Source organism: Halomonas halodenitrificans DSM 735 (genome assembly GCF_000620045.1).
GTDB lineage: Bacteria > Pseudomonadota > Gammaproteobacteria > Pseudomonadales > Halomonadaceae > Halomonas > Halomonas halodenitrificans.
In genome coordinates this window covers 55631-385716 of sequence record NZ_JHVH01000001.1, presented here as the reverse complement: position 1 = coordinate 385716, position 330086 = coordinate 55631, and the positions used below count along the sequence as shown (strand labels likewise).

At 64.9% G+C, this 330086-nt stretch carries 303 protein-coding genes, 6 tRNA genes, 5 pseudogenes and 1 riboswitch (1 of these 315 cut by a window edge); of the genes and pseudogenes, 193 read left to right on the top strand and 121 right to left on the bottom strand.

The window, feature by feature from the left end; all coding sequences use genetic code 11:
• Nucleotides 1-275, top strand: a pseudogene (locus tag Q358_RS18775) (IS1380 family transposase); the annotation flags it as partial.
• 168 nt (nt 276-443) lie between these two features.
• On the opposite strand, the gene Q358_RS18500 reads toward Q358_RS18775, so the two are convergent.
• The gene (locus Q358_RS18500; protein WP_156940843.1) at nt 444-848 is read right to left on the bottom strand and encodes a hypothetical protein; all 405 of its coding nucleotides are present in this window, start codon (nt 846-848) and stop codon (nt 444-446) included.
• Between the two features lie 322 nt (nt 849-1170).
• Here Q358_RS18500 and Q358_RS0101860 point away from each other — a divergent pair, with 322 nt between their 5' ends.
• From Q358_RS0101860 to Q358_RS19100, 23 genes are all read left to right on the top strand, one after another.
• Complete coding sequence (locus tag Q358_RS0101860; RefSeq protein ID WP_211248297.1) at nt 1171-1389, top strand: hypothetical protein; 219 nt, start codon at nt 1171-1173, stop codon at nt 1387-1389.
• 549 nt (nt 1390-1938) lie between these two features.
• Nucleotides 1939-3429 (top strand): SulP family inorganic anion transporter, encoded by a 1491-nt coding sequence (locus tag Q358_RS0101855; RefSeq protein ID WP_027960482.1) that lies wholly within the window; start codon nt 1939-1941, stop codon nt 3427-3429.
• Nucleotides 3430-3443: 14 nt separating this feature from the next.
• Nucleotides 3444-4298, top strand: a complete 855-nt coding sequence (locus Q358_RS0101850; RefSeq protein ID WP_027960481.1) for a universal stress protein — start codon at nt 3444-3446, stop codon at nt 4296-4298.
• Between the two features lie 195 nt (nt 4299-4493).
• A complete protein-coding gene (cfa, locus tag Q358_RS0101845) occupies nt 4494-5651 on the top strand; it encodes a cyclopropane fatty acyl phospholipid synthase (protein WP_027960480.1) in 1158 nt (385 codons plus the stop codon).
• Nucleotides 5652-5685: 34 nt separating this feature from the next.
• Nucleotides 5686-6906 carry a methionine adenosyltransferase gene (gene metK, locus Q358_RS0101840; RefSeq protein WP_027960479.1) on the top strand — a complete coding sequence of 407 codons (1221 nt, stop codon included), beginning with the start codon at nt 5686-5688 and terminating at the stop codon, nt 6904-6906.
• A 24-nt stretch (nt 6907-6930) separates the two neighbouring features.
• Nucleotides 6931-7278 carry a putative quinol monooxygenase gene (locus Q358_RS0101835; RefSeq protein ID WP_027960478.1) on the top strand — a complete coding sequence of 116 codons (348 nt, stop codon included), beginning with the start codon at nt 6931-6933 and terminating at the stop codon, nt 7276-7278.
• A gap of 60 nt (nt 7279-7338) precedes the next feature.
• Entirely contained in the window at nt 7339-7806 is a 468-nt protein-coding gene (locus Q358_RS0101830) for an S-ribosylhomocysteine lyase (protein WP_027960477.1), read from the top strand.
• Nucleotides 7807-7929: 123 nt separating this feature from the next.
• Nucleotides 7930-8271, top strand: a complete 342-nt coding sequence (locus tag Q358_RS0101825; protein ID WP_027960476.1) for a TraR/DksA family transcriptional regulator — start codon at nt 7930-7932, stop codon at nt 8269-8271.
• Between the two features lie 6 nt (nt 8272-8277).
• Nucleotides 8278-8793 (top strand): hypothetical protein, encoded by a 516-nt coding sequence (locus Q358_RS0101820; protein ID WP_027960475.1) that lies wholly within the window; start codon nt 8278-8280, stop codon nt 8791-8793.
• 194 nt (nt 8794-8987) lie between these two features.
• Entirely contained in the window at nt 8988-9221 is a 234-nt protein-coding gene (locus tag Q358_RS0101815) for a hypothetical protein (protein ID WP_027960474.1), read from the top strand.
• Between the two features lie 3 nt (nt 9222-9224).
• Nucleotides 9225-9536: a hypothetical protein gene (locus tag Q358_RS0101810; RefSeq protein ID WP_027960473.1), complete on the top strand. Its 312-nt coding sequence runs from the start codon at nt 9225-9227 to the stop codon at nt 9534-9536.
• A 58-nt stretch (nt 9537-9594) separates the two neighbouring features.
• The gene (locus Q358_RS0101805; RefSeq protein WP_043487460.1) at nt 9595-11211 is read left to right on the top strand and encodes a peptide chain release factor 3; all 1617 of its coding nucleotides are present in this window, start codon (nt 9595-9597) and stop codon (nt 11209-11211) included.
• A gap of 36 nt (nt 11212-11247) precedes the next feature.
• Nucleotides 11248-13329, top strand: a complete 2082-nt coding sequence (locus Q358_RS0101800) for a HelD family protein (RefSeq protein ID WP_027960471.1) — start codon at nt 11248-11250, stop codon at nt 13327-13329.
• Between the two features lie 50 nt (nt 13330-13379).
• Nucleotides 13380-14393, top strand: a complete 1014-nt coding sequence (locus Q358_RS0101795) for an isocitrate dehydrogenase (RefSeq protein ID WP_027960470.1) — start codon at nt 13380-13382, stop codon at nt 14391-14393.
• A 465-nt stretch (nt 14394-14858) separates the two neighbouring features.
• Entirely contained in the window at nt 14859-15224 is a 366-nt protein-coding gene (locus tag Q358_RS0101790) for a hypothetical protein (protein WP_027960469.1), read from the top strand.
• A 77-nt stretch (nt 15225-15301) separates the two neighbouring features.
• On the top strand, nt 15302-15841 hold the full coding sequence (gene radC / locus Q358_RS0101785; RefSeq protein WP_051530124.1) for a RadC family protein: 540 nt from the start codon (nt 15302-15304) through the stop codon (nt 15839-15841).
• A gap of 93 nt (nt 15842-15934) precedes the next feature.
• On the top strand, nt 15935-16558 hold the full coding sequence (locus tag Q358_RS0101780; RefSeq protein WP_027960467.1) for a DUF3275 family protein: 624 nt from the start codon (nt 15935-15937) through the stop codon (nt 16556-16558).
• Between the two features lie 82 nt (nt 16559-16640).
• Nucleotides 16641-17234 (top strand): hypothetical protein, encoded by a 594-nt coding sequence (locus tag Q358_RS0101775; RefSeq protein WP_027960466.1) that lies wholly within the window; start codon nt 16641-16643, stop codon nt 17232-17234.
• A gap of 17 nt (nt 17235-17251) precedes the next feature.
• Complete coding sequence (locus Q358_RS0101770; protein WP_425402530.1) at nt 17252-18805, top strand: DUF6094 domain-containing protein; 1554 nt, start codon at nt 17252-17254, stop codon at nt 18803-18805.
• A 93-nt stretch (nt 18806-18898) separates the two neighbouring features.
• On the top strand, nt 18899-21163 hold the full coding sequence (locus tag Q358_RS0101765) for an SNF2-related protein (protein ID WP_027960464.1): 2265 nt from the start codon (nt 18899-18901) through the stop codon (nt 21161-21163).
• Nucleotides 21164-21480: 317 nt separating this feature from the next.
• Nucleotides 21481-23247, top strand: coding sequence for a MobH family relaxase (gene mobH, locus Q358_RS0101760; RefSeq protein ID WP_027960463.1), 1767 nt, complete (start codon nt 21481-21483; stop codon nt 23245-23247).
• A gap of 2 nt (nt 23248-23249) precedes the next feature.
• On the top strand, nt 23250-24191 hold the full coding sequence (locus Q358_RS16330; protein WP_084286401.1) for a tyrosine-type recombinase/integrase: 942 nt from the start codon (nt 23250-23252) through the stop codon (nt 24189-24191).
• Between the two features lie 326 nt (nt 24192-24517).
• On the top strand, nt 24518-24712 hold the full coding sequence (locus tag Q358_RS19100; RefSeq protein WP_425402529.1) for a transposase domain-containing protein: 195 nt from the start codon (nt 24518-24520) through the stop codon (nt 24710-24712).
• 115 nt (nt 24713-24827) lie between these two features.
• Here Q358_RS19100 and Q358_RS0101750 read toward each other — a convergent pair whose 3' ends face one another.
• The 7 genes from Q358_RS0101750 to tmpA all read right to left on the bottom strand — a co-directional run bounded on the left by Q358_RS0101750 (nt 24828) and on the right by tmpA (nt 31864).
• On the bottom strand, nt 24828-25043 hold the full coding sequence (locus tag Q358_RS0101750; protein ID WP_027960462.1) for a hypothetical protein: 216 nt from the start codon (nt 25041-25043) through the stop codon (nt 24828-24830).
• Between the two features lie 173 nt (nt 25044-25216).
• Nucleotides 25217-25297: riboswitch (SAM riboswitch) on the bottom strand.
• A gap of 61 nt (nt 25298-25358) precedes the next feature.
• The gene (locus Q358_RS0101745; protein ID WP_027960461.1) at nt 25359-26804 is read right to left on the bottom strand and encodes an aldehyde dehydrogenase family protein; all 1446 of its coding nucleotides are present in this window, start codon (nt 26802-26804) and stop codon (nt 25359-25361) included.
• 50 nt (nt 26805-26854) lie between these two features.
• Nucleotides 26855-27589 (bottom strand): class II aldolase/adducin family protein, encoded by a 735-nt coding sequence (locus Q358_RS0101740; RefSeq protein WP_027960460.1) that lies wholly within the window; start codon nt 27587-27589, stop codon nt 26855-26857.
• On the bottom strand, nt 27586-28524 hold the full coding sequence (locus Q358_RS0101735) for a glycine betaine ABC transporter substrate-binding protein (RefSeq protein WP_027960459.1): 939 nt from the start codon (nt 28522-28524) through the stop codon (nt 27586-27588). Before Q358_RS0101735 ends, Q358_RS0101740 begins: the two co-directional genes overlap by 4 nt.
• 39 nt (nt 28525-28563) lie before the next feature.
• Nucleotides 28564-30165 (bottom strand): 5-guanidino-2-oxopentanoate decarboxylase, encoded by a 1602-nt coding sequence (locus Q358_RS0101730; RefSeq protein ID WP_027960458.1) that lies wholly within the window; start codon nt 30163-30165, stop codon nt 28564-28566.
• Nucleotides 30162-30749 carry an HD domain-containing protein gene (locus Q358_RS0101725; RefSeq protein ID WP_027960457.1) on the bottom strand — a complete coding sequence of 196 codons (588 nt, stop codon included), beginning with the start codon at nt 30747-30749 and terminating at the stop codon, nt 30162-30164. Before Q358_RS0101725 ends, Q358_RS0101730 begins: the two co-directional genes overlap by 4 nt.
• A complete protein-coding gene (gene tmpA / locus Q358_RS0101720; RefSeq protein ID WP_027960456.1) occupies nt 30746-31864 on the bottom strand; it encodes a 2-trimethylaminoethylphosphonate dioxygenase in 1119 nt (372 codons plus the stop codon). The genes Q358_RS0101725 and tmpA overlap by 4 nt, the downstream gene beginning before the upstream one ends.
• Nucleotides 31865-31963: 99 nt before the next feature.
• Here tmpA and Q358_RS0101715 point away from each other — a divergent pair, with 99 nt between their 5' ends.
• Entirely contained in the window at nt 31964-32965 is a 1002-nt protein-coding gene (locus tag Q358_RS0101715; RefSeq protein WP_027960455.1) for a GlxA family transcriptional regulator, read from the top strand.
• A gap of 91 nt (nt 32966-33056) precedes the next feature.
• On the top strand, nt 33057-34562 hold the full coding sequence (locus Q358_RS0101710; RefSeq protein ID WP_051530122.1) for an MFS transporter: 1506 nt from the start codon (nt 33057-33059) through the stop codon (nt 34560-34562).
• Here Q358_RS0101710 and Q358_RS0101705 read toward each other — a convergent pair.
• The 3 genes from Q358_RS0101705 to Q358_RS17890 all read right to left on the bottom strand — a co-directional run bounded on the left by Q358_RS0101705 (nt 34559) and on the right by Q358_RS17890 (nt 37468).
• Complete coding sequence (locus tag Q358_RS0101705; RefSeq protein ID WP_027960453.1) at nt 34559-35785, bottom strand: TauD/TfdA family dioxygenase; 1227 nt, start codon at nt 35783-35785, stop codon at nt 34559-34561. The two genes, Q358_RS0101710 and Q358_RS0101705, sit on opposite strands and share 4 nt — an antisense overlap.
• A 92-nt stretch (nt 35786-35877) precedes the next feature.
• Nucleotides 35878-36843 (bottom strand): GlxA family transcriptional regulator, encoded by a 966-nt coding sequence (locus Q358_RS0101700; protein WP_043487458.1) that lies wholly within the window; start codon nt 36841-36843, stop codon nt 35878-35880.
• Nucleotides 36844-36916: 73 nt separating this feature from the next.
• Complete coding sequence (locus Q358_RS17890; protein WP_051530121.1) at nt 36917-37468, bottom strand: DUF2799 domain-containing protein; 552 nt, start codon at nt 37466-37468, stop codon at nt 36917-36919.
• A 239-nt stretch (nt 37469-37707) separates the two neighbouring features.
• Between Q358_RS17890 and Q358_RS0101690 the strand changes: the two genes are divergently transcribed.
• Entirely contained in the window at nt 37708-38373 is a 666-nt protein-coding gene (locus tag Q358_RS0101690) for a fumarylacetoacetate hydrolase family protein (RefSeq protein WP_027960451.1), read from the top strand.
• Nucleotides 38374-38403: 30 nt separating this feature from the next.
• Here Q358_RS0101690 and speA read toward each other — a convergent pair whose 3' ends face one another.
• The 3 genes from speA to Q358_RS0101675 form a co-directional block, all read right to left on the bottom strand.
• Entirely contained in the window at nt 38404-40320 is a 1917-nt protein-coding gene (gene speA / locus Q358_RS0101685) for a biosynthetic arginine decarboxylase (protein ID WP_027960450.1), read from the bottom strand.
• A complete protein-coding gene (locus Q358_RS0101680; RefSeq protein ID WP_027960449.1) occupies nt 40317-41276 on the bottom strand; it encodes a homoserine kinase in 960 nt (319 codons plus the stop codon). Before Q358_RS0101680 ends, speA begins: the two co-directional genes overlap by 4 nt.
• Nucleotides 41277-41351: 75 nt before the next feature.
• Nucleotides 41352-41645, bottom strand: a complete 294-nt coding sequence (locus Q358_RS0101675) for a DUF2782 domain-containing protein (RefSeq protein WP_051530120.1) — start codon at nt 41643-41645, stop codon at nt 41352-41354.
• Nucleotides 41646-41798: 153 nt separating this feature from the next.
• On the opposite strand from Q358_RS0101675, the gene polA reads away from it, so the two are divergent.
• A complete protein-coding gene (gene polA / locus Q358_RS0101670) occupies nt 41799-44573 on the top strand; it encodes a DNA polymerase I (RefSeq protein ID WP_027960447.1) in 2775 nt (924 codons plus the stop codon).
• 111 nt (nt 44574-44684) lie between these two features.
• On the opposite strand, the gene Q358_RS0101665 is transcribed toward polA, so the two are convergent.
• Nucleotides 44685-45719 carry a Fe(3+) ABC transporter substrate-binding protein gene (locus Q358_RS0101665; protein WP_043487457.1) on the bottom strand — a complete coding sequence of 345 codons (1035 nt, stop codon included), beginning with the start codon at nt 45717-45719 and terminating at the stop codon, nt 44685-44687.
• 274 nt (nt 45720-45993) lie between these two features.
• Between Q358_RS0101665 and Q358_RS16320 the strand changes: the two genes are divergently transcribed.
• Nucleotides 45994-47112 (top strand): ABC transporter ATP-binding protein, encoded by a 1119-nt coding sequence (locus Q358_RS16320; RefSeq protein WP_084286398.1) that lies wholly within the window; start codon nt 45994-45996, stop codon nt 47110-47112.
• On the opposite strand, the gene Q358_RS0101655 is transcribed toward Q358_RS16320, so the two are convergent.
• The 4 genes from Q358_RS0101655 to dctP all read right to left on the bottom strand — a co-directional run bounded on the left by Q358_RS0101655 (nt 47032) and on the right by dctP (nt 51919).
• A complete protein-coding gene (locus tag Q358_RS0101655; protein ID WP_051530132.1) occupies nt 47032-48669 on the bottom strand; it encodes an ABC transporter permease in 1638 nt (545 codons plus the stop codon). The two genes, Q358_RS16320 and Q358_RS0101655, sit on opposite strands and share 81 nt — an antisense overlap.
• A gap of 213 nt (nt 48670-48882) precedes the next feature.
• Nucleotides 48883-50211 (bottom strand): TRAP transporter large permease, encoded by a 1329-nt coding sequence (locus Q358_RS0101650; protein ID WP_027960444.1) that lies wholly within the window; start codon nt 50209-50211, stop codon nt 48883-48885.
• A complete protein-coding gene (locus Q358_RS0101645) occupies nt 50208-50711 on the bottom strand; it encodes a TRAP transporter small permease subunit (protein WP_027960443.1) in 504 nt (167 codons plus the stop codon). Before Q358_RS0101645 ends, Q358_RS0101650 begins: the two co-directional genes overlap by 4 nt.
• A gap of 98 nt (nt 50712-50809) precedes the next feature.
• Nucleotides 50810-51919, bottom strand: coding sequence for a TRAP transporter substrate-binding protein DctP (gene dctP, locus Q358_RS0101640; RefSeq protein ID WP_027960442.1), 1110 nt, complete (start codon nt 51917-51919; stop codon nt 50810-50812).
• Between the two features lie 363 nt (nt 51920-52282).
• On the opposite strand from dctP, the gene Q358_RS0101635 reads away from it, so the two are divergent.
• Nucleotides 52283-54487, top strand: coding sequence for a tRNA(Met) cytidine acetyltransferase TmcA (locus tag Q358_RS0101635; protein ID WP_051530118.1), 2205 nt, complete (start codon nt 52283-52285; stop codon nt 54485-54487).
• A 34-nt stretch (nt 54488-54521) separates the two neighbouring features.
• Nucleotides 54522-55982, top strand: coding sequence for a beta-Ala-His dipeptidase (gene pepD, locus Q358_RS0101630; protein WP_027960440.1), 1461 nt, complete (start codon nt 54522-54524; stop codon nt 55980-55982).
• A gap of 213 nt (nt 55983-56195) precedes the next feature.
• On the opposite strand, the gene Q358_RS0101625 is transcribed toward pepD, so the two are convergent.
• Nucleotides 56196-56669, bottom strand: a complete 474-nt coding sequence (locus tag Q358_RS0101625) for a Dps family protein (protein WP_027960439.1) — start codon at nt 56667-56669, stop codon at nt 56196-56198.
• 241 nt (nt 56670-56910) lie between these two features.
• Between Q358_RS0101625 and Q358_RS16315 the strand changes: the two genes are divergently transcribed.
• Nucleotides 56911-57453, top strand: coding sequence for a hypothetical protein (locus tag Q358_RS16315; RefSeq protein ID WP_043487453.1), 543 nt, complete (start codon nt 56911-56913; stop codon nt 57451-57453).
• Nucleotides 57454-57820: 367 nt separating this feature from the next.
• Here Q358_RS16315 and Q358_RS0101615 read toward each other — a convergent pair whose 3' ends face one another.
• The gene (locus Q358_RS0101615) at nt 57821-58264 is read right to left on the bottom strand and encodes an HIT family protein (protein ID WP_027960438.1); all 444 of its coding nucleotides are present in this window, start codon (nt 58262-58264) and stop codon (nt 57821-57823) included.
• A gap of 126 nt (nt 58265-58390) precedes the next feature.
• On the opposite strand from Q358_RS0101615, the gene Q358_RS0101610 reads away from it, so the two are divergent.
• From Q358_RS0101610 to Q358_RS0101600, 3 genes are all read left to right on the top strand, one after another.
• The gene (locus Q358_RS0101610; RefSeq protein ID WP_027960437.1) at nt 58391-59137 is read left to right on the top strand and encodes a sulfite exporter TauE/SafE family protein; all 747 of its coding nucleotides are present in this window, start codon (nt 58391-58393) and stop codon (nt 59135-59137) included.
• Nucleotides 59138-59202: 65 nt separating this feature from the next.
• Complete coding sequence (locus tag Q358_RS0101605; RefSeq protein ID WP_027960436.1) at nt 59203-59334, top strand: entericidin A/B family lipoprotein; 132 nt, start codon at nt 59203-59205, stop codon at nt 59332-59334.
• A gap of 75 nt (nt 59335-59409) precedes the next feature.
• On the top strand, nt 59410-59730 hold the full coding sequence (locus Q358_RS0101600; protein ID WP_027960435.1) for an I78 family peptidase inhibitor: 321 nt from the start codon (nt 59410-59412) through the stop codon (nt 59728-59730).
• Here the strand turns inward: Q358_RS0101600 and Q358_RS0101595 are convergent, their stop codons facing one another.
• The 6 genes from Q358_RS0101595 to Q358_RS0101570 all read right to left on the bottom strand — a co-directional run bounded on the left by Q358_RS0101595 (nt 59731) and on the right by Q358_RS0101570 (nt 65904).
• Nucleotides 59731-60255, bottom strand: coding sequence for an acyl-CoA thioesterase (locus Q358_RS0101595; RefSeq protein ID WP_027960434.1), 525 nt, complete (start codon nt 60253-60255; stop codon nt 59731-59733).
• 66 nt (nt 60256-60321) lie between these two features.
• A complete protein-coding gene (locus Q358_RS0101590; RefSeq protein ID WP_027960433.1) occupies nt 60322-61632 on the bottom strand; it encodes a short-chain fatty acid transporter in 1311 nt (436 codons plus the stop codon).
• 99 nt (nt 61633-61731) lie between these two features.
• The gene (locus Q358_RS16310) at nt 61732-63105 is read right to left on the bottom strand and encodes an MATE family efflux transporter (RefSeq protein WP_051530117.1); all 1374 of its coding nucleotides are present in this window, start codon (nt 63103-63105) and stop codon (nt 61732-61734) included.
• Between the two features lie 116 nt (nt 63106-63221).
• The gene (locus tag Q358_RS0101580; protein WP_027960432.1) at nt 63222-63470 is read right to left on the bottom strand and encodes a YfhL family 4Fe-4S dicluster ferredoxin; all 249 of its coding nucleotides are present in this window, start codon (nt 63468-63470) and stop codon (nt 63222-63224) included.
• A 68-nt stretch (nt 63471-63538) separates the two neighbouring features.
• Entirely contained in the window at nt 63539-64018 is a 480-nt protein-coding gene (gene coaD, locus Q358_RS0101575) for a pantetheine-phosphate adenylyltransferase (RefSeq protein ID WP_027960431.1), read from the bottom strand.
• Between the two features lie 5 nt (nt 64019-64023).
• On the bottom strand, nt 64024-65904 hold the full coding sequence (locus tag Q358_RS0101570) for a beta-ketoacyl synthase (protein WP_043487485.1): 1881 nt from the start codon (nt 65902-65904) through the stop codon (nt 64024-64026).
• A 409-nt stretch (nt 65905-66313) separates the two neighbouring features.
• Between Q358_RS0101570 and Q358_RS0101565 the strand changes: the two genes are divergently transcribed.
• A complete protein-coding gene (locus Q358_RS0101565; protein WP_027960429.1) occupies nt 66314-66508 on the top strand; it encodes a hypothetical protein in 195 nt (64 codons plus the stop codon).
• Between the two features lie 81 nt (nt 66509-66589).
• Here Q358_RS0101565 and Q358_RS19070 read toward each other — a convergent pair whose 3' ends face one another.
• On the bottom strand, nt 66590-66751 hold the full coding sequence (locus tag Q358_RS19070) for a hypothetical protein (RefSeq protein ID WP_342665537.1): 162 nt from the start codon (nt 66749-66751) through the stop codon (nt 66590-66592).
• A 51-nt stretch (nt 66752-66802) separates the two neighbouring features.
• On the bottom strand, nt 66803-67432 hold the full coding sequence (locus Q358_RS16305; RefSeq protein ID WP_342665536.1) for a TIM44-like domain-containing protein: 630 nt from the start codon (nt 67430-67432) through the stop codon (nt 66803-66805).
• Nucleotides 67433-67577: 145 nt separating this feature from the next.
• On the opposite strand from Q358_RS16305, the gene Q358_RS0101555 reads away from it, so the two are divergent.
• Nucleotides 67578-68153, top strand: a complete 576-nt coding sequence (locus tag Q358_RS0101555; protein ID WP_027960428.1) for an isochorismatase family protein — start codon at nt 67578-67580, stop codon at nt 68151-68153.
• 69 nt (nt 68154-68222) lie between these two features.
• Here Q358_RS0101555 and yaaA read toward each other — a convergent pair whose 3' ends face one another.
• Both yaaA and Q358_RS0101545 read right to left on the bottom strand, forming a co-directional pair.
• Nucleotides 68223-69002, bottom strand: a complete 780-nt coding sequence (gene yaaA, locus Q358_RS0101550; protein WP_027960427.1) for a peroxide stress protein YaaA — start codon at nt 69000-69002, stop codon at nt 68223-68225.
• 96 nt (nt 69003-69098) lie between these two features.
• Nucleotides 69099-70130, bottom strand: coding sequence for an NADP(H)-dependent aldo-keto reductase (locus tag Q358_RS0101545; RefSeq protein ID WP_027960426.1), 1032 nt, complete (start codon nt 70128-70130; stop codon nt 69099-69101).
• Between the two features lie 208 nt (nt 70131-70338).
• Here Q358_RS0101545 and Q358_RS0101540 point away from each other — a divergent pair, with 208 nt between their 5' ends.
• Nucleotides 70339-70854, top strand: coding sequence for a tetratricopeptide repeat protein (locus tag Q358_RS0101540; RefSeq protein ID WP_027960425.1), 516 nt, complete (start codon nt 70339-70341; stop codon nt 70852-70854).
• Between the two features lie 65 nt (nt 70855-70919).
• The gene (locus Q358_RS0101535; protein WP_027960424.1) at nt 70920-71420 is read left to right on the top strand and encodes a 3'-5' exonuclease; all 501 of its coding nucleotides are present in this window, start codon (nt 70920-70922) and stop codon (nt 71418-71420) included.
• Between the two features lie 27 nt (nt 71421-71447).
• Here the strand turns inward: Q358_RS0101535 and Q358_RS0101530 are convergent, their stop codons facing one another.
• From Q358_RS0101530 to Q358_RS0101500, 7 genes are all read right to left on the bottom strand, one after another.
• Nucleotides 71448-72002: an LOG family protein gene (locus Q358_RS0101530; protein ID WP_027960423.1), complete on the bottom strand. Its 555-nt coding sequence runs from the start codon at nt 72000-72002 to the stop codon at nt 71448-71450.
• Between the two features lie 116 nt (nt 72003-72118).
• On the bottom strand, nt 72119-72241 hold the full coding sequence (locus Q358_RS19020; protein WP_281172951.1) for a hypothetical protein: 123 nt from the start codon (nt 72239-72241) through the stop codon (nt 72119-72121).
• Nucleotides 72242-72296: 55 nt separating this feature from the next.
• Nucleotides 72297-72818: a DUF501 domain-containing protein gene (locus Q358_RS0101520; protein ID WP_027960422.1), complete on the bottom strand. Its 522-nt coding sequence runs from the start codon at nt 72816-72818 to the stop codon at nt 72297-72299.
• Nucleotides 72799-73116, bottom strand: a complete 318-nt coding sequence (locus tag Q358_RS0101515; RefSeq protein ID WP_027960484.1) for a hypothetical protein — start codon at nt 73114-73116, stop codon at nt 72799-72801. The genes Q358_RS0101520 and Q358_RS0101515 overlap by 20 nt, the downstream gene beginning before the upstream one ends.
• Before the next feature lie 69 nt (nt 73117-73185).
• Nucleotides 73186-73656 carry a Cys-tRNA(Pro) deacylase gene (ybaK, locus tag Q358_RS0101510; RefSeq protein ID WP_027960421.1) on the bottom strand — a complete coding sequence of 157 codons (471 nt, stop codon included), beginning with the start codon at nt 73654-73656 and terminating at the stop codon, nt 73186-73188.
• Entirely contained in the window at nt 73653-74060 is a 408-nt protein-coding gene (locus Q358_RS0101505) for an acyl-CoA thioesterase (RefSeq protein WP_027960420.1), read from the bottom strand. Before Q358_RS0101505 ends, ybaK begins: the two co-directional genes overlap by 4 nt.
• Before the next feature lie 68 nt (nt 74061-74128).
• Nucleotides 74129-74941, bottom strand: a complete 813-nt coding sequence (locus Q358_RS0101500; RefSeq protein ID WP_027960419.1) for a hypothetical protein — start codon at nt 74939-74941, stop codon at nt 74129-74131.
• Nucleotides 74942-75187: 246 nt separating this feature from the next.
• Between Q358_RS0101500 and Q358_RS0101495 the strand changes: the two genes are divergently transcribed.
• Nucleotides 75188-76351 (top strand): MalY/PatB family protein, encoded by a 1164-nt coding sequence (locus Q358_RS0101495; RefSeq protein WP_027960418.1) that lies wholly within the window; start codon nt 75188-75190, stop codon nt 76349-76351.
• 155 nt (nt 76352-76506) lie between these two features.
• On the opposite strand, the gene Q358_RS0101490 is transcribed toward Q358_RS0101495, so the two are convergent.
• The 9 genes and pseudogenes from Q358_RS0101490 to Q358_RS16295 form a co-directional block, all read right to left on the bottom strand.
• A complete protein-coding gene (locus tag Q358_RS0101490; RefSeq protein ID WP_027960417.1) occupies nt 76507-77454 on the bottom strand; it encodes a tetratricopeptide repeat protein in 948 nt (315 codons plus the stop codon).
• A 156-nt stretch (nt 77455-77610) separates the two neighbouring features.
• A complete protein-coding gene (locus Q358_RS0101485) occupies nt 77611-78525 on the bottom strand; it encodes an SMP-30/gluconolactonase/LRE family protein (protein ID WP_027960416.1) in 915 nt (304 codons plus the stop codon).
• Between the two features lie 31 nt (nt 78526-78556).
• Entirely contained in the window at nt 78557-79174 is a 618-nt protein-coding gene (locus Q358_RS0101480; protein ID WP_027960415.1) for a 2-dehydro-3-deoxy-6-phosphogalactonate aldolase, read from the bottom strand.
• A gap of 54 nt (nt 79175-79228) precedes the next feature.
• A complete protein-coding gene (locus Q358_RS0101475) occupies nt 79229-80209 on the bottom strand; it encodes a 2-dehydro-3-deoxygalactonokinase (RefSeq protein WP_027960414.1) in 981 nt (326 codons plus the stop codon).
• Nucleotides 80206-80976: an SDR family NAD(P)-dependent oxidoreductase gene (locus Q358_RS0101470; protein WP_027960413.1), complete on the bottom strand. Its 771-nt coding sequence runs from the start codon at nt 80974-80976 to the stop codon at nt 80206-80208. The genes Q358_RS0101475 and Q358_RS0101470 overlap by 4 nt, the downstream gene beginning before the upstream one ends.
• Before the next feature lie 39 nt (nt 80977-81015).
• A complete protein-coding gene (gene dgoD / locus Q358_RS0101465) occupies nt 81016-82164 on the bottom strand; it encodes a galactonate dehydratase (RefSeq protein WP_027960412.1) in 1149 nt (382 codons plus the stop codon).
• A gap of 91 nt (nt 82165-82255) precedes the next feature.
• The gene (locus tag Q358_RS16300) at nt 82256-83035 is read right to left on the bottom strand and encodes a FadR/GntR family transcriptional regulator (RefSeq protein ID WP_043487451.1); all 780 of its coding nucleotides are present in this window, start codon (nt 83033-83035) and stop codon (nt 82256-82258) included.
• A gap of 59 nt (nt 83036-83094) precedes the next feature.
• On the bottom strand, nt 83095-83268 hold the full coding sequence (locus Q358_RS18905; RefSeq protein WP_245598252.1) for a hypothetical protein: 174 nt from the start codon (nt 83266-83268) through the stop codon (nt 83095-83097).
• A 7-nt stretch (nt 83269-83275) separates the two neighbouring features.
• Nucleotides 83276-83942, bottom strand: a pseudogene (locus tag Q358_RS16295) (sodium:solute symporter family transporter); the annotation flags it as partial.
• Between the two features lie 292 nt (nt 83943-84234).
• Here Q358_RS16295 and Q358_RS0101450 point away from each other — a divergent pair.
• Nucleotides 84235-84837 carry a TetR/AcrR family transcriptional regulator gene (locus Q358_RS0101450; RefSeq protein ID WP_027960411.1) on the top strand — a complete coding sequence of 201 codons (603 nt, stop codon included), beginning with the start codon at nt 84235-84237 and terminating at the stop codon, nt 84835-84837.
• Between the two features lie 82 nt (nt 84838-84919).
• Here the strand turns inward: Q358_RS0101450 and trxA are convergent, their stop codons facing one another.
• The 3 genes from trxA to Q358_RS0101435 all read right to left on the bottom strand — a co-directional run bounded on the left by trxA (nt 84920) and on the right by Q358_RS0101435 (nt 86388).
• Nucleotides 84920-85243, bottom strand: a complete 324-nt coding sequence (gene trxA / locus Q358_RS0101445; protein ID WP_027960410.1) for a thioredoxin — start codon at nt 85241-85243, stop codon at nt 84920-84922.
• Between the two features lie 13 nt (nt 85244-85256).
• The gene (locus Q358_RS0101440; RefSeq protein WP_027960409.1) at nt 85257-85811 is read right to left on the bottom strand and encodes a carboxymuconolactone decarboxylase family protein; all 555 of its coding nucleotides are present in this window, start codon (nt 85809-85811) and stop codon (nt 85257-85259) included.
• A 500-nt stretch (nt 85812-86311) separates the two neighbouring features.
• Nucleotides 86312-86388, bottom strand: a tRNA-Met gene (locus tag Q358_RS0101435).
• Nucleotides 86389-86578: 190 nt separating this feature from the next.
• Between Q358_RS0101435 and phbB the strand changes: the two genes are divergently transcribed.
• A complete protein-coding gene (gene phbB / locus Q358_RS0101430; RefSeq protein ID WP_027960408.1) occupies nt 86579-87325 on the top strand; it encodes an acetoacetyl-CoA reductase in 747 nt (248 codons plus the stop codon).
• Nucleotides 87326-87418: 93 nt separating this feature from the next.
• Here the strand turns inward: phbB and Q358_RS0101425 are convergent, their stop codons facing one another.
• Nucleotides 87419-90190, bottom strand: coding sequence for a DUF349 domain-containing protein (locus Q358_RS0101425; protein WP_027960407.1), 2772 nt, complete (start codon nt 90188-90190; stop codon nt 87419-87421).
• Between the two features lie 241 nt (nt 90191-90431).
• Here Q358_RS0101425 and minC point away from each other — a divergent pair, with 241 nt between their 5' ends.
• From minC to sbcB, 4 genes are all read left to right on the top strand, one after another.
• Nucleotides 90432-91181: a septum site-determining protein MinC gene (gene minC, locus Q358_RS0101420; protein WP_027960406.1), complete on the top strand. Its 750-nt coding sequence runs from the start codon at nt 90432-90434 to the stop codon at nt 91179-91181.
• A 55-nt stretch (nt 91182-91236) separates the two neighbouring features.
• Nucleotides 91237-92055, top strand: a complete 819-nt coding sequence (gene minD / locus Q358_RS0101415; RefSeq protein ID WP_027960405.1) for a septum site-determining protein MinD — start codon at nt 91237-91239, stop codon at nt 92053-92055.
• Nucleotides 92052-92312, top strand: coding sequence for a cell division topological specificity factor MinE (gene minE / locus Q358_RS0101410; RefSeq protein ID WP_027960404.1), 261 nt, complete (start codon nt 92052-92054; stop codon nt 92310-92312). The genes minD and minE overlap by 4 nt, the downstream gene beginning before the upstream one ends.
• Nucleotides 92313-92385: 73 nt before the next feature.
• On the top strand, nt 92386-93879 hold the full coding sequence (gene sbcB, locus Q358_RS0101405; RefSeq protein ID WP_027960403.1) for an exodeoxyribonuclease I: 1494 nt from the start codon (nt 92386-92388) through the stop codon (nt 93877-93879).
• A 126-nt stretch (nt 93880-94005) separates the two neighbouring features.
• Here sbcB and Q358_RS0101400 read toward each other — a convergent pair whose 3' ends face one another.
• Both Q358_RS0101400 and Q358_RS0101395 read right to left on the bottom strand, forming a co-directional pair.
• Complete coding sequence (locus tag Q358_RS0101400; RefSeq protein WP_084286406.1) at nt 94006-96762, bottom strand: insulinase family protein; 2757 nt, start codon at nt 96760-96762, stop codon at nt 94006-94008.
• 137 nt (nt 96763-96899) lie between these two features.
• Complete coding sequence (locus Q358_RS0101395; RefSeq protein ID WP_027960401.1) at nt 96900-97574, bottom strand: SOS response-associated peptidase; 675 nt, start codon at nt 97572-97574, stop codon at nt 96900-96902.
• Nucleotides 97575-97688: 114 nt separating this feature from the next.
• Here Q358_RS0101395 and Q358_RS0101390 point away from each other — a divergent pair, with 114 nt between their 5' ends.
• A complete protein-coding gene (locus tag Q358_RS0101390; RefSeq protein ID WP_027960400.1) occupies nt 97689-98294 on the top strand; it encodes a TetR/AcrR family transcriptional regulator in 606 nt (201 codons plus the stop codon).
• 68 nt (nt 98295-98362) lie between these two features.
• Entirely contained in the window at nt 98363-99025 is a 663-nt protein-coding gene (locus Q358_RS16290) for a 1-acyl-sn-glycerol-3-phosphate acyltransferase (protein WP_051530116.1), read from the top strand.
• An 8-nt stretch (nt 99026-99033) separates the two neighbouring features.
• Here the strand turns inward: Q358_RS16290 and Q358_RS0101380 are convergent, their stop codons facing one another.
• Complete coding sequence (locus Q358_RS0101380) at nt 99034-100305, bottom strand: HlyC/CorC family transporter (RefSeq protein WP_027960399.1); 1272 nt, start codon at nt 100303-100305, stop codon at nt 99034-99036.
• A gap of 80 nt (nt 100306-100385) precedes the next feature.
• On the bottom strand, nt 100386-101186 hold the full coding sequence (locus Q358_RS0101375; RefSeq protein ID WP_027960398.1) for a cytochrome C assembly family protein: 801 nt from the start codon (nt 101184-101186) through the stop codon (nt 100386-100388).
• A gap of 214 nt (nt 101187-101400) precedes the next feature.
• Between Q358_RS0101375 and ffh the strand changes: the two genes are divergently transcribed.
• From ffh to Q358_RS0101320, 11 genes are all read left to right on the top strand, one after another.
• On the top strand, nt 101401-102810 hold the full coding sequence (gene ffh, locus Q358_RS0101370) for a signal recognition particle protein (protein WP_027960397.1): 1410 nt from the start codon (nt 101401-101403) through the stop codon (nt 102808-102810).
• Nucleotides 102811-103180: 370 nt separating this feature from the next.
• Nucleotides 103181-103429 carry a 30S ribosomal protein S16 gene (rpsP, locus tag Q358_RS0101365; protein ID WP_027960396.1) on the top strand — a complete coding sequence of 83 codons (249 nt, stop codon included), beginning with the start codon at nt 103181-103183 and terminating at the stop codon, nt 103427-103429.
• A gap of 37 nt (nt 103430-103466) precedes the next feature.
• Nucleotides 103467-104018, top strand: a complete 552-nt coding sequence (gene rimM / locus Q358_RS0101360) for a ribosome maturation factor RimM (RefSeq protein WP_027960395.1) — start codon at nt 103467-103469, stop codon at nt 104016-104018.
• 53 nt (nt 104019-104071) lie between these two features.
• Entirely contained in the window at nt 104072-104833 is a 762-nt protein-coding gene (gene trmD, locus Q358_RS0101355; RefSeq protein WP_027960394.1) for a tRNA (guanosine(37)-N1)-methyltransferase TrmD, read from the top strand.
• Nucleotides 104834-104987: 154 nt separating this feature from the next.
• Nucleotides 104988-105344 carry a 50S ribosomal protein L19 gene (gene rplS / locus Q358_RS0101350; protein WP_027960393.1) on the top strand — a complete coding sequence of 119 codons (357 nt, stop codon included), beginning with the start codon at nt 104988-104990 and terminating at the stop codon, nt 105342-105344.
• A 116-nt stretch (nt 105345-105460) separates the two neighbouring features.
• Nucleotides 105461-106357: a site-specific tyrosine recombinase XerD gene (gene xerD, locus Q358_RS0101345; RefSeq protein WP_027960392.1), complete on the top strand. Its 897-nt coding sequence runs from the start codon at nt 105461-105463 to the stop codon at nt 106355-106357.
• A gap of 3 nt (nt 106358-106360) precedes the next feature.
• Nucleotides 106361-107110 (top strand): DsbC family protein, encoded by a 750-nt coding sequence (locus Q358_RS0101340; RefSeq protein ID WP_027960391.1) that lies wholly within the window; start codon nt 106361-106363, stop codon nt 107108-107110.
• Nucleotides 107111-107188: 78 nt separating this feature from the next.
• Nucleotides 107189-108505, top strand: coding sequence for a homoserine dehydrogenase (locus Q358_RS0101335; protein WP_027960390.1), 1317 nt, complete (start codon nt 107189-107191; stop codon nt 108503-108505).
• Nucleotides 108506-108536: 31 nt separating this feature from the next.
• Nucleotides 108537-109925: a threonine synthase gene (thrC, locus tag Q358_RS0101330; RefSeq protein ID WP_027960389.1), complete on the top strand. Its 1389-nt coding sequence runs from the start codon at nt 108537-108539 to the stop codon at nt 109923-109925.
• Nucleotides 109926-110204: 279 nt separating this feature from the next.
• Nucleotides 110205-112010: a single-stranded-DNA-specific exonuclease RecJ gene (locus Q358_RS0101325; protein ID WP_043487449.1), complete on the top strand. Its 1806-nt coding sequence runs from the start codon at nt 110205-110207 to the stop codon at nt 112008-112010.
• Between the two features lie 83 nt (nt 112011-112093).
• On the top strand, nt 112094-112711 hold the full coding sequence (locus tag Q358_RS0101320; protein WP_027960387.1) for a YitT family protein: 618 nt from the start codon (nt 112094-112096) through the stop codon (nt 112709-112711).
• An 83-nt stretch (nt 112712-112794) separates the two neighbouring features.
• On the opposite strand, the gene Q358_RS0101315 is transcribed toward Q358_RS0101320, so the two are convergent.
• Both Q358_RS0101315 and Q358_RS16285 read right to left on the bottom strand, forming a co-directional pair.
• Nucleotides 112795-115428: a heavy metal translocating P-type ATPase gene (locus Q358_RS0101315; protein WP_027960386.1), complete on the bottom strand. Its 2634-nt coding sequence runs from the start codon at nt 115426-115428 to the stop codon at nt 112795-112797.
• Nucleotides 115425-115886: a MerR family transcriptional regulator gene (locus Q358_RS16285; protein WP_043487447.1), complete on the bottom strand. Its 462-nt coding sequence runs from the start codon at nt 115884-115886 to the stop codon at nt 115425-115427. Before Q358_RS16285 ends, Q358_RS0101315 begins: the two co-directional genes overlap by 4 nt.
• A gap of 302 nt (nt 115887-116188) precedes the next feature.
• Between Q358_RS16285 and Q358_RS0101305 the strand changes: the two genes are divergently transcribed.
• From Q358_RS0101305 to Q358_RS0101285, 4 genes are all read left to right on the top strand, one after another.
• Nucleotides 116189-117529, top strand: a complete 1341-nt coding sequence (locus Q358_RS0101305; RefSeq protein WP_027960385.1) for an OmpP1/FadL family transporter — start codon at nt 116189-116191, stop codon at nt 117527-117529.
• Nucleotides 117530-117724: 195 nt separating this feature from the next.
• Nucleotides 117725-118823, top strand: a protein-coding gene (prfB, locus tag Q358_RS0101295; protein WP_156940842.1) for a peptide chain release factor 2 whose coding sequence is annotated in 2 segments (ribosomal slippage) — nt 117725-117799 and nt 117801-118823 — 1098 coding nt in all. Because the reading frame shifts where the segments join, the coding sequence is not laid out codon by codon here.
• Between the two features lie 4 nt (nt 118824-118827).
• Nucleotides 118828-120378 carry a lysine--tRNA ligase gene (gene lysS, locus Q358_RS0101290; RefSeq protein WP_027960382.1) on the top strand — a complete coding sequence of 517 codons (1551 nt, stop codon included), beginning with the start codon at nt 118828-118830 and terminating at the stop codon, nt 120376-120378.
• A gap of 189 nt (nt 120379-120567) precedes the next feature.
• Complete coding sequence (locus tag Q358_RS0101285; RefSeq protein ID WP_027960381.1) at nt 120568-120951, top strand: hypothetical protein; 384 nt, start codon at nt 120568-120570, stop codon at nt 120949-120951.
• 17 nt (nt 120952-120968) lie between these two features.
• On the opposite strand, the gene Q358_RS0101280 is transcribed toward Q358_RS0101285, so the two are convergent.
• The 5 genes from Q358_RS0101280 to modA form a co-directional block, all read right to left on the bottom strand.
• Nucleotides 120969-121781 (bottom strand): TOBE domain-containing protein, encoded by an 813-nt coding sequence (locus Q358_RS0101280; RefSeq protein ID WP_027960380.1) that lies wholly within the window; start codon nt 121779-121781, stop codon nt 120969-120971.
• A 314-nt stretch (nt 121782-122095) separates the two neighbouring features.
• A complete protein-coding gene (locus Q358_RS0101270; RefSeq protein WP_027960379.1) occupies nt 122096-122896 on the bottom strand; it encodes a methyltransferase domain-containing protein in 801 nt (266 codons plus the stop codon).
• A 76-nt stretch (nt 122897-122972) separates the two neighbouring features.
• Nucleotides 122973-124067 carry a molybdenum ABC transporter ATP-binding protein gene (gene modC / locus Q358_RS0101265; RefSeq protein WP_084286396.1) on the bottom strand — a complete coding sequence of 365 codons (1095 nt, stop codon included), beginning with the start codon at nt 124065-124067 and terminating at the stop codon, nt 122973-122975.
• A gap of 70 nt (nt 124068-124137) precedes the next feature.
• Nucleotides 124138-124848: a molybdate ABC transporter permease subunit gene (gene modB, locus Q358_RS0101260; protein ID WP_043487446.1), complete on the bottom strand. Its 711-nt coding sequence runs from the start codon at nt 124846-124848 to the stop codon at nt 124138-124140.
• Between the two features lie 8 nt (nt 124849-124856).
• The gene (modA, locus tag Q358_RS0101255) at nt 124857-125681 is read right to left on the bottom strand and encodes a molybdate ABC transporter substrate-binding protein (RefSeq protein ID WP_051530114.1); all 825 of its coding nucleotides are present in this window, start codon (nt 125679-125681) and stop codon (nt 124857-124859) included.
• A 176-nt stretch (nt 125682-125857) separates the two neighbouring features.
• Here modA and Q358_RS0101250 point away from each other — a divergent pair, with 176 nt between their 5' ends.
• From Q358_RS0101250 to Q358_RS0101235, 4 genes are all read left to right on the top strand, one after another.
• The gene (locus tag Q358_RS0101250; protein ID WP_043487445.1) at nt 125858-127243 is read left to right on the top strand and encodes an MFS transporter; all 1386 of its coding nucleotides are present in this window, start codon (nt 125858-125860) and stop codon (nt 127241-127243) included.
• A gap of 87 nt (nt 127244-127330) precedes the next feature.
• Nucleotides 127331-127639: a BolA family protein gene (locus Q358_RS0101245; protein WP_027960374.1), complete on the top strand. Its 309-nt coding sequence runs from the start codon at nt 127331-127333 to the stop codon at nt 127637-127639.
• Entirely contained in the window at nt 127636-128457 is an 822-nt protein-coding gene (locus tag Q358_RS0101240; RefSeq protein WP_027960373.1) for a hypothetical protein, read from the top strand. The genes Q358_RS0101245 and Q358_RS0101240 overlap by 4 nt, the downstream gene beginning before the upstream one ends.
• A complete protein-coding gene (locus tag Q358_RS0101235) occupies nt 128447-128929 on the top strand; it encodes a GNAT family N-acetyltransferase (RefSeq protein ID WP_245598247.1) in 483 nt (160 codons plus the stop codon). Before Q358_RS0101240 ends, Q358_RS0101235 begins: the two co-directional genes overlap by 11 nt.
• An 18-nt stretch (nt 128930-128947) precedes the next feature.
• On the opposite strand, the gene Q358_RS0101230 is transcribed toward Q358_RS0101235, so the two are convergent.
• Together Q358_RS0101230 and rsmD are read right to left on the bottom strand one after the other, a co-directional pair.
• Nucleotides 128948-129142: a cell division protein ZapB gene (locus tag Q358_RS0101230; RefSeq protein WP_027960371.1), complete on the bottom strand. Its 195-nt coding sequence runs from the start codon at nt 129140-129142 to the stop codon at nt 128948-128950.
• Nucleotides 129143-129238: 96 nt separating this feature from the next.
• Entirely contained in the window at nt 129239-129919 is a 681-nt protein-coding gene (gene rsmD / locus Q358_RS16280; RefSeq protein WP_043487444.1) for a 16S rRNA (guanine(966)-N(2))-methyltransferase RsmD, read from the bottom strand.
• Nucleotides 129920-130009: 90 nt separating this feature from the next.
• On the opposite strand from rsmD, the gene ftsY reads away from it, so the two are divergent.
• From ftsY to rpoH, 4 genes are all read left to right on the top strand, one after another.
• Nucleotides 130010-131296, top strand: a complete 1287-nt coding sequence (gene ftsY, locus Q358_RS0101220) for a signal recognition particle-docking protein FtsY (RefSeq protein WP_027960370.1) — start codon at nt 130010-130012, stop codon at nt 131294-131296.
• A complete protein-coding gene (ftsE, locus tag Q358_RS0101215) occupies nt 131293-131961 on the top strand; it encodes a cell division ATP-binding protein FtsE (protein ID WP_027960369.1) in 669 nt (222 codons plus the stop codon). Before ftsY ends, ftsE begins: the two co-directional genes overlap by 4 nt.
• Nucleotides 131958-132932 (top strand): permease-like cell division protein FtsX, encoded by a 975-nt coding sequence (gene ftsX, locus Q358_RS0101210; RefSeq protein WP_027960368.1) that lies wholly within the window; start codon nt 131958-131960, stop codon nt 132930-132932. The genes ftsE and ftsX overlap by 4 nt, the downstream gene beginning before the upstream one ends.
• A gap of 132 nt (nt 132933-133064) precedes the next feature.
• Nucleotides 133065-133931: an RNA polymerase sigma factor RpoH gene (gene rpoH / locus Q358_RS0101205; RefSeq protein WP_027960367.1), complete on the top strand. Its 867-nt coding sequence runs from the start codon at nt 133065-133067 to the stop codon at nt 133929-133931.
• 157 nt (nt 133932-134088) lie between these two features.
• On the opposite strand, the gene slmA is transcribed toward rpoH, so the two are convergent.
• From slmA to coaBC, 5 genes are read right to left on the bottom strand one after another with little or no spacing between them, the layout of a single operon-like run.
• Nucleotides 134089-134700, bottom strand: a complete 612-nt coding sequence (gene slmA, locus Q358_RS0101200) for a nucleoid occlusion factor SlmA (protein ID WP_027960366.1) — start codon at nt 134698-134700, stop codon at nt 134089-134091.
• A 7-nt stretch (nt 134701-134707) separates the two neighbouring features.
• A complete protein-coding gene (argB, locus tag Q358_RS0101195; protein ID WP_027960365.1) occupies nt 134708-135607 on the bottom strand; it encodes an acetylglutamate kinase in 900 nt (299 codons plus the stop codon).
• A gap of 14 nt (nt 135608-135621) precedes the next feature.
• On the bottom strand, nt 135622-137022 hold the full coding sequence (locus tag Q358_RS0101190) for a phosphomannomutase/phosphoglucomutase (RefSeq protein ID WP_027960364.1): 1401 nt from the start codon (nt 137020-137022) through the stop codon (nt 135622-135624).
• A gap of 36 nt (nt 137023-137058) precedes the next feature.
• Entirely contained in the window at nt 137059-137526 is a 468-nt protein-coding gene (gene dut, locus Q358_RS0101185) for a dUTP diphosphatase (RefSeq protein ID WP_027960363.1), read from the bottom strand.
• A 40-nt stretch (nt 137527-137566) separates the two neighbouring features.
• Nucleotides 137567-138841, bottom strand: coding sequence for a bifunctional phosphopantothenoylcysteine decarboxylase/phosphopantothenate--cysteine ligase CoaBC (gene coaBC / locus Q358_RS0101180; RefSeq protein WP_027960362.1), 1275 nt, complete (start codon nt 138839-138841; stop codon nt 137567-137569).
• Between the two features lie 186 nt (nt 138842-139027).
• Here coaBC and radC (Q358_RS0101175) point away from each other — a divergent pair, with 186 nt between their 5' ends.
• From radC (Q358_RS0101175) to trpS, 7 genes are all read left to right on the top strand, one after another.
• Nucleotides 139028-139702: a RadC family protein gene (radC, locus tag Q358_RS0101175; RefSeq protein ID WP_027960361.1), complete on the top strand. Its 675-nt coding sequence runs from the start codon at nt 139028-139030 to the stop codon at nt 139700-139702.
• A gap of 292 nt (nt 139703-139994) precedes the next feature.
• On the top strand, nt 139995-140231 hold the full coding sequence (rpmB, locus tag Q358_RS0101170; protein WP_027960360.1) for a 50S ribosomal protein L28: 237 nt from the start codon (nt 139995-139997) through the stop codon (nt 140229-140231).
• A gap of 43 nt (nt 140232-140274) precedes the next feature.
• Nucleotides 140275-140430: a 50S ribosomal protein L33 gene (rpmG, locus tag Q358_RS0101165; protein WP_021819788.1), complete on the top strand. Its 156-nt coding sequence runs from the start codon at nt 140275-140277 to the stop codon at nt 140428-140430.
• 103 nt (nt 140431-140533) lie between these two features.
• Nucleotides 140534-141364 (top strand): bifunctional DNA-formamidopyrimidine glycosylase/DNA-(apurinic or apyrimidinic site) lyase, encoded by an 831-nt coding sequence (mutM, locus tag Q358_RS0101160; protein WP_027960359.1) that lies wholly within the window; start codon nt 140534-140536, stop codon nt 141362-141364.
• Nucleotides 141365-141379: 15 nt separating this feature from the next.
• Nucleotides 141380-142573: a class I SAM-dependent rRNA methyltransferase gene (locus tag Q358_RS0101155; protein WP_027960358.1), complete on the top strand. Its 1194-nt coding sequence runs from the start codon at nt 141380-141382 to the stop codon at nt 142571-142573.
• Nucleotides 142574-142590: 17 nt separating this feature from the next.
• Nucleotides 142591-142893 (top strand): putative signal transducing protein, encoded by a 303-nt coding sequence (locus Q358_RS0101150; protein WP_342665534.1) that lies wholly within the window; start codon nt 142591-142593, stop codon nt 142891-142893.
• Between the two features lie 153 nt (nt 142894-143046).
• Nucleotides 143047-144072 (top strand): tryptophan--tRNA ligase, encoded by a 1026-nt coding sequence (gene trpS / locus Q358_RS0101145; RefSeq protein WP_027960356.1) that lies wholly within the window; start codon nt 143047-143049, stop codon nt 144070-144072.
• A gap of 53 nt (nt 144073-144125) precedes the next feature.
• Here the strand turns inward: trpS and Q358_RS0101140 are convergent, their stop codons facing one another.
• The gene (locus Q358_RS0101140; protein ID WP_027960355.1) at nt 144126-145115 is read right to left on the bottom strand and encodes an IS481 family transposase; all 990 of its coding nucleotides are present in this window, start codon (nt 145113-145115) and stop codon (nt 144126-144128) included.
• A gap of 234 nt (nt 145116-145349) precedes the next feature.
• Here Q358_RS0101140 and Q358_RS0101135 point away from each other — a divergent pair, with 234 nt between their 5' ends.
• Nucleotides 145350-146558, top strand: a complete 1209-nt coding sequence (locus Q358_RS0101135; protein ID WP_051530112.1) for a YeeE/YedE family protein — start codon at nt 145350-145352, stop codon at nt 146556-146558.
• 140 nt (nt 146559-146698) lie between these two features.
• Nucleotides 146699-148378 (top strand): NAD-dependent malic enzyme, encoded by a 1680-nt coding sequence (locus tag Q358_RS0101130; RefSeq protein WP_027960353.1) that lies wholly within the window; start codon nt 146699-146701, stop codon nt 148376-148378.
• Between the two features lie 165 nt (nt 148379-148543).
• On the opposite strand, the gene acnA is transcribed toward Q358_RS0101130, so the two are convergent.
• Complete coding sequence (gene acnA / locus Q358_RS0101125) at nt 148544-151285, bottom strand: aconitate hydratase AcnA (RefSeq protein ID WP_027960352.1); 2742 nt, start codon at nt 151283-151285, stop codon at nt 148544-148546.
• A gap of 196 nt (nt 151286-151481) precedes the next feature.
• Between acnA and Q358_RS0101120 the strand changes: the two genes are divergently transcribed.
• Both Q358_RS0101120 and trxB read left to right on the top strand, forming a co-directional pair.
• The gene (locus tag Q358_RS0101120; RefSeq protein WP_027960351.1) at nt 151482-151691 is read left to right on the top strand and encodes a zinc ribbon domain-containing protein; all 210 of its coding nucleotides are present in this window, start codon (nt 151482-151484) and stop codon (nt 151689-151691) included.
• 81 nt (nt 151692-151772) lie between these two features.
• Nucleotides 151773-152726: a thioredoxin-disulfide reductase gene (gene trxB / locus Q358_RS0101115; RefSeq protein ID WP_027960350.1), complete on the top strand. Its 954-nt coding sequence runs from the start codon at nt 151773-151775 to the stop codon at nt 152724-152726.
• Between the two features lie 79 nt (nt 152727-152805).
• Here trxB and Q358_RS18900 read toward each other — a convergent pair whose 3' ends face one another.
• Both Q358_RS18900 and Q358_RS19015 read right to left on the bottom strand, forming a co-directional pair.
• Entirely contained in the window at nt 152806-153012 is a 207-nt protein-coding gene (locus Q358_RS18900) for a SlyX family protein (RefSeq protein ID WP_027960349.1), read from the bottom strand.
• A gap of 96 nt (nt 153013-153108) precedes the next feature.
• Nucleotides 153109-153177 (bottom strand): annotated as a pseudogene (locus tag Q358_RS19015) (hypothetical protein); the annotation flags it as partial.
• 706 nt (nt 153178-153883) lie between these two features.
• Here Q358_RS19015 and Q358_RS0101105 point away from each other — a divergent pair.
• Nucleotides 153884-155152 (top strand): ferredoxin reductase family protein, encoded by a 1269-nt coding sequence (locus tag Q358_RS0101105; protein ID WP_027960348.1) that lies wholly within the window; start codon nt 153884-153886, stop codon nt 155150-155152.
• A 587-nt stretch (nt 155153-155739) separates the two neighbouring features.
• Here the strand turns inward: Q358_RS0101105 and Q358_RS0101100 are convergent.
• A complete protein-coding gene (locus Q358_RS0101100; protein WP_027960347.1) occupies nt 155740-155985 on the bottom strand; it encodes a SlyX family protein in 246 nt (81 codons plus the stop codon).
• Between the two features lie 96 nt (nt 155986-156081).
• Between Q358_RS0101100 and Q358_RS19010 the strand changes: the two genes are divergently transcribed.
• Nucleotides 156082-156546, top strand: coding sequence for a cold-shock protein (locus Q358_RS19010; RefSeq protein WP_027960346.1), 465 nt, complete (start codon nt 156082-156084; stop codon nt 156544-156546).
• A 101-nt stretch (nt 156547-156647) separates the two neighbouring features.
• Here Q358_RS19010 and Q358_RS0101090 read toward each other — a convergent pair whose 3' ends face one another.
• The 7 genes from Q358_RS0101090 to map form a co-directional block, all read right to left on the bottom strand.
• Complete coding sequence (locus tag Q358_RS0101090; protein ID WP_027960345.1) at nt 156648-157049, bottom strand: hypothetical protein; 402 nt, start codon at nt 157047-157049, stop codon at nt 156648-156650.
• A 7-nt stretch (nt 157050-157056) separates the two neighbouring features.
• Entirely contained in the window at nt 157057-158229 is a 1173-nt protein-coding gene (gene dapE, locus Q358_RS0101085; protein WP_027960344.1) for a succinyl-diaminopimelate desuccinylase, read from the bottom strand.
• Complete coding sequence (gene dapD / locus Q358_RS0101080) at nt 158216-159241, bottom strand: 2,3,4,5-tetrahydropyridine-2,6-dicarboxylate N-succinyltransferase (protein WP_027960343.1); 1026 nt, start codon at nt 159239-159241, stop codon at nt 158216-158218. Before dapD ends, dapE begins: the two co-directional genes overlap by 14 nt.
• Before the next feature lie 48 nt (nt 159242-159289).
• Nucleotides 159290-159634 (bottom strand): arsenate reductase, encoded by a 345-nt coding sequence (locus tag Q358_RS0101075; protein WP_027960342.1) that lies wholly within the window; start codon nt 159632-159634, stop codon nt 159290-159292.
• Complete coding sequence (dapC, locus tag Q358_RS0101070) at nt 159634-160860, bottom strand: succinyldiaminopimelate transaminase (protein ID WP_027960341.1); 1227 nt, start codon at nt 160858-160860, stop codon at nt 159634-159636. The genes Q358_RS0101075 and dapC overlap by 1 nt, the downstream gene beginning before the upstream one ends.
• 176 nt (nt 160861-161036) lie before the next feature.
• Entirely contained in the window at nt 161037-163718 is a 2682-nt protein-coding gene (locus tag Q358_RS0101065; RefSeq protein WP_027960340.1) for a [protein-PII] uridylyltransferase, read from the bottom strand.
• A gap of 4 nt (nt 163719-163722) precedes the next feature.
• Nucleotides 163723-164514, bottom strand: a complete 792-nt coding sequence (map, locus tag Q358_RS0101060; RefSeq protein ID WP_027960339.1) for a type I methionyl aminopeptidase — start codon at nt 164512-164514, stop codon at nt 163723-163725.
• A 319-nt stretch (nt 164515-164833) separates the two neighbouring features.
• Here map and rpsB point away from each other — a divergent pair, with 319 nt between their 5' ends.
• The 18 genes from rpsB to tilS all read left to right on the top strand — a co-directional run bounded on the left by rpsB (nt 164834) and on the right by tilS (nt 185552).
• Nucleotides 164834-165583: a 30S ribosomal protein S2 gene (gene rpsB, locus Q358_RS0101055; RefSeq protein ID WP_027960338.1), complete on the top strand. Its 750-nt coding sequence runs from the start codon at nt 164834-164836 to the stop codon at nt 165581-165583.
• Nucleotides 165584-165746: 163 nt separating this feature from the next.
• Complete coding sequence (tsf, locus tag Q358_RS0101050) at nt 165747-166616, top strand: translation elongation factor Ts (RefSeq protein ID WP_027960337.1); 870 nt, start codon at nt 165747-165749, stop codon at nt 166614-166616.
• A gap of 113 nt (nt 166617-166729) precedes the next feature.
• Nucleotides 166730-167491 carry a UMP kinase gene (gene pyrH / locus Q358_RS0101045; RefSeq protein WP_027960336.1) on the top strand — a complete coding sequence of 254 codons (762 nt, stop codon included), beginning with the start codon at nt 166730-166732 and terminating at the stop codon, nt 167489-167491.
• A gap of 4 nt (nt 167492-167495) precedes the next feature.
• Complete coding sequence (gene frr / locus Q358_RS0101040) at nt 167496-168053, top strand: ribosome recycling factor (protein WP_027960335.1); 558 nt, start codon at nt 167496-167498, stop codon at nt 168051-168053.
• A 58-nt stretch (nt 168054-168111) separates the two neighbouring features.
• Complete coding sequence (gene uppS, locus Q358_RS0101035; protein WP_027960334.1) at nt 168112-168900, top strand: polyprenyl diphosphate synthase; 789 nt, start codon at nt 168112-168114, stop codon at nt 168898-168900.
• The gene (locus Q358_RS0101030) at nt 168893-169693 is read left to right on the top strand and encodes a phosphatidate cytidylyltransferase (protein ID WP_027960333.1); all 801 of its coding nucleotides are present in this window, start codon (nt 168893-168895) and stop codon (nt 169691-169693) included. The genes uppS and Q358_RS0101030 overlap by 8 nt, the downstream gene beginning before the upstream one ends.
• The gene (gene ispC, locus Q358_RS0101025) at nt 169694-170896 is read left to right on the top strand and encodes a 1-deoxy-D-xylulose-5-phosphate reductoisomerase (RefSeq protein WP_027960332.1); all 1203 of its coding nucleotides are present in this window, start codon (nt 169694-169696) and stop codon (nt 170894-170896) included.
• A gap of 48 nt (nt 170897-170944) precedes the next feature.
• Entirely contained in the window at nt 170945-172303 is a 1359-nt protein-coding gene (gene rseP, locus Q358_RS0101020; protein WP_027960331.1) for an RIP metalloprotease RseP, read from the top strand.
• 89 nt (nt 172304-172392) lie between these two features.
• Nucleotides 172393-174738 (top strand): outer membrane protein assembly factor BamA, encoded by a 2346-nt coding sequence (gene bamA / locus Q358_RS0101015; RefSeq protein ID WP_245598246.1) that lies wholly within the window; start codon nt 172393-172395, stop codon nt 174736-174738.
• A 60-nt stretch (nt 174739-174798) separates the two neighbouring features.
• On the top strand, nt 174799-175281 hold the full coding sequence (locus Q358_RS0101010; RefSeq protein ID WP_027960329.1) for an OmpH/Skp family outer membrane protein: 483 nt from the start codon (nt 174799-174801) through the stop codon (nt 175279-175281).
• An 18-nt stretch (nt 175282-175299) separates the two neighbouring features.
• Nucleotides 175300-176337, top strand: a complete 1038-nt coding sequence (gene lpxD / locus Q358_RS0101005) for a UDP-3-O-(3-hydroxymyristoyl)glucosamine N-acyltransferase (RefSeq protein ID WP_027960328.1) — start codon at nt 175300-175302, stop codon at nt 176335-176337.
• Nucleotides 176338-176437: 100 nt separating this feature from the next.
• Nucleotides 176438-176881: a 3-hydroxyacyl-ACP dehydratase FabZ gene (gene fabZ, locus Q358_RS0101000; protein ID WP_027960327.1), complete on the top strand. Its 444-nt coding sequence runs from the start codon at nt 176438-176440 to the stop codon at nt 176879-176881.
• Complete coding sequence (gene lpxA, locus Q358_RS0100995; RefSeq protein WP_027960326.1) at nt 176878-177645, top strand: acyl-ACP--UDP-N-acetylglucosamine O-acyltransferase; 768 nt, start codon at nt 176878-176880, stop codon at nt 177643-177645. Before fabZ ends, lpxA begins: the two co-directional genes overlap by 4 nt.
• A gap of 2 nt (nt 177646-177647) precedes the next feature.
• Entirely contained in the window at nt 177648-178859 is a 1212-nt protein-coding gene (lpxB, locus tag Q358_RS0100990; protein ID WP_043487442.1) for a lipid-A-disaccharide synthase, read from the top strand.
• Nucleotides 178856-179494, top strand: a complete 639-nt coding sequence (gene rnhB, locus Q358_RS0100985; protein ID WP_043487440.1) for a ribonuclease HII — start codon at nt 178856-178858, stop codon at nt 179492-179494. The genes lpxB and rnhB overlap by 4 nt, the downstream gene beginning before the upstream one ends.
• 175 nt (nt 179495-179669) lie before the next feature.
• The gene (gene dnaE / locus Q358_RS0100980; protein ID WP_027960323.1) at nt 179670-183173 is read left to right on the top strand and encodes a DNA polymerase III subunit alpha; all 3504 of its coding nucleotides are present in this window, start codon (nt 179670-179672) and stop codon (nt 183171-183173) included.
• A 131-nt stretch (nt 183174-183304) separates the two neighbouring features.
• Nucleotides 183305-184258 (top strand): acetyl-CoA carboxylase carboxyl transferase subunit alpha, encoded by a 954-nt coding sequence (accA, locus tag Q358_RS0100975; RefSeq protein ID WP_027960322.1) that lies wholly within the window; start codon nt 183305-183307, stop codon nt 184256-184258.
• A gap of 4 nt (nt 184259-184262) precedes the next feature.
• Nucleotides 184263-185552 carry a tRNA lysidine(34) synthetase TilS gene (gene tilS, locus Q358_RS0100970; RefSeq protein WP_245598245.1) on the top strand — a complete coding sequence of 430 codons (1290 nt, stop codon included), beginning with the start codon at nt 184263-184265 and terminating at the stop codon, nt 185550-185552.
• Here the strand turns inward: tilS and Q358_RS16275 are convergent.
• Nucleotides 185549-186541: a Ppx/GppA phosphatase family protein gene (locus Q358_RS16275; protein WP_043487439.1), complete on the bottom strand. Its 993-nt coding sequence runs from the start codon at nt 186539-186541 to the stop codon at nt 185549-185551. The two genes, tilS and Q358_RS16275, sit on opposite strands and share 4 nt — an antisense overlap.
• 445 nt (nt 186542-186986) lie before the next feature.
• On the opposite strand from Q358_RS16275, the gene rho reads away from it, so the two are divergent.
• From rho to Q358_RS0100925, 9 genes are all read left to right on the top strand, one after another.
• A complete protein-coding gene (gene rho / locus Q358_RS0100960; RefSeq protein ID WP_027960320.1) occupies nt 186987-188246 on the top strand; it encodes a transcription termination factor Rho in 1260 nt (419 codons plus the stop codon).
• Between the two features lie 114 nt (nt 188247-188360).
• On the top strand, nt 188361-189851 hold the full coding sequence (gene ubiD, locus Q358_RS0100955) for a 4-hydroxy-3-polyprenylbenzoate decarboxylase (RefSeq protein WP_027960319.1): 1491 nt from the start codon (nt 188361-188363) through the stop codon (nt 189849-189851).
• A 16-nt stretch (nt 189852-189867) separates the two neighbouring features.
• Entirely contained in the window at nt 189868-190647 is a 780-nt protein-coding gene (locus Q358_RS0100950; RefSeq protein WP_027960318.1) for an NAD(P)H-flavin reductase, read from the top strand.
• Complete coding sequence (folM, locus tag Q358_RS0100945; RefSeq protein WP_027960317.1) at nt 190644-191357, top strand: dihydromonapterin reductase; 714 nt, start codon at nt 190644-190646, stop codon at nt 191355-191357. The genes Q358_RS0100950 and folM overlap by 4 nt, the downstream gene beginning before the upstream one ends.
• A gap of 115 nt (nt 191358-191472) precedes the next feature.
• Nucleotides 191473-191601, top strand: coding sequence for a hypothetical protein (locus tag Q358_RS19005; RefSeq protein ID WP_281172949.1), 129 nt, complete (start codon nt 191473-191475; stop codon nt 191599-191601).
• An 80-nt stretch (nt 191602-191681) separates the two neighbouring features.
• Nucleotides 191682-191810, top strand: coding sequence for a hypothetical protein (locus Q358_RS19000; RefSeq protein ID WP_281172948.1), 129 nt, complete (start codon nt 191682-191684; stop codon nt 191808-191810).
• Nucleotides 191811-191966: 156 nt separating this feature from the next.
• Entirely contained in the window at nt 191967-192125 is a 159-nt protein-coding gene (locus Q358_RS18490) for a hypothetical protein (protein ID WP_156940841.1), read from the top strand.
• A 7-nt stretch (nt 192126-192132) separates the two neighbouring features.
• Nucleotides 192133-193197: a 3-deoxy-7-phosphoheptulonate synthase gene (locus Q358_RS0100930; protein ID WP_027960316.1), complete on the top strand. Its 1065-nt coding sequence runs from the start codon at nt 192133-192135 to the stop codon at nt 193195-193197.
• Nucleotides 193198-193336: 139 nt separating this feature from the next.
• On the top strand, nt 193337-193849 hold the full coding sequence (locus Q358_RS0100925; protein ID WP_027960315.1) for a DUF3087 family protein: 513 nt from the start codon (nt 193337-193339) through the stop codon (nt 193847-193849).
• A 60-nt stretch (nt 193850-193909) separates the two neighbouring features.
• Here Q358_RS0100925 and hemB read toward each other — a convergent pair whose 3' ends face one another.
• Complete coding sequence (hemB, locus tag Q358_RS0100920; protein WP_027960314.1) at nt 193910-194923, bottom strand: porphobilinogen synthase; 1014 nt, start codon at nt 194921-194923, stop codon at nt 193910-193912.
• Between the two features lie 217 nt (nt 194924-195140).
• Here hemB and elbB point away from each other — a divergent pair, with 217 nt between their 5' ends.
• Complete coding sequence (elbB, locus tag Q358_RS0100915; protein ID WP_027960313.1) at nt 195141-195803, top strand: isoprenoid biosynthesis glyoxalase ElbB; 663 nt, start codon at nt 195141-195143, stop codon at nt 195801-195803.
• Nucleotides 195804-195909: 106 nt separating this feature from the next.
• On the opposite strand, the gene tatC is transcribed toward elbB, so the two are convergent.
• The 13 genes from tatC to Q358_RS0100850 all read right to left on the bottom strand — a co-directional run bounded on the left by tatC (nt 195910) and on the right by Q358_RS0100850 (nt 208317).
• Nucleotides 195910-196677 carry a twin-arginine translocase subunit TatC gene (gene tatC / locus Q358_RS0100910; RefSeq protein ID WP_027960312.1) on the bottom strand — a complete coding sequence of 256 codons (768 nt, stop codon included), beginning with the start codon at nt 196675-196677 and terminating at the stop codon, nt 195910-195912.
• Nucleotides 196674-197087, bottom strand: coding sequence for a Sec-independent protein translocase protein TatB (tatB, locus tag Q358_RS16270; protein WP_043487437.1), 414 nt, complete (start codon nt 197085-197087; stop codon nt 196674-196676). Before tatB ends, tatC begins: the two co-directional genes overlap by 4 nt.
• Before the next feature lie 6 nt (nt 197088-197093).
• Nucleotides 197094-197366, bottom strand: a complete 273-nt coding sequence (tatA, locus tag Q358_RS0100900) for a Sec-independent protein translocase subunit TatA (protein WP_027960311.1) — start codon at nt 197364-197366, stop codon at nt 197094-197096.
• A gap of 64 nt (nt 197367-197430) precedes the next feature.
• Nucleotides 197431-197766 carry a phosphoribosyl-ATP diphosphatase gene (locus Q358_RS0100895; protein WP_027960310.1) on the bottom strand — a complete coding sequence of 112 codons (336 nt, stop codon included), beginning with the start codon at nt 197764-197766 and terminating at the stop codon, nt 197431-197433.
• 40 nt (nt 197767-197806) lie between these two features.
• On the bottom strand, nt 197807-199429 hold the full coding sequence (gene ubiB, locus Q358_RS0100890) for a ubiquinone biosynthesis regulatory protein kinase UbiB (protein WP_027960309.1): 1623 nt from the start codon (nt 199427-199429) through the stop codon (nt 197807-197809).
• Nucleotides 199429-200052, bottom strand: a complete 624-nt coding sequence (locus Q358_RS0100885) for a ubiquinone biosynthesis accessory factor UbiJ (protein WP_043487436.1) — start codon at nt 200050-200052, stop codon at nt 199429-199431. The genes ubiB and Q358_RS0100885 overlap by 1 nt, the downstream gene beginning before the upstream one ends.
• The gene (ubiE, locus tag Q358_RS0100880) at nt 200052-200819 is read right to left on the bottom strand and encodes a bifunctional demethylmenaquinone methyltransferase/2-methoxy-6-polyprenyl-1,4-benzoquinol methylase UbiE (protein WP_027960307.1); all 768 of its coding nucleotides are present in this window, start codon (nt 200817-200819) and stop codon (nt 200052-200054) included. Before ubiE ends, Q358_RS0100885 begins: the two co-directional genes overlap by 1 nt.
• Before the next feature lie 95 nt (nt 200820-200914).
• Nucleotides 200915-201298 (bottom strand): gamma-butyrobetaine hydroxylase family protein, encoded by a 384-nt coding sequence (locus tag Q358_RS0100875; RefSeq protein ID WP_027960306.1) that lies wholly within the window; start codon nt 201296-201298, stop codon nt 200915-200917.
• 179 nt (nt 201299-201477) lie between these two features.
• Nucleotides 201478-202800 (bottom strand): ATP-dependent protease ATPase subunit HslU, encoded by a 1323-nt coding sequence (gene hslU, locus Q358_RS0100870; RefSeq protein ID WP_027960305.1) that lies wholly within the window; start codon nt 202798-202800, stop codon nt 201478-201480.
• Nucleotides 202801-202810: 10 nt separating this feature from the next.
• Nucleotides 202811-203344: an ATP-dependent protease subunit HslV gene (gene hslV, locus Q358_RS0100865; RefSeq protein ID WP_027960304.1), complete on the bottom strand. Its 534-nt coding sequence runs from the start codon at nt 203342-203344 to the stop codon at nt 202811-202813.
• 145 nt (nt 203345-203489) lie between these two features.
• A complete protein-coding gene (locus Q358_RS0100860) occupies nt 203490-204242 on the bottom strand; it encodes an SPOR domain-containing protein (protein ID WP_027960303.1) in 753 nt (250 codons plus the stop codon).
• Between the two features lie 3 nt (nt 204243-204245).
• Nucleotides 204246-205931 carry an arginine--tRNA ligase gene (gene argS, locus Q358_RS0100855; protein WP_027960302.1) on the bottom strand — a complete coding sequence of 562 codons (1686 nt, stop codon included), beginning with the start codon at nt 205929-205931 and terminating at the stop codon, nt 204246-204248.
• Nucleotides 205932-206082: 151 nt separating this feature from the next.
• Nucleotides 206083-208317, bottom strand: coding sequence for a primosomal protein N' (locus Q358_RS0100850; protein WP_027960301.1), 2235 nt, complete (start codon nt 208315-208317; stop codon nt 206083-206085).
• Nucleotides 208318-208503: 186 nt separating this feature from the next.
• Between Q358_RS0100850 and rpmE the strand changes: the two genes are divergently transcribed.
• Together rpmE and Q358_RS0100840 are read left to right on the top strand one after the other, a co-directional pair.
• Nucleotides 208504-208716 carry a 50S ribosomal protein L31 gene (gene rpmE, locus Q358_RS0100845; RefSeq protein WP_027960300.1) on the top strand — a complete coding sequence of 71 codons (213 nt, stop codon included), beginning with the start codon at nt 208504-208506 and terminating at the stop codon, nt 208714-208716.
• Nucleotides 208717-208899: 183 nt separating this feature from the next.
• On the top strand, nt 208900-210168 hold the full coding sequence (locus tag Q358_RS0100840) for a malic enzyme-like NAD(P)-binding protein (RefSeq protein WP_027960299.1): 1269 nt from the start codon (nt 208900-208902) through the stop codon (nt 210166-210168).
• A gap of 73 nt (nt 210169-210241) precedes the next feature.
• Here the strand turns inward: Q358_RS0100840 and Q358_RS16265 are convergent.
• A pseudogene (locus tag Q358_RS16265) lies at nt 210242-210934 on the bottom strand (DUF481 domain-containing protein).
• Nucleotides 210935-211076: 142 nt separating this feature from the next.
• Nucleotides 211077-213593, bottom strand: coding sequence for a penicillin-binding protein 1A (locus Q358_RS0100830; protein ID WP_027960298.1), 2517 nt, complete (start codon nt 213591-213593; stop codon nt 211077-211079).
• Nucleotides 213594-213848: 255 nt separating this feature from the next.
• On the opposite strand from Q358_RS0100830, the gene pilM reads away from it, so the two are divergent.
• From pilM to eno, 12 genes and pseudogenes are all read left to right on the top strand, one after another.
• Nucleotides 213849-214910, top strand: a complete 1062-nt coding sequence (gene pilM / locus Q358_RS0100825; RefSeq protein ID WP_027960297.1) for a type IV pilus assembly protein PilM — start codon at nt 213849-213851, stop codon at nt 214908-214910.
• A complete protein-coding gene (locus Q358_RS0100820) occupies nt 214907-215494 on the top strand; it encodes a PilN domain-containing protein (RefSeq protein ID WP_027960296.1) in 588 nt (195 codons plus the stop codon). Before pilM ends, Q358_RS0100820 begins: the two co-directional genes overlap by 4 nt.
• Before the next feature lie 10 nt (nt 215495-215504).
• Complete coding sequence (locus tag Q358_RS0100815; RefSeq protein ID WP_027960295.1) at nt 215505-216125, top strand: type IV pilus inner membrane component PilO; 621 nt, start codon at nt 215505-215507, stop codon at nt 216123-216125.
• Complete coding sequence (locus Q358_RS0100810; RefSeq protein WP_084286394.1) at nt 216122-216646, top strand: pilus assembly protein PilP; 525 nt, start codon at nt 216122-216124, stop codon at nt 216644-216646. The genes Q358_RS0100815 and Q358_RS0100810 overlap by 4 nt, the downstream gene beginning before the upstream one ends.
• Nucleotides 216647-216847: 201 nt before the next feature.
• A pseudogene (locus tag Q358_RS16260) lies at nt 216848-218161 on the top strand (type IV pilus secretin PilQ); the annotation flags it as partial.
• Nucleotides 218161-218703, top strand: a complete 543-nt coding sequence (gene aroK, locus Q358_RS18890; protein ID WP_027960293.1) for a shikimate kinase AroK — start codon at nt 218161-218163, stop codon at nt 218701-218703. The pseudogene Q358_RS16260 and the gene aroK, both read left to right, overlap by 1 nt.
• Before the next feature lie 3 nt (nt 218704-218706).
• The gene (aroB, locus tag Q358_RS0100795) at nt 218707-219813 is read left to right on the top strand and encodes a 3-dehydroquinate synthase (protein WP_027960292.1); all 1107 of its coding nucleotides are present in this window, start codon (nt 218707-218709) and stop codon (nt 219811-219813) included.
• 452 nt (nt 219814-220265) lie between these two features.
• On the top strand, nt 220266-224717 hold the full coding sequence (gene gltB / locus Q358_RS0100790; protein WP_027960291.1) for a glutamate synthase large subunit: 4452 nt from the start codon (nt 220266-220268) through the stop codon (nt 224715-224717).
• A 181-nt stretch (nt 224718-224898) separates the two neighbouring features.
• On the top strand, nt 224899-226317 hold the full coding sequence (locus tag Q358_RS0100785) for an FAD-dependent oxidoreductase (RefSeq protein WP_027960290.1): 1419 nt from the start codon (nt 224899-224901) through the stop codon (nt 226315-226317).
• Between the two features lie 190 nt (nt 226318-226507).
• The gene (locus Q358_RS0100780; RefSeq protein ID WP_027960289.1) at nt 226508-228163 is read left to right on the top strand and encodes a CTP synthase; all 1656 of its coding nucleotides are present in this window, start codon (nt 226508-226510) and stop codon (nt 228161-228163) included.
• A 5-nt stretch (nt 228164-228168) separates the two neighbouring features.
• Nucleotides 228169-229020, top strand: a complete 852-nt coding sequence (gene kdsA / locus Q358_RS0100775; RefSeq protein ID WP_027960288.1) for a 3-deoxy-8-phosphooctulonate synthase — start codon at nt 228169-228171, stop codon at nt 229018-229020.
• 34 nt (nt 229021-229054) lie between these two features.
• The gene (eno, locus tag Q358_RS0100770; RefSeq protein ID WP_027960287.1) at nt 229055-230347 is read left to right on the top strand and encodes a phosphopyruvate hydratase; all 1293 of its coding nucleotides are present in this window, start codon (nt 229055-229057) and stop codon (nt 230345-230347) included.
• A gap of 448 nt (nt 230348-230795) precedes the next feature.
• On the opposite strand, the gene fdxA is transcribed toward eno, so the two are convergent.
• A complete protein-coding gene (gene fdxA / locus Q358_RS0100765) occupies nt 230796-231119 on the bottom strand; it encodes a ferredoxin FdxA (RefSeq protein WP_027960286.1) in 324 nt (107 codons plus the stop codon).
• A gap of 286 nt (nt 231120-231405) precedes the next feature.
• Complete coding sequence (mutS, locus tag Q358_RS0100760) at nt 231406-233985, bottom strand: DNA mismatch repair protein MutS (protein WP_027960285.1); 2580 nt, start codon at nt 233983-233985, stop codon at nt 231406-231408.
• Nucleotides 233986-234134: 149 nt separating this feature from the next.
• Between mutS and Q358_RS0100755 the strand changes: the two genes are divergently transcribed.
• The 9 genes from Q358_RS0100755 to Q358_RS0100715 all read left to right on the top strand — a co-directional run bounded on the left by Q358_RS0100755 (nt 234135) and on the right by Q358_RS0100715 (nt 241282).
• A complete protein-coding gene (locus Q358_RS0100755) occupies nt 234135-234647 on the top strand; it encodes a CinA family protein (RefSeq protein WP_027960284.1) in 513 nt (170 codons plus the stop codon).
• 106 nt (nt 234648-234753) lie between these two features.
• Entirely contained in the window at nt 234754-235821 is a 1068-nt protein-coding gene (gene recA, locus Q358_RS0100750) for a recombinase RecA (protein ID WP_027960283.1), read from the top strand.
• 3 nt (nt 235822-235824) lie between these two features.
• Nucleotides 235825-236301 carry a regulatory protein RecX gene (locus Q358_RS0100745; protein WP_027960282.1) on the top strand — a complete coding sequence of 159 codons (477 nt, stop codon included), beginning with the start codon at nt 235825-235827 and terminating at the stop codon, nt 236299-236301.
• 204 nt (nt 236302-236505) lie between these two features.
• Nucleotides 236506-239118 (top strand): alanine--tRNA ligase, encoded by a 2613-nt coding sequence (alaS, locus tag Q358_RS0100740; RefSeq protein ID WP_027960281.1) that lies wholly within the window; start codon nt 236506-236508, stop codon nt 239116-239118.
• A 103-nt stretch (nt 239119-239221) separates the two neighbouring features.
• Nucleotides 239222-240475, top strand: coding sequence for an aspartate kinase (locus Q358_RS0100735; protein ID WP_027960280.1), 1254 nt, complete (start codon nt 239222-239224; stop codon nt 240473-240475).
• A gap of 206 nt (nt 240476-240681) precedes the next feature.
• Entirely contained in the window at nt 240682-240879 is a 198-nt protein-coding gene (gene csrA, locus Q358_RS0100730; RefSeq protein ID WP_027960279.1) for a carbon storage regulator CsrA, read from the top strand.
• A gap of 85 nt (nt 240880-240964) precedes the next feature.
• Nucleotides 240965-241057 (top strand) — tRNA-Ser (locus Q358_RS0100725).
• A 21-nt stretch (nt 241058-241078) separates the two neighbouring features.
• Nucleotides 241079-241155: transfer RNA gene (locus tag Q358_RS0100720), tRNA-Arg, on the top strand.
• Between the two features lie 50 nt (nt 241156-241205).
• A tRNA-Arg gene (locus tag Q358_RS0100715) sits at nt 241206-241282 on the top strand.
• Nucleotides 241283-241437: 155 nt separating this feature from the next.
• Here the strand turns inward: Q358_RS0100715 and Q358_RS16255 are convergent.
• The gene (locus tag Q358_RS16255; protein WP_043487434.1) at nt 241438-242415 is read right to left on the bottom strand and encodes a tRNA dihydrouridine synthase; all 978 of its coding nucleotides are present in this window, start codon (nt 242413-242415) and stop codon (nt 241438-241440) included.
• 181 nt (nt 242416-242596) lie between these two features.
• Here Q358_RS16255 and Q358_RS0100705 point away from each other — a divergent pair, with 181 nt between their 5' ends.
• The 3 genes from Q358_RS0100705 to Q358_RS0100695 are packed head-to-tail and all read left to right on the top strand — an operon-like array spanning nt 242597 to nt 246031.
• Nucleotides 242597-242845, top strand: coding sequence for an OadG family protein (locus Q358_RS0100705; protein ID WP_027960278.1), 249 nt, complete (start codon nt 242597-242599; stop codon nt 242843-242845).
• Between the two features lie 47 nt (nt 242846-242892).
• Nucleotides 242893-244698 carry a sodium-extruding oxaloacetate decarboxylase subunit alpha gene (oadA, locus tag Q358_RS0100700; protein WP_027960277.1) on the top strand — a complete coding sequence of 602 codons (1806 nt, stop codon included), beginning with the start codon at nt 242893-242895 and terminating at the stop codon, nt 244696-244698.
• 10 nt (nt 244699-244708) lie between these two features.
• Nucleotides 244709-246031, top strand: a complete 1323-nt coding sequence (locus Q358_RS0100695; protein WP_027960276.1) for a sodium ion-translocating decarboxylase subunit beta — start codon at nt 244709-244711, stop codon at nt 246029-246031.
• A 55-nt stretch (nt 246032-246086) separates the two neighbouring features.
• Here the strand turns inward: Q358_RS0100695 and Q358_RS0100690 are convergent, their stop codons facing one another.
• A complete protein-coding gene (locus tag Q358_RS0100690; RefSeq protein WP_027960275.1) occupies nt 246087-246707 on the bottom strand; it encodes an IMPACT family protein in 621 nt (206 codons plus the stop codon).
• Entirely contained in the window at nt 246707-247201 is a 495-nt protein-coding gene (gene lexA, locus Q358_RS0100685) for a transcriptional repressor LexA (RefSeq protein ID WP_027960274.1), read from the bottom strand. Before lexA ends, Q358_RS0100690 begins: the two co-directional genes overlap by 1 nt.
• 189 nt (nt 247202-247390) lie before the next feature.
• On the opposite strand from lexA, the gene ccmA reads away from it, so the two are divergent.
• The 13 genes from ccmA to Q358_RS0100620 all read left to right on the top strand — a co-directional run bounded on the left by ccmA (nt 247391) and on the right by Q358_RS0100620 (nt 262471).
• The gene (gene ccmA / locus Q358_RS0100680; protein ID WP_027960273.1) at nt 247391-248035 is read left to right on the top strand and encodes a cytochrome c biogenesis heme-transporting ATPase CcmA; all 645 of its coding nucleotides are present in this window, start codon (nt 247391-247393) and stop codon (nt 248033-248035) included.
• The gene (gene ccmB, locus Q358_RS0100675) at nt 248022-248765 is read left to right on the top strand and encodes a heme exporter protein CcmB (RefSeq protein ID WP_051530130.1); all 744 of its coding nucleotides are present in this window, start codon (nt 248022-248024) and stop codon (nt 248763-248765) included. The genes ccmA and ccmB overlap by 14 nt, the downstream gene beginning before the upstream one ends.
• A 29-nt stretch (nt 248766-248794) precedes the next feature.
• The gene (locus tag Q358_RS0100670; RefSeq protein ID WP_027960271.1) at nt 248795-249535 is read left to right on the top strand and encodes a heme ABC transporter permease; all 741 of its coding nucleotides are present in this window, start codon (nt 248795-248797) and stop codon (nt 249533-249535) included.
• On the top strand, nt 249535-249753 hold the full coding sequence (gene ccmD / locus Q358_RS0100665) for a heme exporter protein CcmD (RefSeq protein ID WP_027960270.1): 219 nt from the start codon (nt 249535-249537) through the stop codon (nt 249751-249753). Before Q358_RS0100670 ends, ccmD begins: the two co-directional genes overlap by 1 nt.
• Nucleotides 249743-250243 (top strand): cytochrome c maturation protein CcmE, encoded by a 501-nt coding sequence (gene ccmE, locus Q358_RS0100660; RefSeq protein ID WP_027960269.1) that lies wholly within the window; start codon nt 249743-249745, stop codon nt 250241-250243. Before ccmD ends, ccmE begins: the two co-directional genes overlap by 11 nt.
• Before the next feature lie 26 nt (nt 250244-250269).
• The gene (locus Q358_RS0100655) at nt 250270-252264 is read left to right on the top strand and encodes a heme lyase CcmF/NrfE family subunit (protein WP_169735497.1); all 1995 of its coding nucleotides are present in this window, start codon (nt 250270-250272) and stop codon (nt 252262-252264) included.
• Entirely contained in the window at nt 252261-252797 is a 537-nt protein-coding gene (locus Q358_RS0100650; protein WP_027960267.1) for a DsbE family thiol:disulfide interchange protein, read from the top strand. Before Q358_RS0100655 ends, Q358_RS0100650 begins: the two co-directional genes overlap by 4 nt.
• Nucleotides 252788-253270, top strand: coding sequence for a cytochrome c-type biogenesis protein (locus tag Q358_RS0100645; RefSeq protein WP_027960266.1), 483 nt, complete (start codon nt 252788-252790; stop codon nt 253268-253270). The genes Q358_RS0100650 and Q358_RS0100645 overlap by 10 nt, the downstream gene beginning before the upstream one ends.
• Entirely contained in the window at nt 253267-254517 is a 1251-nt protein-coding gene (ccmI, locus tag Q358_RS0100640; protein WP_027960265.1) for a c-type cytochrome biogenesis protein CcmI, read from the top strand. The genes Q358_RS0100645 and ccmI overlap by 4 nt, the downstream gene beginning before the upstream one ends.
• 19 nt (nt 254518-254536) lie before the next feature.
• Nucleotides 254537-258028 (top strand): chromosome segregation protein SMC, encoded by a 3492-nt coding sequence (gene smc / locus Q358_RS0100635; RefSeq protein ID WP_027960264.1) that lies wholly within the window; start codon nt 254537-254539, stop codon nt 258026-258028.
• 225 nt (nt 258029-258253) lie between these two features.
• The gene (zipA, locus tag Q358_RS0100630) at nt 258254-259999 is read left to right on the top strand and encodes a cell division protein ZipA (RefSeq protein WP_027960263.1); all 1746 of its coding nucleotides are present in this window, start codon (nt 258254-258256) and stop codon (nt 259997-259999) included.
• 136 nt (nt 260000-260135) lie between these two features.
• Entirely contained in the window at nt 260136-262205 is a 2070-nt protein-coding gene (gene ligA / locus Q358_RS0100625; protein ID WP_027960262.1) for an NAD-dependent DNA ligase LigA, read from the top strand.
• Nucleotides 262202-262471, top strand: coding sequence for a YheU family protein (locus tag Q358_RS0100620; RefSeq protein WP_027960261.1), 270 nt, complete (start codon nt 262202-262204; stop codon nt 262469-262471). Before ligA ends, Q358_RS0100620 begins: the two co-directional genes overlap by 4 nt.
• 48 nt (nt 262472-262519) lie before the next feature.
• On the opposite strand, the gene mnmC is transcribed toward Q358_RS0100620, so the two are convergent.
• A complete protein-coding gene (gene mnmC / locus Q358_RS16250; protein ID WP_051530109.1) occupies nt 262520-264586 on the bottom strand; it encodes a bifunctional tRNA (5-methylaminomethyl-2-thiouridine)(34)-methyltransferase MnmC2/FAD-dependent 5-carboxymethylaminomethyl-2-thiouridine(34) oxidoreductase MnmC1 in 2067 nt (688 codons plus the stop codon).
• 138 nt (nt 264587-264724) lie between these two features.
• A complete protein-coding gene (locus Q358_RS0100610; protein ID WP_027960260.1) occupies nt 264725-265024 on the bottom strand; it encodes a YciI family protein in 300 nt (99 codons plus the stop codon).
• Between the two features lie 110 nt (nt 265025-265134).
• Between Q358_RS0100610 and Q358_RS0100605 the strand changes: the two genes are divergently transcribed.
• Nucleotides 265135-266040, top strand: a complete 906-nt coding sequence (locus Q358_RS0100605; protein WP_043487432.1) for a PHP domain-containing protein — start codon at nt 265135-265137, stop codon at nt 266038-266040.
• A gap of 2 nt (nt 266041-266042) precedes the next feature.
• Entirely contained in the window at nt 266043-266666 is a 624-nt protein-coding gene (locus Q358_RS0100600) for an L-threonylcarbamoyladenylate synthase (RefSeq protein WP_027960258.1), read from the top strand.
• A gap of 26 nt (nt 266667-266692) precedes the next feature.
• Here Q358_RS0100600 and Q358_RS16245 read toward each other — a convergent pair whose 3' ends face one another.
• Nucleotides 266693-267622, bottom strand: a complete 930-nt coding sequence (locus tag Q358_RS16245; RefSeq protein ID WP_051530108.1) for an ion transporter — start codon at nt 267620-267622, stop codon at nt 266693-266695.
• Between the two features lie 22 nt (nt 267623-267644).
• A complete protein-coding gene (locus Q358_RS0100590; protein WP_027960257.1) occupies nt 267645-268511 on the bottom strand; it encodes a CYTH domain-containing protein in 867 nt (288 codons plus the stop codon).
• 102 nt (nt 268512-268613) lie between these two features.
• On the opposite strand from Q358_RS0100590, the gene Q358_RS0100585 reads away from it, so the two are divergent.
• The 6 genes from Q358_RS0100585 to glrR all read left to right on the top strand — a co-directional run bounded on the left by Q358_RS0100585 (nt 268614) and on the right by glrR (nt 276537).
• Entirely contained in the window at nt 268614-269294 is a 681-nt protein-coding gene (locus tag Q358_RS0100585; RefSeq protein ID WP_027960256.1) for a TIGR00153 family protein, read from the top strand.
• A 74-nt stretch (nt 269295-269368) separates the two neighbouring features.
• Nucleotides 269369-270634 (top strand): inorganic phosphate transporter, encoded by a 1266-nt coding sequence (locus tag Q358_RS0100580; RefSeq protein ID WP_027960255.1) that lies wholly within the window; start codon nt 269369-269371, stop codon nt 270632-270634.
• A gap of 173 nt (nt 270635-270807) precedes the next feature.
• A complete protein-coding gene (gene argA / locus Q358_RS0100575) occupies nt 270808-272121 on the top strand; it encodes an amino-acid N-acetyltransferase (protein WP_027960254.1) in 1314 nt (437 codons plus the stop codon).
• A gap of 925 nt (nt 272122-273046) precedes the next feature.
• Nucleotides 273047-274534 (top strand): sensor histidine kinase, encoded by a 1488-nt coding sequence (locus Q358_RS16240; RefSeq protein ID WP_051530107.1) that lies wholly within the window; start codon nt 273047-273049, stop codon nt 274532-274534.
• 4 nt (nt 274535-274538) lie between these two features.
• The gene (locus tag Q358_RS0100565) at nt 274539-275108 is read left to right on the top strand and encodes a hypothetical protein (protein ID WP_027960253.1); all 570 of its coding nucleotides are present in this window, start codon (nt 274539-274541) and stop codon (nt 275106-275108) included.
• A 109-nt stretch (nt 275109-275217) separates the two neighbouring features.
• On the top strand, nt 275218-276537 hold the full coding sequence (gene glrR / locus Q358_RS0100560; RefSeq protein ID WP_425402531.1) for a two-component system response regulator GlrR: 1320 nt from the start codon (nt 275218-275220) through the stop codon (nt 276535-276537).
• A gap of 64 nt (nt 276538-276601) precedes the next feature.
• Here glrR and Q358_RS0100555 read toward each other — a convergent pair whose 3' ends face one another.
• Together Q358_RS0100555 and xseA are read right to left on the bottom strand one after the other, a co-directional pair.
• Nucleotides 276602-277258, bottom strand: coding sequence for a peroxiredoxin (locus Q358_RS0100555; RefSeq protein ID WP_027960251.1), 657 nt, complete (start codon nt 277256-277258; stop codon nt 276602-276604).
• Nucleotides 277259-277402: 144 nt separating this feature from the next.
• Entirely contained in the window at nt 277403-278767 is a 1365-nt protein-coding gene (gene xseA, locus Q358_RS0100550; RefSeq protein ID WP_027960250.1) for an exodeoxyribonuclease VII large subunit, read from the bottom strand.
• Nucleotides 278768-278899: 132 nt separating this feature from the next.
• On the opposite strand from xseA, the gene guaB reads away from it, so the two are divergent.
• Nucleotides 278900-280369: an IMP dehydrogenase gene (guaB, locus tag Q358_RS0100545; RefSeq protein WP_027960249.1), complete on the top strand. Its 1470-nt coding sequence runs from the start codon at nt 278900-278902 to the stop codon at nt 280367-280369.
• 82 nt (nt 280370-280451) lie between these two features.
• The gene (guaA, locus tag Q358_RS0100540; protein WP_027960248.1) at nt 280452-282029 is read left to right on the top strand and encodes a glutamine-hydrolyzing GMP synthase; all 1578 of its coding nucleotides are present in this window, start codon (nt 280452-280454) and stop codon (nt 282027-282029) included.
• A gap of 131 nt (nt 282030-282160) precedes the next feature.
• Here the strand turns inward: guaA and ada are convergent, their stop codons facing one another.
• The gene (gene ada / locus Q358_RS0100535) at nt 282161-283225 is read right to left on the bottom strand and encodes a bifunctional DNA-binding transcriptional regulator/O6-methylguanine-DNA methyltransferase Ada (RefSeq protein WP_027960247.1); all 1065 of its coding nucleotides are present in this window, start codon (nt 283223-283225) and stop codon (nt 282161-282163) included.
• Between the two features lie 282 nt (nt 283226-283507).
• Between ada and Q358_RS18885 the strand changes: the two genes are divergently transcribed.
• From Q358_RS18885 to Q358_RS0100510, 6 genes are all read left to right on the top strand, one after another.
• Nucleotides 283508-283897, top strand: coding sequence for a DMT family transporter (locus Q358_RS18885; RefSeq protein WP_245598243.1), 390 nt, complete (start codon nt 283508-283510; stop codon nt 283895-283897).
• Nucleotides 283870-284457, top strand: coding sequence for a DMT family transporter (locus Q358_RS18880; RefSeq protein WP_245598242.1), 588 nt, complete (start codon nt 283870-283872; stop codon nt 284455-284457). The genes Q358_RS18885 and Q358_RS18880 overlap by 28 nt, the downstream gene beginning before the upstream one ends.
• 152 nt (nt 284458-284609) lie before the next feature.
• Nucleotides 284610-285485, top strand: coding sequence for a putative RNA methyltransferase (locus Q358_RS0100525; protein ID WP_027960246.1), 876 nt, complete (start codon nt 284610-284612; stop codon nt 285483-285485).
• A gap of 80 nt (nt 285486-285565) precedes the next feature.
• Nucleotides 285566-286012, top strand: coding sequence for a DUF6789 family protein (locus Q358_RS0100520; protein WP_027960245.1), 447 nt, complete (start codon nt 285566-285568; stop codon nt 286010-286012).
• Between the two features lie 123 nt (nt 286013-286135).
• A complete protein-coding gene (locus Q358_RS16230) occupies nt 286136-287410 on the top strand; it encodes a dicarboxylate/amino acid:cation symporter (RefSeq protein ID WP_043487430.1) in 1275 nt (424 codons plus the stop codon).
• Nucleotides 287411-287720: 310 nt separating this feature from the next.
• Entirely contained in the window at nt 287721-289184 is a 1464-nt protein-coding gene (locus tag Q358_RS0100510; protein ID WP_027960244.1) for a catalase, read from the top strand.
• Between the two features lie 86 nt (nt 289185-289270).
• Here the strand turns inward: Q358_RS0100510 and Q358_RS0100505 are convergent, their stop codons facing one another.
• On the bottom strand, nt 289271-289474 hold the full coding sequence (locus Q358_RS0100505) for a cold-shock protein (protein ID WP_027960243.1): 204 nt from the start codon (nt 289472-289474) through the stop codon (nt 289271-289273).
• A gap of 303 nt (nt 289475-289777) precedes the next feature.
• On the opposite strand from Q358_RS0100505, the gene Q358_RS16225 reads away from it, so the two are divergent.
• The 6 genes from Q358_RS16225 (at nt 289778) to nadA (ending at nt 293928) form a co-directional block, all read left to right on the top strand.
• Complete coding sequence (locus Q358_RS16225) at nt 289778-290683, top strand: segregation and condensation protein A (RefSeq protein WP_043487428.1); 906 nt, start codon at nt 289778-289780, stop codon at nt 290681-290683.
• Between the two features lie 5 nt (nt 290684-290688).
• Nucleotides 290689-291543 carry an SMC-Scp complex subunit ScpB gene (scpB, locus tag Q358_RS0100495; RefSeq protein WP_043487470.1) on the top strand — a complete coding sequence of 285 codons (855 nt, stop codon included), beginning with the start codon at nt 290689-290691 and terminating at the stop codon, nt 291541-291543.
• Nucleotides 291540-292391 (top strand): 23S rRNA pseudouridine(2605) synthase RluB, encoded by an 852-nt coding sequence (gene rluB, locus Q358_RS0100490; protein WP_027960241.1) that lies wholly within the window; start codon nt 291540-291542, stop codon nt 292389-292391. The genes scpB and rluB overlap by 4 nt, the downstream gene beginning before the upstream one ends.
• 76 nt (nt 292392-292467) lie before the next feature.
• Nucleotides 292468-292543: transfer RNA gene (locus Q358_RS0100485), tRNA-Lys, on the top strand.
• A gap of 28 nt (nt 292544-292571) precedes the next feature.
• A tRNA-Lys gene (locus Q358_RS0100480) sits at nt 292572-292647 on the top strand.
• Between the two features lie 252 nt (nt 292648-292899).
• Nucleotides 292900-293928, top strand: a complete 1029-nt coding sequence (gene nadA / locus Q358_RS0100475) for a quinolinate synthase NadA (RefSeq protein WP_027960240.1) — start codon at nt 292900-292902, stop codon at nt 293926-293928.
• Between the two features lies 1 nt (nt 293929).
• On the opposite strand, the gene Q358_RS0100470 is transcribed toward nadA, so the two are convergent.
• Complete coding sequence (locus Q358_RS0100470) at nt 293930-295396, bottom strand: M48 family metalloprotease (RefSeq protein ID WP_027960239.1); 1467 nt, start codon at nt 295394-295396, stop codon at nt 293930-293932.
• 131 nt (nt 295397-295527) lie between these two features.
• Between Q358_RS0100470 and Q358_RS0100465 the strand changes: the two genes are divergently transcribed.
• Both Q358_RS0100465 and Q358_RS0100460 read left to right on the top strand, forming a co-directional pair.
• Nucleotides 295528-295776, top strand: coding sequence for a sulfurtransferase TusA family protein (locus tag Q358_RS0100465; RefSeq protein ID WP_027960238.1), 249 nt, complete (start codon nt 295528-295530; stop codon nt 295774-295776).
• Nucleotides 295773-296873, top strand: coding sequence for an AI-2E family transporter (locus tag Q358_RS0100460; RefSeq protein ID WP_027960237.1), 1101 nt, complete (start codon nt 295773-295775; stop codon nt 296871-296873). The genes Q358_RS0100465 and Q358_RS0100460 overlap by 4 nt, the downstream gene beginning before the upstream one ends.
• A 27-nt stretch (nt 296874-296900) precedes the next feature.
• Here the strand turns inward: Q358_RS0100460 and Q358_RS0100455 are convergent, their stop codons facing one another.
• Nucleotides 296901-297389 carry a peroxiredoxin gene (locus Q358_RS0100455; RefSeq protein WP_027960236.1) on the bottom strand — a complete coding sequence of 163 codons (489 nt, stop codon included), beginning with the start codon at nt 297387-297389 and terminating at the stop codon, nt 296901-296903.
• Nucleotides 297390-297609: 220 nt separating this feature from the next.
• On the opposite strand from Q358_RS0100455, the gene dapA reads away from it, so the two are divergent.
• From dapA to purC, 4 genes are read left to right on the top strand one after another with little or no spacing between them, the layout of a single operon-like run.
• Nucleotides 297610-298494: a 4-hydroxy-tetrahydrodipicolinate synthase gene (gene dapA, locus Q358_RS0100450; protein ID WP_027960235.1), complete on the top strand. Its 885-nt coding sequence runs from the start codon at nt 297610-297612 to the stop codon at nt 298492-298494.
• Nucleotides 298495-298539: 45 nt separating this feature from the next.
• Nucleotides 298540-299496, top strand: a complete 957-nt coding sequence (locus Q358_RS0100445; protein ID WP_027960234.1) for a hypothetical protein — start codon at nt 298540-298542, stop codon at nt 299494-299496.
• Complete coding sequence (locus tag Q358_RS0100440) at nt 299496-300299, top strand: MBL fold metallo-hydrolase (RefSeq protein WP_027960233.1); 804 nt, start codon at nt 299496-299498, stop codon at nt 300297-300299. The genes Q358_RS0100445 and Q358_RS0100440 overlap by 1 nt, the downstream gene beginning before the upstream one ends.
• A gap of 41 nt (nt 300300-300340) precedes the next feature.
• On the top strand, nt 300341-301054 hold the full coding sequence (gene purC, locus Q358_RS0100435; RefSeq protein ID WP_027960232.1) for a phosphoribosylaminoimidazolesuccinocarboxamide synthase: 714 nt from the start codon (nt 300341-300343) through the stop codon (nt 301052-301054).
• Between the two features lie 52 nt (nt 301055-301106).
• Here purC and tsaA read toward each other — a convergent pair whose 3' ends face one another.
• Nucleotides 301107-301841, bottom strand: a complete 735-nt coding sequence (tsaA, locus tag Q358_RS0100430) for a tRNA (N6-threonylcarbamoyladenosine(37)-N6)-methyltransferase TrmO (RefSeq protein WP_027960231.1) — start codon at nt 301839-301841, stop codon at nt 301107-301109.
• 92 nt (nt 301842-301933) lie between these two features.
• Between tsaA and Q358_RS0100425 the strand changes: the two genes are divergently transcribed.
• The gene (locus Q358_RS0100425) at nt 301934-302473 is read left to right on the top strand and encodes a GNAT family N-acetyltransferase (protein WP_027960230.1); all 540 of its coding nucleotides are present in this window, start codon (nt 301934-301936) and stop codon (nt 302471-302473) included.
• Here Q358_RS0100425 and nadC read toward each other — a convergent pair.
• A complete protein-coding gene (gene nadC / locus Q358_RS0100420; RefSeq protein WP_027960229.1) occupies nt 302470-303330 on the bottom strand; it encodes a carboxylating nicotinate-nucleotide diphosphorylase in 861 nt (286 codons plus the stop codon). The genes Q358_RS0100425 and nadC overlap by 4 nt on opposite strands.
• Nucleotides 303331-303426: 96 nt before the next feature.
• Between nadC and ampD the strand changes: the two genes are divergently transcribed.
• The 6 genes from ampD to Q358_RS0100390 all read left to right on the top strand — a co-directional run bounded on the left by ampD (nt 303427) and on the right by Q358_RS0100390 (nt 311534).
• The gene (gene ampD, locus Q358_RS0100415; RefSeq protein ID WP_027960228.1) at nt 303427-303993 is read left to right on the top strand and encodes a 1,6-anhydro-N-acetylmuramyl-L-alanine amidase AmpD; all 567 of its coding nucleotides are present in this window, start codon (nt 303427-303429) and stop codon (nt 303991-303993) included.
• Nucleotides 303994-304306: 313 nt separating this feature from the next.
• Entirely contained in the window at nt 304307-306985 is a 2679-nt protein-coding gene (gene aceE / locus Q358_RS0100410; RefSeq protein ID WP_027960227.1) for a pyruvate dehydrogenase (acetyl-transferring), homodimeric type, read from the top strand.
• Nucleotides 306986-307043: 58 nt separating this feature from the next.
• On the top strand, nt 307044-309026 hold the full coding sequence (aceF, locus tag Q358_RS0100405; RefSeq protein WP_027960226.1) for a dihydrolipoyllysine-residue acetyltransferase: 1983 nt from the start codon (nt 307044-307046) through the stop codon (nt 309024-309026).
• 238 nt (nt 309027-309264) lie between these two features.
• Nucleotides 309265-309921 carry an adenylate kinase gene (gene adk, locus Q358_RS0100400; RefSeq protein ID WP_027960225.1) on the top strand — a complete coding sequence of 219 codons (657 nt, stop codon included), beginning with the start codon at nt 309265-309267 and terminating at the stop codon, nt 309919-309921.
• Nucleotides 309922-310062: 141 nt separating this feature from the next.
• On the top strand, nt 310063-310782 hold the full coding sequence (gene tsaB, locus Q358_RS0100395) for a tRNA (adenosine(37)-N6)-threonylcarbamoyltransferase complex dimerization subunit type 1 TsaB (protein ID WP_027960224.1): 720 nt from the start codon (nt 310063-310065) through the stop codon (nt 310780-310782).
• Complete coding sequence (locus tag Q358_RS0100390; RefSeq protein ID WP_051530105.1) at nt 310779-311534, top strand: class I SAM-dependent methyltransferase; 756 nt, start codon at nt 310779-310781, stop codon at nt 311532-311534. The genes tsaB and Q358_RS0100390 overlap by 4 nt, the downstream gene beginning before the upstream one ends.
• Here Q358_RS0100390 and plsB read toward each other — a convergent pair whose 3' ends face one another.
• Nucleotides 311535-313991: a glycerol-3-phosphate 1-O-acyltransferase PlsB gene (plsB, locus tag Q358_RS0100385; RefSeq protein WP_043487425.1), complete on the bottom strand. Its 2457-nt coding sequence runs from the start codon at nt 313989-313991 to the stop codon at nt 311535-311537.
• 124 nt (nt 313992-314115) lie between these two features.
• Here plsB and Q358_RS0100380 point away from each other — a divergent pair, with 124 nt between their 5' ends.
• Nucleotides 314116-315237 (top strand): phospholipase D-like domain-containing protein, encoded by a 1122-nt coding sequence (locus Q358_RS0100380; RefSeq protein WP_027960221.1) that lies wholly within the window; start codon nt 314116-314118, stop codon nt 315235-315237.
• Between the two features lie 185 nt (nt 315238-315422).
• Here Q358_RS0100380 and Q358_RS0100375 read toward each other — a convergent pair whose 3' ends face one another.
• The gene (locus Q358_RS0100375) at nt 315423-316070 is read right to left on the bottom strand and encodes a YecA/YgfB family protein (RefSeq protein WP_027960220.1); all 648 of its coding nucleotides are present in this window, start codon (nt 316068-316070) and stop codon (nt 315423-315425) included.
• Between the two features lie 84 nt (nt 316071-316154).
• On the opposite strand from Q358_RS0100375, the gene Q358_RS18085 reads away from it, so the two are divergent.
• The 3 genes from Q358_RS18085 (at nt 316155) to Q358_RS0100360 (ending at nt 319694) form a co-directional block, all read left to right on the top strand.
• Complete coding sequence (locus tag Q358_RS18085) at nt 316155-316715, top strand: SprT family zinc-dependent metalloprotease (RefSeq protein WP_084286392.1); 561 nt, start codon at nt 316155-316157, stop codon at nt 316713-316715.
• A 162-nt stretch (nt 316716-316877) separates the two neighbouring features.
• Entirely contained in the window at nt 316878-318830 is a 1953-nt protein-coding gene (acs, locus tag Q358_RS0100365) for an acetate--CoA ligase (protein WP_027960218.1), read from the top strand.
• Nucleotides 318831-319031: 201 nt separating this feature from the next.
• Nucleotides 319032-319694, top strand: coding sequence for a LuxR C-terminal-related transcriptional regulator (locus tag Q358_RS0100360; RefSeq protein WP_027960217.1), 663 nt, complete (start codon nt 319032-319034; stop codon nt 319692-319694).
• Between the two features lie 207 nt (nt 319695-319901).
• Here the strand turns inward: Q358_RS0100360 and Q358_RS0100355 are convergent, their stop codons facing one another.
• The 4 genes from Q358_RS0100355 to Q358_RS0100340 form a co-directional block, all read right to left on the bottom strand.
• Nucleotides 319902-323843, bottom strand: coding sequence for a hybrid sensor histidine kinase/response regulator (locus tag Q358_RS0100355; RefSeq protein ID WP_027960216.1), 3942 nt, complete (start codon nt 323841-323843; stop codon nt 319902-319904).
• 69 nt (nt 323844-323912) lie between these two features.
• On the bottom strand, nt 323913-324428 hold the full coding sequence (locus Q358_RS0100350; RefSeq protein WP_027960215.1) for a hypothetical protein: 516 nt from the start codon (nt 324426-324428) through the stop codon (nt 323913-323915).
• Nucleotides 324429-324553: 125 nt separating this feature from the next.
• Nucleotides 324554-326350 carry a sodium:solute symporter family protein gene (locus tag Q358_RS0100345; RefSeq protein WP_027960214.1) on the bottom strand — a complete coding sequence of 599 codons (1797 nt, stop codon included), beginning with the start codon at nt 326348-326350 and terminating at the stop codon, nt 324554-324556.
• 6 nt (nt 326351-326356) lie between these two features.
• Nucleotides 326357-326617: a DUF4212 domain-containing protein gene (locus tag Q358_RS0100340; protein ID WP_027960213.1), complete on the bottom strand. Its 261-nt coding sequence runs from the start codon at nt 326615-326617 to the stop codon at nt 326357-326359.
• Between the two features lie 564 nt (nt 326618-327181).
• Here Q358_RS0100340 and Q358_RS0100335 point away from each other — a divergent pair.
• The 3 genes from Q358_RS0100335 to ttcA form a co-directional block, all read left to right on the top strand.
• Nucleotides 327182-329002: a putative nucleotidyltransferase substrate binding domain-containing protein gene (locus Q358_RS0100335; RefSeq protein ID WP_027960212.1), complete on the top strand. Its 1821-nt coding sequence runs from the start codon at nt 327182-327184 to the stop codon at nt 329000-329002.
• A gap of 34 nt (nt 329003-329036) precedes the next feature.
• On the top strand, nt 329037-329657 hold the full coding sequence (locus tag Q358_RS0100330) for a 3'-5' exonuclease (protein WP_027960211.1): 621 nt from the start codon (nt 329037-329039) through the stop codon (nt 329655-329657).
• Between the two features lie 83 nt (nt 329658-329740).
• Nucleotides 329741-330086, top strand: partial view of a tRNA 2-thiocytidine(32) synthetase TtcA gene (ttcA, locus tag Q358_RS0100325; RefSeq protein WP_027960210.1) — the beginning only. The gene runs 566 nt beyond the window's last position; only the first 346 of its 912 coding nucleotides appear in the window; the start codon lies at nt 329741-329743; its stop codon lies beyond the right edge, outside the window.

Below are 330086 nucleotides of genomic sequence, written 5' to 3'. Positions count from 1 at the left end.
CCACCAACGATCTGATCCTGCACCTCGCCCAGCTGGCCTACAACATCCTGCGGCTGATGGGGCAGCTGGGCATGACCGGCGAGCTGAGCCCGGTGCGCCATCCCGCCAAGCGGCGCCGGATCCGCACCGTGCTACAAGAGCTGGTGCATCGTGCGGCGCTCGTGGTTCAAAAGGCGCGGCAGATCATCCTCGACTTCGGGCAGGACATCGGACGCATGACGGTGTTGAACACCCTGCGAGGCCGCCTGCGCTATCCGCGAGGCACGCCATGCTGATCGTCTGTCGGACAAAGGCACCACGCAGAGGGCTGACGGTCACCGGCAGCCAGCATCACCGTACCCGGCGGGTAGCAATGCATGAGCAAACGGGTCATCGTCGCCGGCCGATGCCGCTATGGTTGGCCATGGCAGAGATGCATTCGGCGGTTGAGACGGAATCGGAGGTCAAAAAATGCTCGCTGACGGCGATAGGGAAAGTGTCGACGCCGGCATCACGGATTCAGGCAATACTGCCTCTTTAAGTTTTTCTAGGTCTGAAACGGTATCCTCAGTAAGTGTGCTCAAGTCTATTTCAAAGAGGTTGTCGAGTTTTTCCGGCTTGTCTCCATCAACCGCATGGCTCACATAGATCTCGATAAAAATAGTGGCTCGGGTTTTTAGTCTAGCTGTGATGTCAGGTACCCAGCGCTCTATTCGACTTTCCTGCCGTACATCATGGATAGCAGTGTAGTGTGGCTGGAAATAGGCAGACCCTGCCAAGGTGATTCCTTCGGGAGAGGTGACCTGAACGCGTACACTGTACTCAGGTAGGCTAACGGCTTTGGCGTCATCGATGATCTGCTTGGCCATCCTGTGCAGTGCGGTTTCATATCCCCCAATGCACTCGGTCCTGTCGTGGTGGGCGAAGAATGCAAGGCCCCTCGAGGATCGCTTGGCAACCAGATCAGCACCGCATTCTGGACAGGTACAGCGGCAGCCGAGACCTCTTTCGACATGACCAGGAGGATATAGCCTGCCGTCGCGCTCCCCGAAAGGAACCTTTATCTCCTGGGAACGACTCGGGGAAGAGAGCATCGACTTCGGTGCTGCGTGAGGCAGGTTTTCCATGGTCCCTGCTGCTGATAAAACTTTGGTAATTGCTAATAATGTAGCATTGCTGCTGAAGGCCTGCTTGCAGACTTGTGCAGGACCCTACAGCTACGACGAGCTGATCCAGCGCGACAAGCTCAACTTGGATATCTTCTGGCTCAAGGACGACAGCCTGGAGGACATGGAAAGCCTGCCGGAGCCGGACGTGCTGGCCACCGAGATCGTCGAGAACCTGGAAGCCGCCCTGGAGCAGTTCCGCAGCGTAAGTGCGGAGCTGGCCGGGGAGGACGAGCGCACATAAGTGTCCTGTCGCTTCATGCTCTCGATGCGCAGGTGATCAAGAACTCCGTCGGCGTTCTCAGGACCCTGCTATGCCCTCGCTGTAAGCTTGGGGTCGCCGACACCGCTCATCCGCATCGGAGCCTGGAGTCTGGCCAGGCTGAGAGATGTCCTATCCTGCGCATACCTCCCTCAAGTGTGCAATGCAGCGTGAATTTTGGTAGAGTACCTAGCTTTCCACGGGATGACATGCAATTTCACCGGGCAAGCTCTGGTGCTATGAACGATGTCGATCATCGCGATAGAAGGCTAAAGCACCCCATGACAACCTCTTTCTCAGGGCTGATGACTCCGCCCTAGCGCTCCCCCCCCTTCTGGGCTCGCCCGCCGTCAACGAGGCGACACGCCCGATCCTCACGCTACGTCAAAGGCGTTACCTCTGACCCGATACGTGCGTGACTCCCACATTTCATTGCTTTGCTCTGCACCTATCTGGGTGTCGGGTGGCTGTGTGCGTCATCGCTATCGTGTCACGAGGCTGAACTGATTCATCCCCTGACTGGACCGCAGCATGTACGAAAAAATGAAATTGAGTTGGTTCTCCAATCTCAAGGGCGACACCCTGGCGGGCATCGTCGTCGCCCTGGCGCTGATCCCCGAGGCCATTGCCTTCTCCATCATCGCCGGGGTCGACCCCAAGGTCGGCCTCTACGCCTCCTTCGCGATCTGCGTGATCATCGCCTTTACCGGCGGGCGTTCGGGGATGGTCTCGGCGGCCACCGGCGCCATGGCGCTGCTGATGATCACCCTGGTCAAGGAGCACGGCCTGGAGTACCTGCTGGCTGCTACCCTGCTGACCGGGGTGCTGCAGATCATCGCCGGCTATCTCAGGCTCGCCGAGCTGATGCGCTTCGTGTCGCGCTCGGTGGTCACCGGCTTCGTCAATGCCCTGGCGATCCTGATCTTCATGGCCCAGCTGCCTGAGCTGACCGGGGTGACCTGGCACGTCTACGCCATGACGCTGGCCGGTCTGGCGATCATCTACGGCTTCCCCCTGGTACCGGTGATCGGCAAGACCATCCCCTCGCCGCTGGTCTGTATCGTGGTGCTGACCGCCGTCTACATGATGACCGGCATGGAAATCCGCAGCGTCGGTGACATGGGCGAGCTGCCCGACAGCCTGCCGGTCTTCCTGTGGCCCGAGGTGCCGCTCAACCTCGAGACGCTGATGATCATCTTCCCCACCGCACTGATGCTGACCGTGGTGGGCCTGCTGGAGTCGATGATGACCGCCACCATCATCGACGACCTGACCGACACCCGCAGTGACAAGAACCGCGAGTGCAAGGGACAGGGCATCGCCAACATCGGTGCCGGCCTGCTCGGCGGCATGGCGGGCTGCGCGATGATTGGCCAGTCGGTGATCAACATCAAGTCCGGCGGTCGCCGTCGCATGTCGACCCTGATCGCCGGCGTGTCGCTGCTGCTGATGGTGGTGTTCCTGGCCGACTGGGTCTCCCAGATTCCAATGGCCGCACTCGTCGCGGTGATGATCATGGTCGCCATCGGGACGTTCAGCTGGAGTTCCATCAAGGACCTCAAGAAGCACCCGATGAGCACCAACTTCGTCATGGTGGCCACCGTGGTGGTGACCGTGGGCACTCACAACCTGGCCATCGGCGTCTTCGTTGGCGTGCTGCTCGCCGCCATGTTCTTCGCCAACAAGGTGGGCAATATCCTCTATATCGGTAGCGAGGAGGTCGACGACGGCAATGCTCGCATCTACAAGGTGGTAGGCCAGGTGTTCTTCGCCTCCTCCGAGCGCTTCGGCAACGCCTTCGACTTCAAGGAGACGGTGGAGAAGGTCACCATCGATCTCTCCCGCGCCCATTTCTGGGACATCACCGCCGTCCAGACCCTCGACAGGGTGGTGATCAAGTTCCGCCGCGAGGGCACCGAGGTGGAGATGATCGGCCTCAACGAGGCCAGCGCCACCATCGTCGACCGCTATGCGGTGCATGATGATCCCGAAGCCGTCGAGAAACTGATGGGCGGTCACTAAGGAGCAGATACGCAATGACAGAACAGGTAATGGCCGCCATCGACGGCTCACAGTTTTCCGAAGGGGTGTGCGACTATGCCGCCTGGGCCAGCCTGGCCTTGGGCGCTCCGCTGACCTTCCTGCACGTCAACGACAACCACCTGCCGCCGGAGGAGCGCAATCTCTCCGGCAACCTCAGGGCGGGCGCCCGAGAGCGTCTGCTCCAGGAGCTCTCCCAGCTCGATGAGCAGCGCGCCAAGGTGGCCCAAGAACAGGGCCGACTGATGATCAAGGCGGCTATCGAGCGGGCCGTCGAGGATGGCGTGAGCGAGCCCGCCGGTCGCCAGCGCAACGGCACCCTGGTGGAGACCCTCGAGGAACTTCAGGAGGAGATCCGCCTGCTGGTGGTGGGCAAGCGTGGCGAGACCGCCCACCAGGACAGCGGCCACCTGGGTTCCAACCTGGAGCGGGTGGTGCGCACCCTGCATCGGCCGATCCTGATGGTGCCCCACATCTTCAAGCAGCCGGAGAAGGTGATGCTGGCCTTCGATGGCAGCAAAACCACCCGCAAGGGGGTGGAGATGCTGGCGAAGAGTCCGCTGTTCGAGGGCGTGCCGGTGCATGTGGTGATCGTCGGTGCCGAGACCGGTGACAACCGCTCCCAGCTCGACTGGGCGCTCAAGACCCTGCGCGATGCGGGTCATGTGGCCGAGGGTGCCATCCGCGCCGGTGAGGTAGAGGCGACACTCCACACCTACCAGAAGGAGCATGCCATCGACCTGCTGGTGATGGGCGCCTACGGTCATTCTCGTATCCGCCACCTGCTGGTGGGCAGTACCACCAGCGAGATGCTGCGCAAGTCGCGCATACCGGTGCTGTTGCTGCGCTGATTTTCCCGAAACCGGCCCATCGTTCCATTGGTGTGTGCCGGTTTTTTCCTTCCAGGCACGCGAGTGCCCTGTACAGGAGCCGATAGATTGACGATCACCCCGCCCTGATTCGCGCTTCCCTTATGCCCCACTCACAACGAGGACCCCTGATGACATCACCTCTCCTGGCGAGAGGGCAGAACAAGGAAGCGACCCTTGAACAGCAAGACCTTTGCTCATTCGGCTTTTTTCGATGAAACCTCTTCCTCGCAGCGCTTCGTCGCCGAGCTGCTGGAGAGAGCGGATATCCATATCAACGGTGACCGCCCCTGGGATATCAAGTTCAACGCCCACGGCGTTATCGACGAGGCACTAGCCCGCGGCAATCTGGGCCTTGGCGAAAGCTACATGAACGGTGACTGGGATGCCGAGTGCCTAGACGAGTTCTTCTTCCGCCTGCTGCGTGCCCGTCTTCCCGAACAGGTCAACCCACGCAAGCTGGTCTTTCACCATCTGCGCACCCGCCTGATCAACCTGCAGACCGCCAGCCGCGCCTTCGAGGTCGGCGAAACCCACTATGACCTCGGCAACGACTTCTACGCCGCCATGCTCGACCCACGCATGACCTATACCTGCGGCTACTGGAAGGATGCGAACACCCTGGACGAGGCCCAGGAGGCCAAGCTCGATCTGATCTGCCGCAAGCTCGAGCTCGAGCCCGGCATGCGCGTGCTCGACATCGGCTGCGGCTGGGGCAGCTTCATGGCCTATGCCACCGAGCACTATGGTGTGGAGTGCGTGGGCCTGACCATCTCCCGCGAACAGGCCGACTATGGCAAGAGCCTGATGCAGCAGGGCCTACCGGTGGAGTTTCGCCTCAAGGACTATCGTGACGAGACCGAGCAGTTCGACCGCATCGTCAGCATCGGCATGTTCGAGCATGTCGGCCGCAAGAACTATCGCACCTACATGGACGTTGCGAATCGTTGCCTCAAGGACGATGGCCTCTTCCTGCTGCACACCATCGGCAAGAACGTGCGCGATACCACGCCGGATCCCTGGATCGACAAGTACATCTTCCCCAATGGCGAGCTGCCGGCCCTGGGGCATGTCACCGATGCTGCCGAGGAGCTGTTCGTGGTCGAGGATCTGCACAATTTCGGGGCCGACTACGACAGGACCCTGATGGCCTGGCACGAGAACTTTGAGGCCGCCTGGCCGCAGTTTGCCGAGGCCTACGGCGAGCGCTTCTACCGCATGTGGCGCTACTACCTGCTGAGCTGTGCCGGGGCCTTCCGAGCCCGCGACATCCAGCTCTGGCAGTTCGTGCTCAGCAAGAAGGGCAAGCTTGGCGGCTATCGCCGCGTCAACTGATAGCGCGTTACCACTCACTCACCTGGGATTCCCGATGAGCGAATACTCCCTGTTTACCTCCGAATCCGTCTCCGAGGGGCACCCGGACAAGATCGCCGACCAGATCTCCGATGCCGTGCTCGACGCCATCATCGCCCGCGACAAGCAGGCCCGGGTGGCCTGCGAGACCCTGGTCAAGACCGGCGTGGCGATCGTTGCCGGCGAGATCACCACCTCCGCCTGGGTCGATCTCGAGGCCATCGTGCGCGAGGTGATCACCGGCATCGGCTACACCTCCTCGGACGTGGGCTTCGACGGCCAGACCTGTGGCGTGCTCAACCTGATCGGCAAGCAGAGCGTGGATATCGCCCAGGGCGTCGACCGCAGCAAGCCCGAGGATCAGGGCGCCGGCGACCAGGGGCTGATGTTCGGCTACGCCACCAACGAGACCGACAGCTACATGCCGGCGCCGATCCACTACGCCCACCGCCTGGTGGAGCGCCAGGCGGAGCTGCGCAAGCACGGCCTGCTGCCCTGGCTGCGTCCGGATGCCAAGAGCCAGCTCACCTTCCGCTACGACGCCGCGGGCAGGCCCTGCGCGGTGGATGCCATCGTGCTCTCCACCCAGCATGACCCGGGCATCGACCAGCAGGAGCTGCGCAAGATCGTCAAGCGCGAGATCATCGAGCAGGTGATTCCGGCCGAGTGGCTCTCCGCCGAGACCAAGTACCATATCAACCCGACCGGCAAGTTCGTGATCGGTGGCCCGGTGGGCGACTGTGGCCTGACCGGTCGCAAGATCATCGTCGATACCTACGGCGGCACGGCCCGCCACGGTGGCGGCGCCTTCTCCGGCAAGGACCCCTCCAAGGTCGACCGCAGCGCCGCCTACGCCGGCCGTTATGTGGCCAAGAACATCGTCGCCGCGGGGCTCGCCGACAAGTGCGAGATTCAGGTCTCCTACGCCATCGGCGTGGCCGAGCCGACCTCCGTCTCGGTCAACACCTTCGGCACCGGCAAGGTGGATGATGCGCGGATCATCGAGCTGGTGCGCGAGCACTTCGACCTGCGGCCCAATGCCATCACTCGCATGCTCGACCTGCTGCACCCCATGTACCGGCTGACCGCGGCCTACGGCCACTTCGGTCGCGAGCCCTTCGAGACCTCCTACACCTGGACCGACACCCAGGGCCAGGAGCATACCGAGACCTTCACCGCCTTCCCCTGGGAGGCCACCGACAAGGCCGCTGGCCTGCGCAACGCCGCCAGGCTCTGACCCCCGACGACACGGAGAAACAAGATGTCCCAGAAGCTCTACTGTATCGCCAACTTCAAACCCAAGCCCGGCCGCGAACAGGCCGTGTTCAAGGCCCTGCAGGCGCTCGAGCCCAATGCGCACCGCGAGGACGGCTGCCTCCAGTACACGGTGACCCGGCATATCGATCACCCCAATGCCCAGGGTGCCAGCTACCCCATCGTCTTCCACGAGATCTGGGCCAGCCGCGAGGCCTTCGAGGCGCACTGCAACCGTCGCGAGATCAAGGCGTTCTTTGCCAGCCAGGTCGAGGCTGATGACGGCGACGTGGATCATGCCAATGTCTGCGTCTACACCGACGAGCCCCACGACTACGACGCCCCGGAACTCTGAATCCGACATAAATAGCACGGGCATGACCGCCCGTGCCCATGCATACCACAGGAGAACCTCATGACCGAGCAGAAGATGAACGTCGAGAGCTTCAATCTGGATCACACCAAGGTGAAGGCCCCCTATGTGCGCTTGGCTGACGTCAAGACCGGCGAGCACGGCGATACCATCCACAAGTACGACCTGCGTATCTGCCAGCCCAACCAGGCGCACATGGAGATGCCCGGCCTGCACTCCCTGGAGCACCTGATGGCGGAGCTGTCGCGCAACCACTCCGATAAGGTGGTCGACATTAGCCCCATGGGTTGCCAGACCGGCTTCTACGTGGCGCTGCTGAATCACGACGACTACGACGGCGTGCTCGAGCTGCTGGAAGGCACCCTCAAGGACGTGCTCGAGGCCACCGAGGTCCCGGCCTGCAACGAGATGCAGTGCGGCTGGGCGGCCAGCCACAGCCTGGAAGGCGCCCAGGAGATCGCTCGTGGTCTCCTGGCCAAGCGCGATGAGTGGACCCAGGTGTTTGCTTAATTCATCTGCTGCGCTTGCGCTACAAAATCATGGGCAAAGCGGCTACGTTGAGTCTTTCGGTCGGTGGAATCTAGTAGCGGGCCAATCCGCCGGCCCCTTTGGCTCGATCAACGAGGGGTAGAGATGAATCATCCGGAACTCGATATCGAGAAGATCACCCATCAACTCGAGGATACCAAGGCGGCGCTGATCGATCAGAGCTTCGAGAGCAAGGAGAGCCGCGCCACGGTGGTGCTGGACCAGCAGTCCGTGGGGCGCCTGTCGCGCATGGATGCCTTGCAGGGGCAGGCCATGGCCAAGGCCGAGGAGGATCGTCGGCAGCTGGCAATCCGACGTATCGATGCCGCCCTGTCACGCATCGCCCGGAACGAGTATGGGGAGTGCATCGAATGCGGTGAATGGATCGGCCCCAAGCGACTCGAGTGGGACCCTACCGTGCTGAAATGTATCGACTGTGCCGAGTGAGGAGTGATGCTGAAACTAACGCAGGACAACGTGACCATCGAGATCAGAAACCGCCAGGATCTCGATGAGGAAACACTGGATGCCGAGGTGGTGCCGGCCACCGATGCGCAGCGGCGAGACCTGGGCACTGCGGCCGTGGGGCACGCCTGGATGGCCTGGTCACCGATGGATACGACCCCTCAGCTGATCAAGTTCATGCCGCCCGAGACGGTGAACCAGGACGAGAGGCGAAAGTTGCTGCTTAGCTACCGGAATGCGTTGCGCGTGGCCGATCGTCACGAGGTGACCTCGCTGGCTTTGCCATTGCCGCAGCAGGCTGGCCTGCCCCTGCTGCAGGAGCGCCTGGTGGCAGAGCTCGCGTTGGTGCTGCTGGACACGTGCCGAAGACGCCGCCACCTGCGTCGCCTCCAGCTGATCGCCAGTGGAAATCAGGAAGCAGTGCTATATGCCAACTGGCTCGTTGAGGTACAGAACGACCGCCCCCCTTCCCTTGAACGGTCATTCAAGAGTTTGTTATCGTAAACGTCTTCTAATCCCATCTTCCAGATACCTTTCCCTGAGGTCGCTGGTAACTGCAAGGAGCAATCCGTTGGCTCAGTTACTTACCGACACCCTCATCAGTCCGCCCTAGCGCTCCCGTATCCTGCGTCTTCGACGTTTCTTCGGCACGCCACTACCGTGGCTGCCTGTCTGCCAGACAAGTAAAGGATACGTGTATGAGCGACCAAGGGGCCTTCCTCCCCGATGCCGAACGGCTATCCGCAAAGGATGGCTGGGTAAGTGTTCATGACCACCTACCCATCAACCCCCGTTCCACCCTGCTGGTGGTGTATCAGGACATGCATGGCGCCGGCGTCACCTCGGCAATCATGGAGCGTGGACGCTTCCTGAGCATCGCCAATCGTGCGCTTCTGCGCGGTGTGCGCTCCTGGCGCTACCAGGGGGAGTAACCGATGAGCTTCGAGACACTTCCATCCTCTCCGCGCATCCAGCAACTTCTGGAACTAGGCTATCTCAGCCTCGAACAGCAACGACCGAAGTCACACGACTGCGTCGATTACGACCTGCTGTTCATGGGACAACGGATATCGGGCCATCGCACCCTGTCAGGAGTGGAGCTCGAGGCAGATCAGGCGCTCAATCCCATCGATGCTGCGCTGCTACTCGGGGCGGGGCCGGGTATCCGCTCGGTATTCTGGCGCACCCATGACCCGGTGCTCTTCGCGCAGGAGGCGAGCATGGCCAGGGAGCCTTCCTGGGATTGACCGCAGATCTCTCCCGTTGCTGCGACAATTTCCGGTTCGTTTTCCCAGCAGGCCAATCATGTCAACCAACACAGCCCCCAGATCCGCCACCTCGCTGCATGGCGAGGTGGCCAGACGGCGTACCTTTGCGATCATCTCGCACCCGGATGCCGGCAAGACCACCTTGACCGAGAAGCTGCTGATGTACGGCGGCGCGATCCGTTCCGCAGGAACCGTCAAGGGCAAGAAGAGCAACCAGTTCGCGACTTCGGACTGGATGGAGGTCGAGAAGCAGCGTGGCATCTCGGTGGCCAGCTCCGTCATGCAGTTCGAGCATGATGGCTGCGTGATCAACCTGCTCGACACGCCCGGTCACCAGGACTTCTCGGAGGATACCTACCGCGTGCTCACCGCGGTGGACGCGGCGCTGATGGTGATCGATGCCGCCAAGGGCGTCGAGGCGCAGACCATCAAGCTGCTAGAGGTGTGCCGGATGCGCCGAACGCCGGTGATCACCTTCATCAACAAGATGGATCGCGAGGTTCGTGAGCCCCTGGAGCTTATCGACGAGATCGAGGAGATCCTGGGCATGCCCTGTGCACCGATCACCTGGCCCATCGGCATGGGCAAAGACTTTGCCGGCGTCTTCGATCTGGCCAGTGAGCGAATGCTCAAGTTCACCCCGGGAGAGAGCCGACCCGAGACCGATCTCGAGGTGCTGGAAGGGGAGGACCATCCCTATCTGGTGGAGCACTTCCCCATCGCCCATGCCACCTTCAAGGAGGAGGTTGAAATCGTGCGCGAGGCGGCGGAGCCCTTCGATCAAGACGCTTTCCTCAGCGGTGATCTGTCGCCGGTGTTCTTCGGTTCCGCGATCAACAACTTCGGCGTGCGCGACATCCTCAAGGCACTTGTGGCCTGGGCGCCACCGCCACGCCGGCGCGAGGCCCGCCAGCGCACGGTAAGGCCGGACGAGGAGACCTTCACCGGCATCGTGTTCAAGATCCAGGCCAACATGAACCCCCAGCACCGGGACCGCATCGCCTTCGTGAGGGTCTGCTCCGGGGCCTATCGCCAGGGGCTCAAAGCTCGACATATCCGCAGCGGCAAGCCCATCCGGCTCGATCACGCCATCACCTTCATGGCCCAGGAGCGGGCCCATCTCGCTTCCGCCTATGCCGGGGACATCATCGGCATCCCCAACCATGGTCGCCTGCGCATCGGGGACGTTATCACCGAGGGCGAGGTGTTGGAGCTGGAGGGCATTCCGCACTTCTCCCCGGAGATCTTCCGCGCCGCGCGGCTGAACGATCCCTTGCGGGCCAAGCAGCTCAACAAGGCGCTGCTGGAGCTGGGCGAGGAGGGCACCATCCAGGTGTTCGAGCCACTGGAGAAGACGGGAATGATCCTGGGTGCCGTGGGACAATTGCAGTTCGAGACCGTGGCCCACCGGCTGCAAGCTGAATACGGGGTCGATGCCGCCTTCGAGAGCGTGCCGGTGCATAAGGCGCTGTGGGTGAGCAGCGAGGATGCCGCCGCGATGAAGCGCTTCAGCCAGGCTAATGCCAACCGCCTGGCGCGGGATGCCGCCGGGGCGCTGGCCTTCATGGCGCCCAACCGCTCGATCCTCGATCTGACCCTCGAAAAGTGGCCGGAGATCGACTTCCACAGCACCCGTGAAGTTGGCGCGACCTGATCCCTTTACCCCGAATATCGACCCGAACGGACCACGATGAACCAGAAAGCCGATACCCCCGAACGGGCCGCCGAGCGGCGCCAACTCGAGCACACCCTGACACGCATCGACGCCAATCTGGCGGAGCTGGAGGCGCGCCTTGCCGACTACGCCGAGGATATCCAGGCACAGAAGGAGTATCTCTGGTCGAGCCGTGACGAGATGGACCATATCGAGAAGATCTCGGCCCGGGAGTCCATCGAGCAGTCCGTCATGTCCGGCGACAACGCCCTGGCCCGACGCCGCAAGCTCGAGAAGCTCCGGCATTCCCCCTACTTCGGTCGATTCGACTTCGCCCGTGGCGACAGGGCCGAGCCGGTCTACATCGGCATCCACCACTTCCACGATGACCTCGCTGGGGTGAGCCGCGTCCACGACTGGCGGGCGCCCATCGCCTCGCTGTTCTACGACTACGAGACCGGTCCCGCCACCTACGAGAGCCCCGAGGGGCCGGTGGCCGGCGAGATCTCCCTGAAGCGGCAGTTCCGCATCAAGGGCGGCGAGATCGAGCTGATGATCGACAGCGCGGTGCACGTGGTCGACGAGGTGCTCCAGGAGGAGCTGAGCCGCGCCTCCGATGAGGGCATGAAGAACATCGTTGCCACCATCCAGCGCGACCAGAACGCCATCATCCGCAATGACGAGGCCCAGGCGTTGGTCATCCAGGGAGTGGCCGGCTCCGGCAAGACCTCCATCGCCCTGCACCGCATCGCCTTCCTGCTCTACCGCTTCAAGGACAGCCTGAGCTCCGAGGACATCCTGATCATCTCGCCCAACCAGGTGTTCTCCGACTACATTGCCAACGTGCTGCCGGAACTCGGTGAGGAGACGGTCAATCAGGTCGGCATGGAGGAACTGGCCGATGAGCTGCTCGACGGCCAGTACCGCTTCGAGAGCTTCTTCGAGCAGACCACGGCGCTGCTGGAGAAGGACGACGAGGCCATGAAGGCGCGTCTGCGCTACAAGGCCTCGCCGGACTTCCTGACCGAGCTCGACCGCTATGCAGGTCACGTGGAGGCCAACCGCTTCGCCGCCGAAGACCTGTGGATCGCCCGGCGGCTGGTGCCCGCCTGGCTGCTCGAGGAGGTCTTCCGCAAGCACCGCCACCTGCCCACCAATGAACGCCTGAAACAGGTGAGCTGGGAGATCGAGCGCAAGATCGGCAACCAATACAACTACGACCTGGAACCCGAGGAGCGCAAGCAGCTCAAGGCGGCCGTGAAGACGATGCTCCGGCAGGCGACTCTGCGCGAGACCTACAAGGGCTTCTACGACTGGCTGGGCCGGCCGGAGCTGTTCAGGACCGCCTCGCGGGGCAGGCTCGAGTACGCCGATGTCTTTCCGCTGATCTACCTGAAGATGCGCCTGGAGGGCGTGCGCTCGCGCTGGCGCGAGGTCAAGCACCTGCTGATCGACGAGATGCAGGACTACACCCCGGTGCAGTATGCGGTGATCGGCCGACTCTTCTCGTGCAAGAAGACCATCCTCGGCGATGCCTTCCAGTCGGTGAATCCCTACAGCGCCTCGAAGGCCGAGGAGATACGCCGGGTACTGCGCCAGTCCTCCTGCGTGACCCTCAACAAGAGCTATCGCTCGAGCCTTCAGATCACTCGCTTTGCCCAACGTATCTCGCCCAATCCCGAGCTGGAGGCGATCGAACGCCATGGCGAAGAGCCGGCGGTGATCAAGGCCCGCACCCGCAAGGCAGAGCTCGCCACCATCGGCGGGCTGGCACGCGACTTCGCCGCCTCCGAGCACAACACCCTCGGCATCGTCTGCAAGACACAGAAGCAGGCAACGAAGGTCTTCGAGGCGCTGGAGAGCGGCGAGCACGGCAACTTCGAGCGGCTGCAGCTGCTCGGCGAGACGAGCAGCGCCTTTGGCCAGGGCATCGTCGTCTGCACCGCGCACATGGCCAAGGGCCTGGAGTTCGACCGGGTCATCGTGCCCGAGGTCACGGCGAAGAACTATGCCACCGACATGGAGCGCAACCTGCTCTACGTGGCCTGCACCCGGGCCATGCACCGCCTGGCGCTGACCCATGCCGGCCCCCTGACACCCTTCCTGGAGCCCGCCTGAGGGGTGGTCTCCATTTCATGCAACACACCATCTACCACGAGGATCCCCAGGTGAGTCAAACGATTGCGGTATTGAAAGGTGACGGCATCGGCCCCGAGATCATGGAGGCCACCCTGCGCGTGCTGGATGCGCTGGACTGCGACCTGACCTACGAGTTTCATGATGCCGGCCTTGCCGCCCTGGACAAGCATGACACCCTGGTACCTCCCGAGACGCTGGCGGCGATAGCGACACACTGCGTGGCCCTCAAGGGGCCGCTGACCACCCCGATCGGCAAGGGGTTCTCCTCCATCAATGTGCAGCTGCGCCGCCACTTCGACCTCTATGCCAATGTGCGTCCGGCGATCAGTTTTCCCGGTACCCGCTCGCGCTATGACAACATCGACCTAATCACGGTGCGCGAGAACACCGAAGGCGCCTATCTCGCCGAAGGCCAGAGCCTCTCCGAGGATGGCGAGACCGCCCTGTCGAGCATTCGAGTGACCCGCAGCGGCTCCGAGCGTATCGTGCGCTACGCCTTCGAGCTGGCTCGCCAGAAAGGTCGCCAGAAGGTCACCGCGGTGCACAAGGCCAATATCATCAAGACCAGCTCTGGCCTGTTCCTGGAGGTTGCCCGCGAGGTGGCCAGGGACTATCCCGAGATCGAGCTCGAGGAGATGATCGTCGACAACGCCTGCATGCAGCTGGTGATGAATCCCAACCAGTTCGATGTCATCGTCACCACCAATCTGTTCGGTGATATCCTCTCCGATCTGTGTGCCGGCCTGGTCGGTGGTCTGGGCCTGGCCCCGGGGTCCAACATCGGCAGTGAGGTGGCCATCTTCGAGGCGGTGCACGGCTCGGCGCCGGACATCGCCGGCAAGAAGATTGCCAACCCCTGTGCCCTGCTGCTGGCGGCGGCCGATATGCTCGACCATCTGGGAATGGTGGAAAAGGGCGCGAAGATCCGGGGTGGCATCCGCGAGGTACTGGAAAATGACCGCGAGCAAGTCACGCCGGACATGGGCGGCAACGGCACGACCGATACCTTCGCCGATGCCCTGGTGGCGAATCTGCGCAACTGAGGCCAGGTCGGCGCTTCGTTGATCCACGTCTAAGGCCAGCTGCCTTCCACTGGGTAGATACGAGGGACGAAAACGGCCCACGTCAGCCAGGAACCGACACGATGACTGACCAGGTGATGGCCGCATCGATGGCTTCAGGTTCTGGCCCGTTAAAGAATGTTCTGGCATTCCTGTGCTTGACGGTGGGGATCGGTGATGTAGCCTTAATCAGGCAAGCACCGCCTATGGCGGCCCGGTGGTCTCGACCGGCTCCAACCGAGGCACCCTGGCACCCAGGCGTTTCAAGGGTGCGCCGCTTGGCGGTACGCCATCTCCCAAGGCCTCGCGCATCCCGAGACGAGGCCGCCCATCCGGGCTGGATGCTTAATCTCTTCCTCGGCACTCGTGTGCCATCACCCACCAGGGGATTCACATTCCCTGGTGGGGAGGTGTGTCCCCTTTGTGCATCATCACAGGAGACTCACCATGAAATCCTACGATATGTCGTCGCTGGCTTGTGAGCATGGCTTTGTGGGCAAGGTCCGCATCAGCCAGCGGGTCATGGACGACTGCATGTATGTCGCAGAGCACGTGGTCTCGGAGCATGGGGTCACTCCCATCGAACGATTCCAGCTGCTGCTGCAGAACGTGGCAAGCCAGCTTTCCGGGTACCCGGCAGGGACCCAGGCGGTGCGGCTGACTCACCATCGCATCCCGCCAAGCGGGAACCCCCACCAGCCTCTGGCTCTCGAGCTCGAGGCGTTGGTCGTGCAAGGCGACCGCCAGCACGGTGACTACCTGCTGGTGGCACGCCACGACGAGCTGAACCACGCGCAGCTTTTCGCCGCGTAACCCTTCCTCTCTACCCACCCCGACCGGGACATCGCTCCCGGAGGGGGCGGTCTCGGTCATGTCCGGAGGTCCTGGTCATGACACACACTTCAGCAGCTGCCCTCCCGGCAGAGTCTCGCTACTCCCCATCCAACGCGCCTCAGCTGTTCGTGCGCGACAGCAACGGCAACTACCTGGCGGCCCCCGATGACCGCGTCATCGATGCGGCGCGACAGGTGGTGGAGCGCTCCGTTTCCAAGGGCATGAAGCTCAACACACCCAATCGGGTACGTGAGTTTCTGTGGCTCAAACTGGCCGGCTACGACCACGAGGTGTTCGGTGCCATCTTCCTGGACACCCAGCACCGGGTGATCGAGTTCAGCGAGCTGTTCCACGGCACTCTCGACTCCGCCTCGGTCTATCCGCGAGAGGTGGTGAAGGCGGCGCTGCACCACAATGCCGGTGCGGTGATCTTCACCCACAACCACCCGAGCGGGGAGCCCGATCCGAGCGATGCGGACCGACGCATCACCCAGCGCCTCCAGGAGGCGCTGGGTCTGATCGAAGTGCGCGTGCTCGACCACATCGTGGTGGGCGGTTCGGACTCGGTCTCCTTCGCGGAGCGGGGCTATCTCTGACACCTCGGGCGCTTGCCCGTGACTTCTTGGACGGGTGCCGGCGCTGCCGGCCCCGTCCGCTCTTTTTGCATCCTGTCGAACAGGAGTCTGGTGATGATCAAGATCCCCGGACGGCTTACCGTCCGCACCATTCATGGGCGCAACGGCCCCTTCAACGTCGGCCGGCTGGCGGCCTCGATCGGCGAGTTCGTCATCAAGGACCCCCAGCTGGACCAGTTCAGCGAAGGGGTGTTCGAGGGCGAGTTTCTGCTGCTCGAGATCCGCCCGGCGAGCTACTTCGCCAGTGGCCGGTTGGTCGTGGAGGTCCGCGCCAAGGTCGGCGAGATGCTGCTGACCGAGGACGGCATGCTGGTAACCCAGCATGGCCCGCGCTTCGACTCCGCGGAGATGGATCCGCTGGAGGAGGAGGCTGCTCCTGCGCCTTCCGAGCCAGCCCCCCCATCCACGCCTGGGCCGGGCGAGCCGGCGGCTCCGCCTGTGCCATCGTCTCAGGGTGAAGCCGGCGAGGCGTCAGGGCCCCAAGCCCCGGATGCCTACGCCTCTGGCCAGGACGCCAATCCCGATGCCGAGCTCTTCGGCCTGCTCTGGCCCCTGGGGCAGAGCGTCAAGCTCGATCCCACCGTGGACCGAGCGCTGTTCCGCCGTCAGGTGAGTCGACTGAAGGAACTGGGCTACCGATTCCAGGCGCCGACTCAGACCTGGCAAGCCGCTGCCTGAGGCAGCCACTCCCCACCGGGGCATCTCGATGCCCTGGGCTCGGGATGTCCCCATCGCTCTTCGCTAACCGATGGAGGCCATCATGCCCGAGCTCTACACCCTCGATGAGTGCCTGGACCTATACGCCGATGCGTTCTGCATTGGCCGGCAGCGTGAGTGCCTGTTTCTCTCCCTGTGGGGGCGGGACACGGCGCTGCAGGAGCTGCTGGCCAGGCTGACGCTGCCAACGGCAGACAATGGCCTGGATGCCTTGCATCTCTGCCAGGGCGACACTCGCCACCCCATGGTCTTTGGCGACATGGACCGCTACTCCCGGCGCTCCGCCCGGCTGCGCCAGACGCGTTTCGGCACCCTGGTGCACGTATGGCTCTTCGATCAGCGCTGCATCACGCCGGATCGCGCCAACCTGCACAGCATCGTCCTGCTCGACGACGAGGAGGGCGCCTGCACGGTGGATGACCAGCTGTGGCCTTGCGTGCGGGAGCTCTGCCCGCTGCCCCTGCTGGATCACTGGCAGATGCCGGTGATGACGCTGCTGCATGCCCAGCAGGCGGTACTGCCGGCCTCGTTCTCACAGGGGCCGATTCAGGCCTGGGAGATCTCACTCGATGAGAACGACCTGGCCCCGCGCCTCAGCGGCATGATTCGCGCCGGCGTGCTTACCCCCGAGCCCTGAGCTCTCGCTCCACCACGGTGCGGCCGTTCTGGCCGCGCCTACCATACCCAACCGACAGGAGGTGTCGCATGGCACTGATGTTTCAGCGCATCGCGCGCAACTTCGCCAGGAATGGCTACTTCCCCACGGATGAGGCGTCGCTCGAGCGGGTGCTTCAGGCGCTGAGCCCGGCGAGCGCCGGCCGGATGCGGGTGCTCGACCCCTGTGCGGGGGAGGGCGCTGCCATCGCCGAGCTTGCGCACCACCTGGGGCGCGAACGCGTTCAGGCCTGCGGCGTGGAGTATCACGCCGAGCGAGCCGCCTCGATGCATGGCCTGGTGGATAGAGGCCTGCAGGGCGACCTGATGGACACGGTGATCTCACCGCGCAGCATGGGCTGCCTGTGGCTCAACCCGCCCTATGGCGACCTGCTGGCCGACCACGCCGGCTACGAAAGCTATCAGGGCAAGGGGCGCAGGCGCCTGGAGAAGCTGTTCTACCAGCGCACCGTTGGCACCCTGCAGGTCGGGGGCGTGCTGGTGTTGATCGTTCCCGACTACGCCCTGGACAAGGAGCTGACCGGCTGGCTGGTCAACCACTTCACAGAGCTGCGGGTCTTCCGCGCCGCCGTGGATGACTTTCAGCAGGTGATGATCCTGGGCCGCCGGGTGCGACGCCGTGAGGCGCAGCGCAGTCAGGAGGCCAAGGCGATGCGCGCCCAGCTGCTGCGCGTGGGAAGCAAGGAGGTCATACCCGAGGTGATCCCGGAGGTGTGGCCCTTTGAACCCTACGTGGTACCGGCGGCTCAGGGCGAGCTGCGCCACTTCTACCGCGTGTCGCTCGATGCCGAGCAGCTGGCCGATGAGGTCGGGAAGCTGCAGGGGCTCTGGCCCGAGGCGGGCAGCGTGTTCGGGAAGACCGGCCTTTCGCCGCGTCCCCCGGTGCGCCGACTCTCCTCCTGGCATCTGGCCTTGTCGCTGGCGGCCGGGGCGATCTCCGGCGTGGTGACCGCGCCCAACGGCCGCTGCCTGGTGGTCAAGGGCAACACCCACAAGGATAAGGTCGCCAAGACCGAGTTCACCGAGCGGGAGGATGGTTCCATCACCGAGACCCGCGTGCTCACCGACCGCTTCGTGCCGGTGATCCGCGCCTGGGAGATGACGCCAGACTCGCCGCACTGTGGGCAGTTGCTGACCATTACCTCGACGCAGGCGGCCAATGATGGCGAGCCGGAAGAGGGTGATCAGACGGCCGATGCTGAGGCAGGCGATGCGCCTGCACCGCTCAACCGGGTCGCCGAACGTGCCGCGAGGCCGGATCTACGCCGCTTCGACGTAGGACGTGTGGTGATGACTCGGGCCGTGAACGAGCTGGTGGAGCGAGGCGAGGTCTCGCCCATGCCGCTGCTCCGACGACACGTCACCGGCGACTGGGGTGACGTGCCCGAGGAGGACCGCCAGAGCAACGAGCAGGCCCTGATTCACGGTGACAGGCTGCTCTCTTCCTACCGGATTGGTGAGTCGCTCACGGTCTGGATCATCACCGAGGCGGATCGCAGCGCCACCACGCTGCTGCTGCCAGACGACTACTGACCGGCGCCCCGGGCGCCATTCCCCACGGCGGGCCTTTCCAACCCGCCAGGGGAGGGGAGTGTCCGCCGTTTTCTTGTGCACAAGGAGACGGACATGAACGACATCACTCAACTGCCGGCGCCGGCCGGCATGGCGCAGTCTGGCGAGGTCTTCGGGCCTCAGGTGGACCTCAACGCCTTCGTGGAGGAGTTTGGTGATGGCCTGCTGGCCTCGCTTAACCGCTCCCATCCCCCGGTCTATGACGGCGAGGCCAACCCTCGTCGCCAGGCCGTCATGGCGGCCCTCAAGCGGGCGCCTTTCCCTGAGCAGGCCGAGGTGGTCCAGACCATCTCGGCGCTGCTGCTCGACCGGAACGAGCCGGCGGGCATCATCAACGCCGAGATGGGCACCGGCAAGACCATGATGGCCATCGCCACCGCGGCGGTCTGTCACGACGAGGGCTATCGGCGCTTCCTGGTGATCGCGCCGCCCCACCTGGTTTACAAGTGGCGGCGGGAGATCCTGGAGACCGTCGATCAGGCCAGGGTCTGGGTGCTGAACGGCCCGGAAACCCTGGTCAAACTGCTCAAGCTCCGTGAGGCCCTGGGCCAGCCGTCCGATGGGCGGCCGGAGTTCTTCATCCTGGGGCGTGTGCGGATGCGCATGGGCTTCCACTGGCGACCCGCAGCGGTGCGCAAGCGCGTGCCGGGCGGCGAGCTGGCGGCCTGTCCCCAGTGCGGTGGCACGGTGATCGACAGCGACAACGAAGCGGTATCGCTGTCGCAGTTTCTCCGTGAGGAGCGGCGCCACAAGTGCCGGCACTGTTACAGCCCTCTCTGGACGCTGATGCGACCCCAGCGGGCGACGGGCACCCTGCAGCGCGACCTGGTACTCAAGGCGCTGCGCAAGCTGCCCACCATCGGCAAGGTCTCCTCGGAGCGCCTGGTGCAGCAGTTCGGCGAGGAGTTCCTGGCCACGCTGCTGGGTGACAACATCCACGAGTTCATCAACCTCATGGATGAGAATGGGGAGCTGGTGTTCTCCGACCGGCAGGCGGCCCGCATGGAGCGCGCCATGGCCACGATGGAGTTCGGCTTTGGCGAAGGCGGCTATCAGCCGACCGAGTTCATCAAACGGCAGCTGCCGGATCATACCTTCGATCTGCTGATCGTGGACGAGGGGCATGAGTACAAGAACGCCGGGTCGGCCCAAGGCCAGGCCATGGGCGTGCTGGCGGCCAAGGCGCGCAAGTCGCTGCTGCTGACCGGCACCCTGATGGGCGGCTATGCCGACGACCTGTTCCACCTGCTGTTCCGCATCCTCACGCCGAAGATGCTCGAGGACGGGTATCGCCCCAACGGGCGCGGATCGATGGGCCCTGCGGCCATGTCGTTCCTGCGTGATCATGGGGTGCTGAAGGACATCTACACCGAGCGCGATGGCGAGTCGCACAAGACAGCGCGAGGCAAGAAGCTGTCGGTGCGCACCGTCAAGGCCCCGGGCTTCGGCCCCAAGGGGATCATGCACTACGTGCTGCCCTTCACCGTCTTCCTCAAGCTCAAGGACATCGGTGGCAATGTACTGCCGACCTACGATGAAGACTTCATCGAGGTGCCGATGGACGATGAGCAGGCCTTTGCCTATCGGCGGCTCGAGGGTCAACTGACCGCCGAGCTTAGACAAGCCCTGGCACGCAAGGACACCACCCTGCTGGGTGTGGTGCTCAATGCGCTGCTGGCCTGGCCGGACTGCTGCTTCCGACCGGAGACGGTCAAGCATCCGCGTTCGGGCAGCCTGCTGGCGTTCGTGAAGAGCCTATACGGCGAGCAGCAGCCGATGCCCAAGGAGCGGGAACTGGTGGAGATCTGCCGGCGAGAGAAGGCGGAGGGTCGCAAGGTGCTGGTCTACACGACCTACACCGGCAAGCGTGATACCAGCAGTCGACTCAAGGCGGTGCTCTCTCAGGCCGGCTTCAAGGTTGCGGTGCTACGCTCCAGCGTGGAGACCCAGCGGCGCGAGGACTGGATTGCCGATCAGGTCGACCGCGGTGTCGACGTACTGATCACCAATCCGGACCTGGTGAAGACCGGGCTCGACCTGCTGGACTTCCCCACAATCGTCTTCATGCAGACGGGCTGGAACGTCTACACCCTGCAGCAGGCCGCCCGCCGCTCCTGGCGGATCGGCCAGCGGCAGCCGGTGAAGGTGCTCTACCTCGGCTATGCCGGATCGTCTCAGATCGCCTGCCTATCGCTGATGGCCAAGAAGATCGCTGTGGCCCAGAGCACGTCGGGAGACGTGCCCGAGTCGGGTCTGGATGCCCTTAATACGGATGGAGACTCCGTGGAGATGGCACTGGCCAGGCAGCTGGTGACCTGAGTTAACCCAACCCATACCCCCTCTTCGGAGGGGGTAGTTCTATCAGATTGGCAAGGTGCTGCCTGTAGATGCGGCTTTAGTTGTAAGCATTATTGACATAATAATCAGATTTTTCTTAGTTAATATATGTGCATATTCCTATCGTAATAATTTCTCTGCTAAATAAAATTATGCTTTCTCTGGGTCGCATCCCACAGAAATCACGCTAGGGCAAGGAGTGCGCTGGCGTAACCCCGCCTCATCGCAATTAACGTTTCTTCTGGTGCTCCTCAGGGAGCATTGCTGTGATGCATGGACTGCATCCACAGGAGCGAAAATTGCAGATTCTCAAATTTCTACGTGGCCGCTGTAATGTGACCGTCAGTGACAGCGTCCAGGATGATGTCCACTGGGAAACTCCGCGCACCGGTGCGCAGCTGCTGGCAACGCCCTATCGGCAGCAGCTGCTCAAGGCGGTCCAGGAAAGCACCTCGCTGACAGCGCCGGTCTTCGAAGCTTACGTAAAAGAGCCTCTGCAACGCTACGCTGAGCGGGTTCAGTTGCTGCCTGCCTCGGAGTCTCACCACCATAGCTACCCTGGTGGGATGCTGGACCATGGCCTTGAGACCTGTGTGTTTGGCCTCAGGCTACGGCGGCAGCACCTGCTCCCACCAAATGAGTCGCCTGAAAGACAGTCCTCTACCGGAGAGCTGTGGAGCGTGGCGGTGATCTATGCCTGCCTGCTGCATGATATTGCCAAGGTTATCGTCGACGTCGATATCCACCTGAAGTCCGGGCGTAGATGGTGCCTTTGGGAAGGCACTATTCCCGATCAGTATCGCGTTAGATATATCAAGGGTCGCGACTACTTTCTTCACGCTGCGGCTAATCCACTCCTGTGCAAGGAAGTGGTGGGTAATGCCGGGCTCGAGTGGCTGAAGAGCCAGCCGGATCTTTTTGGTCTGCTGGTGTACGCCATCAGTGGTCACTCAGAACGTTCCGGAGTTATTGGTGAAATTGTCAGTCAGGCTGATAGGGCCAGCGTCGCCAAATCTCTGGGTGGCAAAGTCTCCAGTATTGAGAAAGCACCCAGGGAGTCTCTGCAGAGCAAGCTGAAAGTTGCTATTCGCCATATCGTTACGGAAAAGATCCGGCTTAATGAAAAAGGGGCTCAGGGTTTTGTCACCCATGAAGCACTTTGGCTGGTAACGCCGCTGGTACCTAGAGAAATAAAGAGCTATCTGCTTACCCATGGAGTTGAGAATGTTCCAACCAATGAGTCTCGTCTATACGATGAGATGCAGTCGCATGGGCTGATTATTGAGAACGCAGAGGGGCGGTCGGTCTGGAAGTGTACGATCGAAATGGGAGAGTGGAAAACTGAACTGTCTATGCTCAAGGTTCACAAGTCTCTTGTTTGGTCCGGTGATGAGCAGCCAGATGTTTTTTCAGGAAATGTCGAACCTGTTGAAGCTGCTGAAGGGAGTCAGGCGGATAGTGAAAATCACCCAGCTCCAAAAAAGTGTGAGGTGTCTTCGTCTGCGGAGAAGTCAGATGAACTAGAGGATGAAAATAGCGAGGAGACTACGCGGGGTAATCTTGAGGACTCGATCCTTGATATCGCGACAGGCGACGCTGAGAAAGAAGTGCCAAATTTGGAGAGGAAATTGGCGCCTAGTCCTGCTGATGGTGACGATAGCTCTTTGCTTGATGCATCGTCCGAAGAGGCATCACACGGAGAAGCTTTTCTCTCCTGGCTGCGAGATGGTTTGAGAACCCACAAAATATTGATGAACGACTCAAAGGCCCTGGTGCATGCCGTAAATGGCATGCTGTTTGTGGTCAGTCCCAAGGTATTCAAGCGCTATTGCCAGGAGGTGAACGGAGAAGAGAAAGGGTGGAAAGAGGCTCAGGATTCATTCCAGAAGCTGAAGCGGCACAAGAAGAACAAGGATGGTGGAAGTTTTCACAAGGTAAAAGTGGTTGGACCAAACAAGAAGTCGAGCACCCTGTCTGGGTATCTTGTGAGTAAGGATGACCTGATGGATGAGGGGAAAGAGGTTCTTGATAACCCTTTTATTGACCTGATTGATGGGAAGAATTAAGAATGAAAACATTTACCTTTGATGACTTGTTGCAATCCTATTTTTCTGAACGCTGGCTGACAGAAAGAAGCCGGGTCTCATATTGTGTTCCTGTAAAGCTATTTCGCCGTTTTTTGGGTCAGGAGAAGCTTCCTGAGGAGGTGGGTCGTGAAGATGTCAGAAAGTGGCGAAACTTCTGCTTCTCTGAATCGGGTAGAAATCTTTCACACTCAAGTTGGAACAACTACTGTCGACACAACAGGATTCTTTTCAAGCATGCTATAGACCATGCCTTGATACCTGTTTCCTCGAATCCATTTTTGAAGATGGAGGTGAGTTCTCCTAAGAAGAGGAAAAAGACTCTGAATAAGCGCCAAGTCGAGATGGCCAGGGAAGCAATCGATTTGCATAAGAAGATTGAGCGTTACCGAAAGAAGCCATCGGTGCTACATCCTGCATGGTTCTGGGAGGTGGTGTTTGAAACGTTCTATCATACGGGAATCCGTCTGACTCAGTTGTTGCTGATGAAGCCCGAAGATATTGACTTGAAGGGTCGCGTCCTTACAGCTACCTGGCAGGGTGCCAAGAATAATCGAGAGCATTTTGTTCCAATATCTAATGCCCTTTATCCGCACCTAGAAAACCTGATGAACTCGGCAAGGATGGTGGGGGTCAAGCGTGGTGAACAGATTTTCAATGTGAACCGATTCAGTGTTCGGCACCGAATGGAGACGATGGACTCCTGGCAGGTGGAGAGTTTCTACCAGAAGCTGTCCCAGATTTGTGGCTATCAGATGAGTCCACACCGATTCCGGCATACGTTGGGTACCGAGCTGATGAAGGAGCCAGACCGCAATCTGCATATCGTCAAGGCGTTGCTTGGCCACAGCAATATCAGCACGACACTCGAGTATGTCGAGGTCGACATCGGTAGCCTGCGTAGTGTCATCGAGGGACGCGTCTAAACCCCTCTCTCAGAGGAGAGTCTTAAGTTGACCGGTGCGGTGCCGGGGCTGAAAGCCTGGCACCGCCTTTGCATTTCTTGGTGACCCTTTTGCGGTGCTCACTAGACGATAGTATGAATTAGCCTGTCTGAATGCAGGTTGACAGTTTAGCCTCCGTCCTCTTCAATAGCTACCTGATGATGCCGTGTGATGCTGGTGATAAACCCTGTTTCTCAGGTTGTCCCTGTAAGCATTTCACGAAGCCTTTTGTGCTACGTAGCACCTTGTTTTTTCAGGTTTTTTAAGTGGTGTGACTTGTAATCAGTAGGTCCCGGGTTCGACTCCTGGTGTCGGCACCATTTGAAAGCGTTAAATTTCAATCGCCCAGTGCGATTGACCGACCGCCCAAGAGGCGGTTTTTTTGTGCGTGCGTGAAACGTACCAGTCCCTTCTTTATCTGCCTCCCCTACGCCTACCTTAAGGGCGTGCTGGAACGGCTGCCCGCTCAGAAGCAGAACCGGCTCCATGAACTCCTACCGTAGAGCCGGCAAAACCTGCTTGATCATGCACCGGCAGCAATGCTCGAATGCTGATCGCCATACGGCACCGACTAGTCGTTATCCTTTACAAGCATGTCGGGGAGGTTCTCGTGGCTGCCTACCAGTCCGCAGGTGGCGTGTGGTGATTCCGGTTATCGCGGCGCGCGAGCCGTGGGGTCGCTTGCGCTCCGAGGATGGAGGCGTTGCGAAGCTCCGGGCGAACGATGTCGCTCTGGGCGAGCAGGGCGGCCAGTCCACTGCGTATTGATGCGGGGGAGGTGTCGGCAATGGCCGGCGTGGCCTGGTCGTGAGATCCGCTGGTGCGATGGGTCATGATCGTCTCCTTGTTCCCCTGTGGTGCTCTGTAGAGCGTGAGTTCGGCAAGCGCCGACTCAGGGGAGTGGAGTCGTACGCCGCTTTAGCTGCACTTGTATCCCGCCCGCAAGTTGGTGCTTAAATCGGCGGCAGCCCGTTGATCAGGCAACAAAAAACCCGCTTAGCGTGTGCTAAAGCGGGCCTCTGGCGTCGCTTTAGCTGCATTTTTAAAGCGCCCGCAAGCTGATGGTTCAAATCGGCGCTGAATCAAGAGTACTTATGGATGCCGGGTGCCGTCAACGCCTTTCGGCCGGGCCACTCTATCTCCAAGGGATCAAGCCGATACCGGGCGGGTGATACGCTTGACCTCGAGGTACGCCTCCAGGCCTTCCAGGCCCAGTTCCCGGCCGATGCCGCTTCGTTTCATGCCTCCCCAGCTGCCCTGGGGCGGCGCCAGCTGGTCGCTGTTGCACCAGACGTTGCCCGCCTCCAGTCCCCGGGCGATGGCCTCGGCGCGGTCAGGGTCTCCCGCCACCACGGTAGCCGCCAGGCCGTAATCACTGTCGTTGGCCAGCGCAATCGCCTCCTCGTCGCTGGTCACCCGGCGAGCACAGAGCACGGGGCCGAAGATCTCCTCCCGCCACAGGCGGCTGGTGGTGGGGACATCGCGATACAGTCGCGGAGAGACGAAGAGTCCACTCTCGGGCAGAGCCGGTGAGGGGGTCTCGCTATACAGGCCTTCCGTACCGGCCTGTGCCAGATAGTCGCTGACTCGTTCATGCTGAGCGGCGTTGACGAGGGGCCCCAGGGTGACTCCCTCCGCGAGAGGATCACCCGGCCGCAGCGCTGCCATGGCGGCATCGACGGCGGCATAGAGCTGGTCCGCCAGGCGCTCGTGGACGATCAGGCGGCTGGTGGCCGAGCACATCTGGCCGGCGTTGTAACAGATGCCGGCCATGACCAGGTCCCGGGCGAGCTCGAGGTCGGCATCTTCGGTGACCAGGATCGGCGACTTGCCGCCGAGTTCCAGCGAGACCGGCCGCACGCCGCGGGCGGCAGCCCGCATCACGGTCTCGCCCACCGGGTTGCTGCCGGTAAAGGAGAGCTTGTCGATGCCGGGATGCTGGCTTATTGGCGCACCGATCCCCTTGCCGTCACCATTCAGCAGGTTGAAGACCCCGGGCGGCAGGCCGGCCTCCAGCACGATCTCGCACAGTGCCTGCTCCGGCAGCGGCACCACCTCGGTGGGCTTGAACACCACCGTGCAGCCGGCAGCCAGGGCGGGGGCGATCTTCCAGGCGCTGCTGACCAGGGGAAAGTTCCAGGGCGTGACAAGGCCGGCGACGCCGACCGGTTCCCAGTAACGGTAGGCCGCCAGCCCGGGCTGACCGACTTCTTCGCGCCTGCCCTGTCGATCGTCGAGGGCTACCGCTGCCTCGGCGTAGTAGCGATAGCAGTCGATGGCGTCATCGAGGTCCTGGAGTGCCTCGTTCAACGGCTTGCCGTTGTTGCGGCTCGATAGCGTGGCCAGCGTTTCGCGACGTCGCTCGAGTCCCGTGGCGATGACCGAGAGCCGCTCGCCGCGCCAGGCCGCCGGTGTGGCACGCCAGCCGGGAAGGGCGCGCCGAGCGGCAGTAACTGCTACGTCCACGTCGGCGGGGTTGCCGCGGGTAGTCTCGCCGAGCGGTGTCTTATGATAAGGGTCGATGATCGCCAGCCGGGTATTACTGCGGCTGGGTACCCAATGGTTGTCGATAAATTGCTTGGTCAGGGAGTGCATAGCGTGATTACTCGATCTGCGGATGGTCAGCCGTTCTATAGAGGGTGGTGTTACCTCTGCGGTGGCGAGTCGACCAGGCGTCGACGCTCGGCCTGCCAGGCGCGATCGATGCCTGCCGGGCTATCGGCCCAGGCCTCGTACTGGCGTGCGACATGCTCGGCCATCTCCGGAGAGGCCAGGCGCAGCGGGCGGCCGGTCGCCTGTGCTGCCAGCTGCGCCTGGCAGCTGCGCTCGAGATCGCGCATCACGAGGAATGCCTCGCCGACGCTGCGCCCGCAGGTCAACAGGCCGTGCTGGCGCAGGATCATCGCCTGGTGGGGGCCGAGGTCGACGGCCAGGCGCTCGCGCTCGTCGAGGTCCAGGGCGATGCCCTCGTAGTCGTGGTAGGCGAGCCGGTCGTGAAACTGCAGGGCCCACTGGTTGAGCGGTAGCAGGCCCTCCTCCAGACACGACAGGGCGACGCCGGCGACGGTATGTGTATGCAGTACACACTCGACCTCTGGACGGGCGGCGTGGAGCGCGCTATGGATGGTGAAGCCGGCCGGGTTGATACCCAGCCCGGTAGGGTCATCGAGCACCTCGCCGGCGGCGTTCACCGTCACCAGGTTGTCTTCCCGCACCTCGTCAAAGCGCAGTCCCAGAGCGTTGAGCAGGAAGCGGCCGTCGTTCAGGCGTGCCGAGATGTGCGTGGAGATGCCATCGTCCATGCCGTCCAGTGCGACCAGCCGGTAGGCGGCAGCCAGGTCGCGACGGACGGCGCGTTCGTCGGGCCGGTAATCGCTCACAGGCTCTCCTCCACGGCATCCAGAGCGTTGTCACCGTCGCGGGTAGTGACGCCCTCCAGGAAGCTGGCGACGCGCTCGGGGTGGCTGGCCAGCCAGTCATGGGCCACTTCTTCGAGGTCGCCGTTTTTCAGGCTGTAGGCGCGGATGAACTCGCTCTGTTCGTCGGCCGAGAGCACGAACTGGTCGAGTAGCTTGAGCATGTTGGGGTTGGCTTGCGCGTAGGCCTCGGAAACGATGGTCTTGACATCGCTGCTGCCGTTGTCGTCACCGTAGACCCCCTCTGGATCGTCGAGAATCACGGTATTGTATTCCGGTACCATCCAGTGAGGCGTCCAGCCATAGAAGATGATCCAGCGCTCCTCCTGGACGGCCCCCTTGACCTCGCTGAGCATGCCGGGCGTCGAGGAGGGCCTGCCCTCCCAGTCACCCAGCCCGTAGACGTCGGCGTCGATGGCGGCATTGAGCATGTCGGTGACCGTGGAGCCGTTCTCGATGCTGTAGACGCTGCGGTTGAAGCGCTTGGCGATCTCCGGGTCGGCTAGCTGCTCGGCGCTGGTGAGGCCGGTCTCGGCGACATAGTCCGGCACCGTGAAGCCCATGCGCGCCCCGTTGACATTGTTGCCCAGGTCGACGATGGCACCGTTCTCCATGGCAGCGTCGTAGCTTTCCTGCTGGGCGGGCACCCAGCCGGCGAGGAAGGCGTCGGCTTCACCGCTCTGCAGGACCTGATACCCCACCGTGGAACTCACCCCCATGGCCTCGACCCGGTAGCCCAGAGGCTCGGCGAGCTGCGCGAAGATCTCCGACTTGACCGTGACACCGGGCCAGGGAGGCACCACCAGGCGTAGCTCGTCGCTGGCGTCCTGAGCAGCCTGGGCGGAGAGGGGCAGCAGGCCGGCGAAGGTCAGGGTAGTGGCTAGGGTCGTTACACGCATGTCAGGTCTCCTGAAGAATTGTGGGTAATCGGGCTCGAGCTAGAGAGCGGTGAGCCAGGCCGCGGCATCCACCTCGATCAGCAGGGGGGAGTCATCGGCACCGAGCTCGGCCAGGGCCTGCCCCAGGGAGGCGGGGCTACCCACGCACCGGTAGCGGCACGAGTAGCTGGCAGCCTGTGCCTTGAAGTCCGGTGCCGCCAGGTCGACGCCGAGATGAGGCACCTCGCTCATCGACATGTAGCGACGGATCTCGTCATAGCCGTCGTTGTTCCAGGTCACCACGGCCACGGCGCGTCCCAGGTCGCGGGCGGTGCCGAGCTCGCCGAGAACGAACTGGAGTCCGCCGTCGCCGACCAGCGCCACCACCGGGTGCTGCGGCTGAGCCAGGGCGGCTCCCAGGGCGGCGGGCAGGCCGTAGCCGAGCGTGCCGAAGCCGGTTGCGGCGTTGAACCAGCGCTGCGGGGCCGGAAACGAGGCCAGGAAGTTGCCGGCATAGACCGGGCCGGTGGAGTCGCCCACCACGATGGCGTCGGGCAGTATGTCGCGCAGGACGGCGTAGAGCGGCACATAGGGCGCGAGCTCCGGGTCGTCGCACAGGGCCAGCTCGCTGCGTGCGGTGGCGGCCCGGATTGCGCCATCGCGCTCGGCCGCCGCCGGCAGGTGCTCGAGCAGCCCGTTCATGGCCTGGCCAGCCTCGGCGAGGATGGCCAGGTCGGCGGCCTGGTTGCGGCCCAGCTGCTGGGGGTCGATATCGACGCGCACCAGGCGGCCATCGAGGTGAAAGCCATCGTCGGTGAACATGTCGTAGTCGGTTTCACCCAGCTCGGTGCCTAGCGCCAGCACCACGTCGGCCTGGGCCGCCAGCCGGCGCGCGGCTGGCAGGCTGGGAGTGGCGCCCAGGTCGAGGGGATGGTCCAGGCCGAGCACCCCCTTGGCGTTGATGGTGGTGAAGGTCGGGGCGTCGAGGCGCTCGACCAGTCGGCGGGCGGCCTGAGGCGAGGCGGCAGTGCCGCCGCCGAGCAGGACCAGCGGGCGCTGCGCGGCAGCCAGCCAGTCGGCGGCCAGTGCCAGGGCCTCGGGCGCGGGTGCCGGTGGAAAGGTGCGGGCCGGGGCTGCCGGTGCCGGAGGTGCCGGGGCGGCCATCACGTCGAGGGGAATCTCGATATGCACCGGACCCGGCCGGGCGGAGGCAAAGATCGCGAAGGCGCGACTCAGCGCCTCGGGCAACGCTGCCGGGTCGAGGAGAGTGTGGCTGAAGAGGCTGACGCCGGCCAGGGTCTGACTCTGGTGCGGCATCTCGTGCAGCCGTCCCTGGCCACGCCCCAGGGTGTGGCGCTGGTTGACGCTGGAGATCACCAGCATCGGCACCGAATCGGCCAGTGCCTGGCCCATGGCGGTGGCGATATTGGTCATGCCCGGGCCGGTGATGATGAAGCAGGCCGCCGGCTTGCCGCTGGCCCGGGCATAGCCGTCGGCCATGAAGCCGGCCCCCTGTTCATGGCGCGGGGTCACATGCTGGATTCGGCTCTGCCCCAGCGCTCGGTAGAACTCGACCGTGTGTACCCCGGGGATGCCGAAGGCGGTGTCGACGCCATATGCTTCCAGTAGGCTCAAGAGCTGCTGCGCGCAGGTCTGGCTCATGACACGGACTCCTCGGACAGCGGCTCGGGAAGGCCGCCGCGCGGGGTGCGGCCAAGCACTCTCTCCACCATCGGAACGAAGTGCTCAAGCGGGAGGGTGTCGTAGTCGGGGTCGAAGCTGGCCTGATCCCACTCGTCGCAGAAGCGCACGGTGCGCGCATAGGCGGGATGGTCGCGATACTGCTCGCGTGCAAGCGGGTCCTGCCCGAAGAAGTGCCGGTAGTGATACCCCTGAAAGAGCTCGTGGTGGCGAATCATCCAGGCATTGAGCGGGTCGATGAAGGGCTCGAGGATGGCCGCCGCGATATCGGCGTGGTTGGCCGGCGCCAGGTCGTCGCCGATGTCGTGAAGCAGGGCACAGACCACCATCTCCTCGTCGGCGCCGTCGCGCAGCGCGCGTGTCGCGGTCTGCAGGCTGTGCTCGTAGCGATCCACCGGGTAGCCGTGATGGTCGCCGGCCAGATTGTGCAGATGGGCCAGTACCCGGCGGGGGGCGTCGTCGACGTAGTCGCGGAAGCGGGCGTCGATCAGGGCCCATTCGGCATGTTGGGCCTCACCGAAGTGACGAAAGCGTGCTTGTTTCATGCGGTCTCTCCCGAGATCTGTGAGGTGGCGAGACGCTGGCGCAGCGTACGGCGTCGGCTGGCGGTGCTGTCCCGGTCCACGTACCCCTGGCGCATATGGCGTACGCCCCCGGCAAGCTGAAAGGCGCTGCGCCCATGGAGCAGGCGATAGTTGTCCATGATCAGCATCTGGCCGGGGTCGAGCTTGAGGTGCAGCGTCAGCTCCTCGCCGGTGATCAGCCGATAGAAGGCCTGGCGTGCGGCGTAATAGGCTTCGAGCTCCTCGGGAGGCAATGCCGGAACCTGCTCGGTGCGGTTGGAGTAACGTACTCGTACCGGATGGCCGTGGCTGTTCAGCTCGATCAGCGGCCCCTCGCTCTCCAGGTGGGTGTCGGCATCGTGATAGCGGAAGCCGGGAGTGACTCGGGTCAGTGTGGCGTAGGCTTCGGGGTCGCGTTCACGCAGCAGGCGAGCCGCCATGAAGCCGTCTGCCAGGGTGCTGTCCCCGCCATCGGCGGCATTGGTCAGGCAGTGCAGCCAGATGTAGCCGGGGATGGGGTCGCGGTAGGGATTGTCCGTGTGGGGCTCCAGGCCTCGCTGGGTCATGGTCAGATCATAGGCGTTGGCCACGGACTTGACGTCGGCAATGCCGCCCCAGTTGGTGCGGCGCAGCGGACCGATACGGTCGATCAGGGACTGCATCCCATCGGTCTGCGCCGGCACACCGGAGACGACCGCGAACCCATCGCGATGCAGCGCTTCCAGCATGTCCAGCAGGGCCGAGTCGTCCTCGCGCGCCGCCTCAAAGTCGGTCTGTGGAAGGGGAGCGCCGGCGGCATCCCACAGCCTCCTGGGAGGATCGCTGGGCATCTCCTCGAACAGCGCGTCGAGATCGAAGGCAGTACGATGGTCATCGCTGAAGCACAGATGAAGCTGGTCGCCCTTGACCTCGCTCGACTCGATTGTCAGTGATAGCGGCAGCTCCGCCGCCTCGATCAGGCGCTGGCCGGTACGCGGATCCAGGGTATCGGCATCGGGGCTGTGCTCGCGCAGCCAGAGGGCGGCAAACTGGCGCTGGCGGCCGACGTGCTCGATCGCCAGGTGGCGGCGATTGGCAAGGGGCATGATGTGGGTCATGGCGGTATCTCCACTGGCTGTGCTAGGTCGCTCCCTACCCTAAGGCCCCCTGCGCCGTATTACTTGATTAAGTTGGCCATAAAGTTGACTATTTTAGTCATGACTGACGTTATCGAAGGGCTTTGGCCCTACCCTCGACCCGACTCACCTCCTCTTCTGACCCCGGAGCAGGCCGAGCACACGCTCAATGTGTGGCTGGTGTCGCGTTTTTCCATGCTGACCCTGTTCTGCCTGCTGGAGCCGTTGCGAGTGGCCAATCGCTTCGGTCGTGATCTTTTCGCCTGGCGGCTGCTCTCGGCAGACGGCGAGGCGGTCGTGGCGAGCAACGGCGTGCGCATCGACGTGGATGGAGCCATCGACTCTCTGGGAGATACGGCGAGGCTGATGGTGGTGTCGTCATACGATGCAGAAGCAACCGTCCGCTTTCAGGATCGTGCCGTATTGCGGCGTATCGCCGCCCATGGCGGTTGGCTGGGCGGACTGGATACGGCCCCCTTCATTCTGGCGCGGGCGGGCGTGCTGTCGGGATACCGGGTGGCGCTGCACTGGGAAAGCGTCGCGGCCTTTCGCCGCGAGTTTCCCGATCTCGAGGTCAGTCCCGCTCACTACGAACTGGATGACACACGGCTGACGGGGTCGGGCGGTGCGGCCGGCATCGACATGATGCTGACCTGGATCGAACAGCTGTACGGGCCGGCACTGGTGGATGCCATCGGACTGCAGCTGGTCCACCAGAGGCCTCGCGGTGGAGAGGAGCTGCCGCTACGCCACGGGGAGCTGCCACGTAGCGTGATGCGGGCCCTGGCCATCATGGAGGCCAATCTCGGCAAGGCGTTATCGGTTCCCGAACTCTGTCGGTTGGTGGGACAGTCTCAGCGGCAGCTGGCGCGGCTCTTCCAGCGCCACTTCGGGGAAACGCCACAGCAATGTTATCTGGGCATGCGCCTCGATCGTGCTCGTCAGCTGCTCGCCGATAGCCAGAGCCTGGTGACAGAGGCGGCGCTGGCGACCGGCTTCACCCAGCCGGCCCACTTTACGCGAGCCTACCGTCGCCGCTTCGGCGAGGCGCCCAGCGTGACGGCAGAGCGCGGGCAAGGCTGAGGGGTCTTCATCGCTGGTGCGTACCCTGTGACAGGGTGTCACCATGGCTGGCGCGCTATAACGGAGGATACATGGACGGAGGCATTGACCAGTGCAGAGTCAGCGGGATTCAGAGCAGACAAGCGACGAGGTCATTCCCGAATCGGTGCGCTGGCGCGTTCTAGCGGTGCTGTTGGCTGCTATCGTCATGTCACTGATCGGTGTCAGCATCGTCAACGTCGCCTTGCCCTCCATCCAGCAGGGGCTGGAAGCCAGCCAGTCCGACCTGCAGTGGGTGCTCTCCGGCTATGCCCTGACCTTCGGCGTGGTGCTGGTGGCGGCCGGCCGTGCCGGCGACATCATGGGCCGTGGCGGCATCTTCATTATCGGCGTCACGCTATTCACGGCGGCGTCCATTGCCGCGGGCCTGGCCTCGGATGCCACCTGGCTCAACGTCGCCCGCTTTGTTCAGGGTGTCGGCTCGGGGCTGCTGAACCCCCAGGGGGTCGGCATGATCCAGCAGTATTTCCGCGGCGCCGAGCGCGCCAAGGCGTTCGGCTATTTCGGCAGCGCGGTGGGGGTGTCGGTAGGTATCGGCCCCGTACTGGGGGGCTTGCTGATCGAGCTTGGCGGGGTTGACCTGGGCTGGCGGCTGACGTTTCTGCTCAACGTACCCATCGGCATTGCCACCCTCATCATGGCCTTTGCCTGGTTCCCGAAACCGCTGTTCAGCCGTGCCCCGGGAGCGACGACAGGCACCTCGCAGCGTGCCCTGCGCACCGCCCTGTATATGTTCCGCAAGCTGGATCCAGTCGGCTCCCTGTTGCTGGGGCTCGCCGTATTCGCCGTGCTGTTTCCGTTCATGGAGGCGCGCTCTTCGGCGCTTACCTGGCTGCTGCTGCCGCTGGGGCTCGCGCTTGTCGCGGTCTGGGTGCGCTGGGAGCGCTACTATGCCCGCCTGGGGCGCAGCCCCATGGTGGACTTGAGTATCTTCTCCACCCACAGCTTCACCAACGGCGCGCTTATCATGACGCTCTACTTTACCGGCATGACCAGCATCTGGGTGCTGGTGGCGCTGTATCTCCAGCAGGGCCTCGGCAAGTCAGCGCTTCAGGCCGGCCTGGTAGGCATCCCGGCGGCCTTCATTTCCGCCTATGCGGCCAACTGGGCCGGCAGGCGAGTCATGGTTTACGGCCGCAAGGTGGTCATTGGCGGCCTGTTTTTCGCCATCGTCGGCCTCGCAGCGAGTGTTGCTGTCATCCTGCTGAATCAAGGGGGCCATCTCAGCGTATGGTGGCTGCTGCTGTCGCTATCGCTGATCGGCGTGGCCCAGGGCTCCGTGATCAGCCCCAACCAGACGCTGACGCTGGCAGGAGTCCCCCTGCAGTATGCGGGAAGCTCCGGCGCCATCATGCAGACCGGCCAGCGTATCGGCACCTCGATCGGCATCGCCGTGATCACGGCGGCGGTTTTCGCGGCGCTCAGCGTGGCCTCCTGGCCGGTCGCCGTGACGCTCGGGTTTGGCTTGATCGGGCTGGTCATGCTCGGTGCCCTCGGGGTCGCGTTCAAGGACCAGCGCGATCGAGTGAAGGACAGCGGGGCCGCGGCTCGGCGCTAGGGGGCCTCGGCGGTCAGCCGGCGACGGCGGCGGGCGCGCTGGACCATGCGATAGCGCGAACGCACCTCGTCACGTTCCATGTAACAGCCCTGCAGCCAGCGGTGGCCGGTGCTGCCTTCGAAGGCGTCCCGGGCGTGCAGCAGGCGGCGGTTGTCGAAGATGACGACGTCGCCGGGGTGATAGGTGAAGCGGATGGCGAACGCCGGGTCGCGCAGCAGCCGCTGCAGGGTCATCAGTGCTTCATAGGCCGGCTCGACGTCTTCGAAGGCGGTCTGCAGCGGGCCGCGGAGAAAATCGGCGATACGCACCTCGAGCAGCTCGCCGCGGGCATCGAGGCGAATCATCGGCTCGAACCAGACGTAGTCGGTGGTGCGCGCGGTGTTGGCATAACACCAGCGTACCCGAGTCAGCGTTTCCCAGGCTTCCGGGTGGCGATCGCGCAGGGCCTCGGCGATGGCGAAGCCGTCCATCATTACCGCTTCGCCGCCTTCCACGCTGTTTTCCAGGCAATAGAGCATCTGCAGGCCCGGATGATACTCCCGGGTGGGCAGGTCGACGTGGGGCGGCAGGGCAATGGACGTATAGGCGTTGGAGTCCGGGTCGGGCTTGGCCTTGACGTCGAACAGCTGACCGAAGTTGGTCGGCCGCACCGGGCCTATACGCCGGGCCAGCGACGCGATGGAGTCGGGCTCGGTGGGCAGGTTGCGCAGCCGCACCAGGCCCTTGCCGAGCACGCTTTCCAGCGCCGGGGCGAGAACGGCCTCTTCGGCTTCGCTTGCCGGCTGGGTATCCAGCAGGCCGCCGGCGTCCAGGGTGTCGGGGCCGGCATCGCTGCCGCCGAGCCAGGTGGTGACCGGCACCAGCGGCGCTTCGGGATCGTTGGCGTTGTCATAGTCGTGGGCGCGCAGCCAGCCCGGGTGAAAGCGCAGATGGCGATCTTCGGGGCTAAAGGTGATGCACAGCGCGCCGGCCTCGTCGATCTCGGCGGCGGAGACTTCCGGCCAGGCCGACAGGACGGAGAGGTCGAGAATGCGCTCCCGGGTGGCCGGGTTGACGGTGGAGTCGTCGGCGGCGTTTTCGCGCAGCCAGACGCTGTGGTAGCGGCTCTCGCGGCCGTCGCTCCAGCGTACCGTCACCAGGCGCGGCGAAAAGGAGACCGCCTCCAGGTGAGCCTCGATGGGCCAGGCATCATAGTCGGGGGTAATGGGAAGTGCTGTCGACATCTCGTGCTCCTTGATCGCTGTTCGACCATGGTGGCAGCCGAGGCCTGGCATGACGCGGCATGCTTCGACGCTTACTGTGCACGATTCGACACTCAGGAGGGGTGTCCACGGTGTCTGCGCAACGCACTCGGGGTCAGGCCATGGCGTCGACGAAAGGCCCGCGTGAAGCTGGAAGGAGAGGCAAACCCGCAGGCCAGGGCAATCCGGGTAATGTCGTAAGGCGTCTCGCTCAGCAGTCGCAGAGCATGGTCGAGCCGTATGGCCAGATAAGTGCGTTGAGGGGTGTCGCCGAGATAACGGAGGAAACGGCGTTCCAGACGGCGCCAGCTGGTCTCGAGCTCGTTCGCCAGATCCCCGATGGGCAATGGCGTTTCCAGATTGGCTTCCATCAGGGCAATGGCGCGACGGACCAGAGGGTCGAGGGTGAGTGCCGGGTCCCGCTGCCGACTGGCGGGGCGTCGACCCTGGTCGTGGAGCAGCTGATCCCGTACCCGCTCGGCCAGCCGTGCGCCGTGACGACGGTTGATCAGGTCGAGGCTCATGTCGATGGCCGAGCTGCCTCCCGCACAGGAAAAGCTGCCGGGAGTCACCTCGTAGAGCGACTCGACCGCATCGACCCGGGGGAAGTGAGCCCGGAACTCCGGCAGGCTCTCCCAGTGCAGCGTTACCGTCTGGTCGTCCAGCAGCCCCGCCGCAGCGAGCATGAAGCAGCCGGTATCCATGCCGCCGAGGATGCAGCCGGTGGCGGCGCGCTGCCGCAGCCAGTCGGTCAGCTCGGCGTCGATGCAGGCAGTCGGGTCGAAGCTGGCGCAGATGGCAAGGCTAGGCGAGAACGGTGCCGCCTGCATCGCATGGTCCACGCCCAGGGGCATGCCGTTGGATGCCGCTACCGGACCGCCATCGCGGCTGATCAGATGCCATTCGAACAGCCTTTGGCCGCCGATGCGATTGGCGATGCGCAGGGGCTCGATGGCCGAGAAGAGGGCCACCATGGCGAATCGCGGCAGCAGCAAGAAGCCGATGCGCTCTGGGGTGGGGCCGGCGTATTGGAGTCTCAACGGGATTCCCGGGATAACGGATGTTGTCGGGTGCCCTGGATCACGGCATCAGCGGCACTGCCCGTGACGCATTCTACTCATATGCCGTCCTCCGGTATAACCGAACCCGCTCCCGGTCGCGATAGCGCAGCTCCCGGTGGAGGTCGCGCAGACTCCGGCGCAGGGCGCGGCGCTGGTCGCGCTCGAGGTCATCCTGGTCCAGGCGGTGCCGATGACGGTCGATATCATGCTCGATGTCGTCGATGTCAGACTCGACGTCATGGATCGCCTCGCCCTGGCGATACGCCGCCAGGAAGGCCGGCTCCAGCTTCAGCGGGCAGACACCGCGATAGGAGCGGCCCTCGCGTCCCTCCTCGAAGCCCCGTCGTGGCGTGCAGTAGCGCTGGAGTCCCGCTTCACGCCCCGCGTAATAGCGTTCCGGCAGGGGACGGATGCCGTATTCGGCGCAGGCCTCCTGATGCTTGTAAAGCCGGGCGCGGTCCAGGCCGTTGCTGCCGTCCTGGCGGCCGATCTGATGCCAGTCGGCGGTACGACACTGGCCTTCCGACAGCGTGGCGCAGCCGCCGAGGACGACTGCCGCGATCAGCGAGAGGGCCAGCAGGCCGCTGTGAAGTTGGGGTCGCATACCGGCGCCGGGCCTCCGTGTCGTACAGGAATATGGTGAAGCATCAGGGTGAAGCATGGGGGTGAAGCATGAGTACGGCTATCCGACTTATATCGAACCCTTCGCCCGTCGGCCCCCTTTAAACGCAGGGGGCTAGGGTAGGCCGCGGAAGGCCGGCGGTGTGGTGTGTGTCGTCGACTGCGCTAGACTGGGCGTCTGCCGTGATTCGCGGCACACCCCCAAGAAGGAGATGATGCGCCATGCGCTTTGTGCCCCGCTTTACCGACGGTCAGGCCTATTCCGAGCGGCTCGGCAAGATCGTCTGTGTCGGTCGCAACTACGCCGATCACGCCCGGGAGCTCGACAACCCGGTGCCCAGCGAGCCGCTGCTGTTCATCAAGCCGGCGACGAGCGCCGTGCCCCTGGAATCGCCCATCGAGACACCCGCCTGGCGGGGGGAAGCCCACTATGAGACGGAGCTGGCGTTGCTGATCGGCGAGGAGCTGACTCACGCGACCGCCGATGAGGCGGAACGCGCCGTGGTGGGGATCGGGCTGGCGCTCGACCTGACCCTGCGCGATGTCCAGTCGCGGCTCAAGGAGAAGGGACATCCCTGGGAGATGGCCAAGGCCTTCGATGGTGCCTGTCCGTTATCGCCCTTCCTGCGCCTCTCCCAGGTGCCCAACTGGTGTGCGCTCTCCTTTACCCTGGAGGTGGACGGTGAGCTGCGCCAGCGCGGGGAGGGCGCCGACATGCTCTTTCCGGTGCCGACCCTGCTGGCCGAGATGAGCCGTCACTTTACCCTGGAGCCCGGGGACGTGGTGCTGACCGGTACCCCGGCGGGGGTAGGCCCGCTGACCCGGGATACCGAGCTGCGCCTCACCCTCACCGGGGGCCTCGCGCTGACGACCCGCGTGGCGGAATAACGGCCCGCTTCTGCTGTTCCGACGGACGGGCTACTCCAGGTAGGTATAGCCGGCCAGGCCCTCGGAGAGGTCATCGAGGAAGCGCTGCTGCTCGGCCTCTTCCAGGCCGCTGGCGGCCAGCTGTTCGGCCAGGTGGCGACGCAGCAGCTCGGCGTCGAAGTTGACGTAGCTCAGCACATCGGCGACGCGATCGCCCTGCTGGATATGACTCAGGCTCCAGCTGCCGTCCTCGTTGAGGAGGGCGTCCACCGAATCGGTATCGCCGAACAGGTTGTGCAGGTCGCCGAGGATCTCCTGGTAGGCCCCCACCATGAAGAAGCCCAGCAGCCGCTCGTCGCCCTCCTGCCATTCCGGCAGCGGCAGGGTGGTCTCCACGCCCTGGCCATCCACATAGCCGTCGATGCGGCCATCGCTGTCGCAGGTGATGTCCTGGATGACGCCGCGGCGCACCGGTTCCTGGTCGAGGCCGGTAAGCGGCACCACCGGGAAGATCTGCTGGATGCCCCAGACATCGGGTACCGACTGGAACAGCGAGAAGTTGACGAAAAGCTTGTCGGCGAGCTTCTCCGCCAGCTCATCGCCGATCTCGCGGTGCACGCGATTGCGGGTGTCGAGGCGGGCGCGCAGGCGGGCGCAGGCGGCGAAGTAGACCGCCTCGCCTTCGGCCCGGGCGGTGATGTGGGTCAGCCCCATGACGAAGCGTTCATGCAGGTCGCCCATGGCCTGGGCGAGGTCGTGCCAGGCCTCGACCAGGCCACGCTGATCGGGGGAAGCGCCGAGCAGGTCGTGGACCCGCCACAGCTCGTCGACCTGGGAATCGCCCTCGACCCGGCGTTCCGGGGAGGCGTCGCTGACCCGCTCCTCGCCGATCACGTTGGTGATCAGCACCGCGTGATGGGCGGTCAGTGCCCGGCCCGATTCGCTGATCAGGTGGGGTTGGGGGAGGTCGTTCTCCTGACAGGCCAGGCGGAAGGCGTAGACCACATTGCGGGCATACTCGAGCATCGAGTAGTTGGCCGAGCAGAAGCTGCGCGAGCGGGTGCCCTCATAGTCGACGCCCAGGCCGCCACCCACATCCACGGTGTCCACCGGGGCGCCAAGCTCCACCAGGCTCTGGTAGAAGCGGGCACACTCGCGCAGGGCGCGTTGGATGTCGCGGATATTGGCGATCTGGGAGCCCAGGTGAAAGTGCACCAACTGCAGGCTGGCCAGGGCATCGGCCGCGCGTAGCTGCTCGACCACCTTGAGGATCTGGCTGGCGGTGAGACCGAACTTGGATTTCTCGCCGCCGGTGTTCTGCCAGCGTCCTCGGCCCACGGTGGCCAGCCGGGCGCGCAGGCCGATGCGCGGCGTGACGCCCAGTTCGGCCGCCTCCTCGAGGATCAGCGGCAGCTCCGAGAGCTTCTCGACCACCAGGTAGACGCGGTGGCCGAGCTTCTCGCCCATCAGCGCCAGGCGCACGTACTCGCGGTCCTTGTAGCCGTTGCAGACGATCAGCGAGGGGCCATCGCCAGACAGCGCCAGTACGGCGAGCAGCTCCGGCTTGCTGCCGGCCTCCAGCCCCACGCGGTCGCGGCCACGCTCGGGGGTGGCCAGTATTTCTTCCACCACCCGGCGCTGCTGGTTGACCTTGATGGGATAGACCGCCGTATAACCGCCGTCGAAGGCCTCCTCCTGCATGGCGGTATCGAAGGCGTGGCAGAGCTGTTCGACCCGGTCGTGAAGGATATCGATAAAGCGTACCAGTACCGGCAGGCGCAGGCCGGCGGCTTTTAGTTCGCTCACCAGGTCGTTCAGCGGCAGGGCCGGGCCCTCGGCCTCGCTCCCCAGGGGGCGCACCAGGGCATGGCCGGCGTCGTCCACATCGAAGTAGCCGCTGCCCCACTGATCGATATTCCAGACGCGGCGCGCACGCCGGGCGGGGCCGCTGGTCGTGGTGAGGCTCATGAGCCCGCCTCGGGCACGGACAGGGCGGGCTGTTCGATGCGCGCCTTGAGGATGGTGCGGAAGCTGTCGGGGTCGTGGGGGGTCAGGTCGTGGGCCGGCGGGTCCACGTAGACCACCAGCAGGCGCGACAGCCAGTAGCGCAGCGCGGTCATGCGCAGCATCATCGGCCAGGCCTCACGCTCGGCATCGACCAGCGGGCGGTGTGCCTGGTAGGCGGCGAGGATGGCGGCGTGGCGTTCGGCATCGAGGGAGCCGTCCGCCTTGCTGGCCCAGTCGTTGATGACGATGGCCAGATCGAACAGCAGGTCGCCGGTGCAGCCGTTGTAGAAATCGATGATGCCGGTCAGGCGGTCGCCGTCGAACAGGGTGTTGTCGCGGAACAGGTCGCCGTGCAGCGCCCCCTGGGGCAGCTCGAGGCCGCCGCCGAAGACCTCCTCGTAGAGCTCCACCTCGTCCTTCATCAGCGTCTGGTCTTCCGCCGAGAGGTAGCCATGCACCTTGGGGTGCAGGGCCAGCAGCCAGTGCAGGTCACGCGGATTGGGGCGATGGCCGGTGAAGCGTTGCGCGATGGCATGCAGGCGCCCCAGCGTGCTGCCAAGCTCGCGGCACTGGGCCAGGCTGGGCGCGTGTGGGTGCTTGCCGGGAAGTCTCGGGAACAGCAGGGCCGGCTTGCCGGCCAGGCTGTGAAGTGCCACGCCTTCGCGGTCGTGCAACGGCCCGGGCACCGGCAGGCGGTGCTCGTCGAGGTAGTCGAGCAGGTCGACGAAGAACGGCAGCTCCTCGTGCTCACCCTGCTCGAAGAGGGTCAGCACCAGCTCTCGCCGGTCGGTGGTGACGAAGAAGGTGCTGTTCTCGGTACCGGCGGGAACGCCCACCAGGGAGACCAGGGAGCCCGCGTCGAAGCGGCTCAGAAACGCCTCGACCTGGGACTCGGTCAGCGGTGTGAATACGGCCATGTGTCTCTCACCCGGATATGCCAAGCCGTCTATTGTAGCGACTTGCGACAGTGATGCACGCTTCGTCTAGCGGCATTAGCGAGTCTTCAGGACCCATTCGGGTACGGCGATGCGCTCCCCCTGCTGGCGCTCGAAGTTGCCGTTGCCGTCATGATCGACCAGATAGTAGGACGAACCGTTCGAGGGGCGGATCTCGATGGCGTAGAGCTCGCCGTCGATCCGATATTCGCGCAGGGTGCGGTCCGCCTCCTGACGCGTGGTGATATCCGGTGTCGGTTCCGAGTCGGACTGGGCCAGGGCCGGCAGGGCGACGGCCAGCGACAGGCCCGCGGCCAGCAGCAGGGGGGTAATCAGGCGAATGGCGTGCATGGTGATCTCCAGACCGCCGGGGCGGTGAGATGGTATGTGCACCTAGTGTAAAGCGTCGCCGCCGCCGGGCCCAACGACCGCGGCAAAATGGCGGCGCTATGCGTATCATGGTCGCCCGGACTCACTCTTCGCTCAGCTTCAATGGATGCCTCCATGGCCGACACTCCCATCGTTCTCGTCGACGGTTCTTCCTATCTTTACCGCGCCTTCCACGCCCTGCCGCCGCTGACTACCTCGGAGGGCCTGCCCACCGGGGCCATCAAGGGCGTGCTCAACATGCTCAAGCGGCTGATCAAGGACTATCCGGACAGCCCCATGGCGGTGGTCTTCGATGCCCCGGGCAAGACCTTTCGCGATGAGCTGTTCGAGGCGTACAAGGCTCAGCGGCCACCGATGCCGGATGAGCTGCGCGACCAGGTGCAGCCGCTGCACGACTGCGTGAGGGCGCTGGGCCTGCCGCTGCTGTGCATCGAAGGGGTCGAGGCCGACGACGTCATCGGCACCCTGGCCCGCCAGGCCACCGAGGCCGGCCGCGATGCGGTGATCTCCACCGGCGACAAGGACATGGCCCAGCTGGTCAACGGCCATATCACCCTGGTTAACACCATGAAGGACGAGACCCTGGGCGTCGACGGCGTCGAGGAGAAGTTCGGCCTGCCCCCCGAACTGATCATCGACTTCCTGGCGCTGATGGGCGACAAGGTCGATAACATCCCCGGTGTGCCCGGGGTCGGGGAGAAGACCGCCCTGGGCCTGCTGCAGGGCATGCAGGGCGGGCTCGATACCATCTATGCGGATCTCGAAGCGGTCAAGGCGCTCGGCTTCCGCGGTGCCAAGACGCTACCGAAGAAGCTGGAGGAGCATCGCGACCAGGCCTTCCTGTCCTACCGGCTGGCCACCATCAAGACCGACTGCGAGCTGCCGGTAGGGCTCGATGACCTGGAGATCGCCCATCCGGATCGCGAGGCGCTGCTTGCACTGTATCGCCGCTTCGAATTCAGGGCCTGGCTGTCGGAGCTGTTGGAGGGCAAGGACGAAGGCGTCGACGACGTCGCCGGCGGCACCACGACCCCGGCTGTCGAGGGAGAGGAAGCCGAGGCTACCGAGGCCGGCGGTGCCTCCCGTGAGGATCACGTCATCCTCGAGCAGGCCGAGCTGGACGCCTGGCTCGAGCGGCTGCGGGCCGCCGAGGCCTTCTGCTTCGACCTGGAGACCACCAGCCTGAACTATATGGAGGCACAGATCGTCGGTGTCGGGCTGGCGCTGGACGCGGGGGAGGCCGCCTATATTCCCCTGGCCCATGATTATCTCGACGCCCCCGGCCAGCTCGACCGCGACGCGGTGCTGGCCGCCCTCAAGCCGCTGCTCGAAGACCCCGGCAGCACCAAGATCGGCCAGAACCTCAAGTACGATATCTCGGTGCTGGCCGGCTATGGCATCCGGGTGGCCGGCACGCTCGAGGACACCATGCTCGAGTCCTATGTGCTCGACTCCACCGCCACCCGCCATGACATGGATTCCCTGGCGCTCAAGTACCTGGGCGAGAAGACCACTTCCTTCATCGACATAGCGGGCAAGGGTGCCAAGCAGCTCACCTTCAACCAGGTGGCCCTGGAGCAGGCGGCCCCCTATGCCTGCGAGGATGTCGATATCACCCTGCGCCTGCACCATGAACTGCGTCCGCGGGTCGCCGAGGAGGGCCGGCTGGCCCGGGTGCTGGAGACGGTCGAGCTGCCGCTGATTCCGGTGCTGTCTCGGATGGAGCTGACCGGTGTGGCCCTGGATGCCCAGCGCCTCCACGAACAGAGCCGGGAACTCGAGGCGAGAATCAACGCGCTGGAGGCTCGGGCCCACGAGCTGGCCGGGCGGGAATTCAACCTGGGCTCGCCCAAGCAGCTCGGCCAGATCCTGTTCGAGGAACAGGGCATCCCGGTGCTCAAGAAGACCCCCAAGGGGGCGCCTTCTACCGCCGAGGCGGTGCTCGAGGAGCTGGCGCTGGACTACCCGCTGCCCAAGGTGATCATGGAGCACCGTGGCCTGGCCAAGCTGAAATCCACCTATACCGACAAGTTGCCGCGGCTGGTGAACAAGGCCACCGGGCGCCTGCACACCAGCTATCATCAGGCGGTCACCGCCACCGGCCGGCTATCCTCCAGCGACCCCAACCTGCAGAATATTCCCATCCGCACCGAGGAGGGGCGCCGGATTCGCCAGGCCTTTATCGCTCGCCCCGGCTATCGCATCGTCGCCGCCGACTACTCCCAGATCGAGCTGCGCATCATGGCCCATCTCTCCGCGGACGAGGGGCTGCTGACGGCCTTCGCCGAGGGGCGCGATATCCACGCCGCCACCGCCGCCGAGGTATTCGGCGTGGCGCTCGACAAGGTGACGGTCGAGCAGCGGCGTAGCGCCAAGGCGATCAACTTCGGGCTGATCTACGGCATGAGCGCCTGGGGACTGGGGCGGCAGCTGCATATCGAGCAGAGCCAGGCCAAGGTCTATATCGAGCGCTACTTCGACCGCTACCCCGGGGTGGCGAACTATATGGAGCGCATTCGCGCCCAGGCCGCCGAGGATGGCTTCGTCGAGACGGTATCCGGACGGCGCCTCTACCTTCCCGAGATTCGCTCCCAGAACCGTGCCCGCCGACAGGGCGCCGAGCGCACGGCCATCAATGCCCCCATGCAGGGCACTGCCGCCGACATCATCAAGCGCGCCATGATCGAGGTGGCCGCCTGGCTGGAAGAAGGCGAGATGGACGCCTGGATGGTGATGCAGGTCCACGACGAACTGGTGTTCGAGGTGGCCGAGGCCCAGGTAGACGATTTTATCGAGCAGGTGAAGGCGCGCATGCAGGCCGCCGCCGAGCTGGATGTGGCGCTGATCGTCGAGGCCGAGAGCGGGGCGAACTGGGACGAGGCGCACTGACGCGGCGCCTGCCCAAACAGCAAGGCCCGCGGCGGATGCCGCGGGCCTTGCTGTTGTTACTATAAGAAATTTTCGATTTACACCACGAGCGCGGTGGTCAATCGATCCATCTTAACGCCAGCCGACGCGGTCGAAGATCTTGATCGCCTCGGGGTTGTTCTCGCCCAGCTTGCTGATGTTGAGGTCATCCTTCTTGAAGTTGCCCCATGACTCCAGCACCGGGTCCTTCATCACGCCCTCGACCACCGGGAACTCGTAGTTGCCGTTGGCGAAGATCTCCTGAGCGGTATCGGAGGCCAGAAACTCGAGGAAGCGCACGGCATTCTCCCGGTTGGGCGCGCCTTCGACCACGCCGGCCCCGCCCACGTTGACGTGGGTGCCGCGGCCATCCTGATTGGGGAAGATCACGCCGACACGCCGCGCGGCCTCACGGTCTGCCTCGTCGTTGGAGTGCAGCAGGCGCACATAGTAGTAGTGGTTGGCCACCGCCAGGGAGCACTCGCCGCTGGCCACGCCCTTGATCTGGTCGGTGTCGCCACCCTCGGGGTCGCGTGCCATGTTATCCACCACGCCCTGGGCCCATGCCTCGGCTTCCTCGGCACCGTGGTGCTCGATCAGCGAAGCCAGCAGCGACTGGTTGTAGATGTTGTTGGAGGAGCGGATGCACACCGCGCCCTCGAACGTCGGGTCGGCGAGCTCCTCGTAGTCGCTGATCTGGCTCGGATCGAAGTTCTCGCGGTCATAGAAGATCGCACGGGCGCGCTGGCTGAAGCCGAACCACAGCCCCTCGGGGTGGCGCATGGCCTCCGGCAGGCGCTCGCTCAGCGTTTCGGAGTCGACGCTCTGGAAGATATCTTCCTGCTCGGCGCGCCACAGGCGGCCGGCGTCCACGGTGATCATCACGTCGGCGGGGCTGGCCACGCCCTCGCGGGTGATACGCTCGATCAGCTGGTCCGAACCGCCCTCCAGCAGGTTCACCTCGATGCCGGTCTCTTCGGTGAAGGCCTGGTACAGGGCCTCATCGGAGTCATAGTGACGCGCCGAATAGACGTTCAGCTCGTCGGCGGAGGCGGAGGCGGCGGTGGCGAAGGCGGAACCGGCCAGCGCGACGGCGATGGGAGCGGCGAGACGAGCGTGCTTGATCATCATGACCTCTGTGGTTTGTGGCAGAGCATTGATAGTGGAATGATAATACGTTGCATTCCTGGTGCTTCTATTGAAGCCCCGTACATCGGTGGCGTCAAGGGGTTGGGGCGAGATTACTTGCGCTGAAGCAGATAAGTATTGAATGCGAGTCGCTTTCAAACGCATTAGCGCTCGTGATCGGTTATGATGGAGTCACTTCCACCGACACGACGTCGAGGGTCCGATGAAGCCGAACCCGCAACAATCGCAAGTCTCCTCCGCTCAAGTGCTATCCATGCAGGGAATTCACCACGCCTTTGGCAAGCACGAGGTGGTGAAAGGCATCGATCTGGAAATACGCTCGGGAGAGGTGGTCTGTCTGCTGGGCCCCTCGGGCTGTGGCAAGACCACCCTGCTGCGCATCGCCGCCGGCCTCGAGAAACTGCAACGTGGCCGCGTCGTTCTGGAAGGCGAGGAGGTGGCCCGTCCCGGCGGTCGCCATCTGCCGCCCGAGAAGCGCAGCGTCGGCCTGGCCTTTCAGGATTCGGCGCTCTTCCCCCATCTCTCCGTGCGGGATAACGTCACCTTCGGTCTCAAGCATCTGCCCACGGGTGAACGCCGACGGCGTGGCCTGAGGCTGCTCGAGCAGCTGGGCATGGGGGAGCATGCCGATAGCTATCCGCATACGCTCTCGGGTGGCCAGCAGCAGCGCGTGGCGCTGGCGCGAGCCCTGGCGCCCGAGCCACATCTGATGCTGCTCGACGAGCCCTTCTCCAGCCTCGATGCGCGGCTGCGCGACCAGATTCGCGACGATACCCTGCACGTGCTCAAGGAGGTCGGGGCGGCCACCCTGCTGGTCACCCACGATCCCGAAGAAGCCATGTTCATGGCCGACCGCATCGCCCTGATGCGCGACGGTCATATCGTGCAGGTGGGGACCCCGCGGGAGCTCTACTGCAATCCCAGCGACCCCTTCGTGGTGACCTTCTTCGGCGAGGTGAACGAACTCTCCGGCGTGGTTCGCGACGGCAAGGTGCTGACGCCGGTCGGCATCGTGGACGCCGGCTGGCTGGCCGAGGGCAGCACCGCACGGGTGCTGGTAAGGCCGGAGGCGCTGCAGGTGTCGACGCTGGATGTGCCGGTCGAGGCCCATGCCCACAGCCATATCGTCATGGCCAAGCTGCTGGGGCGCAGCAGTCTGCTGCATATCTGCGCCCATGATGCCGACGGCGACGAGGCGCATGTCCATGCCCGGGTACCGGGAGTCTTTCTGCCCGCCGAGGGGCAGCCCATCGCCCTGCGGCTGGACCCCTCCCAGGTGTTTGTCTTTCCCTCAGCCCCCGCCGGGGCGCGAGCGGCGCATGGCCAGGCTAAGCAGGATCACCGGGATTATGCCCACGACCACGATGGCTAGCGAGGCCGTGGAGGCCTCGGCGAGCCGCTCGTCGGCCGCCAGGTTGTGAGCGCGCACCGCCAGGGTATCGAAGTCGAAGGGGCGCAGGATGATGGTGGCCGGCAGCTCCTTCATCACATCGACAAACACCAGAATACAGGCGGCCAGCAGGCTGCCGCGCATGATCGGGGTATGCACCCGCTTGAGCGTCCCGGTGGCGGTCTGGCCCAAGGTGCGTGAGGCGGCATCCATGCTCGGAGTTACCTTGCCCAGGCTCGCCTCCACGGCATTGAACGACACCGCCAGGAAGCGCACTACATAGGCGTAGATCAGGATAAACGCCGAGCCGCTGAAGATCAGCCCAATCACCTCTCCGCCGTTCGCCAGTAGCCAGGTGTTGATGGTGTTATCCAGCCAGGCGAAGGGAATCAGTATCCCCACGGCCACCACCGACCCCGGAATCGCATAGCCCATGGCCGAGATGCGCGTGGCCATGCGGGTCAGTCGGGTATCATCGAGACGCACCCCGTAGCTGAGCACCACCGCCAGGGTCACCGCGACCAGTGCGGCGATGGCCGCCAGTATCAGGCTGTTGCGGGCATAGCCGATAAAACTGGCGCCGAATAGCGAATCGCCCTGCTGAATGGCCAGCTCGGCGAGGATGCCGCTGGGGATGAGAAAGCCGCCGAGGATCGGCAGTAGACACGCCAGAACGGCCCCCGCCGAGGCCATGCCGCCGAGGTGAAATTCGGGGAGCTGTTGATAGCGGCTGGAGGTGTGGAAGTAGCGACGCTTGCCCCGCGACCAGCGCTCCAACAGCACCAGGGCGATCACGAAGGTCAGCAGGCAGGCGGCCAGCTGGGCCGCAGCGGCTTGCTCGCCGAGGCCGAACCAGGTGCGGTAGATGCCGGTGGTAAAGGTATCCACCCCGAAGTACTGCACCGCACCGAACTCGTTCAGCGTCTCCATCAACACCAGGGAGACACCACCCACCAGGGCGGGGCGCGACAGGGGTATCGCCACGCTGCCGAATAGTCGCCAGGGGCCACGCCCCAGGGTGCGGCCCACATCCAGCATGCATACCGACTGCTCCATGAACGAGGCGCGTGCCAGCAGATAGACGTAGGGGTAGAGCACCAGGGTAATCAGCGTTGCCGCGCCGCCCAGTGAGCGGACCTCGGGAAACCAGTAGTCGCCGAAGCCCCAGCCGAAAAGATCACGCAACCATCCCTGCAGCGGACCGGAAAACTGCAGGAAGTCGGTGTAGGCGTAGGCGATCACATAGGTCGGCACGGCCAGCGGCAGCAGCAGCGCCCACTCGAACAGGCGTCGACCGGGGAAGCGGCACATCACCACCAGCCAGGCGGTACCGGTGCCGATGATCAGGGTGCCGAGCCCCACCGTGATGACCAGGAACAGGGTGTTGACCAGGTAGCGAGGCAGCACCGTGCTGGCCAGGTGCGGCCAGACCCCATCGGTGGGAACCAGGATGTGGGACAGCACTGCCAACACCGGGAGTGCCACGATCAGGGCGACCCCGAGCAGCAGGGCGGTCCAGGGAGTGAAGGAGGAAAACAGCCGACGCGGTAAGGCGGGCTGGCCGCCACTGGTGGGTCGAGACAAGGGGAGGCTCCTTGCGGGCGCAGGATGACAAATGCGAGGCGTTGACGACGGCAAATGGTATCAGTTGCGCTCGTTTTCTGCAGGTAACTTCCGCTGACCGCAGGATTATCATCGTTACCGCACCCCCGCCGTTCATTGACGGCGGGGGTGCGGTTCACCGCAGCGAGATCAGTAGCCGATCAGCATCGATGGCAGGCCGGTCACCAGGACCGGGAAGAAGGCCATCAGCAGGCAGGCCAGCACGATCAGGGCCACGAAGGGGATGACCGCCCTGTAGAGGTCGACGATCTCCACCCCGGGGGGCGCCACGCCCTTGAGATAGAAGAGCGCATAGCCGAAGGGGGGCGTCAAGAAGGAGGTCTGCAGCACCACCGCCACCATGACCACGAACCACAGCATGTCCACGCCCATGCTGTCGACGATGGGCAGCATGATCGGGAAGCTGAGCAGCACGATGCCGGTCCAGTCCAGGAACATGCCCAGGATAAATACCAGAAACAGCATCAGTACCAGGGCGCCGATGTTACCGCCGGGCATGGCCATCACGACATCGTGGATGACCTCCATGCCGCCGCCGATGGAGAACACCCCGGTGAAGGCGGTCGCCCCGACTACCACCAGCATCACCATGGTAGTGGTCTTGCTGGCCTCGATCAGGGTGCGGTAGCAGGTCGACGCCTTGCGGTCGCCGAAGATCATGAACAGCACGAAGGCGATGGCCACCCCGATGGCCGAGGCCTCGGTGGCGGTGGCGATGCCCAAAAACAGCGAGCCCAGCACGCCGAGGATCAGCGACATGGGCGGCAGCACATACTTGGCGAGCATGACCAGCAGCTGGCCGGTGGAGGTCTCGGCGCGCTCCTCGGCGGGCACGGCCGGGCCGTAGCTGGGCTTTATAAAGCAGATGATCAATACGTAGAGGGCATACATCACGCCCAGCATCACCCCCGGCACCAGCGCGCCGGCGAACAGGGCTCCCACCGAGACCGGCGAGTAGCTGGCCATCAGGATCAGCATGATGCTGGGGGGGATCAGGATCCCCAGGCAGCCGCTGGCCATGATCACCCCGGCGCTGAGTTCCTTGTTATAGGAGTACTTGAGCATCGGGACCAGGGCGATCATACCCATCACCGCGATGGAGGCACCCACGATGCCGGTGGTGGCGGCCAGCAACACCGAGACGATGACCACGGTCAGGGCCAGACCGCCGCGCAGGTTGGCGAGCAGCAGGCGCATGGTGTCGAACATCTTCTCGGTGACGCCGGAATCATTGAGAAAGCGCGCCATCAGCACGAACAGGGGAATGGCCACCAGGACATAGTTGTCCATGGAGTTGCCGTAGATATTGTTGATCAGGATGCCCAGCGTCTTGGCGCCGGGGCCGAGCCAGGCGCCGAGCACGGCGACGCCGCCGAGCACGAAGGCCAGCGGGTGACCCATGAACAACCCGATCAGAAGGCCGCTGAACATGAACAGGGTGAGGATCTCGGGGCTCATGCGGCACCTTCCTTGCGCAGTTCAGTGCCGGCGCGGATGACGATGGCGGCGCCCTGCAACAGCAGCAGCAGGGCGGCCACGACGATGACGCCCTTCACCGGGTAGACCGGGATGGACATCATGCCGTAGGTGGTCTCGCCGCGGCTGAGGGAGCGTTCGAAGAAGGCCCAGCCGAAGGTCAGCAGCATCCAGATGAAGGGCACGAAGAAGAGCAGATAGCCGAGCAGCTCGAGAGTCGCCTGTTTGCGGCGGGACAGCAGGCGCTTGAGCACGTCGACTTCGACATGGGCATGATGGCGCAGGCCATAGGCCGCCATCAGCATGAAGTGGGCGCCGAACAGCATCTTGGTGACATCGAAGGCCCAGTCACTGGGGCGGCCGATAAAGAAGCGTGCGGCGATATCGTAGATCACGATCAGCGTGATCACGGCAAGGAGCGGGGCGATCAGGCGTCCGAACCCCTCGTTTAGGGCATCGATGGCCCTGGCAATGGCGTTCATGGTGAGGCTCTCGGAATCGATCTTGTCAGACGAACACAGGGCGCTGAAGAGGCCGCCGGAAGAGGGAGGCCGGGCACTTTGGGCCCGGCCCGGTTCGCTTACTCGTTCATGCAGCTCTCGAGTTTCTCGAGGGACGGCAGGTTGTCCATGGTGCGGCTCATGTTGAAGGGCACGGTCACATCACGCCAGTTGGCGTAATGCTCCAGGTAGCCGACCATGGAGTGGTAGATCTTGGCGTGCATCGGATCCTCGCAGGCACCCTGCAGGATCACCTCGTTGGTGATGTCCTGGATGCGCGCCAGATCCTCTTCGGACAGCTGGTTGATGGTCATGCCATCTTCCTTGAACTTGACCGTCGCCTCGGTGGACTGCCGCTCGGACCACGCCAGTGACCAGGTCATGGTCGCTTCGGCGGCGATCTTCAACTTCTCCTGGGTCTCCTCGGAGAGGGCATCCCAGGCATCCTTGTTGATCATCACGCCGAAGACGCTGGCGGACTGGTGCCAGCCCGGGGTGGACCAGTAGTCGGCGACCTCGCCGAAACCGGCCTTGTAGTCGACCCCCGGCGTGGAGAATTCACCGGCGTCGATCACGCCCCGCTCAATGGCCTGGTAGACCTCGCCACCCGCCAGGGTGACCTGGGAGCCGCCGAGCTTCTCGAGTACGCGGCCCTGATCGCGGCCGGAAAGGCGCAGGCGCTTGCCCTCCAGGTCAGCGATGCTCTCGATGGGCGTGCCACCCATGAAGCCGGACTCGTTGTTGGTGATGCCGTAGGGCAGGTAGACCATGTCATACTCGCCGTAGACCTCCTGATACAGCTCGAAACCGCCCCACTGGTTGATCCAGTTGAGGTAGTCGACGCCGTTGAACAGGCTGGTCGTTGTGGCCAGCGGCGAGAAGGCGGGGCTCAGGCCGGCCCAGTAACCGGGCCAGTCGGCGGCCGCCTCGATGGCGCCCGTCTGGGTGGCATCGAAGACCTCGCTGCCGGGCATCAGGGTGCCGCCGGCGCGGAAGTTGATGTTCAGCTCATCACCGACCAGCTGATTGGCCAGCTCGACCCAGTGACGATCCATCTGGATGAGATCGAGGTTGTCGGGCCAGGTGGTGGTCATGGTCCACTCTTCCTGAGCCTGGGCAGTAGTGCTCAGCGCGGCCAGGGCCACGCCGGCAGCCAGGCCGGTAAGTGTGAAGGAGCGCAGTGCTTGCATATTGTTTTCCCTTCGGTTCTGAGCGGGCGTCGGCGCCGACCGGACGAGGCACGATGGCAGGGGGCGCCGACGAGATGCATTGGCGAATTCGTAACTACGCTTGCAAACTAACACTCTGCAGGCCTGCAAGACGATTCCGCTTTTGTGCGATGCCTTGCCTTTTGAGCCAGAAAGCAGACACATTGCCGGTGGCCGTACAGGCAGCGGTGCTTTCGGGAATGATATTTTTATCAGATAGTTAGATGTTAATTACGTTGACGTAAAGGTAAGTCTTCGGGGCTGCCGCCAGCGTTGAACACTGCATCGCCATAAGACTAAAGTGCCAAGTGGCCGGGGCTCATGGAGAGGTGTCAGGAGAGGGCGATGACCGAGAGGCAGGAAGAAGGAGGCAGAGAAGGGCGAGAGTGGGGCGCCGCGGCCCGGGTGATACTGGACCAGGTCCCGGGGCTCGCCCTCCGTCGTTGGCGAGGCCTGATATGGTTGCAGGGAACGCCCCGGGCGTGCTGTGAGGCCGCCGGCGAGCTATGGCGAGCCGGCCGATGGCACTCCCCCCTCTGGGTCGCCCCCGAGGCGCCGCGGCGGATCGAGGCGGCGCATTGGCTGGCGCCCGCCCGGGCCCGTACCCGGCTGGGGGGCGAGCATGACCTGCTGATCATCGATGCGGTTTCCGAGGCGGCGGGCTTCGACCCCGATGCGGTCGCGGCCCTGGCCGGCACGCTGCGTGCCGGTGGCCTGCTGGTGCTGATGACCCCCAGGGCGTGGGGAAGCCGGCCGGATGCCGACTACGCGCGGCTGGCCGAGCATCCCTGGCGTCCCGAGGCACTGACGAGCCGCTACCTGGCCCGGCTGGCGCGCCTGTTGGAGGCCGACGACGCGGTAATCCGCTGGCATGTCGGAAAGTCGCCGCTGCTGCCCCGTTTTCCCACCCACCCGGGGCCCGCCGAAGCGATGCCCGCGGATCCGGACTGCCTGACCGAGGACCAGGCCCGGGCGGTGGGCCGCCTGGCGCGTCTGCGCCGCCGTCGTCCCCTGGTGATCACCGCCGACCGGGGACGCGGCAAGAGTGCCGCCCTGGGCATCGCCTGCGTCCGTTGGCTGGCCGCCGGCGAGCCCGAGGTGCTGGTGACCGCGCCGCGGCCCGCCGCGGTGGAGAGCCTGTTCGAACGCCTGGCGACGCTCTGCCCGCACGGCGAGAGGCGCGGGAACGCCTTCTCCACCGAGCAGGGGCAGGTGCGCTTCGTGGCTCCCGATGCCCTGGCCGAGCTGGCCCGGCAGGGTGAGGTCGGCGGTGCCGGCCGACTGCTGCTGGTGGACGAGGCGGCGGCCATTCCCGCCGGGCTGCTCGGCGAGTGGCTCGATGCCTTCCCGCGCATCGCCTTCGCCACTACGGTGCATGGTTATGAGGGCTCCGGGCGTGGCTTCGCCCTGCGTTTCCGCGAGCGTCTCGACCGCACCACGCCGGAGTGGCGGGGGCTGCATCTGGCGACGCCGATTCGCTGGGCGAGTGATGACCCTCTCGAGCCGTTGATCCATCGCTTGCTGATGCTGGATGCCGAACCTCTCGAACCGCCGGCTGAAACCGCCGGGGACGTGCACTGGTTGCCGCGGGAGACTCTGGCCGCCGATGAACCTCGCCTGCGCGCCCTGTTCGGCCTGCTGGTACAGGCCCACTACCGCACCACTCCCAGCGATCTGCGGTTGCTGCTGGATGGCCCCGGCCTCGCCGTCAGCGCCCTGACGGCGGAGGACGTACCGCTCGGGGTCGTGCTGACCGCGGATGAGGGTGGCTTCGATGCGGGGCTCGCCGAGCAGGTGGCGCGGGGCGAGCGCCGCCCACGCGGTCATCTTATGGCCCAGTCCCTGGCCGCCCACGCCGGCTCCCGAGAGGCCCTCACCGCTCGCCTGCGTCGGGTCGTACGCATCGCCGTGGCACCCCGGCGGCGCCGCGAGGGGTACGGCCAGGCCCTGATGACGGCGGAGCTGGAGCGTGCGCGACGGAACGGTTGCGACCTGTTGGGCGCCAGCTTCGGGGCCGAGCCGGCGCTGATTGCCTTCTGGCGGCGCCAGGGATTTCGCGTCGTGCGTCTCGGGCTGACCCGCGAGACGTCCACCGGTGAACACGCCCTGATGGTGGCGCGGGCCACCAGCCAGCGTGGCGAGTCGCTGCTGGGCTCGCTCGCCGAGCGCTTCCGGCGGGCCCTGCCCGGCCTGCTGGCTTTCGAGCTGCGTGGCCTGGCGCCGGAGGTGGCCAGCACGCTGCTGGCGGAGGGGCGCGACGCCGAATTGACGGATAGCGATCGGCGGGACGCGGAGGATATCGCCGTCGGCCATCGTGACCCGGCGCTGGCCCGTCCGGTGCTGCAGGCGCTGGTCCGCCACGCCCTGGCCGGCGGCATGGCGCCCGACGATCCTCATCTGGTATTGCTGGTGGCTTGGGGCTTTCAGGGCCTGGCCGGTGAGGCCCTGGCCAGACATCTTGGCGTACCGGGCCGACGCCAGGCCACCGCCCGGCTGCGTGAGGCAGTGGCGATACTGTTGTCCCTCTCTTCCCCTACAGCGGCATGCTGAGTAAGGTAGATCGGCAACCGAGGAAGAGAACATCATGAACGAACATCTCGACCGGCTGGCACCGCAGCCGCTCTGGCGTCATTTTCGCACCCTCTGCGAGACCCCGCGTCCCTCCGGCCACGAGGCCGCCCTGGCGGCTCGCCTCGAGGCCTGGGCCGACGAACAGGGGCTGGCGCATGAGCGTGACGCCTTCGGCAATCTGCTGATTCGAAAGCCTGCCTCCAAAGGCAGTGAAGACGCTCCGGGAGTGATCTTCCAGGGGCACCTGGACATGGTGCCCCAGGCCAACAGCGGCCATCCCCACGACTTTACCCGCGACCCCATCGAGACCCGGCTGGGCGACGATGGTTGGCTGCGTGCCCGGGATACCACCCTGGGCGCCGATAACGGCCTCGGCGTGGCCGCCGCCCTGGCCATTCTCGAGGATGGCGATCTTGCCCATGGCCCGCTGGAGGCGATCTTTACCCTGGAGGAAGAGTCCGGCATGGGCGGGGCGCTCAACCTCGCCGAAGATTGGCTGACGGGGCGTTATCTTCTCAATCTCGATTCCGAGGATCGCGGCGAGGTCTTTATCGGCTGTGCCGGCGGCACCGACGTGGTGGTGGAAGCTCAGCTGCCGGCCGCGCCCAGGGCCGACGACGAGGTGACGCTGCGCCTGTCGCTGACGGGCCTGCGCGGTGGCCACTCGGGGATCGATATTCACAAGGGGCTGGGTAACGCCAATCGGCTGCTGGTACGGGCGCTGCGCCTCCTGGAGCGCCTGGATATGCGGCTGGTTGCCTATCAGGGCGGCAACTTGCGGAATGCGCTGCCGCGGGAGGCGTTCGCGGTACTGACGCTGCCCGAGGAGGAGCGGGAGGCCGCGATGGAGGAGGTGGCCGCCTTGCAGGCGACCTTGCGCCAGGAGTACGCCGGGGTCGATGATGCGTTGGCGCTGACGCTCGAGGCGGTTGATGCATCCGCCGATGAGCCGCTTACCGCTCAGGCGACCCATCTGTTGCTGGCCGCGCTGCACGCCGCTCCTTGCGGCGTCGAGCGCATGAGCCACGAGGTGCCCGGCGTGGTGGAGACGTCCAATAACCTGGGCGTGGTAGGCCTCGAGGCGGGGCGCTTCCACCTCGGCGCCCTGGTGCGCTCCCTGCATGACAGTGCCGCTCAGGACCTGGCCGACCGCCTGCGTGCCGTGTTCGAACTGATCGGTGCCAAGGTGCGCCTCGCGAATGGCTACCCGGGCTGGGCGCCGCAGCGGGACAGTGAGCTGCTGACGCGTTTTCGGCGCGTGCATCATGACACGCTGGGCAGCGAGCCGGCGGTCAAGGTGATTCATGCCGGGTTGGAGTGCGGCATCCTGGGCGGCAAGTATCCGGCGCTTGAGATGATCTCCTTCGGGCCACTGATTCGCGGCGCTCACTCGCCGGACGAGCGGGTCGAGGTCGCCTCGGTGGAAGAGTTCTGGACGCTGTTGCGCGCCCTGGTCGAGGATCTGACGCGGTGATTCGCCGGTAATCGAGGCGGGTCGCCAGACACACGAGCGCCGGACCTGGGGCAGGACTATAGAGATTGCTTGCCGTGCTAGGGGCTTATCTGGCGGCAAGCCTTCGAGGAGGCGCTGTGAACCCCTCCCTGGGCGCTACCGATGCCATCCCTGGCATAGGACCTCCTCTTCGGCTTGCCCCCAGCGCCCCTCGCCGTTGATAACTGTGCTGGATCAGGCCAGGTAGCTGGCCAGCATCCAGACGGTCTTCTCCTGCTCGCGGATATAGTCGCCGGCCTGGGCGGCGGTGCCTTCGTCGTCGGCATCCGCGGCCAGCGAGAGGATCTCGCGCTGCAGTTCGATCAGCACCTGATAGCCTGACAGCACGCCCTCGACGCAGGCCTTGCCGTCCGAGACGTTCTTGTCCTCGGCGATGCGGGAGGTCGTCACATAGTCGCTGTAGGCGTGCAGCGGCTGGTGGCCCAGGGTCAGGATCCGTTCGGCGACCTCATCGACCTTGGCCAGCAGGTCGGTGTAGAGCTCCTCGAACTTCTCGTGGAGCTGGAAGAACTGCGGACCCTTCACGTTCCAGTGATAGCCGCGCACGTTCATGTAGAAGATCTGGTAGTTGGCCAGCAGCTCGTTGAGCTTTTCGGCCAGCTGGCTGGCGCTGGCTTCGTGCAGGCCGATACGGTTGGTGTCGCTCATGCGAATGCCTCCTTGGTTATCTGGGTATCCATGATCAGCGTACCGCCCGATGGCGGACAGTGAATTCTGACCATGAGCATCATAGCCTTGTTTCATCATGTCTTGGCGGGCAAGGCCGATTTCAAGTGCCCCGCGTCAACCCGCCACGCCACGAGGCGTCGCTATTCTGGGTGCTGGCACGATGTTCCCCCTCGCCGTTGTCCTGCGTACACTGAAGTCGTCCAATCTCGGGAGTGAGATCATGCGTCCCTGGCCCCTGCTTGCCATGCTGGCCCTCGTAGGTTGTCAGTCCGTTCCTGCCACCCTGCCGGTGGCCGACCCGCCTCCCGCGCCGGCATGCCACTGGCGCAGCGCCGCAGTGCCTGCCGACGAGATACTGCGACGCGCGGTAGTCGCTCTGGAGAATGATGGTTTTCTTATTCGTCATACCGCCACCGCGCCGGCACTGGTGAGTGCCGAGCGCACACGTATCCTGCCCGGTTATGGCAGTCGCGATGATGGTTGGGGGCGCCACGGTGTGTTCGGGGGTATCGGCCTCAATGGCGGCCGCGGCGGTTTCGGTGGCGGGGTGATGATCGGCTTCGGCGGTGTGGGTAGCCTGACTCGTGATGCCACCGAGCTGGAGCGGGTCTCGCTGCTGGTCAGCGGCAGTGAGGTGCGAGTCAGTCGTGACCTGCAGGTCATCGATTGGCGCGGAGAGCTGGCAGAGGCGCGCAGCGCCAGTACCGACGCCTTCTGTGGCGACCTGCGCAGGGCCATGCGTGCCGGCAGAGGTACGCCATGAGGCCTCTGCTGACTGCGTTACTGGCGGTGGGGCTCCTGACCGGTTGTGCAACGCCTTCATCGCCGCCACCGGCGGCGGTACTCTCTGTCGGGGCGTCTTCATCCTGTGCCCTGGAAGCCGCTGCCGAGGCACTGATGGCGAGCGGCTATGTGGTGCGTTACGCCGATGCCTCTCTGGGGCGCCTGGAGGCGGTGTTCTCTCGCTGGCCGGGCTATCGGGTTCGGGTTCGGATCGAAGGGGTGGGGTCGGGCAGCCGCCTGGCGCTGACCGCGACCCGTGGAGGGAGAGCCTTGCCGCCGGACACCCTGGAACGGCTGGTAGCGGATATCGTGGCGCTTCAGGTAGCTTCCGACGGGGGATCGAGGACTCAAGAGTCCCGCGATTCGTCGGGTTGCAGGTCGAGCCCCTCGACCATGGCCAGTACCCGGTCGCGCATGGTGGCCAGGGCATCGAGATTATAGGGTTTCGGCTCTCCCTGGCCCCAGACCGGCCCCGGCCAGGCGTCGTCGTTCGTGCGGCGCAGCACCAGATGGATATGCAGCTGCTCTACCACGTTGCCCAGGGTCGCCACGTTGAGCTTGTCGGCCTCCATCAGCGTCTTGAAGGCCTGGCCGATGCGGCTCGCCTCCCGCCAAAGCTGCTGCTGTTGTGCTTCGCCGAGCTCGAAGAGCTCGCTGACGCCATGTCGCCGGGGAATCAGCAGCAGCCAGGGGAAGCGGGTGTCGTCCATCAGCCGTAGCTGGCACAGCGGCAGCTCGGTGATCGGGTAGCTGTCTTCTATCAGGCGGGGGTCGGGCTCGAAGCGGTTCATCGGGGCTCTCCCGGTTAATCAACGGTGGTATCGCCTGCCTGGCATCATGCCACAGAACGGCAGGGAGTTTTCCTCGGCTCTCCGGGCGGCTAAGCTGTGCACTCCGATTTCCTAGGACCCTCTCCCATGACCCTGATCGAGGCGCTGGCCCTGCTGCTGATCGGCGCGCTGGCCGGTTTTATCAATGTGCTCTCTGCCGGTGGCTCCATGCTCACCCTGCCCCTGCTGATGTTTCTGGGCCTGCCTCCTCAGGAGGCCAACGGCACCAACCGCGTTTCCATTGCCCTGCAGAGCGTCTCCGCGGTGTATAACTTCTTTCGCGCCGGGGCGCGCCATCTCGGGCTTTCGCTGCGCCTCTCCGTGCCGGCGGTGGCGGGGTCTCTGGTCGGGGCCTGGCTCGCCCTGCGCACCGGCGATGCCCTGTTCGAGGCGATCCTGATCGTGGTGATGGCGGCATCGGCGCTGCTGATGCTGCTGCCCCAGCCGCGCCTGGATACCCGTCCGCTGACGCCAGAACGGCTGACCCCCGCGGTCTACCTGGCGATGTTCGGGATCGGTCTCTACGGCGGCTTTATCCAGGTGGGGGTGGGGGTCCTGTTCATCGTGGTGCTCTATCGCATGCTCAAGATCGACCTGGCCCAGGTCAACGTCTTCAAGGTGCTGATCGTGCTGGTCTACACGCTGCCGGCGCTGGTCCTCTTCCTGGTCAATGACCAGGTACGCTGGAGTCATGGCCTGGTGCTGGCGGCCGGTAGCATGTCGGGAGCCTGGCTGGCGGTGAGGGTCAACGTCAGTCCGCGGGGAGCCTTCGTGGTCAAGTGGCTGACCGTGGCGGTCATCGCGGCGATTATCCTGCGGTTGCTGCTGGGCTGAGGCGCGCTTTGCCGTGAGCTGCTAAATTACGAGAGCAACATTTGAAATTCACAAGGAGGTCAATCATGAAGCGTACACTGATGATGCTGGTGGCGGCGCTGTTCGCCGTTTCGCTGCTCTCCGGCTGCAATACCGTGCGCGGTGCCGGCCAGGATATCGAGCAGGGCGGAGAGGCGGTTCAGGACGCCGCTTCCTGAGCCGATGCCGGGGGGATGCAACGGCCGGAGCGGTGAAGCCGCTCCGGCCTTCTGGTATTGATCGAGGAAACTCAGATGTTGGTGACAAGACTCACACCGGTGCTTATCGGGCTGTTGCTGGCCGGCTGCAGCGGCATGCATTCGACGCCGAGCCCCGACCCGGCGCCGCCGCCTCCCCGGGTGGAAGCCGGCGGCGAGTGTAGTGCCGAGGGCGTTGATTCCCGCGTCGGGCACACCTATAGCGAGGCACTCGACGAGAAACTGCGCGCCGCGAGCGGTGCGGCCGCCATGCGGGTCATCCGGCCCGGCGATGCGGTGACCCTCGACCATCGGCCCGAGCGTCTCAATGTTCGCCTGGACGAGGCGGATACCATTACCGCCCTGAATTGCGGCTAATCACTCTACCTCTCTGGCGCCGTGTTCGACCTGGGTGCGGCGCTCCTCCTCTTCGGCCTGCTTGCGAAGTTTCTTGCGCAGGGCCGCCTTCTCGAAGCGTAGCTTCTGTACCTGTGTGGTAAGCGCCAGAGGCGGCACCGGGGCCGGTTTGCCATCGTCATCCACCGCCACCATGGTCAGGTAGCAACTGTTGGTGTGCCGGATCAGCTTGTTCTGGATGTCCTCGGCCACCACCTTGACGCCGATTTCCATGGAGGAGCGGCCGACGTGGTTGACGCAGGCCAGGAAGGTGACCAGCTCACCCACGAGGATCGGTTGCTTGAACAGCACCTGGTCCACCGAGAGAGTGACCACATAGTGGCCCGAGTAGCGGCTGGCGCAGGCATAGGCCACCTCGTCGAGCTTCTTGAGGATGGCGCCGCCATGTACCTTGCCGCTGAAATTGGCCATGTCGGGAGTCATTAACACGGTCATCGACAGCTCATGTTGGCCGGGCAGGGCGCCGGACAGGTCGTGGTCGTCCATGGGTTCTCCTAAGATGTTATCCACAGGGCGCCACCCCGCCCCGCCTGGGGGCAGGGTGGCTGGGGGTCAGAACCAGGTCAGACCGATGGAGATCAGCACCCCGGTGATCAGCAGCTGGATCAGGCAGAAGCCCATGATGTCCTTGGCCTTGAGCCCGGCGATGCCGAGTACCGGCAGGGCCCAGAAGGGCTGCAGCAGGTTGGTCCAGGCATCACCCCAGGCCACGGCCATGGCCATCCTTGGAATATCCACGCCCAGCGCCTGGGCGGCCGGGATCATCACCGGAGCCTGCACGGCCCACTGGCCGCCGCCGGAGGGCACGAAGAGGTTGACGATGCCGGCGCTGATGAAGGTCCAGAAGGGCAGGGTGGTCTCGGTGGCGAAGGAAACCAGTGCCTCGGACATGCTGGCCGCCAGGCCGGACTGCACCATGATCGCCATGATCCCGGCGTAGAACGGAAACTGGATGACGATGCCGGCTCCGCCCTTGATCGCCTCATGCAGGCTCTCCAGCAGGCTGCGCGGCGTGCGGTGCAGCACGATGGCCAGGAACAGGAACAGGAAGTTGACCACGTTCAGGTTGAGTCCGCCGCCGCGCAGGAAGAAGTGGTCGACCAGGAAGATCAGCCCCGGGATGCCGACCAGCCAGGCCAGCACCACGCTGTTCTCCATGCGTTCGGCGGGGCGGGTAATGCGCACCCTGGGCTCCTCATCATCGCCGAGCAGCTTGGGGTCGACGAACACGCTATCCTTTTCGTCGGGTAGCATCATGCGGTTGACCAGCGGCACGGCGATGAACAGCATCACCACGATGGCCAGGTTGAAGAAGGCGAAGATGGTAGAGCCGGTGCCGATCACACCGATCTGGTCGGCGCTGAAGTGGCCGTCGGTGGCGACGGTCAGTGGCACCGAGCCGGCCAGGCCGCCATGCCAGACGATAAAGCCGGAGTAGGCGCTGGCCACCAGCAGGCGGTAGTCGACACGCACCAGGCGCGCCAGCTCCTTGGCGAACAGTGCCCCCACCACAAGGCCGAAGCCCCAGTTGATCCAGCTTGCCGCCAGCGATACATAGGTGACCAGCAGGATGGCGCCGCCGGGACCCTTGGCGAGGGCGGCAAGACGCTGGAGCAGCCTCTTCACGGGAGGGGAGCTGGCCAGCATATAGCCGGTGACCAGCACCAGCAGCATCTGCATCGAGAAGGTCAGCAGGTTCCAGAAACCGTCCCCCCACATGCGCATCACCGCCAGCGGCGTCTGGCGCTCCACGGCGATGGCGGCCACTGCGGCGATGATGGTCAGCAGCAGCACGAAGATATAAGGGTCGGGAAGATAGCGTTCGACCAGCTTGACCGCTGGCCTGGAGAGAGCCTTGAGCATGGTGATCCCTTGCTGTTATGGATGTTATTGGATGTTCATTACATAAAATAGCGCAGCATCAGTATCTTGCGCTATTCACTCGCCAACGGTCCAGGCGGACTAGACGCCAGGGCAGCCGTCGCTAGCCATCTCGTTCCAGTCGGTGCGGCGTCGTTGATAGTAGTAGGCGGCCAGCGTCACCGAGCGAGTCAGCATAAACAGGGTGAAGGCGAGCCACAGACCATGATTGGCGAGGGCCTCGGGCAGCAATGCCTGGCCCAGCCACCAGACGGGGAGGTAGACGGCAAGCCCGACAAAGATGCTGTTGCGCATCTCGCGGATCGCCGTGGCGCCGATAAAGACGCCGTCCAGCAGATAGCCCCATACCGCGATCAGCGGCATGACGACCATCCACGGCAGATAGGTGGCGGCGGTGTCGCGTACTTCCGGTAGACCCGTAAGCAGGGCGATCAGCGCTTCGCCACCCCGAGCAAAGGCCAGACAAGCGATGCCGGCGGTGATCAGGGAAAACCAGGCGGCGCTGCGCACCGCCAGGGCGAACTCCGCCCAGCGTTTCGCGCCTACCGAACGCCCGGTAAGCGCTTCGGTGGCATGGGCAAAGCCGTCAAGGGCGTAGCTGGTCAGCATGATGAACTGCAGCAGCACGGCATTGGCCGCAAGGACGGTATCACCCTGAGCGGCGCCGCGTGAGGTAAAGAAGGCCATGGCAAAGAGCAGCCCCAGGGTGCGCACGAAGAGGTTGGCGTTGACCGAGAACAGTTCACCGTAGGCGGCAATCGCCAGCAGTCGACTGCGCAGGAAGCCACCCGATAGCCATCTGAGCTGGCGCGAGACCAGCCACAGGCCGAAGATCAGTGCCGTGTAGTCGGCGATCACCGTGGCCCAGGCCACGCCATCGCTGGTCATGCCGAGGCCGATGACAAACCCCAGATCGAGGATGATGTTGACGCCGTTGGTGAGCACCAGGATCGACAGGGTGACCCGCGAATTCTGCTGACCCAGGAACCAGCCGAGGATGGCATAGTTGGCCAGCACCGCCGGTGCGGAGAGGATGCGGATGCCGGCGTACTCGGCGGCCAGCGTCGTGGCGACCTCACTGCCGTCGAGCAGCCACAGCCCCAGCGTGATCAGCGGCCGTGAAAACACGACCAGGGCCACACCGATGCCCGCGGCCAACAGTAGTGACTGACCCAGAAGGTTGCGCACATCCGAGTCATTCTCGCGCCCTACCGCCTGGGAGGTGAGGCCGGTAGTGCCCATGCGCAGGAACCCGAAGCCCCAATAGAGAAAACTGAACAGGGTCGCCCCCAGGGTGACCGCCGCCAGATAGCGGGCGTCCGGCAGGTGGCCGACCACGGCGGTATCCACCAGCCCCAACAGCGGCACGGTGATATTGGAAAGGATGATTGGCCAGGCCAGCGTCAAGATACGCCGGCGCACGGCCCCGGGTGACGAAGTGTCCGAGCGGCTCACGAAGGGGCTCCCGAGGGTGACAAGCCGGGCAGCATGGCCGGCAGTGGTATATAACGCAACCGCCCCGCACAAAGGCGGGGCGATGTCGAGTGTGGCGAAGCCGAAAGGAGAACCCGTCAGGCGGCGGTGATGCGCTCGTACTTGGTCATCAGTTGCTCCTGGCTCTCTTCCCGCTCCGGGTCGAGGGGAATGCAGTCCACCGGACACACCTGCTGGCATTGAGGTTCGTCATAGTGGCCGACACACTCGGTGCACAGCTCCGGGTCGATGATATAGATCTCTTCGCCTGGCGAAATGGCCCCGTTGGGGCATTCCGGCTCGCAGACGTCACAGTTGATACACTCGTCGGTGATCATCAGGGCCATGGGGCACCTCACGGAAGTCGCTGGCCGCGGTCGTCGGGGTCTGCTCGGCATAATCCCGAGCCTGATACTCAGGTATTATAATGGCTCTTCAGCGCTGCCGCGACCCTGGGGTGCACGTGTTGCGCGACGTCACCACCCAGCTTGGCGATTTCGCGAACCAGGGTAGAGGAGATATAGGAGTTTTCCACCGCCGGCGTCAGGAAGACGGTCTCCAGTTCCGACATCTGGGCGCGGTTCATGTTGGCCAGTTGCAGCTCGTACTCGAAATCCGATACCGCCCGCAGGCCACGTAGCAGCACGCGTGCCTGGTGTTGCTTCATGAAGTCGGTCATCAGGCCCGAGAAGCCGACGACGTCAACATTATCCAGGTCGGAGACGACGTCCCGGGTCAGGGCGATTCGTGTATCGAGATCCAGCATCGGGCCCTTGCCGGGGCTGGTGGCGATGGCCACCAGCACTTTGTCGAACAGCCTGGCGGCACGCTCGATCAGATCGAAGTGGCCATTGGTAATGGGGTCGAAGGTGCCGGGATATACGGCGATATTCATTGCCGTCACTCCTCGAGTTTGCCGAAGGGGTTGTCGACTGCCAGGGAGACCGGGCGGGCGTAGCCGGGGATCTGGATCTCGGCATCGCTGATCGAGAGCTCGGGCCCTTCCAATACGCCTTCGCCGAAGCGGTAGCGTGGGGTAAAGCGGCCCTGATCGGCCTGCTGGCGGTAGGCGGCAGCCGTCTCGCGGGTCGCCTCGCGGCGTACTCGCCAGGCGGCGACGGCGGCTTCGCCGTGGCGCTGCACCAGCAAACGCTCGGTTACGTCAGGGGAGAGCAGCACCCCGGTCGCGTTATTGCCGCCGAAGCCCTTGGCATTGAGGAAGGCGGCGTCGGCCTTGAAGGCCCGCGTCTCTCGGGACAGCCCCAGGCGTTCTGCATGGACGTCGTCGGCCACGGCATCGAGGTTGGCGATGCCGGGGAGCAGGTCGTGGGCGAAGCTCCCCAGCGCACTGGTCAGTTGATCGCCTGCGGCACTGCCTTGCGAGTGGCCCACATAGGACTTCACCGCCACCACCGGCCAGCTGTCGATACCATAGGCCTGGGCCACCTGGTCGAGGACGTGGGACTCGGTCTCCCGGTTCTTGGGCGTGCTGGTGCCATGGGCGTGAATGAAGGTGCGCTGGCGCAGGGCCTGCTCGCCGAGCATCTCCCGCACCAGGGAGGCGGCCTTGCCCAGGGTGATGTAGTTGCCGATACCCGGTGCGGAGATCGAGCGTTTCCAGCCGTCGGCATTGACGAAGACCTCCGGGACGCTGCCCAGGACCTCGGCGCCGACCTCCATGGCCAGGGTGTCATCCATCAGCATCACGAACTGGCTGGATTCGGCGATGGTGAAGCCGCAGTTGCGGGCGAAGGGACGGCAGCTCTTCTGGTAGTCGGCGTCGGTCAGCAGCTCCAGGGCATCCAGGGCGCGCAGGCTGTCGTCGTCGGCCAGGGCGCCCATGGTGCGGAAACCTTCGATGATTTCCGGGGTGACGGGGGCGTCGGCGGTACCCACTATCGCTACCCGGCAGCGTCCGCTGCGGATGTCTTCGACGCCCAGGCGCAGGTTGTAGAGAAAGCTGGCGCAGGCGCCCATGGCCGCACCGGTGCTGCCCACACTGCCCAGTACATAGGCATTGAGGAAGTCGGCGGGCATCTGCCCGTAGCCCAGCGGCATCTGCTTGGAAGTGGCGCGCTTGCCGGAGGCGAAGCTCTTGAGCAGCCCGCCCCAGCCCTCATCGTCGAGCTGGCCAATGGAGTTGCCGGCATAGACGGCCACCTCGTCGGGGTCGAGGCGATCGCTCAGTGAACTCCAGTCGAGACCGCTGTCACCCAGGCAGTCGCTGGCAGCGAAGATCGCCATGGAAAGCCCGCGTGGATGATGCACGCTGCGGTAGAGCTGGCTGGGTTCGAAACCACTGGGCAGCTGGCCGGCGGCGCGCACCTGGGCGGGGCGGTGCTCGGGCAGCATCACGTTCATCTCGCCGGCGGGTACCGTCACCTCCAGCAACTTGCCGTCGAGTTCTCGCACCTGCCAGGCCTCCGGAAGGTCCAAAGGCAGCTGGCGGCGGCGAACGCGGAAGGTGAGCGGGGCATCCAGTTCCAGGCTGGCCCGACGGTTGGCGGGCAGCCCCGGAGCATTGAAACGCGGGTCCTCTATGCGGCGGATCAGGGTATGGTCGAGAACCTGCTGACGGGTCTGCTCGACGATGGTGGCAGGATCCAGAGGGTGCCCTTCGGCGTCCTGCCAGCAACCATCTTCCTGGCCGCTGGCCAGACGCATCATGGCAGCCAGGCCCAGCAGGGCTCGGGTCTGGTCCTCCACGGGCAAGGCGTCGAGCACGGTACGGCGAAAAGCCTGGTGGCCCGAGGTTCTGCCGGCAGGGTTCACGCCGCCCATGCCGACGATCACCGGTAAGTGTGACAAGCCGGGTTCCTCGTTGTGCTGTTGGTGTCTACGAGTACTTCATCGATGGGGGATCATAGCACCCGGCCAGCGGCGGCGTCATGCGCCGGCATGGGACGCAGCGATCTTCGCTCGCTGCCGGTTATAGATAAAACGTATGTTTGAAATTTGTGTGTGGCTCGGCTAGCCTAAGATGGCTGTTTGAGTCATACGAGTGCTTGCATGGGCGCCTTTCTTCGGAGGGCGCCCTTTTTTTGGCCACCAGGGTCGCGGCTCGGGCCAGGCCTTGCTCAAGCATGATCCTGGGTGCCCTCTGGGTGGAAAAGCGCCGCGATGAGCGCTAGCTTGTTCTTGGCCAACACCGCTGTTTGTCACTTTTTCATGCTTCTCAGGAGGGAACGCAATGCAGCGTACTATGACACGGAAGCTTTTCCTGGCCTTGCTGGCCGGCCTGCTCGCACTGGGCCTGGCGGCGTGCGAGGACGATCAGGGGCCCGCCGAGAAGGCCGGTCAGGAGATTGATCAGGCGGTTGAAGAGGCGGGTGAAGGTGTCGAGGAGATGGGCGATACCATCGAGGATGCCAGCGAGGGCAACTGACATCGATTATAACCGTCACCGATACAACAGGCCGGGCCATATCAGCCCGGCCTGTTGCCTTTACAGGAGCTGCTGAGTGCGTCAGCCGTTCTGTTCGATGCCCTGAACATGCCAGGGCGCGCCATCGCGGAGCTCGCGTGTCAGGTGCCAGGTCTCGTTGAACTCGTTGTGCTCGCCATTCTCGTCGAGGATGCCGTGGAAGATCACGCTGGCCTCGGCTTGCTGGCCCAGCTCCTGGACCATGCCCAGTTCGGCAAACAGGCGAACGACCTCGGTACGATTATTGGCCGGGTGCTACTTGCGCTCCTCGCGCAGCAGGTTGTAAAGCGCCGGCGTGACGTATTCCTGGATGCCGCTAAGGTCGTTATTGTCCCAGGCGCGCTGCAGGGTCATGAAGTGTTCCTTGGCACCGCCGAGGAAGCGGTCGCGGTCGAACCATTCGGGTTCGCTGGCGAAGGCGCCGCCGGCCGGGGCGGTGCTTGCCTGGAAGGGCTGGGCGGTGTCGCTGGCGGAGGATGTCTCGGCGGCCGGCGAGGGGCCACCCGCCATGGCCGTCCGGCGGCGCGCCAGCAGACGGAAGAGCAGGAAGGCGATGCCGGCCATCATCAGCATGTCCATCAGTCGCAACTCATCGAAGGCGCCGCCGAAGAACAGCGCGGCGAGCAGGCCCCCGGCGAGCAGTCCGCCGAGCATGCCGGGCATGCGTGACCCGGTGCGGCCCTGGCCGGCGCGAGAGCCCGTTGCCTGGCCCTGGGTAGCAGAGGGCTGCTGTTGCACGCTGCGTGATTGGCTGCCGAAGCTCTTGCCGCCACCCAGGCGGCGGGCCTCGGCGTCTTGTATCGCCGGCCCCAGGGTCAGCAGGCCGGCCACCAGGATGATCAGCAGGTGGCGTATCAGGGAGGTCTCGCGGAGTGTCGAAGTCATGGAAGTTTCGTCGATGGTTTGGTGGTGAGGCGATAATAGTGAGGGGTGGGAGATAAATAGTGAAGCGTGAATGATGAGTGGTGAGTCGCTACCGGCTATGCTGATGGGCGCCATGACCATTCATAGCACAAGGGAGTCGAGTGCCATGCGTCTGAAGCGTGAAGATAGCCTGTTGTTGATCGTCGACCTGCAGGCAGGGTTGTTGCCGGTGATCGAGTATGCCGATCAGGCAGTAAACGAGGCTGTCTGGCTGGGTGGCCTGGCCGAGACCATCGGGGTGCCGACATGGGTCACCGAACAGTATCCCGACGGGCTGGGTGGCAGCGAGCCCCGCCTGCTGGAGGCGCTCCCGAGCCATCGGCTATGGCAGAAGCTGACCTTCGACGCCTGCGCGACCCCCGAGTTCATGGCGGCACTCGAGCAGAGCGGCAAGCGTCAGGTGGTGCTGTGCGGCAGCGAGGCGCATATCTGCGTCATGCAGACCGGGCTCGGGCTGCTGGAGGCGGGCCTCGAGGTCTACTGGCTCAGCGAGGCCTGCGTCAGCCGCCGCTCCGCGGAAGCCCGTCTGGCCAGGGAGCGCATGGTGCAGGCAGGGGCCGTGGCGGTAAGCGCCGATATGGTGGCCTACGAATGGCTGCAGCGCTGCGACGACGAACGCTTCAAGCAGGCCCACCGCGACTTTCTCAAGGGGCGCTCCGCCCGCCCGCTGGTGTTTACCTGACCGGGGGCCGGGGACAGTCCCTGGCGGGACGGGGACGATGGCCGAGGTGGCCGAGGGACTGTCCTGGTGTTAGGCGGCGCCTTCGGGGCGGGTAAAGACCAGGGTGTCGCCTTCGCTTAGCGCCGGGTTATAGGCGTAGCCGGCGACATCGAAGTCCTTCAGCCCCTCCGGGTCGTCGAGTCGCTGACGAATCATCCAGGCCGCCATCAGGCCGCGGGCCTTCTTGGCGTAGAAGCTGATGATCTTGAGCTTGCCGTTCTTCTCGTCCTTGAACACCGGGGTGATCACCCGCGCCTCGAGGCGCCTGGTGTCGATGGCCTTGAAGTATTCATTGGAGGCGAGGTTGACCAGTACCGGGCTCCCGCTGGCCGCCACGGCGCGGTCGAGCTCGGCGGAAAGGGTTGCCTTCCAGAAGGCATAGAGGTCCTTGCCTGCGGAATTCCCCAGCTTGGTGCCCATCTCCAGGCGATAGGGCTGGATCAGGTCCAGGGGGCGCAGCAGGCCATAGAGCCCGGACAGGATGCGCAGGTGTTCCTGGGCGAAGGCGTTGTCATCATCGCTGAAGGCATCGGCCTCGAGGCCGACGTAGACGTCACCCTGGAAGGCCTGAGCGGCGGGCTTGGCGTTGTGCGGCGTAAAGGGAGTGTGCCATTCGCCGTAGCGGGCGGCGTTGAGGGCGGCCAGCTTGTCGCTGATGCCCATCAGCTCGGAGAGCCGCTGGGGTGAGTGGTCGCGCAGGATCTCGATCAGTTCCTGGCTGTGTTCGAGAAAATCCGGCTGGGTGTACAAGGCCGTGGTGGCCGGGGTCTCGAAATCCAGCTTCTTGGCGGGCGAGATCACGCTCAGCATGGGGCGCTCCTGATCCGATGGGTTAACAACGAGTATACCAATGCTGTCCCGCCCCATGGACTATCGAGGTGATAGTCGAGAGGCGGGGCGTCGGTCTCAGGGCGCGGGGTTGGAGTAGCGACGATGAACGTCCTCGATGGCCTCGAGTACCTCGCCGTCGAGGCGCAGGGACTCACTGGCCAGGTTGCTCTCCAGCTGTGCCATGCTGGTGGCGCCGATGATGTTGCTGGTCAGGAAGTCACGCGAGTTGACGAAGGCTAGTGCCATGCGTGCCGGATCCAGATCGGCGTTCCGGGCGATCCTCACGTATTCGGCGGTGGCGGCCTGGGCCTGGGGGTTGGTGTAGCGCTGGAAGCGCTCGAACAGGGTCAGGCGTGCCCCCTCGGGGCGAGCGCCATCGAGGTACTTGCCGGAGAGCATGCCGAAGGCCAGCGGTGAGTAGGCCAGTAGGCCCACCCGCTCGCGGTGCGCGATCTCGGCCAGGCCCACCTCGAAACTGCGGTTGAGCAGGTTATAAGGGTTCTGAACCGAGGCGACGCGTGGCAGGCCCTGGGTCTCGGCCAGGTGCAGGGCACGCATCACGCCCCAGGGGGTGTCGTTGGAGAGTCCGATGGCGCGTACCTTGCCGGCCTCCACCAGCTCCTTTAGAGCGGCCAGGGTCTCCTCCAGTGAGGTAGTGTCTTCCTCTTCGTCGTAGGCATAGCCCAGCTTTCCGAAGAAGTTGGCGTTCCGCTCCGGCCAGTGCAGCTGGTAGAGGTCGATATAGTCAGTCTGCAGCCGGGCGAGGCTTTCGTCGATGGCCTGGTGAAGGTGGTCGCGGCTCAATCGTGGGCCGCCACGAATATGGTCGGGGCCGGGCCCCGTCGCCTTGGTGGCAAGGATGATGTCGTCACGGCTGCCGCGGCGCTTCAGCCAGCTGCCGATATAGGCCTCGGTGCGCCCCTGGGTTTCCGCTACCGGTGGCACCGGGTACATCTCGGCGGTGTCGATGAAGTTGATGCCGAAGGCCACCGCACGGTCGAGCTGCTCGTGGGCCTCGGCCTCGCTGTTCTGTTCGCCAAAGGTCATGGTGCCCAGACAAAGGCGGCTGACCTCGATGCCTGTATCCCCCAGCGGTCGCGTCTGCATCCTGGCGTCCTCGTAAATCCTGAAAGTGAATCGGCATGGTAGTCAGGCACTGCCGGGGCGGCAAATCGCGAGGGTTGAGTCGGCGCAAAGGCGGGCGTATGCTGGCCGGCCGTTGCGCCCCGTGGAGCGGGGCTGGTTAGTCTTCAGACGCCGCGCACAGGGTGGTGCCGGGTGTCTTTTCTTGCGATACAGGATTCGGTAGAAGGCCATGACACAGGCTTCATCACTGTTCACACGGCTAGAGTACCGCCTGGCGGAGCAGCTCTTCCATACTCGCTGGCTGCCTCGTTCGCCGCGCACTCAACGCCTGACCATGCATCTCTTCCAGCGCTGCGCCGATGCCGGCCATCCGGCGGCACTCTCCACCTATGGTCATATGCTGTTCCATCGGGGTCGGACGCCCCAGGACAAGGCCCGTGGTGCGCGCTATGTGCTCGAAGCGGCCCATGCCGGTGATTCCCGTGCCCAGTATCAGGCGGGGCAGATCTACGAGAATGGTTGTGCCCTCTACCCGAGCCGTGACGACCATGCCGTGACCTGGTATGCCCGCGCCGGCGAGGCGGGCCACCCACTGGCCGCTCAGCGACTGGCGCGCGCCTACCGCGAGGGGCAGCTGGACCTGGCGGCGGATGCCGAGCGTGCCGCCCACTGGCAGCGCCTTGCCGACGAAGCCGCGGGTTTCGGTGAGGCGCTGGACAGCGTGGAAGACGAGACGCGACACTAACCCGCAAGGCGCCGACGCAATGGCGCCTCTTTCCTGTTTTCCGCCGCCAAGGATGCCCGCCTGCCGTGACGCTACCGACCCTGCTCGATATCGAGGCGTCCGGATTCGGGCGCGGCAGCTACCCCATCGAGGTGGGGTTGGCCCGCCCCGATGGCAGCAGCTGCGCCTTCCTGATTCAGCCTCTCGCCGAGTGGACCCACTGGGATCCCAAGGCCGAGTTGCTGCATGGCATCAGCCGTGCCCGCCTGCGGCGCGAAGGGTATCCGCTACGTCAGGTCGCGCAGTGGCTCAATGACGAACTCGGTGAGCTCAAGATCTGTTACAGCGACAGCTGGGGATACGACAACACCTGGTTATCGCTGCTCTTCCATCATGCCGGCATGCTGCCGGCTTTCCGCCTGGAGGCGCTACGCAAGTTGCTTAGCGAGGCGCAGCTGGAGCTGTGGAGCGCCACCAAGGAGGCCGTGATCGAGGAGCTGGGCATTCACCGGCACCGGGCCGGCGAGGATGCCCGGCTGTTGCAGCTCACCTATCAGCGCACCCGCGAACTGACCGGCGAGGCCTGACGTCGCGGGTCGACTCGGCGGGCCGAGTCAGCGAAGCCGGGCCAGACGGGCCTCCAGCCCATCCAGCAGGTCGAGAGGGTCCGCCGCATCGAGCAGCTCGCCCCGGGTGCGCGCATCGAGAAAGCCCTGCTCCACGGTATTGTCGAGGAAGCTCAGCAGCGGCGCATAGAAGCCCTCGCTGTCGAGCACGCCGATGGGTTTGTCATGAAGCCCCAGGTAGTGCCATGTCCAGGCTTCGAAGAATTCCTCCAGGGTGCCGATGCCGCCGGGCAGCATGATAAAGGCGTCGGCATGAGTCGCCATGCTGGCCTTTCGCTCGTGCATGTTGCGCACGCGAATCAGCTCGGTCAGGCCATGATGAGCCTGCTCGCGCTCCACCAGATGGTCGGGCATCACCCCGACTACCTTGCCACCGGCCGCCAGGGCGGCATCGGCCATGGCGCCCATCATGCCGATGCGGGCGCCGCCGTAGACCAGGGTGTGTCCACGTGCCGCCAGCGCATCGCCTAGCCGGCGGGCATGGGCCAGGTGCTGGGGGGCATGACCCTCGCGTGACCCCAGAAAGACGCAGAATCTCGACATGCTCTTCTCCTCGACAATGGTGTCCATCCTGGCGGGCCCGGTCTTGTCCTGCAACACCTTGAAGTATCACGATAAAGGGCGCCTGTTGGCGCCCTTTATTGTGGCGAAGGCCTGGCCTAGCGAACGGAGTCGGCGTCCCGCTTCATGGCATCGCGCATCAGCTTGACGCCGACAGCGGAGATACCGACCAGGCTGGCCACCAGGGCAATGCTTGCAACAACATAGATATCGACGTACATCAGGGGTTTCCTTTTTTTTGGGGGAATAGTGAGTGGTGGGTCGTGAATAGCGATATCAGGGCAGGGTGTCGGCGATGCCGTATTCGGCGTCCATCCACTGGCCGATGACATTGTTGCCACACAGGTGATGGGCATACTGGGTATGCAGGCAGCGTATCTGGTCCCAGTTGGCGATGCCGCCGATGCCGCGGGTCGTCAGCAGGCCGCTATAGCCGAGCCGGCTTATCTCGGCTTCCTGTGCCGGGCTCATGTGCCGCCAGCGTGTGTCGACATAGTCGCGATGACTGGCGTGGTAGGCGGCAAGCAGCTCGGGTTCCTCGCGCAGCCGGGCCTCGAGTCGCTTGATGGCCCCGTCGGCCTCGATGCGCGAGATCACCACCTTGAGATGCTCGGAGCTCAGCCAGTAGAGGGTCGGGAAAGGCTTGTCGTCGACGATCGGCGCCATGCGCAGCACCAGGGGGGTCCCCGCGCCGTCGGTGGCCGCCACGGCCTCGATGCCGCGGGGCGCGCGGCCCAGCTGCTCGGTGATGATCGCCAGCTGGCGAGGGTCGGGCGGATTATCGGTGTGGATCACCATCGTCGGGTTCTCGTAGAAACTTGTTGGACTCGCCTACGGCCAGGAAGAAGGCGCGATTCAGCTGTTCGGGGGTGGGTACGTAGCACCATTCCCGCTCGCAGTATTCTGCGGCCCGCGCGATCAGTGCGTCGTGGAGTCGGTTGAATGGCGCATCATAATCGTAGGGGTCATCACCGAACAAGCGGATATGCGGATAGTCGGCGAAGCGCTCGACAAAGTAGTGCAGCAGCTGCGCCTCCATGGCGCGGTGGCGGCCGATATCCTCGGGGTCCAGCCACAGGGTGTAGCGGATAGCCATGGCGAGCTCCTGTCGGTATGTGATCCGGTCGTTCCTCGGGCACTGGGACAGCCAGGAGAGGAGGCCGGCTCAGTCGCGGGCGATGGGTGCCAGGCGTCCGCCTGTCAGCTTGAGCAGGGCGTCGGGCGCCAGGCAGATTTCCAGGCCGCGACGGCCACCGCTGACATGGATCGTCGCGAGGGCGTCGGCGCTGACGTCGAGGAAGGTGGCGAGGCGCCGCTTCTGGCCCAGTGGGCTGATGCCGCCCACCACATAGCCGGTAGCCCGCTGGGCCTCATCGGCATCCGCCATCCTGGCCTTGCGGGCGTTGGCGGCGCGGGCCAGGGCCTTGAGGTCGAGCTGGTGCGATACCGGCACGATGGCCACCGCCAGGCGGCCGTCATCGAGCCTGGCCAACAGGGTCTTGAACACCTCGTCGGTAGACAGCGCCAGTGCCCGGGCCGCTTCCTCGCCATAGGCGGGGCTGCGAGCATCATGGGCGTATTCGGCCAGGGTGAAGGCGATACCGGCCTTCTCCAGCTGCTTGACGGCGGGGGTCATGCCTCGGCGGGCTCCTCGTGGACGTGTGCCTCCAGGGACTCACGCAGCTCACCCGTGATGGGGGTAGCCTGCTTGGCGTCGTGATCGAAGTGCACCATCACGGTGTGGCCCAGGTTGGTGAGCCGGCCATCCTGGTGTGCCTCCTGGCTGACGGTAAACGAGCTATTCCCCAGCCGCGAGATATAGGTGCGAATCTCGATTTCCTGCCCGTACTGCAGCTCGGCGCGATAGTCGACCTCCATGCGAGCCATGATCAGCCGCCACTTGCGTGGGTCCAGGTCCGGGGTGAACAGGCGGAAGAGGTCGTTGCGGGCCAGCTCGAACCAGGCCGGCAGCCGCGTATTGTTGATGTGACCCAGGGCGTCGGTATCGTAGAAGGCGGGCTCGACTTTACGGATAAACATCGGGTGTTTCCTCATGGTTATCTGGGGGTGCTCCAGACTGGGTAGCCTTGCGCCTATCAAGCGCTCGGTCAAGCCCTCGCCGCCCGCCGGGAACCCCGCCATGCCTGGAAGCGCGTCCAGCCAAGCAGCCACAGGGTGGCCACGGCGAAGCCCGTCAGCGTGCCCAGCGCCGGGCCCAGGGTGGGGTAGGTGAGGGAGACACACAAGGCATAGCTGAGCAGTGAACCCAGCCCCATCGGGTAGTGCTTGATCACCGTGGCCACCGGGCCGTGGCCGTGGGTAAGGTGAAGGATGACCAGGAAGGGATACATGGTGACCGGGAAGGCGGCCATCACGCCGGCCCAGGCCGCCGGCATCACATGGGCCAGGCCGGTGATGACGAAGATGATCGCGGCGGCGAGGAGGGCGCGTATCATCAGCGCCCCCCAGGAGAAGCGTCCGGCGGGTCGCGCGACGCTCTCCGGCACGTGGCGGTACCACCAGGTGAACAGGGCAATGGCGGCCAGGGTGGTCAGGGTGCCACTAAGGCGGTCGAACTCTATCCGCGTCAGTACCAGGCTCACCGCCAGGAAGGCCGCCAACCCCGCGGCGGTGCCGGCCAGTACGCCGGGCAGGCCCGGGCGACGCCCCGCCAGCAGGTAGCCGCCACCCAGCGCCAGGGTGGCGGTAAAGCCGGCCAGGGTGTGTACGGCGCTTTCGGCGGCGAAGCCGGGCGAGAGCTCCAGGCCGATAAAGAACAGTGCGATGGCGGTGCCCAGGGGGTAACCCGCCAGCAGGCCGGCGACCCGGGGGCTGACGCGCACGGCGATGGCGCCAAGCCCCAGCACCATGCCGATCGAGACCACAAGCTTGGCCAGCTGCCAGCCTAGGGGGACGTCCATAGCATTTTCCTTATCGTTGTGGCGCGGTCGTTTTCCTGACCGTGTCTCACCGGGCGTGAATCGGTCCATCATTGTCGCAGCTGCGAGGCCCCGATGGGGCACCCTGAGATTCCCACCTTCGTCGCATGGTTGGCCACCACGCCAGCCGTCATCACCCAGGCGCGTGCCCCTTGGCATGGGCGATATCCTGGGGCATGGTCGAGGGCCTGAGGCCGTCCCGGTCTTCCCAACGAGAGGAATGTTTGCATGGTGCATGACTTTGTCACGCCGGTGGAGCGGCGGTATCCGTCCGGCCACTGGCCCTCGCAGAAGTGGCATCGCTATGACGAGGAGGTGCTACCCCTCTGGGTGGCCGATATGGACTTCGTTTCGCCTCCGGTGGTGGCCGAGGCACTGCATGAGCGGGTCGACCACGGCATCTTCGGCTACGGGCTGGTGCCGGATTCGCTGCGCGAGGCGTTATGCGCCTGGAGTTCGACGCATTATGGCTGGAACATCGAGCCGGCGTGGCAGCACTGGCTACCCGGCGTGGTACCGGCACTGCATCTTGCCAGCCTGGCACTGACCGAGCCCGGCGACGGAGTGCTGACGGTCACGCCGATCTACCCGCCCTTCCTCAAGGTGGCCGAACACACCGGACGCACGCCCCAACAGGCGCCGATGCGCGAGCCGTTGTCATCGGAGGAGCCCTGGCGGCTCGATCTCGAGGCGCTGGAGGCGGCGATTACCCCGACGACGCGGCTGCTGCTGTGGTGCCATCCCCATAACCCCACCGGGCGGGTGTGGCGTCGTGATGAGCTGGCCGGGCTGGCCGAGCTGGTGGAGCGTCACGACCTCTATGTGGTCTCCGACGAACTGCACTGCGACCTGCTGCTGGACGCCGGTGCACACCACGAGCCCCTGGCGGCCGCCTTTCCGGCGCTGGCGGCCCGTACCATCACGCTCTGGGCGCCCTCCAAGACCTTCAATCTCGCCGGGCTGACCTCCGCCTGTGCGGTGATTCCCGATCCGTCGTTGCGCCGGCGCTTCGCGGCGACGGCGAAGGGCATGATGCCGGACGGCAATGTGTTGGGGCTGGTGGCCGCCGAGGCCGCCTATGCGAGGGGCGAGCCCTGGAGACAGGGGCTTCTCGAGGTGCTGCGCGGTCATCGGCAGACGCTGGAGGCGCGGGTGGCATGCTGGCCGAGGGTGGAGATGAGCCCGCCCGAGTCCACCTATCTGGCCTGGCTGGACCTGCGCCATGCCGGGCTGGGCGAGTGTCCCCAGAAGAAACTGCTGGAGCAGGCCGGGGTGGCACTTTCCGACGGTGCCGACTTCGGTCAGCCGGGGTTCGTCAGGCTGAACTTCGGCACCACCGCCGCCCAGCTGGAAACCGCGCTCTCCCGGCTCGATCGCGTTCTCAAGGCCTGAGGCCTATCCATCAATTAACGCGACTGCGGTATCGAATCGTAGGAGCCGAAGTTATCCGACCCAGGGGGCGCCGGTGTGTAACCGGTGCCCCCTGGGTCGGTGATTCATCAATCGCGCGGTGGTGGTGGGGATGGTATCGAGTCGCAGGCGTGGGATCAGTAAAGCATCGCAAAGAGCTTGCGGCGATAGCTGACCGTCAGCGGGTGGTCGGCGCCCAGGGCATCGAAGACCCGCAGCAGCGTCTTGCGGGCGGCATCGTCGCCATAGGCGCGGTCTGCCTTCATGAGGGCCAGCAGGCCCTCGAGGCCCGCCTCATAGTCGCCGTCGACGACGTGGCGCAAGGCACGCAGGTACATGGCCTCGCTGTCATCGCGCTCGCTCAGGGCCGCAACCTCCTCGGTGGAGGGCGCCTCTTCGCCGAACTCGATGCTGGCGCGCACTCCGCGGGCCGGGGCGGCGTTGCGTTCCTCCGGTGGCAGGTTGTCGAGCACGCTGCGGGCCTCGTCGGCCCGCTCCTCGGCGACCAGCGTGCGGGCCAGTTCCACCTGGTAGGAGGTGTGGTCCGGATACTGCTCGACCAGCTCCTGAAAGATGGCGCGGGCGCCGGCGGCATCGCCGGCGGCCAGGGCCTCGGCGGCCTGATCCTCGGGGCTGGCCGGGACGTCTTCCGGCGCCGGGAAGTAGCGCCCCAACCACTCGCGGATCTCCTTCTCGGGCAGGGCGCCCTGGAAGTGGTCGACCAATCCCCCTTGGCTGACGAGCTTGACGTCGGGTACCGAGCGTACGCCCAGCTGAGCGGCGATCTCCTGGTTCTCGTCGATATTGAGCTTGGCCAGGAGGAAGGCGCCCTGATATTCGTGGGCCAGCTTCTCCAGTATCGGCATCAGGTTCTTGCAGGGCTCGCACCAGGGGGCCCAGCAATCGAGCAGCACCGGCACCTGCATGGATAGCTCCAGCACCTGCTGGATGTTGCTGGCATCGACGTCGATGACGACCTCGGGTGCCTCGCCGGCTTCCATCTGAGCCGATGGCTGCTGGGCCTCCTGCGGGGCACTGGTATCGGCGGTGAGCGGCTCACCGGTACGTGGATCGACGATGGACATGATGGGATTCCCGAAAACGAGTGTGTTGTATCAGGACATGCGGGTGAAGGCCGGGAGATTCAAGGGGCGGTGTGTCCCCGGGCGATCTGCGCGTCTACCCGGGCGGACAGTGCCTTCATCCGGCGGATAATGGATAAAGAGATGGCGCGGGCCGGCTCAAGAGAGCTTTAGCCGTGGTTCCTCGAGTCCGCGAATACCATGAGGGGAAAGGTCAACGGCGAACAGGCTGCCGTCGGAGGCGCCGGGGGATGTCATGCCTTCCCGCGCCGTGGTGATGTAGAGCGTGCCAAGATCGCCGCCGCCAAACACCGGACACGACGGCTGAGATGCCGGCAACGCGACATGGGCGATCTCACGGCCCTGGGAGTCCAGTCGCGCCACACGCCCGGCGCCCCACAGGGCGACCCACAGGCAGCCCTCGGCGTCGATGACCGCGCCGTCCGGGCCGCCACCGGCATGGCGCAGATCCGCCCAGGGCTCCGGCGCTTCGACGCCGTCATCGGTACCCGCTGGCCAGCCTTCCGCGTCCAGCCGCCAGCGCATCACCCGGGCCGTGGGGGTGTCCGTGTAGTAGGCGTATTGGCCATCCGGAGAGAAGCAGATCGCATTGGGAATGCTCAGGTCACACCGCAGGCGGGTCAGTTCACCGCGATGCAGGCGATACAGGCTGCCCGCCCCCGGCTCGGCGTTGAGCCCCATGCTGGAAAGCCACAGGCTGCCATGGGTATCCACTCGCGCATCGTTGCTGCGGGTCAGGGGATTATCCGCCTCGAAGGGCAGGACAGTGTGGCTTTCGCCTGTCGTCGGGTCGAAACGCGCCAGCCGATCTTCCGCCACCAGCAGGTAGTCGCCATCGGCGGTCAGTGCCGCGTAAGAGGTCTTGCGCTCCAGCCGGCTTGTGCGATGTTGGCCGCCATCGGCGGCGGCACGATGCAGTTCGCCACCGAGGATATCCAGCCAGCGCACTTCGTTGCGGGCGGCGTCCCAGCCTGGCCCTTCACCCAGTTCGCAGGCCGAGGCCACCCTGACGTGTGCCTGGGCAAGGCAAGGGGATAATGACGCCTGGTTCATGATGCACTCCTTGTCCTGTCCGACCGACGAATCAATGGTCCGCCGCATTCCAGGCGGCGACCAGCTTGCGCGCCCGCTCGCCGACCTGGGCGGCGCTCGACCCCGGCGTATAGAGAGCGGTGCCGAGGCCGGCGCCGTGCACTCCCGCGGCACGCCATTCGGCGAAGTTGTCGACGCCGACACCGCCCACGGCGTAGAGCTCGGTAGCCGGAGGCAGGACCGCCTGCATGGCCTTCATGTTGGCGATGCCGACCTGACTCGCCGGGAACAGCTTGAGCCCCGATGCCCCCGCCGCAAGGGCGGCAAAGGCCTCCGTCGGCGTGACGATGCCGGGCATGGAGACCATTTCCAGGCGGCGAGACTCACGAATGACATCGGTATCCGCATTGGGCGAGACGATCAGGCGACCGCCGGCGGCGTGTACATCGCGTACCTGCTCGGCGGTCAGCACGGTGCCGGCGCCTATCAGGATTCCGTCGCCATGCGTTTCGGCGCAGTGACGCGCCAGCCTGGCGATGCTGTCCAGCGGCTCCGGCGAGTTGAGCGGCACTTCGATACGGGTGATGCCGGCGGCGATGACCTCATCGGCGATGGCGAGAATCTCGTCGGGCTTAACGCCGCGCAGGATGGCGACCAATGGCAGTGTCATGAGCAACCTCTTGTGTTGAACAGTCATGTCGAACAGGAAGTGAGGCCGCGCCTATCAGGGCGTAGCCGAGAGATGACGAATGTGCCCCAGCCCGGCGAGAACCATCTCCGCGTTGGCCTCCAGGCTGACCGCAAACCCCAGGTGTTCCAGCGCGATCTGATAGCGCCGGCACAGCGTTTCCTCGCCGATCAGCACCACCTGGCTGCCCGCCGGCAGGTCGGCCGTGGCGCCGGCCAGCTCCAGGCCCAGCACGAGGCCCGAGAGCCGAGCGCCGAGCCGGGCGCCGCGGGTATCATCCTGGGGCAGGCGCGTATCGAGCAGGTCCCGGGCGCGAATGCCGAACAGCTCCGCGCTCAGTTGTCCCGGCGCGGCGAGGGCGGCATCGAGCCCCGCCAGGAAGGCGGCACGCTGGGCGGCATCATCTGGATCGTCACCGCGCAGGGAGTGCTTCAAGACCGAGTCGTGTCGGAGCAGCTTGAAGAGTTCGCCGCTCATGAAGGTCGTAAAGCCGGCGATGTTGCCGTCTTCCAACCGTGCCCACTTGGCGTGGGTGCCCGGCAGGCAGACCGCGCCGCTGAAGGTCGCACGCTTGGCGATCAAGCCGGCGAGCTGGGTTTCCTCGCCGCGCATCACATCGAAGGCGTCATCGCCCAGGGAGTCCTGGTGCTGACAGAGCCCCGGTACGATCCGCACCCGGAGGCGCGAGTCCTGCGTGGTGACCGGCGCCAGCCGGCTGGCGAGGCGGTCGAGCAAGTCGCCGGGGGTGTCGTCCAAGCGCAGGTAGGCGGCCTCCACCCACCCCTGGCGTGAGCCGGCCATGCCGCAGACCAGCACCGGCAGGGGAGCCTCGCCGCTGGGCGGCAGCCAGTCGGCGATTACCTCCAGCAGCGCCCCCTCGAACGCCTCGGGTGCCAAGCCCAGCATGCCCCTGGGGCTGCCGGTCTGTGCGATGACGTGGTCATCCTCGTCCAACGCCCAGGCGCGCAGGTTGCTGGAGCCCCAGTCCACGGCGATCCAGGCGGGTGCGCCGTTCATACTCGCCCTCCGTCGACCACCATGGGCTGGCCGGTCATCATGCGCGACGCGGTAGACGCGAGGAACAGGCAGGGGTTGATCATGTCCTCCTCGGGAATCGCCTCCTTGAGGCACTGCTGGTCGATGCACTCATTGAGGTCCTTGTCGTTGACCCACAGCTCGCGCTGACGCTCGGTCATCACCCAGCCGGGGATCAGGCAGTTGACGCGGATGGCATCCGGCCCCAGCTCCCGGGCCAGGGCCTTGGTCAGCCCCATGATGCCGGCCTTGGCGGTGACATAGGTCGGGTAGCCGGAGAGCCCCAGCAGGTAGCTGTTGGAGGACAGGTTGATGATGGCGCCGCCGCCGAGCTGGCGCATGTCTGCCGCCACGGCCTGGGCGGTGAAGAACTGCGGGCGCAGATTGGTGGCGATGGACTCGTCCCACTGCTCCACGGTCCAGTCTTCCAGGCGATGGCGGGTGTCCCTGGCGGCGTTGTTGACCAGCACGCCGATGGGGCCGTGGGCCTCGCGCGCCTGGGCGACGGCCCCACGCAGTGCCTCGATGTCCTGGATATCGCACTGGATGAACAGCGGGCGGCTCGCGTACTTCGCCTCCATGGCGTCGCAGAAGCCCGTGGCATCGGAGAGGCCGACGAAAGCGACGCGGGCGCCCTGGGCGAGGAAGCCCTCGGTCAGGATGGCACCGATACCGGAGCCGCCGCCGGTGATGAAGACGCTGGCGCCATCCAGGTCCGGATAACGAAAGTCTGGGAAGGAAAAGGCCATGGTGTCTCTACTCCAGGGGGAATGTTGTTCGGTCGTGGCTTACCACTCGGCAACGGAGCCGTCTTCATGGGTCCACACCGGGTTGCGCCAGCGATGGCCGACCTTGGCACGCTCCTCGACGAAGGCCTCGTCGATCTCCACGCCCAGGCCCGGGCCCTGGGGAATGGCGCAGAAGCCGTCCTCGATTGCCAGGGCGCTCTTGTCGACCACATAGTCGAGGACGTCGTTGTCCTGGTTGTAGTGGATGCCCATGCTCTGCTCTTGAATGAAGGCGTTGTGACTCACCGCGTCCAGCTGCAGGGAGGCGGCCAGCGTCAGCGGGCCGAGCGGGCAGTGAGGCGCCAGCGCGACATCGTGGGCAGATGCCAGGGTGGCGATCTTCAGGCCTTCGCTGATGCCGCCGCAGTGAGACAGGTCCGGCTGGACGATATCCACCATGCCCTCCGCGAGCAGGTCGCGGAACTGGAAGCGCGTATGCAGCCGCTCGCCGGTCGCCAGCGGATAGCCGATGCCCTCGGCGATATGCTTCAGGCTGGGCAGGTGCTCCGGCGCCACCGGCTCCTCGACGAACATCGGATGAAACGGCTCGAGTTCCCGCAGCAGCACCTTGGCCATGGGGCGGTGCACGCGACCGTGAAAGTCGATGCCTATCCCCACGTCGGGTCCTACCGCATCCCGGGCTTCGGCCACCCGGGCCACCGCATCATCGACCTTCTTGTGGGAGTCGACGATGGCGAGCTCCGGCGTGCCGTTCATCTTGAAGGCGGTGAAGCCCTGGTCCACCAGTGCCTTGGCGCCTGCGCCCACATCCGAAGGGCGGTCGCCGCCGGTCCAGGCGTACATGCGCATCTTGTCGCGCACCGGGCCGCCAAGCAGCTGGTGCACCGGCACGCCAAGGTCGCGCCCCTTCAGGTCCCACAGCGCCTGATCGATGCCGGCGATGGCGGACATCAGGATCGGGCCGCCGCGATAGAAGCCGGCGCGATACATGACATTCCACAGGTGTTCGATATGTCGCGGATCCTGGCCGACCAGGTAGTCGGAGAGTTCGTGTACCGCCGCTTCCACGGTGGCGGCGCGACCCTCGATCACCGGTTCGCCCCAGCCGTAGCAGCCTTCGTCGGTTTCGATCTTGAGGAACAGCCAGCGCGGCGGCACCTGCCAGGTCTTGAGTCGTGTGATCTTCATGAAGAGTTCCTTGTAGGGAAAGTGAGGGAAGGAGAGGGCGTTGTTGCTGTGTCAGTTGCTGTGACCGCCGCTGAGACAGTTGCTGAGATCGCTATTGAGATATCTGCTGGGATAGCGAGGTCGGGCGCCGGAGGCGACGCTCCCCGTTATCGATATTCAGGTCGTCGGCCGTGCGCGCCAACACGCGTTCGGTGGCCTCGCGTGCCGCCTCCGGCTGGCGCAGGCGGATGGCCTCGAAGACGCGATAATGGCGATCCAGGCTATCGTTCAGCGAGGGGGCGTTATGTTGCGAATAATGAATCAGGGCCACGATCGAGGGGCGCAGCAATAGCCCCATCTGGCGCCAGACCAGGTTATGGCTGGCCTGATAGATGGCCTCATGGAAGGCCACGTCGTGGTTGGCGTGTTCCTCGCGCCGCGCCGGGTCCGCGGCGCTGTCGCGCATGTCGTCGAAGGCCGACTCGATGCGCGCCAGGTCCTGGGCATCGGCGGCCAGCGCGGCCAGCTCGCTGACGAAGGGCTCGACGGACAGGCGAAAGGTAAAGATTTCCCGGACCAGCTGCGGATGGGGGGAATCGAGCCCCGCCATCCACTCGCTCATCCGCGGGTCGAGCAGGTGCCAGTTCTCGATGTCGCATACCACCGTCCCCCTCCCGGCGACCCGCTCGATCAAGCCTCGGCTGCTGAGGCCGGCCAGCGCATTGCGCACGCGGTTGCGGCTGATCGAGAAGTGTTGGCACAGGTCCAGCTCGCGGGGGAAGGTGTCACCGCTCGCCCATTTGCCCGCCAGGATCGCGTGTGCCAGCGTTGTCGCCAAGGCCTTGGCGCCTTCGGAGCCAGAGGATGACGGAATATCGGACAAGCGGTTCATGACGAGTGCTCCCTGAATATCTGATGATGCTTCATGTATATCAGACAATTATACAGGCCTTAAATAAAGCTGATGTAGATGCCGATGACCAGTATCAGCAGCCCCAGCCCGGCATACTTCGCTCCTGTCCAGGGCGTCATGTCGATGGCCTTCACGTCTTCCTGCACCCAGGGCTGGGCGCGCGGTGCATACTTGCCGAAGGCCAGCATCATCACCACCAGAGCCACCAGCACGCTGAGCTCCGGCCAGCACCCCTTGTCCATCGCTGACGGCATTCAGGCCGAAGTAGACGATCAACATGCCCCCCGGCCAGCAGACCGATGCCGTTCAGGGTGTCGGAGATGGCGATCGAGCGCAGCCCGCCGAATAGCGCATAGATGGAGCCGCCTACGCCCACGGCGATGATCGTGCCGACCAACAGGACCTGCGTCGACTCGATCCCGGTGAGGGTCTGGAGGTCGAGCAACCCGATCAGCCCCAGGGCCCCGGAGTAGAGGATGCTCGGCAGCAGGATCACCGCGTAGGCGACCATGAACATGACGTTGGCGATCAACTGGGTGGTGCGATCGAAGCGCAGCGCCAACAGCTCCGGGATCGTGGTGATACCACTCTTCAAGAAGCGCGGCAGGAAGAACAGCGCTGCGGCCACCAGTGCAACCACCGCCACGACCTCCCAGGCCATGACCGACAGGCCGTCGGTGAAGGCGGCGTCGTTCAGGCCCACCATCTGCTCCGTCGAGAGGTTGGTCATCAGCAGCGAACCGGCGATGATCGGAAAGGTCAGGCTGCGCCCCGCCAGGAAGAAGCCTGTGGAGTGTTGGTGATCATCGTGTCGGGTCATCCGCCAGGTGGTGAAGGCCACCAGGGCGGTGAAAAAGACGAATGAAATCAGGGTTAAGGCATTCATGGGTTGTCTTTGTCCTGGACGCAAGCAGCGACTCTAGAGGGTAGTGCACGTCAGTGTAGCCAACCAAAGGACCGACACCATTATATATTTGTCTTACATTTTGTGATTAATGTCCAGGTTGATGATGTCTCGACTCATGATCGGCCCCGAGCCATCGCGCTGTCAGGCTAGCGACGATCGCCCTGGGGATTAGGTGGGCTGAGTGGGGAGAGTGGACGTGGGCGGCGGCGGGAGAGTAGCATTGAGTGATCACTCAAGTTGCGTTGCTACGCTGAAATCATGGGACGCCACTATGTCTCGCACCACACTGCATGACCGGCAAGACTCTCTGGAGCGTGCCCTGGGACTATTCTGGCGCAAGGGGTTTCATGCCACCTCGCTGAAGGATATCGAGGGCGCCCTGGATATGCGTCCGGGGAGTATCTATGCCGCCTTCGGCAGCAAGGGTCAGCTATTCCAGGAGGCGCTGGAGCGTTATGCCCGCCTGGCGCTGGCTGAGCTCGAGCGTGTCCTGGCGTCTCATGAATCACTGCTGGCCGGGTTGGCCGCTTACCTGCGCCAGCTGGGTGGGCTCTGCGATCACGAAGCACCCAGTCGTGCCTGCATGCTGGTCAAGAGTCTGCTGGAGCTGGGGGAGCAGGAGCGGGTCGCCCGGGGCAAGGCCGAGGCGCTGCTCGCCGGGATGGAGGCGCGCTTTATTGCCTGCTTCGCCAAGGCGCAGGAGGCAGGCGAGCTGGACCCGCGGCTCGACCCCGTCCGGCTGGGCCGACGCTTGCAGGCCGAGGTGATGGGGCTGCGCTCCTTCGCCCAGCGCGATATCGAGAGTGCGGCCGTCCATGCCGTGGCCGAGGATATGGCCGCCTCCCTGGAGGCGCTTCGCTCCTCTACCGCCTGACCCTTCCAGGCGTGGCCCAGTGAATGGATATGATGCCTTCACTGGGCCACGCTGTGTCGCTCGATATCCAGGCTTCTTGGCCTTAGATATGGCGGGTCAGAAGAGCGTCGAAGTTTTCCTTGGGCTGCACGCCGCTGAGTGCTTCGAGCCTTTCCCCACCCTTGAACAACATCACGGTAGGCAGGCCGCGCACGCCGTTCTGAGCGGCAAGGCCCGGCGCCTCGTCGACGTTGAGTGTCACCACCTTGAGGGCCTCCCCCCGCTCCTCGGCGATGGATTCGACCACCGGGTCGAGTATCTTGCAGGGCGCGCACCATGGTGCCCAGAACTTGATCAGCACCGGTGTCTGGCTTTCCACGACCTCTTTGGTATAGCTGCTCTCATCGACCGCTGTCAGGTGTTGCATATCGTTTTCCTCTTCAGCTTGCCTTGTGCCACTCGAATTTCTGGAAGGGCTTGTCGATCGGCGTCTCGGCAAGGTGGTTGGTGTAGTTGCTCATGACCTTCTGGGCACAGGCCAGGACCACCTCGAGGATCTGACGCCTGGTGAAGCCCGCCTCCAGAAACGATTGAATGGCGGCGTCGTCGACGTTGCCACGCCCGCGTACCACGGCAAGCGTGAAGTCGCGCAAGGCTTCCAGGCGTTCCGTGGGCAGCGGCGTCTCGTTGCGCAGGGCATCGGTGATGGCATCGTCGATCTTCATGCTCTTGGCAATGCCGGTATGGGCAGGCACGCAGTAGTGGCATTCATGCTCCACGTTGATGGTTTGCCACACCACGGTCACTTCGTCGTCGTTGAAGCTGCTGTCCAGGAACAGCTGATGGAGCCGCTGATACCCTTCCAGCAGTCCGGGCGCCTCCGCCATCACGGCGTGGAGCCCCGGCACCATGCCGAAGGCCTGGATGGAATTATCGAGTAGCGGCTGGCTGTCCGCCGGTGCGCTTTGCTGGTCGTGAAGAGTGAATTCGGTCATGGAATGACTCCTTCAAGCGAGAACAGGGCTGCCAGATGGCAGCATAGGGTGACGCCGATGATTTTTGAGTGATCGCTCAAAAAAGGGCGAGAAAAGCCCTCGGCGTGCTGACGACATCACCCTAAATCATTTTGAGTGATCGCTCAAATGTTGGTGTGACGTTCTCGGTTAGCCCTGCGGGGCATGATTGTGCGCCTGGCAGAGCCTCGGCATCGCTGTTGGCTTAAGGCATCCGCCGGATGATCGGCACGAAAAAAGCCGACTCCCCTAGGAATCGGCCTTCTCGGAATATGGGTAGCGGGGACCGCTGGTTCTGAAGCGAGAGGGAACCGATGACCGCCGGGTGATCGGCACGAAAAAAGCCGACTCCCCTAGGAATCGGCCTTCTCGAAATATGGGTAGCGGGGACCGCCGGTTCTGAAACAAGAGCGAACCGATGACCGCCGGGTGATCGACACGAAAAAAGCCGACTCCCGTAGGAATCGGCTTTCTCTGAATATTGGTAGCGGGGACCGGATTTGAACCGATGACCTTCGGGTTATGAGCCCGACGAGCTACCAGACTGCTCCACCCCGCATCAATGTAGGGCGCATTCTACACGGGATTCACCTTTAGTCAAGGGTTGACGTCAAACGCTCGTCCCTCATGCCTTCCTTGCGCCATACTGCCCTTGGCTTGTTATCGGTTTGATGAGCTGACTGATATCAAGGCGCCGCCGCCAGGCCTGGTCGGGGCGCAGTGTCATCATTTTCTTCAGGGGGATAAATATGGCCAACTCATCACGCGTTGCTTGGGTCACCGGTGGTACCGGCGGTATCGGTAGTGCGATCTGCCGTTCACTGGCCGCTGAGGGCTATAAGGTAGTGGCCGGTTATCACAACCCGGAGAAGGCCAAGGCCTGGCTCGAGGAGCAGAAGGCCGCCGGCTTCGACAACATCGACATCGCCGGGGTCGACCTGGTCGATTACGATGCCTGCGTTAAGGGCGTCAAGGAGATCGAGGAGAAGCACGGGTCCATCGCCGTGCTGGTCAACTGTGCTGGCATCACTCGTGATGGCACCATGAAGAAGATGAGTACCGATCAGTGGCATGAGGTCATCGATACCAACCTGAACAGCGTCTTCAATACCTGTCGTAGCGTGATAGAGGGCATGCTCGGCCAGCAGTATGGCCGCATCATCAATATCTCCTCGATCAATGGCCGCAAGGGGCAGTTCGGTCAGGTGAACTATGCCGCCGCCAAGGCGGGGATGCATGGCCTGACCATGTCCCTGGCCCAGGAGACTGCCACCAAGGGCATCACCGTGAACACCGTGTCGCCGGGCTATATCGCCACCGACATGATCATGAATATTCCGGAGAAGGTGCGCGAGTCGATCCGTGAAACCATTCCGGTCAAGCGTTATGGCAAGCCCGAGGAGATCGGTCGCCTGGTGGCCTATCTGGCCGACGAGGAGTCCGGTTTTATTACCGGCGCCAATATCGACATCAATGGCGGCCAGTTCATGGGCTGATGCGGACCGTTTCCCGTGTATAGCGGGGCGGCGCACAACAGGAGCACAGGGGAGACCCTGTGCTCCTGCTCCGTTTTGGACCGGCGAATAGCCTCAGGGAGGCGGGAGGCTCGAGAGTCGTTCCAGCAGGCGATCCAGCTCGCCGACCCGGTACTCCCAGAGCGCCGGCGGCACCGGGCCGATGGCCAGGAGCTCGACCAGTACGCTGCGTACCTCCTCGGCGCGAGACAGCTCTCGCCCCAGGCTGTCGTTGAGGCGTTCTACCTGAATCGCCAGGCGCAGTGGGTCATCGCGATGGCTGACGCTGCCCTCGGCCAGCAAGGACAGATGAACCCTGACGCGGGCGAGGCGCTCCTCGACCGTATCAGTCGAGGCGGCGTCCCGGCGGGCGGCGTTGCGCCGGCGATGAGCGTCATGCAGGTCTTCCTCGAGCCTCGGGGTTTCCGGAAGCGGTACGTCCCGGGGGGCGTTGCCGGCCAGGTATTCGGCGTCGGCCTGCAGGTGGGCCTCGAGCAGGTGGCGTACTGCCTGCCAGGCCGTTACCGCTTCGGCCACTGCAAGCCGTTCCAGCCGTTGGCGTCGGGCGCGTACGATGCCTGACCAGCGTCGGCGCATGGCCTCGCTGCGGCGCCCGCCGGGGAGCGGCTCCAGTGCCGCGGCCTCGCTAATCGCCTGGGTCAACACCGCCTCGTCAGTGGGCCGGGTCGGCTGCCAGCCATCCATGCGGTCAATCAGTGCCTGCATGGCGTCGACCCGCTCGCCGGCACGGCGAGCGTTATCGTTTCGAGCCGCCTCACGGCTGGCGAAGATGGTGTCGCACAGGCCGCGGAACTCCCGCCATAGCGCCTGTTCCTCACCCTTGGGCGCCCGCCCAAGCTCCCGCCAGCGGCGTTGCAGCGCCTTGGCCTGTTCGGCGCGCCGGGCTGCCGGCATGTCGCCTTCCGATAGCTGCCGAGCCTCGTCGATAAGCTTGCCCTTGGCCGCGGCGATCTCCTGGGCGCGCTGGTCGATCAATGCCTGGAGTCGATGGCGAATGACACCGAACCGCCGGCCGATGGCCTCCGCCTGATGGCGAGGAACCGGTGACGCCCGCCGCCACTGATCCCGGGCACGGTCGCGGATTTCGCGCAGGACGTCGGGGTCGGCCTCCTGGGCAGGATGGTCGAGCAGGGTCTCGAGTTGCTCACAGAGGGCGGTGCGTGTCGCCAGATTGTTGTCCCGCTCGCCCTCCAGGCGCTCCCGCCAGGCCGCCAGGCGTTGATGGATGCGGTCCGAGGCGGTGCGGAAGCGTGCCGCCTGTTCGCGGTTGGCGGCGGCGTCGCCCAATGATTTCCACTCCTTGACCAGCTGACGATGGCGGCGGTCCAGGGAGCTTTCCACGATAGCCTCGTCATCGGCCAATGATTCGATGCTGGCCACCAGTTGTTCGCGCTTGGGGCCGGCCACGAAGCCGCGCCAGTCACGGAGTTCGGCCAGTCGCGCACCCAGTCGCCTGGCTCGTGCTTCCAGGGGGCGGAGCCGAGTGGAATCGGCTTGTTCGATAAGTTGTCGCAGGCGTTGGTGCAGTCGGCTGGCAGGCTTGAAGGCGCCGCGCTCGAGCAGGCGTTCTAGCTCGTCCAGCTGTTCTTCGACATGCTCCGCCGTTACTTCAGAAGTCGTGACGCGGTGCTCGAGGTGCTGGCGAGCCTTGCGGAGCAGCGGCGTGGGCGCCAGATTGTCGGGCCAGTCGATTGCCGCAAGCAGCTCCCGCATGCGTGCCTCATCGTCGTCTTCGAGGGCCTGCCTCAGGTCGTCGGCGTGTTGGCCAAGACGCTCCCAGGCGGCGCCGATTGCCTCGAAGCGGTTCAGGGCATCGTCATAGCGTCGGCGCAGCGCCTCGTCGGTAAGATGCTGGTCGGCGAGCTCCTGCCAACGCTGGGCCAGGAGTCGCTTCTGGGAGCGCAGGCTGGCGAGGTCCTGGGCACCCAGCGTCTCGCTTCGCTCGAGTGCCTCGAGGCTCTCTTCCAGCGCCTCCACCAGGCTCGTGCGGGCCTGCCTGGCATCCTCCCGGTGCCGGTGGGCCGCGGCATTGGCGCGCTCCTGCGCCTCGTGGTCCTCGACCACCTTGCGGCACCGCAGGCAGGCATCATGATAGCGACGCTCCAGGCTTGCCTCGGGGGTGTCTTTCGATTCTTGCCACTCACGCATCAGGTGGCGCAGACGCCCCGCATAGAGCGGCTCCCAGGGGGCGTTGGCATGCCGTTCCAGGGCGCTGACCAGTGCCTCGCGGCGCTCCTTGGCAAGGGCCAGCTGGGCGGCATCGGCGCGGCGGCGATTGAGTCGCTCGCGGGCCTGGCGCATCACCTGGCGGTCGCGCTTCGCCTCGCGCACCAGGCGCGCCAGGCCGGCATCGCTGTCGACCCTGGCCGCCGCGGCGTGGCGCACGGCAGCGATGCCGTTGTCACAGGCCTGGCGTACCAGGCTCGCCTCGTCGGGAAGGCGTTCGATCGCCGCCAGCCGAAGCTGCTGGTTGTCGCCCTCCAGGGCGATCGCCTCGAGCAGGTCGGGGTCGTTCAAGCGGCCCACCATGGCGACTCGGGCGGAGAGCTCCAGGTGGCCCTCCTTGCCGCATATCAGCGCCGTCAGGCGGCGCTGGAGCTCAGGGGGGCGTGCTTCATCATCGAGCAGGGATATCAAGCTCTCGGGATCGTCGAGGCGCATGAGTGCCGCGGTGCGCACGCTCGGGTCGGCGTCCGCCGCCAGTCGCTCCAGGGCGTGACGCTGGTCGTCACGGCCGGGGTCGAGACGCTCGATGGCCTGGCGGCGGACGCCGGGGTCGGGGTGTTTCCAGCGGGGCGCGAAGAGACGGCGTAGGAGTCCGGGCATTGGCTATCCTGGCGAGAAGGGCGGACGTGCCGTGGCGCGTCCGCTCAGGTCGTTGTGGGTCAATCGAGCATAGGCTATCTAAGCATGCGACGCGCCTGGGGAAAAGTCCGTGTCTTGCGGTGTCTGTGGTCGTATGGCGGCACTGACATGGAGGGGTGTCGCGGGTATGATGGTGTTGCAGGGGAGGTGCGAGTCGCTTAGCTTTGACTCTACTCTCATCACAGCGACATGGAGTTCGGTAATGAGCCTCAAACTGGACAGCGAAAGCACGGCCTTCACCTTCAAGGGAGGCATGCTGCCGATGACGGTCATGGAGCTGGCCAGTGCCGACCCCGAGCTGATTCGTGACCATCTGGCCGGCAAGCTCAGCCAGTCTCCGGCCTTCTTCGAGCATACGCCGGTGGTGCTTAGCGTCGAGAAGCTCGACGAGCCCTACCTCGCTCTGGAGCGTATCTGCGCCGTATGCCGGGCCCACAAGCTGCTGCCCGTTGCCGTGCGGGGTGGTGCCGATCCGGTCAAGCAATCGGCCTGGGCCCTGGGTCTGGGCTGGTTTCCCCCTCAGGAGGCCGGCAGGGGGCGCTCCCTCGAGAGCGTGGCGACCGGCGAGGATTATTTGCCACCAGACGAACCGGCTGAGCCGACGCTGCCGCCGGATGTCGCCAGTGGAGGGCGCATTTTTCGTGGCACGGTGCGTTCCGGACAGCAGCTTATCGCGCCCAGCGGTGATCTGGTGGTGATTGGAGCGGTCAATGCCGGCGCCGAGGTGCTCGCTGCGGGCAGCGTTCACGTCTATGGTGCCCTGCGTGGCCGGGCCCTGGCGGGTATTCATGGGGACGCCGAGGCCGGCATCTTCTGCCGCGAGCTCCATGCCGAGCTGCTTTCGGTGGCGGGTGATTACAAGCGTCTGGAGGACATCGACCGACGGTTGCTGGGGACTCCAGTGCAGGTTCGTCTCGACGGGGATCAGCTGGGCATCACGTCGCTCGCCTGAGCGACTCGCCCGTCGGTAGCCCGATCCAATTCAACAATACGACAGGAAGTGACTCTTGGCCAAGATCATCGTTGTGACCTCCGGCAAGGGAGGCGTCGGCAAGACAACCAGCGCGGCAGCCATTGCCACTGGCCTGGCTCTGCGCGGCAACAAGACCGTGGTGATCGACTTCGATGTCGGTCTGCGTAATCTGGACCTGATCATGGGCTGTGAGCGGCGCGTGGTCTACGACCTGGTGAATGTCATCCAGGGCGAGGCGGGGCTGAGCCAGGCATTGATCCGCGACAAGCGGGTGGATAACCTGCATATCCTTCCGGCTTCCCAGACCCGCGACAAGGAGGCCTTGACGCAGGAAGGGGTCGAGAAGGTACTCGACACCCTGAGCAAGGACTTCGACTACATCCTCTGTGACTCGCCCGCCGGCATCGAGGGTGGGGCGCAGCTGGCCATGTACTTCGCCGACGAGGCGATCGTGGTCACCAACCCCGAGATCTCCTCGGTACGTGACTCCGACCGTATTCTCGGCCTGCTGGCCTCCAAGACTCGGCGTGCCGAGCGTGGCGAGGATCCGATCAACGAGCACCTGCTCATCACCCGCTACAACCCGCTACGGGTCGATACCGGCGATATGCTCAACCTCGAGGATATCCGCGAGATTCTGGCCATCAATCTGATCGGCCTGATCCCGGAGTCGGAGGCGGTATTGCGCGCCTCCAACCAGGGGGTGCCGGTCACCCATGACGCCGTCAGCGATGCTGGCCAGGCCTATGCCGATACCGTGTCACGACTGATCGGTGAGGAAGTGCCCCTGCGTTTCCATGAGTATCAGAAGAAGAGTCTGCTCAGTCGCATGTTTGGAGGAGGTCGTCGGTGAAGCTGCTTGAATTCCTGAAGCGGGAGCGCAAGAAGTCCGCGCCAGTCGCCAAGGAGCGGCTGCAGATCATCGTGGCGCATCAGCGCAGCCAGCGAGGCAGGCCTGACTACATGCCGATGCTGGAGCGTGAGCTGCTGGAGGTGATCCGTCGCTATGTGCAGGTGGATGATGATGCCATCAATATCAATCTCGACAGCGAAGACAACTGTTCGGTGCTGGAGCTCAACGTGACGCTGCCCAAGGGGTCGCCGGGCTAAGCCTGTCTGGCTGAGTGATTCACTGGGCTGTGCTAGGCTGTGTCGTCCATGTTGAATCGCCGGAGAGACCTTGATGGCGCCGCCTGACGCCCCGCAGACCTTCCTGTGGCACGACTACGAAACCTTCGGTGCCGATCCGCGTCGCGATCGTCCGTCTCAGTTTGCCGCGATCCGCACCGATGCCGAGTTCAATGAGATCGGCGAGCCGGTGACCTGGTATTGCCGTCCGGCGGATGATTTCCTGCCGCATCCCCAGGCATGCCTCGTCACCGGTATTACCCCCCAGCAGGCGCGTCGCCGTGGATTGCCCGAGGCGCAGTTTGCCGGACAGATCGAGGCACTGATGAGCGTGCCGGGTACCTGTTCGGTGGGCTATAACAGCGTACGTTTCGATGACGAAGTCAGTCGCCATCTCTTCTATCGCAATCTCCTCGACCCCTATGCCCGCGAGTGGCAGAACGGTAACTCCCGCTGGGACCTGATCGACGTGGTGAGGGCCTTTCATGCCCTGCGCCCGGAAGGGCTCGAGTGGCCGCGCCGCGAGGATGGGGCGCCGAGCTTCCGACTCGAGGACCTCACCGCCGCCAACGGCATCGAGCACGCCGGGGCCCACGACGCCCTGGCCGACGTGCGCGCGACCATCGCCCTGGCCAGGCGCCTGCGCGAGGTCAATGCCAACCTCTTCGACCACCTGTTGAAGCTGCGCGGCAAGCGTGCCGTTGGCAAGCTGCTCGAGTCATCGGGGCGCAAGCCGCTGCTGCATATCTCGCGGCGCTACCCCGCCAGCCGTGGCTGTGCCGCCCTGGTGGTCCCCCTGGGGAAGCATCCCACCAACCCCAACGGGGTGATCGTCTATGACCTCTCGGTGGACCCGGCGCCGCTCCTCGAGCTTTCCGCCGAGCAGATTCGTCGGCGAGTCTTCGTCAGCAATGATGATCTCGCCGAGGGGGCCGAGCGTATTCCGCTCAAGGTTATCCATATCAACAAGTGTCCCGTGCTGTTTCCGGCCAGCGTCTTGAAGGATGTGTCGGGGCCGAGGCGCGGGGAGCACGGCGATATCGTCGAGCGCCTGGGCCTGGATATGGCGTCCTGCCGCGAGCACTGGAAGCGCCTGGCGGGCCACGCCGAAGTGGGTGACCGGGCCGCCGAGGTGTTTTCCGAACCGCCGCCGGAAGGGCCCCGGGACCCCGATGTGATGCTCTATTCGGGTGGTTTCTTTTCGCCCGCCGATCGCCGCCAGATGCAGCAGGTGCGAGAGATGGAGCCCTGGGACCTGGTGGGGGCGCGTTTCGCCTTTCAGGACCCGCGCCTCGAAGAGATGCTGTTCCGCTTCCGTGCGCGCAGCTTTCCGGAGACGATGGAAGGCGAGGAGCTGGCCCAGTGGGAGGCCTACCGCTGGGCGCGCATGAACGATGCCGACGTGGCCAGCCTGACCCTCAAGGGGTTCGCCCGGGAAATCGAGCGGCTCAACCATGTCGAGCTGAGCGACCGCGACCGTCAGGTCCTCGAGGAGCTGGTGATGCATGTCGAGGCCATCCTGCCGCCCCAGGCCTTCGATGCCGATTGACGCGTCGCCTTCCCCTTCGTAGCCGCTTTTGCCCGGCCTTCAATCGCCAGTGCCACATCACAGTGATGTGGCACTCTTCCGGCTTATAGCTCAGGTATTCACTCCTCACACCTTACTCTTCACCCCTCACTCTCCACCCTCAGGCAGCGGCTCGAGATCAGCGGTAAGCGCCAGCACGTCGTCGGGCGCATCACCCGGGTCGAAGGCGACGCGTATCGTGGGGCTGGCCATCAGGGTAGTCCAGGCCTGGCGCAATTCGTCGACGGACACCTTCAACACGCGCTCGGCGAGCCGTTCGCGGCGATCGAACTCGGTATCACCATAGGCCAGGGCGCGCCACAGTCGATTGGTACGGCCGCCCAGGCTGGTATCGCGCCGGGTCAAATCGGCGTAAACCGCCTGGCGATAAGGGGCCATCGCCTCCTCATCCAGTGTCTCCAGGGTGTTGGTGAACGTCTCCAGGAAGCGATCCATATGGTCGGCGATCTTGTCGCTGTGGGTCTCCGGTGACTGGACCAGCAGGGCGAGGCCCGGGGCATCCAGCATCGGAGAGTAGCCGGCATGGACCACGTAACCGAGCTGCTGTTCGGTGCGCAGGCGCTGATAGAAGGGGGTGTCGATCAGCTGGCCCAGCAGCGCCAGTCGTGCCTGGCTGTCCAGGGAGCGGTCCGGGCCCTGCAGGTAGCGCAGCAGTATCGACTCCTCGCGGCTGGTGGGCGGCGCCAGGCTGGGAAGATCCGGCGCGACATCCAGCGGGACCAGGTCGGGAATCGCCGCCGCCGTGAGGCTCGGTGCCAGGGCCTTGGCCACCCGGCGCGCGAGGGTGTCGGCCTGTTCGGTGCCAATATTACCGACCGCCATGGCCTCCAGGCGCAGCTCATCGAGGAAGGCGTCGCGGAAACGGCGCAGATCGTCGGTCGTCAGGTCCTTGCTTGCCTCGAGTAGTGCGGCGCTGGGCCATTGGGGGCGTACCAGGGCCTCGGCCAGGGTGCGGTTGGCCTGGCGGTGAAGCGAGTCCTGGGGGGCGTTTCGCCACTGGCGCTGCAGGCGGTAGCGCACACGCTCGAAGGTGGCCGGTTCGATGGAACCGTGCTGTAGCTGCTCGATCACCCGCTCCATCACCTTGTCCTGGCGGTCGCGCCAGCCGGAAAAGGCCAGGGTCATGCCCCTGGCGTGGGCATAGGCCTCGAGGCCCTGGCCGGCCAGCCGTGCCGGATAGAGGGCCTCGTTAAGGCTGTCCTCCAGCCATCCGGCCAGCAGGCGGGCCTGCACCGCCGCGCGAGGCGCCTCGGCGGCTCGCGGGTGCTGGAGGCTGAAGCGCCATTCTACCTTGGGCGTATCGAAGCTGGCGTCGGACATCTGCCAGAAGGCGAAGGCGGGCTCGTCGATGCGCTGGTGAGGGCGCTCATCCTGGGCGTCGAGCAGCGCAAGATCCTCGGCGATATAGGGATTGGGTTCGGGCAGCGCCAGGTTGCCCAGGACCGTGGCGTCGTCGGCATGCGAGTCGTCGCGCCAGGGGGCATCGAACCACGGCGAGGTCTGCTCGCCTTCGATGTCGGGCGCGCTATAGAGGCGGATCAGATTGTCGGGGGTGAGGGTGGCGAGGTAGTGGCGGGTACGCTCGCGATCGAAGCCGTCCATGCGGTAGTCGGCGTATTGCACGTCCTCAACCGGGAAGCGGGCCAGGTTCATGGCCAGGCGCATGGCGTCCTGCTGAGGCGAGCCGTGTTGCTGGAATTGAAAGCTCTGCTGGGCCAGGCGTGCCTGCTGGTCGTAGCGCCATGCCTCGGGGCCGGCCTCGCGAATGGTCTCGACGGCGGCGAGCAGGCTGGATTCGATGGCGTCACGGTGCTCCGCTCCTTGAGGGGTCAGGCTGATGCTGACGGTAAACAGGGCGTGGCTTCCATCGCCCCGGGAGACGCCCGCGGAGAGGCCGTCGGCCCAGCCTGCTTCGCGCAGGGCGGCGAGCAGGCTGCCTTCGCCCTCATGCCCCAGCAGGTGGGCGATCAGGTCGGCGGGCTTGTGCCGGTAGTCGGTGATGGGGTCGGGCACGGGGAAAAAGAAGTTCAGCTCACGGCTGTCGCGCAGCGACTTCACCGCGACCCGCCGGGGGAGCTGCTCCGGCACGGCCAGCGGGGCGGCGATCTCCGGGCGGTCGAGCCCGCGGTCGAGCACGCCCGCGAACCGCGTGGCGACCAGGTTCTCCAGTTCGTCGAGGGGCTGGGGGGCGACCACCGCCAGGTGCATGACGTTGGCGCCGTAATGGGATTCATAGAAGTCGATGACGCGCTCGCGCAGGCTGGGCTCGTCGTCGGGGCGGTCGGCCAGGGTGCGGCGGCTGCCAACCGAGAAGCCGGTAAAGGGGTGGTCGGGATTTAACAGGCGGTCCAGCACGTCGTTTTCGCGCCGTCCCTCGTCACGGATGCGCGCCATATACTCGGAGTGCACCACGTTGCGTTCACTCTCCAGGCGGTCGGCGTTGAAGAGCGGGGCGATAAAGAACTGGCTGAAGCGATCCAGGGCGCCCTCGAGGGCATCGGGCTCGATGGTAAAGAAGTAATTGGTGTCCTGGGGGGCGGTAAAGGCGTTGTGGTTGCCGCCATGCCGGGTCAGATAGCCCTGGTAGGCGTCGGCCTCGGGATAGGGTTCGGTGCCTAGAAACAGCATATGCTCGAGGAAATGGGCGAGGCCGGCCAGGTCCTGTGGGTCCTGGGCGCTGCCCACCGAGACGTTGAGCGATGCCGCGGCCTTGTCGGCCTCGGGGTCGCTGACCAGCAGGGCGGTCAGGCCGTTCTCCAGGGTCAGCACACGGTAGTCGCGTTCGTCGTGGGGGCTGACCCGTGGCGCGATGCTCGCGTCGATCGCCTCGGCCGCGGCGGGCATTGCTTCGGAGGTCTGGGGCTGGGAGGCCAGGCCAGGTGACGACAGGCCCAGCAGCACCAGCAGCGAAGGCAGTAGTCGCCCACAACGGGCGACGGACAGGGTAGGCAAGGTTCTCACTCCTTGTGCGGTGACTCGGCTCAGGCGTCGTGGCGCAGCATGGGGCCGACCGGATGGGCGCAGGCCGCGTCCTGGTTCGCCGGATGATTAACACGTCTTGATACCGGAAAAGCGCCCAACAGTTCCCTGGGCGCCGGCGTGAGCATGGCCTGGGCCGCCTCGAGGGGCGTCTGCGGGTCGAGCCAGCGCCCTGCGTCGGCGGGCGAAATGACCGCCGGCAGGCGGTCGCTGAGCGGTGCCATCAGGCCGTTGGTTGGCACCGTGATCAGCGCCATGGAGTCGGTATGCTCGGCCAGGCTGGTATGGAATCGACACCAGAGTGCGGCCAGCAGCAGGGGGCCACGATCCACCCGGGTGACCAGGAAGGGCTGCTTGAACCGCGGCTGGGGTTTCCATACATAGACGCCGGTGACCGGCACCAGGCAGCGACGAGCCTGGAAGGCCTCGCGAAACATTCGGCGCGAGGCCAGGGATTCGGCGCGCGCGCAGTGGGGCGCGTGGTCCAGCACCTCCAGCCAGGGGGGCGTCAGCCCCCAGAACAGCTGCCCCAGGCGAAGGCGGCCGGCCTCGAGGCGAATGCCCGAGAGCATGCGGCGAGGAGCCAGGTTGGCGCCGGTCACCAGGGGGGTGTCTGTTGCCAGGTCGGGCAGCAGCTGGCTGATGTCGAACGGGGCGATATGCAGTCGGCCGGCCATGGGATCTCCGGGTCTTGGAGCATCAGGGTAACACGGCTATCGAAAACAGTGTTCGATGTGCGCTATCCTTGGGGACCTTCAAGCAACTGCCCGCTCCGGCTCGTGAGGATCTCGATGGCTCGTCCCAGACAGCACGCCCCCGAGGCACTGCATGCCCAGGTCATGGCGGCCTGTGACGCCTGGCTGCAGGAAAATTCCGTACACGGCCTGTCACTGCGCGCCGTGGCACGCGAGGTGGGGTGTGCGCCCAGCACGCTGCTCAAGCTCTATGGCAGTTTTCACAACCTCCTGCAGCACGTCAATATCGAGACCCTGGGCCACCTGCGAGAAGTCATCGAACCGTTGACCGGCCAGGCAACCCCCGAAGAGCGGCTGCGTGCCCTGGCGCGTGCCTACTGGCAGTTTGCCCAGCGGGAGGCCTTCCGCTGGCAGCTGCTGTTCGATTTTCCGCTGGCTCAGGAGGGAGAGCTGGATCAGCGTCAGAACGAGATGATCGAAGCCCTCTTCCGGCGTGTCGAGCTCACTCTCAAGGAGCATCAGCCGGCCCTGGATGATCTCGAGGCGCGTCGTCTGGGCCGCACCCTCTGGGGTAGCGTGCATGGCCTGGTGCTGCTGGGCCTTAACGAACGCCTGGGCTATTGGCAGGGGCAACAGCTGGAAGTGGGTGAGCTGCTTGATCAGCTTCTCGTGACCCTCCTCGCCGGCCTGCGGGCCAAGTAGGTGCCGTGGTGACGGCGTTGTTCTCGATTCCGCTTGTCTGTGGGGCGCTATGGCTTGCCTGGCGCATCATGCGGGCGCCACGCCCGGCGGTGCGCCTGCTGATCCATCTGCTGGTTCGCACCCTCTATCGGCTGCGCCTGACGGGCCTCGAGCATCTTCCCAGGCACGGGGCGGCACTGGTGGTGTGCAACCACGTCAGTTTCATGGATGCCCTGGTCATGGGGGGCGCGAGTCCGCGGCCGCTACGCTTTCTGATGGACAAACCGATCTATGACTCGCCCTGGCTCAACTGGCTGTTTCGACTGGTGGGCGCGATTCCCGTGGAGTCGGAGCGCAATAATCCCGGCTGTTTGCGCCGGGCCCTGGCGGAGGTGAGCCGGGCGCTGCGCAATGGCGAGGTGGTGATGCTGTTTCCCGAGGGGCGATTGACCCTGGATGGCGAGGTGCAGGAGTTTCGTCGCGGCCTCGAGCTGATCCTCGCTCGTGACCCGGTGCCGGTGATACCGGCGAGCCTGTCCGGGTTGTGGGGCTCATGGACCTCGCACTGCCACGGCCGCGCGTTGAGCCAGCGTCCGCGTCGTTTTCGCGCTCGAGTGATGCTGCGCCTCGGTGAGCCGCTATCCCCCGGGACGGCCACTCGCCGCCACCTAGAGGCGCGGGTTCGGGAGCTCAAGCAAGAGGGCGATGCCTGGACGCAGCCGGCCGCCGAACAGCAGGCCCTGAGTCGCTGAGAGGCGTCTTATCGACGCCGCGGCGCCGGCCAGCAGCGGGCGGCGGTGATCAGGTTGTCGCGCACTTCCTGAATTTCCATGCGCACATCGCCCACCTGGAGCGAGGCGGGGCCCTCCGGGAAGGCCTCCAGGTGTTCGAGGATCAGGCCGTTGAGCGTCTTGGGGCCGTCGGTGGGTAACTGCCACCCCAGCGACTTGTTGACGTCGCGGATGTTGGCGGTGCCTTCGATCACCACGCTGCCGTCTTCCTGGTGGTGGATATCTTCATGCATGCCTGCCACGTCGGTGGTGAACTCGCCGACGATCTCCTCGAGGATGTCCTCCAGGGTGACCAGCCCCTCCACGTCGCCATATTCGTCCACCACGATGCCGATGCGTCGCTTCTGCTTCTGAAAGTTGAGCAGTTGGGTGTGCAGCGGGTTGGACTCGGGAATGAAGTAGGGTTCCCGGGCCTCCTGGACGATGGCGGCCTTGGTCACCTCGCCGCGGGAGAGGAAGCGTGCCGCATTGCGCAGATGCAGCATGCCGATGATGTTGTTGATGTCGCCCTTGTAGACCGGTAGCCGCGTGTGCTGACTGGTGCGAATCTGGGCCAGGATCTCGTCGAGCTCGTCGTCCAGGTTGATGCCGACCACCTCGTGGCGAGGCACCATGATGTCGTTCACGGTGACGTTCTCGAGGTCGAGAATGGAGAGCAGCATGGTCTGGTGACGCTGGGGGATCAGGGTTCCCGCCTCGTGGACCACGGTGCGGAGTTCATCGCGGGTCAGGTTGTCGCCATCGCCATCGATGCTGCGTACGCCGATTAGTCGCAGCAGGCCGTTGGAGATGATGTTGACCAGCCATACCAGCGGGTAGAGCAGCTTCAGCAGTGGCTCGAGAATCAGCGAGGCGGGATAGGCGATGCGCTCCGGTTTCACCGCCGCATAGGTCTTGGGCGTGACTTCGGCGAAGATCAGTATGGTGATGGTCAGCGCGGCGGTGGCCACGGCCGGGCCGGTAACGTCGCCGAGGAAGTGGATGGCGATAATGGTGGCAATGGAGGCCGCCAGGTTATTGACGAAATTATTGCCGATCAGGATGACGCCGATCAGTCGGTCCGGGCGAGCCAGCAGCCTGGCGACCCGCTGGGCGCGAGTCTCGCCGCTGTTGACCCAGTGGCTGAGGCGGTAGCGGTTGATCGACATCATGCCGGTCTCGGAGCTCGAGAAGAAGGCCGACAGGCAGACAAGCAGGAACAGCAGGCCAAGCAGCAGTCCCAGAGGGAAGTCGTCGCTCAAGTCGAAGGGTCCTCGGTCGCGGGTCAGGCTCGATTTGACGGGTAGTGGGCGCGAGGCGTCAAGATGCCAGAGTGGCCACGTTAGCCGTGGCTAAGCAGCACTTCAAGCACGAAGAGGCTGCCGAAATAGGCGGCCAGCAGTACCGCGCAGCCGCCCAGGGTCCAGCGCACGGCGCGCATGCCGCGCCAGCCCAGGCGGTAGTGGCTGAACAGAAGAATGGCGAAGATGACCCAGGCGGCCAGCGAGAGAATCGTCTTGTGAGCCAGATGCTGGGCGAACATGTTGTCGAGAAAGATAAAGCCGCTGAGGATCGACAGGGTCAGCAGCGCCATGCCGGCCCAGATCAACTCGAAGAGCAGGCGTTCCATGGAGGTCAGCGGGGGCAGGGCCTGGACGAGGCCGCGTATATGGTGGTGGCGCAGGGCGTGATTCTGCAGGCCGAGTAGCGTGGCCTGGGCGGCAGCGATGGCCAGCACGGCAAAGCCCAGCAACGAGCTGATGGCGTGCAGGGCGATGCCCGGAGGAAGCGTCTCGGCAGGCGGTGGCGCCGGCACCGTGGCCGCCAGCAGCAGGGCGGCCCCCGCCAGCGGCAGGATGCCCGTTGCGGCACTCAGCACCGGCTTGAACAGGCTGATGCCCAGCAGTATCGCCACCGCCATGGCGCTGATCAGCACCATGCTGGCGTAGAGGCCGGGCAGCACCTGGGCGTCATGGCCGAACAGGCCGGCCACCAGGGGCAGGTGGCAGAGCAGGCCCAGCAGCGCCAGGCCGCGTACCAGCAGCGGCTGTGGTGCGACCCGGCGAGCCAGGGTCAGCCCTTGCCAGGAGGCGGCGGCGGTATAGAGAAGAAAGGCCGTTATGGCCAGGGCGAGCGCCTGCATGGGGTGCGATCCGTGCGCTTGAGAAAAGGTAAACAGCATAAGCCTGACAGCGGTGTGCTTACTATACCCAATCACCCGCCTGTCGCACAGGTCGTGAACTGTGGCGCCTCGCCATGGTGGTCGCTTTCGGGTTGGGCCGGGTGCATGGAGACTCGAGGCCACAGCGCGTATAATCGCTCGCAACCTTAAGGCCATCGCATATGTGGAGAGGCCCATGTTTCAGAATCTCAGCGAGCGCCTGTCGCAGACGCTCAAGTCGATCAAGGGTCAGGCCCGCCTGACCGAAGATAACGTCAAGGACACCCTGCGCGAGGTGCGCCGCGCGCTGCTCGAGGCGGATGTCGCCCTGCCGGTGGTCAAGGACTTCATCGAGCGGGTGCGCGAGCGTGCCGTGGGCCAGGAAGTCTCCAAGAGCCTTTCGCCCGGCCAGCAGTTCGTCAAGATCGTCCAGCAGGAGCTGGAAGTGACCATGGGCGAAGCCAACGAGGGGCTGACCCTCAAGGGTTCGCCGGCAGTGGTGCTGATGGCCGGCCTGCAGGGCGCGGGCAAGACGACCTCGGTGGCCAAGCTGGCACGCTACCTGCGCGAGCGTGAAAAGAAGAAGGTGCTGGTGGTGTCTGCCGACGTATATCGTCCGGCGGCCATCGATCAGCTCGAGACCCTGGCGAAGGAGGTCGAGGTCGACTTCTTCCCGTCGCGCTCCGACCAGCAGCCTGTGGCGATCGCCGATGCCGCGATCAAGCACGCCAAGATCCAGTTCCACGACGTGGTGCTGGTGGATACCGCGGGTCGCCTGGCCATCGACGAGGCCATGATGGCCGAGATCCAGGCGCTGCATAAGGCCGCCTCGCCCCAGGAGACGCTGTTCGTCGTCGACGCCATGACCGGCCAGGATGCGGCCAATACCGCCAAGGCCTTCCATGAGGCGCTGCCATTGACCGGGGTGATCCTCACCAAGGCCGATGGCGATGCCCGCGGCGGTGCGGCGCTCTCGGTGCGTCATGTCACCGGCAAGCCGATCAAGTTCATGGGCGTGGGCGAGAAGGTCGATGCCCTCGAGCCCTTCCACCCGGATCGCGTCGCGTCGCGCATCCTCGGGATGGGCGACATGCTGTCGCTGATCGAGGAGGCCGAGCGCAGCGTCGACAAGGGCAAGGCCGAGAAGCTGGCCAAGAAGGTCAAGAAGGGCCAGGGCTTCGATCTCGAGGACTTCCGCGAACAGCTTCAGCAGCTCAAGAAGATGGGCGGCATGGGCGGCCTGCTGGGCAAACTGCCCGGCATGGGGCAGATGGCCGAGATGGCCCAGGGGCCGGGGCCGGAGAAGGAAATGGGCAAGCTCGAGGCGCTCATCAACTCCATGACGCCCCAGGAACGCCGCAAGCCGGAGGTCATCAACGGCTCGCGCAAGCGGCGCATCGCCGCCGGTGCCGGCCTGCAGGTGCCCGACCTGAACCGTCTGCTCAAGCAGCACAAGCAGATGCAGAAGATGATGAAGAAGGCGGGCAAGAAGGGCGGCATGCAGAACATGATGCGCGGCATGTCCGGCATGATGGGCGGCGGTGGCCCGGGTGGCCCCGGCGGCATGGGAGGAATGGGCGGCCCCGGTGGCAAGCCCTGGCAATAGTTCCGGACCCGATAGCAGGTGCTAGCCGCGAAAGGCGCTGGGGGTAAGCCGCAGAGGAGGTCCTATGCCAGGGTGAGAAGCACTGCTTCGAACGGGCTGGCCATGGATGGTCAGCACCGGTCCTGCAAGCGGAGCAGGACGCGAGAGCGAAGCCAGGGCATCGGTAGCGCCCAGGGAAGGGTTTACAGCGCCTCCTCGAAGGCTTGCCGCCAGATCAGCCTTGAGCGTAATAAGCAATTTGCGATAACCCCGAAAAAGGTTCCCAAGCGGGACTGTTTTCCGTAGAATGCTGCGTCTTGACTGACAGGACCGCGAGTCTCGCGGTCATCGTCGTGACCGAATCCCAATCAACCGAAGGACTTAATAGGCCATGGTTACCATTCGTCTGGCTCGTGGTGGCGCCAAGAAGCGTCCCTTCTACCACCTGACCGTTACCGATTCTCGCAAGGCCCGTGACGGCCGCTTCATCGAGCGTCTCGGCTTCTTCAACCCGGTCGCCCGTGGTCAGGAAGAGCGCCTGCGCATCGACCTCGACCGCATCACCCACTGGCAGAGCCAGGGTGCCCAGCTCTCCGGCCGCGTGGCCGAGCTGGTCAAGGAAGCTCGCAAGCAGGCCTGAGTCTGATGCGATGGTTGTCTCGGTCCCGAGGTCGTCGATGAGCGAATCCGCAAAGGCCAAGCCCGCCGACGATCATGTGGTGCTGGGAAAATTGACCAGCCCCTATGGCGTGAAGGGCTGGCTCAAGGTGTACTCGTACACCAGCCCCATGGAGGGCATCCTCGACTACTCCGACTGGGTCGTGCGCCACGGCAAGACGCTGGAGCGCCGTCGCCTGATACAGGGGCGTCGCCACGGCAAGGGCCTGGTGGCTCGGCTCGAGGGATGTGATTCTCGCGAGGCTGCGGAAGCGCTGGCCGGCGCCGAGATCGTGTTCCCCAAGGCCGAACTGCCCGAGCTCGGCGGTGATGATTTCTACTGGCACGAACTGGAAGGCCTGCGGGTCGTGACCCGTGATGGCAGCGTGCTGGGTCGCATCGATCATCTCTTCGAGACCGGTGCCAATGACGTCATGGTCGTGAAGGGAAGCCTCGAGACGGACGCTATCGATGCCCGCGAGCGGCTACTGCCGTTTCTGCCCGAGGAGGTAATCCTCGAGGTGGACTGCGCCGCCGGGGTGATGCGCGTCGACTGGAATCCCGAGTTTTGACGGAGCCCGGTTCGATGATGACCGATTCGATGCCATCCGAGCGGGTGGCCGACATGTGGATCGGGGTCGTTTCGCTGTTTCCGGAGATGTTCGAGGCGATCACTCGCCATGGGGTTACCGGAAGGGCCGTCGACAAGGGGCGTATCGCGCTGGAGATCTGGAACCCGCGCGACTTCGCCATCGATAGGCATCGCACCGTGGACGACCGCCCCTATGGCGGTGGACCGGGGATGCTGATGAAGGTCGATACCCTGCGGGCGGCAATTCATGCCGCCAGAGCCAGGGCCGAGCAGGCCACCGGGCAGCGCCCGAAGGTGGTCTATCTGTCGCCCCAGGGGCGGCGGCTCGACCAGGCCGGCGTGCAGGAACTGGCCGTCGGACCGCCACTGGTCGTGGTGGCAGGGCGTTATGAAGGCATCGATGAGCGCGTGGTAGAGGGCGACATCGATGAGGAATGGTCGATCGGCGACTATGTGTTGAGCGGCGGCGAGCTGCCCGCGATGGTGCTGATCGATGCCGCGGCAAGGCTGGTGCCCGGGGTGCTGGGCCATCAGGATTCCGCGGTCGAGGACTCCTTCAATGATGGGCTGCTGGATTGCCCGCACTATACTCGCCCGGAGGAAATCGACGGGCGACAGGTGCCGGAGGTGCTGCTGAGCGGTAACCATGGCGCTATCCGGCGCTGGCGGCTGAAGCAGTCGCTGGGGCGTACCTGGCAGCGGCGCCCCGACCTGCTGGAAGGCAGGGAGTTGAGCAAGGAGCAGCATAAGCTGTTGAAGGAGTTCCTCGAGGAGCACGCGCTGCCCGCCAGATAGGGCAGGGCGGAGGTGCGGGACCGCTGAGCCTGATCGCTCATTGCCCCGCGTCACCCATTATCTCCCGAGCCCTCGAGTCAGCTCGAGCGCCGGGGTCACGATTCATCGGCACCCCAAGCGATCGATGAGTCAATGTTATCCAGGAGTCATTGTCATGAGCAGCAAGAACAAGGTGATCCAGGCGCTCGAAGCCGAGCAGATGAGCAAGGAGATCCCGACCTTTGCCCCCGGCGATACCGTCATCGTGCAGGTCAAGGTCAAGGAAGGCTCCCGTGAGCGTCTCCAGGCCTTCGAAGGCGTGGTGATCGGCAAGCGTAATCGCGGTCTGAACTCCGCCTTCACCGTGCGCAAGATCTCCCACGGCGTGGGCGTCGAGCGTACCTTCCAGACCTACAGCCCGCTGGTCGATTCCATCAGCGTCAAGCGTCGCGGTGACGTGCGTCAGGCCAAGCTCTACTACCTCCGTGAGCGCAGCGGCAAGTCGGCGCGCATCAAGGAAAAGCTGGCCTGAGGCCACGCCTCGGCGCCCTCGAGCCGGGGCCAGGTCCCGGCTCGACCCAGAAGCCCCGTCACCGCTCGCGCGGGGCGGGGTTTTCCTTTGCCGAGGCGGGTTAGCCGGAGTCCGACATGAGTGCGCCCGACGCGACCATCATCGACGCCTTCCTCGACGCCCTGTGGCTCGAGCAAGGGGTGAGTGACCACACCCTGGCCGCCTATCGCCGTGACCTGACGGCCTGGGCGGCACACCTCGCCGGGCTCGACGAGACGCTGGTCGAGCCGGGGCCCGCGAGCCTGTCCGCCTGGCTCGATGAGCGCCGCGAGGAGGGCTACCGACTGCGCAGCAATGCACGGCTGCTCTCCAGCCTGAGACGCTTCTATCGCTGGGCCCTGGAAACGGGGCGCATCGAGCGAGACCCGCTGGCCGAGGTCAAGCTGCCGAGGGTGCAGCCCGCCTTGCCCGAGACCCTGGATGAGACCGAGGTGGAACGATTAATCGCCGCGCCGGATATCACGACGGACCTGGGCCTGCGCGACCGTACCATGCTGGAGGTGCTCTACGGCACGGGGCTGCGCGTCTCGGAGCTGGTGGGGCTGACGACCGATGCCGTGAACCTGCGTCAGGGGGTGGTCAGGGTGCGAGGCAAGGGCGACAAGGATCGCCTGGTGCCAATGGGTGAGGAGGCCGTTCACTGGGTCTCGCGTTACCTGCACACCGTCCGTCGGGCACTGATGTCCGATGCCTCCCGGCCGACACTCTTCCCCGGGCGGGGTGATCGCCCGCTGACGCGGCAGGCATTCTGGTATCGGATCAAGCATCATGCCCGGGTGGCCGGTATCGATCGGCCGCTGTCGCCGCATACCCTGCGTCACGCTTTCGCTACCCATTTGTTGAATCATGGTGCCAATCTGCGTGTCGTACAGTTGCTGCTGGGGCACAGTGATCTCTCCACGACCCAGATCTATACCCATGTGGCCCAGGCGCGTCTGGAGCGCCTGCATGCCGACCACCACCCACGAGGATGAACCATGATGACCCTTTCCCGGACCCTTCTTCTCGGCCTGTCCGCCGTGCCGCTGGTGGCCCTGCTGTCGGCGCCCGCGATTGCTCAGCAGGACGGGGCCGAGCGCCTTGCCGAGCGTCTCTCGGTCAACGGCCAGGCGATGCCGGTCAGCAGCGTGCGCGAGGCGCCGATGGAGGGTCTCTTCGAGGTGCGCCTGGAAACCGGCGAACGTTTCTACAGTGACGCCACGGGAGAGCACTTTCTGGTAGGCGACCTTTATCGCAATGGCGAGCAGGGCCTGGTCAACCTGTCCGAGGAGAGCCTCAACGCCGAGCGTGCCGAGCGTCTGGATCGGGTGCCGGAGTCGGAGCGGGTCATCTTCCGCGGCCCCGAGAGTCGTGCCGAGGTGCTGGTATTTACCGATACTACCTGCCCGTACTGTCGGCAGCTTCACGAAGAGGTGCCGCGGCTCAACGAGTTGGGTATCGATGTTCACTACCTGGCCTTCCCGCGCGGCGGGATGAGTGGCCAGGGGGCTCGATCCCTGCAGCAGGTGTGGTGTGCCGATAATCCCGCCGAGGCGATGAGCGCCGCCAAGCGCGGTGATTCGCTTTCGGCCTCGGCAGACTGCGACAATCCGGTCGAGTCGCAGTATCATCTGGGGCTGGAGCTTGGCGTCCAGGGGACGCCGGCAATTGTGCTGCCCGACGGCCGCCTGGTGCCGGGTTACGTACCCGCCGAGCGCCTGGCCGCCATGCTGGGGCTCGAGGAGTAAGGCGTAGGCCTTCGGCTGCGCACGCCTGGACACGACACGCTATACAACGAACTCGGACACGCGAGCAGGAGCATGACATTGAAACCGGTGAGAGTAGGAATCTGTGGGCTGGGGACCGTCGGTGGCGGAACTTTCAACGTGCTGGTGCGCAATGCCGACGATATTGCCCGTCGGGCCGGGCGACCGATTGCCATCGAGCAGGTCGCCTATCGCACCCCCAATCCCGAGTGTGACCTCACCGGTATCAATACGACGGCGGATGTCTTCGAGGTGGCCAGCAACCCCGACGTCGATGTGGTGGTAGAGCTGATCGGTGGCTATGATATTGCGCGTGAGCTGGTGCTGGCCGCCATCGACAACGGCAAGCATGTGGTGACCGCCAACAAGGCGCTGATCGCGGTACACGGCAACGAGATCTTCGAGGCCGCCCACGAGAAGGGCGTGATCGTGGCCTTCGAGGCCGCGGTGGCCGGTGGCATTCCGGTGATCAAGTCGCTTCGCGAGGGGCTGGGGGCGAACCGCATCGAGTGGGTGGCGGGCATCATCAACGGTACCGGCAACTACATCCTGACGCATATGCGCGACGAAGGCCGAGCCTTCGATGACGTGCTCGCCGAGGCCCAGGCATTGGGCTATGCAGAAACCGACCCGACTTTCGATGTGGAAGGTATCGATGCCGCCCATAAGCTGACCATCCTCGCCTCCATCGCCTACGGGGTGCCGCTGCAGTTCGAGAAGGCCTACACCGAGGGGATCTCGCGGGTGACCGCCGAGGACGTTGAGCAGGCCGATAATCTGGGTTATGTGATCAAGCACCTGGGGATCTCCAAGCGTACCGAACAGGGGCTGGAGCTGCGTGTGCACCCCACCCTGATTCCCAAGGAGCGCCTGCTGGCCAACGTGCACGGCGTGAAGAACGCCATCGCCGTGATGGGCGATGCCGTGGGGCCGACTCTCTACTACGGGGCTGGTGCCGGCGCCGAGCCCACCGCCTCCGCCGTGGTGGCCGACCTGCTCGACGTGGCCCGGGATATCACCACCGACCATCACTATCGGGTGCCCTATCTGGCCTTCAGCGGCATCAGCGAGGACGTCAGCCAGCTGCCGATCATGCCCATGGAGGAAATCACCACGGCCTACTACCTGCGCCTGCTGGCGGTGGACCGCCCCGGGGTGCTGGCACGAGTGGCGACCATCCTCTCGGAGCAGGGCATGTCCATCGAGGCATTGATCCAGAAGGAGGCCACCGAGGGCGAGCTGGTGCCGATCATCCTGCTGACCCACCGCACCCTCGAGAAGAACATGAATGAGGCAATCCGCCAGATCGAGTCGATGGCCGATGTCGCCGGTCCGGTGACCCGGATTCGCGTTGACTCCCTGGATGAGCAGGGGTGACCGGGCACCGCCCGAGCAAAGGAACACAATGATGCGCTATATCAGTACCCGCGGGCAGGCGCCCGCGCTCTCCTTCGAGGAGGTCGTGCTTACCGGCATGGCCAGCGACGGTGGCCTCTACGTACCGGAGAGTGTGCCCGAGCTTTCGCATGAGGAGCTGGCGGGCATGGCCGGGCTCTCCTATGCCGAGATCGCCTTCCGGGTGATGAAGCCCTTCGTCAACGGCGAGATCGACGACGCGACGTTCCGTGAGATCGTCAGGGAGGCGTATGCCACCTTCAGCCATGACGCGGTGGTGCCGCTAAACCAGCTCGATGCCAATCACTTCCTGCTCGAGCTGTTCCACGGCCCGACCCTGGCCTTCAAGGATGTCGCCCTGCAGCTGTTGGGTCGCATCCTGGATCACTTCCTGAAGAAGCGTGGCGAACGGGCGGTGATCATGGGGGCGACCTCCGGCGATACCGGCTCCGCCGCCATCGAGGGCTGCCGCCACTGCGACAACCTCGATATCTTCATCCTCCATCCCCACAACCGGGTCTCGGAGGTGCAGCGCCGCCAGATGACCACGGTGCTGGCCGACAACGTCTTCAACGTCGCCATCGAGGGCAACTTCGACGACGCCCAGGCGATGGTCAAGGCGAGCTTCGCCGATCAGTCCTTCTTGAACGGCACCCGGCTGGTGGCGGTGAACTCCATCAACTGGGCGCGCATCATGGCCCAGATCGTCTATTACGTGGCATCTGCCGTGGCGCTGGGCGCGCCCCGGCGCAAGGTCAGCTTCTGTGTGCCGTCGGCCAACTTCGGTAATGTCTTCGCCGGCTATATGGCCTATCGCATGGGCCTGCCGGTGGAGCGTTTCGTGATCGCCACCAACGCCAACGACATCCTGCACCGCACCCTGGCCGACAACGACTTCTCCAGGCAGGAGCTGGTCGCGACCCTGGCGCCGTCCATGGATATCGTGGTCTCCTCGAACTTCGAGCGCCTGCTGTTTGAAGCCTATGACCGCGATGGCAAGGCCGTGGCTGAATTGCTCGAGCGTTTCCAGGCCGAGCCCTCGGCCCTGGCCGAGGCGCCGCTCTCGCGCCTTCGGGAGCGCTTCGCCAGCCACAGCGTCGACGACAGCACCATCCTGGAGGTGATCCGCGAGGCGCATCATCGCACCCAGGAGATCCTCGACCCGCACACCGCCACGGGCTATCGCGCCGCCGAGCGCGAACGGGGCGACGCGACGGTGCCGATGATCACCCTGGCCACCGCTCATCCGGCCAAGTTCGCCGAGGCGGTGGTCAAGGCCGGCTTCCCGGGCGTGCCGCTGCCCCCGCATATGGATGATCTGCTGGAGCGGGAAGAGCGCTATACGGTGTTGCCGGCGGAACTTTCCGCCGTGCAGCAGTTCGTGGCCGACAACCGCCGCTGAGGTCACCAGTGGCTGTCAGCCTCGAGTTTGTATGCCGCTCGGGGCTGATCCGGCGACAGGCCTGCGAGGGGGCGCTGTGAACCCCTCCCTGGGCGCTAGATGCCCTGCTTCGCTCTCGCGTCCTGCTCCGCTTGCAGGACCTGTGCTGACCATCCATGGCCAGCCCGTTCGAAGCAGTGCTTCTAACCCCTGGCATAGGACCCCCTCTTCGGCCTATCCCCGGCGCCCCTCGCTGGGTCAGCGGCCTACAGTCACAGACTTGAACCAGAGGAGCTAGGCTTGGACGCCACACGCGACCCCGTTGATCTGAGCGAGCGCCTGAGACCGCGGATCCTGCCGCGGCCCCGGGATGCCGCCCTCTATGCCCGTGCTCAGCGCGAGGGCCTCAGCGAGCTGCAGGCCCGGGTGCTGGCCGGGCGCCTGGCGGGCTACCCGGGCGATCTCGACCCGCTGGTCTCGCCCAGCCTGCGCCATCTGACCCACCCCGAGAAGCTGGCCGACGGCCGTCGTGCCGCCGAACGCATCGCCCAGGCGGTGGTCGACGGCGAGCATATCGGCATCCTGACCGACTATGACGTCGACGGCATCACCTCCCATGTGGTGATCCGGCGTACCCTGCACGAGCTGTTTGGCGTGCCGGAGGCGAGGCTGCACAGCCTGATCGGCCATCGCATCTTTGATGGCTATGGCATCAGCCTGCCGCTGGTGGAGCGCACCCTGGCCCTGTCGCCGCGGCCCAGCCTGGTGATCACCGCCGACTGCGGCAGCAGCGACGAGCCGCGTATCGCCCGGCTCAAGGCCGCCGGCATCGAGGTGGTGGTCAGCGACCACCACGCCCTGCCGGTGGAGGGGCCGCCGGCCTCGGCCCATGCCGTGGTCAATCCGACGCGCGACGACTGCGACTATCCCGACCCGACCATCGCCGGCTGCATGGTGGCCTGGCTGGTCATGTCGCTGACCCGCGGCGTGCTGGTCGAGTGGGGCGTGCTGGCCCGGGAGACGCCCAAGCTCTCCCCCTGGCTCTCCTATGTGGCGCTGGGCACGGTGGCGGATTGTGTCTCCCTGGGGGGCAGTCCCGCCAATCGGGCGGTGGTGAGCCATGGCCTGGCATTGATCAATCGCATGGAGGCGGCCTGCTGGCGTGCCATGGCCCAGCGGCTGGGCGCCGACAGCGTGCCCTTCGATGCCGAGACCCTGGGCTTCCAGATGGGGCCGCGGATCAATGCCCGCTCGCGCCTCGACGACCCCTATGCCGCGCTTCACTACATGCTGGCGGCGGATGATGCCACGGCGGCGCGGCACCTGGAGACGCTGGATCAGGACAACCAGTCGCGCAAGGCCATCGAGGCCGATATGGCCGAGGAGGCGAAGGCGCTGGCGATGCCGGCGCTGGCCGCCGACGCGCCGGCCATCGTGGTCTTTCTTGAGAGTGGCCACCCGGGCGTGCAGGGCATCGTGGCGTCCCGGCTGGTGCAGGCCTATGGGCGCCCGGCACTGGTACTGACGCCGGCCGCCGCCCCCGGCATGCTGACCGGCTCCGGGCGTTCCGTCGAGGCATTGCATCTGCGCGATGCCCTGCAACGAACCTTCGAGCTGGCCCCCGAGGCGCTGCCGCGCTTCGGGGGCCACCGTGGTGCGGCCGGCGTCGGGGTGCCCGCCGAACGGCTCGACGCCTTCAAGGCCGCCTTTCTGGAGGCGGTGGCCGAGCAGCTGGGCGATGCCGAGCTCTATCCCAGGATCCTTACCGACGGGGACCTGGCCCCCGAGCAGCTGAGCCTGGCGACCCTGGAGGAGCTGCAGGCGCTGGGGCCTTATGGGCGCGAGTTCGACTCGCCGTTGTTCCAGGGCGAATTTATCGTCGAGCGTCTGCGCCCGGTGGGGGCCGATGGCACCCACCTGATGCTGGAGCTTTCCCTGGGTGCGGTCGTCCATCGGGCCATCTGGTTCCGGGCGCTGACGCCCGGTGAGGTGCCGGCCTTCGGCGTGGGGGACCGGCTCCGCTGTGCCTACAAGCTCAACCGTAATCGCTGGCGGGGAAGGGAGAGTCTGCAGCTGATGGTAGAGCACGCCGAGCGGGTCTCCTGATACCCGGCTGCGTTCGTCATCCTCGCCACCGGCCTCCGGTCGCCCGCGGCGGATAACAGGGCACAAGATAAAAGGAGTCAGGCATGGATCCCCAGGAACTGCCCAAGGACCCGCATTCCCGCTGGGAAGACGGCATGGCGATGCTGGTGGGCACGCTGTTCGTGGCCCTGGGGGTCACGTTATACACCCAGGCAACACTGCTGACCGGCAGTACCGCCGGCATGGCCTTTCTGCTGCAGTACGCCACCGGCTGGTCCTTCGGCGCCTGGTTCTTCCTGATCAATCTACCGTTCTACTGGCTGGCCATCCGACGCATGGGGTGGTCGTTTACCCTGCGTACCTTTGCCGCCATCGTCCTGGTATCGCTGTTTTCCGAGCTGACCGGCCGTTGGGTCAGCATCGACTCGCTGGCGCCCTTCTACGGGGCGCTGATGGGCGGCTGCCTGATCGGCATCGGCATGCTCATCCTGTTTCGCCACCGCGCCAGCCTCGGCGGGGTCAACATCCTGGTGCTCTACCTTCAGGACCGCTACGGCCTGCGAGCCGGCTATGTGCAGCTGGCAATCGATGGCGCCATCATGCTGGTCGGCCTGGCGTTGCTACCGGCCGACCGGATCGGGCTATCGGTACTGGGCGCGGTGGCACTCAACCTGATCATCGCGCTCAACCATAAACCCGGGCGCTACATGGGGGTCAGTTGAGCCCGCAAGGGTTCAGCGCCTTCCCCAGAACCACCAGGCGATCAGGCCGATCAGGGCGAGTCCTGCCAGATTGATGATCCAACTCATGAGATAGCCTCCTTGTGTTGACGGTCGCTCTCTTCGCCGCCCTCGGTCTCACCGGAGGGGCGGAACAGCCGCAGGCGGTTGGCGTTGCTGACCACGGTGATCGAGGAGAGCGACATCGCCGCCCCGGCGATCATCGGTGACAGCAGGGTGCCGGTGATGGGGTAGAGCGCGCCGGCGGCGATGGGGATGCCCAGGATGTTGTAGCCGAAGGCGCCCATCAGATTCTGCTTGATATTGGCAAGCGTGGCGCGGCTGACCTCGATGGCGGCGGCCACGCCATGCAGCGAACCACGCACCAGGGTGATGCCGGCGCTCTCGATGGCCACGTCGGTGCCCTGGCCGATGGCGAAGCCGACGTTGGCCTGGGCCAGGGCCGGGGCATCGTTGATGCCGTCGCCCACCATGCCGACGATTTCCCCCGTCTGCTGCAGGCGCTCGATCTCGGCGTGCTTGTCTTCCGGCAGCAGGCCCGCGCGGAAGTCATCGATACCGACCTCTCCGGCGATGGCGGCGGCGGTGTGCTTGTTGTCGCCGGTCAGCATCACCACCTTGAGGCCGTCCTCCTGCAGGCGCTTGACCGCCTCGATGGTGTCGTGGCGCAGCGGGTCGCTGATGCCGAACAGCGCCGCCAGCCTGCCGTCCACCGCCAGGTAGACCACGGTACGCGCCGTCTTCTCCAGTTCTTCGGCGGTCTGCCGGGCCTCGCCGAGGTCGATGCCGGCCTCTTCCAGGAGCCGGGCATTGCCCAGCAGCAGTGGCCGGCCGTCGCTGGACTGCGCCGTGACGCCGCGGCCGGTGACGCTGTCAAAGTCGCTGACCTGGCTGTCGGTCGCATCGCGTTCCTCCGCGTAGGCAAGCATGGCGGTGGCCAGCGGGTGCTCCGAGCCACGCTCCAGGGCCGCCGCCAGCCCCAATACCTCCTGCTCATCGCCGGAGAGAATGTTGGCTTCGGTGACCCTCGGCTTGCCCTCGGTGAGGGTGCCGGTCTTGTCCACCACCAGGGTGGTAAGGCGGCTTGCCGTCTGCAGCGACTCGCCGTTTCTGACCAGCACGCCGTGCTCGGCGGCCTTACCCACGCCGATCATGGTGGAGATCGGCGTGGCCAGGCCCAGGGCACAGGGGCAGGCGATGATCAGCACCGTGGTGGCGGTGACCAACATATGAATGACCCGCGGCTCGCTGCCGACGTTGAACCAGGCAAGTGCCGTGAGCACGGCGATGATCATCACCGAGGGCACGAACACGCTGGAGACCTTGTCGGCCAGGTCACCAATCGGCGGGCGTGAATTCTGGGCGCTGGCCACCTGTTCGGTGATCTGCCCCAGGCGGGTATCGCTGCCCACGCGGGTGGCACGATAGACCAGGCCACCGCGACCGTTGACGGTGCCGGCGCTGACCTCATCGCCCTGGCCCTTGGCCACCGGCAACGGCTCGCCGGTGAGCATCGACTCGTCGATATGACTCTGGCCCTCGGTCACCTCGCCATCCACCGGAAGGCGCTCGCCGGGGCGCACGCGGATGTGGTCGTCCTGGCGCACCGCGTCGATGTCGATCTCGCGCTCCTCGCCGTCGCGAATCACCCGCGCGGTCTTGCTCTGCAGGTCGAGCAGGCGCTTGAGCGCATCGCTGGTGCGACCCCGAGCGCGCAGCTCCACGGCGTTGCCCAACAGAATCAGGCCGATGACCATGGCCGAGGCCTCGAAATAGATGCCCCGGGCGGCCTCGGGCAGCCAGCCGCCGAGAAACACCACCGCCATGGAATACAGCCAGGCGGTGCCGGTGCCCATGGCCACCAGGGTGTCCATGTTGGCCTGGTGATGCCGGAAGTTCTTCCAGGCACTGACGAAGAAGTGACGCCCGGGGAACACCATGACTGCAAGTGTCAGCAGGCCGATCACGCCCCAGTAGAGGCGACCGATACCCACCGGCTCGGGATGAAAGACGAACATGCTGGCCATCAGCGGCACCGCCAGTGCCAGCGACCAGAAACTGCCGTGCAGGCGCTTGTTGTATTCACGCTGCTCCTTGTCGGCACGGCTGACCTCGGCCTCGCGCATGTCGACGATGGGCTCGGCGCCGTAGCCGACGCTGTCCACCGCGGCAATCAGCGCGTCTTCACCGGCGCTGCCATGAACCTGGGCGGTGTGAGTGCCGAAGTTGACCGACGCCGTGGCCACGCCCGGCGTCTTTTCCAGCGCCTGCTGCACGCTCTTGACGCAGCTGGCGCAGGTCATGCCGCTGATGGAGAGCCGCCGGGTGGTGGCGCGTTCACCGTCTGCCGCCTCGTTCTGATCGGCAGGGGCCTCGTCCTGATCGGTCGCCGCCTCGCTTTGATCGGCCGCCGCCTCGCTCTGGTCGGCAGGGGCCTCGTCCTGGTCGGCAGGGGCCTCGTCCTGATCGGCCGACGTCTCGCTCTGGTCGGCAGGGGCATCGTCCGTGGGATAGCCGGCCTCGGCAAGCAGCCTATCCAGGGTCTGGCCATCCAGTCGGGTGACAACGTCGAGGCGTTTCTCCGTCGGTTCGCCGGTTACCTCGGCGTTCGAGTCCTCGGCCTGAATCGCCTCGCGCATGCGCTTGACGCAGCCCTGGCAACTCATGCCGGGCACTTGACGTTCGAGGGTAGTATTCATGGCTTCTCCTTGGTGGAGGGGGCGTCGGCAAGGCCCTTTTCATCGGTCTGCAGAGGTTCGGGGAAACTCTCGATCAACCGGCACAGGCTGTGGCCATCCGGGGTACCGTCGGGCATGTCGGCCCAGGTTTCGAGTGCCTGCTCCATGCGTTCGGCCAGCGCCTGTAGTTCGGCGATACGCGCATGGATCTGCGGCAGGCGGCTGGCCAGCAGGTCGCGCACCATGGGGCAGGGGGAGTCGCCATGATCGGCATGGTCGAGGATGTCGCGTATCTCGGCCACGCCGAAGCCCAGGGTGCGGGCACGCTGAATAAAGCGCAGCCGCTCCAGGTCGGGTTTGGCGAACAGCTGGTAGCCGTTGTCGGGGTGGCGCTCGGGATGCAGAAGCCCCTCGCGTACATAGTGGCGCACGGTCTCGGCGGTAACGCCGGCCCCCTTCGCCAGTTCACTGACCTTCATGGCGGTGTCTCTAGAGAATGGCATGCCTGTAGTGTAAAACCTTTGGGTAACACAAAGGTCAAGCTTTCCGGTCATGAGCCTGGAGGCATGTCGGTACACTTCTCAAGGTGTTATATAAGCTCCTGAAAGTTCACGATATCAGGTGAGTGTAGGACCAAAGTATTAGCAGTTTTAGCATTAAAACGAGCGTTTGGGGTTGAAACGAACGTTGGCATACGCGAAAAGGGGAGGGCACGCGCTCGCCTCCGGGGAGAGGCTTCGCCAGCGCCAACGTAATAACAGCACTGCAAGGGGTGGATCTTATGAAGAATAAATTCAATCGCCTGACCCTCGCCGCCGCCGTGACGGCGGCGGCCTTCGCCAGCCAGGCCCAGGCCGGTGGGTTCCAGCTTAACGAGCAAAGCGTCAGTGGCCAGGGCTATGGCCACGCCGGGCGCAGCTCCAACGTCCACGACGCCACTATCGTCTATGGCAACCCGGCCGGCATGTCGTTCCTGGATCGCGCCCAGCTTTCCGCCGGTGCCACCTATCTGGTCGTCAATAACGATATTAAGAACGCCAGTACAAGCAGCGCCGTAACCGATGGAGAAGGTAATGTTGTTCAGCCATTGGGTGGGGCACAAGGCAGTAATGACGGCGATATGGTGGGCAACAAGACGGTGCCCTTCGCCTTCTATGCCCATCCGGTCAATGAGAAGCTGGCCTTCGGCTTCGGCGTCTATGCGCCCTTCGGCTCCAAGACCGATTATGAAGATAGCTTCCAGGGGCGCAACCAAGGCAACTTTACCGAAGTTGCAGTTGTAACGGCTCAGCCGACGGTATCTTATCGCTTCAATGAACAGTGGTCGGTCGGCGCCGGTATTACCTATAACCGTGTGGATGGTGAGCTTCATCGCCAGGTGCCTGTTGCTACCCCAGTGGGGCTTACAGAAGTCGACTCACGTGTAGAGGGCGATGATGAAGCCTGGGGCTATAACCTGGGGGTGATTTACCAGCCGGTTCCCGAAACCACTCTGGGCCTGACTTATCGCTCAAAGGTGGACTACACCTTGGAGGGAAGCTTTACTGCTACATCTCCTGTGCTGGATCAACTTGGAATCGGTACCGTTACCGATGATGCTACTCTAGACCTGACAACGCCTGAGATAGTTAACTTCTCCATCACTCAGCAGATGACGGATCGTCTCAAGCTAATGTTGGGTGCTTCATGGGCGCGATGGAACCGGTTTGAACGGATACTGGTCAACGGGGATGAGCGTGGTGAAATCACTAATGAGGAGCAGCACTACTCTAACTCTTGGGCGTTTTCAGCTGGTGGTGAGTACCAGCTTAACCCCCAGTGGGCACTTCGCGCAGGGGTAACCATCGATAACACCCCGACCAACGATGATACTCGCAGCGTGCGTATTCCTTCGGATGATCGCCGAATTTTCTCCCTGGGTGCCGGCTGGACGCCGATTGAGAGTCTAACTTTGGACTTTGCCTATTCCTACCTGACTGAGCGCGGCACGCATGTGAATCAGACAAAGACTGATAGCTTCACTGTGAATGGTCAGCAGACCCCGACCATTGCCTCTACCTACTCCGCCGACTACAAGAACGAGGCCCATGGCTTCGGCGCTCAGCTGACCTATCGCTTCTAGGCGATAAACTGCCAGGTGCAGGACGAAGACCCCGGCCAAGGCCGGGGTCTTCGCGTCAGGGCCGCGAGAGCGCGGCGGATGGATGCGGCCCGCGGCGGCTTTCGTTACAATGGCGTCTTTTCCGTGCCGCCGCGGACCGGTCTCTTGCCGGTCTGCAGTGGCCGCACGTCCACCCGAATTCAGGCGAGACGCCCCATGCTGGAAACCAACCCGATTCACAACCTCCTCAAGGACCTGTCCGAGCGGACAGACGTCCTGAGGGGGTATCTTTGACTATGCCGAAAAGAAGGATCGGCTAGAGGAAGTCACCCGCGAGCTGGAAGACCCCAACGTCTGGAACGATCCGGACCGTGCCCAGAAGCTGGGCAAGGAGCGCGCTTCCCTCGAGACCATCGTGGCCACCATCGACGAGCTGGACCAGGGGCTGGGCGATAGCCGAGACCTGCTGGAACTGGCCGAGATGGAAGACGACGAGGACACCGTCGCCGAGGTCGAGAAGGAGCTCGAGAGCTTCCATGCCAGCCTCGAGAAGCTCGAGTTTCGACGCATGTTCTCCGGCGAGATGGACGAGAACAATGCCTATCTCGACATCCAGGCCGGCTCCGGCGGTACCGAGGCCCAGGACTGGGCCAATATCCTGCTGCGCATGTATCTGCGCTGGGCGGAGCATCACGGCTTCAAGGCCGATATCATCGAGCTCTCCGGCGGCGACGTGGCCGGCATCAAGTCGGCCACCCTGCATATCCAGGGGGACCATGCCTTCGGCTGGCTGCGTACCGAGACCGGTGTGCACCGCCTGGTGCGCAAGAGCCCCTTCGACTCCGGCGGGCGTCGCCATACCTCGTTCGCCTCGGTGTTCCTGTCGCCCGAGATCGACGATAGCTTCGAGGTCGATATCAACCCCTCGGACCTGCGCGTCGACACCTATCGCTCCAGTGGTGCCGGTGGCCAGCACGTCAACACCACCGACTCGGCGGTACGCATTACCCACGAGCCCACCGGCATCGTGGTGGCCTGTCAGAGCCAGCGTAGTCAGCATGCCAACCGCGATTTCGCCATGAAGCAGCTCAAGGCGCGGCTGTGGGAGCATGAAATGGAGAAGCGCAACGCCGCCAAGCAGGAGGCCGAAGACTCCAAGTCCGATATCGGCTGGGGCAGCCAGATTCGTTCCTATGTGCTGGATGACCAGCGCATCAAGGACCTGCGTACCAGCGTGCAGACCAGTAATTGCGACAAGGTGCTGGACGGTGATCTCGATCAGTTTATCGTCGCCAGCTTAAAGCAAGGATTGTAGCGATATGGCCAACGAAAGCCCCTCAGCGGAAAACCCGCAGAACGATGAGAACCGCCTGATTGCCGAGCGCCGTGCCAAGCTGGCGGCGCGGCGTGAACGGGCCGCCGCCCAGGGCGAAAGCGCGTTTCCCAATCACTTCCGCCGGGACAGCCAGGCCGCCGAGCTCGATGCGGCGCTGGGTGACAAGGACAAGGCCGAGCTGGAGGCGCTGAATCATCCGGCCGGTGTGGCCGGGCGCATCATGCGCAAGCGCGGCCCCTTTATCGTGATCCAGGACGTCAGCGGCCAGATCCAGCTCTACGTGGACAAGAAGGGCCTGCCCGCCGAGCTTCTCGAGGAGATCAAGGGCTGGGACATCGGCGATATCGTGGCGGGGCGTGGCCCGGTGCACAAGTCGGGCAAGGGCGACCTCTATGTGAAGATGGAGGAGGCGGTGCTGCTCACCAAGAGCCTGCGGCCGCTGCCTGACAAGTTCCACGGCCTCACCGACATGGAGGCCCGCTACCGCCAGCGCTATGTGGACCTGATCATGAACCCCGACTCGCGCCGGGTGTTCGAGACCCGGGCCGGGGTGATCAGCGCCATGCGTCGCTTCTTCGAGGCACGGGGCTTCATGGAAGTGGAAACTCCCATGCTGCAGGCGATTCCCGGCGGCGCCACGGCGCGTCCTTTCGTGACGCACCACAATGCGCTGGATCAGGACATGTATCTGCGCATCGCCCCCGAGCTCTATCTCAAGCGCCTGGTGGTGGGAGGCTTCGAGAGGGTCTTCGAGATCAACCGCAACTTCCGAAACGAGGGGCTCTCCACGCGCCATAACCCCGAGTTCACCATGATCGAGTTCTATCAGGCCTATGCGGATTATAATGACCTGATGGACCTCACCGAGGAGATGCTGCGCACCCTGACCCAGGAGGTGTTGGGCACCACCACCGTGGTCAATGCCGTTCGCAATCGTGACGGCGAGGTGCTGGAGACCTTCGAGTACGACTTCGGCCAGCCGCTGCGCCGGCTGAGCGTTTTCGACTCGATTCTCGAGTACAACCCCGACATCCACGCCGAGGCGCTGGCCGACGAGGCCGCGGCGCGCCAGATCGCCGAGCGTCTGGATATCGACGTCAAGGATGGCTGGGGCCTGGGCAAGGTCCAGATCGAGATCTTCGAAAAGACCGTGGAGCATCGCCTGCAGCAGCCCACCTTTATCACCGAGTATCCCACCGAGGTGAGCCCCCTGGCGCGGCGCAAGGATGCCAACCCCTTCGTCACCGAGCGCTTCGAGTTCTTCGTCGGCGGCCGCGAGATTGCCAATGGCTTCTCGGAGCTCAACGACGCCGAGGACCAGGCCGAGCGCTTCCGCGAACAGGTGGCCGAAAAGGAGGCCGGCGACGACGAGGCGATGTATTTCGACGCCGACTATGTGCGCGCGCTGGAGTATGGCCTGCCGCCGACCGCCGGCGAGGGCATCGGCATCGACCGGCTGGTGATGCTGTTGACCGACAGCGCCTCGATCCGCGATGTGCTGCTGTTCCCGGCCATGCGGCCCGAGGTGGAGTGAAGGGTGCATCACAGGCTGGCGTGAAGCCGCTGGGTTTTGGCCCTTCGGGGCCAGACCCCGGCGGTGGATATTGGCCGGGGTCTGACCCCAGGGGGCCATGCCACCAGCCTTCGGTAAGTACGGGAAGCATTGGTAAACGCCGCGGGCAGCGCCCATAATGGTGGTCGTTTCGACGTCGAGGAGACCACCATGAAACTGCTCAATCGCTCCGCCCTGAGCGTCCGCCCGACCCAGCACTTCGTGGACTGGATCAACGGGCTCGAGCCCACCCTCGGCAACGAGGACTTGACGCTGTCCGACGTCGAGCACGAGAGCACCGTCTATCTGATTCCGGAGATGGATACCCCCGAGGCCCTGCAGGGCTTCGTGCGTGAGCGCTATCTCGAGGTCCTCGAGACCGAGCTACGCGCCTGGGAAGAGGATCAGGAGCAGTGGCCCGATGTCCTCGACTGGTCGCTGTTTCAGCACTTCCTGCGGCTCGAGCACAGCTATCTGGCCATCGACCTCGACACCGAGACGGCCCTGGAGATCTCCGAGATCGACGATAGCCTGTTGCTGGAATCTTCGGACTAGACCAGTAAGTGCCGGCCCTAGTCGTAGGCGCCGACGATAACGCTTGACGCCTTGAAGATGGCGCTGGCCGGTTGTCCTTCGGCCAGTCCCAGGCCTTCGGCGCTGGCATGGGTGATGATCGCCGCCAGATGGCCGCCGCCCTCAAGCGCCAGCACCACCTCGCTATTGACGGCTCCGGGCTGCAGGCGTTCGACGCGGCCTGCCAGGCGGTTGCGGGCCGAGAAGCGGGCGCCCTCGGCCTCGGTCACGACGATCACCGACGAGGCCTTGATCAGCGCGAACGCTTCGCTGCCCACCTCGAGCCCCAGTGTTTGGGAGCTTTCGCGGGTGATCACCGCCACCAGTCGTTGGCCGGGGAAGATTTCGATCTCGACTTCATCGTTGACCGCGCCCGGCGTCAGCGCCGTGATCCGGCCGCTGAAGTGATTGCGCGCACTGCTTTTCATGCTCAGCCTCCTGATCATCGCCACGTCATCGGTCAGGCTGCCCGCCTGTCGGTTCAGCTCATTGACGAAGTGCTTGTGTAGCGCTTCCAGGCGGTGGAAGTTGGCCACCAGCTGGTGGCCACGCGCGGTGAGCCGCGTGGCGCCCCCTCCCTTGCCGCCGACGCTGCGCTCCACCAGCGGTTCTCCTGCCAGATTGTTCATCTGATCCACCGCATCCCAGGCGGCCTTATAGCTCATCTTCATGGCTTTGGCCGCCTGGGAGATTGAGCCCCGTTCGGCGATATGGCTCAGCAGGCTGATGCGGCCATGGCCGCCGAAGCGACGCTCGTCGGTGTTGAACCAGATCTGTCCTTCCACGCTGATGGGTGGCGGGGGAGAGGGCATCGCGGCGACTCCAGGAGGCGTAAAGAGGAGATGTAGGTGCCTCGCGATTATATCAGCTGATATAACGCCGATGTGATAACCGCTCGCCTTCGTCGCTACAGTGGCGTACCGCCAAAGCGGCGTATATCGGAAAACAGCGCCAGGGACACCTCCGTCAGTATCGCCCGCAACAACATGGCACGCTCGTAGTCGCCGTTGAACACCGAGTTATCAACCACCAGAGACAGAATGTTTGTCGGGTCCCTACAGATAGCAAACGAATGTTAGCCCCCCGCACTGGGCGATGCCTTACGCGCGGATTGGTAAGCGGATGTCTAGGAGGGGCTCGGCGGTGTCCAGCTGACCAGCGCCCAGCGCATCGGTGCGCCGCCCCGGGCCGCACGCTCGGAGTCGGTGCTGTACCAGTGATGCAGTCGGGCGCGCTCCTCGTCGTCGAGCTCACCCAGCGACCAGCTAACCCGCTGGGCAAATTCGTCGAAGTCGCTGGCGCCGGCCAGGCGGCTGGGCATCTCGATATAGCTGAGTTCGGCGTGAATGCCCTGGGTGTGCAGCAGTCCCAGGGTGTAGAGGTGATCGGGAAACGAGCGCGGTTGGCGGCCCAGGGCGACAATCAGTTCGGGGTCCATGAAATGTCCGCCCACCAGCTGGGTCATGTAGACCTTGTGCCGCGCATGGGCGTTGAGCTTGATCAGTGCCTCGGCCAGGTCAGGCACCATGCCGGACCGCGAGGCCACGGCAATATCGCATACCGGCACCTCGCTCCAGTCGTCTTCCCAGGCGCATTCGAGCGGAGTGACGTTGGACAGGCCCAGGCGCCGGGCGTTGACCATCAGCTGCTCCAGCATGCCTGGGCTGTAATCCAGCCCCACCACGCGATGCATGTGCGGGGCCAGTAACAGGGCGATGGTGCCCGGGCCGCAGCCCACGTCGAGCACGCTGCGGCTGCCGGCGAGCTGCATGCGTTCCACGAAGGTGTCGGCATAGGGCCCGCCCAAAGATTTGCGACCCATCCTGGGGGCGCGCCGGTCCCAGTCGGCAGGCGCTTTTGGTTGGCGCTGCGACTGGCTCAGGTGCTGGCGGTAGAGCTGGGCAAAGTCGATGTCGTCGAGGGTCAAGGCAGGCCTCCCGCGGTGCGCTGATAGCGGTCGATGGATGACTCATGGTCGATTGTCGCATCTTCGTCACTCGGGCTCAGTGCCGGCGAATATCGAAAGAGACCGTGCGGATCAATGCGGTCACCGACATGCCCGGCGCCAGCTTCAGTTCGGCGCAGGACTTGCGCGTCAGTCGCGACCGCAGGCGATGCCGGCCGAGGCCGAGCAGCAGTTCCATGGCGGAATCATCGTCGGGTGAGGGTGCGATTCGCTCGACGCTGGCCCGAAGCTGATTGCGATAGCTGGTCGCCGTTATCGGCGCCAGGGCCAACCCCACGTCGCGTGCCGGAATGCGCACCCGCAGTTCGCTGCCCGGCGGCGCGGCCAGGCGCGGCACCACCAGCGTCTGGCCATCCTCGAGCGCCAGGTGAGTCAGTTCATAGGTGGCATCGTGTCCGGCGATCCGGGCCGGCAGCACCGAGGCCAGATCGAACCCACCCAGCTGGGGCGTCAGGTCGAGGCGCTGCAGCACCGTTTCCAGGGAATCGCTGGCCAGCACGCGCCCCGCCTCGATGACCACAAGGTGATCGGCAATAGCGATGATTTCGCCGGGATCGTGGCTGATATAGACAATCGGAATCTGGATGTCGCGCACCAGCGACAGGATGAAGGTCAGCAGCTCCTGCTTGCGAGCCCCATCCAGGCCGGACAGCGGCTCGTCCATCAATAGCAGCTGAGGATCGCTGAGCAGTGCACGGCCGATGGACACACGCTGGGCCTCGCCGCCGGACAGGGTGCCCGGAAGGCGATCGAGCAGCGAGCCGATACCCAGCAGTTCGACAATGGCGTTGAATCGTGGACGCGCATGGGCCGGCATGCCGTAGGTGAGGTTGCCGCGCACGCGATAGTGGGGAAACAGGCGCGGCTCCTGGAAGACGATGCCGATCCGTCGTTTGTTGGGCGGCAGCCATTGGCCCTGAGCGACGTCGACCAGGGCACGTTCACCGAGGCGTATATGGCCGTGATCGGGTCGGTCGAGGCCGGCGATGAGGCGTAGCAGGCTGGTCTTGCCGCTGCCCGAAGCGCCGAACAGGGCGCTGACGCCGCGATCGGGCAGGGTGAGGTCGGTTTCCAGCTGGAAGCCGCCCAGCCGCTTGCGAAGGGCGAGCCGTAGGCTGGCCGCTGAGTTCATACGGGGTCTCCAGGCGCGATGCGAGGGTGCGAGGCCATTGATGATGCCCGGTCGTCGATGGTATCCGGCCTTAGCCATCGCGCTGGCGCGTACGCTGTCGGGCGCGTCGTGCCAGCGTTTCCGAGGCGATCAGCGACAACATGGCGATGATCACGGCGAGCAGGCAGAGCCGCGCGGCGGCAGCTTCCTTTCCCGGCATCTGGATCAGGGTGTAGAGCGCCAGCGGTAGCGTGCGCGTCTCGTGGGGAATGTTGGAGGCAAAGGTGATGGTGGCCCCGAACTCGGATAGGGCCCTGGCGAAGGCCAGCAGGGTGCCGGTGAGCACGCCGGGTATGGCCAGCGGCAGGGTGATGGTGCAGAAGATGCGCCACCGGCCCGCGCCCAGGGTGTTGGCCGCCGCTTCCAGCTTGGGGTCGACCGCCTCCAGTGACAGGCGCACGGCGCGCACCAGCAGCGGAAATGCCATCACGCCGCTGGCTACGGCGGCGCCCTGCCAGGTGAACGGCAGAGACACGCCCAGTCCTTCATGTAGCCACTGCCCCAGCCAGCCCTGGCGTCCCAGGGCGATCAGCAGCAGATAGCCGATTACCACCGGAGGCAGCACCAGCGGCAGGTGCACGATGCCATCGAGCAGGGCCTTGCCGCGAAACTCGCGGCGGGCCAGCAGCCAGGCGATAGCGATGCCCGGCGGCAGGGTCCAGGCCACGGCGCTCATGCCGATCCTCAGGCTGAGCAGAATGGCATCCCACTCGGCCTGGGACAGGGTCAACGACGCGAGCATGTCGGTGCCTAGCGTGAATCGGTCGCGGCCGGTGAGAAGCCGTGGGCGTCGAAGATCGCCATGGCGTCCTCGCCATCGAGCCAGGCGCGAAACGCGGCGGCCTCGTCACTGACCCGGTCGCCGATCAGCGTGGCGGGATAGAGGATGGGGGCGTGGCTGTCGGCCGGGAACAGGCCCAGGGTGCGCACGCGGTCGCTGGCGTTGGCATCGGTCTGATAGACGATACCCAGCGGCGTCTCGCCGCGCTCGACCAGCGCCAGGGCGGCGCGTACGTCGCTGCCGCGAGCCAGTCGTGGCTCGAGATCCGCCCACTCGCCCAGCGATTCCAGGGCCTCGCGGGCATAGATGCCGGCCGGCACATGGTCCGGGTCGCCAACCGATAGCCGGTCGCCCTCGTCGAGACGCTCACTCAGGCGACCATCCTCGCCGGGGACGAAAGCGTCGCCGCCGTCGGCGGTGGCGATAAGGGCCAGGCGATTGCGCAGCAGGTTGGCCCGCTCCTGGAGGGTGACCCCCTGGTTCTCCAGCCAGTCCACCCACTGGATATTGGCCGACACGTAGAGCTCGGCGGGGGCGCCGTTGGCGATCTGGCGCGCCAGGGTAGAGGATGAGGCGTACACCGGAACCACGCTGAGGTCGTCGTGTTGGCCGGCATAGGCCTCGATGGCCTCGTTCATGGCATCGGTCATCGACGCCGCGGCGGCGATGTGCAGGGTTGCGGCCTGGCTGGCGCCTGTGCCGCCCAACAGGGCCAGCGCCAGGGCGGCGTGAACGCCGTATCGCAGCGGCTTGAGGTCGGCGATGGCCGTGCAGAAGGGAAGACGGAAAGACATGAAAATCTCGCTATATACGAATGAATATAGCGGAGCCTACCCCGGAGACAAGCTCGGAGGCAAACGGGATCCAGCGTACAATGTGATCTTTCGGGCCAGGCAATGATGCCGGTCGGCGGGGTACATGAGCGTCGCATCGAGCCGCGCCATGAGCCTTGAACATCAAGGAGACAGGGGTGAAGAGTCGACTCTTCGAAACGCGTGCCGGCGACGATGGCCTGCCCGGCCCGGAGCGGCGTCTGGCCGTTCTGGCGCTGATTCTCGGTACCCTGATGGCGGTAGTGGACACCACCATGGTCAATATCGCGCTGCCATCCATCGCCACCGGCCTCGAGGTGTCGGCCTCCCGGGTGGTCTGGGTCACCAACCTCTTCCAGGTCAGCTCGGCGGCTTTTCTGCTGGTGTTTGCTGCCTTGAGCGAGCTGCTCAGTCGACGACGGCTCTATGTGGCGGGGGTGGCGGTTTTTACCCTGGCCGCCCTGGGCAGCGCACTCTCGACGTCGCTGGAAAGCCTGCTGGTATTTCGTGCCCTGCAGGGGCTGGGGGCGGCGGCGATGCTTTCCATCGGCCCCTCGATCTATCGCCAGATCTTTCCGACGCGGTTGCTGGGTAGCGCCCTGGGGCTCTCGGCCATGGTGGTAGCGGCTGGCTATGCCGCCGGCCCGGCCATCGGGGGTGCCCTGCTGTCGGTGGCCGGGTGGCCATGGTTGTTTGCGCTGCACCTGCCGCTGGGCGGGGTCGCGGTGGTTCTGGCCTGGAGAGCGCTGCCTCGCGAATCGGCGCGCCCCGGTGGCTTCGACTGGCAGGGTGCGCTGCTCTCGATCACCATGCTGGGCGGCCTCTTCGTCGCCATGGATGGCCTGGGCCACGATATGCCGGTCTGGGCCCTCGTGGCGTGGCTGGGCACCAGCCTGGCGGCGGCGCTGCTGTTTGTGCATCGTCAGCGACGGGCGCCTCATCCGCTGCTGCCGCTGGCCATCTTTGCCGAACGGCGCTTCAGCCTGGCGTTGGCCGCCCAGGGGAGCGCCTTCATCGGCCAGGGGCTCGCCTTCGTGGCGCTGTCCTTCCTGTTCCAGCAGCGGATGGGCTTCACTCCCCTCGAGACCGCTTGGCTCTTCACCCCCTGGCCGCTGGCGATCATGCTGGTGGGACCGCTGGCGGGCAGGCTGGCGGACCGGGTGAATCCCACCCTGCTGGCGTCCCTGGGCCTGATTCTGCTGATGGTAGGACTGATGGCGCTGGCCTGGCTCGACCTCGAGGCCGGCGTGGGCGAGGTGCTGTGGCGCATGGCGCTGTGCGGGATGGGTTTCGGCCTGTTCCAGCCACCCAATAATCGCGAGCTGATCGGCAGCGTGCCGCTGGCGCTCAGCGCCAATGCGTCCGGGACCATGAGCACGTCGCGTACCGTGGGTCAATCACTGGGGGTCGCCCTGGTAGGCGCCTTCCTGGCCGCCGGCGTGGCGGTACAGGCCACGCTATGGCTCGGAGCCCTGACGACCCTGGCGGCCCTGCTGTTCAGTCTGCTGCGGATCCCGCTTGCCGAAGCCGCTCGGCGTGGGTAGCGTCGTCGGGCCAAGGCGGCCTCATCGTTTGCGCTGCCGATAGCGAGTACAATGGGCATTTACCTTCACCACGTCGGGAAGCCTTCAATGAGCATCCAGTCAAGCATCGAAGAGAAGCTCCAGGCCTTCGAACCCGCCTTTTTGCAGGTGGAGAACGAGAGCCATCGGCACGCCGTGCCACCCAATTCCGAAACCCACTTCAAGGTGACGCTGGTCAGCGATCGCTTCGAGGGGCTGATGCCGGTCAAGCGCCACCAGCAGCTCTATGCCCTGCTGGCCGATGAACTGTCCGGGCCGGTACATGCGCTAGCCCTGCACCTTTATACCCTGCAGGAATGGGAAGCCAGCGGTCAGGCACGCCCTGACTCACCCGACTGCCGGGGTGGCGGTCGGTGACAGGCGAACCACAACGCCTCCAGTATCTGGAGGCGATGGGGCTCACCGCCTGGGTAGCGCGCTATACGCTGCCCAACGCAAGCCCTACACACGCCTGCGACTGGGAGCCTCCCGAGCCACCGCCCGAGGTCGGTCATGGCGAGCGCCTGCAGGCGCTGCTCGACGAGGCACGGGAGCAGCCGGCCGCCTCGCCCCCCGAGCCCCCCGCTCAGGAGCGCGCCGCGCGTGCACCGCGACCTGGCAAGGCGCGAGCGGCTCTGCTGGGCGATGACGCGCCGCCGGCGGCGCCTGCCACCGACATCGAGGTGGCAGGCCCCGATGCCGATAGAGCGCCCCAGGAGGCCCTGCGCTTCGCCTTTCAGGTGGCCTGTCTGGAGGGGCGTTGGCTCATGTTGTTGCCAGGTGAGCAGGCGCCGGGGCGTTCTCAGCTGAGGCTGCTCGCCAACCTGCTGCGCGCCGCGGGCATTGACTCGCCGTTGCCGGTCTTTCAGGACTTTCGCTGGCCGCTTCAGGAGGGACTATCGGTACAGGAGCCGCTGGAAGAGGCCCGGGAGGGCTTAAAAGCCTTTATTGCGGGGGCCGGTCGTCGTGGCTGGGCACCGCAGCGGCTGCTGATATTCGGTCGAGACGAGGTGCTGGACCGAGTGCTGGCGCTGGAGAATGAGCGCTGTCCTCTATTCGAGCTGCCCGCCTGCCAGGAGCCGTCACTGGCAGAGCTCGCGACCAGTGCCGACGCCAAGCGTGCGCTGTTGCCGCGGCTGCTGATGCTGGGCGATGCATGGCGAGACAGGCGAGACGAGGGTGCGAATGAGTCATGAAGCACCGGAGAAACCCCCGGTGCTGATGACGCTGTCGGACGCGGACCTCGAGGCGCTGGCGGCCCTGGAGGCCGCGCATGGCTGGGTGACCGCCGGGTCGGCCGCCCGGCTGGCGGCTAGCCTGCGGGCGCCTGGAACGCTCGTGTTCGGCCTGGTAGCCGACGATGCCGTGGTGGGCTATGCCGCGATGGATCGTCAGCCCTTCGAGGCGGAGCTGCAGGCGGTGCTGGTGGATACTCGCTGGCGTGGCCGAGGGCTCGCCCGCCGACTCCTGGCCGAGGTGGTCGAACAGGCCCGAGCCTGGGGCAGCGAACGCCTGTTGCTGGAGGTGCGGGTGGGCAACGCCTCGGCCATTGCGCTCTATCGTGGGGCAGGCTTCGAGGATGACGGCATTCGTCGCGGCTATTACCCGCCCCGGCAGGCCGGGGCGGTCAGGGAAGACGCGCTGCTGATGTCGCTGGCGCTGGAGTGACGCCAGCGGATCAGGGCCTCAGCCCTGGTCGTTGGTATCCAGCTCGTCCAGCTTGCCCAGCACGGCGGTCAGGCGGCGCTCCCATTCCTCGCGCTCCTGCTTCAGGCGGCTGTTTTCCTCGCGCAGCTCTTCGGCTTCCATCTTCAGCAGTTCCAGGGCCTCCACGGCGCTGGTGACCTTTTGTTCGAGCCGGTTGAAGAGTTCGATGCTCATCCTGTTCTCCTGAGGTGTCGTTCCGGTAGTCCTTGGGGCCGAGCCGGTGCCCATGGAGGGCGATCCAGAACCGCAGGGTAACGCCGAGCTTCCGCCTCAGCAAGCGTCGCCGCGCGATGACAGGGAAGTGGCCTCACGCTTGTAGAGCCGTCCGTGGCTGTCGCCGGCCTGCATTTCCCGGTGCAACTGCCAGCTGGTGGGAACCCGCGGCTCGAGTCCGGCCTCGGTTTCCAGGTAGACAAGGGCCTCGGTCGTCAGCCAGCCCGACTCCAGGGCGGCACAGCAAGGCTCGGCGAGCCCCAGGCGGAAGGGAGGGTCGAGAAAGACCAGGGTAGCGGGAGTGGGAGTGGCATCCAGGAAGCGTGCGACGTCGGCGTTGATCACTCGTCCGCGTGATGTGGCCTTCAGGGCGCCGAGGTTGTTGCCGAGCTGGTCGGCGACCCGGGCGTCGCGTTCGACGAAGACGGCCTCTCGAGCGCCGCGGGAGAGGGCCTCCAGGCCGAGGGAGCCGGTGCCGGCGAAGAGGTCCAGCACTCGGGCGCCGGGCAGGGCGGCGCTAATCCAGTTGAACAGTGTCTCACGGACCCGGTCGGGGGTGGGGCGCAGGCCGGGGCTGTCGGGCACCGGCAGCAGGCGGCGGCGGTAGTCCCCGCCGATAATGCGAAGGCGACCGGTGCCGGTAGCGTGTTGGCCGGCACGTCGGCGACCAGTGGTCTTGCCGTCTCGCCGACTGGCGGCCGCGGGTTTGCCTGAGCGGCGGGGGGAGCGTCGTTTCATGGGGGAGATTGTAACCGGCGGCTTGTCCACAGTCATGGTGGGCAGTGGTAGGATGTGACGATTCGTTCATCCGCGAGGCTGATGCTGTCCATGTTCGGTTTTTTCAAGCGCAAGAAGAAGCAGGAGCAAGAGGCGACCCGAGAGGAGCCGGAACTCCAGGAAGAGGACGCCTCGCCCCCCGGCGAGGAAGACGTCGCCGAAGGCGAGAGCCCCGGCGAGGGTGGGCGCGCCGCCGAGACAGAGGCGCGGCTCGAGCCGGAACCGACACCAGAAGCGGAGCCCGACCCGGAACCCGAGCCCGAACCGGAGCCAGAGCCTGAGCCCGAGTCGGAACCGGAGCCAGAGTCGGAACCGGAGCCCGAGCCGGAACCAGAACCAGAACCCGAGCCGGAACCCGAGCGCGCGGCTCTCCAGGAAAAGCCGGCCGCCAGCGAGAAGAAGGGCTGGTTTGCCCGCATTCGTTCGGGCCTGGGCAAGACGCGAGCCAATCTGACCGATGGCCTGGCCGACCTGTTCCTGGGCAAGAAGCAGATCGATGATGACCTGATGGAAGACCTCGAGACCCAGCTGCTGATGGCGGATGTGGGCATCGAGGCGACCACCGAGATCATCGATCGCCTGACCGAGCGTGTCTCGCGCAAGGAGCTCAAGGACAGCGAGGCGCTCTATGGCGCCCTGCAGGAGGAACTGGCCGCCATGCTCGAGCCGGTGAGCACCCCCCTGGCGCTGCCGCCCAAGGGGGAGGGGCCCTTCGTGATACTGGTGGTTGGCGTCAACGGCGTGGGCAAGACGACTACCATCGGCAAACTGACCCAGCGCTTTCAGCGCGATGGACGCAGCGTGATGCTGGCCGCCGGTGATACCTTTCGTGCCGCGGCGGTGGAGCAGCTCAAGGTATGGGGCGAGCGCAACGAGGTGCCGGTGATCGCCCAGCATACCGGTGCCGATAGCGCCTCGGTGGTCTATGATGCCGTGGCAGCCGCTAAGGCCCGCGGTGTCGACGTGTTGATCGCCGATACCGCCGGACGCCTGCATAACAAGGCGCACCTGATGGAAGAGCTCAAGAAGGTCCACCGGGTCATGGGCAAGCTCGACGCCGAGGCGCCCCACGAGGTGATGCTGGTGCTCGATGCCGGCACCGGGCAGAACGCCCTCTCCCAGGCCAGTACCTTCCATGAGGCCGTGCCGATCACCGGAGTGACCCTGACCAAGCTGGACGGTACCGCCAAGGGGGGTATCATCTTTGCCCTGGCCAAGCAGCTGAGCACGCCGATCCGCTTTATCGGGGTCGGCGAGACACTGGATGACCTGCGTCCCTTCGCGGCGGATGAGTTCGTGGATGCCCTGTTCGACCGCGAGGACGGCACCCAGGGATGATCGTCTTCGAGCACGTGGGCAAGCGCTACGGCGGACGTTTCGAGGCCCTCGCCAATATCGATTTTCGCGTGCGTCGCGGCGAGATGTTGTTTCTGACCGGCCACTCCGGGGCCGGCAAGAGTTCGCTGCTGCGCCTGGTCATGCGCCTGGAACGCCCCACACGGGGGCGTATCCTGGTGGCCGGCCATGATATCGATCGGCTCCACCCGAGCCAGGTGCCGTTTTATCGCCGCCAGGTCGGCGTGGTCTTCCAGGACCACCAGCTACTCTATGACCGCTCTATCTTCCATAACGTGGCGCTCCCCCTGACGATTCAGGGCATCGAGCCCCGCGAGTCGGCGCGTCGAGTCCGGGCGGCACTGGACAAGGTCGGATTGCTGCACCGCGAGAAGGCGCTGCCTATCGAGCTTTCCGGCGGCGAGCAGCAGCGTGTGGGCATTGCCCGGGCGGTGGTCAACAAGCCGGCCCTTCTGCTGGCCGATGAACCGACCGGCAACCTCGATCCTCAGCTTTCCGCCGATATCATGGCGCTGTTCGAGGACTTCAATCGAATCGGCACCACGGTGATGATCGCCAGCCACGATCTGGCGCTGATCGCTCGGTTGCAGCATCGTACCCTGCGCCTGCGCGAGGGTCGCCTGGTGGGCGACCAGGAGGCCGCATGAACCGTCGTGCCTCGCCCTCCCCGCGGGGCGCGCGTACGCATCGCGCGCGTTCTTCGAGCCGTTTTCGTGGCTGGCTTCGTCATCACCGGGCCATGTGTCTGGATAGTGCCTGGCGGTTGCTGCGAACGCCCATCTCCAGCCTGGTAACCATGCTGGCCATCGCCATCGCCATGGTGCTGCCCGCAGCGTTGTGGCTGACGTTGGACAGTGCAAGACTGCTCGATGCCGAGCTTGCCGAGAGCGCCACTCTTACCGCCTATCTCGCGCCGGGCATCGAGGACGGTGAGGCGGCACGCATAGAAGAGGCCCTGGGGGCTCAGCCGGGCGTGGTCCACACTCGACTGATCACCGCCGCCGAAGGCATGGCGGAGTTCCAGCAGGCACTGGGACTGGAGAATGCCCTGGCACGACTCGACGATAATCCCCTGCCGGCCAGCGTGGTCGTGACTCCGGAGTCGCCGGCACCGGAAGCGGTGCGTGACCTGGCCGAGGCGCTGGGCGCGGTGTCCGGGGTGGACGAGGTGCGCCTGGATCTGGCCTGGCTCGAGCGCCTGCGAAGCCTGGCCGAGCTGGGCCGGCGTGTGGTGCTGGCGCTGGCCGTGCTGTTCGGGGGAGGCGTGCTGCTGGTGGTGGGCAATACGATACGGCTGGCAGTGGAGAGTCGCCGCAAGGAGATCGAGGTGATTACCCTGATCGGCGCCACCCATGGCTTCGTGCGGCGCCCCTTCCTCTATAGCGGGGCCTGGTATGGCCTGGGTGGCGGTCTGCTGGCCTGGGTACTGCTGACCCTGGGCGGCGGCTGGCTGGCGTCACCGGTCTCGGCGCTGGCGGAAAGCTACGGCGCCAGCTTCAGCCTGCCGCAGCTAGGAGCAGGCGGTTCCGCCGTCCTGGTGGGCTGTAGTATACTACTAGGCTGGTTGGGTGCCTGGATCGCGGTCAGCCGCCACCTCGCCGAGGTGAAGCCGCGCTGACGCCAGGCCGCCGAAATGACGACTCCATGGGGTAGATGGAGCGTGAAATTTCACGGAACCTTGCACCGATTCAGGTGTCTTAGGTGCCGCATGCCAAGACATTTATGGGCTGATTGAGGAGACATCCTGCACATGAGCAACAGTCTTCTTCCGGTGGGCCAACTCTCCCCGGGGCACGACCTTAACGGCTATATCCGGGCGGCCAATGGCATCCCCATGCTCACCTCCGACGAGGAGAGTGAGCTGGCCTTCCGGCTGCACGATGAGGGCGATCTGGAGGCGGCGCGCCGGCTGGTGCTGTCGCACCTGCGCTTCGTCGTGCACATTGCCCGCAGCTACTCCGGCTATGGCCTGCCCCAGGCAGACCTGATCCAGGAGGGTAACATTGGCCTGATGAAGGCGGTAAAGCGTTTCGATCCCCACCAGGGAGTGCGGCTGGTCTCCTTCGCCGTGCACTGGATCAAGGCGGAAATTCACGAGTTCGTGCTGCGTAACTGGCGCATCGTGAAGATCGCGACCACCAAGGCCCAGCGCAAGCTGTTCTTCAACCTGCGCAGCGCCAAGAAGCGCCTGGCCTGGCTGAATAGTGACGAGGTCGAGGCGATCGCCAAGGACCTCGACGTCAAGCCCGAGGTGGTGCGCGAAATGGAAGGCCGGCTCGCCTCCCACGATGCCGGCTTCGATGCAGCGCCCGGCGAGGATGACGAGAGCAGCTGGCAGGCACCGGTGCATTATCTGGACGATACCTCCGCCGACCCGGCTACCCAGATCGAGGCGAGTGACTGGGAGGGCGACTCCACCCGCCGCCTACAGCTGGCGATGGAGGGCCTGGATGAGCGCTCGCGTGACATCCTGCAGCGTCGCTGGCTCAGTGAGCCCAAGGCCACCCTGCATGATCTGGCCGATGTGTATGGCGTTTCCGCCGAGCGCATCCGCCAGCTCGAGAAGAATGCCATGAAGAAGATCAAGCAGCAGATCGGTGACGCCCTGGTGGCGTGAATGAGTCGAACGCGCCGATGCCGCGCGCTGGTCAACATTCAAGGCCCCGTCGAATGTCTTCGATTGGGCCTTGGTGTTTTTAAGACGAGTGCCTCTGGAAAGTGTGTCTCTGGTAGGCACTTTCCGGCAGGAAGGGGCCTTTCAAGCGCCTGGAGCCTCACGCGGGTTGGGGGCTTTCCTCCAGCAGCTGGGCCGAGAGCAGCGCCCACTGCACCTGCCAGTGTTCGGTGGGGCGGCGCTTGAAGTCGCTCCTCACGTACTGACTGATGCGTCCCTCGGCGGTGGACAGCAGGAGATTGGCGGCGGTGGCGGCGGGCAGGCGGGTGCGACGCTTCTCGCGTAGCTCGGCTTCGCGCAGGATCTGCTTGAGCTGGGTCTCGAGCCGCTCGAAGAGCTGATGGATGCGGACTCGCAGCCGCACCGTCTCGCCGGTGAGCACCCCTCCGTCGAGTAGCCGTGAGAGACCGGGGTTCTTCTCGGCGAACCCCAGCAGCAGGGTAAGCAGGGCCCCGCAGCGCGGCAGTGCCTCATGCTCCTCTTCCAGGATGCGCCCGATGCGGGCGAACAGGGAATCCTCGATAAATTCGATAAGGCTCTCGAACATGCGTGCCTTGCTGGGGAAGTGGCGATAGAGAGCGGCCTCGGTAACGCCGACCTGCTTCGCCAGGGCGGATACGGTGATGCGCTTGCCGCTGTCCTCTTCCAGCATCATGGCCAGTGCCTGGAGGATCTGCTCGCGACGACTGGGAGTGGGGGTTGCCTGTGTCATGGGAGGATCAGCTTTCGTCGGTGATCAGGGTGCCGACACCGGCGTTGGTGAAGATCTCCAGCAGCGTGGCGTGGGGAACCCGGCCGTCGATGATATGGGCGCTCCTGACGCCGTCCTTCACCGCGTCCAGGGCGCAGCGGATCTTCGGCAGCATGCCGCCGTGGATGGTGCCATCGGCGATCAGGGCGTCCACCTGGGCGGTGGTCAGACCCGTCATCACCTCGCCCGAGCCGTCCATCAGGCCGGCCACGTTGGTCAGCAGCATCAGCTTCTCGGCGGAGAGAGCTTCGGCCACCTTGCCCGCCACCAGATCGGCGTTGATGTTGTAGCTGTGGCCTGCCTCATCCACCCCGATGGGGGCGATGACCGGGATAAAGTCACGCTGGGCAAGCATGTCGATCAGGTCGGTGGAGATATGCTCCACTTCGCCCACATGGCCGATATCGATGATCTCGGAGGCGGCCATGTCCGGCGTCTGGTGCTCCACCCTGAGCTGGCGGGCGCGGATCTGGGCGCCGTCCTTGCCGGTCAGGCCGATGGCCTTGCCGCCGCACTGGTTGATCAGGTTGACGATGCCCTTGTTGACCAGCCCGCCCAGTACCATTTCCACCACGTCCATGGTCTCGGCATCGGTGACCCGCATGCCGTTGACGAAGCGCGACTCGATATTGAGCTTGCCGAGTAGTTCGCCGATCTGCGGGCCGCCGCCGTGGACCACCACTGGATTGATGCCGACTTCCTTCATCAGCACGATATCCCGGGCGAAGGAGTCGATCAGGGTGTCCTCGGTCATGGCGTTGCCGCCGTACTTCACCACCACGGTCTTGCCGGAAAAGCGCTGAATATACGGCAACGCCTCGGAGAGCACCTCCACCACCAGGCGGGGGTCACGGGTCTGTTCGGTCATTGCGGATTCCTTTTTCATTCTGACAGCACCACGTCCAGCTCGGGGGCTACCTGGGTCAGGGCGTCGGCGAAGCGGGCCTTGATACGCTCGAGAGCCGCCTCGCTCTTGCCCTCGAAGCGCAGCACCAGCACCGGGGTGGTGTTGGAAGCGCGGCACAGGCCCCAGCCGTCGGGGTAATCGACGCGGATGCCGTCGAGGGTGGTCTTCACGCCCTCCTCGCCGAAGTCGCCTTCGCGAGCCAGGCGCGCCACCAGGTCGAACTTGGTCTCGTCGGTAACGGGGATATTGATCTCCGGCGTGCCCTTGTCCTGGGGGTAGCGGTCGAAGAAGGCATCGGCTTCCAGCTCCTGACGAGAGAGAACCTCCAGCAGGCGGGCGGCGCTGTAGAGACCGTCGTCGAAGCCGTACCAGCGCTCCTTGAAGAAGATATGACCGCTCATCTCGCCGGCCAGCAGGGCGCCGGTCTCCTTCATGCGTGCCTTGATCAGCGAGTGGCCGGTGCGCCACATCTCGGGCTCGCCGCCGGCCTCATCGATCACCCGGGCCAGGTTGCCCGTGCACTTGACGTCGAAGATCACCCTGGCGCCCGGGCGGCGCTCGAGCAGGTCCTCGGCGAAGGCCATCATCAGATGATCCGGATAGATCAGCCGGCCTGAGGGGGTGATCACGCCCAGGCGGTCACCATCGCCGTCGAAGGCCAGGCCGATATCGGCGTCGTTTTCCCGCACCGCCTGGATCAAGTCCCGGAGGTTCTCCGGCTTGCCCGGGTCCGGGTGGTGATTGGGGAAGGTGCCGTCGATCTCGGCGAACAGCGGCAGTGTCTCGACGCCGAGTTTCTCCACCAGCTGCGGGCCGAGCTCGCCGGCCACGCCGTTGCCGCAGTCGACCACCGCCTTGAGCGGTCGCGCCAGGTGAACGTCGGCCAGGATGCGTGCCAGGTAGGTGTCACGAACGTCCACGTCGCGCACGCTGCCTTGGCCCTCGGTCAGGTCGCCGGCGACGATGCGCTCGTGCAGGCCGGTGATCGCCTCGCCGGAGAGGGTCTCGCCGCCGAGCACGATCTTGAAGCCGTTGTAATCCGGGGGGTTGTGGCTGCCGGTCACCATGACGCCCGAGGCGGTGCCATCCAGCGTATGGGTGGCGAAGTAGAGCACCGGGGTGGGGACCATGCCGACATCGATGACGTCGCGGCCGGCGGCGTTCAGGCCGCGCACCAGGGCGTCCTTGAGGCGCTCGCCGGATAGCCGGCCATCCCGGGCGACCACCACGCAGGATTCGCCGCGGGCGGCGGCCTCGCTGCCGATGGCGCGACCGATGAGCTCGACGTTGGGTTCGGTGAGCGTGTCGTCGACGATGCCTCGAATATCGTAGGCGCGGAAGATGGAGGCGGGTACGGTCTGGCTATCTGCGGTCATCTAGGGTCCTTCCCTCTAGGGTGATAACTGGCGGAGTCAGTGGCGGCCGGAGCTGCCGAAGCCACCTTCCGCGCGCTGGCTGGCGGTGAAGTCGTCGACAACCTCGAGTTCGGCCTGAACGATCGGTACCAGCACATACTGCGCCAGGCGCTCGAAGGGCTCGAGGGTGAACGAGGCCTGGCCGCGGTTCCATACCGAGATCATCAGCTCGCCCTGATAGTCGGAGTCGATCAGCCCCACCAGGTTGCCGAGGACGATGCCATGCTTGTGGCCCAGGCCAGAGCGGGGCAGGACCAGGCCGGCGAGGGTCGGGTCGGCGATATGGATGGCCAGGCCCGTGTGCACCAGCTCACACTGGCCGGGGACCAGCGTCAGGGGGGCATCGAGCAGGGCGCGCAGGTCCATGCCCGCAGAGCCCTGGGTGGCGTAGTGGGGCATGTAGTCGTGCAGGCGCTCGTCGAGGAGCTTCACGGCCAGGCGGGGCTTGGCATCGAGTTGGGGCATCGGGGGTTCCTGAGGGGATCGGAGTCATGGGGCGTCGGGCTTAGGCGGTACGCTCGGCCAGGCAGGCCAGGGCGCGGCGCATTATCGCCCGGGCCATGTCGGATTTGGGCTGGGCCTCGAGGCTTTCTCGGTCCTCGCCCGCGGCGCCACGCCAGAGCAGGAGGGCGGCGTTCCGGTCGCTGCCGAAGCCGAGGCCTTGGCGAGAGACATCGTTGGCGACGATCATGTCGAGCCTCTTGCGAGTCAGCTTGTCCTGGGCATAGGTCGCGATGTCGCGGGTCTCGGCGGCAAAGCCGACCACCAGGGGCCGCCGTGACTCGGGTAGTGAGGCCACCGAGGCGATGATGTCGGGGTTCTTCACCAGGCGCAGCGTCAGGGCGTCCTCGCCTTCGACCTTCTTGATCTTGTGTTCCGCTGCCGCCTCGGCGCGATAGTCGGCAACCGCGGCGCAGCCGATGAAGATATCGCTCTTCGGGGCGAGTCGCGACGCCGCCGCGTGCATCTCGAGCGCCGTCTCCACCGGGATTCTCTCCACGCCGGCGGGGCAGGGCAGGGTCACCGGGCCGCTGATCAGCCTGACCCTGGCGCCCAGCGCCGCGGCCGCCATGGCCAGGGCATAGCCCATCTTGCCGGAGCTATGATTGGAGAGGTAGCGCACCGGGTCCAGCGGCTCTCGGGTCGGGCCGGCGGTAATGGTGACGTTCAGGCCGGCGGCCGGCCCGGCATCGGGCGCCTGAAGGGACGCGGCATCGGGCGCCTGGAGGGAAAGCAGCCCCTCGAGGATCGCCTCGGGCTCCAGCATGCGGCCGGGGCCGGTATCGCCACAGGCCTGGTCGCCGCTATCCGGTCCCAGCAGGCGCCAGCCGTCATCCACGAGTCGTGCGGCATTGCGCTGGGTCGCCGGGTGGCGCCACATGGCCTGATTCATGGCCGGGGCCATGACCGTCTCGGCGTCGCTGGCCAGGCACAGGGTGGTGAGCAGATCGTCGGCATGGCCCTGGGCGAGGCGCGCCATCAGGTCGGCGGTGGCCGGGGCGACCAGGATGGTGTCGGCCCACTTGGCGAGCTCGATATGGCCCATGCCGGCCTCGGCTTCGGGGTCGAGCAGAGACGTGCGCACGGGCTCGCCGGTCAGTGCCTGCAGGGTCAGCGGCGTGATGAAGGCCTGGGCCCCCTCGGTCATGACGACGCGCACCTCGCAGCCTGCCTGGGTGAGCAGGCGGGCGAGCAGGGCACTCTTGTAGGCGGCGATGCCGGCGCTGATGCCGAGCAGGACTCGGCGGCCGATGAGTCCGGTTTCGGAGAGCGATGACATGGATTGGTTCCCGACGGTAATCTCAACCGCCTACCTTATCATTGGCGCCCTACCTTGCGTAGCCGAGACGAGACGGCGGGCAGGGCTGCCGCCGTCCCGGCTCGGCTCGCCTGGCGTCACTGCGATAGCCCTACGAGCCAGCGGAAGTGTGGCTACACTGAGGGCAGGCGGAGCGGGGGGATGGCGATGTCGATCAGGGACTGGCCGGAGGGGGAGCGACCCAGGGAAAAATTGCTGGCACTGGGAGCCGAGGTGCTGTCGGATGCCGAGCTGCTGGCCATCTTCCTGCGGGTGGGCGTGCGGGGCCACTCGGCGGTGGACCTGGCGCGGAACCTGCTGCTGGAATTCGGCGGCCTGCGCCAGCTGCTGGAGGCCGAACGCAAGCAGTTCTGCACGGCGCGGGGCATGGGCGATGCCAAGTATGTGCAGCTTCAGGCCTGCCTCGAGCTGTCGCGGCGGCATCTGGCCAGCCAGCTGGCCCGGGGGGAGGCGCTGACCTCGCCGACGCTGGTGCGTGCCTATCTCTCCAGTCAGCTGCGTCACCTGGGGCACGAGGAGTTCGCCGCGCTCTTCCTCGATGCCCAGCACCGGGTGATCCGCTACGAGTCGCTGTTCCGCGGCACCCTGGACAGCGCTTCCGTCTATCCCCGTGAGGTGGCGCGACGGGCCCTGGCCCTGAGCGCCGGGGCAGTGATTCTGGCGCATAATCATCCCTCCGGCGTGGCCGAGCCCAGTGACGCCGACCGGCGCATCACCGACCGCCTGTGTGAGGCGCTCGGTCTCTTCGAGATCCGTGTGCTGGATCACTTCGTGGTCGGAGATGGCGAAGTGGTGTCCTTCGCCGAGCGGGGATGGCTGTAAAGCATGACGCGGGGCGCGACTTGCTCTATAATGTTGCCTCGGCTGCGCCCGGCCCCCGAGAATTTGGGGCTGCCTGCCAAGCACCTGCCCATCGTCAGTCGCCTTTCGCGCCGTACTCGCCGTCGCTGGATATATATGTCCTTGCGCTCCGGGCTTGTCCGGTGAGGCGGTCTCTGGTATAAAGTGCAGCCTTTGAATTCCCTTGGGTCAAATGTCACGGGATCTCCCGGTTTGCCCGACAGGTTTTGAACACAACAGGTGATTGACACCTGGCCAGTGGTTGGAGGCTCCCATGTCCAAAGTATGTCAGGTTACCGGCAAGCGCCCGGTGACTGGTAATAATGTTTCACACTCCCAGCGCAAGACCCGCCGTCGGTTCCTGCCGAACCTGCACTCACACCGTTTCTGGGTGGAGTCCGAGAATCGCTTCGTCAGGCTGCGCGTCTCTTCCAGGGGCATGCGCATCATCGACAAGAAGGGTATCGATGCGGTTCTCAGCGATCTCCGCAAGCGCGGTGAAGCCGTCTAAGCGATTCGCTTTCTAGCGATCCATTCAAGGGGAGCAAACAGTCATGCGTGACAAGATCAGAATGGTGTCCAGTGCCGGTACCGGTCACTTCTACACCACCGACAAGAACAAGCGGAACACTCCGGATAAGCTGGAGATGAAGAAGTTTGATCCGGTCGTCCGTAAGCACGTGATGTACAAGGAAGCCAAGATCAAGTAAGCCTTGATCCTCTTCCGCAGGTGTTCAAGCCTGTCGACCTGAACCCGACTGATCCCTCAGTCGGGTTCAGGTGTTTCTGAGGCAGCCGCAGAGCCCACCGCCGATGCCCGAACTTCCCGAAGTCGAGACCACCCGCCGCGGCATTGCCCCCCATGTCGAGGGGCGCGAGATCGGTGAGGTGATCGTGCGACAGTCCCGCCTGCGTGTGCCGGTTCCTGCCGATCTGGGCGAACGGCTGGTGGGTTCGCGGATCGGCACCCTGGCCCGCCGTGCCAAGTACCTGCTGCTGCCCGTCTCCGGGGGCGACGCCGGCGAAGCGACCCTGCTGTGCCATCTGGGCATGTCCGGCAGTCTGCGTATCGTGCGCATCGGCGAGCTGCCCGGAAAGCACGATCACCTGGACCTGGTGCTCGACGACGGTGGGATACTGCGCTATCACGACCCACGCCGCTTCGGTTTCGTCGACTGGCTGGCGGGTGATGCCGAGCGGGATTCGCGCCTGTCGCGGCTGGGGCCCGAGCCCCTGTCGGAGGCCTTCGACGGTGAGCGGCTCTATCGGTTGTCCCGTGGCCGCCGCCTCGCGGTCAAGCCCTTCCTGATGGATAACGCCGTCGTCGTGGGGGTGGGCAATATCTATGCGTCCGAGGCGTTGTTCATGGCCGGCATCGATCCGCGCCGGGCCGCCGGACGCATTTCGCTGGCACGCTATGAACGCCTGGCCGCCGCCGCCAAGGAGGTGCTGGCCGCCGCCATTACCCAGGGAGGCACCACCCTGCGCGACTTCGTCGGCGGTACCGGCGAGCCCGGCTACTTCAAGCAGCGGCTCAATGTCTATGGTCGGCATGGTCAGCCCTGTCGGCACTGTGGCGATGAGCTGCGCCTTATTACTCTCGGGCAGCGGGCCAGTGTCTACTGTCCCCATTGCCAGACCTGATTTTCCGGAGACCCCATGACTCTGCCCTCTCTGCGCCTGAAGAAGAACGCCGACCGTCGCCTCAAGGCGGGCCACCTGTGGCTCTATTCCAACGAGGTCGATACCGGCGCCACGCCGCTCAAGGGCCTGGAACTCGGCCAGCAGGTGGTCGTGGAGGCCGCCAACGGCAAGGCCATGGGCGTGGCCTACGTCAATCCCAACTCGCTGATCTGCGCACGGCTGGTCTCCCGGGACCCGAAGCAGGGGCTCGATCGCTCCCTGCTGGTGCACCGCCTCAACCAGGCGCTGGCGCTTCGCCAGCGGCTGTTCGCCGCGCCCTATTACCGCCTGGTACACGGTGAAGGCGACCTGCTGCCCGGGCTGGTGATCGATCGCTTCGACGCGACGCTGGTGGTGCAGGTCAATACCGCCGGCATGCAGGCGGTGCTGCCCGAGCTGCTCGACGCCCTGGACAAGGTGCTCGCGCCCTCCACGGTGGTGCTGCGCAACGACACCTCCGGGCGCCGCCAGGAGGGGCTCGAGCGCTTCGTGGAGGTGGTCAAGGGCGAAGTGAGCGACCCCGTGCTGCTGGAGGAGAATGGCGTGCGCTTCTCGGCGCCGGTGCTCGATGGCCAGAAGACCGGCTGGTTCTATGACCACCGCATCAATCGTGCCTGGCTCAACCAGTTCGTGGCCGGCAAGCGGGTGCTGGACCTGTTCAGCTATGTCGGTGGCTGGGGCGTGCAGGCCGCGGCTAACGGCGCCCGGGAGGTGCTCTGCGTGGATGCCTCCGTCCCGGCCCTGGAGCGCGTCGCCGATAATGCGGCCCTCAACGGTCTTCAGGAGCAGGTCGCGGTGGGCGAGGGTGATGCCTTCGAGGTCCTGGCGGCCCTCAAGGCCGAGGGCGAGCAGTTCGATGTGGTGATCCTCGACCCGCCCGCCTTCATCCAGAAGCGCAAGGATATCCCCAACGGCGAGCGCGCCTATGGCAAGCTCAACCGTGAGGCGATGCGCCTGCTGGGGCGTGATGGCCTGCTGCTTTCGGCGTCGTGCTCCATGCATCTGGCGCCGGAGCGCCTGGTGGATGTGGTGCGTGGCGCGGTGCGCCACCAGGACCGCCATGGCCAGATCCTCTTCCAGGGCCACCAGGGACCGGACCACCCGGTGCATCCGGCGATTCCCGAGACCGCCTACCTGAAGGCCCTTGGCGTGCGAGTCTTCCGGGATTGATGGGAGGGAGTGAGCCGGTGCGGGTCTTCGCCCACAGCAATGCGCTGCTGGTCAGCCATGTGCATAACCTGCTCGAAGCGGCGGGTATCCCCGCGGAGTTACGCAATATGACCCTGGGTGGCGGCGCCGGTGAGCTGCCCCTGGGGGAGTGTGAACCCGAGGTGTGGGTGAAGCCCCATAATCGCGAGCGTGCCGAGTCCTTGATAGACGATGCCCTGGCGGGCAGGAGCGAGGCGGCCGCCTGGCGCTGCCCGGATTGCGGGGAGCCCCTGGACGGCGTCTTCGACGCTTGCTGGAACTGTGGGGCGCTGCGCCCTTGAGGCGTATTGGGCCAAGGGGCGCTGGGGATAAGCCCCGACCTATCGAGCCGTCAAGCCATCTGCGAGTGCCCGGGTCGGGCCGTCCCGGTCGCCTTGTGGGGGCCTGCGCGTTATCATGGCGGCCATTTCCGAACCGCAGAGTCCACTTTCCCCATGAGTGCAGCTTCCGAGAAGACCCGCGTTCTTACCGGCATCACGACCACCGGCACCCCGCATCTGGGCAACTATGTCGGCGCCATCAAGCCCGCCATCGAAGCGAGCCGGGACCCCGGCGTTCAGTCCTACTACTTCCTCGCCGACCTGCATGCGCTGATCAAGTGCCAGGACCCGAAGCGTGTGCAGGCATCGCGCCTGGAGATCGCCGCGACCTGGATGGCGCTGGGCCTGGATACCGACAACGCCATTTTCTATCGCCAGTCGGATATTCCCGAGATCCCGGAGTTGGCCTGGATGCTCTCCTGCATCTGTGCCAAGGGGCTGATGAATCGTGCCCACGCCTACAAGGCGGCGGTAGCCGACAACGAGGCGGCCGACGACCAGGATCCCGACAAGGGTATCACCATGGGTCTGTTCGGCTACCCGGTGTTGATGGCGGCCGATATCCTGATGTTCAACGCCAGTCGGGTGCCGGTGGGGCGCGATCAGGCCCAGCATATCGAGATGGCTCGGGATATGGCCGGACGCTTCAATCACCTCTACAAGGGGCAGTACTTCACCCTGCCCGAGGCGGTGGTGGACGAGGAGGGCGAGCTGTTGAGGGGGCTGGACGGTCGCAAGATGTCCAAGAGCTACAACAACACCATCCCGCTGTTCGTCTCCGAGAAGAAGCTGCTGAAGCTGGTGCGCAAGATCAAGACCAACTCGCTGGAGCCCGGCGAGCCCAAGGACCCCGATGCCTGCACCCTGTTTCAGATCTATTCGGCGTTTGCCTCGGCCGAGGAAGTGGTGGCGATGCGTGAGGAGTACGCCAACGGCATCGGCTGGGGCGAGGCCAAGAACCGTGTCTTCGAGTACCTCAACGAGCACTTGCGCGAGCCTCGTGAACGCTACCAGGCGTTGCTGGAAGACCCGGGACATATCGAGCGAGTATTGCTGAAAGGAGCCGAGCGGGCCCGGGCGGAGGCGGCGCCTCTGATGGATCGCCTGCGTCAGGTCGCGGGCCTGGGGCGCTTTGTCTGATCGGATGTTGCCCCTCGACCATGGACGGGCGCCCTGCGGGGCGCCCGTCGTGCTTAGGTGTCGGGTCCCGTGTGATTAACCACCCGCTTGGTAAATAACTCAGGACGTTTGACCTGCCATTCCTTCATCACTGCAATCGGCGACTGATGGTGCAGCGCCTTCTGCGGGATATGGTGATTGTACAGCCAAGCGTAGCGTTTGAGTGTCTGTTCCAGATCCTCGCCTGAAACATAGCGCCGGGTCGAAAGCACGTCGCTGATCCGGCCGTTGAAGCGCTCTACCATGCCATTCGTCTGCGGCCGTCCCGGCTTGATTAGCCGGTGCTCGATACCATGGGCCTGGCACTCCTGATCGAAGAGATGGTGACCGCTGGGCTTGCGCTCGCCTGCCCGCGTGAAGCGATCGGTGAACGACTTGCCGTTATCGGTGAGCACCGTTTGGATCGTGAAGGGGGCCTTCTCCTCCACTCGTTTCATGAACGCCCGCGCATCCTTTGCGGACTGACTGTGCCTGACTTCCAAGTAAACCCAGCGCGTGGCACGATCGATGGCGACGTATAGGTAGCGCTTCTGCTGCTCGTCCGGCATTTGGGGAAGGTGCTTGATGTCGATGTGCACGTAGCCAGGCTCGTAGTCCTTGAAGGGCTTGTGCCGAGGTTTCTCGTCGTCACCGGCGTTCTGCCGCGCCAGTTCCGCCAGCGTCGGCACTTCACGCCGTTTGAGCATGCGATGCAGGGCAGAGCGTGACAAGCGGGGATTCAGGAACTCACGCGCAACGACCAGAAGGTCATCCAGGCCGAGGCGCAGGAACTCACGAGCCGTGATCAGCACTTCCTCCTGCTCGGACGTGAGCGTCGCCAGGAGGTTGTGTCGCGTGTGAGATCGATCATAGACATTATCACGGTAACGCCAACGCCGGATGGTCGCGGTGGTGACGCCATACTGACGGGCCAGCTCGCTATCCGTGATACTGGAGGGTGCTGCCTGGATCTCGGCACGGATCTTTGGTGTCGTCGTCGCTTGTTTATGCAGCTTGATGTCCATGAACCTGCTCCCGGATGAATTGCTGAAGAAGCTCCCTCGCGGCTAGCAGAGGATAACTCCTATAGGCGATTTGATCATCCGGTACCCCACACTTAGGGGCATACACCCCTGATATCTTATTCTTTTTTTGAATTATAAATTTCATTTAAATTCTTTTGCGTGATGTCCTGGTGTCGTTATCCTGCACGGTTACCCGGGGCGCCCTGCCCCCAGACCTGCTTACGTGAGCCTGCCATGAGTGAACTCGCCTTGACCCAACGCAACCGAATCTCCCTTCCCGTCGTGGCCGCGGGGGCCCTGCTCCTGGGGGCCCTGGCCGTGGGCGCCGTCTTCGGCGCGCGGCTGGGCGCCCTGATGGTGGTGGGCGGCCTGCTGGGCATGGTGCTCTACCATGCCGCCTTCGGCTTTACTGCCGCTTGGCGGGTCTTTATCACGGAACGGCGAGGGCGCGGCCTGCGCGCGCAGATGGTGATGCTGGCCATCGCCGTACTGTTGTTCTTCCCGGCGCTGGGGGCCGGCAGCCTGTTTGGTCAGTCGGTTAACGGCTTCGTGGCGCCCATCGGCATGTCGGTGGTGTTCGGGGCCTTCCTCTTCGGGATAGGCATGCAGCTGGGTGGCGGCTGCGCCTCCGGCACCCTGTTCACCGCCGGAGGCGGCAATGCACGCATGCTGATTACCCTGGTGTTTTTCATTATCGGCTCGCTGATCGGCACGGCCCACTTCACCTGGTGGCAGAGCCTGCCGGCGTTCCAGCCGGTATCACTGGTCGAGACCGCGGGCACCGGTGGCGGCATCGTCGTCAGCCTGGCGTTGTTTGCGGCCATCGCCGTCCTTACCGTGATGATGGAGAAGCGCCGCCATGGGCAGCTGGAGCGTACCGCGAAGCGCGATGTCGGCAATCGGCGCTGGCTCACCGGCCCCTGGCCATTGCTGGCGGGGGCCGTGGCCCTGGCGCTCTTGAACTTCGCCACCCTGGCCCTGGCCGGCCGACCCTGGGGGGTTACCTCGGCCTTCGCGCTATGGGGCGCCAAGGGCTTCACGGCATTGGGGGGCGACGTCAGCCAGTGGGGCTACTGGCAGGCCTCGTGGAATGCCACCGCCCTGGAGACCACGATCTGGCGTGATATCACCAGCCTCATGAATATCGGCATCATGGTGGGCGCCCTGATCGCCGCCTCGCTGGCCGGCCGCTTCGCGCCCAATTTCCGCATCCCGCTGCGCTCGGTGCTGGCCGCCGCCATCGGCGGCATCATGCTCGGCTACGGGGCGCGTCTTGCCTATGGCTGCAATATCGGCGCCTACTTCAGCGGCATCGCCTCCGGTAGCCTGCACGGCTGGATATGGTTGGTGGCGGCCTTCGCCGGCAATATGCTCGGGGTGCGGTTAAGGCCCTTCTTCTTCACCGGAGAGGCGGCCCGCAAGCCGGCGGCGAAGACCTGCTGAGCCGAACTCGCCGCCTCGATAACGGCATGTTCCGCGCCCCGGCTCTGGTCGGGGCGCTGTCGTTGTGTGCATGTTAGAGTACTCGGATGGCGCCGGTAGGGCGCCGCTGGCCCGTTCCCGTCAACCGATCGAGAGCTGAGATGACTACCGAAGCCAAGCGCCCCCTGTATATTCCCTATGCCGGTCCGCCGCTGCTGGAGATGCCGTTGCTCAACAAGGGCAGTGCCTTCAGTCAGGAAGAGCGCATCGAGTTCAACCTGATCGGCCTGCTGCCCCAGTGTGTGGAGACCATCGAGGAGCAGCTGGAGCGGGCCTACCGCCAGTATCAACAGTGCCAGACCGATCTCGACAAGCATATCTATCTACGCGCCATTCAGGACGATAACGAGACCCTCTACTACCGGCTGGTCTCGGAGCACCTCGAGGAGATGCTGCCCATCATCTATACGCCCACGGTGGGCAGGGCGTGCCAGGAGTTCTCGAATATCTATCGAAATCACCGTGGCCTGTTTATCAACTACGGCGACCGTGATCGCATGGATGACATCCTGCGCTCCTCCACCAAGGAGAAGGTCAAGGTGGTCGTGGTTACCGATGGTGAACGCATTCTTGGCCTGGGAGATCAGGGCATCGGCGGCATGGGGATTCCCATCGGCAAGCTGGCGCTGTATACCGCCTGTGGTGGCATCAGCCCCGCCTATACACAGCCGATCATGCTCGACGTGGGGACCAATAATCAGGCACTGCTCGATGACCCCATGTATATGGGATGGCGGCACCCGCGGGTCTCCCAGGAAGAGTATGACGCCTTCATCGAGCAGTTCATCGCGGCGGTGAAGCGACGCTGGCCGGGGGTGCTGCTGCAGTTCGAGGACTTCGCCCAGGCCAATGCCTTGCCGCTGTTGACGCGTTATCGTGATGAGCTGTGCTGCTTCAACGACGACGTTCAGGGTACCGCCGCGGTGGTGGTGGGCACCCTGATGGCGGCCTGCAAGGCGCGTGGCGAGAGTATCGCCCAGCAGCGCGTGGTGTTCGTGGGGGCCGGCTCTGCCGGTTGTGGCATCGCCGAACAGGTGGTGGTGGCCATGCAGGCGGAGGGGCTCACCAACAAGGAGGCACGCGCCCGCATCTATATGGTCGATCGGGAAGGCCTGGTCACCGATGATCAGGACTGGCTGCGCGACTTCCAGGTCCGCCTGGCCCACGAGGCTACCCTCACCGAGGGCTGGAGCGGTCAGGAGCTGCTGGAGACGGTTCGACAGGTCAAGCCGACGGTGATGATCGGGGTATGCGGGCGACCGGGCATCTTTACCGAGGAGGTGGTGCGAACCATGCACGCCGGCTGTGAGACGCCGGTGATCATGCCGCTCTCCAACCCTACCTCCCAGGCCGAGGCGCTGCCTGAGGACGTGATCCGCTGGACCGATGGTGCGGCCCTGGTCGCGAGCGGGAGCCCCTTTGCCCCGGTGGAACATGAGGGCCGCTCCATCCCCATCGCGCAGTGCAACAACGCCTATATTTTCCCCGGTATTGGCCTTGGGGTGGTGGCCGCCCAGGCGCGTCGGGTGACCGATGATATGCTGATGGCCGCCTCTCGGGCGCTGGCCCGTGAGGCCCCGATCGTCAAGGAGGGCAAGGGGGCGCTGCTGCCGCCGCTGGGCAAGATTCGCGAGCTTTCCAGCGTGATCGCCTTCGATGTGGCCGGCCAGGCCCAGGGCGAGGGAGTGGCGCTCAAGACCAACGGCATCAAGCTGCGCGAGGCCATCGAGCGCAATAGCTGGACGCCGGAGTACCGGCGCTACCGCCGCCGGTCCTTCTAGGCCACCGCGACGGGAAATCAAGAAGGCCCCGCCAGGTTGAACCGACCCTCAACAGTTGGGCGGTTCACTCCCTGGCGGGGCCTTTTGCGGTCTGTTTTACCTGGAGAAACTCAAGACCATGTCGGCGTCAGGGGCCTACCCCCGACGCCTTTCGCCTAGATACTATCAGGCCGATCCAATCATCTTGCGCAGCACATAGTGCAGGATGCCGCCATGGCGGTAGTACTCCAGTTCGTTGGCGGTATCGATGCGGCACAGCGCCTCGATCGTCTTCTCGCCCTTGTCGCTCTTGATGGTGACTTTGGCGCTGCCACCGGGGGTGAGGTCCGCGAGCCCCTCGATGGAAATTTGCTCGTCGCCGGTCAGGCCCAGCGACTGGCGGCTTTCACCCTCGGGGAACTGCAGCGGCACCACGCCCATGCCGATCAGGTTGGAGCGGTGGATGCGTTCGTAGGACTCCGCCAGCACGGCGCGTACGCCGAGGAGCAGGGTACCCTTGGCCGCCCAGTCGCGGCTGGAACCGGTGCCGTATTCCTTGCCGGCGACCACCACCAGCGGCGTGCCCTCCTCGCGATAGCGCATGGCGGCGTCGTAGATCGCCATCTGCTCGCCCGATGGCACGTGGCGCGTTTCGCCGCCGACCACGCCGTCGAGCATTTCGTTCTGGATGCGCACGTTGGCGAAGGTGCCGCGCATCATCACTTCGTGGTTACCGCGGCGCGAGCCGTAGGAGTTGAAGTCCACCGGCTTGATGCCGTGCTCCTGCAGGTAGCGGCCGGCCGGGCTGTCGGGCTTGATGGCGCCGGCGGGGGAGATGTGGTCGGTGGTCACGGAGTCACCGAGCATGGCCAGCACACGAGCGTCCTTGACGTCCTCGACGGTATCGGGCTTGCGCTGCATGCCCTCGAAGAAGGGGGGATGCTGGATGTAGGTGGAGTCCGGCCATTCGTAGACCTGGCTCTGGGGCACTTCGATGGCCTTCCAGGTGTCGTCGCCTTCGAATACCGCCGAGTACTCCTTGTGGAACATCTCGGTGTTGACCCGCGCCACCGCCTCGGCGATGTCAGATTGGGACGGCCAGATGTCCTTGAGGTAAACCGGCTCGCCGTCCTTGCCGGTGCCAAGCGGTTCGCCGGACAGATCGAGCCGCACGTTGCCGGCCAGCGCATAGGCGACCACCAGGGGCGGCGAGGCCAGCCAGTTGGTCTTGACCAGCGGATGCACGCGGCCTTCGAAGTTGCGGTTGCCCGAGAGTACCGATGCCACGGTGAGGTCGCCGTCGGTGACGGCCTTCTCGATCTCGTCGGGGAGCGGTCCGGAGTTGCCGATGCAGGTGGTGCAGCCGTAGCCCACCAGGTTGAAGCCCAGGGCGTCGAGGTCATCGCTCAGCCCGGCGGCAGCCAGGTAGTCGGTGACCACCTTGGAGCCCGGTGCCAGCGAGGTCTTGACCCAGGGCTGGGTACCCAGACCCTTCTTCAAGGCGTTGCGGGCCAGCAGGCCGGCGGCCATCATCACGCTGGGGTTGGAGGTGTTGGTGCACGAGGTGATCGCGGCGATGACCACGGCCCCCGGATCGAGCTTGAACTCCTCGCCGCGGTAGTTCACCGGCTGGCTGTCGGCGTGCTCGTAGCTGCGCTCGACGCCCACGGCGGTCTGTCCACCCTCCGAGAAGAGGCGTCCCTTTTCCTCCGACGGTGTACCCTTGCCGTCGTTTTCCATGACCTTGGCGAAGGCCTTGGGCATGTCGCCCAGGGTGACGCGATCCTGGGGCCGCTTGGGGCCGGCCAGGCTGGCTTCCACGTCGCCCATGTCCAGTGCCAGCGTATCGCTGAAGATCGGCTCGTCGCCGGGCTCGCGCCAGAGCCCCTGGGCCTTGCTGTAAGCCTCCACCAGCGCGACCTGTTCGTCGTCGCGGCCGGTCAGGCGCAGATAGGTCAGGGTCTCGTCGTCCACCGGGAAGAAGCCGCAGGTCGCGCCGTACTCCGGCGACATGTTGGCGATGGTGGCGCGGTCGGCCAGCGGCAGGTCCTTGAGGCCGTCGCCGTAGAACTCCACGAACTTGCCCACCACGCCATGGTTGCGCAGCATCTCGGTAACGGTGAGCACCAGGTCGGTAGCGGTGATGCCTTCGCGCAGCTTGCCGGTGAGCTTGAAGCCGACGACCTCGGGAATCAGCATGGAAACCGGCTGACCGAGCATGGCCGCCTCGGCCTCGATGCCGCCTACCCCCCAGCCGAGGATGCCCAGGCCGTTGATCATGGTGGTGTGGGAGTCGGTGCCGACAAGGGTGTCGGGATAGGCGAGCGTCTTGCCGTCTACCTCCTTGGTCCACACCGTCTTGCCCAGGTATTCCAGGTTGACCTGGTGGCAGATGCCGGTGCCCGGCGGCACCACGCGGAAGTTGTCGAAGGCATGCTGGCCCCAGCGCAGGAACTCGTAGCGTTCGCGATTGCGCTGCATCTCGATTTCCACGTTGTCGGCAAAGGCCTGGGGATTGCCGAACTTGTCTACCATCACCGAGTGGTCGATGACCAGATCCACCGGGGACAGCGGGTTGATGCGTGCGGGATCCTCGCCGAGTTTCTGTACTGCATCGCGCATGGATGCGAGATCGACCACCCCGGGCACGCCGGTGAAGTCCTGCATCAGCACGCGAGCCGGACGATAGCCGATTTCGCGATCGGAGCGTCCCGCCTTCTGCCAGTCGACCAGGGCCTGCAGGTCTTCCCGGGAAACGCTCTCGTCGTCGGCGAAGCGCAGCTGGTTTTCCAACAGGGTCTTGAGAGTCTTGGGCAGGCGTTCGAGGCTTCCCAGCGCCTCGGCGGCCTTCGCCAGACTGTAATAGTGGTAGGTGTTACCCGCGGCCTCGAGGCGCTGCAGAGTATCGGAAATGGCGTCGGTGCTCATCATAGTCCTCCACATCGGAGAGTGATCGAACCTTCCTGGTACGTCTGAGTATAGATGGTCATGATAGGCAGGGATTTCAACTGTTGCCCGCCGGCAGGCTTGAAATGGCAGCGTTGAGTCGCCATCTCTCATTGCGGTACGGCCATCTCGGGATGGCGTCGTTTCATGACAGGCCGACAGCGGCCGGGGAGACCCCATGCATGAAGAAGCGCTGATGCCGCGGCGGGTGCGCTGCCCCTACTGCGATGCCCCCTTCGACCTTCTGCTGGATGTCTCCCAGGGCAGCCAGCTCACCTGGGAAGACTGCCACGTTTGCTGCGCGCCTATCCAGGTGCGAATCGAGGCCGACCCCGGCGATCCTGACGACCTGACGGTGGCGCTGGGGCGCGACGACGAGGTGCTCTAGCGTCGCACCTGCCCCCTCGAGGCGGCGTGCCTGTTACAATAACGCCACTTTTCTCGAACGTTACTGCCACGAGGTCTCCCCATGAGCAATGCGCGTCATGAACGCCTGATCATTCTCGGCTCCGGCCCGGCGGGCTACACCGCCGCGGTCTATGCGGCCCGCGCCAATCTCAAGCCGCTGCTGATCACCGGCATTCAGGCGGGCGGGCAGCTGACCACGACCACCGACGTGGACAACTGGCCCGGCGACGATGTCGGGGTGCAGGGTCCCGAGCTGATGGAGCGCATGCAGCGCCACGCCGAACGCTTCGATACCGAGGTGCTGTTCGATCACGTTCATGAGGTAGACCTTCGTGAGCGCCCCTTCACCCTGAAGGGCGACAATGGCTCCTACACCTGCGATGCCTTGATCATTGCCACCGGCGCCAGTGCGCGCTACCTGGGTCTGGCGTCCGAACAGGCGTTCATGGGGCAGGGCGTATCGGCGTGCGCCACCTGTGATGGCTTCTTCTACCGCAACCAGGAAGTCGTTGTTGTCGGCGGCGGTAACACCGCCGTGGAAGAGGCGCTGTATCTGTCCAATATTGCCTCGAAGGTGACCCTGGTACATCGTCGCGACAGCCTGCGTGCCGAGAAGATTCTCCAGGACAAGCTGTTCGAGAAGGCCGAGGAAGGCAAGGTGGTGCTGGAGTGGAATCACACTCTGGATGAGGTGCTGGGCGACAACAGCGGCGTGACCGGCGTACGCCTCAAGTCCACCGAGGATGGTGAGTGCAAGGAGCTTGCGGCGCCGGGCGTGTTTATCGCCATCGGCCATAGCCCTAATACCGGTATCTTCGAGGGGCAGCTGGACATGAACGGCGGCTATATCCGAGTCCAGTCGGGCCTCGCCGGTAACGCCACCGCTACCAGCGTGCCGGGCGTGTTCGCCGCCGGCGACGTCATGGACCATGTCTATCGCCAGGCGGTCACCTCCGCCGGCAGTGGCTGCATGGCCGCCCTGGACGCCGAGCGCTATCTCGACGAATTAAGCTAGTAGCCGGAAGAGCGTCGCTTCGCTCCTGGAAGCTGGAAGAAAAAGCTTACTCCAGCTTCCGCGTAGCGGCTGAACGCGGCTAATAATGCGGTGGTAGCTCGTCCTCGGCGCTTGGCGCCGCCGCATCGCCTTCCTGCAGCGCCTGCTGCTTTTCACGAATCTTTCGCTGCATCAAGACGTTGATGCGCTCCAGCTGGGTCAGCCGGGCCTCCTGTGCGGCTACCGCCTGGTCCAGGGTGTCCAGCCAGTGTTCCTGATAGGCGATACGGCTCTCCAGCGCCGCCAGGCGCTTCGCCCATGTCCACGCGGTACAGCGCCGCGGATCACCGAGGGCCTGAGTCTGCTCGTGGTCGTGGCCGTCGGAGAAAGCATTGCGGCGCAGTTCACGACGGATCGTGCCGCTGTGGAAGCTCAGCGTCCTGCCGATCTGTCGTTGGCTCATGCCCAGGTCATAGCGGGCGCTGACCCTCCTGCCTCCACTGCGGTGTCCAAAGTGCTGCGGTTATTCTATGAACCCAGGAATAAAAGCCGGACAGTTGTTGCCGCCCAGAGCGATGATAGTGAAAATCAGGATAAGCCCCCTTATCTTGAATGGGTGTGCGGGATGTTGCGTGCGCGATTAGAGTCGATAGCCACGTAATCCGGTCTCCTGGAGAAGTTACCAAGACTTGCCCAGCGGCCCGGCGCAACTGCACTGGGGCGGCGTCTCGGAAACGAAAAGAGCTGCGTCGATCGACAGATCGACCTGCGCATCACAGATGCGTTGCCACCCGCCAGGGTAGCTTAAAGCCCCGGCATGACGGGCTTTGTAGCTCGCAAAGCGGTACGGATAGCCGTCAGGCCAGCTAATCGGAGTTAACCGAGCGACGCGTAGCGTCGCCCAACACCTGGAAAGCCCCGATTTTTTTGGAGAGCCCCCCCAGACTGACTTTATATGGGGGAGGATAGGGGTAAAAATGGCATTCTCAGCGACAGCTCAGCGCGAACACACATGCATCCAGCTGCTCTTGAGCAACTTGGCGACGTTAATTTCGTTAGCAAGATAATTTTTTTGTTTCTACACTTTTGTTGCACTTTTGTCGTAGATAATACCTACATAACTTAACAAGCCTCCCTCTCCCCGACGTCATCGTGACTGTTACCCAAGGAGGCAAGACATGAAGGTGCTAAAACCCTGGCAAACCGTAGCCATCACGGTCGCTGTCAGTTTTCTGCTGGTGTTGTGGGATGTACCCACCTCTACCTGGGTTACCTCGGCTACCCTGAGCCTGGCGTCTGGAGTGGCGGCTCTGGCGCTGATGGCCACTTCAGCCATCCTGGCCAGTCGCTGGGCCTGGGTGGAGCGGTTATTGGGCGGGCTGGATCGGGTCTATCTTGCCCATAAGTGGATGGGCGTATGGGCGTTAGGACTGGCTTCGTACCACATGATATTCAAGGCCGAGCTTGGCGTCTGGGAGGTAGAGCCAATTCTTGAGATCAGTAAGTACTGGACTCGCCTGCTACGCCAGACGAGCTTCGTGGCGCTGATGTTCATCATCTTACTGGCGCTTAATCGCAAAATTCCCTATCACCTGTGGCGGGGCTGGCATAAGCTCTCCGGCCCATTGTTTGTGGTGGTTATCCTGCACTGGTTGACCTTCAAATCACCCATTGTTTTGAACGATCCCGCCGGCCTCTGGCTTGGGGCACTTTCGATACTTGGCGTTTCGGCAGCGGCCTGGAAGCTGCTGCTTTATCCGTATTTCGCTCGACACGGCGAGTACGAGGTGGTGAAGGTCTCGCCGGGAGCCGGGGCGGTTCGCCTTAGTCTGGCTCCAGTCGGTGGCGGGGTAACCTTCCAGCCTGGCCAGTTCGGCTTCCTGCGGCTGAAGGAGGAGGGGCTGCGAGAGCCGCACCCCTTCACCATCGCCTCGGCCAACCAGGAGAGCGGCGCGGTGGAATTTTTTATCCGTGGGCTGGGTGACTACACGCGCAAGCTGGTCAGCGAGAGCCGGGTGGGCATGCGCGCCGATATCTACGCGCCCCACGGGCACTTCACACGGCCAGAGCGGGCCAGCCATGAGGTATGGGTCGCTGGGGGCGTGGGGATATCGCCGTTCATCTCTTGGCTTCAGGATCCTGAAGCTGAATCGCTGGAACGGGTCACCCTTTTTTACTGTTATACCCTGGGGCGTGAGTTTCCCAGCGTTGAGACCTTGCAGACTCAGGCCGACGCGCGAGGCGTGGAGTTGGTGCCGGTGCCTACCGGGCCGAACAGCGTGGCCTTCCGCGAGCGGCTGGCCGAGATCGCCCATGACGTGCCGGCTGACAGCGTGGAGGTTCGCTTCTGCGGTCCCCAGGGGCTGAAAGAAGCGGTGAGCCAGCAGATGGAGGAGTTGGGGATTCCGCGTCGTAATCTGGCCTACGAGTACTTCGATTTTCGATAGCGTAACCACTGCTCTCAGTTCACCACCACGTATCCGTGACTGACAGGAACTTTGACACCAGCCCCCCAGGCTTTCTGAGGGGCTGGTTTTCCGTAAAGAAATCGAGCCAACCTTGCCACGCAAAAAAACGGGATCTTCCCCGTTCCGGCGCTCGTGATTGGCAGTGCCTGCAGTGACGAGCACACTGTCTGCTTTCTAATCAGAACCCGGACAGTCCCCGCGACCAGGAGTGCGCCCGCTCGTGCCCGACAGGCACTGACACTCTGCTTCGACAGCCACTGAAATCTGGACAGTGCATAGTCGCACCGCCAACAATGCGGCCCGCGGTCGTCAGCATCTGAGCCGTGATGAGGTGTACCGACTGATACGCGCCGCCCGCGACAATCGATATGGCTAGCGCGACGCACTAATGCTGCGTCTGGCCTTCGAGCATGGGCTGCATGTCTCGGGTCAGTGCCGACGATTTCCGGCGCCTGCTGTGTCGTTTCAGCAAGCCGAATTAAGCGAGTAGCCGGAAGAGCGTCGCTTCGCTCCTGGAAGCTGGAAGAAAAAGCTTACCCCGGCTTCCGCGTCGCGGCTGGAAGCGGCTAATAATGCGGCGGTAGCTCGTCCTCGGCGCTTGGCGTCGCCGCATCGCCTTCCTGCAGCGCCTGCTGCTGTTCACGAATCTTTCGCTGCATCAAGGCATTGATGCGTTCCAGCTGGGTCAGCCGGGCCTCCTGTGCGGCCACCGCCTGGTCCAGGGTATCCAACCAGTGTTCCTGGTAGGCGATACGGCTCTCCAGCGCTGTCAGGCGCTCGTCCAGGGCGTCAGACGCCTGTGTCTGGCTCATGCTAGAATCCTCTTGCTGTGTGTCACCGTTCACCGTGGCACCTTCCAGGTGGTTATCAAATATCGTTCATTACCAATATGAGAGTCATTCGAGTCCATGAATCGCAAGCTTATGTTTCGCTGTAGTCTGGTCAGCCTGCTGCTCGCCGCTCCGGCCCCGCTGCTGATCGCACTGTTCATTCACCTGGCCGGCGGAGCCCTGTCCGAGGCGCTGTTCGATAGCCTCCGGGTGGGTGGCGTGGCCGTGGTCTATGCCGCCGCGGCCCTGGCGGTCTTCTTGGTGCTGCTGGCGGGTACCCTGGCGGTCAATGCCCTTAGCCCCCAACTGGTCAACCTGGCCGAGATCGAGAGCGATGATCGCGAGCTCGGTGAGGTGAAGTGGTTCAACGTCAACAAGGGATACGGCTTTATTACCCGCGACAGCGGTGAGGATGTCTTCGTGCACTTCCGTGCCATCCGCGGTCGTGGTCATCGCACCCTGGCCGAGGGGCAGAAGGTTCGCTATTACGTGATGGAAAACGAGAAGGGGCTGCAGGCCGACGACGTTACCGTGATCACCTGAAGCGACGCCCCTTCAGCCTGACGATGTTCGCGTCCGTCAGGCTGCCGGCATCGCACCGGCCACGACATCGCCCCGCACTCGCGGGGCGATGTCGTTTGCGACTACCGGCCGGAGTCGGGCCAGTGGATCTCTTCCTCGCGTCCGTCGGGTAGCACACTGAGGAAGCGGTCGGGCTCGTCGCCGGGTTGCCAGCCGCCCAGCGAACAGCGCACCTCGCCACCCAGCCGCAGGGCAGCGGCGTGCGCACAGGCGGCGTCATTCAGCCAGGGCGTCCGGGCACTATCGAACCAGAGGCTGGCGAAGCCGTCGGCGGCACGCTCCACCAGAAGTACCGGGATCTCGCTGTCGTCGAGTCGGCCGCGGGTACGCCACTTGCCCTTGCCGGCAGGGGCCAGGGGCTCGGCGCCGATGGCCGTACCCAGCCAATCGTTCAACGCCTCCATGGGGGCCTTGGCCAGGTAGACCTCGATGTCGGGATAGCGGTTGTCGCTGTCAGCTGTCATGCAAGCCTCAGGGTCTGGCACTGCCGTTGATGAAAAGGTGCTTCATGATGGCCTCATAGGTGCGGCTCAGCTCGTCCAGGTCGGCGGCGCGTACCCGCTCGTTGATCTGGTGGATAGTGGCGTTGAGGGGGCCCAGCTCCACTACCTGACTCCCCAGGGTGGCAATAAAGCGGCCATCCGAGGTGCCACCGCTGGTGCTGAGCTCGGGGGGCTGGCCGGTGACTTCTTCGACGCCGCGCATGCAGGCCTCCACGAGCTCCCCCTCGGCGGTGAGGAAGGGCTCGCCGTTGAGGGTCCAGTCCAGCTCATAATCCAGGCCGTGCGCCTCCAGGATGGCCTCGGTACGGTCCTTGAGCTGCTCGTGGGTGACCTCGGTGGAGAAACGGAAGTTGAAGACCACTTCCACCTCGCCGGGAATGACGTTGGTGGCGCCGGTGCCCGAGCGAAGGTTGGAGACCTGGAAGCTGGTAGCGGGAAAGAAATCGTTGCCGGCGTCCCAGTGCTCCCGAGTCAGCGCATCCAGGGCGGGCATTGCCTGGTGGATGGGGTTGCGTGCCAGGTGGGGGTAGGCCACGTGTCCCTGGATTCCCTTGATATGCAACACGCCGCCCAGCGAGCCGCGCCGTCCGTTCTTGACCACGTCGCCCAGGCGGGCGGTGGAGGAGGGCTCGCCGACGATACAGTAGTCGAGGCGTTCGTGGTGCTCGCGCAGATGCTCCACGACGGCGCGAGTGCCGTCCATCGCGGGGCCTTCCTCGTCGGAGGTGATCAAGAACCCCAGCCGGCCGTGGTGGTCGGGGTGGTCGGCGATAAAGCGTTCAACCGCGGTGATCATGGCCGCCAGGCTGCCCTTCATGTCGGCGGCACCGCGCCCACGCAGCATGCCGTCGTCGTCGAGGCATGGCGCGAAGGGCGGGAAGTCCCATTGCGTATGGGGGCCACTGGGGACCACGTCGGTGTGACCGGCGAAGGCCAGCAGCGGCCCCTGGTGGCCGCGGGTGGCCCAGAAATTCTCGACATCGCCGTACGGCAGGCGTTCGACATGAAAGCCGAGCGCCACAAGGCGCTCGATCATCAACTCCTGACATCCCAGGTCGTCCGGCGTCACCGAGGGCCGCGCCAGCAGGTCGAAGGCGAGTCTCAGGGTGGACGAGAGGCCGGCAGGATCAGTTGTGGGCATGCAGTGCCTCATTGAGCGCGATGGCGCTCTTGTTGGTCAGGCACTCGATGCGGCCGTTTCGGGAGTTGCGGCGCAGCAGCAGGTCGTCCTGGTTGGCAAGCTCGCGGGCGGCCACGGTGCCGGCTTCCTGGCCCTGGGCATCGAGCAGGGTGACCTTGGCGCCGGCGGTGATGTAGAGGCCCGCTTCCACGGTGCAACGGTCGCCCAGGGGAATGCCAATACCGGCATTGGCACCGATCAGGCAGCCTTCGCCGACCTTGATCACGATATTGCCACCCCCGGACAGGGTGCCCATGGTGGAGCAGCCGCCGCCGAGATCGGAGCCCTTGCCGACCATTACCCCGGCCGAGATTCGACCCTCGATCATGCCGGGCCCCTCGGTACCGGCGTTGAAGTTGACGAAGCCCTCGTGCATCACGGTGGAGCCTTCGCCCAGGTAGGCGCCCAGGCGCACCCGGGCGGTATCGCCGATGCGCACGCCGCCGGGAACCACGTAGTCGGTCATCCTGGGGAACTTGTCGACACAGTCCACGGAGAGGTGGCGGCCTTCCAGGCGCGCCTTGAGACGGCGTGCAGGCAGTTCCTGGACGTCGATGGCGCCCTCGTTGGTCCAGGCGATGTTGCGCAACAGGCCGAACATGCCGGTAAGGTCGAGGCCGTGGGGCTTGACCAGACGATGGGATAGCAAATGCAGCTTGAGGTAGACCTCCGGGGCGCCCTGCGGGGGCAGGTCCTCGGCGATAAACATCGCGACCAGCGGGCGCGTGGCCGCGGCGAAGGCCTCGGCCAGCTGGGCCTGCTCGGTGTGGCCGGCGGCCTTGAGGGCGCCGGCCAGCTCGCCGCATTGTTCGGGCAGGAAGCTGACCGCGGCGTTACCCTCCGGTACGTCCAGTATCTGCTTGACCGCCTCGATCAGGCCGTCATCGGGGTCGAGCAGCGGCGCCGGATAGTAGATCTCCAGCCAGTCGCCCTGGGTGTTCTGGGTGCCGGTTCCGAGTGCAAAGCTCAGCATGTCGCGAGTCCTTGTTGAATCGAGTGATGGGGTCAGTGAGAGGGGCGCTTAGCCCTGAAGGTCGTCGTAGTCGCCGTCGCGGTAGCCCACGCGGATATCGTTCCCGGTATCCAGCAGGGGTCGCTTGAGCAGGGTGGGGTGGGCGAGCAGCAGCTCGCGGGCGCTGTTGGCATCCACCGCCTGCTTCTCTTCGTCGGACAGGTTGCGCCAGGTGGTGCTGCGCTTGTTGAGTGCCGTCAGGACCGGCACCTTGTCGAGGATATGCTCGAGCAGCGGTGCGGAGAGGCCATCCTCGCGCAGGTCGTGGAACTGGTAGGGAACGCCGGAGTTATCCATTGCCTTGCGCGCTCGGCGGCAGGTGTCGCAGTTCTTGATGCCGTACAGGGTAAACATCACAGCCTCCTCTCAATGAAGTCGCGAAGGCGGCGTGCCGCCTCGGCGGTGGCCCGGGGCTCGGCAACCAGTGCCAGGCGCAGGCGGCCGCTGCCGGGGTTGGCGCCATTGGTGCCGGCACGGCCCATCCCGTCGTCGGCAGCGGGACGACCCATATAGGAACCGGGGAGTACGCCGACGTTAGCATGACGCAGCAGTTCCCGCGTAAAGCCCACGTCGTCGCCGCCGGGCACCGCCGGCCACAGATAAAAGCTTGCCTCGGGAGTTGGAAATGCCATCACCGGGGCGAGTATTCGGGTCACGGCGTCGAACTTCTCGCGGTAGGCGTCGCGGTTGGCGCGCACATGCGCCTCGTCGCTCCAGGCGGCAATCGATGCGTGTTGCACCGGAAGCGCCATGGCGCAGCCGTGGTAGGTGCGGTAGCGCCTGAAGGAGGCGATCACCCCGGCGTCGCCGGCCACGAAGCCCGAGCGCAGCCCCGGCAGGTTGGAGCGCTTGGAGAGGGAATGGAATACCAGGCAACGGCGATAGTCGTGACGGCCCAGGGCCGCACAGGCCTCGAGCAGCCCGGGAGGCGGCGAGGCCTCGTCCAGGTAGAGCTCCGAGTAGCACTCGTCCGAGGCGATCAGGAAGTCATGCTCGTCGGCGAGCTCGATCAGGCGCTGGAATTCGGCTAGCGGCGTCACTGCCCCGGTCGGATTGCCCGGCGAGCAGAGAAAGACGATCTGTACCTGGCGCCAGACATCCGCGGGCACGGCATCGACGTCGGGACGAAAGCCGTTCTCGGCGCTGCAGTCGAGGTAGTAGGGCTCGCCGCCGGCAAGCAGGGTGGCCCCCTCGTAGATCTGGTAGAAGGGGTTGGGCATGGCCACCTTCGCCGGGCGCGTGCGGTCCAGCGCCGCCTGGACGAAGGCGAACAGTGCCTCGCGGGTGCCGTTGACCGGCAGCACCTGGGTGTCGGCGTCGAGGCCACTCAGGTGGAAGCGTTGCCTGGCCCAGCCCGCGATGGCCTGGCGCAGCGCCGGGTCGCCGGCGGTGGCCGGGTAACGGGCGAAGTCGGCCCGATGCGCCTGCAGCGCCTCGAGGGCCGCGGCATAGGGGGCATGCTGGGGCTCGCCGATGGTCAGCGAGATGGGGGCGAGCCCGGCGGGTGGCGTCACATCGGCCTTGAGAGCGGCGAGTCGCTCGAAGGGGTAGGGCTTGAGGGCGTCGAGATCGGGGTTCATGGGTGTCCAGGCGCGCCTCTTGGGCCTTGGCCGCGGGCGTCATCGTTATGGGGTGTCTTGGCGTAGTCGCAAGACGCTCGATTATAGGGAAGCCCGCAGAAGGCCTCAAACGCGAGGCTGTTGCCCCGGCGCCTCTCGCCTCCTGTTGTGATAGTCCTGCTGTTGCGGTCTCGCGGCTAGCCCGAGACATCGAGCACTTCCACCAGGCGCTCGCGCAGCCGTGCCTGGCGCCCGGGGTCGGTGAGGGGGCGGCCGGCCTTGTCGGTAATAAAGAAGACGTCCTCCACCTTCTCGCCCAGGGTGGCGATCTTGGCCGCGGAGAGGGCGATATCCTGTTCCATGAAGATACGTCCGACCCGGGCCAGCAGGCCGGGGCGGTCCGGGGCGATCAGCTCCAGCAGGGTGCGCTCGTTGGCCGGGTCCTGCTCGATGATGACCTCGGTGGGGACCTTGAAGTGTCTCAGCTGACGCGGGGTGTGACGGGTCACGATCTGCGGGTAGTCGTCGGGGTCGTCGAGCTCCTCGACCAGATGAGCGCGGATCTCTTCCAGGCGGACGGGGTCGCGAATGGGGCGCCCCTGATCATCGAGCACGATAAAGGTGTTCAGCGTCCAGTCGTTGCTGGAGGTGGCGATGCGGGCGTCGTGGATGGAGAGACCCAGCTGATCGAGGGCGGCGGCGGTGGCAGCGAAGAGGTCATCCACCGAGCGGGTGTGGATAAATACCTTGGTGCCGCCTTCGACCATTCCCTCGGCCGGGGCACTGAGCAGGATCAAGGGCAGCGGGCTCTCCTCGTGGCCGAGGATGCCTCGGGTCTGCCAGGCGATCTCGCTGGGGGCGTACTGCAGGAAATACGCCTCGCCCAGTGACTCCCATAGCCGCTGCACGCGCGCCATGTCGGCCCCTGTCGCGGCGAGCAGCGAGAGCGCCTCGTCGCGGGTTTCGTTGACCCAGTCGTTGCGCTCCAGCGGGTTCTCCAGGCCGCGGCGCAGGGCGCGTTTGGTCTCGGCGTGAAGCTGGCGCAGCAGCGAGGCGCGCCAGCCGTTCCACAGGGTGGCGTTGGTGGCGTTGATATCGGCCACCGTGAGCACGTAGAGATAATCGAGGCGCGTCTCGTCACCCACCAGACGGGCGAAGTCGGCGATCACGTCGGGGTCGGTGATATCGCGTTTCTGGGCCACCATCGACATGGTCAGATGCTGTTCCACCAGCCAACTGACCAGGCGAGTATCACGGGGTGAGAGGCCATGGCGTTCGGCGAAGGCCTCCACGTCCCGGGCGCCGAGGAGGGAGTGGTCACCGCCGCGCCCCTTGCCGATATCATGGTAGAGCCCGGCGATCCACAGCAGCTCCAGCTTGGGCAGCTGGTGGATGACATTGGCGGCCACCGGGAAGGCCTCCCGGGCCTCGGGCTTGCGAAAGCCATGGATGAACTTCAGCAGGTGCAGGGTGTGGGCGTCCACGGTGTAGATATGGAAGAGGTCGTGCTGCATCAGGCCGATGGCGCGGCCGAATTCCGGCAGGTACTTGCCCAGTACCCCGTAACGGTTCATGCGCCGTAGCTGGCGCGCCACGTTGCCGCCGGAGCGCAACAGCTCGAGGAACAGGCTCTGATGGCGCACGTCGTCGCGATAGAGGTCATCGATCAGGTGGCGATGATCGCGGATCTGGCGGATGGTGTCGGCGCGCACGCCTTCGATCTCGGGATGCTCGGCCATCAGCAGGAAGAGCTCGAGCAGTGCCGAGGGTTGATCGCGGAACACGGTGCGTGACCGGGCCTGGATAAAGCCGTCCTTGATCTCGAAGCGTTCATTGAGCGGTTCGACCGGCAGCACTTCACCGGCGTGGATGATCGCCTCGTCGAAATGCTGCAGCAGCATGTCGTTGAGGCCGGCCAGTGCCGTTACATGGCGGTAGTAACGATTCATGAACTGCTCGACGGCGAGGCGTTCAGGCGTGTCGCGAAAGCCAAACAGCTCGGCGATGGTGCGCTGATGATCGAACAACAGGCGGTCCTCGGCGCGGCCGGCGAGCATGTGCAAGGCATAGCGTACCTGCCACAGGAAGGCCTGACCCTGGCTGAGGATGCGTAGCTCCGCATCGTTCATGAAGCCGGTGGCGACCAGATCCTCGTAGCGTTCGCTACCGAAGTGGCGCTTCGCCACCCAGCCGATCATCTGAATGTCACGCAGCCCACCCGGCGCGCTCTTGATGTTGGGTTCCAGGTGATACTCGGAGTTGTTGTGCCGGTAGTGGCGGTTGATCTGCTCCTGCCACTTGGCCTCGAAGAAGCGCTTCGCCGGCCACATGCGCTCGGCGGCCAGGCGTGCCTTCATCGCCTTGCGTAATCGTTCCGGGCCGGCGACGGTGCGGCTCTCGAGCAGGTTGGTGATAACGGTGAGGTCGGCCTCGGCCTCGCGCTCGCAGTCGGCAAGCGAGCGAACACTGTGGCCGATCTCCAGGCCGATATCCCACAGGAAGGTGATAAAGGCCGTCAATGGTTCGCGATAGGGCGCATCATCGTCGTGTTCGAGCAGCAGCAACAGGTCGACGTCGGAGCACGGGTGCAGTTCGCCGCGGCCGTAGCCGCCCACGGCGAGCAGGGCCACGCCGTCATCGGGCCAGGAATGGTGCTCCCAGGCCACGGCAAGCAGCCGGTCCAGGCACCAGGCGCGGCCATGGACCAGGTCGCGGATATCGGCGCCGGCTCGCAGGCGCGCATCGAGTCGCGCCTGGATCTCGCCGAGGGCCGCCTTGAAGGGGGCGATCAACGAGCGGTTGCCGGAGAGCTCCGCCCGGAACCTCTCGACGTCAAACAGGGTCTCGTCCGGCACGAAGCGGTAGTGGTGGAGCAGCATTGGCTCAGGGCTCGAGGAAGGAGAGGTCTTCGTCGCTACGTGCGGTCAGTACCTCGATGCCGGTCTCGGTGACCAGCAGGGTATGTTCCCACTGAGCGGAAAGACTGCGGTCGCGGGTCACGGCGGTCCAGCCATCGCGTAGCACCTTGGTGCGGTAGCCGCCGACGTTGATCATCGGTTCGACGGTCAGGCACATGCCGGGGGCGAGCTCGATATCGGCCTCGGGGGCATAGCCATCATAGTGCAGGACCTGGGGGTCTTCATGGAAGCTGGCGCCGATGCCATGGCCGCAGAAGTCGCGTACCACCGAGTAGCCGTTGGCCTCGGCGTGCTGCTGAATGGCGCGAGCAAGCGCCGAGAGACGCACACCCGGGCGCATCAGCGCCATGCTCTTGTAGAGGCACTCCTGGGTAATGCGGCACAGGCGCTCCCCCTGGATGGTCTCGCCGATCACGAACATCACGCTGGAATCGCCGTGGTAGCCGTCGGCAGTCTTGACGGTGATGTCCAGGTTCATGGTGTCGCCGTTCTTGAGCCGCTTGGCCTCGTCGGGGATGCCGTGACACACCACATGGTTGATCGAGGTGCAGACCGACTTGGGGAAACCATGGTAGTTAAGCGGGGCAGGGGTGGAGCCCAGCTCGTTGACGATAAAGTCGTGGCACAGGCGGTCGATCTCGCCGGTGGAGATGCCGGCCTTGACGTGGGGGGTGATCATCTCGATCACGCGGGCGGCCTGACGACCCGCCTCACGCATCTTTTCGATTTCGTCGGGCGTCTTGATGGGTACGTTCATGGGGTCTCGAATTCTGGGGTGGGGCGTCTATGTACAGGAGCCAGGACGCGTGGACAGCTTCATCTCGGCACCATTCCATGGTATAAAGCTGCGCGCCTTCCTGCAATCGCCTAGCCTTACGGCAGCGACTTCCTGCGATCCTCCGGTTGCGTTGTCGTGTCGGTTGACCGCGGTAGCGAAGGCGTAAATCAGCATAACGCCTTGAAAACACACATGCACCGGCACATGGTCCCGGGTGCTGCGGCGTCTTCGGATGGAGATGCGGCGGTCGGATCCATGGGGTGCATGGAGGCCTAACCCGATATTTCAGGAGTCATCCATGGCACACGTCAATATGCGTGACCTGCTCAAGGCAGGTGCCCACTTCGGTCACCAGACCAAGTACTGGAACCCGAAGATGAGCAAGTTCATCTTCGGCGCCCGCAACAAGATCCACATCATCAACCTCGAGCACACCCTGCCGGCCCTCAACGAGGCCATCGATGTGGTCGAGAAGATGGCGGCGGCCAACAACAAGATCCTGTTCGTTGGCACCAAGCGCAGCGCCAGCAAGATCATCAAGGAAGAGGCCAGCCGTGCCGGCCAGCCGTTCGTCAACCATCGTTGGCTCGGCGGCATGCTGACCAACTACAAGACCATTCGCGTTTCCATCAAGCGTCTGCGTGATCTCGAGGCCATGCACGAGGATGGCACCTTCGAGAAGCTGACCAAGAAGGAAGTGCTGATGGCGACCCGCGAGCAGGACAAGCTCGAGCGCTCCGTGGGTGGTATCAAGGAGATGGGTGGTCTGCCCGACGCCCTGTTCGTGATCGATGTCGACCATGAGCGCATCGCCATCAACGAGGCAAACAAGCTGGGCATCCCGGTCATCGGCGTGGTAGACACCAACTCCAACCCGGATGGTGTCGATTATGTGATCCCCGGCAACGATGACTCCATCCGCGCCATTCAGATCTACGTCAAGTCCGTCGCCGATGCCTGCGCGCGTGCCAAGGAAGGTCGTCCCGACGAGTTCGTCGAGGTGAGCGAAGAGGCCACTGCCCAGGAAAGCGATAGCGCCGCCGAGTGATCGCGGCCCGTCCCGCCGGCGGCTGTACTCGGTCAGCCATGCGGCTGACATCGATGTCGGTGGGACGACAAGGGGGCCACGGCCCCCTTTCTTCTCCCTATTTTCCGGAGTCTCCAGAGAGGAGAGTCCGGTCCACTTCCCGAAAGATTCAGAGGTGACACCCATGGCAGCTATCAGCGCCTCCCAGGTCAAGGAACTGCGCGAGCGTACCGGGCTCGGCATGATGGAGTGCAAGAAGGCCCTCACCGAGACTGGCGGTGACATCGAGCAGGCCATCGACAATCTGCGCAAGAACTCCGGCCTCAAGGCCGCCAAGAAGGCCGACCGCACCGCCGCCGAAGGCGTTGTGGTGACCCGCGTGGCCGATGATGGCGGCTATGGCGTGATGGTCGAGATCAACTCCGAAACCGATTTCGTCGCCCGTGACGATAACTTCACGGCCTTCGCCGCCAAGATCGCCGATGCGTTCTTCGCCGCCAAGAGCGAGGACGTGGCCGCCGTGATGGCCGGTGAGCTGGAAACCGTTCGCGAGCAGCTGGTGCAGAAGATCGGCGAAAATGTCGACGTGCGTCGCAGTGTGGTGATCGAAGCCGGTGCGGACAGCCTGGTCGGCGCGTATGTCCACGGCGGGCGTATCGGTGTGCTCACCGAGATCAAGGGTGGCAATGCCGAGGTGGCCAAGGATGTCGCCATGCACGTCGCCGCCATCAATCCGGCCGTGGCCCGCCCCGAGGACATGCCTCAGGAGCAGCTGGACGCCGAGAAGGCCGTCATCCTGGCGCAGCCCGATATGGCCGGCAAGCCCGAGCAGATCGCCGAGAAGATGGTCCAGGGTCGTCTCAAGAAGTACCTGGCCGAGAACAGCCTGACCGAACAGCCCTTCGTCAAGAACCCGGATCAGTCCGTGGCCGAGTTCGTCAAGGCGGCCGGCGGCGAAGTGATTGGCTTCACCCGCTTCGAAGTCGGTGAGGGCATCGAGAAGGAAGAGGTCGACTTTGCCCAGGAAGTGATGGAACAGGCCAAGCGTAGCTAAGGTCAGAAGTTCCGTTAAGTTGATGGCGTGCGCGCAAGCGCACGCCATCGCGTATCCGGCCGGCCGATCTGGCCGCCCCGTCATGCTACCGAAGATGCCCAGGAGATGTTTCCATGTCCCACGCCGAGCACCTTGAACCGCCCGCCAAACCACGCTCTCAGAAATCGAAGTACAAGCGTATCCTGCTCAAGCTGTCCGGCGAGGCACTGACCGGGGACGCCGAGTTCGGCATTGACCCCAAGGTGCTCGATCGCATGGCGCTGGAGATCGGGCAGCTGGTGGGTATCGGTGTACAGGTGGGGATCGTGGTCGGTGGCGGTAACCTGTTCCGGGGAGCCGCCCTGCACGAGGCCGGCATGGAGCGGGTGACCGGTGATCATATGGGCATGTTGGCCACGGTGATGAATGCCCTGGCCATGCGCGATGCCCTGGAGCGCTCCAATATTCGTTCGCGGGTCATGTCGGCGATTCCCATGAGCGGCGTGGTGGAGCACTATGATCGTCGTACCGCGATTCGTTACCTGACCTCCGGTGATGTGGTGCTGTTCTCCGCGGGCACGGGAAATCCCTTCTTTACCACCGACTCCGCGGCCTGCCTGCGCGGCATCGAGATCGATTCCGATGTGGTGGTCAAGGCCACCAAGGTGGATGGGGTATATGACAAGGACCCGGTCAAGCATTCGGACGCGGTCAAGTATGACCAGCTCAGCTATGACGACGCGCTGGACCAGAAGCTGGGCGTCATGGATTTGACCGCCATCTGCCTGGTGCGGGACCATGACATGCCGGTACGCGTCTTCAACATGAACAAGCCCGGCGCCCTGCTCAATCTGGTGGTGGGCGGCGAGGAAGGTACGCTGATAGATAGAGGCTGATATCGTGATCAATGACATCAAGAAGGACGCAGAGAGCCGCATGAAGAAGAGCGTCGAGGCGCTTCACGGCAATCTGAACAAGATTCGTACCGGGCGGGCCCACTCCAGTATCCTGGATGCGGTAACCGTCGAGTATTACGGCAGCCAGGTTCCCCTGAACCAGGTGGCGAATATCAATACCGAGGACGCGCGTACTCTCTCCGTGGTGCCCTGGGAGCAGAGCATGGTGCCCAAGATCGAGAAGGCCATCATGACGTCCGATCTCGGCCTGAACCCCTCGACCGCCGGCAACAATATCCGTGTGCCGTTGCCCATGCTGACCGAAGAAACCCGCAAGGGCTATATCAAGCAGGCGCGCCACGAGGCCGAGAACTCCCGGGTGGCGGTACGTAACGTGCGTCGCGATGCCAACGGGGATATCAAGGCCCTGCTCAAGGAGAAGGAAATCAGCGAGGACGAGCAGCGCCAGGCAGAAGAGGCGATCCAGAAGCTGACCGACAAGCAGATCGCCGAGATCGACAAGACGCTGGAGTCCAAGGAACGCGACCTGATGCAGGTCTGAGGACATCCGCCCGGCCCGCTCGCGGCCGGGCGTGGCGACACACTCAAAGCGAGACCCCATGACGTCAACGCTTCCCCCCAGCGCCGGCTCCGATGCCGGCGCTTCCAGCGCCTCCGGGGCCGGTCTGCCGCGCCACGTGGCGATCATCATGGATGGCAACAATCGCTGGGCCAAGGCTCGCGGCATCTCCGGCGTGCGCGGCCATCACGCCGGCGTCGAGGCGGTGCGGGCCACCATTCGGCGCGCCGCCGAGCGCGGCGTCGAGACACTGACGCTCTTCGCCTTTTCCAGCGAGAACTGGAAGCGGCCCAGGGCGGAGGTGCGTGCGCTGATGGAGCTGTTCCTGCTGGCGCTCAAGCGCGAGGTCAACAAGCTCCATGCCAACGGCATCCGCTTGAGCGTAGTCGGCGATCGAAGCGGCTTCTCCGAGGCGATTCAGACGCATATTGCCCGTGCCGAGGCGAAGACGCGCGCCAATACTCGTCTGCACCTGGTGATCGCCGCCAACTATGGCGGTCAGTGGGACCTGGCACGAGCGGCGCGCCGCCTGGGTGAGCGGGTCGCCGCCGGGGAAATGGCTCCGGATGCCATCGACGAGGCGGCCTTTGCCTCCGAGCTGTACCTGGCCGGCGTGGCGCCGGTGGACCTGTGCATCCGTACCAGCGGAGAGCAGCGTATCTCGAATTTCGTGCTCTGGGAGCTGGCCTACGCCGAGTTGTACTTCACACAGTGCCTGTGGCCTGATTTCGACGCCGATGCCTTCGATGCCGCGCTGGAAGACTTCCGGCGCCGCAAGCGGCGCTTCGGCATGACCGATGACCAGATCGACGAGGCTCAGGGTGCTTAAACAGCGCATTATCACCGCCGCCTGGCTGGCGCCGCTGATGCTGGCCGGGCTGTTCGGCCTGTCAGGCAATGCCTTCGCCGGCTTTACCGCCGCCATTGTGCTGCTGGGTGGCTGGGAGTGGACCAACCTGGCGGGCATCGCCGGGCGAACCCGGCGCCTGGGACTGGTCGGCGTCCTCGCCCTGGCCATGGCGCTGCTGTGGGGTGGTGGCGCCACCCAGGCCGCCTGGCCGCTGTGGCTGGGCCTGGTCGGCTGGGCACTCAACCTCTACTGGGTCATCCATTACCCGGATCGGCTCGGCCAGTGGTCCACGACTCCGCGGCGTCTGGTCATGGGAGTGTGGGTGCTGCTGCCGGCCTGGGTGGGCCTCAACGTACTGCGTGAGGTCGGTGGTATCTGGCTGCTGTTCGTGCTGCTGCTGGTGTGGAGTGCCGATATCGGGGCCTACTTCGCCGGCCGCACCTTCGGGCGACGCAAGCTGGCGCCTCGCGTCAGCCCCGGCAAGAGCTGGGAAGGTGTGCTGGGCGGCACGGCCGCCACGCTGTTCCTGGCCCTGGTGTTCGCCTTCGGCCAGGGCCTGTCTCCCGTGGAGGCCGTCCTGCTGGTGCTGACCACCCTGGCGGTGACGCTGGTGTCGGTGCTGGGAGACCTGCTCGAGAGCATGCTCAAGCGCCACCGAGGCATCAAGGATTCCAGCGGCCTGCTGCCCGGTCACGGTGGCGTGCTCGACCGTATCGACAGCCTGACCGCGGCCTTGCCGCTGTTTGCCCTGCTTGCCCCGGGAGTGATCTAGATGGATGGAAGTCCCGTCGTCCCGCGTTGCCAGGGGGTTACCGTGCTGGGGGCGACCGGGTCCATCGGTACCAGTACCCTGGATGTGATCGAGCGCCACCCGGAACGCTATCGGGTCCACGCCCTGACCGCCCATCGCTCTCGTGAATCGCTGCTGGCGCTATGTCGGCGACACCGACCTGCTGTGGCGGTGCTCGAGCACGAGAGGGATGCCGGCTGGTTGCGTGAGCGTCTCGCCGAGGAAGGCGTCGCCACCGAGGTGCGCAGCGGCGCCGAGGCGCTGGTGGAAGCCGCCGAAGCGGCCGAGGCCGACGTGGTGATGTCGGCCATCGTCGGTGCCGCGGGCCTGTTGCCGACGCTGGCCGCGGTGCGGGCCGGCAAGCGGGTGCTGCTGGCCAACAAGGAGGCCCTGGTGATGTCCGGGGCGCTGTTCATGGAGGCGGTGGCACGCCATGGGGCGACACTATTACCCATCGACTCTGAACATAACGCCATCTATCAGTGTCTACCCGTGGAGCATCGTGGCGGGCTGGCTCGTCACGGGGTGACCCAGTTGTTGCTTACCGCCTCCGGCGGCCCCTTCCGAGGCTGGTCGGCCGACGCACTGAGCGGCGTCACGCCGTCCCAGGCCTGTGCCCACCCCAACTGGAGCATGGGACAGAAGATCTCGGTGGATAGTGCCACCCTGATGAACAAGGGGCTCGAGCTGATCGAGGCGTGCTGGCTGTTCGATGCCAGCCCCGACCAGGTGCAGGTGGTGGTGCACCCCCAGAGCGTGATCCACTCCATGGCCGCCTATAACGATGGCTCGGTGATCGCACAGCTCGGCAACCCCGACATGCGCACGCCCATTGCCTATGGCCTGGCCTGGCCCGAGCGTATCGATGCCGGCGTGCAGTCACTGGACTTGTTTGCCGTGGCGCGCCTGGACTTCGAGCCGCCCGATGAGGCCGCCTTTCCCTGCCTGCGCCTGGCCCGGGAGGCTATGGCCGAGGGGGGAACGGCGCCGGCGGTGCTCAATGCCGCCAATGAGGTGGCGGTGGCGGCCTTTCTGGCCGGGAAGCTGCCCTTTACCGGTATTGCCGAACTGGTGGCGAGGGTACGCGATGCCCAGCCGGTGCATCCGGCCACCGAGCTCGAGGCGGTCCTGGCGGCCGACGCCCAGGCGCGGCGTGCCGCCGAGCGACGCCTGGCAAGTTTATGAGACAAGAGCGTTTATTCAGGCCATCGATGATGTCAGGAGGAGAATGACTTGGGCGTGATCCAGAATATCCTGGCCGTGATCGTGGTACTGGGCCTGCTGATTACCTTTCACGAGTTCGGCCACTTCTGGGTGGCACGGCGCTGTGGTGTGAAGGTACTGCGTTTCTCGGTGGGCTTCGGCACGCCGATATGGTCGCGGCGTGACCGTCACGGCACCGAATACGCCATCGCCGCTATCCCCCTGGGGGGGTACGTCAAGATGCTCGACGAGCGTGAGGGTGCGGTGGCCCATGAAGAACGCGACCGCGCCTTCAACCGCAAGAGTGTCTGGCAGCGCATCGCCATCGTGGCCGCCGGCCCGTTGGCCAACTTCCTGCTCGCCCTGGTGGCCTACTGGGCGCTGTTCGTTGCCGGTACCACCACGGTGGCGCCGGTGATCGGAGAGGTGGCCCCGGGCTCGCCTGCCGAGCAGGGTGGGTTGAGAGTCGACCATGAAATCACCGCCGTTCAGGGCGAGGCGGTACGTTCCTGGGAAGAGATCAACCTCAAGCTGGTGGCGGCCATCGGCGAGCCCGAGGCGCTTTCCATTGCCACCCGTCCGAATGCCACCGCCGAGCCGCGTGAGCACCGAGTGCCGGTAGACAACTGGCTGGTGCGTCAGGATCCGCCCCGGCCGTTGGCCACGCTCGGAGTCGCGCCCTGGCGGCCGTCGATGCCGGCAATACTCGGCCAGGTCGTGGAGGGTGAGGCCGCAGCGGTCGGGGGGCTCGAGGCGGGAGACGAGATTCTACGAGTGGATGGTGAGGCCCTGAATGGTTGGCGGCACTTCGTTGAAATCGTGCGCGCCAGTCCGGGGCAGCCGCTCGAGCTCGGAGTGAGCCGGGATGGCCGACAGCTGTCGCTGACCGTTACGCCGCGCAGTCGTGAGCAGGAAGAGGGCGTTAGCATCGGCTATGTCGGTGCGGGGGTCGCGCCGGTGGAGTGGCCCGAAGAGTATCGTCGTGAGGTTCGCTATGGGCCGGTTGCGGCGGTCGGTGAGGCATTCGCGCGCACTGGCGAGATGGTCGCCCTGACCTTCGGTGCGGTGCGCAAGATGCTGGTAGGGTTGATTTCACCCTCCAACCTCTCGGGGCCGATCACCATCGCCCAGATCTCCGGCGATTCGGCGCGTGCCGGTCTGGAGAGCTTCATCAGCTTCATGGCTTATCTGTCCATCAGTCTGGGCGTGCTCAACTTGCTGCCCATTCCGGTGCTGGATGGCGGCCACCTGCTCTACTATGCCGTGGAGGTGGTACGCGGCAGGCCGGTCTCGGAGCGTACCCAGGCCATCGGCCTGCGCATCGGGCTGGCGCTGGTGGGCAGCCTGATGCTGATGGCAATCTATTTCGATCTGATGCGGCTCTGGTAGGCACTTTCCCGCCTTGTCAGTAGACTGCACAAATGTATAAGGTGCCTGTCTGGACAGGATTGGCAGATCAACGCGAGCGAATCGACTGCATGAAAATCAAGACCATCGGACTGGCGGCGCTGCTGCTCGCCGGGGCCAGCGTGGCCCAGGCGGAACCTTTCAACGTTGCCGACATTCGGGTAGAGGGCCTGCAGCGCATCTCTGCCGCTTCCGTCTTCAACGCCTTTCCTGTGACGGCTCGCGATCGTGTCGACGAGCGTGAACTTGCCGAGGCCGCTCGCGAGCTCTTCGCCACCGGGCTGTTCGAGGATGTCAGGCTGGCCCGGGAAGGGGATGACCTGATTATCCAGGTGGTGGAGCGTCCTACCATCAGTCGCCTCAATATCGAGGGCAACCGCCAGCTCGAGGATGGTCAGCTGCGCCAGGGGCTGCGTGAGGCCGGCCTCGACGAGGGGCAGGTGCTGCAGCTCTCGACGCTGGAGGAGATCGAGCGTGAACTCGAGGGCGTCTATCAGGCCCAGGGCCGCTACAGTGCCGATATCGAGACCAGCGTCCGCGAGATCGACGAGGGGCGCGTTCAGGTCGATATCGAGATCGATGAAGGCGCGGTGGCCAAGATCCGCCAGATCAGTATCGTCGGCAATCGCGCCTTCGATGATGAGACCCTGCGCGAGGTATTCGAGCTCAATGATCGCCCCGGGCGCATCTTCGGCTGGTTCTCCAAGGACGAGTATTCGCGAGAGGCGCTGGCCGGTGACCTCGAGCGTCTGCGCTCGTTCTACCTGGATCGCGGTTACGTCAACTTCAATGTCGAGTCGACCCAGGTCTCGATCAGTCCCGACAAGTCAGAGATCTTCGTCACCATCAACGTCGACGAGGGTGCCGAGTATCGCCTCGGCGATGTACGCTTCGTGGGGGATCTGACGATCAGCGAGCGCGAAGCGCGTGAGCTGCTGGAGGTTACTCCCGGCGAGACCTTCTCGCGCAGCGACGTTACTGCCTCTACCGAGGCCCTGCGCGCTCGCCTGGGTGCCGATGGCTTTGCCTTCGCCAGCGTCGATGGCATACCCGAGACCGGCGCCGACGGCGAGACCGTCGACCTGGTGTTCAGGGTCGACCCGGGGCGGCGTGCCTATGTGCGGCGCATCGAGTTCGTCGGTAACACCACCACCATGGACGAGGTGCTGCGCCGCGAGATGACCCAGATGGAGGGTGCGCCGGCTTCCACCGAGGCGATCAGCCAGTCACAGCAGCGCCTCGAGCGCCTGGGGTTCTTCAAGCAGGTCGAGGTCGAGACCCAGCCGGTGACCGGTGAGCCCGACAAGCTCGACGTTACCTACAGCGTCGAGGAGCAGCCTTCCGGCTCCATTTCCGCCAGCATCGGCTTCTCCCAGAGTGCCGGCGTGATCTACGGCGTGGGCCTCTCCCAGAGCAATTTCCTGGGCACCGGCAACCGGGTGAATATCGGCGCCCAGCGTAGTGATACCTACACCAGCCTCAACTTCGGCTTTACCGACCCCTACTGGACCATGGACGGGATCTCCCGAGGGTATAACCTCTACTATCGCGAGTCCGACTACGAGGACTCCGATATCTCGACCTATTCCACCGATGCCTATGGGGCGGGAATCAACTTCGGTTATCCCATCAACGAGATCACTCGCCTGAATTTCGGTACCGCGATAGAAGACCTGACCATCAAGACCTACAGCGATACGGCGTCCGAGATCAAGCGCTACGAGGAGGACCAGGGAAGCGATGCCCAGTCCCTGAAGCTGACCGCGAGCTGGACGCGCAACAACCTCAACCGCGGCATCATGCCCACCGACGGCAGCTATCAGCGCCTGTCGCTGGAGACCGCGGTACCGGGTAGCGATGCGGAATATGCCAAGCTGCGCGCCCAGGCCCGCCAGCTCTATGCGCTGAATGATAACCATGACTGGGCGCTGAAGTTCAGCGGCGAGCTGGGCTATGCCGACACCCTGGGCGGAGACGATCCCTATCCGTTCTACGAGAACTTCTACGCCGGCGGGCTGGGCTCGGTGCGTGGCTTCACCAGCAACACCCTGGGCCAGCCCACCACGCCGTCGGGTAACTCCACCCGCGACCGTACCCTGGGGGGTAACGTGCTGGTGCAGGGCAGCGCCGAGCTGATCTTCCCGACCCCCTTCGTGGGCGATCAGCGGTCGGTACAGAGCTCGCTGTTCGTGGATGGTGGCAATACCTTCCTGACCGACTGCTACCCCGTGGAAGATGGTCTCAGCTCCAACTGCAGTTCGGGGGTCGACTTTGGCGACCTGCGCTACAGCGTCGGCCTGGGACTCTCCTGGCTGACCCCGGTGGGCCCCTTGACCTTCAGCGTGGCCGAACCGCTCAATGACGAGAGTGGCGACGACACCCAGTTCTTCCAGTTCTCCCTCGGCCAGAGCTTCTGACCGGGCGCCGATACGTTTTTTACCCTGGCCGCCATCGGCGGCCCCAACAGGAGTCCTACCATGCGCAAGTTGACCGTTGCCTTCACCCTGCTGCTGCTCTCCGCCATTGCCCTGCCGGCGCTGGCCGCCGACGTGGCCGTGCTGGACTGGCGCCGTGCGCTGATGGAAACCAATGTAGCCCAGCGCTCCATGAGCGACCTGGAGAACCGTGTCGGCAGTCAGCAGCAGCAGGCTCAGGCCCTCGAGCAGGAGCTCAACCAGCTGCAGCAGCGTGCCGACAGCCTCAGCGACAGCGAGCGCCAGCAGGCCAACCAGAAGGTCGCCGAGCTCAATCGCCTGATGGGCGAGGTCATGCAGGCACGCCAGGAGTCCGAGCAGGCCCTGTTGCAGCGCGCCGAGCCCAAGCTGCAGCAAGCGGTGGACCAGATCATCGCTCGCCACAGCATTCAGGTCCTGGTGGAGCCTCAGGCAGTGCTGCATGCCGAAAGTGACCTGCAGAACGTCACCGCCGAGGTGACCGAGATCCTCAACAGCATGCTGTAACCGCCGGGACCCCTTGCCATGACGCGACGCGCTACCCCCAAGATGACCCTGGGTGACCTGGCCGAGCAGCTGGGTGCCCGCCTGGTGGGTGATGCCCATCGCCAGGTCCATGGTCTGGCGACGCTCAATGCGGCCGAGCCCGGCGAGGTGGCCTTCCTGGCCAACCGCGCCTATCTCAAGGACCTCCCTGGAACACATGCCGGTGCCGTGTTGCTGCACCCGCAGCATGCCGAAAGCTGCCCGGTGGACCGACTCGAGCTCGACAATCCCTACCTGGGCTATGCCGCGGCATCGCGGCTGTTCGACCCGTTGGCGGGCCATGAGCCGGCCGGCATTCACCCTTCGGCAGTGGTTGACCCCACGGCGACGCTGGGCGCGCGGGTCGAGGTCGGGCCCCAGGCGGTGGTCGAGGCCGGGGCTTGCCTGGGCGATGACGTCAGCGTCGGTGCCGGCTCGGTCGTCGGAGCCGATACTATCATCGGCGACGGTACGCGCCTGCATGCCAACGTCACCGTTTATCATGGCGTGGTGATCGGCCGCCGGGCCATCCTGCACAGTGGCTGTGTGGTGGGCGCCGATGGCTTCGGCTTCGCCCATGATGGCAGCCGCTGGCACAAGATTGCCCAGCTGGGCGGTGTGGTGCTGGGCAATGACGTCGAGGTGGGTAGCGGCTCGAGCATCGATCGCGGTGCGCTGGGCGATACCCTGATCGGCGATGACGTCAAGATCGACAGCCAGGTGCAGATCGCCCACAACGTGCAGATCGGCGAGCATAGCGCCCTGGCCGGCTGCGTGGGGATCGCGGGCTCCACCAGGGTGGGGCGCCACTGCATGCTGGGTGGCGGTGTAGGGCTGGCCGGCCACCTGACCCTCTGCGATGGGGTGCAGATCACCGGCATGAGCCTGGTCACCAACTCGATCCACGAGCCCGGGGTCTACTCCTCGGGGACCGGCGCCATGCGCAACGCCCAGTGGCGCAAGAATGCGGTACGTTTCAAGCACCTGGATGATATGGCCAAGCGCCTCGCCCGTCTCGAGAAGAGGCATGGCACTTGAGGGCCCCGAGAGGGGCGCTATAATCCCCGCCTGACCGGCATGATCGCCGGCTCACGCCTGTCGAGACGACAGGCACTCCGAGACTTCAGAGGTTGTAACGATGGTAATGGACATCAACGAGATCCGTGAGTATCTGCCCCACCGGTATCCTTTCCTGCTGGTGGACCGGGTCACCGAACTGGCCCTGGGCGAGACCATCGTTGCCTACAAGCATGTCAGCATCAATGAACCTTTCTTCAATGGCCATTTTCCCCATCATCCCATCATGCCCGGGGTGCTGGTGATCGAGGCGCTGGCTCAGGCCTGTGGCATCCTCGGCTTCAAGACCGTCAACAAGCTACCCGCCGATGGCTACGTTTACTACCTGGTCGGCAGCGACAACGTACGCTTCAAGCGCCCGGTAATGCCCGGAGACCGACTCGACCTGCGCGCCGATGTGGTGCGCGAGAAGCGCGGGATCTGGAAATTTGCCTGCAAGGCCAGCGTGGAAGGCGAGCTGGCCTGTGAGGCCGAGATCATCTGCGCCGAGAGGAAGGTCGCTTGATTCATCCCACCGCCCTTATCGACCCCGCCGCACGGCTGGCCGACGATGTCGAGGTCGGCCCCTTCACCGTGGTCGGGCCCGATGTGACGATCGGCCCGGGATCGCGAATCGGCCCCCACGTGGTGATCAAGGGGCCGACGGTGCTCGGTGCCCGCACGCGCATCTTCCAGTTTGCCTCGGTGGGCGAGGACTGCCAGGACAAGAAGTATGGCGGTGAGCCGACCCGGCTGGTGATGGGCGATGACAATGTGGTTCGAGAGGGCGTGACCCTGCACCGTGGCACCGTTCAGGACCGCGGCGAGACGACCATCGGCTCGCGCAACCTGTTTATGGCCTATGTTCACGTGGGCCACGACTGCGTGATCGGCAGCGACTGCATCCTGGCCAACCAGGTGACCCTGGCGGGCCACGTCAAGATGGGCGACTTCGCGATCCTCGGCGGCCTCACGGCGGTCCACCAGTTCTGTCACTTCGGTACCCATGCCATGGCCGGAGGCGGCTCCATCATCACCAAGGACACCCCCGCCTACGTGATGCTCAGCGGCAACCCGGCCCAGGTGCATGGGCTCAACCTGGTGGGCCTCAAGCGTCGCGGCTTCTCCCGGGATGCCCTCAAGGCGCTGGGTGAGGCCTACAAGCTGGTCTATCGCCAGGGACTCACCGTGGAGCAGGCACTGATCGAGATTCGCGGCCGCTTCCAGTACCCCGAGACCGAGGCCTTCGCCGCATCCATCGAGGTCTCGACCCGCGGCATCATCCGCTGATCATGCCCGGCGACGAAGGGACCGTGCGGCGCGTCTATCTGGTGGCCGGCGAGCTTTCCGGTGACATCCTCGGTGCCGGTCTGATGCGCGCCCTCAAGGCGCGTCACCCCGGCGTCGAGTTCCGTGGCATCGGCGGGCCTCGCATGATCGCCGAGGGCATCGACAGCCGTTATCCCCTGGAGACCCTGTCGGTCATGGGCCTGGTCGAGGTGCTCAAGCACCTGCCCAGGCTGCTCGGCGTGCGTCGCGAGCTGCGGCGCGATGCCTTGCGCTGGCGGCCCGATATCATGATCGGCATCGACGCCCCCGACTTCAATCTCGGCCTGGAGCGCCAGCTGCGGGAGTCGGGACTGACGACCGCCCACTACGTCAGCCCCTCCGTATGGGCCTGGCGCCAGGGGCGGGTCAAGGGCATCGCCCGTTCCGTCGACGCCATGCTGACCTTTCTACCCTTCGAGGCCGCCTTCTATGCCCGGCATCGCGTCCCCGTGGCCTTCGTCGGCCACCCGCTGGCCGATGAGCTTCCCCTCGAGAATGACCGCCCCGCGGCCCGGGCGGCGCTGGGCCTGACTGGCGATGCCCCGGTGCTTGCCGTGCTGCCCGGCTCCCGGGCCGGTGAGATCCGCTTTATCGGCGATACCTTCCTCGCCGCCGCCGAGCGCCTGTGCACCGCACGCCCCGAGTTGCGGGTGGTGATCCCGGCGGCTACCCCGGAGCGTCGCGGCGAGCTCGAGGCGTTGCTCGCCGGCTATCCCGCCCTGGCCGAGCGCGTGACCCTGCTCGACGGGCGGGCCCGGGATGCCATGGTGGCCGCCGATGCGGTGCTGCTCGCCTCTGGTACCGCCGCCCTGGAGGCGATGCTCTGTCACCGCACCATGCTGGTGGCCTACCGCATGGCGACGGCGACCCATTGGCTGGCCAAGAAACTGGTCAAGACCGAATGGATCTCGTTGCCTAACCTGATTGCCCGGGAAGGTCTGGTGCCGGAATTGATTCAGGAAGCGGCGAGCGCCGAGGCGATCGCCGCTCGGCTCGGCGAGATGTTCGATGATGCCTCGGGTCGTGAGGCGCTGGAGGCACGCTTCGCCACCATGCATGCCGGCCTGCAGCGCGATGCCAGCCGCCGCGCCGCGGAGGCCATCGAGGCACTGGTGGCGGGACGTTCGCTGCCGGCAAGCGTAACCCCCGAGCACGGCGAGGAGGTGGCGTCTTGACCCGGACGAAGGCGACGAGTGCCAGGCCCACACGTGACCTGCCACCGCTGGTGGTTGATTACCGCGGGGAGCGTCTGGCCGGTGTTGACGAGGTCGGGCGAGGCCCCCTGGTAGGCAGCGTCGTGGCCGCGGCGGCGATTCTCGACCCGGCGCGACCCATCGACGGGCTCAACGATTCCAAGGCGCTGACGGCGAAGCGCCGTGAGGCGCTGGACGTCGAGATTCGCGAGAAGACCCTGGCCTTTGCCGTCGCCGAGGCCTCTGCCGCCGAGGTAGACGCGCTCAATATCTTTCACGCCACTCATCTGGCCATGTGCCGCGCCATCGATGCCCTGACCCCGGCGGCCGAGTATCTGCTGGTGGACGGCAATCGCCTGCCCGGGCATCATGTGCCGGGTCAGGCGGTGGTCAAGGGCGACGCCCGCCATCCGGCCATCGCGGCGGCGTCGATACTCGCCAAGGTGGCTCGTGACGCCCAGATGCTGGCGCTTGATGCCCGCCACCCAGACTATGGCTTTGCCCGCCACAAGGGCTATCCGACCCGTGAGCATCTGGCCGCCCTGGAGCGCCTGGGGCCGTTGCCTGAACACCGCCGCTCCTTTGGTCCGGTCAAGCGCCAGCTGGCGCTGTTCTAGGCTTTTCAAGCAACACCACGAGAGGCGCCGGCAGCAGGTCGTAGAGGAGGTCCTATGCCATGGATGGCATCGGTAGCGCCCAGGGAGGGGTTCACAGCGCCTCCTCATCGACCTGCTGCCGGGATTAGCCTCGAGCTTCCTGTATTGACTATTCACCGCCAAGCCCGAGCCCCCTATGACCACGCCCTTCGTTCATCTGCGCGTCCATACCGAATATTCACTGGTCGATGGCCTGCTGCGCCTCAAGCCGCTGGTCAAGCAGGCGGCCGGACTCGGCATGCCGGCACTGGCCGTTACCGATGAGGCCAACCTCTTCGGCCTGGTCAAGTTCTATACGGCCGCCCAGGGGGCCGGGCTCAAGCCGATCATCGGCGCCGACCTGTGGGTGACCAACCCCCACGACGAGAGCCAGCCCTGCCGGGTGACGTTGCTGGCCATGAATGAGGTGGGCTATCGGCACCTGACGGAATTGATCTCTCGAGGCTGGGTGGAAGGGCAGCGTCTGGGTCAGGCGCGGCTCGAGCGCGACTGGGTGCTCGAGCGCAGTGAGGGGCTGATCGCGCTCTCCGGCGGACGCGATGGCGACATCGGGCGCCATCTGCTCGGCGACCATCCCGACGATGCCCGGGAAGTCCTCGCGCAGTGGAATGCGGCCTTTCCCGGGCGTTTCTACCTGGAGCTGTCGCGTACCGGCCGTCCCGGGGAGGAGGAATGTCTGCATCTCTGCGTCGAGCTGGCCGCCGAGACCGGCACGCCGGTGGTGGCCACCAACGACGTTCGCTTCCTCGAGAAGCAGGACTTCTGGGCCCATGAGACCCGTGTGGCCATCGGCGAGGGCAAGGCGCTGGACGACCGACGGCGGGAGAAGAAATATACCGAAGAACAGTATCTGAAGACTCCCGAGGAGATGGCGGAGCTGTTCGCCGACATTCCCGAGGCGTTGACCAACAGCGTGATGATCGCGGCGCGCTGCAGCGTCGACGTGCGCCTGGGCGAGATATTTCTGCCCGAGTTCGAGATCCCCGAGGGCCTGACCCAGGACGAGTACTTCCGCAAGGTCTCCCACGATGGCCTGACCGACCGCCTGGACTTCCTCTTCCCCGCGGCGCGTTATCCCCGAGACGGCGCCGAATATGCCGAGATCGATGCCCGCTATCGCGAGCGTCTCGACTTCGAGCTCGAAATCATCATCCAGATGGGGTTTCCCGGCTATTTTCTGATCGTGATGGACTTTATCCAGTGGGCCAAGGATAACAACGTGCCGGTCGGCCCCGGGCGTGGCTCCGGTGCCGGTTCGCTGGTGGCCTATGCCCAGAAGATCACCGATCTTGACCCCATCGGCTATGACCTGCTGTTCGAGCGCTTCCTCAATCCCGAGCGGGTCTCGATGCCCGACTTCGACGTCGACTTCTGCATGGAGAAGCGCGACCGGGTGATCGACTATGTGGCCGACCGCTACGGCCGCGATGCCGTCTCCCAGATCGTCACCTTCGGCACCATGGCGGCCAAGGCGGTGGTCCGCGATGTGGCTCGTGCCCAGGGCAAGCCCTACTCGCTGGGCGACAAGCTTTCCAAGCTGATTCCCTTCGAGGTGGGCATGACGCTCGGCAAGGCCATCGAGGCCGAGCCGGCGCTCAAGGAGTTTCTCGACAACGACGAGGAAGCCGCCGAGATCTGGGAGATGGCGCTCAAGCTCGAGGGCATCACCCGCGGTACCGGCAAGCACGCCGGGGGGGTAGTGATCGCCCCCACCAAGCTCACCGATTTCTCGCCGCTACTCTGCGATGAAGACGGCTCGGGGCTGATGGTGCAGTTCGACAAGAACGACATCGAGGATGCCGGCCTGGTCAAGTTCGACTTCCTCGGCCTGCGCACCCTGACGATCATCGACTGGGCCCTGGAGATGGTCGACAAGGTACGGGCCGTCGACGGAGAGGACGCGCTGGATATCAACTCGATCCCGCTGGACGATGCGCCCACCTTCGAGATGCTCAAGCGCGCCGAGACCACGGCGGTATTCCAGCTTGAATCCCGGGGCATGAAGGAGCTGATCAAGCGGCTATTGCCGGACTCCCTCGAGGACATGATCGCCCTGGTGGCGCTGTTCCGTCCCGGGCCCCTGCAGTCGGGCATGGTCGACGACTTCATCAACCGCAAGCACGGCCGGGCGGAGATATCCTATCCTCACCCGGATTACCAGCACGAGCTACTCGAGCCGGTGCTTGGTCCCACCTACGGCATCATCCTCTACCAGGAGCAGGTGATGCAGATTGCCCAGGTGATGGCCGGCTACAGCCTGGGACAGGCCGATATGCTGCGCCGCGCCATGGGCAAGAAGAAGCCCGAGGAGATGGCCAAGCAGCGGGCCGGCTTCCTGGAGGGCTGTGAAGCCAACGGCATCGATGCCGATCTTGCCGGCAACATCTTCGATCTGGTGGAGAAATTTGCCGGTTACGGCTTTAACAAGTCTCACTCGGCGGCCTATGCGCTGGTCTCCTATCAGACGGCATGGTTGAAGGCGCATTATCCCGGCCCCTTCATGGCGGCGGTGATTTCCACCGAGATGGATAATCTCGACAAGGTGGTGCCGCTGATCGAGGAGTGTCGAAATCTCGGCCTGACCGTGACACCGCCGGACGTCAACGTCGGCAGCTACAAGTTCAGCGTCGATGACCAGGCGCGGGTCATCTACGGACTGGGGGCGATCCGCGGGGTAGGCGAGGGGCCCATCGGTGCCATCGTCGAGGCTCGCGAGGCCGGCGGTCCCTTTACGGATCTCTTCGACTTCTGCCGTCGCGTCGACCCCAGGCGAATGAACAAGCGCACCCTGGAGGCCCTGATCCGCTCCGGGGCCCTGGATACCCTCGGCCCCAATCGCGCGGTGTTCACCGCCGCCATGGACGATGCCCTCAAGGCCGCCGCCCAGACCCAGACCAATCAGAACCTGGGCATGATCGACATGTTCGGTGAAGCCTTTACCGAGCCCTCCGAAGAGGGGGAGGCCTACGCGGAATACCGTGGGGTGCGTGAATGGAGCGACAAGCAGCGCCTGGCCGGCGAGAAGGACACCCTGGGGCTCTATCTCACCGGCCACCCCATCGATGAGTACGAGAAGGAGCTCGAGCGCTTCGTCTCCACGCGCATTGCCGACCTCAAGCCCTCCCGCGAGCCCCAGCGAGTCGCGGGGCTGGTCGTGGGTGTGAGAACCATGAAGTCCAAGCGTGGCGATACCATGGCCTTTCTTACCCTGGATGATCGCACCGGCCGCATCGAGGCATCGCTGTTCGGCGAGGTCTTCGACCAGATGCGTGGTCAGCTGGACGCCGATCAGGTGCTGATCGTCGAGGGTGAGGTCGCAAGCGACGACTACTCGGGCGGCCTGCGCCTGCGTGGCAAGGAGGTCACCCCCATGGTCGCCGCGCGCACTCGCTACGGCCAGGCGGTGGAGCTTTCCCTGGACGGCTCGGCGGTCAACGGACGGCTGGTGGACTCGCTTCGCGCGAGCCTCGACCCTCACCGCGATGCCGAGGGGTTGCCGGTGCGGCTGCGCTATCGCAACGCCGAAGCCACCGGCTGGCTGGAGCTCGCCAAGGAGTGGAAGGTGGTTCCCAGCGACGACCTGTTGATCGGCCTGCGCGAGGTCCAGGGGCAGGATGGGGTACGGCTGAAGTATCGGTAAACCGGCGATAAGCCATGGATGCACCGTCTTGCGTGGCACGTTGAGGGTGCGATAATGCCAGCCACTTTCTTTTTTACGTGCCGGCCGCCTTTCCCGCGGCCGCCGGCAGAACATCACAAGGCCTCCCGTCAATGAATCCCAACTATCTCGACTTCGAACAGCCCATCGCCGAGCTCCAGGCCAAGATCGAGGAGCTGCGCCTGGTCGGTAACGACAGCCAGGTCAGCCTCAGTGACGAGATCGAGCGCCTCGAGGAAAAGAGCCGCAAGCTCACCGAGTCGATCTTCAAGGACCTCAGCCCCTGGCAGGTCTCGCAGCTCTCTCGCCACCCCCAGCGACCCTACACGCTGGATTACCTGGAGCATGTCTTCAGCGACTTCGACGAGCTCCACGGCGACCGGCGCTTCGCCGATGATGCCGCCATCGTCGGCGGTGTGGCACGCCTGGACGATCGTCCGGTCATGGTGATCGGTCACCAGAAGGGGCGCGATGTCCACGAGAAGGTGCGTCGCAACTTCGGCATGCCGCGTCCCGAGGGATATCGCAAGGCCTGCCGCCTGATGGAGATGGCCGAGCGCTTCGGCATGCCGGTGCTGACCTTTATCGATACGCCCGGGGCCTACCCCGGCATCAATGCCGAAGAGCGTGGCCAGTCCGAAGCCATTGCCTATAATCTCGGGGTCATGTCGCGCCTGCGTACGCCGGTGCTGGCCACCGTGGTGGGTGAGGGCGGCTCCGGCGGGGCGCTCGCCATCGGTGTCTGCGACGAGCTGGCCATGCTGCAGTATTCCACCTATTCGGTGATCTCCCCCGAAGGCTGCGCCTCGATCCTGTGGAAGAGTGCCGAGAAGGCATCCGATGCCGCCCAGGCCATGGGCATCACCGCCGAGCGACTCAAGGAGCTGGGGCTTGTCGATACCCTGATCCCGGAGCCGCTGGGTGGGGCCCATCGTCAGCCTGTCGCCACCGCCGAGCGTGTCAAGGAGGCGCTGCTGGCCAGCCTCGATCGCCTCGACGCCATGGACACCGAAACCCTGCTGGAGCATCGCTATCAGCGCCTGATGAGCTATGGCGCACCGGCCTGACGGCATGCCCCTCCAGGCCTTGATCGACGACGCCCTGGCGCAGACCGCGCCGGGGCGTTGCGTATGGGTGGCACTGTCCGGGGGCCTGGATTCCTCCCTGCTGCTCTCCCTGGCGGCCGACGCCTGCCGCCGTCACCCCCGCCCGCTGCGTGCCCTCCATGTTCACCATGGCCTGCAGGCGGCCGCCGACGATTTCGAGGGGCATTGCCGGGAACTGTGCGAGCGGCTTGGCGTGGCGCTTCGTGTGGCACGGGTGGAGGTCGATCGCGTCAATGGCCAGGGGCTCGAGGGTGCCGCCCGGGAGGCACGTTATGCCGCCTTCCTTCGGCATGTGACCGCCGGTGAGAGCCTGTGGCTGGCCCAGCATCGCGATGATCAGGCCGAGACCCTGATGCTCGCCGCCCTACGGGGGAGCGGGGTGCGTGGCCTGGCCGGCATGCCGGCGGCACGCGACTGGCAGGGTCGGCGCCTGCTGCGGCCGCTGCTGGATATTCCCCGGGCGCGGCTCGAGGCCGCCGCGGCGCGCCGCGGCCTTGCCTGGACGGAAGACCCCAGCAACGCCGAGTGCGACCAGGACCGCAATTACCTGCGCCATGCCGTCCTGCCGCGGCTCGCCGAGCGCTGGCCACAGGCCGGCCGTTCGCTTTCGCGCAGCGCGGCGCTGTGTGCCGAAGCCGATGGCCTGCTGGCAGAGCTGGCGGGGCTCGATCTGGCCGGGCTGGGCGGCGACCCGGGGCGACTTTCGCTCGACGGCCTCTCTCGGCTGTCGGCGCCGCGTCGACGCCTGCTGGTGCGTCACTGCTGTGAGCGGCTGGGCCTGGCGCTGCCGCCGGCGCGTCGCCTGGAGAGTCTGCTGGCCCAGCTGGGCGCCAGGGTGGACGCCGAGGTGCGCGTCGCCTGGGATGGCGGTGAGGCGCGAGTGTGGCGTGGTCATCTCTATCTGCTGGCGCCGATGCAGGTTCTGCCGTCGACCTGGGAAGTCGAGTGGGATGAGTGTGGGCCGCTGGTCACGCCCTTCGGGCGGAGTACAACCGCGCTGGTCGGGCCGGGGGGCGGGTCGGAGACAGGCGAGCAGCGGCTGCGGGCGACGCCTCGCCGCGGCGGAGAGCGCCTGCGGCTGGCCGGGCGGGGGCGACGTGACCTCAAGCGGCTGCTCCAGGAGCTTGAGGTGCCACCCTGGAGACGCGAGCGGCTGGTAGTGGTGTGGTCAGGCGCCGCGCCGGTGGCGGTGCTCGACCCGGTCGACGAGCAGTGGTTGGTGTTGTCCGAGGGATGGCGGGCCTCGCCGCCCTAGCGGTGGCGTTCCATCAGCTCATGGAGCACGCCTTCGCGCAGTGCGCCATCGGCATAGCGCAGGGACTCGAGCTCGAAGGCCTCGAAAATGGCGCCGAGTATCGCCATGCCGGCGGGAAAGACCCGTGCCCGATCGGGATTGAGGCCTTCAAGTGCGACGCCGTCCAGGTGCTTGAGCTCGATCAGGCGGCGGCGAAGCTCGAGCATGCCCTCGCGGGTGATCACGTCCTCCCCGGGGCCGGGGGTGTCACCGGCGGCCAGTACGGCGGCGGCGGCCTTGATGGTGCCGCTGGTGCCGATGGCCTCCTGCCAGCCCAGCTTGAGATAAGCCGAACGGAGGCCGGCCAGCGTGGAGAGGGCGGCAAGCTCCGCCTGGCGCATATGCTTGTCGGTGATCGTGCCATCGGCGAAGAAGCGTCGAGTGAAGGTGACGCAGCCCAGGTGCTGGCTTTCCAGAGTCAGCGGTTCGAACCCCTCGCCGATGATAAACTCGGTGGACCCGCCGCCGATATCCACGACGAGTCGCCTGTGGTCCTTGTCGAGGGCTTGGTCGGCAAGAGCTTGATCGGCCAGGGCATGGGCGGCGCCGAGGTAGATCAGGCGCGCCTCCTCGTCCCCGGTGATGACCTCGATGCGATGCCCCAGGCCGGCCCTGATGCACTCGATAAAGGCCTCACGATTGATGGCCTCTCGCAGGGCATTGGTGCCCACGATCCGCAGGCAATCCGGCGACACTCCCTGGAGCAGCGGGGTGAAGCGTGACAGGCACTCCAGGCCTCGCGCCATGCTCGCCTCGTCGAGGACACCGCCTTCGTCGAGCCCCGCGGCGAGCTGAACCTTCTCGCCGTGGCGGGCCACGATCTCCAGGCGGTCATTTTGATAGTCGGCCACCAGCAGGTGAAAGCTGTTGGAGCCCAGGTCGATGGCGGCCAGGCGGGGAGGGCGGGAGGCAACCTGGGAGGCGGTGGCCGGGTCCTGTGGCGCGGTCATGGATCTTCCTTCAAAGGTTCTCGAAAAAGGGTGCGGCCAAGTGGCGGTGCTGTCAATCGCCGGCGGGGGCAGGGCTTGCGTTCATCGGCGGGCTTGTCTAGTATCAGGGCGTTCGCCTATTCCAAATGCTTTCCGGCCGAACCGGCAATCCCGTATCGGTCATTTCCAAGTCGTCAGACAGCCCTCTGTATCAGTTCGTGTTCCCGGCCTGGTGGCCCCGAACCCCTGATCAGGCGAAACGAACCTGCTTCCTCGCTTTCGATATCGGCCCGGTGGCCCTGCAATTCTTGTGCGGCCTCCCGCCCATGGCCATTCGATGCATCATGACCAGAGGTGGCCTGTCCGGGCTCTGAACGCACTACAGGGCGTCTTCTTCTCGCTTCCTGTCGCTTTTCCTCACGGCGCATGCCGCCCGGCTTACCAAGAGCAACGTCTGAACACACCGATGAATCTTACCGAACTCAAGCAAAAGCCCGTGCCGGAACTGCTGGAGATGGCCCGCGAGATGGGCATCGACAACCTGGCACGTTCTCGCAAGCAGGACATCATCTTCGCCATCCTCAAGAAGCACGCCAAGAGCGGCGAGCCGATCTTCGGTGATGGCGTGCTGGAGATCCTCCAGGATGGTTTCGGCTTCCTGCGCAGCGCCGATAGCTCCTATCTGGCCGGGCCCGATGATATCTATGTCTCGCCGTCCCAGATTCGCCGCTTCAACCTGCGCAAGGGCGACTCCATCTCCGGCAAGATCCGCCCGCCCAAGGACGGGGAGCGCTACTTCGCCCTGCTCAAGGTCAGCCAGATCAACTTCGATCGGCCGGAGAACGCCAAGCACAAGATCCTGTTCGAAAACCTGACGCCGTTGTTCCCCCAGGAACGCCTGCGTACGGAGATCGGCAATGGCTCCACCGAGGATCTCACGGCGCGAATCATCGATCTGGTAGCCCCCATCGGCAAGGGCCAGCGCGGCCTGCTGGTCTCGCCGCCCAAGGCGGGCAAGACGCTGATGCTGCAGAATATTGCCACCTCGATCACCCGTAACAATCCCGAGTGCCATCTGATCGTACTGCTGATCGATGAGCGCCCCGAGGAGGTGACGGAGATGTCGCGCACGGTGCGCGGCGAGGTGGTGGCCTCGACCTTCGATGAGCCGCCTGCCCGCCACGTCCAGGTCGCCGAGATGGTGATCGAGAAGGCCAAGCGCCTGGTGGAGCACAAGAAGGACGTGGTGATCCTGCTCGACTCCATCACCCGTCTGGCGCGTGCCTACAACACCGTGGTGCCGAGCTCCGGCAAGGTGCTCACCGGTGGCGTCGACGCCCACGCCCTGGAGAAGCCCAAGCGCTTCTTCGGCGCGGCGCGCAACATCGAGGAGGGCGGCAGCCTGACCATCATCGCCACGGCGCTGGTCGATACCGGTTCCAAGATGGACGAGGTGATCTTCGAGGAGTTCAAGGGGACCGGCAACATGGAGGCGCACCTCGATCGCAAGCTGGCCGAGCGTCGCGTCTACCCGGCGATCAATATCCGCCGCTCCGGTACGCGCCGCGAGGACCTGCTGGCCTCCGAGGACGAGATGCAGCGCATGTGGATCCTGCGCAAGCTGCTCAACCCCATGGAGGATACCGCGGCCACCGAGTTCCTGATCGACCGCCTCAAGGATACCAAGACGAACATCGAGTTCTTCGAGGCGATGAAGCGCCGCTGACCCTCTGGCCATGGCGCGGTCAACCCGGCGCCGCTTACACTGGCAACTCATCAGACCTATTCAAGGGGCGTGCTATGCTGCCCCTTTTCGTCATTCTGGGATCGGGAAATCCGAATGAAGTACAAGGATCTGCGCGAGTTTATCGCCGCCCTGGAGGCGCAGGGGGAGCTCAAGCGTATCAGCGCCGAGGTGGACCCCTATCTCGAGATCACCGAGATCTGCGACCGTACCCTGCGGGCGGGAGGTCCGGCCCTGTTGTTCGAGAACGTCAAGGGTCACGACATGCCGCTACTCGGCAACCTCTTCGGCACGCCGCGGCGCGTGGCCCTGGGCATGGGCCAGGACTCGGTGGCCGCCCTGCGCGAGGTGGGCGAGCTGCTTGCCTTCCTCAAGGAGCCGGAGCCGCCCAAGGGCTTTCGCGACGCCTGGGACAAGCTGCCGATCTTCAAGCAGGTGATGAGCATGGGCCCCAGGACGGTGCGCTCGGCCCCGGTACAGGCGCGGGTCTATGCGGGGGAGGAGGTCGATCTCGATCGCCTGCCGATCCAGCATTGTTGGCCCGGCGATGCCGCGCCACTGGTGACCTGGCCGCTGGTGATCACCCGGGGGCCCCACAAGAAGCGCCAGAATCTGGGCATCTATCGTCAGCAGAAGCTGGGGAGAAACCGGCTGATCATGCGCTGGCTCTCGCAGCGCGGTGGGGCACTGGACTTTCAGGAGTTTCAGCAGGCCCATCCCGGCGAGCCCTTTCCGGTGGCGGTAGCCCTGGGGGCCGACCCGGCCACCATCCTGGGGGCCGTGACACCGGTGCCCGACTCCCTGTCCGAGTATGCCTTCGCCGGACTGCTGCGCGGGTCACGCACCGAGCTGGTCAAGTGTGGCCACGCCGACCTGGAGGTACCGGCCTCGGCGGAGATCATCCTGGAAGGCTTTATCTATCCGGATGATATGGCGCCGGAGGGCCCCTATGGCGACCATACCGGCTACTACAACGAGGTGGACAGCTTCCCGGTATTCACGGTGACACGCATGACCATGCGCGAGAATGCCATCTACCACTCCACCTATACCGGTCGACCGCCCGATGAGCCGGCGATTCTGGGCCTGGCACTGAACGAGGTGTTCGTGCCGATCCTGCGTCGCCAGTTCTCGGAAATCGTCGATTTCTACCTGCCCCCGGAGGGCTGCTCCTACCGCATGGCCGTGGTGACCATGAAGAAGCAGTATCCCGGCCATGCCAAGCGGGTGATGATGGGCGTCTGGAGCTTCCTGCGGCAGTTCATGTACACCAAGTTCGTGGTGGTGCTCGACGATGACGTCGATGCCCGGGACTGGAAGGATGTGATCTGGGCCATCACCACGCGCATGGATCCGGCTCGGGATACCGTGCTGGTGGAGAATACCCCCATCGACTACCTGGACTTCGCCTCGCCGGTCTCCGGCCTGGGTTCCAAGATGGGACTGGATGCCACCAGCAAGTGGCCCGGTGAGACCGACCGTGAGTGGGGCGTGCCCATCGTCATGGACGAGGCCGTCAAGACGCGTGTCAGCGAGCGCTGGAACGAGCTGGGCATCGACCTGCCCGATACCACGACATCCCAATAATCGTACGAGGCCATTCATGACGCCAAGGATCTTGACCTGCCCGGTCACCGAGGTCGAGGACCTCAGCCCGGACGTCTTCCGCGTTCGGCTCGACGGGCGCGCCGAGGCGGCTGTCCACGACCCCGGCCAATACCTGGAGCTCAAGCTCGCCGAGGATACCTGGGTGCCGTTCTCGATCGCCAACGCCTGGCGCGGCGACGGCGAGATCGAGCTGCATATCCAGCACTGGCCCGAACGGGGCAATTCCGCCCGATTGCGCGAGATGGTCAAGGTGGCCAACCACCTGACCCTGCGCCTGCCCGGTGGTGACTGCGTGCTCGACCCCGACAGCCGGCGCCCCCTGTTGTTGGTCGCCGCCGGCACCGGCTTCGCCCAAATGAAGGCGCTCGTCGAGGGCGCGCTTGCCGCCGCCCCCGACCGCGAGATCACCCTGTGGTGGGCCGCGCGGGAGGAGCGAGACCTCTACCTGGAGAGCCTGCCCCGGGAGTGGGCCGAGGCGCATCGCCATTTCCATTTCCATCCGGTGACCGAAGTGGCCCCGGCGCTGCCCTGGTCCGGCGACCGGGTGACGGGATATCACGGCCGCATCGACCAGGCGCTGGCCCATGGGTTCGAGGATATCTCGGCCTATGACGTCTACCTTTCCGGCTCGCCGGGCATGGTCTACGCCTGCGTCGATGTGCTCGCCTCGCTGGGGCTTTCGCCTAGTCGGGTGTTTTCCGATGTGTTTGCCTATGCGCCCCGCGATCCCATCGTGCCCACGGCGGGTAGCCTGCGACGCGAGGCCGATGCATGAGTGCTTCACCGATCCTGATTACCGGCGGCGCCCAGCGACTGGGTCGCCACTGCGCGGAACAGCTGGTCAATGACGGCCATCCGGTGATCATCAGCTTCCGCCGCGAGCGTCCGGAGCTCGAGGCGTTGCGCGAGCGTGGCATCGTCACGCTTCAGGCCGACTTCTCCAGCGAGGCAGGCATTCTCGATTTTCTTGCGCGGCTTAAGGGCGTAACGTCGTCGCTGCGCGCCATCGTGCATAACGCCAGCGACTGGGCGCCGGACGCCACCGGAGAGGAGGCGGGGGCGGTCTTCGAGCGACTCTTCCGGGTGCATATGCAGGCCCCCTATCTGATCAACCTGCACGCCCGTGAACTGCTCGAGGCGTGCAGCGAACCCCAGCGCGATATCGTGCACATGACCGACTACGTGGTACAGAAGGGGTCCAGGAAACACGCCGCCTATGCCGCCAGCAAGGCCGGGCTCGATAATCTGACGCTGTCGTTCGCCGCCATGTATGCCCCCGATATACAGGTCAACGCCATCGCTCCGGCGTTGATCATGCTGGGGGAAGACGACGACGAGGCCTATGCCGAGAAGGCCCGCGCCAAGTCAATGATGCAGCGGGTGCCCGGCCCCGGGGTGATCTATCAGACCCTGCGTTACCTGCTCGATAATCGCTACGTCACCGGCGCCACCCTGCCGGTGGATGGCGGGCGCCACCTGCGCTGAGCCGGCGCGCCGTTTCATCATGGTCGACCATGGGGGCCGTGCCGGTGGCCGGCGTTTTCGTTAGAATGATGCCTCCCCCTGACCCAACAGCCTGATGCAATCGAAGGAGTGACACATGGCAGGACACGACGATAATTTCCGCGACAGCAGCGGCCTGTTTTCCATCATCATGGGCCTGGTTGTGCTGGTCGCCATGAGCTGCCTGCCGGCGACCATCGGCTGGTTCCAGCTGTTCGCCGGCTAAATCGCCCGGCCTTTCGCCGGGTGGGCCTTGTCAGCCATGCCGCGATACGGCACGATACAGTGACTGCTCAGGAGAACCTCATGACCGCATCCGCCACCCACCGCCGTTGTTGCCACGCCGAAGCCGAGCGTGCGCCATTACTGTGCGTGGCCGGCAACGGTTTCTGGTATGGCTATTTTATGACCGGTGTGCCGGCGGCCATGTCCTGAGCTAAAGACGCGACATCGCCGGAGGCACACCCACCAGGGCCGCCTCCACCAGAACCCCCGGACGGCAGCCCCGCCCGGGGGTTCTGTGTTTCACGGCATCCGTCATCATCACGGCGACAACGCCGGTTAGCAGCGTAGATTTCGAGGAGAGACATCATGACCGCATCCACCGCCATCCGTCAGACCCTGAGCCGTGTGGGCTATTACGGCTACTGGCGATTTAGCGAGCTGCGGTCGGCTCCCTCCGCCACGCCCGACCGTAGCGAGATCGGTGGCACCCGACCGACACGATGTATGATCGCTACCCGGAGTTGAAGACGCCATGAATGCTACCCTTGCCGCCACCCCCCTGAACGACGCTCTGTACCCCGCCACCGAGCCCGCCCGGACATTACCCACCCCCGGCGAGCTGTGTCGTGAGCTGCCGCTCTCCGCCGAACTGAGGCGTCGCATCGAGGGGCAGCGCCAGGCCGTGCACGATATCCTCGCCGGTCGCGACGATCGCCTGCTGGTGGTCGTCGGTCCCTGCTCCATCCATGACCCCCAGGCGGCCCTGGAGTACGCCCAACGCCTGGCGGCGCTCTCGGCGAGGGTGGATGACCGCCTGCTGCTGGTGATGCGCGTCTATGTGGAGAAGCCACGCACCACCGTGGGCTGGAAGGGGCTGGCCTACGACCCAGACTTCGACGGCACGGGGGACATGGGGCGCGGCCTCGAGGCCGCGCGGCGCCTTATGCGTGACGTGGCCGCACTGGGCCTGCCGGTGGCTACCGAGCTCCTGCAGCCGATGCTGGCGCCCTATCTCGAGGATCTTCTCTCCTGGGTGGCGATCGGCGCCCGTACCACCGAGTCCCAGCTTCACCGTGAGCTGGCCAGCGGCCTCTCGGCGGCGGTGGGCTTCAAGAACGCCACCGGCGGTGATATCGGTGTGGCCCTGGACGCCATGCGTGCCGCCGCCCATCCCCACAGCCATTTCGGCATGGATGCCGGAGGGCGCCCGGTGATCCGCGATACCGCGGGCAACCCCCATACCCAGTTGGTGCTGCGTGGGGGCCACGGCGAGCCCAACTACCAGGCGCACCACGTCCAGGCGGCGCGCCGCGCCCTGGAAGAGTCCGGCCTCTCACCGCGGCTGATGGTGGACTGCAGCCACGCCAATGCGCGCAAGGACCACCGCCGCCAGAGCGAGGTGCTGCTCGACGTGCTGGCCCAGCGTGAGGCCGGCGAGACGGCCGTCGCCGGGCTGATGCTGGAGAGTCATCTGCATGAGGGCAAGCAGGCCCTGGAGCCCGGGCGGCTGCGCTATGGCGTGTCGGTTACCGACGCCTGTATCGGCTGGGAGGCCACCGAGCGTCTGCTGCTCTCCGCCGCCGAGCGGTTGCGCTGAAGGCGCGTCCCGGTTGCGCTGAAGGCGCGTCCCGGTTGCGGGGGGCGCCGCGCGAGATGGGTGACGGTGGACGCTGTACCGCCGATGGCGATGTCGGGATAATACGACCCATCAACGATTCGCCACCCAGGAGAGCGCGATGCCGTTTCACTTCGAGGAGCACGACCCCGAGGCCTACCGACGCAAGGGGCGCCTGATCAGCCTGGCCATGGCGGCCCAGCTGATCGTCTTCGGGCTGGTATTTGCCCAGCTTTTGCAGGTCGCCTTCGACGGCGGCTTCTGGTTCAACGTGCTGGGCGTGGCGCTGGGACTGGTGGCGACCAGCCTGGTCTTTGCCGTGGTGCGCGAGCGCCCCTGGATGACGGAGGTGCGTTATGTCTGGCAGCTCAAGCATCATCTCTCCCGGGTCAGCGGCTACCTGCCGGCGTTGCGGCGTGGCGCCGAAGAGGGCAATGAGGCCGCTCTGGACCTGCTTGCCTTCTACCATCAGGGCATGCTGCAGCTCGCCGAGCTCAACGGCCGCACCCTGGATGACGACGCCGAAGCCGTCGCCGAGCGGCTGAAGGTGCACCAGGCACGAGAGGAGCGTGGCCTGCCCCAACATGTCGAGGGGCTCGACCCCCACGACCTGGCGGCCTTCAAGCGAGGGTAACCAGGGCGGCTTGCCGCCCTGGTTGCCGGTATGGTGCCGGCGCGGGCTAGCCGCTCGGCGCTACGGCTGCTGGGTGAGCAGTCGTGCGGCCCGCTTGGCGAAGTAGGTCAGCACGCCGTCGGCGCCGGCGCGCTTGAAGCACAGCAGGGATTCGAGGATCACGCTGTCGCCATCCAGCCAGCCGTTCTCGAAGGCCGCCATGTGCATGGCGTACTCGCCGCTGACCTGATAGGCATAGGTGGGCACCTTGAGCTCATCCTTCACCCGGCGCACCACGTCGAGATAGGGCATGCCGGGCTTGATCATCACCATGTCGGCACCCTCGGTCAGGTCCATGGCCACTTCATGCAGCGCCTCGTCACCGTTGGCCGGGTCCATCTGATAGGTGCTCTTGTCGGCCTTGCCCAGGTTGGCGGCGGAACCCACCGCGTCGCGGAAGGGGCCATAGTAGCGCGAGGCATACTTGGCGCTATAGGCCATGATACGGGTATTGACCAGTTGCGCCTGTTCCAGCACCCGACGAATCTCGCCGATGCGGCCATCCATCATGTCGGAGGGAGCGACCACGTCGGCACCCGCCTCGGCGTGGGAGAGTGCCTGCTTGAGCAGCGTCTCCACGGTGCGGTCATTCTGCACATAGCCCCGGTCGTCGAGGATGCCGTCCTGGCCGTGGCTGGTGTAGGGGTCCAGGGCCACGTCGGTGATGATGCCGAGCTCGGGCAGGGCCGCCTTCAGGGCCCGCACGCTACGTTGTATCAGGCCATCGGGGTTATAGGATTCCTCGGCCAGCTCGCTCTTCTGAGGCGTGCCTACTACCGGGAACAGGGCCAGGGCGGGAATGCCCAGCTCGGCCGCTTCACGGGCCTCCTCGATCAGCAGGTCCAGGGACAGGCGCTCGACGCCGGGCATGGAAGGCACGGGCTCGCGCTGGCCCTCACCCTCCAGGACGAAGACCGGCCAGATCAGGTCGGCCGGGGTCAGCACGTTTTCGCTCATCAGGCGGCGCGAGAAGGCATCGCGGCGCATGCGGCGCATGCGGGTGGCGGGGAACTGGCGTGGGGTCGTGAAGCTCAAGGTCTCTCTCCGGCTATGGCGCCGTCGATGGAAATCCGGCGCGGTGTAATGACAAGAGTATGCTGACAAGAATTCGCTGGGGTTGCCTGGGAGTATATCAGGGACACCTTGCGCCGAAAGTCTCGCCTTGTCGCACTCGAGGGATCGCTCTAGAGTGTGATATCAAATTATTGGCCCTGTCGCCGGTTGGCGGGGGGACTTCTTCAAGGAGATAAGCATGAGCAAACAGGTGGCGGTGATCCTCTCGGGCTGCGGCGTCCATGATGGCTCCGAGATCTATGAAACCACCCTGACCCTGCTGCGGCTCGATCAGCTGGGCCTCGGCTATTGCTGCTTCGCCCCGGATATCGCTCAGCATCATGTCATCGACCACCGCAGCGGCGAGGAGGTGGAAGGGGAGTCGCGCAATGTGCTCGTCGAGTCGGCTCGCCTGGCGCGAGGCGATATCCAGTCGCTGGATGAGCTGGAGGCCGACGAGTTCGATGCGGTGATCATGCCCGGAGGGTTCGGCGCCGCCAAGAACCTCTCCAGCTTCGCCATGGATGGCGCCGAGATGCGAGTGCTCGATGAGCTCAAGGAGGCCCTGGAGGGGTTCCATGAGGCGCGCAAGCCCATCGGCCTGATGTGCATCAGCCCGGTGATGGTGCCGCATCTGCTGGGGCCGGGGATCGCCGTCACCATCGGCCAGGACCCCGGCGTATCCGGTGCCCTCAGCGCCATGGGTGGCCTGCACCGTACCTGCAGCGTCGAGGATATCGTGGTCGACTTCGAGCACCGGGTGGTCACCACGCCGGCCTATATGCTCGCCACCCGCATCAGCGAGGCCGCTAAGGGCATCTTCAAGCTGGTCGACCGGGTCGATGAGCTGATGGACCTCTAGCCCCTACGCCAAAAGCTGGAAGAGCGTCGCTTCGCTCCTGGAAGCGAGAAGCTGGAAGAAACCCCTTGACCCCAATGCCGGTGGGTTCCAGCTTCCAGCTTCCAGCTTACGAGCGGTCCTTGAGTTCGCGCCGCTGTTTCTTGCGCCTGGCCAGGCGGCCGAATAGCAGGCCGACCTCGTAGAGCAGGTACATCGGGATTGCCAGCAGGCTCTGGGAAATCACATCCGGCGGGGTGAGCAGCATGCCGACCACGAAACAGCCCAGCACAACATAGGGGCGCTTCTTCGACAGGCTTTCCACCGTGGTGGCACCCGAGGCGATCAGCAGGAAGGTGGCGATGGGAATCTCGAAGGCCACGCCGAAGGCAAAGAACAGCTTCAGCACGAAGTTCAGGTAGGCGTTGATATCGGTCATCACCGTGACGTTCTCCGGCCCGGTCTGGGTGAAGAACTCGAACAGCAGCGGGAAGACCACGAAGTAGGCGAAGGCGGCCCCGGCATAGAACAGCAGCACGCTGGAGGCCAGGATCGGTATGGCCAACGCCTTTTCATTGTCATAGAGGCCCGGGGCCACGAAGGCCCAGGCCTGGTGGAGGACATAGGGCACGGCGATGAATACCGCCGTGACCAGGGTCAGCTTGAAGGGGGCCAGGAAAGGCGACGCCACTTCGGTCGCGATCATCTGCGAGCCTTCCGGAAGCAGCGCCATCAGCGGCTGAGCCACGAAGATATAGATATCGTTGGCGAAGGCGTAGAGGCCTAGGAAGATCACCAGCACCGCGACCACCGCGCGCAGCAGCCGCGAGCGCAGTTCGATCAGGTGCTCGATCAGCGGGGCCTGGTGCTGTTCCTTGCCGTCACCGGGATTGCTCATCGTTCAGGGGCGTCCTTGTCGACAGAGGAGGGCTCGGAGGCGACGTCGGCCCCCTCGCGGGCACGTGACAGGGCATCATCCAGGCGCTGTTCCGGCGTCGCTGGGGGGGCCTCCTGGCGGCGCTGTTCGGCGTCCCGGGAACCGTGCTCAGGCTCGGCGATACCCTCGACGCCGCGCTTCACCTGGTTGACGCTGTCGTCCAGTTTCTTCTGCTGGTCGTCGAGTTTCTGGCGCAGGTCTTCCGCTTCCAGCTGAGCGCTGATTTCGCGCTGCATGCCGGAGACGGTTCGCTTGATCTTGCCGATCCACAGGCCTAGCGTGCGTGCCGCCTTGGGCAGCCGCTCCGGGCCGAGTACCAGCAGGCCTACCACGCCGAGCAGCAGGAGTTCGAGAAAGCCGATATCGAACATGGCGGTTTATTTGCGCTCTTCTTGTTCCTCGGGCTTTCGCTCGGCCTGAACGTCGTAGGTATTGGGCTCTTCCTCGTGCTCGACGCGGGCCTGCGCTTCGGTTTGCGTTTCATTCTTGTCGTCTTGCTCGCCTTTCTCGTCCTCGTTTATCGCCTTCTTGAAGCCCTTCACGGCGCCACCCAGGTCGGTGCCGACGTTGCGCAGCTTCTTGGTGCCAAAAACCAGGATAATGATGCCGAGTACGATCAGCAGCTGCCAGATACTGATACCACCTAACATTAGCGCTTCCTCTGATTGGGGTTCCGGTTCATCCGAAACGGGCAGTGATGTTGCGTGCAGCGAATCATGGCGTGCGCGCGGCTTTCTCGTCGTGGCCGGATATGCCGAAGCGGCGCGCCAGTTCGTCAAGTACCGCGTCATGCTCGAGCCCGAGATGCGACAGCATCACCAGACTATGAAACCACAGGTCGGCCGTTTCGGCGATCAATGCCTGGCGTTCGGCATCGCTGCCAGCCTCGGCGTCCTTTGCTGCAAGCAGTGTCTCGGTGGCCTCCTCGCCGACTTTCTCGAGTATCTTGTTCAAGCCCTTGTGATGCAAGGCGGCGACGTAGGAGTCGGCGGGATTCGCTTCGCGGCGTTGATCCAGGACAACCTGTAGTCGTTCGAGAATATCACTCATCGATGACGTCTCCATGAAAGATGGCGAGCAAGAAATGAAATCAGTGCCATGCCAGCAGCGCCAGTCCGACGGCTGCGGCGACCAGCGCCGGCAAGGGTTGCCCGTCGGCCCACTCGGCCAGCGGCTGCCAGGCCACGCCCAGCACGACCAGCAATACGCCCAGCCGTATCCGGCGGTGGTGACGTCCCTGATGTTCCAGTTGGTGCTGGATGCCGCCGAGCGCCTCGCCCTGGAGTCGGCGCTGGCGCTTCTCCAGTTCGGCCTGGCTCAGCATCTGGTGAGCCAGGCTGGGGAGTTCGGGCAGTTGGTGGCTGAGCTCCGGGGCCTGTCGCTTGAGAGACGCCCAGAAGCCCTTGACCCCGGCACGCTCCTCCATCCAGCGTTCCAGATAGGGCTTGGCGGTCTTCCACAGGTCGAGCTCGGGGTATAGTTGACGCCCGAGACCCTCGATATTGAGCAGGGTCTTCTGCAGCAGCACCAGCTGGGGTTGTACCGTCATGTCGAAGCGCCGGGCGGTCTGAAACAGGCCCAGCAGCACCTGGCCGAAGGAGATGTCCTTGAGCGGCTTCTCGAGGATCGGCTCGCAAACGGTGCGAATGGCCGCGGCGAACTCGTTGGCACGGGTATGTTCGCCGACCCAGCCCGACTCGATGTGCAGCGCCGCGACCTCGTAGTAGTCCTGGTGAAAGAAGGCCAGCAGGTTACGGGCCAGATAGTCCTGATCCTCACGGGTCAGACTACCGACGATGCCGCAGTCGATCGCGATATATTGCGGGTCGTGGGGATGCTTGCGGGAAACGAAGATATTGCCCGGGTGCATGTCGGCGTGGAAGAAGTTGTCGCGAAAGACCTGGGTGAAGAAGATTTCCACGCCGCGTTCGGCGAGCTTCTTGAGGTCGGTACCCTGAGCCCTGAGTGCGTCGAGGTCGGCCACCGGCACGCCGTAGATGCGCTCCTGAACCATCACCCGGTGGCGGGTCAGGTCCCAATGGATGGCCGGCACATAGAGCTGAGTGGAGCCCTTGAAGTTGCGCTTGAGCTGGGAGGTGTTGGCCGCCTCCTTGTGCAGGTCGAGCTCGTCGAACAGGGTCGTCTCATAGTCGCGCACCACCTCCAGTGGCCGCAGGCGTCGTGCCTCCGGCACGATACTCAGCAGGCGAGCGAAACGATAGAGCAGGGCCATATCCTGGCGCATCACTCGTTCGATGCCGGGGCGGATGATCTTGACCACGACTTCCTCGCCGTCGTGCAACCGTGCGCCGTGGACCTGGGCAATGGAGGCAGAAGCCAGCGGCTCGGCGTCGAAGCGTGCGAAGGCCTCGGTGACCGGCAGGCCCAGCTCCGACTCCACCACGTCGCGGGCCTCATGGCCGGGGAAGGGCGGCACCTGGTCTTGGAGGCGCCTGAGCTCGTCGGCCACATCCTCGGGAAACAGATCGCGACGAGTGGATAGCACCTGGCCGAACTTGACGAAAATGGGGCCAAGCGACTCCAGCGCCAGGCGCAGGCGTTCGCCGCGGGAGCGCTCGCCGATGGGGATCAGGCGCAGCGGCGAAAGCCTGAACAAGGTCCGAAGCGGCCAGGGCAGGCGCTCGAGAGGCAGCAGGGTGTCGAGGCGATAGCGGGTGATTATCCTCAGGATGCGCAGCAGGCGTAGCAGGATCATGCCGTCACCCTGTTCGACAGGCGTCGGTGCAGGCGGGTCAGCCGTGCCTCGAGACGGTCGGCGGCCACTTCGAGCTCGGTCAGATGGTCGCGCAGGACCTCGAGCTGGGGACGCCCCGGTAACAGGCGGGCCTCCTCGACCAGGTACTCGGAGAGGTCGGCGCAGAACTCCTCGTGAGTGCGCAGCCCGAAGCGCCCCAGGCGGCGTAGCCCCTCGGCCAGGCTATGGGCGGGGAGGTCGCCGAGCCAGCGAGCCAGTTCCCCTTCCCAGTCGAGGTCGAGGTCGAGGAGCAGGTCCCGAGTCGCCTCCAGCAGCGGGATCCGGCCGCGCACCGCGAGTTGCCCCTGGAACATCAGCCGCTCCAGGGAGGCGCCGCCCAGCAGGGCGCCGAGGGTCTCGGCGTCCAGCTCCACCACGGCATCGTAGGCCTCTTCGGTCGTGTCATCGGGGCGCAGCAGGTCGAGGCCGCCAGGATGACAGTGCAGGGCCAGCGCCAGTTCGGGGTTCTCGAGGCGCAGCAGCAGGCGCTGGCCGGCGAGGCGGGCCAGGCGCGCCGGTGCGGCGGGGTCGCGCGCCAGCAGGGCGTTCAGGGTTCTCTCAAAAGCAGCGAGCATTAACATTATAATTTAATGCCGCGATGCAGGGCGACGATGCCCCCGGTCATGTTGGTGTACTCCACTCGCTCGAGTCCTGCCATCTCCATCATCGACTTGAGCGTCTCCTGGTCGGGATGCATGCGGATCGACTCGGCCAGATAGCGGTAGCTGTCGGCATCGCTGGCCACCACCTGGCCGATCTTCGGCAGCAGGCGGAAGGAGTACTCGTCGTAGGCGCGGGTGAGCAGGGGGTTGCGTGGCTTGGAGAATTCCAGCACCAGCAGGCGACCGCCGGGCTTGAGGACCCGGGCCATGGAGCGCAGGGCGGCATCCTTGTCGGTGACGTTGCGCAGGCCGAAGGCAATGGTGATGCAATCGAAGGTGTTGTCCGGGAAGGGCAGACACTCGGCGTTGGCCTGGACATACTCGACGTTGCCGCCCACGCCGTGGTCGAGCAGCTTGTCGCGGCCGACGCGCAGCATCGATTCGTTGATGTCGGCCAGGACGACGCGGCCACGGGGGCCTACCGTACGCGAGAACTTCTGGGTCAGGTCGCCGGTGCCGCCGGCGATGTCGAGCACGCTGTGGCCGGGCCGCACGCCGGCCCGCTCGATGGTCAGTCGCTTCCATAGCCGGTGAATGCCGAACGACATCAGGTCATTCATGACATCGTAGCGGGCCGCTACGGAGTGGAACACATCGGCCACCCGGGAGGCCTTCTCCTCGAGGGGGACCTCCTGATAGCCGAAATCGATGGTCTGCTTGTCCCTGGAGCTGGGGTTGGCGCTCATGCGATGGGGCTCCCGAATCGCTGCATGGGGGCGAGGTCAAGGCCTCGAATGGGCGACATTGTAGCCTTCCGCGGCGGCGATTGTCTTGACGGGGGTTAGAGCTGCTTGATTTCTATTCCCAACGGCTCGCGGCTGGCGCCGGCCGCTTCCAGGCGCTGCAGGTAATCGGCCCAGTTGGACTCGCGGTGGTTGATCAACCACCACAGGTAGTCCCAGCTGAACAGGCCGCTGTCATGGCCGTCGTCGAAATGCAGCTTGAGGGCATAGCGGCCGACAGGCGTGATGTCCTTGAGGCCGACGAATTTCTGGCCCGTCTGCAGGGTCTCCTGGCCCTTGCCGTGGCCGCGTACCGAGGCGGAGGGAGAGAAGACCCTCAGGTATTCGATGGCGAGCCGGTAGCTTTGGCCATCGGCATAGCCGAGCTCCAGCTCGCGAGCCTTGCGGTGGTAGTGGACATTGGTGGGAATAGGGGCTGGCATAAGCGCCTCCGGTACCGGGCTTCGCCCGGCGCGTTAAGCTGTAAGCTTTAAGCTGTAAGTGGACTTCGGCTAGCCCTGGCTCGTAACGCCTTACCGTGGCGCAGCTCTGTGCTCGTCATGCTATCAGGGCTGCGCCATCGGGGGGCTTACAGCTTATCGCGTAAAGCTTACGGCTGGGTTTACAGGATATACCGAGACAGGTCCTCGTCCATGGCCAGCTCGCCGAGCTGGGAGTCGACATAGGCGGCGTCGATGGTCAGCGGGGAGCCGATATCGCTGCCCTGGAAGGAGGCTTCCTCCAGCAGACGCTCCATCACGGTGTGCAGGCGACGCGCGCCGATGTTCTCGGTGCCTTCGTTGACCTTCCAGGCGATTTCGGCGATGCGCTCGATGCCGTCATCGGTAAAGGCGACCTCCAGCCCTTCGGTGTTCAACAACGCCTGGTACTGCTTGGTCAGCGCCGCGGAGGGTTCGGTGAGGATGCGCTTGAAGTCGTCCGGGGTCAGGGCATTGAGCTCGACACGAATCGGCAGGCGGCCCTGCAGCTCGGGGATCAGGTCTGACGGGCGCGACAGGTGGAAGGCACCGGAGGCGATGAACAGCACATGATCGGTCTTGACGATGCCGTACTTGGTGGAGACCGAGGAACCCTCGATCAGCGGCAGCAGGTCGCGCTGCACGCCCTCGCGGGAGACTTCGCCACCGCTGGACTGGCCGCCGCCCTTGCAGACCTTGTCGATCTCGTCGAGGAAGACGATGCCATTCTGCTCCACCGACTCGATGGCGCGGGCCTTGATTTCCTCCTCGTTGACCAGCTTGCCGGCCTCCTCGTCACGCAGCAGGGCGAAGGCATCCTTGACCGCCACACGGCGTGACTCGGTCTTCTGCTTGCCCATGCCCGAGAACAGGCTCTGCAGCTGATTGGTCATTTCCTCCATGCCCGGCGGGGTCGCGATGTCGACATTGGGCCCCTGTTGAGAGACCTCGATATCGATCTCCTTGTCATCGAGCTGTCCCTCGCGCAGTTTCTTGCGAAAGACCTGGCGCGTGGAGCTGTCCTGGCGGGGCTCATCCTCCTGGCCGCGGGGCGGGGGCAGCAGGGCATCCAGGATGCGCTCCTCGGCGGCATCTTCGGCGCGGTGGCCGACTTCCTCCTTGGCCTGCTCGCGGACCAGCTTGATGGCGGCCTCGGTGAGGTCGCGCACGATCGACTCCACATCGCGGCCCACATAGCCCACTTCGGTAAACTTGGTGGCTTCGACCTTGATGAAGGGCGCGCGGGCGAGCCTGGCCAGCCGGCGGGCGATTTCGGTCTTGCCGACGCCGGTGGGGCCGATCATCAGGATGTTCTTGGGTGTCACTTCCTGGCGCAGGTCGCCTTCGAGCTGCATGCGCCGCCAGCGGTTGCGCAGGGCAACGGCGACGGCGCGCTTGGCGTCCTGCTGGCCGATGATGTACTGGTCCAGGGCGTGGACGATCTCGCGGGGGGTCATCTGGGTCATGGTGTCGGCCTTAGCCTGCCTTGGCAGGCAGTTCCTCGAGGGTGACGTTATGATTGGTGAACACACAGATATCGCCGGCAATCGCGAGCGACTTCTCGGTGATCTCGCGGGCCCCCAGGTCGGTGTTCGCGAGCAGGGCACGCGCCGCAGCCAGGGCGTAGTTGCCACCGGAGCCAATGGCGATGATGCCGCCCTCGGGTTCCAGCACATCGCCGTTGCCGGTGATAATCAGCGAGGCGTCCTTGTTGGCCACGGCAAGCAGCGCTTCCAGCCGGCGCAGGGCGCGGTCGGTACGCCACTCCTTGGCCAGTTCCACGGCGGCCTTGACCAGGTTGCCCTGGTATTTCTCCAGCTGCGCCTCGAACCGCTCGAAGAGGGTGAAGGCATCGGCGGTACCGCCGGCGAAGCCTGCCAGCACCTCGCCGCGATAGAGGCGACGCACCTTGCTGGCGTTGCCCTTCATTACGGTGTTGCCCAGCGACACCTGGCCGTCGCCGGCCAGCGATACCTGCTCACCGCGGCGCACGGATACGATCGTGGTCATGGAGGAACTCCTTATGGGAGCGGGTGAACGGCTCCCGATGACTTTCGGCGCCCGACGGGCGCCGTAACGAATCTGTCTGGGAGGAATAGGTGCGGGCGTGCCGTCAAGAATTCAAGCGGTCAACGTGTGGGCAGAGAGGGTCGGTTCAGTCGTTGAGCTGAATAAGCAGAGGTTCTATGCCCTGGGTGACCATCAGGTCCTGGGCCCGGGATATCTCGCGACGGTCCTCGTAGGGGCCCACCTGGACACGGTGCCAGGTCTGGCCGCCTCCGGCCTTGACCTCGCTGACCTGGGCCAGCAGGCCGAAGTCGCGCAGCCGGCCGCGCAGCTGCCGAGCATCGCCGGCCTCGCGAAAGGAGGCAGCCTGGAGCATGTAACGCTGCCCCGAGGCGCTGGTGGCGGGAGTGCTCTGCTGCCGGGATGACGACGCGGCTTGCCGAGATTCGGCCTGGCGGTCACTGGCCAGGTTGGCGGCGATCACCTCGGCGATGGGGTCGTCGGTGGAAGACGACGCGTCCTCGTCAGTCGATGCCGTCTCCGGCGGTGGCGGCGGGGTCGCCGTGGAGGGCGGCATTTCACCATCGGGGGCGATCACCTCGGACTCCGGTAGCAGGGTGTAGAACTCGAAGGTCGGCATCGGTGGCTCGCTGGGCTCGGCGGGAGCTTTGGGCTTGCTCTCCGGCGAGGTGTCATGCGGCAATACCGTGGCCAGCGGTGAGTCCTCGACCTGCCAGGGCGCCACCCCGTGCTGATGTTGCGAGAGCAGGAAGCCGGCAACCAGGCCCGCCAGGCCCCATACCCAGCCTGGCAGGCGCCATTCGCGGCGGGCCTTCTTGCTGGGCTGGCGCCGGCTGTTGGTGGCGCCGCGCTTCTTTTGCGGTTGTTTGCGAGTCGCCATGGTTTACATTTCCTCCGGGGCGCCGACTCCCATCAGCTCCAGTCCGTTGCGCAGCACCTGGCGTGTAGCCAGGCCCAGGGCCAGGCGGGCGTTGCGCAGGGCATCGTCCTCGACCATCACCTTGACCGCGTTGTAGCAGGTGTGGAAATCGGCGGCCAGGTCGTGAAGGTACTGGGCAATCTGCTGAGGTTCGCGGGCGGCGGCGGCATGGGCCACGGCGTCGGGGAAGCGGGCCAGGCGGTTCATCAGGGCCTTCTCCTGGTCTGCCTCCAGGCGGCCCAGGCTGTCCATGGCCTGGGCATGGTCGAAGGTCAGGCCGTCGCTCTGGGCGCGACGTTCGACGCTGCAGACCCGGGCGTGGGCGTATTGCACGTAATAGACCGGGTTGTCGTTGGACTGCGAGCGGGCCAGATCGATATCGAAGGTGAGCTGAGAGTCCGCCCGGCGAGCGGCCAGGAAGAAGCGCGTCGCGTCACGGCCTACCTCGTCGATCAGGTCGCGCACGGTCACGTAGCTGCCGGCACGCTTGGAGAGTTTTACCTCCACGCCGGAGCGGGTGACCATGACCATCTGGTGCAGCACATAGTCGGGCCAGCCCTGGGGGATGCCGGCCTCCAGGGCCTGCAGGCCGGCGCGCACCCGGGTCACGGTGGAATGATGGTCGGCACCCTGCTCGTCGATCACCGTGGTGAAGCCGCGCCGCCACTTGTCGAGATGGTAGGCGACATCGGGCAGGAAGTAGGTGTACTGCCCGTCGGTCTTGCGCATCACCCGGTCCTTGTCGTCACCGAAATCGGTGGTGCGCAGCCACAGGGCGCCATCCTGCTCGTAGGTATGGCCCTTCTCGATGAGGCGCTCGACGGCGGCCTCTACCTTGCCGTCCCGGTACAGCGAGGACTCCAGGTAATAGACATCGAAGTTAACGCCGAAGGCCTTGAGGTCGAGGTCCTGCTCGCGGCGCAGATAGGCCACGGCAAACGCCTGGATGGCCTCCAGGTCGTTCGAATCGGCCTGGGCGGTGACGTGGCGGTCGTCGGCGTGCACGGTCTCGCCGGCCAGATAGGCGTTGGCCACATCGACGATATAGCCGCCGCGATAGCCGTCCGTCGGCCAACCCTCATCCTCGGGGCCGATTCCCTTGGCCCGTGCCTGGACCGAGAGTGCCAGGTTGGTGATCTGGGCGCCGGCGTCGTTGTAGTAGAACTCGCGGGTCACATCATAGCCGGTGGCCTCGAGCAGGCGGCACAGGCAGTCGCCGATGGCGGCACCGCGACCGTGGCCGACGTGCAGCGGCCCGGTGGGGTTGGCGGAGACGAACTCCACCTGCACCTTCTGCCCCTGACCGGTGAGGCTGCGGCCATAGGCGTCGCCCGAATCGAGCACCTGGCGAACCACCTGGGCGGCGGCGTCGGTGGCGGCAAAGAAATTGATGAAGCCGGGGCCGGCGATCTCGACCCGGCTGACCGCCTGGCTCGCGGGTAGTGCGTCCACCAGGGCGTCGGCCAGCTCGCGAGGCTTGCGGCCGGCCGGCTTGGCCAACATTAGCGCCAGGTTGGTGGCGTAGTCGCCGTGGGCCTTGTCCTTGGTCGGGTCGACCTTGATGGCCGGGGCGAGTTCGGCGGGCAGTACGCCCTGCTGCCTGAGGGATTCGAGGGCGTCCTCGAGCAGCGCAACGATGGTCTCTTTCATGGGGCGTTGGATGTCCTGTGGCGTCGGGATAAGCGGCCGATGAACCGGCGATACGCTGCGCTCGGCCCGGCGTAGGCATGGAAACGGAGCCCTGAATGGGCATGGCCGGCCATTATCGGCAATTGTGGGGCGGCTTTAAAGCCCGACCGGGCTACGCAAGTGTCTGGGGGTCGATATCCAGCGACCAGCGTATCCGGCGTGCCTCGGGGGTGGCCTCCAGCCAGGCGGTGAGCCAGGCGCAGGCCTCGTGGAGGGCGCTGCGCTTTCCGGCGCCGAGCATCAAATGCAGGTGATAGCGGCCCTGGCGTCGCTCCATGGGCGCCGGCACCGGGCCCAGGCAGTCCACGCTCAGCCCGCGTTCGCTCAGCCAGGTGCGCAGGGCGGCGGCGGCGCGTCGGCCCAGCGCTCCGACGGTGTCTTCCTTGGCGCCTTCCAGGCGCAGCAACGCCAGGAAGCGAAAGGGTGGCAACGCGGCTGCGCGACGCTCCTCCAGCAGTCGGTCGGCGAGAGCGGCATAGCCCCGCTCGGCCAGCAGGTGCAGATGAGGGTCGTCGGGATGCATCGTCTGGACCAGCACCCGGCCGGGGTGTGCGGCGCGGCCGGCGCGGCCGGCTACCTGTACCAGCAGCTGGGCCCCTTGTTCCAGGGCGCGGAAGTCGCTGGCGTAGAGGCCGGTGTCCGCATTGACCACCACGACCAGGGTGACGTGGGGCAGATGGTGCCCCTTGGCCAGCATCTGAGTGCCGACCAGCAGACAAGGCTCGCCGCGCCTGACCTCGGTCAGGGTTTTTTCGAAGGCGTCGCGGCGTCGAGTGCTGTCGCGGTCGATGCGGTGTACCGGCACTCTGGGGAAGCGTTCGGCGAGGGTCTCCTCGGTACGCTCCGTGCCGCTGCCCAGTGGGCGCAGATCGATGCTGCTGCACTCGGGGCAGCTTTCCGGCAGGGCACGGCGGCGGTCGCAGTGGTGGCAGGCCAGCAGTGGGGGCTGGCGATGCAGGGTCATGCGGGCGTCGCAGGCATCGCATTCGGCGAGCCAGCCGCAGGCGTGACAGGCCAGGGTCGGAGCGAACCCGCGGCGGTTGATGAAGACCAGCACCTGATGGCCGGCCTCGAGCGTCTCCGCGATGGCCTCCAGGGCGGGAGGCGCCAGGCCACCCAGGCGCGGGCGCCCACGCAGGTCGAGCAGCTCCAGCTTGGCGGGGGCATGGCGAGTGGCGCGGCGAGTCAGTGGCAGGTGGCGCCATTCGCCGCGGTGGGCACGGGCCAGGCTCTCGAGCGACGGGGTCGCGCTGCCCAGCAGCAGCGGGATGCCGTGGCGGTGGGCGCGGGCTACGGCAAGGTCCCGGGCATGGTAGCGCAGTCCGTCCTGCTGCTTGTAGGAGGCGTCGTGTTCCTCGTCGACGATGATCGCCCCGGGGCGGGCCAGGGGGGTGAAGATCGCCGAGCGGGTACCGATCACGATGGGGGCCCTGCCGCTGGCGGCGGCCTCCCAGGCATCCAGCCGCTCGTGGTCGGTGAGCCCCGAATGCAGCGCCACTACCGGTACCCGGAAACGCTTGCGGAAGCGCGTCAGGGTCTGGGGAGTGAGGCCGATCTCGGGTACCAGTATCAGCGCCTGGCGGTGGCGCCCTACCACCGCCTCGATCAATTGTAGATAGACCTCGGTCTTGCCGCTTCCGGTCACCCCGTCAAGCAGGCAGGGGTGATAGGCATCGAGTCCTTCGTGCAAGGCCGAGAGAGCATGGGCCTGTTCGCGGTTGAGCGGCAGTGCCGGATCGGCCAGCAGATGGTCGGCACCGGGCTGGGGAGCGGCGGTGCGATGTTCTTCGTGACGTTCGATAAGATGCTTGGCGGCCAGGGCCTTGAGCTGGTCCCGGCTGAAGGATTGGGCGAGGATCGCCGGGCTGGCCAGGCCGTGTGGGTGCTGACGCAGCATCTCCAGCAGGGCCGCCTGGCGCGGGGCGCGAGACAGGGTGTCGCTATCGGTGGCGTGTCCCGCGGGGGTGAGGATCCATCGTTCGCGAGTGCGTGCCGCAAGGGCGCGGCCCTGGCGCAGCAGCACCGGCAGCGCCTGGTGAAGGGTGTCACCCAGCGGGTGCTGGTAATAGCGGGCGGTGAAGCGGCACAGCCATAGCCAGTCCTTCGGCAGCGGGGCGTCGTCCAGGCAGGCCGTCACCGGCTTGAGGTCGGCCAGGGGGAGGTCGCTCTGTTCGCAGCACTCCACCACGATGCCGACTACCTCGCGGCGGCCGAAGGATACCCGGACTCGCAGCCCCGGTCGCCAGCCGCAGGTCGGCGTTTCGCGGGCGGGGCGATAGTCAAAGAGGCGGTGAAGCGGCGAGGGAATGGCGACGCGCAGCACGCGCGGAGCGGGTGATTCAGGCAATTGGCCTCCGGCGATGGCTCTGGTAGAATGCGGCGCTCCCCGGCGCCTGGCTGGCGTTTCGGGGGTCCCGGTGAGTTCCATGATTGCCCGACATCCGCTAGCTCAGGTGTCCGGCAAACGATAGACAACCGTATGCGGTGCTCGGCACAGGATCGGGTGGCGGCATACAGCGCAACGAGGCTCAAGATGAAACAAGGTATCCACCCCGAATACAAGACAATCAGTGCGACCTGCTCCTGCGGCGCCACCTTCGATGTCGGCTCCACTGCCGGCCGTAACCTGGAGCTGGACGTCTGCTCCCAGTGTCATCCCTTCTATACCGGCAAGCAGAAGCAGGCGACTACCGGTGGTCGCGTCGAGCGCTTCAACAAGCGTTTTGGCGCCGCCCTCAAGCGCTGATTTCGAACGCTTACGGTCAGCCGTCTAGAAAACCCGCCTCCATGGCGGGTTTTCGCGTTTTCACGGAAGGGTGTTAACCATGGCATCAAGAATGCCCTCAAGGGGCGTGATGCCTGGCTCTGTTCAGTAGTGGAATATTTTTCTATACTTGTTCGACACGACACCTCCCGACGGATTTCGAGTATGACTGACGCAAGACAGGCGGCGCTTGATTACCATGCGAAACCCATTCCCGGAAAGCTTTCCATCGAGCTGACCAAACCCACCGCAACCGCCAGGGACCTGGCGTTGGCTTACAGCCCTGGCGTGGCCGAGCCGGTGCGCGAGATCGCTCGAGACCCGGGAAATGCCTATCGCTACACCGGCAAGGGCAACCTGGTGGCGGTCATCTCCGATGGCAGTGCCATTCTGGGCCTGGGCAACCTGGGGCCGCTGGCCAGCAAGCCGGTGATGGAAGGCAAGGGGGTGCTGTTCAAGCGGTTCGCCGGCATCAACTCCGTCGATATCGAAGTCAATGCCGAGAGCCCTCAGGCCTTTATCGATACCGTTGCCCGCATCGCCGATTCCTGGGGAGGCATCAACCTCGAGGATATCAAGGCGCCCGAGTGCTTCGAGATCGAGCGGATGCTTATCGAACAGTGCAGCATCCCGGTGTTCCATGATGACCAGCACGGCACGGCCATCGTTACCGCGGCCGGCATGCTCAACGCCCTGGAGCTCGCCGGCAAGGGTCTGTCAGAGGCGAAGGTTGTCTGCATGGGAGCCGGTGCAGCGGCCATCGCCTGCATGAAGCTGCTCGTCTCCTGCGGGGCGCGTTCCGAGAACATCGTGATGCTCGACCGCAAGGGTGTGATTCACAATGAGCGTGAGGATCTCAATCAGTACAAGGCGATGTTCGCCGTGGAGACCGACAAGCGCACACTCGACGATGCCATCGACGGTGCCGACGTCTTCGTGGGGCTCTCCGGCCCGGGCCTGATGAGTGCCGACCATCTGCGCAAGATGGCGCCGAACCCCGTGGTCTTCGCCTGCACCAATCCGGATCCGGAAATTCATCCGGCGCTCGCTCACCAGACCCGTGACGATGTCATCATGGCCACCGGGCGTTCGGACTATCCCAATCAGGTCAACAACGTGCTGGGGTTTCCGTTCATCTTCCGCGGCGCCCTGGATGTCCGCGCTACCCGCATCAACGAAGACATGAAGGTGGCGGCGGTGCATGCACTCAAGGACCTGGCGCGTGAGCCGGTGCCCGAAGCGGTGCTCGAGGCCTATGACAGGAAAAGCATGAGCTTCGGCCGCGACTACATCATTCCCACGCCGGTCGATGTGCGTCTGCTTGATCGGGTGACGTCCGCCGTGGCCCAGGCCGCTGTTGACTCCGGCGTCGCGCGCAAGCCCTATCCCTCCCACTACCCTCTGGCGTCCGTGGATGAGGTCCACGGCGTCTGAACCTCAGTGGGCTCGCCGCTCTTCATGACGACGCCGGTCGCAGAGCCGGCGTCGGTATCTGTGGGCTGCTGGTCTACCAGTCGTAGAGAATAGAGGCGCTGGTGGTGTGGTCGGTGCGCGCCTCGGCGTCCGCCGGTGGGCGAGAGGTGTCCTTGATCTCGTGGGATAGCTTCAATGCCAGGTGTGAGTTGAGCCGGGCGGTAAGCGACGATAGTGAGCGTGAAGTGGTGTTGTCGTCTGTGACCTCCATTGAAAGCTCCTGCTTCAGGCTGGAGGTCTTCGTGAAAGCCCATTCGTAGGCCAGTGCACCATATGCCACGCCTAGAGAGGCGTTCCCCTTTCCCTCCTCGATGCGGTCGTAGCGATACCCCGGGCCCGCTTCCAGTGAGAGTTGGTGACGCTCGTCGTCGACCAGGTCTCGTCCATAACCGCCGATGGTGGTGAATTGATGGTCATAGCCACTGAAGCGATCCCTCTCTGCGCGAGCGAAACCAAAGAGGTAGTGGGGCCCCTGGAGGTCAAAACGCTCGCGGACGGCCATCAGATACTATTCGGCGCTGGTCTCGCCGTCACGACTGACATTGCGCACCTCGCCGCGCAGGGTATGCGTCCAGCTACCGGTTAGCCAGGCGAGCTGGCCCTTTGCGATCAGGGTCTGGCTGTCGGTGTTTCCAGACAGCTGGGTATAGCCCAGTTCGATGTTGCCGCTGAAGGCCTGGTCGTCCTCGTCGGGCAGCGGCGGTGCGTAGAAGGGGTTGGACTGCACCTTGCCAGCGACTACCAACAGGCCTAAAAGCGCCAGCCATCCAGATATGCAGGACCGTGTCGCGGAAGACGGCAATGGTCGGTCTCCTGGGTTGCCAGTTGTCGAAAGTGGTGAGCGGCTCATGCCAGGATGGGTTGAAGCGTTAGAAGATCGCCTCGTAGGCGCCCGTCCCCTGGGAGCCGCTGCGCTGCTCGACCTCGCGTTCCACGCGGCGAGGCTGCTGGCTAGGCAGGTGATCGGGATGGAAAAGCTCGCTGATGCCTCCGTTGGACAGGCGCCTGCCGGTTTCGGGATCGATTCGAGCAGTGACCAGCGCTGCCGGTGCTTCAGGCATTGCCGGCGGCTTCCCGTCGAGGGCCTCTCCCATGAAAGTCATCCAGATGGGCAGGGCGGCGTTGGCACCGTACTCGGCGGTGGTGGTGTTGTCATCCTTGCCCAGCCAGACCGTGGCCACCAGATTACTGTTGAAGCCGGCGAACCAGGTGTCGCGCTGGCCGTTGGTGGTGCCGGTCTTGCCGACGATATCCTCGCGGCCCAGTTTCAGGGCGCGGCGGCCGGTACCGTTCTCGATGACGTCACGCAGTATGTCGCGCAGGATATAGAGATTGATCGGGTCAACCACGCGCTCGGCAACGGGATGACGCTCACCGTCGAGGGTCACTTCCTCTTCGCCGGGGCTGCAGTCGCGACAAGCCACGGCGGTGAGTGTCTCCTCCACGAGAGTCTTGCCCTTGGCGACGCGCTTGATGAACCAGGGAGAGACCTTGAAGCCGCCGTTGGCCAGTATCGCATAGGCACTGGTCATCTCCAGGGGCGTCAGGCTGGCGCTACCCAGGGCCAGCGACAGGCCGTGGGGCAGGCGTGATTCGTCGAAGCCGAAGTCCTCGAGGAACGTTATGGTCTCGCTCAGGCCTACCTCGCGCAGCACGCGGATAGTGACCAGGTTGCGGGAGCGGGCGAGGGCGTTACGCAGGCGCATCGGGCCGAGGAAGTCGCCGCTGGCGTTGACCGGGCGCCACAGCTCATTGCTGCCGTCGTTGATCACGACCGGGGCATCATTGACCACGCTGGCGGCCGTCATCGTGCCGCTCTCGAGGGCCGAGAGATAGATGAAGGGCTTGAAGATGGAGCCCGACTGGCGGCGGGCCTGCACGGCGCGGTTGAACTTGCTGGCATTGAAGTCGAAACCGCCCTGGAGGGCGAGGATGGCGCCGGTGTCGGGCTGCATCACCACCAGCGAGCCTTCGGCGTCCGGGCGCTGGGCCAGGCGCAGGCTGCCGTCCTCGCGCTCCATGACGCGCACCAGATCACCGCGGCCGGCGATCTCGGCCGCCGATCCCGGCTGGGGACCACGATACCGGGCATTGCGATACTCGCGAGCCCAGGAGAGGCCATCCCACTCGATGGTGCGCAGCTTGCCCTCGGGCATCAGCACGCGCATCTGGCGGCCCTCACTCTCTACCACGATGGCCGGATAGAGAAGACCATAGCGCGGCGTGCGATCCAGTACCTGCACCCAGTTGCTGACGTCGCCGTCGACGCCCTCGACGTTGACCTCGCTGCGTTCGGCGGCTCGTCGAGCGGTCTCCAGTACTTCGGGGGACTCGTCCAGTTCTTCCTCCAGGCCGCTGCGTTCGGTGCGATCCTGGGCCTCGGCCAGGCTCGGCGGCAGCGCTTCTTCCTCCGGACCGCGCCAGCCATGGCGAGTGTCGTAGTCGATCAGGCCCTGGGCAAGCGCGTTGCGCGCCATGGGCTGGAGCTCACTGCTCAGGCTGGTAGTGATGTTGTAGCCCCCGGTATAGGCTTCGCTCGCGCCGAAGCGTTCCACGGCATATTGGCGGGCCATCTCGGCCACATAGTCGGCATTGACTTCAGCCTGTGCCACGTAGCGTTCGGCGGTGATCGGTGCCTGGACGGCCTCGTCATAGGTAGTCTGGTCGATATGTCCCAGTTCGCGCATGCGGAACAGGATCCAGTTGCGGCGAATCAGCGCTCGCTCCGGATTGGTCAGCGGGTTGAAGTTGGAGGGCGCCTTGGGCAGGCCCGCAATCATGGCCTTCTCGGCAAGGGTCAGTTCGGCGAGGGGGCGGTCATAGTAGATCTCGGCGGCGGCGGCGATACCGTAGGCGCGGTGGCCAAGGAAGATCTTGTTGACGTAGAGCTCGAGGATTTCTTCCTTGCTGAGTACCTGTTCCATCTGCAGGGCGAGCAGGATCTCGCGAATCTTGCGGGTAAAGGTGCGGTCCAGGGTCAGTAGATAGTTACGTGCCACCTGCATGGTGATGGTGGAGCCACCGGATTGAATCTTGCCGCCGCTGGCCACGAGTTCGCCGGCCGCCCTCAGCAGGCCCATGGGATCGACGCCACGGTGCTCGTAGAACCCATCATCCTCGGCGGCCAGCAGCGCCTCGATGAACTCGGCGGGAATTTCTTCATGATCGATCGGCAGGCGACGTTCTTCCCCGTATTCGCCGATCAGCTTGTCGTCACGCGTATAGATGCGCAGCGGTGAATGTAGCTCGAAGTCCTGGAGCTGGCGCACGTCGGGAAGTCCGGGAGCGAAATAGAGGGCCGCACCCACTACGCCGAGCCCGGCTGCGGCAATCAGCGAGATCGTGAGCCAGACTAGGGAGAAGAGTAGGGTTCTGATAAACGTCATGAAGAGGCGGTGTCCATGCAGGTAACTGGAGCGGGTGTGAAGCGATGACGAGATGTCCGGTTGCGCGGCCATTATATGAAGCCAGGGCCCGGGTCACCAGCATTGACGGTGCTAGCTTCATTGTTGTTCGAGTCATGGCAAGTTCCTGCAGCCTCATGCTACAAGATAGAAACAACAATCGAGACCTGTCTGCGTGCTCGAGGCAGGCATCATAACAACGCTGGCGAGTCGCGGACTCAGCAGGGCAGGGCCGCAATGGGATTGATGGCATCCAGAGGTGCGCTGATCGGTGTCGACATTACCTCGGCTACGGTGAAGCTCGTGGAGCTCAGACGAGCTGGCGGTACGTATCAGGTGGATAGCTATGCGGTCAGACCGCTGCGTGAGTGCGCAGTCGTCGAGCGCCGCATCCACGATATGGACGAGGTGATAGACACCCTCGCCCAAGCCGTGCGGCAGGCCAGGCCCTATGCCCGGAAAGCAGTGATAGCCGTGCCCGCTGGCGCGGCGATCACCAAGACTCTTGCGCTTCCGGCATCACTCAACGACGACGAGATCGAGGCACGCATTCAGCTCGATTCAGACAAGCATATTCCCTTTCCGTTCAGTGACGTTGCCTTCGATTTTCAGCGTCTGGGGCTCAACGCTCGCTATCCCGACCAGCAAGATGTCCTGCTGGTGGCCTGTCGGCAGCAGGACATCGGTCAACTTACCGAGGTCGTCATGCAGTCCGGCCTGACGCCGGCAGCCGTGGACGTCGAGACCTTCGCCATGGAGCGCGCCTTCACCGAAGTGTATCGCCAACTGCCGGTATTCGGCGGCGAGGACGACGGGGTGGCGCTGGTGAGCGTCGGGGCTACCATGAGTACCTTTCACGTGTTGTGTCAAGGGCGTGTCGTCTACAGTCGCGATACCGTGTTTGGCGGTCGCCAGCTCACCGAGGAGATTCGCAATCGTTACGGCTTGAGCCTCGACGAGGCGGGCCTGGCCAAGAAGCGTGGCGGCCTGCCCGATGACTATCGGGACAGTGTCCTCGCTCCCTTCCTCGATACCCTGGTCCAGCAGGTGGGGCGTTCGCTGCAGCTCTACACCACCACCGGCCGCCAGCAGCAGGTGCGTCATATGGTGCTGGCCGGTGGCTCCAGCGTGCTGCCTGGGCTGGCCGACTACCTGGCCCGTGAAAATGGCATAGCGGTTTCCATTGCCAATCCCCTGGCGCGCATGAGGGTCAATCGCCGCCTCGATGCGCAAGCCCTCTCCCGCGATGCGCCGGCCATGCTGACGGCCTGTGGCCTGGCAATGAGGGCACCGCCATGACCATCGAGATCAACCTGCTGCCATGGCGAGAACAGCGGCGTGAACGGCGCAGCAGGCTATTCTACAGGATCCTGGGGTTGGCGGCACTGCTGGGGCTCGGCGGAGGCTATGGCATGACCTGGCACTATCAGCAGGAGGTCGAAACCCAGCGTCAACGTAATGCCCATATTGAAGCCCGGAGCCGCCGGCTCGACTCGGTGATCCGCGAGGTCAGCGAGCTCGAGCAGGTTCGCGAACGAATGCTCGAGCAGGTGCGTGTCTTTACCCGGCTGCAGAGCGGGCGTGCCCGGACGGTGCAGGTGATGAGTGATCTCACCGTCAGTCTCGTGGACGGAGTGTATTACACGCAGCTTGACCGGCAGGGGGATAACCTCGACCTGTCGGGAGTGGCCGAGAACAACCGGCAGGTGACCGATCAGTTACGGGCCCTGGCATCTGCTGCTTCCTTCAGTGAGCCCATGCTCTCCGAGGTCGAGGTTGAGGATGGCGGCCAGAGGCGCAGTTTTAGCCTCAGCATGCGTCAGCGGATACCGGGTGGCGAGGCGGGAGGCTCGGACGCCGGGCCGGTGGGCGGAGCTGGGTAGGGAGGGGCGTATGAGCCTCATTGTCGAGATGCGGCGCCTGGGCGAGCTGGACTGGCGCGAACTGGATGTCAAGGAGGCCGGGAGCTGGCCGTGGTCGCTACAGCTACTGCTCTGTTTACTGGTGCTGGGCGTGATGTTCTTCGGCATGCACTGGTATCTGGCTGCATCCGCCAAGGAACAGCTCGATCAGGTCCGGGCCGAAGAGTCGCGGCTGATTCTTGACTACCGCAGCAAGACGGCCCAGGCCGCTAGTCTCGAGGCCATGCGCGAGCAGATGAGCGTCCTCGATGCGAGCATGGAGACACTGCGCGAGATGTTGCCGACCGGGTCAGAGGTGCCCTCGTTGCTGGATAGTATCAGCGAGGCCGCCATCGACCATCAGTTGGCTATCGATTTTCTTCGTCTGCGCTCCCAGGTGGAGAAGGATCACTATACCGAGAGGCCCTTTGATATTCAGGTGCGTGGTGACTATCACCGGATTGGGGCCTTTCTGGCGGATGTGGCCAGCATGCCAAGGATCGTGACGCTCCATGACCTGACGCTGACTCCCGAGGAGAACGGCCAGCGACTCAGGCTCTCCATGCAGGCGAGAACCTACAGTTATCGTCAGCAAGACAGGGGAGAGACATGATGCTACCCGGCGAGTCCAGGCGTCTTTTCCTGTTCGTGGCATGCGTGTTGATAACGGGCTGCAGTGATCCTCGTCTCGACGAACTCGACCGCCGGCTGGCCGCCTTGCGCGATGACCCGGGAGCGGCGCCGTCTTTCGAATCCCCTGTCATTCCCGAACCCGATGTCGTGAATTATCTGCCTTTGGAGAAGCGCAGTCCCTTCCGGCCCCGAGCGCTTGATACCGCTCGTGAAGCGTCGGTTGACTCATCGATCATGCCGAGGGCCGGTCGCCAGCGGGACCGGCTCGAGGCCTATGCCCTCGATGCGCTTGACCTGGTGGGGACCTTGATGGTGAGGGGGGAGCCGTCGGCCCTCTTCAGGGAGCCCGGTGGGCGAGTGCGCCGGTTAAGGGTTGGCCATCATCTAGGGCGTGACCATGGCCGCATCCTGGGCATCACGAGAACGTCTGTTCTGCTGGTGGAACTGGTGATGATGCAGGGGACCTGGGTCGAGCGTCACCGAGAGCTGACGTTGGAGTGAAACGGTCGCATGCCCGGACGATCGCTGACGATGGGGGCAGGAATGAAAAAATCCAGAAAGGCTATCGGGTTACTCGTAACAAGGCATGCCGTCATGGTCGTTGCCATGCTGGCGGTGTCGGAAAGCGTCCAGGCGGCCTCGACGCTCGAAGACCGCGACTTCCTGCAGAACGCAAGCGCCGACATTCGAGGTGGTGGGGGCTATGTCGGCGAGCGGATCACCTTGAACTTTCAGGATATCGAGGTGCGCTCGGTGCTGGCGATCATCGCGGACGTCACCGGCCTGAACCTGGTGGCCAGCGATGGTGTACAGGGTCGCGTGACCCTTAACCTGGAGGATGTGCCCTGGGACCAGGCATTGGACCTGGTGCTCGAGAGTCATGGTCTCTCGAGTCGCCAGGAGGGCAACGTCATCGTGGTGGCCCCCTCTGCCGAGCTGGCTCGACGCGAACAGCTCGAGATCCAGTCCCGCGAACAGTGGGAGTCCCAGGCACCGCTGGAGACTGAGTATATTCCGCTGAATTACGCCAAGGCGGCAAATATCGCCGCGCTTCTTCGGGGTGGAGACGAAGGCTTTGGGCTTCTCACCGAGCGCGGCAGGGTGGCCGTGGACCCGCGTACCAACACCCTGTTGCTGCAGGATACGGCCGAGCAGATTGTCAGCATCCTGTCGACCCTGGATCGACTGGATGTCGCCGTGCGGCAGGTACAGATTGAGGCGCGTATCGTGATTGCCAGCGATAGCGCCTCTCGGGAGCTCGGGGTTAACTGGGGCATCTCCTCTCCACGCGGCAACGGAAGGTTTGACCTGGGGGGTGCCTCGCAGGGCCGGCCAAGGGTGACGTATGGCGACGGCTTTTCCGGGCAGCGGGAGTCGCGTGGCGAATACATCGGTGGCGCCGATGGCCCGAGCGGAGAGACCTTTCGCCGCGGGGGGCTGGCCGTCGACCTCGGTAGCGCCAACCCCATGACCCGCTTCGGGTTCGGCTATCTGTCCGGTGATATCCTGCTGGATCTCGAGTTACGAGCTCTTGAGAGCGAGGGGAAGAGCTACACCATCTCTCAGCCGCGTGTGATCACCGTCAATCAACGGCTGGCGTTGATCAAGCAGGGGCAGGAGCGTGCCTATGTGGCGTCGGATGGTGATAGCGTGAGCACCGAATTCAAGGAGGCCGTGCTGTCGCTGGAGGTGACGCCCCAGATCACCCCGGATGACCGTATTGTCATGGATGTGGCGATCACCAATGATACCTTCGGCGACTTCAGGACGGGCGAAGAGCCGCCCATCAACAAGAATGAGATCCAGACCCAGGTACTGGTCGATAACGGTCAGACCGTGGTACTGGGGGGTATCCTGCAGACCGAGGAGATCGAAAGCCTGGCCAAGACGCCCTTTCTTGGAGACCTGCCGGTGCTGGGGCGGTTGTTCCGCTATACCCAACAGAGCAACGAAAAGGTAGAGTTGCTAGTGTTTATCACCCCACGAATCCTTGACGACGGTGTGGCCCTTCGCTGATGTTGGCACTACCCAAATTGATACTGATCGGTCCCATGGGGGCCGGAAAGAGCACCATCGGCCGCCTCCTGGCGGCCGAGCTTTCTCGCGATTTTCTGGATACCGACCACGAGATCCAGGCACGCTGCGGTGCCGATATTCCCTGGATCTTCGATGTCGAGGGCGAGGGGGGATTTCGCGACCGCGAGAGCCTGATGATCGATGAGCTGACTCGCCGTGAAGGGGTGGTAATCGCGACCGGCGGCGGCGCCGTGCTGCGCGAACAGAACCGTCGCATGCTGCGTGAGCGTGGCACCGTCATCTACCTCTTTACTACCGTGGAGCAGCAGCTCAAGCGGACCGCCAAGGACCGCAGCCGCCCCTTGCTGCAGCGCCCCGACAAGGAGGCGGTGCTGCGGGAGATGTTTGATCAGCGTGACCCTCTCTATCGTGCCACCGCCGACCTCACCGTGCGTACCGATCGTCGCGGTCCTCGCTCGGTGGTCAATGATATCGTCCGCCGCGTGACGCGGCTGGTCGACCCTCTGCAAGCCAAGGCCTGAACCATGACCCAGACTCCTTCCGGCCCGCACACCCTAGAGGTGGCGCTGGGCAGCCGCAGTTATCCCATTCATATCGGTCCCGGTCTGCTCGGTGAGCCCGGTATTCTGACACCCTGGCTGGCCGGTCGGCAGGTGATGATCATCACCAATGAAACGGTGGCGCCGCTCTATCTCGAGCGCTGCCGCGGCGCCTTGCCCGAAGGTGTGGAGGTGCATGAACTGGTGCTGCCGGATGGTGAGGCCACCAAGAATCTTGAGCATGTCTCGCGCATCTGGGATGCGCTGCTCGAGGCGGGCTTCAACCGTCGCTGCACCCTGGTGGCCCTGGGGGGCGGGGTGATCGGCGATATGGTGGGCTTCGCTGCGGCCTGTTATCAGCGCGGCGTGGCCTTTATCCAGGTGCCTACCACCCTGTTGGCGCAGGTGGATTCCTCGGTGGGCGGCAAGACCGGGGTCAATCATCCGCTGGGCAAGAACATGGTCGGTGCCTTCTGGCAGCCCCGCGGGGTGTTGATCGATACCGATACCCTGGAGACGCTGCCGCCCCGCGAGCTGTCTGCCGGCCTGGCCGAAGTGATCAAGTACGGCCTGATTCGTGATGCCGACTTTCTCGCCTGGCTGGAGCGGGAGGTGCCGGCGTTGCGTGGCCTGGATCCGGAGGCCCTGGCGCATGCCATTCAGCGCAGCTGCGCCCTCAAGGCCGAGATCGTCGCCGAGGACGAGACCGAGCAAGGGGTGCGGGCGTTGCTCAACCTGGGTCATACCTTCGGCCACGCCATCGAGGCGCACCAGGGCTATGGTGCCTGGCTGCACGGTGAAGCGGTGGGCGCCGGCATGTTGATGGCCGCCGAACTCTCGGCGCGCCTGGGCTGGCTCGACGAGACAGATGTGGCCCGGGTGAGGGCGCTGCTCGAGGCCGCCGCGCTGCCCTTGGCTGCCCCGGGGGACATGGGCGTCGATGACTTCCTTGCCCGCATGCGCCTCGACAAGAAGAACGTCGACAGCCGCCTGCGCCTGGTGCTGCTGCATGCCCTGGGCGCCGCCTGCGTGCATGACACCACTCCCGAGGCGACCCTGCGGGGTCTGCTGGAACGCTTCCCCCGCGCCTGACTCTTCCTCTCTGCCGTTGCCTTCGCCGGCCCATCACGCCCGCGCCATCCTGGTGCGGGCGTGCTCGTTTATGTCGGGTGAAATCGCGAGCGATGTCGGTCAGATTCTGTTAATCAGCATGTGCCATGCGTTATCGGCATGGATGTTTCGATGGGGATTAGACTAAAGTCTAGCGAGTCTTTTATTTCGTTTATTTTTCGTTTATGGGTAGTGCAAGTCATTGAGTGAGTGGGTTTTTTGTTTCGATGAGGGTAGGTAACTAACGGATTTAACGGTGATTCTTGAGGAGGTGTCGAAGGTTTTTATTGCGCGAAAGTGCGGCCGCTGACTATGCTTGGCTCCCGTTTGCCGCGCAGATCGGCGCGAACAAGGTATCAGTGTCGATAAAATAAAAACTTTAAAATATAGCACGGTATTTGTATTAAAAAAAACCACTTCTTCGAGGCGAGCCCATGAACAGAGGCCTTCATCAACCCGGCGAGTTCCGTGACAACTGCGGGTTCGGCCTGATCGCTCATATGGAGGGGCGTGCCAGCCACGAGCTGCTGCGCACCGCCATCGAATCCCTGACCTGCATGACCCACCGTGGTGGTATCGCCGCCGACGGCAAGACCGGCGATGGTTGCGGCCTGCTGCTGCAGTTGCCGGGCGCCTTCATGCGCCATGTCGCCGAAGCCGAGCTGGGTGTCGTTCTCGGCGAGCGCTTCGCGGTAGGGGCGGTATTCCTGCCCGACGATGATGCCCGTGCCGATCATGCCGCCAGGGTCCTCGAGGGGGAGTTGCGTGCCCGAGGCCTGGTGATCCGTGGCTGGCGCGAGGTGCCGGTGGATGCCTCGGTGTGCGGTCCCATGGCGCTCGAGTGCCTGCCGCGCATTCGTCACCTCTTCGTGGAGCCCGGCAAGAGCGCCGACCCCGCGTCTTTCGATGTCGACCTCTTCATGGCTCGCCGTTTCGCCGAACAGGCGCTGCGGGACGAATCCGAGTTCCATGTCTGTTCGCTTTCCGAGAAGGTGCTCTCCTACAAGGGGTTGGTGATGCCGGTGGACCTGCCGGCCTTTTACCGGGATCTCGGCGATGTGCGCCTCGAGACCGCCATCTGCGTCTTCCATCAGCGTTTTTCCACCAACACCGCGCCACGCTGGCCGCTGGCCCAGCCGTTCCGGCTGTTGGCCCACAATGGCGAGATCAACACCATCGAGGCCAATCGCGGCTGGGCCAACTCCCGCAAGGAGAACTTTGCCTGCGAGCGGCTGCCCGATATCGCCGAGCTCGACGAGATCGTCAACACTCAAGGATCCGACTCCTCGAGCATGGATAACATGCTCGAGGTGTTGTTGATGGGGGGCATGGAGCTGCACCGCGCGGTGCGCATCATGGTGCCGCCGGCGTGGCAGAACGTCGAGCTGATGGATGCCGAGCTGCGTGCCTTCTACGAGTACAGCTCCATGCATATGGAGCCCTGGGATGGGCCCGCCGGGGTCGTGATGACCGACGGCCGCCAGGCGCTGTGCATGCTCGACCGTAACGGCCTGCGCCCGGCACGCTGGGTGGTCACGAAGAACGGCTTCATTACCCTGGCCTCGGAGGTAGGCACCTACGCCTACCAGCCCGAGGACGTGGTGGCCAAGGGGCGCGTGGGGCCGGGTCAGATACTCGCCGTGGACACCGAGACCGGCGAGGTGCTGCATACCGACGACATCGACGCGCGTCTCAAGTCGGCCTACCCCTACAAGCGCTGGCTCAAGCAGGAGGCCCAGTACCTGGAGTCGGCGCTCACCGAGCTGGCCAGCTTCCACCCTATGGATGCCGACGCCCTGGCCGTGGCCCAGAAGATGTTTCAGGTCAGCTTCGAGGAGCGCGACATGCTGTTGCGCCCGCTGGGTGGGGATGGCCAGGAGGCGGTGAGCTCCATGGGCGATGATACTCCCATGGCGGTCCTCTCCGCCAAGCCGCGCCTGCTCACCGACTATTTCCGCCAGAAGTTCGCCCAGGTCACCAATCCGGCCATCGATCCGCTGCGCGAAGCGATCGTGATGTCGCTGGAGACCTGCATCGGCGCCGAGCGCAATGTCTTCAAGGCGACGCCGGAGCACGCCCACCGCATCATCCTGACCACGCCGGTCCTCTCGCCACGCAAGTTCACCGCGCTGGTGGAACAGGACGACCCGGCCTATGCCTGTCACCGCCTGCGCATGGCCTATGAGCCCGAGCGCCATGGCCTGCAGGCGGCGTTGCGCAAGCTCTGCGGCGAGGCCGAAGAGGCGGTGCAGGCGGGGAAGGTGCTCCTGGTGCTCTCCGATACCGGCCTCGAGCGTGACGAGCTGCCGATCCATGCCGCCCTGGCCGTGGGCGCCGTGCACCATCACCTGGGTCGGCTGGCGCTGCGCCCGCGTTGCAATATCGTGGTGGAGACCGGCTACGCCCGGGATGCTCACCAGATGGCGGTGCTGTTCGGTGTGGGCGCCACCGCGGTCTTCCCGTGGCTCGCCTATCAGGTGATGGCCGACATGCATCGTACCGGCGAGCTGGTGGGCGACCCCGCCGATGCCCGCGAGAATTACCGCAAGGGGCTGCAGAAGGGGTTGTTCAAGATTCTGTCCAAGATGGGAATCTCGACGCTCGCTTCCTATCGCGGCTCCATGCTGTTCGAGGCGGTGGGCCTCGGCGACGAGGTGATGGCGCTGTGCTTCCCGGGCATGGCCTCGCGGATCCAGGGTGCCGGTTTCGCCGAGCTGCAGTTGCAACAGGCGCTGCTCGCCCGGGACGCCTGGATTCCGCGCAAGGGCATCAGTCAGGGAGGACTGTTCAAGTACGTTCATGGCCACGAGTACCATGCCTTCAATCCCGACGTGGTCAAGGCGCTACAGGAGGCGGTACAGGGGGGCAGCTACGCCAAATGGAAGCATTTCGCCGCGCTGGTCAACGAGCGTCCCCCCGCCACCCTGCGTGACCTGCTGCGCCTCACGTCGGCTGCCGAACCGCTGCCTCTCGAGGAGGTGGAGTCGGTCGAAGACCTGCTGCCGCGCTTCGACAGCGCCGGCATGTCGCTGGGTGCGCTGTCCCCGGAGGCCCACGAGTCGCTGGCCCAGGCCATGAACGAATCCGGCGGACGCTCCAACTCCGGCGAGGGCGGCGAGGATCCGGCTCGTTACGGCACCATCCGCTCCTCGAAAATCAAGCAGATCGCCTCGGGGCGCTTCGGCGTCACGCCGGCCTATCTGGTCAATGCCGAGGTGTTGCAGATCAAGGTGGCCCAGGGGGCCAAGCCCGGGGAGGGCGGCCAGCTGCCCGGCGGCAAGGTGAACGAGTTGATCGCTCGGCTGCGCTATGCGGTGCCCGGCGTGACCCTGATCTCGCCGCCTCCCCATCATGACATCTACTCCATCGAGGACCTGGCCCAGCTGATCTTCGACCTCAAGCAGGTCAATCCCGATGCCCAGGTATCGGTGAAGCTGGTCTCCGAGCCCGGGATCGGCACCATCGCCACCGGTGTGGCCAAGGCCTATGCCGATTTGATCACCGTCTCCGGCTACGATGGCGGTACCGCGGCGAGTCCCGTTACCTCCATCAAGCACGCGGGCTCGCCCTGGGAGCTGGGCCTGCCCGAGGTGCACCAGGCGCTGCGCATCAATGGCCTGCGCGACAAGATCCGGCTGCAGGCCGATGGCGGTCTCAAGACCGGCCTCGATGTGGTCAAGGCCGCGATTCTCGGTGCCGAGAGCTTCGGCTTCGGCACCGCCCCCATGGTGGCGCTGGGTTGCAAGTATCTGCGTATCTGTCACCTGAACAACTGCGCCACCGGCGTAGCGACCCAGCAAGTCTATCTGCGCGATAAACACTTCCGTGGCACCGTGGATATGGTCAAGTACTACTTCCGCTTTATCGCCGAGGAGGTGCGCGAGCTGATGGCGATGCTCGGCGTGCGAAGGCTCGCCGATCTGATCGGCCGCACCGAGCTGCTCGAGGCGATCGAGGGGGTGACCGCCTCCCAGGGCAAGCTCGACCTCTCCCCGCTGCTCGGCAACGACCATGTGCCGGCCAAGGCCCCGCAGTTCTGCCGGGTGAATCGCAATGAGCCCCACGACCCGGGCGCCAAGAACCGAGAGGTGCTGGAGGCGTTCCGTGAGGCGATCGAGCACAGGACCGGGGCGGATGCCGCGTTCGTCATCACCAATTGCGACCGCAGTGTGGGGGCGCTGACCTCCGGCGCCATCGCCAAGCGCTACGGTGAGGCGGGGCTCGAGGAGGCGCCGATCACCGCCCGCTTTACCGGTGTGGCCGGCCAGAGCTTCGGGGTGTGGAACGCCCGGGGGCTCAATCTCTACCTGGAGGGTGACGCCAACGACTATGTCGGCAAGGGCATGAACGGGGGCAAGGTGGTGATCACGCCCCCGCGGGGGAGCCGGTTCGAGAGCCACGAGACGGCCATTATCGGCAACACCTGCCTCTATGGCGCGACCGGCGGCAGGCTGTTCGCCGCCGGCACCGCGGGTGAGCGCTTCGCCGTTCGCAATTCCGGCGCTCATGCGGTGGTCGAGGGGGTCGGTGACCACGGTTGTGAATACATGACCGGTGGCCTGGTGGCGGTACTCGGCAAGGCCGGGGACAACTTCGGGGCGGGCATGACCGGTGGCTTCGCCTATGTGCTCGATGAGAATCGCACCTTCGTCGACAAGGTCAATCACGAGCAGGTGGAGATCCAGCGAATCAATACCGAGGCCATGGAAGCCCACCGTCGCCATCTGCGTGAGGTAGTCGAGGAGTTCGTCGCCGAGACCGGCTCGGCCCGAGGTCGCGCCATCCTCGAGGACTTCAGCGATTTTGTCCGTCATTTCTGGCTGGTGAAGCCCAAGGCGGCGAGCCTGAAGAGCCTGTTGGCCCAATCCCGGCGTCAGCCGGAATAGGAGGCGGCGTCAGCCGGAATAAGAGACGGCGTCGGCCGGAATAAGAGGCGGCGTCAGCCGGAATAGGCGGCGGCATCGGCCGGCTAGAAAGCTGGCAACAGCCTGCATCGTCAGGGTGATCAGCGCCCGCCGGGTCCGTGGCTCGGCCGGGTGGCCGGCAGAATTTCCAGGAGTAGACAGCATGGCCAATCGTTTGAACAACGACTTCCAGTTTATCGATGTGGGGCGTCAGGACCCCGAGAAGAAGGACGCCCGCATCCGTGTGACGGAACTCACCGAAATCTACGAGCCCTTCAAGCCCCAGGAGGCGGCGAGCCAGTCGCATCGCTGCCTGCACTGCGGTAATCCCTACTGCGAGTGGAAGTGCCCGGTGCACAACTATATTCCCAACTGGCTGCAGCTGGTCAGCGAAGGGAACATCCTCGAAGCGGCAGAGCTGTGTCACAAGACAAACTCGCTGCCCGAGGTGTGTGGCCGGGTCTGTCCCCAGGACCGTCTCTGCGAGGGGGCCTGCACCCTCAATGATGGCTTCGGCGCCGTGACCATCGGCTCGGTGGAGAAGTACATCACCGACACCGCCTTCGACATGGGGTGGCGCCCGGACATGTCCCGGGTGACCTGGACCGACAGGCGGGTGGCAGTGATCGGCGCCGGCCCGGCGGGCCTCGGCTGTGCCGATATCCTGGTGCGTAACGGCGTCAGGCCGGTGGTGTTCGATCGTCATCCGGAGGTCGGCGGCCTGCTGACCTTCGGTATTCCCGAGTTCAAGCTCGAGAAGAACGTCATGGAGCGTCGCCGCGAGATCTTCGAGGAGATGGGAGTCGAGTTCCGCCTGGGCGTGGAGGTCGGCCGCGACATCGCCTATGACGCCCTGCTCGAGGAGTACGACGCCATCTTCCTGGGCATGGGAACCTACAAGTATATGGAGGGAGGCTTCCCGGGCGAGAACCTGCCCGGCGTCTACAAGGCCCTCGACTTCCTGGTCGCCAATGCCAAGCATTGCCTGGGGTTCGAGAAGGACCCCGCCGAGTACATCTCCTTCGAGGGGCAGCGGGTGGTGGTGCTGGGTGGCGGGGATACCAGCATGGACTGCAACCGCACCTCGATTCGCCAGGGGGCTGTCAGCGTCACCTGTGCCTACCGCCGCGACGAGGAGAACATGCCTGGCTCGCGCAAGGAGGTGGCCAACGCCCGCGAGGAGGGCGTGGAATTTCTCTTCAATCGCCAGCCGGTCGCGGTGGTGGGTGAGAGCCGGGTCGAGGGCGTCAAGGTGGTACGCACCCGCCTGGGTGAGCCCGACGAGAACGGCCGTCGGCGTCCCGAGGTGGTGCCGGGCTCCGAGGAGGTGATTCCCGCCGACGCCGTGGTCGTCGCCTTCGGCTTCCAGCCCGACCCTCCCGAATGGTTCGCCGAGGCGGGGGTCGAGGTCGACGAGCGGGACCGGGTCAAGGCCCCGGAGCAGAGTGAATTCGCCTTCCAGACCAGTCATCCGAAGATCTTCGCCGGTGGCGATATGGTGCGCGGCTCCGACCTGGTGGTCACCGCCATCTACGAGGGGCGTCAGGCGGCCGAGGGCATCCTGGATTACCTGGGAGTGTAGGGCCTGAAGCCGGTGCTCGAGGTGGCCAGGAGCGAGGGGCGACGGGGCCGCCCCGGGCGGTCTCCGGTGTCGCGATGGCCAGGCCAGGCCATCGCCCAAAATTGAGCCGTTGGGCGTGTTCTGCTACTCTATCGTCCCATCCTGGCTCGGCTTTCTGCCGGGCCTACCGATCATGCTTCGAAGGTTCCTCATGACACGATATATCTTCGTGACCGGTGGCGTTGTGTCCTCTTTAGGCAAGGGCATCGCGTCGGCCTCGCTTGCGGCGATTCTCGAGGCCCGCGGCCTCAAGGTCACCATGCTCAAGCTCGACCCGTACATCAACGTGGACCCGGGCACCATGAGCCCCTTCCAGCACGGAGAGGTGTTCGTTACCGAGGATGGCGCCGAGACCGACCTCGACCTGGGCCACTATGAGCGCTTTATTCGCACCAAGATGACCCAGGGCAACAACTTCACCACCGGTCGGGTCTACGAGCACGTGCTTCGCAAGGAGCGCCGCGGCGACTACCTGGGCGGCACCGTGCAGGTGATTCCGCATATCACCGACGAGATCAAGCGCCGCGTCTACAAGGGCGGCGAAGGTTTCGATGTGGCGCTGGTGGAAATCGGCGGCACCGTGGGCGATATCGAGTCGCTGCCCTTCCTGGAATCGATCCGTCAGATTCGCAGCGAGCTGGGGGCGAGTCGGGCGATTTTCATGCACCTGACCCTGGTGCCCTATATCAAGACGGCCGGCGAGACCAAGACCAAGCCCACCCAGCATAGCGTCAAGGAGCTGCGCTCCATCGGTATCCAGCCGGATATTCTGATCTGCCGCAGCGAGGTGGAGCTCGAGGAGAGCGAGCGGCGCAAGATCGCCCTGTTCACCAACGTGGAAGAGCGCGCGGTCATCCCCCTGCAGGATGCCGATACTATTTATCGTATCCCGCTGATGCTCCATGAGCAGGGCCTGGACGAGATCGTCTGCGACAAGCTGCGCCTGACGGCCGCTGAAGTCGACCTCAGCGAGTGGGTCCATGTGCTCGACGCCAAGCTCAACCCGCTCAAGTCGATCAATATCGCCATGGTCGGCAAGTACATGGAGCTGCTCGATGCCTACAAGTCGCTCAACGAGGCGCTGATCCATGCCGGCATCCAGACCCGCGTGAAGGTCAACGTCGACTATATCGACTCCGAGGATATCGAGCACCACGGCGCCGAGCGTCTGGCCGGCAAGGATGCCATCCTGGTGCCTGGTGGCTTCGGCGAGCGCGGCGTGGAAGGCAAGATCGCCGCGGCGCGGTATGCCCGCGAGAACGGGATTCCCTACCTGGGCATCTGCCTTGGCATGCAGGTCGCGGTCATCGAGTTCGCTCGTCACGTGGCCGGCTGGGAGGATGCCGACTCCACCGAGTTCACCCATGATACTCGGCATCCGGTAGTTGGCCTGATCACCGAATGGTTTAGCCCCGAAGGCAAGATAGAGCTGCGTGACGAGGCCTCCGACCTCGGTGGCACCATGCGCCTGGGTGGCCAGGTCTGCCAGTTAAAGGCTGGCAGCAAGGCGTGCGAGGCCTATGCCGCCGATGAGATCGTCGAGCGTCACCGCCACCGCTTCGAGGTCAACGAGCAGTTCGTTGACGAGCTCGAGCAGGCCGGCCTGGTGGTCTCCGGCAAGAGCGTCGATAACTCCCTGGTCGAGGTGATCGAGCTGCCCGACCATCCCTGGTATGTGGCCTGTCAGTTTCATCCGGAGTTCACGTCGACGCCCCGGGATGGCCATCCGCTGTTCACCGGTTTCGTCAACGCGGCACTGGAGCACAAGGCGGCACGCGGTCGCGCCCAGTCCTCCCACCAGGAGTGAGTTGGATGAGTGTCCCCGAGAGAACCATCGAGTTTGCCGGCCTTAAGGCCGGCAATTCATTACCGCTGATGCTGTTCGGTGGGATGAACGTGCTGGAATCCCGTGACCTGGCCCTGGAAGTGGCCGCGGCCTATGTCGAAGTGACCGGCAGGCTCGGCATGCCCTATGTGTTCAAGGCGAGCTTCGACAAGGCCAATCGCAGTTCCATCCATTCCTTTCGCGGCCCTGGCCTGGAGAAGGGGCTCGAGATGCTGGCCGAGGTGAAGGCACGCTTCGGGGTGCCGGTCATTACCGACGTCCATGAACCCTGGCAGGCAGAACCGGTGGCCGAAGTGGCCGACGTGATTCAGCTGCCGGCCTTCCTGGCTCGCCAGACCGACCTGGTGGTGGCCATGGCCAGGACCGGGGCGATCATCAATATCAAGAAGCCGCAGTTCCTGGCGCCTCACGAGATGCGCCATATCGTGCGCAAGTGCGAGGAGGCCGGCAATGACCGGGTGATCCTCTGCGAACGTGGCTCGAGCTTCGGCTACAACAACCTGGTGGTGGATATGCTGGGCTTCGGCGAGATGAAGCAGAGTGGCCTGCCGCTGTTGTTCGATGTGACCCACTCGCTGCAGCGCCCCGGCGGACGCACCGACAGCGCCGACGGCCGCCGTGCCCAGGTGGCCGAGCTGGCGCGTGCCGGCGTCGCCGTGGGGCTCGCCGGCCTCTTCCTGGAGGCCCACCCGGATCCCGATAACGCCAAGTGTGATGGCCCCTGTGCCCTGCCGCTGGAGCGGCTCGAGCCCTTCCTGACCCAGCTCAAGGCCCTCGATAACCTGGTAAAGGGCTTCGCACCGCTAGAGATTTCATGACACTTCAACGCCGACACGACTAAGGAAGATTCGCATGACCAAGATCGTCGATATCCGTGCCCTCGAGGTACTCGATTCCCGCGGCAACCCCACCGTTCAGGCCGAGGTTCAGCTGGAGAGCGGTGCCGTGGGCGTGGCCTGCGCCCCCAGTGGTGCTTCCACCGGGTCCCGTGAGGCCCTGGAATTGCGTGATGGCGACAAGGCGCGCTATCTGGGCAAGGGCGTGCTGAAGGCCGTCGAAGCCATCAATGGCGCCATTCGTGGCAAGCTCGTCGGCATGGATGCCCGGGATCAGCGCGGCCTCGATGACGCCATGCTGGCCCTCGATGCCACCGACAACAAGGCCAACCTCGGCGCCAACGCCATCCTGGCCGTATCGCTGGCGGCGACCAAGGCGGCGGCCAACGCCAAGGGGGTGCCGCTGTATGCCCATATCGCCGAGCTCTACGGTCGTCCGGGTCAGTACAGCATGCCGGTGCCGATGATGAATATCCTCAACGGCGGTGAGCATGCCGACAATAATGTCGACATTCAGGAGTTCATGGTGCAGCCGGTGGGGGCCCCCAACTTCCGGGAGGGCCTGCGCATGGGCGCCGAGATCTTTCATGCCCTGAAGAAGGTGCTCTCGGCTCGCGGCCTGGCCACCTCGGTGGGCGATGAGGGGGGCTTTGCTCCCAACCTGGCTTCCAACGCCGAGGCGCTGGCGGTGATCAAGCAGGCGGTGGAAGCGGCCGGCTACACGCTCGGCAGCGACGTGACCCTGGCGCTGGACTGTGCCTCGTCCGAGTTCTTCAAGGAGGGTCAATACGACCTGTCCGGCGAGGGCAAGCAGTATGATGCGCAAGGCTTTGCCGACTATCTGGCCGGTCTGTGCGACGACTACCCCATCGCCTCCATCGAGGATGGCATGGACGAGTCAGACTGGGACGGCTGGAAGGCGCTGACCGACAAGCTCGGCGATAGGGTGCAGCTGGTGGGGGACGACCTTTTCGTGACCAACACTCGCATCCTCAAGCGCGGCATCGACGAGAAGATCGGCAACTCCATCCTGATCAAGTTCAATCAGATCGGCTCGCTTTCCGAGACGCTGGACGCGATTCGCATGGCTCAGGATGCCGGCTTCACCGCGGTGATCTCGCATCGCTCCGGCGAGACCGAGGACACCACCATCGCCGACCTGGCGGTCGGTACCAGTGCCGGCCAGATCAAGACCGGCTCGCTGTGTCGCTCCGACCGGGTCGCCAAGTACAACCGCCTGCTGGTCATCGAGAGTGAGCTGGGTGATGGCGTGGTCTACCCCGGCCTGTCGGCGATCAAGGGTCAGTAGTCTAATGTAGGAAATCGCTGACAAAATGGCGGCGTTTTTGTCGTCCGCCAAGAAAGCCGGCCGGCACCCAGGATGCCGGCCGGTTTTTTATCTTTTTGAAATTAATGGGTTAGTTGTTCGATATTGCGGTTCACCACGGACAACGATGCCGGGGGCGGTGATGCTCGGTCCTGCTTGTGCCGCCCCGGGTATCTGACAGAATTGGCGTCCTTCCGGGGCGTGAGACGCCGCCTCGACAGGGTGCAATGGGATGCATCGGGTGATGCGTCCGGTGCGGCAGGATGCCGTTCCCGGACAGGGACGCCATCACGGGAGTTCGAGTGGAAGGAGCCGCTCGAGGAATCGCATGGAGCCGGCGGCCTCAGGGCCGCCTTTCTTCTTTATAAAACAATGCCGGCCGTCGCAAGACGGCCGGCATTGTTTCTTGATGTGGTGCGCGCGAGGCGCCTCAGCGCTCCAGCTTGTCCAGCTTGCCGGGCGTGCCATCCCACTCCTCGGCTTCGGGCAGCGGGTCCTTCTTCTCGCTGATATTCGGCCATACGTCGGCCAGCTCGGCGTTGATCTCGACGAACGGTTCCTGGCCGTCGGGCAACTCATCCTCCGAGAAGATCGCCTCGGCGGGACACTCCGGCTCGCACAGGGCGCAGTCGATGCACTCGTCGGGGTGAATGACTAGGAAGTTGGGCCCTTCGTAGAAGCAGTCCACCGGACACACCTCGACGCAGTCGGTGTATTTGCATTTGATGCAGTTCTCGGTGACGACGAATGTCATGCCACTCTTCCCTCCCTCATGGCCTGATTCGCGCTGTCGTGGCGGATCCCGACCGATGTGAATAATAAAAGGTAATAAAAACCATGGTTTTTATTCTATGAATTCCATATATCCGTTCATTTTAGTCGCCGCTGCCCGGCCGCCGCAAGCAAAGGCGCGTTCTTGTCAGGGCGATCGCCGAGCGCCTGGCAGCCTGGCGGCCTGTGGCTGGCCGGGAGAGGCGCTATCTTGTCTCGGGGCGTCCCCGGCAGCCCTTGGTTCTGGTGGGAGCGATGGCACTATCCCGTCACAGTGCCTCCCGCCAGCGGTAGAGAAGCGCCAGGGCCTGACGCGGGCTGAGGTCGTCGAGGGCGAGGCCATCGAGCTCTTCCACCAGCGGGTGAGGCGGGCTGGCGAAGAGGTCGTTCTGTAGGGGCGCCGCCGCGGGGCGGTCTGCGACGCTCGTCGGGCGACTGCCCTGGTCGACCTCCTGCTGTTCGAGCTGAGAGAGCTTTTCCCGGGCGCGGGTGATCACCCCCTGGGGTACGCCGGCCAGCTGGGCCACCTGCAGGCCATAACTCTGGCTGGCGGGGCCTTCTTCCACCCGGTGCATGAAGACGATGCCGTCCTTGTGCTCCGCCGCGGTCAGGTGCACGTTGGCCACACCCTCGGCCAGCTCGGCCAGGGCGGTCATCTCGAAGTAGTGGGTGGCGAACAGTGTAAAGGCACGGGTGTGGGTCAAGTGCTCGGCGCTGGCCCAAGCCAGGGAGAGGCCGTCGAAGGTGCTGGTGCCACGCCCGATCTCGTCCATCAGCACCAGGCTGTGGTCGGTGGCGTTATGCAGGATATTGGCGGTCTCGGTCATCTCCACCATAAAGGTGGAGCGGCCGCCGGCCAGGTCATCCGACGAACCGATGCGGGTGAAGATGCGGTCCACCGGGCCGATCTCGGCCTCGTCGGCGGGCACGAAGCTGCCGGTATGAGCGAGGAGTACGATCAGCGCGGCCTGTCGCATATAGGTGGATTTGCCGCCCATGTTGGGGCCGGTGATCACCAGCATGCGGCGTTCGTCACCCATGTTCAGGTCGTTGGGCACGAAGGGCGTATCGCTGACTCGCTCCACCACCGGGTGGCGGCCGCCGTGGATGGCGATGCCCGGCGCCTCGGCGAGGCGTGGACGCACGAGCTCCAGGGCATGGGCGCGCTCGGCGAAGCTACATAGCACATCCAGTGCCGCCAGGGCCTGGGCACTGGCTTGAAGGGCGCCGAGGTCGGCATTCAGGGTGTCGAGCAGGCCCTCGTAGAGCAGCTTCTCGCGGGCCAGGGCCCGGGATTTCGCCGACAGGGCCTTGTCCTCGAACTCCTTGAGCTCGGGGATGATAAAGCGTTCGGCGTTCTTCAGGGTCTGGCGACGAATATAGTCCGCCGGCGCCTCCTTGGCCTGTGCCCTGGGAATTTCGATGTAATAGCCATGTACCCGATTGTAGCCGACCTTGAGGCCGGGCAGGCCGGTACGCTCGCGCTCCCGGGTCTCGAGCCTGACCAGGTAGTCGCCGGCATGCTCGGCGAGGCCGCGGTGTTCGTCGAGCTCGGCGTCGAAGCCATCGGCGAGCACGCCGCCGTCGCGGATCACCACCGGCGGGTTCTCCATCAGGGCGCGGTTCAGGGTGTCGGCGAGTTCGGGGTAGGGGTGAACATGGCGCTTGAGCTCGTCCAGGGCGGAGCCCTCGGAGTAGCCGGCGAGCCGGGACGCCAGGTCGGGCAGGGCGTTGAAGGCATCGCGCAGCCGTGCCAGGTCACGCGGTCGCGCGCTGTAGAGGGCGACGCGGGCCAGGATGCGTTCCACGTCGCCGATCGCCTTGAGCGAGTCGGTGAGCGTCACGAAGCCGTCCGCCTCCAGCAGCAGGGTGACGGCGGACTGGCGGGCCTGGACACGCTCGCGGTCGCGCAGCGGACGGTTGAGCCAGCGCTTGAGCAGTCGCGAGCCCATGGCGGTGGCGGTGGTGTCGAGCACGCTGGCCAGGGTATTGTCGCCGCTACCGCCCAGGTTGGTATCGATCTCCAGGTTGCGGCGACTGGCGGCGTCGATGACCACGGTGTCATCGCGGCTTTCCACGCCGATGGCGGTGACATGGGGGAGACGGGAGCGCTGGGTATCCCGGGCATACTCCACCAGCACGCCCGCGGCGGTAATCGCGCCGGTCAGGTGCGCGCAGCCGAAGCCACGCAGGTCCTGTACGCCAAACTGGTCGCACAGCAGGCGGGTCGCGCCCTCGAGGTCGAACAGCCAGTCGCTCTGGCGGCGCAGCCCGCGGCGCCCCTCCAGGCTCGGCGGCAGGCTCAGGCTCTCGGCCACCAGCAGCTCGGCCGGGTCGAGGCGCTGGAGCTCGGCCAGCAGCTCGCCTTCGCTTTCCACCTCCAGCACGCTAAAGCGCCCGCTGGAGAGCTCGAGCCAGGCCAGGCCGATGCGCTCGCTGGTGACATGCGCGGCGACCAGCAGGTTGTCGCGGCGGGCGTCGAGCAGCGCCTCGTCATACAGGGTGCCGGGGGTGACGATACGTACCACGCGACGCTCCACCGGCCCCTTGCTGGTGGCCGGGTCGCCGATCTGCTCGCAGATTGCCACCGATTCGCCGGCGGCCACCAGGCGCGCCAGGTATCCCTCGGCACTATGGTAGGGGATCCCGGCCATGGGGATCGGCTGGCCGGCGGACTGGCCGCGCTGGGTCAGGGTAATATCCAGCAGCGAGGCGGCGCGCCTGGCGTCCTCGAAGAAGAGTTCGTAGAAGTCGCCCATGCGATAGAAGAGCAGCACCTCGGGATGTTCGCGCTTGATCTTCAGGTACTGGGCCATCATCGGCGTATGCTGGGTGCTGGCCTGGGACATGGTGATTTCCGGGCTCCTGGTATCGTTGAGCGATCAACGGGTGGGCGAGCGGGGGTAGCGCCTGCATCCCCTCGGCAAAGGCAGTATTCTACGCAGATGGCCTCGCCTCGTCAGGCCTGCCTTCGATTCACCGTGCAGGAGTCATTATCATGTCCCACTCAGTCGCGAGTCTCGCCAACCTCGATCTGGCCACCCTGGCCGAGCGCCTGGGGAGGCTGTGTCGAGACCGGGGCGTCGCCATTACCTGCGCCGAGTCCTGTACCGGCGGCGGGGTGGCCAGCGCCATCACCTCGGCAGACGGCTGTTCCGACTACTTCGAAACCGGCTACGTGACCTACTCCAATGCGGCCAAGATGCGCCTGCTGGGCGTGGCCGAAGCCTTGCTCGACACGCATGGCGCGGTAAGCCGCGAGGTAGTGGAGGCGATGGCGGTCGGCGCCTGTCGCGACAGCGGCGCCGATCTCGGTGTGGCGATCAGCGGCGTGGCCGGCCCCGGTGGTGGCAGCGCCGACAAGCCGGTAGGCACGGTGTGGCTGGCCTGGGGCGATGATACGGCGGCCGAGGCGGAGTGCCTCTGCTACCCTGGCGACCGCCGCGCCGTACGCGAGCAGGCGGTGCGCGAGGCGCTGGTCGGCCTGGTGCACCGCCTCGAGGCGCGCTGAGAGGAGGCATCCGGTTGGTCAACTTTCGCTGGCCGAGACCGCCATTTTTCTCCATACTGCTGTTCAGTCATACAGTATTTAGAGACCCAGATTGAGGAGGCCCGTGATGGCTCAGGAAGACAACCGTTCCAAGGCGCTGGACGCCGCCCTTTCCCAGATCGACCGTCAGTTCGGCAAGGGTACCGTGATGCGTCTGGGCGATGCGCCGCGCGTGGTAATGCCCTCGGTCTCCACCGGCTCGCTGGGCCTGGATGTCGCGCTCGGCATCGGTGGCCTGCCATTGGGTCGTGTCGTCGAGATCTTCGGCCCGGAGTCTTCCGGCAAGACCACCCTGACGCTTTCGGTGATCGCCCAGGCCCAGAAGCAGGGCAAGACCTGCGCCTTTATCGACGCCGAGCATGCCCTGGACCCGAGCTATGCCGAGAAGCTGGGTGTCAATCTGGATGACCTGCTGGTCTCCCAGCCGGACACCGGCGAGCAGGCCCTGGAGATCTGCGACATGCTGGTGCGTTCGGGGGGGGTCGACGTGATCATCATCGACTCGGTGGCGGCACTGACCCCGCGGGCCGAGATCGAGGGCGAGATGGGCGACTCCCACGTCGGCCTGCAGGCGCGCCTGATGTCCCAGGCGCTGCGCAAGATCACCGGCAATATCAAGAACGCCAACTGCATGGTGGTGTTCATCAACCAGATTCGCATGAAGATCGGCGTGATGTTCGGCAGTCCCGAGACCACCACCGGCGGCAATGCGCTCAAGTTCTACTCCAGTGTTCGCCTGGATATCCGGCGTACCGGCTCGGTCAAGCAGGGCGATGAGGTGACCGGCAACGAGACCCGGGTCAAGGTGGTCAAGAACAAGGTGGCACCGCCCTTCCGTCAGGCCGAGTTCCAAATCCTCTACGGCAAGGGGATCTATCATGCCGGTGAAGTGGTCGACCTCGGCGTGCAGTGCAAGCTGGTCGACAAGGCGGGCGCCTGGTACAGCTACCAGGGCAACAAGATAGGTCAAGGCAAGGCCAACGCCGCCCAGTTCCTCGAGGATAACCCCACGGTGATGGAGGAGATCGAGAGCCAGATTCGCGCCCAGCTGCTCGCCACGGCAGAGCCTGCCAAGGAGGAGGCCGATGATGCCGCCTTGCCGGCCGGTGGCGACCCGGATAGCAAACCGTCATAAGTCATGTTCGAGCGCGGTGCAGGGGGCTCCACGCCCCGTGATGATGCTATCCGGCTGCTGGCTCGGCGCGAGCATTCCCGCGCCGAGCTGGAAGACCGCCTGGCGGCCAAGGGGCATGCTGGCGAAGCCGTCGCCGAGTGCCTCGATGAACTCGCCGAGCAGGGGCTGCAGTCCGATGCCCGCTTCGCCGAGAGTTTCCTGCGTTCACGCCTCTTTCGCGGCCAGGGGCCCGTCAAGATCCGCCTGGAGATGGAGCGCCGCGGTCTCTCCCCCGAGGAGGTGAAGGAGGCCTTCGCGGCGGGCGAGGTGGACTGGCGGGCCCTGGCCTGCGAGGCGCTCTCGCGGCGCTTCTCGGGCCCCGGTGAGTCTCCGCGGGAGCGCGCCCGCCGCGAGCGCTTTCTCGCCGGCCGGGGCTTCGATTTCGACCAGGTGCGCCACGCCCTGGCACACGCCTGGGAAGACGGCGCCGACGAGGCGTAGGGCAACGTGCCTCGGGGCATCCTGGCCGCTGTCGGCGTGACTGCCCCTTTAGTCCCTTGACAACTGCGCTATAATAGCCCTCTTTGCGAACGCCCCGGGTGGCATCCCGAGGCACCGTTATGCGCCCGATTTCGGTGTGCCACGGTGCCCGCCTCGAGCCAGCGTCGCCCGCCGGGTCACCCCGTTCATCGCCACGGATACCCCATGAAAAGCGCAGACATCAGACAGGCCTTTCTGAGTTACTTCGAGGCGCACGACCATAGCATCGTGCCCTCCAGCTCCCTGGTTCCCGGCAACGACCCGACCCTGCTGTTTACCAATGCGGGCATGGTGCCCTTCAAGGATGTCTTCCTGGGTCGCGACCCGCGCCCCTATGTGCGTGCCACCTCCTCCCAACGCTGTGTTCGCGCCGGGGGCAAGCATAATGACCTCGATAACGTCGGCTATACCGCACGTCATCACACCTTCTTCGAGATGCTGGGTAACTTCAGCTTTGGCGACTACTTCAAGCGTGACGCCATCCGCTTCGCCTGGGAGTTCCTGACGGAGACCCTGGGTCTGCCGAAGGAAAAACTGTGGGTCACGGTGCACGTCAGCGACGACGAGGCCGAGCGCATCTGGAAGGAAGAGGTCGGCATCGACCCCGAGCGCTTTTCCAGGCTCGACGAGGATAACTTCTGGCAGATGGGCGATACCGGCCCCTGTGGGCCGAGTTCCGAGATCTTTTACGACCACGGCCCCGAGGTATGGGGAGGGCCGCCCGGAAGCCCCGAGGAAGATGGCGATCGCTATATCGAGATCTGGAACCTGGTGTTCATGCAGTTCGACCGCGATGCCGAAGGCAATATGCACCCGCTGCCCAAGCCCTCCATCGATACCGGCATGGGGCTTGAACGCGTCGCCGCGGTGATGCAGGGCGTGCACTCCAACTACGAGATCGACCTCTTCCAGAACCTGCTGGCGGCGGCGGCTCAGCATACCGGCCACGAGGATACCCGCAACCCGTCGCTGCGGGTGATCGCCGATCATATCCGCTCCTGTGCCTTCCTGATCGTCGATGGCGTGCTGCCCTCCAACGAGGGGCGTGGCTATGTGCTGCGTCGTATCATCCGGCGCGCTATCCGTCACGGCCACAAGCTCGGTGCCCAGGACAACTTCTTTCACAGGCTGGTGGCGGCGCTGGATGCCGAAATGGGGGCGGCCTACCCGGAGCTGCGGGAAGCGCGGGCCCAGATCGAGCGCGTGCTGCTCAAGGAGGAAGAGCAGTTCGCCCGGACCCTGGAGCATGGCATGGGTCTGCTCGAGGCGGCGTTGGCCGACCTCGACGGCGAGGTGCTGCCCGGCGAGACGGTATTCAAGCTCTATGACACCTATGGTTTCCCCTTCGACCTGACCGCCGATGTCTGCCGCGAGCGCGGCGTTACCCTCGATGAGGTCGGCTTCGAGCGTGCACTGACGGCCCAGCGCGAACGCGCCCGCGCGGCCAGCCAGTTCGGCGCCGACTATGGCGGTGTCCTGGAGCTGGAGGGCGCGACCGCCTTTACCGGCCATGAGCGCCTCGAGGACCGGGCCACCGTTACCGCGCTGGCCGACCGCGAGGGCAATGCCCTGGAGCGGCTTGTCCCGGAGCACAAGGCGGTCGTGGTGCTCGACCGCACGCCCTTCTACGGCGAGTCCGGCGGTCAGGTAGGCGATACCGGTTATCTGCACCTCGACGGTGGTGGCCGCTTCCTGGTGGAGGATACCCGGAAGCAGGGCGACCACCATCTGCATCATGGGGTGCTGCTCGAAGGCGAGCTGGCCCCGGGGGAGACGGTGCGCCCAGCAGTTGATGCCGGTCTGCGCGCCGCGACGGTGCGTAACCACTCCGCGACTCACCTGATGCACAAGGCGTTGCGCATGGTGCTGGGCGACCACGTGGCCCAGAAGGGCTCGCTGGTCACGCCGGAGCGGCTGCGTTTCGACTTCAGCCACTTCGAGCCGGTGAGCGCCGACCAGCTCGCCGAGGTGGAGCGCCTGGTCAACGCCCAGGTCCTGGCCAACGCACCGACTCGCACCGAGCAGATGACCCTGGATGAGGCCAAGGCGAGAGGTGCCGCGGCACTCTTCGAGGCCAAGTACGCCGACAGCGTGCGGGTATTGACCATCGGCGCCGACGACTTCTCCATCGAGCTGTGTGGCGGCACCCATGTGGCGCGCAGTGGTGATATCGGCTGCTTTCATATCGTCAGCGAACAGGGCACCGCATCCGGCGTGCGCCGCATCGAGGCGGTCACCGGGGAAGGAGCGCTGGACTGGTTTTATGAGCAGGAAGCCCGGGTCAACCGCCTCGGCGAGCGTCTCAAGGCCAAGCCCGAGCAGGTCGAGGAACGCGTGGCATCGCTGGTGGAACGCAACCGCAGCCTGGAGAAGGAGCTGGAGCGCCTCAAGGCCAAGCTGGCCAGCGCCGCCGGCAGCGACCTGGTCGCCGAGGCCAGCGAGGTGGCGGGGGTCAAGGTGCTGGCCAAGCCCCTCGAAGGCGTCTCCGGCAAGGAGCTGCGCGGCATGCTCGATCAGCTCAAGAACAAGCTGGGTTCCGGCATCATCGTGCTGGGGGTAGGTGACGAGGCCGCCGGCAAGGTGAGCCTGATTGCCGGGGTCACCGATGACCTCACCGGCCGCATCAAGGCCGGCGAGCTGGTCAACCATGTGGCCGGCCAGGTCGGCGGCAAGGGCGGCGGCCGGGCCGATATGGCCCAGGCCGGCGGCAGCGATGTGGCGGCCCTGCCGGGGGCCCTGGAGGGGGTTGCCGCCTGGGTCGGCGAGCGCCTGAAATAGGATACGACAGGGCCGGTTGCCGAGAGGTGCCGGCCCTGATTGCAAGGAACCACCTTTCACTCATCCGGGCGCCTACGCCCGACGCACGAGGGAAAATTCACAGATGGCACTTTACGTACAGAAATTTGGCGGTACCTCGGTGGGCTCCGTGGAGCGTATCAAGGCCGTGGCCGAGAAGGTCAAGGGTTTTCGTGAGAATGGCCACCAGGTCGTGGTAGTGGTGTCGGCCATGAGCGGCGAGACCAACCGTCTGATCGGGATGGCCAACGAAATCAATGATGCGCCGACCCCGCGTGAGATGGACATGCTGGTCTCCACCGGTGAGCAGGTCACCATCTCGCTGCTGGCCATGGCACTGCACAAGCTGGGCGTGCCGGCGACCTCCTATACGGGGTCACAGGTGGGCATTCAGACCGATAACGCCCATACCAAGGCGCGCATTCAGCGTATCGAGACCGACGAGCTGCAGGCCGACCTGGATGATGGCCAGGTAGTGGTCGTGGCCGGCTTTCAGGGAGTCGACGAGGAGGGCAATATCACCACCCTCGGCCGCGGTGGCTCCGATACCACCGGCGTGGCCCTGGCGGCGGCGCTGAAGGCCGACGAATGTCAGATCTATACCGACGTCGATGGCGTCTATACCACCGACCCCCGCGTCTGCAGCAAGGCTCAGCGGCTCGAGAACATCACCGTCGAGGAGATGTTGGAGCTGGCCAGCCTGGGCTCCAAGGTGCTGCAGATTCGCGCCGTCGAATTCGCCGGCAAATACAATGTTCCGCTGCGCGTGCTGTCCAGTTTCCAGGATGGCCCCGGCACCCTGATCGTTGCAGACTCCGACCAAGACGAGGATTCCATGGAAGAACCGCTGATCTCCGGTATCGCCTTCACCGCCAGTGAAGCCAAGTTGACGCTGCTCAATACGCCGGATGTGCCCGGCGTGGCATCGCGTATTCTCGACCCCATTGCCGACGCCAACATCGAAGTCGACATGATCGTGCAGAACGTGGCCCCGGCCGGCGACTACACCGACTTCACCTTTACCGTGGCCAAGGCGGACTACAAGCAGACCCTCAAGATCATCAACGAGCAGGTCCTGCCCGACCTGGGCGAGGGTGAGGTCAAGGGTGATGACAATATCGCCAAGGTGTCGCTGGTTGGCGTGGGCATGCGCTCTCATGCCGGTGTGGCTTCCAGGATGTTCCGCGTCCTCGCCGAGGAGAACATCAATATTCGTATGGTTTCCACTTCCGAGATCAAGATCTCCGTGGTGATCGATGAAAAGCAGATGGAGCTTGCCGTGCGTTCCCTGCACAAGGCCTTCGGTCTCGACAAGGCCGATATCGAAAGCGAAGAATAAGCCGACCGCGGGACGGTAGATTCCCTTCTACGCTGGTAGGGAAGCCCGTTGCGTTCGCCGCGGTGCTTCCCTTCAACGGGTGACCTGATGTTTCATGGGTCGCCTTGTTGGTCACGGAGGACGTTCTGCCACATACTAAGGCGACGTGGGACCACCGGCCAACACCCGTTGCCAGCCAGAGAACAAGTCTGAGAAGGAGATCAGCCATGCTTATCCTGACTCGTCGCGTCGGCGAGACCTTGATGATAGGTGATGACATCACCGTGACGGTGCTGGGCGTGAAAGGAAACCAGGTCCGCATCGGCGTGAATGCACCGAAGGATGTGGCGGTCCATCGCGAGGAGATCTACCAGCGGATCCAGCGCGAGAAGAATGACGACGACATCCCCGATCACGAAGAGTAGCGTTCAGGGTCAGCAAACAAAAAAACTCGCGGGGTGTGCTGGACAAACCCCTTCGGAAACGGTAAGATATGCGCCGTGTCGTTAGGGAGAGGTGGCCGAGTGGCTGAAGGCGCTCCCCTGCTAAGGGAGTAAGGGGTTTATAGCCTCTTCGAGGGTTCGAATCCCTCCCTCTCCGCCATAACGATGCCGTGAAGCACAAGCGCCCGTAGCTCAGCTGGATAGAGTACCTGACTACGAATCAGGTGGTCGGAGGTTCGAATCCTCCCGGGCGCGCCAGCTTCTTCTTGCAGCAGGTGATGGCGGTCACCGTGACAACACCGCACTCTGCGCCCGTAGCTCAGCTGGATAGAGTACCTGACTACGAATCAGGTGGTCGGAGGTTCGAATCCTCCCGGGCGCGCCAGATATCGACCCGTCCTCATCGCAGGGCGGGTCTTCTGTTTGTTTCGATGTTATTGTTCTGCTGTTTTCTCGCTAGCCGGACCGGTCACCCCAGAACGGGCACCGGTTCCGCGATCGTTTGAGGCGCCGTCGCCATTGCGACGTGCGCCTCTTTTTTTATATAGCCGCCATCCGCGTCGTTGCCGGCGACGCCTCGGGTGGCGGCGTATCGGCCAGCAGGCCGGCGAGTAGTTCGTCCAGCACGGTCAGGCGCTTGAGTCGCTGGAAGCGGCGAGCCGCCTCGGGGTTGCCCATGCGCATATGGTTGAGCCACTGCTTGATCAGCGAGGTCACGACGCGTTCGGGGAGGGCTCGGCGCTGGAGGCTGGCGAACTCCCGGAGAATATTGGCCCGTACCGACCAGGGGGTGGGCGCCAGGCGTTCGCCGGTATCTTGCCAGTGGCGGATGCGCGCCGCCAGCCAGGGGTCGGCCAGGGCTCCTCGGCCCAGCATGACGTGTCGGCAGCCGGAGAGGGTACGAGCCTTCCAGTAATCCTCGAGGGTCCAGATATCGCCGTTGGCGATCACCGGGATGGCGAGGTCGCGGCGGATGCGGCCGATCCATTCCCAGTGAGCCGGTGGCCGGTAGCCTTCTTCACGGGTGCGGCCATGCACGACCAGGTGACGGGCGCCCCCGGCCTGAGCGGCACGCCCACAAGCCAGCGCCAGGCGGCGGTCGGCGAATCCCAGGCGAATCTTGGCGGTGACCGGGATACGCTGTCCTACCGCCTCGTGCACGGCGGCGACCGCGGCATGCACGCGCCGGGGGTCGCGTAGCAGCGAGGCGCCGCCATCGTGGCGGTTGACGAGCTTGGCGGGGCAGCCGAAATTGAGGTCGAGACCGGTGGCGCCGAGGCGCAGGGCCTGATCGGCGTTGGCGGCCAGGGCCGCAGGGTCGGAACCGAGCAGCTGTAGCCTGACCGGCACCCCGGCGGGAGTCGTCATGGTGTGATGCTGGAGTTCCGGACAATGCTTGTGGAAGACACGTGGCGGCAGGCGGGCGTCGACCACCCGGACGAACTCGGTGACTGCCCAGTCGAAGCCCGGCTGTCGGGTCAGCAGATCCCGAGTATGAGCATCGATTACGCCCTCCATGGGTGCCAGGCCAAGCCTTCCCGGTGTATCTTGTAGTAAATTAACAACGCTGACTTCCACCATGACCCCATTGCAATTTGTCGACATTCTGGCAGGTTATACTATCGAAAAATCTACGCAAGCCACCGTGAACGTCGGTACTTCGTTGATGGTGGCGAAAAATCCATAAGGGAGGCGCCCGATGCAGGACATGCAGCTTCTGAAAGAGGGACTGTCCCTCATGGCCTTGGGCATGGGCTTTGTTTTTGTTTTTCTTACTTTGCTGGTGATTGTGACCACCCTGATGTCCCGGTTTATTGCCCGCTTCTTTCCCGAGCCCGTGGCACCGGCGCCGTCGCCTGGCGCTGCGACGTCTCGGCCGGCCCAGGACAATGACAGCATGGTGGCGATTGCCGCCGCGGTGCATCGCTACCGCCGGCGCCGCCGCTGATCCCTTTTGATGTTTTTTTCCTACATTCATAACTTCAAGGTCACCCCATGACTGACAACGCTCGCCCGCTGGGCATTACCGATGTCGTCCTTCGCGACGCCCACCAGTCGCTGTTTGCGACTCGCATGCGCCTCGATGACATGCTGCCCATTGCCGAGAAGCTCGATCGCGTCGGCTTCTGGTCGCTGGAGTCCTGGGGCGGGGCCACCTTCGACGCCTGTATCCGCTATCTCGGCGAGGATCCGTGGGAGCGGATACGGGCGTTGAAGGCGGCCATGCCCAACACCCCTCAGCAGATGCTGTTGCGTGGCCAGAACCTGCTGGGTTATCGCCATTACGCCGATGACGTGGTGGACCGCTTCGTGGAGCGGGCCAGGACCAACGGCGTCGATGTCTTCCGCGTCTTCGATGCCATGAATGATCCACGCAACCTGGAGCGTGCCATCCAGGCGGTACGCAAGGTCGAGGGTCATGCCCAGGGCACGCTCTCCTACACCGTGAGCCCGGTGCATACCCTGGATGGTTGGGTAGAGCTCGGCGAGTCCATCGCCAACATGGGTGCCGACTCCCTGGCCATCAAGGACATGGCGGGTCTGCTCAAGCCCTACGATGCCTATGAGCTGGTCTCCAGGCTCAAGAAGGCCGTGGATATTCCTATCCACATGCAGTGTCATGCGACCACCGGCATGTCCACCGCCACCGCCATCAAGGCCGCCGAGGCGGGCATCGACAACGTGGATGCCGCGATTTCCTCGATGGCGATGACCTACGGCCACAGCCCTACCGAGTCGGTGGTGGCCATTCTCCAGGGCAGCGAGCGCGACACCGGCCTGGATCTCGAACTGCTCGAGGAAATCGCCGCCTATTTCCGCGAGGTGCGCAAGAAGTACGCCGCCTTCGAGGGATCGCTGAAGGGCATCGATTCCCGCATCCTGATTGCCCAGGTGCCGGGCGGCATGCTGACCAACATGGAAGGCCAGCTCAAGGAGCAGGGCGCCGGGGACAAGCTCGACGATGTCCTTCAGGAAATTCCGCGGGTGCGCGAGGATCTGGGCTTTATCCCGCTGGTGACGCCGACCTCGCAGATCGTGGGCACCCAGGCGGTGATGAACGTGATGATGGGGGAGCGCTACAAGTCGATCTCCAAGGAGGTCCAGGCGCTGCTCAAGGGCGAATACGGCGCCGCCCCGGCGGCATTCGACAAGGCGCTCCAGACGCGCGTGCTGGAAGGGGGCGAGCCGATTACCTGCCGCCCGGCCGATAATCTGAGCCCCGAGATGGACAAGCTGGCCGCCGAACTCAAGGAGAAGGCCAAGACCGATGGCATCCGCCTGGCCGAGGGCGAGCGTGAGATCGACGACGTGCTGACCTATGCGCTCTTCCCCCAGATCGGCCTGAAATTCCTCAAGAACCGTGACAACCCCGACGCCTTCGAGCCGGCACCCCAGGCCCCCGAAACCGGCCTGCCGGTCGCTTCGCAGAAGAGCGGTGCCGAGGTCAGTGCGCCGGCCGCCGGTCCCGAGACCTACACCGTCAAGGTCAACGGCAAGGCCTACGTGGTCGAGGTCGCCGAAGGCGGCGAGGTCGATGCCATCCAGGAACAGGCCGCCTCGGCGGCTGGCGGGGCGGCGCCTGCCGCGAGCGGCGAGGCCGTCAGTGCCCCGCTGGCCGGCAATATCTTCAAGGTCAACGTGCGTGAGGGTGACAGCGTCGCCGAGGGTGACGTGGTGATCATTCTCGAGGCTATGAAGATGGAAACCGAGGTGCGTGCTTCCAGCACCGGCACCGTTTCTTCCGTCAAGGTCAGCGAGGGCGATAGCGTCGCCGTCGGTGATGTATTGATCGAGCTCTAAGGGCGCCGACATGGAAAAATTACTGACACTCTGGCATGGCTCGGGGATCTATAACCTGACCCTGGGCCAGGCCGTGATGATCCTGGTCGGCATGCTGCTGCTCTACCTGGCCATCGGCAAGAAGTTCGAGCCGCTTTTGCTGGTGCCGATCGGTTTCGGTGGCATCCTGGCCAATATTCCCGAGGCAGGCCTGGCGCTGTCGGCGCTGGACCAGGCCATCGAGGTGGCCAAGCCGGCGGTGCTGCAGCAGCTCGCCGACGTCCTCGGCGTCACTCTCGACGCCGGGGCGAGCGCCGAGGCGTGGCGTGAGGCGCTCAAGGGCGTGGTCCAGGAGGGGACCTCGGCGGATGTGCTGCGCACCGCTCGCGATGTAGCGGTAGGCGTCGGCTACGGCGATGGCATGCTCTACAGCTTCTATACGGTAGCCATCGCTTCCGGTATCGCACCGCTGATCATCTTCATGGGCGTGGGGGCGATGACCGACTTCGGCCCGCTGCTTGCCAACCCGCGGACCCTGTTTCTGGGGGCGGCCGCCCAGTTCGGCATCTTCGTCACCCTGCTCGGCGCGGTGGGCATGACGACCCTGGGCTGGATGGATTTCTCGCTCAACCAGGCCGCCGCCATCGGCATCATCGGCGGCGCCGACGGCCCCACCTCCATCTATGTGTCGAGTATTCTGGCGCCGGAGCTGCTGGGTGCCATCGCCGTTGCCTCCTACTCCTACATGGCGCTGGTGCCGCTGATTCAGCCGCCGATCATGAAGGCGCTGACCGGCCAGAAGGAACGCGAGATCGTCATGACCCAGCTGCGGCCGGTGTCGAAGCGCGAGAAGATCGTCTTCCCGCTGGCGCTGCTGATCCTGGTGGTGCTGTTTCTTCCCGACGCGGCGCCGCTGCTGGGGATGTTCTGCTTCGGCAACCTGATGCGGGAGTGCGGCGTGGTGGAGCGCCTCTCCGACACGGCCCAGAACGCCCTGATCAATATCGTCACCATTATCCTGGGCCTCTCGGTAGGCTCCAAGCTGATGGCGGATCGCTTCCTGGCCTTCGAGACCCTGGGCATCCTGGCGCTGGGCATGGTGGCCTTCGCCATCGGCACCGCCTGCGGGATCCTGATGGCCAAGCTGATGAACGCGGTGAGCCGCATGCCGATCAACCCATTGATCGGCTCGGCGGGCGTCTCGGCGGTGCCCATGGCCGCGCGGGTCTCCAACAAGGTGGGGCTCGAGGCCAATCCGCACAACTTCCTGCTGATGCACGCCATGGGGCCCAACGTAGCCGGGGTGATCGGTTCGGCGGTGGCCGCCGGGGTGATGATCAAGTACCTCGGCTGATGACGGCATCGGTCGGACGAGAGAAAGGCCTGTTCGCCTGTTTTCCGAGTCTCGATTAATCGTCGGCGAGGAGCTCGAGGTTGCCACGTAGCCGCGAGGCCAGCGGGCTCAGGTCGACCTCGATGTCGCTTGGCCAGCCGACGGTGAGCCAGACGCCGTCGGCGGTGTAGTCGGCCGCTTCGACGGGCACTTCGCGCTCATCCAGCCAGCCGCGGGCCTGGGCTTCGCCCGAGAAGTCGACCCGGAGCCGCAGGGAGGTGCGTTCGACAATGTCGCGCCGTGGAAGGGCTTCCAGTGCCTGGGTGACGGTCTGGGCATAGGCCCGCGCCAGGCCGCCCGTGCCCAGCTTGGTGCCGCCGAAGTAGCGGATGATCACGCAGCCTACCTGGCCGAGACCGGAGCCCTCGAGCACCTGGTACATGGGGCGTCCGGCGGTGCCGCCGGGCTCGCCATCGTCGGAGAAGCCGATGGCGGACTGCTCGCCGGGCGGTCCGGCAATAAAGGCACTGCAATGGTGGCTGGCGGCGGGGTGATGTTCCCGGGCGGCGCGTAGCATCGTCTCGAAGGCGGCAATATCCGGGGCATGGCAAACCCAGCCGATAAACCGGCTCTTCTCCACTTCCAGCTCGTTCGTCTGCCACTCGCCGGCGGGCAGGTCGGGTATCGGGTAGCGCATCAGGCGGCCAGTTCGTCCTGGTGCACCACGCCCATCACCATTCCCAGCACCTGAATATCGCTGTTCTTGAGGTAGATGGGGTCCATCTGCCGGTTGGCGGGTTGCAGGCGTACGCCCGACTTCTCGATATAGAGTTTCTTCAGGGTAACCTCCTGGCTGTTGATCATGACCACTGCCGTTTCACCATTCTCGGCGCTCTCGCACTGTTCAATAATGATCACATCGCCATCGAAGATGTTGCAATCGATCATGGAGTCGCCGCACACCCTCAGGGCGTAGGTGTTGCGGCGCACCATGCGCCGGGGCACCCGGATATGGCTGACGTTGGGGCAGGCCTCGATGGGCATGCCTGCCGCGACGCTGCCCAGCAAGGGGATATCGACCATTTCCCCTGCATCGTCCTGGGCATCGTCTGGCGTGGGGCAGGGTGACCAGGCATAAGCGAGGGGCCGGTTGGGGCGACGCATCATGAACCTTGAGGGGGCCTCGAACATGGTATATCTCCTGTTGAAACATACAGTGCCATAAGAGCATAGCAGGGGTATCGGATCTGGCAAGGTGTTCGATTGAGGGTGTGCTTGATTCACGTCAACCGCGACCGGCTGACGCGGCCCCTCTCTCTGGCAGAAAAGCGGCTTTCCGTGTAGAGTCTCGGGCAAATTACCCTAATGCCGGAGAGTGTCTTGACCCTGCGCCTGCAAGCTAGAGGCCTGGCCTGTGAACGGGATGATCGATGGCTGTTCGAGGACCTCGATCTCGATATCCGCGGCGGCGAGATCGTGCGCGTGGAGGGGCCGAATGGCAGTGGCAAGACCACTCTGCTCAAGATCCTGTCCGGACAGCTCGCCGACTATCAGGGTGAGCTCTTCTGGAATGCGTCACCGATGCGCCGGGCACGTCAGGCCTTTCTGGAGAGCCTGCTTTACCTGGGGCATGCCCCGGGGGTGAAAGCCGCCCTGACACCGCTGGAAAATCTCGCCTGGTATCAGGCGATGGCCGGCGAGACGCCCACTGAGGTGTCTCGCCTGGCGGCCCTGAACGCCGTGGGGCTGGCGGGCTTCGAGGACCTGCCCGCGGGGCAGCTCTCGGCCGGCCAGCAGCGTCGCGTGGCGTTGGCCCGCCTGGTGCTTACGCCGAGGCCGCTGTGGGTCCTCGACGAACCCTTTACCGCGATCGACCGTGACGGTGTCGCGGCGCTGGAGGCGCAGCTGGTCGCCCATGCCCGTTCCGGCGGGTGTGTGCTGGTCACCACTCACCATGAGATCAAGGCATCGAAGGAGCTTCGGCATGTTCGCCTGGGTCGGGGAGGACAGAATGCCGAGCGCTGATGCCCGCCCAATCGATAACGACGGCCGCAAGACCGGTGGCGGGGAACCCGGTGGCGGATTGGTGGTCGCAGTCTGGGCGACCCTGAAGCGCGACCTGACCCTGCTGATGCGTCGTCGCAGTGAAGTGCTTAACCCGCTGGTGTTCTTCGCCCTGGTGATCACCCTGTTCCCTATCGGTATCTCCCCGGATCCGGAACTGCTTGCCACCATTGCACCCGGGCTACTGTGGGTAGCGGCACTGCTGGCGGCACTGCTGTCACTGGACAGCCTTTTTCGCAGCGACTACGAAGACGGCTCCCTGGAACAGCTGCTGCTGACCCCTCAGCCGCTGGCCATGCTGGGGCTCGCCAAGGTGGCAGTACACTGGCTGCTGACCGGTCTGCCCTTGGCGTTGATGGCGCCAGTGCTGGGCATCATGCTGGCGCTGCCGGCGGGAAGCTATCTGGTTCTGGCGTTTTCCCTGGCCCTGGGGACCGCCAGCCTGAGCCTGATCGGCGCCATCGGTGCGGCGCTCACCGTGGGCCTGTCACGCGGCGGTGTGCTGTTGTCGCTGCTGGTGCTGCCGCTCTATATTCCGGTGCTGATCTTCGGCGCCGGTGCCGTGCAGGCGGCGATCATGGGCGACGGTGCGTCGGCCCACCTGGCGATTCTAGGGGCACTGCTGGCCCTTTCACTGATGCTGGCGCCCTGGGCGGTCGCGGCATCGTTGCGCATCAGCATCAACGGTTGAACGTTCAAGCGAGAGATCCAATGGGCAAGATCTGGTCCTTTATTCACAAGCTTGGCTCGCCCAAGTGGTTCTACGCCATCAGTGCGCGCCTGATGCCGTGGTTCTGGCTCGCCGCCGCGGTCCTGATTCTGGTGGGCAGTGTCTGGGGGCTTGCCTTTGCTCCGGCGGATTACCAGCAGGGCAACAGCTTCCGCATCATCTACGTGCATGTGCCGGCGGCATTCCTGGCCCAGTCGATCTTCGTCAGCATGGCGGTGGCAGGCCTGATCTTCATGGTCTGGAAGATCAAGGTCGCCGATATGGCGGCGGCCGTAATGGCACCGCTGGGAGCCGCCATGACCTTTATTTCCCTGTTTTCCGGGGCGGTGTGGGGTGTGCCCACCTGGGGTACCTGGTGGATGTGGGATGCGCGCCTGACCTCGATGCTGATCCTGCTGTTTCTCTATCTGGGTGTCATCGCCCTGCGCGGCGCCTTCTCCAGCCGTGATAGTGGCTCGCGGGCCGCGTCGGTACTGGCCATGGTCGGGGTGATCAATATCCCTATCATCAAGTACTCGGTTGACTGGTGGTATACCCTGCATCAGCCGGCCACCTTCAGCGTGACCTCGCGTCCGGCGATGCCACTGGAAATGTGGGCGCCACTGCTGATCATGGTGCTGGGCTTCTACTGTTTCTTCATCGCCGCCACCCTGATGCGCACGCGCAGCGAGATCCTGCGCCGTGAAGCGAACAAGCGCTGGGTGCGCGAACTCGCCGGAGGGCTGAGTTGATGGCTTTCGACTCCTTTCAAGATTTCCTCGCCATGGGGGGGCATGCCCCCTACGTGTGGGCCAGCTGGGGCGTGACCGGTGCCCTGCTGGTGGGCATCGTGCTGCATGCTCGGGCGGAGCGTCGCCAGCTGCTGCGCAGGCTCCAGCGCCATGAACGTCGCCGGACCACGACGGACCAGACTTCACATCAGACGGGTGGACAACGCCATGAGGCCTAAACGCAAGCAGAAGCTCTATCTGTCCCTGGGGTTGATCGCGCTGGCGGCAATCGCCGTGGGGCTTACCCTTTATGCCCTGCGCAGCAATATCAACCTGTTCTTCAGCCCGGTACAGATCGCCGCGGGAGATGCCCCCTTCGAGCGCCAGATTCGCGCGGGGGGCATGGTCAAGGAGGGCACCGTGGCCCGTAACCCGGAGAGCCTCGACGTGGCCTTTGTGGTCACCGACTATGTCGACGACCTCGAGGTCCGCTACAGCGGCATCCTCCCCGACCTGTTCCGCGAGGGACAGGGTGTGGTCGTGGTCGGTAAACTGCAGTCGGAGGGATGGTTGCGTGCCGATCAGGTGCTGGCGCGCCACGACGAGAACTACATGCCCCCCGAAGTGGCCCAGGCCCTGGAGGATGCGGGTTACACGCCCGAAGACTACCAGGACAAGGCCGCCGAGATGGGCGAGCGGATGGACGCCCAGCAAGGCGCCAGCCAGTAACGAGCGGAGACCCCATGCAGATCCTGATGATCCCCGAGATCGGCCACTATGCCCTGGTGATCGCCATGCTGATGGCCGCCGTACAGGGCGTGTTGCCATTGGCCGGTGCGGCGACTCGCCGTCCGCTGTGGATGGCCTATGCCCGGCCCATGGCGGCCGGACAGCTGCTGTTCGTGGCTATCGCCTACGCCTGCCTGACGGCCAGCTACATGCTGGATGACTTCAGCGTGGCCAACGTGGCCAACAACTCCAACTCCATGCTGCCCTGGTATTACAAGTTCAGTGCCGTATGGGGCAACCATGAGGGCTCGGTGCTGCTTTGGAGCCTGATGCTGGCGGCCTGGGGATATTTCGCCGCCCGCTTCTCCCGTGAGCTTCCCCGTGACGTGGTGGCGCGGGTGCTGGGGGTCCTGGGGCTGGTCGGCATGGGGTTTCTGGCCTTCGTGCTGGTCACTTCGAACCCCTTCGAACGCCTGCTGCCCAATGTGCCGGGCGACGGTGCCGATCTTAACCCGCTGCTCCAGGATGTCGGCCTGATCATGCACCCGCCGATGCTCTATATGGGCTATGTGGGCTTTTCGGTGGTCTTCGCCTTCGCCATTGCCGCTCTGCTGGGGGGGCGCCTGGATGCCGCCTGGGCGCGTTGGGCGCGTCCCTGGACCAACCTGGCCTGGGCCTTTCTGACCGTGGGCATCGCCCTGGGCAGCTGGTGGGCCTACTACGAGCTGGGCTGGGGCGGCTGGTGGTTCTGGGATCCCGTCGAAAACGCCTCGCTACTGCCCTGGCTGAGTGGCACGGCGCTGATGCACTCCCTGGCGGTGACCGAGAAGCGGGGTGCCTTCAAGAGCTGGACCCTGCTGCTGGCGATCTTCACCTTCTCGCTGTCGCTGCTGGGGACCTTCCTGGTGCGTTCCGGCGTGCTGACATCGGTGCACGCCTTCGCCAATGATCCCTCCCGTGGCCAGTTCATCCTGATGCTGCTGGGCATCACCGTGGGGCTGTCGCTGCTGGTATTCGCCCTGCGGGCGCCGCGGGTCGGCCACAGGGTAGGCTTTACCTGGCTTTCCCGTGACGCCCTGCTGCTGATCAACAATATCCTGCTGGTGATCATGACGATCACCGTCCTCATGGGCACCGTCTATCCGCTGCTGCTCGACGCCCTGGATCTGGGCAAGATCAGCGTCGGCCCTCCCTACTTCAACGCGCTCTTCGTGCCGCTGACGCTGGTGCTGGCGCTGTTCATGGGGCTCGGACCGGTAGCGCGCTGGAAGCAGACGCCGATACGCCTGCTGGTTCGGCGCCTGTGGATGGCCGCGCTCGGCGCCGTGGTGCTGGGCGTCACGCTGCCGCTGCTGTTCGCCGAGCACTGGAGCCCGGCGGTCGCCCTGGGCCTGGTGGCGGCGCTATGGATCGTGCTGCCGATGCTGCGCGACCTCTTCGACAAGACCCGCAATGCCAGCTCCCTGGGGGCTGGCCTGAAGAAGCTGTCGCTGGCCTACTGGGGCATGCAGCTCGGCCACCTGGGGGTCGCGGTCACCATCGTCGGCGTGGCGGTGGTCTCCAACTACAGCATCGAGCAGAACGTGCGCATGGCCCCGGGCGACAGCGTCGAGGTGGCGGGCTACACCTTCACCATGAACGGGCTCTCCAATCGCCGGGCGGCCAACTTCCTGGCCGACCGTGCAAATATTTCGGTACAGCATGGTGACAGTCGCCGCAGCTTCGAGATGAATCCCGAGAAGCGCCTCTATCTGGCGACGCGCATGCCGCTGTCCCAGGTGGCGCTGCGCCCGGGCCTCCTGCGTGACCTCTACGTGGCCATGGGCGAAGACCTGGGAGATGGTAGCTGGGCGCTGCGGGTGCAGTACAAGCCTTTCGTGCGCTGGCTGTGGCTGGGGGGGCTGCTGATGGCCTTCGGTGGCGTACTGGCGGTAGCCGACAAGCGCTACCGGCGCCTGGCCACGGCGCCTGACCCCGAGGCCAGGGCCACCGGTGTAAGCGGACGGGAGGCCAGCGCATGAATCACCGTCGCCTGCTTCTGTTGCTGCCGCTCGCCGGCTTCCTGGCGCTGGCGGTGTTCCTCTACCAGGGACTCTCGCTGAACCCCTTTCATCGCGAGTCGGCATTGATGGCGCGTGAGTTTCCCGAGTTCGATCTGGCGACCCTCAAGGCGCCCGAGCGCAGGGTCGACCGTGAGCTGTTGACCGGCGGCGAACTGACGCTGGTCAACGTCTGGGGCGAGTGGTGCCCCGAGTGCAAGCGTGAGATGCCACAGCTGCTCGACCTCGCCGAGCGCCACGGGATACGCCTGGTCGGCATCAGCTGGAAGGATACCCGAGAGAAGGCGCTGGGCTTCCTCGAGGAGTTCGGAGACCCCTTCGAGGTGAATATCTTCGACCCCGATAACGAGCTGGCCTTCGAGCTTGGCGTGTATGGCGCACCGGAGACCTTCCTGGTCGATGGTGACGGGGTGATTCGCTATCACCACACCGGCTATATCGCGCCGAACGACATGACCGAGACGATCCTTCCGGAGGTGGAAAAATGGCGCTGATGCGAGGACCGTTGATCCTGATCACAACCCTGGCCCTGCTGCTGATGGCGGGGCTGGCGCAGGCCGCCGCCATCGAGGTGCGCGACTTCGACGACCCGGTACTCGAAACGCGCTACCACGATATCACCGCCTCCCTGCGCTGCCCGACCTGCCAGAATCAGGCGATCAACGACTCCGATGCCCCGGTCGCCGGTGACATGCGTGATCGCGTCTATCGGCTGCTGATGGACGGACGCGCGGATATCGAGATCCGTAACCATATGGTGGAGCGCTTCGGCGACTATGTGCTCTACAACCCGCGCCTCGAGGGTCGCACCTTCCTGCTGTGGGGGCTGCCGGTGGCGCTGGGCCTGCTGGGCCTGGTGCTGGTAGGCCTGCTGGTGCGTGCCCGACGCAATGCCTCCAACCGAGAGCTCAGCGCTGAAGAGCGTGCTCGCCTGGATGCTCTGACCAACCGCGAGAGAACCGAATGACCCTGCTGTGGATCGCCTTCGCCCTACTGTTGTTGCCGGCCCTGTGGCTATTGGTGTCGCCACTCAAGCGAGCCCGAGCGCTGCATGATGCCCAGCATGACCACGAGGTCAACGACCGCTCAGCCGAGCAGAATGTGGCCATCTACCGGCGCCGCCTGGCCTCCCTGGAGGCCGCCTACGAGCGTGGCGACACCAGCCGGGAAGACTACGAGGAGGACCGCCTGACGCTCGAGCGTGGCTTGCTCGAGGATACCGAGCGCCTCAAGCGTGCGCCGCTCAAGCCTTCCGCCTCCGGTCGCCTGGCGGTGCCACTGGTGATGCTGGCGCTGGTGATCGCCAGCGTGCTCTGGTATCAGCATGAAGGGGCCGAGGGGGATCTGGCCCTGCTCGCCGTGCAGGAAGAGGTCATGACCCATCCCGAGGGGTCGGCGCAGATGCTGGTCGAGCGTCTCGAGAAGCAGGCCGCTCGCCAGCCGGAAAACCCCAATGTCTGGGGCATGCTGTTTCCCCTCTACCGCGACGAAGGCCAGGGCCAGCAGGCCATCGATGCCCTGGAGCGTCTGATCGAGATCGAGGGGCGCCAGCCGACCCTGCTGGCACAGTTGGCGCAGATCGAGTTCTTCGTCGCCGGTCGGCAGCTGACCGATCGCGTACAATCTCTGGTCGACGAGACCCTGGAGAAGAACTCCAGTGAGCCCACGGTGCTGGGCCTGTTGGGTATCGAGGCCTTCGATCGTGGGGCCTATCAGGTGGCCATCGACAACTGGCGGCGCGCCATCGCCGGCATGAATGATCCCGCCTCCGGCGAGGCCCTGCGGCAGGGCATTCAAGTCGCCCAGCAACGCCTCGGCCAGACCCCCGAAGGCTCTCCGGCGAGTCAGGCCGACGCCCAGGGGCCGGGGGTCCACGTCCGGGTCAGTCTGGCCGAGGGCCTCGCGGCTCGCCACGCCGAGAGTACGCCGGTCTTCGTGGTGGCCCGCGATATGGCCGGTGAGCTGCCGCCGCTGGCGGTGGCCCGGCTGACGCTGGGCGAGCTGCCCGCCGAACTGGTACTCGATGAGCGCCATGCCATGTCGCCCCAGGCCAGCCTCGCACAGATAGATGAGGCACGGCTGGTGGTTCGCGTCTCGCCGAGCGGGCAGGCAACGCCCCAGGCCGGCGACATGTTTGGAGAGCGAGCCGGTGTGGCCGTTGGCGATACCGACGGCGAGTCCGTCGACCTCGTGATCGATCGCGTCGTCGAGTGAGCGGACGAGGTAGCCGCCGATGCGCCTGACATCGATTCGCCTGGTGGGCTTCAAGTCCTTCGTTGACCCGGTCACCGTGCCCTTCGACAGCAACATGACCGCCGTCGTCGGGCCCAATGGCTGCGGCAAGTCCAACATCATCGATGCCGTGCGCTGGGTGATGGGAGAGTCCTCGGCCAAGACCCTGCGCGGCGAGTCCATGGCCGACGTCATCTTCAACGGTTCCACCGGCCGCAAGCCGGTGGGCCAGGCCGCCATCGAACTGCACTTCGACAATCGCGACGGCACCATGGGCGGGCCCTATGCCCAGTACGCCGAGATCGCGGTCAAGCGCCAGGTGACCCGGGAAGGTCAGTCGAGCTATTTCTTCAACGGCCAGAAGTGCCGTCGACGCGACATTGCCGATCTCTTTCTGGGCACGGGGTTGGGGCCGCGTTCCTACGCGATCATCGGCCAGGGCATGATCTCGCGGCTGATCGAGGCGCGTCCCGATGACCTGCGCGCCACCCTCGAGGAGGCGGCGGGTATCTCCAAGTACAAGGAGCGCCGCCGTGAAACCGAGAACCGCATGCGGCGTACCCAGGAGAATCTGGAGCGCCTGGAGGATATTCGCGAGGAGCTCGACAAGCAGCTCGAGCGCTTGAAGCGCCAGGCCGAGGCGGCCCGCCGCTACCAGCAGCTCAAGAACGACGAGCATCGCGTCAAGGGCGAGCTGGCCCTGCTGCGGGCGCGCGCCCTGCGCACCAGCCAGGGTGAGGAAGAGCGTCGTGTCGCCGAGCTCGAGACCGCCGTGGAGCGTGAGGTGCTGGGGCTTCGCCAGTGCGAGACTCGCCTCGAAGAGGCCCGCGCCGACCATGATCGGCTGGCCACCGAGCTCGATGCCGAACAGTCCCGCTTCTTCGAGACCACGACCGCCATCGCCCGCCTGGAACAGGACCTGGAGCATGGCCGCTCCCGGGATGCCCAGCTGGCCCGGGATCTCGAGGCGCTGCGGCGCGAGCTGGCCGACCTCGAGCGTCTCGGAGAGGATGATGGCGAGCGCCTTGTCGGCCTCGACGAGCGCCTGGCAACGCTCGTGCCCGAGCGCGAAGAGCTTGCCGAACGTCTCGAGGAGCTGGAAGCCGCCCTGGAGGAGGCCGAACCCGAAGCGGAAGAGGCCGATGAGGCCTGGGAGACGTTCAGCGAACAGTGGCGCGAGACCCGCCGAGAAGCGGAGCGCCGCCAGGATCGCCTGCGCGAACTGGAGGCGCGCCTGGAAGGGATTGATGCCGATCTGGCGCGACGCCACCAGCAGCAGCAGGAGCTGCCCGATCTCCAGGCATTGACCTCACAGCGCGACGCGATCGCCGAACAGCTGGCCGAGATCGAGCTGGAGCGCGAGGCCCTGGAAGACCGTCGTGGGGCTCTTGCCGAGGCCCGGGACGCCACCCGGGAAGCGATGCGCTCCGCGGAAGTCGGGCGCGAGGCCGAGCGTCAGGCGCGTAGCGAACTGGCCGGTGAACTGGCCTCCCTCGAAGCGCTTATCGAAGCGGGGCTGGCCGACCACGACGAGGCCCTGAATGCCCATCTCGCCGAGCATGGCCTCGAGGATGCGCCGCGCCTCGGGGAATGTCTCACGGTGGCCTCGGGGTGGGAGTCCGTCGTCTCCTGGGTGCTGGCCCCCTGGCTACGTGCCCGGATAATGCCCCTGGAGGGTCGTTTCTCGGCCCTGGCGGCTTCGCCGGGAGAGTTGGGGCTGATCGAGGCGGGCGAGGCCGAGGCGCCAGCCGATAGCCTGGCCGCCCGAGTGGAGGGCGCCGGTGCCGCCACCCGGTGGTTGGCGACGGTACACTGTGTGGAGAGTCGCGATGATGCCTGGTCGCGGCGTCATGAGCTGGCCCCCGGGGAAAGCCTGGTTACCGCCGATGGACTGTGGCTGGGATGCGGCTGGGCACGCCAGCGTGGTGGCGGTGATGGCCCGGATGCCCTGCTGGTCAGCCGGCGTCGGCAGGGCGAGGTTCGCGAGACGCTGGATCGTGTCGAGGCTCGCCTGGCCGACCACGAGGCCAGCCTGGCATCGGCCAGTGAGCGCGTCGAACGCACCGAGGTCGATCTCGAGGCGTGTCGTCAGGCGGAGCGTGACCTCGAGCGTCGCTACCAGCAGCTGGCCGTTCAGGATAGCGGCCTGGGCAGCCGTCTGGAGCACTTGCAGGGGCGCGCCTCCGAGCTTGCTGAAGAGTTGGTCGGGCTGGGGGAGTCGCGAGAAGAAGTGCGTCTGGCCATCGATGAAGGGCGCGAGCATTGGCAGGTCGCCATGGCACGCCTGGAGGAGGGAGCCGAGCGACGAGAGCGACTGGAAAGAGAGCGACAGTCGGCCCGTGAGCGGTTGTCGGGACTGCGAGGTCAGCAGCGCCCTCTGGCCGACCAGTTGCAGCGTCTGGCCCTGGAGCAGGAACGCCTGGCCGCCGAGCGAGCCGGTCTGGCCGAGCAGCAGGGGCGCGCGGGGGAGACCCGAGAACGACTCGAGGGGCGTCTCGCCGAGCTGGAAGAGGAGCGCGAGATGCTATCCGAGCCCGAGGAGGAGCGCCGCGAGCGCCTCGAGGAGCTGTTGGATCGACGCGAGCGCGAGGAGCGAAGCCTCAATGCGGTGCGTGCCCGGACCGCCGAGCTGGTCGAGCGGCTACGAGAGGACGAACAGGCCCGCCAGGGCCATGAGCGGGCCCTGGATGGTATTCGCGAGCGTCTGCAGGAGTCTCGCATGCAGGTCCAGGCGCTGCGTCTCAAGGCCGAGGGGCAGGATGAACAGTTGCGGGAGCTGGGCCATGATGAGCATCGGCTCGCCGAGACCCTGGATCCCATCGCCACGGAATCGGTCTGGCAGACTCGCCTGGAGGAGCTTGCGGGGCGTATTCGACGCCTGGGTGCCATCAACCTGGCGGCCATCGAGGAGTATGACCAGCAGGCCGAGCGCCGCGATTATCTGGAGGCGCAGCAGGCCGAGCTGAACGAGGCGCTGGAGACTCTCGATCGTGCCATTCGGCGCATCGATCAGGAAACCCGAAGCCGGTTCCGTGACACCTTCGAGCGAGTCAATACGGGACTACAGTCGCTTTTTCCGCGAGTCTTCGGTGGTGGAACCGCGTGGTTGACGCTTACCGGCGATGACTTGCTGGCGACTGGGGTCGCCATCATGGCGCGCCCGCCGGGCAAGAAAAACAGCACCATTCATCTGCTGTCGGGGGGCGAAAAGGCACTGACGGCCCTATCGCTGGTATTCGCCATCTTCCAGCTCAATCCGGCCCCCTTCTGTATGCTCGATGAGGTGGATGCCCCTCTGGATGACGCCAATGTGGGCCGCTATGCCAGGCTGGTGAAAGAGATGTCCGAGAGCGTGCAATTCATCTACATCACCCACAACAAGATCGCCATGGAAGCCGGCGAACGGTTGATGGGGGTAACGATGCAGGAACCGGGAGTGTCACGACTCGTGGCGGTGGATGTCGAGGAGGCCGCGGCTCTTGCCGAGGCCTGAATGCTTGAAGGAAGGCCCAAAAAGAGGTAACAAGGAAGCATCACATGTTGCATTGCATGGAAGCAAAGGAATCATCGAAGGGCGATTGCGAAGGACGAGAGAGGCTTGGCGTGATAAACCACCAATGCTTGACAAACAAAAAAAGTGGCCATTTTTTCGGCAATCGCGCTATGCTGGTGACGGACAACCATATGGCATGGCGCCCTAGCGAAAGGCTGACGATCCATGGAACTTAGAGAGTGGCTGATCATCCTGGGATTGGCGTTGGTGACCCTCATCGTGGTAGATGGGGTGCGTCGCCTGCAGCGTCAGCGACGCATTCCCCGCCTGGATGAGGTGGAGAAACACGCCCAGGATCAAGATACAGACCCCGAGGAAGAGGCCCGCAAGGCCGAAATCAACTGGGAGCTGCCAAACGGAGGGGCGCGAGTCGTCAGGCCCGCCGATTATGACCGTGTGCAGCCCAAACCCAAGCTCCAGCGACAGGACCATCCAGGGCCGTCTCGCGTGCTGTCCGATTGGAAGGCTTCCGGAGTCCATCAGGGCGAGCCCGAAATGACAGCCGCGGAGTCCGCGCCCAGGGTAGCCTCGACGCCGACGGCGGCGATGTCCGAGCCCGCGGCGGCAGCGACTCGGCCGACACCGGCGGCATCTGAATCGGCGCCAACGGCGGCCGAGCCGACACCGGCAGTGACTAGGCCGACATCGACGGAGCCAGAGTCGGCGCCAATGGCGGCCGAGCCGACGACACCGGCAGCGACTGAGCCGACGGCGACTGACCCCACGCCTACGGTAGCCGCGGCGCCGGCATCGCCGCAAGACACTCCGGCTTCGCAGGAGTCGGAAGACGAGGTGGTAGGCAGAGACGCCGGACACTCCGGCGCTGCGGAGGCGAGCCAGGAGGCGGAGCGTCGCGAGCCGACCCTCGGCGCCCTCGATGAGGCGTACCCGTCGCCGGCCATGTCACAAGACGAGTCGGAGCGGAACGGCGCGGTCGACACCTCGTCCGCTGAGCCCCTCGCCGCCGATCCTCGAGATCATGAAGACGTCGACGACGACGAGCGTTATCGTCTGGTGGATTTCGATGGTGTCGGAGATTCCCTGAAGAGCAATTCGAAGCGCATGGGCGTTTCCGTTCAGCGCTTCGGGGCATCGCTGCAGAAGGGCCTGGCCGAGCGACGTGAACAGAAGCGTCTGGACAGGATTCGCCGCGACGAAGAGAAGGCTCGCAAGGCGGCCGAGGACGCGGAACGCAAGCGTCAGGCCCAGGCGGAAGAAGAGGCGGCTCGTCTCGCGCGTGATGCCGAGCGTCAGCGTCTGGAATCCGAAGCCGCCAGCGCCGAAGGGGACGGTGACCCTATCTTCGCCCCTCAGGGCTCGGTCGAAGCGAGCGATGCCGTGGCCTCCGCGGAGCAGGAGGCATTCGAAGCCTCTCGCCACAGTGACAAGGTGCGCGTCCACCCGGTGCTGGAGAAGGCGCTGCGCCACGACGTAAGCGCCGAGCATGCCCGCCTGACGCTTAGCCAGGCCGAGGAGATCATTGTCATCTCGGTGATGGCGCGGGAGGAGGAAGGGTTTTCCGGCACGGCGCTGCTCGACCTGATGCTGGCCTGTGGGCTGCGCTACGAGCGGGAGATGGGCATCTTTCATCGCTTCGAGACCGAGGATCCCGAGAGTCGCCTGCAGTTCTCCATGGTCAATGTGGTCAAGCCCGGGACCTTCCCCATCGAGGCGATCGACGACTTCCGTACACCGGGCGTCACGCTGCTGATGCCCTTGCCGGGTGCCGAGGACTGCGGTGCCGCCTTCGAGGCGATGGTGGAGACCGCCATGGTGGTCGTGCGGCATCTGGGGGGTGAGCTGAAGGATGAACACCAGAGCGTGATGACCGCCCAGACGGTGGAATTTGCCCGCCAGCGTGTTCAGGATTTCGTGCGGCGTAATCGCCTGCATCGCTATCAGGTGAACTAGCCGCCATCCTGACGCCTGACGCTCGAAGACAACCCTCGTGGGACTGGCCCCACGAGGGTTGTTGCTTTGGTAAGCTAGGCCATCATGTCCGCCTCGCGCGTCGAGGCCCACGCGACAGACCCAGACACGGATTTCCATGACCCAGCTTGACTCGAAGCGCCGCGAAGAAGTCGAGCGCTTGCGCGCCGAACTCGACGATGCCAACTACCGCTACCATGTCCTCGATGACCCGACGCTGACCGACGCCGACTACGACCGCAGCCTGCGCCGTCTTCAGGAGCTCGAGGCCGAATATCCCGAGCTCGTCACGGCGGACTCGCCGACACAGCGCGTCGGGGCTCCCCCGGAGGCGGGGTTTCCCGAGGTCGAACATGCGGTGCCCATGCTCTCGCTGGATAACGCCTTCGACGAGGAGGAGCTCGAAGCCTTCGTCCGGCGCGTGGCAGAACGGCTGGAGGCATCGAGTGAGTCGCTCTCCTTCTGCTGCGAGCCCAAACTCGACGGTGCGGCGGTGTCGCTGGTCTACGCACAGGGGAGGCTGGTCAGCGGCGCGACCCGAGGGGATGGCCGTACCGGGGAAGGCATCACCTCCAACCTGCGCACCCTGCGCTCCGTGCCACTGAGGCTGCGCGGAGCGCACCCGCCCGAGCTTCTCGAGGTGCGCGGCGAGGTGATCATCTCCCACGCCGATTTCGAGGCGATGAACCAGCGTGCCCGGGCGGAGGGGAGCAAGCTGTTTGCCAATCCGCGCAATGCCGCCGCCGGTAGCCTCCGCCAGCTGGATCCAAGGATCACCGCGACTCGGCCGCTGGCCTTCCATGGCTACCAGGTGGCCCGCATCGAGCCGGACCCGGGGGATGCGACCCATAGTGCCCTGATGGACCGCCTCGGTGATCTCGGGCTGCCGACCAGCGGTGAACGGGAGGTGGTGACCGGAGCCCCCGGGGTGATCGGTTATTGCCGTCGTCTCGGCGAGAAGCGCGATGCACTCGGTTATGATATCGACGGGGTGGTGATCAAGGTCGACGATCGGCGCCTGCAGCGCGAGCTGGGTTTCGTGGCCCGGGCGCCGCGCTGGGCGATCGCCTTCAAGTTTCCGGCCCAGGAGCAGACCACATGGCTCAACGAGGTCGAGTTCCAGGTCGGCCGCACCGGCGCTATCACCCCGGTGGCGCGCCTGGAACCGGTGTCGGTGGCGGGGGTTGTCGTCTCCAGTGCCACCCTGCATAACGCCGATGAGATCGCCCGGCTCGGGGTGATGATCGGCGATAACGTGGTGATTCGTCGCGCCGGTGACGTCATCCCCCAGGTGGTACGGGTGATCGAGAAGGCGCGGCCGGCGGACGCCCGCCGCATTCTTTTCCCGGAGCGCTGCCCGGTGTGCGATTCGCAGATCGAGCGCCTCGCGGGCGAGGCGGTGGCGCGCTGCTCCGGTGGCCTCTATTGCCCGGCCCAGCGCAAGGAGGCCCTCAAGCATTTCGTCTCGCGCCGGGCGCTGGATATCGACGGTCTCGGCGAGAAACTGATAGAGGCCCTGGTCGAACGTGACTGGGTCGCCACCCCGGCGGACCTCTTTGGCCTGCGGGCCGAGGCGCTTGCCGAGCTGCCGCGCATGGGCAGGAAGTCGTCGGAGAACCTGGTGGCGTCGCTGGAGGCGTCCAAGGCGACCACGCTGGCGCGGTTCATCTACGCCCTGGGCATCCGCGAGGTAGGAGAAGCCACGGCGGCCAACCTGGCGCGCCATTTCGGCACCCTGGACGCGCTGATGGCGGCCGGGCGTGAGGCCCTGGAGGGCGTCGAGGATGTGGGCCCCATCGTGGCGGCCCATGTTCATACCTTCTTCTGCCAGCCCCATAATCGCGACACCATCGACGACTTGATCGCCTGCGGGCTGCATTGGCGGGAAGAGACCGTCATCGAGCGGCCCCGGCCTCTGGTCGGACAGGCCTGGGTGCTCACGGGCACCCTGGAGGGCATGACCCGCGACCAGGGCAAGGCGCGCCTGCAGGCGCTGGGGGCCAAGGTGACGGGCAGCGTCTCGAAGAAGACGGCCGGCCTGGTGGCCGGGGAGGCCGCGGGCAGCAAGCTCGACAAGGCGCTGCAGCTCGGTGTGCCGGTACTGGAGGAGTCGGCCTTCCTGGCGCGGCTGGCCGCCTGGGAGGCCGGGGACGTTGCCACGGACGAGAGCGAGGAGGATAAGGCATGAGCGGCGATCGCTTCATCGAGGTGCCCCACCGGATGCTGCCGGGGGAGACGCTCGACGCCCTGCTGGAGGCCTTCGTCACCCGCCAGGGCTACGATACCACCGACACCGGGGAAGGCATGCGCGGCTGGGTCGCCGAGCTCAGGCGCCAGCTGGAGCGCAGCGAGCTGATCATCGCCCATGACCTCAAGACCGAGAGCACCGAGGTGATGACCCTGGCCCAGTGGCGGGCCTTCGGGCGTGACCTGGCCGATGACGAGGAGGGCTGAGAGCCCCTTCGAGCCCCTCCGGGACAGTCCCCGGCCAAGGCGCCCGGTTTATTCGGATGCACGTTGTTGGCGGTGTTGCCTGCCGTTGGGGACTGTCCCGGAGGCAGCCCTTATCAGGTCACGGATGACCCTGCGCCCGGGGTGCAGGTGGTCCGCCAGGGGCTGCTCCAGGGGGAGGGGCTCGTCGCAGATCCGTGAGGCCAGCAGTTCGGCACACAGCGGGGCGCTGGCCAGGCCGCGGGAACCATGGGCGGTGCTGACCCAGAGTCCCGGGTGATGCGGCCCAGGCGTTTCGGGAATGCGGGTGGCGTCCTTGGCCAGCACGGCATAGGCCTGCCGCCAGGCGTCGGCATCGGGCACGGGGCCACAGTAGGGACTCTTGTCGGGGCTCGCCGCGCGGACCCCGACCAGGGCGGTGAGCCGCTCGGGGGCGAGGTCGGCGCCGGCGTCGCGCAGGGCGGCGACGAAGTGGGGCAGGCCCCTCTCGATCTCCTTCACGTTGGCGTCATGGTCGGCATCGCGCGGGTCCGCGTCGGTATCGCCGGGGCCGAAGGTGGCGCCGAAATTGAGAATACCGTCGGCTGCCGGGGGCGCGTAGCCGCCGGCACAGACCACGCGATTCAGTCGCGGCGACCCGGAGGGCAGTTCGAGCTGGCTAAGCTGTCCGCGAACCGGCTGTAGCGGCAGGGAGGCCGTCTGGGGGAAGGTGGCGGTTTCCGCGGCACCGGCGACGATGACCTGGTCGGCCTCGAGGGTTTCGCCGTCGGCCATCTCCAGCGTCCAGCCGATGGCCTGTCGCCGCAGCGCCGTCACCTCGCCGCGATGGAAGGCAATGCCTGGCGTTTCGGCCAGGCGTACACAGAGCTCCACGGGTTTGACCCAGGCGGCGTTGGGGTAGTCCAGTGCCGGCGTCTCGATCTCGATGCCGGCACAGGCGCTGGCCGTCTCGGCGTCCAGCCCCCGCACCACGCTCTCGGGGAGCGAATGGTTGGCCAGGAAGCGCGCCTGGCGCGCCTGCTCCTTCGCGTTCATCGCCAGTTGCAGCACACCGCAGGCCCGCCATAGCGCCTGCTGGGGGTCGAGCCATGCCAGCCAGCGGCGGCTGTGCAACAGCCCGGCCAGGTAGGTACGACTCTGTCGATTGGTGTCGGCGGCCAGCTTGACGTAGAGCGCACCCTGCAGATGAGTGGTGCCGAATTCGGTACGCGCGTGGCGGTCGACCAGGGTCACGGCGATGCCACGCCTGGCCAGGGCGGCCGCGGCGCTGGCACCGGCGATGCCGGCGCCGATGACCGCGACATGGCGCGGGGGCCGGGGCAAGGGTGGTGTGAACCAGGGGGTTCGTCGACGGCGGTCATCGATGGGAGGCTCGGTGATCTCGCCGCACAGCATCTCGCGCTTGCGCCCGAAACCCGGCGCCTTGTGCCAGGTGAAACCGGCCGCGGCGAGGCCCCGCTTGACCACGCCGGCACAAGTGAAGGTGGCGAAGGTGGCACCCGGCCGTGAGCGGGCCGCCATCGCCTGGAACAGTGCCGGATGCCACATCTCCGGGTTCTTCGCCGGGGCGAAACCGTCCAGGAACCAGGCATCGACCCGGCCGTCGAGCAGCGCCAGACGCTCGGCGGTATCGCCGAAATGCAGGTCCAGGGTGACACGCTCGTCGAGCCATAGCCGGTGTACGCCGGCCACCGGCTCGGGCCACTGTGCCACGAGCCTCTCGCTGCGTTCGGCGAGGTCGGGCCAGGAGGCCAGTGCCCGGGCCAGGTCCTCGCGGTCGAGCGGGAACTTCTCGGTAGAGACGAGGTGCAGCCGGGCCCCGGGGGCGGCGTGGGCGTCGAAGCAGGCCCAGGCACACAGCATGTTGAGCCCGGTACCGAAGCCGGTTTCGCCGATCACGAAGGCCCGCGGTGCCTGCCACGCACCGAGGCGCTCCGCGAGGCGGTTGCCGGCGATAAAGACATGCTCGGTCTCGGCTCGACCGTCATGACGAGAGAAGTAGACGTCGTCGAAGGCGGGGGAGTGGGGCGCGGCCTCGCCACTCGCATCGTGTCGCCAGTCGAGGCGGGCGTTATCGAGGGCGGCGAGCGGCGGCAGGCCATCGGGGGCGGCGGTCACGAGAGGCTCCGGGGCGTTCAATATTTGATCAGTGGTGCCGCGGGGCCGCTGCAAGGGGGCTGGCGGCAGGCGTCCGCGGCGTTTCAACAGAGTTGTCCACAGTGTCTGTGCAAAACCGGCTGTTGATAAGCGGGTTGTTCAGGGAAGAACCCTCTTGAAGGGCTTTACCGTTACGCCCGTGTAGACACCGGCGATCATGTAGGGGTCGGCGTCGGCCCAGGCCTGAGCCGCCTCGAGGCTGTCGAAGTCGGCGACGACCAGGCTGCCGGAGAAACCGGCCTCGCCGGGGTCGGCGCTGTCGATCGCCGGATGAGGGCCGGCGAGAACCAGGCGGCCCTCATCGCGTAGTGCCTCCAGGCGAGCCAGGTGGTCGGGGCGGGCGGCGAGCCGGCGTTCCAGGCTGTTGTTCACATCCTCGCTGATGATCGCGTAGAGCATGGGGCTGATTTCCTTCTATGGACGGCTGGGCCATGGGGTGGCGCCATTGACCGGCATCGGCCCGGGGCGCACCATGGAAAGCCATTCTGACAAAGTCGCCGGTCGGCGTCATGCCAATGCCCCCACTTCCCGTTCGCTTCGAGGGCGACCCCGAGCCCCTCCGCATCGATCTACATATGCATTCCACCGCCTCGGATGGCGCCCTGTCACCTGCAAGGGCCGTGGCGCTGGGTGCCTCCCGGGGCCTGACGCATATGGCGCTGACCGACCATGATACCCTGGATGGTGTGGCGGAGGCGGCGTCAGCCGCCCGGCGAGAAGGCCTCGTGCTGATGCCCGGCGCCGAGCTCTCCACTCAGTGGCGAGGCATGGGTATCCATGTGGTGGGGCTGTTGCCCGAAGGGGTGCGGGGGGAGCTGGTCGAGGGCCTGGGGGCCCTGGCCGTGGCCCGCGAGAAGCGTGCCGCGACCATTGCCTCGCGCATGGAGAGGGTCGGTCTTCACGACGCCCTGGCCAGGGCCCGGGAGCAGGCCGGCAGCGAACGCCCCCTGGGTCGGCCGGACTTCGCCCGGGCTCTGGTGGCGGCGGGGCTGGTCCCGGATGTCGCGACCGCCTTCAGGAAACACCTGGGAGCCGGCAAGCCCGGGGACGTCAAGGCATTGTGGCCGGCCATGGCCGAGGCGGTACGCTGGATTCTCGCCGCGGGAGGGGTGGCGGTCCTGGCACACCCGGTGCGCTATTCCCTGACGCGCCGCAAGCGCGGCCTGCTGCTCGATGATTTCGCCGCCGCCGGTGGCCAGGCCGCCGAGCTGGTCAGCGGCTTCCAGAATCCCGACGTGACCCGTGACCTGTCTCGTCAGCTCCAGGAGCGAGGACTCTATGCTTCCCTGGGGAGCGACTTTCACTTCCCCGGCGGCCATCTGGCACCGGGGAGCATGAGCCCGGTGCCGCGTACTGCCACGCCACCGGTATGGACTCACCCGCGGCTGGCGCCGCGGCTCAATGCAGGAGCGTGATCATGAGCCAGTTCTTTCAGATTCATCCCGAGAACCCCCAGAAGCGCTTGATCGATCAGGCTATTGCCATCATTCGGTCCGGCGGCGTGGTGGCCTATCCCACCGATTCCGGCTATGCCCTGGGCTGCCATCTGGGCGAGAAGAAGGCCATCGACAAGATCAAGTGGCTGCGCTCCCTGGATGACAAGCACAACTTTACCCTGGTGTGCTCCGACCTTTCCGAGATCGGCACCTACGCCAAGGTGGACAATGCCGTCTTCCGCCTGCTCAAGGCCCATACCCCGGGTGCCTATACCTTTATTCTCAATGCCACCACCGAGGTGCCTCGGTTGCTGCTGCACCCCAAGCGTCGCTCCATCGGCGTGCGCGTGCCTGACCACGCCATTACCCATGAACTTCTCAAGGCGCTCGGGGAACCGCTGATGAGTGTGACCCTGATCCCGGTGGGCGAGGAGCTGCCGATGACCGATGCCGAGGAGATTCGCGAACGCTTCAGCAATCACCTCGATCTGATCATCGATGGCGGTGCCTGCCACCTGGAGCCGACCAGTGTGGTGGACCTGCGCGCCCTTCCGCCGGTGGTTCTGCGGGAAGGCCGCGGCGACGTCGAGCCCTTCCAGGACTGACTCCGGCCGGTCGTCGACGCGGTCTGTCAATGGCCTCCCTTCGGGGGGCTGCCATTCCCCTCATCAGTGTGAGCCTCCCACCAGGCCGCCTGCTCCTCCTCGGCCAGGTTGGGGTCGGGGGAGTGCTCATCCAGCCAGGTGCCGCACACCAGGCAGTACTTGGCGCGTTGCTCGTGGCGGTCATGGCCGCAGCCGGGACAGGCCTCGTCGGAGTAACGATCGGCGCGGATCGAACGGATCACCTCGGCCGAGAAGATCCCGGTGGGCACGGCGATGATCGAGTAGCCGATGAGCATCACCATCACCGAGATCGCCTGACCCAGTGGCGTTACCGGGACGATGTCGCCGTAGCCCACCGTGGTCAGCGTAACGATGGCCCAGTAGATCGCCCTGGGGATGCTGGTGAAGCCGGCCGAATAAGGCTCGATCAGATAAATGATCGCGGCGAGGATGGTGACCAGCATGAAGACGGTGAACAGGAACAGGAAAATCTGGTGGCTGCTGCGCTGCAGGGCGCCGACCAGCAGGCGTCCCTCGCCGACGAACTCCATCAGGCGCAGTACCCGGAAGATGCGCAGGGTACGCAGCAGGCGCACCATGACCAGGGTCTGGGCTCCCGGCACGATCAGCGCCAGCCAGGTGGGCAGCACGGCGACAAGGTCGACCATCCCGTAGAAGCTCTTGAGATACTGTATCGGGCGTTCCAGGCAGTAGAGGCGCACCGCCAGCTCGAGGGTGAAGGCGATGGTGAAGCCCCACTCCAGCCAGAAGAACAGGGCGCTGTGCTCGGCACGCAGGCTCACGATGCTCTCCAGCATGACCACCAGCACGCTGGCGAGTATTGCCACGATCAAGGCGATATCGAAGCCCTTGGCGGAGCGGGTGTCGGACTCGAATATGACCTGGAAGATTCGCGTGCGCAGGCCTTCACCGGCGGGGCGGGGCAGGTGATTCACGGGTGACGTCCTCGTGGTGAGATCAGGCCAGGGGTATCTGGCCCGACAGGCGGTGCGCCAACCCTAACAGACGCCGGCCGTTGTCGGGCGTCAGCCAGGCGTCGTCATTCACCGCATCGGCAAGGGCGCTGGCGGCGTCGCGTATCGGCGCGTCGCCCAGGTCGGCGAGTTGGCAGAAGGCATCGCGGGCGGCGTCGCGCCACTCGGCGAGTCCGCTGTCGGCCTGGGCGTCCAGCGCCGTCACGGCGCGGTGCAGCCAGCCGTGTGGCGTGCCGCCGGCCGGCAGGCGCCATTCTCCCGCCAGCAGGGCGCCGCCGCGTGCCGCCTTGCTGGTATCCGAGGGGCGCAGGGCCACGCTCTCGGCCAGTCCCTCGGCCAGTGACCACAATGCCGCCGGTTCGCCGGACGTGAGCTCCAGCTCCAGCTCGCGGATCGCCACCCGGCTTCCCGCCGCCGAGATGCCGCCCTCGTCCAGGGCCAGCTCGATATGCGCCCCTCGGTGCTCGAGATGCCATGTGGTGCGATGAAAGTCCGTGGTGAAGCGCGCCTCGAGCCGATCCAGCACCCCTCGGCCCAGCGAGGCCGGGGGGAGTTCCTCGAGACCCGCCAGGTCCAGCCCGGGCCCGGGTACCTGCCACTCCCACTCGCCGCGACGCGACAGGCCGCCGCCGCCCTCGCCGCGTGTCTTGACCGTCTGCAGCAGCAGGTCATCGACTCGGCGCAGGCGCAATGCCATGCGCGCCGCTTCCAGCTCGCCCGCGGCCGTGTCGTAGTAGGTGTTGCCGAGGTAGGTAAGGCGCGGTTCCACCTCGCCGAGCAGGGGATGGTGACGCAGGGCGTCGGGGCCTTCCGGGCCCAGGGCAAGCTTCAGTTCGATCTCTTGACTCATGCGGTGGCGGCCTCGTTTCGGTGAGAGAGTGAATAGTTCATGACGTTAGCGGCGGGGGTCATTATACTGACGCCGCCATTTTCCAGGTTTCGAGATGCCCCCATGGTGACATCCAATCCCTTCTCCGCGATGTTCGGTCGTTCGCCATTCCAGCCGCTGCTGACCCATATCGTCAAGACGAGCGAGTGTGCCGATCAGCTGCTGCCGTTCTTCGAGGCTACCCTCGTGGGTGATTGGGACGCGGCCGCCGTCCACCGCGAGTCGGTGACGCGCCTCGAGCATGAGGCCGATGAGCTCAAGACCGAGCTGCGCCTCAATCTTCCCAATACCATGTTCCTGCCGGTGTCACGCTCCGACCTGCTCGACCTGATCAGCGTGCAGGACAAGATCGCCAACAAGGTTCGCGATATTACCGGCATCATGCTCGGCAGGCGCATGCAGATCCCCGAGGAGCTGGCCCAGCCGATGCGTGACTACATGCGTACCGCCGTGGCCTGCGTCGCCCAGGCACGTCACGCCCTGGAAGAGCTCCGCGACCTGCTGGACTCCGGTTTCGGTCGCAATGTCAGCGACGTGATGCAAAAGCTGATTCGCGAGCTGGACCGCCTGGAGCAGCAGGCCGACGATCAGCAGGTCGCCATCCGTCGCCAGCTGTTCGACCTCGAGGAGCGTATGCCGCCGGTCGACGTGATGTTTCTCTACAAGATCATCGACTGGGTGGGTGAGCTTTCCGACCGTGCCGAGCGCGTGGGCAGCCGCCTGCAGATCATGACCGCCAACTGAATGCCGCTGCTCCGGTAGATCCGGAGTCGCCACCAGTCCGCTATCAAACGACCGCAACGAGGGGACGAATCCTCATGTCGATCATTGCGCAGCACGGCGAGATCTTTATCATCCTGGCTTGCCTATTCGGCTTCTTCATGGCCTGGGGGGTAGGGGCCAACGATGTCGCCAATGCCATGGGCACCTCGGTTGGCTCTCGCGCCATTACCATCAAGCAGGCGATTCTTATCGCCGTGGTCTTCGAATTCCTCGGCGCCTGGCTGGCCGGCGGCGAGGTGACCAATACCATCCGCAAGGGGATCATCGACCCCGAGCTCCTTCAGGATGACCCGCAGCTACTTGTCTACGGCATGCTGGCCGCGCTCCTGGCGGCCGCCACCTGGCTGTTTGTTGCCTCCATGAAGGGCTGGCCGGTCTCCACGACTCACTCCGTGGTGGGGGCCATCGTCGGTTTCTCGGTGGCCGGGCTGGGCGCCGCGTCGGTTGACTGGGCCAGCGTCGGCAAGATTGCCGCCAGCTGGGTCGTCTCGCCGCTGCTCGCCGGGACCATCGCCTTTACCCTGTTCAAGTCGGTACAGCATCTGATCTTCGAGGCACGCGACCCCTTCGCCGCCGCCAAGCGCTATGTGCCGATGTACGTCTTTCTGGTCGGTTTCGCGGTGACCATGGTGACCCTGGTCAAGGGGCTCAAGCATGTCGGCCTGGACCTCGGCTTCGGCACCAGCCTGTTGCTGGCGATTCTCGCCGGTCTGCTGTTTGCCGCCCTGGGTGCCTTTATGGAGCGCCGGGTGCAGGCGAGTCACCGCAAGACAGACCAGTTTGGTTTCAGCGGAGTCGAGCGTGTGTTCGGCGTGTTGATGATCTTTACCGCCTGTGCCATGGCCTTCGCCCACGGCTCGAATGATGTGGCCAACGCCGTGGGGCCCCTGGCGGCGGTGATCGGTGTGGTACAGAGCGGCGGCGAGATAGAAGGCGCCGCCCTGGTACCCTGGTGGGTGCTGGTGCTGGGCGGCAGCGGTATCGTCGTCGGCCTGGTCACCTACGGCCACAAGGTGATCGCCACCGTGGGCACCGGCATCACCGAGCTCACCCCCAGCCGCGGTTTCGCCGCGACCCTGGCGGCCGCGGTCACCGTGGTGCTGGCCTCGGGCACCGGCCTGCCGATTTCCACCACCCATACCCTGGTGGGGGCCGTGCTGGGGGTGGGGCTGGCCCGCGGCATGGCGGCTCTCAACCTGCGAGTGATCGGCACCATCGCCATGTCATGGCTGATCACCCTGCCGGCCGGTGCGGGCCTGGCCACTCTGTTCTTCTTCATGCTCAAGGGCATGTTCGGCTAGCCCCGGCGAAGCGTCAGGAGCAGGGCAGACCGGGTCGCTCTCGAGCCCCGGACGCGAAGCGGCGGTACCACGGCAGTGGTGCCGCCGTTTGCGTCGCTCTGCTATAGTCGTGGCGCTCTCGTCTCTTTTGTTTCTTTCGTCTCTTTCGTTCACCCGCTGCCGGAGAGCGGCCCTTGGATACACGTTTCCCCTTCGTCGACTGGTTTCGCAACTCTTCGCCTTATATCAACGCTCATCGAGGACGCACCTTCGTCATCCTGATCGAGGGCGAGGCGATGGCGCGGGGGCGTGGCGAGCAACTGGTCCAGGATCTGGCGCTACTCCACACCCTGGGAGTGCGGCTGGTGGTGGTGTTCGGCATTCGCCCCCAGGTGTGTCAGGTACTGAAGGCGTCGGGGATCTCCCCGGGGCAGCATCAGGGGCGAGGGATCGCCGACGATACCGTCATGGCGTGTATCGAGCGGGTGGCCGCCGAGCAGCTGTTGTGGCTGGAGGCACGCTTCTCGCTGGGATTGCCCAATACCCCCATGCATGGCGTCGAACTCACCGCCGTGTCGGGCAATCTGGTGATGGCCAAGCCGCTGGGTGTGCGCGAGGGTGTCGACTTCGACCATAGCGGCGAGGTGCGTCGGGTGCGTACTCAGGCCATCGAGGGGCTGCTGGAAAAGGGGACGCTGGTGGTGCTGCCACCGCTGGGCTTCTCCAGCACCGGCGAGGTGTTCGACCTCGATGCCTCTGACGTGGCCCAGCATGCCGCCATGGCGCTGTCGGCCGACAAGCTGATTCTGCTTGGCGGGGCCAGCGGCCTGTTCGATGCCAGCGGTCAGTTGCAGCGTCAGCTGACCCCCGCCGAGGCGGGGCCGCTGTTGGCCCGGGCCGCTCCCGGCAGCGAGCCGGCTCGCCATCTGGAGGCGGCGTGTCAGGCGGCTCGTCACGGCGTGGCGCGTACCCACCTGCTCTCATGGCATGACCATGATGCCTTGCTCGGTGAACTGTTTACTCGTGACGGCGTTGGCACCATGATCACCCGGCATCGCTACGAGCAGCTGCGTCCGGCCGAGCTGGCGGATATTGGCGGCCTGCTCGAGCTTCTCGAGCCTCTCGAGGAGCGCGGCATGCTGGTGCCCCGCTCGCGAGAGCGGCTGGAGCACGAGATCGACGATTACGTGGTAATCGAGCGTGATGGCATGATGATCGGCTGCGCGGCCTTGCATCGCTTCGCCGATTCCGAGGTGGGAGAGTTGGCCTGCGTGGCGGTTCATGACGACTATCGTGGCGGTGCCCGGGGGGAGCTGTTGCTGGCCGAGGTCGAGCGTCGTGCCCGGCGTGAGGGGGTGTCCTCGCTGTTTGCCTTGACCACCCATACCACGCACTGGTTCTTCGAACACGGCTTCCGCCTGGCCGATTTCGAGGCGCTGCCCCCGCTGCGTCGGGATACCTATAATCATGCCCGCAAATCCAAGGTGTTGCTCAAGCCGCTGGGCTGATCATGGGTGTCGCCGCGCTGCGCCACCCGGAGCGCAGTTGTCGCTTTTTTGCGACTCGTTATTCCCTTGAAAATAAAGAATTTTTGTAGGGCACACCCCTGATGTGTCGCTTTTCGATGACATAATGCCCGTCTCGCCGCCGCCATTGCCCGCCTTCTTCCTGTAAGACAATCCGTATTATATTTTAATTCATTGAAAATAAATGGGTTTTTTATTTCTGGCACGATGGTCGCAATATTCTTGGTGAGCAACGGAAATGGTTCACTACGGCTCGAACCGTTTCGATCGCCCAGGAGGTGGAAACGACACTGCCCTGTGCCCTGCCTCTTCGGCGATCAGCGTCTGCTTCTAGCGATGTGTGATTTAGGTTGCGATGAGACGGGTACCGATACGCTCACGGACGCGTACCCCAAGGGCAAGGATGCCCCGGCATGGATGCCTCTCCCCCTTGCGGGGGATCGAACAGCGCAGTGGCGCCGCGGCCTGACGCTCTTTTTATCAGGTCGGGCGACATTGCCAAGCACGAAGCGGGGCGGTGAGCCGGGAGATGGCACGCCGCCCGCATGAGGAGGCCAGCCCCTGGTGGCAGATGGCCGATGCATGGCTTCGAGGGCCTTCCCCGGCCCGTTTGGAAGGCTGAGCGGTGGTTGGACCAGGCCGCCACCGGCAATTCTTTCAGACCCTTCAGTTCCCTGCGTACTTGGGCCGGCCTTGCCGGCCTTTTTTTTGACTCATCGTCATTTGGCATGACGTCAGCAGGGCTTCGCGTAGGCCCGACAAGTCGAAGGCGCGCCGGGCATGATGCCGGTGCCGGCTCCGTGCCCGGTGCACGGCTCCCAGGCAAATTCTGGTATCCTGAAGGTCTAACATGATGGCAAACCCATCCACCACCTCGCCTTTTGGCTTCCTGCAAAGAACGCTGGATATGACCTCCCGAGTCGCGCGACGTTGGCGCCCCCGTTCCCTGCTGCAACTCGTGCTGATCGCCTTCGTGGTGGTGATGCTGCCGTTGGGCGTGCTGATGTTTCAGGCGGCTCAGGCGGTTACCGAGCTGACACGCCTGGCCGACATCAGCGCTCGCCAGGCGGTGGAGGAGACGCGCCGCGCCCGGACCCTGGGTGCATTGGCGCTTGAGATGGAACGTAGCGCTCGTCAGTATGCCGTGCTGGAACAGGATAGCCTGCTGGAAATCTACGCCGAGCGCCTCGAGGAGTATCGTCAACTGCTGGCGCTGCAGCGACGGCTATTGCCGGAAGACCCGGTCGTGGCGGCCCTGGAGGAGCAGCTCGAGAGCCTCGGCGAACTGCCTGAACTGACGGCCGAGGCCCTGGAGTCGCGACTCGATGCCTTTCCGGCGTTCGCCGAGCGTACTGAAGCGCTGCGTCAGGCGACCAACCAGCGGATCGATGCTCGTATCGATGTGATCCGCGAACGGGCCCGCATGGTTCAGAGTCAGCTATGGTGGCAGACCGGCGCCCTGGTCTCGGCCAGCCTGGTCTTGATGCTGCTTTTCTCCTGGCTGATCATCCGGCCGGTGCGACACCTGGAGCGGCGTATCCTGAGGATCGGCAGTGGAACCCGGGACGAGTCGCCGCGGCCGGTACAGGGGCCGGCGGAACTGATCGAGCTGGATGAACGCCTCGACTGGCTGGCCTCGCGTCTGGATGAGCTCGAGGCCGAGAAACAGCGGTTTCTACGCCATATGTCCCATGAGCTCAAGACGCCGCTGGCCAGCGTGCGCGAGGGGGCTGCGCTGCTTGCCGATGGCGTGGCGGGGGAGCTGGCCACCCAGCAACTGGAGATCCTCGAGTTGATCGATGGCAGCGGCCGCGAGCTTCAACGGCTGATCGAGCAGCTGCTCGACTACAACCTGCTGCAGCATAACCGGCGTGTAGAAATCGAGCGGCTCGATGTGGCTACCCTGGTGCGCGAAGTCCTGGCCAAGCACCGCCTGGCACTAGCCAACAAGGGAATGCGGGTAGACGTCTTCGACGGCCCGGTGGAGTGGTCGCTGGATAGCACCGCCACCGGTCATATCCTGGATAATCTGGTCTCCAATGCCATCGCCTACGGGGCGGATGGCGGTGTACTGGAGGTTCGTGCCAGCCGGCGCCGCGACCGCCTGGAACTGGAGGTGGCCAACAGCGGCGATCCTATCGCCGAAGTGGACCGTCCGCGGCTGTTCGAGGCCTTCTATCAGGGCAGCATGCGCCGCCAGGGGCCATTAAAGGGCTCGGGCATCGGTCTCTCGGTGGCGGCAGACAGCGCGCGTCTGCAAGGGGGGGAGTTGTCCCTGGTGGAGGATTCGCGCCTGGCGGTCTGCTTCCGCCTTACCCTGCCCCAGGGCACGTCACCCCGAGCCTCTACAAACCCTATGCCTGACGAGATGGCAGGCCAAGATGAAAGGAACTGATGCGATGACCCTTCGTCCCCTGGTGGTCTGTCTGCTGGCCATCTGGCTTGCCGGCTGCGAGATGCTCCCCCGGCCCTCCTTCGAGTCGCCTTCCGAGCGAAACAGTGCCGTGACACCCTCCAACGATTGTTACGCCGAACGGCCGAGCTTTGTCGACGAGGGGTGCCTGCTGAGTAACTGGGTCGATTTCGGGCTGGCGTCACAGCGTGGTGACCGTGCCTGGCGCAACACCATGCTCGAGCGCCTGGAGGGAGAAGCCGCCGAGCGACGCCTGGCTCGTGCCGTGGCGCTCTCCTGGGGCAACCAGCGGCAGTGGAAGCAGGCCTCGGAACTCTTCAAGGCCGATCTGAGTGCCGCGCCACGGTCCCTGCAGCCGCTGCTACGCTACTGGCTCAATGAGCTGGAGCGTCGACGCGCCATGGTCGGGCGGCTGAGTGCCGCCCAGTCGTCCCGGGCCGATAGCGAGGCCAGTCGTGCCGCACTGGAGGAAGAGAATGCCGACCTTCAGAAGAAACTCGAGGCGCTGACGGCTATCGAGCAAAGTATCAACATGCGCAAGCAGATCGAAGAGTGACGGAGGCCCCGACGTGAGAATACTGCCCCCCCTGCAATCTCGTGCCGACTCGACCCGGGTGGCGGATGCCGGGAGTGCCAGGCGTCGGCAACCGGCGCATATCCTGCTGGTGGATGACGACGTCAGTCTGCTCAAGCTGTTGGGCATGCGCCTGGAGAGTCGTGGCTACCGGCTGACGACCGCCGAAAGCGGCCGTGAGGCGCTCAAGGCGCTGGAAATCGAGCGTCCCGACCTGGTGCTTACCGACCTGCGCATGGACGAGATGGACGGCCTGATGCTGTTCCGTGAGGTGCAGCGCGAGGCACCGGGGCTACCGGTGATTCTGCTGACCGCTCATGGTTCGATTCCCGATGCGGTCACCGCCACGCGAGAGGGCGTGTTCAGCTTCCTGACCAAACCGGTGGATCGCGACGAGCTTTTCACCGCTATCGAGGAGGCCCTGGCCCAGGCCCCGGGCGTGGTACCCGAAGGCGACGAGGCGTGGCGTGCCGAGATCATTACCCACAGTCCCGAGATGGAGCGGTTGCTGGAACAGGCGCGCATGGTGGCGGCTTCCGACGTCAGCGTGCTGGTCACTGGCCCCTCCGGTTCCGGCAAGGAGCTGATGGCCAAGGCGATTCACCGTGCCAGTCGGCGAGCCGACAAGCCCTTCGTCGCGATCAACTGTGGCGCACTGCCCGAACAGCTGCTGGAGAGCGAGCTGTTCGGGCATGCCAGGGGGGCCTTTACCGGTGCGGTCAGCGAGCACCGCGGCCTGTTCCAGGCCGCCGATGGCGGAACCCTGTTTCTCGATGAGATCGGTGACATGCCGCTGGCGCTTCAGGTCAAGCTGTTGCGTGTCCTTCAGGAGCGCCAGGTCCGTCCGCTGGGGTCTACCACCCAGATACCCGTGGACGTGCGGGTCATCTCGGCAACGCATCGTGATCTCGATCGCGCCATGGCCGAGGGCGAGTTTCGTGAAGACCTCTACTATCGACTCAATGTCGTCAATCTGCGCCTTCCGCCGCTCAAGGAGCGCGCCGAGGATATACCACTGTTGGCCAAGCATCTGGTGGCCCAGGCGGCCGAGCGCCACAAGCCCTTCGTCAAGGGGTTCTCGCCGGAGGCGTTGAAGCTGCTTGCCGCGAGCGCCTGGCCGGGTAATGTCCGCCAGCTGCTCAACGTGGTGGAGCAGTGCGTGGCGCTGACCGGGACCGCCATCATACCCGAGGCGCTGGTGGCCCAGGCGCTGGCGGCCGAGGAGCGTGCCCTGCCGACGTTCAATGGTGCCCGGGCGGCTTTCGAGCGCCGTTATCTGATCAAGGTGCTCAAGCTTACCGCGGGTAACGTGACCCAGGCGGCGCGTATCGCCGGGCGCAATCGCACCGATTTCTACAAGCTGCTGGCGCGACACGACCTGGAGCCCGGCCCCTTCAAGCCCGAGCGCTGATGTCTTGCCCAACGAAAGGCCCCCGCCATGGGGCGGGGGCCGGGGATGACGCCTGGCGGATCGCTTACTTCTGTGGCAGCTTGGCGCGGCGCAGATAGGGGAAGATGGTCTCGAACTCGCCGAACCTCGTCTTGGCATCCTCGTCGGAAACGCCGGGGGGAATGATCACGTCCTGGCCCGGGTTCCAGTCGGCCGGGGTGGCGACATTTTCGCCGCTGGCGGTCTGCAGGGCATCCAGGGCACGCAGCACCTCGGCGAAGTTACGGCCGACGTTCATCGGATAGGTCATGGCAAGCTTGAGCTGCTTGTCCGGACCGATGATGAATACCGAACGCACGGTGGCGCTATCGGCGGGGGTGCGGCCGTCCGGAAGGTAGGCGTCGGCCGGCAGCATGTCGAACAGCTTGGCGACCTCGAGCTTCTCGTCGGCGATGATCGGGAAGTCAACGTCGCAGCTGGCGAAGCTGGCGATATCCTTGACCCAGCCCTGGTGATCTTCCACGCCATCCACCGAGACGCCGATCACCTTGGTGTCGCGCTTCTTCCACTCTTCGCTCAGCTTGGCCACGGCGCCGAACTCGGTGGTGCAGACCGGCGTGAAGTCCTTGGGGTGGGAGAACAGGATGGCCCACTTGCCGTCCAGCCACTCGTGAAAGCGGATGGGGCCCTGGCTGGTGTCGGCGTTGAAGTCCGGAACGAGGTCATTGATGCGCAGGGACATGTATTGCTCCTTGATGTGAGGGTGAGGTCCCGCCCTTGGCGAGAACGATGCAGGAACCGTCGACGAAACGGCATCTGGCCGCTAAGGTCAAGACGACTTGCGACTAAGCTTAGATGGCACCAGGGAAATCATGCTTACCCCGGGCTACCGATTCGACCGTTTCCGGGCGTGGGTATCACCCGGGAGGACCTCGAGCGTCAGGTGGCCATCGCCCAGGCGTGCGGTCAGCCGGTCACCGGGGGCGGCATCATCGGCGCGGCGCACCACGCGCTCCCGAGGGTCCTCGAGGATCGCATAACCGCGGCCGAGCACCGCCAGCGGGCTGACGGCCTGTAGCTCCCTAGCGACGGCCGTCAGGCGCTCGCGGTGAGGCCTCAGCGACCGTGGTGCGGCGGCCACGAGTCGTTGGTTGACTGCTGCGAGCCGGTGCTCGGCCAGCGTCAGCTGGCGGCCGGGAGGGTGTGCCGCCAGTCGCCGTGCCAGCTGTGTCTGGCGGCGCTGGGCCTCGGCCATGCGTGCCTGGATGGCGCGCGTCAGTCGCCCGGTCAGCTGTGCCAGCGCCTGGCGCTGGCGGTCCAGCCCCTCGCCGGGGTGGCGCAGCCGTACCCGCAGGTGGTCCAGGCGCTGGCCCTCGGCATCGAGACGGGTCTGAACCGCACGGGTCGTGCGCGCCTCGAGCATTGCCAGGCGATGGGTGAGGTCGCGGCGGTCCGGCACCAGCCGCTCGGCGGCGGCCGACGGCGTGGGCGCGCGGGCATCGGCGGCGAAATCGGCCAGGGTCGTATCCGTCTCGTGGCCCACCGCCGACATCACCGGCAGCCGGGAATGATAGATCGCTCGGGCCAGGTGTTCGTCATTGAAGGCCCAGAGGTCTTCCAGGCTGCCGCCACCCCGGGTGAGCAGGACGGCGTCGCGGCTCGGATCCAGGCTCGACTGGCGGTTGAGCAGTCCGAGTGCCGCGATCATGGCCGGTGCCGCCTCGCGCCCCTGCACCGCCACCGGGATCAGCGTGACCCTGACCATGGGCCAGCGTGGGGCAAGCACCGCCATGACGTCACGAATCGCCGCACCGCTCGGCGAGGTGATCACCAGCAGGTGGCGTGGCGGGTAGGGCAGGGGACGCGCGTTGGCGAACAGGCCTTCGCTCGAGAGTCGTGACTTGAGTCGCTCGAGGGCTGCCAGCAGTTCCCCCATACCGGTGGCCTGCACCGCTTCCGCGATTAACTGATAGTCACCCCGGGGTTCGAAGATCGACAGCCGCCCCCGGACCTTGACCCGGTCGCCGTCGCGCATGGGGGCGCCCACGAAGCGGGCCCGGTTGCGAAACAGGGCGCCGCGCAGCTGAGCCTGGTCATCCTTGAGGGTGAAGTAGACATGTCCCGAGCTCGGCCGAGACACCCCCGAGAGTTCGCCTTCCACCCAGACGTCGCCGAAGCGCCCTTCCAGGTGCCGGCGGGCGCTGAGGTTGAGTTCGCTGACGGACAGGGGCGGGGCGTCGAAAGGGGGCATGATGCTGGCTCGCCGGACAATGGAGGGGGCAGGGTAGCATGCTATTTCGTTGGTTCGTGACGTGACCCGCATTCGGCCGCTATAATGGGGAATTAACTTTACTCCCTCCTACCTCCATGGGTGTTGCCGCATATGCTACGTATGGCCCAAGAAGCTCTTACGTTCGATGACGTATTACTCGTCCCCGGATACTCCGAGGTCCTGCCCAACGATGTCAGTCTCCGGACTCGCCTGACCCGGGATCTCTACCTGAACATCCCGCTGGTCTCCGCCGCCATGGATACCGTCACCGAGGCGCGGCTGGCCATCGCCATGGCCCAGGAAGGGGGCATCGGCATCATCCACAAGAGCATGACCATGGCGCAGCAGGCGGCCGAGGTGCGCAAGGTCAAGAAACACGAGAGCGTCATCGTCAAGGACCCGGTCACCGTCGGGCCCAAGGCCAAGCTGGCCGACCTGCTGGCCATGGCCGCCGAGCACGGTTTCTCGGGCTTTCCGGTGGTGAAGGGGGAAACGCTGGTGGGCCTGGTGACCCAGCGTGACATGCGCTTTCAGCCCAACCACGGCGATAGCGTCGCCGACATCATGACCCCCGGCGAAAAACTCGTGACCGTGCCGGTGGGCACGACTCTCGACGTCATCAAGGCCAAGATGCAGGAGCATCGCATCGAGAAGATGCTGGTGGTGGATGACGAGCAGCGCCTGCGTGGCCTGGTCACCTTCCAGGACATCGAGAAGGCCCGCACCTTCCCCCTGGCGGCCAAGGACGCCGATGGCCGCCTGCTGGTCGGTGCCGCGGTGGGCACCGGCCCCGAGACGCCTGACCGCGTGACCGCCCTGGTCGAGGCCGGCGTCGATGTGGTGGTGGTCGATACCGCCCATGGTCACTCCAGGGGCGTTGTCGATCGAGTACGCTGGGTCAAGGAGAACTTCCCCCAGATCCAGGTGATCGGCGGCAACATCGCTACCGCCGAGGCCGCCGAGGCGCTGGCCGAGGCCGGGGCCGACGCCGTCAAGGTCGGCATTGGCCCCGGCTCCATCTGCACCACTCGCGTGGTGGCCGGGGTCGGCGTGCCGCAGATCACCGCCGTCTCCAACGTTGCCGCGGCGCTGGTCCCCTACGATATCCCGCTGATCGCCGACGGCGGCGTGCGCTTCTCCGGCGACCTGGCCAAGGCCGTGGCGGCCGGTGCCAGCACCGTGATGGCCGGTGGCCTCCTGGCCGGCACCGAGGAATCTCCGGGCGAGATCGAGCTCTTTCAGGGCCGTACCTACAAGGCTTACCGTGGCATGGGGTCCATGGGGGCCATGTCCCAGACCCAGGGCAGCGCCGACCGCTATTTCCAGGACAAGAGCGAGGGTGCCGAGAAGCTGGTGCCCGAAGGCATCGAGGGCCGTGTGCCCTACAAGGGCATGATGAGCGCCATCGTCCACCAGCTGATGGGTGGCCTGCGTGCCTCCATGGGCTACACCGGCTGTGGCGACATCCAGGAGATGCGCACCAAGCCGCAGTTCGTGCAGATCACCGGGGCCGGCTTCAACGAGTCCCACGTGCACGATGTGCAGATCACCAAGGAAGCCCCGAACTACCGGGCCGGGTGATCCCGACCCCAGTGCTACCGCGGCGGGGGAATCCCCGCCGCTCGCTTTTGGATCCGGCCCGCCGCCACACCGAGACGCTCCCATGACCGATATTCATGCCCACAAGATCCTGATCCTCGATTTTGGCTCTCAATATACCCAGCTGATCGCCCGTCGCGTGCGCGAGATCGGGGTCTACTCCGAGGTGCGTGCCTTCGATATCACCGAGGCCGAGATTCGCGAGTACGCCCCCAACGGTATCATCCTCGCCGGCGGCCCCGAGTCGGTCACCGAGCTGGGTTCACCCCGCGCCCCGCAGTGCGTGTTCGAGATGGGCCTGCCGGTGCTGGGCATCTGCTACGGCATGCAGACCATGGCCGAGCAGCTCGGCGGTGCCGTCGAGGGCTCGCATGTCCATGAGTTCGGCTATGCCCAGATCCGCCTCGACACGGAGACGGCGCTGTTTTGCGATATCGCCGATCATATCGACCCGGATACCGGCAGGAACCTGCTCGACGTCTGGATGAGCCACGGCGACAAGGTCTCTCGGGTTCCCGACGCATTCAGCGTGACGGCCTCCACCCCGAGCTGCCCCGTGGCCGCCATGGCCTGGGAGGAGAAGCGCTTCTTCGGCGTGCAGTTCCATCCCGAGGTGACCCACACCCTGCAGGGCCAGCGTATCCTCGAGCGCTTCGTGCTGGACATCTGCGAAGCCGAGCGCAACTGGACGCCGGCCCGTATCATCGAGGACCAGATCGCCCGCGTGCGCGATCAGGTGGGCGACCGCCACGTGCTGCTCGGTCTCTCCGGCGGCGTGGACTCCTCGGTGGTCGCGGCGCTGCTGCACAAGGCCATCGGTGACCAGCTGACCTGCGTGTTCGTCGACAACGGCCTGCTGCGCAAGGCCGAGGGCGACCAGGTGATGGAGACCTTCGCCAAGCACATGGGCGTGCGGGTGATTCGCGTCGACGCCGAGGACCTGTTCCTCGGCAAGCTCGAGGGCGAGGCCGAGCCCGAGGCCAAGCGCAAGATCATCGGCAATACCTTCATCGAGGTGTTCGATGCCGAGGCCGCCAAGATCGAGGGCGTCGACTTCCTGGCCCAGGGCACCATCTACCCGGATGTGATCGAGTCCGCCGCTGCCAAGACCGGCAAGGCGCACGTGATCAAGTCGCACCACAACGTGGGCGGGCTGCCCGAGACCATGAAGCTCAAGCTCGTCGAGCCGCTGCGCGAACTGTTCAAGGACGAGGTGCGCAAGCTCGGCGTCGAGCTCGGCCTGCCCTATGACATGGTCTATCGCCATCCCTTCCCGGGGCCGGGCCTGGGCGTGCGCATCCTCGGCGAGGTGAAGAAGGAATATGCCGACATCCTGCGCGAGGCCGACGCCATCTTCATCGAGGAGCTGCACAACGCCGGCTGGTACCACAAGACCAGCCAGGCCTTCGCCGTCTTCCTGCCGGTGAAGTCCGTCGGCGTGGTCGGCGACGCCCGCCGCTACGAGTGGGTGATCGCCCTGCGTGCCGTGGAGACCATCGACTTCATGACCGCCCGCTGGGCGCACCTGCCCTACGAGCTCCTGGAGACCGTCTCCAACCGCATCATCAACGAGATCACCGGCGTCTCCCGTGTCACCTACGATGTCTCGAGCAAGCCGCCCGCGACCATCGAGTGGGAGTGACCCCCCGTTAGGCACTAGCGGGTACTGATCAGCAATAAATTGAAAAGCCCATGTTTTCATGGGCTTTTTTTGTAGTATATGCGGCGTTTCTAGCGCCTGCGCCGCCCGGCAATAATTCGGCAGGTGGTTTTCTAACCAGTGAAGCGTTCCCCCTCTGCGTCCAGTAGAGCTTGTTTGCGCGCCAGGCCCCAGCGGTATCCGCCCAGGCCGCCATCGCCCTTTAAGACGCGATGGCAGGGGATCAGCACACCGATGCGGTTCTTGGCACAGGCCGATGCGACCGCCCGTACGGCCTTGGGGTTATCGATGTGGGCCGCGACCTCGCCATAGCTGAGAACGTCACCCTCCCGAATGCTCAACAGGAACTGCCATACCTTCATTTGAAACACGGTGCCCCGCATATCAAGGGGCAGGTCCGGCCGAGGAGCGCCCTGGCTGATATGCCGATCGAGGGCTTCCATCCAGGCATCGAGCTCGGGGGCATTCTGGGCGGGGGAGGCGCGCAATTCAGCATTGGGAAATTCCGCTTTCAGTTGGGTGATGAGTGATGCCTTATCATCACCAAACTGGACAAAGCAGACACCGCTATCGGTGGCCGCCATGGCCATCAGGCCAAGGGCCGTGGTGCGACACGCATAGGCGATGTCCTCGCCGGCCCCGCCCGCTCGATAGACCCTGGGGGGCATGCCGATCTTGCGATTCGCTTCGCCGTAGACTCGACTAATGGAGCCAAACCCGGAGGAGAAAATCGCCTCGGTCACGCTGTCGCTTTCTCTCAGGGAGTGCTTGAAATGCCGCATTCTCACCGCATCCTGGTAGGCCTTGGGCGAGACACCAAAGGCTTCCCTGAAGATTCGTTGTAGCCTCGATGGCGACAACCCGGCCATGTCGGCCAGGTGTGCCAGTGTCAGTCGCTCATCCGCATGCTGTTCAATGTGACGGGCGACCTCCACCAGTCGCTCGACACGGGATAGGTCGTCGGCAGGCCGGCAGCGCTTGCAGGGCCTGAAACCGGAGAGCATGGCGCTCTCCACGCTGGAGAAGAATCTCAGGTTCTCGGGTCTCGCCGGGCGCGCGGAGCACGACGGCCGGCAGAAGACCCCCGTCGTGATGACCCCATAGACAAACTGGCCGTCACGGGACTCGTCCCGGGCGGCTATCGCGTTGCGCATTTCCTGTTCAGATGGCATCGACATGACGCGATCTCCCGTTGCATCTTGATACTCGTTATGGGACCCGGCTGCTCCCGGCACTTCCATCCGATTGTTGTCGGGTTACCGAACGCCGGTCGCTGGTGGGATATGGCATCCCTGATGCCGAGACAGGCGCCGGGTTGCCCGTCCTGTGGCCCATCGAGAGTCGCCTGGGCGAGTGGGTCGCGAGAAATAGCGGAACTAGCGCGCAAGAATCGGATGTTTCGGATGTTTAACGCCCGCTAACCTGACCCTCACATCCATGAACAGGGGGCGCTGCTCGCTATGGCATCATCAATCAACACCACCATGGGCGCTCGTGAGTGGGCGATGCTGATCATTCTGTCCATGCTGTGGGGGGGATCCTTCTTCTTCGTCGGCGTGGCGGTAGCGGATCTGCCGCCATTGACCATTGTGGCCTTGAGGGTGGGGCTCGCGGCCATGGCGTTATGGTGCATCGCCCTTGTCATAGGATTGCGACCGCCAACGAGCCCGCGGGTATGGGGAGCCTTTGGGATAATGGGGTTGCTGAACAATGCCATCCCCTTCGCCCTCATCGTGTGGGGGCAGACCCTCATCGCCTCCGGGTTGGCATCGACCCTTAACCCGCCACGCCCATCTTCACTGTCGTCGTTGCCGGCATTCTGTTGCCCGACGAGCGTATCACGCCACTGAAACTCGCCGGCGTGATGGCGGGGTTTGTCGGGGTCGTTGTGATGATAGGGCTACCCGCCATCGGTGGAGACGCCGGCCTGATTGGACAGGTCGCCGTCATCGCCGCAACGCTGTCATACGCCTTGGCGGGGGTATATGGTCGCCGGTTCAAGGCCATGGGAATAAACCCCCTGCTGACGGCCGCGGGCCAGGTCACGGCATCCGCCCTCCTGTTGACGCCCGTTGCCCTGACGGTAGACGGCCCACTCGATATCACCGCACCTGGCATGGCGACTTGGGGCGCCGTTGCCGGGCTCGCCGTTCTGTCCACGGCGGTCGCGTATGTGCTGTATTTCAAGATACTGGAAACGGCAGGTGCCACCAACCTGCTGCTGGTCACCTTGCTGGTACCGGCCTCGGCGATCTTGCTGGGCTTTCTGTTCCTCGACGAGACAATGGAGGTAGCTCACTTCATGGGTATGGCGCTGATTGCACTGGGCCTGTCCGCCATCGATGGGCGGCTCTGGCGACGGGGTGTCGCGAAAAAAACCGAGGAAGCCCGCGAGGGAGGACGAGTGTGATCGAGTCGCCAGAATGACGCGAAAGCCAGTGGCGGACCAGGGCCCTGGTCCGCCAGAGCGTATCATTGTGTCATCATTCGCCACGGGACAACGAGGCTTCGCGACTGCGACAGCTTGTTGGGTCATGGTATTTATCATCAAGGCGACGAGCTATGCGTATCCATCCCTTTCAGGCATTGGCCTGCCCGCTGGACGGCGATGTCCTGCACAAGAGCGGTAACACCTGGCGCTGTGCGGCCGGGCACAGCTTCGATATCGCCCGCCAGGGCTATGTTCACCTGCTGCCGGTGCAGAACAAGCGCTCCCGCGACCCCGGCGACAGCAAGGCGATGGTAGCGGCGCGGCGGCGCTTCCTCGAGGCGGGCCACTATCGTCCCATTGCCGAGGCGGTCGGCCGCGCCGTGCTGGATGAGGCATCGGGTGACGATACGCTTCGCTGCCTGGATGCCGGCTGCGGCGAGGGGTATTACCTGCGTCGGCTGGCCGAGACTGCAATCGAGGCCGAGAGAGAGGGTGGGCAAGCCCGAGGCGAGGCGCTGGCGCTATCGCTGCTGGGTGTGGACATCTCCAAGTGGGCGGTGCTCGCCGCCGCCAAGCGCCAGGAGGCCGCCACCTGGGTAGTGGGTACCAACGCTCATCTGCCGGTTCAGGCCGGCTGGCTCGACCGCGTGCTGTGCCTGTTCGGCTTCCCCGTCTATCCGGAGTTCGCCCGCGTGCTGAAGCCGGGCGGGGAGCTTGTGATGGTCGAGGCCGGACCGGACCATCTGCGCGAACTGCGCGAGATTATCTATCCGAGCCTCAAGCCTCCCCGCGAGGGCCGCGAGGCGGTGCCCGAGGGCTTCACCCGGCGGTCCGGGGAGACGCTGCGCTTCGCCATCGAGCTCGAGGATGCCGAGTCCATCGCCGACCTGCTGGCGATGACGCCGCACCTGCATCGGGCCAGTGCCGAGGGGCGCGAGAAGGCCGCGGCCCTGTCCTCGCTCGCCCTCACCGTGGACGTGCGCCTGACCCGGTTGGTGCGTAAATAAGGCGACCCGCTCTGGGGTCCGCTCCTCACCTCCCGAGTAATGGCTACACTGAGAGTCACAGTGACAGCCGGAAGAGCGCCATGAGTAATCGCCTATTACGTGGGTTGATGGCCGGATTCACGGCCACCCTGGTCATCTCGTTGATCCTGGTGCTGCGCCTGGCGGCGGGCATTATTCCCTGGTATGACCCCATCGAGGTCATGAATCTTGCCGCTCAGGATCTGCTCGGCACGCCGGACAGCCATATGCTGGCCTGGGGTATTCATTTCGCCGTGGGTACGCTGATCTGGGGGCTGCTGTTCGCGCTGCTGGTACCCTATCTTCCGGGCCACACGTCCACTCGGCGGGGCCTGGAGTTCGGTGTGGGAAGCTGGCTGGTGGTGATGATCTCTGTGTTTCCCCTGGCCGGCTCCGGCTTGTTCGGCCTGGGCCTCGGGCTGGTGGCACCGCTTTCCATGCTGATCGCCCACCTCGTCTTCGGGGCGGTGATCGGGGCCGTCTATGGCTGGGGGGAGGGCGTGGTCTAGCCCCGGGCCCGCGGCGTCGAGTGCAAGGCTCGGAGTGTTATAAGCAATTAACTTTCCAGTCTTTGCATGCCGGGCCCCGTGTGTCTAAGGTCCGCGACGCCCTTTCATTGTAACGAGGTCCCCATGTCGACGCTCCTGACATCCCTGTGGCGCGGTTACTGCGCCACCTCGCTGATCCTGCGCGTGAGCATTGCCCTGGTGCTGGGCGTGGTGGTCGGCCTGGTCGGCGGGCCTGTCGTGGCCGAATGGCTGGCCCCGCTGGGCGAGCTTTTGATGCGGCTGCTGAAGTTCATCATCCTGCCCATCGTACTGTTTACCCTGATGTCGGGGGTCAACCAGGGCGCCGCCGGCAGCCTCGGGCGGGTCGGCCGAAAGGTGTTTGTCTACTACCTGGCCACCTCGGCCCTGGCCATCGCCGTGGGGCTCGCCGTGGCGACCCTGCTGGCGCCGGGGGAGGGCATGTCGTTGCAGGGGGTCGATGCCATCTCGGTGCCGGATAACCCCGGTATTCTCTCGGTGGTACTGGGCATCGTGCCGAACAATATGGTGGCCGCCTTCGCCGAGCAGGACCTGCTGGGCATCATCTTCGTGGCGCTGGTCTTTGGCCTGGCCGTGATGAAGATGCGTCAGTCCGACTCCCAGGCGGCGCTGGGGGAGCGGCTCCACGGCCTGATCGAGGCGCTCAACGCCGCCACCCTCAGGGTGATGGACGGTATCCTGCATGTCGTGCCGATCGGCGTCTTCGCCATCGTGGTCGGAACCGTCGCCGATCAGGGCCTCGCGACCCTGCTGTCCCTGGGCGACATGGTGGTGGTGCTCTACCTGGCGCTGGGCGCGCAGCTGCTGGTCTACCTCGGCCTGCTCAAGGGCTTCGGTGTGCCCGTGGGCGCCTTCTTCCGCGAGGCGCGCACGCCCACGGCCACCGCCTTCGCCACCCAGAGCAGCTCCGGTACCCTGCCGCTGACGCTGGACGCCGCGAGCCGCCTGGGCCTGCCGCGCAGCATCTACGGCTTCAGCCTGCCGCTGGGGGCGACGCTGAACATGGATGGGGCGGCCATCCGCATCGCCATCTCGGCGGTGTTTGCCGCCAATGTGATGGGGGCTCCCCTGGACTGGCTAAGCATGCTGCAGATCGTGGTGGTCGGCACGCTGATCTCGGTAGGCACCGCCGGGGTGCCCGGCGCCGGCATCGTGATGATCGCCACGGTATTCTCCCAGGTGGGCCTGCCGATCGAGGCCGTGGCGCTGCTGACCGCCATCGATGCCCTGGTGGGCATGGGCTGCACCGCCCTCAACGTGACCGGTGATCTGGTCGGCACGGCGGTCATCGGTCGCAGCGAGGAGAGGCGAGCCGCCTCCCAGGCGGCCGGGGCGCCGGGTCAGGCCCGGCATCGCTAGCCTCGGTTAACGCCGGGGCGAGGCCTGGGCGCCGGGTCATCAGGCTGCATCGCTAGCCTCGGTTAACGCCGGGGCGAGGCCTGGGCGCCGGGTCATCAGGCTGCATCGCTAGCCTCGGTTAACGCCGGGGCGAGGCCTGGGCGCCGGGTCATCAGGCTGCATCGCTAGCCTCGGTTAACGCCGGGGCGAGGCCTGGGCGCCGTTTGCTGCGGGAGTTGGACAGGTCGTGGCCGGGTCGCTATACCTCTTACAGATGATGTGGGCGCCATGCGCCCGTCCAGAGGCATGCATCATGTAGAGGAGGTGTATCGTGACGACCGATAAACCCAAGCCGACCACCACCGATGCGGGCATTCCGGTGGCCAGCGACGAGCATTCGCTGACGGTGGGGCCCGATGGCCCTATCCTGCTTCATGACCATTATTTGATTGAACAGATGGCCCAGTTCAACCGGGAGCGGATCCCCGAGCGTCAGCCCCACGCCAAGGGCAGCGGTGCCTTTGGCCGTTTCGAGGTGACCGAAGATGTCAGTGCCTACACGCGAGCCGCGGTGTTTCAGCCGGGTACTCGAACGGACGTGCTGATTCGCTTCTCCACCGTGGCGGGGGAGCGTGGGAGCCCGGATACCTGGCGTGACCCCCGTGGATTTTCCATCAAGTTCTACACCAGCGAAGGCAACTACGACATGGTGGGGAACAACACGCCGATCTTCTTCCTTCGTGATCCACTGAAGTTTCAGCACTTTATCCGCTCCCAGAAGCGGCGGGCGGATAACAACCTGCGCGACCATGATATGCAGTGGGACTTCTGGACGCTGTCGCCGGAATCCGCCCATCAGGTCGCCTGGCTGATGGGTGACCGAGGAATCCCCAGGACCTGGCGGCACATGAATGGTTATTCCAGCCACACCTACATGTGGGTGAACGCCCGGGGGGAAAAGTTCTGGGTCAAGTATCACTTCAAGACCGACCAGGGAGTCGAGTGCCTCGCCCAGGAGGAAGCCGACCGCCTGGCGGGAGAGGACGGTGACTATCATATGCGTGACCTCTATCGAGCGATCGAGGCCGGTGAGTATCCGAGCTGGACGCTCTATATGCAGATCATGCCGTTCAAGGAGGCCGAGGCCTATCGCTTCAATCCCTTCGACCTTACCAAGATATGGCCCCATGCGGATTACCCGCTGATCGAGGTGGGCAGGCTCACCCTGGATACGAACCCCGTGGACAACCATGCTCAGATCGAGCAGGCGGCGTTCGAGCCCAATAACCTGGTGCCCGGCATCGGCATCAGTCCCGACAAGATGCTGCTGGGCCGGGTGTTTTCCTATGCCGACGCGCATCGTCATCGGCTGGGCGTTAACTACAAGCAGATTCCCGTCAACGCCCCCAGGTCACCGGTTCACAGTTACAGCAAGGACGGTGCCATGCGGGTACAGAACGCCACCGACCCGGTATATGCGCCCAATTCCAAGGGTGGGCCCCAGGCCGACGGCGAGCGGTATCCGCCGGATTCTACCTGGGAGGCCGGCGGCGACATGGTGCGTGCCGCCTATACGCTACGCGAGGAGGACGATGATTTCGGCCAGGCCAATACCCTGGTCAACCGGGTGATGGACGATGCCGCCCGGGACCGCCTGGTGGCCAATGTGGTGGGGCACCTCTCCGACGGCGTTTCCGCGCCGGTGCTGGAGCGGGCCTTCGATTACTGGCGCAATATCGATGCGACGCTCGGCGAGCGCATCGCCCAGGGGGTCAAGGCCAATGGCAAGGGGTGATGACAGGGCACACAACGAAACAGGGCTCGCCGAAGCGAGCCCTGTTCAACGAACCCCGAAGGATTCGTGCGCTTATGATCCGGGGATCAGAGCGGCTTGATGTTAGAGGCCTGAAGGCCCTTCTTGCCCTGGGTCACGTCGAAGGAGACGCTCTGACCTTCCTGGAGGGACTTGAAGCCTTCAGCCTGAATCTCGGAGAAATGGGCGAAGACGTCATCACCGCCGTCGGACGGAGAAATGAAGCCGAAACCCTTGGAATCGTTGAACCACTTCACGGTACCAGTTGTCATAATAAATCCTTTCGCGCTAAGCGCCTTGCAATGTTCCTGGTGTCACCCAGATGAATAGCGGGTAAAACAAGAATGATCTTACAGGCGGTCGAAAGAATTCGAATGCTGCTGAAACCATGCTGCTTGCTAACCAACTGGCAATACGGTCTCACTTTTATCGTTCCGGGTCAACGGGTCTTGGCGATTTATTTTCCGGGCGGCCGATTGAGACGGCCTCGGGCGACACCTCGATCACGCTGTTTCCAGGGGCGTGCTCTTGCTAGACTGCGCCGTTGATTCTGCGTCCCTGGAGAGGCACGACGCGTGAGCGTTACCCCCGATACCGCAAGCCTCGAACAGACGGCCGCCGTCGCCGGCCAGGCCGAGGTGCTCGGCAGGCTGTTCGATGAGCCGATTACCGAGCTGCCGGAGGATCTCTATATCCCGCCGGAGGCGCTGCGTGTCTTCCTCGAGACCTTCGAGGGGCCCCTCGACCTGCTGCTCTACCTGATCCGGCGCCAGAACCTGGATATCCTGGCCATCGACGTGGCGGCCATTACGCGCCAGTACATCGAGTATGTCGAGCTGATGAAGGCCATGGAAATCGAACTGGCCGGTGAATACCTGCTGATGGCGGCAATGCTCGCCGAGATCAAGTCACGCACCCTGTTGCCACGCCCCCCAAGGGAAGGGGGCGATGACGAGGAAGAGGATCCCCGAGCCGAGCTGATTCGCCGCCTTCAGGAGTATGAGCGGCTCAAGAGTGCCGCCGAGTCCCTGGCCGAACTGCCACGCCTGGGTCGAGACTGGTTTCCGGCCCGGGCGGTATTGCCGCCGCTGGAGAGCCGGGTCATCCACCCCGAGGTGGAGCTGGATCAGCTGCTGGGTGCGCTGGCTGGGGTCCTGCGTCGGGTCGAGCTCAACCAGACCCACCAGATCAGCCGCGAGGTGCTGTCGACGCGTGAGCGCATGCTGGCGATCATGGGGCGCCTCGAGGGAGGGCGCTTCGTGCCCTTCGAGGCGCTGTTTTCTCTCGAGGAAGGGCGTGGAGGGGTAGTGGTCACCTTCATGGCGATTCTCGAGCTGGCCAAGGAGGCGATGATCGAGGTCGTCCAGAATGCACCGCTATCGCCACTGCATGTGCGTGCCCGAGTGAGCGAGACCGACCGCGCCGACCGGGACGACCTCGAGGGTGAGGGCGAGGGCGCGTTCGAGGAGGAGTCGCCGTGACCGCCATGGAGTATCCCGATGCGCTGGACGACATCCTCGAGGCGGCGCTGCTGGCCGCGGGTGAGCCATTGGCCATGGAGCGCCTGGAGGGGCTGTTCGATGAGCGCGGCAGACCGGCCCGGCGAGCCCTGCGCGAGGCGCTGGAGCGCTTGAGTCTCCGCCATGAGCGGGGCGCCATGGAACTGATCGAGACGGCGTCGGGGTATCAGTTGCGGATTCGCCCGCGGCTTTCGCCCTGGGTGTCGCGGCTATGGGACGAACGCCCCCAGCGGTACTCCAGGGCGCTGCTCGAGACCCTGGCATTGATTACCTATCGCCAGCCGGTCACCCGCGGGGATATCGAGGAAGTACGTGGGGTATCGGTGAGCGGCTCTATCATGCGGACCCTGCTCGAGCGCGGCTGGATTCGCGTTGTGGGGCATCGCGACGTGCCGGGTCGTCCCGCGGTCTATGCCACCACTCGCGGCTTTCTCGATGACTTCGGCCTCAAGACCCTCGATGAGCTGCCGCCCATGCATGAGCTCAAGGAGTTCGAGGATCCGGAGGTGATGTACCCACTGGAGAAGGACGAGCCACCGCCGGATCAGGCCGCCATTCTCGCCCAGGCCGATGCGGTGCATGATGAGGGTGCCGGTGAAGCGTCCGAGGGCGGTACACTATCAGAGGTGCCGGCGGTGACCGGTGCCGATGGAACGGCGGCCGATCAGGCTAGCCTTGAACACGCCGGGAAGGCGTCCGAGCGGACGGGGCCGAGCTTTGCCGATCTTGAGGCCCGCCTGTCCGAACGTGCCCGGAGCCGCGTCGATGATGACGCTGCCCCGGGGGCGGAATCCACACCCATTGAGAACGATGATTCATGAGCAATACCAGCGAAAAACTGCAGAAGGTCCTGGCGCGTGCCGGGCTCGGCTCGCGCCGTGAGATGGAAGCGGCCATCGCCGCCGGTCGAGTCCAGGTCAACGGCCAGGTGGCGACCCTCGGTGATCGTATCGAGACTCGCGACAAGGTCCTCTTCGATAGTCGCCCGGTGACCCTGCGGGCCGCCGAGGAGGTGCCGCGGCGAGTGATCATGTACAACAAGCCCGAGGGAGAGCTGTGCACGCGCAAGGATCCCGAGGGGCGCCGCACCGTATTCGACCGGTTGCCGCGCCTCAAGGGTGAGCGCTGGATCGCCATCGGGCGCCTGGATATCAATACCAGTGGCCTGCTGCTGTTTACCACCGACGGGGAGCTGGCGAACCGCCTGATGCATCCTTCCACTCAGGTCGAGCGAGAGTACGCGGTGCGAGTCATGGGAGAGGTGGCCCGGGAGCAGGTGGTCGCCATGGTCGAGGGAGTGATGCTCGACGACGGGCCGGCACGCTTCACCGACGTCCAGGAGTTCGGCGGCGAGGGTATCAATACCTGGTTTCACGTGGTGATCATGGAGGGGCGCAATCGTGAGGTGCGTCGGCTCTGGGAATCTCAAGGCCTTACCGTCAGTCGTCTCAAGCGGGTCCGTTACGGCAATATCTTTCTCGACAAGCGCGCCAAGGCCGGCGAGTGGGTAGAGCTCTCCCAGGACGAGGTCGATGATCTGGCCGAGCTCGCAAGCCTGCCGGCACGCAAGGTGCCCGAACTGACGCCGGATGAGAAGAATCGCTGGAGTCGTGATAAGCACAAGCGCAAGCCGGTGCAGACGATGCGCAAGCCCAGAGTGCGACGCTGATCACCTGTTGCAAGGTTAAGTAAAAAAGTCCTTGCCAGGTCGGGGGCGTATCAGTATTATCTGCCCCCGTTCGGAAGGGTCGTTAGCTCAGTTGGTAGAGCAGTTGGCTTTTAACCAATTGGTCGTAGGTTCGAATCCTACACGACCCACCATTCCGGACGCCGGCTTGCCTGCAAGCTTGGGTCGTTAGCTCAGTTGGTAGAGCAGTTGGCTTTTAACCAATTGGTCGTAGGTTCGAATCCTACACGACCCACCAATTCAAGCGCCCCGATCTCCTTGAGGTCGGGGCGTTTTCGTAGGCGCTCGAGTGTCATCACGTTGCCGGTACCGTGCGGCGTTTTGTGGGCGAGGCTGCCAATGCGCCACTGTTATGGTCTAGAATGGCCGGTGAGCGGGCAAGCGACAGACGCGGCCTGGCTCATTGGCGCACTCTTCCACGCGGAGCGCGTGGAGGAAATGCTCCCATAACATGCAGGGGGAGCCCCTGCCGGTCACAGTGGTAGACACGATGACAATCACGACTTCCCGTGCCCAGGTGCGTGAGCATCTGACCCGCACCTATTGCCCTACCCGTATTCCCGCCGAGGATCAGGCGCGCGCCGAGGAGATCAAGCGGCTCCTGGAGGCCCACAATGCCGTCCTGGTGGCTCACTATTACACCGATGATGCCATCCAGCAGCTCGCCGAGGAGACCGGTGGGTGCGTGGCGGACTCGCTGGAGATGGCGCGTTTCGGTGCACGCCATTCCGCCGACACCCTGATAGTGGCCGGTGTGCGCTTCATGGGGGAGACCGCCAAGATCCTTTCCCCGGAGAAGCGTGTGCTGATGCCTACCCTGGAGGCGACGTGCTCCCTGGATCTGGGGTGTCCGGGCGATGAGTTCAGCGCCTTCTGCGATGAACACCCGGATCGCACCGTCGTGGTCTATGCCAACACCTCGGCGGCGGTGAAGGCGCGTGCCGACTGGGTGGTGACTTCCTCTATCGCCGTGGACGTGATCGAGCATCTTCAGGCCCGTGGCGAAAAGATCCTGTGGGCCCCGGACAAGCATCTGGGGGGATATATCCAGAAGCAGACCGGGGCCGACATGCTGCTCTGGGATGGGGCCTGTATCGTCCATGAGGAGTTCAAGTCGAAGGGCGTCGAGGACCTCAAGGGGCTTTATCCCGAGGCCGCGGTGCTGGTACACCCGGAGTCTCCGGCCTCGGTGGTGGAGCTGGCCGATGTCACCGGCTCCACGTCCCAGTTGATCAAGGCGGCCAAGGAACTGCCTAATGACAAGCTGATCGTAGCCACCGACCGCGGCATCTTCTTCAAGATGCAGCAGGTAGTGCCGGAGAAGACCCTGTTCGAGGCGCCTACCGCCGGCAATGGCGCCACCTGCAAAAGCTGCGCCCACTGCCCCTGGATGGCGATGAACGCCCTGGATAACCTGGCCGACGCCCTGCGTCACGGTCATGGCGAAGTCCGGGTCGATGACGAGCTGCGCCAGGCGGCGCTGAAGCCGCTGGAGCGGATGCTCAACTTCCAGCGCTAAGTTACTGAAATTTCTCCAGCGTTTCTCGATAGCCGAGAAACGCCTCGTAACGCTGCTCGATGCGTGCCGTGGCGGCGGCGTTGCCTCCGCGTTCGGCCACGCGGCGAGCCACACCAAGCTGCCGGATGGCGTCGGTGATGCGTCCGGTCAGCTGCTGATGCTCTGCGCGGGCCAGGTGGCCGAGGGCCTCTCGGCCGCTGCGTCCCGCGGCCTCGGCCAGCAGGGCAAACACGCGATGGTCCTCGGGGCGACGCTTGGCCAGGTCGCGCAGGAGGTGCCATGCCGCATCGGGGTCGCGCTGCAACTGCGCCTCGGCGAGGGTGAGGGTGGTCGGCACATGTCCCGGCACCAGGCGCAACAGGCGCTGACTGCGCTCGATGGCATCATCGATGCGGCCGGCGGAAAAGGCCACTTCGGCCGCCGAGGCGGGAATCAGGGTAATATCGGGTAGCGCGTGGGCCAGGGCATCTAGCCGGCGCAGCGCCGCGTCGGTATTGCCTCGCTCGGCATTGATCAGGGCCTCCAGGTACCGTTTCGCCTCCTGGGGCGCCTCGTCCTGGGCCAGTCGGGTGGCCGCCTGGTCGGGCGTTCGCGAGTGAATGGCCAGCAGCGCCCTGGCGCGGACCAGGTGATATTGCACATCATCGCGGCGGCCTTGTCCGGAGAGCCGGGACGCGCGTGAGGCGGTATCGCTGATGCGCGATTCGGTAAGCGGGTGGGTCAGCAGGAATTCGGGGGGCGTGCCACCCTGGAGGCTCGCCAGGCGCTGCATGGCGCGGAGCATCGATGTCATGGCCTCGGGGTCGTAGCCGGCCTCGACCATGGTCTGCAGGCCCAGGCGGTCGGCCTCCTGCTCGTAGCGCCGCGAGTAGGCCAGCTGGTCCTGGATGAAGGCGGCCTGGGAGCCCATGGCGACCCCGATGCCGGCGTCGCCTCCCCCCGCGGCGGCGATCAGCATGCCGGCCAGCATGGCGGCCATGGCGGGAACCTGGGTCTGCTCGGCGCGAGCCTTGCCGCGCGAATAGTGGCGCTGGGCGAGGTGGCCGAGCTCGTGGGCCAGGACCGAGACCAGCTCCGCCTCCTGATCGGCGAAGGCAAACAGCCCGGCGTTGACGCCGACCACGCCGCCCGGTACCGCGAAGGCGTTAAGGCGGTGGCTGTCGACCAGGGTCACGATCAGCCGGGTGCCGCCAAGCCCACCATGGGAGGCCAGACGGGCGAGAAGCGACTCGACATAGGCCTGGGCGATGGGATCCTGCCACTCCGGAGCGCGGGCTCGAAACTGGCGCAGCCAGGCGCGTCCAAGCCGGTATTCCTCGCCGTTGGCGACGCGGCTGTCCGGCGCCGACAGGCTGGGCAGCTCGGCGTCATCTTCCCAGCCGGGAGCAGTCCACTGGCCGGCGGCAGGCAGCGCCAGGAGCAGCCCCATCAGCAGGGCGGTGGCGCGGGGGAAGGGGCGCGATAGCATGGACTAGCTCTCCTTGGGGCGAGGCGGGCCCATACTCTGACATTGATTCGCCCCGCAAAGTGCCTTTAAATCCCAGGGTTTCCCGCCGCTCAATTTCGGCGACGCTATCCTGCATTCTTCCGGGAGTCTACATGTCTCTGCAACCCGACCAAGTGCTCGACGTCTGCGGACTACCGTGCCCGCTTCCCCTGCTCAAGGCCAAACAGGCACTCTCCAGGCTCGAGGCCGGACAGGTTCTCGAGGTGAGGGCCACGGATGCCGGCTCCTGGCGAGACTTTGCCACCTATATCGAGCAGAGCATCCACGAGATGCCGGCCAGGGAGGAGCGCGATAGCGTTTACTTTTACTGGATCTGCAAGGGCGAGGAGCCCGCCACATGACGCTACGTGCCGTACTCAAGGGCTGGGTCGACCACTACCTGTCCGATGAGGAAGCGGTGATCCTGCTGGTGATGCTGGTACTGGGATTTGCCGTGGTGATCTTTCTGGGTCGCATGCTGGCGCCTTTCCTGACTGCCCTGGTGATCGCCTTCCTGCTTCAGGGAGCGGTAAGCTGGCTCGAACGGCGACGCGTGCCACATTTTCTGGCCGTGACCCTGGTATTTCTGGGCTTCGTGGGGCTGTTGCTGGCAATGGCCTTTATCCTGATGCCGCTGATATGGAATCAGCTGGTGACCCTGGTGCAGGAGACCCCAAGAATGTTCGCCAGCGGACAGCGGCTGCTGGATGATCTGCAGGAGCTCTATCCGCAGCTGATCACCCCCGATCAGATCCAGAACTGGATCGCCGCGGCCGGGCGAGAGATGACTCAGTTCGGACAGCGAGCGCTCTCCCTGTCACTGGCCTCGCTGGGCAACGTCCTGGCGCTGATCATCTATCTGGTGCTGGTGCCGATCCTGGTGTTCTTCCTGCTCAAGGATCGTGAGCGTCTGTCGGGATTCATCCTGTCGCTGTTGCCCCGCAAGCGCACCCTGATGACCCGTATCTGGCACGAGATGGACAGTCAGATCGCCAACTATGTGCGTGGCAAGTTTATCGAGATCATGATCGTCGGCATCGTGGCCTTCCTGACCTTCGCCTTCTTCGGGCTGCCTTATGCCGCACTGCTGGCGGTGTTGGTCGGGTTCTCGGTGCTGGTGCCCTATATTGGCGCGGCGGTCGCCACCCTGCCGGTGGCCGCGGTGGCGGGCTTTCACTTCGGCATGAGCGACGAATTTCTCTACGTGCTGGTCGCCTACGGCGTCATTCAGGCGCTGGATGGCAATGTGCTGGTCCCGGTGTTGTTCTCCGAGGCGGTCAATCTGCACCCGGTATCGATCATCGTGGCGGTGTTGTTCTTCGGCGGGATCTGGGGGTTCTGGGGAATCTTCTTCGCCATTCCCCTGGCGACCCTGCTCAAGGCGCTGGTGTATGCCTGGCCGAGGGGGGTTACCCGCCACCGGCAGGGTGAGGGCAATGACGCGGCGGCGGAGGAGTAGGGGGCGCCGGCGACGCCCCATCGGGTATCAGCCGTCGCCAAGAGTGCCGGTGTTCAAGGCTTGTGCCGTTTCCAGTACCTCCTGGGCGTGGCCCTTGACCTTCACGCCTCGCCACTCGTGTGCCAGCCGACCCTCGCTGTCGATCAGGAAGGTGCTGCGCTCGATGCCGAGATGTTCCTTGCCGTACATCTTCTTGAGCTTGATGACGCCGAACTGTTGACACACCTCCTCGCTCTTGTCGGAGATAAGGTCGAAGTTGAAGTCCTGTTTCGCCTTGAAGTTCTCCTGGGCGCGAATGCCGTCCCGGGAAACGCCGAGAATCACGGTGTTGGCAGCATCGAATGCGGCCTTGCGGTCGCGGAAGTCGCCGCCTTCGGTGGTGCAACCGGGGGTGCTGGCCCTGGGGTAGAAGTAGATCACGACCTGGTGGCCCCTGAGCTGGGAGAGGGTAACGCTTGCGTCACCGGTGGCGGGGGCCGTGAAGTCGGGAGCCGGCTGGCCGATGCTGACACTCATGGGGGTCTCCTGAATGAGGGTGGCGAGGCGTCGATTACACGCAACCGTTGGCCGGCTGTCAAAGCGGCGCGCGGAATGTGGTCTCGCCGCTGTACAGGTCTGGACCGCCTGAGTACCATTTAACCCTTGGGGACGCTTTGCCCCTTTCTGGGCTCCGGTGCGGCCGGAGCACCCTGCGGCCAATCGAGCCGATAGCAGTCGAATCGAGAGGATAGAGAGGATGGTCACGGGAAGCATTGTCGCCCTGGCGACGCCGATGAAGGTCAATGGCGATATCGATTGGGAGGCCCTGCGCCGCCTGGTGAACTTCCATCTCGACCACGGCACCGATGGCATCGTCGCCGCCGGCACCACCGGCGAGCCCACGACCATGTCCTTTGCCGAGCACTTCGATGTGATTCGGGCCGTGGTGGATGAAGTCAACGGACGCATTCCGGTGATTGCCGGCACGGGCGCGAACGCTACCTCCGAAGCCGTCGAGCTGGCTCGCTACGCCCACGAAGTGGGGGCCGACTATTGCCTGTCGGTATGCCCTTACTACAACAAGCCGACCCAGGAGGGGCTCTATCGTCACTTCAAGGCGGTAGCCGAGGGCAGCGATCTGCCGGTCATCCTCTACAACGTACCCGGCCGGACCTGCTCCGATCTCTACAACGAGACCGTGCTGCGCCTCGCCGAGGTGGATAATATCGTTGGCCTCAAGGATGCCACCGGCAACCTTGAGCGTGCCGAGGACCTGATCGGACGCCTCAAGGGTAGCGGCTTCATGCTCTATTCGGGCGACGATGGCACCGCCTGCGATTTCATGCTGATGGGCGGTAACGGCGATATCTCGGTGACTGCCAATGTGGCGCCCCAGGCCATGCATGACCTCTGTGCCGCCGCTGTTGCCGGGGATGCCGAACATGCCCACCAGCTCAATACCCGCCTGATGCCGCTGCATACCAACCTCGGCATCGAGGCGAATCCGATTCCCGTCAAATGGGCGCTGAATCGCATGACGCTTCTCGAGCCGGGGATCCGCCTGCCGCTGACCTGGCTTTCCGAGAAGTATCATTCCACCATCAGCGAAGCCCTGCAGCTGGCCGGGCTGATCGACGACTGATCGGCGCTGTGCCGGCTTCTGAACAACTTGATGCAAGGTAACCCCATGAACTCAGCGCTGAAATGGCTGCCCTGGGCGGCACTCGTCGCCCTGGGCGGCTGCGCCTTTGGCGACGGTTATTACCACGACCGCAATATCGACTATGCCGACGCCCGCCAGGCGGAACCCCTGGTGTTGCCCGAAACACGCGATCCCAGGCGTTTTCGTGACGCCATGCCGGTCCCCGAGGCGGCTTCCGGCTTCCGCGAGTCAACGGATGGCTTCGAGGCTCCCGCACCGCAGCCACTGGGTGCCGGTCGCATTCAGCGTGAGTTCGTCGAGCCTCGGCGCGTGGGTGATGATGCCTGGCTGGTCGTGGCGGCGGCTCCGGACAGCGTCTGGCCCCAGCTGGAAGAGTTTGCTCGCAGGCGAGGATTGGACGTGGTCGCCAGCGACACGGCCCGCGGGGTGATCGAGACTCGCCAGGGGCGCCTGAGCGTGCGCCGGGGAGTGCGCTCGGGTGACAGCGAGGTACGCTGCGAGCAGGCCGGGCGTCCAGCGGAGGCCTGCCTGAATGCCCTCGAGCAGTACTTCAGTGCCCGCAGTGCCACGGCGTCCGGCACCGCTTCCCTGCAGGCCCAGCGCCTGGCCGGTGGGGAGCGCCTGGGCCTCGTCCAGCGAGGCGGAGAGTGGCGGGTCGAGGTGCCGCTGGATATGGAGCGCACCTGGGCCGAGCTCGACTATCAGCTCAAGCAGGACTTTACCGTCGAGGGGCGGCGCGAGCTGCTGGAAGGCACGCCGACGGATCACTCCCATCGCATCCGCTACCTGCCGCTTTCCGAGCGTCGCGAGGGCTTCTGGAAGGGGCTGGTGACGTCGGAATCGCCGCAGGAGATTCGCCTGATGCTGGAAAGCGAAGGTCCCGAACGGACCCTGCTGCGCGCCGAGGCCGCCGACGAGGGTGACCTCGGCGCCGAGGACAAGCGTGAGCTGCTGGAGCGCGTGGCGAGTCTGTTGCGCTGATGACGCAGGCGAATCCCCCTGCCGCCGCGTGTCGCGGGCGGCTGCACTTCGCATCACTGGGCAGCGGCAGCAAGGGAAACGCTACCCTGGTCAGCGATGGCGAGACCCATGTGCTGGTGGACTGCGGCTTTACGCTGCGCGACGCCGAGCGCCGGCTGGCCCGATTGGGCCTGCACCCGCGGCAGCTTGACGCCCTGTTGGTGACCCATGAGCATGGCGACCATATTCGAGGGGTAGGGCCCCTGGCCCGACGCCATGGGGTGCCGGTATGGCTGACCCCGGGCAGCTGGGCCAGCGGCCGCCTGGGTGAGCTGCCCGAGCGTCGCTGGATCACTCCCCAGGTGCGATTCGAGGTGAAGGGCCTGTGTTTCGACCCCGTGACCGTGCCGCATGACGCTCGCGAACCGGTGCAGTTCCGCATCCAGGGGGGCGGACGTCACCTGGGGCTACTCACCGATATCGGCCACCCAACCGAACATGTCGTCCGGGCCTTCGCCGGCTGTGATGCACTGGCGCTGGAGTGCAATCATGATATCCGGATGCTCGCCGAGGGCCCCTATCCACCGCGGTTAAAGCGCCGGGTGGGGGGCGACTGGGGCCACCTGGCCAACACTCAGGCGGCGACGCTGCTGGCCCGGCTGGGTCTCGATCGGCTTCAGCGAATCGCCTGTTCCCACTTGTCTGAACACAATAACCGTCCCGAGCTGGTGCTGGAGGCCCTGGTGCCCCTGCTCGACGGTGACACATCACGGCTGATGGTCGCCTGCCAGGACGATGGTCTGGCGTGGCAGGCCATCGCCTGAGCCTGCAATCTTCCACCTCATCAAGCCCTCCGGAGGCTTCCATGGAAAAGCGTCAAGAACTCTACGCCGGCAAGGCCAAGTCGGTTTTCGCCACCGATGACTCCGACCGCGTGATACTGCAATTCCGCGATGACACCAGTGCCTTCGACGGTGAGCGCATGGAGTCGCTGGCCCGCAAGGGCATGGTCAACAATTGCTTCAATGCCTTTATCATGGAGAAGCTGGGCGAAGCGGGAGTGCCTACTCACTTCGAGAAGCGCCTCTCCGATACCCAGAGCCTGGTCAAGGCGCTGGAGATGATTCCGGTCGAGTGTGTGGTGCGCAATATCGCGGCGGGCAGCCTGGTCAAGCGTCTGGGGGTCATCGAGGGCCAGGAGCTTGCGCCGCCTACCTTCGAGCTGTTCCTCAAGAACGATGCCCTCCACGACCCCATGATCAATGAGTCCCTGGCCGAAACCTTCGGCTGGGCCAGCGTAGAGCAGCTGGCCGAGATGAAGGCCCTGACCTTCAAGGTCAATGGCGTGCTCAAGGAGCTGTTCGCCGAGGGTGGCCTGCTGCTGGTGGATTACAAGCTGGAGTTCGGCCTGTTCGAGGGGCGGGTCGTGCTGGGCGATGAGTTCTCCCCGGACGGTTGCCGGCTGTGGGATGCCGCGACCCGCGAAAAGCTCGACAAGGATCGTTTTCGCCAGGGGCTCGGCGGCGTGATCGAGGCCTACGAGGAGGTCGGGCGGCGTATCGGGGTCAGCTTCGACTGAGGCCGAGGCGTCGGGCAGGTATCACCAGGGGCCCGGCGGGGCCCTTGGTCGTTCATGCCGGCAGGATATCCAGCACTTCCAGAGTGCTGGTGCCGTCGGGCCTCGTTGCGACGCGAAAGTGTATGTCCAGGTCGCGCAGGCGGACGCCGTAGCGGCGCGCCTCGTCGTCATGTCGGTAGGCGGGCCGCGGGTCCTGGCTCAGGACCTCCTCGATCAGCCGGCGTAGCGAGGCGGCGTCTTCGCGCCTGGCCAGTGCCGTCTCGGCGGCATGGGTAAGGTGCACCGGCAGCCGACGGGGCGCTTCGGGGGCGAAGCCTGCGCGCGCGTCGGGCCTGGCCTCGGCCCAGGGCAGGTAGGGCTTGATGTCCAGCACCGGGGTGCCGCTTACCAGGTCGGCCCCGGCGAGATGGAGCCTGACACCGTCTCGGGTGTCGACCCCGAGCAGTTCGACCAGCGATAGCCCCAGGCGGTTGGGACGGTGCGTGCTGCGGCTGGCGAAGACGCCGACTCGACGATTGCCTCCGAGGCGCGGCGGACGCACCAGCGCCGACCAGCGTTCGGGGCTCTGGTGGAAGACGAAGGTGAGCCAGAGATGGCTGAAGGCATCCAGTCCTCTTACCGTCAACGGATCGTCGTAGGGGGAGAGAAGACGGAGGGTCGCGCGAGCCGACGGGGCCAGGCCGGGCTGGCGGGGGACGCCGAACTTGTCGGGAAAGTCGCTATCGAGGATGCCGAGAGGCGACAGGGTAACGGCTGAGGGGGCGCAGTGTTGGCTCATGTCGGTCATTATGCCTGGCCCCTGCCGAGGCGGCGAGCGTGGTTGGCCTGTCGACCGGCGTTGTGTAGTCTTTCGACAATATTCAATCTCGCGAGGCTTCCATGAACGAGACTGCAACAGCGCCGGAGGATGATGTCCCGCGTCGCCGCGCCCCACGGATTCGCTATCGCGAGGCCCTGGCGAGGGACGCCGGTGATCAGGCCGAGGTCTTCCATCATGCGGTGATGCAGGGCGCTGCGGCCCACTACAGCAGGCCTCAGCGCGAGGCCTGGGTGTCCGCGTTGCCGCGCGACCCCAGCGCCTGGGTGGCGCGTCACGCCCTCTATACCACGCTGGTGGCGGAATGCGATGGCCGTTGCGTGGGCTTTCTCGAGCTGGAACTCCATAGCGGGCGCATCGTGACGCTCTATACCTGGCCCTCCCTGGCGCGCCGCGGCATTGGCTCGGCGCTGCTGATGCACGCCGAACGGCTATTGATCGAGCGGGGAGTCGGGCGGGCCAGCATCGAGGCGAGCCTGATGCTGGTCCCGGGGCTGGTGCGGCGTGGTTGGCGCGACCTGGGGGAGGAAGCCGTGGAGCGCGACGGCGAACAACTGTTGCGCCACCGGCTGGAGAAGACGCTGGTCGCGCTGGAAACCTAGTCCTCCAGGCGCATGGAGAGGTCGACTGCCTTGATATCCTTGGTCAGGGCGCCGCTGGAAATACAGTCGACACCGGTCTCGGCGATGGCTCGCAGGGTGCTCCGGTCGACGTTGCCCGAGGCCTCCAGGGTCGCCTTGCCGGCGGTCCGACGCACGGCCTCACGCAGCTCGTCGAGGCCGAAGTTATCGAGCATGATGACGTCTGCGCCGGCCGTCAGGGCCTGATCCAGCTCGGCAAGGGTCTCCACCTCCACTTCCACCGGAAGGTCGCTGGCGATGCGCCGCGCCGCGTTTACCGCCGCCTCGATGCCACCGCAGGCGGCGATATGGTTCTCCTTGATCAGGAAGGCATCCCATAACCCGATGCGATGGTTGTGCCCGCCGCCGCAGGCGACCGCATACTTCTGAGCCAGGCGCAGGCCGGGCAGGGTCTTGCGGGTGTCGAGCAGGCGTACGCCGGTATCGTCGACCAGGTCGACGTAGTGGCGCGTATGGGTGGCGGTGGCCGATAGCGTCTGCAACAGATTGAGTGCCGCGCGTTCGCCGGTGAGCAGGCTGCGTGCCGACCCCTCCAGCTCGAGAAGGCACTGGCCGGCCGCCAGGGCATCGCCGTCGGCGGCCTGCCAGCGCAGCGTCACCGTGGTATCGAGGCGTCGAAAAAGTTCATCGACCCAGGCCACACCACACAACACACAGGCGTCACGGGTGATGACCCGCGCCCTGGCGAGCTGTTCGTCAGGAATCAGCTGGGCGGTGATGTCGCCCGGACCGACATCCTCGGCCAGCAGACGCGCGGCGGCATCGCGAATCTCTTCGACGAGTTTAGTGTGATAGGTCTGTGTGTCCTGATAGTCCATGCGGGTCACTCGTGAGGTTGATGCCGGCGGGGGTGGCCGGGGTGGTCAAGGACATTCATTATAGGCAATCCACACCGGTGACGTCAGGGGAGACGCATGGCTATTGAACAGGGCTGGCTGGCGGGAGCACGGCGGGTGCCGTCTCCGAACCGTGATGAGCGCCCGCTCGGGGAAGTGTCGCTGCTGGTGTTGCATTCCATCAGCCTGCCGCCGGGAGAGTTCGGTGGGCCACATATCGAGCGGCTGTTTACCAATCGCCTCGACCCCGAAGCCCATCCCTTCTTCGCGTCCATTCAGGGGTTACGGGTCTCGGCCCACCTGTTGATTCGCCGTGACGGCGAATGCGTGCAGTTCGTGCCCTTCCAGTGTCGCGCCTGGCATGCGGGACGCTCCTCCTGGCGTGACGGTGATCGTTGGCGCACCGCCCTCAACGACTTTTCCATTGGCATCGAGCTGGAAGGCGACGAGGTCTCGGCCTACAGCGCCGCCCAGTATGAACGCCTGGCCGAGGTTGCCCTCGAGCTCCTCGCCGCCTACCCCGACCTGGAGGCATCGCGTGTTACCGGCCATGCCCAGGTGGCGCCGTTGCGCAAGAGGGATCCCGGACCCGCCTTCGACTGGGCCTACTTTTACCAGCGGCTCGGTGCTCGTCGGTTGTCGTGACTGAATCGCTTGCTTGCTTCAAACGGTAGTTTAGCTACATCTCCTTGACCTTCGTCGAGTTTATTCCTGGGGCTAGTGCTAACTCTTTGTGTTGCGGTGCAGTATCTTTTATATGGAAAAAGGTTCCATATAAACTTGCTTTGGCAGGAGGCGAGGTATACGGTATCTTTCGCACAGAAACGACGATTTTTTTGCGTCGTAACGTAATAAAATTACACAAAGCTCGGGGTGATAGACCTCTCTGGCGAGAGGACGCCCTGCCTTCCGCACCGCAGCGGGCACGCAACATCCATCGTCATTCGGAGAGACGTCTATGAGTCTGGAGGCAAGAGAGGATCTCGACCCGGTCGAGACAGCAGAGTGGTTGGAATCCCTCGAATCGGTCCTGGAGTACGAGGGTGAGGAGCGTGCTCGGCACCTGCTCACCCGCCTGGCCGATCGCCTGCGTCGTGACGGTACCCAGCCCCCCTTCTCGGCGACCACCCCCCACCGCAACACCATTCCGGTGCATCGCGAGGCGCCGATGCCCGGGGACATGTTCATGGAGCGCAAGATTCGCTCCATGATTCGCTGGAACATGGCGGCGATGGTGACCCGGGCGAACCGCAAGCACAAGGGCATCGGTGGCCATCTGGCCAGCTACATGTCCAGCGCGACCCTCTATGAGGTGGGGTTCAATCACTTCTTCCGCGCGGCCAACGGTGACTTCAAGGGCGACCTGGTCTTCATCCAGGGCCACAGTTCACCGGGCATCTACGCACGGGCCTTCCTCGAGGGGCGCCTCACCGAGGAGCAGATGGACCACTATCGCCAGGAGGTCGACGGCAACGGACTATCGTCCTACCCGCACCCCTGGCTGATGCCGGACTTCTGGCAGCTGCCCACGGTCTCCATGGGCCTGGGCCCGATCATGGCCATCTATCAGGCCCATGTGATGAAGTATCTGGACCAGCGTGGCCTGCAGCCGATGCAGGACCGCAAGATCTGGTGCTTCATGGGCGACGGTGAGTGTGACGAGCCGGAGTCCCTGGGAGCGATCCACCTGGCCAGCCGCGAGAAGCTCGACAACCTGATCTTCGTGGTCAACTGCAACCTGCAGCGTCTCGACGGCCCGGTGCGCGGCAACTCGCGGATCATGGATGAGCTCGAGGGTGTCTTCCGTGGTGCCGGCTGGAACGTCATCAAGGTGGTCTGGGGGCGCCTGTGGGACCAGCTCTTCGAGAACGACAACAAGGGCGTTCTGCAGAAGGTGATGGACGAGACCGTCGACGGCGAGTACCAGAACTACAAGGCCAACGGCGGCGCCTACACGCGTGAGAACTTCTTCGGTCGCTATCCCGAGACCGCCGAGATGGTCAAGGATATGACGGATGAAGACATCTGGAAGCTCAACCGTGGCGGCCATGATCCGTTCAAGGTCTATGCGGCCTACCATGAGGCGATGAACAACGCCAACGGACGCCCCACCGTCGTGCTGGCGCATACCGTCAAAGGCTACGGTCTGGGGGCCGATGGCGGCGAGGCCGACAACGAGGCGCACCAGGTCAAGTCCATCGATGACCCGGAAGTGCTGAAGCGCTTCCGCGACCGCTTCGGGATTCCGGTTTCCGACGAGGCGATCGAGCACGAGATCCCCTATTACAAGCCGGCCGACGACACGCCCGAGATGAAGTACATGCATCTCCAGCGTGAGCGCCTGGGTGGCTATCTGCCGGCGCGCCAGCATGACTTCGAGGCGCTCGATATTCCCGGCCTGGATGACAAGATCTTCGCCAGCCAGCTGGGCGGCTCCAAGGGGCGCGAGGTGTCTACTACCATGGCCTTCGTGCGGATCCTCAGCGGCCTGGTGAAGCACAAGGGATTCGGCAAGCAGGTGGTGCCCATCGTGCCCGACGAGGCACGCACCTTCGGCATGGAAGGCATGTTCCGTCAGCTGGGTATCTTCAGCCCCGGTGGCCAGAAGTATGAGCCGATGGACAAGGGCCAGCTGATGTTCTATCGCGAGGACAAGGCCGGCCAGGTGCTCGAGGAGGGCATCACCGAGGCCGGGGCCATGTCCTCGTGGATCGCCGCGGCAACGTCCTACGCCAACCATGGCCTGCCGCTGCTGCCGTTCTACATCTACTACTCGATGTTCGGGTTCCAGCGTATCGGCGACCTGGCCTGGGCCGCTGGCGACCTGCAGGCGCGAGGCTTCATGGTGGGCGGTACCGCCGGACGTACCACGCTCAACGGCGAAGGCCTGCAGCACCAGGATGGTCACAGCCATCTCCAGGCGTCGATGATCCCCAACTGCCGTAGCTACGACCCCACCTACGCCCATGAGGTGTCGGTGATCGTGCAGAGCGGCCTGCAGCGGATGTTCGTCGACAAGGAGCCCTGCTTCTACTACCTGACGGTGATGAACGAGAACTACGAGCAACCCGTGATGGAGGAGGTGCCCGCCGACGACATCATCAAGGGCATGTACCTGCTGCGCGAGACCCAGGGTGACAAGGCCCGTGTGCAGCTGATGGGTTCCGGTACCATCCTGCGCGAAGTCGAGGCGGCCGCCGAGCTGTTGCGCGACGACTGGGGCGTGGGTGCCGATATCTGGAGCGTCACCAGCTTCAACGAGTTGCGTCGGGAGGCGCTGTCACTGGATCGCCAGGCCTTCCTCGATCCCGAGGCCGAACCGAGCAAGCCCCATGTGACGCGCTGCCTCGAGGGGCGCCAGGGGCCGGCCATTGCGTCGACCGACTATATGCGCCTGTTCGCCGATCAGGTGCGTGCCTGGGTGCCGACCGACTTCCATGTGCTGGGTACCGACGGCTTCGGGCGTTCGGATACGCGAGAGAAGCTCCGCGAGTTCTTCGAGGTCGATCGCCATTTCGTGACGGTGGCGGCGCTCAAGGCGCTGGCCGAACGTGGTGAAATCGATCGCAAGTTGATCGGCGAGGCGCTGAGCAAGTACAACATCGATCCGGCCAAGCCGAATCCGCTGACCGACTGATCCGGTGGGGCGGGCGGATGCCCGCCCCTTCCAGGCACGATTTGGAAGGAGCGCGACCTTGAGTAGCGAAATCATCAAAGTACCGGACATCGGCGGCGATACCGATGTAGAGATTATCGAGATCGGGGTGTCGGAAGGCGATGTCATCGAAGCCGAGGACACCCTGATCACCCTGGAGTCCGACAAGGCCAGCATGGATGTGCCGTCTCCCCAGGGCGGCAAGGTGGCCAGGGTGTTGGTCAAGGAAGGCGATACCGTCTCGGAGGGAGACGACATCGTCGAACTGGAAGTCGAAGGCGCGGGTGAGCCCGAGCCGGCCGCCGAGCAGCAGAGTGCCCCGGCGCCGGAGAAGGAGCCCGAGCCGGCCGCGGAAAAGCCGCCGGCCAGCGGCGGTGGCAAGCGCAGCGTTGAGATCACCGTACCCGACCTGGGGGGTGACAGCGATGTCGAGGTGATCGATGTCGTCGTGGCCGAGGGTGAGGAGGTCGCCGCGGAGGCGGCGCTGATTACCCTGGAGTCCGACAAGGCCTCCATGGATGTGCCCAGCCCCCATGCCGGCCGGCTGACCCGCCTGAGCGTCAAGGAGGGTGACACCGTCTCGGAAGGCGATGTGATCGGCACCATGGAAATTGCCGACGAGGGCGGTGAGCCGGCCGCGAATGAGGCCCCGGCATCTTCTGCCGGCGAGACCGCTGGCGGCTCGGAGGCGCCGGAAGAGGCCGAGGAAGACGCGGCCCCGGGCGCGGGTGAACCCCAGCGTCAGGAGGTCCGTGTTCCGGACCTGGGCGGCGCCAGCGATGTGCCGATCATCGAGGTGGCCGTGGCCGAGGGCGACGAGGTCGAGAAAGAGGCGCCGCTGATCACCCTGGAGTCCGACAAGGCCTCCATGGATGTCCCGAGCCCGGTCAAGGGCAAGCTGGTGGAGCTCACCGTCAAGGAAGGCGACAGCATCTCCGAAGGTGACTTGATCGGCTATATCGAGACCGTCGTCGCCACGCCGGCGGCCGGGAAGAAGCGGCCCGAGCCAGCGCGGCCCGAATCGCCCAAGGCCGAAAGGCCCGCCCCGAGAGCGCCTGGCACGCCGAGCCCGGAGGCCGAGATGGCGGCGCACAAGCCCCGCGACGGCAAGCTGGTCCATGCCGGTCCCGCGGTGCGCATGCTGGCGCGCGAACTGGGTGTGGACCTCGCCCTGGTCAAGCCCGGCGGACCCAAGGGTCGGGTTCTCAAGGAGGATGTGCACGCCTACGTCCAGCAGGTGATGGCCGGTCAGGGCAAGGCCCAGGCGGCACCGGCGGCGTCGGGCTCGGGCATTCCGCCGATCCCGGATCAGGACTTCAGTCAGTTCGGCGAGGTGGAAGAGACGTCCATGGGCCGCCTGATGAAGATGGGGGCCACCAACCTGCATCGCAGCTGGGTCAATCTGCCCCATGTCACCCAGTTCGACGAGGCGGACATCACCGAGCTGGAGGCCTTCCGCAAGTCCATGAAGGCCGAGGCGGAGGCCCAGGGAGCCAAGCTCACGCCGCTGCCCTTCCTGATCAAGGCCTGTGCCTTCGCGTTGCGTCAGTACCCGCAGTTCAACGTCAGCCTGAAGAGCGACGGCGACACCATGGTGCACAAGAAGTACGTGCATATCGGCATCGCCGTGGACACGCCCGATGGCCTGATGGTGCCGGTGATTCGCGATGCCGACCAGAAGTCGCTGATCGAGCTGGCCAAGGAGTCGGTGGCGCTGGCCGGGAAGGCGCAGTCGAAGAAGCTCAAGCGCGAGGAGATGACCGGTGGCTGTTTCACCATCTCCAGCCTGGGCTCCATCGGCGGTACCGCCTTTACCCCCATCGTCAATGCGCCGGAGGTGGCCATTCTGGGGGTCTCCAAGGCCTCGATGAAACCGGTATGGGATGGCGCGACCTTCCAGCCGCGGCTGATGATGCCGTTGAGCCTGTCCTATGATCACCGAGCCGTTAACGGCGCCGATGCGGCACGCTTTACCGCGCTGCTGGGTCAGCTGTTGACCGATATTCGTCGACTGCTGATGTAGGGCCTGGGTCCAGCCGCCAGACGACGGCGCCTTCGGGCGCCGTCGTCATTTCCGGCCTTGGCTCGGCTGCCAAGACCAAAGTGCAATTCGAGCCGATATCCTTGAAATAAAAGGCGCTTTCCTGTCCCGGAAGGGGCTCGGCAATGTCCGGCGCTTGTGCTGGTCGTGGGCCGCGGTTATCGTTCCTTCCCCAATAATTCTTCCGATTTGACAACCACTTGACCACGAGGATACTGACATGCGTTTGATCCTGTTGGGCGCCCCCGGTGCCGGCAAGGGCACCCAGGCCCAGTTTATCTGTGAGCGCTTCAACATTCCGCAGATCTCTACCGGTGACATGCTGCGGACCGCCATCAAGGAAGGCAGTGAGCTGGGGGTCAAGGTCAAGGAAATCATGAACAGTGGCGGCCTGGTATCCGATGACATCATCATCGCCCTGGTCAAGGAGCGCATCGCCCAGCCGGATTGTGCCAATGGCTTCCTGTTCGATGGCTTCCCGCGCACCATTCCCCAGGCCGACGCCATGAAGGACGCGCGAGTGAAGCTCGACCACGTGCTCGAGATCGCCGTGGAAGACGAGGAAATCGTCAGTCGCCTGGCCGGGCGTCGCGTGCACCCGGGCTCGGGGCGCATCTATCATGTGGATCATAATCCGCCCAGGGAAGAGGGCAAGGACGATGTGACCGGCGAAGCGCTGATCCAGCGCGATGACGACCGCGAGTCTACCGTGCGCAATCGCCTGTCGGTCTACCATGAGCAGACCGCACCACTGGTCGACTACTACCAGGCCTGGGCCGAGCAGGATGCCGAGGCCGCGCCGGCCTATCACCGCGTGGAAGGCGTCGGCAGCGTCGACGAGATCAAGGCCCAGGTGCTCAAGGCGCTCGAAGGCTGATAGGCCTTTCGCCGAAACGGCGCCGCGCCTGCACCTTGCGGCCGGATCCGGCAACCAGGATGGCCCGCTTGAAAGCGGGCCATCGTCGTTCGGGGCCCGACCGCGTATAATGACAACCCGTTTTCCCGAGATGGTGCTGTCATGTCGATCCTGCTGGCCCTGGATGCTTCCTCGAGCGCCTGCTCCGCGGCCCTGCTGCGGCGGCGCCCCGACGCCGCCGACGAGCTGATTTCCCGCTTCGCCCTGACGCCCCGTGAGCATACTCGGCGCCTGTTGCCCATGGTCGATGAGGTGCTGGCCGACGCCGGGGTGCGGCCCGCCGAGCTCGACGCCATCGCCTACGGTCATGGCCCGGGGTCCTTCACCGGCCTGCGTATCGCCGCGGGCGCCGCCCAGGGGCTCGCCTACGGCCTCGACCGCCCGTTGATCGGCGTCTCGACCCTGGCGGCGCTGGCGCTTGGCGCCCACCGTCGCCACGGGTTTCGCTGTCTGGCGACGGCCCTGGACGCCCGGATGGGAGAGATCTATGTGGCCGCCTGGGACTGTGCGCAGGGCCTGCCGGCGCCGCTGCTCGATGAGGCGGTGATGGCCCCCGAGCGCTTGCGCCTGCCAGCCGGTCATGACGGCCAGGCGTGGGTCGGGGTGGGGTCCGGCTGGAACCTCCTCTCTCAGATGTCGGCCGAGGTGCAGGCGGGGGTGGATCAAAGCCTTCCCGAGATGGAGGCCGCCGCCGCCGAGATGGCGTTGCTGGCCATGCCGACGCTGGAGGAAGGCAGGGGACTGCCGGCCCATCTGGCTCAGCCGGTCTACCTGCGCAACGAGGTGGCCTGGAAGAAGATGAACGCTGGCGAGGTGAAATGAGCGGCCGCTCGCCGATAGCGGTGGATGACATGGAGCTGGCCGAGCGTCTGGGACTCCCCGACGCCGAGGATGCCGAGCTGCGGCTGATGTGGCGAGAGGGCCGTCTGGTGCTTGGTGGTGACCCCGGGCGCTTCGGACAGCCGCTGGTCGTCGATTTTACCGCGGGGCGCGTCGCTCACCGGCGGCGCTTCGGTGGCGGACGGGGCCAGCTGATCGCCCGTGCCTGCGGTTTTTCCCGGGGGGTGACGCCCGCGGTGGTGGATGCCACCGCGGGGCTCGGACGTGATGCCTTCGTGCTGGCGAGCCTGGGGGCGCGGGTGTTGATGGTGGAGCGAGTCCCGGCGATCTTCGCCCTGCTCGAGAATGGCCTGGCCAGGGCCCAGGCCGATGCCGATACCACCGAGATCGCCACACGCATGCAGCTGGTGCACGGCGATGCCGCCCGTGATCTCGAGGCCCGGGTGGCCGAGGCCGGGTTCCCGCCCCAGGTCATTCACCTGGATCCGATGTTTCCGCATCGTGAGAAGTCGGCGCTGGTCAAGAAGGAGATGCGGCTGTTCCGGACCCTGGCCGGCGACGATGCCGATGCGCCGCGTCTGCTGGAGGCGGCACTGGATGTCGCCAGCCACCGGGTCGTGGTCAAGCGATCGAGGAAGGCGCCGCCGATCGAAGGAGTTGCCCCGCGCCATGTGCTCGAGGGCAAGACCAGCCGCTATGATGTCTATGTGCACCGCAGCCTGAAGGTCGACTGATCAGTCGTCGCGACGCGTGATCAGCTGCAGGCGATGGCGCAGCGCCGGGTCGAAGAGTCGTCGCGAACGCCTGGCCGCGTCGCGCAGCCGCCCATCAAACGTCAGCCGGTCCGCGGCGTTGCGCCATAGCCAGCCCTCCAGCTCCAGGCTCTCCACCAGGCTGACGAACAGCCGCGTATCGAAGAACTCCGGGGCGTCGAGCCCCGAGAGCACCGCCAGCCGCTCGGTGAGCAGTCGGCTATGCTCGGCCAGCTCTTCGGCCGTGAGACCTTCACTCCCCGCCTGGATCAGTACCGCGAGCAGCAGGTAGCCTCGCTCCAGTGATGGTTGCATTAACTGACCCAGCAGCTCGATGCTCTCACCCGCCTCCAGGCAATCATCGATGCGCCGCCAGCCTCCCTGAGCGTCCCGCTCCAGCAGGCCCTCTTCAACCAGTGCCTCGAGCATCGCCGCCAGGGCCTGGCGCAGGTCGGGGGGCGTGGGAACCATCAATTCTCGGGCGAGAATCGGCCAGCCGGGAGCGAGCAGGGTCTCGAGGTCGTCGAGTGTATGCCGCGCCTGGTGGCGGAAGGCGAAGGCGGTGAGTCCGGCCAGGGCGAAGAGATGCAGCACGTTATTGCGATACCAGCCCAGCTGGCCGGCCTGGTGGGGGGCGGCGAGCAGGATGTCGCCCAGGGGGTGCTGGCGGCGCTGGATCATGCCCAGGGACAAGGCCTGGGTGATCCACTCGGCGGGCTCGCCCGCCGTCAGGCTCGTCCGGGTGGCACCCGGCGTTCTCCGCTGGAGTGCCGCCAGCAGTGACAGCTGGCGCTCCAGCAGGCGTTCCTCGATGGCATGGTGGGGAGTGGCCAGCAGCACCAGGGCCACGAGGTTGACCGGGTTGAGGGCGGCGGCGGCATTGATGCGTCGGCTCAGCGTCTCGCCCAGGCGTGGCACCAGCGAGTTGAACCACGCCGGCTGTGAGGCCTGCTCCTGGCGCCAGTGCGTGCCCAGCTCGTGGTCCAGGTAGTCGGCCAGGCGCAATGGCTCGCCGATGTTCAGGCTGACGCGACCGAAGGGCTGGCGCAGCTTGCCCAGCACCCGCAGCAGCGCCAGCGGGGTCTCCTTGTGCTTCTTGCCCCCACGAAGCTCACGCTGGTAGCTGGCGCTTTCGATTACCCTCTCGTAGCCGATATAGACGGGAACAAAGGCCAGTGGCTGGCCCTGGCCGGCCGCATGGCTGCGCAGGAAGGAGCGCAGTGTCATGGCCAGCATGCCGGGGCGTGCCGGCAGCATGCGACCGCTGCGCGAACGGCCGCCCTCCATGAAATACTCCAGGGGGTGGCCGCGGGCGATCAGGCGATGCAGGTATTCGTTGAATACCGCGCCATACAGGCGATTGTCGCGAAAGCTGCGGCGCAGGAAGAAGGCGCCACTGCGGCGCAGCAGCGGGCCGATCAGGGGCATGTCCAGGTTGCGCCCGGCGGCGATATGCGGCGGCATCAGCCCCTCCTGATAGAGCACATAGGAGAGCAGCAGGTAGTCGACATGGCTGCGGTGGCAGGGCACATAGACCAGGGTGTGGTCCTCGGCCAGGGGCTTGATCACGTCCAGGCCACGGACATCGACGCCGTCGTAGAGACGGTTCCACAGTCGCCGAAGCAGGCCATCCATGAAGCGTAGCACCGGATAGGTCATGTTGGAGGCGATCTCATGGCCGTAGCGGCGGGCACGGCGCTTCAACCGTTGCCGCGACTGGCGACCCGTACCGGTCTGCTCGTCGATGGCTCGGCCGACCCCGGGGCTCGACGCCATGCCTTCGATCAGGGTGCGGCGATGGGAGATGTCCGGGCCCAGTACCCGGGTGCGAATCCGTCGGAAGTGCACGCGCAGCAGTCTCGCCACCTTGCGATTGGTCAGCGCCGACTCGCGGCCATGACAGAGGTCGCGGAGCATCAACGGGGCGCCGAAGTGCACTTCCACGCTGCGGCGATTGACCAGCACGGCCAGTAGCCGGCGCAGTCGACCGGTCAACTGCCAGCTGTCGGCGGCAACCAGGCGCCAGAAGCCGAACCGCTTGCCCGGCGCGCGGCCCCAGAAGATGCTGACCGGCACCAGCTGTATCTCGAGCTCGGGATCGGCTTCGAGGCGTTCGATCAATGCCTCGAAGGGCGGTTCGCCGCGTGGTAAGCGGCGCAGCCGTCGGCGTGGCAGCGGTAGCGCCAGGCAGCCGGGAAACAGGCGTCCGGCGAGGCGGTAGCGCCTGTCGGCGCCAGGCAGCCCATGGCAGGAGGTCAAGGAACCGAGCAGCCAGGCGTCGCTCCAGGCGGTGCGGGGCAGTACATAGATCACCGGCTGGCCGGCGGTAATCCCCAGGTCGTCGGGGGACGGCTCGATCAGGCGCGGCCGTACCCAGGCGGCGATCATGCGGGTCATCAACGCGCGCAGGGGAGTGGTCAGGGTGTGCAGCAAGGCCATCCGTTTGCCCCGGGTGCAGGAAAGGGAGAGGAGAGGCCAGTATAGTCGTCGTGAGCCTCCGGGTCAGTGACGATTCGATCCCGGCGTCACGGAGGCATATGAGGGGGCGGACAGGGGGATAGCCATGCACGGGAATTGGCGGGGCGGCAATGACTTCGAGCTTCTGCCGGAAGCGAGTCGCTTTCTTCCGGCCATGTTCGACGCCATCGAGCAGGCGCGGGCCTCGATATTGATCGAGCTTTACCTGATGGAGTCCGGACGCCTGGCTGCGGCGCTGATCGATGCCCTGATCCGGGCCGCCGGGCGCGGTGTAACGGTACTCCTGCTGCTCGATGGCTATGGGGCCATGGGACTGTCGAGGCATGATCGTGAGCGCCTTCAGGCGGGTGGCCTGGCCCTGCGCTTCTTCAATCCCCTGGGGCTGCACTCCCTGGCGCGCAACCTGACCCGTGACCATCGCAAGCTGGTCGTTATTGATGGCCGCCTCGCCTTTACCGGTGGCTTCGGGGTCGTGGATGAGTTTCTCGACGCCTGGTACGAGGTGGCGGTGCGCATCCAGGGGCCGGTGGTAGCCGACTGGGTTCACCTGTTCTGCCGCCTGTGGGACTCCCCGTTGACCCGCGGTGACGGGGCGGCGGCCCTGGTGCGCGGGCTCTCGACGGCGACCCGCGTGGAGAATGGCCATCGCGGCATGCGGGGGCGGGTGGTCTGGGGCCGGGGCTATCGTTACCAGACGATTCGCCACTCGCTGCATGGTCGGATAGCCGCGTCACGCCAGCGCGTATGGATCTGCACGCCCTACTTCGCGCCTACCCTCGGCCTGCGTCTACGCCTGGCACGGGCGGCTCGCCGGGGCGTCGATGTGCGCCTGTTGCTGCCCGGCAAGCGTCATGACCATCCGGGTGTGCGCTATGCGGGGCAGCGCTTCTACGGGCGTCTGCTCAAGGCCGGGGTGCATATCCACGAGTTTCAACCCACGTTCATCCATGCCAAGTTCTCGCTTGTCGATGGCTGGGTCAGCCTGGGGTCCTGCAATTTCGATCACTGGAGCCTGCACTGGAACCTGGAGGCCAACCAGGAGGTGGATGACCGACGCTTCGCCGAGGAAGTGGCCATGCTGTTCGAGCGTCACTTCGCCGTCAGCCACGAGATCGAGCCGCAGGCCTGGGCGAAGCGCCCGCTGTTGCAGCGCTTCAGGGAGTGGCTGTTTGGCATCCTCGACGGCGTGCTGACCCGGCTCAAGTAGCCTCAGCCTTACAGGGGACAGGGGTAGTCTCTCTGCCGCCGTCTCCCTCCCGTCAGGGACTGTCCCCGGCCGAGCCATCAGGTCGGTGTTTTCTGCTCTTCGCCAGCATCGGCGCCACTGCCGGGAGACAGTCCCTTCTCGCTATTCGGGACTGTCCCCCGGAGTTAGCTGTCCCCAAGAGCCAGCTACCGCTTGCCGCCTTTCTTGCGGCCGGCGGGTTTCTTCTTGCGTGGCATCGGCTTGGGTGTCTCCGGGGGGACGCGATAATGCAGGTAGAGATCCAGTACCAGTTCGGGCAGCTGGCGGACCAGGCCTTCGAGGCGAGCCGTGTCGGCCGTGAACTCGGTCATGTCCGGCTCGTCATCGAACAGGCCCGAGAGTGCCATGAAGGGCAGCAGCAGGGTGGCGGCGGCTTCCTCGTCTTCCTCGAACCAGCCCGGCTCGTCGAGAAACACCCCTTCCATGAAGCCGGCGCACCAGTCTCCGACGGGCGTTTCTTCCGCCGCAATGCCCTCCAGGGTCAGCTCGAAGGGCAGCTCCGGCAGCAGGCCCTGTTCCATGGCGGCGATGGCATTGTGGCGTAGCCGCTCCAGCAAACCGAGAATGGTCTCGCGCTCGGCATCGTCGGCGAAAGACGGCTCCCCCTGAAACAGCTCCGCCACCCAGGCCGCCGGCGTCACTTCCCGGGGGCTGACGGCCAGGGCCACCAGAAAGCCGTGGGTGCCGATCAGGTCGAGGGCGTCCTCGGAAACCCGTTCCGAGGCCAGGAAATCGTCGAGACGGTCGAGCTGGTCATCGTCCAGCAGGGGTTCGGGCAGTGGGGTATCGGACATTGTGGTTCTCTCACACTGATTCACGGGCTTACGCTGGCGGCCGGGGGCTTTACGCCCAGGGAGCGAGTCGCCATTCTAGCACTCATGATGACTGCCGCCTTGCCCCATCCCGACCCCGAAGCGCTTGCCGCTCTCGCGGGCCCCGGCCTCTCGCACGCCCTGCATGAGCGGGTTGCCGACGCCTTCACACTGTGCCGGGAGGTCCACCCCCGGTTGCCCAGGCCTGGCGTATGGCTCGATCTGCGGGGGCGGAGTGCGGGGCAGGCACATTTTGGCCGCGGCGGGCTGCGCTTCAACCCGGTGCTGTATGCCGAGAACCGGGTCGACTTCCTGGTCGAGGTGGTACCCCACGAGATGGCCCACTGGCTGGTCCATCATCTGGAAGATGGCCGGCGGGCTCGGCCTCACGGCCGGGAGTGGCAGACGGTGATGCGCCGGCTTTTCGGCCTCGAGCCTCGCACGACCCATCGCTTCGATGTCGAACGGGCGAGCCCTTCGCCATATCGCTATGCTTGTAGTTGTCGTGAACATGGTTTTACGCCTCATCGACATGCCCTGGCATTGCGGGGTCGCATCTATCGCTGCCGACATTGCGCTCATACGTTGGTCTATCTTGGTTCAAAAGCGTCCGAGAGGGATGGGTAAGTAGCTGATATTAAATGGGATAATTTTTCTACCAAGGTCTAAATGGAAGGTGGCTCAGAGACCTATATGCTGGCAGTGCTTTCCCTGGAGCCGGCACGTCCCGTCCGTTTGGGATTGGAGACTGTTTGACCGACTCTCTTTCTGATCAAGAGGTCTACTTGTATGACGGAGCTGCACAAGAACATTTATCCGGTTCCCGAAGCATTGGCGAAGAATGCCTGGATAGACAAGGCTAAGTACGAGGCACTCTACCGCCAGTCGATCGAGGACACTGAAGGCTTTTGGAAAGAGCAGGCGAAGCGCCTCGACTGGATCAAGGCGCCGACAACAATCAAGAATACCTCCTTTGACACGCACAACGTCGATATTCGGTGGTTCGAGGACGGTACGCTCAACGCCAGTGCCAACTGTCTCGACCGCCACCTGGAGACGCGCGGCGACCAGACGGCCATCATCTGGGAGGGCGACGATCCCGGCGAATCCGAGCACATCACCTATCGAGACCTGCATGCCAGAACCTGTCAGTTGTCCAATGCGCTGAAGGAGCTGGGCATCGGCAAGGGCGATGTGGTGACCCTGTACATGCCGATGATTCCCGAGGCGGCCGTGGCCATGCTGGCCTGTGCGCGTATCGGGGCGATCCACTCGGTGGTGTTCGGCGGCTTCTCGCCGGATGCCGTGGCGCAGCGTGTCATTGGCGCGCAATCCAAGCTGATCATCACTGCCGATGAGTCCGTGCGTGGCGGCAAGCAGGTGCCGCTCAAGGACAACGTCGATGCGGCCCTGACTCGCAAAGACACCGACGTCTGCAAGAACGTGCTGGTGGTCAAGCGTACCGGTGGCGAGGTCGACTGGAAGGAGGGGCGTGACATCTGGTACGGCGATGCCGTCTCCGGCCAGTCTACCGACTGTCCGGCGGAGGAAATGAGCGCCGAGGATCCGCTGTTTATCCTGTATACCTCCGGCTCAACCGGCGCCCCCAAGGGCATGAAGCACACCACCGGTGGCTATCTGGTGCATGTCGCCATGACCCACCAATATGTCTTCGACTATCACGATGGCGATATCTACTGGTGTACGGCCGATGTGGGCTGGGTCACCGGTCACAGCTATATTGTCTATGGGCCCCTGGCCAATGGTGGCACCACCCTGATGTTCGAGGGCGTGCCCAGCTATCCGACGCCTGGCCGCATGGGGGAAATCGTCGACAAGCACAAGGTCAGCATTCTCTATACGGCACCTACTGCCATTCGCGCCCTGCGCGCCCATGGCGATGATGTCATGGCCTCCAGCACCCGGGAGAGCCTGCGCCTGCTTGGCTCGGTGGGTGAGCCCATCAACCCCGAGGCCTGGGAGTGGTACTATCGTGTGATCGGCAATTCCCGGTGTCCCATCGTCGATACCTGGTGGCAGACCGAAAACGGCGGCATCCTGCTCTCGCCGCTGCCCGGTGCCACCGACCTCAAGCCCGGTTCTGCCACATTGCCGCTGTTTGGCGTGCAGCCGGGTATCGTCGACACCAATGGCAATCTCCTCGAAGGCGAAGCCGAGGGCAACCTGGTAATACTCGATGCCTGGCCGGGCATCGCGCGCTCCATCTGGGGCGACCATGAGCGGTTTGTCCAAACCTATTTTTCCACCTACCCGGGCATGTACTTTACCGGTGATGGCTGCCGCCGCGACGAGGACGGCTACTACTGGATCACCGGCCGCGTCGATGACGTGCTGAACGTTTCCGGACACCGCATGGGGACCTCCGAGATCGAATCGGCGCTGGTGGCCCATGATGCGGTGGCCGAGGCGGCCGTGGTGGGTTTCCCCCACGATATCAAGGGGCAGGGGATCTATATCTACGTGACCCTCAGCGACGGCCACGAGTCGAGCGATGAGCTCCAGAAGGAGCTGGTGAAGTGGATTCGTACCGAGATCGGCCCCATCGCGTCTCCCGATGTCATTCAGTGGGCCGATGACCTGCCCAAGACCCGCTCCGGCAAAATCATGCGCCGTATCCTGCGCAAGATTGCCGCCAACGAGACGGATGGCCTGGGTGATACCAGCACCCTGGCGGACCCGAGCGTGGTCGAGGATCTGATCGAGCATCGCGTCAATCTCTGAGGCCTCGGCGCTCGGTCCTTGTCGCTACTAGCCTGACGAACCGGCCCCATGGGGCCGGTTTTTTGTCGGACATCAGGAATGTTGTCGACAATGAAGGCGCAGCGCTTGGGGATCACCTCCGGCATGAGGTAACATGCGGTAAAATGAAAAGAGCCGCATGGCGGCCGTTGACCTGCTGCCAGAGGAACCGGAGGAGAATCCATGGCCTTTGCCCAGAAATTCATCGTCGCCGATGACCATCCGCTGTTCCGTGCAGCCTTGACCCAGGCGCTACGCCAGCTGGCGCCCCAGGCCGAGATCGTCGAGTCCGATACCATGGAGGCGACCGCCGAGGTGGTGACCCGTCATCCCGACGCTGACCTGATCCTGCTCGACCTGCATATGCCCGGTGCCCACGGTTTTTCGGGCCTCATCCAGTTGCGCGGCCAGACGCCGGATATTCCGGTGGCGGTGGTCTCGGGCAGTGATGAGCCCCATGTGGTGCGCCGTGCCATCGATTACGGCGCCTCCGGCTTTATTCCCAAGTCTTCCTCGCTTCAGCTGATCGCCGAGGCGGTGGGCGAGATCCTCGATGGCGAGGTCTGGCTGCCGGCGGAGCTGGCCGATGCCATAGGCGACGCCGATGAGGAGGAGACCCGGTTCGCCGAGGCCATCGCGTCGCTGACGCCCCAGCAGTTTCGGGTGCTCAACATGCTGACCGAGGGGCTGCTCAACAAGCAGATCGCCTACGAACTCAATGTCTCCGAGGCCACCATCAAGGCCCACGTCACCGCCATTCTGCGCAAGCTGGGCGTGCACTCACGCACCCAGGCAGTGATTGCCGCCCAGAAGCTCGAGGTCGAGCCGCCGAAGGTCCAATCCTGAGCCGTAAACCCGGCTTTGCCGGGAGCGGTAAGCGGTACGCTTTACGCTGTACGAAAAACCCCAGCCGGGCTTTCGCCCGAGGCTCGCCTGCAGGGGACAGTCCCCGAATAAGCCGCCCCGGTTCGCTCTGGTGCACTTGGCTTACGGTGTTCCCTCCGCCGGGGACTGTCCCCAAGGGACCGGGGCTGTTCCCCAAAGGGCTTGCGGCTAACCGCCTGGTGCTCGGCTGGCCTGCAGGGTGCGGGTCAGCAGGGCACGCAGGGCCGCGGGCCGCACCGGCTTGAGCAGCAGCTGATAGCCCGTACGCCTTACCTCCTCGGCCACCTCCTCGGTGCGATCGGCGGTGATCACGATGCCGGGTACCGCGCCTTCCAGGCGTTCGCTGAGCGCCTCCAGGGCCATCAGGCCGGTCACCTCGTTATCCAGGTGATAGTCGGCCAGAATCGCGTCCGGGTCGCCGTCCAGGTGGCGCAGCACCGACTTGGCGCCACCGATGCTGGTGGCGGTAAATACGTCGCAGCCCCAGCCGGAGAGCATCGCCTTCATGCCTTCGAGAATCAGGCTCTCGTTGTCGATGCAGAGTATCCGCGTGCCGGCCAGCTTGTTGCCGGCGCGGCGCGGTGAAGCCGCGACTTCGGGCTGCCGGGCCTGGGCGGCGACGACCGGCACGCTGACCGCAAACAGGGTGCCGTGACCCTCACGGGAGCGAACCGTGATGGGATGCTCGAGCACCCGGCTCATGCGGTCGGCAATGGAGAGCCCCAGCCCCAGCCCCTTTTCGCTCTCCTTGTGTCGCGTGGTTTGATCGAGGCGACGAAACTCCTGGAAGATCTCCGCCTGCTTGGACTCGGGAATGCCGGGTCCGGAGTCCCACACCTGGATGGAGAGCCGGTTCGCGTGGCGGCGACAGCCCAGCAGCACTCGGCCCTCCTGGGTATAGCGGATGGCGTTGGACAGGAAGTTCTGCACGATACGACGCAGCATCTGAGGATCACTGTCGACCCAGGCGGCGGTCGGTACTACCGTCAGATCCAGGCCGCGATTCTCGGCCATCACCTCGAACTCGGCACGCAGGGGGCGGACGATATCGGCCAGCGCGAAGTGGCTGCGCCTGGGGGTGAGAGCGCCGGCGTCGAGCTTGGAGATATCGAGCAGGGTGCCGAGCAGCTCCTCGGCGGCCTGCAGGGAGCCATCGATATGGCCGATGGTGCGCCTCATGTCCGTGGCATCCACCTCCTGGGCGAGTGCCGAGGTGAACAGGCGTGCGGCGTTGAGCGGCTGCAGCAGGTCATGGCTGGCGGCAGCCAGGAAGCGGGTCTTCGAGGCATTGGCGTCCTCGGCCACCTGCTTGGCCTGGCGCAGGGCCTGCTCCGCCTCGGCGCGCACTCGGTTCTCCTGGCGCAGCGCCGCGTTGGCCTCGGAGAGAGCCTGGGTGCGCTCCCGTACGCGTTCCTCCAGGGTCTCGTTGGTTTCCTTCAGGGCAACCTCCGCCATGCGTCGCTCGGTGATGTCCTGATAGAGGGCAAAGAAACCCAGGATCGCGCCGCTGTCCCCGAAGTGCGGGGTATAGGTCACCAGCATGTGGCGGCGTCCCTCGGGCAGGCTGAACGAGACCTCGAAGCTGACCCGTTCGCCGGCGAGCGCGCCCTCGATCCACTGTTTCCGCTCCTGGCTCATCTCGGGCGAGATGACCTCCTGGATTCGTCTGCCTATGACCTCGTTGCGATCGATGCCGAAGGCCTGCTCGTAGGCACGGTTGGTAAAGAGGTAGCGACACTCCTTGTCGAAGTAGGCGATCAGCGCGGGGACATTATCCGTATAGATGCGGATGTTGTTCTCCGAGCGGATCAGCGCCTCCTCGACGCGCTTCTGTTGAGTGATGTCCTGATAGGTGTAGACGAAGCCGCCGCCCGGCATGGGATTGCCCTGCACCTCGAGGACGCTGCCATCCTGGCGATAGCGCACGTACCGGTGGGGCTGGCCCTGGCGGATATTGTCCAGCAGCAGCTGGACATGCTCCTCGGGGTCGCCGGGGCCGTATTCGCCGTTATGGGCGTTGTAGCGAAAGATCTTGTCGATCGGGGCGCCCACGCGGATCAGGTGATCGGGGAAGCGAAACAGCTCCAGGTAACGCTGGTTCCATACCACCAGGCGCAGGTTCTGGTCGACCACGCTGATGCCCTGGTTGATGTTCTCGATGGTGGCCTGCAGCAGGGCGCGGTTGAACTCCAGCACCTGGGAGGCCTCGTCGACGATGGAGATGACATCGGAGATGCCGATGCCTCGCCCCTGAAGCGCCGAGTTGACCACGATGCGTGCCGAGGAGGCGCCGAGCACCGAGGCAAGAAAGCGTTCGGTGAACTGGATGACATCGATGGAGGCTCGGGTGCCATCCTCCAGCGGCTTGCCGCTGCGTCTCGCATAGTCATCGAAGGCCCGGCTTACCTGGTTGGCCCCCAGAAAGCGCTCGCACAGTACCTTGAGGTCGCCCACGGTGGTGGCGCCGGTCCAGGGGCGGTTCACCGAGGTCTGACGGGTCTCGACGCTGTCGACGAACAGCGAGGCCTGGATGCGTTCCACCACCCGCTGGGACGTGATCTGAGAGACGAAGATGTAACAGAACAGGTTGACCCCTAGCGAAAGCATCACGCCATGGGTGAAGTCGTCGCCGACATTGAGGCCGAACAATGAGGTGGGTGACAGCCAGGCCATGTCGAGTGGTCCGCCGGCCAGCCAGTCGGCGGGCAGCACGTCGGCGCCCACCATGGCCGGCATCAGCAGGCTGTAGGTCCAGATGGCGAAGCCGGCGTTCATGCCGACGATCACGCCGAGGCGGTTCCCCCGTTTCCAGTAGAGCCCGCCGATCAGGGCCGGAGCGAATTGAGCGGCGGCGGCGAAGGAGAGCATACCGATGGAGGCCAGCGAGGCCAGCTCGCCGATCAGGTGGTAGAAGCCATAGGCCATGGCCAGCACGGCGCCGATGGTGATGCGCCGGGCGCGCAGCACCAGGCGCCCGTAGTCGCGGGCCTTGGTATCGAACCAGCGTAGCCGGAACAGCGCCGGAATGACGATCTCGTTGGAGATCATGATCGAGACCGCGACGGCGGCCACGATGACCATGCCGGTTGCCGCCGAGAAACCGCCGATAAAGGTCAGCAGGGTCAGCCAGGCACTATCTGCCGCCATGGGCAGCGCCAGCACATAGGTGTCGGGTTCCACAGTGCTGTCGGTGAACAGGGTCAGGCTGGCGGCCGCCAGCGGCACCACGAAGAAGGCAAAGGCCAGCAGGTAGAGCGGGAATAACCAGCGTGCGGTCCGGGCATCATCGCGGTGGGTGTTCTCCACCACCGCCACATGGAACTGGCGCGGCAGACAGAGGATCGCGAGCATTGCCAGCAGGGTCTGGGCCCAGAAACTATGTCCAAAGTCCTGCTGGGCCAGCTGGCGCTGCAGCTCCAGCTGGGTATCGGCGCGCGTCAGCAGGTCGCCGAGCCCGTCGAACATCCCCCAGGTGACATAGGCCCCCAGGGCCACGAAGGCGACCAGCTTGACCAGCGACTCGAATGCCACGGCGTGAATCATCCCCTCGTGATGCTCGGTCGCGTCGGTGTGGCGGGTGCCGAAGAGGATGGCGAAGACCGCCATGACCACTGCCACATAGAAGGCGGTGTCGGCGAAGAGGGGGGCTCGAGTGATATCGCTGTCGACGGTCAGGACGCTGAAGGAGGTGGCGACGGCCTTCAGCTGCAGGGCGATATAGGGCAGGGTGCCGACCAGGGCCACCAGGCTGGCAAAGGCCGCCAGCGACTGGGTCTTGCCGTAGCGTGAGGCGATGAAGTCGGCGATGGAGGTGACGTTCTGATGCTTGGCGACGCGGATCATCTTGGCCAGTACCGGCCAGAACAGCAGGATGGTCAGGATGGGACCGATATAGATGCTGGCGAAGGACCAGCCTCCCTTGGCGGCCTGGCCTACCGCGCCATGGAAGGTCCATGACGTGCAGTAGATGGCCAGCGCCAGGCTGTAGATGACCGGCCGGCGTTGACTGGCGCCGTGGCGCCGGGCATGGCGATCACCACGCCAGGCGATGCCGAACAGTATGGCAATGTAAAGCAGCGATGCGGCAATCAGCAGCCAGCCAGCGAACATGAGCTTCCCCCCTAGGTGTCGCCGCCCATTCTAGGGCAATGACGCTCCCGAGGGCAGGCTGGAGGCGAGTCAGGCGTCCCCGCAGACCGCGCGATACAGCGGTGCCTCCGTCGTCAGCCGACGCATGGCGTCCAGCCGGGGCTGACGCTCCTCCCCCTCCAGTGGCAGGGTCTCCCGGGTGGAGCAGTTCATCAGCCATGTCTGATGGCTGACGCTGTCCTGGAGCTGCTTCTCGAAGCGATAGAGCAGGAACTCGACCCGCCTTTCGCCATTGTCTTCCCGGACCGTCATGCCCTGTTCGTCGACCACGCTGAAGGCGGTAGTCATGGGGAAAAGGTAGGTCCAGGGCCGCCAGAACATGGTGTCCTGATCTACCTGAACGATGCGGGCGGTGTCCGGCAGCAGGGAGCGCTTGTGCTCGTACCAGTTGTACTCGACGTTGACCTGATAGCCGAGCATCCCCAGGCCGCCCAGGGCGGGGATGATCCAGCGTGGCAGGCGCTTGCCGCTGAGCGTACGCAGCAGCAGGCCGATGCCCGCCGCCCCGAGGCCGGCAAAGATCGCCGCAATCAAGTGCCAAATCATGGTTCACCCCTGTGTAAGGAAATCGGTGTTCAAAGAGATCGGGCTTCCCTGAGGAAGCCCGATCGGTAAGGAGCCGACCGGCTCGGCGAGCCGGTCGGTCATTATGGCCCAGAATGGCCGGGAGATCAGTGGTCGGTAGCGACACCAGCACCCTTGGGATAGCGAACGCTTTCCACCAGGTCCTGAATTTCCTGCGGGGGCTCCTCGGTGGCCTTGGACACCAGGTAAGCCACCGTGAAGTTGCAGATCGCACCCACCGCGCCGAAGGAGAGCGGCGAGATGCCCAGGACCCAGTTCTCCGGGGTGTTGGCCAGCATGTTGGTGCCGGGAATGAAGAACCAGCCCAGGTAGGTAAAGATATACAGCAGGGTCGCGATCAGACCGGTCAGCATGCCGGCCACGGCGCCCCTGTTGTTCACCCGCTTGGAGAAGATCCCCATCATCAGCACCGGGAACAGCGACGCGCCGGCGATACCGAAGGCCAGGGCCACCGTCTGAGCCGCAAAGCCCGGCGGGTTGAGGCCCAGGTAGGTCGCCAGCAGGATGGCGCCGGCCATGGAGATCCGCGCAGCCAGCATCTCGCCCTTCTCGGTGATCTTGGGGTTGATCATGGTCTTGATCAGGTCATGGCTGATCGCCGAGGAGATGGCCAGCAGCAGGCCGGCGGCGGTGGAGAGTGCCGCGGCGATACCGCCGGCCGCGATCAGGCCGATCACCCAGGGGGGCAGGTTGGCGATTTCGGGGTTGGCGAGTACCAGGATATCGTTGTTGACGCTAAGTTCGCTGCCTTTCCAGCCGTGTTCTTCGGCGGTCTCGGTGAACTCGGGATTGTCATCGTTGTAGAGCTGGATGCGACCGTCGTCGTTCTTGTCCTCGAAGGTGATCAGGCCGGTCTCTTCCCAGGTGCGAATCCAGCCGGGGCGCTCTGAATAGAGGATGGGGTTGTTCAGCTCATCGCTGTAGTCTTCCACCTCGCCGGCCATCTCGGGGTAGACGGTGGTCATCAGATTAAGCCGTGCCATGGAGCCGACGGCCGGGGCCGTGAGGTAGAGCAGGGCGATGAAGACCAGGGCCCAGCCGGCAGACCAGCGGGCATCGGCCACCTTGGGTACGGTGAAGAAGCGGATGATGACGTGGGGCAGGCCGGCGGTACCCACCATCAGCGACAGGGTGAACAGCACCATGTTGAGCTTGTTGTCCACGTCGGCGGTGTAGTCGCGGAAGCCCAGGGCATTGACCACGCTATCCAGCTTGGCCAGCAGCGGCACGCCGGATTCGGTGTGGGTGCTGAACATGCCGAACATGGGAACCGGGTTGCCGGTCAGATGCAGGGCGATGAACACGGCCGGGATGGTGTAGGCGACGATCAGCACGACGTACTGGGCCACCTGGGTATAGGTAATGCCCTTCATGCCGCCGAAGACCGCATACAGGAACACGATAAAGGCGGCAATCCAGATGCCCCAGGTGTTGGAGACCTCGAGGAAGCGCGAGAAGGCCACGCCGGCACCGGTCATCTGGCCGATGACGTAGGTGACCGAGGCGACGATCAGACAGACCACGGCTACCAGGCGAGCGGTGTTGCTGTAGAAGCGGTCACCGATAAAGTCGGGCACCGTGAACTTGCCGAACTTGCGTAGATAGGGGGCCAGCAGCATGGCCAGGATGACGTAGCCACCGGTCCAGCCCATCAGGAAGGTGGAGTTGGCATAACCGCCGGACGCCAGCAGGCCGGCCATGGAGATGAATGAGGCGGCAGACATCCAGTCGGCGGCGGTGGCCATGCCGTTGGTGACCGGATGAACACCGCCGCCCGCGACATAGAAGTCCTTCGTCGAGCCCGCTCGGGCCCAGATCGCAATGCCGATGTAGAGGGCAAAGGATGCCCCTACGAACAGCAGGTTGATGGCAAATTGGCTCATTCTGTCTTACTCCCCGAGTCCGAATTTCTTGTCGAGTTGGTTCATTCGCCAGGCGTAAAAGAAGATCAGGCAAATGAAGGTCAGGATCGAACCCTGCTGGGCGAACCAGAAACTCAGGTCAGTTCCGCCTACCGGGATGCCGGCGAGAAGCGGCCGGAACAGGATGGCGCAGCCGTAGGAGACGAAGGCCCAGACGGCCAGGCAGCCAACTATCAGGCGTACGTTGGCCTTCCAGTACCCGGTTGAATCGACTTTCTCTTCTGCCATGTCGTGTTCTCCACTTGTTGTTGAACTAGGGAACTTGTGCAGTCGTTGATTGAAGCATCACCAGGACAATCGTACGCCTCCAGCCCGAGAGACATGTTGGTGTCGTGCGATTGTCCTGCATGATGCAGGTGGATAGTGGTCAATGAGTGAAGGAAATGAATCCCAGACTTTCGTATCATGAGAATAAAGTGATTCAACGCTTTTGTTTAAAATATAGCAATATCAATGATTTGTGTTTTATGGTTCCGTGAAATGGCAAGTGCCAAGATGATGGAATAACACCATGGTATATCTAGCCCGGGTTGGACCTTTGTCTAGTAGCAGGGTTCTGGATAAGACCATGGTCTAAGCGATGGTGGGACGATACGTTGGTCTAGCTTATCGGCGAGGCGTTGTCGTTGTTATGCTCTCTTTAAATACCGATGTGTTATCGGCTTCGCTGACTACTTATCACGCTTGCCGACACCAATAACAATGCTTCCATCGAAGGAGGGCCTGTACCGGCAGTCATTGGGGTCGATGCCGGGCTCTCATTCAAGTGGGGGTGATCCGTGAGGTTCAGCCATGATCGATATCGATCTTTCCCAGCCACCGTTCACGCTGCTCGACGACATGGGTCGCGAGCGTGTGAGACAGGGCGTCGACCTGGCCTACTTCGACGGCGACGAGATCATCCTCGAGGCAGGCCAGCCCGGTGAGTATGTCTTCCTGATCCACAAGGGGGAAGTGGCGGAGATCGACGCCACCCAGCCCGCGGCCAGAGAGCGCATCGGTCATTACACCCAGGGAGACCTCTTCGGGGCGATCAGCATTCTCAACGGCAAGAGCCGCTATCGCTTTCGTGCGGAGCAGGAGAGCCTCTGCTATCTGTTGCCCAGGGCGCTGTTTCTCGAGCTATGCGATGCCTACACCCCCTTCGCCGAATTCTTCCGTCAGACCCTGGCTCACAAGGCACGGTTGTTGACCGAGCAGCGCGCGGAAGGTGGAGTGACCATGGCCGGCTTCATGCTGGCCTCGGTCAACGAGTGCATGCGCGAGCCTCTGATCGTATCCGCCGATACCAGCATCGCCGAGGCGGTCGCCGCCATCAATGAACAACATGCCGATTCGCTGCTTGTCGGGCGTGGCCAGAGCCACGGCATGATCACCAAGACCGACCTGCTCAATGCCCTGGTAGTGGACGAGCGCGGCCGTGACACCCCGCTGAAAGAGCTGGGACATGCCGAGCTGATCACAGTGACGCCGGAAAAGTACCTCTTCGAGGCGTTGGTCATCATGACCCGGCACAAGATAGAGCGTGTCGTGGTGGAGGAAGAGCGGCGGCCGGTGGGCGTCGTGGAGCTGACCGATGTGCTCAGCTATTTCTCCAGCCGTAGTTACGTCGTCAGCCTGCAGGTCGAGCAGGCGGATAGCCTCGAGGCCTTGGCCGCGGCCAGCCAGCGTACGCCCGAGCTGGTCAGTGCGCTGATGGCACAGGGAGTCAAGCTGCGCTTCGCCATGGGGCTGCTGGCGGCCCTCAATGGCCGCATCATCAACAAGGCCTGGGGGTTTCTGGTCGACGAACGCTATCACGCCGATAGCTGCCTGATGGTAATGGGCAGCGAGGGGCGAGGTGAGCAGATTCTCAAGACCGACCAGGACAACGGCCTGATCCTTGACGACAGGCTTGAATGGCCCGACTGTGCCGACCGGATGCAGCATCTGACGGAGACCCTGATCGAGCTCGGCTACCCCCCTTGTCCCGGCAATATCATGGTCTCCAATCCGGAGTGGGTGGGAACAGTCAGCCAGTGGAAGCGCCGCATCTCACGCTGGGTCGAGGCCAGGGACGGTGACACCCTCATGAAGCTGGCCATCATGCTCGACTCTCATGCCGTGGCGGGCAACCCGGCACTGCTTGATGAGGTGCGCGCCGACCTCTTCGCCCAGTGTGCCGGCAACGAGCTGCTGCTCTCCTACTTCGCTCGCGCCATCCTGCGTTTCTCCATGCCACTGACCCTGTTCGGGTCACTCAAGCGACCCCAGCACGGGATCGATATCAAGAAGGGGGGCATCTTTCCCATCGTGCATGGCGTGCGAGTGATGGCCCTTGAGCGCGGTATTCAACCTACCTCGACACTGGAGCGCCTGGAAGCCCTGGCCGAGGATGGACGCCTGGAGCCACGCTTCGCCGAGGATCTGGCCGAGGCACTGTCACTGTTCACAGAGCTGCGCCTCAAGCAGCAGCTGGCGCGCCACGAGGCAGAAAACGAGACCTCCAGTCCCGACCGGGTCGTGGTTCAGGAGCTCTCGTCGCTTGAGCGCGACCTGCTGCGAGAGGCCCTGCATATCGTCAAGGATTTCAAGCAGCGCCTCTCGCATCGTTTTCACCTGGAATACTCATGAAGAGACGGAACGACAACGACACAAGGAGACCGTCATGCTCAAGGCCCTGAGGCGCGTCGCGGATCGACGACGCCATGCCAACGGCGAATACGCCTGGCTGTTTCACCCCTATACCGGCGACGAGATGGTGGTGATCGATACCGAGACGACCGGTCCGGATACGCGCCGTGCCGAACTGGTATCGATCGCCGCGGTCCGCGTGCGGGGTGATCATATCCAGACCAGTGACTCCCTGGATATGCGCCTGCGCAGGCCCGATTCGCTGACCGGTGACTCCATTCGCATCCATGGCCTGCGCGGCGTGGACCTCGATAGTGGAGAGAACATCGATGCGGCCCTGGCGCGGCTGCTCGATTTCGTTGGCAATCGTCCGCTGGTGGGATGGCACCTGGGCTTTGACCTGGCCATCCTCAATCGTGAACTGCGCCCGCGCTTCGGCTTCGAGTTGCCCAACGCCACCGTGGATGTGGCCCAGCTCTGGCGGCGCCGGCTGCGGCGTCAGCACCCGGAAATCGATAGCCTGCCACGCTTCGAGAGTGCGGCCGAGCGCCTGGACGTGCCGGTCATGGGCCGCCACACCGCCCTGGGGGATGCGGTCACCACCGCACTGATGTTTCTGCGTCTCGAGCGGAGTGCCGGCAAGCAGCCGGTCTGATCGGCGTGGGCGTCGCCTGGTTTCGACGCCGGTGGTAGGATGGGCGCCTTACATTTCCGCCCGCACTGGCAGCGCCAAGACCCATGCAAGACGCCGTGATCTTCGATCCCCATCAGCGCGATAGCGCGTCCTCCACTCCTTCCCGGCCGGCTCCGAGCCAGCCGTCGGGCACCAAGGAAAAACGTGAATTCAACAAGTTGCAGAAACGGCTGCGACGCCAGACAGGCAATGCCATCATCGACTATGGCATGATTCACGAAGGTGACCGGGTGATGGTGTGCCTCTCCGGCGGCAAGGACAGCTATACTCTGCTCGAGATCCTGCGCAACCTGCAGCGCAATGCACCGGTCGATTTCTCGCTGGTGGCGGTGAACCTCGACCAGAAGCAGCCCGGTTTTCCCGAGCATGTTCTGCCCGAGTACCTGGAGG

What these genes read in the sequence shown, in the direction of transcription:
- Q358_RS18500 (WP_156940843.1), bottom strand. Translation starts at nt 848, where the DNA reads ATGGCCAAGCAGATCATCGATGACGCCAAAGCCGTTAGCCTACCTGAG.
- Q358_RS0101855 (WP_027960482.1), top strand. Translation starts at nt 1,939, where the DNA reads ATGTACGAAAAAATGAAATTGAGTTGGTTCTCCAATCTCAAGGGCGAC.
- Q358_RS0101850 (WP_027960481.1), top strand. Translation starts at nt 3,444, where the DNA reads ATGACAGAACAGGTAATGGCCGCCATCGACGGCTCACAGTTTTCCGAA.
- metK (WP_027960479.1), top strand. Translation starts at nt 5,686, where the DNA reads ATGAGCGAATACTCCCTGTTTACCTCCGAATCCGTCTCCGAGGGGCAC.
- Q358_RS0101835 (WP_027960478.1), top strand. Translation starts at nt 6,931, where the DNA reads ATGTCCCAGAAGCTCTACTGTATCGCCAACTTCAAACCCAAGCCCGGC.
- Q358_RS0101830 (WP_027960477.1), top strand. Translation starts at nt 7,339, where the DNA reads ATGACCGAGCAGAAGATGAACGTCGAGAGCTTCAATCTGGATCACACC.
- Q358_RS0101825 (WP_027960476.1), top strand. Translation starts at nt 7,930, where the DNA reads ATGAATCATCCGGAACTCGATATCGAGAAGATCACCCATCAACTCGAG.
- Q358_RS0101820 (WP_027960475.1), top strand. Translation starts at nt 8,278, where the DNA reads ATGCTGAAACTAACGCAGGACAACGTGACCATCGAGATCAGAAACCGC.
- Q358_RS0101815 (WP_027960474.1), top strand. Translation starts at nt 8,988, where the DNA reads ATGAGCGACCAAGGGGCCTTCCTCCCCGATGCCGAACGGCTATCCGCA.
- Q358_RS0101810 (WP_027960473.1), top strand. Translation starts at nt 9,225, where the DNA reads ATGAGCTTCGAGACACTTCCATCCTCTCCGCGCATCCAGCAACTTCTG.
- Q358_RS0101805 (WP_043487460.1), top strand. Translation starts at nt 9,595, where the DNA reads ATGTCAACCAACACAGCCCCCAGATCCGCCACCTCGCTGCATGGCGAG.
- Q358_RS0101800 (WP_027960471.1), top strand. Translation starts at nt 11,248, where the DNA reads ATGAACCAGAAAGCCGATACCCCCGAACGGGCCGCCGAGCGGCGCCAA.
- Q358_RS0101790 (WP_027960469.1), top strand. Translation starts at nt 14,859, where the DNA reads ATGAAATCCTACGATATGTCGTCGCTGGCTTGTGAGCATGGCTTTGTG.
- radC (WP_051530124.1), top strand. Translation starts at nt 15,302, where the DNA reads ATGACACACACTTCAGCAGCTGCCCTCCCGGCAGAGTCTCGCTACTCC.
- Q358_RS0101780 (WP_027960467.1), top strand. Translation starts at nt 15,935, where the DNA reads ATGATCAAGATCCCCGGACGGCTTACCGTCCGCACCATTCATGGGCGC.
- Q358_RS0101775 (WP_027960466.1), top strand. Translation starts at nt 16,641, where the DNA reads ATGCCCGAGCTCTACACCCTCGATGAGTGCCTGGACCTATACGCCGAT.
- Q358_RS0101765 (WP_027960464.1), top strand. Translation starts at nt 18,899, where the DNA reads ATGAACGACATCACTCAACTGCCGGCGCCGGCCGGCATGGCGCAGTCT.
- Q358_RS16330 (WP_084286401.1), top strand. Translation starts at nt 23,250, where the DNA reads ATGAAAACATTTACCTTTGATGACTTGTTGCAATCCTATTTTTCTGAA.
- Q358_RS0101750 (WP_027960462.1), bottom strand. Translation starts at nt 25,043, where the DNA reads ATGACCCATCGCACCAGCGGATCTCACGACCAGGCCACGCCGGCCATT.
- Q358_RS0101745 (WP_027960461.1), bottom strand. Translation starts at nt 26,804, where the DNA reads ATGCACTCCCTGACCAAGCAATTTATCGACAACCATTGGGTACCCAGC.
- Q358_RS0101735 (WP_027960459.1), bottom strand. Translation starts at nt 28,524, where the DNA reads ATGCGTGTAACGACCCTAGCCACTACCCTGACCTTCGCCGGCCTGCTG.
- Q358_RS0101730 (WP_027960458.1), bottom strand. Translation starts at nt 30,165, where the DNA reads ATGAGCCAGACCTGCGCGCAGCAGCTCTTGAGCCTACTGGAAGCATAT.
- Q358_RS0101725 (WP_027960457.1), bottom strand. Translation starts at nt 30,749, where the DNA reads ATGAAACAAGCACGCTTTCGTCACTTCGGTGAGGCCCAACATGCCGAA.
- tmpA (WP_027960456.1), bottom strand. Translation starts at nt 31,864, where the DNA reads ATGACCCACATCATGCCCCTTGCCAATCGCCGCCACCTGGCGATCGAG.
- Q358_RS0101715 (WP_027960455.1), top strand. Translation starts at nt 31,964, where the DNA reads ATGACTGACGTTATCGAAGGGCTTTGGCCCTACCCTCGACCCGACTCA.
- Q358_RS0101705 (WP_027960453.1), bottom strand. Translation starts at nt 35,785, where the DNA reads ATGTCGACAGCACTTCCCATTACCCCCGACTATGATGCCTGGCCCATC.
- Q358_RS17890 (WP_051530121.1), bottom strand. Translation starts at nt 37,468, where the DNA reads ATGCGACCCCAACTTCACAGCGGCCTGCTGGCCCTCTCGCTGATCGCG.
- Q358_RS0101690 (WP_027960451.1), top strand. Translation starts at nt 37,708, where the DNA reads ATGCGCTTTGTGCCCCGCTTTACCGACGGTCAGGCCTATTCCGAGCGG.
- speA (WP_027960450.1), bottom strand. Translation starts at nt 40,320, where the DNA reads ATGAGCCTCACCACGACCAGCGGCCCCGCCCGGCGTGCGCGCCGCGTC.
- Q358_RS0101680 (WP_027960449.1), bottom strand. Translation starts at nt 41,276, where the DNA reads ATGGCCGTATTCACACCGCTGACCGAGTCCCAGGTCGAGGCGTTTCTG.
- Q358_RS0101675 (WP_051530120.1), bottom strand. Translation starts at nt 41,645, where the DNA reads ATGCACGCCATTCGCCTGATTACCCCCCTGCTGCTGGCCGCGGGCCTG.
- polA (WP_027960447.1), top strand. Translation starts at nt 41,799, where the DNA reads ATGGCCGACACTCCCATCGTTCTCGTCGACGGTTCTTCCTATCTTTAC.
- Q358_RS0101665 (WP_043487457.1), bottom strand. Translation starts at nt 45,719, where the DNA reads ATGATCAAGCACGCTCGTCTCGCCGCTCCCATCGCCGTCGCGCTGGCC.
- Q358_RS16320 (WP_084286398.1), top strand. Translation starts at nt 45,994, where the DNA reads ATGCAGGGAATTCACCACGCCTTTGGCAAGCACGAGGTGGTGAAAGGC.
- Q358_RS0101650 (WP_027960444.1), bottom strand. Translation starts at nt 50,211, where the DNA reads ATGAGCCCCGAGATCCTCACCCTGTTCATGTTCAGCGGCCTTCTGATC.
- Q358_RS0101645 (WP_027960443.1), bottom strand. Translation starts at nt 50,711, where the DNA reads ATGAACGCCATTGCCAGGGCCATCGATGCCCTAAACGAGGGGTTCGGA.
- dctP (WP_027960442.1), bottom strand. Translation starts at nt 51,919, where the DNA reads ATGCAAGCACTGCGCTCCTTCACACTTACCGGCCTGGCTGCCGGCGTG.
- Q358_RS0101635 (WP_051530118.1), top strand. Translation starts at nt 52,283, where the DNA reads ATGACCGAGAGGCAGGAAGAAGGAGGCAGAGAAGGGCGAGAGTGGGGC.
- pepD (WP_027960440.1), top strand. Translation starts at nt 54,522, where the DNA reads ATGAACGAACATCTCGACCGGCTGGCACCGCAGCCGCTCTGGCGTCAT.
- Q358_RS0101625 (WP_027960439.1), bottom strand. Translation starts at nt 56,669, where the DNA reads ATGAGCGACACCAACCGTATCGGCCTGCACGAAGCCAGCGCCAGCCAG.
- Q358_RS16315 (WP_043487453.1), top strand. Translation starts at nt 56,911, where the DNA reads ATGCGTCCCTGGCCCCTGCTTGCCATGCTGGCCCTCGTAGGTTGTCAG.
- Q358_RS0101615 (WP_027960438.1), bottom strand. Translation starts at nt 58,264, where the DNA reads ATGAACCGCTTCGAGCCCGACCCCCGCCTGATAGAAGACAGCTACCCG.
- Q358_RS0101610 (WP_027960437.1), top strand. Translation starts at nt 58,391, where the DNA reads ATGACCCTGATCGAGGCGCTGGCCCTGCTGCTGATCGGCGCGCTGGCC.
- Q358_RS0101605 (WP_027960436.1), top strand. Translation starts at nt 59,203, where the DNA reads ATGAAGCGTACACTGATGATGCTGGTGGCGGCGCTGTTCGCCGTTTCG.
- Q358_RS0101600 (WP_027960435.1), top strand. Translation starts at nt 59,410, where the DNA reads ATGTTGGTGACAAGACTCACACCGGTGCTTATCGGGCTGTTGCTGGCC.
- Q358_RS0101595 (WP_027960434.1), bottom strand. Translation starts at nt 60,255, where the DNA reads ATGGACGACCACGACCTGTCCGGCGCCCTGCCCGGCCAACATGAGCTG.
- Q358_RS0101590 (WP_027960433.1), bottom strand. Translation starts at nt 61,632, where the DNA reads ATGCTCAAGGCTCTCTCCAGGCCAGCGGTCAAGCTGGTCGAACGCTAT.
- Q358_RS0101580 (WP_027960432.1), bottom strand. Translation starts at nt 63,470, where the DNA reads ATGGCCCTGATGATCACCGACGAGTGTATCAACTGTGACGTCTGCGAG.
- coaD (WP_027960431.1), bottom strand. Translation starts at nt 64,018, where the DNA reads ATGAATATCGCCGTATATCCCGGCACCTTCGACCCCATTACCAATGGC.
- Q358_RS0101570 (WP_043487485.1), bottom strand. Translation starts at nt 65,904, where the DNA reads ATGGGCGGCGTGAACCCTGCCGGCAGAACCTCGGGCCACCAGGCTTTT.
- Q358_RS0101565 (WP_027960429.1), top strand. Translation starts at nt 66,314, where the DNA reads ATGCAGCGTACTATGACACGGAAGCTTTTCCTGGCCTTGCTGGCCGGC.
- Q358_RS19070 (WP_342665537.1), bottom strand. Translation starts at nt 66,751, where the DNA reads ATGGTCCAGGAGCTGGGCCAGCAAGCCGAGGCCAGCGTGATCTTCCAC.
- Q358_RS16305 (WP_342665536.1), bottom strand. Translation starts at nt 67,432, where the DNA reads ATGACTTCGACACTCCGCGAGACCTCCCTGATACGCCACCTGCTGATC.
- Q358_RS0101555 (WP_027960428.1), top strand. Translation starts at nt 67,578, where the DNA reads ATGCGTCTGAAGCGTGAAGATAGCCTGTTGTTGATCGTCGACCTGCAG.
- yaaA (WP_027960427.1), bottom strand. Translation starts at nt 69,002, where the DNA reads ATGCTGAGCGTGATCTCGCCCGCCAAGAAGCTGGATTTCGAGACCCCG.
- Q358_RS0101545 (WP_027960426.1), bottom strand. Translation starts at nt 70,130, where the DNA reads ATGCAGACGCGACCGCTGGGGGATACAGGCATCGAGGTCAGCCGCCTT.
- Q358_RS0101540 (WP_027960425.1), top strand. Translation starts at nt 70,339, where the DNA reads ATGACACAGGCTTCATCACTGTTCACACGGCTAGAGTACCGCCTGGCG.
- Q358_RS0101530 (WP_027960423.1), bottom strand. Translation starts at nt 72,002, where the DNA reads ATGTCGAGATTCTGCGTCTTTCTGGGGTCACGCGAGGGTCATGCCCCC.
- Q358_RS19020 (WP_281172951.1), bottom strand. Translation starts at nt 72,241, where the DNA reads ATGTACGTCGATATCTATGTTGTTGCAAGCATTGCCCTGGTGGCCAGC.
- Q358_RS0101520 (WP_027960422.1), bottom strand. Translation starts at nt 72,818, where the DNA reads ATGGTGATCCACACCGATAATCCGCCCGACCCTCGCCAGCTGGCGATC.
- Q358_RS0101515 (WP_027960484.1), bottom strand. Translation starts at nt 73,116, where the DNA reads ATGGCTATCCGCTACACCCTGTGGCTGGACCCCGAGGATATCGGCCGC.
- ybaK (WP_027960421.1), bottom strand. Translation starts at nt 73,656, where the DNA reads ATGACCCCCGCCGTCAAGCAGCTGGAGAAGGCCGGTATCGCCTTCACC.
- Q358_RS0101505 (WP_027960420.1), bottom strand. Translation starts at nt 74,060, where the DNA reads ATGTTTATCCGTAAAGTCGAGCCCGCCTTCTACGATACCGACGCCCTG.
- Q358_RS0101500 (WP_027960419.1), bottom strand. Translation starts at nt 74,941, where the DNA reads ATGGACGTCCCCCTAGGCTGGCAGCTGGCCAAGCTTGTGGTCTCGATC.
- Q358_RS0101495 (WP_027960418.1), top strand. Translation starts at nt 75,188, where the DNA reads ATGGTGCATGACTTTGTCACGCCGGTGGAGCGGCGGTATCCGTCCGGC.
- Q358_RS0101490 (WP_027960417.1), bottom strand. Translation starts at nt 77,454, where the DNA reads ATGTCCATCGTCGATCCACGTACCGGTGAGCCGCTCACCGCCGATACC.
- Q358_RS0101485 (WP_027960416.1), bottom strand. Translation starts at nt 78,525, where the DNA reads ATGAACCAGGCGTCATTATCCCCTTGCCTTGCCCAGGCACACGTCAGG.
- Q358_RS0101480 (WP_027960415.1), bottom strand. Translation starts at nt 79,174, where the DNA reads ATGACACTGCCATTGGTCGCCATCCTGCGCGGCGTTAAGCCCGACGAG.
- Q358_RS0101475 (WP_027960414.1), bottom strand. Translation starts at nt 80,209, where the DNA reads ATGAACGGCGCACCCGCCTGGATCGCCGTGGACTGGGGCTCCAGCAAC.
- Q358_RS0101470 (WP_027960413.1), bottom strand. Translation starts at nt 80,976, where the DNA reads ATGGCCTTTTCCTTCCCAGACTTTCGTTATCCGGACCTGGATGGCGCC.
- dgoD (WP_027960412.1), bottom strand. Translation starts at nt 82,164, where the DNA reads ATGAAGATCACACGACTCAAGACCTGGCAGGTGCCGCCGCGCTGGCTG.
- Q358_RS16300 (WP_043487451.1), bottom strand. Translation starts at nt 83,035, where the DNA reads ATGAACCGCTTGTCCGATATTCCGTCATCCTCTGGCTCCGAAGGCGCC.
- Q358_RS0101450 (WP_027960411.1), top strand. Translation starts at nt 84,235, where the DNA reads ATGTCTCGCACCACACTGCATGACCGGCAAGACTCTCTGGAGCGTGCC.
- trxA (WP_027960410.1), bottom strand. Translation starts at nt 85,243, where the DNA reads ATGCAACACCTGACAGCGGTCGATGAGAGCAGCTATACCAAAGAGGTC.
- Q358_RS0101440 (WP_027960409.1), bottom strand. Translation starts at nt 85,811, where the DNA reads ATGACCGAATTCACTCTTCACGACCAGCAAAGCGCACCGGCGGACAGC.
- phbB (WP_027960408.1), top strand. Translation starts at nt 86,579, where the DNA reads ATGGCCAACTCATCACGCGTTGCTTGGGTCACCGGTGGTACCGGCGGT.
- Q358_RS0101425 (WP_027960407.1), bottom strand. Translation starts at nt 90,190, where the DNA reads ATGCCCGGACTCCTACGCCGTCTCTTCGCGCCCCGCTGGAAACACCCC.
- minC (WP_027960406.1), top strand. Translation starts at nt 90,432, where the DNA reads ATGAGCCTCAAACTGGACAGCGAAAGCACGGCCTTCACCTTCAAGGGA.
- sbcB (WP_027960403.1), top strand. Translation starts at nt 92,386, where the DNA reads ATGGCGCCGCCTGACGCCCCGCAGACCTTCCTGTGGCACGACTACGAA.
- Q358_RS0101400 (WP_084286406.1), bottom strand. Translation starts at nt 96,762, where the DNA reads ATGCCCGCCGCGGCCGAGGCGATCGACGCGAGCATCGCGCCACGGGTC.
- Q358_RS0101395 (WP_027960401.1), bottom strand. Translation starts at nt 97,574, where the DNA reads ATGGCCGGCCGACTGCATATCGCCCCGTTCGACATCAGCCAGCTGCTG.
- Q358_RS0101390 (WP_027960400.1), top strand. Translation starts at nt 97,689, where the DNA reads ATGGCTCGTCCCAGACAGCACGCCCCCGAGGCACTGCATGCCCAGGTC.
- Q358_RS16290 (WP_051530116.1), top strand. Translation starts at nt 98,363, where the DNA reads ATGCGGGCGCCACGCCCGGCGGTGCGCCTGCTGATCCATCTGCTGGTT.
- Q358_RS0101375 (WP_027960398.1), bottom strand. Translation starts at nt 101,186, where the DNA reads ATGCAGGCGCTCGCCCTGGCCATAACGGCCTTTCTTCTCTATACCGCC.
- ffh (WP_027960397.1), top strand. Translation starts at nt 101,401, where the DNA reads ATGTTTCAGAATCTCAGCGAGCGCCTGTCGCAGACGCTCAAGTCGATC.
- rpsP (WP_027960396.1), top strand. Translation starts at nt 103,181, where the DNA reads ATGGTTACCATTCGTCTGGCTCGTGGTGGCGCCAAGAAGCGTCCCTTC.
- rimM (WP_027960395.1), top strand. Translation starts at nt 103,467, where the DNA reads ATGAGCGAATCCGCAAAGGCCAAGCCCGCCGACGATCATGTGGTGCTG.
- trmD (WP_027960394.1), top strand. Translation starts at nt 104,072, where the DNA reads ATGTGGATCGGGGTCGTTTCGCTGTTTCCGGAGATGTTCGAGGCGATC.
- rplS (WP_027960393.1), top strand. Translation starts at nt 104,988, where the DNA reads ATGAGCAGCAAGAACAAGGTGATCCAGGCGCTCGAAGCCGAGCAGATG.
- xerD (WP_027960392.1), top strand. Translation starts at nt 105,461, where the DNA reads ATGAGTGCGCCCGACGCGACCATCATCGACGCCTTCCTCGACGCCCTG.
- Q358_RS0101340 (WP_027960391.1), top strand. Translation starts at nt 106,361, where the DNA reads ATGATGACCCTTTCCCGGACCCTTCTTCTCGGCCTGTCCGCCGTGCCG.
- thrC (WP_027960389.1), top strand. Translation starts at nt 108,537, where the DNA reads ATGCGCTATATCAGTACCCGCGGGCAGGCGCCCGCGCTCTCCTTCGAG.
- Q358_RS0101320 (WP_027960387.1), top strand. Translation starts at nt 112,094, where the DNA reads ATGGATCCCCAGGAACTGCCCAAGGACCCGCATTCCCGCTGGGAAGAC.
- Q358_RS0101315 (WP_027960386.1), bottom strand. Translation starts at nt 115,428, where the DNA reads ATGAATACTACCCTCGAACGTCAAGTGCCCGGCATGAGTTGCCAGGGC.
- Q358_RS16285 (WP_043487447.1), bottom strand. Translation starts at nt 115,886, where the DNA reads ATGAAGGTCAGTGAACTGGCGAAGGGGGCCGGCGTTACCGCCGAGACC.
- Q358_RS0101305 (WP_027960385.1), top strand. Translation starts at nt 116,189, where the DNA reads ATGAAGAATAAATTCAATCGCCTGACCCTCGCCGCCGCCGTGACGGCG.
- lysS (WP_027960382.1), top strand. Translation starts at nt 118,828, where the DNA reads ATGGCCAACGAAAGCCCCTCAGCGGAAAACCCGCAGAACGATGAGAAC.
- Q358_RS0101285 (WP_027960381.1), top strand. Translation starts at nt 120,568, where the DNA reads ATGAAACTGCTCAATCGCTCCGCCCTGAGCGTCCGCCCGACCCAGCAC.
- Q358_RS0101280 (WP_027960380.1), bottom strand. Translation starts at nt 121,781, where the DNA reads ATGCCCTCTCCCCCGCCACCCATCAGCGTGGAAGGACAGATCTGGTTC.
- modC (WP_084286396.1), bottom strand. Translation starts at nt 124,067, where the DNA reads ATGAACTCAGCGGCCAGCCTACGGCTCGCCCTTCGCAAGCGGCTGGGC.
- modB (WP_043487446.1), bottom strand. Translation starts at nt 124,848, where the DNA reads ATGCTCGCGTCGTTGACCCTGTCCCAGGCCGAGTGGGATGCCATTCTG.
- modA (WP_051530114.1), bottom strand. Translation starts at nt 125,681, where the DNA reads ATGTCTTTCCGTCTTCCCTTCTGCACGGCCATCGCCGACCTCAAGCCG.
- Q358_RS0101245 (WP_027960374.1), top strand. Translation starts at nt 127,331, where the DNA reads ATGAGCATCCAGTCAAGCATCGAAGAGAAGCTCCAGGCCTTCGAACCC.
- Q358_RS0101235 (WP_245598247.1), top strand. Translation starts at nt 128,447, where the DNA reads ATGAGTCATGAAGCACCGGAGAAACCCCCGGTGCTGATGACGCTGTCG.
- Q358_RS0101230 (WP_027960371.1), bottom strand. Translation starts at nt 129,142, where the DNA reads ATGAGCATCGAACTCTTCAACCGGCTCGAACAAAAGGTCACCAGCGCC.
- rsmD (WP_043487444.1), bottom strand. Translation starts at nt 129,919, where the DNA reads ATGAAACGACGCTCCCCCCGCCGCTCAGGCAAACCCGCGGCCGCCAGT.
- ftsY (WP_027960370.1), top strand. Translation starts at nt 130,010, where the DNA reads ATGTTCGGTTTTTTCAAGCGCAAGAAGAAGCAGGAGCAAGAGGCGACC.
- ftsE (WP_027960369.1), top strand. Translation starts at nt 131,293, where the DNA reads ATGATCGTCTTCGAGCACGTGGGCAAGCGCTACGGCGGACGTTTCGAG.
- ftsX (WP_027960368.1), top strand. Translation starts at nt 131,958, where the DNA reads ATGAACCGTCGTGCCTCGCCCTCCCCGCGGGGCGCGCGTACGCATCGC.
- rpoH (WP_027960367.1), top strand. Translation starts at nt 133,065, where the DNA reads ATGAGCAACAGTCTTCTTCCGGTGGGCCAACTCTCCCCGGGGCACGAC.
- slmA (WP_027960366.1), bottom strand. Translation starts at nt 134,700, where the DNA reads ATGACACAGGCAACCCCCACTCCCAGTCGTCGCGAGCAGATCCTCCAG.
- argB (WP_027960365.1), bottom strand. Translation starts at nt 135,607, where the DNA reads ATGACCGAACAGACCCGTGACCCCCGCCTGGTGGTGGAGGTGCTCTCC.
- Q358_RS0101190 (WP_027960364.1), bottom strand. Translation starts at nt 137,022, where the DNA reads ATGACCGCAGATAGCCAGACCGTACCCGCCTCCATCTTCCGCGCCTAC.
- dut (WP_027960363.1), bottom strand. Translation starts at nt 137,526, where the DNA reads ATGCCCCAACTCGATGCCAAGCCCCGCCTGGCCGTGAAGCTCCTCGAC.
- coaBC (WP_027960362.1), bottom strand. Translation starts at nt 138,841, where the DNA reads ATGTCATCGCTCTCCGAAACCGGACTCATCGGCCGCCGAGTCCTGCTC.
- radC (WP_027960361.1), top strand. Translation starts at nt 139,028, where the DNA reads ATGTCGATCAGGGACTGGCCGGAGGGGGAGCGACCCAGGGAAAAATTG.
- rpmB (WP_027960360.1), top strand. Translation starts at nt 139,995, where the DNA reads ATGTCCAAAGTATGTCAGGTTACCGGCAAGCGCCCGGTGACTGGTAAT.
- rpmG (WP_021819788.1), top strand. Translation starts at nt 140,275, where the DNA reads ATGCGTGACAAGATCAGAATGGTGTCCAGTGCCGGTACCGGTCACTTC.
- mutM (WP_027960359.1), top strand. Translation starts at nt 140,534, where the DNA reads ATGCCCGAACTTCCCGAAGTCGAGACCACCCGCCGCGGCATTGCCCCC.
- Q358_RS0101155 (WP_027960358.1), top strand. Translation starts at nt 141,380, where the DNA reads ATGACTCTGCCCTCTCTGCGCCTGAAGAAGAACGCCGACCGTCGCCTC.
- trpS (WP_027960356.1), top strand. Translation starts at nt 143,047, where the DNA reads ATGAGTGCAGCTTCCGAGAAGACCCGCGTTCTTACCGGCATCACGACC.
- Q358_RS0101140 (WP_027960355.1), bottom strand. Translation starts at nt 145,115, where the DNA reads ATGGACATCAAGCTGCATAAACAAGCGACGACGACACCAAAGATCCGT.
- Q358_RS0101135 (WP_051530112.1), top strand. Translation starts at nt 145,350, where the DNA reads ATGAGTGAACTCGCCTTGACCCAACGCAACCGAATCTCCCTTCCCGTC.
- Q358_RS0101130 (WP_027960353.1), top strand. Translation starts at nt 146,699, where the DNA reads ATGACTACCGAAGCCAAGCGCCCCCTGTATATTCCCTATGCCGGTCCG.
- acnA (WP_027960352.1), bottom strand. Translation starts at nt 151,285, where the DNA reads ATGAGCACCGACGCCATTTCCGATACTCTGCAGCGCCTCGAGGCCGCG.
- Q358_RS0101120 (WP_027960351.1), top strand. Translation starts at nt 151,482, where the DNA reads ATGCATGAAGAAGCGCTGATGCCGCGGCGGGTGCGCTGCCCCTACTGC.
- trxB (WP_027960350.1), top strand. Translation starts at nt 151,773, where the DNA reads ATGAGCAATGCGCGTCATGAACGCCTGATCATTCTCGGCTCCGGCCCG.
- Q358_RS0101105 (WP_027960348.1), top strand. Translation starts at nt 153,884, where the DNA reads ATGAAGGTGCTAAAACCCTGGCAAACCGTAGCCATCACGGTCGCTGTC.
- Q358_RS0101100 (WP_027960347.1), bottom strand. Translation starts at nt 155,985, where the DNA reads ATGAGCCAGACACAGGCGTCTGACGCCCTGGACGAGCGCCTGACAGCG.
- Q358_RS19010 (WP_027960346.1), top strand. Translation starts at nt 156,082, where the DNA reads ATGAATCGCAAGCTTATGTTTCGCTGTAGTCTGGTCAGCCTGCTGCTC.
- Q358_RS0101090 (WP_027960345.1), bottom strand. Translation starts at nt 157,049, where the DNA reads ATGACAGCTGACAGCGACAACCGCTATCCCGACATCGAGGTCTACCTG.
- dapE (WP_027960344.1), bottom strand. Translation starts at nt 158,229, where the DNA reads ATGCCCACAACTGATCCTGCCGGCCTCTCGTCCACCCTGAGACTCGCC.
- dapD (WP_027960343.1), bottom strand. Translation starts at nt 159,241, where the DNA reads ATGCTGAGCTTTGCACTCGGAACCGGCACCCAGAACACCCAGGGCGAC.
- Q358_RS0101075 (WP_027960342.1), bottom strand. Translation starts at nt 159,634, where the DNA reads ATGTTTACCCTGTACGGCATCAAGAACTGCGACACCTGCCGCCGAGCG.
- dapC (WP_027960341.1), bottom strand. Translation starts at nt 160,860, where the DNA reads ATGAACCCCGATCTCGACGCCCTCAAGCCCTACCCCTTCGAGCGACTC.
- Q358_RS0101065 (WP_027960340.1), bottom strand. Translation starts at nt 163,718, where the DNA reads ATGCTGCTCCACCACTACCGCTTCGTGCCGGACGAGACCCTGTTTGAC.
- map (WP_027960339.1), bottom strand. Translation starts at nt 164,514, where the DNA reads ATGAACGTACCCATCAAGACGCCCGACGAAATCGAAAAGATGCGTGAG.
- rpsB (WP_027960338.1), top strand. Translation starts at nt 164,834, where the DNA reads ATGGCACACGTCAATATGCGTGACCTGCTCAAGGCAGGTGCCCACTTC.
- tsf (WP_027960337.1), top strand. Translation starts at nt 165,747, where the DNA reads ATGGCAGCTATCAGCGCCTCCCAGGTCAAGGAACTGCGCGAGCGTACC.
- pyrH (WP_027960336.1), top strand. Translation starts at nt 166,730, where the DNA reads ATGTCCCACGCCGAGCACCTTGAACCGCCCGCCAAACCACGCTCTCAG.
- uppS (WP_027960334.1), top strand. Translation starts at nt 168,112, where the DNA reads ATGACGTCAACGCTTCCCCCCAGCGCCGGCTCCGATGCCGGCGCTTCC.
- ispC (WP_027960332.1), top strand. Translation starts at nt 169,694, where the DNA reads ATGGATGGAAGTCCCGTCGTCCCGCGTTGCCAGGGGGTTACCGTGCTG.
- bamA (WP_245598246.1), top strand. Translation starts at nt 172,393, where the DNA reads ATGAAAATCAAGACCATCGGACTGGCGGCGCTGCTGCTCGCCGGGGCC.
- Q358_RS0101010 (WP_027960329.1), top strand. Translation starts at nt 174,799, where the DNA reads ATGCGCAAGTTGACCGTTGCCTTCACCCTGCTGCTGCTCTCCGCCATT.
- lpxD (WP_027960328.1), top strand. Translation starts at nt 175,300, where the DNA reads ATGACGCGACGCGCTACCCCCAAGATGACCCTGGGTGACCTGGCCGAG.
- fabZ (WP_027960327.1), top strand. Translation starts at nt 176,438, where the DNA reads ATGGTAATGGACATCAACGAGATCCGTGAGTATCTGCCCCACCGGTAT.
- lpxB (WP_043487442.1), top strand. Translation starts at nt 177,648, where the DNA reads ATGCCCGGCGACGAAGGGACCGTGCGGCGCGTCTATCTGGTGGCCGGC.
- dnaE (WP_027960323.1), top strand. Translation starts at nt 179,670, where the DNA reads ATGACCACGCCCTTCGTTCATCTGCGCGTCCATACCGAATATTCACTG.
- accA (WP_027960322.1), top strand. Translation starts at nt 183,305, where the DNA reads ATGAATCCCAACTATCTCGACTTCGAACAGCCCATCGCCGAGCTCCAG.
- tilS (WP_245598245.1), top strand. Translation starts at nt 184,263, where the DNA reads ATGCCCCTCCAGGCCTTGATCGACGACGCCCTGGCGCAGACCGCGCCG.
- Q358_RS16275 (WP_043487439.1), bottom strand. Translation starts at nt 186,541, where the DNA reads ATGACCGCGCCACAGGACCCGGCCACCGCCTCCCAGGTTGCCTCCCGC.
- rho (WP_027960320.1), top strand. Translation starts at nt 186,987, where the DNA reads ATGAATCTTACCGAACTCAAGCAAAAGCCCGTGCCGGAACTGCTGGAG.
- ubiD (WP_027960319.1), top strand. Translation starts at nt 188,361, where the DNA reads ATGAAGTACAAGGATCTGCGCGAGTTTATCGCCGCCCTGGAGGCGCAG.
- Q358_RS0100950 (WP_027960318.1), top strand. Translation starts at nt 189,868, where the DNA reads ATGACGCCAAGGATCTTGACCTGCCCGGTCACCGAGGTCGAGGACCTC.
- folM (WP_027960317.1), top strand. Translation starts at nt 190,644, where the DNA reads ATGAGTGCTTCACCGATCCTGATTACCGGCGGCGCCCAGCGACTGGGT.
- Q358_RS19005 (WP_281172949.1), top strand. Translation starts at nt 191,473, where the DNA reads ATGGCAGGACACGACGATAATTTCCGCGACAGCAGCGGCCTGTTTTCC.
- Q358_RS19000 (WP_281172948.1), top strand. Translation starts at nt 191,682, where the DNA reads ATGACCGCATCCGCCACCCACCGCCGTTGTTGCCACGCCGAAGCCGAG.
- Q358_RS18490 (WP_156940841.1), top strand. Translation starts at nt 191,967, where the DNA reads ATGACCGCATCCACCGCCATCCGTCAGACCCTGAGCCGTGTGGGCTAT.
- Q358_RS0100930 (WP_027960316.1), top strand. Translation starts at nt 192,133, where the DNA reads ATGAATGCTACCCTTGCCGCCACCCCCCTGAACGACGCTCTGTACCCC.
- Q358_RS0100925 (WP_027960315.1), top strand. Translation starts at nt 193,337, where the DNA reads ATGCCGTTTCACTTCGAGGAGCACGACCCCGAGGCCTACCGACGCAAG.
- elbB (WP_027960313.1), top strand. Translation starts at nt 195,141, where the DNA reads ATGAGCAAACAGGTGGCGGTGATCCTCTCGGGCTGCGGCGTCCATGAT.
- tatC (WP_027960312.1), bottom strand. Translation starts at nt 196,677, where the DNA reads ATGAGCAATCCCGGTGACGGCAAGGAACAGCACCAGGCCCCGCTGATC.
- tatB (WP_043487437.1), bottom strand. Translation starts at nt 197,087, where the DNA reads ATGTTCGATATCGGCTTTCTCGAACTCCTGCTGCTCGGCGTGGTAGGC.
- tatA (WP_027960311.1), bottom strand. Translation starts at nt 197,366, where the DNA reads ATGTTAGGTGGTATCAGTATCTGGCAGCTGCTGATCGTACTCGGCATC.
- Q358_RS0100895 (WP_027960310.1), bottom strand. Translation starts at nt 197,766, where the DNA reads ATGAGTGATATTCTCGAACGACTACAGGTTGTCCTGGATCAACGCCGC.
- Q358_RS0100885 (WP_043487436.1), bottom strand. Translation starts at nt 200,052, where the DNA reads ATGTTAATGCTCGCTGCTTTTGAGAGAACCCTGAACGCCCTGCTGGCG.
- ubiE (WP_027960307.1), bottom strand. Translation starts at nt 200,819, where the DNA reads ATGAGCGCCAACCCCAGCTCCAGGGACAAGCAGACCATCGATTTCGGC.
- Q358_RS0100875 (WP_027960306.1), bottom strand. Translation starts at nt 201,298, where the DNA reads ATGCCAGCCCCTATTCCCACCAATGTCCACTACCACCGCAAGGCTCGC.
- hslU (WP_027960305.1), bottom strand. Translation starts at nt 202,800, where the DNA reads ATGACCCAGATGACCCCCCGCGAGATCGTCCACGCCCTGGACCAGTAC.
- hslV (WP_027960304.1), bottom strand. Translation starts at nt 203,344, where the DNA reads ATGACCACGATCGTATCCGTGCGCCGCGGTGAGCAGGTATCGCTGGCC.
- Q358_RS0100860 (WP_027960303.1), bottom strand. Translation starts at nt 204,242, where the DNA reads ATGGCGACTCGCAAACAACCGCAAAAGAAGCGCGGCGCCACCAACAGC.
- argS (WP_027960302.1), bottom strand. Translation starts at nt 205,931, where the DNA reads ATGAAAGAGACCATCGTTGCGCTGCTCGAGGACGCCCTCGAATCCCTC.
- rpmE (WP_027960300.1), top strand. Translation starts at nt 208,504, where the DNA reads ATGAAACAAGGTATCCACCCCGAATACAAGACAATCAGTGCGACCTGC.
- Q358_RS0100840 (WP_027960299.1), top strand. Translation starts at nt 208,900, where the DNA reads ATGACTGACGCAAGACAGGCGGCGCTTGATTACCATGCGAAACCCATT.
- Q358_RS0100830 (WP_027960298.1), bottom strand. Translation starts at nt 213,593, where the DNA reads ATGACGTTTATCAGAACCCTACTCTTCTCCCTAGTCTGGCTCACGATC.
- pilM (WP_027960297.1), top strand. Translation starts at nt 213,849, where the DNA reads ATGGGATTGATGGCATCCAGAGGTGCGCTGATCGGTGTCGACATTACC.
- Q358_RS0100820 (WP_027960296.1), top strand. Translation starts at nt 214,907, where the DNA reads ATGACCATCGAGATCAACCTGCTGCCATGGCGAGAACAGCGGCGTGAA.
- Q358_RS0100815 (WP_027960295.1), top strand. Translation starts at nt 215,505, where the DNA reads ATGAGCCTCATTGTCGAGATGCGGCGCCTGGGCGAGCTGGACTGGCGC.
- Q358_RS0100810 (WP_084286394.1), top strand. Translation starts at nt 216,122, where the DNA reads ATGATGCTACCCGGCGAGTCCAGGCGTCTTTTCCTGTTCGTGGCATGC.
- aroK (WP_027960293.1), top strand. Translation starts at nt 218,161, where the DNA reads ATGTTGGCACTACCCAAATTGATACTGATCGGTCCCATGGGGGCCGGA.
- aroB (WP_027960292.1), top strand. Translation starts at nt 218,707, where the DNA reads ATGACCCAGACTCCTTCCGGCCCGCACACCCTAGAGGTGGCGCTGGGC.
- gltB (WP_027960291.1), top strand. Translation starts at nt 220,266, where the DNA reads ATGAACAGAGGCCTTCATCAACCCGGCGAGTTCCGTGACAACTGCGGG.
- Q358_RS0100785 (WP_027960290.1), top strand. Translation starts at nt 224,899, where the DNA reads ATGGCCAATCGTTTGAACAACGACTTCCAGTTTATCGATGTGGGGCGT.
- Q358_RS0100780 (WP_027960289.1), top strand. Translation starts at nt 226,508, where the DNA reads ATGACACGATATATCTTCGTGACCGGTGGCGTTGTGTCCTCTTTAGGC.
- kdsA (WP_027960288.1), top strand. Translation starts at nt 228,169, where the DNA reads ATGAGTGTCCCCGAGAGAACCATCGAGTTTGCCGGCCTTAAGGCCGGC.
- eno (WP_027960287.1), top strand. Translation starts at nt 229,055, where the DNA reads ATGACCAAGATCGTCGATATCCGTGCCCTCGAGGTACTCGATTCCCGC.
- fdxA (WP_027960286.1), bottom strand. Translation starts at nt 231,119, where the DNA reads ATGACATTCGTCGTCACCGAGAACTGCATCAAATGCAAATACACCGAC.
- mutS (WP_027960285.1), bottom strand. Translation starts at nt 233,985, where the DNA reads ATGTCCCAGGCCAGCACCCAGCATACGCCGATGATGGCCCAGTACCTG.
- Q358_RS0100755 (WP_027960284.1), top strand. Translation starts at nt 234,135, where the DNA reads ATGTCCCACTCAGTCGCGAGTCTCGCCAACCTCGATCTGGCCACCCTG.
- recA (WP_027960283.1), top strand. Translation starts at nt 234,754, where the DNA reads ATGGCTCAGGAAGACAACCGTTCCAAGGCGCTGGACGCCGCCCTTTCC.
- Q358_RS0100745 (WP_027960282.1), top strand. Translation starts at nt 235,825, where the DNA reads ATGTTCGAGCGCGGTGCAGGGGGCTCCACGCCCCGTGATGATGCTATC.
- alaS (WP_027960281.1), top strand. Translation starts at nt 236,506, where the DNA reads ATGAAAAGCGCAGACATCAGACAGGCCTTTCTGAGTTACTTCGAGGCG.
- Q358_RS0100735 (WP_027960280.1), top strand. Translation starts at nt 239,222, where the DNA reads ATGGCACTTTACGTACAGAAATTTGGCGGTACCTCGGTGGGCTCCGTG.
- csrA (WP_027960279.1), top strand. Translation starts at nt 240,682, where the DNA reads ATGCTTATCCTGACTCGTCGCGTCGGCGAGACCTTGATGATAGGTGAT.
- Q358_RS16255 (WP_043487434.1), bottom strand. Translation starts at nt 242,415, where the DNA reads ATGGAGGGCGTAATCGATGCTCATACTCGGGATCTGCTGACCCGACAG.
- Q358_RS0100705 (WP_027960278.1), top strand. Translation starts at nt 242,597, where the DNA reads ATGCAGGACATGCAGCTTCTGAAAGAGGGACTGTCCCTCATGGCCTTG.
- oadA (WP_027960277.1), top strand. Translation starts at nt 242,893, where the DNA reads ATGACTGACAACGCTCGCCCGCTGGGCATTACCGATGTCGTCCTTCGC.
- Q358_RS0100695 (WP_027960276.1), top strand. Translation starts at nt 244,709, where the DNA reads ATGGAAAAATTACTGACACTCTGGCATGGCTCGGGGATCTATAACCTG.
- Q358_RS0100690 (WP_027960275.1), bottom strand. Translation starts at nt 246,707, where the DNA reads ATGCGCTACCCGATACCCGACCTGCCCGCCGGCGAGTGGCAGACGAAC.
- lexA (WP_027960274.1), bottom strand. Translation starts at nt 247,201, where the DNA reads ATGTTCGAGGCCCCCTCAAGGTTCATGATGCGTCGCCCCAACCGGCCC.
- ccmB (WP_051530130.1), top strand. Translation starts at nt 248,022, where the DNA reads ATGCCGAGCGCTGATGCCCGCCCAATCGATAACGACGGCCGCAAGACC.
- ccmD (WP_027960270.1), top strand. Translation starts at nt 249,535, where the DNA reads ATGGCTTTCGACTCCTTTCAAGATTTCCTCGCCATGGGGGGGCATGCC.
- ccmE (WP_027960269.1), top strand. Translation starts at nt 249,743, where the DNA reads ATGAGGCCTAAACGCAAGCAGAAGCTCTATCTGTCCCTGGGGTTGATC.
- Q358_RS0100655 (WP_169735497.1), top strand. Translation starts at nt 250,270, where the DNA reads ATGATCCCCGAGATCGGCCACTATGCCCTGGTGATCGCCATGCTGATG.
- Q358_RS0100650 (WP_027960267.1), top strand. Translation starts at nt 252,261, where the DNA reads ATGAATCACCGTCGCCTGCTTCTGTTGCTGCCGCTCGCCGGCTTCCTG.
- Q358_RS0100645 (WP_027960266.1), top strand. Translation starts at nt 252,788, where the DNA reads ATGGCGCTGATGCGAGGACCGTTGATCCTGATCACAACCCTGGCCCTG.
- ccmI (WP_027960265.1), top strand. Translation starts at nt 253,267, where the DNA reads ATGACCCTGCTGTGGATCGCCTTCGCCCTACTGTTGTTGCCGGCCCTG.
- smc (WP_027960264.1), top strand. Translation starts at nt 254,537, where the DNA reads ATGCGCCTGACATCGATTCGCCTGGTGGGCTTCAAGTCCTTCGTTGAC.
- zipA (WP_027960263.1), top strand. Translation starts at nt 258,254, where the DNA reads ATGGAACTTAGAGAGTGGCTGATCATCCTGGGATTGGCGTTGGTGACC.
- ligA (WP_027960262.1), top strand. Translation starts at nt 260,136, where the DNA reads ATGACCCAGCTTGACTCGAAGCGCCGCGAAGAAGTCGAGCGCTTGCGC.
- Q358_RS0100620 (WP_027960261.1), top strand. Translation starts at nt 262,202, where the DNA reads ATGAGCGGCGATCGCTTCATCGAGGTGCCCCACCGGATGCTGCCGGGG.
- Q358_RS0100610 (WP_027960260.1), bottom strand. Translation starts at nt 265,024, where the DNA reads ATGCTCTACGCGATCATCAGCGAGGATGTGAACAACAGCCTGGAACGC.
- Q358_RS0100605 (WP_043487432.1), top strand. Translation starts at nt 265,135, where the DNA reads ATGCCAATGCCCCCACTTCCCGTTCGCTTCGAGGGCGACCCCGAGCCC.
- Q358_RS0100600 (WP_027960258.1), top strand. Translation starts at nt 266,043, where the DNA reads ATGAGCCAGTTCTTTCAGATTCATCCCGAGAACCCCCAGAAGCGCTTG.
- Q358_RS0100590 (WP_027960257.1), bottom strand. Translation starts at nt 268,511, where the DNA reads ATGAGTCAAGAGATCGAACTGAAGCTTGCCCTGGGCCCGGAAGGCCCC.
- Q358_RS0100585 (WP_027960256.1), top strand. Translation starts at nt 268,614, where the DNA reads ATGGTGACATCCAATCCCTTCTCCGCGATGTTCGGTCGTTCGCCATTC.
- Q358_RS0100580 (WP_027960255.1), top strand. Translation starts at nt 269,369, where the DNA reads ATGTCGATCATTGCGCAGCACGGCGAGATCTTTATCATCCTGGCTTGC.
- Q358_RS16240 (WP_051530107.1), top strand. Translation starts at nt 273,047, where the DNA reads ATGACCTCCCGAGTCGCGCGACGTTGGCGCCCCCGTTCCCTGCTGCAA.
- Q358_RS0100565 (WP_027960253.1), top strand. Translation starts at nt 274,539, where the DNA reads ATGACCCTTCGTCCCCTGGTGGTCTGTCTGCTGGCCATCTGGCTTGCC.
- Q358_RS0100555 (WP_027960251.1), bottom strand. Translation starts at nt 277,258, where the DNA reads ATGTCCCTGCGCATCAATGACCTCGTTCCGGACTTCAACGCCGACACC.
- xseA (WP_027960250.1), bottom strand. Translation starts at nt 278,767, where the DNA reads ATGCCCCCTTTCGACGCCCCGCCCCTGTCCGTCAGCGAACTCAACCTC.
- guaB (WP_027960249.1), top strand. Translation starts at nt 278,900, where the DNA reads ATGCTACGTATGGCCCAAGAAGCTCTTACGTTCGATGACGTATTACTC.
- guaA (WP_027960248.1), top strand. Translation starts at nt 280,452, where the DNA reads ATGACCGATATTCATGCCCACAAGATCCTGATCCTCGATTTTGGCTCT.
- ada (WP_027960247.1), bottom strand. Translation starts at nt 283,225, where the DNA reads ATGTCGATGCCATCTGAACAGGAAATGCGCAACGCGATAGCCGCCCGG.
- Q358_RS18885 (WP_245598243.1), top strand. Translation starts at nt 283,508, where the DNA reads ATGGCATCATCAATCAACACCACCATGGGCGCTCGTGAGTGGGCGATG.
- Q358_RS0100525 (WP_027960246.1), top strand. Translation starts at nt 284,610, where the DNA reads ATGCGTATCCATCCCTTTCAGGCATTGGCCTGCCCGCTGGACGGCGAT.
- Q358_RS0100520 (WP_027960245.1), top strand. Translation starts at nt 285,566, where the DNA reads ATGAGTAATCGCCTATTACGTGGGTTGATGGCCGGATTCACGGCCACC.
- Q358_RS16230 (WP_043487430.1), top strand. Translation starts at nt 286,136, where the DNA reads ATGTCGACGCTCCTGACATCCCTGTGGCGCGGTTACTGCGCCACCTCG.
- Q358_RS0100505 (WP_027960243.1), bottom strand. Translation starts at nt 289,474, where the DNA reads ATGACAACTGGTACCGTGAAGTGGTTCAACGATTCCAAGGGTTTCGGC.
- scpB (WP_043487470.1), top strand. Translation starts at nt 290,689, where the DNA reads ATGGAGTATCCCGATGCGCTGGACGACATCCTCGAGGCGGCGCTGCTG.
- rluB (WP_027960241.1), top strand. Translation starts at nt 291,540, where the DNA reads ATGAGCAATACCAGCGAAAAACTGCAGAAGGTCCTGGCGCGTGCCGGG.
- nadA (WP_027960240.1), top strand. Translation starts at nt 292,900, where the DNA reads ATGACAATCACGACTTCCCGTGCCCAGGTGCGTGAGCATCTGACCCGC.
- Q358_RS0100470 (WP_027960239.1), bottom strand. Translation starts at nt 295,396, where the DNA reads ATGCTATCGCGCCCCTTCCCCCGCGCCACCGCCCTGCTGATGGGGCTG.
- Q358_RS0100465 (WP_027960238.1), top strand. Translation starts at nt 295,528, where the DNA reads ATGTCTCTGCAACCCGACCAAGTGCTCGACGTCTGCGGACTACCGTGC.
- Q358_RS0100460 (WP_027960237.1), top strand. Translation starts at nt 295,773, where the DNA reads ATGACGCTACGTGCCGTACTCAAGGGCTGGGTCGACCACTACCTGTCC.
- Q358_RS0100455 (WP_027960236.1), bottom strand. Translation starts at nt 297,389, where the DNA reads ATGAGTGTCAGCATCGGCCAGCCGGCTCCCGACTTCACGGCCCCCGCC.
- dapA (WP_027960235.1), top strand. Translation starts at nt 297,610, where the DNA reads ATGGTCACGGGAAGCATTGTCGCCCTGGCGACGCCGATGAAGGTCAAT.
- Q358_RS0100445 (WP_027960234.1), top strand. Translation starts at nt 298,540, where the DNA reads ATGAACTCAGCGCTGAAATGGCTGCCCTGGGCGGCACTCGTCGCCCTG.
- Q358_RS0100440 (WP_027960233.1), top strand. Translation starts at nt 299,496, where the DNA reads ATGACGCAGGCGAATCCCCCTGCCGCCGCGTGTCGCGGGCGGCTGCAC.
- purC (WP_027960232.1), top strand. Translation starts at nt 300,341, where the DNA reads ATGGAAAAGCGTCAAGAACTCTACGCCGGCAAGGCCAAGTCGGTTTTC.
- tsaA (WP_027960231.1), bottom strand. Translation starts at nt 301,841, where the DNA reads ATGACCGACATGAGCCAACACTGCGCCCCCTCAGCCGTTACCCTGTCG.
- Q358_RS0100425 (WP_027960230.1), top strand. Translation starts at nt 301,934, where the DNA reads ATGAACGAGACTGCAACAGCGCCGGAGGATGATGTCCCGCGTCGCCGC.
- nadC (WP_027960229.1), bottom strand. Translation starts at nt 303,330, where the DNA reads ATGGACTATCAGGACACACAGACCTATCACACTAAACTCGTCGAAGAG.
- ampD (WP_027960228.1), top strand. Translation starts at nt 303,427, where the DNA reads ATGGCTATTGAACAGGGCTGGCTGGCGGGAGCACGGCGGGTGCCGTCT.
- aceE (WP_027960227.1), top strand. Translation starts at nt 304,307, where the DNA reads ATGAGTCTGGAGGCAAGAGAGGATCTCGACCCGGTCGAGACAGCAGAG.
- adk (WP_027960225.1), top strand. Translation starts at nt 309,265, where the DNA reads ATGCGTTTGATCCTGTTGGGCGCCCCCGGTGCCGGCAAGGGCACCCAG.
- tsaB (WP_027960224.1), top strand. Translation starts at nt 310,063, where the DNA reads ATGTCGATCCTGCTGGCCCTGGATGCTTCCTCGAGCGCCTGCTCCGCG.
- Q358_RS0100390 (WP_051530105.1), top strand. Translation starts at nt 310,779, where the DNA reads ATGAGCGGCCGCTCGCCGATAGCGGTGGATGACATGGAGCTGGCCGAG.
- plsB (WP_043487425.1), bottom strand. Translation starts at nt 313,991, where the DNA reads ATGGCCTTGCTGCACACCCTGACCACTCCCCTGCGCGCGTTGATGACC.
- Q358_RS0100380 (WP_027960221.1), top strand. Translation starts at nt 314,116, where the DNA reads ATGCACGGGAATTGGCGGGGCGGCAATGACTTCGAGCTTCTGCCGGAA.
- Q358_RS0100375 (WP_027960220.1), bottom strand. Translation starts at nt 316,070, where the DNA reads ATGTCCGATACCCCACTGCCCGAACCCCTGCTGGACGATGACCAGCTC.
- Q358_RS18085 (WP_084286392.1), top strand. Translation starts at nt 316,155, where the DNA reads ATGATGACTGCCGCCTTGCCCCATCCCGACCCCGAAGCGCTTGCCGCT.
- acs (WP_027960218.1), top strand. Translation starts at nt 316,878, where the DNA reads ATGACGGAGCTGCACAAGAACATTTATCCGGTTCCCGAAGCATTGGCG.
- Q358_RS0100360 (WP_027960217.1), top strand. Translation starts at nt 319,032, where the DNA reads ATGGCCTTTGCCCAGAAATTCATCGTCGCCGATGACCATCCGCTGTTC.
- Q358_RS0100355 (WP_027960216.1), bottom strand. Translation starts at nt 323,843, where the DNA reads ATGTTCGCTGGCTGGCTGCTGATTGCCGCATCGCTGCTTTACATTGCC.
- Q358_RS0100350 (WP_027960215.1), bottom strand. Translation starts at nt 324,428, where the DNA reads ATGATTTGGCACTTGATTGCGGCGATCTTTGCCGGCCTCGGGGCGGCG.
- Q358_RS0100345 (WP_027960214.1), bottom strand. Translation starts at nt 326,350, where the DNA reads ATGAGCCAATTTGCCATCAACCTGCTGTTCGTAGGGGCATCCTTTGCC.
- Q358_RS0100340 (WP_027960213.1), bottom strand. Translation starts at nt 326,617, where the DNA reads ATGGCAGAAGAGAAAGTCGATTCAACCGGGTACTGGAAGGCCAACGTA.
- Q358_RS0100335 (WP_027960212.1), top strand. Translation starts at nt 327,182, where the DNA reads ATGATCGATATCGATCTTTCCCAGCCACCGTTCACGCTGCTCGACGAC.
- Q358_RS0100330 (WP_027960211.1), top strand. Translation starts at nt 329,037, where the DNA reads ATGCTCAAGGCCCTGAGGCGCGTCGCGGATCGACGACGCCATGCCAAC.